The sequence below is a fragment of the Hamadaea flava genome, from assembly GCF_024172085.1.
GTDB lineage: Bacteria > Actinomycetota > Actinomycetes > Mycobacteriales > Micromonosporaceae > Hamadaea > Hamadaea flava.
On record NZ_JAMZDZ010000001.1, the window covers coordinates 8,338,224 to 8,799,596 of the forward strand.

397 protein-coding genes and 5 pseudogenes (2 of these 402 running past the window's edge) are annotated in these 461,373 nt (G+C 69.1%); 231 read left to right on the top strand and 171 right to left on the bottom strand.

What is annotated here, in order from left to right; genetic code table 11:
- The 12 genes from HDA40_RS38895 to HDA40_RS38950 form a co-directional block, all read left to right on the top strand.
- Positions 1–417, top strand: partial view of a DUF305 domain-containing protein gene (locus tag HDA40_RS38895; RefSeq protein ID WP_253763081.1) — the 3' portion only. Its footprint begins 108 nt before the window's first position; the window shows 417 of its 525 coding nt (coding positions 109–525); the start codon falls outside the window, past its left edge; it ends in the stop codon at positions 415–417.
- A gap of 50 nt (positions 418–467) precedes the next feature.
- Positions 468–1,442 (top strand): C40 family peptidase, encoded by a 975-nt coding sequence (locus HDA40_RS38900; RefSeq protein WP_253763082.1) that lies wholly within the window; start codon positions 468–470, stop codon positions 1,440–1,442.
- 52 nt (positions 1,443–1,494) lie between these two features.
- Positions 1,495–2,283, top strand: coding sequence for a YndJ family transporter (locus HDA40_RS38905; protein WP_253763083.1), 789 nt, complete (start codon positions 1,495–1,497; stop codon positions 2,281–2,283).
- A complete protein-coding gene (locus HDA40_RS38910) occupies positions 2,280–2,765 on the top strand; it encodes a DUF1990 domain-containing protein (protein WP_253763084.1) in 486 nt (161 codons plus the stop codon). Before HDA40_RS38905 ends, HDA40_RS38910 begins: the two co-directional genes overlap by 4 nt.
- Positions 2,766–2,843: 78 nt before the next feature.
- Positions 2,844–3,110, top strand: a complete 267-nt coding sequence (locus HDA40_RS38915) for a hypothetical protein (protein ID WP_253763085.1) — start codon at positions 2,844–2,846, stop codon at positions 3,108–3,110.
- Positions 3,107–3,601 carry a hypothetical protein gene (locus HDA40_RS38920; protein WP_253763086.1) on the top strand — a complete coding sequence of 165 codons (495 nt, stop codon included), beginning with the start codon at positions 3,107–3,109 and terminating at the stop codon, positions 3,599–3,601. The genes HDA40_RS38915 and HDA40_RS38920 overlap by 4 nt, the downstream gene beginning before the upstream one ends.
- Positions 3,601–4,104, top strand: coding sequence for a DUF3558 family protein (locus HDA40_RS38925; protein WP_253763087.1), 504 nt, complete (start codon positions 3,601–3,603; stop codon positions 4,102–4,104). The genes HDA40_RS38920 and HDA40_RS38925 overlap by 1 nt, the downstream gene beginning before the upstream one ends.
- Position 4,105: 1 nt before the next feature.
- Positions 4,106–5,527, top strand: a complete 1,422-nt coding sequence (locus tag HDA40_RS38930; RefSeq protein ID WP_253763088.1) for a hypothetical protein — start codon at positions 4,106–4,108, stop codon at positions 5,525–5,527.
- 30 nt (positions 5,528–5,557) lie between these two features.
- Positions 5,558–8,254: a helix-turn-helix transcriptional regulator gene (locus tag HDA40_RS38935; RefSeq protein ID WP_253763089.1), complete on the top strand. Its 2,697-nt coding sequence runs from the start codon at positions 5,558–5,560 to the stop codon at positions 8,252–8,254.
- A 56-nt stretch (positions 8,255–8,310) separates the two neighbouring features.
- Positions 8,311–8,676: an ArsR/SmtB family transcription factor gene (locus HDA40_RS38940; protein WP_253763090.1), complete on the top strand. Its 366-nt coding sequence runs from the start codon at positions 8,311–8,313 to the stop codon at positions 8,674–8,676.
- Positions 8,673–9,176 carry an SRPBCC domain-containing protein gene (locus tag HDA40_RS38945; protein ID WP_253763091.1) on the top strand — a complete coding sequence of 168 codons (504 nt, stop codon included), beginning with the start codon at positions 8,673–8,675 and terminating at the stop codon, positions 9,174–9,176. Before HDA40_RS38940 ends, HDA40_RS38945 begins: the two co-directional genes overlap by 4 nt.
- Before the next feature lies 1 nt (position 9,177).
- Positions 9,178–9,756, top strand: a complete 579-nt coding sequence (locus tag HDA40_RS38950; RefSeq protein WP_253763092.1) for a dihydrofolate reductase family protein — start codon at positions 9,178–9,180, stop codon at positions 9,754–9,756.
- Positions 9,757–9,920: 164 nt separating this feature from the next.
- Here HDA40_RS38950 and HDA40_RS38955 read toward each other — a convergent pair whose 3' ends face one another.
- The 3 genes from HDA40_RS38955 to yczE are packed head-to-tail and all read right to left on the bottom strand — an operon-like array spanning position 9,921 to position 11,508.
- Positions 9,921–10,337, bottom strand: a complete 417-nt coding sequence (locus HDA40_RS38955; protein WP_253763093.1) for a VOC family protein — start codon at positions 10,335–10,337, stop codon at positions 9,921–9,923.
- Positions 10,338–10,361: 24 nt separating this feature from the next.
- Positions 10,362–10,925: an NADPH-dependent FMN reductase gene (locus HDA40_RS38960; RefSeq protein WP_253763094.1), complete on the bottom strand. Its 564-nt coding sequence runs from the start codon at positions 10,923–10,925 to the stop codon at positions 10,362–10,364.
- Positions 10,837–11,508, bottom strand: a complete 672-nt coding sequence (gene yczE / locus HDA40_RS38965; protein ID WP_253763095.1) for a membrane protein YczE — start codon at positions 11,506–11,508, stop codon at positions 10,837–10,839. The genes HDA40_RS38960 and yczE overlap by 89 nt, the downstream gene beginning before the upstream one ends.
- 56 nt (positions 11,509–11,564) lie before the next feature.
- On the opposite strand from yczE, the gene HDA40_RS38970 reads away from it, so the two are divergent.
- Positions 11,565–12,035, top strand: coding sequence for a MarR family winged helix-turn-helix transcriptional regulator (locus HDA40_RS38970; RefSeq protein WP_253763096.1), 471 nt, complete (start codon positions 11,565–11,567; stop codon positions 12,033–12,035).
- A 104-nt stretch (positions 12,036–12,139) separates the two neighbouring features.
- On the opposite strand, the gene HDA40_RS38975 is transcribed toward HDA40_RS38970, so the two are convergent.
- Entirely contained in the window at positions 12,140–12,736 is a 597-nt protein-coding gene (locus HDA40_RS38975; protein WP_253763097.1) for a DoxX family membrane protein, read from the bottom strand.
- 239 nt (positions 12,737–12,975) lie between these two features.
- Here HDA40_RS38975 and HDA40_RS38980 point away from each other — a divergent pair, with 239 nt between their 5' ends.
- A complete protein-coding gene (locus HDA40_RS38980; protein WP_253763098.1) occupies positions 12,976–14,064 on the top strand; it encodes an ABC transporter substrate-binding protein in 1,089 nt (362 codons plus the stop codon).
- A 248-nt stretch (positions 14,065–14,312) separates the two neighbouring features.
- A complete protein-coding gene (gene abc-f / locus HDA40_RS38985) occupies positions 14,313–15,935 on the top strand; it encodes a ribosomal protection-like ABC-F family protein (RefSeq protein ID WP_253763949.1) in 1,623 nt (540 codons plus the stop codon).
- Between the two features lie 112 nt (positions 15,936–16,047).
- Here abc-f and HDA40_RS38990 read toward each other — a convergent pair whose 3' ends face one another.
- From HDA40_RS38990 to HDA40_RS39005, 4 genes are all read right to left on the bottom strand, one after another.
- Positions 16,048–17,052: a sugar kinase gene (locus tag HDA40_RS38990; protein WP_253763099.1), complete on the bottom strand. Its 1,005-nt coding sequence runs from the start codon at positions 17,050–17,052 to the stop codon at positions 16,048–16,050.
- Positions 17,049–17,756: an SDR family NAD(P)-dependent oxidoreductase gene (locus HDA40_RS38995; RefSeq protein ID WP_253763100.1), complete on the bottom strand. Its 708-nt coding sequence runs from the start codon at positions 17,754–17,756 to the stop codon at positions 17,049–17,051. Before HDA40_RS38995 ends, HDA40_RS38990 begins: the two co-directional genes overlap by 4 nt.
- Before the next feature lie 70 nt (positions 17,757–17,826).
- Positions 17,827–18,726 (bottom strand): dihydrodipicolinate synthase family protein, encoded by a 900-nt coding sequence (locus tag HDA40_RS39000; RefSeq protein WP_253763101.1) that lies wholly within the window; start codon positions 18,724–18,726, stop codon positions 17,827–17,829.
- Complete coding sequence (locus HDA40_RS39005; RefSeq protein ID WP_253763102.1) at positions 18,723–19,871, bottom strand: mandelate racemase/muconate lactonizing enzyme family protein; 1,149 nt, start codon at positions 19,869–19,871, stop codon at positions 18,723–18,725. Before HDA40_RS39005 ends, HDA40_RS39000 begins: the two co-directional genes overlap by 4 nt.
- An 89-nt stretch (positions 19,872–19,960) precedes the next feature.
- Here HDA40_RS39005 and HDA40_RS39010 point away from each other — a divergent pair, with 89 nt between their 5' ends.
- From HDA40_RS39010 to HDA40_RS39055, 10 genes are all read left to right on the top strand, one after another.
- On the top strand, positions 19,961–20,764 hold the full coding sequence (locus tag HDA40_RS39010) for an IclR family transcriptional regulator (RefSeq protein ID WP_253763103.1): 804 nt from the start codon (positions 19,961–19,963) through the stop codon (positions 20,762–20,764).
- Entirely contained in the window at positions 20,761–21,693 is a 933-nt protein-coding gene (locus tag HDA40_RS39015) for a carbohydrate ABC transporter permease (RefSeq protein ID WP_253763104.1), read from the top strand. Before HDA40_RS39010 ends, HDA40_RS39015 begins: the two co-directional genes overlap by 4 nt.
- The gene (locus HDA40_RS39020; RefSeq protein ID WP_253763105.1) at positions 21,690–22,547 is read left to right on the top strand and encodes a carbohydrate ABC transporter permease; all 858 of its coding nucleotides are present in this window, start codon (positions 21,690–21,692) and stop codon (positions 22,545–22,547) included. Before HDA40_RS39015 ends, HDA40_RS39020 begins: the two co-directional genes overlap by 4 nt.
- Positions 22,548–22,573: 26 nt before the next feature.
- Complete coding sequence (locus HDA40_RS39025; RefSeq protein ID WP_253763106.1) at positions 22,574–23,869, top strand: sugar ABC transporter substrate-binding protein; 1,296 nt, start codon at positions 22,574–22,576, stop codon at positions 23,867–23,869.
- Positions 23,870–23,892: 23 nt separating this feature from the next.
- Complete coding sequence (locus tag HDA40_RS39030) at positions 23,893–24,489, top strand: bifunctional 4-hydroxy-2-oxoglutarate aldolase/2-dehydro-3-deoxy-phosphogluconate aldolase (RefSeq protein WP_253763107.1); 597 nt, start codon at positions 23,893–23,895, stop codon at positions 24,487–24,489.
- Between the two features lie 123 nt (positions 24,490–24,612).
- Positions 24,613–25,446, top strand: a complete 834-nt coding sequence (locus HDA40_RS39035) for a fumarylacetoacetate hydrolase family protein (RefSeq protein ID WP_275979870.1) — start codon at positions 24,613–24,615, stop codon at positions 25,444–25,446.
- A 27-nt stretch (positions 25,447–25,473) separates the two neighbouring features.
- Positions 25,474–25,614, top strand: coding sequence for a hypothetical protein (locus HDA40_RS39040; RefSeq protein WP_253763109.1), 141 nt, complete (start codon positions 25,474–25,476; stop codon positions 25,612–25,614).
- On the top strand, positions 25,614–26,780 hold the full coding sequence (locus HDA40_RS39045; protein ID WP_253763110.1) for a glycoside hydrolase family 16 protein: 1,167 nt from the start codon (positions 25,614–25,616) through the stop codon (positions 26,778–26,780). Before HDA40_RS39040 ends, HDA40_RS39045 begins: the two co-directional genes overlap by 1 nt.
- A 1-nt stretch (position 26,781) precedes the next feature.
- Positions 26,782–27,651: a lactonase family protein gene (locus HDA40_RS39050; RefSeq protein WP_253763111.1), complete on the top strand. Its 870-nt coding sequence runs from the start codon at positions 26,782–26,784 to the stop codon at positions 27,649–27,651.
- Positions 27,652–27,838: 187 nt separating this feature from the next.
- Positions 27,839–28,078, top strand: a complete 240-nt coding sequence (locus HDA40_RS39055; RefSeq protein WP_253763950.1) for a class I SAM-dependent methyltransferase — start codon at positions 27,839–27,841, stop codon at positions 28,076–28,078.
- Between the two features lies 1 nt (position 28,079).
- Here the strand turns inward: HDA40_RS39055 and HDA40_RS39060 are convergent, their stop codons facing one another.
- The 4 genes and pseudogenes from HDA40_RS39060 to HDA40_RS39070 form a co-directional block, all read right to left on the bottom strand.
- Positions 28,080–28,490, bottom strand: coding sequence for a VOC family protein (locus HDA40_RS39060; RefSeq protein WP_253763112.1), 411 nt, complete (start codon positions 28,488–28,490; stop codon positions 28,080–28,082).
- A gap of 18 nt (positions 28,491–28,508) precedes the next feature.
- Positions 28,509–28,907, bottom strand: a pseudogene (locus HDA40_RS39065) (transposase); the annotation flags it as partial.
- Between the two features lie 198 nt (positions 28,908–29,105).
- Positions 29,106–29,225 (bottom strand): annotated as a pseudogene (locus HDA40_RS42670) (helix-turn-helix domain-containing protein); the annotation flags it as partial.
- A 12-nt stretch (positions 29,226–29,237) separates the two neighbouring features.
- Positions 29,238–30,476, bottom strand: coding sequence for an ROK family transcriptional regulator (locus tag HDA40_RS39070; RefSeq protein ID WP_253763113.1), 1,239 nt, complete (start codon positions 30,474–30,476; stop codon positions 29,238–29,240).
- A 358-nt stretch (positions 30,477–30,834) separates the two neighbouring features.
- Between HDA40_RS39070 and HDA40_RS39075 the strand changes: the two genes are divergently transcribed.
- The 6 genes from HDA40_RS39075 to HDA40_RS39100 are packed head-to-tail and all read left to right on the top strand — an operon-like array spanning position 30,835 to position 40,403.
- Positions 30,835–32,070, top strand: a complete 1,236-nt coding sequence (locus tag HDA40_RS39075; RefSeq protein ID WP_253763114.1) for an extracellular solute-binding protein — start codon at positions 30,835–30,837, stop codon at positions 32,068–32,070.
- Positions 32,071–32,129: 59 nt separating this feature from the next.
- A complete protein-coding gene (locus HDA40_RS39080) occupies positions 32,130–33,017 on the top strand; it encodes a carbohydrate ABC transporter permease (RefSeq protein ID WP_253763115.1) in 888 nt (295 codons plus the stop codon).
- Complete coding sequence (locus HDA40_RS39085) at positions 33,004–33,828, top strand: carbohydrate ABC transporter permease (protein WP_253763116.1); 825 nt, start codon at positions 33,004–33,006, stop codon at positions 33,826–33,828. Before HDA40_RS39080 ends, HDA40_RS39085 begins: the two co-directional genes overlap by 14 nt.
- 32 nt (positions 33,829–33,860) lie before the next feature.
- Complete coding sequence (locus tag HDA40_RS39090) at positions 33,861–35,405, top strand: cellulase family glycosylhydrolase (protein ID WP_253763117.1); 1,545 nt, start codon at positions 33,861–33,863, stop codon at positions 35,403–35,405.
- Entirely contained in the window at positions 35,402–37,366 is a 1,965-nt protein-coding gene (locus tag HDA40_RS39095) for a DUF2264 domain-containing protein (RefSeq protein WP_253763118.1), read from the top strand. The genes HDA40_RS39090 and HDA40_RS39095 overlap by 4 nt, the downstream gene beginning before the upstream one ends.
- Positions 37,367–37,418: 52 nt before the next feature.
- Positions 37,419–40,403, top strand: a complete 2,985-nt coding sequence (locus HDA40_RS39100) for a hypothetical protein (RefSeq protein WP_253763119.1) — start codon at positions 37,419–37,421, stop codon at positions 40,401–40,403.
- 67 nt (positions 40,404–40,470) lie between these two features.
- On the opposite strand, the gene HDA40_RS39105 is transcribed toward HDA40_RS39100, so the two are convergent.
- The 3 genes from HDA40_RS39105 to HDA40_RS39115 all read right to left on the bottom strand — a co-directional run bounded on the left by HDA40_RS39105 (position 40,471) and on the right by HDA40_RS39115 (position 43,254).
- Positions 40,471–41,352: an aminoglycoside phosphotransferase family protein gene (locus HDA40_RS39105; protein ID WP_253763120.1), complete on the bottom strand. Its 882-nt coding sequence runs from the start codon at positions 41,350–41,352 to the stop codon at positions 40,471–40,473.
- 70 nt (positions 41,353–41,422) lie between these two features.
- Complete coding sequence (locus HDA40_RS39110) at positions 41,423–42,058, bottom strand: response regulator (protein ID WP_253763121.1); 636 nt, start codon at positions 42,056–42,058, stop codon at positions 41,423–41,425.
- Positions 42,055–43,254 (bottom strand): sensor histidine kinase, encoded by a 1,200-nt coding sequence (locus tag HDA40_RS39115; RefSeq protein WP_253763122.1) that lies wholly within the window; start codon positions 43,252–43,254, stop codon positions 42,055–42,057. The genes HDA40_RS39110 and HDA40_RS39115 overlap by 4 nt, the downstream gene beginning before the upstream one ends.
- A 175-nt stretch (positions 43,255–43,429) precedes the next feature.
- On the opposite strand from HDA40_RS39115, the gene HDA40_RS39120 reads away from it, so the two are divergent.
- Entirely contained in the window at positions 43,430–44,512 is a 1,083-nt protein-coding gene (locus HDA40_RS39120) for an ABC transporter permease (RefSeq protein ID WP_253763123.1), read from the top strand.
- The gene (locus HDA40_RS39125; RefSeq protein WP_253763124.1) at positions 44,509–45,192 is read left to right on the top strand and encodes an ABC transporter ATP-binding protein; all 684 of its coding nucleotides are present in this window, start codon (positions 44,509–44,511) and stop codon (positions 45,190–45,192) included. Before HDA40_RS39120 ends, HDA40_RS39125 begins: the two co-directional genes overlap by 4 nt.
- A gap of 65 nt (positions 45,193–45,257) precedes the next feature.
- Here the strand turns inward: HDA40_RS39125 and HDA40_RS39130 are convergent, their stop codons facing one another.
- The 7 genes from HDA40_RS39130 to nikB are packed head-to-tail and all read right to left on the bottom strand — an operon-like array spanning position 45,258 to position 52,126.
- Positions 45,258–46,772, bottom strand: a complete 1,515-nt coding sequence (locus HDA40_RS39130) for an ABC transporter substrate-binding protein (protein WP_253763125.1) — start codon at positions 46,770–46,772, stop codon at positions 45,258–45,260.
- Positions 46,773–46,831: 59 nt separating this feature from the next.
- Complete coding sequence (locus HDA40_RS39135) at positions 46,832–47,626, bottom strand: endonuclease/exonuclease/phosphatase family protein (protein ID WP_253763126.1); 795 nt, start codon at positions 47,624–47,626, stop codon at positions 46,832–46,834.
- 38 nt (positions 47,627–47,664) lie between these two features.
- Positions 47,665–48,294, bottom strand: coding sequence for a histidine phosphatase family protein (locus HDA40_RS39140; RefSeq protein ID WP_253763127.1), 630 nt, complete (start codon positions 48,292–48,294; stop codon positions 47,665–47,667).
- Complete coding sequence (locus HDA40_RS39145; RefSeq protein ID WP_253763951.1) at positions 48,291–49,298, bottom strand: ABC transporter ATP-binding protein; 1,008 nt, start codon at positions 49,296–49,298, stop codon at positions 48,291–48,293. Before HDA40_RS39145 ends, HDA40_RS39140 begins: the two co-directional genes overlap by 4 nt.
- Positions 49,270–50,283, bottom strand: a complete 1,014-nt coding sequence (locus tag HDA40_RS39150; protein WP_253763128.1) for an ABC transporter ATP-binding protein — start codon at positions 50,281–50,283, stop codon at positions 49,270–49,272. Before HDA40_RS39150 ends, HDA40_RS39145 begins: the two co-directional genes overlap by 29 nt.
- The gene (locus tag HDA40_RS39155; protein ID WP_253763129.1) at positions 50,283–51,200 is read right to left on the bottom strand and encodes an ABC transporter permease; all 918 of its coding nucleotides are present in this window, start codon (positions 51,198–51,200) and stop codon (positions 50,283–50,285) included. The genes HDA40_RS39150 and HDA40_RS39155 overlap by 1 nt, the downstream gene beginning before the upstream one ends.
- A 2-nt stretch (positions 51,201–51,202) precedes the next feature.
- Positions 51,203–52,126 (bottom strand): nickel ABC transporter permease, encoded by a 924-nt coding sequence (gene nikB, locus HDA40_RS39160; RefSeq protein ID WP_253763130.1) that lies wholly within the window; start codon positions 52,124–52,126, stop codon positions 51,203–51,205.
- Between the two features lie 330 nt (positions 52,127–52,456).
- Here nikB and HDA40_RS39165 point away from each other — a divergent pair, with 330 nt between their 5' ends.
- Genes HDA40_RS39165 through HDA40_RS39175 form a run of 3 tightly spaced genes read left to right on the top strand, consistent with a single transcriptional unit; the run spans position 52,457 to position 54,870 of the window.
- Positions 52,457–53,419: a DUF6772 family protein gene (locus tag HDA40_RS39165; protein WP_253763131.1), complete on the top strand. Its 963-nt coding sequence runs from the start codon at positions 52,457–52,459 to the stop codon at positions 53,417–53,419.
- 4 nt (positions 53,420–53,423) lie between these two features.
- On the top strand, positions 53,424–53,756 hold the full coding sequence (locus tag HDA40_RS39170) for a hypothetical protein (protein ID WP_253763132.1): 333 nt from the start codon (positions 53,424–53,426) through the stop codon (positions 53,754–53,756).
- Between the two features lie 40 nt (positions 53,757–53,796).
- Positions 53,797–54,870, top strand: a complete 1,074-nt coding sequence (locus tag HDA40_RS39175; protein WP_253763133.1) for a LacI family DNA-binding transcriptional regulator — start codon at positions 53,797–53,799, stop codon at positions 54,868–54,870.
- A gap of 57 nt (positions 54,871–54,927) precedes the next feature.
- Here the strand turns inward: HDA40_RS39175 and HDA40_RS39180 are convergent, their stop codons facing one another.
- Positions 54,928–55,920 carry a hypothetical protein gene (locus HDA40_RS39180; protein ID WP_253763134.1) on the bottom strand — a complete coding sequence of 331 codons (993 nt, stop codon included), beginning with the start codon at positions 55,918–55,920 and terminating at the stop codon, positions 54,928–54,930.
- 66 nt (positions 55,921–55,986) lie between these two features.
- On the bottom strand, positions 55,987–56,532 hold the full coding sequence (locus HDA40_RS39185) for a phosphoribosyltransferase (RefSeq protein ID WP_253763135.1): 546 nt from the start codon (positions 56,530–56,532) through the stop codon (positions 55,987–55,989).
- A gap of 141 nt (positions 56,533–56,673) precedes the next feature.
- Between HDA40_RS39185 and HDA40_RS39190 the strand changes: the two genes are divergently transcribed.
- From HDA40_RS39190 to infA, 4 genes are all read left to right on the top strand, one after another.
- Positions 56,674–57,183, top strand: a complete 510-nt coding sequence (locus HDA40_RS39190; RefSeq protein WP_253763136.1) for a DUF2231 domain-containing protein — start codon at positions 56,674–56,676, stop codon at positions 57,181–57,183.
- 30 nt (positions 57,184–57,213) lie between these two features.
- On the top strand, positions 57,214–57,552 hold the full coding sequence (locus HDA40_RS39195) for a TfoX/Sxy family protein (protein ID WP_253763137.1): 339 nt from the start codon (positions 57,214–57,216) through the stop codon (positions 57,550–57,552).
- Between the two features lie 193 nt (positions 57,553–57,745).
- A complete protein-coding gene (locus HDA40_RS39200; RefSeq protein WP_253763138.1) occupies positions 57,746–58,528 on the top strand; it encodes a GNAT family N-acetyltransferase in 783 nt (260 codons plus the stop codon).
- Positions 58,529–58,588: 60 nt separating this feature from the next.
- On the top strand, positions 58,589–58,813 hold the full coding sequence (gene infA / locus HDA40_RS39205) for a translation initiation factor IF-1 (RefSeq protein ID WP_253763139.1): 225 nt from the start codon (positions 58,589–58,591) through the stop codon (positions 58,811–58,813).
- On the opposite strand, the gene HDA40_RS39210 is transcribed toward infA, so the two are convergent.
- Positions 58,810–59,607, bottom strand: coding sequence for a hypothetical protein (locus tag HDA40_RS39210; protein WP_253763140.1), 798 nt, complete (start codon positions 59,605–59,607; stop codon positions 58,810–58,812). The two genes, infA and HDA40_RS39210, sit on opposite strands and share 4 nt — an antisense overlap.
- 89 nt (positions 59,608–59,696) lie before the next feature.
- Positions 59,697–60,065, bottom strand: a complete 369-nt coding sequence (locus HDA40_RS39215) for a helix-turn-helix domain-containing protein (RefSeq protein WP_253763141.1) — start codon at positions 60,063–60,065, stop codon at positions 59,697–59,699.
- Positions 60,066–60,218: 153 nt separating this feature from the next.
- On the opposite strand from HDA40_RS39215, the gene HDA40_RS39220 reads away from it, so the two are divergent.
- Together HDA40_RS39220 and HDA40_RS39225 are read left to right on the top strand one after the other, a co-directional pair.
- A complete protein-coding gene (locus HDA40_RS39220; RefSeq protein WP_253763142.1) occupies positions 60,219–60,851 on the top strand; it encodes a ClpP family protease in 633 nt (210 codons plus the stop codon).
- Complete coding sequence (locus tag HDA40_RS39225) at positions 60,848–61,453, top strand: ClpP family protease (RefSeq protein WP_253763143.1); 606 nt, start codon at positions 60,848–60,850, stop codon at positions 61,451–61,453. Before HDA40_RS39220 ends, HDA40_RS39225 begins: the two co-directional genes overlap by 4 nt.
- A gap of 50 nt (positions 61,454–61,503) precedes the next feature.
- On the opposite strand, the gene HDA40_RS39230 is transcribed toward HDA40_RS39225, so the two are convergent.
- From HDA40_RS39230 to HDA40_RS39240, 3 genes are all read right to left on the bottom strand, one after another.
- Positions 61,504–62,046: a hypothetical protein gene (locus HDA40_RS39230; RefSeq protein ID WP_253763144.1), complete on the bottom strand. Its 543-nt coding sequence runs from the start codon at positions 62,044–62,046 to the stop codon at positions 61,504–61,506.
- A gap of 149 nt (positions 62,047–62,195) precedes the next feature.
- Positions 62,196–63,260, bottom strand: a complete 1,065-nt coding sequence (locus HDA40_RS39235) for a dipeptidase (RefSeq protein WP_253763145.1) — start codon at positions 63,258–63,260, stop codon at positions 62,196–62,198.
- Positions 63,257–64,555 carry an amidohydrolase family protein gene (locus HDA40_RS39240; RefSeq protein ID WP_253763146.1) on the bottom strand — a complete coding sequence of 433 codons (1,299 nt, stop codon included), beginning with the start codon at positions 64,553–64,555 and terminating at the stop codon, positions 63,257–63,259. The genes HDA40_RS39235 and HDA40_RS39240 overlap by 4 nt, the downstream gene beginning before the upstream one ends.
- A gap of 94 nt (positions 64,556–64,649) precedes the next feature.
- Between HDA40_RS39240 and HDA40_RS39245 the strand changes: the two genes are divergently transcribed.
- Positions 64,650–65,393, top strand: coding sequence for an IclR family transcriptional regulator (locus HDA40_RS39245; protein ID WP_253763147.1), 744 nt, complete (start codon positions 64,650–64,652; stop codon positions 65,391–65,393).
- A complete protein-coding gene (locus HDA40_RS39250; RefSeq protein ID WP_253763148.1) occupies positions 65,390–66,292 on the top strand; it encodes an ornithine cyclodeaminase family protein in 903 nt (300 codons plus the stop codon). The genes HDA40_RS39245 and HDA40_RS39250 overlap by 4 nt, the downstream gene beginning before the upstream one ends.
- A 25-nt stretch (positions 66,293–66,317) precedes the next feature.
- Here HDA40_RS39250 and HDA40_RS39255 read toward each other — a convergent pair whose 3' ends face one another.
- Together HDA40_RS39255 and HDA40_RS39260 are read right to left on the bottom strand one after the other, a co-directional pair.
- Positions 66,318–66,773 (bottom strand): ester cyclase, encoded by a 456-nt coding sequence (locus HDA40_RS39255; protein WP_253763149.1) that lies wholly within the window; start codon positions 66,771–66,773, stop codon positions 66,318–66,320.
- Positions 66,774–66,933: 160 nt separating this feature from the next.
- A complete protein-coding gene (locus tag HDA40_RS39260) occupies positions 66,934–67,404 on the bottom strand; it encodes an Rv0361 family membrane protein (RefSeq protein WP_253763150.1) in 471 nt (156 codons plus the stop codon).
- A 327-nt stretch (positions 67,405–67,731) separates the two neighbouring features.
- On the opposite strand from HDA40_RS39260, the gene HDA40_RS39265 reads away from it, so the two are divergent.
- Positions 67,732–68,493: a hypothetical protein gene (locus HDA40_RS39265; protein ID WP_253763151.1), complete on the top strand. Its 762-nt coding sequence runs from the start codon at positions 67,732–67,734 to the stop codon at positions 68,491–68,493.
- An 82-nt stretch (positions 68,494–68,575) separates the two neighbouring features.
- On the opposite strand, the gene HDA40_RS39270 is transcribed toward HDA40_RS39265, so the two are convergent.
- The 3 genes from HDA40_RS39270 to HDA40_RS39280 are packed head-to-tail and all read right to left on the bottom strand — an operon-like array spanning position 68,576 to position 70,418.
- Positions 68,576–69,325 (bottom strand): hypothetical protein, encoded by a 750-nt coding sequence (locus HDA40_RS39270; RefSeq protein ID WP_253763152.1) that lies wholly within the window; start codon positions 69,323–69,325, stop codon positions 68,576–68,578.
- Positions 69,322–70,212: an ABC transporter ATP-binding protein gene (locus HDA40_RS39275; RefSeq protein ID WP_253763153.1), complete on the bottom strand. Its 891-nt coding sequence runs from the start codon at positions 70,210–70,212 to the stop codon at positions 69,322–69,324. Before HDA40_RS39275 ends, HDA40_RS39270 begins: the two co-directional genes overlap by 4 nt.
- On the bottom strand, positions 70,209–70,418 hold the full coding sequence (locus tag HDA40_RS39280; RefSeq protein WP_253763154.1) for a PLDc N-terminal domain-containing protein: 210 nt from the start codon (positions 70,416–70,418) through the stop codon (positions 70,209–70,211). The genes HDA40_RS39275 and HDA40_RS39280 overlap by 4 nt, the downstream gene beginning before the upstream one ends.
- A gap of 274 nt (positions 70,419–70,692) precedes the next feature.
- On the opposite strand from HDA40_RS39280, the gene HDA40_RS39285 reads away from it, so the two are divergent.
- The gene (locus HDA40_RS39285; RefSeq protein WP_253763155.1) at positions 70,693–71,166 is read left to right on the top strand and encodes a cupin domain-containing protein; all 474 of its coding nucleotides are present in this window, start codon (positions 70,693–70,695) and stop codon (positions 71,164–71,166) included.
- 67 nt (positions 71,167–71,233) lie between these two features.
- Here HDA40_RS39285 and HDA40_RS39290 read toward each other — a convergent pair whose 3' ends face one another.
- Both HDA40_RS39290 and HDA40_RS39295 read right to left on the bottom strand, forming a co-directional pair.
- A complete protein-coding gene (locus tag HDA40_RS39290; protein ID WP_253763156.1) occupies positions 71,234–71,887 on the bottom strand; it encodes a response regulator in 654 nt (217 codons plus the stop codon).
- 2 nt (positions 71,888–71,889) lie between these two features.
- Positions 71,890–73,161: a sensor histidine kinase gene (locus tag HDA40_RS39295; RefSeq protein WP_253763157.1), complete on the bottom strand. Its 1,272-nt coding sequence runs from the start codon at positions 73,159–73,161 to the stop codon at positions 71,890–71,892.
- 146 nt (positions 73,162–73,307) lie between these two features.
- Between HDA40_RS39295 and HDA40_RS39300 the strand changes: the two genes are divergently transcribed.
- Entirely contained in the window at positions 73,308–74,861 is a 1,554-nt protein-coding gene (locus tag HDA40_RS39300; RefSeq protein WP_253763158.1) for an alpha/beta fold hydrolase, read from the top strand.
- A gap of 32 nt (positions 74,862–74,893) precedes the next feature.
- Here HDA40_RS39300 and HDA40_RS39305 read toward each other — a convergent pair.
- The 4 genes and pseudogenes from HDA40_RS39305 to HDA40_RS39320 all read right to left on the bottom strand — a co-directional run.
- Positions 74,894–76,165: pseudogene (locus HDA40_RS39305) on the bottom strand (MFS transporter); the annotation flags it as partial.
- A 48-nt stretch (positions 76,166–76,213) separates the two neighbouring features.
- Positions 76,214–77,089, bottom strand: a complete 876-nt coding sequence (locus HDA40_RS39310) for a sulfite exporter TauE/SafE family protein (protein ID WP_253763159.1) — start codon at positions 77,087–77,089, stop codon at positions 76,214–76,216.
- Complete coding sequence (locus HDA40_RS39315; RefSeq protein ID WP_253763160.1) at positions 77,086–77,673, bottom strand: rhodanese-like domain-containing protein; 588 nt, start codon at positions 77,671–77,673, stop codon at positions 77,086–77,088. The genes HDA40_RS39310 and HDA40_RS39315 overlap by 4 nt, the downstream gene beginning before the upstream one ends.
- Positions 77,674–77,725: 52 nt before the next feature.
- On the bottom strand, positions 77,726–79,108 hold the full coding sequence (locus HDA40_RS39320) for an MBL fold metallo-hydrolase (RefSeq protein ID WP_372503113.1): 1,383 nt from the start codon (positions 79,106–79,108) through the stop codon (positions 77,726–77,728).
- Positions 79,109–79,307: 199 nt separating this feature from the next.
- Between HDA40_RS39320 and HDA40_RS39325 the strand changes: the two genes are divergently transcribed.
- Positions 79,308–79,577, top strand: coding sequence for a metal-sensitive transcriptional regulator (locus HDA40_RS39325; protein ID WP_253763162.1), 270 nt, complete (start codon positions 79,308–79,310; stop codon positions 79,575–79,577).
- A 3-nt stretch (positions 79,578–79,580) separates the two neighbouring features.
- Here HDA40_RS39325 and HDA40_RS42395 read toward each other — a convergent pair whose 3' ends face one another.
- The 6 genes from HDA40_RS42395 to HDA40_RS39355 all read right to left on the bottom strand — a co-directional run bounded on the left by HDA40_RS42395 (position 79,581) and on the right by HDA40_RS39355 (position 84,938).
- Positions 79,581–80,687: a winged helix-turn-helix domain-containing protein gene (locus tag HDA40_RS42395; protein WP_253763163.1), complete on the bottom strand. Its 1,107-nt coding sequence runs from the start codon at positions 80,685–80,687 to the stop codon at positions 79,581–79,583.
- 109 nt (positions 80,688–80,796) lie between these two features.
- Positions 80,797–81,195, bottom strand: a complete 399-nt coding sequence (locus tag HDA40_RS39335; RefSeq protein WP_253763164.1) for a cupin domain-containing protein — start codon at positions 81,193–81,195, stop codon at positions 80,797–80,799.
- 187 nt (positions 81,196–81,382) lie between these two features.
- Positions 81,383–81,667 (bottom strand): hypothetical protein, encoded by a 285-nt coding sequence (locus HDA40_RS39340; RefSeq protein ID WP_253763165.1) that lies wholly within the window; start codon positions 81,665–81,667, stop codon positions 81,383–81,385.
- A 49-nt stretch (positions 81,668–81,716) separates the two neighbouring features.
- Positions 81,717–82,634, bottom strand: a complete 918-nt coding sequence (locus HDA40_RS39345; RefSeq protein ID WP_253763166.1) for an RNA polymerase sigma-70 factor — start codon at positions 82,632–82,634, stop codon at positions 81,717–81,719.
- Positions 82,635–82,639: 5 nt separating this feature from the next.
- Positions 82,640–83,584 (bottom strand): NAD-dependent epimerase/dehydratase family protein, encoded by a 945-nt coding sequence (locus tag HDA40_RS39350; RefSeq protein ID WP_253763167.1) that lies wholly within the window; start codon positions 83,582–83,584, stop codon positions 82,640–82,642.
- Positions 83,585–83,633: 49 nt separating this feature from the next.
- Positions 83,634–84,938, bottom strand: coding sequence for a wax ester/triacylglycerol synthase domain-containing protein (locus HDA40_RS39355; RefSeq protein WP_253763168.1), 1,305 nt, complete (start codon positions 84,936–84,938; stop codon positions 83,634–83,636).
- A gap of 277 nt (positions 84,939–85,215) precedes the next feature.
- Between HDA40_RS39355 and HDA40_RS39360 the strand changes: the two genes are divergently transcribed.
- Positions 85,216–85,647 (top strand): CBS domain-containing protein, encoded by a 432-nt coding sequence (locus HDA40_RS39360; protein ID WP_253763169.1) that lies wholly within the window; start codon positions 85,216–85,218, stop codon positions 85,645–85,647.
- Positions 85,648–85,710: 63 nt separating this feature from the next.
- Here the strand turns inward: HDA40_RS39360 and HDA40_RS39365 are convergent, their stop codons facing one another.
- Positions 85,711–86,301: a TetR/AcrR family transcriptional regulator gene (locus HDA40_RS39365; RefSeq protein ID WP_253763170.1), complete on the bottom strand. Its 591-nt coding sequence runs from the start codon at positions 86,299–86,301 to the stop codon at positions 85,711–85,713.
- A 111-nt stretch (positions 86,302–86,412) separates the two neighbouring features.
- Here HDA40_RS39365 and HDA40_RS39370 point away from each other — a divergent pair, with 111 nt between their 5' ends.
- Entirely contained in the window at positions 86,413–87,339 is a 927-nt protein-coding gene (locus HDA40_RS39370; RefSeq protein WP_253763171.1) for an aldo/keto reductase, read from the top strand.
- Positions 87,340–87,425: 86 nt separating this feature from the next.
- On the opposite strand, the gene HDA40_RS39375 is transcribed toward HDA40_RS39370, so the two are convergent.
- Positions 87,426–88,076, bottom strand: coding sequence for a hypothetical protein (locus HDA40_RS39375; protein WP_253763172.1), 651 nt, complete (start codon positions 88,074–88,076; stop codon positions 87,426–87,428).
- 377 nt (positions 88,077–88,453) lie between these two features.
- Between HDA40_RS39375 and HDA40_RS39380 the strand changes: the two genes are divergently transcribed.
- Positions 88,454–89,311, top strand: a complete 858-nt coding sequence (locus HDA40_RS39380) for a nitroreductase family protein (RefSeq protein WP_253763173.1) — start codon at positions 88,454–88,456, stop codon at positions 89,309–89,311.
- A 14-nt stretch (positions 89,312–89,325) separates the two neighbouring features.
- On the opposite strand, the gene HDA40_RS39385 is transcribed toward HDA40_RS39380, so the two are convergent.
- Entirely contained in the window at positions 89,326–90,903 is a 1,578-nt protein-coding gene (locus tag HDA40_RS39385) for a GAF domain-containing sensor histidine kinase (protein WP_253763952.1), read from the bottom strand.
- Between the two features lie 451 nt (positions 90,904–91,354).
- Between HDA40_RS39385 and HDA40_RS39390 the strand changes: the two genes are divergently transcribed.
- From HDA40_RS39390 to mgtA, 3 genes are read left to right on the top strand one after another with little or no spacing between them, the layout of a single operon-like run.
- The gene (locus tag HDA40_RS39390; RefSeq protein WP_253763174.1) at positions 91,355–91,579 is read left to right on the top strand and encodes a hypothetical protein; all 225 of its coding nucleotides are present in this window, start codon (positions 91,355–91,357) and stop codon (positions 91,577–91,579) included.
- Entirely contained in the window at positions 91,576–94,074 is a 2,499-nt protein-coding gene (locus HDA40_RS39395) for a cation-translocating P-type ATPase (RefSeq protein ID WP_253763175.1), read from the top strand. Before HDA40_RS39390 ends, HDA40_RS39395 begins: the two co-directional genes overlap by 4 nt.
- Positions 94,075–94,105: 31 nt before the next feature.
- Positions 94,106–96,739: a magnesium-translocating P-type ATPase gene (gene mgtA / locus HDA40_RS39400; RefSeq protein WP_253763176.1), complete on the top strand. Its 2,634-nt coding sequence runs from the start codon at positions 94,106–94,108 to the stop codon at positions 96,737–96,739.
- 22 nt (positions 96,740–96,761) lie between these two features.
- On the opposite strand, the gene HDA40_RS39405 is transcribed toward mgtA, so the two are convergent.
- The 3 genes from HDA40_RS39405 to HDA40_RS39415 are packed head-to-tail and all read right to left on the bottom strand — an operon-like array spanning position 96,762 to position 99,181.
- The gene (locus tag HDA40_RS39405; RefSeq protein WP_253763177.1) at positions 96,762–97,256 is read right to left on the bottom strand and encodes a cyclic nucleotide-binding domain-containing protein; all 495 of its coding nucleotides are present in this window, start codon (positions 97,254–97,256) and stop codon (positions 96,762–96,764) included.
- Between the two features lie 27 nt (positions 97,257–97,283).
- Positions 97,284–98,180, bottom strand: coding sequence for a universal stress protein (locus HDA40_RS39410; RefSeq protein WP_253763178.1), 897 nt, complete (start codon positions 98,178–98,180; stop codon positions 97,284–97,286).
- Positions 98,181–98,191: 11 nt separating this feature from the next.
- Entirely contained in the window at positions 98,192–99,181 is a 990-nt protein-coding gene (locus HDA40_RS39415; RefSeq protein WP_253763179.1) for an Acg family FMN-binding oxidoreductase, read from the bottom strand.
- Positions 99,182–99,314: 133 nt separating this feature from the next.
- On the opposite strand from HDA40_RS39415, the gene HDA40_RS39420 reads away from it, so the two are divergent.
- Positions 99,315–99,953 carry a response regulator gene (locus HDA40_RS39420; RefSeq protein WP_253763180.1) on the top strand — a complete coding sequence of 213 codons (639 nt, stop codon included), beginning with the start codon at positions 99,315–99,317 and terminating at the stop codon, positions 99,951–99,953.
- A 7-nt stretch (positions 99,954–99,960) separates the two neighbouring features.
- Here HDA40_RS39420 and HDA40_RS39425 read toward each other — a convergent pair whose 3' ends face one another.
- Both HDA40_RS39425 and HDA40_RS39430 read right to left on the bottom strand, forming a co-directional pair.
- Positions 99,961–102,630 (bottom strand): bifunctional acetate--CoA ligase family protein/GNAT family N-acetyltransferase, encoded by a 2,670-nt coding sequence (locus HDA40_RS39425; RefSeq protein WP_253763181.1) that lies wholly within the window; start codon positions 102,628–102,630, stop codon positions 99,961–99,963.
- 123 nt (positions 102,631–102,753) lie between these two features.
- Positions 102,754–104,286 carry an MFS transporter gene (locus HDA40_RS39430; RefSeq protein WP_253763182.1) on the bottom strand — a complete coding sequence of 511 codons (1,533 nt, stop codon included), beginning with the start codon at positions 104,284–104,286 and terminating at the stop codon, positions 102,754–102,756.
- A gap of 106 nt (positions 104,287–104,392) precedes the next feature.
- On the opposite strand from HDA40_RS39430, the gene HDA40_RS39435 reads away from it, so the two are divergent.
- Positions 104,393–105,154, top strand: a complete 762-nt coding sequence (locus HDA40_RS39435) for a TetR/AcrR family transcriptional regulator (RefSeq protein ID WP_253763183.1) — start codon at positions 104,393–104,395, stop codon at positions 105,152–105,154.
- 110 nt (positions 105,155–105,264) lie between these two features.
- The gene (locus tag HDA40_RS39440; RefSeq protein ID WP_253763184.1) at positions 105,265–105,900 is read left to right on the top strand and encodes a DUF899 domain-containing protein; all 636 of its coding nucleotides are present in this window, start codon (positions 105,265–105,267) and stop codon (positions 105,898–105,900) included.
- Positions 105,901–105,918: 18 nt separating this feature from the next.
- Here the strand turns inward: HDA40_RS39440 and HDA40_RS39445 are convergent, their stop codons facing one another.
- Complete coding sequence (locus HDA40_RS39445; protein WP_253763185.1) at positions 105,919–106,314, bottom strand: hypothetical protein; 396 nt, start codon at positions 106,312–106,314, stop codon at positions 105,919–105,921.
- 50 nt (positions 106,315–106,364) lie between these two features.
- Positions 106,365–106,871: an NUDIX domain-containing protein gene (locus HDA40_RS39450; RefSeq protein WP_253763186.1), complete on the bottom strand. Its 507-nt coding sequence runs from the start codon at positions 106,869–106,871 to the stop codon at positions 106,365–106,367.
- A 135-nt stretch (positions 106,872–107,006) separates the two neighbouring features.
- On the opposite strand from HDA40_RS39450, the gene HDA40_RS39455 reads away from it, so the two are divergent.
- Entirely contained in the window at positions 107,007–107,333 is a 327-nt protein-coding gene (locus HDA40_RS39455; protein ID WP_253763187.1) for an ArsR/SmtB family transcription factor, read from the top strand.
- Complete coding sequence (locus HDA40_RS39460; RefSeq protein ID WP_253763188.1) at positions 107,330–107,884, top strand: SRPBCC domain-containing protein; 555 nt, start codon at positions 107,330–107,332, stop codon at positions 107,882–107,884. The genes HDA40_RS39455 and HDA40_RS39460 overlap by 4 nt, the downstream gene beginning before the upstream one ends.
- A gap of 95 nt (positions 107,885–107,979) precedes the next feature.
- Here the strand turns inward: HDA40_RS39460 and HDA40_RS39465 are convergent, their stop codons facing one another.
- Genes HDA40_RS39465 through HDA40_RS39475 form a run of 3 tightly spaced genes read right to left on the bottom strand, consistent with a single transcriptional unit; the run spans position 107,980 to position 110,671 of the window.
- The gene (locus tag HDA40_RS39465) at positions 107,980–109,011 is read right to left on the bottom strand and encodes an ABC transporter substrate-binding protein (RefSeq protein ID WP_253763189.1); all 1,032 of its coding nucleotides are present in this window, start codon (positions 109,009–109,011) and stop codon (positions 107,980–107,982) included.
- 27 nt (positions 109,012–109,038) lie between these two features.
- Positions 109,039–109,869, bottom strand: a complete 831-nt coding sequence (locus tag HDA40_RS39470; protein WP_253763190.1) for an ABC transporter permease — start codon at positions 109,867–109,869, stop codon at positions 109,039–109,041.
- Entirely contained in the window at positions 109,862–110,671 is an 810-nt protein-coding gene (locus tag HDA40_RS39475) for an ABC transporter ATP-binding protein (protein ID WP_253763191.1), read from the bottom strand. The genes HDA40_RS39470 and HDA40_RS39475 overlap by 8 nt, the downstream gene beginning before the upstream one ends.
- A gap of 121 nt (positions 110,672–110,792) precedes the next feature.
- Here HDA40_RS39475 and HDA40_RS39480 point away from each other — a divergent pair, with 121 nt between their 5' ends.
- Both HDA40_RS39480 and HDA40_RS39485 read left to right on the top strand, forming a co-directional pair.
- On the top strand, positions 110,793–112,379 hold the full coding sequence (locus HDA40_RS39480) for a sensor histidine kinase (RefSeq protein ID WP_253763192.1): 1,587 nt from the start codon (positions 110,793–110,795) through the stop codon (positions 112,377–112,379).
- Complete coding sequence (locus tag HDA40_RS39485) at positions 112,376–113,050, top strand: response regulator (RefSeq protein WP_253763193.1); 675 nt, start codon at positions 112,376–112,378, stop codon at positions 113,048–113,050. Before HDA40_RS39480 ends, HDA40_RS39485 begins: the two co-directional genes overlap by 4 nt.
- A 9-nt stretch (positions 113,051–113,059) precedes the next feature.
- On the opposite strand, the gene HDA40_RS39490 is transcribed toward HDA40_RS39485, so the two are convergent.
- Positions 113,060–113,431, bottom strand: coding sequence for a hypothetical protein (locus HDA40_RS39490; RefSeq protein WP_253763194.1), 372 nt, complete (start codon positions 113,429–113,431; stop codon positions 113,060–113,062).
- Between the two features lie 110 nt (positions 113,432–113,541).
- Between HDA40_RS39490 and HDA40_RS39495 the strand changes: the two genes are divergently transcribed.
- From HDA40_RS39495 to HDA40_RS39515, 5 genes are all read left to right on the top strand, one after another.
- Positions 113,542–114,702 (top strand): sensor histidine kinase, encoded by a 1,161-nt coding sequence (locus tag HDA40_RS39495; protein WP_253763195.1) that lies wholly within the window; start codon positions 113,542–113,544, stop codon positions 114,700–114,702.
- Positions 114,699–115,325: a response regulator gene (locus tag HDA40_RS39500; RefSeq protein WP_253763953.1), complete on the top strand. Its 627-nt coding sequence runs from the start codon at positions 114,699–114,701 to the stop codon at positions 115,323–115,325. The genes HDA40_RS39495 and HDA40_RS39500 overlap by 4 nt, the downstream gene beginning before the upstream one ends.
- A gap of 76 nt (positions 115,326–115,401) precedes the next feature.
- Positions 115,402–115,725 carry a WXG100 family type VII secretion target gene (locus HDA40_RS39505; RefSeq protein ID WP_253763196.1) on the top strand — a complete coding sequence of 108 codons (324 nt, stop codon included), beginning with the start codon at positions 115,402–115,404 and terminating at the stop codon, positions 115,723–115,725.
- Positions 115,722–117,281 (top strand): alpha/beta hydrolase, encoded by a 1,560-nt coding sequence (locus tag HDA40_RS39510; protein WP_253763197.1) that lies wholly within the window; start codon positions 115,722–115,724, stop codon positions 117,279–117,281. The genes HDA40_RS39505 and HDA40_RS39510 overlap by 4 nt, the downstream gene beginning before the upstream one ends.
- Positions 117,278–117,784, top strand: coding sequence for a hypothetical protein (locus HDA40_RS39515; protein ID WP_253763198.1), 507 nt, complete (start codon positions 117,278–117,280; stop codon positions 117,782–117,784). Before HDA40_RS39510 ends, HDA40_RS39515 begins: the two co-directional genes overlap by 4 nt.
- Before the next feature lie 15 nt (positions 117,785–117,799).
- Here the strand turns inward: HDA40_RS39515 and HDA40_RS39520 are convergent, their stop codons facing one another.
- A complete protein-coding gene (locus tag HDA40_RS39520; protein WP_253763199.1) occupies positions 117,800–118,864 on the bottom strand; it encodes an endonuclease/exonuclease/phosphatase family protein in 1,065 nt (354 codons plus the stop codon).
- 138 nt (positions 118,865–119,002) lie between these two features.
- Entirely contained in the window at positions 119,003–119,206 is a 204-nt protein-coding gene (locus HDA40_RS39525) for a cold-shock protein (protein WP_253763200.1), read from the bottom strand.
- Between the two features lie 116 nt (positions 119,207–119,322).
- Between HDA40_RS39525 and HDA40_RS39530 the strand changes: the two genes are divergently transcribed.
- Complete coding sequence (locus HDA40_RS39530) at positions 119,323–120,048, top strand: class I SAM-dependent methyltransferase (RefSeq protein WP_253763201.1); 726 nt, start codon at positions 119,323–119,325, stop codon at positions 120,046–120,048.
- 256 nt (positions 120,049–120,304) lie between these two features.
- Here HDA40_RS39530 and HDA40_RS42400 read toward each other — a convergent pair whose 3' ends face one another.
- From HDA40_RS42400 to HDA40_RS39555, 5 genes are all read right to left on the bottom strand, one after another.
- Entirely contained in the window at positions 120,305–121,147 is an 843-nt protein-coding gene (locus tag HDA40_RS42400) for a transposase family protein (protein ID WP_253755868.1), read from the bottom strand.
- Between the two features lie 241 nt (positions 121,148–121,388).
- Positions 121,389–122,405 (bottom strand): hypothetical protein, encoded by a 1,017-nt coding sequence (locus tag HDA40_RS39540; protein WP_253763202.1) that lies wholly within the window; start codon positions 122,403–122,405, stop codon positions 121,389–121,391.
- 75 nt (positions 122,406–122,480) lie between these two features.
- The gene (locus HDA40_RS39545) at positions 122,481–123,140 is read right to left on the bottom strand and encodes a response regulator (protein ID WP_253763203.1); all 660 of its coding nucleotides are present in this window, start codon (positions 123,138–123,140) and stop codon (positions 122,481–122,483) included.
- On the bottom strand, positions 123,107–124,237 hold the full coding sequence (locus tag HDA40_RS39550; protein WP_253763204.1) for a sensor histidine kinase: 1,131 nt from the start codon (positions 124,235–124,237) through the stop codon (positions 123,107–123,109). The genes HDA40_RS39545 and HDA40_RS39550 overlap by 34 nt, the downstream gene beginning before the upstream one ends.
- Before the next feature lie 9 nt (positions 124,238–124,246).
- Entirely contained in the window at positions 124,247–124,834 is a 588-nt protein-coding gene (locus HDA40_RS39555) for a hypothetical protein (protein WP_253763205.1), read from the bottom strand.
- Positions 124,835–125,203: 369 nt separating this feature from the next.
- On the opposite strand from HDA40_RS39555, the gene HDA40_RS39560 reads away from it, so the two are divergent.
- Positions 125,204–127,756, top strand: a complete 2,553-nt coding sequence (locus HDA40_RS39560; protein WP_253763954.1) for a tetratricopeptide repeat protein — start codon at positions 125,204–125,206, stop codon at positions 127,754–127,756.
- Positions 127,757–127,955: 199 nt separating this feature from the next.
- Positions 127,956–130,649: an NB-ARC domain-containing protein gene (locus HDA40_RS39565; protein WP_253763206.1), complete on the top strand. Its 2,694-nt coding sequence runs from the start codon at positions 127,956–127,958 to the stop codon at positions 130,647–130,649.
- A gap of 3 nt (positions 130,650–130,652) precedes the next feature.
- Here the strand turns inward: HDA40_RS39565 and HDA40_RS39570 are convergent, their stop codons facing one another.
- A complete protein-coding gene (locus tag HDA40_RS39570) occupies positions 130,653–132,173 on the bottom strand; it encodes an ATP-dependent nuclease (protein ID WP_253763207.1) in 1,521 nt (506 codons plus the stop codon).
- Positions 132,174–132,420: 247 nt separating this feature from the next.
- On the opposite strand from HDA40_RS39570, the gene HDA40_RS39575 reads away from it, so the two are divergent.
- Positions 132,421–132,891, top strand: coding sequence for an ASCH domain-containing protein (locus tag HDA40_RS39575; RefSeq protein ID WP_253763208.1), 471 nt, complete (start codon positions 132,421–132,423; stop codon positions 132,889–132,891).
- Between the two features lie 194 nt (positions 132,892–133,085).
- Here HDA40_RS39575 and HDA40_RS39580 read toward each other — a convergent pair whose 3' ends face one another.
- On the bottom strand, positions 133,086–133,607 hold the full coding sequence (locus tag HDA40_RS39580) for a transposase (protein WP_253763209.1): 522 nt from the start codon (positions 133,605–133,607) through the stop codon (positions 133,086–133,088).
- 214 nt (positions 133,608–133,821) lie between these two features.
- Here HDA40_RS39580 and HDA40_RS39585 point away from each other — a divergent pair, with 214 nt between their 5' ends.
- Positions 133,822–134,169 (top strand): hypothetical protein, encoded by a 348-nt coding sequence (locus tag HDA40_RS39585; protein WP_253763210.1) that lies wholly within the window; start codon positions 133,822–133,824, stop codon positions 134,167–134,169.
- Between the two features lie 221 nt (positions 134,170–134,390).
- Here HDA40_RS39585 and HDA40_RS39590 read toward each other — a convergent pair whose 3' ends face one another.
- Entirely contained in the window at positions 134,391–135,707 is a 1,317-nt protein-coding gene (locus HDA40_RS39590) for an alpha/beta hydrolase (protein ID WP_253763211.1), read from the bottom strand.
- 529 nt (positions 135,708–136,236) lie between these two features.
- Between HDA40_RS39590 and HDA40_RS39595 the strand changes: the two genes are divergently transcribed.
- The 4 genes and pseudogenes from HDA40_RS39595 (at position 136,237) to HDA40_RS39610 (ending at position 143,330) form a co-directional block, all read left to right on the top strand.
- The gene (locus tag HDA40_RS39595) at positions 136,237–136,425 is read left to right on the top strand and encodes a hypothetical protein (protein ID WP_253763212.1); all 189 of its coding nucleotides are present in this window, start codon (positions 136,237–136,239) and stop codon (positions 136,423–136,425) included.
- A gap of 182 nt (positions 136,426–136,607) precedes the next feature.
- Positions 136,608–139,679, top strand: a complete 3,072-nt coding sequence (locus HDA40_RS39600; protein ID WP_253763213.1) for a hypothetical protein — start codon at positions 136,608–136,610, stop codon at positions 139,677–139,679.
- On the top strand, positions 139,669–142,062 hold the full coding sequence (locus HDA40_RS39605) for a hypothetical protein (protein WP_253763214.1): 2,394 nt from the start codon (positions 139,669–139,671) through the stop codon (positions 142,060–142,062). Before HDA40_RS39600 ends, HDA40_RS39605 begins: the two co-directional genes overlap by 11 nt.
- A 269-nt stretch (positions 142,063–142,331) precedes the next feature.
- Positions 142,332–143,330 (top strand): annotated as a pseudogene (locus tag HDA40_RS39610) (DDE-type integrase/transposase/recombinase).
- Positions 143,331–143,986: 656 nt separating this feature from the next.
- Here the strand turns inward: HDA40_RS39610 and HDA40_RS39615 are convergent.
- From HDA40_RS39615 to HDA40_RS39635, 5 genes are all read right to left on the bottom strand, one after another.
- Complete coding sequence (locus HDA40_RS39615; RefSeq protein WP_253763215.1) at positions 143,987–144,820, bottom strand: phosphatase PAP2 family protein; 834 nt, start codon at positions 144,818–144,820, stop codon at positions 143,987–143,989.
- 985 nt (positions 144,821–145,805) lie between these two features.
- On the bottom strand, positions 145,806–146,333 hold the full coding sequence (locus HDA40_RS39620; RefSeq protein WP_253763216.1) for a hypothetical protein: 528 nt from the start codon (positions 146,331–146,333) through the stop codon (positions 145,806–145,808).
- Between the two features lie 44 nt (positions 146,334–146,377).
- Positions 146,378–146,965: a thioredoxin-like domain-containing protein gene (locus tag HDA40_RS39625; protein ID WP_253763217.1), complete on the bottom strand. Its 588-nt coding sequence runs from the start codon at positions 146,963–146,965 to the stop codon at positions 146,378–146,380.
- A complete protein-coding gene (locus HDA40_RS39630; protein WP_253763218.1) occupies positions 146,962–148,173 on the bottom strand; it encodes a hypothetical protein in 1,212 nt (403 codons plus the stop codon). The genes HDA40_RS39625 and HDA40_RS39630 overlap by 4 nt, the downstream gene beginning before the upstream one ends.
- A complete protein-coding gene (locus HDA40_RS39635) occupies positions 148,170–149,273 on the bottom strand; it encodes a HesA/MoeB/ThiF family protein (RefSeq protein ID WP_253763219.1) in 1,104 nt (367 codons plus the stop codon). Before HDA40_RS39635 ends, HDA40_RS39630 begins: the two co-directional genes overlap by 4 nt.
- A gap of 805 nt (positions 149,274–150,078) precedes the next feature.
- Here HDA40_RS39635 and HDA40_RS39640 point away from each other — a divergent pair.
- Positions 150,079–150,927, top strand: coding sequence for a S1 family peptidase (locus HDA40_RS39640; protein WP_253763220.1), 849 nt, complete (start codon positions 150,079–150,081; stop codon positions 150,925–150,927).
- 621 nt (positions 150,928–151,548) lie between these two features.
- On the opposite strand, the gene HDA40_RS39645 is transcribed toward HDA40_RS39640, so the two are convergent.
- A complete protein-coding gene (locus HDA40_RS39645) occupies positions 151,549–152,133 on the bottom strand; it encodes an NIPSNAP family protein (protein ID WP_253763221.1) in 585 nt (194 codons plus the stop codon).
- Entirely contained in the window at positions 152,130–152,555 is a 426-nt protein-coding gene (locus HDA40_RS39650) for an Rrf2 family transcriptional regulator (RefSeq protein ID WP_253763222.1), read from the bottom strand. The genes HDA40_RS39645 and HDA40_RS39650 overlap by 4 nt, the downstream gene beginning before the upstream one ends.
- 186 nt (positions 152,556–152,741) lie before the next feature.
- Between HDA40_RS39650 and HDA40_RS39655 the strand changes: the two genes are divergently transcribed.
- From HDA40_RS39655 to HDA40_RS39665, 3 genes are all read left to right on the top strand, one after another.
- Entirely contained in the window at positions 152,742–153,311 is a 570-nt protein-coding gene (locus tag HDA40_RS39655) for a dihydrofolate reductase family protein (protein WP_253763223.1), read from the top strand.
- 102 nt (positions 153,312–153,413) lie between these two features.
- On the top strand, positions 153,414–155,825 hold the full coding sequence (locus HDA40_RS39660) for a carbohydrate binding domain-containing protein (protein WP_253763224.1): 2,412 nt from the start codon (positions 153,414–153,416) through the stop codon (positions 155,823–155,825).
- 270 nt (positions 155,826–156,095) lie between these two features.
- Entirely contained in the window at positions 156,096–159,074 is a 2,979-nt protein-coding gene (locus HDA40_RS39665) for an AfsR/SARP family transcriptional regulator (protein WP_253763225.1), read from the top strand.
- A 73-nt stretch (positions 159,075–159,147) separates the two neighbouring features.
- Here HDA40_RS39665 and HDA40_RS39670 read toward each other — a convergent pair whose 3' ends face one another.
- From HDA40_RS39670 to HDA40_RS39690, 5 genes are all read right to left on the bottom strand, one after another.
- Positions 159,148–161,457: a sialidase family protein gene (locus HDA40_RS39670; protein ID WP_253763226.1), complete on the bottom strand. Its 2,310-nt coding sequence runs from the start codon at positions 161,455–161,457 to the stop codon at positions 159,148–159,150.
- A gap of 117 nt (positions 161,458–161,574) precedes the next feature.
- Positions 161,575–161,763 (bottom strand): type 2 periplasmic-binding domain-containing protein, encoded by a 189-nt coding sequence (locus tag HDA40_RS39675; protein WP_253763227.1) that lies wholly within the window; start codon positions 161,761–161,763, stop codon positions 161,575–161,577.
- 39 nt (positions 161,764–161,802) lie between these two features.
- Positions 161,803–162,405, bottom strand: coding sequence for a hypothetical protein (locus HDA40_RS39680; RefSeq protein ID WP_253763228.1), 603 nt, complete (start codon positions 162,403–162,405; stop codon positions 161,803–161,805).
- Positions 162,406–162,884: 479 nt separating this feature from the next.
- The gene (locus HDA40_RS42405) at positions 162,885–163,922 is read right to left on the bottom strand and encodes a LacI family DNA-binding transcriptional regulator (protein WP_253763229.1); all 1,038 of its coding nucleotides are present in this window, start codon (positions 163,920–163,922) and stop codon (positions 162,885–162,887) included.
- Positions 163,919–165,529, bottom strand: a complete 1,611-nt coding sequence (locus HDA40_RS39690) for an FAD-dependent oxidoreductase (protein WP_253763230.1) — start codon at positions 165,527–165,529, stop codon at positions 163,919–163,921. The genes HDA40_RS42405 and HDA40_RS39690 overlap by 4 nt, the downstream gene beginning before the upstream one ends.
- A gap of 207 nt (positions 165,530–165,736) precedes the next feature.
- Here HDA40_RS39690 and HDA40_RS39695 point away from each other — a divergent pair, with 207 nt between their 5' ends.
- The 7 genes from HDA40_RS39695 (at position 165,737) to HDA40_RS39725 (ending at position 178,020) form a co-directional block, all read left to right on the top strand.
- Complete coding sequence (locus HDA40_RS39695; protein ID WP_253763231.1) at positions 165,737–167,413, top strand: FAD-dependent oxidoreductase; 1,677 nt, start codon at positions 165,737–165,739, stop codon at positions 167,411–167,413.
- Positions 167,410–168,912: an FAD-dependent oxidoreductase gene (locus HDA40_RS39700; protein ID WP_253763232.1), complete on the top strand. Its 1,503-nt coding sequence runs from the start codon at positions 167,410–167,412 to the stop codon at positions 168,910–168,912. Before HDA40_RS39695 ends, HDA40_RS39700 begins: the two co-directional genes overlap by 4 nt.
- 2 nt (positions 168,913–168,914) lie before the next feature.
- Positions 168,915–172,310, top strand: a complete 3,396-nt coding sequence (locus HDA40_RS39705) for a glycoside hydrolase family 38 N-terminal domain-containing protein (protein ID WP_253763233.1) — start codon at positions 168,915–168,917, stop codon at positions 172,308–172,310.
- A 2-nt stretch (positions 172,311–172,312) separates the two neighbouring features.
- Entirely contained in the window at positions 172,313–173,923 is a 1,611-nt protein-coding gene (locus HDA40_RS39710) for an extracellular solute-binding protein (RefSeq protein ID WP_253763234.1), read from the top strand.
- Positions 173,924–173,931: 8 nt separating this feature from the next.
- The gene (locus HDA40_RS39715; RefSeq protein ID WP_253763235.1) at positions 173,932–174,849 is read left to right on the top strand and encodes an ABC transporter permease; all 918 of its coding nucleotides are present in this window, start codon (positions 173,932–173,934) and stop codon (positions 174,847–174,849) included.
- The gene (locus HDA40_RS39720) at positions 174,843–175,772 is read left to right on the top strand and encodes a carbohydrate ABC transporter permease (RefSeq protein WP_253763236.1); all 930 of its coding nucleotides are present in this window, start codon (positions 174,843–174,845) and stop codon (positions 175,770–175,772) included. The genes HDA40_RS39715 and HDA40_RS39720 overlap by 7 nt, the downstream gene beginning before the upstream one ends.
- Before the next feature lie 85 nt (positions 175,773–175,857).
- Positions 175,858–178,020, top strand: coding sequence for a putative phage tail protein (locus HDA40_RS39725; RefSeq protein WP_253763237.1), 2,163 nt, complete (start codon positions 175,858–175,860; stop codon positions 178,018–178,020).
- Between the two features lie 876 nt (positions 178,021–178,896).
- On the opposite strand, the gene HDA40_RS41905 is transcribed toward HDA40_RS39725, so the two are convergent.
- Entirely contained in the window at positions 178,897–179,025 is a 129-nt protein-coding gene (locus HDA40_RS41905) for a hypothetical protein (RefSeq protein WP_275978406.1), read from the bottom strand.
- 588 nt (positions 179,026–179,613) lie between these two features.
- Between HDA40_RS41905 and HDA40_RS39730 the strand changes: the two genes are divergently transcribed.
- The 4 genes from HDA40_RS39730 to HDA40_RS39745 all read left to right on the top strand — a co-directional run bounded on the left by HDA40_RS39730 (position 179,614) and on the right by HDA40_RS39745 (position 190,227).
- The gene (locus tag HDA40_RS39730) at positions 179,614–183,009 is read left to right on the top strand and encodes a LamG domain-containing protein (RefSeq protein ID WP_253763238.1); all 3,396 of its coding nucleotides are present in this window, start codon (positions 179,614–179,616) and stop codon (positions 183,007–183,009) included.
- A 120-nt stretch (positions 183,010–183,129) separates the two neighbouring features.
- Complete coding sequence (locus HDA40_RS42410; protein ID WP_253763239.1) at positions 183,130–189,624, top strand: RHS repeat domain-containing protein; 6,495 nt, start codon at positions 183,130–183,132, stop codon at positions 189,622–189,624.
- A complete protein-coding gene (locus tag HDA40_RS39740) occupies positions 189,605–189,916 on the top strand; it encodes a hypothetical protein (RefSeq protein WP_253763240.1) in 312 nt (103 codons plus the stop codon). Before HDA40_RS42410 ends, HDA40_RS39740 begins: the two co-directional genes overlap by 20 nt.
- Positions 189,913–190,227, top strand: coding sequence for a hypothetical protein (locus HDA40_RS39745; protein WP_253763241.1), 315 nt, complete (start codon positions 189,913–189,915; stop codon positions 190,225–190,227). The genes HDA40_RS39740 and HDA40_RS39745 overlap by 4 nt, the downstream gene beginning before the upstream one ends.
- Before the next feature lie 121 nt (positions 190,228–190,348).
- Here the strand turns inward: HDA40_RS39745 and HDA40_RS39750 are convergent, their stop codons facing one another.
- The 3 genes from HDA40_RS39750 to HDA40_RS39760 all read right to left on the bottom strand — a co-directional run bounded on the left by HDA40_RS39750 (position 190,349) and on the right by HDA40_RS39760 (position 192,634).
- Complete coding sequence (locus tag HDA40_RS39750; RefSeq protein WP_253754123.1) at positions 190,349–190,768, bottom strand: HflX-like GTP-binding protein; 420 nt, start codon at positions 190,766–190,768, stop codon at positions 190,349–190,351.
- A gap of 82 nt (positions 190,769–190,850) precedes the next feature.
- Positions 190,851–191,714 (bottom strand): IS5 family transposase, encoded by an 864-nt coding sequence (locus HDA40_RS39755; protein ID WP_372503116.1) that lies wholly within the window; start codon positions 191,712–191,714, stop codon positions 190,851–190,853.
- An 83-nt stretch (positions 191,715–191,797) separates the two neighbouring features.
- Positions 191,798–192,634: an IS5 family transposase gene (locus tag HDA40_RS39760; RefSeq protein WP_253763243.1), complete on the bottom strand. Its 837-nt coding sequence runs from the start codon at positions 192,632–192,634 to the stop codon at positions 191,798–191,800.
- 517 nt (positions 192,635–193,151) lie between these two features.
- On the opposite strand from HDA40_RS39760, the gene HDA40_RS39765 reads away from it, so the two are divergent.
- Positions 193,152–194,069, top strand: a complete 918-nt coding sequence (locus tag HDA40_RS39765) for a hypothetical protein (RefSeq protein ID WP_253763244.1) — start codon at positions 193,152–193,154, stop codon at positions 194,067–194,069.
- Between the two features lie 529 nt (positions 194,070–194,598).
- Here HDA40_RS39765 and HDA40_RS39770 read toward each other — a convergent pair.
- Positions 194,599–195,048, bottom strand: a complete 450-nt coding sequence (locus HDA40_RS39770) for a nitroreductase family deazaflavin-dependent oxidoreductase (protein WP_253763245.1) — start codon at positions 195,046–195,048, stop codon at positions 194,599–194,601.
- Positions 195,049–195,342: 294 nt separating this feature from the next.
- On the bottom strand, positions 195,343–195,597 hold the full coding sequence (locus HDA40_RS39775) for a DUF1990 family protein (protein ID WP_253763955.1): 255 nt from the start codon (positions 195,595–195,597) through the stop codon (positions 195,343–195,345).
- Here HDA40_RS39775 and HDA40_RS39780 point away from each other — a divergent pair.
- Positions 195,527–195,691, top strand: coding sequence for an aromatic-ring hydroxylase C-terminal domain-containing protein (locus HDA40_RS39780; RefSeq protein ID WP_253763978.1), 165 nt, complete (start codon positions 195,527–195,529; stop codon positions 195,689–195,691). The genes HDA40_RS39775 and HDA40_RS39780 overlap by 71 nt on opposite strands.
- Positions 195,692–195,900: 209 nt before the next feature.
- Positions 195,901–197,454, top strand: a complete 1,554-nt coding sequence (locus tag HDA40_RS39785) for a hypothetical protein (RefSeq protein WP_253763246.1) — start codon at positions 195,901–195,903, stop codon at positions 197,452–197,454.
- Positions 197,455–197,506: 52 nt separating this feature from the next.
- Here the strand turns inward: HDA40_RS39785 and HDA40_RS39790 are convergent, their stop codons facing one another.
- On the bottom strand, positions 197,507–198,328 hold the full coding sequence (locus HDA40_RS39790; protein WP_253763247.1) for a carbohydrate ABC transporter permease: 822 nt from the start codon (positions 198,326–198,328) through the stop codon (positions 197,507–197,509).
- Positions 198,325–199,218 (bottom strand): carbohydrate ABC transporter permease, encoded by an 894-nt coding sequence (locus tag HDA40_RS39795; RefSeq protein WP_253763248.1) that lies wholly within the window; start codon positions 199,216–199,218, stop codon positions 198,325–198,327. Before HDA40_RS39795 ends, HDA40_RS39790 begins: the two co-directional genes overlap by 4 nt.
- Before the next feature lie 210 nt (positions 199,219–199,428).
- On the opposite strand from HDA40_RS39795, the gene HDA40_RS39800 reads away from it, so the two are divergent.
- From HDA40_RS39800 to HDA40_RS39825, 6 genes are read left to right on the top strand one after another with little or no spacing between them, the layout of a single operon-like run.
- Positions 199,429–200,742 carry an ABC transporter substrate-binding protein gene (locus HDA40_RS39800; protein WP_253763249.1) on the top strand — a complete coding sequence of 438 codons (1,314 nt, stop codon included), beginning with the start codon at positions 199,429–199,431 and terminating at the stop codon, positions 200,740–200,742.
- A gap of 13 nt (positions 200,743–200,755) precedes the next feature.
- The gene (locus HDA40_RS39805) at positions 200,756–201,790 is read left to right on the top strand and encodes a Gfo/Idh/MocA family protein (protein ID WP_253763250.1); all 1,035 of its coding nucleotides are present in this window, start codon (positions 200,756–200,758) and stop codon (positions 201,788–201,790) included.
- Positions 201,787–203,661, top strand: coding sequence for a heparinase II/III family protein (locus HDA40_RS39810; protein WP_253763251.1), 1,875 nt, complete (start codon positions 201,787–201,789; stop codon positions 203,659–203,661). Before HDA40_RS39805 ends, HDA40_RS39810 begins: the two co-directional genes overlap by 4 nt.
- Positions 203,652–204,407: an amidohydrolase family protein gene (locus HDA40_RS39815; protein ID WP_253763252.1), complete on the top strand. Its 756-nt coding sequence runs from the start codon at positions 203,652–203,654 to the stop codon at positions 204,405–204,407. The genes HDA40_RS39810 and HDA40_RS39815 overlap by 10 nt, the downstream gene beginning before the upstream one ends.
- On the top strand, positions 204,395–205,222 hold the full coding sequence (locus HDA40_RS39820; protein WP_253763253.1) for an amidohydrolase family protein: 828 nt from the start codon (positions 204,395–204,397) through the stop codon (positions 205,220–205,222). Before HDA40_RS39815 ends, HDA40_RS39820 begins: the two co-directional genes overlap by 13 nt.
- Positions 205,223–205,253: 31 nt before the next feature.
- Positions 205,254–206,597, top strand: a complete 1,344-nt coding sequence (locus tag HDA40_RS39825; RefSeq protein WP_253763254.1) for a helix-turn-helix domain-containing protein — start codon at positions 205,254–205,256, stop codon at positions 206,595–206,597.
- Positions 206,598–206,640: 43 nt separating this feature from the next.
- On the opposite strand, the gene HDA40_RS39830 is transcribed toward HDA40_RS39825, so the two are convergent.
- The 4 genes from HDA40_RS39830 to HDA40_RS39845 all read right to left on the bottom strand — a co-directional run bounded on the left by HDA40_RS39830 (position 206,641) and on the right by HDA40_RS39845 (position 211,145).
- Positions 206,641–207,711 carry an enolase C-terminal domain-like protein gene (locus HDA40_RS39830; RefSeq protein ID WP_253763255.1) on the bottom strand — a complete coding sequence of 357 codons (1,071 nt, stop codon included), beginning with the start codon at positions 207,709–207,711 and terminating at the stop codon, positions 206,641–206,643.
- Positions 207,698–209,107: a hypothetical protein gene (locus HDA40_RS39835; RefSeq protein WP_253763256.1), complete on the bottom strand. Its 1,410-nt coding sequence runs from the start codon at positions 209,105–209,107 to the stop codon at positions 207,698–207,700. Before HDA40_RS39835 ends, HDA40_RS39830 begins: the two co-directional genes overlap by 14 nt.
- Positions 209,108–209,139: 32 nt before the next feature.
- Positions 209,140–210,219 carry a helix-turn-helix transcriptional regulator gene (locus HDA40_RS39840; protein WP_253763257.1) on the bottom strand — a complete coding sequence of 360 codons (1,080 nt, stop codon included), beginning with the start codon at positions 210,217–210,219 and terminating at the stop codon, positions 209,140–209,142.
- Between the two features lie 65 nt (positions 210,220–210,284).
- Positions 210,285–211,145 (bottom strand): fumarylacetoacetate hydrolase family protein, encoded by an 861-nt coding sequence (locus tag HDA40_RS39845; protein WP_253763258.1) that lies wholly within the window; start codon positions 211,143–211,145, stop codon positions 210,285–210,287.
- A 117-nt stretch (positions 211,146–211,262) separates the two neighbouring features.
- Here HDA40_RS39845 and HDA40_RS39850 point away from each other — a divergent pair, with 117 nt between their 5' ends.
- Positions 211,263–212,573 (top strand): aspartate aminotransferase family protein, encoded by a 1,311-nt coding sequence (locus HDA40_RS39850; protein WP_253763259.1) that lies wholly within the window; start codon positions 211,263–211,265, stop codon positions 212,571–212,573.
- Positions 212,567–213,421, top strand: a complete 855-nt coding sequence (locus HDA40_RS39855; protein WP_253763260.1) for a Gfo/Idh/MocA family protein — start codon at positions 212,567–212,569, stop codon at positions 213,419–213,421. The genes HDA40_RS39850 and HDA40_RS39855 overlap by 7 nt, the downstream gene beginning before the upstream one ends.
- A gap of 88 nt (positions 213,422–213,509) precedes the next feature.
- Here HDA40_RS39855 and HDA40_RS39860 read toward each other — a convergent pair whose 3' ends face one another.
- Positions 213,510–214,691, bottom strand: a complete 1,182-nt coding sequence (locus HDA40_RS39860) for a DegT/DnrJ/EryC1/StrS family aminotransferase (protein WP_253763261.1) — start codon at positions 214,689–214,691, stop codon at positions 213,510–213,512.
- A gap of 614 nt (positions 214,692–215,305) precedes the next feature.
- On the opposite strand from HDA40_RS39860, the gene HDA40_RS39865 reads away from it, so the two are divergent.
- Together HDA40_RS39865 and HDA40_RS39870 are read left to right on the top strand one after the other, a co-directional pair.
- Positions 215,306–216,103 carry an ABC transporter ATP-binding protein gene (locus tag HDA40_RS39865; protein WP_253763262.1) on the top strand — a complete coding sequence of 266 codons (798 nt, stop codon included), beginning with the start codon at positions 215,306–215,308 and terminating at the stop codon, positions 216,101–216,103.
- Positions 216,088–218,001 carry a hypothetical protein gene (locus HDA40_RS39870; RefSeq protein WP_253763263.1) on the top strand — a complete coding sequence of 638 codons (1,914 nt, stop codon included), beginning with the start codon at positions 216,088–216,090 and terminating at the stop codon, positions 217,999–218,001. Before HDA40_RS39865 ends, HDA40_RS39870 begins: the two co-directional genes overlap by 16 nt.
- Before the next feature lie 82 nt (positions 218,002–218,083).
- Here HDA40_RS39870 and HDA40_RS39875 read toward each other — a convergent pair whose 3' ends face one another.
- Complete coding sequence (locus HDA40_RS39875) at positions 218,084–218,896, bottom strand: aldo/keto reductase (protein ID WP_253763264.1); 813 nt, start codon at positions 218,894–218,896, stop codon at positions 218,084–218,086.
- Between the two features lie 66 nt (positions 218,897–218,962).
- Between HDA40_RS39875 and HDA40_RS39880 the strand changes: the two genes are divergently transcribed.
- Complete coding sequence (locus tag HDA40_RS39880) at positions 218,963–219,733, top strand: helix-turn-helix transcriptional regulator (protein WP_253763265.1); 771 nt, start codon at positions 218,963–218,965, stop codon at positions 219,731–219,733.
- 421 nt (positions 219,734–220,154) lie between these two features.
- Positions 220,155–222,095 carry a hypothetical protein gene (locus HDA40_RS39885; RefSeq protein WP_253763266.1) on the top strand — a complete coding sequence of 647 codons (1,941 nt, stop codon included), beginning with the start codon at positions 220,155–220,157 and terminating at the stop codon, positions 222,093–222,095.
- 455 nt (positions 222,096–222,550) lie between these two features.
- On the opposite strand, the gene HDA40_RS39890 is transcribed toward HDA40_RS39885, so the two are convergent.
- Together HDA40_RS39890 and HDA40_RS39895 are read right to left on the bottom strand one after the other, a co-directional pair.
- A complete protein-coding gene (locus HDA40_RS39890) occupies positions 222,551–223,468 on the bottom strand; it encodes a hypothetical protein (RefSeq protein ID WP_253763267.1) in 918 nt (305 codons plus the stop codon).
- A 70-nt stretch (positions 223,469–223,538) separates the two neighbouring features.
- Positions 223,539–224,504 carry a helix-turn-helix transcriptional regulator gene (locus tag HDA40_RS39895; RefSeq protein ID WP_253763268.1) on the bottom strand — a complete coding sequence of 322 codons (966 nt, stop codon included), beginning with the start codon at positions 224,502–224,504 and terminating at the stop codon, positions 223,539–223,541.
- Between the two features lie 91 nt (positions 224,505–224,595).
- On the opposite strand from HDA40_RS39895, the gene HDA40_RS39900 reads away from it, so the two are divergent.
- On the top strand, positions 224,596–224,964 hold the full coding sequence (locus HDA40_RS39900; protein ID WP_253763269.1) for a VOC family protein: 369 nt from the start codon (positions 224,596–224,598) through the stop codon (positions 224,962–224,964).
- A 371-nt stretch (positions 224,965–225,335) separates the two neighbouring features.
- Here HDA40_RS39900 and HDA40_RS39905 read toward each other — a convergent pair whose 3' ends face one another.
- The gene (locus HDA40_RS39905) at positions 225,336–225,932 is read right to left on the bottom strand and encodes a hypothetical protein (protein WP_253763270.1); all 597 of its coding nucleotides are present in this window, start codon (positions 225,930–225,932) and stop codon (positions 225,336–225,338) included.
- Between the two features lie 468 nt (positions 225,933–226,400).
- On the opposite strand from HDA40_RS39905, the gene HDA40_RS39910 reads away from it, so the two are divergent.
- Positions 226,401–227,216, top strand: coding sequence for a hypothetical protein (locus HDA40_RS39910; protein ID WP_253763271.1), 816 nt, complete (start codon positions 226,401–226,403; stop codon positions 227,214–227,216).
- 3 nt (positions 227,217–227,219) lie between these two features.
- Here HDA40_RS39910 and HDA40_RS39915 read toward each other — a convergent pair.
- Positions 227,220–227,372, bottom strand: a pseudogene (locus HDA40_RS39915) (transposase); the annotation flags it as partial.
- Between the two features lie 132 nt (positions 227,373–227,504).
- On the opposite strand from HDA40_RS39915, the gene HDA40_RS39920 reads away from it, so the two are divergent.
- The 3 genes from HDA40_RS39920 (at position 227,505) to HDA40_RS39930 (ending at position 230,680) form a co-directional block, all read left to right on the top strand.
- On the top strand, positions 227,505–228,224 hold the full coding sequence (locus HDA40_RS39920) for a GNAT family N-acetyltransferase (RefSeq protein ID WP_253763272.1): 720 nt from the start codon (positions 227,505–227,507) through the stop codon (positions 228,222–228,224).
- A 6-nt stretch (positions 228,225–228,230) separates the two neighbouring features.
- The gene (locus HDA40_RS39925; protein WP_253763273.1) at positions 228,231–229,280 is read left to right on the top strand and encodes a DUF4236 domain-containing protein; all 1,050 of its coding nucleotides are present in this window, start codon (positions 228,231–228,233) and stop codon (positions 229,278–229,280) included.
- Positions 229,281–229,417: 137 nt separating this feature from the next.
- Entirely contained in the window at positions 229,418–230,680 is a 1,263-nt protein-coding gene (locus HDA40_RS39930) for an RNA-guided endonuclease TnpB family protein (RefSeq protein WP_253763274.1), read from the top strand.
- A gap of 186 nt (positions 230,681–230,866) precedes the next feature.
- On the opposite strand, the gene HDA40_RS39935 is transcribed toward HDA40_RS39930, so the two are convergent.
- Positions 230,867–231,691 carry a class II glutamine amidotransferase gene (locus HDA40_RS39935; RefSeq protein ID WP_253763275.1) on the bottom strand — a complete coding sequence of 275 codons (825 nt, stop codon included), beginning with the start codon at positions 231,689–231,691 and terminating at the stop codon, positions 230,867–230,869.
- 62 nt (positions 231,692–231,753) lie between these two features.
- Entirely contained in the window at positions 231,754–232,566 is an 813-nt protein-coding gene (locus HDA40_RS39940; protein WP_253763276.1) for a phosphotransferase family protein, read from the bottom strand.
- Between the two features lie 160 nt (positions 232,567–232,726).
- On the opposite strand from HDA40_RS39940, the gene HDA40_RS39945 reads away from it, so the two are divergent.
- The 17 genes from HDA40_RS39945 to arfA all read left to right on the top strand — a co-directional run bounded on the left by HDA40_RS39945 (position 232,727) and on the right by arfA (position 256,548).
- Positions 232,727–234,139, top strand: coding sequence for a phosphatidylinositol-specific phospholipase C domain-containing protein (locus HDA40_RS39945; RefSeq protein ID WP_253763277.1), 1,413 nt, complete (start codon positions 232,727–232,729; stop codon positions 234,137–234,139).
- A gap of 136 nt (positions 234,140–234,275) precedes the next feature.
- The gene (locus tag HDA40_RS39950; protein ID WP_253763278.1) at positions 234,276–235,556 is read left to right on the top strand and encodes a Gfo/Idh/MocA family protein; all 1,281 of its coding nucleotides are present in this window, start codon (positions 234,276–234,278) and stop codon (positions 235,554–235,556) included.
- Entirely contained in the window at positions 235,549–236,592 is a 1,044-nt protein-coding gene (locus HDA40_RS39955; protein WP_253763279.1) for a Gfo/Idh/MocA family protein, read from the top strand. Before HDA40_RS39950 ends, HDA40_RS39955 begins: the two co-directional genes overlap by 8 nt.
- Before the next feature lie 45 nt (positions 236,593–236,637).
- Positions 236,638–240,879, top strand: a complete 4,242-nt coding sequence (locus HDA40_RS39960; protein ID WP_253763280.1) for a glycoside hydrolase family 38 N-terminal domain-containing protein — start codon at positions 236,638–236,640, stop codon at positions 240,877–240,879.
- Positions 240,880–240,929: 50 nt separating this feature from the next.
- Complete coding sequence (locus HDA40_RS39965; RefSeq protein WP_253763281.1) at positions 240,930–242,684, top strand: hypothetical protein; 1,755 nt, start codon at positions 240,930–240,932, stop codon at positions 242,682–242,684.
- 164 nt (positions 242,685–242,848) lie between these two features.
- Entirely contained in the window at positions 242,849–244,147 is a 1,299-nt protein-coding gene (locus HDA40_RS39970) for an ABC transporter substrate-binding protein (protein ID WP_253763282.1), read from the top strand.
- Positions 244,148–244,218: 71 nt separating this feature from the next.
- Entirely contained in the window at positions 244,219–245,175 is a 957-nt protein-coding gene (locus HDA40_RS39975; RefSeq protein WP_253763283.1) for a carbohydrate ABC transporter permease, read from the top strand.
- Positions 245,175–246,026, top strand: coding sequence for a carbohydrate ABC transporter permease (locus tag HDA40_RS39980; RefSeq protein WP_253763284.1), 852 nt, complete (start codon positions 245,175–245,177; stop codon positions 246,024–246,026). Before HDA40_RS39975 ends, HDA40_RS39980 begins: the two co-directional genes overlap by 1 nt.
- A 155-nt stretch (positions 246,027–246,181) precedes the next feature.
- A complete protein-coding gene (locus HDA40_RS39985; protein ID WP_253763285.1) occupies positions 246,182–247,180 on the top strand; it encodes a Gfo/Idh/MocA family protein in 999 nt (332 codons plus the stop codon).
- Positions 247,180–248,052 carry a sugar phosphate isomerase/epimerase family protein gene (locus HDA40_RS39990; RefSeq protein WP_253763286.1) on the top strand — a complete coding sequence of 291 codons (873 nt, stop codon included), beginning with the start codon at positions 247,180–247,182 and terminating at the stop codon, positions 248,050–248,052. The genes HDA40_RS39985 and HDA40_RS39990 overlap by 1 nt, the downstream gene beginning before the upstream one ends.
- Positions 248,052–249,047 (top strand): 5-dehydro-2-deoxygluconokinase, encoded by a 996-nt coding sequence (gene iolC, locus HDA40_RS39995; protein WP_253763287.1) that lies wholly within the window; start codon positions 248,052–248,054, stop codon positions 249,045–249,047. Before HDA40_RS39990 ends, iolC begins: the two co-directional genes overlap by 1 nt.
- Positions 249,040–249,912, top strand: coding sequence for a Cgl0159 family (beta/alpha)8-fold protein (locus HDA40_RS40000; protein WP_253763288.1), 873 nt, complete (start codon positions 249,040–249,042; stop codon positions 249,910–249,912). Before iolC ends, HDA40_RS40000 begins: the two co-directional genes overlap by 8 nt.
- A gap of 10 nt (positions 249,913–249,922) precedes the next feature.
- Complete coding sequence (iolB, locus tag HDA40_RS40005) at positions 249,923–250,789, top strand: 5-deoxy-glucuronate isomerase (protein ID WP_253763289.1); 867 nt, start codon at positions 249,923–249,925, stop codon at positions 250,787–250,789.
- Complete coding sequence (gene iolD / locus HDA40_RS40010; RefSeq protein ID WP_253763290.1) at positions 250,786–252,675, top strand: 3D-(3,5/4)-trihydroxycyclohexane-1,2-dione acylhydrolase (decyclizing); 1,890 nt, start codon at positions 250,786–250,788, stop codon at positions 252,673–252,675. The genes iolB and iolD overlap by 4 nt, the downstream gene beginning before the upstream one ends.
- An 8-nt stretch (positions 252,676–252,683) precedes the next feature.
- A complete protein-coding gene (locus tag HDA40_RS40015; RefSeq protein ID WP_253763291.1) occupies positions 252,684–254,180 on the top strand; it encodes a CoA-acylating methylmalonate-semialdehyde dehydrogenase in 1,497 nt (498 codons plus the stop codon).
- Positions 254,181–254,216: 36 nt separating this feature from the next.
- Positions 254,217–255,005 carry a GntR family transcriptional regulator gene (locus HDA40_RS40020; protein ID WP_308197810.1) on the top strand — a complete coding sequence of 263 codons (789 nt, stop codon included), beginning with the start codon at positions 254,217–254,219 and terminating at the stop codon, positions 255,003–255,005.
- Positions 255,006–255,024: 19 nt separating this feature from the next.
- The gene (gene arfA / locus HDA40_RS40025) at positions 255,025–256,548 is read left to right on the top strand and encodes an arabinosylfuranosidase ArfA (protein WP_253763292.1); all 1,524 of its coding nucleotides are present in this window, start codon (positions 255,025–255,027) and stop codon (positions 256,546–256,548) included.
- A gap of 21 nt (positions 256,549–256,569) precedes the next feature.
- On the opposite strand, the gene HDA40_RS40030 is transcribed toward arfA, so the two are convergent.
- On the bottom strand, positions 256,570–257,607 hold the full coding sequence (locus HDA40_RS40030) for a LacI family DNA-binding transcriptional regulator (protein WP_253763293.1): 1,038 nt from the start codon (positions 257,605–257,607) through the stop codon (positions 256,570–256,572).
- Between the two features lie 333 nt (positions 257,608–257,940).
- Between HDA40_RS40030 and HDA40_RS40035 the strand changes: the two genes are divergently transcribed.
- From HDA40_RS40035 to HDA40_RS40095, 13 genes are all read left to right on the top strand, one after another.
- Positions 257,941–258,270 carry an L-rhamnose mutarotase gene (locus HDA40_RS40035; RefSeq protein ID WP_253763294.1) on the top strand — a complete coding sequence of 110 codons (330 nt, stop codon included), beginning with the start codon at positions 257,941–257,943 and terminating at the stop codon, positions 258,268–258,270.
- Positions 258,270–259,445: an L-rhamnose isomerase gene (gene rhaI / locus HDA40_RS40040; protein ID WP_253763295.1), complete on the top strand. Its 1,176-nt coding sequence runs from the start codon at positions 258,270–258,272 to the stop codon at positions 259,443–259,445. Before HDA40_RS40035 ends, rhaI begins: the two co-directional genes overlap by 1 nt.
- Complete coding sequence (locus HDA40_RS40045; RefSeq protein WP_253763296.1) at positions 259,445–261,466, top strand: bifunctional aldolase/short-chain dehydrogenase; 2,022 nt, start codon at positions 259,445–259,447, stop codon at positions 261,464–261,466. Before rhaI ends, HDA40_RS40045 begins: the two co-directional genes overlap by 1 nt.
- On the top strand, positions 261,463–262,908 hold the full coding sequence (locus HDA40_RS40050) for a rhamnulokinase (protein ID WP_253763297.1): 1,446 nt from the start codon (positions 261,463–261,465) through the stop codon (positions 262,906–262,908). The genes HDA40_RS40045 and HDA40_RS40050 overlap by 4 nt, the downstream gene beginning before the upstream one ends.
- A gap of 23 nt (positions 262,909–262,931) precedes the next feature.
- A complete protein-coding gene (locus tag HDA40_RS40055) occupies positions 262,932–263,561 on the top strand; it encodes a DUF1961 family protein (RefSeq protein WP_253763298.1) in 630 nt (209 codons plus the stop codon).
- A gap of 103 nt (positions 263,562–263,664) precedes the next feature.
- Complete coding sequence (locus HDA40_RS40060) at positions 263,665–264,363, top strand: glycoside hydrolase family 12 protein (RefSeq protein ID WP_253763299.1); 699 nt, start codon at positions 263,665–263,667, stop codon at positions 264,361–264,363.
- A gap of 244 nt (positions 264,364–264,607) precedes the next feature.
- Positions 264,608–265,234, top strand: coding sequence for a YesL family protein (locus HDA40_RS40065; protein WP_253763300.1), 627 nt, complete (start codon positions 264,608–264,610; stop codon positions 265,232–265,234).
- On the top strand, positions 265,231–266,769 hold the full coding sequence (locus HDA40_RS40070; protein WP_253763301.1) for an extracellular solute-binding protein: 1,539 nt from the start codon (positions 265,231–265,233) through the stop codon (positions 266,767–266,769). Before HDA40_RS40065 ends, HDA40_RS40070 begins: the two co-directional genes overlap by 4 nt.
- Positions 266,770–266,830: 61 nt before the next feature.
- Positions 266,831–267,823, top strand: coding sequence for an ABC transporter permease (locus tag HDA40_RS40075; RefSeq protein ID WP_253763302.1), 993 nt, complete (start codon positions 266,831–266,833; stop codon positions 267,821–267,823).
- Positions 267,824–267,836: 13 nt separating this feature from the next.
- On the top strand, positions 267,837–268,760 hold the full coding sequence (locus HDA40_RS40080; protein WP_253763303.1) for a carbohydrate ABC transporter permease: 924 nt from the start codon (positions 267,837–267,839) through the stop codon (positions 268,758–268,760).
- The gene (locus HDA40_RS40085; protein WP_253763304.1) at positions 268,757–271,366 is read left to right on the top strand and encodes an exo-rhamnogalacturonan lyase family protein; all 2,610 of its coding nucleotides are present in this window, start codon (positions 268,757–268,759) and stop codon (positions 271,364–271,366) included. The genes HDA40_RS40080 and HDA40_RS40085 overlap by 4 nt, the downstream gene beginning before the upstream one ends.
- On the top strand, positions 271,336–274,053 hold the full coding sequence (locus HDA40_RS40090) for an exo-rhamnogalacturonan lyase family protein (protein ID WP_253763305.1): 2,718 nt from the start codon (positions 271,336–271,338) through the stop codon (positions 274,051–274,053). Before HDA40_RS40085 ends, HDA40_RS40090 begins: the two co-directional genes overlap by 31 nt.
- A gap of 352 nt (positions 274,054–274,405) precedes the next feature.
- Positions 274,406–277,195, top strand: coding sequence for an AfsR/SARP family transcriptional regulator (locus HDA40_RS40095; protein WP_253763306.1), 2,790 nt, complete (start codon positions 274,406–274,408; stop codon positions 277,193–277,195).
- 18 nt (positions 277,196–277,213) lie between these two features.
- Here the strand turns inward: HDA40_RS40095 and HDA40_RS40100 are convergent, their stop codons facing one another.
- The 6 genes from HDA40_RS40100 to HDA40_RS40125 form a co-directional block, all read right to left on the bottom strand.
- Positions 277,214–278,002 (bottom strand): SDR family NAD(P)-dependent oxidoreductase, encoded by a 789-nt coding sequence (locus tag HDA40_RS40100; RefSeq protein WP_253763307.1) that lies wholly within the window; start codon positions 278,000–278,002, stop codon positions 277,214–277,216.
- Between the two features lie 99 nt (positions 278,003–278,101).
- Positions 278,102–279,118: an alpha/beta fold hydrolase gene (locus HDA40_RS40105; protein WP_253763308.1), complete on the bottom strand. Its 1,017-nt coding sequence runs from the start codon at positions 279,116–279,118 to the stop codon at positions 278,102–278,104.
- Positions 279,119–279,144: 26 nt separating this feature from the next.
- On the bottom strand, positions 279,145–279,942 hold the full coding sequence (locus HDA40_RS40110; RefSeq protein ID WP_253763309.1) for an alpha/beta hydrolase: 798 nt from the start codon (positions 279,940–279,942) through the stop codon (positions 279,145–279,147).
- A 147-nt stretch (positions 279,943–280,089) separates the two neighbouring features.
- Positions 280,090–280,935, bottom strand: coding sequence for an alpha/beta fold hydrolase (locus tag HDA40_RS40115; protein ID WP_253763310.1), 846 nt, complete (start codon positions 280,933–280,935; stop codon positions 280,090–280,092).
- A gap of 14 nt (positions 280,936–280,949) precedes the next feature.
- Positions 280,950–281,729, bottom strand: coding sequence for an alpha/beta fold hydrolase (locus HDA40_RS40120; protein WP_253763311.1), 780 nt, complete (start codon positions 281,727–281,729; stop codon positions 280,950–280,952).
- 277 nt (positions 281,730–282,006) lie between these two features.
- A complete protein-coding gene (locus HDA40_RS40125; RefSeq protein WP_253763312.1) occupies positions 282,007–283,044 on the bottom strand; it encodes a saccharopine dehydrogenase family protein in 1,038 nt (345 codons plus the stop codon).
- 111 nt (positions 283,045–283,155) lie between these two features.
- Between HDA40_RS40125 and HDA40_RS40130 the strand changes: the two genes are divergently transcribed.
- Positions 283,156–284,094 carry a helix-turn-helix domain-containing protein gene (locus tag HDA40_RS40130; protein WP_253763313.1) on the top strand — a complete coding sequence of 313 codons (939 nt, stop codon included), beginning with the start codon at positions 283,156–283,158 and terminating at the stop codon, positions 284,092–284,094.
- 81 nt (positions 284,095–284,175) lie between these two features.
- Positions 284,176–284,547: a hypothetical protein gene (locus HDA40_RS40135; protein WP_253763314.1), complete on the top strand. Its 372-nt coding sequence runs from the start codon at positions 284,176–284,178 to the stop codon at positions 284,545–284,547.
- A gap of 87 nt (positions 284,548–284,634) precedes the next feature.
- Here HDA40_RS40135 and HDA40_RS40140 read toward each other — a convergent pair whose 3' ends face one another.
- Both HDA40_RS40140 and HDA40_RS40145 read right to left on the bottom strand, forming a co-directional pair.
- Positions 284,635–285,366 carry a DUF899 family protein gene (locus tag HDA40_RS40140; protein WP_253763315.1) on the bottom strand — a complete coding sequence of 244 codons (732 nt, stop codon included), beginning with the start codon at positions 285,364–285,366 and terminating at the stop codon, positions 284,635–284,637.
- Between the two features lie 53 nt (positions 285,367–285,419).
- On the bottom strand, positions 285,420–286,430 hold the full coding sequence (locus HDA40_RS40145; RefSeq protein WP_253763316.1) for an ArsR/SmtB family transcription factor: 1,011 nt from the start codon (positions 286,428–286,430) through the stop codon (positions 285,420–285,422).
- Positions 286,431–286,632: 202 nt separating this feature from the next.
- Between HDA40_RS40145 and HDA40_RS40150 the strand changes: the two genes are divergently transcribed.
- The 7 genes from HDA40_RS40150 (at position 286,633) to HDA40_RS40180 (ending at position 293,137) form a co-directional block, all read left to right on the top strand.
- Positions 286,633–287,025, top strand: a complete 393-nt coding sequence (locus tag HDA40_RS40150) for a hypothetical protein (protein WP_253763317.1) — start codon at positions 286,633–286,635, stop codon at positions 287,023–287,025.
- Between the two features lie 338 nt (positions 287,026–287,363).
- Positions 287,364–287,861 (top strand): tetratricopeptide repeat protein, encoded by a 498-nt coding sequence (locus tag HDA40_RS40155; protein ID WP_253763318.1) that lies wholly within the window; start codon positions 287,364–287,366, stop codon positions 287,859–287,861.
- A gap of 106 nt (positions 287,862–287,967) precedes the next feature.
- Positions 287,968–288,891, top strand: a complete 924-nt coding sequence (locus HDA40_RS40160; protein ID WP_253763319.1) for an STM4015 family protein — start codon at positions 287,968–287,970, stop codon at positions 288,889–288,891.
- Position 288,892: 1 nt separating this feature from the next.
- Positions 288,893–290,089, top strand: a complete 1,197-nt coding sequence (locus HDA40_RS40165; RefSeq protein ID WP_253763320.1) for an STM4014 family protein — start codon at positions 288,893–288,895, stop codon at positions 290,087–290,089.
- The gene (locus HDA40_RS40170; protein ID WP_253763321.1) at positions 290,086–290,904 is read left to right on the top strand and encodes an STM4013/SEN3800 family hydrolase; all 819 of its coding nucleotides are present in this window, start codon (positions 290,086–290,088) and stop codon (positions 290,902–290,904) included. The genes HDA40_RS40165 and HDA40_RS40170 overlap by 4 nt, the downstream gene beginning before the upstream one ends.
- 2 nt (positions 290,905–290,906) lie before the next feature.
- Positions 290,907–292,226, top strand: a complete 1,320-nt coding sequence (locus tag HDA40_RS40175) for an STM4012 family radical SAM protein (RefSeq protein ID WP_253763322.1) — start codon at positions 290,907–290,909, stop codon at positions 292,224–292,226.
- Positions 292,223–293,137, top strand: a complete 915-nt coding sequence (locus HDA40_RS40180; RefSeq protein ID WP_253763323.1) for an STM4011 family radical SAM protein — start codon at positions 292,223–292,225, stop codon at positions 293,135–293,137. Before HDA40_RS40175 ends, HDA40_RS40180 begins: the two co-directional genes overlap by 4 nt.
- On the opposite strand, the gene HDA40_RS40185 is transcribed toward HDA40_RS40180, so the two are convergent.
- The 3 genes from HDA40_RS40185 to HDA40_RS40195 are packed head-to-tail and all read right to left on the bottom strand — an operon-like array spanning position 293,100 to position 295,399.
- Positions 293,100–294,194, bottom strand: coding sequence for a DUF6745 domain-containing protein (locus HDA40_RS40185; RefSeq protein WP_253763324.1), 1,095 nt, complete (start codon positions 294,192–294,194; stop codon positions 293,100–293,102). The two genes, HDA40_RS40180 and HDA40_RS40185, sit on opposite strands and share 38 nt — an antisense overlap.
- A gap of 32 nt (positions 294,195–294,226) precedes the next feature.
- Entirely contained in the window at positions 294,227–294,547 is a 321-nt protein-coding gene (locus tag HDA40_RS40190) for a DUF8820 family protein (RefSeq protein ID WP_253763325.1), read from the bottom strand.
- 36 nt (positions 294,548–294,583) lie between these two features.
- Complete coding sequence (locus HDA40_RS40195) at positions 294,584–295,399, bottom strand: HAD family hydrolase (RefSeq protein ID WP_253763326.1); 816 nt, start codon at positions 295,397–295,399, stop codon at positions 294,584–294,586.
- 125 nt (positions 295,400–295,524) lie between these two features.
- Between HDA40_RS40195 and HDA40_RS40200 the strand changes: the two genes are divergently transcribed.
- Entirely contained in the window at positions 295,525–296,634 is a 1,110-nt protein-coding gene (locus HDA40_RS40200; RefSeq protein ID WP_253763327.1) for a hypothetical protein, read from the top strand.
- Positions 296,635–296,650: 16 nt separating this feature from the next.
- On the opposite strand, the gene HDA40_RS40205 is transcribed toward HDA40_RS40200, so the two are convergent.
- Positions 296,651–297,040, bottom strand: a complete 390-nt coding sequence (locus tag HDA40_RS40205) for a MerR family transcriptional regulator (RefSeq protein ID WP_253763328.1) — start codon at positions 297,038–297,040, stop codon at positions 296,651–296,653.
- Positions 297,041–297,130: 90 nt separating this feature from the next.
- Here HDA40_RS40205 and HDA40_RS40210 point away from each other — a divergent pair, with 90 nt between their 5' ends.
- Positions 297,131–297,778: an SDR family NAD(P)-dependent oxidoreductase gene (locus HDA40_RS40210; RefSeq protein WP_308197811.1), complete on the top strand. Its 648-nt coding sequence runs from the start codon at positions 297,131–297,133 to the stop codon at positions 297,776–297,778.
- Between the two features lie 86 nt (positions 297,779–297,864).
- Here HDA40_RS40210 and HDA40_RS40215 read toward each other — a convergent pair whose 3' ends face one another.
- The gene (locus HDA40_RS40215) at positions 297,865–298,905 is read right to left on the bottom strand and encodes a hypothetical protein (RefSeq protein ID WP_253763330.1); all 1,041 of its coding nucleotides are present in this window, start codon (positions 298,903–298,905) and stop codon (positions 297,865–297,867) included.
- 72 nt (positions 298,906–298,977) lie between these two features.
- The gene (locus HDA40_RS40220; protein WP_253763331.1) at positions 298,978–299,130 is read right to left on the bottom strand and encodes a hypothetical protein; all 153 of its coding nucleotides are present in this window, start codon (positions 299,128–299,130) and stop codon (positions 298,978–298,980) included.
- 85 nt (positions 299,131–299,215) lie between these two features.
- Here HDA40_RS40220 and HDA40_RS40225 point away from each other — a divergent pair, with 85 nt between their 5' ends.
- Entirely contained in the window at positions 299,216–299,755 is a 540-nt protein-coding gene (locus HDA40_RS40225) for a hypothetical protein (protein WP_253763332.1), read from the top strand.
- Between the two features lie 192 nt (positions 299,756–299,947).
- Here the strand turns inward: HDA40_RS40225 and HDA40_RS40230 are convergent, their stop codons facing one another.
- On the bottom strand, positions 299,948–301,003 hold the full coding sequence (locus tag HDA40_RS40230; protein WP_253763333.1) for a DUF2330 domain-containing protein: 1,056 nt from the start codon (positions 301,001–301,003) through the stop codon (positions 299,948–299,950).
- A gap of 336 nt (positions 301,004–301,339) precedes the next feature.
- Here HDA40_RS40230 and HDA40_RS40235 point away from each other — a divergent pair, with 336 nt between their 5' ends.
- From HDA40_RS40235 to HDA40_RS40275, 9 genes are all read left to right on the top strand, one after another.
- The gene (locus HDA40_RS40235; protein ID WP_253763334.1) at positions 301,340–311,974 is read left to right on the top strand and encodes a LamG-like jellyroll fold domain-containing protein; all 10,635 of its coding nucleotides are present in this window, start codon (positions 301,340–301,342) and stop codon (positions 311,972–311,974) included.
- A gap of 9 nt (positions 311,975–311,983) precedes the next feature.
- On the top strand, positions 311,984–312,511 hold the full coding sequence (locus tag HDA40_RS40240) for a hypothetical protein (RefSeq protein ID WP_253763335.1): 528 nt from the start codon (positions 311,984–311,986) through the stop codon (positions 312,509–312,511).
- Between the two features lie 88 nt (positions 312,512–312,599).
- Complete coding sequence (locus HDA40_RS40245; protein WP_253763336.1) at positions 312,600–313,151, top strand: RNA polymerase sigma factor; 552 nt, start codon at positions 312,600–312,602, stop codon at positions 313,149–313,151.
- Positions 313,151–313,858, top strand: a complete 708-nt coding sequence (locus HDA40_RS40250) for a hypothetical protein (RefSeq protein ID WP_253763337.1) — start codon at positions 313,151–313,153, stop codon at positions 313,856–313,858. Before HDA40_RS40245 ends, HDA40_RS40250 begins: the two co-directional genes overlap by 1 nt.
- Positions 313,855–314,601, top strand: coding sequence for an ABC transporter ATP-binding protein (locus HDA40_RS40255; RefSeq protein ID WP_253763338.1), 747 nt, complete (start codon positions 313,855–313,857; stop codon positions 314,599–314,601). The genes HDA40_RS40250 and HDA40_RS40255 overlap by 4 nt, the downstream gene beginning before the upstream one ends.
- Complete coding sequence (locus HDA40_RS40260) at positions 314,598–316,034, top strand: hypothetical protein (protein WP_253763339.1); 1,437 nt, start codon at positions 314,598–314,600, stop codon at positions 316,032–316,034. The genes HDA40_RS40255 and HDA40_RS40260 overlap by 4 nt, the downstream gene beginning before the upstream one ends.
- Positions 316,031–316,678 carry a hypothetical protein gene (locus tag HDA40_RS40265; protein ID WP_253763340.1) on the top strand — a complete coding sequence of 216 codons (648 nt, stop codon included), beginning with the start codon at positions 316,031–316,033 and terminating at the stop codon, positions 316,676–316,678. The genes HDA40_RS40260 and HDA40_RS40265 overlap by 4 nt, the downstream gene beginning before the upstream one ends.
- A gap of 49 nt (positions 316,679–316,727) precedes the next feature.
- Positions 316,728–317,879: an amidohydrolase gene (locus HDA40_RS40270; protein WP_253763341.1), complete on the top strand. Its 1,152-nt coding sequence runs from the start codon at positions 316,728–316,730 to the stop codon at positions 317,877–317,879.
- Positions 317,876–318,604 (top strand): PIG-L deacetylase family protein, encoded by a 729-nt coding sequence (locus tag HDA40_RS40275; protein WP_253763342.1) that lies wholly within the window; start codon positions 317,876–317,878, stop codon positions 318,602–318,604. The genes HDA40_RS40270 and HDA40_RS40275 overlap by 4 nt, the downstream gene beginning before the upstream one ends.
- A gap of 8 nt (positions 318,605–318,612) precedes the next feature.
- Here HDA40_RS40275 and HDA40_RS40280 read toward each other — a convergent pair whose 3' ends face one another.
- Both HDA40_RS40280 and HDA40_RS40285 read right to left on the bottom strand, forming a co-directional pair.
- Positions 318,613–319,377, bottom strand: coding sequence for a glucose 1-dehydrogenase (locus HDA40_RS40280; RefSeq protein WP_253763343.1), 765 nt, complete (start codon positions 319,375–319,377; stop codon positions 318,613–318,615).
- A 135-nt stretch (positions 319,378–319,512) separates the two neighbouring features.
- Complete coding sequence (locus tag HDA40_RS40285) at positions 319,513–320,784, bottom strand: amidohydrolase (protein ID WP_253763344.1); 1,272 nt, start codon at positions 320,782–320,784, stop codon at positions 319,513–319,515.
- Between the two features lie 148 nt (positions 320,785–320,932).
- Between HDA40_RS40285 and HDA40_RS40290 the strand changes: the two genes are divergently transcribed.
- The 14 genes from HDA40_RS40290 (at position 320,933) to HDA40_RS40355 (ending at position 338,968) form a co-directional block, all read left to right on the top strand.
- Positions 320,933–321,127 (top strand): thiazolylpeptide-type bacteriocin, encoded by a 195-nt coding sequence (locus HDA40_RS40290; RefSeq protein WP_253763345.1) that lies wholly within the window; start codon positions 320,933–320,935, stop codon positions 321,125–321,127.
- A 34-nt stretch (positions 321,128–321,161) separates the two neighbouring features.
- A complete protein-coding gene (locus tag HDA40_RS40295; protein WP_253763346.1) occupies positions 321,162–321,356 on the top strand; it encodes a thiazolylpeptide-type bacteriocin in 195 nt (64 codons plus the stop codon).
- 538 nt (positions 321,357–321,894) lie between these two features.
- Entirely contained in the window at positions 321,895–323,646 is a 1,752-nt protein-coding gene (locus tag HDA40_RS40300; protein WP_253763347.1) for an AfsR/SARP family transcriptional regulator, read from the top strand.
- Positions 323,630–325,702 carry a TOMM precursor leader peptide-binding protein gene (locus HDA40_RS40305; RefSeq protein ID WP_253763348.1) on the top strand — a complete coding sequence of 691 codons (2,073 nt, stop codon included), beginning with the start codon at positions 323,630–323,632 and terminating at the stop codon, positions 325,700–325,702. Before HDA40_RS40300 ends, HDA40_RS40305 begins: the two co-directional genes overlap by 17 nt.
- Positions 325,699–327,537, top strand: coding sequence for a TOMM precursor leader peptide-binding protein (locus tag HDA40_RS40310; protein ID WP_253763349.1), 1,839 nt, complete (start codon positions 325,699–325,701; stop codon positions 327,535–327,537). Before HDA40_RS40305 ends, HDA40_RS40310 begins: the two co-directional genes overlap by 4 nt.
- Before the next feature lie 9 nt (positions 327,538–327,546).
- Positions 327,547–329,142, top strand: a complete 1,596-nt coding sequence (locus tag HDA40_RS40315) for a nitroreductase family protein (protein WP_253763350.1) — start codon at positions 327,547–327,549, stop codon at positions 329,140–329,142.
- A gap of 7 nt (positions 329,143–329,149) precedes the next feature.
- Positions 329,150–331,864: a lantibiotic dehydratase gene (locus tag HDA40_RS40320; protein ID WP_253763351.1), complete on the top strand. Its 2,715-nt coding sequence runs from the start codon at positions 329,150–329,152 to the stop codon at positions 331,862–331,864.
- Positions 331,857–332,900 (top strand): lantibiotic dehydratase C-terminal domain-containing protein, encoded by a 1,044-nt coding sequence (locus tag HDA40_RS40325; protein WP_253763352.1) that lies wholly within the window; start codon positions 331,857–331,859, stop codon positions 332,898–332,900. Before HDA40_RS40320 ends, HDA40_RS40325 begins: the two co-directional genes overlap by 8 nt.
- Entirely contained in the window at positions 332,897–334,051 is a 1,155-nt protein-coding gene (locus HDA40_RS40330) for a metalloprotease (RefSeq protein WP_253763353.1), read from the top strand. The genes HDA40_RS40325 and HDA40_RS40330 overlap by 4 nt, the downstream gene beginning before the upstream one ends.
- Positions 334,048–334,971, top strand: coding sequence for an ABC transporter ATP-binding protein (locus HDA40_RS40335; RefSeq protein ID WP_253763354.1), 924 nt, complete (start codon positions 334,048–334,050; stop codon positions 334,969–334,971). The genes HDA40_RS40330 and HDA40_RS40335 overlap by 4 nt, the downstream gene beginning before the upstream one ends.
- Positions 334,968–335,723 carry an ABC transporter permease gene (locus tag HDA40_RS40340; RefSeq protein WP_253763355.1) on the top strand — a complete coding sequence of 252 codons (756 nt, stop codon included), beginning with the start codon at positions 334,968–334,970 and terminating at the stop codon, positions 335,721–335,723. Before HDA40_RS40335 ends, HDA40_RS40340 begins: the two co-directional genes overlap by 4 nt.
- Positions 335,720–337,636 carry a TOMM precursor leader peptide-binding protein gene (locus HDA40_RS40345; RefSeq protein ID WP_275979915.1) on the top strand — a complete coding sequence of 639 codons (1,917 nt, stop codon included), beginning with the start codon at positions 335,720–335,722 and terminating at the stop codon, positions 337,634–337,636. Before HDA40_RS40340 ends, HDA40_RS40345 begins: the two co-directional genes overlap by 4 nt.
- Before the next feature lie 23 nt (positions 337,637–337,659).
- Positions 337,660–338,193, top strand: coding sequence for a hypothetical protein (locus HDA40_RS40350; RefSeq protein WP_253763357.1), 534 nt, complete (start codon positions 337,660–337,662; stop codon positions 338,191–338,193).
- Positions 338,194–338,287: 94 nt separating this feature from the next.
- Positions 338,288–338,968: a 2-phosphosulfolactate phosphatase gene (locus HDA40_RS40355; RefSeq protein WP_253763358.1), complete on the top strand. Its 681-nt coding sequence runs from the start codon at positions 338,288–338,290 to the stop codon at positions 338,966–338,968.
- A gap of 103 nt (positions 338,969–339,071) precedes the next feature.
- Here the strand turns inward: HDA40_RS40355 and HDA40_RS40360 are convergent, their stop codons facing one another.
- Together HDA40_RS40360 and HDA40_RS40365 are read right to left on the bottom strand one after the other, a co-directional pair.
- The gene (locus HDA40_RS40360; RefSeq protein WP_253763359.1) at positions 339,072–339,272 is read right to left on the bottom strand and encodes a hypothetical protein; all 201 of its coding nucleotides are present in this window, start codon (positions 339,270–339,272) and stop codon (positions 339,072–339,074) included.
- A gap of 162 nt (positions 339,273–339,434) precedes the next feature.
- Positions 339,435–340,343, bottom strand: coding sequence for a DMT family transporter (locus HDA40_RS40365; RefSeq protein ID WP_253763360.1), 909 nt, complete (start codon positions 340,341–340,343; stop codon positions 339,435–339,437).
- Positions 340,344–340,410: 67 nt separating this feature from the next.
- On the opposite strand from HDA40_RS40365, the gene pdxR reads away from it, so the two are divergent.
- Positions 340,411–341,778, top strand: coding sequence for a MocR-like pyridoxine biosynthesis transcription factor PdxR (pdxR, locus tag HDA40_RS40370; protein ID WP_253763361.1), 1,368 nt, complete (start codon positions 340,411–340,413; stop codon positions 341,776–341,778).
- A gap of 7 nt (positions 341,779–341,785) precedes the next feature.
- On the opposite strand, the gene HDA40_RS40375 is transcribed toward pdxR, so the two are convergent.
- A complete protein-coding gene (locus HDA40_RS40375) occupies positions 341,786–342,298 on the bottom strand; it encodes an NUDIX hydrolase (protein ID WP_253763362.1) in 513 nt (170 codons plus the stop codon).
- Between the two features lie 210 nt (positions 342,299–342,508).
- Between HDA40_RS40375 and HDA40_RS40380 the strand changes: the two genes are divergently transcribed.
- Together HDA40_RS40380 and HDA40_RS40385 are read left to right on the top strand one after the other, a co-directional pair.
- Entirely contained in the window at positions 342,509–343,465 is a 957-nt protein-coding gene (locus tag HDA40_RS40380) for a ParB/RepB/Spo0J family partition protein (protein WP_253763363.1), read from the top strand.
- A 47-nt stretch (positions 343,466–343,512) separates the two neighbouring features.
- Entirely contained in the window at positions 343,513–345,117 is a 1,605-nt protein-coding gene (locus HDA40_RS40385) for a glycoside hydrolase family 13 protein (protein WP_253763364.1), read from the top strand.
- A 50-nt stretch (positions 345,118–345,167) separates the two neighbouring features.
- On the opposite strand, the gene HDA40_RS40390 is transcribed toward HDA40_RS40385, so the two are convergent.
- From HDA40_RS40390 to HDA40_RS40415, 6 genes are all read right to left on the bottom strand, one after another.
- Positions 345,168–346,148, bottom strand: coding sequence for a Gfo/Idh/MocA family protein (locus HDA40_RS40390; RefSeq protein WP_253763365.1), 981 nt, complete (start codon positions 346,146–346,148; stop codon positions 345,168–345,170).
- Positions 346,148–347,509: an NDP-hexose 2,3-dehydratase family protein gene (locus HDA40_RS40395; protein ID WP_253763366.1), complete on the bottom strand. Its 1,362-nt coding sequence runs from the start codon at positions 347,507–347,509 to the stop codon at positions 346,148–346,150. Before HDA40_RS40395 ends, HDA40_RS40390 begins: the two co-directional genes overlap by 1 nt.
- Positions 347,506–349,011, bottom strand: coding sequence for an amino acid adenylation domain-containing protein (locus tag HDA40_RS40400; RefSeq protein WP_253763367.1), 1,506 nt, complete (start codon positions 349,009–349,011; stop codon positions 347,506–347,508). Before HDA40_RS40400 ends, HDA40_RS40395 begins: the two co-directional genes overlap by 4 nt.
- A complete protein-coding gene (locus tag HDA40_RS40405) occupies positions 349,008–349,271 on the bottom strand; it encodes an acyl carrier protein (protein ID WP_253763368.1) in 264 nt (87 codons plus the stop codon). Before HDA40_RS40405 ends, HDA40_RS40400 begins: the two co-directional genes overlap by 4 nt.
- 77 nt (positions 349,272–349,348) lie before the next feature.
- On the bottom strand, positions 349,349–350,515 hold the full coding sequence (locus HDA40_RS40410; protein ID WP_253763369.1) for a cytochrome P450: 1,167 nt from the start codon (positions 350,513–350,515) through the stop codon (positions 349,349–349,351).
- Positions 350,516–350,531: 16 nt separating this feature from the next.
- A complete protein-coding gene (locus HDA40_RS40415; RefSeq protein WP_253763370.1) occupies positions 350,532–351,908 on the bottom strand; it encodes a condensation domain-containing protein in 1,377 nt (458 codons plus the stop codon).
- A 197-nt stretch (positions 351,909–352,105) separates the two neighbouring features.
- On the opposite strand from HDA40_RS40415, the gene HDA40_RS40420 reads away from it, so the two are divergent.
- Together HDA40_RS40420 and HDA40_RS40425 are read left to right on the top strand one after the other, a co-directional pair.
- On the top strand, positions 352,106–353,413 hold the full coding sequence (locus tag HDA40_RS40420) for a glycosyltransferase family protein (RefSeq protein ID WP_253763371.1): 1,308 nt from the start codon (positions 352,106–352,108) through the stop codon (positions 353,411–353,413).
- Between the two features lie 57 nt (positions 353,414–353,470).
- A complete protein-coding gene (locus tag HDA40_RS40425; protein WP_308197844.1) occupies positions 353,471–354,181 on the top strand; it encodes an NAD-dependent epimerase/dehydratase family protein in 711 nt (236 codons plus the stop codon).
- Between the two features lie 11 nt (positions 354,182–354,192).
- Here HDA40_RS40425 and HDA40_RS40430 read toward each other — a convergent pair whose 3' ends face one another.
- The 6 genes from HDA40_RS40430 to ccmA all read right to left on the bottom strand — a co-directional run bounded on the left by HDA40_RS40430 (position 354,193) and on the right by ccmA (position 360,174).
- The gene (locus tag HDA40_RS40430) at positions 354,193–354,981 is read right to left on the bottom strand and encodes an ABC transporter permease (protein ID WP_253763373.1); all 789 of its coding nucleotides are present in this window, start codon (positions 354,979–354,981) and stop codon (positions 354,193–354,195) included.
- 12 nt (positions 354,982–354,993) lie between these two features.
- The gene (locus HDA40_RS40435; RefSeq protein ID WP_253763374.1) at positions 354,994–355,782 is read right to left on the bottom strand and encodes an ABC transporter permease; all 789 of its coding nucleotides are present in this window, start codon (positions 355,780–355,782) and stop codon (positions 354,994–354,996) included.
- A 1-nt stretch (position 355,783) separates the two neighbouring features.
- Positions 355,784–356,707, bottom strand: coding sequence for an ABC transporter ATP-binding protein (locus tag HDA40_RS40440; protein WP_253763957.1), 924 nt, complete (start codon positions 356,705–356,707; stop codon positions 355,784–355,786).
- Positions 356,708–356,836: 129 nt separating this feature from the next.
- A complete protein-coding gene (locus HDA40_RS40445) occupies positions 356,837–357,916 on the bottom strand; it encodes a nucleotidyltransferase family protein (RefSeq protein WP_253763375.1) in 1,080 nt (359 codons plus the stop codon).
- Between the two features lie 174 nt (positions 357,917–358,090).
- Entirely contained in the window at positions 358,091–359,551 is a 1,461-nt protein-coding gene (locus HDA40_RS40450) for a DUF6297 family protein (RefSeq protein ID WP_253763376.1), read from the bottom strand.
- On the bottom strand, positions 359,548–360,174 hold the full coding sequence (gene ccmA / locus HDA40_RS40455) for a heme ABC exporter ATP-binding protein CcmA (RefSeq protein ID WP_253763377.1): 627 nt from the start codon (positions 360,172–360,174) through the stop codon (positions 359,548–359,550). Before ccmA ends, HDA40_RS40450 begins: the two co-directional genes overlap by 4 nt.
- Before the next feature lie 138 nt (positions 360,175–360,312).
- On the opposite strand from ccmA, the gene HDA40_RS40460 reads away from it, so the two are divergent.
- The 4 genes from HDA40_RS40460 (at position 360,313) to HDA40_RS40475 (ending at position 363,148) form a co-directional block, all read left to right on the top strand.
- On the top strand, positions 360,313–360,750 hold the full coding sequence (locus HDA40_RS40460; protein ID WP_253763378.1) for a DoxX family protein: 438 nt from the start codon (positions 360,313–360,315) through the stop codon (positions 360,748–360,750).
- Between the two features lie 155 nt (positions 360,751–360,905).
- Entirely contained in the window at positions 360,906–361,631 is a 726-nt protein-coding gene (locus HDA40_RS40465; RefSeq protein ID WP_253763379.1) for a hypothetical protein, read from the top strand.
- Position 361,632: 1 nt separating this feature from the next.
- Entirely contained in the window at positions 361,633–362,514 is an 882-nt protein-coding gene (locus HDA40_RS40470; protein ID WP_253763380.1) for a hypothetical protein, read from the top strand.
- Between the two features lie 76 nt (positions 362,515–362,590).
- Positions 362,591–363,148, top strand: a complete 558-nt coding sequence (locus HDA40_RS40475) for a hypothetical protein (protein WP_253763381.1) — start codon at positions 362,591–362,593, stop codon at positions 363,146–363,148.
- Here HDA40_RS40475 and HDA40_RS40480 read toward each other — a convergent pair.
- Positions 363,084–365,852 (bottom strand): AfsR/SARP family transcriptional regulator, encoded by a 2,769-nt coding sequence (locus HDA40_RS40480; RefSeq protein WP_253763382.1) that lies wholly within the window; start codon positions 365,850–365,852, stop codon positions 363,084–363,086. The genes HDA40_RS40475 and HDA40_RS40480 overlap by 65 nt on opposite strands.
- 212 nt (positions 365,853–366,064) lie before the next feature.
- Between HDA40_RS40480 and HDA40_RS40485 the strand changes: the two genes are divergently transcribed.
- Positions 366,065–366,769: a hypothetical protein gene (locus HDA40_RS40485; protein WP_253763383.1), complete on the top strand. Its 705-nt coding sequence runs from the start codon at positions 366,065–366,067 to the stop codon at positions 366,767–366,769.
- 83 nt (positions 366,770–366,852) lie between these two features.
- Here the strand turns inward: HDA40_RS40485 and HDA40_RS40490 are convergent, their stop codons facing one another.
- Positions 366,853–367,251 carry a nuclear transport factor 2 family protein gene (locus tag HDA40_RS40490; protein ID WP_253763384.1) on the bottom strand — a complete coding sequence of 133 codons (399 nt, stop codon included), beginning with the start codon at positions 367,249–367,251 and terminating at the stop codon, positions 366,853–366,855.
- A 90-nt stretch (positions 367,252–367,341) separates the two neighbouring features.
- Between HDA40_RS40490 and HDA40_RS40495 the strand changes: the two genes are divergently transcribed.
- Complete coding sequence (locus tag HDA40_RS40495) at positions 367,342–367,923, top strand: TetR/AcrR family transcriptional regulator (protein WP_253763385.1); 582 nt, start codon at positions 367,342–367,344, stop codon at positions 367,921–367,923.
- 115 nt (positions 367,924–368,038) lie between these two features.
- Here the strand turns inward: HDA40_RS40495 and HDA40_RS40500 are convergent, their stop codons facing one another.
- From HDA40_RS40500 to HDA40_RS40520, 5 genes are all read right to left on the bottom strand, one after another.
- Entirely contained in the window at positions 368,039–368,566 is a 528-nt protein-coding gene (locus tag HDA40_RS40500) for a hypothetical protein (RefSeq protein WP_253763386.1), read from the bottom strand.
- 95 nt (positions 368,567–368,661) lie between these two features.
- A complete protein-coding gene (locus HDA40_RS40505) occupies positions 368,662–369,627 on the bottom strand; it encodes a GlxA family transcriptional regulator (RefSeq protein ID WP_253763387.1) in 966 nt (321 codons plus the stop codon).
- Positions 369,628–369,675: 48 nt separating this feature from the next.
- Positions 369,676–370,329 carry a response regulator gene (locus HDA40_RS40510; protein ID WP_253763388.1) on the bottom strand — a complete coding sequence of 218 codons (654 nt, stop codon included), beginning with the start codon at positions 370,327–370,329 and terminating at the stop codon, positions 369,676–369,678.
- A complete protein-coding gene (locus tag HDA40_RS40515; protein WP_253763389.1) occupies positions 370,326–371,426 on the bottom strand; it encodes a sensor histidine kinase in 1,101 nt (366 codons plus the stop codon). The genes HDA40_RS40510 and HDA40_RS40515 overlap by 4 nt, the downstream gene beginning before the upstream one ends.
- A gap of 132 nt (positions 371,427–371,558) precedes the next feature.
- Positions 371,559–371,939: a hypothetical protein gene (locus HDA40_RS40520; protein WP_253763390.1), complete on the bottom strand. Its 381-nt coding sequence runs from the start codon at positions 371,937–371,939 to the stop codon at positions 371,559–371,561.
- A 663-nt stretch (positions 371,940–372,602) separates the two neighbouring features.
- Here HDA40_RS40520 and HDA40_RS40525 point away from each other — a divergent pair.
- Together HDA40_RS40525 and HDA40_RS40530 are read left to right on the top strand one after the other, a co-directional pair.
- Positions 372,603–374,234 (top strand): putative bifunctional diguanylate cyclase/phosphodiesterase, encoded by a 1,632-nt coding sequence (locus tag HDA40_RS40525; protein ID WP_253763391.1) that lies wholly within the window; start codon positions 372,603–372,605, stop codon positions 374,232–374,234.
- 71 nt (positions 374,235–374,305) lie between these two features.
- Positions 374,306–375,724, top strand: a complete 1,419-nt coding sequence (locus HDA40_RS40530) for a S41 family peptidase (protein ID WP_253763392.1) — start codon at positions 374,306–374,308, stop codon at positions 375,722–375,724.
- Between the two features lie 211 nt (positions 375,725–375,935).
- Here HDA40_RS40530 and HDA40_RS40535 read toward each other — a convergent pair whose 3' ends face one another.
- The 4 genes from HDA40_RS40535 to HDA40_RS40550 form a co-directional block, all read right to left on the bottom strand.
- Positions 375,936–376,658, bottom strand: a complete 723-nt coding sequence (locus HDA40_RS40535) for an MgtC/SapB family protein (protein WP_253763393.1) — start codon at positions 376,656–376,658, stop codon at positions 375,936–375,938.
- A 76-nt stretch (positions 376,659–376,734) separates the two neighbouring features.
- Positions 376,735–377,109 (bottom strand): NAD(P)-dependent oxidoreductase, encoded by a 375-nt coding sequence (locus HDA40_RS40540; RefSeq protein WP_253763394.1) that lies wholly within the window; start codon positions 377,107–377,109, stop codon positions 376,735–376,737.
- 64 nt (positions 377,110–377,173) lie between these two features.
- Positions 377,174–377,956, bottom strand: a complete 783-nt coding sequence (locus HDA40_RS40545; protein ID WP_253763395.1) for a DeoR/GlpR family DNA-binding transcription regulator — start codon at positions 377,954–377,956, stop codon at positions 377,174–377,176.
- Between the two features lie 139 nt (positions 377,957–378,095).
- Positions 378,096–379,595, bottom strand: coding sequence for an FGGY-family carbohydrate kinase (locus HDA40_RS40550; RefSeq protein WP_253763396.1), 1,500 nt, complete (start codon positions 379,593–379,595; stop codon positions 378,096–378,098).
- A 201-nt stretch (positions 379,596–379,796) separates the two neighbouring features.
- Between HDA40_RS40550 and HDA40_RS40555 the strand changes: the two genes are divergently transcribed.
- The 11 genes from HDA40_RS40555 to HDA40_RS40605 all read left to right on the top strand — a co-directional run bounded on the left by HDA40_RS40555 (position 379,797) and on the right by HDA40_RS40605 (position 391,561).
- Positions 379,797–380,801, top strand: a complete 1,005-nt coding sequence (locus tag HDA40_RS40555) for an inorganic phosphate transporter (protein ID WP_253763397.1) — start codon at positions 379,797–379,799, stop codon at positions 380,799–380,801.
- Between the two features lie 170 nt (positions 380,802–380,971).
- Complete coding sequence (locus HDA40_RS40560) at positions 380,972–381,403, top strand: hypothetical protein (RefSeq protein WP_253763398.1); 432 nt, start codon at positions 380,972–380,974, stop codon at positions 381,401–381,403.
- Between the two features lie 241 nt (positions 381,404–381,644).
- Positions 381,645–382,985: an ABC transporter substrate-binding protein gene (locus HDA40_RS40565; RefSeq protein ID WP_253763399.1), complete on the top strand. Its 1,341-nt coding sequence runs from the start codon at positions 381,645–381,647 to the stop codon at positions 382,983–382,985.
- 14 nt (positions 382,986–382,999) lie between these two features.
- On the top strand, positions 383,000–383,689 hold the full coding sequence (locus tag HDA40_RS40570; RefSeq protein ID WP_253763400.1) for a glycerophosphodiester phosphodiesterase: 690 nt from the start codon (positions 383,000–383,002) through the stop codon (positions 383,687–383,689).
- Complete coding sequence (locus HDA40_RS40575) at positions 383,686–384,501, top strand: inositol monophosphatase family protein (protein ID WP_253763401.1); 816 nt, start codon at positions 383,686–383,688, stop codon at positions 384,499–384,501. Before HDA40_RS40570 ends, HDA40_RS40575 begins: the two co-directional genes overlap by 4 nt.
- Positions 384,498–385,445 (top strand): carbohydrate ABC transporter permease, encoded by a 948-nt coding sequence (locus HDA40_RS40580; RefSeq protein WP_253763402.1) that lies wholly within the window; start codon positions 384,498–384,500, stop codon positions 385,443–385,445. The genes HDA40_RS40575 and HDA40_RS40580 overlap by 4 nt, the downstream gene beginning before the upstream one ends.
- Positions 385,442–386,257, top strand: a complete 816-nt coding sequence (locus HDA40_RS40585) for a carbohydrate ABC transporter permease (RefSeq protein WP_253763403.1) — start codon at positions 385,442–385,444, stop codon at positions 386,255–386,257. Before HDA40_RS40580 ends, HDA40_RS40585 begins: the two co-directional genes overlap by 4 nt.
- The gene (locus HDA40_RS40590) at positions 386,254–387,795 is read left to right on the top strand and encodes a metallophosphoesterase family protein (RefSeq protein ID WP_253763404.1); all 1,542 of its coding nucleotides are present in this window, start codon (positions 386,254–386,256) and stop codon (positions 387,793–387,795) included. The genes HDA40_RS40585 and HDA40_RS40590 overlap by 4 nt, the downstream gene beginning before the upstream one ends.
- Before the next feature lie 27 nt (positions 387,796–387,822).
- Complete coding sequence (locus tag HDA40_RS40595) at positions 387,823–390,462, top strand: phospholipase D-like domain-containing protein (protein ID WP_253763405.1); 2,640 nt, start codon at positions 387,823–387,825, stop codon at positions 390,460–390,462.
- Positions 390,463–390,471: 9 nt separating this feature from the next.
- Positions 390,472–390,612, top strand: a complete 141-nt coding sequence (locus tag HDA40_RS40600) for a hypothetical protein (protein WP_253763406.1) — start codon at positions 390,472–390,474, stop codon at positions 390,610–390,612.
- A gap of 25 nt (positions 390,613–390,637) precedes the next feature.
- A complete protein-coding gene (locus HDA40_RS40605; RefSeq protein WP_253763407.1) occupies positions 390,638–391,561 on the top strand; it encodes a hypothetical protein in 924 nt (307 codons plus the stop codon).
- 31 nt (positions 391,562–391,592) lie between these two features.
- Here the strand turns inward: HDA40_RS40605 and HDA40_RS40610 are convergent, their stop codons facing one another.
- From HDA40_RS40610 to HDA40_RS40630, 5 genes are read right to left on the bottom strand one after another with little or no spacing between them, the layout of a single operon-like run.
- On the bottom strand, positions 391,593–392,309 hold the full coding sequence (locus HDA40_RS40610; RefSeq protein WP_253763408.1) for a BPL-N domain-containing protein: 717 nt from the start codon (positions 392,307–392,309) through the stop codon (positions 391,593–391,595).
- Between the two features lie 59 nt (positions 392,310–392,368).
- Complete coding sequence (locus HDA40_RS40615) at positions 392,369–393,721, bottom strand: heparan-alpha-glucosaminide N-acetyltransferase domain-containing protein (RefSeq protein ID WP_253763409.1); 1,353 nt, start codon at positions 393,719–393,721, stop codon at positions 392,369–392,371.
- The gene (locus HDA40_RS40620; protein WP_253763410.1) at positions 393,718–394,422 is read right to left on the bottom strand and encodes a BPL-N domain-containing protein; all 705 of its coding nucleotides are present in this window, start codon (positions 394,420–394,422) and stop codon (positions 393,718–393,720) included. Before HDA40_RS40620 ends, HDA40_RS40615 begins: the two co-directional genes overlap by 4 nt.
- Positions 394,423–394,430: 8 nt before the next feature.
- A complete protein-coding gene (locus HDA40_RS40625; RefSeq protein ID WP_253763411.1) occupies positions 394,431–395,240 on the bottom strand; it encodes a dimethylarginine dimethylaminohydrolase family protein in 810 nt (269 codons plus the stop codon).
- 47 nt (positions 395,241–395,287) lie between these two features.
- Positions 395,288–399,352 (bottom strand): Pls/PosA family non-ribosomal peptide synthetase, encoded by a 4,065-nt coding sequence (locus tag HDA40_RS40630; RefSeq protein WP_253763412.1) that lies wholly within the window; start codon positions 399,350–399,352, stop codon positions 395,288–395,290.
- Between the two features lie 764 nt (positions 399,353–400,116).
- Here HDA40_RS40630 and HDA40_RS40635 point away from each other — a divergent pair.
- A complete protein-coding gene (locus HDA40_RS40635; RefSeq protein ID WP_253763413.1) occupies positions 400,117–400,416 on the top strand; it encodes a 4a-hydroxytetrahydrobiopterin dehydratase in 300 nt (99 codons plus the stop codon).
- Positions 400,417–400,451: 35 nt separating this feature from the next.
- Here the strand turns inward: HDA40_RS40635 and HDA40_RS40640 are convergent, their stop codons facing one another.
- The 4 genes from HDA40_RS40640 to HDA40_RS40655 all read right to left on the bottom strand — a co-directional run bounded on the left by HDA40_RS40640 (position 400,452) and on the right by HDA40_RS40655 (position 405,770).
- On the bottom strand, positions 400,452–401,843 hold the full coding sequence (locus tag HDA40_RS40640) for a serine/threonine-protein kinase (protein ID WP_253763414.1): 1,392 nt from the start codon (positions 401,841–401,843) through the stop codon (positions 400,452–400,454).
- A gap of 267 nt (positions 401,844–402,110) precedes the next feature.
- On the bottom strand, positions 402,111–403,508 hold the full coding sequence (locus HDA40_RS40645; RefSeq protein WP_253763415.1) for a hypothetical protein: 1,398 nt from the start codon (positions 403,506–403,508) through the stop codon (positions 402,111–402,113).
- Positions 403,498–404,679 carry a TerB family tellurite resistance protein gene (locus tag HDA40_RS40650; protein WP_253763416.1) on the bottom strand — a complete coding sequence of 394 codons (1,182 nt, stop codon included), beginning with the start codon at positions 404,677–404,679 and terminating at the stop codon, positions 403,498–403,500. The genes HDA40_RS40645 and HDA40_RS40650 overlap by 11 nt, the downstream gene beginning before the upstream one ends.
- Positions 404,680–404,816: 137 nt before the next feature.
- Positions 404,817–405,770: a hypothetical protein gene (locus tag HDA40_RS40655; RefSeq protein WP_253763417.1), complete on the bottom strand. Its 954-nt coding sequence runs from the start codon at positions 405,768–405,770 to the stop codon at positions 404,817–404,819.
- Positions 405,771–405,925: 155 nt separating this feature from the next.
- Here HDA40_RS40655 and HDA40_RS40660 point away from each other — a divergent pair, with 155 nt between their 5' ends.
- The 3 genes from HDA40_RS40660 to HDA40_RS40670 all read left to right on the top strand — a co-directional run bounded on the left by HDA40_RS40660 (position 405,926) and on the right by HDA40_RS40670 (position 410,997).
- Positions 405,926–409,159: a GH92 family glycosyl hydrolase gene (locus HDA40_RS40660; protein ID WP_253763418.1), complete on the top strand. Its 3,234-nt coding sequence runs from the start codon at positions 405,926–405,928 to the stop codon at positions 409,157–409,159.
- A gap of 87 nt (positions 409,160–409,246) precedes the next feature.
- A complete protein-coding gene (locus HDA40_RS40665; RefSeq protein ID WP_253763419.1) occupies positions 409,247–410,455 on the top strand; it encodes a helix-turn-helix domain-containing protein in 1,209 nt (402 codons plus the stop codon).
- Positions 410,452–410,997: a GNAT family N-acetyltransferase gene (locus tag HDA40_RS40670; protein ID WP_253763420.1), complete on the top strand. Its 546-nt coding sequence runs from the start codon at positions 410,452–410,454 to the stop codon at positions 410,995–410,997. Before HDA40_RS40665 ends, HDA40_RS40670 begins: the two co-directional genes overlap by 4 nt.
- Before the next feature lie 56 nt (positions 410,998–411,053).
- On the opposite strand, the gene HDA40_RS40675 is transcribed toward HDA40_RS40670, so the two are convergent.
- Together HDA40_RS40675 and HDA40_RS40680 are read right to left on the bottom strand one after the other, a co-directional pair.
- Positions 411,054–412,241 carry a S8 family peptidase gene (locus HDA40_RS40675; RefSeq protein WP_372503128.1) on the bottom strand — a complete coding sequence of 396 codons (1,188 nt, stop codon included), beginning with the start codon at positions 412,239–412,241 and terminating at the stop codon, positions 411,054–411,056.
- A gap of 56 nt (positions 412,242–412,297) precedes the next feature.
- Entirely contained in the window at positions 412,298–413,806 is a 1,509-nt protein-coding gene (locus HDA40_RS40680) for a M4 family metallopeptidase (RefSeq protein ID WP_253763421.1), read from the bottom strand.
- Between the two features lie 524 nt (positions 413,807–414,330).
- Between HDA40_RS40680 and HDA40_RS40685 the strand changes: the two genes are divergently transcribed.
- The 6 genes from HDA40_RS40685 (at position 414,331) to HDA40_RS40710 (ending at position 421,166) form a co-directional block, all read left to right on the top strand.
- The gene (locus HDA40_RS40685; RefSeq protein ID WP_253763422.1) at positions 414,331–416,211 is read left to right on the top strand and encodes a S8 family peptidase; all 1,881 of its coding nucleotides are present in this window, start codon (positions 414,331–414,333) and stop codon (positions 416,209–416,211) included.
- Positions 416,212–416,313: 102 nt separating this feature from the next.
- A complete protein-coding gene (locus tag HDA40_RS40690) occupies positions 416,314–417,624 on the top strand; it encodes a M14 family metallopeptidase (RefSeq protein ID WP_372503131.1) in 1,311 nt (436 codons plus the stop codon).
- Positions 417,625–417,761: 137 nt separating this feature from the next.
- Positions 417,762–419,354, top strand: coding sequence for a peptide-N4-asparagine amidase (locus HDA40_RS40695; RefSeq protein WP_253763423.1), 1,593 nt, complete (start codon positions 417,762–417,764; stop codon positions 419,352–419,354).
- A 266-nt stretch (positions 419,355–419,620) separates the two neighbouring features.
- A complete protein-coding gene (locus HDA40_RS40700) occupies positions 419,621–419,902 on the top strand; it encodes a hypothetical protein (RefSeq protein WP_253763424.1) in 282 nt (93 codons plus the stop codon).
- 42 nt (positions 419,903–419,944) lie between these two features.
- On the top strand, positions 419,945–420,724 hold the full coding sequence (locus HDA40_RS40705) for a hypothetical protein (protein WP_253763425.1): 780 nt from the start codon (positions 419,945–419,947) through the stop codon (positions 420,722–420,724).
- A gap of 118 nt (positions 420,725–420,842) precedes the next feature.
- The gene (locus HDA40_RS40710; protein ID WP_253763426.1) at positions 420,843–421,166 is read left to right on the top strand and encodes a hypothetical protein; all 324 of its coding nucleotides are present in this window, start codon (positions 420,843–420,845) and stop codon (positions 421,164–421,166) included.
- A 326-nt stretch (positions 421,167–421,492) separates the two neighbouring features.
- On the opposite strand, the gene HDA40_RS40715 is transcribed toward HDA40_RS40710, so the two are convergent.
- The 5 genes from HDA40_RS40715 to HDA40_RS40735 form a co-directional block, all read right to left on the bottom strand.
- Positions 421,493–422,632: a hypothetical protein gene (locus HDA40_RS40715; RefSeq protein ID WP_253763427.1), complete on the bottom strand. Its 1,140-nt coding sequence runs from the start codon at positions 422,630–422,632 to the stop codon at positions 421,493–421,495.
- A 127-nt stretch (positions 422,633–422,759) separates the two neighbouring features.
- Complete coding sequence (locus HDA40_RS40720; RefSeq protein ID WP_253763428.1) at positions 422,760–424,466, bottom strand: hypothetical protein; 1,707 nt, start codon at positions 424,464–424,466, stop codon at positions 422,760–422,762.
- Between the two features lie 427 nt (positions 424,467–424,893).
- Positions 424,894–425,946 (bottom strand): Gfo/Idh/MocA family protein, encoded by a 1,053-nt coding sequence (locus tag HDA40_RS40725; protein ID WP_253763429.1) that lies wholly within the window; start codon positions 425,944–425,946, stop codon positions 424,894–424,896.
- A complete protein-coding gene (locus tag HDA40_RS40730) occupies positions 425,943–426,665 on the bottom strand; it encodes a sugar phosphate isomerase/epimerase family protein (protein ID WP_253763430.1) in 723 nt (240 codons plus the stop codon). The genes HDA40_RS40725 and HDA40_RS40730 overlap by 4 nt, the downstream gene beginning before the upstream one ends.
- Positions 426,666–426,673: 8 nt before the next feature.
- Positions 426,674–427,783, bottom strand: a complete 1,110-nt coding sequence (locus HDA40_RS40735) for a LacI family DNA-binding transcriptional regulator (protein ID WP_253763431.1) — start codon at positions 427,781–427,783, stop codon at positions 426,674–426,676.
- A 157-nt stretch (positions 427,784–427,940) separates the two neighbouring features.
- Here HDA40_RS40735 and HDA40_RS40740 point away from each other — a divergent pair, with 157 nt between their 5' ends.
- From HDA40_RS40740 to HDA40_RS40770, 7 genes are all read left to right on the top strand, one after another.
- Entirely contained in the window at positions 427,941–429,533 is a 1,593-nt protein-coding gene (locus HDA40_RS40740) for an FAD-dependent oxidoreductase (RefSeq protein WP_253763432.1), read from the top strand.
- A gap of 83 nt (positions 429,534–429,616) precedes the next feature.
- Positions 429,617–431,164, top strand: a complete 1,548-nt coding sequence (locus tag HDA40_RS40745; protein WP_253763433.1) for a right-handed parallel beta-helix repeat-containing protein — start codon at positions 429,617–429,619, stop codon at positions 431,162–431,164.
- Between the two features lie 32 nt (positions 431,165–431,196).
- A complete protein-coding gene (ngcE, locus tag HDA40_RS40750) occupies positions 431,197–432,621 on the top strand; it encodes an N-acetylglucosamine/diacetylchitobiose ABC transporter substrate-binding protein (protein ID WP_253763434.1) in 1,425 nt (474 codons plus the stop codon).
- Between the two features lie 2 nt (positions 432,622–432,623).
- Entirely contained in the window at positions 432,624–433,541 is a 918-nt protein-coding gene (locus HDA40_RS40755) for a carbohydrate ABC transporter permease (RefSeq protein ID WP_253763435.1), read from the top strand.
- Between the two features lie 8 nt (positions 433,542–433,549).
- Positions 433,550–434,488, top strand: coding sequence for a carbohydrate ABC transporter permease (locus HDA40_RS40760; RefSeq protein ID WP_253763436.1), 939 nt, complete (start codon positions 433,550–433,552; stop codon positions 434,486–434,488).
- Positions 434,489–434,550: 62 nt separating this feature from the next.
- Complete coding sequence (locus HDA40_RS40765) at positions 434,551–434,709, top strand: hypothetical protein (protein WP_253763437.1); 159 nt, start codon at positions 434,551–434,553, stop codon at positions 434,707–434,709.
- The gene (locus tag HDA40_RS40770) at positions 434,702–436,675 is read left to right on the top strand and encodes an alpha/beta hydrolase family protein (protein WP_253763979.1); all 1,974 of its coding nucleotides are present in this window, start codon (positions 434,702–434,704) and stop codon (positions 436,673–436,675) included. Before HDA40_RS40765 ends, HDA40_RS40770 begins: the two co-directional genes overlap by 8 nt.
- Positions 436,676–436,866: 191 nt before the next feature.
- Here the strand turns inward: HDA40_RS40770 and HDA40_RS40775 are convergent, their stop codons facing one another.
- Both HDA40_RS40775 and HDA40_RS40780 read right to left on the bottom strand, forming a co-directional pair.
- Positions 436,867–437,178, bottom strand: coding sequence for a hypothetical protein (locus tag HDA40_RS40775; RefSeq protein ID WP_253763438.1), 312 nt, complete (start codon positions 437,176–437,178; stop codon positions 436,867–436,869).
- A 181-nt stretch (positions 437,179–437,359) separates the two neighbouring features.
- Positions 437,360–437,869 (bottom strand): GNAT family N-acetyltransferase, encoded by a 510-nt coding sequence (locus HDA40_RS40780; protein WP_253763439.1) that lies wholly within the window; start codon positions 437,867–437,869, stop codon positions 437,360–437,362.
- Positions 437,870–438,100: 231 nt separating this feature from the next.
- Between HDA40_RS40780 and HDA40_RS40785 the strand changes: the two genes are divergently transcribed.
- From HDA40_RS40785 to HDA40_RS40795, 3 genes are all read left to right on the top strand, one after another.
- Positions 438,101–438,637: a DUF402 domain-containing protein gene (locus HDA40_RS40785; protein WP_253763440.1), complete on the top strand. Its 537-nt coding sequence runs from the start codon at positions 438,101–438,103 to the stop codon at positions 438,635–438,637.
- A 119-nt stretch (positions 438,638–438,756) separates the two neighbouring features.
- Positions 438,757–439,599 (top strand): methyltransferase domain-containing protein, encoded by an 843-nt coding sequence (locus HDA40_RS40790; RefSeq protein WP_253763441.1) that lies wholly within the window; start codon positions 438,757–438,759, stop codon positions 439,597–439,599.
- Positions 439,600–439,818: 219 nt separating this feature from the next.
- A complete protein-coding gene (locus tag HDA40_RS40795; RefSeq protein WP_253763442.1) occupies positions 439,819–440,703 on the top strand; it encodes a hypothetical protein in 885 nt (294 codons plus the stop codon).
- A 165-nt stretch (positions 440,704–440,868) separates the two neighbouring features.
- Here HDA40_RS40795 and HDA40_RS40800 read toward each other — a convergent pair whose 3' ends face one another.
- On the bottom strand, positions 440,869–442,485 hold the full coding sequence (locus HDA40_RS40800) for an ADP-ribosyltransferase domain-containing protein (protein ID WP_253763443.1): 1,617 nt from the start codon (positions 442,483–442,485) through the stop codon (positions 440,869–440,871).
- Between the two features lie 266 nt (positions 442,486–442,751).
- On the opposite strand from HDA40_RS40800, the gene HDA40_RS40805 reads away from it, so the two are divergent.
- Positions 442,752–443,417, top strand: coding sequence for a macro domain-containing protein (locus HDA40_RS40805; protein WP_253763444.1), 666 nt, complete (start codon positions 442,752–442,754; stop codon positions 443,415–443,417).
- Between the two features lie 57 nt (positions 443,418–443,474).
- Here the strand turns inward: HDA40_RS40805 and HDA40_RS40810 are convergent, their stop codons facing one another.
- The 3 genes from HDA40_RS40810 to HDA40_RS40820 all read right to left on the bottom strand — a co-directional run bounded on the left by HDA40_RS40810 (position 443,475) and on the right by HDA40_RS40820 (position 445,924).
- Positions 443,475–444,041 carry a hypothetical protein gene (locus HDA40_RS40810; protein WP_253763445.1) on the bottom strand — a complete coding sequence of 189 codons (567 nt, stop codon included), beginning with the start codon at positions 444,039–444,041 and terminating at the stop codon, positions 443,475–443,477.
- A gap of 1 nt (position 444,042) precedes the next feature.
- Complete coding sequence (locus HDA40_RS40815; RefSeq protein WP_253763446.1) at positions 444,043–444,687, bottom strand: Fic family protein; 645 nt, start codon at positions 444,685–444,687, stop codon at positions 444,043–444,045.
- A gap of 73 nt (positions 444,688–444,760) precedes the next feature.
- Positions 444,761–445,924: a hypothetical protein gene (locus HDA40_RS40820; RefSeq protein ID WP_253763447.1), complete on the bottom strand. Its 1,164-nt coding sequence runs from the start codon at positions 445,922–445,924 to the stop codon at positions 444,761–444,763.
- A 151-nt stretch (positions 445,925–446,075) separates the two neighbouring features.
- On the opposite strand from HDA40_RS40820, the gene HDA40_RS40825 reads away from it, so the two are divergent.
- Both HDA40_RS40825 and HDA40_RS40830 read left to right on the top strand, forming a co-directional pair.
- On the top strand, positions 446,076–447,101 hold the full coding sequence (locus tag HDA40_RS40825) for an ATP-binding cassette domain-containing protein (RefSeq protein ID WP_253763448.1): 1,026 nt from the start codon (positions 446,076–446,078) through the stop codon (positions 447,099–447,101).
- Positions 447,098–447,913 carry an ABC transporter permease gene (locus HDA40_RS40830; protein ID WP_253763449.1) on the top strand — a complete coding sequence of 272 codons (816 nt, stop codon included), beginning with the start codon at positions 447,098–447,100 and terminating at the stop codon, positions 447,911–447,913. The genes HDA40_RS40825 and HDA40_RS40830 overlap by 4 nt, the downstream gene beginning before the upstream one ends.
- On the opposite strand, the gene HDA40_RS40835 is transcribed toward HDA40_RS40830, so the two are convergent.
- Positions 447,892–450,798, bottom strand: a complete 2,907-nt coding sequence (locus HDA40_RS40835) for an ATP-binding protein (protein ID WP_253763450.1) — start codon at positions 450,796–450,798, stop codon at positions 447,892–447,894. The two genes, HDA40_RS40830 and HDA40_RS40835, sit on opposite strands and share 22 nt — an antisense overlap.
- A 155-nt stretch (positions 450,799–450,953) precedes the next feature.
- On the opposite strand from HDA40_RS40835, the gene HDA40_RS40840 reads away from it, so the two are divergent.
- From HDA40_RS40840 to HDA40_RS40875, 8 genes are all read left to right on the top strand, one after another.
- A complete protein-coding gene (locus HDA40_RS40840) occupies positions 450,954–452,039 on the top strand; it encodes a CdaR family protein (protein WP_253763451.1) in 1,086 nt (361 codons plus the stop codon).
- A 138-nt stretch (positions 452,040–452,177) separates the two neighbouring features.
- The gene (locus HDA40_RS40845) at positions 452,178–453,173 is read left to right on the top strand and encodes a sugar ABC transporter substrate-binding protein (protein ID WP_253763452.1); all 996 of its coding nucleotides are present in this window, start codon (positions 452,178–452,180) and stop codon (positions 453,171–453,173) included.
- Entirely contained in the window at positions 453,170–453,955 is a 786-nt protein-coding gene (locus tag HDA40_RS40850) for an ATP-binding cassette domain-containing protein (protein ID WP_253763453.1), read from the top strand. The genes HDA40_RS40845 and HDA40_RS40850 overlap by 4 nt, the downstream gene beginning before the upstream one ends.
- Positions 453,952–454,974: an ABC transporter permease gene (locus tag HDA40_RS40855; RefSeq protein WP_253763454.1), complete on the top strand. Its 1,023-nt coding sequence runs from the start codon at positions 453,952–453,954 to the stop codon at positions 454,972–454,974. Before HDA40_RS40850 ends, HDA40_RS40855 begins: the two co-directional genes overlap by 4 nt.
- Before the next feature lie 4 nt (positions 454,975–454,978).
- A complete protein-coding gene (locus HDA40_RS40860; protein ID WP_253763455.1) occupies positions 454,979–455,938 on the top strand; it encodes an alpha/beta hydrolase in 960 nt (319 codons plus the stop codon).
- 32 nt (positions 455,939–455,970) lie between these two features.
- Entirely contained in the window at positions 455,971–456,942 is a 972-nt protein-coding gene (locus HDA40_RS40865) for an alpha/beta hydrolase (RefSeq protein WP_253763456.1), read from the top strand.
- 55 nt (positions 456,943–456,997) lie between these two features.
- Positions 456,998–458,467 (top strand): mannitol dehydrogenase family protein, encoded by a 1,470-nt coding sequence (locus HDA40_RS40870; RefSeq protein WP_253763457.1) that lies wholly within the window; start codon positions 456,998–457,000, stop codon positions 458,465–458,467.
- Complete coding sequence (locus tag HDA40_RS40875; protein WP_253763458.1) at positions 458,464–459,372, top strand: carbohydrate kinase family protein; 909 nt, start codon at positions 458,464–458,466, stop codon at positions 459,370–459,372. Before HDA40_RS40870 ends, HDA40_RS40875 begins: the two co-directional genes overlap by 4 nt.
- A 92-nt stretch (positions 459,373–459,464) precedes the next feature.
- Here HDA40_RS40875 and HDA40_RS40880 read toward each other — a convergent pair whose 3' ends face one another.
- Complete coding sequence (locus HDA40_RS40880) at positions 459,465–459,938, bottom strand: redoxin domain-containing protein (protein WP_253763459.1); 474 nt, start codon at positions 459,936–459,938, stop codon at positions 459,465–459,467.
- A 119-nt stretch (positions 459,939–460,057) separates the two neighbouring features.
- On the opposite strand from HDA40_RS40880, the gene HDA40_RS40885 reads away from it, so the two are divergent.
- Positions 460,058–461,098, top strand: coding sequence for a LysR family transcriptional regulator (locus HDA40_RS40885; RefSeq protein WP_253763460.1), 1,041 nt, complete (start codon positions 460,058–460,060; stop codon positions 461,096–461,098).
- Here HDA40_RS40885 and HDA40_RS40890 read toward each other — a convergent pair.
- A protein-coding gene (locus HDA40_RS40890; RefSeq protein WP_253763461.1) for a hypothetical protein crosses the window boundary here: on the bottom strand, positions 460,993–461,373 show its end. Its footprint extends 759 nt past the window's final position; only the last 381 of its 1,140 coding nucleotides appear in the window; its start codon lies off the right edge, out of view; its stop codon occupies positions 460,993–460,995. The genes HDA40_RS40885 and HDA40_RS40890 overlap by 106 nt on opposite strands.

Below are 461,373 nucleotides of genomic sequence, written 5' to 3' on the forward strand. Positions count from 1 at the left end.
GCCGATGCCGCTTTCGTCCGGGCCATGGTCGCGTACCACGACCACAACCTGGCCGTCCTGGCCCTGGCCGACGCCCGGGTGTCTGATGTCGAGGTCAAGACGATCGCGGCGCAGACCGCCGATCTGCAACGCCTGCAACGGACGACGATGGTGACGCTGCTGGCCGGGTGGGCGCAGCCCACCGAGGTCCCCGCCACCGCCGACAGCCATCCGGCCGAACTCGCCGATCTGCGGGCGGCCGCGTTCGACCGTGCGCTGGTCGCCGCTCTCGTCACTCACAACGACACCGCCGTCCGGTACGCCCGCAGTGCGCTGGCGCAGGACTTGTCGGACAAGATCCGCGGCGTCGCCGTCTCGGTCGACCGTGGGCTGTCGGCCGAGAACGCTGCGCTGCGCGCGCTCCTGACCCGCCTCTGACCTCTGCTCGATCGGACCCAGTGTCCTCGCGTAAGGAGACCACCCTCGAAATGCACCGCTTTCTGCGTACCCTTGCCGCCTTCGTGGCTGTCGTCGGGCTGAGCGTCGGCGTGTCCGGGACGGCCGTCGCCGCACCGAGCGTCGCCGAGCTCGAACGGCAGATCGACGCCGCCTGGAACAAGCTCGAGCCGATCATCGAGCAGTACAACATGGTTCACGGCCAGCTGGCCGTGAACAAAACCAAGGTCGCCGCGCTGAACAAGCGCCTGGGGCCGCTGGAATTGCAGATCCGGTTGTCGAGCGCGCAACTGAACGACGCCGCGGCCGCGATGTACATGGGCGGTCAGGTGTCCCGCCTCAACGCGTTGCTGTCGGCGCCGACGCCCGTCGACTTCGCCGACAAGATGACCATGCTGGAGTTCCTCGCCAAGACCGAGCAGGAGCAGATCGCCGGGGTGGTCGTGCTGCGCGACAAGTACGCCGCCGACAAGGCGAAGCTGGACGCGCTCGTCACCGAACTGGCCAGTCAGGACGCGGCGTTGTCGGCGCAGAAGAAGTCCATCGAGAAGCAGATCACCGCGTTGCAGAAGCTGCGCCAGCAGGCGTACGGATCGTCGGGGGCGAGCGGCAAACTGAAGCCGGTGGCGTGCCCGGTCGACTACCTCGGCGGGCCGGGCGGCACCGCGGCGAAGAAGGCGTGCAGCCTCATCGGCAAGCCCTACATCTGGGGCGCGGCCGGGCCGAGCGGTTATGACTGCTCCGGCCTGACGCTGACTGCCTGGAAGGCGGCCGGTGTCACGCTGCGCCACTACACGAAGTGGCAGTGGGAGGACAACAAGCCCGTCTCGCGGGCCGACCTACGCCCCGGCGATCTGGTGTTCTTCTTCTCCGACCTGCACCACATGGGCATCTACGTCGGCGGCGGCTGGATGGTGCACGCGCCCACGACCGGTGACTTCGTGCGCATGGCCAAGATCGACAGCGCGTACCTGCCGATCGCGGGCTACCGCCGCGTCCCCACGTGATCCGCGTCAAGCTGACTTGAACGTGTTCAACTCTGCGTTCTAGTCTCGGTCCATGACCGTTCTGGTGAACGTCGTCGTGGCTCTCGGCGTACTCGCTGTGTTGCCTTTGGGCTTTGGGCTGATCGAGGCGCCGGGTCTGGCTGTCGTACGCCGCTTCTGGGCGGTGGGTGCGGTGCCGGGCGTCGTGGCGGTCTGGCTGCCGAGGGGCGGCATCGCCGTATGCCTGGCCGTGGCCTACCTCGCGATGACCAGCGTGCTCGCGCTGACTGCGGGACGTCGCCTCGCTCGCGATCGGCGGCTCGCTCCGTTGGACGTCGCCGCGCTGACCGCGCTCGTGACGCCCTTCGCCGGAGCGGTGGCGCTGGTCGCCGAGCGGGGTGGCGTCGAGCTGTTCGGTTTCAGCCTGGCCATACTCGCGCTCACCGTGCCGCACCTGCACTTCGCCGGGTTCGCCGCGGCTCTGGTCGCCGGGTTGACCAGTCGCGCCGCCGGTGTGACGTGGCTGTCGACGACAGCGGCGCTGGCGGTCCCGGTCGGCACGCTGCTCGTCTTGGCCGGGTATTTCGTCGGCGACGCCGCCGAGTTGGTCGGCGCTCTCGTGCTCACCGTCGGCCTGTGGGCCACCGGCTGGTTGCTGTGGCGAACCGGGGTTGCCCGGATCGCGGCCGTCACCCTGGCGGCGACCATGCTGCTCGCGCTCGATTGGGCGGCAGGTGAGGCCGCCGATCTGCCTCACCTGCCGATCCAGTGGATGGCCGCGACGCACGGGCTGGCCAACAGCATCGGGTTCGCGCTCTGCGCGGTGCTCGCCTACCGGCTGCGAAAGGTGCGTCCACTGTGAAGCTCACCTACCCGGAGGTGGGCGGATCGCTCCACCGCGACCTGCCCGCCGGCTATCACCATCTTCGCGTCCGCGTGCCGGTCGGCCCGCCGCAGGCGTTCACCGCAGCGGTGGAGGCGGTGCTGACCTGGCGGATGCATCGCCGGGCCGGGTTGTACGTGGATGCCGGACCAGCCCGGCCCGGACTGCGGATCACCGGCCGGTTGGGACATCCGCGATTCGGGATGCCGGTGGTCTGCGAGGTCGTCGCGGTCGTCGACGAGCCCGAGCGCGCCGGATTCGCGTACGGGACGGTGACCGGGCATCCCGAACGCGGCGAGGAGGCGTTCCTCGTGGTCGTCGAGGACGGGCGGACGTGGCTGGAAGTCACGGCGTTCAGCCGTCCGGCCGCCTGGTACGCCCGCGCCGTCACCGCGATCGTGCCGCTGATCCAGCGGGCGTACGCCCGCCGTCTGGGCCGGATGCTGCGCCGCCTGGTGTGAGCGACGACAGGGGTCTTCGCTATACAGCGTAGGGAAAGCCCCGATTCCTTGGTGCGTCCCGAAACCTAGCGTCGAAGCGTGACCCGCCTTCTGTTCGCGCTCGAACGCTACGACACGTCCAGCGGCCTGGCTTCGCCGGTGCTGACGGATCTGCCGGTCGGCGTGGACGTCCGGCTGGTCGCGGCGGTTCACCTGCCGGCTGACGATGTGCTGCTCGCCCTGGTGGAGGGGCCGGACGCGGACACCGTCGCCGGGGTGGCCGCCGCGGCCGGGTGGCGGGTGGATCGGTTCTGCCCAGCCGTCTGGGCGAAGGCCCCGACGCTCCCGGAAGGTTCAGACGAATGAGGATCGGACGTGTCCTGACACCCGTGCTGCTGGCGGCTTTGCTCGCGTTGTCGGCCTGTGGCGGCGGGTCGAGCGGCGGTGTCGATGACGGCACCGAGCTGAGTGACCTGAGCAAGGCCAATACGACGACGCCGAGTTGCCCGTTCACCGCCCAGCAGGTCAGTGACATCATCGGTCAGCCGATGACGGACGAGGGCACCTGCCTGTTCGGCGACGGCAAGGGCGTCGCCAGCCTGACCGTCACCACCGCTTCGGAGCTTGCGGGCGGTGCGACGTTCGACTACCAGAAGGAGCAGGCGGGCAAGACCTACGCCAAGGTCGTCGACCTCGACCAGGGCGACCGAGGGTATCTGGCGGTCAAGGACATCCAGGCCGAGGCGGTGGTGGTCAGCTCGAAGGGGAGCTACACGCTCATCATGAGCAGCTTCTCCTTCGACGAGGCGAAGTACGACAGCGTGCTGCGCAAGCTGCTCGGCGTGGTGTTCGGCTGATGCGACGGCTGCTGTTCGTGCCGCTGCTGCTGGGCTTGGCCCTCGCGGGATGCGGCGGTGAGGATCCCGCCGAGCCGGGGCCGAGCGTGGCGGCGGCCAGTTCCGCGGTCAGCCCGTCGGCCGGCCCGGTGGTCGGTCCCGCGGCGGATCCGTGCAAGCTGTTGCCGAAGGCCGACGCGGAGAAGCTGGCGCGTACGCCGTTGGACGAGCCCGTGGCCAGCGAGGGTTCGTGCACGTACACGGGGCCGGTCACCGGTCCCACCGCCCAGGTCGAGGTCTACGTCGGCGACGGGGCCAAGAAGATGCTCGACATCGACCGGGATCTGCAGCACTCGTTCACCCCGGTGACCGGGGCCGGGGACGAGGGGTTCCTGGAGGACGGGGCGGTGTTCTTCCGCAAGGGCGAGACCTGGGTCGCGATCCGGCTGGTGCTGCTCAACGATCCGGCGGCCAATCGCGTACCGCTGGAGACGGCTGCCCGAGCCGCGGCCGGGCGGCTGTGAGATGCGCCGGGCCTTGGCCGCGTGGACGGCGGTCGTCGCACTCGCGACCGGCGCCTGCGGATCCACATCAGACGAAGATGCGCCCGGCGACGCGCGGCTGAGGTTCGGGCAGGCGGTCGCCGAGCAGCCGGCGGTGCGACTGCAGCCGGACGTCGTGGTCGTCGGCGGGGGAGGCGACGCGATCCGGTCGGTGACTGCCGACGGGCTGACCTGGCGGATCGACGGCCGCGCCCGGCATGCGCATGATCTCGCGCCGGGTAAGGTCATGTTCGTCACCGACCGGGCCGTCGGCCGGGTGCTCGACCTCGTCGAGGAGGGGGCCGACCTGCTCGTCACGGTCGGCCCGGTCGACCTCACGGAGGTCGTCCGGGACGGCACGTTCGACAAGGCGGGCATCACCCTCGGCGATCCGCTGATCTACCTGGCCGGGCAGCCGTTGTGGGCCCAGGAGACCGGTACGCCACCCGGCGGCGCGGGCAAGAGTGTGCGACTGCGTCGCCAGGACGACCGTCCGGCCCAACCCGCACCCGTACGCGGTGGCGCGGCGACGACGAAGGCACTCGGGTACACGGTGTACACCAGTTGCTGCACCGACGGCGTCGGAGCGCATTTCACCTACGACGACGGCGGCGTACGCCTGGCCGGAACCGTGACGCTCACCTTCCGCAAACCGGACGCGAGCTTCCAGCTGGCCATCGGCGCGGGCAAGGTGACCCGGGCGGAACTCGCGGTCAGCGGCGGCTTCGGGATCAAGGTGGACTTCGAGGGCGGCATCCGGGACGGCCGCAACCATCGCAAGCAGTTCCCGATCGACGCCGACCTGTCCTTTCCGATCGGGCAGATCGCCGGGATCCCGCTGTCGTTCACGGTCAGCCAGACGCTGACCGTCGAGACCGCGTTCGGCGCGAAAGCGGGCACGATCAAGGGTTCGGGCGAGTTCGGCCTCGCCGGTTCGATCGGGTTCGGCTATCGCGACGGCTCGTTCGGGCCGCGGGTCACCGACCAGTTCCAGCGCAAGTCCAGCCTGCTCAACTCGCTCACCGGCATCCCGGTCGGCGTCATGGGACTGGTGATCCGGCACGGCGTACGGTTCACCGTCGGCATCAGCGCCCTGGTGTTCAAAGCCGGCGTCTACGCCGAACTGACCACGTCCTACGGCACCACCTTGGGATCGGCGCTCGGTGCGGCGTTCGCACAATGCCGTGGGGTGGCGATCGGCGTGCAGGCGGTGTTCGGCATCGGTTATTCGATCCTGGAACCCGTCGTGAAGGTGATCAACAAGTTCCTGAGCCTGCTGACCCCGATCACCGGGAAACCGATACCGCCGATCCCGTCGGGCAGCGGACTGCGCTGGCCGCACACGGTGTACCAGAAGGAGGAGGTCATCCCGGACGCCGAGGTCTGCGGCCGCCCGCCCCGGTGACGGTGGCGCCGTCGTGCCATGATCCAGCGCATGGAACCGGTCGTCGGGCGCGACAGCGTGCTGGCTCAGGCCTGGGACGTCCTGTCCGGGGGCGGCGTCGTGCAGATGCAGGGACCGGCCGGGATCGGCAAGACGGCGGTGTGGCGGGCGCTCGTCGAGCGCGCCCGCGAGGAGAACTGGCTCGTCCTGGCGTGCGCGCCGACCGAGAACGAGGCGGGTCTGCCGTTCGCCGCGCTCGCCGATCTGCTCGCGCCGTTGGCTGAGCACGTCGCCGCTTTGCCGCCGCCGCAACGGATCGCGGCCCAGGCGGTGCTGCTGTCGGCGACGCCGGACGAACCGGTGGACGAACGCGCGATCGGTGCGGCCACCCGTGCGCTGATCGCCGCGGCCGACGGGCCGGTCCTGCTCGCGATCGACGACGCGCCGTGGCTCGACCCGCCCAGCGAGCGGGCCGTGCGCTACGCGGTGCGCCGCCTGGCCCCGGGGCCCAGCACGCTGATCAGCGTCCGCAGTTCCGGGGTCGCGGAAACGCCGCTCGGGCTCGATGAGCTGCCGTCGCCGGTCACGCGGATCGGGCTGGATCCGCTCGGTGTCGGCCCCTTGCATCACATCTTGTACGCACACCTCGGGCGATCGCTCAGCCGCCCGTTGCTGGCCCGCATCGCCCGGGACGCCGCCGGGAATCCGCTGCTGGCGATCGAACTTGCCCGCGCGGTGCTCCGGTTGCCGCAGTTGCCCCGGCCTGGTGACGATCTGCCGGTCGCCGCGTCGATGCACGATCTCGTCGCGGCGACCCTGCGGGATCTGCCTGCCGAGACCCGGGAAGCGGTACGCCTGGCGGCGCTGCTCGCCGCGCCGAACCTGCGCGACCTGGCGGCGGCGGGCGTACCGGCGACGGCGCTCGACGCCGCCGAGGAGGTCGGTCTGCTCACTGTGGACACCCGTGGCGTCCACTTCGCCCATCCCGTCTACGCGTCCGCCGTGCGGGCCGCCACGCCGGACGGCGTACGACTGCGAACTCATGCTCTGCTCGCCGCGACCGTCGCCGATCCGGACGAGCGCGCCCGTCAGCTGGCTCGCTCGGTGGTGGAGCCGGACGCGCAGGTCGCCGCAGATCTGGAGCAGGCGGCTACCCGGCAGCGTGCGCGCGGCGCCCCGGCGACCGCGGCGGACCTGTATGACCGCTCCGCGGATCTGACACCGGCGGCGCACGCCGACGATCGGGGACGGCGCGTCCTGGCCGCGATCCGATGCCGGTTCGACAGCGGTGATTACGCCGCGGCAGCGACCGCCGCGGACGGCGCGATCGCGCAGCTGGCAGGGGATCAGCTGGCCGAGGCGCGGCTGTTGCGCGCGACGGTGGCCTGGGCCGCTGACGACCTGGCCACCGCGGTGGCCTCCGGCGAACAGGCGTTGGCCGCCGCGTCGTCCGGCAGCCGGCTCGCGGGGCGGATTCATGCGCACATCTGCTTGTTCCAGGACTCGCCCACGCCCGCCCGTGACCACGCGGAGGCGGCGCTCGCCCTGCTGGACGGCAGTGTGGAGGATCGCGCGCTGCTCGCCGGGACGCTGCTGAACCTGTTCTTCCACGAGGTACGCGCGGGGCTGCCCGCACGTGACGAGCTGGTGGATCGGGCGCTGGACCTCGAATCGGGCCGGCCGACGTGGCTCGGCGGCACCGTGCCGGCGATCTGGTGGAAGGGGGTCGACGACCACGAGCGCGCGCGGACACGGTTGCACAGCATGCTGCGGTACGCCACGACCGGCGGCGACGACGCCTGGCAGCACGAGATCCTGACTCACCTGGGCGAGACGGAGCTGCTCGCCGGTCGCTTCGCCGACGCGGAGCAGAGCATCACCGCCGCCCTGGACCTGGGCCGCCAGCTCGGCACCGGGTTGATCGGCGAGACGTGGCTGGCGGCCACGCTCGACGCGTACCGGGGACGGCTGGAGCAGGCGGGCGCGGTCGCCGAGGCCGGGCTGCGGCACGACGACGCCTGGGCACGCCGCATCCATCTGCAGCTCGCGGGGTTCGTCGCGCTGTCCGCCGGGCGGATGCGGGCGGCGGCCGACGCGTACGCGGAACTGGCGGACATCCTCGACGCGTCCGGTGTGGTCGAGCCGATCGCGTTGCGCTTCGAACCCGACTGGATCGAGGCATGCATCGGCGCGGGCGACCTCGACGCCGCGCGTGCGGTCCTGGAGCGCCTGCGGCAACGGCATACGCGGCTGGCCCGCCCGTGGACGACGCTGGGCCTGGCCCGCAGCGACGTCCTGCTGGCCAGCGCCACCGGCGAGGCGACCGACGCCCCGTTGGCCCACCTGATCGCCATACGCGACGCGACGCCGCCCGACGTGGTTCCGCTCGACCGCACGCGGTGTCTGCTGGTGGCGGGCATCGTGCATCGGCGCGCCCGGCGCAAACGCGAGTCCCGGGCCGCGCTGAGCACGGCGGTCGCCGAGTTCACCGCGCTCGGCGCAGCCGCGTTCGCCGCCAAAGCCGAGGCCGACCTTTCGCGTACGGGTGGCCGGGTCGAGGCTGCGGACGAGTTGACCCCCACCGAACTGCGCGTGGCCCGCTTGGCATCGCAGGGGCGGACGAATCAGCAGATCGCCGACGAGCTGTTCATCAGCCCGAAGACGGTCGAGGCGAACCTCGCGCGGGCGTACCGGAAGCTGGGCATCGGCCGCCGGGCCGAACTGGCCAGGGTGATCCCGGCGGACTGAACAATACTGAAGCATCCACTTGACTATTGGCACGGACCGCGCGAATACTTAAGCGCATGCTTGACTATGCGCCGGACCTGGACCGGGTGTTCCAGGCGCTGGCCGACCCCGGCCGGCGCGCCATGGTCGAACGGCTCAGCCGCGGCCCGGCCTCGGTGAGCGAACTCGGCAAGCCGATGGAGATGTCGCTGGCCGCCGTCCTGCAACACGTCCGGGTGCTGGAAGCGTGCGGCCTGGTCCACTCCAGCAAGGTCGGCCGTACGCGCACCTGCAGCATCAACTCGGCGGCCCTGCGTTCCGCGGAGGACTGGCTCGCCGACCGGCGCGCCATGGTCGAGCGGAACCTCGATCGGCTCGGCGTGTTCCTGGCGGCCACCGCCGATGATCCTGACCCGGCGAGCGACGCACAGGAGCGGCGATGAACGACCGATCCGTCATCCACGACACGTTCACTCTCGAACGGATCTACCCGGCGGCCCGCGCGCGGGTGTTCGCCGCGTTCGCCTCGGTGGAGTCCAAAGAGGCCTGGGGTGCGACCAGCGAGGTCGAGCCGGGGGAGCGCGCCACGAGCATCGACGAGTTCGACTTCCGGATCGGCGGCCGGGAGCGGTTCACCGTCCGGCGGCGCGGCACGAGCTACCGCAACGACGCGCTGTACTACGACATCGTGCCCGACCGGCGAATCGTCTACAGCTACGAGATCTACGCCGACGGCACCCGGATCTCGGTGTCCGTCGCCACCATCGAGTTCACCGACAGCCGAGCCGGCACGACCGTGACCTGGACCGAGCAGGGCGTCTACCTGGACGGCATCGACGGCGCGCAAGCGCCCGTCCTGCGGGTGGGCGGCACCACCGAGCTGCTCGACAGCCTGACCCGGCACCTGCGGGATTCCCCACGACACGACACCATGGAGGTCTGACATGCGTACGACGAAAGCGCTGGTGTTCAACTACTCGCTCAACGGACTGCTCGCCGACCCCGACACCGACTTCTGGGACTTCGTCTTCGGCCAGCTCGACGAGGCCGGCGGCCCGGATCACGACGACGAGACCCTGGCCCTGCTCCGCAACGCGTCCGCGCACGTCATGGGCCGGTCGGCGTACGAGGGCATGGCCCAGAACCTGCCCACGAACACCGAGCACCCGTGGTCGGCCATCATGAACGCCGGCAACAAGGTGGTCTTCTCCCGGACGATGACGACGGCCGCCTGGGAGAACACCACGATCGTCTCGGGTGACACGGCAGAGGAGATGGACCGGCTGCGCCAGGGCGACGGCCACATCCTGCTCTGGGGCGGCGTGAGCCTGTGGCGCTCGCTCATGCAGCTCGACCTGATCGACGAGTTCTACGTGAGCCTGTACCCGTACCTCACTGGTCAGGGCACGCTGATGTTCGACGACATCCCGAAGGGCTACCGGCTCGACCTGATCTCCAGCCTGGCCAAGAGCAACGGAGTCCTCGAACTGCACTACGGGCGGCACCGTCCACTCCATCGCTGATCGGATCGCCTGGCCGCCACCCATCACGACTCCCCGGGCGTGAAGGTCGGCCTCGGGCACACCGAAAGCGAGCCTGAGCTTCCTGCCACGCGGAGGCGTACCCGATCCCCGATCACCACCGTCGCGTTGGGAGTCCCCTGGACCGCGCGGAGCCTGTCGGCCCCTTACGTCGCCGGGTCCGGCTCGGCGGTGTAGTCGCCATGGGTGATCCGCAGATAGTAGCCGTCGGGGTCGGTGAGCCGGAAGTCGGCCAGACCCCACGGCCGTTGCCGCAGCGGCTCGGTGATCGTCCACCGGTCACGACAGCGGTGGTAGAACTCGGTGAGCTGATCGGTGTCATCGAGCTCGAGGACGATCTCCACGCCGCCGCCCTTGCCCGCCGCGAGCCGGGTCTGCGTCAAGCCCTCGCCGGGGCCGCCAGCGGGCGGGCCGCCGACGAGTCCGAGGCCGAGGATCACCGTGCCGTTGCGGAGACTCGCGTAGCCGCCTTCGCGCCGCATCATGCGGAACCCGAGGATGTGCGTGTAGAAGGCGATGCTGGCGTCGAGATCATCGACGAACAATTCCATGCGTAGTCGCATGCGCGTCTCCTCACAGGCTCGATCTCAAGATCGCAGTGTGGCCAGTGCCGGGGTGATCCGCAGGAGTTCGTCGAGGGTGTTCTTGGCTGCGTTCTGCATGGATTGGCTGGGTGCCAGCCGGCCGTCGGCGTCGAGCGCCTGGCGAAGATGAATGGTCACCGTTTCCGCCACCGGCACCATCTTCAGAGCCGACACGACCGGTTTGAGCATGTGCGCGGCGCGCAGCCCGCCCGACGACATGCCATAGGTGACGAACGCGACTGGCTTGTCGTTCCACTCGTAGTACAGGTAGTCCAGGGCGTTCTTCAGCGCTGCCGGGTAACCCTGGTTGTATTCGGGTGTGACGATCGTGTACGCGTCGGCAGCGGCACTGATCGCGCTCCAGCGGCGGGTGTGTTCGTGGCGGTAGGGCTTGCCGTCGATGGCAGCGTCGGGTTCGTCGAGGAATGGCAGGGCGAGGTCGGCGAGATCGATCAGGTGGGCGTCGAATCCGCCGTGTTCAGTCGCGGCCCGCATGAACCAGTGCGCGACGGAGCCGCCCGCTCGGTTGGGTCGCGTGCTGGCGAGGATGACGTTGAGGCGAGGCATGGTCGTTTCCTTTGCTGAGGGTGAACAGAGGGATCAGTCGATGGACGAGTGGTCCAATGGTCAGGGCGTAGAGCAGGGTGCCGAGGCCCACCGTGCCGCCCAGGAGCCACCCGGCGGTCAGCACGGTCAGCTCGATCAGCGTGCGGACGCGGCGGATCGAGTAGCCGCGAGCGGCCAGTCCGGTCATCAAGCCGTCGCGGGGACCCGGCCCGAGCCCGGCTCCGATGTAGAGGCCGGTGGCGACGGCGTTGACGGCGATGGCGGTAGCCAGCGCACCCCAGCGCGTCGGTAGCAGGTCCAGCTGGGGGATCACCTTCAGCGCGCCTTCGGCTGCGATACCCACGAGGGCGACGTTGGCGATGGTTCCGTAGCCGGGCCGCTGACGCAGGACGACCCAGGCCAGCAGCACGAGGACGCCCACCCCGTTGATCACCCAACCCAGCGGCAACCCGGTGTGCCGAGCCAGTCCCTGGTGTAGCACGTCCCAGGAGTCCATGCCGAGGTTCGCGCGAACCATCAGGGCGATACTCACGCCGTACAGAGCGAGGCCGGCATGGAGCTGGGCCAGACTTCTTAGTGACATGTCACCAATCTAGAGACGTCCTTGGTGACATGTCAACTAGATGATAGGGTCGGCGTATGCCCGAACCGCGATGGCTCGATCAGGAGGAGATGCGCGCCTGGATGGGCTATCGGCGCATGCGTCTACTCCTTGACTTACAGGTCAACCGTGAGCTGATGGCCCAGCATGGACTGTCCGAACCCGACTACGACGTGCTGTCCAACCTGTCGGAAGCCGGCGACGACGGCATGCGTCTGAGTGAGCTCGCGGCGTACATGCGCTGGTCGAAGAGCCGTCTGTCACACCACATCACGCGGATGCAGGAGCGTGGCCTGGTGGAACGCCGCGAATGCGCCGATGACGGCCGTGGTTCGCTGCTCCATCTCACCACCCACGGCGCCAAGATGATCCGCAACGCCGCGCCGGACCACGTCGACTCGGTCCGCCGGCATTTCATCGACCTACTGACACGAGAGGATATCGAGGTCTTCGGCAAGATTAGCCGCCGAGTCCTCGACCACCTCCGTGAGATCGAGCTGAATCACTGATCTGGTCGCCGCACCAGGCGCGTTGCCCGATGCTGGTCATGCATCCTCGGTAGAACGGGAGAGCGGGGCTCGCCCTGGGCGAGCCCCGCGCGGTTGTGGATCCGCTAGATGAGCCAGCGGTGGCGCTGCACGAACGGCAGCCGGGCCCACCAGCGCCCCAGGCCCCAGGTCTGGCCCGCGTAGGTCAGCGCCAGCACGACGGTCGTGATGCCGTAGATGACGTGATAGTCGGTGATCGGGTTGGTCGAACCGCTGGGCGTGCCGTCGGCGGCGGTGCGGTCGAGCGGGAACTCGGCCAGCCACATCATCGACATCATCGCCACGGCCGCGCCGGCGGCGATGCGCATGCCGATGCCGAGGATAAGGGCGGTGCCGATGCCGGCCAGGCCGGCCATGAACAGCGAGTCCGCCCACCAGGCGCCGGCGATGTTGTGGAAGAACGTCTGCAGGAAGGACGGCCCAAGGTCGACGTTCGCCAGGAAGCCCTTGGTCGGCGATCCGCCGTTGATCCAGGCCCGAGTATCCGGGGTGGCGTAGCCGAGGCCGAAGGCTTTGTCCAGGAACGCCCACAGGAAGACGGCGCCGGTAGCGATCCGCAGCACGGCCAGCGCCCGCGCGGCGGTGTGAGTGAGCATCGATCCGGGCGCTTCCGCGCGTTCGCGATGAGCCAGGACCGGAGCCTTGTGCGGTGTTGCGGTCATGACGTCTCTCCTGTCAGGCTTGCCCCTTCGCTGTCAAGTTCACTCTCCCGCGTTCCCGCGTGGGGCACCTGAGGCGAATCGCCTGACCACCACGGGACCAAGGACTCCTGAATACCGGACTCTCGCCGGTCGACGGCCGCATACTGGCAAGTGGCGTACCCGCCTCGGCGGCTAATCCCAGCGCGACCGCTCGCGGCAGTCGCGTACGGGGTGCCGGGCTGGACGCGATACCGTTTCGCATGATCACCCAGGGACAATCCGCCGTCCACCTCGGAGCCCTCCTCCCAGTGAGCCGGCCCGGCTGGGTCGAAGCCGGCCAGCACCTGCTCGCCGGGATGGAGCTGGCCGTCCAGGAAGTCAACGACGCCGGCGGGATCGCCGGCAGCCCGCTGGAACTGGTGGTACGCGACACCGCAGCCGATCCGCAGCGAGCCGTGGCAGCGGTCGACGAGCTGGCCGCGCTCGGCGTCGCAGCCGTGGTGGGGGAGTATCACAGCGTCGTGGCCCGCGCGGCCGCCACTCGCGCCGACGCTGTCGGCCTGCCGTTCCTGTGCACGTCGGCGGTGCTCGACGGGCTCACCGAACAGCCGACGGAGTGGGTGGCACGGCTCGCCCCTGCGCAGTCGCGCGGCTGGCAGCTGTACGCCGGTTTCCTGCTCGACGCGGGTCACCGCCGTATCGCAGTCGCCGCCCAGGCGAGCGTCTACTGGGCGGCCGGTATTCGCATCCTGCGGGAGTATCTCGCTCCCCGGGGCGGCACGGTCATCGACCTCGACGCCACGACGCTCGACCCGGCCGCGTTGTGCGACGAACTGGTGAGCAGTAGCGCGACCGCCTTGCTGCTGCTGGTCGGCCAGCCGGAACCCGCGGTGCCGATCGTCCAGGCGGTACGCCGCGACGAGCGCCTCGCCGGGGTCATGATCGGGGCTCCGGCGGGGCAGCCGGAGTTCGCCGAATGGGCGGAGCTGCTCGGTGACGACGGCGTGGCCGTCCCGTTCCTGCGTTACCTGCCGGAACACTTCACTCCGCTCGGCGTACGCGTCGAGAAAGCATTGCGGGAGTCGCTCGGTGCAGCGCCCTCGTTCGTCGCCTTCGAGGGTTACGACGGGATCGCCGTGCTCGCCGAAGTCCTGCGGACGCAGGGCGCCGACCGGGCGCGGATCGCCGAAGGCTGGGCGTCCGTGGCCGTCGAGGGCACCCGGGGCCGCATCCAGTTCAGCCGCGTACCCGGGATCACGGTGTGGCAGTGGGCGTGGCCGCCGATCCAGATCGCCGACCGGGACCCGGGCTGGCCTGGCCTGTTCCGCGTCCGTGATAGCGCCCGGTGACGGCCGCAGACGGAAACAAGGTGGCTGCCGCGATCATCACCGGCTAAAGTGGCGGCGTGGCATACCAGTTCTACCTGTGAGATTCCCCAGGCCGACGGTGTTGAGCGCGTGGTGAGCGCGGCTCCGCCCCGGCCTAGCTGACGTCTTCTTTTCTCGTCATCGGCTGCGACGGCCATCACATCCGCGCGGCGGCTGCCTGCCGCCCGCCGGGCGTACGCCGGGGCGCGCCGGGAATCCTCGAGGTGAACATGCTTACCGCCCTAGATCATCAATTGTCCCTGCATTCCGTCACCGTCCGGTTCGGCGAGCACGTCGTGCTCGGCGACGTCACCCTGGCCGTGCGGCCGGGTGAGTCCGTGGGCGTCATCGGCGACAACGGCAGTGGGAAGTCCACATTGCTGCGACTGATGGCCGGTGTCCTCCAGCCCGACGACGGTCGCGTCATCGTGGCCGCCCCGGGTGGCCTCGGCTACCTGACGCAGACACTCGGCCTGCCCGGCAGCGCCACCGTCGCCGACGCGATCGAGCACGGACTCCGCGATCTCCGCGACCTCGAACGCCGAATGCGTTTCCTGGAACGGAATTGGGACGCCGACGGAGCGGCCGAGGAGTACGCCGAGCTGACCGAGCTGTTCGAGATCCGGGGCGGCTACGACGCCGAGGCCCGGGTGGAGATCGCCCTGCACGGTCTCGGCCGGCCTGGGCTGGACCGTGCTCGGCGGCTGGACACATTGCCCGGTGGCGACGTGGCCCGGCTCGGTCTCGCCGCCGTGCTGGCGAGCCGGCCGCAACTGCTGCTACTCGACGAGCCGACGAACGACCTTGACGACGAGGCGCTCGGCTGGCTGGAGGAGCATCTGCGGGCGTACCGGGGGACGCTGGTCGCGGTCACCCATGACCGGGTGTTCCTCGAACAGCTCACCAGCACCGTGCTGGAAGTGGACGGTGACGCGAAGGCGGTACGCCGGCACGGCAACGGCTACGACGGCTACCTCGCGGCCAAGGCCGCCGAGCGGGCGAACCAGATCCAGCGCTACGAGCAGTGGAAGGCCGAGTACGCCCGGCAGGCGGCGCTGCTGTCGTCGCAGGCCGAACGGCTGTCCGCCATTCCCCGCAAGATGGACAAGGCAGGATTCGGCGGCGGCCCGTTCCGGGCGCGATCGCGTACGCACGGCGCGATGGGCCGCATCCGCAACGCGAAGGAGGAACTGCGCCGGCTGACCGCCGATCCGGTGCCGCCGCCGCCGGAGCCGCTGCGGCTCATGGCTCGCTTCGACGGCGAGTCCGGCGGCGATCCCGTCGTGCGCTGCGTGGACGTGGTCGTCCGCGGCCGGCTGCACCTGCCGGAACTCAGCCTCGATCCCGGCGACCGGCTGCTGGTCACCGGACCGAACGGTGCGGGCAAGAGCACGCTGCTCAAGGTGGTCGCGGGCGAACTCGCGCCGGACAGTGGGACGGCGTGGAGTTCCGACCGCCTCGGCTACCTGCGACAGCACGACACCGTCGCCGACGGCACCGTGCTCAGCGCGTTCGCCGACGGGCTACCCGGTACGCCGGACGAGCACGCCGATCTGCTGCTCAGCCTCGGGCTGTTCCGGCCCGAAGACCTGCGCCGGTCTACGCGTACGCTGTCGATCGGCCAGCGTCGCCGCATCGAGCTAGCCCGATTGATGCGGCATCCGTCCGAGGTGATCCTGCTCGACGAGCCCACCAATCATCTGGCTCCTGACCTGGTGGAGCAGCTGGAATCCGCGCTCGCCGAGTATGCCGGTGCGGTCATCATGGTGACGCACGATCGCCGCATCCGCCGTACCTTCACCGGTCGCCGGCTCCACCTCGACCGAGGTGATGTCGTCGCGGCCAACGGATGAATGCGGCAAATCACGGAGTTGATCAGGGACTCAAGGGGTTGATCAGGCCGCTCCGGACACGACACCACCGCCCACCCACCCACACGATTTCAGCTTGATCATGACCGAAGGTTCATGATCGACCGGAAGGGGCGGTGGGGGGAGCGGATGGCGAGGTGGCGGTGAAGGCGGTAGCCAGGAGGGATGCGGCGGCGGTGGGGGTGGGGAGGCCGTCGGTGTCGCCGGGGGTAGCGACGATCGCCGCCGCGAATTGGCCGGCGAGCCAGGCCGCGCCCGCCGGTGTCGTGCCGCGTGCTCGGCCGGCCAGGTAGGCGCCCGCGAAAGCGTCTCCCGCGCCGACCGGGTCCACCACGGTGGTCGCGGCGCTGGGCAGGTGGGCTGCCGTGTCGCCGTCGGCGTACCAGCAGCCGTCGGGTCCGGCTTTGAGGACGGTTTCGGCCACGCCCGCCGCCCGCGCCGCGCGGAACACGGCGTGCGGCTCGGTGGTGCCGAACAGTGGCTCGGCCTCGTCGGTGCCGATCAGCAGCACGGACACGTGCGGGAGTAGGCTGCGCGCTTCGGCGATCTGCGCGGCCAGGCCGCCCAGCGCCGGGCGGAAGTTCGGATCATAAGCGACTCGTACGCCGAAAGCACTGGCCTGCGTCAGCAGGGTGCGTACGGCATCCCGGGCGGTCTCGCTCAACGCGGAGGTGATGCCCGAGACGGCCACCAGGCGCGGCCGGCTCGCCAGCGTCCGGTGAGCGTCCTGATCGGACAGAGCGGAGGCGGCCGAACCGCGCCGGTAGTAGTGCACGCGGCGTACGCCGTCGGGGCGGACGTCCTTGAGGAACAGCCCGGTCGGGCGCCTGTCGTCGACGGTCACCAGGTCGGTGGCGATCCCGAAGGAGGCCGCGTGGTCGCGGATACGTTCGCCGAGCGGGTCGGCCCCGACCCGGCTGCAGTACGCCGTCCGCAGCCCGGCTCGGGCGGCGGCAGCGCACAGGTTGAGTTCGGCCCCGGCGACGTGGACGGAGGTGTGCTCGGCCGTACGCAGGGCGCCCTCCGGCTGGAAGAGCACCATGGCCTCGCCGAAGCCGATCAGGTCGTAGCCGGGTCCGGCCGGGTCGAGGTCGTTCACAGCCACCGTGCCTTGAGGTCGTCGCGCAGGAACGCCGCCGGTGACGCGATCGACAGCCCGCCGTCGACCGGCAGCACTGCTCCGGTGACGAAACCGGCAGCGGCCAGGAAGTGTACGGCGTCGGCGACTTCAGCCGGTCGTCCGGTCCGGCCGAGCGGATAGCCCGCGGCCTTCGCCGGGTCGCCGCCGTCGTCGATCAGCCCCGGCGCGACCGCGTTCACGCGTACGCCGCGCGGGCCGAAGTCGAGGGCGAGCTGCCGGACCAGTCCTTCGAGGCCCGCCTTCGCCGCCGCGTACGCCGGAAGCCCCGGCGCGGCGAGAGTGGCGTTGACCGAGCTGACCGCGACGACGGCCCCGCCAGGGGACAGGATCGGCAACGCCGCTCGGCATACGGCGAACGCGGTGCCGAGGATGGCGTCGAAGGCGGCCTGCCATTGGGCGTCGGTGGTGGCGGTGATCGGCGCGACCGGCATGACCGCGGCGGCCAGCACGACGACGTCGAGCGAGCCCGCCCGGTCGGCGACGGCCTGGACCGCCGTCGCGGCGCCGGACGCGGTCGAGCAGTCCAGCACGAGGTCGGCGGGTTCGGTGAGCGCGACGCCGACGACGGTGTCTTCGTGGAACCGGGCCTGGATCGCCTGCCCGATCGGGGAACTGGACCCCACCACGAGCACGCCCCGCCCCTGACCCTCGTGCCCGGTCATGCGATCACCGACCTGCGGCCGGCGCTCGCACGACTGAGTCTGTGCCGGCCGATGACCGACCTGCGGCCGGTCATCGCAGCAGGCCCAGGTCGCGGAGGATGTCGTCGAGCCACGCCAGAGTCGCGGCGTCGGCGTCGACGGCCGGTGGACGGACTGCCGACGACGTGATCAGCTCTCGGCGTACCAGCACATGCTTGTGGATGGACCAGGCGATGCCCGGCTGCAGCCCGAAGCGGATGAGCGGCAGGAGCCGGGCGAAGGACCCGCGAGCCGCCGCCGTCTCGCCGGCCTGCCACTGGCGCAGCACCGGCGCGAGCAGGTCGGGGAACTCGCAGGCGGGCATGGTGCCCTCGGCCCCGCGGGCGTATTCCTCCAGCACGAACAGGGCGTTCTGCCCGCCGAGCACGACGAAGTCGGGGGCGGTCGCCGCGCGGATCGCGCCCACCTTCGGCGTGGTCGGCTGCGGCTCGATCTTGACCGAGTCGACACCGTCGAGCTTGGACAGTTCGGTGATCAGCGGCACGGGCATGGTGACACCGGTGGAGCCGGGGGCGTCCTGGATCATGACGGGCAGACCGCCTTCGGCGGCTACCCGGCCGTAGAAGTCGACGAGCTGCGCCGGGCTGGGCTTGACCATGAACGGCGGCACGACCATCACCACGCTGGCGCCGTGTTCGGCAGCCGCCCGGACCTGGTCGATCGCGTCCTGGGTGCCGGTGGCGGCGACCCCGGCGACGATCGGCAGCGACGGTCCGGCGGCAGCGGTGACGGTACGCAGGATCTCCTTGCGGTCGGCGGCGGTGAGCGAGAATCCCTCGCTGGCGAAGCCGAACACGGCGACCCCGTCCACGCCGGCGGTGATCTGGAACTCGACCAGCCGGTTCAGCGACGCGGCGTCGAGGTCGCCGGTGGCGGTGAACGGCGTGGCCAGCACCGGGATCAAGCCGCGGACGTCGGACGAGCGGGTCATTCTTCCTCCTGAAGGGTGGCGGGGTCGACCTCGACGCCGAGGCCGGGGCTCTGGGGCAGGGCGAAGCCGACCGGTCCGCCGATCAGCGGGCTGGTCAGGACGCGGTTGGCGACGGTCATGGTGGTGGGCTGGAACTCGAACGCCGGCATCGCCTCGATCGCGGCGCTGACGTGCAGACCGGCCGCGACGGCGACACCGAGGCCGACGGAGTGGTGCGGGGCGACGGGAATGTGGTGCGCGGCGGACAGTTCGGCGATCGCCATCGCCTCGGTGATCCCGGTACGCCCGACGTCGGGCTGGCACAGGTCGACCGCGCGGGCTTCGAGCCAGGCGCGGAACTCGAACCGGTGCCGCAGCGCCTCGCCGATCGCGACCGGGGTACGCAGTGCGGCCGCGAGTTCCCGGTGCGCCACGATGTCCTCCGGGACCAGGGGCGCTTCGAGGAACCACGCGCCCCGATCATCCAGACCGTGACCGAGCCGCAGCGCGTCGGACAGGTCGTACGCCCAGTGCGCGTCGACGGCCACCCTCACGTCGGGATGCGCCGCCCGCACGGCGTCGAAGGTCGCGAGATCCGTGTCGACCCCGTGGCCGAGGTGCAGTTTGATCGCGCGTACGCCCTTCGACACCCACTCGCGGGCCAGCTCGGCCCGTTCGCCGTCGGTCGGCCGGGGCAGCCCGGAGACGTAGGTGGGGATCTCGTCGCGGTACGCCCCGCCGAGCAGCGCGTGCACCGGTACGCCGTACGCCTTGCCCGCGAGGTCCCAGAGCGCGATGTCGACGGCGGCCAGGGCGTCGGCCTGGTGCCCGCCGAGGTGGCCGCGTTCCCGCATCAGCCCCGTGAGGGTGCCCCACAGTGGGCGTACGCGTCGCGGGTCGCGTCCGATCAGGACGGGTGCGACGAGCCGGTCGACGACCGCCTGGGCGATCTCCGGCGCCACCGGGGCCAGCGCCTCGCCCCAGCCGATGGTGCCGTCGTCGCAGGTCACCCGCACGATCAGGGTCTCGAAGCGGTCGGCGTAGAGGCTGCGCCACGGCGGCCGGACGTAGTACTCGTCTGCTTTCGCCGACGTGGGCCGGGCACCGAGATACGCCTCCGGCGGGCGGAGCTTGACGACATAGGACTCTATGGCCACTACTTTCACAAGCTTCTCCCGTTCACTGGTTGACCGCTTGCAACATGCGGGATATCTTGCCGTATCACGCAAGCGAAATCCAGAGAGGGTGGAACCCGATGGCTTCGGAAACCGGCACCCAGAGCGTCGAACGAGCGCTCGGCGTGCTGCGCGTCTTCACCGCCGGCCGGCCGGAGCTGCGGGTCTCCGACGTCGCCAGCGCGGTGGGGCTGTCGCTGTCGACCGCGAGCCGACAGCTGCAGACCCTGGAGGCGGCCGGCTTCGTCGACCGCGACCCGGTCAGCGGCCTCTACCGGCTCGGGCTGGACATGGTGTCGTTCGGCGGCGCGGTCCTCAACAGCCACCCCGTGCACCGGGAAGCCCGGCAGGTCGCCCAGAACCTCGCCGCCGAGCTGGGCCTGGGCGCCAACGTCGCGGTACGCCGCGGCGACGAGCTGTTCTACCTGCTCAACTTCGAGGGGCGGCTCGCACCGCGCCCGTTCGTGCTGGCCGGGCAGCGTAATCCGTTGCACGCCACCGGCTTGGGCAAGGCGCTGCTGTCCGGGCTCAGCTCGACCGAACGGCGCGTGCTGCTGGAGGACCTTCCGGCGTACACGCCCCGGACGATCGTCACCCACGACAACCTCGACCAGGCCATCAGCACCACCTCGGCGCGCGGGTACGCCACCGAGGTCGAGGAACTCGCGCTCGGCCGGGCCTGCGTCGCCGCGCCGATCCGCGACGGCTCCGGCGCGGTGGTCGCGGGACTGTCCGTCTCCGGCCCCCTGTCGGCGATCGACCTGCCCAACCGGGAAGCCGGCCTCGCCAGCGCCGTCATCGAGGCGGCCGACTCGATCAGCATCGGGCTCGGCTATCACGGGCCGGCCCGCGTACCGCTGCAATCGGTGGTGGTGGAGTCGTGACGCTCATTTCGTCGCCGCCGGAAGTCCGCGACGTCGCGAAGTCCCCGCGTCAGGGGCGGCACCTGTCGGACAAGACCTTCGGGTTCCTGCTGACGCTGCCCGCGGTGGTGCTCTTCAGCGCGATCGTGCTCTACCCGCTGATCGGATCGCTGACCACGAGCCTGTTCCAGCAGAGCCTGGTCATCCCCGGGCGCAGCTTCGTCGGCCTGGACAACTTCCGGCAGGTGCTCGACGACCAGTTCTGGCCGGTGCTGCGCAACACGCTGGTCTTCACCGTCTTCAGCACGGCCTGCCCGTTCATCCTCGGCTTCGCCCTGGCGCTGGCGTTGAACACGCGGCTGCCCGGCCGCGCTGTACTGCGGGGCGTGTTCCTGTTCCCGTGGGTGATCCCGGGCGTCGTCGTCTCGTTCGCCTGGCTCTGGATCTTCAACGCGAACTACGGGCTGCTCAACGGCGTACTGGTGCAGCTGGGGCTGATCGACGCGCCGGTCAGCTGGCTCGGCGACCCGACCACCGCGATGGCCGCGATCATCGTCGCCAAGACCTGGGCCAGCTTTCCCTGGATCATGGTGATGCTGCTGGCCGGGCTGCAGACCGTCCCGGCCACGCTGCACGAGGCCGCCGCGATGGACGGCGCGGGCACGCTGCGCCGCTTCTGGCACATCACCCTGCCGCACCTGCGCGGCATCATCGGCATCGTCGTGCTGCTCGAAGTCATCTGGAACTTCCAGCACTTCGACATGATCTACGTGCTCACCGGCGGCGGTCCCGCCGGCGCCACCACCACGTTCGCCGTGGCCGTCTATGAGACCGCGTTCAAGGGCTTCGACCTCGGCCGGGCCGGCGCGCTCGGCGCGTTGTGGCTGCTGCTGTTGCTCGTGCTGGTCGTCGGCTACGTACGCCTCGCCGAGCGGGAGGAGAAGCGATGACGACGCTCACGGTGGCAGCGCCCCGGAAACGACGCAAACCTCGGCCGTGGCTGGCGATGGCGGCTGTCCTCGTCATCGGCGTGTTCGCGTTCGGGCCGGTCTACTGGCTGATCGTCACCGCGTTGACGCCCAGCGGCGACGCCTTCCGATTCCCGCCCCGGCTGTGGCCGCGTACGGTCACGCTGGAACACTTCGCCAACCTGGCCGACAACCCGGTCCTCGGCCGGTACCTGGTCAACTCCCTGATCGTGTCGTCGCTGACCGCCGTGCTGACGGTGCTCGTCTCGGCGTACACCGCCTACTCGTTCAGCAAGTTCCGTTATCGAGGCCGCCGATCATTGATGTCACTGATCCTGGCCTCGCAGATGTTCCCGCAAGCGCTCCTGCTCATCACGCTCTACCTGCTGTTCAGCGCCTTCGGACTGCTCAACTCCTACCTGGCGCTGGTGCTGTCGTTCACCACGTTCACCCTGCCGCTGTGCGTCTGGATGCTCAAGGGGTTCTTCGACACGATCCCCGACGAGCTGCTGGAGGCGGCCAAGGTCGACGGGGCGGGCCAGGGCAGCGTCATCCACCGCATCCTGTTGCCGGTCAGCCTGCCCGGCCTCGTCGCCACCGGCCTGTTCGCCTTCATCCGAGGCTGGAACGACTTCATCTTCGCCCTCACCCTCGCCGGCCCGGACAAGCAGACCCTGCCGCCTGGCCTGGTCAACACCTATCTCGGGGAGTTCCAGGCCGCCTGGCCCGACCTGATGGCCGCCTCGCTGGTGGTCTCACTCCCGGTCGTCGGCGGATTCGTCATCCTGCAGCGCTACCTCGTCGCCGGGCTCGTCAGCGGCGCGGTCAAGGGCTGAACCCTCCACACCCTCAGGAGTACGCGATGTCCCACACGTATTCTCGCCGCAGCGTCGGCAAACTGTTCGGCCTGGCCGCCGGAGCCGCCGTCCTCAGCGCGTGCGCCCCCGGCACCAGCGGCCCGTCCACCTCGTCCGGTGATCCGTTCGCCGACAACGGCGTCAAGGACTTCAGCTTCACCGCCTGGTCGCTGAACGAGGCGTCCACCAAGGACGTCCTGACGACCATGGTCAACGCGTACGCCGGCAGCGCCGGCGCAAAGGTGACCACCGCGTCGTATCCGTACAACGACTACCTCAACCAGCTGCTGCTCCAGGTACGCGGCGGCACGCTCACCGGCGTGATCCAGACCGATGTCGCCTGGCTGGCCACCCTCGCCGCCACCGGCAAGCTCGTCGACCTGGGGCCGATCGCGGCCAAGGGCGGCTACACCGACGCCGCGCTCGGTATCGCCAAGGCCAACGGCAAGCAGTACGGCCTGCCGTGGACCACCGCGGGCATCGGTCTGATCGGCAACAAGGAGCTGCTGGACCGGGCCGGGATCACCCAGGCGCCCACGACGATCGCCGACTTCGAGAACGCCCTGCGTGCCCTCAAGGGGCTGGGCGGCGGAGTCGTACCGTGGGCCGCGATGACCAAGGTGGACCAGCTCAAGGACTTCATCCCGTGGATGTGGGTCTTCGGCTCCCCGGTCGTGGACAACGGCAAGATCGCCGTCGGCGACGACGCCAGTGTCGAGGCGCTGACCTGGTACAAGAAGCTGTACGACGAGAAGCTCATCGCGCCGGACGTCAACCGGTTCGACGCGCGGGCGCTGTTCGCCCAGGGCAAGGTCGGCTTCTACGAGGACGCCATCGGCGGGCGCGGCGCGGTCACCAAGGCGTCGACCGACAAGACGCTCGGCGACAAGCTGCTGCCGATCTCCTGCCCGGTCAAGGCCTCCGGCGATCAGTCGCGCCACCTCGCCTGGGGACACGCGCTGGCGGTCCTGCAGGGCGACGGCTCCGCGGCAGCGGCTAAGTTCGTCACCGCGATGACCAGCGACCCGACCTACACGAACCAGTGGTACAAGGGCGCCGGACTGCCGCCGACCACGACCGCCGGGCTGGCCAGCGCCGACGTCAAGGCCGACGCGTTCGTCTCGGCGTTCACCAGCGCCATCGGCGCGCACTCCACCCCGGATCCGTTCTGGATCTACCCCAAGTTCGCGCAGATCGAGACCGCGCTGGCCAACGCGGTCCAGTCCGCGCTCATCGGCAAGGCCAGCCCGAAGGACGCGCTGGCCACCGCGAAATCCCAAATGGAGGCACTCACCTCATGACGGCAAATGGCGGCTTGGGCCGTGTGATCGCCATTATCCGGCTCCCGTCCGCCGAGGGTGCGGTCCGGGTCGGCGAAATCCTGGCCGGCGCGGGCCTGTCCGCCGTCGAGATCACGCTCACCACACCCGGCGCGCTGTCCGCGATCAGCGAATTGCGCGCCGCGGTGGCGGGCTCGTGTCTCGTCGGAGCAGGAAGCGTACGCACACCGGAGCAGGCGATGTCGGCTCGTGAGGCCGGGGCGGAGTTCCTCGTCACGCCCACGGTCCGGCCCGCCGTCCTGGCAGCGACCGAGCTGCCGGTGGTGTGCGGAGCACTGACTCCGACCGAGATCGAGACGGCCGCCGATTGCGGGGCGGCGCTGGTGAAGGTCTTCCCGGCCAGCGCCTTCGGGCCAGGCTACCTGCGCGAGCTGTTGGCTCCGATGCCGGAGCTGCGCCTCGCGCCGACCGGTGGAGTGACGCCGGAATCGGTCGCCGAGTATGCGGCAGCCGGGGCGGTGGCGGTCGGGGTCGGCAGTGCGCTCGTCGACGCCCGCCTCGTCGCCGCCGGGGCGTGGGACGTCCTCCGCGATCGCGCCGCCCGCTTCATGTCCGCCGCCGCCTCCGCCTGGCCCACGTAACCCCCCTTCCCGTTGATCATGAACTTAACTGCCTGGTCGACGGCGTGTCGCACCCCCTAACTCCATGATCAACGCGGCCCCTTGTGCGGTCTGGACCACCTTTGTGAGGAATCTGTGCGACTGATGCGCGTTGGGCCGCCGGGTCGGGAACGTCCCGCCGTCGCCGATGCCGACGGCGTGGTCTACGACCTGTCGTCATTGACGGCCGACATCGACGGGAGCTTCCTCGGCGGCGGCGGTGTGGCGACGGTCGCGCAGGCGCTCGCCGACGGGACGCTGCCGCGCTGGGACGTCACCGGGATGCGCATCGGTGCGCCGGTCGCCCAGCCGGGCAAGGTGATCTGCGTCGGCCCGAACTATCGCAAGCCGCCACCATTCGAGCCGCCGGCCGAACCGGCGCTGTTCCTGAAGGCCCCGGACACCGTCGTCGGCGCGTACGACCAGGTCCTCATTCCTCGGGGCGGCACCGCCGTGGACTGGGAGATCGAGCTGGCCGTGGTCATCGGCGCGACCGCCCGCTATCTGGACTCGCCCGCGGACGCCCAGGCCGCGATCGCCGGGTACGCGATCTCCCATGACGTGTCCGAACGCGTCTTCCAGCACGACCGCGGCGGCACCCTCGACAAGGGCAAGTGCTGCGAGACCTTCAACCCGCTCGGCCCCTGGCTCGTCCCGCCGGTCGACCTCGGCGACCCGTCGGATCTGCGGCTGCGGCTGTGGGTCGACGGCGAGACGCGCCAGGACGCGTCCACTCGCGACATGATCTTCGATCCCGCGCACCTGGTCTGGTACGCCAGCCAGTTCATGGTCCTGCGCCCCGGCGACATCCTCAACACGGGCACCCCGCCCGGCTGCGCGATCGGCCGGCCCGGCCGTCCCTACCTCCGGGCGGGCCAGATCGTGGAGCTGGAGGTCGCCGGACTGGGCCGTCAGCGCCAGGTCATCGGCACGGCATAGCACTCCTTCCATCCACAAAGGAGAGACATGCGCAGATCCCTCGACCACGCCGGGAACTGGACCCGCCTGCCCGCGCTCAACGGCACCACGCAGCCCGAATTCACCGACGACATCGGCCACCACCAGCCCTCGATGGCGAACCTGCGGCTCTATTACGGGAGGAACTGATGCGTGCTCATCGTGCTCTCTGGCTGGCGATCCCGGCGGTGCTGCTGGGGGCGTCCCTGTCCGCCGGTCCGGCGCACGCCGACCCGATCGGCGGCACCGGCTGGACCCTCGCCTTCAGCGACGAGTTCTCCGGCACAGCGGTCGACACCGCGAAATGGAACTACCGCACGGATGTGAAGGCGTACAGCGCCCAGCGGCCCGAGAACGTGTCGGTGGCGGACGGCCTGCTGAACATCAACCTCAAGCAGGAGACGTACGCCGGGAAGAGCTTCACCGGCGGCGGCCTGGTCAGCAAGCAGTCGCTGCGGTACGGCTACTACGAGACCCGGGCGAAGATCAACGACGGGGTCGGCTGGCACAGCGCCTTCTGGCTGATGTCCGGCGACGGCAGCACGACGTTGTCGCCGACCGCGCGTACCGAGATCGACGGGTTCGAGATCGACTCGACGTCGTCCCCGGCCGCCCTGGCCACCAACCACTCCGGCGTGCACACCTGGAAGGGCAACGGGTCGGCCGCGTCCTACAACCCCGGGTCGACCTACAACACCGGCCTCGACCTGCGTCAGTGGCACGTCTACGGCATCGACTGGGCGGAGACCTCGGTCAAGTTCTACGTGGACGGCGTGCTCAAGTACACCGCGCCCTACACACCGAGCCAGTGGACCCACGACTACCTCAACATCTGGCTGACCACCATCGGCTACGGCACCTCGCCGAACCCGGCCTTCCTGCCCTCGGCGGTGCAGTTCGACTACATCCGCTACTGGCAGAAGGACTACTACGTCGACAACGACGGGCCCGCCGCGTACGGCTACAGCGAGACGGGCACGTGGTACGACTCCACGCTGACCGGCTGGACCTACGCCTCGCCCACCCGCTACGCGGCCTGCGGCTCGGCAGGCAACACCGCCACGTGGCGGCCGAACCTGCGCTCCGCCGGGACCTACCAGGTCTACGTCTACACCCTCGTGTACGCCAACAGCGACGCCAACGCCCGGTACGACATCGCGGGCAGCACCACATACGTCAACGGCACGACCGGCAGTTCGGGCTGGGTGTCACTGGGCAGCTTCACCCTGCCGGCCGGCACCTCGACCGCCGTGAAGCTCACCTCCAGCGGCACGGGCTGCGCCCGGGCCGACGCGGTGAAGTTCGTCCAGGTCTGACGTGCTGCTGGCCGGGTGCTACACACCGCCCCGAGGGGAGGGCGCGGGCGTCGTCCGCGTCCTCCCCGACCGTCGCGTACGCCTGCTCGCCGGGGTGCCGTCGCCGTCGTTCCTGGCGCAGCATCCGGCGCTGCCGATCGTGTACGCGACCGACCCCGACTCGTGCCACCTGGCCGTCGTCGGCGGCCACCTGATCACCGCGCAGTACGCCGCCGGAACGGTCCGGGTGCATCCGCTGCACGCCGACGGCACGGCCGGGCCGCCGTCGCAGGTGCTCGACGGGTTCGTCCACCCGCACATGATCTCCGCGTACGCGGGGGAGGTGCTGATCAGCGACCTCGGCGGCGACGTCGTCCGGCGTACGCGGCTGGACGGCGGCCGGCTGACGCCGGTGGGGGAGCACGCCGTCCCCGGCGGTCCCCGCCACTTCGTCCGCCTAGGCGACCACTGGACGGTCACCTGCGAACGCGACGGCGCGGTGGCCACCTTCGACCCGGACTGGCGGCCGATCGCCCGGTACGCCGGCCTTACGCAACCGTCCGAACTGGCCGGCCACCGCAACCGCTTCGTCTACGTGGCCGACCGAGGTCCCGACGTCGTCGCCGTCCTCACCCCAGGGGACCTGCGACTGGTGGCGGAGTTCCCCAGCGGCGGCATGTGGCCCCGGCACCTTGCCGTCGACGGATCCCTGCTGCACGTGGCCCATCAGCGCTCCGGCGACGTCACGACGTTTCGGCTCGACCCGCAGACCGGGCTGCCCCGGCGACTCCGGGCGGCCTCGGTGCCCGCCGCCTCCTGCGTTCTGCCGCTCGTGGGCGTACGCCGAGCGACTCAGCTCCGGATCATCACCCCCGACACGACGGGAGTCTGACAGCCTGTTATACAGGCTCATCCCAATCGAGGGTGTAGGTGGGGTCTGAAGCCGCCGGTCTCGAGCACGTCGTCGTAGGCCGCGCGCCAGCCCCGCAGCCGGGCCGCCGGCACCCCCGGGGGGAGGCTGAGCAGCTGGTGGTGGATCCGACGTACGTCGGCCGCGATCCGCTCGATCGGAGGGCCGGCTGGTCACCCCACCCTTCGCGGCCCTCGCGGCGAGTCGCCTCCGTCCGGGGGGCGAGTGGCGGCTGGCCACCGACTGGGCCGACTACGCCGAGCAGATGGTGCGGGTGCTCGATGCCGAGCCGGGCCTTCGAGGGTGGCGTGGTCGATCGCTGGGCCGAGCGGCCGGTGACGAGGTTCGAGCGCAAGGGGACTGCCGCCGGCCGCGGCATCGCCGACCGGGCGCAGCGCGGATCGGGTAGGTCAGCCGCCCGCGGCGATGTTGACCAGCCACGAGGTCCCGAACCGGTCGACGCACATCCCGAACTCGTCGCCCCACGGCTGGGTGGCCAGCTCGACCGTCACGGTCCCTCCGTCCGACAGCGCCTGCCAGTAGCCGCGCAGTTCCTCGGTGTCGTCCCCGCCGAGGCTGACCGCGAGGTTGTTCCCGGGCCGCAACGTCTCGCCCGGCAGCATGTCGGCGGCCATCAGCGTGAGGCCAGACGCTGTTTCCAGCTGGCCGTGCATGACCTGGTCGCCCATGCCGTGGTCGTCGGTGCCGAAGTCGCCGAAGTGGTTGATCGTGAGATCGCCGCCGAACACGTCCTGGTAGAACGCCAGGGCGGCCGAGGCATCACCCGCGAAGCTGAGGTAGGGGTTCAGTCGAGTGGTCATGGACCGACGATAGAGGGCTCATCCCACTCGAGGGTGTAGTTGCGGCCTGAACCCGCCGGACTCGAGGAGTGATCTGGCGATGTAGTTCGTCAGGTTGCGGAACCCGAGGGCGGAGCCGCGGAGGTGCTCGAGCCGGCCGTTGATCGCCTCGGTCGGGCCGTTGGAGGTGCCGGGCCGGTCGAAGTAGGCCAGTACGTCGGCTCCTCGCTTCTTCAATGTGCGGCCCAGGGTGATGATCTCGGTGAGGGCCTTCGGCACGCCAGCGCTGACAGACCCGATGAGCTTGACCATCAACTCTCGTCCCTTCGCCCGGTCGGGCTCGCGGTAGGCGGCGATCATCCGCTGATAGATGCCCCAGGTGGCTTCGACCTCGACATGGTGGTCGTCGGCGAACAGCGCGGAGAGGCGGTCCTTCTCGAACACCTGCTGACTCACCTCGGACCGCCAGCGCAAACCCGTACTCTGCAGCGTGGCCTGTCCGGCCGAGTCCACCGCCCACACCCGGCCCGCCGCCGCCGACCGCTTCCACCCATTGAAGCTGTTGATCAGATCAAACGCAGTCCACGGCACCCGCACCGAACCATCCGCGGTCTTGGCCTTGGTATCGAGGGCGTCTTTCACCATCGCCAGACACTGGTTGAACGCAAACCGCGCCGCACCCGCATGCCGCCCCAACACCACCATCTGCCCCGCCCGGGCATCGACAGTGAACCGGAACGCCGTGAACCTACTCACCGGACCAGTCTCTCAACCACCTACGACAACAACCTCAACGCGAGTCTGAGCCGCGGCCCCACCGGTCCGCAGGAACTCCGCGATCGGCAGCGCCGCCGCCCCGACGATCGCGGCGTCGACGCCGAGCTTGGCCAGGTGAATGGTCGCGTCGTTGAAGGGCACCCGCAACGCGTTCTCCCGCGTGATCTCGCGGACGGCGGGCAGGATCCGATCTCCGAGCAGCAGACCCGCCCAGCCACCGATGATGATCCGCTCGGGGTTGATGAGATTGATCAGGTTGGCCACGCCGGTGCCGAGGTAGAGGGCCGTCTCGTCGATGACCCGCTGCGCATCCGGGTCGTCCGGCGCGGCGGCGACGATGTCGGCCAGGACGGCCTGGTCGTCGGCGTACGGGTCGGTCCGGCGGCCGGTCAGTTGCCGGTAGCGGTCGATGATCGCCTCCGCGCCGATGTACGCCTCCAGGCAGCCCCGGGCACCGCAGCCGCATCGCCGGCCGCCGACCTCGACGGTCATGTGCCCCCATTCGCCGGCGCTGCTGCTGGCGCCCTGGTAGACGCTGCCGTGCGTGACGATCGCCGCGCCGACGCCCGAGCTGAGCAGGGCGATGACCGCTTCTTGCGCGCCGCGTCCGGCGCCGAACCACAGCTCGGCCTGCCCCATGTTCTTCGCGCCGTTGTCGACGAACAGGGGAATTCCACGTCCGTGCTGCAGCAGCCGGGCCAGCGGCACCGCGTTCCAGCCCATCGTCTCGGCACTGACGAGAATCTCGTCACCGTGCTCCACCACCCCGGATACGCCGACGCCGAGGCCGAGGACCTGCGCCCGGTCGACCCCGGCGGTCCGGATCACCTCGTCGGTCACGGCTTCGATCCGGCGAGCCGCCTGCTCGGGATCGCGCGCCTCGGGCGGCAGCGGCTGGTCGATTCGGCTGAGTTCGGTCATGGCCAGGTCGAACACGCCCGCCTGGATGTGCCGGGGGCCGATGCTGACGCCGATGGCGTACCCCCGGGTGGGATTGACCCGCAGCAGGATGCGCGGGCGTCCGCCGCTGGAGTCCAGCGCTCCGGCCTCGACGACCGCGCCGGCCTCGATCAGATCGTTGATCACGTTGCTGACCGTGCCGGCGCTGAGCCCGGTGGCGGCGCTCAGCTCGGGCCGGGTCAGCGGGCCGTCGACGTAGAGCGCGGACAACAGCTCAGCGCGATGGTTGCGCCGCAGGTCGTGGACCGTCGTGAACCTGCGGGTCGGCATGGAGCCCTCCTGGATGATCTTTGTTAACGCCTTGAAGTAAATGCGACTATACGACACCTCTCCGTCGCGTGTCGCCCGGGCGTCGACGATTCCTCCGCCGGGCGGCCGCCGGTCGCCGGCGAGTCGGGGGCTCCGGCGGTTCACCGACTGACGAGGGTGGTTCATCACGAGATGGCAGGGCGAATCCGCAGGTCGCCGTCCTGGGCGCACGCCTGCTCCGCAGCCGCAGAGCTTGCGGGGTCTGGGACGGGCCGTGGCACGCTCCTCGTTCCCGCTCTATAAAGAGAATCTTGACAGGCCGATGCCGTCCGAGTTAAATCACGGCGTAAATTAAACGACGGCGAAGGGTGCGATCCAGGTGAGGAGACGTTCCATAGCAGTTCTGGCCGGGTTGGCCGTCGCTGCGAGCGCGCTGGCCGGGTGCGGCGGCGGTGACGGGGGCGCGGGCGACGCGCAGTCCATCGAGATCTGGACGATGGGCGACAAGGCCAAGCAGATGACCGAGATCGCGGCGGCGTTCACCGCCGACACCAAGATAGAGATCAAGGTTCAGTCCATTCCGTGGAAGAACGCGCGCGACAAGATGTCCGCCGCGATCGCCTCCGGCAACGGTCCGGACATCGTGCAGGTCGGCCACTCGTTCCTGGCCGAGTTCGCCGACGCGGGCGCCCTGCTCGACCTGTCGGGCAAGCTGTCGGCCTACCCCGAGCTGGACGGCGCGAAATTCTTCCCGGCCTCGGCCGAGACGATGAAGGTCGGCGGCGCCACGGTGAGCGTTCCCTGGATCGCCGATACGCGGGTGCTGTTCTACCGCACCGACGTGCTGCAGCAGGCGGGCGTCAGCAAGGCCCCGGCCACCTGGGACGAGCTGACCGCCGCGGCGACGACGCTGGCCGCCCGCGGCGGCGGCAACTTCGGCATCGGGCTCAACACCGACGACCAGTTCCTCCCGCTCATCCTGACGTGGAGTGCAGGTGGCGACGTCGTCAACGGCGACCAGGTCTCCTTCGACACCGAGCAGTTCAAAAGCGCCGTCGCGTACGAGCAGAGCTTCTTCTCCGCCGGGCTGACCCCGAAGAAGGCGCAGCCCGACGCGGACATGGTGCAGGGCTTCAAGACGGGCAAGATCCCGATGTTCGTCAGCGGCCCGTACATGGCGACGTTGCTGAACAACCAGGCCCCGGAGCTGGCCGGCAAGTGGGCCGTCGCGGCGATCCCGGCGAAGTCGTCGGCGACGTCGGTGATGGCCGGATCCAATCTCGCGATCTTCAGCAAGTCGAAGAAGGTCGACCAGTCGCTGAAGTTCATGTCCTACCTGGCTCAGAAGCAGACCCAGGAGAGCTGGTTCAAGGCGACCAACGATCTGCCCGCCCGGCAGGACGCCCTGCAGGGGCTGGTCGCCGGTGGGGACGCGAACCTGGCCGTCTATTACGAGCAGATGCGCAACGCCAAGATCGTTCCCCAGCTGAAGGCGTGGGGCGCCATCGCGCCGGAGATGGTGCGGGCGCTGCAAAAGGTCTGCGTCAGCGGCGCGAGCGTCGACACGACGGTGCCCGCGTTCGCAGCCAAGGCGCGCGAGCTTTCCGCCAAGTAGTGGCCGTCGCCCCGCCGGCCCTCGTGGAGGGCGGGGCGTGGCCGTTCTCAGGGAGAACCATGCGCAAGCTGTCCCGGCACCGCGGTGCCCTCATCTTCGTCGGCCCGTCCGTGCTCCTGCTGTTGGTGTTCATGGTCGTGCCGATCCTGGTCGCGGCCGGCGCCAGCCTCACCGACCTGGATCTGCGCGGGCTGGCCGATCCGTCGTCCGTCGAGTTCATCGGGCTGGAGAACTACCGCAGGTTGCTCTCGGACGAGCTGTTCGGCAAGGCCGCAGTGAACACGCTGTTGTATGTGGTGATCGGCGTACCGCTGATCGTGGTGTGCTCGCTCGCGGTCGCGCTGCTGCTCAACATGGGCAGCAGCCGGTTGTTCCGGGGGCTGCGGGCGTTCTACTTCCTGCCCGCGATCACCAACATCGTCGCGGTCGCGGTCATCTGGGGCTACCTCTACAACACCGACAGCGGGCTGCTCAACTACCTGCTCTCGCTCGGCGGCGTGGAGCCGGTGCCGTGGCTGGACCAGCCGTTCGTCGCCAAGCTCAGCCTGATCCTGGTCGGGGTCTGGAAAGGCGCCGGCTTCAACATGATCATCTTCTTGGCGGCGCTCCAGGGCATTCCCCGCGAGTACTACGAAGCGGCCGCCATCGACGGCGTCACGCCCTGGCAACGGCTGACCCGCATCACGATCCCGTTGCTGCGGTACGCCACCTTCTTCGTCACCGTGACCACCACGATCGCGTGGATCCAGTTCTTCGAGGAGCCCTTCGTCATGACCGACGGCGGCCCGCTGGACGGCACCATGTCGGTGGCGCTGTTCATCTACCAGAACGGCTTCAACCTGTCCGACTTCGGGTACGCCTCGGCCGCGTCGGTGCTGCTGTTCCTGGCCATCATGATCGTCACGGCGGTCCAGTTCCGGCTGCGGAGAAGCGATGTCGAGTACTAGATCCCGCTGGCTGCGCGCCGCGGTCGCGGCGCTGCTCATGGTCGGCGCGGTGGTCGTGTCGATTCCGTTCCTGTGGATGCTGTCCGGCTCGGTGAAGCCGGAGAGCGAGGTGCTCGACATCCCGCCGACGCTGTGGCCGCAGGAGTTCACCTGGTCGAACTACACGGAGCTGTTCACCAGCCTCGACTTCGGCGTCTACCTGAAGAACACCCTCATCGTGGTGGTGTTGTCGTTCATCGGGCTGTTGCTGCGCGCCATGGCCGGCTACGGCTTCGCGAAGTTCGACTTCCCGGGCAAGAACGCAGTCTACGTCATCGTGCTGGCCACCATGATGATCCCGGACCAGGTCACCATGATCCCCACCTACCTGATCCTCAACGCCATGGGCCTGACCAACACCCTCACCGGCGTGGTGCTGCCGGGACTCGTCTCGGCCTTCAACATCTTCCTGTTCCGCCAGTTCTTCACCACCATCCCCAACGAGCTGCTGGAGGCCGCACGGCTGGACGGCGCCGGCGAGATCCGCACGTTCGTGCGGGTCGTGCTGCCGGTGTCCGGGCCGATCCTGGCCATCCAGGCGATCCTGACCTTCATCGCCTCCTGGAACAGCTTCCTCTGGCCGCTGATCGTCGCCACCGATCAGGAGAAGTACACCCTGTCGGTCGGCCTCGCCCTCCTGGAAGGCCAGTACTCCAGCAACTACGGGGTGCTGATGGCCGGCGCGGCCGTGATGGTGCTCCCAGTGCTGGTGGTCTTCGTCTTCTGCCAGCGGTACATCGTCCGCGGCTTCATGATGTCCGGGCTCAAATGACCGGCCCTCGATTGCTGAAGGAGCAAGACACGATGAGCGGCTTCCTGCGCCGTCACCACCGGCAAGTCCTCGACCCGGCGGGCGAACCGATCCTGCTGCGCGGGGTGGGACTGGGCAACTGGTGGCTGCCCGAGGGCTACATGTGGCGCTTCGGCGACGCCGCGGCCAGTCCGCGGGCCATCGAGAAGGTGATCGCCGATCTCATCGGCGAGCCGGACGCGCAAATCTTCTGGCGCCGATACCGCGACGAGTACATCGGCGAGGCTGATGTCGCCCGGATGGCCGAGGAGGGCTGGAACTCCGTTCGGCTGCCGCTCAACGCGCGGTACCTCATGGACGACGACGGCGTCTTCGACGAGGACGCGTTCCAGCTGATCGATCGGTTCCTCGACTGGTGCCGTCGCTACGGCGTCTACGTCGTCATCGACCTGCACGGCGCCCCAGGCGGGCAGACCGGCACCAACATCGACGACTCCCCGAACAACTACCCGGAGCTGTTCACGACGCCGCGCTACCAGGACGACACGGTCCGGCTGTGGCGGGAGATCGCCCGCCGGTACCGCCACGACCCCATCGTCGCCGGCTACGACCTGCTCAACGAGCCGTTGCCGCGCGAGTTCCAGTACAAGTACCCCCAGGAACTGATCGCCCTCTACAAGCGGCTGATCGCCGAGATCCGCGAGGTCGACCCGGATCACATGATGATCCTCGAAGGCAGCAACTGGGCACGGAACTGGAGCATCTTCGACGAGCTGTGGGACGACAACACGCTGCTCCAATTCCACAAGTACTGGAACTCGCCCGACCGCGATCAGATCACCGAGTACCTCGACAAACGCGAGGAACTCGACGTGCCGATCTACATGGGTGAGGGCGGCGAGAACAACAACGGCTGGTACCAGGCGTCGTTCCAGCTCTACGAGGACTACGACATCGGCTGGAACTTCTGGACCTGGAAGAAGATCTCCAAACTGAACTCGCCGGCCACCATCCGGCAGCCCGACGGCTGGCAGGCCATCGTGGACTACGTCTACGGCGGCGCCAAGCCGGACGCCGAGTCGGCCCGGCGTACGCTGTTCGAGCTGCTCGACAACCTTGCGCTGGAACGATGCGACTACCGCTACGACGTCGTCGACGCAGTCATGCGCCGTGCGCCGCTGCGCTTGCAGGCGGAGTACTTCGGCCATCTCGGCGAGGGCGTCTCCTACCACTCGAACGGGCCGAAGACGCCGCTGCCCGGGTTCCGCCAGTCGGACAACGTCACCGTCGCGTACCGGGCGTCGCCGGACGGCGCGCAGCCGCCCGCCGAACCCAACTTCCGGCATAACCTCGGCGTCGAACGCGCCGACGACGAGGTCATGGTCGTCCACCTCGACGCGGGGGAGTGGCTGGCGTACGAGGTCAACACGGTGCGCGAGGGCGTGCTGACCGTGACACCCAGTGTCACCGGCGAGCTGGAGTTCACCGTCGACGGCCTGCCCATCGGCACCCGGATTCCGGTCGGCAAGCACGTGCTGACGGTGCGGGCGCTCGGCCCGGCCGTCCTGGACCACCTCGACGTGACGGTGGCCTCGTGAGCGCGCTGCCTGATGCCGACCGTCGGCTCTCCCCGCACACCGGCTACACCCGAGCGCATTGGGAGGCCGTCGCCGACCGCATGCTGCTGGCGGTACGCGACCACGCCGCGCCCGGGCACAGCCTGATCGATCTGCCCGGACCGGCCTCGAACTCGGGCCGCTGGAGCGACGGACTGGAGGGGTTCGCCCGCACCTTCCTGCTGGCCGCGATGCGTGTACGCGGTGCGGACGGGCAGGATCCGCACGGCCTGCTCGACTGGTACGCGTCCGGAGTGGCCGCCGGATCGGATCCCCGTGGCCGCCATCGGTGGCCGACCCTCGGCGAGCGGCGGCAGGCCCGGGTGGAGGCGGCGTCGCTGGCGATCGCGTTGCACGAGACCCGGCCGTGGCTGTGGGACCGGCTCGGCGACGACGTGAAGGCCAACGTCGTCGACTGGTTCACCCCGATCGTGGGCACGAGCGATTACGACAACAACTGGATCTGGTTCCAGAACATCGTCGAGGCGTTCCTGCGCAGTGTGGACGGACCGTGGTCGAAGGAGGACCTCGAGCGGAACCTCGCGACCCACGAGAGCTGGTACGTCGGCGGCGGCTGGTACTCCGACGGCGGTTCGGGCGACGACCGCCGCCAGAACTTCGACTACTACAGCGGCTGGGCGATGCACTTCTACCCGCTGTGGTTCAGCCGGATCACCGGTGAGGAACCGAGCCCGCAGTACCGGTCCCGTCTCTCGGAGTTCTTGGCCGACGTGCAGTACCTCGTGAGCCCGGACGGTCGGCCTCTGTTCCAGGGGCGGTCGCTGACCTATCGGTTCGCGATGCTGGCCCCATTCTGGATGGGCGCCCTGTTCGACGCCACTCCGCTGGAACCCGGCGTCACGCGGGGACTGGCCTCCTCCGTTCTCCAGCATTTCCTGGAAGCGGGTTCGGTGGACGCCGACGGGCTGCTGCCGATCGGCTGGCACGGGCCGTTCCCCCGGATCCGCCAGCAGTACACGGGACCGGGTTCGCCCTACTGGGCGAGCAAGGGGTTCGCCGGGCTGCTGTTGCCCCCGGACCATCCGGTGTGGACCGCGCCGGAGGTGGAGACACCGGTCGCCGCCGCGGACAAGGTCTTCGTGATACCTCAGGCCGGCTGGGTGGTCTCGGCGACCGCGGCCGACGGTGTGGTCCGGGTGGCCAACCACGGCAGCGATCATCTCGCCGATCGGCGCGCGGCCCTCGACGACCCGTTCTACCTCCGCCACGCGTACGCCACGCACGCCGCCCCGGATCTCAGTGCCGAAGCGATCCGTGGCCCGCTCGACTCCCACGTCGCTCTGCTGGACGATGCCGGGGAACCGTCGCATCGCGGCCGCATCGAACGCATCGGCCAGGGAGATCGATGGGCGGCGTCACACAGCCGGGCCATGTGGCTCGATCTGAGTCCCGCCGGCGGTCTCGCGGCCGGCTGGCATGCCGTCCGCACCGGACCGTGGCTGGCCACCGCGTCCGTGCTCCACGGCCCCACCGAAGTCCGGCTGGTACGCGTCGGCGACGGCACCGTCCAGCTGGCCGCCGGCGGGGAGGATCCCGAGGCGTACTGGCCGGTCGATCCCGGTCCGTGGCGGTTGCACCTGGGCGGCTGGGCGCTGGCCGGGGACTCGCTGGAGCATCGCCACGACGGCGGACAAGCCACGGTGACCAGGCCGGACGGATTCGTCAGCGAGGTTCGGGCCCTGCACGGATTCGACGAGGCCGGAATCACGTGCCGGCACGACGCCAACCCCTTCGGACCAGAGTCGGCGGTGCCCTGGCTACGTACGACCATCCCGGCGGAACCCGGCGCCCTGTACGCCGCGGCGGTGATCCTGCGTGGGCCGGGCACCACCCCGGCGCTGCCCACGATCGTGGCGACGCCGACCACCGCGGTCGAGGTCCGGTGGCCGGACGGCTCCGTCGACCTGGTGGAACTGACCTGAGTGTGCCGAAAGGAAAGCAATCCGCATCGCCTGACCGTCCGGGAGGACCGACGTGACGTCCCAGCGCAGAAGAATCCTGGCAAGTCTGACGGCGATGGTGTGTGTGGCCGCCTGGCAGCTCGTGCTGCCGTCCCCGGCGGCCGCGGACACCGTCACCGTCTCGGTGAACGGCTCCACCCTCGGGCGTACCTTCGAAGGAGTCGGAGCCGTGTTCAGCAACGGCATGACCCGGCTTCTGCAGGACTATCCCGCAGCCCAGCGTGACGACATCCTCGACTACCTGTTCAAGCCGGGCTTCGGCGCGGCACTGCAACACGTCAAGATCGAGATCGGTTCCGACGTCAACAGCTCGGCCGGAACCGAGCCCAGCCACACCCGGTCGTCGACCGACCTCGACGTCACCCGCGGCGCGGGACTCTGGCTCGCCCAGCAGGCCAAGCTGCGTAATCCCGCGATCACCCTCGACGCGCTGCGCTGGGGGACCCCGGCGTACGTCGACACCGACGCCGAGCGGTACCAGTACTACAAGTCCTTCCTCGACGGCGCGCAGAGCCAGTACGGCCTGACGTTCGACTACCTCGGGCCCGAGCGCAACGAGAACACCGTGACGGCCGACTGGGCGAGCACTGGCGCGGCCCGCAACTTCGTGGTCAACACGCTCCGACCCGGGCTGAACGCCGACGGCTACTCGAACGTCAAACTGACCGCCGCCGACAGCAACGTGAGCTGGTTCATCGCCGATCGAGTGGCTGCCGACCCGAGCCTGAAGGCGGCGTTGTACTCCCTCAACGCGCATTACAAACAGGACAGCACGACCACCGCGACCGGGCTCGGCATGCCGCTGTGGGACGGCGAGGATCTCGCCCCGTTCCGCGGCGACTGGGTGACCGGGCCGTTGGACACCGCGCAGCGCATCATCAAGTCGTACGCGGTGGGCCGGATGACCAAGTATGAGATGCACCCGGCCGTCGAGGCCGGCTATCCGAACACTCCGTTCAACTTCAAGAGCATCCTGGTCGCGCAGCATCCCTGGACCGGCCACTACGACGTGACGAGCGGGCTATGGGCGACCGCGCACTTCACCCAGTTCGCCAAGCCCGGCTGGCGCTACGTCGACAGCGCGACGACCTCCGACGACCGCGGCGGAGTCATGACGGTCAAGGACCCCGGCAGCAGCGACTGGAGCATCGTCCTGCTCAACACCAGCGCGGTCGCGCGTACCTACCAGGTGGCGCTCAGCGGCGGCATCACCGCGAGCACGCTGCACCATTGGCGCAGCACGGAGACCGCCAGCTTCGTGCAGCAGAGCAACGTGACGGTGTCTAGCGGCAGCTTCACCGTCACCGTTCCGCCGCACGCGATCTCGTCGTTGACGACCACGACGGGACAGCAGAAGGGCGTAGCCGCCGCGAGCAACCCGGTCGCCACGGACATGACGCTGCCGTACACCGATGACTTCGCGGCGTACAGCACCGGCAAGACGCCGAAGTACACGTCCGACCAGGGCGGCGCCTTCGAGATCGCGTCCGACGGCACCAACAAGGTGCTGAAGCAGGTCATCACGACGGCGACCAAACCGGTGGACTGGAAGTACCGCGCGACTCCGGAGCCGTTCACCCTGCTGGGCAGCCTCGACCTGCGCAACTACGAGGTCGAGGTCGACGGCAAACTCACCGGGACCAGCGGATACCTCCTCCTCGGCGGCCGGGTCAACCACACCGCCAAGAGCGCCGAACCGGCCGACGGCTACGACCTCAAGGTCAACGCCGACGGCAGCTGGGCGTTGCGCGTCGGCAGCGTCGGCAACACCATCACCAGCGGCACGATCGCCGGGTTCACCCCGACCGCCTGGCACACCCTGAAGCTTCGCTTCAACGGCACCAACATCAAGGCGTACGCGGACGGGGTGCTGCTGGCCGACGTCACCCACACCTCCTTCGCCAGCGGCCAGGTCGAACTGGGCAGCGGCTACCACGAGGCGATGTTCGACAACCTGGCGATCCGGTCCATCAGCGGGTCGCCGACGTCGGTCACCCGGTATTCGGACAACGACGCCCGCCTGCGCTACACCGGCACGTGGCTGGACGAGGACGGCAACTACGACACGTTCGAGCGCAGCACGACGGCGTCCCGGCATACCGACGACGAACTCACCTTCTCCTTCAACGGATCGACCGCCTCCTTGATCGGCACCCGGGACGCCGACGGCGGCCAGGCGGACGTCTACGTCGACGGCGTCCTGTCAGGAACCTTCGACACCTACGCCGCCACGCGGCAATACCGGCGGGCGATCTATCAGATCCCGGCCCTCACTGCCGGAGATCACACCGTCCGGCTCGTGGTGAAGGGAACGAAGCAGGCCGCGTCGATCGACACCCTGGTACGCGTGGACGCCGTCGAGACGACCGGTGGAACCGGCCTGAAGACGCCGACCGGGACGGCTCCAACCCGAACCGTCGTCCACGACACCTTCGACGCGTACCCGGACGGGACGGTGGGCCAGGGATTCCGGGTGCCGCCCGACATCCAGAAGCTGGACTGGGCGGAGGGATCACCATGCTCGGTGACGCCGACGCCGTCGGCCACGGACAAGAGCTTCACGTGCGTCGACACCAGCACGACCACGTCCGTCGAGACCTCGCGTGACCTGCCGCGTACCGCGTCGGGCACGGTGACGCTCAACTTCCGGTTCCAGCAGAACAACGCGGGATCGTGGACGCGCATGTTCGTGGGCTCCGGTGCGGACGACGCCATCGAGCTGTACGAAACCGGTGGTACGCAAGGGCTGGCCTTCCTGGACAGCGCCGGCGTCTACCACTCGCTCGGAGTGATCGCCGCGAACACGTGGTACGACGTCAAACTCGTGGTCGACGTGACGGCGAAGACGTTCGACGCGTACCTGAACAGCGCGCTGGTGCTCGACAACGCGGGGTACACCGACCCCGCGGTGGCGGACCTGTCGGTCGTCCGGTTCCGGACGGGCGCCTCCACCACGACGACGCTGGACCTCGACTACCTCAGCGCCGAGATCGGCTGAGCTCTGTGCCGAAACGCTGGGTCAGGTTTCTCCCTAACCTGACCCAGCGTCCAGGCCGACGGGTGGCTCAGCCTTCGGCGATGATCTCGGCGATGGCACGCTGACCCAGCGACGACATCGTCGGGTTGGACTCGCGGTAGTAGGCGACGCCGCCGACCCATGTCATCGCCCAGCCACGAGCCCGCGCCCAGGCGGCGTCGTCCAGGCCGGCCGCGTCCCGGAACCGTCGTCGTGAACGGGTGGGCAGACTGTTCCAGGCGACCGTGAGGTCATAGCTCGGGTCGCCGGCACCAGCGGCGCCGAAGTCGATCACGGCGGCGAGCCGCCCGTCGCGGATCAGCAGGTTGCCCGGCAGCAGATCGCTGTGCGCCCAAACCGGATCGCCCTGCCAGGCGGGCACGGCCAGCGCCTCGTCCCAGATCCGCAGAACTGCCGTCGCGTCGACCAGGCCGTCGGACTTGCCCGCCCATTCGCGTACGTAGTCGTCGCGGTCGGCCAGCGGACCGGTGCGGTAGCCACCCCGTGCTCCGGTGGGGTCGACCCCGCGCAGGGTGACCACGAAGGCCGCCAGGTCCTCGGCGAGCGCGTCTCCGTCGGCGTCGTCGACGCTCGGGTGATCACCGTCGACGTACCGGTAGACGGCCCACTGGTACGGATACCCGTCGTCGGGTTGTCCCAGCGCCAACTGCTCCGGTACGCGTACCGGCAGGTGTTGTGCCAGACGAGGCAGCCAGTCGCGCTCGAAGTACAGCTGCTCGATCGCGTTGTCCCGGCGTGGCAGCCGGACGAGCAGGTCGTCGCCGAGCCGGAAGAGCTGGTTCATCGTGCCGCTCAGCCCGATCCGGGTCACCGGCAGCTCGGCCCATTGCGGCAGTTGCGCCGTCAGCAGGCTGCGTACCAGTGCGGCATCGGCGAGGAACTCGTCGTCGTGCAGTCGTAACGAGGTCATCCCTCGGCCTTCCCCTTGTTCTGCTGCGGTGGTGTGTCACCGCCGTCGCGGTGGAGCCTACCGTCCATGATCACCGGCGGATGATGCCCTGGTCGGCGGCGGTCGCGACGGCCGCCGTACGCGAGTCGACGCCGAGCTTGGCGTACACACGGGCGAGATGGGATTTGACCGTGCCCTCGGTGAGGTGCAGCCGCCCGGCGATGGCCTGATTGGACAGACCGTCCGCGACGAGGGTGAGGACTTCGATCTCGCGCCGGGTCAGTGCCATGGCGGGGGAGCGCAGTCGGTGCAGCAGCCGATCGGCCACCGCCGGGGCCAACGTCGTACGCCCGGCCGCCGCGGTGCGGACAGCGGCGGCGAGGTCTTCGGGCGCGGCGTCCTTGAGCAGGTAGCCGCTCGCGCCCGCTTCGATCGCGGGTAGCGTGTCTGCGTCGGTGTCGTATGTGGTGACGATGACGACGCGAGGCCCGCCGGGTTGGGCGGTGATGGCGGCGGTCGCCTCCGCGCCGGTCATGCCCCGGCCGAACTGGAGGTCCATCAGGACCACGTCGACATCGCCTTCGCTGGCGCGGGCGACGGCGGCTTCCGCGGTCGCGGCCTCGGCCACGATCACCAGGTCCGGTTCGGTTTCCAGGACGGCGCGCAGGCCCGCCCGGACGACCGGATGATCGTCGGCCAGCAGCAGCCGGATGCTCTGGCCGGTCACGGCCGCTCACCGGGTCGCTGGGAGTCGGCCGGAGCGAGCGGCAGGTCGACGGCCAAGGCGGTGCCGCGTCCCGGCGTGGAGGTGATGGTGAACGTGCCGCCGAGGGCGTCGACCCGGGAGCGCATCGAGGTCAGCCCGAATCCGCCGGTGACCAGGCTGGGATCGAAGCCACGGCCGTTGTCGGTGATGTTCAGGGCGACATGGTGGCCGTCCTGGCGCAGGGCGACGTCGACGGCCGTGGCGTCGGCGTGCCGGACGGTGTTGGCCACCGCGGACTGCGCGATCCGCAGCAGGGCGACCTCATGGGCGGTCGGCAGCGCCACCGGAGCACCATCGAGGTGGAATCGGGCGGTGATCTTGTGCTGGCTGCCGGCCGTGGCACACAGTCGTTCCAGCGCAGCGGCGAGGGTCGCGTCGTCCAACGCGGGTGGGGCCAGCGCACGGACGAATCGGCGAGCCTCGCCGACGTTGTCGGCGGCGGCCTGGCGGGCCTGACCCAGATAGCGGGCCGCGTTGTCGGGCGCGTCGGGCAACGCCCGTTCGGCGGCGCGCAGCAGCAACTGGATGCTCGACAACCCTTGGGCCAGGGTGTCGTGGATCTCCCGGGCGAGCCGCTCGCGTTCGGCCAGCACTCCCGCGGTGTGCTCGGCGGCGGCCAGGTCGGCGCGGGTGGCCGTCAGCTCCTCGATCAGGCGGCGGCGCTGTTCGCTCTCGCGGTAGAGGGCTTGGTAGCCCCAGGCCACCGCGACCGCCACGGCCGCCCCGAGCACCGGCCCGATCACCATCGCCACGCTGAAGGAGCCCTGGTGGACGGCGTACCCGGTGACGGCCACGGCGGCGGTGACGGCGACGGCGATCAGACCAGCCCGACGGGGCAGCAGATGCAGTTGGAGGAAGTACAGCGGGAACGCCAGCCACACCGCGTCTTCGGTCAACACCAGCAGCAGCAGGCACAGGACGCCGAACCCGGCGAGCCAGCCGACGGCGGCCCGCCGCGATCGGCGAGTTCGCAGCAACAAGGGGCCGGCGGCGTACCCGGCGGCACAGGCGACGGCGACCGCGACGGTGGCTGCGGCGTGCGTACCGTCGGCGACAGCCCGGCCGGCCGCCACCACGAGCAGGCCGAAGACCAGCAGGTGCAGGCACCACGCCAAGATCCCCTTGGTGGGCGTCAGCGGGCGGGTTTCGGCGTTCATGGTGCTACCAGCGTAGACAGCGCAGCGGAGGGGCGGCTGTATCGAAAGTTAGAACCGGCCTGCCGTCTTTCGGCTCGCCGATTGCGGTCCTCCGCCAGACGCGGAGGCGTACGCCCGAAGAGCACCGTGGAGATCGATCGCATCGGCAGACGGAGAGGGCGGTTACCACGTGTTTGTGGCCTGGAGAGACCTGAGGTTCGCCAAGGGGCGTTTCGTCCTGATCGGCCTGGTCATCGTGTTGATCACCCTGTTGGTGGAGCTGCTGTCCGGGCTGACCGCCGGGCTGGGCCGGCAGAACGTCTCCGCGATCACCGGACTGCCTGCCGACAAGATCGTCTTCAATGCTCCGGCAGCCGGTCAGAGCGTGTCTTACACCGATTCCACCGTCACCGAGTCCCAGTGGCAGAAGTGGGCCGACGCGCCGGGCGTACGCAGTGCGCAGCCGCTGGGCATCACGACCACGAAGGCGGAGGCGGGTGACCACAGCGTGGGAGTGTCGGTGTTCGGGGTCGCACCCGGCTCGTCGCTCGCGCCGGATGGCGACAAGATCAGCGACCGCACGGCGGTGCTGTCGGTCCCGGCTGCCGCCGATCTCGGTGTCGCGGCCGGCGACACGTTCATGCTCGCCGGGCAGACCGTCACGGTCGCGGCCGTCAGTGGCGACGCCTCGTTCAGCCACACCCCGGTGGTGTGGGTCAGCCTGACCCGGTGGCAGCAGACCGCGCCGCCGTCCGAATCCCCCGGTACGCCGACTGCGACGGTCATCGCGGTGACCGCCGACGGCGATGCCGACCTCGCGGCGATCGACAAGGCGGCCGGCACCGCGACCGTTACGAAGGACGACTCGTTGTCCGCCATCGGCTCCTACACCTCCGAGAACGGATCGCTGCAACTCATGCGTGGCTTCCTGTTCGTCATCTCCGCCCTGGTCATCGGCGCGTTCTTCACCGTGTGGACCATCCAGCGCAGCGGCGACGTCGCGATCCTCAAGGCGTTGGGCGCCCCGACGCGACGACTACTGGGTGACGCGCTCGGCCAAGCCGTCGTGTTGCTCGGCCTCGGGACGCTGCTCGGCACCGGCCTCGCGGCGGGGTTCGGCGCGCTGATCGCCGGGACGGCGATTCCCTTCCAGCTCAGCGCCGGGACGGTCCTGTTCCCAGCCGCCGTCATGATCGCGCTCGGCGCGGTCGGCGCGGCGCTGCCCCTGCGCCGCATCGCCACCGTCGACCCACTGATCGCCCTGGGGAGTGCCCGATGAGCCTGAGCCTGACCGACATCACACTGACCTACCCGGACGGCGACGGCCGGTTGACCGCGCTCGACACGGTGAGCCTCCACGTGCCCAAGGGCACGCTCACCGCCGTCGTCGGCCCCTCCGGCTCCGGCAAGTCCAGCCTGCTCGCGGTGGCCGCCACCCTGATCACCCCGGACGCGGGCACGGTCGTCATCGACGGCGCCACCACAACCGGGCTGTCCCGGGTTCAGCTGACCGACCTGCGCCGCCGTCAGATCGGCATCGTGTTCCAGCAGCCCAATCTGCTGCCGTCGCTGACCGCCGCCGAGCAGCTGCAGGTGATGGCGACGATCGACGGCCGGTCGCCGGGTTCGGCCCGTCGCCGGGCGGCCGAACTGCTGGACGCGGTCGGCCTGACCGCCGAAGCCGGGCGGCGTCCGCATCAGCTGTCCGGCGGGCAACGTCAGCGGGTCAACATCGCCCGGGCGCTCATGAACGACCCGACGGTGCTGCTGGTCGACGAGCCCACCAGCGCCTTGGATCACGATCGGGGCGCGGCCGTCATCGACCTGATCGTCCGCTTGACCCGGCAACGGGCCACCGCGACGGTCCTGGTGACGCACGACGCCGCGCATCTGTCCACTGCCGACCAGGTGGCCGAGGTACGCGACGGGCGGCTCACCCTTCCCTCGATCGCGAGATAGCAGAACGGCGGCCAGCCCATGGGGTCCCGACGCCGTGGCGACACCATGGGCTAGCCGCCGGCCGGTCAGCCGATGGACACCGTCGAGAAGTCCGGCCGGCCGTTGACGGGCATCTCGAAGCCCTTCACGGCGGAGCGGACCACGTAGTTGTTCTTCAGGTCGACCGGGAAGATCCCGACCGCGTCGTCCCACAGGATCTTGTCGGCCTGTGCGTACAGGGTCTTGCGTTCGTTCTGGTCCAACGACGCCCGCGCCTGGGCCAGGATCGCGTCCAGATCCTTGTTGCAGTAACCCATCCGCTTGGCGGTGCAGGTGTACAGCCGGTTGAGGGTGAAGTCGGCGTCACCCGTGCCGGTCGTGTTGGTCTGCAGGTTCAGGTCCCACTTCAGCGCGCCGAAGTCCTTGAGCCAGGTGGCGCGCTCCTTCTCCAGCGGCTCCACCTTGATCCCGGCCTTGGCCCACTGGGAGATGAACGCCTGGGCCATCGCCCGGATGTTGGGCCCGCCTTCGAGCGGCCACTGCATCGACACGCTGATGCCGCCGGGGTAGCCGGCCTCGGCGAGCAGTTGCTTGGCCTTGTCCGGGTCGTACGCGTACGGGGTGAGCTGGGTCGAGCCGAACACAGATTGGGTCACCGGCGACTGCGCCACCGTGCCGAGGTCTCCGAACAGGCCCGCGACGACGCTCTTGATGTCGAGAGAGTGGAGCAGCGCCTGGCGTACCTTCAGGTTGTCGAAGGGCTTGTTGTTCTGGTTGAACCAGATGAAGTAGTAGTTGAAGCTGGGACCGGTGCCGTAGCTGGCGCCGTCCGTGCCCTGGACCTCCGAGACCTGGTCCGGCGGGATGGCCGTGAGGACGTCGACCTCGTTGTTGTCGAGCGCGGTGATGCGCGCGGCGATCTCGGGCATGTCCAAGATCTCCAGCCGGGCGACCTTGGCCTTGTCACCCCAGTAGCCGTCGTTGCGCGACAGGACCACCTTCTCGTCGGGGTTGAACGAGTCGACCTTGAACGGCCCGGTGCCGACCGGCTTCTGCCAGTACGCGTCCGTGCCGACCTTGTCCCCCTGGCCGATGAAGACCAGTGACAGGGTGCTGGGCAGGGTGCCCAGCGGGGCCGAGGTGTGGAAGGTGACGGTGTGGTCGTCCGTCGCGTCGACGGCGGTGATGGACGCGAGCAGCGGGTTGAGCGAGCCTTTGAGACCGATGAGGCGTTGGACGGACAGCTTGACGTCCTTGGCGGTGAACGGCGTGCCGTCGCTGAACGTGACCCCTTCGCGCAGGTGGAAGACCCACGTGCCGGTGTCCGGCGTCTCCCACTTGGTGGCCAGCTTGGGCGCGGGCTGGCCGTCCTTCATCACGGTGAGGGTCTCCAGCGCCTGCTGGACGGTGGTCTGCACGGCCTCCTCGGCCGGGTACTGCTGGACGTCCAGCGACACCGGGAACAGCTGCGGGGCGAATCGCAGCACCTGGTTGTCGCCGCCGGTGTCGTCGGCGGAGCTGCAGGCCGCGAGGGCTACCACGAGCGCGGCGGCGGCGAGGCAGCTGACGGCTCTGGCCCGGGCTTTGGCTCTGGCGAGCATGGGCGTGTCCTCTCTAGGGGTGGGTCACGAGAAGCTCTTGGGGTGGGTCGCGGGACGGTCTAGGGCTGGGTCGCGGGGAGGGTGAAGGTCGCGACGACGGGCTTGTGGTCCGACGGGGCGTTGCCGCCGGAGAAGAACTCGACGACTTCGCTCGTACGCGTGGCGAGCGGTCCCCGCGCGAAGATCCAGTCGATCGCCTTGGCCGGCGACCCGAGCGGCGACAGCCGGGTGCCTCTGGTCGTCGTGAAAGGCATGGGCTCGACGGGATGGGTGACGGGGGAGGTGCGGCCGAGGGCGGTGAACGAGTCGAGGAAACCCGCGTTGCCCAGCGCCCACAGCGGTGCGCCGATGTCGTTGATGTCGACGGTGAACAGGCAGGGACCGTCCCCGGCCAGTTCGCCGAGGGCGTCGGCGACCCGCTCGGCCTGCGGGGCGCGCCGGTTGACGCCGTCAGCTTGTTCGTCCGCGTGCCCTGGCCAGGTCAGGTGCGCGGTGGAGAAGAGGAGCGGTGGCGCGCCGTCGGCCGCGGGCTGGAGGCGTACCCAGAACAGGCGGGCGTCGGGGGACAGGATGCCCACGTCCTGGGTGCCGTGATCGAGCAGGCTGAACAGGTCGCGGCGCCACCAGAGGTTGCTCTGCGTCCCCCAGCCGGGGAAGTCGTCGTGCACTCGGTCGTGGCCGGGCATCGCCGCGTCGAGCAGGTCCCGCGACCGGGGCTGCAACTCCTGGGTGGCGAGCAGATCCGGTGGGCGGGTGGTGAACAGGTCGGTCAGGGCCGGTTCCCGTTCGGTGAGGTGATGGGCGCCCCACAGGTTGTAGGTCATGGTCACGAAGGTGAAGGACCCGGTGAGCATGCTCGTCCTCTCTGCGTTGGGTCTGGTGCCGTGCTGCTTCAGTCGGCCCGGGTGCTGCGGGCCTCACGGGCGGTCGGCGAGTTGTACTCGGCCAACCGGCTCCGCCCGGCGGCGTAAGCGATCACCGTCAGCGAGGTGTTCACCGGCGGCGCCAGGTCGTGGTGGCCGGGAACGGGCAGGCTCAGGGCCGCCGCGGCGGCGACCCGGATCGCACCGCCGTGGGTGAACAGGACGACCGTCGCGCCGTCGCCCGCGCGGTCCGCGGCCTCGGTCAGCGCCGCCCACACCCGCTCGCGTACCTCGGCGAACGTCTCGCCGCCGCCACGGCGTACGTCGACGCCTTCGGCGGCCGTCGCGACATCCGCCGGATGGTCGGCTGCGACGTCGGTGAAGGTCCGGCCGGTCCAGCTGCCGACGTCCACCTCGCGCAGCCGGGGGTCCACGAGCACATTCCGCGTGTACGCGTACGCGGTGTCCCGGGCTCGGGGCAGGTCGCTGGTGACCACCAGGTCGGCCTCGCCGAACCGGCGGCGCAGCTCGATCGCGGCGACCGCGGCCTGCTCGATCCCGGCCGGGGTGAGGCCGGAGTCGGCCTGGCCCTGATAACGCTCCTCGACGTTCCAGTGCGACTCGCCGTGCCGGACGAGGACGAGGCGTACGCCGCTCATGCGATCACCTCCTGGGTAGCCGGGGCGGGTTCGGGGAAGTGGCAGGCGGCCGGGTGTTCGCCGATGCGTTCGATCAGCGCCGGTTCCTCGGTGGCGCAGAGTTCCTGCGCCTTCCAGCAGCGGGTGCGGAACCGGCAGCCGGACGGCGGGTCGACCGGGGACGGGATGTCGCCGGTGAGCAGGATCTGCTCCGGCCGGGTCGCGGCCCAGGGCCGGGCGACCGGGACGGCCGACAACAACGCCTGCGTATACGGGTGCACGGGGGCGGCGAAGATCTGGTCGGCCGCCCCGATCTCGACGACTTTGCCGAGGTACATCACCGCCACCTGGTCGCTGATGTGGCGTACCACCGACAGGTCGTGGGCGATGAACAGGTAGCTCAGGCCGAGGTCGGTCTGCAGGTCCACGAGCAGGTTCAGCACCTGCGCCTGCACCGATACATCCAATGCGGACACTGCTTCGTCGCAGACCACCAGGCGCGGTCGCAACGCCAATGCGCGGGCGATGCCGACGCGCTGGCGCTGGCCGCCGGAGAACTGGTGCGGATACCGATCGGCGTGATCGGGGTTCAACCCGACTCGTTCCAGCAGATCGCGTACCTCGGTGCGCCAGCGGTCGCGGGGGACGACGCCGGGGTTGATGCGCCACGCCTCGCTGATGATCTCCTCGACCGTCAGGCGTGGGTTCAGCGACGCGTACGGGTCCTGGAAGATCATCTGGATCTGGCGGCGGATCTCGCGCAGTTCGCCGGCGGGCAGGGTGACCAGGTCGCGCCCGTCGAACCGGACTTCGCCGGACGCCGGTCGTTCCAGACCGATGACGGTCCGGGCGAGCGTCGTCTTGCCGGAGCCGGACTCGCCGACCAGGCCGAGGGTCTGCCCGGCGGGCAGCTCGAACGAGACTCCGGAGACGGCTTGGACGCTGCCCACGCGGCGGCGCAGCAGGGCTGAGCGGATCGGGAAGCTTGTGTGCAGGTCATGCACCGCCAGCAGCGGGGACGCCATCACCGATCACCTCCTTCGCGTGGTGGCAGGCGGACAGATGGGTGTCTTCGGGTGTGGTGGCGGTGGCCAGCTCGGGCCGGTCGGTGCTGCAGACGTCGGTCGCGTACGCACACCGCGGGTGGAAGGCGCAGCCGGTAGGCAGCCGGGTCAGATCCGGTGGGGCGCCGGGGATGGGCACCAGCCGTTGCCGGGGGCCGTCGAGTTCGGGGATCGACGCCATCAGACCCCGGGTGTAGGGGTGCGCCACGGTTTCGTAGACCTGGCGCAGCTTCCCGGTCTCCACGACCCGGCCGGCGTACATCAGCATGACCCGGTCGGCGACCCCGGCGACGACGCCGAGATCGTGGCTGATGAGGATCATCGCCATCCGCTGCTCGGCCTTCAGCTCGGCCAGCAACGCCATGATCTGCGCCTGCACGGTGACGTCCAGGGCGGTGGTGGGCTCGTCGGCGATGAGGATGCGGGGCCGCAACGCCAGCGCCATGGCGATCATGACTCGTTGACGCATGCCACCGGAGAACTGATGCGGGTAGTCGTCGACCCGCCCGGCCGCGCCCGGGATGCCGACGCGGTCCATCAGCTCGATGGCCTTGCGCCGGGCGTCGGCCCGCGACGCGCCCTCGCGGCGGCGGAACAGCTCACCGATCTGGGCGCCGACGCGGAACACCGGGTTCAGCGAGCTGAGCGGGTCTTGGAAGACCATCGCCAGCTCGGTCCCGTTGAGCCGGCGGTTCTCCTTCGGCGTACGCGTCAGCAGATCGGCGCCGTCGTAGCGGATGCTGCCGCCGGTGATCCGGCCGGCGGGGCGGGGCACGAGCCCCATCAGCGCCTGCGCGGTGACGCTCTTGCCGCTGCCGGTCTCGCCGAGCACGGCCAGCGTCTCGCCCTCGGCGAGGTCGAAGCCGACGCTGTCCACGGCGGTGATGACACCGGCGCGCGTACGGAATTGGACGGTCAGGTCCCGCACCTGTAGCAGCGACTCCATCACAGGCTCCTCAGGCGGGGGTCGAAGCGGTCGCGCAGCGCGTCGCCGAGGACGCCGAAGCTGATGACGAGCAGGGCCAGGCCGATGCCCGGGATGGTGGAGATCCACCAGGCGTTGGACAGGTAGTCGCGGCCGTGCGCGATGGTCACGCCCCAGCTCGGGGTGCTGGCCGGGCTGCCGAGCCCGAGGAACGACAGCGACGCCTCGGCGAGGATGACGTGTCCCAGTTCGACGGTGGCGACGACGAGGATGGGCGCCGCCGCCGACGGCAGGATGCTGCGGGTGATCAGATGCCAGGTACGCGCGCCCAGCGTCCGGGTGGCGTCGACGAAGTCGCGGCGCTGGATGGCCAGCACCTGGCTCCGGGTGACCCGGGCGAAGGTGACCCAGTTGGAGATCGCCAGCACGATGACGACGTTGACCACGCTCGGGCCGAGTATCGCCGCGATGAACACCGCGAGCAGCAGGGACGGGAAGGTGAGCTGCACGTCGGCCAGTCGCATCAGGACGGCGTCGAGCCAGCCGCCGAAGTATCCGGCCACGACCCCGGCGGCGATGCCGATGAGTCCGGCCAGTACCAGCGTCGCCAGGCCGACCGTGATGGACACCCGGGCGCCCTGGAGCATCTGGGCGAAGATGTCCTGGCCGACCTGATCGGTGCCGAAGATCGCCACGCTGCCATCGGGCAGCCGGGTGCCGGGCGGCTTCAGGCGTACGCCGAGGTCGGTGGCGACCGGGTCGTAGTGCAGCAGGATCGGGCCGACGACGGCGGCGATCACGTAGAGGGCGATGACGGTCAGGGCGCCGATGATGCGGGGCCGGCCGAGTTTCGTCCGGGCCTTGGGCGCTGCGGCCGGCTCCGGGGGCTTGGATCCCGGCTGCCGCGGCAGCGAGGCGCGGTCCGTGGTGGTTTCCATGGTCACCGTCCCAGTCGGATGCGCGGGTCGAGGTAGCCGTACAGCACGTCGACGATCAGGTTGATGAGGACGAAGCCGCCGGCGATCAGCAGGATCGCGGCCTGCACGACGTTGTAGTCACGGGCGGAGATCGAGTCGATCAGCAGCCGTCCCACGCCGGGCCACGCGAAGACGGTCTCGACGATCACCGCGCCGCCCAGCAGCTTGCCGAACTCCAGACCGGCGACGGTCACGATGGGGATCAGCGCGTTGCGGATGGCGTGCGGGAAGATGACGACCCGTTCGGACAGGCCCTTGGCCCGTGCGGTCTGGATGTAGTTCTCGTGGACCACGTCGAGCAGGCCGCTGCGAGTCAGCCGGATGAGGATCGCCACGAACGGCAGGGCGAGCGTGATGCCGGGCAGGATCATCCGGTCGAGCCCGCCCTGGCCGCCGCTGGCCAGCCAGTGCAGCTGCCGGGCGAAGACGAGGATGAACACGATGCCGATCCAGAACGACGGCATCGACTGCGATAGCAGCGCGAACACCGACACCACCCGGTCGGCGAACCGGTTGACCCGCAGGGCGGCCACCACGCCGAGGGAGATGCCGAGCACCAGCCCGATGACCATCGCGACGGCGGCCAGCTGCAGGGTGGCCGGGAACCGGTCCAGCACCAGGCCCATCGCGTCGCGGTGATAGCGGTAGGAGTCGCCGAAGTCCAAGGTGGCCACGTCGGCGAGGTACTTGCCGTACTGCACGACGAGCGGGCGGTCGAGGCCCATCTGCTCGCGGAGCTGCGCCAGTTCGTCCTGGGTGGCGTCGGAGCCCAGGATCAGCTGGGCCGGATCGCCGGGGACCAGGCGCAGCACCAGGAAGACGACGGTGACCGCGCCCCAGAGGACGAAGACGGCGAACAGCAGGCGGCGCACCAGGTACGCCGTCATGAGGGGACCGATCGGGATCGGCCGGGGGGTGTCGACATCGCAGGCACTCCAGCTGGGGCCACGCCGGGGGTGCGTGGCATCGAGGGATTCCGGGAGTCGGGAGGGGAGCGGGGGCTCCAGGCAGTGGTACGCCGGCCGTCGGGCCGACCGAATCCGCGGCACGCGCACGGCGTCTCAGTGGCGTTACATTAACGTTAATGTGACTGCCGCCCGATGCTAGGCGGCGCAACATCAGTCGTCAAGAGCATGTTTCGGTGCCTTGACACTCGGCGAACATTAACGTTAACGTTCCGGCCACGACGCCGCCCAACCCCTTTTCAGGAGCGTGGCATGACCACATCGGAGCGGCCGGACACGGCCGCCGCCCTTCGCGACGCGATCGTCTCGGCCGACCCCCGGCTGTCGAAGTTCTCCCCACTTCGCCGGATCCTCGTCCACGACGACTTCAACACCGGTACGCACGGCTGGACCGAGCTGATCGGCAACTACAACGGAGTCGGTGACCTGTCCACAGTCGACGACCACATGCGAGACTTCCGTCCGCCGCAGCTGTCGAACTGCACGTTCTTCGACACCGGCACACACGGCGCCATGAGCGGTTCGTACGCGCTCAAGCTGGCGACCCGCCCGTACACCGGGCACACCGCGACCGCCATCCGGCGGCTGACCATGAGCGGCCGTGGCCTGCTGCAGATCGAGGCGTACCTGACGTTCAAGTCGGAGGCGACCCTCGGCGGCGAGGGCCAGGACCAGTTCGGCGACGTGACCTGGGACGGCAACCTGCATCCGTCGGAGGCCCAGTTCGGCTGCTTCACCGTGGCGACCGACCTCTGTGGCGACGGCGGCCTGCGCTACCACACCGTGGCCCGCTACCTGAACACCACATTGGACAACAACCTCGCCCGGCAATGGGTGTACCCGACCGTTCCCGAGCCCACCCCGCGCGAACATCTCGAAGGCAAGATCAAACTCGCGTACGCCGCGGACTTCACCGCACCGAACCCGGAGGACTGGAAGCCGTTCGGCGAGCCGCAGGAGCTCTGCTACAACGAGGTGCCGACCAAGGTCAACTGGCACTACCTGCGCTGGGTGATCGACACCTCCGCGCGGCGCAACGTCGAACTGCAGTTCAACGACCGGATCTACGACATGTCCGCGCTGCCGGTTCCGCCCTACGAGGAGCGCTACGACTCCTTGGAGAACCTGCTGAACTTCTACTTCTCGGTGCGGACCCACTCCGGCGTCCGCAACTTCCTCTTCCTGGATTCCGTACTCATCTCCACGGAGTGGTGACGCCATGCGGCAGGCATTGACAGCGGTCCTGGAACGGGACACCACGTTCACCGGCGACTTCGCCACCGAGCCCTACGAGGCCGCCTGGGCGGGTGAGGCGCGCTGGTTCGTCAACGCGCTCGGCGTGTCGTCGGGCGCCGTCGTCCGGATGGTCACCCAGATCTCACCCGACGGTCTGACCTGGTGTGACCTGGACGGAGCGGAGCACGAGATCGCCGGTCCCGGTCTGGTAGCCTGGCCGGTCAGCCATTTCGGTCAATGGCTGCGGATGCGGGGGACCGTGACGGGCGACGATCCGTCCGCGACCTTGCGCATCTATCTCACGGCGAAGAGCTGAGCGACCGGCACCGGCGTACGAGCAAGAGAAAGGCACGCGGATGGCAGAGCCCCGCCGGCACACGCTGCGGGACATCGCCGCGACGTTGAACCTCTCGGTCAACACCGTCTCGCGCGCCCTTTCCGGCAAGGACGGCATCAGCGACAGCACCAGGGCGTTGGTCCAGGCCGAGGCCGAACGGGTCGGCTACGTCCCCAACGCCCTGGCGCGGTCCCTCGTCCTGGGCTCGGCCACCACCATCGGGCTGGTCATCACCAACCCGTCCAACCCGTTCTACGCCCAGCTGATCTCCACTGTCGAGGTACGCGCCCGCCGGCACGACTATTCGCTGCTGCTCGTCGTGACCGACGAGTCGGCCGACAACGAGATGCGGGCCGCCGAGTCGCTGCTGCGGTCCTCGGTCAGCGGCGCGATCGTCGTCCCGGTCCAGGTCAGCGCCGATCCCTGGCGACGGCTCGGCGCGGCGGGCGTACCCACCGTCCTGCTCAACCGGGATCTGCCGGAACTCGGCTTCCGCTTCGTCGGGACCGACAACGAGCTGGGCGGCTATCGGGCCACCGCGCACGCGGTCCTGCGTGGTGCGCGGTCGATCGTCGTGCTCGAGGAAGACCTGCCGATCACGACGATCGCGCACCGCATCGCCGGGTTCCGCCGGGCGATGACCGAAGCCGGACTGCCGATGCCGCGCGGCAGCGTCATCTCCGTCCCCACCCCCCGCTACGACCAGGCCGCTCTGCCGTGGCAGGCCGAACAGGCGTACCAGGTGGCTCGCAAGCTGCTGCGGCGCGCCAAACTGCCGGACGCCGTCATCGTCGGCAACGACTACTTCGCGCTCGGCCTCTACCGCGCGCTCGAGGAGCACGGGCTCACCGTCCCGGACGACATGATGGTGATCGGCTTCGGCGACTACCCGTTCGCCGGGTTCCTGTCACCCGCGCTGACCACCGTCCGGCTGCCCGCCGAGCAGGTCGGCACCATCGCCGTCGACCTGCTCGTCGAGGAGATCACCGGCGCGCACAGCGGACGCCCGCTCAAGCAGCTCATCGCGCCGGAGCTGGTCGAGCGGGCGTCCACCGCCCGTGCGGTCCGCGGCCTCGCGGCACTCAGCAGATGAAGGCGCTCAGCAGATGAAGGCGCTCAGCAGATGAAGGCGCTCAGCAGGTGAAGGCGCTCAGTAGGTGATGAAGCCGTAGAGCGCCTTGTGGTTGGACTTGGTCGAGGTCACGGTGTGCCCGACCGGCGACGACTGCACCGTACCCCGGACGAACAGGTAGTCGATCTTGCTCGATCCGTTGGTCGCGCCGGTGCCGTACCCGGTCATCCCGTAGCCGCTCATGGTGCTCGCCGGAATCCCGGTGCGGTTCGCGTCGATGCCGACGATCCGGATCGTCGAGGCGTGCAGCAGCGTGATCGCGTCCGCCCCGAGGTGAATGCCCGTGCCGCCGAGGCCCGTGTCGCCGTCGCCCGCGCAGGCGTTCTGCCGGTTCTCCTGCGGCAGGTGCATCGTGGCCACGAAAACGCTGGTTCCCGTGTCCTTCAGGGTGAATCGCGCGGCGATCGCACTCGTGCGCTTCCACTTGTACGCGTAGGTGCTGCCGTCGTCGGCGTTCGGCGGCTTGTAGAGCGTGCACCCGGCCCCACCGGCGTACGCCGTGCCGGGCTTCAGCCAGCCGGCGCTCCAGTACTTGGACACATCCGTCAGCGTGAGCCGCGCCGAGTTGTAGACGATGGCGTTGGTCTGCTTCTTCTTCAGATCGCCCAGCGACTGGTCGCTGCAGTTGTGCGTGGAACCCCACGGCTCCGGGTCGTCCCAGACCACGATCGCCTTGAACGTGCCCGCCGCGAGCCCGAACTTGGCCGACAGCTGATCGGCGTACGCGCTGGCCTGGCCGGTGCCGCGCACCTGCTGAACGATCAGGACGTCGGGAGCCTTCACCCCGCTGGTGCCGGTCTGCCCGGCGTCGTCGACGAGCATCGAGGTGAGCTGGTCGGGGCCGGAGATCCGGGTGCACGACCCGTCCGCGTTGTTGACCACCAGGTTCTCGATGTTGTTGTTGTAGACCCGTAGGACGCGGTCGGCCGCGTGCGCCGGGACCGGGTACGCGAACGTGACGGCCAGCGCGGCGGCCGCGACCGCGAGCCGGACCGGAGCAGAAGCGGACATGCGGCCATCGTGCTCCCAGTGTCTACAACGGAGCTACAGCCCGGCCACACTCCGGCACGCACACCATCACTGCGTCAGCGGCAGTTCCGCGGCCTGGACCAATGCGGACACCGGCGGCAGCAGCTGTCGGGTGGCGTCGGACAGCTGATCCACCATCAGCGAAAGGCCGACGAGGTTCGCGCCCAGCGCTCGGGCGAGGTCACGCACCGCGAGGGCCTGGCTGCCGGTTTCGGCCCAGTCGTCGACGAGGACAGCGATGTCGTCCGGGCCGAGGCTGTCGCGCCGCAGAAGCAGCTCGTGACGATTGCCGCGGTAGTCAGGCCCGGTGGCGGCGGTCAGCTTCGGACCGGGGAACAACGCCCCGGGCTTGCGTACGGCGACAAACCCGGCGCCCAACTCGACGGCGACGGCCGCTCCCAGAAGGAAGCCGCGCGACTCGACCCCGAGCACCGCGGTCACACCGCGGTCGCGGAAGGGCGCCGCCAGTCCGCCTACCACGGCTGCCAGAGCTGCCGGGTCGCGAAACACCCGCCACATGTCGGCGTGCCCGTCCTGCCATCGGAAGTGCTCCAGCAACGCTCGGCGCGCCGCCGCCACCGCAGACCCGTCCACGACCAGATCATGACTGCCTGCCGGAGACTTCGTCCACCGGATTCTGAGCCCATGTGTCCAGCGCTCCATGGGGTGTAGAGGGGGCCGGGCGGGGTAGTTTTGGCTGGTCGGACACGTCACACCGGTTCGGAGGTGGGTTCGATGCAAAGCCGCGCCAAGATCATGGGACACGCGGTTCATCCGCTTCTCATCGTGTTCCCGCTCGGACTGCTGAGCACGGCTGTCATTTTCGACATCATCTATCTGTTCAGTGATCGACCCAGCTTCGCGCTCGCCGCGGCGTACGCGATGGCCGGAGGCATCGTCGGCGGACTGATCGCGGCGGTGTTCGGGCTGATCGACTGGACCGGCATCGAGTCCGGCACCCGGGCGAAGCGGATCGGGGCGGTCCACGGGCTCGGCAACGTTCTGGTGGTCGCCTTGTTCGCGGTGAGCTGGCTGCTGCGTACCGGTGGCGACCAGTGGCAGCCGGGTGTATTGGCAATGGTGTTCAGCTTCGCCGGACTCGCCTTGGCCGGATTCACCGGCTGGCTCGGCGGGGAGCTGGTCGAGCGGCTCGGCGTCGGGGTCGACGAGGGCGCGAACGCCGACTCGCCGAGCTCCCTCTCACACATGCCGGCTGGGCACACGCCCGCCCACGTACGCCACTGATCTGTCGGTGGCCGCTGCGATGATGGGCTCATGGCGTACGACAAGGATCTGGCCGAACGCGTCCGCGAATTCGCGCAGAGTGAGCCGGGCTGGTCGGAGAAACGGATGTTCGGCGGCCTGGCCACGCTCGTGGACGGCAAGCTGGCGCTGGCCGTGAGTACGCACGGCGGCCTGCTCGTCAACGTGGCCGGTGACCAGGCCGAGGCGGCGCTCGCCGAGCCCGGGACTGAGGTCGCCGTGATGGGCGGGCGGGAGATGCGCGGCTGGGTTCGGGTGGACTCCTCAGTCTGCGCGGACGACGCCGCCCTCGAACGATGGGTGCGTCGCGGACTCGTCGCCGCGCGCGCCCGGAAGGCGTCGCGGCGATAGGGCGCCGGACACAGTCGCTTGGCGGTGGGACGGCCGGATCTGGTAGCGTGCACCAGGCCGTGAGTCAACTAAGGAGGTGAGCCCCCATGAACACTGCATCCATGCGGGTGCTCCCCCAACCGTCACGGTCGGGCGACTGACATAGGTGTCGCCGGGAGCGCTTGCGATCAGGCGTCTCCGAAAGGACGAACCTATGTACCCAACGCATTTCGCCCGCAATGCCGGCGAACCCACAGCGCAGATCATGCGGATCTCCGACCGGCACTGGCATGCCTTGGCGGACGACGAGGTCGTGGGCCGGGGCGAAGCCTCGCCGAGACCCGACGGGCGGCTCTTCCTCAGCATCGACGCGTGGCACGACGCGGTCTTCGATCAGCTCGCCCAGGCGATGCTCGCCGGCCTGCCGAAGCCGCTCTTCACGATCGTCGACGAGACCGACCACGCTCTGAGAGCCCAGTGGGACCGGGCCGGCTTTTCGACCGGCCGTCGCGAATGGGAACTTCTGCTGCCCAGTGGGCCGCATCACGCCACGCCGCCGCCGGAGGTGAAGATCATCGGCGTCGGGCGGGCGGAGCGGGACCCGCTGCGCGAGCTGGACCGGGCGATCCGAGCCGAGGTGGAAGCGAGTGCCGGCTGGCACACGATGCCGGCCGAGGTCCTGGTCCGGCTGGACGATGCGACGGTCGTGGACCCGGCGAAGTACGCGGTGGCCGCGCAGGCCGATCGGTACGTCGGACTGATCCGACTGGCGCAGATTCCCCGGCAGCCGCGGATCGGCCTGATCGCCGTACGCGCCGACCAGCAACGGCGGGGCATCGCCCGGGCGCTGCTGGCCCACGTGCTGGATTCGCTGCACCGCGTCGGCATCCATTCCGCAAGTGCCGAGGTCGATGACCGCAATCTCGCCGCGATGACGTTGTTCGAGAGCCTCGGGGCCACTCGGGTCGGCCGCAACCTCGAGCTGGTGTGCCGCTGACGACGACAGCTCCACCGCCCTGCACATGCCCCTGCACCACTACCGACAGGAGAGTCGATCATGCCTAGAGTAGCCAAAGGCATCGAAATGGAAGGCGTAGTCCTCGAGTGTCTGCGCAACGCGAACTTCACCGTGGAACTGAGCAACGGGCACAAGGTCCTGGCGCACATCAGCGGGAAGATCCGCAAGAACTACATCAAGATCCTGCCGTTCGACCGGGTGCTCGTCGAGCTGAGCCCGTATGACCTCAGCCGAGGCCGGATCCTGTTCCGCTACCGCAACTAGTAGCGGGCCCGATAACGGTCGTACTCGTCGTCGTCCTCCTCGTCTTCGTCGTCGTTGCGACGGCGAAGAACCAGCCAGAGGAGTAGACCACCGACGACGACCAACGCCCCGGCGCCGCCGAAGATGAGGACGGGCAGCGAGTCCGAGTCCTCGTTTTCGGCGACCGCCGCCGCGTCGACGGTGGTCGTGGTCTGGCCATCGGCCACCGCCCCGACCGCCTCCGTCGGCAGCACGCCGTCTTCCGTAGGAGCCGCGCTCGGCGTACCGCTGCGCTTCGAGGACTTCGGCGTGGCCTTTGCCGAAGCCGTCGCCGACCGTGCCGCCGACGGCGAGCTCGATCCGGACGCTGTCACTCTCAGCGTTATGGGGGCGGTGTTGTTGTTGTGGTTCGGCTCCGTGTAACCGGCCGCCATGATCGTCAGCTTGCTGCTGCCGGTCGAGGTCGGGGTGGCCAGCATGACGACCTGGAACGTCAGTTCGTGGCGGCCCTGCGTCACGGAGTCCAGTTGGCAGCGCGCTTTGAACGTGCCCCAGTATTTGCACGGTGACGGGTAGACCTTGATCGGCACGCCCGCCGGGAACGCGACATCCAGTTGCACCACCGGCGGCGTTCCCGAGATGGGTGCGGACGCCTCGAAGGCGATGGTCACCGTGACATCCCCGCCGGACTTTCCGGAGGCGGTCGCCGGGATCGCCTTCAGATCGACGTCATCGGCGTACGCCGGCGCGGCACCGATTCCGGCACCGAGCAGGGCACCTGCTGCCACCACCGTGATGGCCTGGCGAACATTCATCTGCGCCTCTCCGCTCCAGCGACGACGGAGGCTAGCACGTTCGCGACTCGGCCATAGGGGTCCGGTTGAGGGCGGAGCGTTTGCTCAGCTCAGGCGGCGAGCGCGTACGCCGTGCGGCAGGTGGGTCCGGCGGGAAGGCTGCTCCGCAGGTTCTCCGCGATGGCGGACGCCACGTCCACGAGGGTCGAGTCCAGTGCTCCGGCGACGGCGGCGATCATCTCGCTGGACGGTTCCTTGATGCCACGTTCCATCTCGGAGAGGTACTGGGGCGACACCCCCGCCCGTCCGGCTGTCTCGGCCAGAGTCTCCCCACGTTCTTGCCGAAGAGAACGGAGATGGTCGCCGAGTACGTGGCGCCACAAGGGCTCGCGGTCACGCCGTCCGGCCTGGCGCGGTCGAGTAGACGGCTCCCGCGCACCGTCGGGGGAGGGGTCGTACGTCAGGGATGTCTGAGCCACGTCTCATGGTAAGGCGACCAGGCCGCCGACAACGGGCTTCTCCGCTCACAGCAGACAGCCGCCGTGCCGGGTCGCCGTTTTCGCTGCTGTGAGTGGATCTGCCGACGGCAGATAGTGCGGTACGCGGCCGCCGCCCGCAGGCAGGGTGGGTGCATGAGCGATGAACAGAAGCCTCCGCAGATGACCGAACGCGTGCGGCGTGAACTCTACGAACACCGCGTCCTCGTGCTCGACGGATCACTGGACGACGACAATGGCACGTTGCTGACGACGCAGTTGATCACCTTGGCGATGGCGGATCCGACCACCGACATCGCGCTGTGGATCCACTCGCCCGGCGGATCGGTGCCGTCGATGCTCGCGATCCGGGACGTCATGCGGCTCGTTCCGTGCGACGTGTCCACGCTGGCGCTGGGCATCGCCTACAGCGCCGGCCAATTCCTGCTCTCGGCCGGGACTCGCGGCAAGCGGCGGGCGATGCCGCACGCCCGGGTGCTCATGCATCAGGGCTCGGCGGGCATCGCAGGGTCGGCGGTCGACGTCGAGTTGCAGGCCAACGATCTCCGGCATACGCGCGACACCGTGCTCGGGTTGATCTCCGAAGACACCGGCCAACCCGTCGAGCGGGTTTTCGAAGACTCGCTGCACGATCGCTGGTACACCGCCCAGGAGGCGTTGGAGTACGGATTCATCGACGCGATCGTGGAGACGTTCGACCAGGTCGCACCGCAGGGGCGCCGCCGCTACGTGGGCCTGGGCGCGTTCGAGGAAGGTGCCTCCCGATGAGCAGCTACATGATCCCCAACGTCATCGCCCAGCACCCGCGGGGCGAACGCATCATGGACGTCTACTCGCATCTGCTGACCGAGCGAATCGTCTATCTCGGCACGGCGATCGACGCGGGCGTCGCGAACGCCCTGGTGGCACAACTGCTGCACCTGGAGGCGGACAATCCTGAGCGCGAGATCCAGCTCTACATCAACTGCGAGGGCGGCGACCCCAGCGCGATGCTCGCCGTGTACGACACGATCCGCTACATCCGACCTCGGGTAGCGACGATCTGTATCGGGCAGGCCATCGCCGTCGGGGCGGTGCTGCTCGCGGCCGGCGCGCCGGGCAAACGCGCCGCGCTGCCGCATGCCCGCATCGTGCTTCACCAACCCGCGGCGCAGGGGCGTGGCGCCATCCCGGACCTGATCCTGCAGGCGGACGAAGTGGTCCGCGTCCGGGCCGACATCGAGGATATCCTCTCCCGGCACACCGGGCAGAGCCCCGCGACGCTGCGCGCCGACACCGACCACGACCGCGTGTTCACGGCCGCCGGTGCACAGCAGTACGGTCTCATCGACGTGGTGATCGAGGAACGGCAACTGGCCGTAGCCGCCTGAGGCGGGGCGGCCGGGAGGTGCGATCCTCCCGGCCGCCCCGACCGCGTGGTTCAGCGCGTGCCACCCCAGGTGGAGGTGTTGCCCGCGCCGGAGGACACGAGGTCGGCGAACGTGCCGGTGCTGCTGGTGCTCGACGTCCAGTCGCTGGACGACGACGCTGTCTCGTCCGGGTCCTGCTTGCCCCGCCAGCGCGAACCGCTGAACACGGCCATCAGCAGGACGCCGCCGAGCACCGCGATGACGCCCGAGGTCAAGGGGCCCAGCAGGGACACGTCGTAGCCGAACAAGCCGTTGCGGACGCGGTCGAACGCGTCGAGGCCAGTCTTCGGGGCGAACACCAGCAACGCGGTGCTGCCCAGGTAGAACAGCGCGACGACGAGCGGCCCCACCGGCGAGATCCGCAGGCAGGCGATCAGGCCGACGACGACCCCGACGCCCACGAACGCGGTGCCGGCAAGCGCCAGCGTGCTCGTGTGACCCGCCAGCGAGCCGCCGGCGGTTAGGTCTTTCATGACTGCCTGGCCGTACGCCACGGCCGCCCAGCCGAGCGGGGCGATCACCACCCCGGCGAGCAGACTCCACAGATGGCGCATGCGAGATACCTCCAACGCAGCCGTGTGATCTTCCGGCGTCATCCTGCCGGAGGCCGCAATTCGCGTCAACACGACAATTGCCGACGTTTACGTGTCACGCCCGTGACATCCAGCGGCTGACGGGCCCGGTCGGGTGACGCTTTCGTGGCTCAAGCGGTCCAGACGCGGTCGGCGTACGCGAGGAAGTTGCGACCCATGATCTTGTCGATCCGTTCGTCGGAGAAACCGCGCTGGGCCAGCAGTTCGATGAGCCGGCGGAACTGGCCGACGCCGCGCAGGTCGACGACGAACGGGTAGGTGTCGGCCCGTTCCCCGGCCGCGCCGACCCCGGCCGCTTTCCGTTGCGCGACATGCTCGGCCAGCCGCGACTGGTACGCGTCGAGGTCGTCGATCGACGTGACGGAGCCGTCGGTGCCGATGCCGACGTGCTCTTCTCCGCACACGTTCACGGCGTGCACGATGTGCTCGACGACGTCCGCGGCGCGGGCATGGCCGGTCGGGTGGACGAACGGCATGAAGTAGATCCCGACGAACCCGCCGGACTCGGCGACCAGCCGCAGTTCCTCGTCCGTCTTGTTGCGGGGCAGGTCGACCAGCGCCCGGCAGCCGGTGTGGTTGATCGACACCGGCAGCTTCGCGAGCCGGATCGCGTCCAGGCAGGTGTTCTCGCCGCTGTGCGACAGGTCGACCATGATGCGGCTGTCGCACAGGGCTTCGACGGCTTCCCGCCCGAACGGGGTGAGCCCGCGGTTGTCCGGGGCCATCGCACCGTCGCCGAGTTCGTTGGCCTGGTTGTAGGTCAGCTGGATGACGCGTACGCCGAGATCGCGGAACTGGTGGACGCGGCTGAGGTCGTAGTCGAGGGCGACCGCGTTCTGGAAGCCGTAGACGACGCCGATCCGTCCGTCTCGGTGGGCCGCGCGGATGTCGTCCGGGGTCAGCACCTTGACGAGGTCGTCCGAGTGCTCGGCGATGATCCGGTCCCAGACCTCGATCTCGCGCAGCGTGTGCGCGTACGGCTCGGCGTCGCCGATCGTGTAGCCGAGTGTGATGGTGACGGCGGTCAGGCCGGAGTCGTGCGCGTCGGCGATCGTCCGCTCGTCGACCGTCAGGTCTTCGCTGTCCTGCACCAGCTTGTGCGCGGCGGCCAGCGAATGCGGCGCGTTCGGGTTGTCGAGGATGCCGAGCGCGTTGATGATCATGCCCGTGGTCATGCGGGAGCCCCCTCGTACTCGGCGCGGTCGAAGCGGCGGCCCCGCTTGACCGTGCAGACGACGCGACCGAGGTTGTCGATGTCGGCGATCGGGTCGGCGGCGAGGACGACGAAGTCGGCGAGCTTGCCCGCCTCGACGGTGCCCATGACGTCGGCCGCGCCGAGGCTCGCCGCGCCGATCGCGGTGGCGCTGCGGATCACGTCGGCCGCCGGGATCCCGCACCGCTTCACCAGGTACGCCAATTCGCTGTGCAGGGCCGGAAGGGGCTGCGACGGTTCGGTCTCGTAGTCCGTTCCGGTGCTGATCGGCACCCCGGCCCGGAAGGCGTCGCCGGTCAGCTTGGCGGACAGCCGGTCGTTGGCCAGCGCCCGCTCCTTGCCTTCGGTGTCCTCGGCCTGATCGGCCAGCCACAGCCACATCCCGGCGGTCGCGTCGAGGATCGTGCCGTGTTCGCGCATCGTCGCGTACAGGGCGTCGAGGCGCGGGTCGCCGTCGCGGGCCAGCCGGTCGAGGTCGAGCACCGGCTTGGTCTTGTAGGACGACAGCGGCTCGTCGGCGGTCTGCTGCGCCAGCAGCGTCACATGGGAGACGGCGTCGACGCCGGCCGCCACGACCTCGGCCGGGCTCGCCGGGAAGACCGCGGCGTGTGCCCACACCATGATCCCCTGGCGGCGCGCCTCGGCGACGATGGCCGCCACGGTGTGACCCGGCAGGTCCGCGTACACCTTGATGGCGGTGGCGTGCGTGCCGCGCGCCATCGCGACGGCGAGCGGGAGGTCGGTGCTTTCGTCGATCGCCTGCATCCACGGGACTTGGCCGGGGGTCTCGCCCTGGGAGACCTGCCAGGTCCGCGGGTCGTCGAAGAAGCCGGGACCGGCCATGAGCGCCGCGTAGTGGATGTCCGGCCCGGCGATCTCGCCGACGCGGGTCGCGCGGGCCAAGTCGCCGACCTGGCGCAGGTCGTCGGCCATGTCCCGGATCGCGGTGATGCCGCTGTAGAGCTGGCGGCGCAGGGCCGCCTCGGCGACCGGCCGGTTGGGCGGGGTCGCGAGGTGCTGATGCGAGTCGATGAGGCCGGGCACCACGAACCGGCCCGCCAGGTCGACGACCTGCGCGCCCTCCGGCGTCTCGACCTGCTCGTCCGGGCCGACCCGCGTGATCGTCTCGCCGTCGACGACCACGGTGGTACGCGGGCGCGGCGCGTTCTCGGTGCCGTCGATCAGAGTGGCGCCGCGATAGACGGTCACCGAACCGGTGGCCGGTGGGGCGTACGGGGTCGGCGCTGGCTCGTCCATCGACTGACTCCTTGATGCGGCAGCCATGTTACAACAGACGTAACATGTGTATCGTTTAACGCAACATCGTGCACTGTACCGCAGGAGGCCGCCCGTGCCGAGATCCGCCAGCTCCGCGGTCGACAAGGCGCTGGACCTCGTCGAGGCGGTCGCGCGCGCCGACCGGCCGCAACGGCTGGCCGACCTGGCCCAGGCCGCCGGACTGCATCGAGCGACCGCCTATCGCGTCCTGCTCGACCTGGTCCGCCGGGGCTGGGTCATGCGCGTCGGCGAGCACTACCTGCCCGGTCCGTCCGCGATCGGCCTGTCCGCTGCCGCGGCCGATCACTCGCTGACCGCCTTGTGCCGGCCCGTCCTGGCCGACCTCGCGACGCGTACCGAGATGATGGTCAACCTGCAAGTCCTGGCGGCCGACCGATCCCGGGTGATCGACGTCGTGCGGCCCACCCGGCTCGACATGATCAGCGACCTGCTCGGCGAGCACCTGCCGGTGCACCGGTTCGCCGGCCCGCTCGCCCTCGTCGCCGCGCTCGACGGCCCGGCCCGCGATCCATACCTGGCCGTCGCCCAGGAACAAGGCCATGACCGGGCCGACTTGATCGCCGACCTGGAGCGCGTACGCGCCGACGGGTTCGCCGTGGAACGCGGGCGCAACGACAAGCTGATCGCGTCGATCAGCCGAGCCGTCGTCGCCGCCAACGGGCGGCCCCTCTGCGCGGTGACCGTCGTCGGCCCGGACGCCGAATTCACCCCGTCCCGGCTGCGGCAGCTGCGGCTGGACCTCACTGCGGCGACCGCCCGGGTCTCCGAGGTCTTCGGAGAGGTGGCGGACCGATGAGCGACCTGGTGGTCCTCGACAAGGCGCAGACCCGAGCCGCGCTCGACCTGCCCCGGGTGCTCGACGCCGTCGCCGTCGCGCTGATCGCCCTCAGTCGCGGCGGCGTGTCCGCCCCTCCTCGGATCGCCGCCCTGGCCCCGGCCGGCCTGCTCGGCGCGATGCCCGCGTACGTGCCCGGACTCGGGCTCGCCGCCAAACTCGTCTCGGTCTTCGGCGACCCCGAGCACCCCGGCCGCAGCCGGCATCTGGGTCTCGTGGCGCTGTTCGACGAGCACGACGGACAGCCGCTGGCGGTGCTCGACGCCGAACCCTTGACCGCCGTACGCACGGCCGCGTCGGCGACGCTCAGCCTGCGCGTACGCGCCCGCCCGCCGGGTCGCATAGCGATCGTCGGCACCGGCGTACAGGCGAGCGCTCAGCTCGCCATGCTGGCCGCCGTCGAACCACACATCCCGGTCGTCGTGGCCGGACGCGACGCCGCTCGCGCCCGCGACCTGGCCCACCGGCACCCCGATGCCACGGCGGCATCCATCGAGGACGCCGTACGCACCGCCGACGCCGTGTTCTGCTGCACCGGCGCCCGGGAACCCGTACTGCGCCGGTCGTGGCTGGCGCCGGGCGCCCATGTCAGCTCGGTGGGCGGCTCCCACGGGCACGAGTTGGACGCCGACACCGTCCGCGACGGCCGGCTGTACGCCGAATGGGCGGGTGCCGCCACCTCGGCCCCGCCCGCCGGCGCGTACGAGCTGCAGGGCGTAGACCCGGATCGGGTGGTCCTGCTCGGCTCCGTGCTCGCCGGTGATCACCCGCCGGTCGACGACGAACTCACGGTGTTCAAGTCGACCGGGCACGGAGCGCTCGACGTGGCCGCCGCCGTCGTCGCGTACGCGGGTGGCTGACGGCCTCACCATCCAGGGTGGCCGCTCACATCGCCAGGCCGGACTCGTGCCGGCTGCCGGACTTCGCCACCTCTTCCATCGACGGGATCACGCCGAGCTGCGTCAGCGCGCCCAGCAGGTCGTAGTTGACCCACTCCTCGACGATCCGGTCGCCTTCCCACTTGTCCATGATCAGACCGGTCATCACGTAGCTCTTGCCGGTCGGCGGGATGCCCCGGAACTCGTTGCGGGCGGTGCCGCCGCACGTCCAGCGGGCGCAGGTCAGGTCGCCGTCCATCAGCACTTCCTGGACGTCCATGTGCAGATCCGGCTGTGCCGTGCGCAACTCGGCGACCTGTTGCTTCATGCCGGCGATGCCGTCGATCGGGAAGCTCGGGTCGTGGAACGAACAGTTGCTCGTGTACACGTCGTCGCAGATCTCCAGGTTGCCCTTGTTCCAGAGTTCGTCGGTCAGGTTCCGGACGATGTCCTTGTGATCCATCGCGTGCCCCCTCACGCTCTGCCGGCGTCCGCGTTGAGGACGCCATACCTCCAGCTCAGCCCGGTTGCGGCGGCCCGTCAAGGGACCTTTGGCAGGTCCTTGAGCCGGCCCGGGACGGCGCCCGCCGGCAACCGGGATGACCGGCGCGGCGGGGCGCAAATCAGAACGGGTTGCTGCACACCTTCCAGGTGCCCGCTTCCTTGGCCATCACGATCACGGTCTGCCGGGTGCCGCCGCCCGCCTCGGTCAGGGTCGCGGTCACGGTCCCCGTGGACACGCCGTTGACCGTGCTCACGGAAACGCCGGTGATCTTGTGATCCTTGGTCCGCCCGCGTTGTTCCACGCCCGCGGTGAACTGGCTCTGGGTGGCCGTCGCCTGCATGTCCTCGCAGAACATGGCGTACGCCCCGGCGTCGTCGCCGTCTTCCACCTCGTCGAGGAACGCGACGGCGGCGTCCCGGGCGGGGGCGAGGGCGTCCTTGACCGTGTCGAACAGCTTGTAGCCGCCGAAGGCGAGACCGCCGCAGCAGAGCGCCAGGACCAGGCCGACGCCGATCAAGACGCGCGGCAGGGTGAAGAGGCCCTTCTTAGCCGGTGGCGGAGGGGTGTAGGGCGCCTGCGGAATCGTCATGATCACACCATAGGAGGCGCGAGCCACCCGTCCTGGGCTACCCGGGACGGGAACAGTCTACTGTGGATGTTAGAGGGGTCACCGTGCTCCCGGCCACATCGCGCAGGTGATCAAGGCTGTCTGGATTACGAGGTGTCGGCCCGGCTGTCCACCGGATTACTGCCCACTTGAGGACATCTGGGGCCGTTCAGAGGTTCACGGGGTGCCTGCCCGTTTTGGGGCCGACTGCCATGCCGTTCCATCGATACCGAACTCGGACTGCGCCACAGTGACCCGCGCCATTACTGGTCGGTAGCAACCGCCGGGAGGGCTTCCTACGGTGGGTGCATGCGCTACGACAACGACGTCAACGCCAAGCGCCGCGCGATTCGTGGCCAGGTAGTCAACTTCGTCCGTGCCCACCTCCTCACCCCGCGTCGCGCCGCGACGTACGGCCTGGTCGCGGCCGTCGGGACCGGCGCTCTCCTCCTTGCCGCGGGCCACGACAACGGCGCCGCCGCCACCCCGACCGGCGCCGCAGCGGCCGCGGTCACCCAGGCTTTGACCCACCGGACCGACAACCTCACCGCCGACCGTGCCGCAGCGGCGTCCACCACGACGGCGAAGTCCGCCAAGGCGAAGACCGAAGCCATCCTCAACACCGAACCGGTCGCCGGCCTGGACAAGACCCAGATGAAGAACGCCGCCCTGATCGTCAAGGCGGGCCAGGACCTCGGCATCTCCGAGCGGGGTCAGATCGTGGCGGTCTCCACCGCGATGCAGGAGTCCAACTTGTACAACCGGGCCAGCTACGTCGTGCCCGAGTCCCTCAAGTACACCCACCAGGGCACCGGCTCCGACTACGATTCGGTCGGCCTGTTCCAGCAGCGCTACACGACCGGCTGGGGCACCGTGAAGTCCATCATGAACCCGTCGGAGTCGGCCAAGAGTTTCTATCGGGCCCTCCAGCACGTCGACGGCTGGCAGCAGATGCCGATCACCGTCGCCGCCCAGACCGTGCAGGGCTCCGCGTTCCCCGACGCCTACGCCAAGCACCAGGGCAACGCCACCGCAGTGGTCAAGACTGTGAACGCGACCGCCAAGCACTGACCCACCCCGCGAATCGCCGAGGGCCGCACCGACCGGTGCGGCCCTCGATTCGTGGGCCGGCCGGGCCGACCTCGGGGGCCTTCTAGACCTCGCGCCGGTCACCCAGCAGGACCGCGCCGCCCAACGCCGCCGCTGTGAGCACCACCGTAATCACCAGGCCGGGCAGGAAGTCGGTCGCGGGCCGCCCGGCGGTCAGGTCCGCCAACGCGGTCAGCAGGCCGGTCGGCAGCCACCGGCTGATTCCGGCCAGACCGCCGGCGACGCCGGTGAGCAACAACAGCACCAGCGCCACCCCGGCCGTGGGGAGGACTCCGCGGACGAGCGCGGCGACGAGCGCCACCAGTGCCACCGCGAAAGCCAGGAAGACCGAGCCGTACGCGACTCCGATGAGCATCGATCCGGCCGGCGGGGCGCCGATCAGGACCGCCGTCTCGTACCAGGCGCAGGCCGTCCCGAGGGCGAACCCGCCGACGGCGGCCGCCGCGTTCACCGCGTACGCCGTGAGCACGACCGGCCGCACGCTCGTCAAGCGCGTCCGCAGGAAGACCGACATCTCGCGGCGGGCGTCGAACGCCAGCGCGGAGGCCGCCACCATGGTGACGACGAGCAGGCCGATCTGCGACGCGTTGCCGACGAACTGGGCGATGCCGTCGGCCGGAGTCGGCTCGGGGAAGGTGACCTGGACGCCTTCGGTGCCGACCGCCCGCAGGATCTCGCCGACGTATCGGGCGGTCAGCGGACCGGTCAAGCCGAAGAACGCGTACACCGCGAGAATCGTGAGCAGACGCCGAGTCCGCGCCAGCCGTAGCCACTCCAACCGCCACAAGGTCACGACATCAACTCCAGGAACACGTCTTCCAGATCGGCTTCGCGGGGTCCGAGGCTGATCACTTGAGCTCCGGCGGCGGCGAGCACTCCGGCCAGGTGGGTCTCGGCGTCCGTCACGGTGCGTACGCCGACGAGCAGGCCACCGGCCTCCGGACGGACGTCTGTCACCCAGGGCTGGTCGCGTAGCCGTGCCTCGACCTCCGGCACGCCGCCGCGCAGCCGGACGCGGTACGCCGGAGTGGCCCGGCCGACGAGCAGATCTTCGACGGTGCCCTGGAATAGCAGACGCCCCTCGCGCATGATCCCGATGCGATCGCAGACCTCCTGGACGTCGGCCAGGATGTGGCTGGAGAACACGACGGTCGCCCGGCCGCGCAGCCGGGCGATCAGGTCGAGCACCTCGCGCCGTCCGATCGGATCGAGCGCCGAAGCCGGTTCGTCGAGCAGCAACAGTTCGGGGTCGCCGACGACGGTGGCCGCGAAGCCCAGCCGTTGCAGCATCCCCCGGGAGTAACCGCCGACCCGGCGATCGGCGGCGTCGGCGAGGCCGCTGTCGGCCAGGACGGCGTCGGCGCGTTCGGCGGTGACCGGCCGGCCATCGGGCCCGGCGGCCAGATGCGCGGCGAGCAGGACCACTTCGCGACCGGTCAGCCATGGGTCGAACTGCGGAGTGTCGGGCAGCATGGCGACCCGGCTGCGGGCGGCGGACACGCCGATCTCGCCGCTGGTCGGCCGGCGCAGACCGGCCAAGATGCCCAGGAGCGTCGTCTTGCCCGCGCCGTTCGGGCCGACGAGCCCGTACACCGATCCGGCCGGCACGCTCAGGTCGACCCCGTCCAGCGCGGCATGCGTACCGTAGCGCTTGGTCAGGCCCGCGGTGTGGACGATCATCGCGGGTTCCGGCCGACGAGCAGGTAGACGATGCCGCCCACGGGGATCGAGATCACGCAGATGACAGCCCAGGCCCATTTGGGCAGGTAACGCACGTCTGTCCGGGACAAGTCGTACAGGCAGTAAGCCACGAACGCCAGGCCGAGCAGGATCAGCGGGGCGAGGGCGGCGACGGGAAAGCCGCTGTCGGCGGTCGGCAGGCTCATGGCTGCCATCATCGCGCCACTTGCGGGAGATCCTTCCTCCGGCCCGCCCGCCACGCCCAGGTGTTCCCCGCGGCCCGAGCTGGCCGGCTCTCCTGTTCGGGCCGGTCATGGCGGGGAGGATCAGGTCGAAAGTCCCGTCCGGATAGGCCGAAACACCGTCCGTGCGGGGCGGTCGGCGGCGCATCCTGATCGTAGGCATCGGTCACGAAAGCGGAGCAAAGCCGCACCGTCGGAGGTGACGGGACGGGCCGTGACATTCGGAGGGAGGGTCGCGATGACGATCATGTCGCCTGCAGCGCCGATGGAAAGCCTCGTCGGGTTGCGTCCGGAACAGATCGACGCGCAGCCGTGGCGGCCGGTGGCCGGCTGCGGCGGAGTGCGCGTGAAGGAACTCGGCCGCCACGGCGACCTGGTCTACGAACTCCTCCGGTACGACGACGGCGCGATGACGCCAGGCGACCCGCACCTCGCCGCCGACCAGCACATCTGGGTGCTGGCGGGGGAGGCCGAGGTCGCCGGGCACAGCCTGCCGTCGGGTTCGTACGCGTACGTGCCCGCAGGCGCACCGCACCCGATCCGTGCGGTCGCGGGGACGGGGTGCGTGCTGCAGCAGACTCACGTGCCAGTCGCGTCGCGGGTAGCGGAGGAGCCGGTCATCCATCCCGGGCGGCTGAGCGAATCGACCATTCAGCAGTACGCCCAGCAGGTCGCGGCCATGGTGCACGCGGTCGACCGACGTCACCGGTAGGACGGCCGGTCTGCGACGGCTACCTACCCCGGCAGATCCGACCCACGGAGCCGCCGGGGTAAATGCATCAGGTCGCAGGGCGGATCACGCCTCGCTCGTACGCGTATACCACCGCGTGGACGCGGTCCCGCAGCTCCAGTTTGGACAGTATGCGGCTGACGTGCGTCTTGACGGTCCCCTCGGTGAGGAAGAGCGCCGCGGCGATCTCGAGGTTGGACATGCCCTTGGCGACCAGGCCCAGCACCTCGCGCTCCCGTTCGGTGAGACGGCCCAGATCGGCCGGGGGCGGTGGTTCGTCGCCGACCCCGACGTAGCGCTCCAGCAGCCGGCGGGTGGCCGACGGAGCGACAACCGCCTCGCCGCGGGCGACGACGCGGACGGCGGACAGGAGGTCGTCGGCGAGGGTGTCCTTGAGGAGGAATGCGCTCGCCCCGGCCCGCAGCGCGGCGTACACGTATTCATCGAGGTCGAACGTCGTGAGGACCAGGACGTGGATGTGCGGGACCTGCGCCCGCAATTGGCGGGTCGCGGCCACGCCATCCATGTCCGGCATGCGTACGTCCATGAGGACCACGTCCGGGTTCAGGTGCAGGGCCAGGTCGACGGCCTCGCCGCCGTCGCCCGCCTCACCGACGACCGACATGTCGCCGGCGTTCTCCAGGATCATCTTCAGCCCGGTACGCACGAGCGCCTGGTCGTCCGCGATCAGGACCCGGATCATCGTCACTCTCCCCGCGCCGTGCGCTGCCGTGGCAGCCATGCCGTGACCCGGAAACCGGTCTCGGCGTGGCCTGCCGTGAAACGGCCGCCGAGCAATTCGGCGCGTTCGCGCATGCCCCGCAGGCCCGCGCCGCCGGTTATCAGCTTGCTCGACGAGCCGTCGTCGGCGCAGACGACCGTCACGCCGGTGGGTTGATAGATCACCTCGACGCGGGCGGTGGCGCCTTGGCCGGCGTGCTTGACCGTGTTGGTCAGAGCTTCCTGCACGATGCGGTAGACAGCCAGGCCCACGGCCGCCGGCACGGCGCCGCGCTCACCGCTTTCCGAGAAGTCCACCGCCACACCCGCCGCGCCGAGTTGGGCCACCAGCTTCGGCAGCGCCGCCAGGCCCGGTGCCGGGTGCCAGCCGGAGTCCGGGCTGACCGCCCCGAGGACCCTGCGCATGTCGGCCAGCGACTCCCGGCCGGTCTCCACGATTGCCGCCAGCGCCGCCCGGGTGTCCCCCGGTCGATGGTCCAGCGCCGCCACGCCGCCTTGGGCCTGAACCACCATCACCGACAATCCGTGCGCCACCACGTCGTGCAGCTCACGGCTGATGCGGTCCCGTTCCGCCGCGACCGCTAGCGCGGCCTGCTGGTGCTGCGATCGCTCGAGGTCGTCGGCCCTTGCGCGCAAGGCTTCCAGGTACGCGCGGCGGTTGCGTGAAGCCGCTCCGGTGGCCCAGGCGGCCAGGAGCAGCGACCCCAGCAGCGACAAGAGGCCGGCCTGATCCATCATGAAGATCTTGGGGGTGATGACGAGGACGGGCTTGTCCGGCTGCGGTTCCTTGATGGAGGTGTAGGTGACTTCGGACGCCCGGGCGTTCTTAGCGTCCTGTTCCACGCTGAACTTCCACAGCATGAAGGTGCCGACTGCCACCAGGGCCACGATGCCCAGGGCGGCGAGCGAAAGTCCTCGGGGCCGTAGATCGGCGACCGTGTAAAGCACTGCCGCCGCGGTCAGGTCTACCACCATGATCGGTGCCCCGAGCAGGAGGTGCACGACGGCAGTCGCGATGCTGAGGCAGAGCATCGACAGTGGGGCGATACGCCGTAACGCGAGGGCGACAGCGGCGGCCAGGGTCGCCAGCCACCAGATCCACAGTGGCTGGTTCCATTTCTCATTCGTCAGGCCGTTGAGCATTCCCAAGGGGGAGTTCACCACCGTGGAGACGGCGAGGAGGATCACGGCAAGTCCTACATCCGTCCACACCCGACGATGCTCCGATGTGTTCATGGTCATCGCAGCATACGTCGGCAATGCCTCATCTGAATCTGTCGCAGGATGGATGTATGCCACGGTCCGCGTACATCCATCGGCGGAGGGAGTGGACGACGGCGGAGCGATGCGAGTTGATGCGAGCGTGGCCGAGGCTGATGTCTATGAATCTCACACGAACCTTGGCCCTGGCGGGCCTCGCGAGCCTGGCGGGCGCGATCGTGGTGGCCGCACCGGCGGCCGCGGAGCCCCCGGCCATCGTCTGGGCCGCCTGTCCGGATGCGGTGACGAACACGGACCGCGTGCCGCCGGAAGACGTCGACCAGTACCGCGCGCTCGTGTCCACGCTTCAGTGCGGCACCCTGCGAGTGCCGTTGGACTACCGCCGCCCGAACGGAAGATCGATCACGATCGGCTTCACCCGGCTGCCCGCCGCCGATCACGCGCACCGGCAGGGCGCGCTCGCGGTCAACCCGGGCGGACCGGGTGGCTCCGGCTACCTCATGCCGCTCGAGCTGGCCATGTCTCCGACGACCGCAGGTCTGCACGACACCTACGACATGATCGGCCTGGATCCGCGCGGCGTCGGCTACAGCACCCGCGCGACCTGTGAGGAGCCCCAGAGCCTGGCCGCGGCGAACAGGCCGGACGCGCCGACCCGCGACGAGGCGCTGGAGATGTACAACGCCATGGTGGCCGGGAACCGGGAGTGCCTTGCCCATCAGGGCGAGTTCCTCCGCCAGGTCACCACCGAGAACATCTCCCGCGATCTCGACGCAGTACGCGCGGGCCTGGGCGAGCGACGGATCAGCTTCCTCGGCGTCTCGTGGGGAACGTGGTTCGGAGCCGTCTATCGAAGCTTGTTCCCGGCCCGTGTCGATCGTATGTGGATCGACAGCACCGCACCGCCCCGGTTCTACGGCGACCAGTTCATCACCGCCCGGTCAACCGCGACCGAAGCCGGCGCCGATCGCATGACCGCCTGGCTCGCCGAGCACGATGACGTCTACCGTTTCGGCACCACAGCGGCTGCCGTCAAGGCGGCGTTACTCGCCCTCGAACAGTCGCTGACCGACCACCCCCGCGTCTTCACCGACCTGCCGAAGCCGGTGGACGCCATGGTGGTCGCGCTGTCCACCGCGCAGCCGTCGCCGGTGTGGCCGCTGGCCGCCCTGGTCATGACCGAGCTACGGGACTCCCACGACGGTACGCCGGCACCGCTGCACGTGAAGGCGGTCCTCGGCGGCGATGACCGCGGTGACGACACGCCGCCACCGGCCGACGCGCCGCAGGACTTCAACGACGTGATGAACCACGCCGCGATCTGCAACGAGGACTTCGGCCGGCGCGACTTCGACACGGCGTGGGACACGTACCAGCAGCTCCGTGAACTCCCGCTGACCGGAATGCTGGCTCGCTTCGGAGCCGACTGCGCCGGCTGGGACCCCGTACGACCGGTGAACCTCCGGTACAGCCCCGGCTCCCTGGTCCTGTCCGGTCACCGCGACGAGTCCGTGTCGGTCTACCCCTGGACGATCGAGATGCAGCACGCCATCGGCGGCACCGTCCTCACCGTCAACGACGACGTACACGGGTCGGTGCCCCGGACGCAGGACTGTTCCAACCTGCTCGTGGGGTACTTCCGCACCGGAGTCCTCTCCGCGCGGCACTGCGAGGGGGAGGGGGAGAACCCCGACCCCTCGGAGGTCAGGGACTGAGTCGTTCCCCCGGGATCGCCCCGTCCTCGACGGACGGGGCGATCGCGTCGGTGGGTTTCGTACATGCGGGTGGCGACGACGATCCCGGACGCCGCAGTGATCACAGCGACGACCCAGATCGCGGGTCGCAGGCCGAACATATCGGCGGTGATGCCGGCGACGAGCGCCCCGACTGCGTAGCCGAGATCGCGCCACAGTCGGTACACGCCGACGGCGCGGGCGCGCCAGGCAGGTCGCGCGACGTCGCCGATGACGGCGAGCAGCGTCGGATAGACCAGTGCCGTGCCTGCGCCCATGAGGACGGCGGCGATCGCCCACATGCTGAAGGTGTCCGCTGCGGCGACCAGTCCGATGCCGACGGACTGCAGCAGCATCCCGGCGGTGATGAGCCACTTGCGGCCCCAGTGGTCGGACAGCCACCCGGTGACTGTCTGGCCGACGCCCCAGACGGCGGGGTAGAGGGCGACGAGTACGCCGATGTGCGGGATGTCCAAGCCGCTGGTGGCGAACAGGAGGGGATACAGGCCCCAGGCGAGCCCGTCGTTGAGGTTGTTCACCAGCCCCGCCTGGCTCGCAGCGGACAGGGCCTTCTCCCGGATCGAGGTGTGGAGGAAGATCTGCCGCCCGCTGATCGGTTCGCCGCGGTCGTCACGGGTAGGCGCACCGACGGCGCTCTCGAGGTCGGCGTGGTGGCGGGTCTCCCGCACGAGCGTGGCGGACAGGCCGAGGCCGACGGCGGCGAAGGCCAGGCCGAGCCAGAACGGTGCCGGGCGCAGCCCGTGCTCGGCGGCCAGCCATCCGGTGACCAGCGCGGTCGTGGCGAGCGCGCCGTATCCGGCCGCCTCGTTGAGCCCCATCGCCAGCCCTCGGCGCTGCGGGCCGACCAGGTCGATCTTCATGACGACAGTGGTCGACCAGGTCAGTCCCTGGTTCACGCCGAGCAGGACGTTGGCGGCCACCACCCAGCCCCAGGCGGGCGCCCACATGAGCAGCAGGGGAATGGGCAATCCGATGAGCCAGCCCGCGATCAGGACGGGTTTGCGCCCGTAGCGGTCGGACAGATTTCCGGCAACGAGGTTCGCGAGTGCCTTCGTGATGCCGAACGCGCCGATGAACGTCAGCGAGGCGGTGAACGCGCCGACGGCGAACACCTGGTCGGCGAGCAGCGGCAGGACGGTGCGTTCCTGCCCGATCATGCCGCCGACGGCCGCGTTGACGGCGACCAGGACGGCGAACTGGGCGAGGTTCTCCCGAAGGCCGAGCCGAACGGCGGCCGGTCGGCGGGCTTCCGTGGCGACGGTCATGCGTATTCCTTCAAACGGGGCGTCCGTTTCGCGACGAGTTCGGCGGCGTCAGCGCGGACGGGGCGTGCTGGCGCGGCAGATACGCACGTGTCGAGCCGCGGCGACGGCGAGCGCGGCGCAACCGGCGACGAGGGCGATCCGGCCGCCGGAGGTGCCGGCCAACGCATGGCGCGCTGCGGCCGGGGCCTGCGCCAGCAGAACCGTTCCGGCCATGGCGACGAGGAACCAGCCGAAGCTGGTACGCAGCAGCTGGGCGGGAATGTGAGCGGACAGCCGGGCGCCGGCCAGGCTGCCGACGATGGCCAGGGCCGTGACGGCGAGCGTGATGGGCCAGTCGATGACGGCGTGCTCTAGATGCCCGGCCAGGCCGGCGGCGGCCTGGAGGGTGATGACCAGCAACGACGTGCCCACGGCGGACGCCATGGGCAGTCCCGCCAGCAGGACCAGGACGGGGACGATGACGAAGCCGCCGCCGGCCCCGACGAGGCCGGTGACGAGCGCGACGGTGACGCCCAGCCCGATCAGGATCGGCAGCCGCCCCGCATGTGGCGCGGGACGGACCGGCCGCCGGCAGGAGCGGATCATGACTGTCGCGGCGGCCGCCATGAGCAGGCCGAATCCCACCAGCAGCACGGTTGCCGGAAGGTGCGCGGCCAGCCGGCCGCCGGCGTACGCCCCGGCCAGTCCGGCGACGCCGAAGACCAGCCCGACGCGCCATTTCACCCGGCCGGCGCGGGCGTGCGGAATGAGCGCGACCGCGCTGGTGACCGCCACGACGAACAACGACGCCGGGATGGCCGCCTCGGGTGCCTGGCCGGCGAGGTAGATCAGCACGGGCACGGTGAGGATGGACCCGCCGCCGCCGAGCAGGCCGAGCAGCAGCCCGATCCCGACGGCGGCGGCGAGCGTGACGGCCAAGGTCACGGTGTGGCCCCGGTACGCAGCTGAGCGACCACGCTGTCGAGGTTGCAGGACGCCCCGCGGTTGTAGGGCAGCTTGGCCAGCAGCATGCCCATGGCGCAGGTGTTGGTGAGCGCTGCGATCGCCAACCCGGCGCCGATCGCGGCCGCCGCGTACTGCAGGCCGGGAATGACCAGCCCGCCGAGGACGAACAGGACGACCAGGCTGCCCGCGACCAGGCGGACCTGACGTTCGATGTCCCAGCGGGCGCGTCCGGCCTTGATCGGGGCGGCCTGCTGCTGCCAGGCGAGGATGCCGCCGTCGAGCACATGCACGTTGGCCAGGCCGGTGGCGGCCAGCTGCCGCTCGGCCTGGGCGGCGCGCTGGCCGGAGCGGCAGACGAGCACGACGTCCTGATCGAGGTGCCCGGCGATCTCACCGGTGTGCTCCTGCAGCAGATGCAGCGGAACGTTGTAGGAGCCGGGAATGTGCGCGGTCTCGAACTCGGCCGGCGTACGCACGTCGATGACACGTGGTGCGTCGGGCTCGGAAAGCCAGCTCCGCAAGGTCGTGGCGTCGAGGCGAGGCGGTCGGGTCTGTGCGGTCATGGGGTGATGTGCTGCTTTCTCTCGTGGTTTCGGTGGGGCGCAGGTGGTGTCGCTAGTGGACGGTGTCGGGCCCGGCGTTGGCGAAGTCGTCGTCGATGTGCACGACCTGGCGGCCGGCCGCGGCTAGCAACGAGGCCGCGATGGACGCGCGATAGCCGGCGGCGCAGTGAACCCACACCTCGCCGTCCGGGACCTCCGCGAGACGGCTGGGCAGCTCGTGCAGGGGGATGTGCGTCGCGTCCGGAAGGTGCGCCGACTTCCACTCGAGTGACCGCCGCACGTCGAGCACTACGACTGGCCGGTGGTGGTGTACCTGCCGCAGCTCGGCGAACGTGGCGCGAGGGTGGCTCGCCAGGGGCTGCTCGCCGGCCCAGTCGGCCGGGCTGCCGGTGGCCTGGGCCGCGGGCCGGTCGATGCCGATCCGGACTAGTTCTCGTTGCGCCTGCGCCACCTGCTCGGGCGTCTCGCCGAGCAGGGTTACCGGTGTGCCCCATGGGATGAGCCAGCCCAGGTAGGTGGCGAAGCTGCCGTCGAGGCCGAAGTTGAGCGTGCCGGCGACGTGCCCGGCGGCGAACGCGACCCGGTTGCGCAGGTCCACGACCCACTCGCCGTCGGCGATGCGTCGCCGGAGCTGCGTGGCGTCGGCCTCCTCGGGTTCCGAAAGATCCGGCGCGGCCGGACCTTCGCTGTTGGCGGTGGCCATGTGGGCGTAGTACGCGGGCCAGGCGTCCAGCCCGGCCAGGATGTCGTCGACGAACTCCTGCTCGGCTTGGATCAGCGCCGGGTTGGTCGCCTTCTCGGTGGCCAGCGTGGCTGCGGTCGCGCCGGACTGGGTGGCCGAGCAGAAGCTGCCGAACCCGTGCGTCGGGTAGACCCCGGCGGTCTCGGGAAGGTCGTCGGCCAGGCGGTGAGCCGACGCGTACTGAAGGCGTACCAGCTCGTGGGTGTGATCCGGGCCGAGCAGGTCGGGCCGGCCCACGGACCCGTAGAGCAGCGAGCCTCCGGTGAAGACGGCGATCTCGCGGTCATCGGCGGACAAGGCGTAGGACAGGTGCGTGAAGGTGTGACCGGGCGTCGCCAGGACGGTGACCCGCATGCGGTCGCCGATGGCGATCACGTCGCCGTCCGACACCGGCACCCGCGCGAAGGTCACCAGGTCGGCGGCGTTGACGTGGTACGCCGCGCCGGTCGCCTCGGCGAGGGCGAACCCGCCGGTGATGTAGTCGTTGTGGAGGTGGGTCTCGAAGACGTGGGTGATCCGCACGCCCGCGTCCGCGGCGAGGGCGAGCACGCGGTCGATGTCGCGCTGCGGGTCGACGACGAAGGCTTCCTGCCCGTCATGGACGAGGTAGCTGCGGTCGCCCAAGGTCGGGGTGTCGATCGGGACGATGTGCACCACGGTGTTCCTTTCAAACGCGCCAGACGGCCGGCCCATTGATACCCTAGGGGGTATCTCGACCTTATGTTTCAATACCCTGGGGGGTATGGAATGCAGCCACCATAGCCGCTCGGACCTGGGCGTCGTCAAGGCGTACGCGCTCCGGCACGCCGTCGGATGGGTCACACGGCCCAGCGGGAATCGATACCCCCGGGCGTATGTTGCACTGGGCGTTCGTGACCGGAAGGAGTCCGCCATGCAGATCGAAGCCGACGCCGTCGGCGACGTCGTACGCCGCCTGCGCCGTGCCGAGGGTCAGATTCGCGGCGTGATCGCGATGCTCGAGGACGGCCGCGACTGCGCCGACGTCGTGACCCAGCTCGCTGCGGTCTCCCGGGCGCTCGACCGGGCCGGATTCAAGATCGTCGCCAGCGGGCTGCAGCAGTGCATGGAGGCCAAGAACTCGGGCGAGGACCAGACGGTCAACCTGGAGCGGATGGAGAAGCTGTTCCTGTCGCTGGCCTAGCGGTCAGTCGCCGACGGGTGGGGTCAGGCGTACGCCCAGCCCCGGCACGGTGTGCAGGTAGGGGAGGGCTGATCCCTCATCGCCCAGTTTCTCGCGCAACGAGCGGATGCCGTCGTCCACGACTCCGCTGGCGGCGTCGTCCGGCAACCGCCAGACGTCGGTCAGCAGCTGCCGCTTGGTGACGATCTGACCGGCCCGGCGCATGAGGTAGTCCAGCAGCTCGAACTCATGCGAACTCAATTGGATCGCCCGGCTGTCCAGCGACACCAGCCGGGTGGCCGGATCGAGGACCATGTCTCCGACGGCGACCGCGTGGCCGGACGGCCGGCTCGGCGCCGACGGCTGCCCTTCGAGGCGTGACTTGGCCGATGCGGTGTCATGGATGCGGACCGTCGCCCAGACGACCTTGCCGTCGTCGACCTTCCTGACTCCCCAGGCGGTGGCGTACGCGTCGACGCGCTGCAGCCCGCTCGTGCTGTCCTGCCAGTCGCCCCACGGCGAGGCTGGTACGCGCAACGACGGCAGGTGCTCGCTGTGGTCGTGGACGCGAATCCGAAGCAGCTCTCGTTGCAGCGAGACGGTCAGCTCGGCGACGCCGCCGCCGTGGCGTATCGCATTGTCCACCAGTTCGGAGGCGATGAGGCGGGCTGCGCCCTGCAACCACGGCACACCCCAGTCGAGACAGGCGGCGCCGGCTTGATTCCGGGCGTAGGCGACCGACTGCGGCTGCGATTCCAGGGTCAGGTGCAGCCATCGGCGGGGAACGAGGTGGACCGCCAGGAATCGGGCAGCCTCGACGGTGGGGAAGACGGCAAGGTGCCGGCCCATGATCGTGGCCTTCAGCTCCTCGGCGATCTGCGCCCGCAGGACGAACGCGAGCGCGATGCCCTGATTGGCCGCGCGGCGCTGCTCGGTGGCCAGCGCAGTGGCGAGCACCCCGCCGTCCGACGTCACATCGACCAAGTCGACCACAATGGCCGCAGGGTCGTCTGCGAGGCACTTTCGGATGATCCGCCGGAGGTCGACATGCCCGGTGTCCGTGAAGTCGCCGGTCAACTTCGCGAGCCATACTCCGTCGAGCCAATCGTGCTCGACCAATGATGTGAGCACGATTCGTACAGTACGCCGCAGGCCCCGACCTGGTCGAGTGCCGAGCGGGATTCGCAACGCACGGCGAGCACGGCATTCGGCGTGATCACTGGAAAGCGTGGAACGTGTGCTATTGCTGGCAGCTCGTCGAAACGATTTCGGTGAGCGAGTCCGCCGGAAGCGGGATCTGCGACTGCAAGAGCACGCATCCCCATGATCCGATCGCATGGATGGGGTGAGCGGTACCCGGGGGCACGACGGTGTATCCGCCGACGGACAGCCGGTGCAAACCGATGGAGGCCTCACCCTCCAGCACCCAGATGTGCTGCTCGATCCGCTGATGCGGGCGGCCGGGCGTACTCGCCCCGGGTTCGATGCGCAGGAGCACGTCAGCCAGCTCCCCGCGCCGCGACAGCTCCTTGATGAAAACGCCCGGGCATCCGGCGACGGGCATCCAGGGCTGCCTTCTGATCTGTTCCGCGCCCGTCGCGGCCACCCCGTTCGTGTCCGTCCAGACCGGCACCGTCATCGCTGCCTCCTCGGTGTCGTGCGCCGGCCGCGGGCCGGCGACCTAGACCTCACCTGGGAAAGCGTCGTCCGGCACCGCGCGGCCGGCCAGAGAGGTAGTCCCTGCTCTGGTGGGACTTTGGTCCTGCCGGCCCGCCGGGCGCCCAGCTCGGGAGCGATCCCATCGAGCGCGTCGAGCGGTCGAGCGGTCAGAGCCGGTCTAGTCCGCCCGGCAGCCAGAGCAGGTCACGCGCGGCGGCCCGGGCCATCCGCCAGAGGGAGATGTCCTCCCGGGCACCGCGGAGAGCCAGCAACGACGTCGTCGCCAGCAGCAGGCCGTAGAGGATCTGCGCGAAGCCCAGGAAGACGAGGGCGACGGCGGGCAGATGGTGGCGCAGTTCGCCGAGGACGGCGGCCGCACCACAGGTCAGGATGCCGGCTACGGTCAGCCGCAGCCCGGCCAGATGCAGTCGGTAGTGTCTGGTGCGTCTCACCTGAGCGACCATGCCGCCACAGTAGGCCAAGGCTCCGACATCCGCGCTGTCAGTCCCGATGCCGAAAGCTGGACCTCGGCTGGAGTCCCAGCTCGCTGGTCGCCCCGAGGTGCTGAAGCTTGTCCGGGTTGACGACGGAGTGGATGGTCTGGATGCGCCCGTCCACGATGCCGACGCCGAGAACGCCGACGATGCGGCCCTCGGCGTCCGAGGCGACCACCCCGGACTGGCCGTTGACCGTGGTCACCTCGACGCGTACGCCGAGTTGTGCCAGGCGGGGCAGCCAGCGCGCGAGGATCTGGGCGACCTGACGCCGGCCGGTGACCGGGCGGCCGAGCGCGGGGACCTTGCCGCCGCCGTCGCCGTGGAACGCCACGTCGTCGGCCAGCAGCCGCTCCAGTTCGGACAGGTCGCCCCGTTCGGCGGCGGCGAAGAAGCGCCTGGTCAGCTCGTCGCGCTGCTGCGGCGAGGCGTGATAGCGCGGGCGGCGCTGACGCACATGATCGCGGGCGCGGGCGACGAGATGCCGGGCGGTGTCCACATCGGTGCCGATGATCTCGGCGACCTCGGCGTACGGGTAGTCGAACACCTCCCGGAGCAGGAAGGCCGCTCGCTGCGCCGGGGTGAGGTTCTCCAGCAGCACCAGGAACGCCAGCGACAGCGAATCCGCCGTCTCGGCCTGCTCCGCCGGAGACGGATCGGTGACCAGCGGCTCGGGCAGCCACTCGCCGACATAGCGCTCCCGGCGTACGCGGGCCGACCGCAGCTGGTCGATGGCCTGCCGGGTGACCAGCGTCGCCAGGTACGCCCGGGGTGAGGCGATCGGCTCACCCCGGCGCATCGTCTGGTGCATCCGCAGGAAGGCCTCCTGCACCACGTCCTCGGCGTCGCTGACGCTGCCGAGCATCCGGTACGCGATCGCGAAGGCTTTCGGTCGCAGCTCGCTGAACAGATCCGTCTCCGGCACGGCGGTCAGTCCATCCCGTCGCGGAAGCCGGCACGCCAGCTCGGGAAGCGCAGCGTCCAGCCCAGCTCCCGCTTGGCCTTGTCGCTGGTGACGCCGCGCGCCTGGGTCATCAAGCTCACCACGCCCTTCCCGGCGACGAGGCGTACGAGCCAGGCCGGCACGCGCCGCGGCGGCGGAGCGCCCAGGATCCGGGCCAGTTCGGGCAGCCAGACGGCGATGGCGGCCGGGTCGTCGTCGGCGACGTGGTAGACGCCGGTCGTGCCACGTTCGACCGCTGCGACGGTCGCCGACGCTGCGTCGGCGATGTGCACCATCGACCACACTCCGGTGCCGCCGCCGATGATCGGGAACTTGCGCTGCCGGATCTGCTCGGTCATGACCGCGTCCGGTGCGGCGCTGAGACTGGTGCCGGGGCCATAGAAGCCACCGTAACGAAGCGCGATGCCGTCGGCCCAGCTGATCGAGGTGACCGCCGCCTCCAGATGCCGCAACGCGGCCACCGACGTACGCAGGTCGGCGGGCGGATCCGGTTCGACCTGCTCGGTCTCGTCGGCGAGCCGCATGCTGGTGCGCTGCATCCACAGCGCGTTGCTCTGCGCCACGATCTTGCGTACGCCGGCCGCGCGAGCTGCTGCCAGCAGGTGATCGGTGCCCTCCGTGCGCAGCCGGTCGGTCGCGGCCGCCATCTGCTTGGCGTGCCGGAAGTCGAGCGGCCCGCTCAAGGCCGTCAGCTGGTGCACGACGACCTCCGGTTCGGCTCGGGCGACCGCTTCCGCCACGGATTCGGGATCGAGCGCGTCGACGACGACCGCTTCGGCCCCCAGCGCCCGCAACGCGGCCAGTTTGGCCGGCGTACGCGTAGTTCCGACGACCTCGTGGCCGCGCGCGACGAGCTGGCTGACGAGTTGGGTGCCGATCGCGCCGGATGCGCCGGCAAGAAAGATCTTCATGCACCTAAGACGAGACGGTCCGGCCCGCTATGAACGGCGGTAACCCAGGTCACACGGCGGACCTGCCGTGCCGCACCTGATCGGCGTGAATCGCCAGCTGGTCGGCCTCGCGGCGCATCGCGGCCAGCAGCACCGGCAGATCGGGATGACGGTCGGCATCGGCCTGGACGGCGACGACAAGTCTCCCCGCGTACGACACCGCGAGGAAGCCGATGGTCATGTTGCCCACGACGGTCCCGATCGGGACGACCTCGAGAACGGTCGCTTCGAGCAGCCGCACCGGCGACGCCGGACCGGTCACGTCGCTCTCCATGAAGTTGATCATTCGCTGGCGGCGACTGAACCAGCGCAGCACGCCCAGTCGGGACAGCCCGATCAGCAGTGCGTTTCCCGCCGTCGGCGCTTGCCCGCCCTTCGCTTCGGCGGTTTCGCGTGCGATCGCTTCCAGACGCCGGTGCACATCGGCGGTCAACGGCACGCGTATCGCGAGGCCGCCCGTGCGGTTGCCGCCGTCGGAGGCGCCCGCCTCGCGTACCGACACCGCCACCGTGGCGTGCAACTCGACGCCGTCCGTCGGTTCGGACCGAGATCGCAGCAGCGCACGGAGCCCGCCGGCCGCCAGCGTCAACACGACGTCGTTCACCTTGGCACCGTGGCGATGCGCGGTTTCCTTGGCCCGATCGAGATCCAGCGTGACGGCGTCGAGCCGCCGGTGCGCACCGACCGGCCCGTTCAGCGACGTGCGGGGCGCGTTGCGCAGACCGGCCATCTGCCGGAAGGTCGTGGCGCTGGGCCGCCGCAGCGTACGCAGGCCGGCCAACCGTCGCGCGACGTTGTCGCGAACCAGGTCCACCCACGTGGGCCGAGGCAGCGTACGGCCCGCTGGGACGGCCGGAGCGTCATCGGCGAGCGCAGCGAACATGCGAATCGTGGTCAGCCCATCGGCCACCACGTGATGCATTGCGAATACCAGGGCGGCGCTTCCGTCGGGCAGGCCGGTGACGAGCCAGATCCGCCACGGCGGAAGATCGCGGGCGAAGGGCCGGTTGGCCAGGCGTACCGCGAAGTCGGTCAGCCGCACACCGGCGGGCAGGACGGCCGACCTGACGTGACGACCGACGTCGAACTTCGGCGAGTCGACCCAGATCGGCCGTCCGCCGAGCCATCCCGGCCGGTAGACGACCTGCCGCAGCCGGGGTGCGCCAGCCACTCGGTCGGCGATGCGCCTGCGCAACATCCCTAGCTCGACCGGACGGTCCAGCAGAGCGAGCGCGCCCACCCGGGCGGGCGACGACGGCGACTCGACATACAGGTTGATGAGATCGGTGGGGGTCAGCCGCTCGATCCTCCTCATGCCTCCAGCGTTCCCGGGACCGTTGGCGTCGCCCAGGGCCGTTCGCCCTGAGCTGGGCCGCCATGGGACCTTCGGCCCGACGGGCGGGACCGGTGCCTCTGAGCAGCGGCGTGGGGCGCCCCTAGCGTCAAAGTGGGGAGACGGGGCGACAGGAATCCGCCGAGACCCGGCGGCGCCGCGGGCACCCGCGCAAGGAGGTCGACATGAACTTCCGCATCGTCGGCGGCGAGCTGAGTCCGGCCGCCCGAGCCGCGTCCCAGGCCGGGGAGGCGACGTCATGACCCCCACGGCGACGCGGCGTACCCGGCTCACCGACCAGCGGGTCGCCTCGATCATGTCGCGACCGGCGATCGCCGTCCGCGAGTACGCGACGCTGTCCGACGCGCTGACCGCGTTCGCCGCGTCCGGCCTGCGCCACCTCGTCGTGGTCGACCCGGCCGGGCACTGCCTGGGGATGCTCAGCGATCGGCTGGTCGCCGGCGCCTGGGCGGCGAACCCGGCGTGTTTCGACGACGTACACGTCACCGCGCTGCTGGAACCGGACCAGCCGATGGTCGCGTCGACGGCGACGATCGGGCAGGCCGCGCGGGTGATGCATCGGCTGGGCACGGACGCGGTGGTGCTGGTCGACGCCGTCGCCGAGCCGGTCGGCGTGCTCACCGCGTCCGACCTGATCGGGCTGCTGGCCAAGCCGTCGCGCGACGGATGACGCTCAGGGCCTGAAACAGGCAAGCCCGGAGGCGACGGAAGTCCGGCCGCAGATCGCGGCAGATTACGGTCTGCGGGACGGGAACAGCAGTTGCACGGCGGCGACGATGGCCGCCCGGCGGTCCGCGAGGAAGGCGTCGCGGTCCTCGTCGGGGACGGTGACCAGGGCGGGATTGCCCGCCCAGGACATCGCGAGCTGGTTGACGAACATCAGGACGTCCATCGGGTCCCAGCCGTCGTCGAGCTGACCGGCCTCTTGCGCCTGGCGCAGCTGTTCGACCTTGTGGTGGACCGACTCGCGGAGCGGGTCGTCGGACGTCTGCCCGTCCAGCGACAGCTCCATCTGGCCCCAGGTCATCAGGCGCCGGCGAGCCGGATGCTGGAGGAAGTAGTCGTGCACCCGCCCGGCGTAGCCCGGAAGGTCGGCGGGGTCCAGCCGGGTGGCTTCGGCCACCGCTGCCAGTTCCCGGGTCGCGACGAACCGGTAGAGCGCCTCCTTGCTCTGGAAGTACGCGTAGACGCGTTCCTTGCTCGTCTTGGCCGCCTTGGCGATCCGCTCGACCCGGGCGCCGGCGATGCCGTGCTCGGAGAACTCCGCCGTGGCCGCGGCGACGATGCGGTCGCTCGTCGAATCGGTGCTGATCGGGGCCGCCATGCTCTGAGCGTACTCAACCGAACCGTTCGGTTTGGCGGAGTGGGATCCGCGCGGGTACGTTCAAACCGAACCGTTCGGTTTGACTTTGGCTGGGTTTGAGGAGCGACACCCATGAAGAACAGGACATTGGGCCGGGAAGGTCTCATCGTCTCCGAGATCGGCTACGGCGCGATGGGCACGGCGATCGGCTACGGGCCGTCGGACGACACCGAGTCCATCGCCGCGATCCGCCAGGCTCACGACCTCGGCGTGACGCACTTCGACACGGCCGAGCTGTACGGCTGGGGAGTCGGGGAGCGGCTGCTCGGCAACGCGCTCGCGCCGATCCGCGACCAGGTGACCATCGCCACCAAATTCGGGTTCACCCCGACACTTGGCCGCGATTCCCGGCCGGAGCACATCCGCGAGGTCGTCGACAACAGCCTGCGCAACCTCGGCGTCGACACGATCGACCTGCTCTACCAGCACATTCCGGACCCGAACGTGCCCATTGAGGACGTCGTCGGCGTCATGCGGGAATACGTCCAGGCCGGCAAGGTGAAGTACCTCGGACTGTCCAATGCCGACGCCGACACGATTCGGCGGGCACATGCGGTGCACCCGATCTCGGCGCTGCAGAACGAGTACTCGATCTTCGCCCGCGGGGTCGAATCGCTGCTGCCGGTGCTCGACGAACTCGGCATCGGCTTGGTGGCGTACTCGCCGATCGCCCGGGGCTTCCTCAGCGGCGCGGTCCAGCACCGGGACAGCTTGGCCGCCGACGACTGGCGTCAGCGCGTCGCCTGGTGGAACCCGGAGAACTTCGACGCCAACGTGGCGATCGTCGGCGAGCTGGCCAAGCTCGCCGAGAGCAAGGGCGCGACCGTGGCGCAACTGGCGCTGGCCTGGGTGCTCGCGCAGCAGACCGACATCGTGCCCATCCCGGGCTCGCGCAGCTCCGCCCGGGTCGCCGAGAACATCGCGGCCGCCGACCTGGTGCTCACGGCCGAGGACCTCGCCCGCATCGCCGAGATCGCTCCGGACGGCGGCATCGCCTGAAGAGCGGCTTGACGGGCTGGACAGCCGGACGGCCCGGCGACGCGGGGAGCGTCACCGGGCCGGACCCGGGGGAGATCACTTCACGATCACTTGGCCGTGGCCTTGGCCTGTTCGGTTTCGACGAGGGCGAAGCCGGTCGATTTCGGGGTGGTGAAGGCGTGGGCGAGTCCGGCCAGCGCCAGCAGGAGCATCAGGGCGGCGGCGCCGTAGGCGACGAGTGCGGCCTGACCGGCCTTGGTGCCGAATTCGCTGAAGCCGTAGCTGGTCAGCAGCAGGCCGCGCAGGGTTTCGCCTTTGAAGACGGTCTCCCGTTGAGCGGTGACGTCGGCCAGTTGCTTGGTCAGGTCGTCGACCTTGGCCTGGTCGACCGGGGTGGCCTTCTGTGCCTCGGTCAGCTGGTTCTTCAGCTGCGTCTGGGGGGTGCCGAGGTCGGCGTAGGTCTGGCCGCCGGCGATCGACTTCAGGTGCAGTCCGATGAATTCGTTGGCGTAGCACTCGGCTTGCTTGCCGGTGGTCATCGGCTGGCCGGCGTACTCGACGAGGCAGGCGGCCTTCTTCTCTTCGTCGGTGAGGGTGTCGGCGGTCTTGAAGGTGATGTGCTGCGCGGCCAGCTGGTCGTGCACGTAGGTGTTGGCGAAGCTGGCGTTGGCGCCCAGCACGATGCCGGCGACCAGCAGGAGCGCGGCGAGGGCGAGCCCGCCGATGCTGAACAGGAGGTCGAGGGTCCGGCGTTTCATGGTGTGCTCCTTCAGGAGGGGGTGAGAAACACTTCGTTGCCCTCAGAGCATCGGTTCTGGACGGTCGTGGCAGCAGAGACACAGTTCCCGGATCGGGTGGGACCAAAGACTCCGATCGGAGGGACTGTCAGCCCGGCGTCTGGTGTGGATAAGACAAGGGCGGTGCGGACCGTCGAAGGTCCACACCGCCGTGTCCGGCCCACCGGCTCGCCCGCGTTCCCAAGTGGACGTCCGCTCAGGCCCTCCTCGCGGGCTGGCAAGGCGCCGGGCCGCTCCAGCTCAGCTCACCGGTCCCGGTCACAGACAGAGGACAAAGTCCCGACCGGCTGCGCCACAAGGCCCTACGCCACATCGTCGATGCGGCGCACCGTGTGCCGATGAGACACGCCATCCTCGCCGAGTGCCTCGAGGCCGCGATCGCCGCGCCGTCCATTCACAACACTCAGCCGTGGCGGTTCCTGCCGCGCGAGCATTGCGTCGACGTGTACGCCGACCGCAGCCGGCGGCCGGCGGCGAGCGACCCGAACGGGCGCGAGCTGGCCATCTCGGTCGGTGCGGCGGTGCTGAATCTGCGGGTCGCGCTGCTGGCCCGCGGATACCGGCCGTCGTACGCGCTGCTGCCGGAGCGGTCGCAGGCGGATCTGCTGGCCCGGGTCACCTTCGGCGGGCGCGTTCAGCCGACCTATCGCGCGCGCCGGTTGGCCGGTGCGATTCCCCGCCGACGGTCCAACCGCGGCCCGTTCCGTTCGGCCGAGCTGCCGGAGCCGGTGCTGACGGAACTGGTCCAGGCCGCTGCCGCCGAGGGGGCGTACCTGATGATCGCCGACCCGCCGTTGCGGGATGCGGTCCTCGGCGTGGTACGCCGGGCGGAGACCTCGCTCCGGGCCGATCCCGCGTACTCCGCCGACTTCGCCTGGCCCGGGGTGGTCGAGGACGATCCGACGCTCGCGATCCTCTACGGTTCCGGCGACTCCCGGTACGCCTGGCTGCGGGCCGGGCAGGCGCTGGAACGCGTCCTGCTGACGGCCACGGCCAACGGCGTGCAGAGCACCCTGATGACGCGGCCCCTGGCGTACGCCGACCTGCGGGCACTGTTCGACGACAGCGGGCTGGGCCGACGAGCTCAGGCGATCATCCGGCTCGGCTACGGCGACGAGCCGCCAGCGTCGCCTCGGCGGGCGCTGGCCGACGTCATCATGGCGGTCCCGGATGAACCGGTCGGTACTGCAGACTGATCACCGCCGTCCCGTCAGGCCAGCGGTACCGACCAGACCACGCGAGTGCCCTCGTCCGGTGGCGAGGTCAGGTCCAGGTCGCCGCCGTGCTGCCGGGCGCGTTCGCGGGCGTTGGCCAGCCCGCTGGACTCCTTGGCGCCGCCCCGGCCGTTGTCGTAGACGGTGACCGTCAGCCGTCCCGATTGCACCGCGACAGCCATCTCCAGCTCAGTCGCCTGCGCATGGCGTATCACATTGGACAGGGCCTCGTTGACCACGGCCAGGATGTCGCCGTGCAGCTCGACCGGCACGGCCGAGTCGACCGGCCCGTCGAGCCGCAGCGCCGGGCGGAACCCGAGCCCGGCGGACGCGCGCTCGGCCAGTCCGCGGATCTCGGCCCGGAGCGAGGTGGCGGTCGGGGCGCGCAGTTCGAAGATCGCGCCGCGGATGTCGCGGATGGTGGCGTCGAGGTCGTCGACGGACTGGTGGATGCGATTCGCCACCTCGGGCTTCGTCGCGAGCGCCGCCACGGTCTGCAATTGCAGACCGGTGGCGAACAGCCGCTGGATGACGACGTCGTGCAGGTCGCGCGCGATGCGCTCGCGGTCGGACAGCAGCAGCAACTGCTCGCGATCGAGGTGCGCCTGGGCGCGGTCGAGGGCGAGCGCGGCCTGGCTGGCGAACAGCCCCACGAGGCGCAGTTCCTCGGTCTCACGGGGCTCGCCGGCGTAGGCGACGATGAGGGCGCCGCGCGAGTGGCCGAAGGGCGAGATCGACGCGCGTAGCTCCGGCACGGTGACCGGCCAGGTGGCGGCCTTGCCGACGTGCTCGACCTCCAACTGCTCGCCGCGGGTGATCGCGGCCTCGATCGCCGAGCCCTCCAGCGGAATCGTCTCGCCGACCAGGCCGTCCAAGGGTTCGATGGAGTCGCAGGCCGCGACGGTCAGGCCGTCGCCGTCGTCGTCGAGCAGGACGACGGTCGTGAAGACCGCGTCAGCCGCCTCGCGGGCCTTGCGGACCACGATCGCCAGCGGATCCTGCGCGTCGTGCACGTCGGCGATGGTGGCCGCCACCTCGGCCGTGGCCTGCAGCCAGCGTTGGCGGCGCCCGGCCAGCGCATAGAGGCGGGCGTTCTCGATCGCGGCCCCGGCGGCGGCCGCGAGCGCGACCATGATCTCCTCGTCGTCGTCGGAGAACTCGGGCGCACCCTGCTTCTCCGACAGGTAAAGGTTGCCGAAGATGTGATCGCGGACGCGGATGGGCACGCCGAGGAAGCTGTGCATCGGCGGGTGGCCTGGCGGGAACCCGGCCGACTGCGGATGCCGGGTGATGTCGGGCAGGCGTACCGGGCGCGGGTCGCCGATGAGCAGGCCGAGCACGCCCTTGCCGGTCGGTGGATTGCCGATGGCCTTGTGGGTCTTCGGGTCCATGCCGTGCGTGATGAACTCGATCAGCTGCCGGTCGCCGCCGATCACGCCGAGCGCGCCGTACTTCGCGTCCGCGAGGTGACAGGCCGACACGACGATCCGTTCGAGGGTCGCATGCAGATCGAGGTCGGTGCCCATGCCCACGACCGCGTCGAGCAGGCTGCGCAGCCGCTCACGGCTGTTCATCACGTCGCCCACGCGGTCCAGCAGCTCCTGGAGAAGCTCATCCAGGCGTACGCGCGACAGCGGCGACAGACCGAGCGAAGTCCACTGCTGTTCCACGAGACAAATGGTACGGCCGGGCGGCGCGGTCGTGGGCGGGCCACCACCCGGGTGACGCACTCGTCACGTCACCCGAGATTCCCCGCAACTCCGGCGACCCCCGGGACTTTGGTCCCCTGATCAGAAACCGGGGCACCCTGCCGCCGACGGCTTCGCCGGGCTGCTGCTCGGCTCAGTCAGCCGGGCGCTCGTGCATCACGCCCACCACGCGGTCGCCGTGATACACCCGTCCGAAGACTGACCCGCTGGTCGTGAACCACCCGCGACCCGGGCTGAAGTCCCGGCGGGCCTAAAGTCCCGGCTCGCGGGACCCGCGGCACTGGGCCGGGCGACGCGCCGGTCGCACGCTGAAGGCATGGCCACGGAAGAAGCCGTCCCGAAGGAAACCGCCGCGGAGGAAGCCGGCCCGAAGAAGGCCACGCGGGGTCTGCTCCGGAAGTCTCAGGATCACCGCCTGGGGTACCTGCTCGGTGTGGTCTATCACGACGAAGAGGTCCGCGAGAACTCGCCACCTGACGATCAAACGGTCCGCGACCGCGAAGGCCCGCGGAGCACCCGGCTGGCGGGGCGGGAGGAGTGACCGTCACCGCGCCGCAGATCATCGGGCTGACCAGCGCCGAAGCGGCGGCCCGGCGAGACCGCGACGGGCCGAACGAGGTCGCCCGGCCCCGGCCACGCCACCTGGTCGCCCGGATCCTCGACCAGCTGCGCGATCCGCTCGTGCTGTTGCTGCTGGCTGCGGTGGTCGTCACGATCGCCCTGGGCGACCTGCCCGACACCGCGATCATCGCCCTGGTCGTCGTGCTCAACACGACCATCGGCGTGGTCCAGCAGGTCCGCGCGGACCACGCGATCGCGGCCCTGGACACCTTGTCCGCGCCGACCGCGCGGGTGGTCCGCGACGGTCACGACGTGGTCGTTCCCGCTGCCCAACTCGTACGCGAGGACTGGGTGCGGCTGGAGGCAGGCGATATCGTCCCGGCGGACCTGGTCGTCGCGTACGCGCATCGCTGCCAAGTCGACGAGGCGGTGCTGACCGGCGAGTCGATGCCGGTCGTCCGGGAGCCCGGCGACGAGCTGCTGTCCGGCACCGTCCTGGTCACCGGCCGGGCCGAGGGACCGGTACGGCGTACCGGGGCGGACAGTGCGCTGGGCCGGATCGCGTCGCTGGCTCGTGGGGCCAAGGCGGGCCCGACGCCGTTGCAGCGGCGGCTGGCTGGACTCGGGCGGCTGCTGGGTGCGGCGATCGTGGCGGTGAGCGTGATGGTGGCCGTCCTCGGTGTGCTCGCCGGCCGGCCCGTCGTCACGATGGCGCTCGTCGCGGTGAGCCTGGTCGTGGCGGCCGTGCCGGAGTCGCTGCCCGCCGTGGTGACCCTCGCGCTCGCGCTCGGCGCCCGGCGCATCGCCCGGCATCAGGCCATTCCGCGGAATCTGCATGCGGTGGAGACCTTGGGTTCGGTGACCGTGTTGGCCTCCGACAAGACCGGCACCGTCACCGAAGGCCGGATGGCGGTCCGGCGGGCCATCGCCGAAGACATCGCGTACGAGGTGCACGGCGCGGGCTATGAGCCGATCGGCGTGGTGGTGCCCGACCCCGGGCCGCCGCTGCGGGAGCTGGCACGCGCCGGGCTCCTGTGCTCGGATGCGGCACTGCTGCCGCCGGACGACGACCATCCACAGTGGTACGCGGTGGGCGATCCGGTGGAGGCGGCGCTCGTCGCGTTCGCGGCCCGCTGTGGTCTGGATCCGCACCAGCAGCGGGCGGCGTACCCACGGGTGGCGGAGCGCCCGTTCGACCAGGCCGCCCGGCGGATGACGACCGTGCACAAGCGCGGCGACAGTTACTACACCGTCTGCAAGGGCGCGCCGGAGACGGTGCTGACGGCGCCCGTGGTCACCGGAGACGTCGAGCGTCTCCGGCGGGCCGCCGCCGACTTGGCCGCACAGGGACTGCGGGTGGTCGCCGTCGCGGCCGGGCAATCCGAGGACCGCATCGACGCTGCCGATCCGCGTGGGCTGTGGCCGCTGGGCGTCATCGGCATCGGCGACCCGTTGCGGGCCGGGGCGAGCCACACCGCCGGCACGTTCGGCCAAGCCGGCGTACGCATGATGCTGATCACCGGCGATCATCCGAACACCGCCGCCGCCATCGCGCAGCAGCTGGGCCTGTGGCACGAAGGCGACGGCGTCGGCACCGGCGACCATCCCGAGCAGGCGAACGAGGTGCAGGTCTTCGCGCGTACGCGGCCGGAGCAGAAGATCGACATCATCACCGCGTTGCAGAGCCACGGCGAGGTCGTCGCGATGACCGGCGACGGGGTGAACGACGCGCCCGCGTTGCGCCGCGCGGACATCGGCGTGGCGATGGGCGGCGGGACCGAGGTCGCCCGGCAGGCGGCGGACCTCGTCCTGGTCGACGACAACCTGGACACGGTGACGGCCGCGATCGGCGAGGGCCGGCGCGTGTACGACAACATCCGCCGGTTCCTGCGCTACGGCCTGGCCGGGGGAGTGGCCGAGCTGCTCGTCATGCTCGCCGGGCCGTTCCTGGGACTGGCCGTGCCGCTGCTGCCCGGCCAGATCCTGTGGATCAACCTGCTCACCCATGGGCTGCCCGGCGTCGCGCTCGGGGCGGAACCGGCCGAGCCGGACGTGCTGACCCGGCCGCCGCGGCCGCCGGGCGAGCAGGTTCTCGGTGAGGGCCTGGGCCGGACGATCTTGGCCGTCGGCACGCTCTTGGCGGTCGTGTCGGCCGGGCTCGCGGTGTTCGCCGCCAACGCCGGGCTGCCCTGGCAGAGCATGCTGTTCGTGACCCTGGGGCTGGCGCAGCTCGGGGTCGCCCTCGCGGTCCGGGCCCGGCGCGACCGTGCTCACCGGTGGGCCAACCCGGGGCTGCTGCTGGCCGTCGGGATCTCCGCGCTCGCCCAGATCGGCGGGGTGCTGGCCGAGCCGCTGCGGGTGCTGCTGCGCACGGAACCGCTCACGGGTACGCAACTGCTGCTGTGCGCGGCCGTGGCAGCGCTGCCAGGGCTGCTGTTGTGGGCGGTGAACCGCCGACGAGGTCGCCGGGCCTGAGGGCGAGCCGGTGACAGCAGGAGGCGATGGCGTGATCGCGACCGACTCGGACACGGCTTCGGGTGGGCGACCGCAGCCGTGGTCATTGGACGTTCAGCGTTCGGCCGCGATGTCGGCTGCGGACGTGCTGAGCGTGCTCGACAGCGGACGGGACGGGATCGGCGACGCCGAAGCCGACCGGCGGCGGGCGATCGTCGGGCCGAACGCGGTGCGTACGCACCGGGTGTCGGGCTGGGCCGTGCTGGTCCGGCAACTGCGCTCCGCCCTGCTGGCGCTGCTGCTGGTCGCGGCCACGGTGTCGTTCCTCGTGGGCCAGCGGACCGACGCCGTGGTGATCGGCGTCATCATGGCGATCAGCGTCGGACTCGGCTTCCTCAACGAGTATCGAGCCGAACGGGCCGGCGCTGCCTTGCACGATCGCATCCGGCATCGCGCCGTCGTCGTCCGGTCCGGACAGGCGCGGGAGGCCGACGTGACCGAGCTGGTTCCCGGCGACGTCGTACGCCTGGAGCTGGGCCAGATCGTCCCCGCCGACCTGCGGCTGCTGGAAACCACCGGCCTCACGTGCGACGAAGCGATGTTGACCGGCGAATCCGTGCCCGTCCACAAGAGCGCCGACGTCCCGGCGGCCGAGTCCGGGCTCGGCGAACTGTCGTCGTGCGTGCTGATGGGCACTGTCGTGCGGGCCGGGTCGGCGACCGGGGTCGTGGTGGCGACCGGACCCCGGACCGCGTTCGGGCGGATCGCGGTGGGACTCGGCCGACGGCATCCGCCCACCGAGTTCCAAGTCGGTCTGGCCCGATTCTCGACGCTGCTCGCCCGGGTCGCCGCAGTGCTCACGACGATGATCTTCGTCATCAACCTGACGCTCCACCGGCCGATTCTCGACGCGATCTTGTTCAGCCTCGCCATCGCGGTCGGCATCACGCCGCAGCTGTTGCCGGCGATCGTCACGACCAGCCTGGCGACCGGGACCCGGCGACTGGCCCGGCGGCGGGTGCTGGTCAAGTGCCTGGTCTGTGTGGAGGACCTCGGCAACATCGAGGTCTTGTTCACCGACAAGACCGGCACATTGACCGCCGGCGCCCTCGCCCTGGAGGAGAGCCTGGCCGTGGACGGCCGCCCGGCACAGCTGCCGCTGCTGTACGGGCTGCTGGCGAACGAGGCGACGGTGTCGCCGGGTGCGCTGGCCGGGGGTAACGCGCTCGACCAGGCGCTGTGGCGGTCGCCGGACGCCGCGGCCCAGCCGGTCGCCGACTATCAGCGCTGGGATTCGGTGCCGTTCGATCACGAGCGTCGCCGGACCAGCGTCCTCGTGGACGGGCCGGACGGCCGGACGCTCATCGTCAAGGGCGCGCCGGAGGAGATCCTGGCCCGCTGCCAGGGCGAGCTGGACCCGGCCCGGAAGGTGCTCGATCAGAAGCTGACCGCCGGTGGGCGGGTGATCGCGGTCGCGGCGCGGCCCGCCCCCGGGGCGTCGACGATCGGTCCGGACGACGAGCACGACCTCACTCTCGTGGGCGTACTCGTGCTGTCAGACCCGCCCAAATCGGAGGCGGCCGAGGCTCTGGCCCGGCTCGCTCAGCTCGGCGTCGCGGTCAAGGTCGTCACCGGCGATCATCCGGCCGTCGCCGGCCACGTCTGCCGCCAGGTCGGCCTGCCGGTCGCCGGAGTGGTCGCCGGCAGGCAGCTCGCCGGGATCGACGACGACGCGCTGCCCGCGCTCATCGCGGCCACCACCGTCTTCGCGCGGGTCAGCCCCGAGGACAAGGCCCGGCTGGTACGCGTACAGCGGCTGGCGGGTCGCGACGTCGCGTTCCTGGGTGACGGGGTCAACGACGCGCTCGCTTTGCACAGTGCGGACGTCGGGGTCTCCGTCGACAGTGGAGCGGACGTGGCCCGCGACGCCGCGGATGTTCTGTTGCTGGACAAGGATCTCGGCGTCCTGGCCGACGGGGTGACCGAAGGCCGGCGCATCTTCGCCAACACGGTCAAGTATGTGCTGATGGGGACGTCGTCGAACTTCGGCAACATGTTCTCCGCCGCCGGGGCATCGGCCTTTCTGCCGTTCCTGCCGATGTTGCCGGGCCAGATTCTGCTCAACAATCTGCTCTACGACGTCTCGCAGATCGCCATCCCGACCGACCGAGTCGATCCCGAGCAGCTGGCCCGCCCGGCGCACTGGGATCTGCGGGAGATCCGCCGGTTCATGCTGACCTTCGGGCCGCTGTCGTCGATCTTCGACTTCTTGACGTTCGCGATCCTGCTCAGCGTCCTGCACGCCGGGGCGACCGAGTTCCGCACCGGCTGGTTCGTCGAATCGGTCGCCACGCAGACGCTGATCGTCTTCGTCATCCGTACCCACGCCAGCCCGTTCTGGCGCAGCCGGCCCAGCCTCGCGCTCGTGCTGTCGGCGGCAGCGGCGGTCACGGTCGCGTGGTCGATCCCGTATTCGCCGCTCGCCGGGGCGCTCGGCTTCACCGCGCTGCCCCCGGTGTTCCTCGGCGTGGTCGTCGTCCTCGTCGCCGTCTACCTGGCTCTCGTCGAGACGACCAAACGGAGCCTGTTCGCGGCGAGCGATCTACGCAGCACGACGGCGCAGCGCGTACGCCCATCGCACGAACGACGGCAGCACCGCCGCGCCGCCCGGTTCACCACACGGTGAGCGGGCGGCACGGTCGGGTGTGTTACGAGGCAGGCTCGGGCTCGATCGCAGCCGGCTCTCCAGCGGGTTCGACGGCCAGCAGCCGGGCCCGGGTGTGGCTGAGCCGTTCGGCGATGACGCCGGTGAACCGCCGCATCAGCTCATAGCCGAGCGCGGGGTCGGCCGCGCACAGTTCGCGTACGCCCGGCCCGTCCAGCGCCACCGCGTGCACCACGTCTTCGGCGGTGCCGGTGAACTGCCACCGGTATGGCGGAAACAGCCAGGACCAGCCGATGACCGAGCCAGGGCCGAGGGTCTCCACGACGACCTCGCCGCGACCAGGGACGTTGGTGCTCAGCCGGACGTGACCGTCGTCGACGAGCCAGAACCGGTCGGCGCGCCCGCCCTCGGCGAACAGGCGGCTGTCCCGGTGGAACATGGTGGTGTAGCCCCACATCGACAGCCGGTCGAGTTGCCGGTCCGACAGACCGGTCAGGAACGGGTGGGACCGCAGCGTGAGATACGTCGTCTCGATCATCGGAAAACACCTCCTGCTATCGGGCTGCTATCGGGCTGGGTGGATGACGGCGACCGGTCCGTGCGCGTGGTGCACGAGGGCCCGGCTGACCGAGCCGAGCAGCAGCCCGGTGAACCCGCCGCCGCCCCGGCCGCCGACGACGGTCAACCCGGCTCCGATCGTCTGGTCGATCATCGCCTTCTCGACGTGCTGCGCGGCCACGGTACGCGTCTCGATGGTCACGCCGGGCTGGTGCAGCCACGGGCTGACCGCGTCGAACAGGATCTGCTCGGCGACCGCCTCGTCCTGCCGCACCTCGAAGTAGGGTTCGTCGCGGCCGATGGGGAAGGCGTACACGGCGATGATCGAGGTGTTCCGTCGGCGGGCCTCGTCGACGGCCCACTTCAGGGCGATCTGCGCACCCGGGGAACTGTCCACACCGACCACGATCGGGCCGTCCACCGGTTCGGCCGGGGTCTCGCCGTCGGTGACCGGTGGGCGTACGACGACGACCGGACCGTGGGCGTGCGCGGAGACCTGTGCGGACACCGAGCCGAGCAGGAGTTCGGTGAACCCGCCCAGTCCGCGGCAGCCGACCACGGTCAGCTGGGCGTGGCGGGACTCTTCGAGCAGCACTGCCGCGCCGCCGCCGGTGACGGCGCGGGCGCTGATGTCGGCCAGCCCCGGATGATCGTCCGTCAGCTGCTTGACCACTGCGGCCAGCATCGTCTCGGCGTCAGCACGCATCGCCTGGTCGTCGAGGTAGTACCGATCGGCGACCGCGACGGGGAGGTATCCGTAGACCGGGATCTCGAACCCGTAGACCAGCGACAGCGGCGCGTCGCGCAGTTCGGCCAGGTGGGCGGCGTACCGGGCGGCGGCCAGGCTGGACGGTGAGCCGTCGACACCGGCGACGACCGGGGGAACGGGGGTGGTGCTGGACATCAGAGCCTCCTTCAGCTCGACAGGTTGACGACCTCACCCAGCCGGCGGCGTGGGCTGGCCGGTGGTGTTCCGTCGGGCGCGTAGCCGACGCGTAGCGCCAGCTGGGGCGCGCCGATCCCGGCCAGCACGTGCCGCAGCCGTTCGCGGGTCAGGGTGTGCTCGGTGACGTCGCTGATCGGGGAAGCGGCGAGACCGGCCGCGGTGGCGCCGAGCAGCAGCGCCGAGAGCGCCTGACCGGCGTGCAGCCAGGCCGGCGGGGTGTCCTCGTCGGTGAACAGCACCGTGTACAGGGTTCCGGCGTCGCCCTCGTCGCCGGGGTCGAGCGTGCCGACGCCGGATGGGGCGAATTCGCGTACCGGGACCCGGCGGGGCGACGGCGACACGGCCGTCTCCGACGGCACACCGGATCCGTTGGCCGGAGCCTTCGGCGCGTCGGCGGTCCAGGCCGCCAGCTCGTGCCGGTACGCCGGATCGGCGAACTGCAGTTCCGCCGCGCGGGCCGTGAGGATGGCCAGATCGTCGATCTCGCCGCCGCGGAGCACCGCCAGATGGGCGCCTTGGCGTTCGGCCAGGGCGATCAGCCGCTGGATGACCTCCACGGGCACCGGCTGGCCGGTAAACGCCCGCCGATCCGTGCGCCGCTGCGAGATGGCGGCGTACGCGGCCCGGTCCTCGGTGGCCGGATCGGCGGCGTCGCCGAGGCGCACCTCGGCCAGCAGATCGGGCTCGGCGGGATCAGGCAGCGTACGCACGTCGGCGGCGTGACCGGCGACGGCCAGCGCGACTCTCGCGTGGTGCAGGGCGGCGCCGCAGCTGACGGTCAGCAGCCGGCCGTCGGGATCGGCGACGAGCAGCTGCCGGGCGCGGTCCGCCCACAGCTGCATCGAGTGCTCCTGGACGACCCATCGCCACGGCTGCGTGTTGAAGATGGACGGGGCGTTGAGGGCGACCTGTGCCGCCACCCGCAGGGTGCGGCCGTCCGCCGGTCCGATGGTCCTCATGGTTCTGACGATCCACCCACGCGGGCCACGAGGTCAGGGCCGCCGGGCGCAACCCCTCAGGCCCGATGGCCCATGCCCGGGTGGGACTAAAGTCCCTGTGCGCCGGGTCCGGAACGCTGGCACACTGAGGAGCATGATCCGGGTGTTCCTCCTCGACGACCACGAGGTCGTCCGGCGCGGCCTGCGCGAACTGTTGGAGGCGCAGGGCGACATCGAGGTGATCGGCGAGGCCGGTTTGGCGACCGAGGCCGCACACCGGGCCCCCGCGCTGCGTCCGGACGTGGCGATCCTGGACGCGCGGCTGCCTGACGGCAGCGGCATCGACGCGGCTCGTGAGATCCGTTCGGTCGACCCGAGCATCCAGGTGCTCATCCTCACCTCCTACGAGGACGACGAGGCGCTGTTCGCGGCGATCATGGCCGGAGCCGCCGGATACGTGCTCAAGCAGATCAAGGGCACCGACCTGGTCGACGCCGTCCGGCGGGTCGCCGATGGACAGTCGCTGCTGGACCCGGCGGTCACCGCGCGCGTCCTGGAGCGCATCCGCAACCCGCAACGGGAGCCGGCCCAGCTGCGCGGGCTCACCGAGCAGGAGCGCAAGATCCTCGACTTCATCGCCGACGGGCTGACCAACCGCCAGATCGCGGCGCAGATGTTCCTGGCGGAGAAGACGGTCAAGAACTACGTCTCGAGCCTGCTCGCCAAGCTGGGCCTGGAGCGGCGGACCCAGGCGGCGGTGCTGGCCACCAAGCTGCGCGAAGGCGGCCACTGACGCGCGGTCAGCGCAGCCGGAACACATAAGGATCCGGTTCGTCGCCCACCGCCGCCAGGCGCAGTTTCGCGTCGACCACCACGAGCCCGTCCGGTCCGGCGATGACCGGATTCAGGTCCAGTTCCGCGATCTGCGGCAGGTCTTGGGCGATTCGGCCCAGCCGGTGGACCAGCTCCTCGACCGCCGCGGTGTCCACGCCGGGGGCGCCGCGATAACCGGTGAGCAGCCGCGCGCCGCGCAACGACCGCCACATCCGTGCTCCGTCCCGGTCCGACAGCGGCGTCAGCCGGTAGACCCGGTCGCCCAGGAGGTCGGTGAGCACGCCGCCCAGGCCGAGCATCACCAGCGAGCCGAACAGCGGGTCGTGCACGACGCCCGCCGCCAGCTCCACCGGTCCGCGGGCCATCGGCTGCACGAGCACCTGCGGTCGCGCGACGTCCAGCGCCGTGCCGATCATGTGGTACGCCTGACGCACTGCCTCGGCGTCGGTCAGGTCGAGGCGCACCGCCCCGACGTCGGTCTTGTGCACCAGTTCGGGGACCGCTGATTTCACCGCGACCGGGTAGCCCAACCGGTTCGCCGCCGCCACGGCCTCATCCGCCGTCACCGCGACCGCGTGATCGATCTGCGTGATGCCGTAGCAGCGCAGCAGTTCGGCGGTCACGTCGGCCGGCTGCCAGCCGTCGGCGGCCGTCGCCACGACGGCTTGGGCGGTCACCGGGTCGATCCGGTCCAGAATGGGCGGCCCGCCGAGCGGCTCCCGGCGCCAGGCGGCGTACCGGGCGGCGTGCCCGAGGGCGCGGATGGCGCGCTCCGGCAGGTCGTACGCCGGCCGCTCGGGGCAGGCGCCCACGTGGGAGACGTCCCACCGGCCGATGACGACTCCGGCGGCGGGCAGGTCCGGATGCGTGTCGAAGACCTCGCCGGCGGCGGCCAGCATCCCGGGCACGTCGTTGGCGCGGGTCGCGGCGACCACGACGACGATGGCGTCGACCTCACCGGATTCGGCGAACGCGGTCAGCGCCGCTTGCAGCGTCTGCGGCGTCGCCTCCGCGCCCAGATCGAGCGGATTCTGCGCCGAACCGCCCAGCCGGGCCGCCAACCGCGGGCTCACGGCCGGGACGTCTAGACCGGCGGCGTCGGCCGCGTCCACGGCCAGGACGTTGACCCCGCCGGCGTTGCCGACCACCGCGATCCGGTTGCCGGCCGGTAGCGGCTGGTCGACCAGCATCCGCGCGGCGTCGATGAGCTCGCCGAGGTCGTCGCACCGGACCACCCCGGCCTGGGCGAACAAGCTGTCCACCGCCACCTCCGGAGCGGCCGCCGCCGCGGTGTGCGAAGCGCCGGCGCGTTGCCCGGCCGCCGACCGGCCGCTCTTGACCGCCAGCACCGGCTTGCGCCGGCCCAGGTCGCGGACGAGACGGGCGAACCGGCGCGGGTTGCCGAACGACTCCAGATACAGCGCGACCGCCTTCGTCGCCGGATCGTCATGCCAGTACGCCAGCAAGTCGTTGCCGCTGATGTCGGCCTTGTTCCCCAGGGAGACGAACGACGACACCCCGCATCCGCAGCGGGCCAGATGGTCGAGCAGGCTGATGCCGACCGCCCCGGACTGCGACGCGACACCGAGCGCGCCCGGCACCGGCGGCGCGCCCGCGAACGTCGCGTTCAGGCGTACGGCGCGATCGGTGTTGAGCAGGCCGACGCAGTTCGGACCGAGCAGCCGCATGCTGTGTTCGCGCGCGATGCGTACCGCTTCGTCCTGCAGTGCCTGCCCGGCCGGTCCGGCCTCGCCGAAGCCGGCGCTCAGCACGATCGCCGCGCGTACGCCTGACTCGCCGGCCTCCCGCAGTGCCGCCGGCACCGCAGCGGCCGGTACCGCGATGATCGCGAGATCGACCAGGTCGGGAAGTCTGCGCAGCGAGGGGACGGACGGGATCCCGGCGACGCTGTCCGCGTGCGGGTTCACCGCGAACAGGATGCCGTTGAAGCCGTACTCGGCCAGCGCCCGGAGGGTTTCGTGGCCGACGCCGCCCGGAGTGCGGCTCGCGCCGACGACCGCGACCGAGCGTGGGGTGAGCAGCGGGCGCAGCGACAGCCGTTCGGCGGTGCGATTACGCAGATCGGCCGCGCTGACCGCGGCGGCCTGTGCCCTGGCGGGCAGCCCGACGTCCACGACCTCGGCCAGCGCGTCGGTGCGCGCGTGCGCGGCCATGTCGCGGGCGACGCGCAGCATCGAGAAGTTCGCGGGCATCACCTCGCCGGACAACTCGGTGACGCCGTTGGCCTCGGCCTGGGCGGCGAGGTGCTCGAGGAGGACGGTGCCGATCCCGCGGCCGCGCTCGTCCTCGGCGACGAAGACGGCGAACTCGGCCGCCGCCGCGGTGGGGCCACGCTCGTACGACGCGACGCCGACGACACGACCGGCTTCCGCCGCGACGAGCACCCCGTGTTCGGCCGAGGCGGGGCGGGTGAGCCGCGCGACCTCGGCCGTGATGACCGCCGGACCCGGGACCGCGAAGAACCGCAACCGCAGCGCGTCGACCGAACTCGCCCCGAACATCGTCGCCAAGGCGGTGGCGTCAGCTTCGTCCGCCGGGCGAATCCGCACGATCCGCCCGTCGGCCAGCAGCGCGTCGACCCCGGCCAGCGTGGGGCGGTCGGCGTAAATCGTCATGATCCCAGCTTCGGCAGCCGCGCGTACCGCAGGAAGTGCCGCTCAGCACCCCCGGCTGGGACCTTCGTCCCACGGGACGAGCGCGGTGCCGTGCTCCCGGAGCCGGAGCACGGCACCGGAACATCAGACCTTGGCGAGTTCGCGTTCCGCCGACGGCTGGGCGATCGCCGTCTGACGCAGGCAGACGAGCGCCGCGACGGCGGCCACCAGCATGATCGCCGCGCTCGTCCACACCGCGGTGTGCATGCTGGCGACGAACGCCGCACGCGCGGATCGCAGCAGGTCCGACGCCTCGGCCGAGGGCAAGCCAGCAGCGGTGGCGACGGCGCCGCCCATGGTTTCCCGCGCGGCGGCCGGGACGTCGTCGCTGAGCTGGGCGCGATAGACCGCGGTCGCGACGCTGCCGAGGATCGCGATGCCCAACGCGCCGCCGAACTCGGTCGCGGTCTCCATCAGGGCCGACGACGCTCCGGCCCGCTCGGCGGGGACGGCACCGACCGCGAGTTCCGTGGCGGTGGACAGCACCACGACGACGCCGGCCACGTAGAGCGTGGACCCGACCAGCCAAAGCCACAGGCCGGACTCGACCGGGACCGCGCTGAGCACAGCGAACCCGCCGGCGGCGACCAGGAAACCCGCAGCGATGATCTTGGCTCGGTCCACTCCGCGCCGGGCCAGCGTGGCAGCGATCGGGGCAGCCGCGCCGACCCCGGCGGACGGCACGAGGCTCCACAGCGCACCCTCGAGCGGACTCATTCCGAGCACCAACTGCAGGTACTGAGTGGACAGGACCGCGAAACCGATCATCGCGACCGCCGCGAGCAGGCTGACCAGCACCGACCCGGCGAACGCCCGGCGGCGCAGGATGGCCAGGTCCAGCATCGGATCCGGGCGGCGTCGCTGACGCCGGAGGAACACCACCGCGATCGCCAGACCCGCGACGATGGCGGCGGCCCTGGTCATGTCGACACCGTGCGCGGCGATCTCCTTGACGCCCCAGATGACCGGCAGGACGGCCGCGATCGAGAGCAGGGCGCTGGCGAGGTCGAACCGGCCGGGGAAGGCGGCCCGATACTCGGGCAGCAGGATCGGCGCGAGCAAGAGCAGCAGGACCATCGCGGGCACGTTGATGAGGAAGACCGAGCCCCACCAGAAGTGTTCGAGCAGCAGGCCGCTGACGATCGGACCGAGGGCGATGCCGCTGGTCATCACTCCGGTCCAGACGGCGATCGCGGTGGAGCGCTGCTTCTCGTCGTGGAACATGTTGCGGATCAGGGCGAGAGTGGAGGGCATCAGGGTCGCCCCGGCGATGCCGAGGATCGCCCGCGCGCCGATCAGCATCGAAGCGCTGCTGGAGTACGCGGCCAGCGCGGACGCGGCGCTGAACCCGAGCGCTCCGATCAGCAGCAGGCGTCGGCGGCCCATCCGGTCGCCGAGCGCCCCCATGGTGATCAGGAGCGCGGCGAGCACGAACCCGTAGATGTCGAAGATCCAGAGCTGTTCGGTGCTGCTCGGCGCGAGATCGCGGCTGATGAACGGCACGGTGAAGTACAGGACCGAGACGTCCATCGAGACCAGCAGCAGCGGCAGGATCAGCACGGCGAGCCCGATCCACTCCCGCCGGCCCGCTCGGGGCGGCGCCATGGTGTCTTGCACGGTTTCCTCCAGATACGACGAGTACTGCGTAAGGCTTACGCGTTACTGTTTAAGTCTTACGCAGTACTAGGATGAGCGTCAAGCCCCAAAGAAGAAGGCAGCGTCGATGACCGAGATCAGCAGCCCGGTGCCCAGCGCCTTACAGGCAGCCTGGGGCCTCCGGGAACGGCCCACCAAAGGCCCGAAACCGACCCTGACCGCCGACCGCATCGTCACGGTGGCCATCGACATCGCCCGCGCCGAGGGTTATCCCGCGGTCTCCATGCCTCGGATCGCCAACGAACTGTCGTCCTCCGCGATGGCGCTCTACCGCTACGTCGCCAACAAGGACGAACTCGTCCTGCTGATGATGGAGGCGGCCGTCGGCGAGCCGCCGGAGCCGAAAGCGCCGGGCGAGACGTGGCGAGCCGCGATCGAGCGATGGGCGTACGCGACGGCCGCGATGTTCCGCGAGCACCCGTGGTTCATGCAGGTCCCGGTCGCCGCTCCGCCTGCCACACCACGGCAGCTCGCCTGGATGGAGACTGGCCTCAGCGCCCTGACCGACACCGGTCTGGCGGAGACGGAGAAACTGTCGCTGCTCATGCTGATCAACGGCTACATCCGCTACGACGCCCTGATCCGCGGGCAGATGATCGAAGCGGCGCGGGCCAGCGGGCAGAGCTTCGAAACGGTGATCGCCGACTTCAGCGCCGTGCTGCGGCACCTGGTGCAGGCCGACCGATTCCCGTTGCTGCGGCAGGCGATCGACGCCGGCGCGATGGATCAGCCCGACGACCCGAACGCCGACTTCGCCTTCGGGCTCGCCCGAATCCTGGACGGCATCGCCGTCTTCATCGAGACCCGCGGCCACGCCGCGACGCCATAGTCAGACGCTTCAACGCAGGTTCTTCTCCGCCGGCTGTCGAATTCCGCTTCCCCGTTCGACATGTAGACGAGTACGCCGGATGGCGGCGTACCGGGCGAAGGGAAGCGCACATGAGCCAGGCTTGGCCGGCGAAGCCGGCGATCGTCACCGCCGACGAGTGGCAGAAACTGCGGTCGGAACTGCTCGCCGCGGAGAAGCAGGCGACCCGCGAACTGGACGCCCTCGCCGCCCGGCGACGCCGGCTGCCGATGGCCGAGTTCGACACCGGATACACCTTCGCCACCCCGGACGGCCCGCGTACGCTGCTGGACCTGTTCGACGGCCGGTCACAGCTCGCGTTGTACCAGTTCATGGACCGGGGGCCGGACGAGTTCTGCCAGGGCTGCACCGCCTTCGCGGCCAACATTCCGGAGGCGGGGCCGGAGCGACTGGCCGCCCGCGACGTCACCTGGGTCATGGCGTCGGACATGCCGTTGCCCCAGATCCAGGCGTACCGGGAGCGGATGGGCTGGACCATGCCGTTCGTGTCCTCGCACGGCACGACGTTCACCCGCGACTGCGGAGTGGGCGGAGGTTTCCTGCTGAGTGTCTTCCTTCGTGACGGCGACCAGGTCTACCGCACCTACACCACGACCTCGCGCGGGGTCGACCGGCTCCTGTGGGTGCACAGCATCCTCGACCTGACCCCGTACGGGCGGCAGCAAGCCTGGGAGGACTCGCCCGAAGGCTGGCCGCAGACCTACTGACGGCTGAGCTGCCGGTCGCTAGGAAACAAGCGCCTGCGCTGTGGCTCGGTCGATGGCGACAGATGTCTCGCTGGTCGCGCAGTTGACCAGGATTCCGTCGCCATCGGCGCTGCCTGCTGCCATCTGGAGCAGGACTTCACCGGACAGCCCGGCGTTGAATTGCGGCCCATAGGTACGCAGGAAGATCTCGGGGTCGGCGTAGGCCAGGATTCGCGTCCGGCCGCCGTGCTGGGTGGACCCGACGGTCATATCTCCTCCGGCGACGAAGCCGCCTCGCCCGTCCGGGACGGGGGTGCCGTTCATCATCACACCGACCGTCGAGACGCGAAACACCGCCAGAAATCGGTCGTACGCGTCCGGGACCGACCCGGCGACGAGGTCACTGATGGCGTCGGAAAGCGGCGTCTGGCTCATGCGCCGGAACGATAGCGGGTCCTCACGGGTGTGTGCGCACTCGGAATCTGCTAGAGGCCGAGGTGGACCGGCTGGTCCGGTGCCCCCGCGGTGAGCAGCGCCGTCAAGGGTGTCGTGAGGTCGCGGGGCGAGAACAGCTCAGCTCCCGTATGACCGGCGATCTCCGAGAGCCGCCACCACCGGAACGCGCCCAGGTTCTCCTCTGCTGCGAGGTGGTCGTCGGTCAGCTCGCCGCGGGGCTGGAAGTGGTTCGTGCGGATGAGGAAGTAGTCGTTGACGAGGCCGTCGAAGCCCGGTGCCTGGTCGACGGCAACGATTTCCTGGTGCCAAACGTGCGGCGGGTCGGCGGTGATCACCAGCCCGGTCTCTTCCCGCAGTTCACGGCGCAACGCCGTCAGCCGGTCCTCACCGGGTTCGATGCCGCCGCCGGGGGCCGCCCAGACGGCCTTGGCCTGCGCCGGCACCGCCGGGTGTGGAAAGTCGAATCGGCAAAGCAGGACGCGGTCGTCCTCGTCCAGGATGATCGCGCGGACGGCGCGCCGCAGCTTCAGTGTCATGGCAGGTCAAACCCGGTGGCGAGGCGGACGATGATCGGCATCGACGCAGACTATCAGCCGCCGAAGGGACCCTTTCCATCCGCCTAGCTGTATGTACCTTGACGGTTACGTAACCAAGTTGGTACGTTCACATACATGGAAGCAGCATTGCGGGCACTGGCCGATCCGAGCCGGCGGGCGATGGTCGAGCGGATGGCTCGCGGTCCGGTCACGGTCGGAGAACTGGACGCGATGCTGGCGATCGCGCGGCCGGGAGTGTCCCGGCATCTGCGAGTGCTGCGGGAGGCGGGACTCGTCGACGTACGCCAGGACGCGCAACGCCGGGTCTACAGCCTCCGGCCCCAGCCGCTCGCCGAGATCGACGAATGGCTCGCCTCCTATCGGTCGCTGTGGGAGCAGCGGCTGGACGCCCTGCATAGCGAGATCGCCCGAGGGAAACGTCAGCGAAGGAGCGCTTCATGACCGACAACACGCGCACAGACGTCCGCGTACTGGGCAGCCTCCGGTCGTCGGCTGGCCGGGGTGTCGTCCGCATCGAGGACCGCTACGACACCGACATCGACGACCTCTGGTCGGCGGTCACCCAACCCGAGCGGCTGGCCCGCTGGTGGGGACGTGTGGAAGGCGATCTCCGTCCAGGTGGGGAGATCCGGCTGTTCGTCACCTCCGCCGGACTGGAGTCGGTGGGTCGCGTGGAGATTTGCGAACCGCCACAGCGACTCCGGGTGATCAGCCGGGAGACCGAGGAGAGCCGGGCTGCCGGCGGCCCGGACGCGCCGCCGGCCTTCGACTCCGTCACAGAGGTGGCACTGACCGCGGACGGCGACCACACCATCCTGGTCATCGAAGTCTCGGGGCTGCCGTTGGACAAGGTCGCCTTCTACGGGGCGGGATGGCAGATCCACGCCGAGAACCTGGCCGCGTACGTGACCGGGCGCGAGCGTGGCGACGAACAAGCACGGTGGGGCGAACTCGTCCCTTCCTATCAGGACCTCGCGGCTCATCTGGCGTGACACCCGCGATCGGCGAAGTAGTGGCTGGACGTCTGGGTGCACGGTGAACGCGCGCGGGGAGGACGCCGTCCTCCCCGCGCGCGTTGTGGATCGGATCAGCCGGCGGCCTTGACGAAGTCCGTGGTGAAGGTCTTGCTCAGGTCGATCGATCCGGCCTTCTGCACGTCGGGGTTGGACTCCTTGAGCACGTCGAGCACGGTCTGCGGACCGTCGGCCGGCATGACGCCGTCGGCGGTGAACATGCCCTTGGAGTCGTTGATCGACTGCTCGTAGAGCTTCACGTCGCTACCGGCGTAGTCGGCGGGCATCTTCGCGGCGATCTCGGCGGCGGTGTGGGTGTTGATGAACGCCAGCGTCTTGACGAACGCGGTGGCCAGCTTCTGGATCGCTTCCTTGTGGGCGGCCACGTAGTCACACGGCATGTAGAGCGACGCGCCCGGGTAGAGCCCGCCGAGGGCGGCCTTGGTGCCCTCCTCGGTACGCAGGTCGATGATGACCTTGCCCTTGCCGGTGCTGACCAGCTTGGCGATCGTCGGGTCGGTGGTCATCCCGGCGTCGATGCCGCCGTTGTCGATGGCGGCGATGAAGGTGGCGCCCGCGCCCGCCTTGACCGTGGTGTACTGCGACTTCTGGACGCCGTTGCGGACGGCCAGCGCTTGGGTGAGCATGTCGGTCGAGGAGCCGGGGCTGGTCACGCCGAGCTTCTTGCCCGCGAAGTCCTTGGCTGAGGACAGCGTCGCGGCTTTGCTCGTCGCGACGACCTCCGCCTCGCCGGGCACGTCGGCGAACTGCACGACGCTCTCGACGCACTTGCCCTTGGCCTGCAGGTGGACGGTGTGGTCGTAGAAGCCGACGACGCCGTCCACCTGACCGGCCAGCATCATCGTCTCGGCGTCCGCGCCGGACGGTTCGCTCTTGAGGTCGACGGTGATGCCGGCGTCCTTGAAATAGCCGAGCTGCTCGGTCAGCTTGGCCGGCAGGTAGATCACCTTGTCCAGACCGCCGACCATGATCGTGATCTTGTCGGTGGAGCCGCTGCCCGACTGAGCCGCCGGCGACTGGCCCCGGCAGGCCGACAGTCCCAGGACCAGCGCCGGGAGGGCCAGCAGTGCGATTGATTTACGCATGGCGAATCCTTTGTGAGAGAGGGGGGATCAGCGAGGTTGCCAGCGGGTGAGCCGGCGCTCGACGAGGGTGAGGACCGCCTCGGCCAGCAGCGCCAGCGCGGTCATGATGATCATGGCGGCGTAGATGCCGGCCGAGTCGAAGGTGCCCTGCGAGTGGGCGATGAGCATGCCGAGGCCCTTGTCGGCCCCGGTGTACTCGCCGACGATCGCGCCGATCAACGCGAACCCGAACGCGGTGTGCAGGCTGGCGAGGATCCAGGAGGTTGCGCTGGGCAGCACGACGGTACGCATCATCTGCAGCCGGGACGCGCCGAGGATGCGGCTGTTGTCGTCGATGACCTTCGGTACTTCCCGGGCGCCCTGGAAGGCGTTGAAGAAGACGCCGAAGAAGACCAGCACGAACGCGGTCGCCACCTTCGAACTCATGCCGAAGCCGAACCAGATGACGAACAGCGAGGCCAGCACGATCCGGGGGATGGCGTTGGCGGCCTTGATGAACGGCGCGAGCACGTCGGACAGGAACCGGGACCGCCCCAGGACGACGCCGAGGAGCACGCCGACGATCGCGCCGAGGGCGAACCCGTACACCGCCTCCTGGAGGGTGTAGCTGATCTGGAGCCAGATGCTGCCGTAGGAGGTGCCCTCGGTGAACCAGTCGACCAGCTTCTGCCCGATCAGACTCGGCTTGGAGTAGAAGAACGGGTCGATCCAGTAGGTCCCGGCGATCTCCCACGACCCGAGCCACAACGCGACCAGGAGTACGCGGCCGGCGTACACGGTCCAGCGGCGGTCCTTCGGGGTTCGGATGGTGATCTCGGCGGCGCGGCTGTCCGCCAGTGCGATGCCGATGTCAGCCACGGCGGGCACCCCTTTCGCGGGCGATCTCGACTTCTTCGCGCAACGAGTTCCAGACCTCGCGGTAGAGGTCGAGGAACGCCGGGTCGAGCCGGATGGCCTCGACGTCGCGCGGGCGGGGCAGCGTCACCGGGACGATCGACTTCACGGTGGCGGGGGCGGCGGTCATCACCACGACCCGGTCGGCCAGCGCGATCGCCTCGGTCAGGTCGTGGGTGACGAAGACGACCGCGGCGCCGGTCCCGGCCCACAGCCGCAGCAGTTCGGCCTGCATCAGCTCCCGGGTCTGCACGTCGAGCGCGCCGAACGGCTCGTCCATGAGCAGGATCTCCGGCTCGGTGATCAACGTCTGGGCCATCGCGACCCGTTTGCGCATGCCGCCGGACAACTGATGCGGGTAGTACTTCTCGAAGCCGCCCAGGCCGACCCGATCGATCCACTCCCGGGCCCGCTCGCGCGCCTGTGCCTTGGGCACCCCGCGATACCGCAGGCCGAGGGCCACGTTGTCGACGACCGTCCGCCACGGCAGCGTCGCGTCCTGCTGGAACATGTAGCCGACCTTGCCGGGGAGGCCGGTGACCGGCGTACCGGCGACGGCGACCTCGCCCGCGCTGGCCGGTTCCAGCCCGGAGATCAGCGCCAGCGTGGTGGACTTGCCGCAGCCGGTCGGGCCGACCACGGTGACGAACTCGCCCGGCGCGACGTCGAGGGTGACCTCGCGCATGGCGGTGAAGGTGCCGCCCCCGGCCGCGGGGAACACCTTGGTCGCCCGTTGCAGCCGGATGGCGGATGTGGTCTGGGTCATAGCGGCAGACCGTAGAGGTGACCGAAAGGTTTCCGCGCGGTTTCGTCCATTGCGCGGCCAAGTTACGTAGATGGCGTTCTGCGCATTCTGCTCACCGCGTTTTCCCAGGTAGTTTGACGGCATGAGCCGCCGCCCCCTCCGCCTGGCCACGCAGACGATGCTGCTGCAGGTGGTCGTGGTCGCCATCGTGGCGGCGGCCGGCTTCGCCCTCGCCGTGCTGCTGCTGCGGTATGAGATCGAGGAGCAGTACAAGGAGCGGGTGCTCGCGATCGCGCGGTCGGTCGCGCAGGAACCCGGGCTCGGCGATCAGGTCCGCACCGGCCGGCCCGACGTCGACGGGCCGGTCCAGGCCTACGCCGAGCGGGTCCGGGAGGCGACCGAGGCCTTGTTCGTCGTGATCACCGACGCCGACGGCATCCGCTTCTCGCACAAGGAACCGGACCGCATCGGCCAGCGGGTCAGCACCGATCCGACCGGTCCGCTCCAGGGCAGCGAGCAAGCCAATATCGAGCGCGGCACGCTCGGCCTGTCCGCGCGCGGCAAGGTGCCGCTGCGTGACTCGACCGGCGCCATCGTGGGCGAGGTCAGCGTCGGCATCCACGCCGATCAAATCGGCGACCGCCTCGACCAGATCCTCCCTGGGGCCATCGGCTTCACCGTCCTCTCGCTCGCCGTCGGGGTCGGCGGAGCAGCCCTGCTCGCGGTCCGGCTCAAGCGGCGCACCCTCGGCCTCGAGCCTGCCGATCTGGCTGATCTGGTACGCGAACAGGTCGCCGTCCTCGAAGGCGTACGCGACGGGGTGCTGGCCGTCGACGTCGCCGGCCGGGTAGGGGTGTGCACCGAACAGGCCGCCAAGCTGCTGACTCAGCCGGTCACCCCGGGATCACCGGCCACCGACGAGATCCGTGCCCTCCTCGAGGACCGGTCGTCGCTGACCAGCGGGCTGCGGATGCTCGGCGAACGGGTGGTGGTGGTGACCCGGCGGCCGGTGCAGCGCGGCGGCCAGGATCTCGGCACCGTGCTGACGCTGCGCGACCACACCAACCTCGACGACATGGCCCGCGAGCTGGAGGCGACCCGTGCGTTGACGGATGCGCTGCGGGCGCAGGCGCACGAGCACACCAACCGGCTGCACACCCTCGACGGGTTGCTGCAACTGGGCGAGGTCGACCGGGCGCGGGCGTACATGCGGGAGCTGTCGGCGACCGAGGCGGCCGGGGCGCCGCCGGGCGAGGTCGGCGACCCGTACCTGGACGGGCTGCTCGCGGCGAAGAGCGCCGTCGCCTCCGAAGCCGGGGTGAGCCTTCGGCTGGGGGAGGACACCTGGGTTCCCGGTCGGCTGACCTCGCCGCTGGACGTCGTCACCGTGTTGGGCAACCTGGTGGACAACGCGATCCGGGCGGCGGCGATGGGCGTACGCCAGCCGGGGTGGGTCGAGGTCAGCCTGCTCGCCCACGACGGCGACCTGCACGTCTACGTCGCCGACAGCGGGGACGGGGTGACGCTGCCGGATCCGTTCGCGCCGGGAGTGTCCACGAAGGACTCACCGGGCAGCGGGCTGGGACTGGCCCTGGCTCGCCGCACCGCTCGTCACCACGGCGGCGACGTACGCCTGGGCCCGCCCGGCGAGGAAGGTGGCGCGGTCTTCGTCGCCGAGCTGCCCGGCGTGCTCAGCCCGGCCGCCGCGCTGGCCTGGGAGGCGTCGTGATCGGCGTACTCGTCGTCGACGACGACTTCCGGGTGGCGGCGCTGCATTCGTCCTTCGTGGACAAGGTGCCGGGATTCGGCTCGGTGGGCGTCGCCCACACGGCCGCCGCCGCGGTCGCCGATTGTGAGCGGCTGCGCCCCGAGCTGGTGCTGCTCGACCAGTATCTGCCCGACGGTCTGGGCACCGGGATCGTCCGGCGGCTCGACGCCGACGTCATCATGCTCACCGCCGCCGGCGACGCCGGCTCCGTTCGCTCCGCGTTGTCGACCGGGGCGCTCAACTATCTGGTGAAGCCGTTCACCGCCGCCCAGCTCTGGGAACGGCTCTTGGCGTACGCCCGATTCCGCGGCCATCTGGCCGGGGACCGCGACCTGGACCAGGCCGAGATCGACCGGGCGGTGGCCATGCTGCACGACGCGGACGCGCCCACGGGCGCGCTGCCGAAGGGCCGGTCGGCGGTGACCGCGCAGCGCATCCTCGAGGCGCTGCGCGCCGCGCCGGGACCGGTCACGGCGATCGACGTGGCCGACGTGACCGGTGTCTCCCGGGCGACCGCGCAGCGGTATCTCGCGGATCTCGCGCACAGCGGGCGGATCGAGCTGAATCTGCGGTACGGATCGACCGGCCGTCCGGAGCATCTCTACCGCTGGCGTGGTGGCCGAACCGCCTGACGCGGCGGATCAGGCTTCCTGCGGTTCGAGTTCGGCGAAGGCGCGCGGGCTGCGCAGGAACACCGTCAGCAGCAGTACGCCGCAGACGGCCTGCTCGATGCGAAGCCAGCCGGGGAACAGTCCCGGCAGGGCCACGATGACGACGATGGCCACCGTCATGACGCCGGACAGGATGCGCAGCCGCTTCAGCGCCGGTCGTGACCCTCTCGCGGCGCGGGCCGCGAAGTAGGTGATGGCCAGGGCGCTGAGGACGACGAGGAAGGTACGCACCCAGACGGCGTCGGTGACGATGTCGGTGTGGCCGCGCAGTGCGATGACCGCGGCGAAGGTGAGGATGCTGAGGCCGAGGTAGCCGGCCGCGAGGAGTCTGACGGTACGCATGCCGAAAAGGCTCCCGGTTTCGGCCGTCGTGGTCTTCGGCGTGGGAGTGGAGCTTGTTCTCCACCCCCGGTTGGAGGCGGCCTCCCCGGTGATCGTCGTAAGGTCGATCCGTGTCCACGCCAGCCGCCTTCGACGGCTCCCAGCTCCAACGGGAGCCGGTGATGCGCTGGCTGCGGCTGCTGGTGCCGGTGGTGCTGCTCGTCGTGATCTGGAGCGTCGCCACCTCCACTCCCACCCCGGGCCTGGACGTGGTGGGCCTGGCGTTCGCCCTGTTCGTCGTCGCCAGTGCCGGCGTCGTGGCGACCCTCTGGCGGGCGAGGCCGGTTCCGCTGGTGTTCGCGGTGGGACTGCTGGCCGCGTCGGGCGCCTTGACGTGGCTGCAATCAGGCGCCGCGATCGCCGGGATCTTCGTCGGGGTCTCGATGCTGGCGCCGCGCCTGCGCGGCCGGGCCTCGGTTCTCCTGGCGGTGCTGGCCCTGGTCTCGCTCGGGTTGCTCGCGACGACCCTGCTGCACCGGTCGGTCGCCGAGAGCCTGCTGAACGCGGTGATGATCGGCGCCTTCTACGGCATGTTCTTCCTCGCGCTGCGGCTGCGGGAGGCCCATCGTCGTACGCAGCAGTTGCTCGCCGAGCTGGAGGAGAGCCGGGCGGCGGAGGCACGCGCCGCCGGGCTGGCCGAGCGGGAGCGGCTGGCCCGCGAGATGCACGACGTCCTCGCGCATTCACTGTCCGGTCTCATCCTCCAGTTGGAAGGCGCGCGGATGCTGGCCGCCGAGGACGCCGCCGATCCACGGCTGCCGCACGCCGTCGAACGTGCGCATCACCTGGCGAAATCGGGGCTGGACGAGGCACGCCGGGCGATCGGGATGCTGCGCGGCGACGAACTGCCCGGCCCCGAAGGGCTCGGCGGGCTGGCCGCCGGTTTCACCGAAGCGCATGGGATCACCTGCCGATACACGGTCTCCGGTGCGGCGTACGCGCTCGGCGCGGAAGCGCGGGTCGCCGTCTTCCGGGTGGCCCAGGAATCGCTGACCAACGTCACGCGCCACGCCCAGCCGGAACGGGTCGAGATGACGCTGGCGTACGAGGAGCGGCTGACCCGTCTCGTGGTCGAGGACTTCGGCGTTCCACCGCCGGCCGACGCGACGCCCAAACCCGGCGAGGGCTACGGGCTGACCGGGATGCGGGAACGCGCCGAGCTGCTCGGCGGCTCGCTGATCACCGGCCCGACGGCGACCGGATTCCGGGTCGAGTTGGGGGTGCCGGCCTGATGCGCGTCCTGATCGCCGACGATCAACGGGTGGTCCGCGAGGGCCTGGCCCTGGTGCTCGGGCTGCTGCCCGACGTCGAGGTCGTCGGATCGGCGGCCGACGGGGACGAGGCGGTGGCGCTGGTCGCCGAGCTGCGTCCGGACATCGTGCTGATGGATCTGCGCATGCCGCGCTGCGACGGCGTCGAGGCCACCCGGCGGCTGCGGGCGGCGTACCCGGAGGTCAAGGTCGTGGTGCTCACGACCTATTCCGACGACCGTTCGGTGCTGGAGGCGTTGCGTGCCGGAGCGCGCGGCTATCTCACGAAGGACGCCGGCGGGCAGGAGATCCACGAGGCGCTGCGGCGCGTCCACGACAATCAGGCGGTCCTGGATCCGGCCGTCCAGCACCACCTGGTGTCGGCGGTGTCCGCGCCGTCGCCGGGTTCGCTGACGCCCCGGGAGACCGAAGTCCTCACGCTCATCGCCGAAGGGCTGTCCAACACCGAGATCGCCACGCGGCTGTTCGTCACCGAGGCGACGGTGAAGACCCACATCAACCACCTGCTCGCCAAGATCGGCGTACGCGATCGGGCCCAGGCGGTCGGGTACGCGTACCAGCAGGGGCTGATCTCCGCGCCCTGACCGGTATGGCGACTAGGTCTCTCGGGTTATCCACAGGGGATGGTGATCTTCGATGTGACCGCCTACGGTCTGGCTCATGATCGTGAACGGAGATCGGTCCGCCGCCGAGGTCCGGGTCTCCCCGGAGGTGCTGCGATCGGCGGCCGCCAGCACGACCGAGCTGGCCGGGCAGGCGAAGAGCGCGCTGCGCGACGTGTCCGACGACATGGCGTACGCCGCCGGCGCGTTGCGGGACTGGTCGACCGGCCGGGCGCTGACCGAGCTGATGGACCTCTGGGATCGTGAGGAGACGGCGTTCGGCGGGCAGCTGACCGGCTTGGCCGACGGGCTGCAGAAGTCGGCGGACAACTACGCGCACGCCGACGCCGCGAGCGCGGCGGACTTCGGGACGCTGCGATGACCGGCGGCTTCGTCGAGCTGCGCGACACCCGGTTCGTCGCGCTCGGTCAGGCCGCCGACGCGTGGCAGGCGTACGGGCGGCAGGCGGCCGCGCTGGAGGACCGGTCGGTGCAGACCCTCATCGGGCCGCTGCGCCGCTCGGGCTGGGCCGGCCCGGCCGCCTCGGCCGCCCTTCCGCAGGCGGACACCGTCGACGACCAGTTCGAGATCCGAGCCCGGACCGCGCGGCTGATCGACGTCGTCCTGGACGAGGCGTCGTCGCGCTTCGCCCAGCTTCAGTCGGCGCTGCACGACGAGGTCGAAGCGGCCCGGACCGCGGGGTTCCGCGTCGGCGAGGACGGCGTCGCCCGGCCCGCCCATGACGAGGACGGCTCGGCCGCCGACGCGTGGACCGACCGGATCGCGGCGGTCGTGAAACGGGCGGGACAGCTCGACGACCAGGTGGCCGGCGTACTGGCCGGGTTGCGCCCCGACGGGCAGGGCAAGACCGGTGCCGACGACTGGAACCGGATGTCCGACGCGGCCGAAGACGTCGCCGTCTGGCTCGGCGTCGACCCCAAACGCGTGCCCCCGCCCGGTAGCAGCCCGCAGCGGGTCGCCGACTGGTGGAAGGGCCTGAGCGACCAGCAGCGGCAGCTCTACCTCGACGCGTACCCGCAGGTGGTCGGCAACCTCGACGGGCTGCCCGCCACCGACCGCGACACCGCCAACCGGCTGGCTCTGCGCTCGCACCTGGCCGAGCTGACCACGGGTGACGGCGACGAGCGCGACCTCGAACGCAGCCGGCGGCTGCTCGACCGGCTCGAACGCAACGAATACGGCGACCCGAACGAGCAGCTGTTCCTGCTCGGCATCGACAACTCCGGGGACGGCCGGGCGATCGTGGCCGTCGGCAATCCCGACGACGCGGCCAACACCTGCGTGCTCGTGCCCGGCGTGGGGACGACACTGGACGGCATGACCGGCGAGATCGACCGCGCCACCACCATGCAGCGAGGCGCGTACGCGCAAGCCGTCGGCACCGGCGAAAGCGTCAGCGTCATCGCCTGGCTCGGCTACGACGCCCCGGAAGCCGACTGGTCGGCGATCAGCCACAAGCGTGCCGAGGCCGGCGCCCCGCTGCTCGACGGATTCGTCGACGGCCTGCACGTCACACACGGCAACGGCTCGGCCCACACCAGCGTGCTCGGCCACAGCTACGGCAGCACCGTCGTCGGCAACGCCGCGCACGACGGCAACGGCCTGGCCGCCGACGACATCATCACCGCCGGCAGCCCCGGCATGGACGTCAACACCGTGGCCGACCTGCAGATCGACCCGCAGCACGTGTGGGCCGGCGCGGCCGAGAACGACCCGATCGCCGGCCCGCTGGGCAGCATCTGGGGCATCCACGACAACGAGCCGACCGACCCCAGCTTCGGGGCCAACCGATTCCACGTCGACACCTCCGGCCACAGCGGCTACTGGGCCGCCGACAGCCAGAGCCTGGCCAACATCAGCCGGGTCGTCATCGGCGACTACGACCATGTCACCCTCGACCACGGTCACGCGCCGTGACCGCCCTCGTGGGCCGAACCCTCACCGCCCTGACCGTCATGATCACTCTGGCCGCCTGCACCACGAAGGACGACACGATGCCCACCGTGCCCACCGCCACCCTCGCCGACACGCAGGCCCAGGTGCAGAGCCGGCTGACCACGATCGTCGCCGCGCTCGCCGTGGCGGCCCCGGCGGCCGGTCACGACCCCACCCAGGCCAAGATCGGACCCGCGCCGTGCGGCGGCAGCGGGCCCGAATACCAGGTCACCGCCACCGACAGCGTCCTGCTCGACGGGGCACAGCACCGCGTCGCGCTCGCGGCTCTGCGCGACCAGCTCACCAGCCACGGGTACGCCGTCAGCAGCAGCCATGATTTCGGCGACGGCGTCGGCGGTGAACTCAACCTGCGCGACGAGGCCGGATACACCGCCACCGTCAGCAGCGGCAAAGGCAACCACGGGCTCGCCGTCATCGTGGTCTCCCCGTGCTACCGGACACCCGACGGCGACTATCCCGGTTGAGCGATCCCACGGGGTTCACCAGCTGATCCCGGCCGCCACCGGAAGATGATCGCTGCTGGTGGCCGGCAGAACCCAGGAGGCCGTCGGCTTCAAGCCTCTGACCAGGATCTGATCGATCCGCACCACCGGGAACGCCGCCGGCCAGCTGAAGCCGAAGCCGTCGCCGGCGCTGGTCTGGGCCGAGGTCATCTGCGCGGTGACTCCGGCGAAGGCACGGTCGTCCACGGTGCCGTTCATGTCTGCGAGCAACATCACCCGCGGGTTCTGCTCGGCAGCGAGGGCCGCACCGAGCGCCTGCGCGTTCCTGTCCCGCGAGTCCGTCGAGAAACCCACCTCGGGTGTCACCCGCGCGGATCCCAGGTGAGCCACATACACCGCCAGCGGACCATGGTCGGTGACGACCGTGGCACGGAGCGCCCGCAGGTAGGTCAGCGTGACCTCGGCCGGCTTCGTGCTCGCCAGCGGCCCGGCATCCTGCTGGGTGTCGACCGGCTGCACGTCCGACAGCGGCAGCTTGCTCCACAGCCCGACGGTCCCCAGCACCTCATGATGCGGGTACGCCTCCGCCAGCCCCCGCTCGTACGTGCCCAGGTCCTGCTCGGTCAGCTCGACCAGGGCCAGCACGTCCACCCCGGTGGCGGCCAGCTCGCGGGCGGTGCCGGCCGGGTCGGGATTCTCCGCGCCGACGTTGTGCTCGGCCACCGTGAGGTCGCTGCCGGGGTGGGATTTGTCGCCGAGCAGTGGGCCGAAGAGGCTCAGCCACACCACGACGGGCAGCAGCAACGCGGCCAGGGCGGAGGCGGATCGGCGCCACAACGCCCCGGCCAGCAGCACCGGAACGAACGCGCCCAGCCAGGGCAGGAAGGTCTCCACCAGGCTGCCGATGTTCCCGACCCGATTGGGGACTTGCCCGTGCAGCAGCAGGAGCAGGCCCAGCAACAGGGCCAGGGCGGCGAGCACCAGGCCGCGCTTCCACGGTCCCGGCCGGAGGACGGCGCGGATGCGCGTTTGCCAGGTCACCGAGCCGGCCTCGCGGCGGCCGATGTCCTGCCTGGTCTGTGCCGTGTCCACCTGCGTCATGGGGACCACTTCAGCAGCCGGCGTGTTACCAGGGTGTGAGCGATCACCGTGACCGGACGCGGGCTTGACCTGCCCTCATGACGCGCCGTGAGGCAAAAGTCGCGGGGCCGGCCTCGGCCGGCCCCGCGACGATCTATGCTAAATGGCGGTGACGTTGTCCGCCTGCGGGCCCTTCTGTCCTTGCTTGACCTCGAACTGGACCTTCTGGCCCTCGTCGAGCTGCCGGTAGCCACTGCTGGCAATGGCTGAGTAGTGCACGAAAACGTCAGGGCCGCCGTCGTCCTGCTGGATGAAGCCGAACCCCTTGTCGGCGTTGAACCACTTCACGGTTCCCGTTGCCATGTGCCGTCTCCCATTCGGGTGCGGAATTTAGACCTGCGAAAGAGAACGAAGGCCGTATCACTTTGACCAGTCCGCACCCGTCCACCGTAGCCCCACATCGAGTCGAAGGGGGCATCGTGTCCGACATAATCATCCCAGTTGAGATCCAGAGCCCGGCCACCGCACGGCAATTCCTCAGCGGAATGTTCGCCGACGCCTCGGCCGAGGACCCCACCGGAGACCAGCTCGTCTTCACCCCAGTGGCGCTGGTCCCGGAGATCAGCCTCTACCTGGCCGTCGACGCCATCCTGTTCTGGGCGCGGCTGGAGGCGGCGGCGAAGATGCCGCTGCCCGCACCGTTCTGGGCGTCCGCCTGGGCAGGTGGGCAGGCCGTCGCCCGCTACCTCCTCGACAACCCCGAGGCGGTCCGCGGCCAGTCGGTACTGGACATCGGCTCCGGCTCCGGGCTGGCCGCCATCGCCGCCGCCCGCGCCGGCGCCCACGTCGTGGCCAACGACATCGATCCGCTCGCCGTGGCGTCGATCAGCGTCAACGCCGAGGCCAACGCCACCGAGGTGACGCCGCACCTGGGCGACATGCTGGGTGGGACCGGCTACGAGGCCGACGTCGTCCTGGTCGGCGACGCGTTCTACAACGAGGAGATCGCCGCGGTCCTCCTGCCGTACCTGCGGCGGGTGCTGGCCGCCGGCGGGCGGGTCCTCATCGGCGACCCCGGCCGCGGCTACCGGCCCGAGCAGGGCATGGACCTGCTGGCGACCTATCGCCACCCGGACATCGGCACCTTCGGCGACTCCAATCTCGACGAGGTCCAGGTCTTCGAACTCCGCCCCGACCTGGCCTAGACCGCTACGCCGCCGGACCCGGCAGCCCAAGCCTGCTCTGCCGGCTACGCGGGCTCTGGCGGCCACGCGGGCTCTGCTGGCTACGCGGGCGGATCAGGGATCTGGGTCGAATCACGGTCCAAGATTCGACCCAGATCCCTGATCTCGTTTCATCCTGAACGCTGCAGGTGGTTGTGTGTTGCGTGATTCGGGTGGTGGGCTGTGGGGGCAGCTCACCACCCGATGATCTTTGTGGAGATCTTTTGCCCGGGTGGGTTCATCGTGGGTTTTCGATCTGGGTGAGGATCATCAGGGCTCGCAGGAGTCTGGTGGCGTTGCGGTGGCGCATGCGCAGGCAGGTCAGGATGCGCCAGTTTTTCAGGTAGCCGAAGGGGTGCTCGTTGGCGGCGCGTTCGGCGTTGATGACCTGGTTGGTGAAGGTTTCGGTGGCGGTCAGCGGCCGGTTGGGGTGGGGCCGGCGGCCGGTGATGATGATCGGCTGGTCGGGGTCGTGGTTGGCGTCTTTGGCCAGGCCGCTGTAGGCGAGGTCGGCGATGGCGGCCAGGCCGGAGCGCTGGAGCTGGGCGGGTAGCCGGTCGGCGCGGGCGGCGGTGGCGTCGTGGGTGCGTCCAGGTCGGGCTTTGGACAGCCATAGCAGGTGTCCGGCGGGGCTGACCAGGGCCGTGAATTGCAGTCCGTGGGCGTGGTGTTTGCCGCTGTAGGTGTTGCGTCCGGCCGGGCCGTGTCGGCGGGTGGACCGGATGAGGGTGGCGTCGAGCAGTACATATTCGACGCCGGTGCGTGCGGCGCGGTGCAAGACCCGGTCCAGGCGGGGTGCTCGGGCGGCCAGGATCGTGATGACCTGCTGGACCCAGCGACGCACGGTCGACGCTGACACGTCGTTGCCACCGCCCAGGTCGGCCAGGCGTTGGTCGTGGCGCAGGTGCCCGAGCACGATCAGCGCCGCCTGATAGTCGGTCTTCTTACGCCACCGGGATCCGACCGTGGTGCGGTAGAGGGTGATCGCCCGGACGACGGCGGTGACGGTGGCGCTCGACAGGTTCAGCTTGACCTGGTAGACAGCAGGCGAGCCCTCGGCGCGGATTGGTGTTGTCTTCACAAACCACAGCAATCTGCCGAGGGCTCGCCTTATGTGGTGACGCCACGCCGCATGTGCCGCTAACGAATCGGCGACTAAAGATCATCACGAAGATCCACAGCCGGTGAGCTGGCTGAGCACCCACCCGCACCATCACGCAACACGGTTCCACCTGCGGCAATCAGGATGGAACGAGATCCCTGATCCGGCGCCCAAAGCCGAAGGGGGAGGGCGGGCAGAAGGGGGTCCGGACAGGCGGGTGTCAGTCGCGGGCGCAGGTGGGGCATTGGCCGCGCCGGCGCAGGTGGTAGCCGACGGCGGCGAGCACCAGCGCGACGCCCCACGGCGGCCAGAACAAGACGGGGGAGACCTCGCGCACGGCGTCCGCGCCCTGGAAGACGAACACGCCGGGGGTCGCCACGAACGCCATGATGCCGACGGCGGCGGCCGGGATGGTGGCCAGCTTGATCGGTACGCGCTTGCCGGCCAACCCGATCATCCAGCGCGGGAAGCGTTCGCCCCAGGGCCGGATCAGTCCTACGGTGAGGATCGCGCCGATGGTGGCCGCCGCGCCCAGGCCCAACCCGACCCAGTACGCCCCGTTGCTCTTCAACTCCGGGATGTCGGACGAGTGGACCCCGCCCAGTCCGACGTTGAAGATCCAGGCGAAGCGGAACAGGGCGTACACCATGGGGGTGGCGGCGGCGACGTAGACGACCCAGCGGCCCCACCGTGTGGCGGTGGCTCGGCTGGTGAAGCTCCCGGCTCCGCCGCACTCCACGCAGGCGTTCCGGGTGAGCCGCTGCCAGCGCAGCAGCGTACGCGCCAACAGCAGGCCGGCGACCACGCAGAGCACCTCGTTGAGCAGCGCCCAATTGAACACATCGGATGGATCGAACTTGCTCCACACGCCGAACGGCGTACCGATGATCAGAATCGGGGCGTATCCGGCGACCATGAGCAGCCGGGCGTCGGTCATCACGACGATGAGCCCGGCGACCGCCGTCCAGCCGCCGGCGAGGACCGCCGTGCGGGCCACCCCCGTCAGGCGTACCACTGGCTGTGCGTCGAGGGCGAAGGCGGTGACCGCCACGCCGAGCAGGGCCACTGCGAAGATCGGCGCGGCGATCCGCGGGTCGGCGGCCCGCAGCAGATGGGTGGCGTTGTGACCGTCGCCGGCGCCGAACGGGAAGCCGGCGCCGGTGACCGCCCAGCCCAGGGCGAGCAGCGCGTAGAGCGAGAGGTAGATGGTGGCCAGGCGGTCTTTGAAGATCGTCATGCGTCCACAGTCGTCGAACGCCGGGGCCAGGGGTTCCCTCGCGCGAGGGAGCTTGACCGGCCCGGCTGGGGGAGATCAGCCGCCGGGCGTGACGAACCCCGACTCGTACGCGGCGATCACCGCCTGGGTGCGGTCGCGCGCACCGAGCTTGGCCAGCAGATTCGCCACATGGGTCTTGACCGTCTCCACGCTGACCACCAGCCGTGCCGCGATCTCCGCATTGGACAGTCCACTGGCGATCAGCCGCAGGATCTCCGCCTCGCGCTCGGTGAGCTGGGCGGGCAGCGGCTTCGGCCGGGCGTGACCGGCGATCATCGCGCGCAGGGCCGCCGGGAACACCAGCGATTCGCCCGCCGCCGCGACCCGGATCGCCTCCAGCACCTCGGCTGGACGGGACCGTTTGAGCAGGAAGCCGCTCGCCCCGGCGCGCAGCGCGGCATAGACGTAGTCGTCGTTCTCGAAGGTGGTGATGACGATGATCTTCGGCGGTCGAGCCGACACCGCGAGCAGCCGCTCGGTCGCCGAGATCCCGTCGACCAACGGCATCCGCACGTCGATGAGCAGCACGTCCGGCCGGTGCCGGGCGACGAGGTCCGGCACGTCGGCGCCGTCCGCGCCCGTCCCGACCACGGTCATGTCCGGCGCGGCGCCGATGATGGCCGCCAGCCCCACCCGGATCAGCTCGTCGTCGTCCACCAGTGCTACGCGTACGGCAGCCACGCCGTCACCCGCCATCTCGCCCCCTCGATCGGTCCCGCCTCGATCCGCCCGCCCAGCAACGCGACCCGCTCGCGCAGGCCGGACAGGCCGCGGCCGCCGCCGGAGCGCGGGATCCGCGGGCCGCCGCCGAGCGCGTTGGTGATCTCGACAGTCACGGTCCGATCGCCCACTACCACGATCACCTGCGGGTACGCGTCGTCCGCGTGCCGGGCGGCGTTCGTGAGTCCCTCCTGGACGATCCGGTACGCCTCCCGGCGTACGACGCCAGGCAGCCGCCCGAGATCTCCGGTGATCTTCGCATGGGCGGCGAGGCCGGCGATGTCGCCGCTCGGGGCGTCCTCGCGCAGGCGGTCGCGACGCAGCAGGCCGAGCACGTGATCCAGATCGGCGGCGGCCTCCCGGCTGCGTTCCTCGATGGCGGCCAGCGCCCGCTCGGCGAACTCCGGATCGGTACGCAGCAGTTCCCGGGCCGCCCCGGCCTGCACGACCGCGACCGTCAGCGCGTGCCCCACCGAGTCATGCAGCTCCCGGGCCAGGCGGTTGTGTTCGAGCAGGAGTTCCTGCCGCTCCTCCAGCGCCCGGATCCGTTCGACGGCGGACGGGCCGAGCAGCACCGGCGCCATCAACCTTGCCAGCGCGCCCAGCCCGGCGACCGCGTACGCCGCGACGGTGACCTCGGCGGCGGTGATCGCCAAGCCGACCGCGGCGTTGTAGGACACCGCCAGCACCGGTCCGGCCGGCAGCACGATGACGAGCCCGGCGCCGAGCACCGCACCGCCGCCGACGTGCAGGAAGTACCACAACGCCGCCCGCAGCCGCGTCTGCTGATCCAGCCGGGCGTCCGGCAGCGGATCGGGCAGGTCGACGTCGAGCAGCGTACGCGCGGCAGCGATCTGCAACCCGCGAGTCGCCGGGAGCAGCGCCGGGGTTAGCCCGATCGCTGCCCCGACGACGATGAGCGACAGCGCGACCGCCGCCCCGTTGGTGCGCCACACTTGGGCTAGCGCCCAGCCGAGCACGGCGTACGGGGTCGCGATGACGCTGCCGAGCAGCAGGTAGACGCCGCGACGACCCACCGTGCGCAACGGGTCGAGCAGGCGGCGCCAGGACATCGAACCAGCCTATCCGGCAGCCGATGCGGCCCGGCGTCGCCGCCAGTACGCCACCGTCAGCGCGCCGAGCAGCGGACCCCACAACACCAGCGGCAGGTACATGGCGATGGCGAGAATGCCTTTCCAGTGATGCATGGTCAACGGGTCGGGGGCGGTCATCGGCTGGCCGGTGATGGTTCGCGAGAACGGCACCGTCACGATCGCCGCCGTCCAGATGGCGGTGAGCAAGGCGGCCCCGGCGGCGGCCGGAACGACCGCGGCGAGCGGCGGCACGCGGCGACCCCGCAGGCCGGGAAGCCACCGTGGAAACACCTCGCCCCACCGCGCGACGAGCCCGACCGCGGCGAACGCGACCGCCTCGGAGAAGATCGACAGCAGCACGACGTAGACGCTGGTCGGCATGCCGAGCGTACGGTCGTCGCCGGCGAGGACGGCCGGACCGCCGTAGACGATCGGCAGCTGCAGCGTCCAGCCGGAGATGCGCCACAGACTCGACGGGACGACGGTCAACGGGACGATCACGGCGGCGATCCGGGCCCATCGAGGCACTCCGGCGACCGGCGTATGGGCAGCGGCCCACGCGGTGCGAATGGTCATACAGCCAGCCAAGCGGCGCAGCGCGGAAGTTGGATCCCTCGCGAGAGGGAAGATCGCTCACCGCTTCGAGGGATGCCTGCCCGGCTGCGTTGGCCGGGCGGCGGCCCTGACCACGGTCATGATCGACATCCTGGCCAGGTGGCCCGAATCCGGACTACAAGACGAATTCCGAATACCGGAACCGTCCAACAAGGACGATAGTCTCGTTCATGTTCGCTCCGGCGAACGGGGAAGTTCATTCAGACATGGATGGGTTGAACGTTCGGCTAGTCAGCGTCGGCATGTGGACAGTTGATCTGCAAAGCTGCAGGCCGGAAGCGAATCGCCGCATTCCGTTCCGACAACGCCGTGGATGTGGTCTTGGCGCCGGTGTGGGATCGTGAGCGTACTCAAGCGATAGGGGGTCGTCGCATGCGACGCCGACTCATGATCCTCGCGGCACCGCTCCCGCTCTTCGCGGTATCGTACATGGCCTTTGCGCAGACCCCCAACGACGGCAATTCGCATCCCGCGCTGCGTCTCTTCACGATATTGGGGCCGCTCGTCCTGCTGATGATCTTCGCTGCGTGGTCGGTCTTGTCGGAGTGGCGTTCCAGCGAAGTGATCGTCCCCTCCATGCTGCCACCGGCGCCGCCCACGGTCGGGCGGAGCATTCAGCTGTCGAAGCTCAGGGAGTACCTGGTTTCGCTCCGTCGAGACTCGCGACCGCGACTTGTTCAGATCGTCGGCGAGCCCGGTCTCGGCAAGACCACCTTGGCAGTCGACGCGGCTCGCAGCGTCACCAGTCATTACGCCGGCGGCGTGCTGTTCGCCACCGTCGGCGCCGCCCATCTGCGGGACAGTTCGCGCGACGCCGTCACCAAGGCGATCCTCAAGGACTTCATCCAGGCGCTCCAGCGCGGCGGAACGGCAGTGCCGAACACCCTCGAGGGCTGCATCGAACGCTTCCGGGCGCTGACCTCCAAGTCGCGTCGTGGCGTACTCGTGTTGCTGGACAACGTGCCGAACGCGGCGGCCGTGAAGAACCTGCTGCCCAGCGGTCCGGCGTCCGGCGTGATCGTCACCTCTCGCAAGGCGGTTTCCCTCCCCGACTGGCACGTGATCCCGGTAGCGGCCTTGTCCCCCGAGGATTCGCTCACACTGCTTGTCAGCATCATCGGCGAGCAGCGCCTCCAGCCGACCTCCGGAGCGGACCCGAACGCGGATGCGGACGCCGCGAGGGAGATCGTCAAGCGGTGCGGTGGATCACCGTTGGCGATCCGGCTTGCCGGCGCGGCACTTGTGGCACGGCCGCATTGGAGCTTGGCGCGAGCCGCGGAAGGGATGGAGACCGTCCGGATGAAGCCGCGGAACAAGGCTTCGGGCGTCTTCGACTTCAGCTTCGCGTTGCTGACTGAGCAGGAGCAGAACGCCCTCGTCGCACTCGGGCTGCTGGAGGAACGGGTCTTCGAACCGTGGATGCTCGCCACGTTGCTGGGCCTTCCCAACGACGAGGAGGCGGTCGCCTGGCGGTTGTCGGACCGGCTCGCCACCGTGGGCCTGCTCGAAACGATCATGAACGATGCCACCGGGGCAACCGAATACAGAATCCTGGAACAGGTTCACGAGTATGCCCGTCTTCGCGCACGAGACCCGTCGTCGCCATTCGCCACGCGCGCGGATGTGGCGAAGGAGCGGCTGAAGCAGGCGCGGCGCGCACGAGGCACACGAGACCTGCGCGAGATCCGGGAGATCCTTACCGGGCAGGTCTACCCGGCACTGGAGAAGGGATATCTCACTCGATCCCAGAACTACGCGCTGGATGCCCTGACCCTGGCGAGGGAGACCATCGCGCGCGCGGAAGCCGAGGTCGACCGCACTGCGGGGGGCGCCGGATCGACGAGTGCCCGCAATCGGCTGGAAGCGGCGCAGAAGGGCGAACGGCTGGCCCTCGCCGCGCTGGCTGAGGTACGCACTGAACTCGGCGGTGTCGATGACGCGCTGGCCCTGTGCAAGCAGGCACGTGGCGCCGCGTTTCCGGAGGCCGACGTACGCGCCTTGCGCTGCATGGGCAAGCTCTACCGGCGCAAGCACCAGTTCGCCGACGCGCAGAAGGTCTTGGCCGAGGCCGCCGAGGTCGCAGACTCCATCGACGAGCGATCCGAGTTGGCTCGCGTGTACCGCGAGACCGCCATCATGCTCGGAAAGATGGGTCACACCGCGGAGGCGCTCAAGATCGTCGACGAAGGATTGTCGCTCGATCTGCCGGCCGAGGTCGCCAGACGATTGCGCCCGAGTTTGCTGTGGGCCAAGGCGCTCGTCATCGCCGACGGCTCGCCTTCGCGACATGAGGACGCCGATGCGGAGCAGATCCTGGCCGAAGCCCTCGAGATCGCCCGCGAACTCGGCCAACGGCTCTGGGCGGCGTGGATCGAGTTGCTGCTGGCGCGGGTGCTCCGCCAAGCCGACCGTCTCGAGCAGAGCAGAATGACCGCCGATCGAGCGATGGAGCTGTTCGGGCAGATGCGGCATCGGTACGGCGTCGCCTGGTGCCGTCTGGAAGCGGGACGCTCCTATCGGACCGCTGACCGCCTCAGCGATGCGATCCTGCGGCTCGAGGAGGCTCGGCAGAGCTTGTCGACCTGCGACGACCGATGGATGGAGGCTTGTGCCGCCTTCGAACTCGGTGAGGTCCTCATCCGATCCGGTCAGGAGAGCGACAACGACGCCTCGCGGCTTTCGGCCGCCGTACGCGAGCTGAGACTCGCGGACGCGCTGTTCGAACAACTTGGCGACTCGGCGAGCCGGGAGCGCGTGACGCAGGCGCTCAAGCAGGCGAATCGCGCGTTAGCCGATCGACGAACGCAGACCTCCACGGCCGGATCCCCGCCCATCGTCGACGCTGCGGGATTTTGGCACAGCAACCTAGCCGGAACTCATTGAACGCAAGGTCACCGGGATGCCCTCGACTCCTCACCCCAGATCCGGCAACGCAGCTTCCACAACTTCGGTCCGCAGCCGGCTGCGGCGCTGGACCAGAGCGCGGCGGCGGTCAGCGGCGCAATTTCGAATCCTCGTCGGAGCCGGCCTCACCGGTGTCGGCGGGTTTGCGGCGGCCGCCGCCGGAGGCGCGAATTTCTGGTTGAGCCTTTTCATCGGAGCTGTCACCGCGGCACCGGTACCGCTCATCGACGGCATTGTGCGCGATCAGCTGCGCCGGCACCGAGACTTCGAACCCCGCCGGCCGGGCGGCGGTCGGCGACGGTCGCCTGCGACGTCGGCTCAGGAGGCCAACAGTGCTCCGCTGAGCACCTTCCGCGGGCGTTCACGCGAAATCGCGCAGCTGTTGCAGCTGCACCGGAGTGAGCGAGAGGCTCGGCGCCGCCCCTCCACTGATTCGCAGGCCAGGACCGGCCCGGTCGTCATCACGATCCACGGCAAGCCAGGCGTCGGCAAGAGCGATCTTGCGCGCGAACTCGCGGCTCATCTGGCGAAGGAGTACAAAGCCGGCCTGATCTACGAGAACTTCGGCTTCGGCGGTCCGCGGCCCGCAGCAGAGATCGTGCACAGCATTCTGCTGGCCATGGGCTTCCCCGACAAAGCCATCCCCACGGACGCCATCGGCGCCGCCCACATGCTGCGGTCGGTCACCGCCGGCAAGCCGTGGCTGTTCGTCTTCGATGCGGCCCGCCACCATGACCAGGTGCTTCAGGTGATGCCGACGAACATCCGATGCACCGTGATCGTCACCAGCCGGCGTGACATGTCGGCCGCGCTGAACGCGGCCTCGTCCGCGATGTGGCTCGACGTGCCCTCGGTCGAGGAATCACTGGACATCCTGTCGGCCGTCGCCGCAGTGGACTGGCGTACCGACGCCGAGGCTGCACTCGAGGTAGTCGAGTTGTGCGGGATGTTGCCGCTGGCGATCAAGTCGGCGGCTGAGCGAGTGGCGATCGACGGCACGAACCTCCGCCACGTCGCTGATCTGCTCCGCCGTCGAGAGACGCGCCTGACGTGGCTTGAACACGGCGGGCGCGGGGTCGAAGAACGCTATCGGTCGGAATACGCCCGGCTGGTCGGGCACCTGCCGAAGGCGTTCTGTGTACTCACCCTGCTCAAATCGCCGACGTTCGTGCCGTGGGTGCTCAGTCCGCTGCTGGACGTCGGTAATCATGAGGCCGAGAACATCATGGCCAGTCTTGGTGCGGCGCAGCTACTCGATGAGGCCGGTCAGGACCCGGCTTCCGGCGTCGCCCGCTACCGCTTCAACCCACTGGTCCATTTGTACGCGCAGGCCGAGCTGCGCAAGCATGACGAGTCGGCACCCGACGCGGAGTGGGAGGCCCCGGCCCGACAGCGGCTCAACGACGCATATCTGGCCCTGACGGGTGCCGTGCTGCATGAGATCGACGCCAGTCATCCGCGCCCGCCTTCTCCGTGGCTGTCCGGCGACGACCGCGCGATTGCGGCCGTCGCCGCGCGCCCTGAGGAAACGGTGCGCGCCGAATACGACAACCTCATCGGGGTCATCAACAACGCGCCCACTGACCTGGCGTTAGCCGGGTTGAGGTGGCGCGTCGCCGCCCGGCTGCGCGGATGCGTCTCCGTCACCTCGACCCAGAAGGAGATCATCGATGCGTTTGAACTGGGCGCCTCGGCAGCCGACCTGACGCAGAACCCGCTGGGCCGGATCGAGGTGCTCCTGGCGAACGCGAGCTATCTGGTCGCCGTGGAGCGGTACCAAGATGCGTTCGATGCACTCGAACAGGCCGACAAGCTGACGGATCAAGCGGCCGCTGCGGGTAGTGACAACCTGAGCACCATTGCGACTTTCCGCGCCCGTGCCGCCCGCAAGCGCGCGGAGGCCTATGCGCAGATGGGAGCGTACGGACTGGCCGACGTGTTCATCGACAAGGCGGTGCCACTGGCCGACGCGGCGGGCGGAGATCTCGAACGCCGCCTGCTCATGGTGATGCGAGCGGACCTGCATCAGGTCTCGAGTCTCGACGCCACCGTCAGCGCCGACCCGGGCAGCGACCTGCACGACCCCATCCGCTTTCGGAGTCATCTCAACCGATCTGAGGCCGCTCGCCGCAAGCGCATCTGGCGGAGCGCCGAGGCAGAGCTGCTGTCGGCCGAGCGGGCAAGCCTCGGCGATGCCCGCCGGCTCGCCAACGTCCACTATCGGCTGTCGCGTCTCTACCTGGCACGGTGGTGTCAGAGCATGCCGAACCTCGGGATCACCGATGACGAGGCGTCGGCTGGGGACTCGGTGCCCATCCCCGGCAGTGATCGCTCCGGGGAGCTACGCCCCCTGCTCACCAAAGCGATTCTGCGATCGGCCGAGGCGGCACTGGCGTTCCACCGGATGGGTAACCTGGTCGGGGCGGTGCGCGCACAATGTCTGCACGTCAGAGCGCTGGCCGCCGCGAATCTCTTGCTGGCCGCCGAGCGGACGGTCCGCGATGTGACCGCCCAACTCGGCCGTCCGGAGGTGCGTTGGGCGCCGGTGTACCCGTCGGTTCGCGCCCGGTATACCCGCGCATACGGGGAGATGATGCTGCATCGCGGCGATCTCGGGGCGGCCTGGGAGCTATTGGTCCGCGCATCAGAGCTTTTCGCCCAGAACAAGGACTGGTCGAGCCAGGCCGAGTGCCTGGCTTTGATGGATGCCGCGCAGCGGGTGCATCCCTACCCGCAGCGCTACGGCTTGGCGGCGATCAACCAGGCTCTCGACGGCGCGTTCGAGACTCTCAATGGCAAGGACTCCGGTGACGCGGCGCATTGGCAGCCCATTTCGCAGCGTCGATCGCCGGCCGAAGCGCACACCGCGTAGGGTTCAGGAGAACAGCCTGGCGTCGATTTCGCGAAGCACGTCGACGACTTCTTTGGCCGATACCTCGAACTCCTGACGTGCCTGCGTGGGCTCTTGTTCGCACCAGTCGAGGACCTTGAGCAGTAACGCCTTCTTCGCGGATCGACGAGCATCCCCCGAGAGCGCCAGCGCGGCGTCGGTCTCGCCGCCGAATCGGGCCGGGTAGTACCGCTCGAACTCCGGCTGGGACCACACTCGGAAGTGCTCGGTCGGCCAGTCTGAATAGGTCGCCTGCAACTGGCGGATCGCGTTCTGCCCGGAGGGCTCCCCGTCGGCGATGACCCAGGCCCGACCGCGATAGACCTGATTCAGGTGGACATAGAGGAAGAGCCTCCGGCAGTCCTCGAACAGGGCCTTGACCTTGCTGGTGCCGCCGGCCGAAACGGTCCGGACGCGGGTCAGCCGGGGGACGAACCAGGGCACCAGATAGCTGCGGATGATGGACTCCGCGGACGACTCTTCCAAGATCAGCCAGCCGTCGTAAAGATCGAAGTCGATCAGCTCGTAACCGAGGTCCCGCAAGATCTCGATGCGCGCCTGCGGAGTGCTCTCCAGCGGACGGACCGCCGACACCGGTACGCCTTCCGCGGGTTCATCGGCCTCGACGGCGAAGATCTTGGTGTCGGGCGCTGCGCCGAGGTGGCGCAGAACGATGTTCGAGTGTGTCGTGATGAAGAACTGATTCCCCGAGGACCGCTGAACGATGACCTCCAGCAGCGCCTTGAGCGCCTGTGGATGGACGTCGTTCTCGGGCTCCTCGATCAGGTAGACGTTGCCGTCCTCCATGCACAAGTCGGCGATGAGACCGAGCAGGCTGGATACGCCGTCACCCATCGACTCGATCGAAATGGTGTCGAACCGGCCGACCGAGATTCCCGCCTGGTGACCACCGGCGGCGGGAAAGGCGCTCACCCGAAAACCGAGCAGGCGAGCGCAGAGATCGGCATATTCGGCCGAACGCGCGTAGTCGACGTTCGCCAGGCGGTTGACCTTCGCCACGAGGTGTTTGAGGCTCGTGGCGACGGCGCGGGTCCGCTCGATGTCGACGACGCGATCGAATTCCACGACCTTGCGTTTGGCCAGATACGTGTACATCAGATTGTCGGGCTCTCGCGCGGGCGCGCGAGAGACCTCAGTCTCGGTTCGACTGGAGAGCACGGCGAGCGCGCAGTCGCATCCTGATTCGTTCTTGCTCATCCGAAGGCGGAGCGCCATCGGATCATCCACCTGACGTCCGAATCGGCGCTGCACCGCCCGCGTGAGGTCCTCGCCGCCGATCGACAAGTTGATCTCAGCCTCGTCCGCGCCGATCCGAACGTCTTGCGGACCGTACTCGGCCCCCTCCTGCAGGCAGTGCAGGGCCTTCAAGACGGCGGACTTTCCCGCGTTGTTTCTACCGACGAAGACGTTGATGTCTCCCAAGTCCAACGTGCCGGTGTCCTTGAAGCACTTCCAATTCCTGACGCGCAGCGAAGTAATCTTCAAGGTGGCGCCTCCCGTGATGCGAAAACTCAGTTGTTCACGCGAACGCTACGCCAATGTCGGTACCGGGAAATACCTCGATCGTGTCGCTGGTCAAAGCCCGGTTGTCCAAAAAGTCCTACCCATTGATACTGCGATCATCATCGATTAATCGCGCAGGGTGGCCCGCCCGGACCATACCGACGTCCGCACCCAGGCTTGAGCCCCGTCGAATCATGCCGCGTAAGCTCACGCACGACTGGAGGTGCCGGTGAGGCAGTTGAGCGAGGTCCAATCGTCATTCTGGCAGGCTTATCTCGAGACTCTCTCGCCGGAGAGCCGACCGGCCGATCCCTTCGTCGAAGCGGCCTTCGCCGGACCCAGGGAGTCGACTGACGAGCTGCTCGACTTGTACCTGAGGGGGCGGAAGACCGCCGGTAGCAGCATCAAGGAGGACTTCGTCACTGCGGGCGATCCATTGCCAAGGGTCGGCAATTTCTGGATCCTGCTGAACAGCCGAGACGAGCCGGGCTGCCTCCTGCGGACCGAGAAGATCGCGGTGCACAAGTTCTATGACGTTCCGCCCGAGGTCGCCGTGGCCGAGGGTGAAGGGGATCTGTCGCTGGATTATTGGCGACGAGTGCATCAAGCGATATATGAGCCGCACCTCGCGGAGTGGGGGCTGGCATCGATCGCGGATGCGACCGTCGTCACGGAGTACTACACCTTGGTGTTCACATAGCCCGGTGTCTCCGCTCCCGGCCGCAGCGAGGTGGCAGTCGCCGGAAGCTGCCCTAAACCTTCACGGTGGGCTGCCACGCCCGCACCTGCCCCACCTCTGTGGCGCTGGCGATCTTGTGGACCACCTTCACTACGACGAGGTCGTTGCTGAACGCGAGCATGCGATGGGGACTCGGCGGCCACTACGCATAGCGGCTATGCGAGGTGCTGGGAGGCTGTGTGCCGGGGCCGATCGACAGCAAGAGGGGCTGGCCGGCGGTGATGAACCTGCCTCGTGGGAACGCCATCACGACTGCCAGCGACATGAATTCCTGAAGTCGAGGTCGTCGCCGGTCGTCCACCGGCTGACCCGGAAATAGTCCTGCTGGACGCAGACGACGCGAAGGCCAACGGTTTCTCCCAGCCCTCCACGAGGCGATCCACCATCAAAGCCAGCAGGCGATCGGCCCGGTCATCCTCTGCGAGCCGGTCGCGAAACTCGCTGAGCACCGAGAAGTCGGGTCCCGGCTCGTCGAGTTCCATGCCCAGGCAGTACTTCCAGTCGATCCGGCAGGCCACCGCCGGGGCCGCCTGCCGGTCGGTCAGGTTCTCCGCATACTGCAACACCGACGCCAACGCCAGCCGGGCCGGTGACACCCCACGCCGCCCGTCGACGGGGAACCAGCCGGCGAAGTCATCGTCGGTGAACAACTCCTGCAACCGGTCATGTATCCACATCGCAGGAGTGCCGCGTGGGGCTGCATGCCCAGGCCGCCCGTATGGTCCGGGCCGGGATCGCCCTGCCACCGCCATAGCCCATCGACATCGCAGCGCTGGCTTCTCTTTCAGAACGCGACACCGTCCCCTGCACGTAGAAAAGCACCACGGCACGTGACTTGTCGACTGAGTGAACTAAATTCCCACCAATGAGATCACCAGGAGCATCATAAATGTGGGCCAGATCCAATATTCGGCCGTCGTGGACAGCCTCAACGTCCGCTGGGCACGAGCCGAGCGGGCCTGGCTCGCCTGCGCACATTCACACACGCGATCCTCGCCGCGCTACTGGTCGGCACGACCATCGTCTCGCCCCCACCGGTGTCTGCGGCCGGAACACGGCCGCTGTTCCAGCTGCCGTTCCCGTGACATTCCGGACCTGGGCAACTTCGACTTCGGGCATGCCGGCCCGAATCTGCCGATGCCGGTCGGCATCCGCGTCGGCCTCGATGCGCAGCAGCGGACGTTGTCGCTGCTCGAACCGGCGGTAGGGCCGCACGCGACGGCGGGACCGGTCAGCTGAGCACTGCGGATCAGTGAGACGACGGCCCCCGGGCAGCACCCACCGGGGGCCGACCCTCGTTTTGGTGACCCGCCGCCCTGAGTCGCTTGTGCGGCCTGCGGGAGGGGACATGATCACCTGGTGGCTCGTGTTGATCTAGAGGCTTGGGCCCCGACGTCAGCGATCACCAACCCGGTGAACGTATACGGTCACCGGGTTGGCCAGTGGATTCCGCTCGTGCGTCAGGGGATGAAGGTGATGTCGGGAAGGCGCGGGGACGGCCCGTCCAGTACGCTGCCGTCCCGGCCCCGCAGCCACCGGTCGAAGAACGCGGCGATAAGGGTTTCCTCGGTGGTGACGGCTCGGGTTTGATCGATGTTTCCGATGATGCGAGTGACGAAGCTGTCGGGAAGTCCAAGCTGCCGGGCGATCTGCGGGATCAGCGACACCGTGTCCTTGTAGGAGTCCTCGCCTTTCGCCCCGTTCACATTCACGTCGACATGCCAGCCGCTGCTGTTGTCCCACAACATCTTCCAAGACGGTGTCTGGTTGTGGTCGGTGCTCGGGTCTCCCATGAACATGAACGGCTGGTCCAGGCCGTGCTGTGCCACCGGCCACAGCTGATTGGGGTCCGGGATCAGCGGCGACTCGATGTTGCCGCCGAGGTCGACGGCGGCCTTGATGCGTCGGTCCTCGTCCATGGCCTGCAAAGCGACCAGCCCGCCCGCCGACACGCCGAACATGCCAATGCGGTGCAGGTCCATCGCACCGGCCAACCCGGCGGGAAGCCGCCGACCTTCCGCGTCCGGGTTCGTGCCGCAGGCCAGAGCCGTGAGCTGGTCAAGCACGAAGCGGATGTCTGCGATTCGCACGTCGAAGACCTTGGTCGCCAGCGTCAGGAAGTCGTTGCTTTGCTGAACTTCGTGGAACCACTGCTCCCATAGGCTGCCGACCACGCGGCCATGCGGGAACTCCACCTCGGATGAGTCGTAGGTGTGGTCGATTGTCACCACCACGTACCCGCGGCTGGCCAGATCCTGCACGATCGTGGTTTCCCAGGTCCGCGGGTCGCCGGCACCGGGCGAGTACAACACCACCGGCAACGGCCGGGCGTGCAGCGCCACCGGTGCGCCCTCGTGACCGCTGGTCCGTGTCGCGGCAAAATCCACCGAGTCTGGCGGTATGCCGTACAGGCTGGAACCGAACAGCCCGTTGCCGGCGGCACTGCCGAAATGAGCCGCGGCGCCGGATAGCATGTGGGGCGCCAGCGGGAAACGGCCCGCATCTCTAGCCGGGTACCAGACGCTGACCATCAGCTCGCGGTATGACGGCGTGGCCGTCCATGGATTGGCGCGGGAACGGTCGATCAGGTGCATGTCCACCGTACCGACCGGGTACGGACCGGTCGCTGCCGGCAGCGTCAGCCTGGCCAGCTCGCCAGTTCCCGGCTGGGCCTGCGGCGCGCCATTCCGCGAGGCGGACGACGGCGTCGCAAACGCGATCATGACACTGCAGACAAGCAGCGAAGCGAACGCCGCTGCGCGTGCGTTCCGTACCATGCATAACTCCTAGGGAAACCAGGGCCCCGCCAGCCGTTGCCCTCATCGACCTAACGCTATGAGCGCCGCGTGGTGCGGTAGAAGGGGGTTACCACCCGTCTTCGCGCCGGGGGATAGCCCCCTATCCACAGGGGACACACAGCCGCAGTCTCCGGCGAGGTTGAGCGTCTGCGCGCATGACCAACCCGGCCGGGGGACTCCCGCCACCCAGATCGAATATGTCAATACCTACGGAGGCGGCGCCGTGGATGTGGACATCTCGAAGCGAGATGACGCCCGCCACTCGTGCGCCCCGACGCGATGCCTGTCAGGCCGAAGCGGGCCGGTCACCCGTGCAGCCAGGCCACACCTCCGTGCCGTGCTTCTCCCTGGGCAGCGACCCACTCCTGCGGCTGGCCGAACTGCGGCGATAAGAGCCGACCGTCGCCGTAGTCGTTTCGCATGATCGTCAGACCTGCACTCCAGACCGAGATGATGACCAGCGCGGCGCTGACCGTCCAGATCAGGTGAGGGCAGCCTTTGACGAAATGTGGTCGGGCGGCGCCGGAGGCCCGCGCGCGTACCGGGGCTGGGACTGGCGAAGATCGCCAAATCGGTCGGCCTGCGCAAGGCGGCCGAGCTTGGCATCGCGGACGCGTACACGACCAACGACGAGGTCAACGAGCCGATGCTGGTGTTCAACGTGTGGCTCGGCTACAAGCCGTGCGCCCAACAGTAGTCATACATGAAGACGATCTGACGCGGACCGCCCCGGGTAAGGACCGGGGCGGCCGACGATGACCGTCCGATTTAGGCCGTCGGCTACCTAACACACCGATTCCGCATCGACACGCGGCATGGTCGAATCTGCTCACGAAAAGGCGCATCCGGTTCGATTTTTACCACACGGGTGGAGATGCGATGGAGTCTCTTTTCAAATTCGCTCAGGCGCGCCCCGCGTACCGCAGCGACCCCGATCCGATCCCGCTCGCGGCGCCGACCGAACTCCAGGCGCTGCTCGAAGCGGCGGCGGCGCTGCCCGACGGCACCGCCGAGATGAAGCGCCACGCCGAGGCGTTCACACACACCGAGCATTACGTCACGGGTGAGCAACCCGATCAAGTCCTCGACCAGCTCAACGCGGTCGCGCAGGCCCTGCGCGAGGAGCCGACCGGCGATCTGACCGCCGTCATCACCGAGGCCCTGGGTGGTCCCGTCGCGAGTTTCCTCGACAGCGCACAGGTCACCGATCGGCTGCGTGACCTCAAGGACAGCATCCTCGTCATCAAGCTGCTCCCAACCGAGCACGGCAAGCCTATTGACAGTCTCGTCCAGGCTCTGCGCGCCTACAATTTCCTGGTCCGGTTCGGTTCAGACCAGCAGCAAACGTCGCCGTCAGCGGCCATGCGCCGCGGCGTTGTCGTGCCCGACTGGTTCGTTCGTCCACGCGCGACAAGGCAGCCGCTGCCGACCGGCGGCTCGATCCGCGATCGCCTCAGAGGCCTGGCGGACCGGTACGACGGCCTCGACGTCGCGATCGCCGACCTGCTGACGGTGCCGTCGACCGGGTTCCAGGCGAGCCCGCAGGTGGCGTTGCCGGAGCGGCTGCCACCCGTCGGACTGAGGCCGGCGGCCCTGTTCCAGGCCGAGGTGAGCATCCGGCAGAAGGTGCTGGAGACCACGGTCTTCTCCGCCGGCACGACCGTGTCGCGTACCGGGACACCCAGCGCCGGGACGGTGGCGTACGCGGCGGACAGTCTCTCGATCGAGACGCTCGGTGCGAAGCTGCCCGGGTTCCGCGCCGGGCGTGGTGCGTTCGTCGCACTCAGCGGCCGCCCGGCCTTCGAGCCCGCGATGGGGCTGTTCGGTATGCGCTTGCAAGGTACGGCCATCGAGCGGCTGCGCGAATCGACCCGAGCGACCCTGACCGGTCACGGGCTCGACCTGCAGGCACCATTGCCCGAGAGTGTGTCGGCACTCCTGCAAGCGCGTAAAGCGGTGCACGACGAGGCCCAAGCGCTGGTGCGGCCGCTGCTGGAGCGGGTGTCCTTCCGGCGCCGCGGCTCCACATTGATCACCCGATCGGACGCGCTGCTCGCGCAGGCGGTCGCCGCGCCGCCGCGGGGCCTGATCGACGTGTTCGACCAGCTCAGCCCGGCCGAAGTCGGGCAGCCGGCCGTGCCGATGACCCACGCCGACATCACTCCGGTCGGCATCATGGATCTCTTGATCGTCCGGCAGGCCCTCAAGGGCTATGAGCTCGGCGAGATCGCCCACGTCGAGAACGTGCTCCAGGGCGAGCTTCGTGACCGCGTCGTGCGTACGCGGACCGAGACCGAAGCCACCTTCTTCGAGGAGCGGGAGCAGGAGACGGAGCGCACCTCGTCTCTGGAGACGGCTGACCGGTTCGAGATCCGTCGTGAGGCCCAGTCCCTTCTGAGCGAACGCGCGGACGTGCGTGGGTCGATGTCGGTGTCCGGCAGCTACGGGCCGACCGTGGACTTCCAAGCCACCGCCGACGGTGGCTGGTCCCGCGATTCGCAGGAGAGCGAGACCTCAGCGAACACGATGGCCCGGGACGTGACGCAGACGGCCACCGAACGCGTCGCCGAGCGGATCCTCACTCGGCAGACGCGGCGAACCACGATTGAGGTGGAGGACACCGACCGGCACACCTTCGACAACAAGGACGGCACCGATCACATCGTCGGCGTGTACCAGTGGCTGACGAAGGTCTATGAGGCGCAGGTCTACAACTACGGGCAGCGAACGCTTTACGAGCTGATGGTGCCCGAACCCGGTGCCGCCCTGCTGGAGGCGTTTCGCCGCACCCGGGCCGAGGCCGTCGAGATCGCCGAGCCACCCCGGTTCACCCTGCGGCCGCGGGACCTGCATCCGGACACCTATCAGCAATTCGTCGCACTCTATGGAGCTACCGGCGTCAAGCCGCCGCCCCAGCCGTATGTCACGCAGGGATACGACTTCAGCACGGGCGGCGAGTCGGAGGACCAGGAGTTCACCGACTCCACCCAGATCAAGGTGCCGGACGGCTACCGCGCCGTGCAGGCAACGGTCGCCGTCGCCGTCACCGTCTGGGATGACTGGGCGGTCGACGTCGTCGTCGGGCGCCACGCCAACCGGTTCCAGGGCATCAGCAAGGTATGGACCACACCGCTCGACGACGAGACGGAGTCGGTACCGTTCGGCATCGTCACCGACAAAGTCGGCGACATCGCCGTCGCGGTAGAGGTGCACTGCACCTCTACGGACCGGGCCATCGGCCTCTGGCAGAGCGAGGCGCATGGCCAGATCCTCGACGCTTACCGCGCCCGCCAGTCGGAGTACGAGGCGAAGCTCTCCACGCTGGAAGCCGACGCGCCGCCGGACATCCGCAGCCGCTCGGCGTACCGTAACCGCGAACTCATGGTCGACGAACTCAAGCGGGCCTGCGTGAGCGTGCTGACCGAGCAGCACTACGAACTCTTCGACGCGATCGACACAGGGCCCGACGGCCTGCCCCAGATCCGTTTCGCCGAGGCCAGGGCGGAAGGCGCATACGTCCGCTTCTTCGAGCACGCCTTCGAATGGGAGAACATGTCGTGGATCTGCTACCCCTATTTCTGGGGACGGCGATCGACGTGGTTCGAGCGTCTGGAGATCCAGGACGGCGACATCGAGTTCGAGGACTTCCTCAAGGCGGGCTACGCCCGGGTCGTCGTGCCCGTACGGCCGGGGTTCGCGGCGGCGGTCGACCACTTCCGGCTCCGCGGGGAGCCGTGGGGCGGCGGTCCCCTCCCGACGATCAGCGACAAGACCTATCTGCCGATCGCGCAGGAGATCGCCGAACGCCTCGACCGGCCGGGCCAGGAGATCCCTGTCGGCGAGCCGTGGGACGTGCGCGTACCGACCACGCTGGTCCACCTGCGGCAAACCAGCGGCCTGCCAGGCTGGGTCAAGCAGCCCGACGGCGGGTGGCTCCCCGATGACCGGTGATCTCCTGGAGATGGTGGCGCGTCCCAAGGACGGCGCCATCTACGACGCGATGCCCGACCTCGACGGCGTCCTTTCCTGTGCCGGCCAACTCTTGCCGGACGAGGGCACGGCGACGCTGCAGGTGACCGACCATGTGCTCGACGTGTCCTGGAACTGGACGTTCCGCGCGGGCCAGGCGAGCGCGCAGCGGTGGCGGGAGCTGGGTATCTCGCCGGTGGTGTGGCACTTTTCGCCACCGGCGACCCCCCAGGAGCCCGGCACGCGCGGACGCACCTACCGGGCTCCGGCGCTCGTTCTGGCGGTCGACCGCGACGTGACCATCGAGTTCCAACCGGAACGCAAGAACCTGACCGCCTTCTCGGTGAAGAGGCCCGAGTACGTCTCCGGGCCCCTGTCGCTCCATTCCGACCCGACACCATGCCAATGCCACCCGTCGCACCACCAGCGCGCCTTGACGACGCCGCAAAGGGGCGTACTAAAAGAAGGCTATCAATGGGTCTCGCTAAGTCCGCACGTGGAGATCATCCGCGTCCAGAACCCCGCGCTCATGCCGAGCTTCGACCGGCCCGAGTCGATATTCGCCTCCTACGACGGGCCATACCTGATCAAAGCCTTACAGAGCGATCCCACGGCGGTCGATACCACTGACTTCAGCCCGACCGGCGAGTTGACCGAAGCCGCGGTCGCTCGGCTCGATCTGAGGTTCCGCGGGAAGATGCGGCCCGGGATGCTCGTGGCGGCTCGCGGTGACGGGCTCGTGATCCAGTCGCTGGAGAACAACTTCTTCGTCGAGGTCAAGGTGAAGGACCCGATGAAGCCCGCGGCTTTCGCCCACACCGAGATCCAGCAAATCGCGAACTTCATCATGATCAAGCGAGACAAGAACATCGATATCAAAGTGACCGTGGACCCTGGAATCTGGCGCCCCGATTTGCATGTCATGGTCTATGCCAAAACCGTCGCTCACGATGAGGTGCCGATCCAAGGAGCACTTCCCTACGAGATGACGGGATACGAGGAAATCGAGGACGAGTCCGGCCGCGGCGGCTCCCCCCTCACGATGTTCATCGACATGGCGATCTCCGCGATTCCCGTGGTCGGCATCATTTACGACCTCGGGCAGCTCAGTTACATGATCGCGACGGGAAAGAACTTCTGGGGCGCCAAGGTCTCGTCCGTGGACATCGTGTTGAGCGGCGTCTTCGCGGTCGGCGCTCTCGGCCTGAGCGTCGGTTCCCTTGTGAAGTCGATCCGTGCGCGCGCTGTGGCGGCCGTCGCCGCCCGGCTGGACAACCTCGCGGACCAACTGCCGGAAGCGGTGCTCAACGGACCGCTCTTCGACGTGATGCGCCAGATGCCGAAGGGCGACCAGGAGGCCCTGGCGAAGGCGCTGGGCAAGGCTCTTGAGGCCGGCGACGCCGTCGCCGGGGTGAAAGCAGTACAGCAAGCCGTGGCCCAGACGCTCAAGCGCGCCGACGCGACCGTCAAGCAGGCCATCGTCGACGGCATGGTCAGAGACCTTTTCACCGAGGACCTCAGCTCGTTCCGCAACACCTTTCTGCGCGTGTCGTTCGACACCTACAAGATCAAGAACCCGACCGGGATTCTCACGCCCGTTGCCTGGCTGCGATCGACCAAGGGCATGTGGGTGAACGGTTACATGAGGCAGATGCTGGGGTCCAACTGGAAGATCGTCCTCGCCGAGAGCCTCGGTCTGGCCGGGAGCCGCGTCAAGAAGTTTGATCAAGCGATGCTCAAGCAGTACGACTTGATCGTCAGCAAGGGCCTCATCGAATACGCCGAAGCGAAGAAACTCGTCGCAATGGTCCCCGGGCTTGGCCGGCACGTCGAGCTGGATCACCTCGTCGAACAGCGGTTCATTCGGCAAAGCATCGAATGGGTGGACGCCCTCCCAGAGGATGCCGCCCTGATGGTCTTCCCCGTTCCGAAGAACGCAGCTGCCGCAGCCGAGATCCTCAGGATCGACCCGAGTTCCAAGATCATCGAATATGTCCACACGGCGAAGACCGATGTCATGCGACAGCTGATCCCGCACGGTGCCGAGCACCTGTTCACCGTCCAGCAGATCGCCGACGCGACCCTCTACACGCTCAAGTCGCTCGGCGCCCACAAGTATCTGCCAGTCACCGCTCTGCGGGGCGACTTCGCGATGCTCGCGTTGGCCCGAGCAACGAACATCGACGCCCATGCACTGGCCGCCCGCAAGGGCTTCTTTCAGGCGGCGAACGAGGTCGGCATGCCCAAGATCCGCAAATGGTCCCAGGTCACGGCAGAGCTCGTCTCGCCGGCCAACGGGTTCCCCAGGGTCGCGCGCGTCAACGGCGTGTGGCGAGTCGTCAGTTCGACCGCGCCGAAGCCATGACACGGCCTCGTTGGGTGCGAAAAGGCGGTCATGCTCGCCTGGGGCCGAGCATGACCGCCGTTTACTTGCCGCAGGCAGACGCCTTGATGGGTTAGACGCCGAAGTACAGCTGGAACTCGTGGGGCCGGATGCAGGCAGACGTGCAGGGGCTCAAACCCCGATACCAATAAGGACCCGGTGCTGCTTGATCGGGACTGCCCCGGCTTTGCTTGACTCCTGACCTGCGAGGATAGGTTCTTCGCTGGAAGGAAGTCGATCGTGCCGAAGGCATCCCCGAGGAGTTCCGTCGTGATGTGGTCGCGGTCGCCCGTAAGGGCCAGGCCCCGGCGGCACAGATCGCCAAGGATTTCGGAATTTTCGAGTCTCGTCCGCACCGCTGGCTGAAACTGGCCGACATCGAGGACGGAGTTCGGCCCGGCGTCACCGCCGACGAGTCAGCTGAGCTTCGTGAGCTGCGCAAACGTAACCGGCTCCTGGAGCCGGAGAACAAGATCCTGCGCCGTGCCGCGGCCTACTTCGCCTCCCGCGAGCACAACCCAAAATGACCTACCCGCTGGTTGAGGACCTGGCCGCCGACGACATCCCCGTCGCGGTCGCCTGCCGGGTACTGGGGTTCTCCAAACAGGCGTTCTGCCAGTGGAAGGCCGATCCAGTCTCGCAGCGCGACTGGGACGACGCCCACCTGATCAACGCCGCCCTCGACATCCACCACGACGATCCAGCCTTCGGTTACCGGTTCATCGCCGACGAGCTGAACGCCCAGGGCATCGCGGCAGACAGCAACCGGGTCGCGAGGTTGCGCTCGATGCAGCGCATTGGTCGGTGTTCGCCAAGAAACGCGGCCCGCATCGCCGTTCGGGGCGGATCGTCGGCTACCCCATCGACGCCCGGATGAAGGCCGGCCTCGCCGTCGCGGCGCTGCGCAACGCGATCGCGTTGCGCGATCCGGCTGGCACCGTGGTCCACTCCGACCGCGGCAGCCAATTCCGGTCACACAAGTTCGTCAAAGCGTTGCGCCGCAGCGGACTTCGCGGATCGATGGGCCGTGTCGGCGCGTGTGGTGACCAACGCCGCGATGGAGTCGTTCTTCGCCCTGCTGCAGAAGAACGTTCTCGATCGCCAGTGCTGGGCGACTCGCCAGGAACTGCGCCTGGCGAGTCGTGACCTGGATCGAACGCACTTACCACCGTCGCAGGCGCCAGACCCGCCTCGGCCGACTCACCCCGATCGAGTTTGAGACACTTCACAAGACCGCAAACGCGGTCTGACCAGCCCAACCCCGAGAGTCAACCAAACTCGGGGCAGTCCCTGTCGCCGCTGATCCAACGCACACGAATACCTGGTTCCTCGGGCGACATACCGCTCGGCATCGCGACAGCATTTAGCTCACGGCAGATGACGTGACGCGTCGCGGTCAGTACAGCGGCCACAGTGTTGCGGCGCCGCGCCCACTCGTCAACTCCTGTCGGTAATGCGGCACTGAGGAAGAGGCCCGATCCCGTTCCTCGCGAGCCGAGCAGCGTGGTTCCGACGCCCGAAGCGAGCAGGGTTCAATGACATAGCGGGCTCTTGATGATCGCAGCGGCGTAGACAACCACTGCCTATCAAGAGCCCGCTTTCAATTCCCTAGCGACATTGCCGCGAGTGCCGCCGCCGGTTTAGTAGCAGGCTCTATGCAACGGGATCGAGGCCGACAGAACCGGCCCCCGGTGGTTGAGTATTGGTTTGTGTCGATCCGGAGACAAGTCATTACCCAACACCGAGGTCGCGGCCTCGCATGGCGGATGTGTCGGTGGGCGACTCGAACCCCCACGCCCTTGCCGTAGTCAGGTCGCAGTACGCCGTCGTGTATCCGAGCCTTGAACCAGAACGCCACCGGGGTCAGGGCTGTGCGTGCGCGCACGGGCGCGGGCTGGCAGGACTGTCAAACGATCGTTGACGGTGTTTCCGGCGGATCTTCAGTAGGTCGCGGCGGCCGGGAACCGGTCGGGGAAGGTGATGGCGAAGGCGTTTTGCGTCCTGGCGACCCGCCTCGTCGTCCACCTCGTTTGGTTGCGATCCAGGCGGCAACGACGACTAACCAGCCGGCGAGCACGTCGAGCACCCAGTGGTTGGCCGTGCCGACGACGACGAACGCGCTCAGTCCGGCGTACGTCCAGCCCGCGATGCGCAGCGACCACCGTCGCGCCCCGCGATGCAGTGCCAGCGCCACCCACAGGGACCAGCCCGCGTGGAGCGACGGGAACGCGGCCAGCTCGTTGGTCAGACTCCCGGTGCCGCGCGGCGCGGAAGCGTCAGCGCCCCACCAGCCGGCGTCGGAGTGGATGGACAAAATGTCCGGGTAGCCGGCCATCATCCGCGGCGGCGCCGTCGGCAACAGCAGGTACATCACCAGTCCGAGCGCCGTGGCGACCAGCAGCGCGCGTCTGGCTGGCAGGTAGACGCGGCGCCCCCGACGGTAGAGCCAGATCAGCACGAGGGGCGTGCCGACATAGTGAGCGGTGCTGTACCAGAAGCACGAGAGCAGTCCGACGAGTGGATGGGCGGCCACGTAGCGAACGATTCCGTGCTCCCAGTCCAGATCGAAGACAGCCTCGAAGTCGAGGAGTCGGTGCGCCCGCACCAGTGCGGGAGCCCGGTCGTCGGCAGCCAGCAACCGCGCGGCCGTGTAAGCCACGTAGAAGACGGAGGCCAAGAGCAACTCCCGCACCGCGCCGGCGCCCTCACTCCCATCGAGCTCGCGGTCGGGCGTGCCCACCCTGTTTCTGCTTCCCCGTGACACCGGCTCTATACCCCGCGCCCTGAAAAATCGTCCTGGGACCGCCAGACGTACGTGATATTTACCCCACACCGCTACGAACGGGATAACGGATGCGACCGTCGTCGTGGACTCGGGCCACCCTGCACGCGTCATCCGTTACTTCGAGCGGCGCCGCATCGGGGTCAAGTCGTCACAAGAGATCTTGAGAATCGTCCAAGGGAGCGTCGGATGACTGCAGCGCGACACATAGTTGCGGACGCGGCGGCGGTGCGCGAGATCTATCGACGCTGGCGTCTGACATCAACCTTAAAGCTGAGGACTCGGTAGAGGAGGAGTGGCGCGGTCGGCAATGTGGCGCATGTCGCTTCTGGATTCCATTGGCTGGACGGGTGGGATACGACTAGGTAGCTTGCTCGAACGTGCGATCCGAATTCGATGGTCGCCTTCGCTTCGAGCATGATGGCTGTCAAGCGCATGAGGACGCAGTGGTTGACACCCGAGGACTTCTCGTGGGGGGTCGCGGGAACGCTCGTGGGGCGCAGCAAGGATGCGCGAGACCGCCGTCAATGTCGCTAACAGCTCCGATAGCTGATGGCAGAGGACCCTCCCGGTGGGAGCCAATGAATACCACGCCTTCCACCAGCCACCGTCCGGGCATCGAAGACAGGAAGTCCGGCCCGCGATGCGGACCGGGCCTGACCTTCTCCAATTCCTGACACCAAGGCGCCGCGAATGTCTCTCGGCTAGGTCCGCATGATGCTCGTCGACAGCGTCGGACCCAGTTGGGCATTGGTCGGCGCCGATCATCGGACGCGTTATAGCTCCACGGCTTCGATCGGCGTAATCCGATTGAGGGCTGGTGTCTTTGATGCTGATCGAGGCGGGCGCTGCTTCGGGATCGGTCTCATTCGCAGGGGGACCTGTTGGAAGCTGGTCTCGCCGTCGATTTCGAGCCGCCATTCGGTCTGATCGCACCAAATGATCAACTTATGGCTCTCCAGTGTCGCGGGCTGCTCCGCAGTGCTGATGTCGGCGTCGGCGAGGAAGTCGATCGCCTGGTCCTCGCGGGCGTAAATCGGGCCGGGCCCCTGGGGCCGGTGGTCTCCGGGCCGTCGACCCACGCCGTGAACGTCCCGGCCGGTACGCGCGTCCGCAAAGGAATCGGCCAGCTGCCGTCGATCGTGGCGTCGCAGTCGGTGACCTGGTAGGTCAGCGTGATCCAGGCCCACTTGCGCGCCTCGATGTGCGGGTGGTCGACCGTGGTGCCGGTCAGGGCCACCCCGTCTCCGCCGCGGCCCGCGCCGGCGAAGTCGACCGCGTACCGCCCGGAGTTGCAGGCGCCGACCAGGGCCGTGAACGTGCGATCGGCCCAGCTGACCTGGGACACGCTGGTGCGCACGATGTGCGGCCAGAGCAGGTCCGCCCGCCAGCCGGCGACGGCGCCGCCCGCGAGCACGCACAACACCAGGCCGACGACCAGAAAGTGCCTCCACGGTACGCGTACCGACACGCCCCGCTTCCTAAGCCGGAACCCTTAGACCATGGGTGCCGGAATCAGTCGCTGTAGGACGGTGCGACCACGCAGTCCGTCGCGCCGTTCTGCCAGGCGTGGTTGTAGCGTCCGGCGAGCTTGGTGATGAACGTGACGATCGCCTTCTCGTCCAGCGGGTCCAGCCGTTGCAGCCGCTGCCAGGCGCTGAGCGCGATGCCGTGGCCGAGGTCCGGGTAGGGGGCGACGACGACGTCCCGCGGATGCTTACGCCCGATGCGTTCGAGCTTCTCGATGTCCACGTCCGGCACGTCCGGCGCGTATTGGAGCATGATGTGGCCGTGTTCGAGCACGTGGACCTGAAGCTCGGGCAGGATCGGCTCGCGGTAGACGCCCGGGGTGACCACCCGCGGCGAGTGCGGTCCGGAGGTGGGCGGCATGGTGCGGTAGGGGTCGTGCCCGGCGCCCTCGTAGGGGATGTGGTTGTTGCCCTCGAACTGTTCCGGCGTGCCGGGCAGCTGGTCGCATGGCCGCGCCGCGGTCTGGGTGGCCGCCCCGGCGAGGACACCGACGCCGAGGCTGGACATGGTGATGATGCTCAGCGTGGTGACGGCGATGCTGACCACCGTCCCCAGCCAGCCCTGGCGGGTCATGACGCCGCTCCGGCGGCGGCCCGCCGACCGCGCAGCCAGTTGCGGACGGTCACGCCGAGCGGAAGCGTCACGTTCAGCAGGGCGAAGATCAGCAAACCGATCCCCTCCCACCAGTACGCGCTGCCGGGCGGGGCGCCGAGCAGCACACCGGCCGCCCAGCCGAACACGACCTTGGCGCTGGGCAGGAAGAAGTGTAGGAAGAACCAGGCCATCCAGACGAGCCCGCTGAGATAGAGCAGCCGGTACCAGCGGGCGACCCGCAGATCTCGGGCGTGCGCGTCGCGCAGGATGGCGGCCTCGGCCGGGCTGAGCATGCGGACGAGGCGTTTGACCGACAGCCGGGTGATCTGGTGCAGGTTGCGGCATCCGGTCGCGGTCGCCATCACCAGATACATGTCCGTACGCAGATACGCCAGCGTCTGGAACGCCAGCTTGGCGACCTGGCTGAACACCACCATAGCGAGCAGCCGGGCGAAGCTGGGGGAGATGTCGAGCCAGCCGCGCGACCAGGCGAACCGGGGAGCTACGGCACCGAACAGCATGACGCAGTCGATGGCCATCCCGGCCAGAAAGGGACTGTAGCGGCGTTCCGGCGGCAGCGCCCACAGCCCGGACAGGTCGGTCTCCAGCACCGGGAAGATGCCCCGCCGTTCGAGCCGCAGCTGGGACGGTACGCCGACCGCCGCCCCGGCCAGCGCGTGCCAGATCTCGTGGACCACGGTCAGCGCGATGACGACGATGTTGGTGACGATGAGGCTCAGCACGACGTCGGGGAAGAGAAAGGTGTCCTCATAGGTCGGCAGCAGGGACGGTTCGGTCAGGAACATCACGCCTGTGGCGACGAGGCAGCCGGCGTAGAGCGTCCAGGCGACCCGGCCGAACAGCGGGCGTACGAGGCGGGCGGGCAGGCGCGACACCGACCAGCTGCGGCCGCCGCCTGGTGGCCGGTCGGCGATGATGCCGGAGTCGACGAGCACCTCGGCGAAGTCGAGCGCGTCGATCGGCTCGCCGGTCTCCCGTTCGACCTCGTCGGCGGCCTCGGCGACGGTGTGCCCGGCGGCGAACAGCTCGACCAGCCGCGCGCCCACCTCGGGCACGACGACGAAGGTGCCGGTGGCCGGGTCGCCGACGACGAACTCGTCCTCGTCCTCCCGGCGTACGACGAGGTGGGCGACGTCCAGGCGGCTGCCGGGGCCGAGGGCGATCATCGGGGCGCCCCGACCCAGCCGCACCTGCCGCAGGTCCGCCCGGGCTCGGGGCGTACCGCGTAGTGGTAGGTCAGATCGGTAAGGCTCAGGTGGAACATCAGCCCGCGGGTCGTGGTCGGGATGCCGGTCAGGTGGTAGACGGCGTCCAGCGCGGCGAGGTGGCCGGTCAGGTTGGCCGACGGGGCGATCACCGCGTGCCCGTCGAAGGCGAAGAGGTCCTCGGGCCGCGCGCCGTGCTCGTCGGCGAGCCGGTCGGCCACGCTCGGCAGGCAGTCGGGGCAGCAGGTCTGGCCGGGGACGAAGAGGCCGACGACCGCCATGGGGCCGGCGTACTGGGCCAGCATCCAGGGCGTGCCGGTACGCAGCGCCGCCTTGTTCGTCCACTCGCGGATGAGGTGGCGGGGCTGGTCGGCGCACAGCACGAGCAGATCCTGGTCGCGCATCAGGGTCGCGGCGGTGTCGGCGGAGTCGATCCGGACCTCCTCGCCGGTGACCTTGGTCGAGGAGTTGAGCCGCCGCAGGCGTTCGACCGCCACGGAGACCTTGGGGAAGCCGATGTCGTCCTCGGTGTACAGCAGCTGCCGCGTGAGGTTGCCCTCCTCGACGACGTCGAAATCGACGCAGTGCACGGCACCGACCCCGGCGGCGACGAGCGAGGCGGCGACGGACGATCCGGTGCCGCCGAGTCCGGCGATCACGACCCGGCTGGCCTTGAGCGTCGCCTGCACGTCATACGGCGACGTACGCGGAGTCAGGTCGACCCAGGCGTAGTACGTCATCGCCCGGTCGTATCGGTCGACCTCGGCTGGGCTCAGTTCGGGCGGGACCGGTGCGGCGGCGTCCTCCACGTAACCGGCGTCGATGATCGTCTGGATCGTCTCGGCGGTGTCGTCCGGGTCGGTGCCGGGGTGCGTCCCGGCGAGCGCGGCGACGATCTCGTCGCGCGTACGCGTGCCGTCCATGAGGCCGAGCAGCGCCCACAGCGAGCCGTCCTCGTCGTCCATCTCGGCGCCGATGCCCAGCTGCCGGCCACCGATGCTGATCAAGGTCGGGGTGAGCCGCATGGGCTTGTGGATGCGTTTGATCCGTGGTCGCAACACCGTCGTCGAACCTCCGTCGAGCACTCCGCGGGAAGCAGGGCAGGGCCGGGGCCACGGCGTACCGCGGCCCCGGCGGCGGCTGCTAGCCGCAGACCTCGTTCCGGCAGCCCGGGTCGACGACGATGACGGCCGTGGTCTCCAGCCGCTCAAGCTTGCGGACGACGACCTTGGCCGGCTTGCGGGTCTCGACGGTCTTCTCCATGGTTTCCTCCTATGGATGGGGAGAAACGGGGTCCGAGGGGTGCACCACTCGCTTGCGAACCATGGAAACAGAGGCGGTGATCATTGCCAATATAAGAATCAATCAATCAAGTTGTTCTGTCACCTAGCTGACGGATGAATACCGCCACCCCGGGCAGAACGGGCTCAGCCGATCGTGGCGTGCCGGGCCAAGGCGGGGAAGACCTGCTCCACGAGCATGATCAACGTAGTGGCGGGCACCTGGTGCACCCGCTCGCGGTCGGGGGTGTCGCGTTGCAGTGTCGTCCGACGGGGCGGGCACGGCGCTGCCGGTTCGAGCCGGGTCCGGCGGCGTACGCCCAGATGCCGCCTGCAGGCTCGCGCCGAGGACGCCGATCTGATCAGGCTGGGACCTGAGCGTGGATTCGACCATCACTAGGCGCACCAGCACACAGCCGGCGCACGCCGCGAGGTTGACCTGCATAGAGGGTCAGACGTGGGTCCACATGTCAAGCCGGGCTCGCGTCCGCTTGTTAGAGAGCTGTGAGCGCCACCCGTCATCATCGCGGGCATGAGGACAAAGAGGATTCTCCTAGCCCTATCTCTAGGAGTACTTGGCTCCGTCATGATTGCGACCGGCGCGGTCGCGATCGAGCCCAGCTACGACGTCGCAGCCCTGCAGCGCGTCAAGGCGACGCTGGACGCCGACGGCGCAGCGAGAATTCCCGGCACGAGCTGGATCGTGGACGCAAGCTCCCAGCGGGTCGTGGTGTCTTATGACGACACCGTCACCGATGGCAAGCTGACTGCTTTGAAGGCGGCGACCCGGCGATTCGGCAGCTCGGTCCGGCTGGAGCACATGCCCGGCGTGCTGGAGCGGGCCGATTCCCGGACGGTCGGCGGCAATGCGATCTTCGGCGGATCGATTCGATGTTCCCTTGGTTTCAACGGCATCAGCGCCAGCGGAACCTACTATTTCATCACCGCGGGCCACTGCACGAACGAGGCAGTCGACTGGTACGACAACGACCACACCACGTACCTGGGGTACCGGGCAGCGTCCTACTACGGTGGCTCGGACTACGGGATCGTGCGTTACACGAACGCGACGATCGCCAAGTACGGCACGGTCGAGAGCAACTATGACGGCACCTATCAGGACATCACGGGCTCGCGGCGGGCGCAGCTCGACGAGTTCATCTGCCGCAGCGGGAGCACCACCGGGCGCAGATGTGGCTATGTCCGTGATCTTTGTGCCACCGTCACCTACACCGACGGCGTGACGCTGTATTGCATGATCAAAACCACGGCGTGCATGGACCACGGCGACAGCGGTGGACCCCTATGGTCAGGCTCGTCGGCGCTCGGGGTGCTCTCTGGCGGCATGACGGGCTGTTCCGCGCACCCGAGCGGTCCCAGCTACTTCATGCCGGTGCAACAGATCGTCGACACCTACGGCATCCGGCTCTATTGACCGGACTCATGGGTGGCGTGCGGCCGGGGCGCCCGCCCGGCCGCACGTGCGCACGATTGCTCCACCCGCTACCGTGAGGTTCATTCGCTTCGGAGTGCTGGTCCCGTCCAGGTGTAGACCGGGGACGAAGACCTCGGAGCAGGCAGCAACAGGGAACGCTAGATCCTGGCCTCCTGCTGTTTAATGCAGACCGAATGCCTGCGCTCGGGCCTGGTGACGCCCACCTCATGGCGGTGTTCAAGTAGGAGGCGAACCGCCGCCCATAGACGCCATATGTCTGCTATGGACAGTGACTTGACGACTTCCTGGCCCAGCGCATCCTCACCGAGCCGCCGCCGCTCCAACTGGGCGTCGCCAACGTGGGCATCTCCGGCAACGAGCTGCTCAGAGACGGCAAGGGGGCTAGCGCGCTCGCCCGCTTCGACCGCGACGTCCTCGACCAGCCTGGCGTACGGACCGTCATCCTGATGGAAGGCGGCGAGCCCAGCCCGAACCGTTGCGGCGCCGCAGTTTCCAACCGCGCCTCTCGAGCGTGCGCAGGCAGCCGTGACGGGTCAGGCCGCTACCGTGGCCCGCCGCGCCCGCGGCTTCGGAATATCAGGAGTCCCGTCCTGATATTCCTCAATGAAGTGTAGAGCGGCGGGTGGGGCGGAGTCGCAGGTTTTCGGTCTTCACCACCTCTGCGGGTACGTCTGCCTGCAGGGGTGACCGGGTGAGCCAGACCAGCGCGTGTTCCCCCTCCCGGACCGGTAGCCGGGGGAAGTCGTTCGCTGCGTACTCGGTCCGAAGTACGGCCAGTGTGTCTTTCGGGATCTCAGCGGGGTCAGGGAAAGGACCGGCCCAGTACCAGACTGTCGCGTGCAGAACCGATTCGGGGCTGGCGGCGCCGCGGTCGAATACCGGCACCGCGAGGATCTCTCGGAGCAGCAGTACGTCGTCCGAGTCGAGCATCGTCGCGTTCGCGGCCGGGCCGTGCTTCGCCCACACCGGGCCGGAGTAGAAGGCCGCAAGGCCGGTGCGGCGCGAGTACATGTCGGTGAATCCGCGCAGCCAAACGAAGTGGTCGGGCCGGTCGAGGTCGCGGAACTGGCCCAGCACGGCCATCCCCAGTTCCTCCTGGGTCTCGACGAACTCGCGGTCGAACAGGTCGATCAGTTCGTCGCGGCGTCCCTCGCGCAGGGTGTAACGGCGCAATTCGACGATCATGCCAGGATCCTTTCCAAGACGTCGGTGACGGTCCAGCGGGCCAGCGACGCCTGGAATGTGTCGGTCGCCTCGTCGTACAGGTCGGTGAGCACCGGACGGATTCCGCGTCCGACCGGGCAATCCAGGTTCGGCTCCGAGTGGTGCAGGGCTAGTAACGGCTCCGGCGAGACGGCGAGCCAGACGTCCAGCAGTGTGATCTCTGTTGCCGGCCGTCCGAGGGAGAAGCCGGCGCCGTTGCCGCGGCGGGCCCTCACCAGGCCGGCCCGCTGCAGGTCGCCGAGGCTGCGCCGGACGATGACCGCGTTCGTGTTGACGCTGGCCGCCACTTCTTCGGAGGTGAGCACCTCACGACCGCGCCGCCTTGCCAGTTCCAGCCACGCCAAGGCGTGGGCCGCGATGGTCACCCTGCTGTTAGCCGCCACCGCGACAGTCTCGCCGACAGGCGCAGCAAAAGCAACAACATCTGTTACGTTCGGGAACCTCCAAATCTGGTTCGCACCACGACGGTGTCGATGAGGTGGGATCGTGCGTGGATGTGAAATGGTGCCGACAGCAGTCTGAAAACGGTCCGGTGAAACGCGATGCGTGCGTCAAGGGGGAGCAACGGGATGAGACCGCTTCGATACTCGATCAACGTCACACTCGACGGCTGCTGCCATCACGAGGCAGGGCTCGCTCCAGACGACGAGTCGATGAGCTACTGGACCGCGGAGATAGAACGCGCCGATGCTCTGCTATACGGCCGGGTGACCTACGAGATGATGGAGTCGGCGTGGCGGCGGCCGGCCACGGGCGCGTGGCCTGACTGGATGGGTGAGCGGGACGTCCCGTTCGCCGAGGCCATCGACCGGGCGAAGAAGTACGTCGTGTCGAGCACGCTGGGCGGCGTCGATTGGAATGCCGAGCTGGTGCGAGGCGACCTGGGGCAAGCGGTTCAGCGGCTCAAGCAGGAGCCAGGCGCGGGCTTGTCCGTGGGTGGCGTGACGCTGCCTCTGGCGCTGGCAGATCTGGGACTGATCGACGAGTACCTGTTCCTTGTGCAGCCGGTCCTTGCCGGACACGGGCCGACGTTGCTCGCCGGTCTGCGTGAGCGCGTCCAGCTTGAGCTCGTGGATCGCCATGAGTTCCGGTCAGGGGTGGTCGCCTTGCGATTCCGGCCCACGCAGGTAACGGCTTGACGTGCTGTCGCTCCTCAGCAGGGACAGCGACAATCTATACAGACGACCTAACCGGTTTCCTGTACGTGGACGCAGGTGGTTGTCGCCCTCACAATTGCTCCCGTGACTCTGACGGGGAAGACATCACGCCTCATCGTCGCGCTCGGGCTGCTCGCGGGTGGCCTGACTGTCATCTCGGCCCCTGCGGCCGTCGCAGCCACCGCCGTGGCTCGGCTGCTGCCCAACGCGGACTTCGAATCCAGCGCTACAACGCCGGCCGGCTGGGCGGTGACCGGGTCAGCGGTGGCCACGGTGGCCTCGCCCACGCATAGTGGCGTGGTGGCCGCGAGGGTCACCGACACGTCGAGCAGCACCGGGGTCAGCCTGCGCAGCACCCGCATCACCACGCTGCCTGGGGAGAGCCTGACCGCCTCCATCTGGGCCAACCGCACCTCCGGCAGTGGCGGCGTGCTCTACCTCGAGTTCTGGCGAGCCGACGGGGGGCGTGCCCTGGCGGTGTCCACGCCGCTCACGGCGGCATCCGGGTGGCAGCGGGTCACCGCGATCGGCATTGCTCCCGACGACGCGGTCACAGCGACCATGCTCGCCTACAGCTCGCTGACCGATGTGAGTTCTATCGTGTGGGACGACGCTACGGTCGCCAGCGTGATGCCGTCGCTACGGAAGGTGCCTGACGCTGGATTCGAGGAGCCGCGCGGTGGCGGTTCACCTACCGAGTGGGCGGTCTATGCCCCCGGTGGCAGCGCCACCGTCGTCGACACGCCGGTCCATAGTGGACGGGCAGCACTGCGGACGGTCGACACCTCGACGAGCGATGAGGTGTCGGTGCTGAGCCGGCAGATCCCGGCCGCGGGCGGTGAGACGTTCACCGCATCGGTATGGGCCAACCGGATCAGCGGCGCGTCCGGCGTGCTCTACCTGGAGTACTACGGCTCCAGCGATACCCGGTTGACCGCCGTCACGGCGACGGTACCGGCGGGCGGGTGGCGCCAGGTGTCGGCCACCGCGTCCGCGCCGAGCGGGACCGTCGGGCTGCGCGTACGGCTGTACAGCCTGCAGAGCACGACCGGCACAACGGTATGGGACGACGTCACCCTGAAGTCCACCTCGGAACCGTCCTACGTCTCGGCGCTCGCCGCTGATGCCACCGTGCTGTTCGTCGGCGACCAACGCGTCGACTACTACACCGGGGTGACCCGGCAGATGAATCCCGGAACGAAGACCGGCCCCGTGCTGTCCGGCGTCGACACGTGGGATGCAAATCCTCGCCTCTCCGGCACGGTGCTCCCAGGTGGACCCGGATACCAGATGTGGTACGCGACTTCCACCGGCACCGGCTTCGCCGAGAGCGTCGACGGGATCACCTGGAGCCGGAACGGCCGCACCGCCGCCATATATCCACAAGCGATGCATGGTGTCGTGCAGAACCGCGACTGGACACCGGAGAGCGGCGGCCCGAAGTTCTTCATGCTGCGGCCCGCGGCCACCGGTGACCCGAAGCCGCGCCACTACTACCCGATGCAGTCCGCCGACGGGATCATCTGGACCGCTGTGCCCGGGTCGAGCCCCATCCCCGGCTGGGATGTCGCCAACGTGACCTACGACCCCGTGACCGGCCGGTACATCGCGATGACCAAGCAATACCCGACCGACTACGCCCCGCCGGCGGTGCCGCCCGGCCCTCGCACCGTGTGGGTCGCTACGAGCACTGACTTCGCGGTGTGGACCGCGCCCCGGCCGTCCTTCGCCGCCGATGTGGCCGACAGCGGGCTCATCCCGATTGGCACGGGCAAGCACGGCACGACGGCGTGGAGCGAGATCTACGGTATGCCCGCTATTCGTTACGGCGATCAGTATCTGGGCACGCCCTGGGTATTTGACATCGCCTATAGCCCCAACCGTGACAACGGCGATCCCGGCCCCGACACCGGACGCAGCCACATCGGGCTCGCGGCGTCGAGCGACCTGGTCAATTGGAGCCGTCCCAACCGGACGGACCTCATCCTCCCCGGCCCGGTCATGTCGTGGGACTGGGGGTTCGCCCTCACCGGCACCACCCTGTTGAATGTGCTGGTCGACGGTGAGTGGCAGACCCGGCTCTACTACGGCGCGTTCGCGGGTGAACACAGCTGCACGGCCGCCGCCGTAAGCGCCGGTGACTGCACAGTCGTGCAGGGCAACTCCAAGATCGGGCTGATCTCGTGGCCGCAGGACAGATTCGAATCGTTCCACGGCGCGGGCACAGTGGTCACCCGGCCACTGTCGCCGGCCGGGGCGACACTGCGGGTCAACTATGACCCCGGTCCCAGCGGGACGCTCATTGTGTCCGTTGTGGATGACCAAGGCGAACCGATCAGGGACTACGCGGCCACCGACGCCGTGGCCGTCACCGCCAACGCGCTCGCCCCTGGTGTCGCGGTGAGCTGGTCAGGAAGAACGACCCTGCCGGCTGGCCCGATCCGCCTCAGGTTCGACCTGACCGGAGGCGACCTCTACTCCTTCACGATCAGCTGATACGCCGTAGGGCCGCCATCGACGAGCAACTTCGTCGGTGGCCGCCATATGTCGTCACGCTCTGATTAGCTCGGCTGATCTACCGCGCCGATGGCGGACGTCAGGACCGTGCGCCGAGTATCAAGTGCTCGGCCACGAGGAGAGCAATGATCGGCAGAGTCGCCTCCGTCTTGTGGTGTCCGCACGGTCGCACGCGTTGCTTTCCCGAGGACGGAATAACAGACGCCCGCACGGCCGTGGCGCTGCTTCGGTGGTGGTTGGATGATTCACATGGATTTCTTGGTCCTGGGGCCGGTCGAAGTGCGGGCTGACGGGCGTTCCATAGAGGTGGGTAGCGGGCGGGAGCGCCTGGTGTTGGCGCAGTTGCTGCTGAACGCCGACCGGCTGACCGCCGCCGACCGGCTGGTCGAGACAGTGTGGACAGCGCCACCGCGGACGGCCAAGGGTCAGCTGCACAACATGATCAGCAACCTGCGCCGACGGTTGGGCGGGGTCATCTTCACTCGACCTCTCGGCTATCAGGTGACATTGGACGGACATCGGCTGGACCTGGCCGAGTTTCGCTCCCTCGTCTCGCGGGCGGGCGCGGCTGTCGAGCATGCCGAATCGCTTGAGCTGCTGGCGGCCGCCGAGGCGCTGTGGAACGGGCCTGCCCTGGCGAACATCGCCGGTGACTGGGCCGAATCGGTCCGCGCGAGCCTGCACGCCGAGCGGCTCGCCGCCGCCGTCGCCTGGCTTGAGGCGGCGCTGTCCCTCGGCAGGCACGAAGACGTGCTGCGCGCCCTGCCCGGCCTGATCGGCGAACACCCCTATCACGAGCGGTTGCGTGAGCTGCACATGCTGGCCCTCGTCGGGGTCGGCCGCCGAGCCGACGCGCTCACGGAGTACCGGGGAACCTATCGGCTGTTCGCCGAGGAGTTGGGCATCGAGCCGGGTGTCGGCCTGCGGGCGATTGAGCGCGAGATCCTGCAGGACGCCCCGCCGGCCGGCTGGGTCTACCCGCGACAGCTACCGCCCGTGCCGACCATTCTCGGCGGCCGGGACGACCTGATCGCCGCAGTCGAGAACGATCTGTGCCGAGCGGGCCCGGCCGCGCCGCCCATGGTGGTCCTCGTGGGGCCGGGCGGGGTCGGGAAGACGACGGTGGCCGTCGCCGCCGGGCACGGGCTGCTCGGGAGGTTCCCCGATGGTCATCTGTTCGCCGACTTGCGGGGCATGCACGCCGATCCCATAGCGCCGCACACGGTGCTCGGCCGGTTTCTGCGCGCGCTCGGCGTCGCACCGGCCGAGGTTCCCGACGATCCGCAGGAGCGGCTGGCCGCCTACCGCAGTCGGCTGGCCGGTCGGCGGGTCCTGGTGCTGCTGGATGACGTGGCGAGCGAGGAACAGGTCCGGGCGTTGCTGCCCACGTTCGCGGGCTGCGCGACGGTGATCACCTCTCGGCAGCGGCTGACGGCGCTGGTGGGCGCCACCCGGTGGACCGTTCCCGTGCTGGTCGACCGGGACGCGGTGGAGCTGTTGGCCCGGATCGCCGGCCCCGAGCGGATCGCTGCGGAACCCGCGTCGGCGCAGGCGGTCGTCGAGGCGTGCGGGCGGTTCCCGCTGGCGATCTGCATCGCGGCCGCCCGGTTGGCTGCCCATCCCGGCTGGACGCTCGCCGACCTGCATCGCCGGCTCGCCGCCGAGCACGGCCGGCTTGACGAGCTGCGGGTCGGGGACCTCGACGTGCGCTCCAGCATCGGCTTGAGCTACCGGCTGCTCGACCTGCCGCAACAGGCTCTGCTGCGCCGGCTGGCCATCCTCGACGCACCCGACTGGCCGGCGTGGGTTTGCGACGAGCTGATCGGCCGGGCCGCGGACGGGTTGCTGGATGATCTGGTCGGCGTGCACCTCGTCGATCCGCGCAGCGTCGACGCGGCCGGTCAACTCCGATACCGGCTGCACGACCTGGTGACGGAGTTCGCCGCCGAGCGGGCGCGAGCGGAGGACGCGGAAAGCGAGCGAGACGAGGCCGTCATCCGGGTACTGCGGACCTGGCTGGCTCTGGCGAGCGCGGCTGACGCACGGCGCGGCTACGGCCTCGGGCACGCGCGGGGCGTTCCGGCGCCGCAGGTGCCGGCCTCGGCGGCGGCGGCGGTCGCGTGTGATGCGACCGACTGGTTCGAGGCCGAGCGAGTAAGCCTGGTCAGAGCAGTGACGCGGGCCCGTCGGCTGGGCCGGGGCGACCTGGCCGCACAACTTGCGCTGTGGATCTCCGGATTCCTCAAGTCCCGCAACTACTACGACGACCATGAGCGCACGCTGCGCGACGCGTGGGCAATGGTGCAGAACGACCGGCTCCGGCTCGGGCTCGCCCACGCACTGTTCTCGGCGTTCATGACGACCGACCGCGACGACGAGATGCCGGTGCTGCTCAGCGAGGCGCGCATGCTGGCACAACGGCTCGGCGAACGCGACCAGGAGGTGCGAACGTTCCTCCAGAGTGGCCTGTACGCCAAGCGCCGGGGTCGGCTGGAGGAGGCGATCGGCTGGTCCGAGCGGGCGCTGGCGTCGTGTCGGGAAGACGCGCCGATCCTGCTTGTCACCACCTCGCTGCATGGTGTCGCCACTGCCCACGCCGAGGCCGGACGGCCGCAGATGGGCATTGCGTTGTCCGAGCGGGCGGTGGCGATCCAGCGGACCGGCGACGCCCCCGCCATGACAGCCATGCGGCTGCTCGGCCACGGTGAGGTGCTGATGGACGCCGGATGGCACGACGAGGCGGAGCGGGTGCTGACGGAGAGCCTGGAGACCTTGGAGAGCGTCGGCAACGATGCGGCGGCCGCCGTCGGGTTGCTCAGGCTCGGGGAACTGGCTCTTCGACGAGAGCTGTGGACGGAGGCCGAGGCGCTGCTACGGCGTGCCCTGGCGGTCTTCGAACGGATCCGCGACCACAGCAGCACCGCCATGACCCTCCGTTCCCTCGGCGACCTGGCCCTGGCGCGGGAACGCTCCGTCGATGCGGTCGAGCCGTTGCGCCGAGCCCTGGCCATCTGGCAGCGCCTTGGGTTTCCGCTGGAGTCGGCCCGCACACACCACCGGCTCGGCCTGGCGCTGAGTGCGCTCGGCGATGAGGTCGCCGGGCACCACAGCGCAGAATGCCGGCGCATCCTTCTCGAGCTCGGTCTGGAGCCCGCGTGCCTTCGGCTTCCCCCGTTGCCGGCCTTCGCGGAGGTGACCGGACCCCCTGACCACGGAACTCGCGACTGAATCGCGCACTGGTGGATCGGAGGGTGACGGCCGTGGGACCACTCGGCCCGAGTGATCCCACGGCCACATATGTTCAGGAGGTCAGCACGTCGTCGATCAGGAACTGATCACCGGTGTCCGCAGTCGAACTCGACGAGAATTGTGGCCCGTAAAGGGCGCCGGCGGCACCGTCGGTGCGCGGCAGGGTCCCGATGGGAATGCCGTTGATCAGCACAGTGGCGCTGGTCGGGCTCGTCGCCTGGATGGCGATCTTGTTCCAGGCGGCCATGTCGAACGTCTTGGCGACCGGGAGGGCATTCCAGGTGCCGCCCTTGTAGTAGGAGATCGCGCCGGACTTGGACACCATGAGGTGGAACGCCATGTCGTCCGAATCGAAGGTCGTCGTGTTGGTGTTGCGGATGCCGAACAGCATCGGGCCGTCGCCCACGAGGAACTTGGTCCGGAACTCGACGGTCCGGCTGGCGGCGGCGTTCGCCTTCTGGAAGGCGGTCGGGAGGTGGTCGGTGTAGGCGTCGTTGATCAGCAGGGCTCGGCTGCTGCCGCTGCCGGACGTGTTCTGGGTGGCCCAACAGCCGATGCGACCCGCACCGTTGACTATCGTCTCCTTCACCACCCAGCCGCGGGGCGTCGCTCCGGACAGCGGGTCGTTCTCGAACGAGTCCACCGTGGAGTACAGCTCGAGTTCGTTGAGCACGCTGCAGTCGGGGCCGGCGCCGGGCAGGCATCCATCGGAGGCGCCGGTCACGATCCGGACGTATCGGGCCTGGCGCGCGCCGGGTTCGTAGTAGGTCATCGCGAGTCTGCTGTTCGGCCCGGCGGTGAACCAGTCGGTCCACGGGTCGGCGGCGTTGAGCTTGGTCTGCACCACGGACGACTGGGTGTGGCCAACGGATTGACTGATACCGATCCGATTCAGGGTGTACGCCCCGTCCAGGGTGATGTCGAAGGTGCCCTGGGACGCCCCGGCGGCGATCGCGCTGGACCACTGCTCGTTGCTGCCGTCGAAGGCCGCCGCGACACCAGTACGCGGGTGGGCGGCGAACGTCGAGTCCAGCGAGCTGCTCACCTGGATCGCACCGGCACGATACTTCGACCCCAGATCGATCTTGCCCACGTTGCGCCGCAGCAGGTCGGCGAGGACCCGTTGTACGCCAGCCGTGGTGTTCGGGCTGTTCAGGCCGCCGCGGGTGCAGTTGTTGGTGACCTGGCCGGTGTCCTGGTTACGCAGAAGGTGGCAGGTGTCGGCGGTCAGCAGCACCCGGTTCGGCTCGGTCCACGCCAGGCTCGCGTTGCCGCTGGAGCCGTAGTTGAAGGTGTTGCCGCCGGTGACGCCGGACGGGTAGTTACGGTAGAACGTCCCGATGTAGTCCCAGGTACGACCGTCGCCGGCGTAGGACACCGCCAGCCAATTGTGATTGCGTCCGCCGACCAGTGCGAGCATGCCGTTCGGCAACAAGCTGAGCCGGGGCATGATCGTGGCGTCGAGCGCCGCAGGTAGAGCGATCGGCGTCGACGTCTCCCACGTCACGGTTCGGTCGGCCGGGGCACCGGCGACTGCGGTGAGCTGGGCTCGGCGGATCCTCAAGGTGTAGTAGCTGGCGTCTCCGCTAGCTGTCGGGTTCTGGGTGCGTACGACGGAGACCAGTTCGCCGACGGCGTTCTGGGCGAGACCCACTTCGGTGTACGCGTGGGTGGGGTCGGCCGCGCCTACGACGCTGACCAGGGTCCAGTGCGCGCCCGCATCCAGGCTCTTGAGGAGGAAGCCGGTCATTCCGCCGCTGGTGCCGCCGTATCCGCCCATCAGCAGCGGGCCGCCGGGCACCTGGATCACGCTGGTCGGGTAGAAATTGGCGGTGGTGACGAAACTGAGCGGGCTGATGTCCACCTGCGCCTGAGAAGCCGTGCTCCACGTCGTACCGGAGTCGGCCGAGTACTGCACGTTTACCTTGCGGATCGGCCCGGCGACCGCCTGCCCCCAGTCCGAATCCCACGCGAGCAACCGTCCGTCGTCCAGCGCGAGGGCGATGCCGTGATACGTGCCGGTCTGGAAGGTGCTCCCACCGTCGGTGGTGACCTTATACCCGTAGGTCCACGGATGATCGAAATCGTAGTTGGTCGCGTACGGCACCGACACTGCCCGGCTCGGCTCGGCAGCGGTCCCGGTATCGACGCCGTAGGTGGACGACGGTGCCTGGATCGGAACGGTCGCCGATTCCACCATGCTGGTCGCAGCACTGAGGCTGACCATCTGGGCGTCCGGCGAGCCGCCCTCCAGCGGCACCACTGAGGACGACACGTCGGCGTCGGCCGGGACCGTGCCGGCCAGGGCGAGCGCTACGGTCGCGATGGCCGCCACCGCAAGCACCCGTCGCCCTCTGAGCATGTGTCTATCGCGCATGTGAACAGATCACCTTCATGAGGCCGTCAGAGACGCAGGCGAGTCTTCGCGACGGCTCTCACAAGACACTCACAACCCCGCCGCTGACAGTTTTCGGGCGGGTCACCCCGCTGCGGCGGCGATCGTCAGGAGTTCGGCGGCCAGCGGGGTCGGCCTACGCCCGAGCCAGAGGGCGTTCAGCGGACGGACGAGGGGCATGGCCTCGACCGTCAGCTCGACGAGTTCGCCGGAGGCGACAGTGGCTGCGGCTGCCCGGGAGCTGATCACGCCGACGCCGCCGCCCGCGCGCACGGTGGCAAGCAGTTCACAAGTTCCACCGCTGCCTGAGCCCTACTGCCACTGCTCGTCCTCACGGCCCAGGTCGGGGATCGGCCCAAGGAGCATCCACCCCGGCTTCAGTGCCCGGCTGCTGCGGAACCCGCGGTCCTCCGCGTACGCCTCCGCGTCCGTGCCGTCGGGTGCGTGCATGATCGTGTAGACCGGCGGGTCCTCATGGTAGAAGCGGAAGAAGGTGCGCCCGGGGTCTTTCGCCTGATGGATGATCAGGTAGGCGTACGGCGGCAGAGCCGCGAACGTCGCCTGATCGTCCGGGTTCGTCGGCTTACAGTCGTGAGCCCAATCGGTGTTAGCCTGTCCGGCGTCGCGCACGCAGATATCCATCATGGTCCAGCCGATCCGTTCGGCGTGCGGGTGGGCGGCCACCAGTTCCCGCATCCGGGCGTCGGCTTTGGTGAAGGCCGCCTGCCTGCGATTGAACTCCGTCTCCAGCTTGTCGAACCGTCGGGCGTCGAACCCGCTGCCGAAATGCGCGTCCAGTGATAGGAAGACGGCGACCCCGCAGGCCAGGAAGAGTATCGCCGCGACGAGCAGCGTGACGAGCAGGACCCGGCCCGGCGAGCGCCACCATCCGCGCCGCTGTCGGTTGGCGTCCATGGCTTGTCTCCGTTTCACGATGTCATAGCAATGTCTATCGGGTGAAAATGCGTTGGTACGTACGCGAACCAGGAGTACGTCCGAAGGATAGCGGTGCTCGTAGCAATGGAGATTCCCTTCCCCTTAATTAGTTCCACATTGCCGTGCTGCTTAGGCAAGCAACTCCAGCGCCGTCGAGCCAGTGACTGAGGAACCTCAGCATCAACCCCAGGGCAGTCCTCTGCCGCTCCCGCGGCGGTTCAGCCTGTCCTTCCCACTCATCGCCGAGGTAGCCGGTGGCGGATTTGAGGAGGACGGGAAGGTCTGCAGAAATGGCGCGTGGCAGCATGTTGACGCCCACGAACGCCTCGGCCAGCACTTGCGTGACCTCAGAATTCAGGTCGCTCTCCGCTCTGGTTCGGCTGAGCCAGCGCCTACGGTCGACTCCCACAGCGTTGGCGCTGAGCGATCGCGGCACCGGGCGATCAGCGGGCACTGGGCTACCGAGGTGGGGCGACGGAGGGTTCGAGTGTGTGCGTGCAGGGCAGCAGGATCTGTCGCTCGTAATCCCCGATCGGGTCGGTGACCAGCGCGGTCAGCAGGCGAACCGCGCGCCGTCCCATGGCGTTGCGCGGCACCTGCATGCTGGCCCAGGCGCCGGGGCTCGCGGTGTCGTCGACCAGCAGCATGATCGAGACGTCGCCGGGGACGCTGAGGCCTCGCAGTCCGATGATCGCGTGCAGTACCCGCAGGAGGCTGACCGACTCCACGAGGATCACCGTGGTGCCGGCGGCCAACGCGGTGTCGAGCCACTGGGCGGCCAGTTCTTCCGGCTGCGTGTACGCGGGGACGGGCACGGTCAGCCCGAATCGGTCCAGTGCGGTGGAGAAGCCTTCCCAGCGGTCGGCCTGCGGTTCGTAGCGGACGGCTTCACCGAGGTAGGCGAAGGTCCGGTGGCCGAGGGCGACCAGGTCGTCGACGATGCGGCCGGTGGCTGTCCGGTAGTCGCCGCCGACGTAGCTGATCTGGAATCCGGGTACTTCACGATGGCCGATGTAGACGAATGGATGCGCGTCGGCGGCCAGCCGGGCCAGATCGTCCTGGTGCGCCCGATGGCCGAGGATCACGCTGCCGGCTGCCTGGCCCAGGGCGTTGACGTCGCCGCGGTAGATCCGGCGTACGCCGCCCTCGTCGCGCGCGGCGGTGAACAGCACCAGGTTGCAGCCCTCGACGCCGGCCTGCTCCTCGATGCCTTGCAGGAACTCGAAGTAGTAGTCCCCGGCGCTGGTCGGGAAGATCGGCTCGAAGGTGTGCACGCCCAGCAGCGGCGGTGCGTGGCGCTTCTCGACCGCAGTACGCTGTTGCGGGCTGGTGGTGTAGCGCAGCCGTTTGGCGGCCGTCAGCACCCGGCGCTGCGTTTCGAGGGAGATCCGGCTCAGATCACCGGCACCGCGCAGGACCTGGGACACCGTGGACTGCGAGACGCCGGCCTCGCGGGCGATGTCGGCCTGCCGGATGATTCCGCGTTCTCCGTTCACCGGGCTCCTCCCGACAGGACCGCTCCGTTGGCGCGCAACTTCTCGCGCAGCGTCTCATAGTCGACGTCGCGCACGCCCGAGCCGGTGGCGGCGGCCAGTCCGGCGGCGCAGCCGGCTGCATCGCCGAGCATCATGAACACCGGTTCCATGCGTACCGAGGCGAAGGCCACATGGGACGCCGAGATGGCCGACGCGACGAGCAGGTTCGCACATTCACCGGTACGCGGCACGAGCGCCCGGTACGGGATGCCCATCGGCGCGGCGAGGGGATGCTGCACGTTGCCCTCGTTGACCGTCCGGCCGTCGACGACGACACGTTTGGCGTTGTGGGAGTCCATGACGTAGGAGGCGAGCGCGACCGGATCGTCGACCGGAGTCGTCCCGGTCGCGTCATGCTGTGTGATCACATAGTTGGAGACCATCCGGCGCGCCTCTCGGATGTAGAGCTGGTGCGGCCAGTGGGCGGTGCCGGTGAACTCGCCGGGAGCCAGCCCGTATGCCTGGGCGGCCGTGCGGACCGGGGTCGGCACCGACCGGTCGAAGCAGAGGTAGTGCAACAGTCCGGCCTGGTAGCGGACGTGGTCGGCGTAGATCTCCTCGCGGCGGGCGTACCCGGCCGCGGCGGCCGCAGCCTGCCGATCGAGCGCCGGGCGGTCGTCGGGCCCCGATGCCGGGGTCAGCGAGACCGCCGACGGCCACTCGTAGTTTGCTCCGATGTGGTCAGACGACACGGCTCCGTGGTTGTTCATGTCGTAGACGTCGCCACGGATCCGGGTCGTGCGTCCGTACAGCTCGAAGACCCCCGCGTCGAGGTGGCGCCGGAGCAGTTCGTAGCGGTCCCGGTCGTAGCCGTCCGGCTCGGGATAGGGCACTCGATCGGCCGCGTCGGTCACGTGCAGCCGGAAGTTGTACGCCTGCAGCCGCTGGTCTCCGTCGCCGACGGTGCCGAACGCGTCGGCGCAGATTCCGCTGAGCAACCCCGACGCCGGCTGACCGGGCACGATGTACGGGTCGACCGGGACCGTGAACTGGTGGCTGGAGCTGGGCTGCACGCCTGCCAGCGGCTCCCGGTAGACCGCCGACGCCTCCCGACCGATGGTGTGCGACACGCCGGCTGCCGCCATCAGGTCGCCCTCGTAGGAGGCGTCGACGAAAACCTTGGCGCGGTGACGCCCGCCGTCGTCGGTGCGGAGTTCGGCGAGCCGATCGCCCGACATCGTGACGCCGCACAGGTGCTGCCGGTGCAGCACGGTGACTCCGGCGGTGGCCAGCCACTGCCGGAAGAGGGCCTCCGCGACGTGCGACTCCACCCGCCAGTGCACGTCCGGCCGGCCGTAGGCGCTGCCGACGGCGCGGTAGAACGCCAGCGCGAGTCCACCCACAGTGGATGCCCGGCCGACGTCGGTCTCCCCGAGTCCACCGCTGCTCAGGCCGCCCACGTGATCGTCGAAGGCGAGCAGGGTCACGGAGTGGCCGTCGCGGGCCGCCCGCACGGCCGCGGTCACGCCGCCCGAGGTCGCGCCGTAGACCACCACGTCCGAGTCCGTCTCGCGGGACGAGCTCTCGGGCGGGAGGTGATAGCGCAGTCCGGGTAGCGGCGAAGTCATGCCCGGATTTCTAGCACCCCGATTGGAACGCTGTACATAGCTAATATTTGCTAATCCCGCGAAACCGAATCGTGCCCGAAGTTGCTGCGTACCAACGTCTTGACATCGCCACGACGAGGCGATGTAACGTAGCCGCAATCTTGGGGCAGCGCGATGGCTGCCAATTTATTAGCAAATCTGAGCACGCAACCGTGAGGGGAAACGGGCATGAGCATGGCGACCGAGCTGGAGACCGACCTCCTGGTGGTCGGCGGAGGCTTGGGCGGCGTCGCCGCGGCGCTGACCGCCGCGCGGCTGGGCCGCCGCGTCGTCCTGACCGAGGAAACCGACTGGCTCGGCGGCCAGCTCACCGCGCAGGCGGTGCCGTCCGACGAACACCCCTGGATCGAGACCGACTACATCTCACCCGGGTACCGCGAGCTGCGTGGACGGGTCCGCGACTACTATCGGCGCAACTACCCGCTGCTGCCGGAGGCGGCCGCGGACCCGACGCTGAACCCCGGCCTGGGCAACGTCAGCCGGCTCTGTCACGAACCGCGCGTCGGGGTGGCCGTCCTGGACGAGATGCTGGCCGGGTACGTGTCGGCCGGCCGGATCACGATCCTCTACCACCACGTCCCCGTCAGCGCCGACACCGACGGCGATCACCTCCGCGCGGTCACCCTGCGAAACACGCGAACCGGCGACACCGTCGTCGTCTCCGCCAAGCTCGTCGCGGACGCGACCGAACTCGGCGATCTGCTGGAGCTGGCAGGAGTCGAGCACGTCATCGGAGCCGAGTCGCAGGACCAGACCGGCGAGCCGTTCGCGGCGCCCGAGCCTGACTGGACCGATCAGCAGTCCATCACGTGGTGCTTCCCGCTGGAGTATCGGCCGGGTGAGGACCACGTCATCGACAAGCCCGCCTCGTACGATCATTGGAAGACGCACGTCGACCCGTTCTGGCCGGGGCCGCAGCTGTCCTGGTTCAAGATCGACATTCATACCAACGCCGGCAAGGAGAATCGGATCTTCGAGGGCGACCTCGACGGCGTACGCCTGCCGGACCTCTGGCACTTCCGACGCATCCGGGCGCGCAGCCAGTTCCGCCGTGACCTGGTCGACACCGACATCACCCTGGTCAACTGGCCTAACATCGACTACTGGGAAGCGCCGCTGATCGGACCCGGCATCGACGACGCCGCCCGGACCAGGGCACTCCAGCGCTGCAAGGAGCTGTCGCTGTCCTATCTGCACTGGATGCAGACCGAGGCCCCCCGGCACGACGGCGGAACCGGCTATCCCGGGCTCAAGCTGCGCCCCGACCTGACCGGCACCGACGACGGCCTGGCCAAGTACGCCTACATCCGCGAATCACGCCGGATCAAAGCCCGGTTCACCGTGCTGGAGCAGCATGTCGCCGTGGTCGACCGGCCGGAAGACGGCGGTTCGGAGCCGTTCGCCGACGCGGTCGGCGTCGGGCACTACAACATCGACCTGCACCCGAGCACGGCCGGCGTGAACTACGTGAACCTGGAGTGCTACCCGTTCCAGATCCCGCTCGGCGCGCTGATCCCCGTGCGGCTGCGCAACCTCCTGCCCGCCTGCAAGAACATCGGGACCACGCACATCACCAACGGCTGCTACCGCCTGCACCCGGTGGAATGGAGCATCGGGGAGGCCGTCGGCGCGCTGGCGGCGTACTGCCTGCGGCAGGGCACCGAACCGCACGCGGTCGCCGACTCGCCCCGGCTCACCGAGGACTACCAAAGCCTGCTCACCCAGACCCTCGGCATCCCGATCGCCTGGCCCGACGAGGTACGCCGCACCCGCCCGTCGCAGGCCTCGAAGAACTCCACACCGGTCCTCGCCATGCCCGAGCGCCGGGTGAAGGCGGCCCGATGAACACCGCCGAGAATCCGGACGTCGTCATCTACGGCGCGACGCTCGCCGGGATCATGTCCGCGCTGCGGCTGCGCATGCGCGGGTACCGCAGCCTCATCCTGGAGCCGACCGGGCACGTGGGCGGCATCGTCGCCGGCGGCCTGGTCAAGTCCGACTGCCCGAACGTCGTCGAGGCGCTGGCCGGGCTCACCCTGACCAGGTTCTTCGAAGGCATCGGGCGCGAGTACGGCCAGGACGGGCCGGCGTACCGGTTCGAGCCCAAGGTCGCCGAGAAGGTCGCCCGCGCACTGGTCACGGAGGCAGGGGCGACCGTCCGGCTCAACGAACGCATCCACGGCCCCTCCGATGTGGAGGTCGTCGCCGACAAGATCGTCGCGGTGAAGGGCATCCCGGCCCGGTTCGTGATCGACGCGTCCTACGAAGGCGACCTGATGGCGGCCGCGGGTGTGCCGTACAGCTACGGCCGGGAGGGGCGCGACGCGTACGGCGAACCCCTCGCGGGCTTCCAGCCGGAGATCGCGTACCGCCGGCGAAGCTTCCGGCCCAACGATCTGTACCCGGTCAAGCCTCGGCCGCGGCAGAAGCTGGGGGAAGCAGACGACAAGACTCAGGCCTACAACTTCCGCGGCGTGCTGTCGACCAACCCCGACCGTCTGCCGTTCCCGAAGCCCGACGGCTACGACCCGAAGCTGTTCGCGTACCTCGGTCAGCTGCTGGCCCATCGCGGCGTCAAGGGACTGTCCGACATCGTGACGCACACCGCGCTGCTGCCGAACCGGAAGTATCAAACCAACCAGGCGCTGTTCTTCGGGTTCGACCTGCCCGGCGCGTCGTGGAACTATCCGGACGGCTCCTGGTCCCGCCGCGACGACGTGATCGCCGAGCAGGTCCGCTGGCATCAGGGGATGCTCTACTGGCTGGCCAACGATCCGTCGCTGCCGGAGAGCTTCCGAGCCGACACGCGTACCTTCGGACTGCCGCCGGACGAGTTCGTCGACAGTCCCCATGGAACGGGGTTCCCGCACGCGCTCTACATCCGCGAAGCCCGCCGGATGGTCGGCGCCCATGTGCTGACCCAGCACGACCTGCTGAAGCCGACCAACACCAAGACCACCCCGGTCTGCTGCTGGAAATACGGCATGGACAGCCACATCGTCCAGTACTACGCCGAAGGCGACGACACGATCGTGGGCGAGGGCACCCTGTCCGGCACCGAGCACAACCCGCCCGTCGACCTCTATCAGGTCCCGGCCGAGGTGCTGTTCCCGGCACGGGGCGGCGTCGCCAACATCGCCGTTCCGCTCTGTTTCTCGGCCAGCCACGTCGGCTACAGCTCGCCGCGCATGGAGCCCAACTACGGCATGCTCGGCGAGGCCGCCGGCGAGCTGGCCGCCCAGTCGCTGGGTACCGGGCGGGCCGTGCAGGACTATGACTACCCCCAGCTGGCGGCGGCGTTGCGGGAACACGGCAGCGTCCTGACCTTGCCTGGGCTGGAGTAGCCGTGCTGCCCGTCCTGCTCGCCCTGCCGGAGCCGGCCTTCCAGCCGGGACCGCTCGACGCCTCGTCCGGCTGGCGGTCGCACACCATCGCGATCGGATTCCAGCTGGCCGAGCCGGTCCCGGCCGACGGATGCCTGCTGCGCCTGGAGTTCGCGGCCGGCCACGGCCCCTGCCCCGACCTGTCCGTGGTGCTCGACGACGCGCATCGCGGGTTCTTCCACCCCCGGGTGCGCCGGGAGGACCGTTCGGAGACCTACCGGCACGGCCCGATCGCGGGCGACGTCACCCTCGACGTCTGGTTGCCCGCCGCCTGGCTCGGCGCCGGCGAGCACCGGCTCACCATCACGACGAGCCTCGACGAGGCCGCCGCCACCGGTCCGGTCCCGGCCGAGTCCGGCCCGCACCCGCGCCACCGCGAGCAGTTCGGCCACCACTTCGGCAGCGGGATCACCTGGCACGCGATCAGCCTGCGGCCCGCGGAACGTCCCGCCCGGACCGGCGTCACGCTCGCCGCGACCCCGCTGTATCTCCACGACGGCACCGCGCTGGTCGAACTCACCGTGTCGGTTCCGGCTCAGTCCACTGCCGCCCAAGCAGTGGTACGCCTGAAGCAGCGCGCGTACCCGGTGGATCTGCGCCGGGGCGACCGCGATTTCGGCGACGTCCGCGTCCGGTTCCCCGTGCCGGAGTTCACCGACACGGTCCGAGTCACGGTCGGTGTTGACGGTGGCAGCGAGCACGACTTCGAGCTGCATCCGGCTCGCAAGTGGACGCTGCACCTGATCCCGCACGTGCACCTGGACGTCGGCTATACCGACGTTCAGGGAAAGGTCCTGGAGTTGCACAGCCGCAACCTCGACCGGGCGCTCGACGCGCTCGCCGCCGACCCGGGGTTCGCCTTCTCCGTCGACGGATCGCTGATCGTGGGGGAGTACCTCGCGACGCGGTCGGCGCAGCGGTCGGCGCAGGTGCTCGCGGCGCTGCGGTCCGGCCGGCTGTCCGTCAACGCCTTCCACAGTCTGTTCCTGTCCGGGATCGCCAGCCTGGAAGAGGTCTACCGGGCGGCGTACGCGGCGGCGAGGTTGCGGGCCGAGCACGGAGTCCCGATCGACTACGCCAACCTCACCGACGTCCCGTCGTACTCGGCGGCGGTGCCGTCGATGCTGAGGGCGCTGGGCATCGACGCGTTCGTCGGGATCGAGAACCACCACCGGGGCGGCAACGCCGACAGCGACGCCCAGCACCTGGCCAGCCCCGTCCTGTGGCAGGGCGTCGACGGCTCCCGGGTGCTGACCCATTTCTCCGACACGTATTCGCAGCTGAGGTTCATGGTAGGCGACCCGCAGACCGTCGCCGGAGCAGCGCACGCCTTCTCCCGCCTGCTCGCCCGCTACGACCGGCCGGACTACCTGCCGAGTGACCTGGCCGTGATCGGCACCCACGCCGACAACGAGGACCTCGGCGACGGCGACGCCGGGTTCGCTGCCCGCTGGAACGAGCGGTACGCGTACCCGCGGCTGGTCGTGTCGACCATGGCCGGATACCTCGACGCGGTACGCCCGCTCGCCGACCGGCTGCCCGTCTGGACCGGCGACGGCGGCTCCTATTGGGAGGACGGCGTGGGCACCGGCGCCACCGTCGCGGCCGAGCATCGGCGTACGCAGACCGCCCTGCCCGCCGCCGAAGGGCTGGCCGCTCTGGTCGGCCTGGCCGAACCCGGCTACCGGCCGCATCGCCGCGCCCTGGACGCCGCCTGGGAAGGTGCGCTCTACGGCTGCGAACACACCTGGACGTGGGCCCACGGCAACGCGCATCCCCACGGCCACCAGGTCGGCGACCAACTGGACTGGAAGCGGCATCAGGTGCACAGCGCGTACCGGGTGGCGACCGACGAGACCCGGCGGGCGCTCAGCCAGCTGGGGGAGTTGGTCGGCACGGCCGGCCCGACGCTGCTGGTGCACAATCCGCTCGGCTGGACCCGGGACGTCGACGTCGAGGTCGAGACCCTGCACGGCAGTCCCGACGGGCGGCCCGGCGAGGTGATGGCCGACTGTGACGGGCTCAAACGCGTGCGCGTCACCGTCCCCGGGGTGCCGGCCTTCGGCTATCGGGCGCTGGTGCTCGGCGCTGGGCGTACCCTCGCGCCTGGAGAGGAAGAGGGGTCCACCGGGCAGACGGCCGCGGACCGGGACGAGTGGCGGGCCGTGCCCGCGACCCTGACCACCGCGCGCTGGGACGTGACCTTGGACCCGGCGACCGGAGCGATCCGCGGCTTGCGCCATCGTGCGAGCGGCCGGGAGCTGCTCGACAGCGGCCCGTGGACGCTCGGGCAGGTGCTGTACGCGCTGAACGGCCCGGTGTCGCTCACTCGCGGCGAGCATCCCGCGCACTCCGGCGAGCCACACCGGCACGAGCGGGCACCGCGAAGCACGCTGTTCGGGCGGCGGCCGAAGGCCGACCCGCCGGAGCTGACGGTGACGCCCGCGGAGCTGCGCCCGATCGGACTGCGCCGCACCTATGACGGCTGGCGGCTGCGCACGGTCGGATCGGGACCGAGCCTGCCCCGGATCGAGGTCGACGTGCTGCTGCGCGACGACTCCGACCGGATCGACGTGACCGTCGAACTGGACAAGGAACGGGTGCTGGCCAAGGAATCGGTGTATGTGGCGTTCCCGTTCGCCGGGGCCGAGCCGGTGCTGCGCTACGACCGGCAGCAGGGCTGGATCGATCCGGCCATCGACACCGCACCCGGCGCCTGTCACGACTGGTTCACCACGCAGTACGCCGTCGTCGTGTCCGATGGCGACGGTCCGGCGGTCGCCTGGAGTTCGGCGGACGCGCCCTTGTTCACCGTGGGCGACATCGTCCGGGGGGAGTGGCGTGAGCAGTTCCGTCCGGCGGCGGGCCTGTTCTCCTGGGTCCTGAACAACTACTGGCCGACGAACACCCCGCCGGAGCAGGACGGAACCCTCACCCTCCGGTACGCCTTCACGCCGCTGCCGGCGTTCGACCCGGTGGCGGCCGGGCGCTTCGGCCGGGAGGTACGCGCGGCCGCCACCGCCACCGAGATCACCTGGTTGGACAAGTTCGACATCGACCCCCGGCCACTGCCGGCCACCGGGTCGTTGCTTGACCTGGACCTGCCGGAGACGGTGCACGCCACCGTCGCGCAACCGCGCACCGGCGACGGACTGCTGTTGCGCCTGCAAGACCTCTCCGGCCGGGCGGCTCGCATCCCGCTGCCCGTGACCGGAGACGCCACCTTGTGCACCGCCGACGAACGCGAGATCGGCCCGCTGCCCACCGACGACGACGGCCGTCTGACCGTCGAGATCGGACCATGGCAGGTCGTCTCACTGATCCTGCGCACCTTCCCGACGGACCTCCCGAAGGACTGATGATGGCCAATCAATCGCTCAGCCGACGCCGCTTCCTGGCACTGACCGGTGGCGCAGCCGCCGCGGTAGCCGGATCCGGTCTGCTCGCAGCCTGCGGCAGCTCGTCCACCCCCACAACCGGCGGCGCGGGCAGTGTCACCTTCCCCGAGTACGCCCCGGCGACGCTGGTGAAACCGGACCTGCCGGCGACCGCCGACGGCGTGATGGCCGGGTTCTACGACTATCCGGCGAACCTGGCGACCGCGTTCACCAGCAAGCCAGGCGAGGGCCTGGGGAACGTGACCGTCCTGACCAACATGTTCAACCCGGTGCCGCCAGGCGCGGGCTCGAACGCGTACTGGCAGGAGGTGAACACCCAGCTCGGGGCGACGCTGGACATCACGATGACGCCGTCCGCCGACTATCTCAGCAAGCTGTCGACCGTGATCGCCGGCGGCCAGCTACCCGACATGACGCTGATCTCGTCCAAGCTCGCCCACCGGGCGGACGTGCTGACCCGGTTGTGTGCCGACCTCAGCGAGTTCGTCTCGGGCTCGGCGATCACGGAGTACCCGTTCCTGGCCAACATTCCCAAAGACGCCTGGCTGTCCACGGCGTACGGCGGGGGCATCTTCGCGGTGCCGATCCCGCGCGGCATCGCCGGGACGATCTTCTTCGCCCGGGACGACCTCATCCGTGCCAAGGGCTTGAACACCGCCCCGGCCAGTTACGCCGAGTTCGTCAGGCTGGCCGAGGGGCTCACCGACGCGAAGGCGAACAAGTGGGCCTTCGGCGGTATCAAGCGGGTCATCGTCTTCGCCGGCACCATGCTGGGCGTGCCGAACACCTGGCGGGCCGACAACGGGAAGTTCGTCTCCGAGTTCGAGACCGAGCAGCGCAAGGAGGCGGTCGCCCGGACCGCGGAGCTGTACAAGAAGGGGCTGTTCCACCCGGACAGCCTCGGCGGCAAACTCCAGGTACGCGACCTGTTCGGCAACGGGACGATCGCGTTGCACGGCGACGGGTACGCCGCCTGGGACACCATGGCCGCCGCCTACAAGGTGGAGATCGGCGCGATGCCGGCCCCGAAGGCCGACGGAGGCGGCATCGCCCAGCATCCGGCGGGAGCCGCATCGTTCGCGATCACCGCGTTCAAGAAGGGCGACAAGGCTCGGATCAAGCAGTTGCTGAAGATCTGCGACTGGCTGGCCGCGCCACTCGGAACGAAGGAATACATGTTCCGCAAGTTCGGTGTCGAAGGCACGCATTACACGATGCAGGACGGCAAGCCGGTGCTCACCGACAAAGGCAAGGTCGAGGTCAAGCTTCCCCTCGAATACATCATCGACGCCCCGCCCATCCTCGGTCCCGGCGACCGGGCGCGGGTGGACGCCCAGCGGGCGTACCAGGAGAAGATCGTGCCGACCATCCTGCGCAACCCCGCTGAAGGGCTCTACTCGGCCACCGCGGTCGACAAGGCCGGCGAGATGAGCAAGATCATCGACGCTGCCGAGCTGGACATCGTCTCCGGCCGCAAGCCCATCGCGTACTGGGACGAGGCGGTCACCGCGTGGAAGAAGGCCGGCGGCGACGCCGCACGCGCCGAGTACGAAAAAGCCCAGTCCACCAAGTAGAGCGACAGGTGAGGACGACGATGATGCGACGGCTGCGGCGGGACTGGTTCCTGCTGATGCTCGGTCTGCCCGGCCTGCTGCTGGTGGTGTTGTTCCATTACGTGCCGCTGGCCGGCAACGTCATCGCGTTCAAGGACTACCGGCCCTACCTGACGATCTGGGAGGCGCCCTGGGTCGGCTTCGACAACTTCCGTGTGATCTACGACGGTGATCCGGCGTTCCTCAACGCGCTCACCAACACGCTGATCATCTCGCTCATTCAGATCGTGGTGGTCTTCCCGATCCCGATCGCCCTGGCCGTGCTGCTCAACAGCCTGCTCTCGGAGAAGATCAAGCGAGTCGTGCAGTCGGTGCTCTACCTGCCGCACTTCATGTCCTGGGTGATCGTGGTCGCGCTGTTCCAGCAGATGCTCGGCAACGCGGGCCTCTACAACACCTGGGCCCGCGCCCACGAGTTCCCGATCCTGCACCTGATCGGCAACGCCGACTTGTTCCTGCCACTGATCACCAGCCAGGCGATCTGGAAGGACGTCGGCTGGGGCACGATCATCTTCCTCGCCGCGATCTCCCGCGTCGACACCGAACTGTTCGAGGCGGTCGCCGTCGACGGCGGCGGCCGTCTGCGGCAGCTGTGGCACGTGACCCTGCCGGCCATCCGGTCGGTCGTGGTGCTACTGCTCATCCTGCGCCTCGGCGACGTCCTCACGGTCGGCTTCGAGCAGATCATCCTGCAACAGGCGGCGGTGGGCCAGGACGCCTCCGAAGTGCTGGACACCTACGTCTACAACCGCGGCATCATCGACGGCAACTTCGGGCTGGCCGCCGCGGTCGGCCTGGTCAAGGGTGCGATCGGACTCGCCCTCGTGCTCATCGCGAACAAGATCGCGCATCTGTTCGGGGAGAGAGGAATCTACTCGCGATGGTGACGCTGGCTTCCCGATCACGGACGCCGCAGGGCTCGGCGCGCAAGCCGAAACTGATCAACGGCGCGCCCGCGCCCAACCCGGCCGTCCGGGTGCTGAAGGGGATCGTGCTGCTGATCTGCTGCGCGGCGGTGGCGATCCCGTTCGTCGGGGTCATCTCGACGTCGCTGGCCGACCAGGAGCAGATCACTCAAGCGGGCGGCTACGTGCTGTGGCCGGAACGCCCGTCGCTCGACGCGTACGAGGCGATCTTCCGCGGCGGTGTCGTCACCCGGGCCACCCTCGTGTCCATCGGTGTGACCCTGGTGGGCTCGCTGCTGTCCATGGCGGTCGTCGCGCTGCTGGCGTACTCGCTGTCGCGGCCGGGCAGCTTCGCCCACCGGCCGCTGCTCATGCTGGTGCTGGTCACGATGCTGTTCAACGCCGGGATGATCCCGAACTACCTGCTCATCAAACAGCTCGGCCTCATCGACTCCTGGTGGGCGCTGATCCTGCCGCCCGCGGTGTCCGCGTTCCAAGTGATCATCGTGCGCGCCTTCTTCATGGAGGTGCCGCGCGAGATCGTCGACGCCGCCCGCATCGACGGCGCCGGGGAGCTGCAGATCCTCACGCGGATCATGCTGCCGCTGTCCAAGGCCGTATTGGCGGTCGTCGGCCTGTTCCAGGCGGTGGCGTACTGGAGCGCCTTCTTCAACGCGCTGCTCTACATCAACTCCACCGACAAATGGCCACTGCAGCTGGTGCTGCGCTCGTACGTGGTCGACAACACGGCCATCGGCACCGACCTGCCGGGGGAGATCGTACCGCCACAGCAGTCCCTGCAGATGGCGATCCTGGTCGTCTCGCTCGTCCCGATCTGCCTGCTCTACCCGTTCCTGCAGAAGCACTTCGCCAAGGGCGTGGTCGTCGGAGCCGTCAAAGGCTGACCCGCTCAACCCATCCATCGCAGCCGCACCGGCCGGGACCTGCGTTCCGCCGCGCTGCCGCCTGCGTACTCGAGGAGGCACGAAGATGCACGACACCTCTCCAGGCATCCCCTCACCCGCCGCCGACACGTTCGCCGCCGCCGAGGCAGCCGCCGGCCGCCGCACCGGCCGGCGCCAAGCACTGGCCGCGTTCGGCCTGGCCGGCGCGGCTCTGGCCGGCAGCCAGACGATCCCCGGCCTCGCCCAGGCCGCCGGCCCCGGCCCGGCGCTGGCGGCCCCCAAGAAGCGGCTGGAAGCAGGAGCCGGCTACACCAGCGTCGACGATCTGCGCGCCAGCGCCGGGGCCGCCGACGGTGAGCAGGTCCACGTCGTCGGCTATCACGCCGACCGGCCCGGCGTCGGCGGCGGCGTCTTCTACTGGGACGCCGACGCGACCGAGACTGACGACGGCGGTACGGTCATCGCGGCCACCGGCGTCGCCACCGGACGCTGGAAGCGACCCGTCGAGGCCCGGGTCGACCTGGCCTGGTTCGGCTGGACCGGGGTCGGCGACGTCGACGACGCGCCGAAGGTACGCGCGGCCGTGGCCGCCCTGCCCACCGGCGGCATCGTCGAGACCGGGCCCGGCAAGGTACGCCTGGAATCCACCGTCGAGATCACCTCGATCCCGATCCTGTTCCAAGGCGCCGGGGCGACCGACGTCGACGACTACTCGACGCAGTACATCGTGGCGACCGGCGCCGCCGACGGCTTCCGGCTCAAGAACGTCCACGGCGGCGGCATGCGGGACCTCGTGGTCCGCGGCTCGGGTCTGACCGGCGGCAGCCTGGTGGCGACCGAGGCGGCGGGAACCGACCGCAACTACATGGTGTCGTTCATCAACGTCCGGTTCAAGGACGGCTACAACGGCATGACCCTGCGTTCCTGCAACACGATCCGGTTCCGCAACTGCGTATGGAACGGCTTCAACGGGCAGTACGTCATCCTGCTCAACGGGGTCGGCGACGGCTCCCGGGCCGACCCGGTCGAGTTCGTCCAGTGCGGCATCGCGGCCGGACCGGCCAACACCGGCGTGGACAACCTCGTCATCGACGGGCTCGGCGGGTCGATCAAGTTCTTCGCCACCGCGGTGCTGTTCGGGCGGCACGGCATCTGGCTCAAGAACACCACCGGCGGCTCCTACCCGAAGTTCCTCTACTTCGAAGGAGGCGGCTTCGAGAACGGGCACGGCTACCCGGTGCTGCTCGAGGCAGGCGCGCAGGCCCAGTTCGCCAACGTCTACGTCTCGGCCGACAACGAGCTGAGCAACGTCCGGATCACCGAAGGCTTCACCGGCACCGCCACCTTCACCGGCTGCATCATCCGCGGCTGCGGGCACAACGGCTTGGACGTCGCGTCCACCCGCGTCACCGTCACCGGCTGTGTCATCGGCAACAACGGGCGTACGGCGCATCCGGCGTTCGCCCGGACGATCACGGGAACCTCGTCGGGCGGCGGCGGCAAGGTCCGGATCACCACCAGCACCGAGCATGGCTGGGAGACCGGCGACCGGGTCAGCGTCCTGGACGTCACCGGCACCACCGAGGCCAACGGCAAGTGGACCATCAACGTGGTCAGCCCGACCGCCTTCGAGATCCCAGTCCAGTTCGCGCACGCGTACGCCGGCGGCGGCAGCGCCTACCGGCACGGCACCGGGATCAACATCCGGTCGGCGGCGACCCGCGTCGTGGTGGTCGGCAACGCGATCGGCGGCCTGGCCGACGGGATCAACCGGCAGGACTACGGGATCGTCTGCGCTTCGCCCGACGTGCTGGTGGCCGACAACGACCTCAACGGCAACCTGGTCGCGCCCTACACGATCACCGGATCGGTCGACGGACAGACCCGCTTCGCCGGCAACAAGGGCGTCGAGCAGATCGACGGCCGCCTCGTAGCCCGGGTCACCGGCGCGGTGCCCGATGGACTCTACGACTTCGGCAACCTGCTCTACCTGGACGGCCAGCGGATCCGGGTGACGAAGGTGACCCGGAAGCTGGGCGGCGGAGCGTGCGACGTACGCCTGGACGCCGCCGCCGCGAGCGCGGGCGGGAACGCGATCGGGGTCACGACGACGTCGCAGACCACGGCGCTGACCTCACCGTTCACCGTGGACGGCACCGGCACGTCATTGCGGCTGCAGGCACGGGTGCTCAACGCAGCCTCGGCGAGTGACCTCGAAGTCCAGTTCGCCTACCAGATCCTCGGCTGACCCCGCCCGGCCGGGCCGGCGCACAATCTGGTGCCGGCCCGGCCGGGCCCAGTGCACCAGCAGCCGTGCCGCCACCTACAACCTGGCCGGACGCATCGCCGCGGTCAGCGGGATGGCGGCACCGACACCATCATCTACGACGACCGTGGCCTGCCGCTGTCGATCACCGGGCCACCAGGCAACTCGTCGTTGCCTACAACGGCGACGCCCAGACGACCACCCGGACCGACGCCGCCGGAACCACCACCTACCGATGCCGCACGACCGGCACCGACAAAGGCATCCTCGACAAGATCGCCAACACCGGCACCGACCTCGACGTGCGATTCAGCTTCAACGCGATGGCCGCCGTCAAACCTCATCTCCCACTACGGCGCAGGCGTCGAAGCCAGCAAACGAACCAGCACCTACGACGACCAGCCCGGCCGCCGCCTGCCGGCTGGCCGGCGTCAACCGCCGGATCCACGGTGGTGCTGTTCGCGTTCACGACCCGGCAGGTGGTCGTCGTGCATACGGCCGCAGACGTAATCCGCCTCATGCACGGCACCCACACACAGATCCTCGGCAGGCAGGCATGACGACCGACCCGGACCGGCTCGAGACGGCGTGGCGGCTGCTCGCCGACTCGGCGTCAGCGTCGCCGATCTGCGCGACGACCTCCGCGCCTGTCCGCCGATGCCGACAGTGGAGGAGTACCCGCCCCGCGTCGCCGCCGCAGCAGGACCCCGGCGCGCGACACACCTACGGCATGCCTGCCCGAGCCGGTCCGCTACATCGCCTTGTATGAACCCGTTGCCCGCATCGGTGCCGGGCTGCTCGGCGTGGCCGTCGCGCTCAGGCTCCTCCGCAGCGGCCCCGCCCGGCTGATCCTCGCCATCATCCCTCGGAGCAGGATTCGCCATCGTTTACGGCTTCCAGTCGGTCGGCCCAATGACCGTAATCTATCTGATTGCCGTCAGCCTGTGGTGGATCCGACAAACCGTCCAGATCATCGTCGATGGTCATCCATCGAGCCTCTGGGTGAAGATCCGTGCCGCCCTCACGCAAAGCGTGACCTCACCCGATTCTTAAGAGCAATGAAGCTGGGCTGTAACGAAGTCTTGTGTATGAACTAGAAACTCCTCGCCACCGGCTGCCACGCCCCGGCGGCAGGTTTCTCAACGTCGATGGCCCCGACCTTGAGGCCGCGCGTGGTCGATTGCACGCAATGCATCCGGTCAGCCATGCGCACGCCCTAGAGACGCGAACGGGGAAGGGTCTGTGCGAAGGGGCTGTTCTGCTCCGACCGTTCGTTGGCAAGATAAACATCACGGTTTGGCAACAACGAACTGTCGAACTCCTGGGATTCTGGCGGTCAAAGCTTCAGCGCGTCCTTGTTACCCACTGTGATCTTGGCACTTCGAGAAGACACGCTCGAACGGTAGGCATCGATGTGATCCTTCGGCGATTCGGGCGAATCGGTGCGAACCGGTGCCCCCCGGAAGGTCAGCTGTAGCCCATACGCTTCGCACCTGTTTCCAGTGTGGAGGAGTGATCATGGGGGAGCGAGGAGGCGGCGGTCGCGCGCCGTGGAGACGGTGGGTAGCGGGGCTGATGTCCGCTCTGGCGGGCGTGGGAATGGTACCGGTTGTCACGCCGCCAGCGTTTTCTGAAGCGCCGGCCTGCGCGGACGTGGCGACGGACGCGGCCAATGCCCGGAAGCTGGCAGCGGACTGTAATCGGCGTGTCGAGGATTTGTCTCAACGGTCGGAGCACACACAGGTTCTGGCTAATCCGGACGGCACGTGGACGGCCACGGAGAGCATGCGCCCGCGCTTCGCGCGTATGTCTGACGGTTCGTGGACCACGCCGGACGCCACGCTTGTGGCTAATCCGGACGGTTCGTTCTCGCCACGGGCGTCGGTGTTCCCGATCAAGATCTCTGGGGGCGGCACCGGTGCGCTGGCTTGGCTATCGAAGACCGAGGGTGCGGTGTCGCTCAGTTGGCCGGCAGCGATGCCGACACCCACGATTTCGGGTGCGACCGCAACCTACGAGGAGATTGTTCCCGGCGTGGATCTGCGGTTGATCGCCGACGTCGACGGAGTGTCGGAGCAATTGGTTGTCAAGACGCATGCCGCTGCGGCGAATCCGCTGGTCCGCAATCCGAAGTTCGGGGTGCAGGTCAGTGGCGGGTTGACCGCCGCCACGCATGCCGATGGCGTATCAGAGATCAAGGACTCGGGCGGCAAGGTCGTGTTCTCCTCTGGCGCTGCGCGTATGTGGGATTCCTCCGCGAACCCTGTGGCCAGCAGGTTCACTGATGGCAGCGATTCGGCGCCGGAGCCCGAGCCGAAGTCCGCCGATGTCGCGGTGGCGGTGGCGGCGGGCACCTGGACGCTGACACCATCGGCCGAGATGCTGGATGATCCGGCGACCGTGTTCCCGGTTGTCATCGACCCGGATATCAAGGGCACCAAGAACCACTGGTCGTTGCTGCGGGAAAGCAGCCCGGACACCGAGTACTACGACATTACCGACGCGAACATCAGCGACACGACCGACAATCAGCAGCACGGTTTGGCGCGTGTCGGCTACTCCGACTGGCAGTCACCGACCTATACCGACCGTTCGGTGTTCGAGTTCAACACGACGGCCGTGAATGGCAAGCACGTGCTCGGGGCGAAGCTGAATATGTACCAGCGCTGGTCCGGATCGGGCTGCGGTGGCACAGGCGGCGCCGTTGGCGTGTACTGGACCTCGGCCATCAGTTCGGCGACGAACTGGACGAACTTTTCCGGCTCCGCCCGGTGGGGGTCGACCTATCGCCTAGGCACTAACAGCGAGATACGCCGTTACGGCGGCACCGGGTCGTGTGCGCCGGGCTACATCCAGCTCGACTTCAGTTCCAAGATCGCGACCGTGGGTCTGGGGACGGCCAACACCCTGACCCTGGGCATCAAGGGGGAGAACGAGTCGAGTAACACGACATGGAAGCGCTACGCCAACGACACAACCGAGAGCCCGTTCTTGGAGCTGACCTACAACACCTACCCAGGAACTCCGGCCGACGCGAAAGTCGACAACAAGGCCTGCGGAACGGGGGCTAACGCCGCGTACGTATCTACGATCGGCGGCCACGCTCCGCAGTTGTCGGCCAAGCTGACCGACAGTGATCAGGACGCGTCCCTGCGGGGTGACTTCGCATGGACTGCGGCGTCCGGCGCCACGTCAGGCTCCCAGGGCAGCATTCCCAACAATGGCTATGCGTCGGTCAGCACTGCTGGCGCAACGTTTACGCCGGGAGCGACCTACTCGTTCACCGTTAAGACGTGGGACGGCACGGACTTCTCGAAGGCGTCTGCGGGTCCGTGTGAGTTCGTGGTGGACAACACGAAGCCGTCGGCCAAACCTACCGCGATCTCCGCGGACGGCAGATATCCGATGGATGATGGCACCGGTGGCTGGCACGACGGTGTCGGCAAAGCTGGCAGCTTCACCCTGCAACCCAACGGCGTTACCGACACCGTTGGCTACTACTACGGTTTGACTGACCCGCCCAACACCTATGTCGCGGCCGCCGCCGTTGGCGGCAACGCCACCGCCACCCTCACCCCGCTCAACGTCGGACTGAACACGCTGTACGTGCGCAGTGTCGATCGCGCAGGTAACCAGAGCGACATCAGCAGCAGCTACCGCTTCTGGGTCGGCTCGGGGGTGGGGCCGGTGGGTGCCTGGAAGTTCTCCGAAGGCACGGGCGCCGTCGCGCAAGACACCGGGGCGGGCGCGCACAACATCACCCTTAGTAACACGACATGGTCAACTGGACGCATGGCCACTACCAAGGCAGGAGCGTTCAACGCAACCTCCTCCTACGGCTCCACCGGGACCGCTCCGGTCCTCAACACCAGCCAGAGTTTCACGCTATCCGCGTGGGTGAAGCTCACCGACACCACGTCAAGTCGGTTCGCCGTGTCCACCCAGGGTGTGCACTGCAGCAGCTTCTTCCTCTACTACGACAAGCCCGCCAACAAATGGGCCTTCCAGCAGCGGACTGCGGACACGACGACAGCGCAGGGCGCTTATGCGCTTTCGACGACCGTGCCGAAGCTGAACGTGTGGACCCACTTGGCCGGAGTCTACGACGCGCCGAGCGCGCAGATGCGGCTGTACATCAACGGCGTGCTCGAGAAGACCGTTGCGGTGAGCAGCGTCTTCAACGCGTCGGGTCCACTCGTGGTCGGGCGGTTCCGCCAGGCTGACGTCGACAGCGGCTACTGGGCTGGCGGTGTGAGCGAGGTCCGGGCATGGGACCGCATCGTCACCGACGCTGAGATCGCAGAACAATCGGCACCGGTTTTGGTGGCCCAGTGGGATCTTGACGATGGTGCCGGCAGCACCGCCTTTGACAGCTCGGTGTTCTCCCACCCGGCGACCCTCAGCGGAGCGGGGGCCACCTGGAGCACGACCGGTCACAACTTCGACGACCTGGGTTCAGTTACGTTCAACGGCTCCACCGGATATGCGAGCACGAATGGTGCGGTACTGAACACCGACCAGTCGTTCACTGTTACGGCCTGGGTCAACCCCACTTCGCTCCCGGCCTACATCACGATCCTGTCCCAGAAGGGCACGACCAACTCGGGTGCCATCCTTCAATACGAGGCCGGCTCTGGCTGGTGCCTGACCGCCCAGGTGAACGACTCGCTGAACCCGCCTGGCGCGACACGGGCCAAGTCCGGAACCGCGGTCGTTCAGGCTGGAGCCTGGCAGCACGTTGCGGGCGTCTACGACGCCCAAAAGGGTGAGATGCGCATCTACGTCAACGGTGTACTCAAAGGCTCCGCAGCCGTGACCATCGGTTGGAACGCCAGCGGGCAGATGCAACTCGGCAGGGAGCTGTTCAGCGGCAACGAGAACACCTCCCCGTTCCCCGGCAGCATCGACGCAGTCCGCGTCTACCAGGGCGTCCTACCGGACTCGCAGATCACCGCCCAAGCGGCGAGCTGACCTCTTGGCTGGGAGGCCGCACCATAGCGGCCTCCCAGCGCACGATGCCGACGCGGTTACGCAGCGTCGTTCCTTTGGCTGAACGCCCTATGCCCCTGTTCCTGGTTTCTGGAGGTATGCGTGACGACCGCTCGCAGCGCGGGCTTGGCAACATCTGCATCCCGAGCCCGTACCAGCAGCTACTCCCACGCCAGTCGAATCCTTTCGGCTGTTGTAACAGTGTTCCTTGCCATCCAACTCGGCGGCCAGGCCGCAGCTATTGCCGCGGCTAGCCCCTACACGCCGCTGCAGCCGCAGAGCGAACCCAGTGTCGGTGGTCAAGACTGGAGCCCACCGAAGGCAGTGCTTGAGGCTGATCCTGCTGCAGACAAGGCGATGCGGTCAGCGAAACCCGTCACCTGGCCGAGCGCAGGTCGTGCAACCGTGGACCTCCGAGCTGCGAAGGCTGCAGACACGTCCGGAGTCCATCCAGTCAGTGCGGGTGACCTGCCGATCATCCTGGACAGAGGCTCCTCTCGAACGGGAAAGGGTGCCACGCCAGCAGGTGTTACGGTCGAAATTCTCGACCACACGATGACAGCTGGTCATGGTTTCCCCGTTGTCCTGCGGCTAGCGCAGACCGAAGCAAGTACAGCAGCTGGCACAGTTAACGTGACTGTCGACTACGCCAAGTTTAAAGACGCGTACGGAGCTGACTGGTCCTCGCGTCTGCGTTTTTCCGCTGTGACGGACTGCGCGTTGACCGTCAGGACAGCTGTAAGCTGCAATGCAAGGCCGATCGCGTCTCACAACGACCCCCAGGCCCATACCCTGTCCGCCGACGTCGAGTTGCCAGCTGCAACAGCTGCTTCAAAGCGCAGCGCAGGCGAAACGTCGGATGGAGGCCTCCTCACGCTGGCCGTGACATCTGACACCTCCAGTAACGCTGGCGACTTCTCGGCCTCAGCGCCCACGCCGTCCTCTACATGGTCCGCAGGCAAGTCCTCCGGCGACTTCGCCTGGGAGTATCCACTTCGCATGCCGCCGTCGCTAGGAGGGCCGACCCCTGCTGTTGGACTTTCATATTCGTCGCAGTCCGTTGACGGCCGTACGGCGGCATCCAATAACCAGCCGACATGGATTGGTGAAGGCTTCAGTTTCTGGCCGGGTTCCATCTCCCGTGGATACAAGGCATGCTCGGATGACCTTGGAGGCAATGCCACCAACACCACCAAAACTGGCGATATGTGCTGGGGCACCTACAACGCCAGCCTGTCGATGGCTGGACACAGCGGAGAGTTGATCCGTGACGACAGCACCGGCAAATATCGCATGAAGAACGACGACGGGACCCGCGTCGAACTTCTGACCGGTGCTTCAAATGGCGACAACAACGGGGAATATTGGAGAGTTACTACTCCCGACGGCACACAGTACTTCTTCGGGCTTAATCACCTGCCCGGCTGGACGGCTGGAAAAGCCGAGACTGCATCCACCTGGACCGTGCCCGTCTTCGGCAACAATCCAGGAGTCAACGGCCAGCCCGACGAGCCCTGTTACAGCTCAACCTTCGCGAACGCGTACTGCGACCAAGCTTGGCAGTGGAACATCGACTACGTCCTAGATGTGCACGGCAACAGCATGTCGTTCTGGTACGGCAAGGAGTCCAATAACTACGCGCGTAACAACACCGATAGTAAAGTCTCACAGTACGTCCGTGGCGGATTCCTCGACCGAATCGATTACGGCACCGACAACCGCACAACGGTAAACAGCGTAGCCACCGACACCGTCTACACCAGCACGAAGCCGCCGATGAGTGTCGACTTCACCCAGGACAATCGCTGCATTCCCGGATCTACGTGCGACAGTGCACATCCCGCGAGTTGGCCCGATGTGCCATGGGATCTTAAATGCACCTCGACCACCTCTTGTCCAGGCCTCTACGCCGCCTCATTCTGGACCCAATATCGCCTTGCGAGTGTCAAAACTCAGGTCTGGGGTGGATCCGCTTACCGCGACGTAGAAATGTGGACGCTCACCCACAGTTTCCCGGACCCGGGTGACGGCACCCGCCCAGGCCTCTGGCTCGAAAAAATTGGTCACGTCGGGCTTGTGCCAAGCTCCACCAGCGTCGAAGGCTCAGCGGTCACCCTTCCCGATGTCACCTTCGCCGGCACGCAGAAGCAGAACCGCGTCGACGCTGACCACGACGGCCTGCTCAAGATGAACTGGTGGCGCGTCGCCTACATCTACACCGAGACAGGTGCAAAGATCGGCGTTCAGTACAGCGCGCCCGAATGTGTGGCGGGCAGCAGCATGCCCACGAGCCCGGACAACAACTACAAGAAGTGCTTCCCGGTGTACTGGACTCGCCCGGGCTACACCAGCCCGACAATCGATTGGTTCCACAAGTACGTCGTCACAGCAGTCACTGAATCGGACATGACGAGCGGCGCCCAGCGCACCATAACGGGTTTCGCATATAGCAATAGCACAACCGTGCCGCTATGGCATTACGACGCCGACGACGGCCTGGTTCCCGCTTCACGCAAGACCTGGGGTCAGTGGCGCGGATACGACCAAGTCGACACGACAAAGGGCGACTCGGGCGAACAGACGTTCACGAGAACCCGGTACTTCCGAGGCATGAACGGCGATAAGACGCCGAGTGGCGGTCGCACCGTAACCGTCGATGGCATCTCCGACGATGATGCCTTCGCGGGTATGCCGCGCGAAAGCATCACCTATAACGGTCCGAACGGTGCCGAGGTCTCTGGATCGCTGACAACACCATGGAAGTCGGCTAGCGCCACGGCAACCCGCACCATTAACGGTGTCAAGGTCGAGGCGCACTACACCGGCACCGCCTCGGTAGTCAGCCGCCGCACCCGGGATGGCGGCAGAGACCCGATTACCACGACGACTACCAACACCTACGACGAAACCTACGGCTACATCACATCGGTCAATGACTCTGGCGACGACTCCGTCACAGGCGATGAAACTTGCAGCATCACGAGTCGCGTCACGAACTCGACTGCTTGGATCATCGGACTGCCCTCGATGACTGAGCAGTACGCCCTCCCCTGCGGAACCTCGCCCACGCGCGAGGACGACGTGATTTCGATCGAGCGAACTTCCTACGACGGCCTCGCATCCGGTGCCGTCCCCACCAAAGGTGACTTGACCCAGCAAGAAAAGGCCAAGAAGTGGACCGATGCCACCCACATTTCTTGGGTGGTCACCTCAAAGGCATCGTTCGACCCGGTGACGGGCCGCCTTAGCGACAACTGGGACGTGCGCGGGAACCGAACCACAACAACGTACACGCCAGCAGCGGGTGGACCCATCACCAAGATCGTCACCACCGGTCCCCTCGGGTCGACGGAAACGAACTACGAACCTGCCTGGAGCCTTTCTACAAGCGTCATCGACGTCAACGGCAGGCGAACCGAAGTCACATACGACGCCCTGGGAAGACTCAAACGCGTCTGGTATCCGATCCGTTCCAGGTCAGCGGGCGCCAGCGCCAGCGTGGTCTACTCCTACAATCTGAACAAGACGCTTCCGTCGGTCCTGACGACTCAGAAACTCAACTCGGCAGGCAATTATGTCACCAAGTACGAGATATTCGACTCCCTGCTGCGGCCCCGCCAAGAGCAGGCTCCTGCGTCGAACGGATCTGGCCGGATCCTGTCAGACACGTATTACGACACCGCCGGACGAGTTGCTATCACGAACGCAACCTATTTCAACGCCGCTGCACCATCTGGCACCATCTACAGTCCAACCTTTAACGAGATCCCAGCACAGAACGTAAGTGTCTACGACGGTGCTGGACGCACCATCAAGTTGACACTATTCTCCAAGGGCCTCGAGCAGTGGCATACGACCACCTCGTACGGTGGGGACCGCATCGACATCACCCCGCCGGAAGGCGGAACGGCGACCTCGACTTACTCGAACGGGCGCGATGAGCGAGTCAAACTCATCCAGTACCAGAACGGAACCCCCTCAGGGCCCGGCGACACCACCCTCTACGCCTATGACAGGCGAGGCAACCTACGTGAGGTAACCGACGCACGGGGCAACAAGTGGACCTATACCTACGATCTGCTCGGCCGGACAACCCGAGCGACGGATCCTGACAAAGGCATTGTTACCAGCGACTATAACGACGCCGGCGACCTGTTGACATCGACGGATGCTCGACCGCAATCGCTTGCCTTCTCATACGATGGCGTCGGTCGAAAAACGGGCGTCTTCGACACGAGCCTGCAAGGGACGCAGCTCGCGAAGTGGACCTATGATACCGCGGTGTTCGCCTCGGACGGCGTTACCAAGGTGAAGGGTTACCTGGCCAGCTCCACGCGTTATGTAGGCGGAAACGCGTACACGTTCACCGCTCGCGGTTACTCCGATGATTACCAGTCGACTGGAACAACCATCGCGATTCCATCCGTCCCGGGCGAGGAGAAGATTGCTGGCAGCTACGTCTACACTCAAAGCTTCAACGTCGACGGCAGCCCCAACTCAACACGTTTCCCTGGCGCGGGTGGCCTGACCGCCGAGCTAGTCACGTATGGCTATGACACTGCAACGGGACTCCCAAAGACGCTAACGACGAACTATGCCGACGCCACCAACTACGTGACCAATACGCAGTACACCGCGTTCGGCGAGCCATCCGTCGTCACCTTAGCTACGGCAATCTCCGGCGCGAAAGTGGCTCAGATTGGCCTTTACTACGATGAGGCACGCCGGCTACCAGTCGAAATCGTCACCGCACGGGAAACCGGTCCTTCGACGGTCAGCGACTCCCATTATTCGTACGACCCGGCCGGGAACGTCACGAAGATCGAAGAAACCGCCGCCGCATCCGCTGAAACTCAATGTTTCGAGAGCGACTATCTGCAGCGTCTCACACATGCGTGGACCCCATCGAACGGAGACTGCGAGGCTGAACGATCCGCGTCCACACTCGGCGGACCGTCAAAATACTGGCTCTCGTGGACCTACGACAACATCGGAAACCGGCGCTCGGAGACGAACCACACCGATACCGGCGATCAGACCAGCACCTACGCCTACCCCAATGCCGGGCAAGCGCAACCGCATGGCGTGACTGGAATCAGCGGCGCAGCCGCCGGCACGTACGACTACGACGCCGTCGGCAACACTCGACACAGGCCTGGTCCCGCAGGCACTCAGACACTCTCCTGGGATCCCGAGGGACATCTCGCCTCTCTCCAAGACACCTTTAAGTCGACATTCATCTATGACGCCGATGGTGGGCGCCTCGTCTCACATGACGCAGCCGGTGTAACGCTCTACCTGCCCGGCATGGAGGTGCGGGCGACCACGTCAACCGGTGCTGTCTCCGCGGTCCGCTACTACACCCATACCGGGCGAGCAGTAGCAATGCGCACACCATCCGGTGTGACATGGCTGTCAGCCGACCTCCATGGGACGGCCGGCATCGCGGTAGACGCAACCACGCAATCAATGACACAGCGCCGGTTCACGCCGTTCGGTGGCATCCGATCCGGCCCCTCGGCCTGGATCAATCCCCACGGCTTCGTCAACGGGACGGACGACCCCTCTGGTCTGGTCCACCTCGGCGCCCGAGAGTACGACAAGCAACTCGGTCGCTTCATATCAGTAGACCCGGTGCTCGAGATCGAAAACCCTCAGCAGGTCAACGGATACGCCTACGCCAACAACAGCCCCTACACCTTCACTGATCCTGGCGGAACTGACTTCTGGGGCTGGGTCAGTGAAAAGGCGCAAAGTGTCAACGACTTCATGGATCGCAACGTGGAGCAGATCACGCAGCTCGGCGAGGCGCTTCTCATGATCGAAGCAGGCATCGTCCTGATCACGATCGGCGTGGGCGGCGACGCTGTTGGACTGGCTGTAACTTGCACGGGAGCGGGCGCAATCGTGGGCGTGCCGGCTATGGCGATCAGCACAACCGCTGTCGTAGCTGGATCGGCACTAGTGCTGGGTGGTGCCGCTGTCGCTGGAAACGCTGTCAGCAAGATGGATTTCGAGGGCGGAGGCGGCGGGCCATCTGAGTCGAGCGGGCCAAAGTTTGGTGACTCGGAAGCCGAGAAGGCGGCCAACGCCGGCAAGCTTCGAGACGAACACAACAGCGGCATCAAGAGCGACAACCCCAAGGACCTTCTGTCCGACGTGAACGCCCGGGCTGCGGTGGAACCGCCAGCAGGAACAAAAGCGATCGTCGACGGTTCTGGAGGAGTCAACGCTGACGTCAAATTCGCCGACAGTACGGGTAACGAGATTCCGTTCAGACGAGAGGTCAAGGTCACCAACGGCAACTTCCGATCATTTGAGTCGCAGCTTTCCAAAGGACTGGACCAGGTCGGAGCCGAAGGGGAGATTTGGATCCAAACCGAGCACGACATCAGCACAATGCGAAGCTATTTGCAGAAATACATGGAAAAGAGAATCGGCAAGCGTAGCTTCAGTCCGCACGTGACGATTCGTGTCTACAACCATGCGGGACAGAGCAAAGGAAGCTACAATCTGGCGACAGGGGCGGGCTTGGCCGCTGCTGCTGCGGGAGGGTGCCAGGCGATGTGGGGATGTCATGATGAATGGCTATGGTGAGTCGGCCTTCGTCTGCGATGGCTGTCAGGTTGGGGTGTTGCTCGGTGTCTACACTGAGCCGCACAACGCCAAGCCAGGATTCTTTCAGTTGGCCGATGCGGTGAAGCGGAACTGGGCAAACCAGCCGTTATCAAAGTCGATATGGAAGTTCTTGGCCCATCACACCGGGCATCCTGTTGGGATTAGGGATGCCGGCGGCCTGCGCGACTACCTGCTGGTTGGTCGCGATGACACCATCGAGTCGTACATCAATGGATGGCCGTCCGGTGCGGAAGAGGGATCCCCTCGATGACCGTTGCGGGCGATCTTGTTTGTGTGACATGCGATCACTGGTTCGATCTAGGAAGAGCGGTAGGGCCGAGCGGGTTACCCTACGTCGAGCGCTACGTCTTCGCTCGAGGGAAAGCGCTGGACAATTGGACGAGCGAGGAGGTCAATACTTCCCTATGGAAGTTTGTTGCCGAGCACCGCGACCATGATCTCGAAATCGTCCTGGACAGCAGCGAACGCCATGCGGAGCTGATGAGCCGCGACGGGGAATACCTCTATGTTGGCGACGTTCCATCCTTCTCCGAATACCTAGAAGGATGGACCGGCCGTTAGTTATTGCCTCTGTGGGTCCAGCCCGTGTGCTGGACCCACAGAGCGCCTCTGCTCACAACGATTAGTCTTAGCGAGTGTTTGAGAAGTCGTGAGATGTACCGCGGCTCGTCAGGTGATGCGGTTACGCGTGGCGGCGGTTGGGCTTGTGGCCGTGGCCGGCGCGATGTTGTGACTGGGTTGGGCTGGTCAGGCCGTGTATGAGGTCGGCCTGGGTGAGCACGGGGCACCCGAGGCGGGTTGACAGCCACCGGCGCTGATAGCTGGTCAGGTCGTTGATGAAGACGACGGCGTCGGCGTTCCTACTCGTACGGGTCGTGACGATCTCGTCGAGCTTTCCTGGGCCGATGAGGAAGCGGCGCGATAGCGGCGCGGACATCAGTCGTACGCCGCCATCGGAGACGCCCCGGCGCTGGACAAACCGGTCCAGTACCTGGCCTCCTAGTGCCGTGACCTGTGCTTGCAGCGCGTCGAGACGGTCCTGGTAGTCGCGGTCTTTCGCCGAGAACAGGCCCACGAGGATCACGGAGTGGATGCCGGTCACCGGGACAGCATCGCAGGTCAGCGCCCACACGCCACCTGATATTCAGGCCTCGACGGTCAGCGCGTGAGCCACGAGGCAGTGATCAATCGAAGTTCCATGCCTGCGGGCGAGTGGCCGGACCGCCCCGAGTCAACCGGCGGACCATGCCGCTGATCGCGGCCCAGCGGATCATCGCTTCCGAGGTACGCGGGTCGCGTTCGTAGTCGCGGGCAAGCCTGCGGTGGGAGGTCAGCCACGCCAGAGACCTCTCGACAACCCAGCGGCGGGCGATCACCGCGAACCCCTTCTGGCCAGGGGCCTTGCGCACGATGTGCAGGGTGGTGCGCAGGATGCGCTGGCACCACTCGACCAGCAGCCCGGCGAATCCGGCGTCGGCGTAGACGAACCGAACCGGGGTGAACAGGTACACGCTGAGCAGGGTGGTCTTCGCGCCGTCGCGGTCTTGGACCGAGGCGGCCATCACGCACACGACCAGGAGCAGGCCGAGGGTGTCGGTGACGATGAACCGCTTACGGCCGTTGATCTTCTTGTTCGCGTCGTAGCCCCTGGTCCGACGCGGTACGGTGTCGGCGCCCTTGACACTCTGGGAGTCGATGACTCCGGCGGAGGGCTCCTCCCGGCGCCCCTGTGCAACGCGGACACGCCGGCGCAGCGCAACCATGATCTGCTCGGTGACCTTGGCTTCTTCCCAGCGCACGAAGTACCAGTAGACGGTTTGCCAGGGTGGGAAGTCGAACGGCAACTGCCGCCATGAGCACCCTGCCCGGACCACGTACAAGATCGCGTCCACGATGTCGCGGCGTAAGTGCTTCTCCGGCCGTCCACCGGTCTTCACCTGCGGCAGCAGCGGCTCGATCACCGCCCACTGGGCATCGGTCAGGTCCGAAGGGTAGCGGCGGGAGCGCGGCACCCGACCACTATGGACGAGTCGACAGGCATCGAACAACCGGCATACGGACGATCAAGAACGACTTCTCAAACACTCACTTAGGGGGCGTCTGATTCACGAATTTTGTGAGTGATGCCGTTTTAGGTGTCTCGCCAGGTCGGGGTGCTCTCGTTGGTGACCCGTTTGGCGAGGTTGTCGATCATTGCGATGCGGATCATGCTGGCGGAGTGGTCTGGTCGGGCTTCGTAGTCGCGGGCCAGCCGCCGGTGTTGCATGATCCAGCCGATCGTTCGCTCGACGACCCACCGTCTTTTGACGACGGAGAATCCTTTGACCTGTGGGTCTTTGGTGACGACTTCGACGTCGATTCCCAGCCTTGCGCCGTGTTCGATGACCTGGTTCTTGAAGCCGGCGTCGGTCCAGGTCTTGGCCAGGGCGGGATGGGCGCTCTTGGCGTGGTTGAGCAGGTCGATGCCGATGGTGTTGTCGCTGACGCCAGCTGCGGTGACGATGACCGCTAGAAGCAGGCCGAGCGTATCGGTGACGATGCGTCGTTTGCGTCCGACGATCTTCTTACCGGCATCGACGCCCTGCGTCGTGAGTGGAACGTTGGAGGAGGTCTTCACGCTCTGGGTGTCGATCACGCCGGCGGTGGGCTGAGCCTGACGCCCTGCTTGGGTCCTGGCCAGGCCGGTGAGGTCGTAGTTGAGCTGAGCGAAGACGCCGTCAGTGGTCCAGAGTGTGAAGTAGTGATAGACGGTCGCCCAGGGTGGCAAGTCGTGGGGCAGGTAGCGCCACGGGATGCCGGTGCGGTTGGCATAGAAGATGGCGTTGAAGATCTCCCGCAGGTCATGGCTTGCCGGGCGTCCGCCGACGCCTGCCTCGGTGCGTGCCTTTCGCCATGCGGTCAGTTGCGAGGCGATCAGCGCCCATCGGGCGTCGGACAGATCGGAGGGGTACGCGGGGCGTTGGGGCATGCGATCGTTCTACTATCGACAGCGGCTGGGTCGCACCCGATGTCCAGCAAATGAGCGTGTTTGTGAATCAGACACGATCCGTGGGAGAAAACCGGCACCCGAATCTAAGCAAGTTGGTCTCCAAGCCGCAATTTGGCTCGCGCTCATGGGCGGCAGCGCGCCGGATTAACCTAGCGAACCGGGACATAGATAATTCAAACGCCCAGTTAGATCGGGGCCGCCGAATGTGTCGGTCAGGATCGGGGTGAGGCGGCCCGTGCCGATCGAGCATCCATTACAGTCAATGGCTCGTGCGTCTCCGTAGCCCATCGCGCGAAGACGTCACTCCGGAGCTGAGCCGACTACTCGGCCGATAGTGCCTGATCCGGCCGAGTGGACGGCGTGTTGCCGCAGGCTGCAGTCGATTCACTTCAGCATCGCGACTGTCCGCGAGAAGTCGAGGTAGGGATAGCCATAGTACGCATTTCACGAGGCTGCCATGTTCTGGTGTACGCGCCTGGCGGCGAAGCTTACGATCATGGAAAACACCTTCACCACCCGGCGCTGGCACCGTCCGCTGCTGATCGTCGCGTTTCTGATGGCCGGGCTGAGCCTGGTCGCGGCGGCGGGGCTCGTGCTGGACGATCGGGTCCTGGTCGGCGCCCCGATCTGGCTCAAGCCGTTGAAGTTCACGATCTCGTTCGCCATCTACGCCGGCACTCTGTCCTGGTTGCTCTCGGTGACCCGGCGCGCACCGCGTACGACCTGGGCGATGGGGACGATTGTGGCCGCCGGTCTGGTGACCGAGATGGCCCTGATCTTCGTCCAGATCGGTTACCGCGGCCGGATGCTCCACTTCAACCAGTCGACGCCGCTGGACACCGACTTCACCATCGTGATGGCCTTCACCATCTATGCCCTGTGGGGCGCCACGCTGGCCATCGCGATTCTGGCGATGACGCAGAAGCTGGGCGGCCGGGCTGTGACGCTGGCGCTGCGGCTCGGACTGGTGATCACGCTGATCGGGCTGGCCCTGGGCATGCTGATGGTGAAGCCGACCGCCGAGCAGCAGAGCGCGATCGACGCCGGTCAGCACCTGGCGATCGTCGGCGGTCACAGTGTCGGCGTCCCGGACGGGGGACCGGGGCTGCCGTTTCTGACCTGGAGCACGACCGGAGGCGATCTGCGCATCCCGCACTTCATCGGCATCCACGCGCTGCAGCTGCTGCCGCTGCTGTCGATCTTGTTCGTGCTTCGGTTCGGCGAGCGGGTCGCGAGCCGTCTGGTCTGGGTCGCGGCGAGTGGCTATGCCGGCATGCTGGCGCTGCTGACGTGGCAGGCGCTGCGGGCGCAGCCCCTGTTGCGGCCGGACGCGGAGACGCTCACGGCGTTGGGATTCCTGCTGCTGGCGACGTTCGGGTCCGGCTACGCGGTGACCCGTCGCGCGAAAGCATGATCGTGGGCTTGGGCCGGAGGAAATGTGGATTGCGCTACAGAGGTGGGGAGTGACGTCGACGCCGTCGAAGAGAGCGTCTTCGGCGGCGTCGACCGTGGCGGTTCGACCCAGCGCACCTACCAGTTCAAGCGCGAGGTCATAGAGTTCCGCCGGACTGTAGTGCCGCTCCAGCGCTCGGTCGAGTCGATCGTGAGCGGCCGCGTGCCGATGGTGCCGCCGGATCGGGGCTCGGCGTTCTCATCGCTGAACTCGGTTATGGGAAGCGCCTTGTCCACCCGAGCGGCGGCCAGGTCGTCGTGGCAGAGCACAAACTCACGGAGTAGAACGCGCCCGCCCAGTCCACGGAAAAGCGGGCGAGCGACATCCACTCGCTCGTCAGCCGGTGCTTTTCCTCTCCACACGCCGAGCCGATTCATCGCCGTGTGCAGCAGCATATGCAATGCCGCGAACGCCAGTTCGGCCTCGGTCTCAACCCCGCTCCACGCAGCACGGTCACAACAGCACTGCAAGGCGTCGTCCGCGTCAGCTCCTACCGGGCCGCCGAGTCGACCGGCTCCAGTACGAAGACCGGGATCTGACGTTCGGTCTTCAGCTGGTAGTCGGCATACGGCGGGTACGCCTCGACCGCGCGTTTCCACCAGAGCGCCTTCTCGTCCCCGAACACCTCGCGTGCTCGGTATGCCTGGCTGACCTTGCCGTCTTGCAGTTCGATGGCCGGTTCGGCGACGAGGCTGGCGTACCACTGGGGATTGGCCGGCGCGCCGCCTTGCGAGGCGACGGCGGCATAGCGCCCGTCGTGCTCGACCCGCATGACAGGTGTCTTGCGAATCTTGCCGGTCTTGGCGCCGCGGTAGGTCATCAGCACGGTCGGCAACCCGCGGATCGTCACACCGTCGGTCGTGCCGGCCCGCATGATCTGCTCGACCTGTTCGCGGACCCAGCCGGTAGCGCTCGGCTCGTATTCCCCAGTCAACGTCACGCCAAGCGTCAACGGCCTGACCTCCTACGATATTCCCAACAAGGCGATGACCTGGCGCCCGCTCGACGGTCTCCGTACTGCCGACGGCCTCAGGATCAGTGGCGCCCCGACCCCGGGCCTCGCCGAGTTCGACGGCGTCCGGTGGCGGCGGGCCGGCCGGTTCTGGTTCGGGTTGTCGGCTCCGGCAAATGCCGTCTCGTCGAACGTCGTAGACGGCTGGCTCGTGCGCGCTGCGCAGATACGACCGCGCCTGTGCGAGGTCTGGGCCGGACGCTCGCGCGACTTCCGCAGCAGTCACCGTATAGCGGCCACATAACGATGTGTGATCCAGGACTGCGTGGCGCGTGTGATGGCTCCGCCGAACCGCGCTAGCCGGGTGGCCGGCCGCGAGAACGCGACGATTTCCAGCTCGACCAGGTTGTCGGCGTTCCTCTGAACGACGAAGGCTTCCTCCCCCGATTCGGGATGCCCGAGAACAGTGCCGTATGGCGTCCGCTCCCTCGGGCATCCGGAGCGGGGAGCCGTCCTCCTACGGCCCGACGGGGTCATCGCCTGGGCCGCCGCGCACGGCGAGCCCGGCGACGCCACCGCCCTGCACCGCGCGATGGACACCTGGTTCCGGCAGACCGTCTCCGCGCGATGACCGGACCTCCGGCGCCGACCCGGTGGCAGGTGGGATCGGCTCCGGATCCGCTCCTGCCTCGGCGTCGATACCAGGTCCGAAGCGGCCGGCTCGGCGGTCATCCACATCGGAAGTCGGCGCTGACTCTTGCACGCCACCGCCGTTGCAGATTATGGTCAATATTTATTGGCATTTCTGCCGTCCTAATCCTCCTGGAGGTCTCTGGCGTGATGAATCGCAGACAACTCGGGAAAAACGTGGCCGGGCTGGCGCTCGGCCTGGGCGTGGGCGCAGCCGGCGTCGGCCGGGCAGCGGCGAACTCCACGGGCTACGACTACACCGCCCGGGAGACCTTCGATCTGTTCGACACCACCTTTCACAGCAGCGGCGCGGTCGGGCAGCCGACCGACACCAACGAACACGGCGGTCTGGCGTGGGGACAGTCCTACGTGCTCGCGGGCTTCCTGCGCATGTACCAGGCCTACCGTGACCCCCACTACCTGGACAGGTTCATCGCCAACGCCGATCTGGTACTGGGCAATCGCGACTCGGAACGGGGCGTCGCCGACTACCGCGGACTGTCGCTGCCCGCCTGGCGAGCCACTCATCCGTACACCGTGGGCGCGGTGTCCTTGCGGGACAGCCAGGGCACCCCGCTGCTCGAGGTGCGCAGCGCCTTGTCCTACGCCGACGACGCAGTCGCCGTCGTCCGGGCCGGGAGCCTGGCCGACCGTTTCGCTCTGGAGGTACGCAACAACCGCACGGCCCGGACGGCGGTGTTCACCGACCTGTCCACCGATCCGGCGTCGCCCGACTACGCCGTGACGCGCATCCACGCGGCCTATCCGACGCCGACGATGGTGACCGCGGCCGCGCTCGGCGGCGCGGCCGGGGCGGTGCCGGCGTACGGGACCTTCGCGCTGGTGTCGCAGCCGGTGGTGTTCACCGTCCACACCGGAATGATCACCTATCCGATGGCGACATTCGCCCGGATCGTCGAGCAGTCTCCGACCCTGCGATCGGATCCTCGCTACCGAAGCAAGGCCGCCGAGTACCTCCAGGCGGCCATCGCCGCCGCACACGTGCACGACGGCGAGTGGCGCGAAGACGAGACCGGACGCGGATACTTCGTCTGGCCCAAGGGAATGCCCCTGGCCTACGACGGCACCGAGCAGCCCACCAACCAGAGCCTCGCCCTGGGGCAGACCTATGTCGAACTCGCCGCCGCCACCGGAGACCCGCACTGGGCGAAGCGTGCCCGCCGTCTGGCCGCGATGTTCGCCGCCGAGGTGCGGCTGCTGCCCAACGACAGTTACTCCTGGCCGTACTGGCCGACGTTCAGCAAGGTGTACAACGGCTTCACCAAGGAGGAGGCGCTGTCGGAGTACACCCCGTCCTATGGCACGCCGGGCAGCGGGGCCGCCCAGGTCGAGGACTTGAGTCACGGGGCGATCGATGTGGAGTTCGCGGTGGCCGCCTTCCGCGGGCGGCTCGCTTTCCACGGCGACGACATGGTGCGTTTCGCCCGCTCGTACAGCCGCAACATGGCGACCGCCACGGCTGCGGGGGCGGCGACCACCTTCCTGCGCGTGGACGGCACCGGTGGCCTGGCCACCTCGGGGCAGTTCCTCCAGGCGCCTCGCTGGATGCCGGCGGCCGCCTGGGATCGCGCCGTCTTCGACCACTCCCGCGCCGTGTACGACGTCAACGCCGTGCAGCCGGCGTCCGGGTCGCTGCTGCTGTGCGTGGCCTACCTGAACTGGTTCGCCGCTCGCGGCGAGTGACCGCGGTCCGGCCGGCTCGGGGTGGTCCCGGAGCCGGCCGGACCGGCCGGCGCTATCCCTTCACCGCGCCCTTCATCCCGTCCAGGATGTGGCGCTGCATGAACATGAAGAACACGACGACGGGAATCACCGACAGCAGCGTGCCCGCCGCCATGCTGCGCACGTCCGAGCCGGTGATGCCGGCCAGATACGCCACGCCCAGCGAGATCGGATACTTCGCCGAGTCCTTGAGCACCACGAGCGGCCAGATGAAGCTGTTCCACGTCGAGATGAAGCCGAAGATGGCCAGCACCGCCAGCGTCGGGCGTACCGACGGCAGCATGATGCGCCAGAAGATGCGCGCCTCCCCGCAGCCGTCGACCCGGGCGGCGTCGACGATCTCCCGGGGAACCCCGGCGAACGCCTGGCGCAGCAGGAAGATGCCGAACGCGCTGAGCACGCCGGGCAGGATGACTCCGGCGTAGCTGTCGGCCAGGCCGAGTTCGGAGACGACCAGGAAGCGGGGGATGAGCATCAGTTCGCCGGGCAGGAACATCGTCGACAGCAGCAGGAAGAACACCAGCGTCCGGCCCCGGAAGGTCATCACGGCCAGCGGGTACGCGGTCAGCGCGGAGACGAGCAGATACACGGGAATGCCTACCCCGCAATAGAGGACCGAGTTCAGCATGAACCGCGGGTACGGCACAGCCGTCCACGCCTCCTTGACCCAGTCGAGCACCGGCGGGCGCGGGATGAGGTCGGGCGGGAACGAGAAGACCGGCTGCGAGGCGGGCTTGAGCGCCATCGACGCCATGATGAGGAACGGCCCGATGAACACGACCGAGATCGCGGTCAGCAACACATACATCGAAACCTTGCGGGTCAGTTTCCTCACACGGTTCTCCCCTTGGTGAGCCGGTAGTTGAGCAAGGCGAAGAAGATCAGCATCGCCCAGAGCACGAGCCCCATGGCGCTGGCGTATCCCATGTCGTATTGCTCGAACGCCGCGGACCAGATGTAGTAGCCGAGGGTCAGCGTGTGGTCCTGGGGACCACCCTTGGTCATGACGTACACCGAGGTGAACACCTGCATCGCGTCCATCACCTCGATCGTCAGCGCCACCGCGAAATAGGGGACGATCAGCGGGATGGTCACCGACCGCAGGCGCTGCCAGGCGTTGGCGCCGTCCATCCGGGCCGCTTCGTAGAGGTCGCCCGGGATGGCCTGCAAACCGGCGAGGTAGATCATCATGTAGGTGCCCATGCCCTTCCAACCCTCCACGATGGTCAGCGCGAACAGCGCCCAGCCGGGATCGAGGAGATATTGGATCGGCTCGTCGAGGAGGCCGAAGCCGGTCAGCGCCCAGTTGACGACGCCCTGCTGGTGGAAGACGTAGTTCCACGCGACCGCGACCGCGACCATCGAGGTCACCACGGGCAGGTAGTAGACCAGCCGGTAGATCTGGATGAAGCGCAGCTTCTGGTTGACCAGCACCGCGAGCAGCAACGGGATCACCACGCTCATCGGCAGCAGGCCGACGAGCAGGATGAGCGAGTTCTTCAGCGCGGTCCAGAATCGCTGGTCCTCCAGCAGATGGGCGAAGTTGCGCCCGCCGACGAACTGCGGTGGCGAGACGACGTTGTAGCGGTAGAACGCCAGGCGGATCGCGGTGGCGGCCGGCCACACGAAGAAGATCGCGAACAGTCCGAGACCCGGCACCAGGAAGACCCAGGGGGTGTACCAGCGTCCGCCGACCGCGCCGGTGCTGGAGTTTCTTCGTCTCATCGACTCTCCCCGCTCGTTCGCGATGGCCGTAAAAGCATTCCGTGACGACCGTAAAAAGCTGAGACGACGGTAGAGATCACCGCGACGACCTGTCAATAGGTTCAAATGGATCTTCATGCGGTCTTGACAAAACTGATTCGGCGGTCCGTAATGATCTATCTGGTGCAACCAAAACCTCCCTTCGGGCACAGTCAGATGCAAGGAGGCATCGTGAGATCCCTGCTGCACAGGGCACGTCGCACCACCCGGGCCGTCGTCGCGGCGGCGCTCGGGCTCACCCTCGCACTGTCGGCCAGCGGATGCCTCGGGTCGTCGTCGGACGACACCGGCGCCGCCGACCCGCAGTTCGAGGGCACTGTGGAGTTCTGGACGATCAACCTCAAGAAGAACTACAACGACTACGTCACCGGCCTGATCAACTCCTACCAGAAGCAGCACCCCAGGGTCACCATCAACTGGGTGGACGTGCCCGGCGCCGAGATCTCCACCAAGCTGCTGGCCGCCATCGCCAGCGGCAGCGTCCCGGACGCGGTGAACCTCGACTCCGGAAACCTGGGCAAGTTCATCCCGTCACTGGCTTCTGTGGACGAACTGCTCGCGCAAGACGCGCTCGCCGACTACCAGCCGAACCTGCTCACCTCGCTGCGCCGCGACGGCAAGCTCTACGCGCTGCCCTGGTACAACGGCGGCGCACCGGTCGGGATCTACCGCACCTCCGTCGTGGGCAAGGCCGGCTTCGACGCCGCCAATCCGCCGAAGACCTATGAGGAGGCGCTCGACCTGGCCCAGAAGGTCTACGACACCGCCAAGGTCAACGGCATGAACGAACTGCCGGGCTACCAGCAGCTGGCGACGATGGGCGTACAGATGATCTCGGCGGACAAGAAGAAGGCGACCTTCAACACCCCGGCGGCCGCCGCGATCCTCGAGGCGTTCAAGAAGGTGTACGACGGCAAGGGCATCGCACCCGGAGCGGTCACCAAGGACACCCGCAACTATCCGCAGAACCTCGACAACTCACAGTTGGCGTTCATGCCGAACGCTCTTCCGTTCGCCCTGCTCAACACGAAGAAGAACGCGCCGAACGTCTACAGCGACCTCACGATCACGAAGGCTCTGAAGAACACCGACGGCAAGTACCTGCTGTTGGCCCAGCAGACCTTCGTCGTCCCGAAGGCGTCCAAGCACAAGCGGGCGGCGGCCGAGTTCCTCAAGTTCGTCACCAGCAGCGAGAACCAACTCGCCTTCTGCAAGCTCGTGACGATCTACCCCTCGACGATCGCCGCGGCCAACGACACCTTCTTCACTCAGGCCACCGGCGAAGAGCCGATCGACAAGGCACGGCAGGTGATCGTCTCGGAGATGCCCGACCTGATCGACGGGTCACTGGGCACCAGCCGGGACTCCGAACTCGTGGAGTTGTTCGCCGAACAGATCCGCGGCTTCATGCAGGGCCAGCAGAGCGCCACGCAGGCGCTGACCGCTGCCGAACAGGCCTGGAACACCAAGCTGGCCGAGAACTAGGGAGAACCACGCAATGCTCAGGGTCGGGATCATCGGAGCCGGCATCATGGCCGCCGGACACGCCGAAGTGCTCGCCGCTCATCCAGACGCCGTGGTCACCGCGGTCGCCAGCCGTACCCGGCACTCCGCCGAGCGGCTGGCCGCGTCGACGTCGGCGAACCCCGCCGTCTTCGACGACGCAGACGCGCTCATCGCCTCCGGTCAGGTGGACGCGGTGAGCATCACGACTCCCGACCCTCTGCACGCCGAGATGATGGTGGCGGCGGCGAAGGCGGGCCTGCACATCCTGGTGGAGAAACCGTTCACCACCGACGTGCCAGGCGCCGACGCCGCCGCCGCCGCGATCAAGGACAACGACGTCCGCGCCATGTGCCTGTTCAACCATCGTTGGGTTCCGGCATACGCGCAGGCCAAGCAGCGTATGGCTGAGATCGGCCAGCCGGTGGTGGGCTACGCCCGCAAGGACGACACGATCTTCGTCCCCACCGAGATGATCTCCTGGGCCCAGAGCACCACCTGCGCGTGGTTCCTGTCCAGTCACGACATCGACTTGATGACCTGGCTGATGGACGACCAGATCACCCGGGTCTACGCGACCGCACGGTACGGGCGGCTGCGGCGTTCCGGGATCGACACCCCGGACGCCATTCAGATCCAGGCGCAATTCTCCCGAGGGGCGATCGCCACGTTCGAATCCGCGTGGATCTACCCCAACACGTTCCCGACGGTCGTCGACAGCTACGTCACCGTCGCGGGGGAGCAGGGCGTGATCCAGCTCGACCGGCAGAAGGAAGGCATCACCATCGCCACCGAGCAGGCGTACGCCTATCCGCGCAACATGCTCCAGCGGGTGGTGCACGGCCAGCCCGCGGGCGCGTACCGCGACGCCATCCACCACTTCGTGGATTGCGCCCGCTCCGGAGCGCAGCCGCTGGTCAGCGTAGCGAGTTCCCGCCACGTGACCGCAGTGCTCGCTGCGGCGCACGAGTCGATCGCCTGCGCAGCGCCCGTCGACGTCGCCCCGGACCCCTTGGAGGCACTGCGATGACCCCCACCAGCGTGGAGAAGCCGCACCACGTCGACGACGCGCGCATGCGGCACATCAGCGACGCCGACCTGGCCGAAGCGTTCGGCGTCGCGACCCTCGCCGACCTGCGCGCCCAGCTGTCGCTGCCCGGACGTCCGCGGCCGGTCTGGGATCCGGCCCGGTGGGCCGCGGCGAATCCGGCGAGCGGGCCGGCGGTGGTGGCCGAGGCCGACGCGCTGCTCGATCGGCAGGTCGACTTCCTCGACCGGGGCATGGGGCGCTCACGGCTCTACGGCTTCCACTACCTGGGCTGGCTCAACCCGCTGATCCAGGCGGACGCCCTGACCGGGGATCCGCGGTACGCCGAATGCTTCGAGCGTTTCTTCGGCCAGTGGTACGACAGTCGCGACGACGTCGTCGGGGACTGGCCCGGCCTCGACGTCATCTGGTACTCGCTCGGGGTGGCCAGCCGAGGCGCCGTCTTCGCCAAAGCGCTCGCCGTCTTCGGCGACCGGTTGAGCCAGACGCGCTGGGCGCAGCTGGTCAAGGCGATCGTCGGCGGCGCGCGCTGGGCGTACGAGGAGCACGACAGCTTCCGGCACGGCAACTGGCAACTGTTCAGCGTCGCCGAACTCTTGCACGTCGCCTCGGTCTTCCCCGAGGCGGTGGAGGCGCCGGCCTGGTCGGCACGGGCCCGGCAGCGTCTGCTCGACCACCTGGACCGCGACTTCTACGCCGACGGCGGCCATCATGAGCGTTCACCGGGCTATCACACGATGTGCCTGGAGGCGCTGCACCGTGCCGCCGTCATCGGCGAGCAGCACCTGGGCTGGGATCTGGCCGCCGACGAGCGATTCCGGGCCACCCACGACTGGCTCGCCAAGCTCGCCGACGACGTTGGGTGGATCCCACATCTGCAAGACAGCGGCGTGGTGTGGCCGGCGAAGCTGCTGTTGCGGGGAGACTACTTCCATCCCGGGCTCGGCTACGGCGACCTCGCCGCCGGCTGGCTCACCCCGGCCGAGATCGCCGAAGAGCTGTCCTGGCTGCCGCCGGCGCCGCCGCGCGCACCGGCGGCCCACGCCGTGGTCCGCGGGTCGGAGCTGCTGGCGACCAGCCGGTACGCGATCCTCCGCGGCGCGGGCACGCAAACGGTCGTGAACTTCGGCCCGCACGTCGGCCACGAGCTGGAGTCGCACAGTCACCACGCCGCCCTCGACTTCGTCATCGCCGCCGACGGCGTGCCGCTGGCCTGGGAGGCGGGCTGCCCGCCGTCCTACGACGACCCCGGCTACTACGACTGGTACCAGGCCACTCGCGGCCACAACACGGTGCAGCCGCACAACGCGCAGCTGTCGACCGAACGCGCGGTCGTCGTCGACACGTTCGCGACCCTGCCGCAGCTCGACGTGTTCGCCGCCCATCACGACGGATATCCGGTACGCCACGACCGGCGGATCGTCTTCGTCCGGGCCGAGCCGCACTATTGGCTGGTCACCGACGTCCTCGGCCAGAACGGGTTCGTCTGGCGGATCCACGGTCTGGCCCCCTGGACCGATCACGGGCCGGGCTATCGCACGGCCGGACTCCTGGTCGTCCCCGCCGATCCCGCCGGCGTCGAACGCTCCGACGGTCCGGCTCGCATCCCCGACGCGGCGACGCGGCAGGCCGACTACGGCACCATCCACGGGCTGCACCTGACCTTCGACGGCGACCGCAGCGACGTGCTTCTGACGCCCGCTGCCGGGCAGCAGGCGCCGCCGACCCTCAGCCGCCGGGGACGAACACTCGTCGTGCGGGTGGGCGACTACGAGGACCACGTGACGGCGACCCACTGGAAACGGTTCGACGCCCACACCGGCACACTGATCGAGGACGCCGCATGGAGCTGATCGACGCGGACGCGCTGCTGGGTCGCCACCCACGCGCCGACGTCGGGCTGGGCACGGTCGCACAGCTACTGTCGCGAATGGACACCGTCGGCATCGACTCGGCCGTGGTCGGGCACACGCTGTCGTGGCTTCACGATCCCGCGGCGGGCAACCAGCGCGTTTTAGAACTCGTGGCCGACCAGCCGCGGCTCAGCCCCGCCTGGGTCATGTTGCCGGCGCACAGCGGCGAAACCGGACCGGTGGACCGCTTCGCGGCCGCCGCCCTCGACAGCGGAGTCGCGGCGGTCCGGCTCTACCCGGCCGATCACGGCTTCGACCTGACCAGCGGCGACTGCGCCCCGATGCTGGCCGCCCTCGCCGAGGCCGGCCTGCCGGTGCTGCTCGACGCCGGGCAGGCCGGTTGGCCGGCGATCGAGGCCGTCGCGGCGGCCCATCCGGACCTGCCGATCGTCGTCGGCCAGGTGGGCTACCGCTCACTGCGGGCGGTCGCCGGCGTGCTGTCGCGTACCCGCAACGTCCATATCGGACTGGCGAACATGTCCTCACACTGCGGGCTCGAATGGCTGGTCGACCAGTTCGGCGCTGAGCGCTTGATATTCGGCACCGGCGCGCTGGAGCGGGACCCGGCCGAGGCCGTCACCCGGCTGTTGTGGTCCGAGCTGACCGACGAGCAGGTCGCGGCGATCGGCGCCACGAACCTGCGCGACCTCACCGCAGGAAGGTGTACGCCGGCATGTCCTCGCTGACCGGGGCGGTATTCGCCCGCCAAGCCCAGCGGCAGTTCGCCATCGTCGACGCGCACGCGCACGCCGGGCCCTACAGTCTGTTCTTCATCCCCGACAACGGACCCGACGCGATGGTGCGGGTGATGGACCGCTGCGGCGTCAGCCGTACCGTGTTCTCCAGCCACCTGGCGATCCAGCTCGACGCGTCGGCCGGCAACGACGCCACGGCCGCCGCGGTCAGCGCGCACCCCGGGCGACTGTCGGGGTATCTGGTGGTCAACCCATGGCAGGACCCGCACGCCGAGGTGGAGCGTTACGCCGGCGACCCACGCTTCAGCGGCATCAAACTGCACCCGAGCCTGCACCATTACGCGCTCACCGGTCCGCGCTACGCGGCTGCCTTCGAGTACGCGGCGCACACCGGCTGCCCCGTGCTGACCCACACCTACGCCGGCTCCGAATGGGACGACCTGTCGGTGGTCGCCGCGGTCGCCGAGCGCTACCCGAACGTGACGATCCTGGCCGGCCACAGCGGAATCACCCCGACCGGGTTCGACGCTGCGATCGCCGTGGCGCGGCGGATGCCCAACGTTGTGCTGGAGGTGTGCGGCTCGTTCATCCGCGGCGACGACATCACCCGGATGGTGGCCGAACTCGGCCCCGATCGGGTCGTGTTCGGCAGCGACTTTCCTTTCATCGACCTGCGCATGTCTCTCGGCCGGGTGATCTTCGCGCAGCTCAACGATGACGAGCGGGCGGCCGTGCTCGGTGGAACCATGCTCTCCCTCCTCGGCCGACAGCGGTCCGCGCACGATACGCTACGAGGGGTAGCGTGAGATGCGACGCAGTGGCCGGAGGTCGTCACAAGTGGCACGGCTAGGTTTGGGCACCGGATCCGAGATCGTCATCGGCGTCGTCGGTCCGCTCGATCTCGTCGAGCGGATCATGTTCATGGGACGCGAGCCCGGCACCCGGGACTGGCGGCTGGTCGGCTCGGCGCACAACGCGGAGCAGGAGACCCGCGAGCGGCTCATGAAGATCGTCGACGGCATCGACGTGGCTTTGTTCACTGGTCCACTCCAGTACGACCTGGCCCGCGCCGAGGGCGAGCTGCCCGTCCCCGCCACGTACGTGCCGGTCTCCGGTGCGTCGATGTACTCGGCACTATTGGGCGGGACCGTCGCCGGCACCTGTGATCCCGCCCGGGTGAGCGTCGACTCGATCGCCGAGGCCGACGTCAAAGAGTCCTACGACGAGATGAACGTGAGCACCGCCGGCGTCCACGTGCTCGAATACCAGGGACCGACCTCGGTGAAGGAGTTCCTGGCGTTTCACGAGCGCCTCTATCGCTCCGGCAAGACGTCCGCCGCGTTGACGACCGTGCGTACCGTCGCGCAGGGGCTGCAGGCCGCCGGTGTGCCGGCGCTGCGGATGCTGCCGACCGCCCGGACCCTGCGTACGGCCCTGAACACCGCAGCCCTGCTGGGAACCGGCAGCAAGCTGGAGGAGTCGCAGATCGCCATCGCGATCGTCCAACTGCCGCAGGCGTACCGGCAGGGGCACATCGGGCCCAGCAACTACTGGCAGCAGGAGCTGCGGCTATCACTGCACCGCACGCTGCTGATCGAGGCGCAGCGGATGGGCGCCACCGTCATGCCGTGGGCCGAGCACAGCTATCTGATCGTCGCGACGGTGGGCTCGCTGGCCCAAGCGACCGACGGGCTGCGCGCGGCGCCGTTCCTGGACAGCATCCGCGAGGAACTCGGCGCGACCGTCGAGATCGGTATCGGCTTGGGCCGCAGCGCCCGCGACGCCGAGGTCAACGCAGCCACCGCGGTGGGGCAGGCTTCGGCAACCGAGGCGGTCCTGATCGACGCCAACGGTGACGTGATGTCCCTGCCCGCCCGGCCGCACCAACGCCAGGCCGATCCCGCTGCGGCGACGGTGACAGCCTCATCGGCCCGGTCCAAGGGCGTACAAGTGCTCGGCAAGCTCATCGACCGGCTGGGCGTCGACGGCGGATCCGGCCCTGAGGTGGTGGACGCTGAGGCGGTCTCGGAGCTGCTGGGGATCAGTGCGCGAAGCGCCCGGCGTACCCTCAACGAACTGGTCGAACAAGGTCTGGCCTGGCCGGTGCCGGTTGCTCGGTCGGCCCAGGTCGGCCGGCCACGCCAACAGTATCGGCTGGTCGCCGAGAAGCTGGGGCGTTAGCCGCCGGCGCGAGCGTGGCGCACCCGAACCGGCGGCCGAACGCTCAGCCCACCTCAATATGACCGTCACGGACGCCGACCAGGGCAGGCTTGGCGCGCTTGAGGTCGTCGTTGGCGGCCGGGCAGTACTGGCGACTGTTGTACTCGAACGCCGGTGACGACCACGGCAGCGCGGCCGCCAGCCGAGCCGAGTGTTCGAGTGCCAGATCGACGGCGGTCAGGTCCTGAATGGTGACGAACATCCGGTGCCGCTGGGCGAACGCGTGCGCGCGCAACGCCAGGCTGGTGCCCTTGCTCGCTTTGACCACCAGGCCGCTCCAGCCCTGATCGCGCAACCCGCCGAGCTGCTCGGCGGTGGCCAGTCCTTCGTCGACGAGCACCGGTTTGAGTCGCCCGACCGCGCGCAGACCGCTCGGGTCGTCACCGGCGTCCCTCGGTATCGGCTGCTCGAGATAGCCGATCGCGGCGTACGCGTCCGGGTCGTCGGCACGCACCCGTTCGAGCAGCTCGACTACGCCGGCGGCTTCGGCGTACCCCTCGTTGGGATCCAAGGACAGCCGCGGCCGGCCGGCGTGGCGGAAGACCTCACCGACCCTGGCCGCGTCGGCCGCGGGGCTGCGACCGGACAGCTTGATCTTGACGTGCCCGATGCCGTCCGGCGGCGGCGCAGCGGGATCGTCGACGCCGACGACGTGCTGCACCGGCAGACGGCGCCGCAGCGGCGGCGGCAGTGCCGACAACGCGGCGTGCACCGCGTTGTCGACGGCCGCCAGCGCCAGCGTGGTGGCCAAGGCCGGCATGGCGCCACCGATCGTGGCCTGCGCGACGGTGTCGTGGACCTCGATCGGGTCGGCCGTGCGAATGCCGTCGGCCGCCTCGGCCAACGTCACCGCCGCCGCACGCATCAGCTGGTCCTTGCTCGCCCAGGACAGCTGCGGATCCCCGGGCCAGGCCCACGGCACCGAGAGCATGCTCGCCCCGGCGCCGTGGCGCTGACCCGATCGGACCCGCACGACCGCCATCGTGACCCGGTCGATGCTCGCCCCGGACAGATGCAGCGGCCGAGCGAACAACACGTCCCGGAACTCGATCCCCGTGACGCTAAGCGGCGCCATAGATGCTTGCCACCGTGTTGTAGGTCGCTGCGTAGCTGGTCCGCACGCCGGTCGTGTCGTAGGTGTCGGCGCCGGTCTTGTTCAGGCAGTAGATCAGTGAGCCGTCGGTGATGCCGAGCGCGGCCAGGTCGAGTGCCGTGTCGACGACGGCGCCGACGTACGCCGGTGTGGGCGCGTCCGGCTCGCGGGCGAGCTTGGACGCGTAGGTCATCAAGGTCGGCTTCATGTTCGGCACGAAGCCGTAAAGGTAGGCGGTGGAGCTGCGGGCCGCCGTCCAGCCGGTGCCGGAGTCGAAGTCGCCGCTAGTCACGGTGAACCCCGTTCCGGCGATGCTGTCGAAGGTCATCGCGGTGTGGAAGTTCGCGACCGCCTTGGCGTCGTACATCTCGATCCGCAAGGTGGCCGAGGACTTTCCGGCCAGCAGCGGGCGCAGTACCGAGTCGCTGATCGTCACCGCGGTGCTGGCCGGCGTACCGGCGATGTCGCGGGAGAAGACCACGGTGTTGTCGATGGCGACCCGGGCGTAGCGGTATCCGGCGGTGGCCCCGGTGAAGTCGTCCCAGACGTCGAAGGTCAAGCCGTAGGAGGCGGCTGTCGGGTTGACGCTGACGGTCGTGGAGTACGACGTCTTCCAGCCCGCGGTGGAGGCGGTGTTGGGCGGGAAGTAGAACTGTGCGCACCGGGCGCTGCCGGCGCAGCTGATCGCGTCGTACACGGCGCGGGTCTCCGGATCGGCGTTGGCCGAGTTGGTCATGTCGATGCCGTTCGACTCATTGCGATAGGGGAATATGACGCCGTCGATGTAGTAGCGGTACGCGCCGAGCATGTTGCTGTAGCCGACGAGATTCGGGTAGTACAGCACCGGCCGGAACTTGACGGCCGGGTTGACCGCCCGCGCCGCTGTCACCATGCTCTCGGTGTACGCCCTGGTGTAGGTCGCGGCGTTGCCGGCGAAGTCGTCGATCGCCCACCCGGTCAGGTTCGGGTAGGTCACCGACAGTTCGGCGATCTTCGTCGCCCACTGGACGTAGTCCAGGTAGTACGGCGGCATCTCGTTGCCGGCCGTGTCCTTGGACTCCGACGGCGGGCAGAGGTACACCCAGACGTCGATACCGGCCGCGGACGCGGCGGTCAGAAACGCGGGCAGGGTGTTCCAGTCGCGCCCACCGCGCAGGCCGTAACAGATGAGGTACGCGTACGTGTTGACGTGGGCGCCGCTCAGTTTGGCGATGGTCGCGGCGACGTCAATGTCCTTGTTGGCGTCGGTGTACCGGATCGGGGTGGCGTAGTCGCCCTTGACCGGCGACTGCGCCGCCGTGGCGACCGACGGGACACCCAGGACCATGGCGCCCAACGCCATGACCACGGTGATCGCGTGAATGAACAGTTTGCGCACGTGGAACCCTCCCTAGCGAATGAGAAGCGGGTTTAGTGCAGACGCTGCCGCCGGTAGTGGGCCGGCGGGCAGCCGAGGTGTCGCTTGAAGACGATGCGGAAGCGTTTGGCGCTGGTATAACCACTGCGTGCGGCGATCTGCTCGATCGGCAGTCCGGTGCCGGTCAACAACGCCCGCGCGTACGCGAGCCGGCACCCGGTGAGGTAGTGCCGGAAGGTCTCCCCCCGGCGGCGGCGGAACAGGTGCGAGATGTAGAACGGGCTGACCGCCACGGCTCCCGCCACCGAGTCCAGGCTCAGCGCCGGGTCGCCGAAATGCTGTTGGATGTGGGTGATCGCGAGTTCCAGGGGGTCGCCGGGCCCGGCGTGGTCGCCGATGAGGCGGGCGATGAGATTGTCCAGCCACAGCCGCAGGTAGGACCGTTCGTGGATGTCGGCGAGTTCGAACAACTCGGTCAGCGGGACCGACGACCAGTCCACCGATCCGTCGGCCAGGCGTTGGGCTCCGGTGGCCTCGGCTGCGCTGAGCAACGCGGCGATCAGCCCGTGGCGCAGCGACTGCGGGGTGGCGCCCGGCTGAGCGGCGGCGCGCCCGACCCAGTGAATCAGAACCTCGACCGCTGCCCGCCGGTCGCCCCGGCGCAGACAGGCCGACAAGGTCGTCTCCACTCTCGCCGGAGGCCGGTCAGGTTTCGCCGGAGGCCGGGCGGATGGGACGCCGCCCGGCCGGGCGTCATCGGACGGCAGGATGACCCGGTCGCCACCGTCGGCCAGCAACTTGCGGTCGGCGGTCCGCGTGGCGGCCCGTCGTGCCTGGTGCACCGGGGCGGGCCGGCCGATCACCACGGTCGCCGTCAGCTCGGTGCCGCGGCGGATCCGGTCGCGTATCTCGTGGGCCAGGTCGGCCGCCTGCCGAGCCAATGTGTGGCGGTCCTCGCCGGCGAGCGTGACGATCCAGCTGTCGGGTGGCTCATGGGACACCTCGACCCGCTCCAGCGACTCCATCTCCGACCGGCATCGGGCGAGCTGGTCGGCCGCCCAGCGGTCGCCCCGGCTGCGCGCCCCGAGGACGAAGTCGTCCGCGTCGACGACCATGGCAACGGCGTACCGCATGGACAGACGGTACCGAGACGTGGGCAAGTTACGCTAGTCCCAAATTCGTTTAACGGCCGACCGAATCATCGCGGCGTGAAACGTACGGGGTTGATCAGCGTGCCCAAGCCGGAGACCGAAGCGTGCATGACGTCGCCGTCGGACAACGGCGCCAGGCCCGCCACCGTCCCCGTGGCGATCACGTCCCCGGGCGACAACGTCATCCCGTCGGACAGATCCTCGATCAGCCGCGGGATGCCGAACACCATGTCGGCGGTGTTGGCCTGCTGGCGCAGCCGGCCGCCGACTTCCAGGCGCAGCTCCAATGCCTGCGGATCGGGCACCTCGTCGGCAGTCACCAGGTAAGGGCCCAGGGGCGCGAACGTGTCGAACCCCTTGGCCTGGTCCCAGGGCACGTTGCGCTCCATGTTGGCCAGTTGCAGGTCCCGGGCCGTGACATCGTTGATCACCGAGTAGCCGGCGACCGCCTCCCGCCATCGTTCGGCCGGCAGGTCCCGAGTCTCGGCGCCGATGACGATCGCCAGCTCCACCTCATGCTCGAGGTGGCGCGTCCGGGCCGGTGCCACGACCGTCCGCCGATGGCCGATCAACGCCGACGGAGGCTTGAAGAACAGCACTGGCTCCGGCGGCACCTCCAGCCGGCTCTCCGCCGCGTGAGCGGCGTAGTTCAACGCCAGGCAGCAGATCTTCGTGCAGGTGGCCACCGGCGGCTCGAACAGCACCGCCCGCGGGTCCAGCGGCGCCGCGCCGGTGCGCCGCATCCGGTCCACCGCCTCAGTCAGCTCGGCGACGCCGTAGTCGCGCAGCAGCGCGACGGGATCGCCGGACATGCCCGACGGCAGAGTCAGCAGCGCGCCCGTCTCCCGGTCGAGAGCGGCCACCTCGACGGGTGCGCCTTCGGCGCGCCTGATCCGTGCAAGAAACATGCGGCCCAGCCTCGCGGGCATCCAAGGCCCCGGACAAGGCCACCCAGTTGCGCTACCTACCCGTTTCTTGTCCTGTTCCTTGACCGGCACCACGCCCGGGTTCGTAGCGTCACAGCCGTGACCGCCGACGAACGCCCCCAGACCATCGCCACCCAGATGCACGCCGCCGCCCGTCAGGTCCTCGCCGGCGGGGTGTCCAGCGACGCCCGCCGCCTGCCCGGCACACCGCTGTACGTCGACCGGGCCGCCGGATCGCGGCTGTGGGACGTCGACGGCAATTCCTACCTCGACTACGTGCTCGGGCAGGGCCCGGCGATTCTCGGGCACTGCCCGCCGGAGGTCGTCGACGCGATCCGTACGCAGGCCGGGCGAGGGATCGTCTACTCCGCCCAGCACGAGGCGGAAGTGACCGTGGCACAACGGCTGTGCGCCATGGTCCCCGTCGCGCAGCGCGTGCGGTTCAACACGGTGGGCTCCGAGGCCGTCCACGCGGCGCTGCGCCTGGCTCGCGGCTACACCGGACGCCCGAAGGTCCTCAAGTTCGAAGGCCACTACCACGGCTGGTTCGATCCGGTGCTCTACAGCGTGCACCCCGCCGTGGACGCCGCCGGGCCGGCCGAACGCCCACAGCCCGTCCCCGGCACCGGGGGACAGCAGCTGAGCAGCGCGGCCGACCTGGTCCTCGCGCCCTGGAACGATCTCGACGCCCTGCGTACCCTGCTGGAGCTGCACGGCGAGCAGATCGCCGCGGTCGTCATGGAGCCGATTCTGTGCAACACCGGCGCGATCGTCCCCGACCCCGGCTATCTCGCCGGCGTACGCGAGTTGTGCGACCGGCACGGCTGCCTGCTCATCTTCGACGAGGTGATCACCGGGTTCCGGGTCGCGCCCGGCGGCGCGCAGGAACTGCTCGACGTCACACCGGACCTGGCCGTCTTCGGCAAGGCGATGGCCGGCGGCATGCCCGTCTCGGCCCTAACCGGACGGGCCGAGGTCATGGACTTCATCACCGACGGCACCGTCGCGCACGCCGGAACGTTCAACTCGCACCCGGTGGCGATGGCGGCCGCCGCGGCCACGCTGCGGATCCTCGACGAACAGCGCGACGAGATCTATCCCCGGCTACACCGGCTCGGCGCGGCCCTCATGGACGGCATCCGCGCAGCGGCGGCCAAGGCGGGCGTCCCGATGCTCGTCGACGGGCCGGGCCCGATGTTCCAGACCTATCTCACCACCAACGACCGGGTACGCGACTACCGCGGTTTCGCCGCCACCGACCGCGCCGGGATGGCCCGCCTGCACGGGCTGCTGCTGAACCAAGGCGTGAACATGGTTCCGCGGGGGCTGTGGTTCCTATCGGCCGCGCATACCGACGACGACGTCCAGCGCACCGTCGACGCGGTCGCACGTGCCCTGGAGCAGTGGTGATCCGGGTCGGCATGGTGGGGGTCAACACCTCCCACGCGACGGCGTTCGCCACGGCGATCGGCACCCTGCCAGATGCCACGCTGACCTGGGTGTGGGGTGGCGAGCTGCGGCCGGGCCAACCCGACGCCGCGGCCCTCGCCCGCACCCACGCCATCGCCGACGTGGTACGCGCACCCACCGACCTGCTGGCCGAGACCGACCTCGTCCTGATCATCGACGACACCGGCGGCGGTCGCAGCCACGCGGCGCTTGCCCGCCCGTTCCTGCGGGCTGGGGTGGCGACCTTCGTCAACAAGCCGATGGCGCTCGACCTGGCGGAAGCGGTGGAGTTGTTCGGCTACACAACCGCGGTCACCAGCTCGTCGGCGCTGCGGTTCAGCCGGGAGATCGCCGCCGCCCGCGAGGAAATCACCGCTCTGGGCACCCTGTCGAGTGGGATCAGCACCGGGCCCGGCGAGTGGTTCTACTACGGCGTACACGCCGTCGAGCAGCTGTTCGCCGCCACCGGCGGCGGCGTCGCATGGGTGCAGCGGCTGACGTGGCCGCAGCGGGACGTGGCGATCCTGGGCTACCACGACGGGCACACCGCCGTCGTGCAAACCCTGCGCGACGCGAAGAACTCGTTCGTGCTGAGCCTGCACGGCGAGCACGGTTGGCTGACCGTCGAGACCCTCGACGCCACCGCGTTCTACCGCGGGCAGATGGCCGCGACGGTGCACATGGCGCGTACGGGGGTTCCACCGGTAACGGCGGCCGAGACGTTGGAGGTGCTCGCCGTGCTGCGCGCCGGGGAGGTCTCGGCCGAACGCGGCGGGTCCCGCGTCGCGCTTGCCGAGGTTATGCCCTGACAGGTGTTCCGCGGCGACGTGGGACGAACACGCGGGGTCGAGGGACGGCGGGTGGTGTCGTGCGTCCTTCGGCCCCGTCATCGCAAGCTCAGCCGCCGAGCACCTTGCCGACGGCGACCGCGATGTCCGCGGTGTCCTCCACCGAGCCGAGCAACGTGTGATGGGGCAGCCAGATCGTCGCTGCCGCCACGCGATCGGTCACCGGGCAGTCCCACTGCGCCAGCGGCATACCGGTGAGCCCGGCCAGCTGTTCTGCCTTGTGGCGCAGCGCCTTGTTACGGTGCAGGCCCGCATAGCCGGCCAGGCACGGGATGCCCTCCGCGGTCAGGGCTCGGACGACCGCGTCCCGATCCCGGTCCGGCACCTGGAATACGAAAAGGTGCAGCCCGTGCTCGGTGACTCGCGGATCTTCGGCGGGCAGCACCACCTCGGCGTCGCTCAACAATGACGTCAGGACGGCGGCGTTGGCCGACCGGGTCGCCTGCTGCTGTGGGTGCCGGCCCAGCTGCGCCGTCAGGACCGCGGCCTGGAATTCCGTCAGACGCAGGTTGTACCCGACGCGATCGTGCTGATACCAGCCGCCGCCGCGGACCCGGCCGAGGTTCACCATGGAGTACACCTCGTCGGCGAGCGCCTCGTCGTCGGTCACGACCACGCCGCCTTCCCCGGCGCTGATGTTCTTGCTCGTCTGGAAGCTGAAGGTGCCGCACGCGCCGATGGCACCGACTCGCCGGCCGCGCCAGGACGCGCCATGTGCCTGCGCCGCGTCCTCGATGACCGGGATTCCGTGGCGGGCACCGAGGTCCATCAGCGCGTCCAGATCACACGGCCGGCCCGCGATGTGCACGGCCATGATCGCCCGCGTACGCGGGGTGATGAGGGCTTCGACCTGGTCGGCTTCGATCAGGTGGGTGTCGGCGCGAATGTCGGCGAAGACCGGTACGGCGTTGGCGAACAACACCGCGCTGGCACTGGCCACGAACGTGTACGCCGGAACGATCACCTCGTCGCCCGGCCCGACCCCCATGGCGGTCAACGCGGCCACTAGTGCCATGGTGCCGTTGGCGAGACAGATCCCGTACGCGGCCTGCTGGTAGCGCGCGAACGCGTCCTCGAAGCCGGCGACGCGATCGCCGTGCGTGCTGCCCCACCGGCCGGAGGCGAGCACCTCGGCGATCGCCGTGCCCTCCTCGTCCCCGGCCATCGGCCACTGTGGAAACGGTGCCGAGCGGACCGGCGTCCCGCCGTCGATTGCGAGCGTCGATGACATATCCAACCTCATTTCCGGATGGCAAATAATCTGATTTAGGCTAGCCATAAATGATGCCGTGGGGAAGATCGAATCGAGGCGACCGAGGATTGTGGGCCGGGTGCGGCAGGTGTGCAATGCCCACAGCAGTGCGCGGGCGGCGTCGCGATCCCGCACAGCGCCGGTGGTGACCATGCTGATCAGCAGCAGGCCGGTGGTGTCGACGACGATGTGGCGCTACGGCCGTTGACCCGCTTGCCGGCGTCCTAGCCGCGGCTGGATTTGGCGACGGTCTCGGCCGCACTCACCCACTGCGAGTCCACGATCGCCGCCGACGGGGTCGCCTTGCGGCAGTCGGCCACGCGGACCTGTTCGCGCAGCCCATCATGCAGGCGGGTTTGGGTGCCGTCGCGAGTCCAGGTGCGGAAGTAGTGGTAGACGATTGGCCAGGGCAGGAAGTCGATCGGCAGTCAGCGCCGCGAGCGTCCTGTCCACACTCGGCTGGGCTGCGGGCGACCTGATCGCCGTCACCGTCCGTCACGGAGCGACCCTGTGCATTCGCGCGCGTCCATGGCGCGGCGGTATCTCGGGCATACTGGTGCGGCCGTATCGGATCGACGTATCTCGGGGGTTCCATGGAGACAGACGCTGTAGCGCAACGGTCTGAAGCGGCCGGCCAGGTGCCGGCGCTGCGGCTGACCGGCCTGCACAAGGCGTTCGGCGCGACCGTCGCGGTCAGCCACGTCGACCTGACCGTGCCGGGGGGATCGTTCTTCGGCCTGGTCGGCCCGAACGGCGCCGGCAAGACCACCGCCTTGTCCATGGCGGTCGGCCTGCTTCGCCCCGACGAGGGCGGTTCCGAGGTGTTCGGCGTGGACGTCTGGGGCGACCCGGTCCAGGCGCGCGCGCTGATGGGCGTCCTGCCGGACGGGCTGGCGATGCCTGAGCGCCTCACCGGCCGGGAGCTTCTGACGTTCCTCGGGCAGCTGCGCGGGATCGAGCCCGCCGTGCTCGCCGAGCGTACCCAGGAGCTGCTCGACGTGATGGAGCTGAACGACGCCGAGACCACCCTCGTGGTGGACTACTCGACCGGCATGCGCAAGAAAATCGGCCTGGCCACCGCGTTGCTGCACGGGCCGCGACTGCTGGTGCTGGACGAGCCCTTCGAGGCGGTCGACCCGGTGTCTGCGGCCGCACTGAAGACGATCCTCATCCGGTTCGTCGAGTCGGGCGGATCGGTGGTGCTGTCCAGTCATGTCATGGCGCTGGTCGAGCAGTTGTGCGACACGGTCGCCATCATGGCCAAGGGCCGGGTCGTCGCGGCCGGGCCGCTGGCCGAGGTCCGCGGCGAGCGGACGCTGGAGCAGACGTTCGTCCGGCTGGTCGGCAGTGACGAGCACGCCGGCAGGGGGCTGTCGTGGTTGGCGTCCTGATCCGGATGAAGCTGGCGATCATCCGGCACTCCATGACCGGCGGCAAGGCCGCCTGGATGGTCACCGGCGGCGCCTTCGGGCTGCTTTTCGCCGCCGCCACGATCTGGTTGACGTTCGTCGACATCGCCGAGCCGGGCGTGCTGGGCGATCTGCTTGCCTGCGTCTGGGCGATGTGGATGCTGGGCTGGGTGGTCGGCCCGCTGTGGGGAGGTTCGGCCGTCCTGCGCGCGGACCACTTCGCGCTGCTCCCGGTGCCGCGCCGCAAACTCGCGCTCGGGCTGCTCGGCGCCGCCTTCGTCGGCGTCACCACGGCGGTCACGGCGCTGGCATTCCTCAGCCTGATCACGTACGCGGCACACCTGGGTGCGCTGCCGGCCTTGATCGCGGTACCGGCCGCCGCCGGAGAACTAGTGTTCGTGGTGCTGCTGTCGCGGGTCGCGTACGCCCTCGTCGGTTTTGTCGCCACGTCCCGGATCGGTGCGGCCGTCACGGGTGTGCTGTTCGCCGCCATGATCGTCCTGTCCCAGTCCGGCTGGATGATCATCGTGGCGATCATGTACTCGGACGTGCTCACTACCGGCTTCTCGGCCACGTTCTCGACCACACTGCGCTGGATCCCGTCGAGCTGGGGGGTGGTCGCTGTCGACGCCGCCGCCCGCGGCGACTGGCTGCTGGTTCTCGGCGCGCTCGCCAGCCTGGCCGTCGTCATCGGCCTGCTCCTGCTGATCTGGGCGGCCACTCTCGGCACGCCACGCCGCTCCCGGGTCACCATCCGCGGCACCAGCCACGCACCCGTGCCGACCGGTGGCCTGTTCGCCGGCCCGACCGGCACGGTCTTCCGCAAGGAGCTGCGCACCTGGTGGCGCGACCCGCTGCGGACCACCACGGCGACCGTGCCGATCGCCTGGGCGCTGCTCACCACTTTGCTGCCACTCACCTTCGACGCCAAGGCGCTGCTGCCGTGGGCCGGCCCGGCGGTCGCCCTGTTCGCCATCACCTCGGCCTGCAACCTGTACAGCCAGGACGGCACCGCGCTCTGGCAGACCATCACGACCGGCGCCCAACACGCGGACGTACGCGGCCGGCAGTTGGCCTACCTGACGGTGTTCGGCCCGATCTCGATCGCTCTCAGCATCGGCTTCACCATCTGGAGCGGCTACGCCTGGGCCTGGCCGTGGGTCGCGGCGACCGTGCCGGCTCTGCTCGGCGGTGGCGCCGGCCTGATCATCTACGCCTCGGTGGTTGCGATGGTCCCCGGTCCCGACGCGCACAAGCGCCCGGACAACCCGCTCGAGCGCGCCGACACCACCGGACAGTCCAATGTGCTGTTCTGGATCGGTCTGCTCCCGGCCGCCCCGGCGCTCACCGCCGTGATCCTCGGCGACCGGCTCGACCTACCCGTGCTGCTGTGGGCAGGCGGACCGATCAGCCTGGCGACCGGCATCGCGCTTGCCTGGTGGCTGGGCGCGGCGGCGGGTAAGAAGCTCACCGCCACGGGCGCGGACATGCTTCACATCATGCGTACCGGTCGGAACACGGCGACGGGCCGAGCGGCGACGGGCGGTGTCAAGCTCGAGGTGTCCAAGCGGGACGCGACGATCGGCATCCTCTACTGGATCGGCGGCCCGATCCTGTTGTTCCCGCAGGGCATCGTGCCGTTCGTGTTCATCCTCGTCGGCGTCGACGTGAAGTCCTGGTTCCTGGCGATGTACGTGCCGCACGCGTGGGGGCTGGCGGTCGCTGGCGCCGGCATCCTGATCGGCATCTTCCTGTGCGCCCAGGCCGTCCGGATCACCTTCCGCAACAAGGCCATCCGGGCCCAGCGCGAGGCCGCTGCGGCCCGTGAGCGCGCCGAGGCCGGAGGCGGCGACCTGGACCACGAACTCGAACCCGTGTGACGGGCAAACCCTGCAGGACTTGCCCGTCCATCTGCCGTTCCGCCTGGCCGAGGCGCACGTGGTGGCTCGGCGGCGTAGCGTGTCAGTCGACGCGCCGTCCGCCGAGCCACTTGACCATCTCCGGGTCGCGGTGATCGAAGAACATGCTCTTGCCGGTGTCCAGTGCGGCGATACCGGCCATCTCGTCGTCGGACAGGTCGAAGTCGAAGATGGCAAGGTTCTGGGACATGCGGTCCGGGCGTACCGACTTCGGGATCACCACGACATCGCGCTGGGTCAGCCAGCGCAGCACCACCTGAGCGACCGACTTGCCGTGTGCGTCGCCGATCTCGGTCAGGGTCGGGTTGGTGAACAGGTCGTTCTTGCCCCCGGCGAACGGGCCCCACGACTCGATCTGCACGCCGTACCCGCGCATGATCTCCTGGTCGGCGTGGCGCTGGAAGAACGGGTGCGTCTCGATCTGGTTGACCGCCGGGACGATGTCGTTGTGTGTGATCAGGTCGACCAGCCGGTCGGGGTAGAAGTTCGACACGCCGATCGCTTTGGCCAGGCCCTCGCCGGTCAGCTTCTGCATCGCGTGCCAGGAGCTGTAGTAATCACCCATCGGCTGGTGGATCAGATACAGGTCTAGGTAGTCCAGGCCCAGCTTCTTCAGCGACTTGTCGAATTCCCGCCGGGCGGTGTCCTCGCCGGTGTGCTGGATCCACATCTTCGTGGTGATGAACAGCTCCTGCCGCGGGATGCCACTGGCGGCGATCGCCCGGCCGACGGCCTCCTCGTTGCCGTAGGAGGCCGCAGTGTCGATGGCCCGGTAGCCGGCTGCCAGAGCATCGGTGACGACCTGCTCGGTCTGCTCATCTGCGACCTGGAAGACACCGAAGCCCAGGGTCGGCATCTGGACGCCGTTGTTAAGCGTGATCGATCGGTTCTGCGCCGCGAAGAGGTCGCCATGCTCGCCGGGATGAGCACCGACTACTACACCCGGCTGGAACGCGGCAACCTCGCCGGCGTTTCCCACTCGGTACTCGAAGCCCTCGCCCGCGCCCTGCACCTCGACGAAGCCGAGCGCCTGCATCTACTGGACCTGGCCGAAACCGCCAACGCCCCCACAGCAGGACTTGCCACCCGCAATGCACAGAACCGGACATCAGTGCGTCAGGGCGTGGAACGCATCCTCGACACCATCCAGGCACCTGCATACGTTCGCAACGGGCGTATGGACATCCTTGCCACCAACCGGCTCGGCCGAGCCTTGTTCGCCGACGCCTTCGGCACCGGCACCGGCACCGGCTTCAACCTCGCCCGCTACCTCTTCCTCGACCGCCGCGCCCAAGACTTCTACCCGCAATGGCCGACCGTCGCCGCCGACTGCGCCGCCGCCCTACGCACCTACGCCGGACGCAACCCTTACGACCGCAACCTCACCGACCTCGTCGGCGAGCTGTCCACCCGCAGCGAGCCATTCCGCACCTGGTGGGCCACCCACAACGTGAAACTGCACTACACCGCCACCAAGACCATGCACCACCCGATCGCAGGCGACCTCGAACTCACCGGAGAAGCACTCCAACTCCCCGGCGACCCCGATCTGACGATCATCACCTACACCTACGAACCCGCCAGCCCGACCGCACAAGCACTCCTATTCCTCGCCAGCTGGAGCGACGCACAGACCGCCGTTGGTGACCAAGGCCGACCAGATCACGCGAGTCACGGCAAGACACCCAGCTGACGGTGCGCATCAGACAGCGACTACACCTAGTTCACGGTGCGGTTGACCTACCTGATGGGCCGGTCGATTGCTAGCGCCAGGCGGCCCGATGGGGAGCAGCTTAAGGATGTATCCCGCCCTAGAGATCAACCTGCGCCTCGAGCAAGTTCGAGCAGCTCAGCAGATGTGAGATCGTGCGTTTGGGTTCGCGTTTCGGCCATCGAGGACGGCTTGAACGAAGGCACCAACCTGCGCCCGTCGCCTTGGTTGACCAAGCGAGCGCCGCCAACGGCCAAGTCGGCTCCAACGAGGGCACTGGGGGCCACGGCACCTCAGCCTGAACGACGCGCGAAGGGCGGCTAACAGCAGGCGACGATCGTTCAGCAAGCCCGGCAGGGGCGGGTGGCTTTCGTGTTGATCGTCTGGCGTGCCAGGATGCGGCGTGCGCGAGCTGCTGGACGGTGTGTCGGACGTCGATTGGGCGTCGCTGGGCCATGCGTATGGATCGGCGGAGCAGGTGCCGGTGTGGCTTGCCGGTCTGCTGGATCCGATGACCAGTGCGAAGGCGCTCGACGACCTGGACACGTCGATCTACCACCAGGGCGGTGGGGCGTATACCGCGGCTGCGGCAGCCTTGCCGTTCCTGATTCGCCTGCCCGCCCATCCCGGGGTTCCCGGCCGGGCCGACATTCTGGATCTGCTGGGCCAGTTCGCTCGCCTGCAGAACACGATGGTCGAACCGTGGAAGTCAAAACCCGAAGCGCTGGCATGCCGAGCCGTCCTTTACGGCGCATTCGACGTCTTCCGCGGCCTGCTCGACGACGACGATCCGGCGATCCAGGCTAGGGCTGCTGAGCTTCTCGTCGAGTTTGTCGATCGGGCCGACGAGGTCGTCGACGAGTTCCGGCTCCGCTACCCGGCTGCGGCAAACGAGGCGCTGCGGGTGGAGGTCGTGTGGGCCGTGGGCCGGTTGAGTTCGGCGCTGTCGGCGGCGCATCGGCCGACTGTGCGGGCTTGGCTGCAAGCGTTGACACCTCCGCTCGGGGATCCGGTACGGCTGGCTTTCCTCGTAGCCCGGCGGCGGATCGACCCGACGGCCGTGCCCTATCAGGACCTACTCGCAGCGGTAGAGGGAGCGTTGTATCCGGCCCAAGAGTCCAACGCCATCACGTGGATGGAGAAGGAACTGGCTGAAGAACGCCCCGCGCGGCTGATCCTTGCTCGCCGGGCGATCGACGACGCCATGCGTACGGGACGCTCACGCGGCATGGCATCGGCGGGCGCGGTCATGATCAAGTGGCGTTCTGCCTCCGCCGACATGATCCCTATCATCGCCGCGACGTTGCACGACCTGCCCGACATCGCGGAGTCTGCGCTGCATCTGCTGGCGGCGGCCGGGGAAGTTTCGCGGCCCTACCTCGAGGACATCGCGGCAAAGGTCGGCGAACCAGGTCGCACAGGTGCGTTGGCGGCATGGGCGCTCGCCCGCCTCGGCGACGAGCGGGCGCTACCGATGGCCGTGCGGTCGCTTCGCGGCCAACCGGACATCTATCCCATCGGCGGCTCGCAGTACACCGACCGCTTCTATTGGCTAACGCAGGACCCCGGGATCGCCGAAGTCCTGACACCGCTGACCGCGTTCGCCGATCGAATTGTGCCCGCCCTGCGGCAGCGGCTGCAGCGAGACGACAAGCCACCCGTTGCCCATCAGTTCGGCGACGTGGTGATCGCCTACGGTGCGGCGGCCGCTGGCGCGGTGCCGGAGTTCACGGCGATGCTGGGCACCGACCGGCACCGCACCGCCTGCCGGGTCCTCGCCGCGTTAGGCCCAGCCGCTACCGCGGCACGCGACAGACTCGTGCAGTGCGCGGCCGGCGAAGGGTTCGACGCCAGCCAGGCAGCATGGGCGCTGTTTCGCGTGACCGGGGATCCGCAGCCATTCCTGGACACGACAGACGTCTGGGGTGGACGGTTCGACATCATGACCGCCGCCCGTAGCCTCGCGGACTTCGGTCCCCTCGCGATCCGCTTCCGCGACCGCATCGAGCTTCTGCTCCACGAGCGGCAAAGCGGGCGAGCGGACTGGACAACCGTGGAGCTGGCGCACGCCCACTTCCGGATCACCGGCGAACCTGTCTTGTGCACCGACGCCTTCGACAAGGCCCTGGACCTGCTGCGCCGTAAGCAACAGCCACCAGTGACTCGACAGGTCCTGCGCTACCTGCCCGAACTCGGGCCGGCCACAGTTCGCTTCGAGCCCCTGCTCCGGCAGGTGATCGAGCAAGACGAAAGACTGATCTACAGCGGAGGGTGGCGCGCCATCGCCGAAGACGACGAAGCACGCGCGCTAGCAGCCGCCGCACTTTCCGCCATGGCGCACTAGCGCCCAGCCATCCACCAAAGCCCATCACGCCGCCATACACCGTCCACTTGGTCGAGGCCAACGAGCAGCCGCTAGATCAACTGGATCGACGCCGACAGGGTCGGACCTGGTTGAGTTTTGGTTCGTGTTGCCCCACCGAGTTGAACTCCCACGTCGCACATTCGCAGACCGGATTTGCATGTCCGACTCAGGGCCGCCCGTCGCCGATCGGCAGGTCAGCGGCTATGGCCAGACGGCCGGACGGGGCGCAGTTTTGGGGTGTATCCCGCCATAGAGATCAACCTGCACCTCGACCGTGTTTAAGCAGCTCAGCAGATGCAGATTCGTGCGTTTGCGTTCACGTTTCGACCGTCACGGACGGCTCGATCGAGGGCACCAACCTGCGCCCCTTGCTCTAGTCGACGAAGAAGGGCGTGGACAGACGCTGCGGGGCGTGTCGGCCGTTACCGCCCGCGTCAGTCGGCCGCCGGAGGGTTCTCGGCGGCGTCGGGCGTGTAGCCGCAGACTTCTGGGCCGCATTTGGTCTTGTGATCGCGACCCCAAAGGTAGGTGTCTCGTTCGGTGGCGCGGGCGAGGCGGACGAGTCGCCTCTGTTCCCTCGATGGCAGGCTCGATGGCAACGCGGTGAAGGTCTCGGGTAGCACAGCGATCATGCTGCTGACTTGTTCGCCGTCATACATTCGAAGCAGTGCAGTGCACTGCCACCAGCGGATCTCGCCGCCTCGACCGTTCGGGCGTCCGGGCCAGTAGTAGCTTGCAGGATCTGGCACGAGGTAGTGGATGCCGTCAGGGTCGAGGTGAGCCTTGAGCCAAGGTCCGCCTTTACCAAGCCCGAGTCGCAGCCGCTCGGCCTCCTCGTGGAGAGCGCATATCGAGATGGAGTCGAGGGCCTTGAGGACGTTCGCCTCCGGCGGCAGAGGCTGCACGCCGGCCGGGGCCTTTACAGGCCAACCGCCAAGGAGTGCTCCCGTTTCCTGGCGCAGCGTCAGAGAGGGCGATCTCCTGTGGTAAACCGGCAGCGGTGGTGGCGGCCTCCATCGCAGCCCGTCCTGTTCGATGTGCCGCAGCATCCACGCCTGCCCTTCTGGGCTGGCGGTGTTCCAGGTCCAGCTCATCGGCCGGTCGTTCATAGCTTGCTCACGCCTGCTGAGGGGAGCGCCCCTCCGGGACAGCCACCACCGCCGTGGCCGGGTTATCCCGGGCAAGTTGTGGCAGAGGTCCGCCAGAAACCGTATGCGCTCCAGAACATCGTCGGTCGGCTGGTCCTCGTGGGCCTGCCGGGCGCTGAACGCCAGGTAGCGGATCTCGGTGAAGGCCCTGGCCGCGAGTAGCGCGGCGACATGGCGATCGCGTTCGACGTCGCGACGTCTCATAACGGCTCCTCCCAGTGCTTTAGATCTCGATGTCAGGATGTGCGTCCTCGCGGGCAACAGGTGTTGCTGGTCAGGGCGTTGGTGATGGCGCGTAGTGGTGGGCAAGGTCGGTGGCGAGGGCGCGGAGGTGAGCCCTGGCTTCGGTAGGGCCGTGCACCGCGACGGCGCTCCCGAACGGCAGCAATGCTCGCAGGTCCTCCAGATGTGCGAAGCGAATTGTCACCTTGCGGCCGGTGATGGACTCGTCATGGTTGTCCAGGACGAGTCGTGGGCCGAAAATCCGATGTGCTCGCTCGATCTGGGTAGGGTCGATGGTGGCGCTGACCTCTATCACGTGGTTGTGTGCCCACTGATCAATGAGCGCTGCTGCGACGGCGGCCAGGGTCTGGTCCGGGCGGATCTGTCGTGGCTGGTCGAGTTCTTTCCACGTCGTGATCCGTTCGAGTCGGTACATCCGTGGCACTCGGGCGCAGTCGGCGACGAGATACCAGACGCCGGCCTTGGCGAGCAGCCCGTAGGGATCCAGGACCACGTCACGTGGGCCTGACGCGCGTGGGCTGTCGTACACGATCCGTAGCCGGCGACCTCGCCGCACTGAGCCGATCAGCAAAGCCGGAGTCGTGCCGGAAGCGCGTGTCTGGAGCCAAGGACGGCTGTCCACGTGCACGACATCGGTGAGCGGCAGGAGCTCATCCACTCGACGTGACCGTGTAGCGGCGAGCTTGGCGAGCGCGCGCCGGCTTTCGACCGACGCGTCTAGCTCCGCGCGCTGCTTCTCATCCAGCCCGATGAGCGAGAGATGATCGCGCTCGCCAGGCGTGAGTCGCATGAGGTCGGGCCCGGCCCCGGGCAGCATGGTCACACCGCCGAGTCGGCCCCGGTGTGCGGTCACCGGCAGACCGGCGTCACGGAGCCAGTTCAGATCCCGGGTGATGGTTCGAAGGGAAACCCCGAGCGCCGAGGCAAGTTCCTGGGTGGTCGCGCCATCCCTGGATTCGAGCAGCAGCATCAGTGCGAAGAAACGGTCCGGGGTCACCCACCAAGTCTCTCAAGAAATTGCGACAAGATACGGCGCATATTCCGGCCATGGTGGATGCATACCTAACCACCTGCGAGAAGGAACAACCATGACCACATCCGTCGTGTCCATCGTCTATGTGAACGATGCTCCCGCCGCAGCTCGTTTTTACGGCGACCTCCTCGGCATGAGCCCTTCGTTCGAGACTCCGGGATACATCACCTTCGACCTCGGGCCAGGCGCTGACCTCGCTCTGTGGTCCGGCCAGTTCGAGGACTTGTCGCCCGACGTACCCCGTACCAGTGAGGTCTGCCTGGCCATCGGCGGTGGAAGACCCGACGACATCAACGCGATCTTCAAGGAGTGGCAGTCCAAGGGCGTCACGATCCTGCACGAGCCGCACGATGCGGGGTTCGGCCTGACCTTCCTCGTGGCCGACCCTGACGGGAACCGCATCCGGGTCGCACCGAAAGACTGAAGGTGCACAATGCGGCAGGCGCGCACGCCAGGTGTCGCGCCTGCCGTTGTCTGCGTTCGAGAGGACGACGAGCGCCCCCTCGGACACCAACCAAATCCCAACGATGGCCGGCGACATCCGGCGGTTGAATCAGCGCTGTCGATTGTCGCGCGGACGAGGAGAGAGTCGTGACCGTCGTCCCCAACACCTCGACGTAGTCGGGATATGCCCGCATGCCGGCATACTCGCCGGCGCCCCTCACTCCGACCACGGAGCTTCCTGCGTTTTGTGGCTCCGGCCCACAGCAACGAGACCGTCAGCGGGGCGATGGCGAACGCGACGGTCATCAGCCGTCCGCTGCGCTGTCTCGGTCGCGGGTGAGCAGGTCGGCTTCACGGCCGGGTCAGCGAATCTTCGATCTGGGCCAGTGCCTTCGTGAGAGTCGCATAGCCGGCGGCGGAAAGCTCTCCGTCGGAGCGGAGCCGTCCGACGGTCTCGCCGATAACTCGCAGCCGGTCCCGCCCCGGCTCGAGATCGCCGCCGGAAAGGGCGCGCCTGGCATCGCGGACGAGCCGGTCGAGCGACCTCGCCGCGTCCGAGTCGAGCTGACCGGCGTGGTCGAGCTGCCTGATGGTGGTACGCAGTGCGCTGGTGAGCTGCACGGCTCGGCTGGTGGCGACCCGCGTTGACGACGACTTGGCTGGGGTCGGGGAGGGTGCCGGGGCCGAGGTCTCGGGCGAGGCGGTGGCAGGCGGGTCGGCCACGGCGGAGGTCGATGCGATGGGGGTGAACCCCTCGGGGCGATGTTGCGGCGTACCTGCGGACAGCTGGAGACCCAGAACGACGCCGAGCACGACGATGACTGTCCCCGCTGCCAGCAGTGGCAGCAACCGGCGGATGGCAGGGGGATCCACGGCATGTCGGCCGCGTCCGGATCGAGCCGTGTCGACCAGCGTGGGATGGTCGTCGTGCGGCGGATCGGCGAACACGCTCGATATGGTGGCAGAGCTACGTGTGGTCCGCTGTCGGAATATGTCAGGGCGGGCACTCGGTAGGGTCGGGTATCCCGGACCGGTCCGCCTGCGAACGCGTACTGCCCGTCAACGGCTGATTCGGCGTGCTGAATCCGCAATGTCGGACTCAGCACCTCCGGGCCTTACCGAGCGGAAACGGGCCTCCTCGAATGTGACGACGCTCACGATCATGGTGGAACACTTGGCTGTCGGATAGGCCCCGAGCAGGGTCGACGGATCCGCGTGCCGTCCCCTCGGGCCCGGAGTGTTCGACGAACGGAGCCCCCCGCCGTGACCCGACCTTGGCACGACTCGCCTGACGAACCTGAGACCAGCTACTTCGGCGAAGATTCAGATCGACTCGACGAAGATCGCTTCTTTGCCGATCGACCGCGGGAGATCGCCTCGCATCGCCGTTCGACCGGCGGCTCGAAGCGTCGGCGCGTGCTCATCGCTTTGCTCGGCGTCGCACTGGTCACCGCAACGGGCGTGGTGATCGCCGCTCGGCAGTCGCACTCCGAACCGACCGCCGACCTGAGCCGGGAGTTCGACCCCGCCTCGCGCAGCGGCTCCCGGATCGACGGCCTGCCGACGCCGTCGAGCAGCACCGACATGAGCCTGGCGCCGTCGCCCACGCAGAGTCCGTCGGCCCGTCTGTCGCCGACGTCTTCGCCGAGCCCGACGGGGGCTGGATCGAGCCCGACGCGGTCGACGTCCCCGACCCGTACGACGGCGCCGGCCACGGCGACGACCGGCTCGCCCAGCAGCCAGCCGAGCATCAACGCGTACATCACCGGCTATTCGTACTTCGACGACACGCCGCCGGGTTCGGCCGATCTCGCCAACCCCGTCCTGCACGACCAGGCGGGCGGCACAGGCACGTACGCGGACCCGATCACGGTCGCCGTCGGGCATTCCGTCACCGGCAGCGAGGATGTTCTCGACTGGCCCGCGGGCACGAGGTTCTACATCCCGAACCTGCGGCGGTACTTCATCGTCGAGGACACCTGCGGTGACGGCTCGACCCCGCAGGACGGCCCCTGCCACACCGGCTACCCCTCGTCCGCCACGACCTGGCTCGACATCTGGATCGGCGGCCAGGACGGGTCGGAAAGCGGCGCGGCGCAATGCATGGACGCCATCACCGGCACCTGGGCCGTGCTGGTGAACCCGGCGTCGACCTACGCCACGACCGCCGGCGACGTCTACGGCTCTGCGGGGTGCGCCACCCAGTACGGCAACGTCGCGATCATTGGATAGCCACCCGGTACGCACCACGTACAAGATCGCGTTCACGGTGTCGCGGCGTGGATGCTTCTCGTGCCGTGCGCCCAGGTTCGGCGGGGGCAGCAGAGGTTCGATGATCGCCCACTGGGGGTCGGTCAGGTCGGACGGGCACCGGCGCTCACGCGGCATCCGACCGCAATGGACGATCAACCAACAGCGCACCAAACCTTCCATCGTGAGCCGCTGGTTGATCTCCGCGAGCTGTCGTGTCGGCGACCGATCGGCGGTCCCGTCCGGGCAGCGAGTTACGGTCGATTCCTCATGGTCCATCCGCTCGACGATCCCGTACGCTCCGCGCTGACCGGCCCGCACGCCCACCTGGCGCAGCGGTGCGGTCGCATCCTGCGGTATCCGCCCGATGTCCTGCGGTTCATCGCGATCCCCGATCCGCCGACGGCGGTGGACTGGGCTGATGTCGCCACGCTTGTCGGACCAGAACAGGCTCCGGTCGCGGGTGTCGTCGTGCTGCCGCCTGCGGGCTGGAAGGTGACCGGCGTAGGGCCTGGGCTGCAACTCGTTACCGACCGCGATCAGCCGCGTAGGCCGCGAACTCCGCCCGGGACCGGTCCGGGCGACGACGTGCTGACCCTCGGCCCGGCCGATCTGCCGGAGATCGTGGAGTTCGTCGCGCGTCATCGCAATGGCCGCGTGTTCCTGCCCCGGACCTTGGAACTGGGTGTCTACCTCGGCATCCGCCGGGCGGGAGTACTGGTGGCGATGGCGGGTGAACGGCTGCGTCCGGTGGGCTGGACCGAGGTCAGCGCGGTCTGCACCGATCCGGCCCACCGCCGGCAGGGCTTGGCCGCTCGGCTGCTCGACGTTCTGGTGTCCGGCATTCACCGACGCGGCGAGAACGCCTTCCTGCACGTCGCGGAGGACAACGCCGCCGCGCTCGGCCTTTATGAGCAGTTCGGCTTCCGGCTGCGGCGGCCGATCACGATGGCGGCCGTACACATCCCTGGTGACCGTGATCTAGGCTGACGGGCCGTGGGCTTTCGGATACGCAAGACCTTCCAGGTTCTGCCGGGCGTACGGCTGACGGTGTCCAAGAGCGGCATCGGCTACTCGGTCGGCGTACGCGGGGCGCGGTTGACCAGGACGGCCCGGGGCCAGGTCATCGGCACCATCGGGATTCCCGGCACCGGGATGTCGTACGTCAAGACGCTGCGCGGATCCTCGAAGTCCCGCAAGAACGCCGCCCCGACTCAGCGCTCCGCTCCGGCCCAGCGCACTGCCCCGGCCGAAGTCGAAGCGCCCGAGGTGGACGGCGTACCCGCGCCGCCGGAGCCCGCGCTGTTCGCGCCCCGGGCGGAGAAGAAGCTGTATCGGGCGCTGATCAGCGATCCGAATCCGGCCGAGATTCCGCGCATCGGTGCGGCGTACCCGGAGTGGGCGCCGCTGTGCGACACCCTCGACGGGCTGCTCGCGTACCGGGACGAGGACTTCGAGCGGGCCGAGGATGCGCTGGCGGCGGCGTTCGACTCCGGGCGGGACGCGGCCCGGCATCCGTTCATCCGCCGGTACGCGCCGTACGCGAGCGTGGAACTCGAACTCGCGCCCGGCGTCGAGGTGATGCTGCCGATCAGCCGGGAGGCGGTCGGGCTGACCTTGGCCGAGCTGTACCAGTACAGCGACCGGCTGGGGCTGGCGATCGAGACAGTCGAGCAGTTGGAGCCGACGTTCTCGGCGGCGGTGTCGCTGGCCGAGTTGTACAGCGAGGCGGGCCATCACGACGAGGTCGTCGACATGACGAACGGGCTGGCGGCCGAAAGCGACGCACACGCGCTGCTGTTGGTGCTGCGTGGCAGGGCCTTGCGGGAGCTGGACTACCTCGAGGCCGCGCGGGAGGCGCTCAAGCAGGTCGTGAACAAGCGCACGATCGACGTCGAGATCCGGCTGCGGGCGTTGCTGGAACGCGCCAACACCTATCTCGCCGAGAACAAGCCGGGGTACGCGCGCAAGGACCTCGAACGCATCCTGGCCGAGGACGCCGGCTATCCCGGTCTGGCGGAAGCGCTGAAGGAGCTGAACGCCTGAAGTCGTTCAAGCACGGGGATCTGGCACGCGGCTCAGAGCCCGTTGAAGAACGGGTTGTTGTCGTAGGTGGCTGGAAGACTAACCCGGTGAGTAGGTTCACGGCGTTCCGGTTCACTGTCGATGCCCGGGCGGGGCGGATGGTGGTGTTGGGGCGGCATGCGGGTGCGGCGCGGTTTGCGTTCAACCAGTGTCTGGCGATGGTGAAAGACGCCCTCGATGCGAAGGCGGAGACCGCGGATGGTTCGGTGCGGGTGCCGTGGACTGCGTTTGATCTGATCAACAGCTTCAATGGGTGGAAGCGGTCGGCGGCGGCGGGGCGGGTGTGGGCGGTGGACTCGGCCGGACGGGCCACGCTGCAGAGTGCGGGTTTGCGCTGGCGGTCCGAGGTGAGTCAGCAGGTGTTCGAGGAGGCCGCGGTCGATTGTGGCCGGGCGTTGGCGGCGTACGCCGACTCACGAAAAGGCAAGCGGCGCGGTCGCCGGGTGGGGTTTCCGCGATTCAAGCGCAAGTCGGCCACGGTGGTGTCGTTCCGGATCCGCAACAAGACCACCGCCGGCAAGGCCACGATCCGGGTAGGTGACGTCGATGCCGGTCCGCGGACGATCAGCTTGCCCAAGATCGGGATTGTGCGGGTGCGGGAGGACACCCGCCGCCTGCGGCGCATGCTGCGCAACGGTCGGGCCACCATCCGCTACGTGACGGTGTCGCATCGTGCGGGGCGGTGGACGATCAGTGTCACCGTGCAGGCCGCCGATCTGCATCCGGCCCGCCGCCACCCGGCACCTGCCGCAGGCGACCAGCAGGGCTGGGTGGGTGTGGATCGGGGGTTGACCGCGCTCGTGGTGGCCGCCGACCGCACCGGTCGAGAAGTGGTGCGGGTCGACCCGCCCCGGCCGTTGCGCACGAGTTTGCCGAGGCTGCGGCGTCTGTCGCGGAGGGTGTCGCGGGCGCGGCGCGGGTCGATCAACCGGGGCAAGGCGGTGGCGCGGTTGGCTCGCTGTCACCGGCGGATCAAAGACGTTCGCGCACACGCGTTGCATGAGGTCGCCAACCATCTGGTCAATACCCACGATCGGCTGGTGTTGGAGGACCTGAACACGGCGGGCATGGTGAGAAACCGGTGGCTGGCCCGGTCGATCAGCGACGCGGGCTGGGCGGAGTTGGCGCGGATGGTCGGCTACAAGCAGCAGTGGGCGGGTGGGCAGGTGATGATCGCGGATCGGTGGTTCGCCTCGAGCAAGACCTGTTCGGTGTGTGGTGCTGTTGCTGCCAGCCTGCTGTTGTCGCAGCGGGCGTTCGTCTGTGCCGTGTGTGGCTTTGAGGCGGATCGGGATCTGAATGCCGCCGCGAATCTCGCTGTCTGGGGCGAGCAGCATGATGCCCAGATCCGGGACCCCTAAGTGCGAGGCCCGGTTATCAATGCCTTGCCGAGGGACGGCTCTGACCGGCGGGCATCAGCCCACCGGTGAAACCCGTCCCGTTGACGCAGGAACCCCAACGCCGACCAGCCCAGCACAGGCTGGTCGGCGGCAAGGACGCCCGAGAAGGGCGCTGTTGTATCAACCAACCGGTTATTCAACAGGCTGTCAGGTGCGCGGCCGGAAGACGCCCATCCGGTCGACGCCTTCCTGGATGACGCCGTAGGAGTTCTCCGGCACCGTGTTCCATGCCCCGGCGAGGGTGCCGAAGGGTTCGGAGACGACCAGCCGCGACTCGTCGGAGGCGTGCTGAAGCCATGGGTAGTCGGGATACAGGTCGCGCAGCGCGCGTACGTCGGTGCTGAAGAACAGCGACCGCGAGTGCCGCGCCGTCGAGTACCGGAACGCCCACATGCGTTCGCCGTCTGACGTGGCGACGGTCATCTGCAGCGCATCCGGTACGCCGTGCGCCGCGGCGATGTCCTCGACGAACCCGGCCATCCGGGCGACCGCGCCGGGCGGGTCGTCGCCGAGCCCGAACGTCAGCGCCAGATAGAACATCAGCTCCGAGTCGGTCGAGCCCTCGATGAACGGATACAGCTCGGGATCGACGGCCAGGACGAGATCCCGTTTCAGCGTGGCGAACTGAGCGATCGACCCGTTGTGCATCCACATCCACCGGCCGTATCGGAACGGATGGCAGTTGCTCTCCTGCACCGGCGTGCCGGTGGAGGCGCGGATGTGCGCGAGGAAGATCTGCGACTCGATGTGGGTGGCGAGATTGCGCAGGTTCCGGTTGTTCCAGGCCGGGTCGACACTGTGGAACACGGTCGGCTCCCCACCCACGTACCAGCCCACGCCGAACCCGTCCCCGTTGGTCGTCTCGACTCCCAGCTTCGAGCGCAGACTCTGGTCGATCAGCGAATGGGAGGGCTTGTAGATCAGCTCCTCCAGCCGGATCGGCGAGCCGTAGTAGGCGAGCCAGCGACACATGCCACCACGATGATCGGTGCCTCTTGGCGACGGCTTCACCCGACCCGGGTGATCCGGCCTCGTCAGGGGTGGCTGAACAGTTCGTCGACCGCGCGCCGGGCGTTGCGGAGATAGTCGTCGCGACCGGATTCCAGACCGTACGCGAGATCCTCCAAGGCGGTGCACCGTGCGTAGAACACGGCCCGTTCGCGGGTCTGCTCATCCAGACCCGGGCGCAGCGCGTCGAGCGTATGCACGCCGAGGTCGCGGGCCAGCCGGCCCAGATCGGTGGCGGGATCGGCGACGGCGCAGTCGGACCAGTCGATGATCCCGGTGATCGTCGCCCCCTCCACGAGGACGTGCTCGACTCCCAGGTCGTTGTGGGTGAAGACCAGCAGTTCGGCGGGCTCCGGCGGGTCGTCGGCGAGGAAGCCCGCGATCCGGCGGCGTACGCCGTCGGGTAGGTGCTCGGCCAGATCCCGGGTCTCGGCGAGCCAGGCGGCCGGGGGCGTGTCGTCCACCCCGGCCAGGTCGCCCAGGCGCTCGGTGGGCGCGGTCTGCAACTGGGCGAGGAAGGCGCCGAGCACCGCGGCATATCCGTCGCGGCCGGTATGCGTCAGCAGTGGGTGGCCAGGGATCCGGCGGTACACGAGCAACCCGTGTTCGGGCCGGATCAGCACCGGCTCGGGGACGGGCAGCTGGGCGTACTCGGGCACGACGGCGAGGATGGCCGCCTCCCGGCGCACGTCGTCGGCGGCGTCCGGGCCGGCGGCCACCCGGGCCACCAGGTCGTCGTTCACGGCGTACGCGTGATGGTCGAGCCCGCTGCCCAGCGGCGTGACGGATCGGACCGAAAGCTCGGTGGGCAGCAGAGCGCGCACGTCGTCCGGGTTCACGGTCCTGAGGGTAACGACGTCCGCCATGTCTGATCATCAAGACCACCAAAACGGGCATAGCGCACTATATGGTCGTTTCCTGGCGAGTCGGCTCCGGAGCCACTGTCCTCGCCACCGATGACCAGGAGGTCTTGTGCGTCACCCGATCCGATTTCTTGCCGTGGCCTTGCTGGCTGCAGTGGCCTGTCCTGCTCTCGCGATACCTGGCGCGGCCGCGCCCCGTGTGAAGAACCTGCCGTACCGGGATGCCGTCTTCGCCGCCACCCACAACAGTTACTCCGGCGGCATCGGCGGCGACCGGGGCGACCTGGCGACTCAGCTGGACAACGGGGTTCGTCAGCTCGAACTCGATCTGCACCTGGTCAACGGCCGGTTCGAGGTCGGGGACGACGGGCCGGGTGACGCGGTCTACCACGGCGGCGCCAACCCGAAGACCAACGCGCTGCCCGACTGGCTGCTCACCATCAAGAAGTGGTCGGCGAAGCACCCCGAGGCCGCGCCCATCACCCTCGTCCTGGCCGTGCACAGCAACCTGAACTCCGACCGAGGTGTCGCCAGCGTTCTCGTCGACGACCTGACGGAGAACATCGGCGACGACCGCCTCGCGGTGCTCACCCCGAACGCCACCGTCGACGGCCTCAGCGGCAAGATCATTCCGGTGTTGTCCGGTCGCCAGGACTCACGGCTGGCGTACCTGCGCGATCAAGGAACTGTGCCCGCGGTGGCGGTGAACTCCCACGGCCAGGTCGTCGAGGTGCACGACTCGGGCCACGGCACGTTGTGGTACTGGATCGGGCAATGGCAGGCCGACGACACCGTGCGGTGGCTCTCGCATGGCCGCTACGACACCGGCACCAATCCGGCCGTGGCGCTCACCGACGACGGCATGCTCGTCGAAGTGCATCAATCAGAACACGCCAAGCAGCTCTTCTACCGGCTGGGACAGATCGACAGCACAGGCGGTCTGCGCTGGCGGGTGCCGTCGACCTCCTATGGCGACGGTGAACGACCGTCGCTGCTGCTGACCGGCCCGAACACCGTCAACGAGATCCATCGGGCCGACACACGCGCGGTGGAGTACCTCACCCGGACCGGCCAGATCGGCCAGAAGGAGATCAGGTGGTCGGGCCTGACCCTCACCCATGACGACGGGCATCCCACCGACTGGGGATGCACGTCCGCGTCGCGGTGCATCGAGGTTCGGTCGGCCACCTTCACCTTCATGATGGAGAAGACCCTGCAGTACCGGACGAACGTGTTCGACTCCTCGGCCTGGCAGCGCGTGATCTACCCGCAGGTCATGGCGACCGAGGTGCAGTACGAGGACAGCAAGGATCGCGCGGCGTACCTGGTGCTCCTGTTGAACAGCACATTCGCCGCAGCGCCGGCGGATCGTGGGGTGGCACAGACCACCTGGATGAACGACGCCCGCGACTGGGGACGTCCGCTGCGCGAGTGGGGATTCGCCCAGGACAGCCAAGGTCTGCCAGTCCCGAACTTCCCGTCGACCGACTACCCGTACGCCGGCTGGTACAAGCGCTACCTGGAGCGGCGCCCGCACTACGTCTCCTGACGCTGCGACCGCCCCGCCCGCCCCGGAAGGTGCGGGCGGGGTCGGCAGGCGGCGGGCGGTTCCGATCCACAGAAAGCCCCGCTAAGATCCGCTGAAAGCGCTTTCCAAGCCGAGGCGCTGCCGAGACTCTTCAGGAGTGACATTGGGTCGCGACCGCACCCCGCCGTCCGTGGTACTCGTGGGTGCGCACGGGCACGGCCGGGGCCACCTCGAACATCTCGCCGCGCGTACGGCGGCCGGCCGGGTCCGGCTCGCGGGCGTGGCCGACGTACGCCCGCTCGACGAGCAGCAGCAGGCTCTCGCGGGCGACAGCCTCTTCGATACCGACGCCGCCCGGGTGATCGCCGAGGTGCGCCCGGCGATCGTGGTGATCTCGACGCCGATGCACACGCACTCCAACCTGGCCCGGTTGGCCTTCGAGGCCGGGGCGCACGTGTTGCTGGAGAAGCCGCCGACGCCGACGATGGCCGAGTTCGACGCCCTGCTCGCCGCGCAGCAGGCCGCCGGGGTGGCCTGTCAGATCGGCTTCCAGGCGTTCGGCTCCCGGGCGTACGCCGAACTGGCGAACCTGGTTGCGACAGGAGCGCTCGGCGAGATACGCCGGATCGGGCTCACCGGCGCGTGGACACGGGCCGCGTCCTACTACGCCCGAGCCGCCTGGGCCGGACGCCGGTCGCTGGACGGCGTACCGGTGATGGACGGCGCGCTGACCAATCCGTTCGCCCACGGGGTGGCGATGGCCGTGCGCCTCGACGGCTCAGGTGGGGCGGAGCCGGTCAGCCAGGTCGAGGTCGACACGTATCGGGCGTACCCCATCGAAGCCGATGACACGGCCAGTGTGCGGATCACGACCGCGCGCGGCACGACGGTCACCGCCGCGGTCACGCTGTGCGCCGAGACGGCCCGCGAGCCGATCGTCGAGGTCGTCGGCAGCGCCGGCAAAGCCGAGCTGTGGTACACCGAGGACCGGCTGCGGACGGCCGACGGCGAGTGCCGGTTCGACCGGGTGGACCTGCTGGACAACCTGCTCGACCATCTCGCCGACGGCGTGCCGCTGGTCGCGCCGCTGGCTGAGACGAGGTCGTTCATGCAGGTCGTCGAGGCGATCCGGGTCGGCCCGGCGGCCACCGAGATCGAGGCGCGGTTCCAGCGGCAAGACGGCGACCGGCGCATCGTGCCAGGGGTCGACGACGTGGTACGCCAAGCGGTCGCCGCCGGAGCGCTCTTCAGCGAGCTGCCGGTCGCCTGGGCCACCGGCAAACCGTTCCGCTGGACCGAAAGCGACCGTGAACGCTCGGCTGAAAGCGTCCGTGAACGCTCGACCGAAAACGACCGTGAACGCTCGACTGACAGCAACCACGTAAGCCAGGCCGGAGGCCGGATCGAAGGCCAGAGCGGGGTGAACGCCGATGAGTGAGCCGGTGCGGTTCGCGGTGATCGGGGTCGAGCACGGTCACGCCCTCGGCTTGACGTCCGGCCTGCTCGCGGCGGGCGCGCAGTGTGTCGGCTTCCACCATCGGCCGGACGAAAGCGACGGCGCGGTCGCCCGCAATTTCGCCGCGACGTTTCCGGATGTCCCCGCGGTCGACGACGCGCGGCGGCTGCTCGACGATCCCTCGATCGCCCTGATCGTGACCGCCGACGTGCCCGACCGGCGGGCCGCCGTCGCGGTCGCGGCGATGCACTCCGGCAAGGACGTGCTCGCGGCGAAGCCGGGCTGCGTGAGTTTGGCGGAGCTGGCCGCGATCCGGCAGGCGGTCGCCGACACCGGCCGGTTCTGGTCGGTCAGCTTCTCCGAACGCTTCCATGTCAAAGCCGTGGTACGCGCGTCGCAACTGGTCGCCGAGGGCCGGATCGGGCAGGTCGTGCAGACCGTCGGCCTGGGCCCGCACCGGCTGGACGCGCACACCCGGCCGGGCTGGTTCTTCGACCCGCGCCGGGGCGGTGGCATCCTGACCGACATCGCCGCCCACCAGGTCGACCAGTTCCTGCACTTCACCGGTTCGACGCAGGTCGAGATCGGGGCGAGCACGGTCGCCAACCACGCCAACCCGGACCGGCCGCGCTTCGCCGACTTCGGCGAGCTGCTGCTGCGTGGCGACCGTGGGCACGGGTACGCCCGCGTCGACTGGTACACCCCGGGCGGGCTGCCGGTGTGGGGCGACGGCCGGCTGACCGTCCTGGGCACCGGCGGCTATCTGGAGATCCGCAAGAACCTCGACCTCGGGGGTGCCCCTGGTGGCGACCACCTGTTCGCCGTAGACGGCGATCGCGTCGAGCGGATCGACTGCTCCGACGTCGACCTGCCGTTCTATCCCGACCTGCTACGGGATGTCGCCGAACGGACCGAGCGGGCGATGCCCCAGGCCCACGCCTTCCTCGCGACCGAGCTGGCGATCCAGGCCGACCTGCGGGCGACCCACGCCGGCACGCTGACCGGCTACCTCGCCTGACCTGACCACCTGAGCACCACAGCACCACAGCAAAATGGAGTGAAGATGCGCATCGAGTCGGTCCACAGCACCGAGTTGTTCGCCGGACCGGCGTCGGCGCCCCGGCAGATCGTCCGGGTCGCCCTGAGCGGCCTGACCCGCCCGGTACGCCTGGAGGTGCACGGCCCCACCATCACCACCCCCGAACCGGTGCCGATCACCGACACGGGAGAGACGACGGCCGAGGTGGGCGTACACGTGGCGGCGCCGGCGACCCCGGGTTCGGTGCACCAGGTGACGGTGAGCGCCGACGACGGCGAGCAGCGCCTGACCTTCGACGGGCAGGTCGTCGCGGCCGAGACCGGCTGGACGATGTGGATGGTGTCGCACTTCCATTACGACCCCGTGTGGTGGAACACCCAGGCCGGCTTCACCGAGGTCTGGCACAAGCTGCCCGACCTGCCGTGGGTGCCCAAGCTGCGCCCGCCGTTCGTGCGTACGGCGTTCGACCTGGTGCGTGCGCACGTCGACGCGGCACGGCACGATCCCGACTACAAGTTCGTGCTCGCCGAGGTCGACTACCTCAAGCCGTACTGGGACGTGTTCCCGGGCGAACGCGAGCAGCTGCGGCAGTTCCTGCGCGACGAACGCGTGGAACTCGTCGGCGGCACCTACAACGAGCCCAACACCAACCTGACCCATCCCGAGTCGACCATCCGCAACGCGGTCTACGGCATCGGCTACCAGAGTGACGTGCTCGGCGGCGAACCGCGTACCGCCTGGATGCTCGATGTCTTCGGGCACGACCCGGCGTTCCCCGGCCTGATGGCCGACGCGGGTCTGGACTCCAGCTCGTGGGCGCGCGGCCCGTTCCACATGGTCGGCGCGAAGCGGCACACCGGCGACATCACCCGCATGCAGTTCCCCAGCGAGTTCGAGTGGGTGTCGCCGGACGGGCGTGGGCTGCTGACGAGCTACATGGCCAACCACTATGTCGCCGGCTGGGACGTGGAGCGCAAGGAGACCCTCGAAGAGGCGATGGCCGAAGCCTACGCCCAGTTCAGCGAGCTGAAGGAGGTCGCGGCCACGCCCAACGTGATGCTGCCGGTCGGGCACGACCACAACGTCCCGTCGCGCTGGTGCACCGAGGTGCACCGGGAATGGGCGGCCCGCTACGTCTGGCCGCGCTTCCGCGTCGGCCTGCCCCGCGAGTTCTTCGGGGCGGTCCGGGCCGCCCTGTCCGGTGGCGACCCGAGCCTCGCACCGATGCCGCCGACGACCCCACAGCGGCTGCTGAGCCCGCAGACCCGGGACATGAACCCGGTCTACACCGGCAAGGACGTGTCCTACATCGACACCAAGCAGGCGCAACGGGCCGCCGAGATCGCGGTGCTCGACGCGGAGCGGCTCGCCACGCTGGGCTCGCTGCTCGGCGAGGCGTACCCGAGTGAGGCGCTGGACAAGGCTTGGCGGCTGCTCATGTACGGCGCCCACCACGACGCCGTCACCGGCACCGAGTCCGACCAGGTCTACCTCGACCTGCTCGCGGGCTGGCGAGAGGCGTACGAGCTCGGTGCGGGGGCGCGCGACGCGGCGATCCTCGGGCTCGCGGGCCACGCCGACACCACCGGCCCAGGTCGGCCGATCCTCGCGGTCAACTCGCTCTCGTGGGCTCGCGATGGCATCACGACGGTACGCGTGAAGCAGACCGAGCCGGGGCCGGCCGGTGTCGAGCTGCGCGACGACACGGGAGCGGTGGTGCCGGCGCTGGCTGAGGGAGTGCTGCGGCACCCCGACGGCAGCCTGGCCGAGCTGACCCTCACCTTCCTGGCCACCGGGGTGCCGTCACTCGGGTTCCGGGTCTACCACCTGGTCCCGGCCGACGCGCTGCCCGGCGGCTGGACGGAGCGGCCGGCAGAGACCGCAGCGGAGAACGAGGCGTTCCGGATCGAAGCCGACCCTGCCCGGGGCGGTGCGCTGCGCCGGATCGTCGATCGGCGTACCGGGCGGGACCTGATTCGCCCGGACGGCCTCGGCGGCGAGCTGTATCTACAAGAGGAATACGACAAGCACCCGGTGTGGGGCGAAGGCCCCTGGCACCTGCTGCCGAAGGGCCCCGGTATCGGCGCGGGCACTCGACCGGCGACCGTGTCGGTGCAGCAGTCGCCGATCGGGCAGCGGATCGTGGCCACGTTCGACCTGGCCGGGCTGCGGATCACCCAGGAGGCGACGGTGTGGACCGGTGTCGACCGGGTCGACTTCCGTACGCACGCCGACGGCTCGATCGGCTCCGATCACCTGCTGCGTGCCCGTTTCGAGCTGGACGTTCCGGGTGCGCTGCCGGTGAGCGAGGTCGGCTTCGCCGCGATCGGGCGCTCGTTCGGCTTCCCGAACTCCGACGCGGCCGAGCATCTCTACACACTGGACAATCCCGCCCACACCTGGGCCGGACTGTCGGCGACTGCCCGGATCGCCCTGCGGCACGAGGACGGAAGCGTTGCCGCGCACGCGATCGGCGTCGCCGAGGTGATCGCCGATCCGGGTCAGGACGGGGTACGCGCGCTGCTGGATCGGCTCGTCGCATGCGGGGTGACCGCCACGCTGACGCCGCCTGGCGGGCCCCGTTATGGTGCGCTCGACGGCGACTCGAACCTGCCCGACATCCGCATCGTGCTCAGCGCCGAGTACGCCGCCCGGGTGCTGGAACCGGCGTACCGGGCGGCGCTGGACCGGACGGGCCGCGTGTTCGTGCCCGCCTTGCGCAGTCGCCGGGACACCTGGGTGCCCGGCGCCGACCTGCGGGGCGTACGCGATCTGCCCCTGCTGGTGCTCGGCGGCGTCGACTCGGTGACCGCCGACCTCGACGACGCGACCGTCGAGGTGACCGTCCCGGCCGGGCTGCCCAGCACGGGCGAACCCGTCGACGACTACTCGGTGGCCGTCGTCAACCGGGGCACACCCGGCTTCGTGGCGGAGAGCGACGGCTCGTTCTACCTGTCGCTGATGCGCTCGTGCAGTTCGTGGCCCAGCGGCGTGTGGATCGACGGGCCGGCCCGGCACACCCCGGACGGCTCGGGTTTCCAGCTCCAGCACTGGACGCACACCTTCGAATACAGCCTGGTGGCCGGGGCAGGGGACTGGCGGCAGGCCGGCTTCGTCGCCGCCGGGCAGGAGGTCAACCATCGGGTGGTCGCCCGGGACGTCCCGGCCGGACCGGGCCCGCTGCCGACGACGGCCAGCCTCGGCTCGGTCGAGCCGCCGCAGGTCGTGCTCACCGCGCTCAAGCCGGCGGGCAACCCGATGGCGGCCGGCCGATCCGGCGACCTCGACCCGGCGGCCGGGGTCACCGTGCGGCTCTACGAATCGACCGGCCGGCCCGCGACCGCGCGCGTACGCCTGCATGGCGGGCTGCGCGACGCCACGGTCGCCACGGTGCTCGAAGACACCGGCCACAGTGGCTCGACAGTGGAATCCGATGGCGACGGTGTGACCCTCCCGATCGGACCGGCGCAGATCGTCACCCTTGGCCTGCAAGCGAATCCCCGTACGTCGGCGTCGACTCGGCAGGCCGAGCCAGCGCAGCCGGTGTTCACTCGATACTGGCTGCACAACAAGGGACCGGCTCCCGCCGGGTATCTGCCGGTTGCAGTGCATGTGCATCCGTCGGTGCTGACCCTGGCCGGGCCGGACACCGAGGACGTCGTCCGGGTCACCGTGGCGACGACGGCGAGCCCGGCCTCCGGTCTGGTGGAACTGGCGGTGCCGGACGGGGTGACGGCGACCCCGGCCGGGCCGCTGAAATACGACCTGGCTCCGGGCGAGCACGCCGAGTTCGAGATCCGGCTGCGGGCGTACGCCGACGGCACCCGGTTCGTCGCCGCCCGCCTCCGGGACGACCTCGGCCAGCTCCTCGAAGACGTCGTCGCGGTCACCGTCGGAGCCCCGCCGATCGACGACCCGCTTCAGGTGGAGGTGACCTCCGGCGCGTTGGAGCTGGCACCCGGCGGCGAAGGCCGACTGACCGTCCGGCTCGCCAACTCCGCAGCGAGCGAGATCCGTGGCGAGGCGCTGCTGCTCAGCCCGTTCGGGACGTGGGACGCGCTGCCGGGCGATCTCGCGGCCGGGCCGTGGGCACAGGGCTTCGCCGTTCCGGCCGGGGCGACCGAGGAGTTGGCGTACGCCGTCCGCGCGCCCGGCGACGCCCGGCCCGGTGCGCAGTGGTGGGCGGCGGTCAAGGTGGGCGCGTTCGGCCGGGTCTTCTACACCGCGACGGTCCCCGTCACCGTGGTCGATCCGGGGCGGGCGTGAGCCCCAGCGTCCCGCGTTCTCCGGAATAACACGAGGTAGGGTGGCCCCCCATGATCGACACCCCGTTTGTCACCCAGGTACACGCCGGCCTGATCGAGCAGGTCCGGTCGATCGCAGCGGAGGCCCGCGCCGGCGGCTGGACTGGGCTGCAGCACCGTCGGCTCGCCGAGCGGCTCAAGGTGCTGGTCGCGGCCTGGCGGCTCGGTCTGGACACCGGGCTGACGGCCGAGCAGCTGTTCGGGCACGCCGTCACGCTGACGGCTGCCCTGCGCCGGCTCCAAGGGCCGAGTGGGCTGTTCACCGGCGGTGACAATGTGGACTCGCCACCCGACTCGGCGTTCAGCGTCAACGACCTGGCCGACATCGCGTTGATGCTGCGGCTGGACGGCACTCCGCTCGCTGCGGCGGCCCCCGAGGCGGAGCGCGAGGTGGCGGGCGAGCTGGAGGCGATGCTGACCGTGATCACCCCGGCGCTGCTCACCGGGGGCGTGCACACGCCGAACCATCGCTGGGAGTTGTCGGCGGCCCTGGCCCGGCTGCACCGGCTGTGGCCGCTGACCGCCCTCGCCGCCCGGGTGGAACAGTGGCTGGCCGAAGGCGTCGACCTCGACGACTCCGGTCTGTACAGCGAGCGCAGCGCCAACTACGCCGCCCACGTGTCGAATCCGTCGCTGCTGGTCATCGGCGAAGTGTTCGGCCGTACCGAGCTTCTCGACGCAGTCGAGCGCAACCTCGACGCGACCCTGGACCTCCTGCTGCCGGACGGTTCGGTCGAGACGATCCTGTCGCGGCGGCAGGACCAACGCTTCCCGATGCGGCTTTCGGCGTACCTGTTGCCGTTGCGCGAGATCGCGCGGATCCGCAAGCGGCCCGATCTGGCGTGGGCCGCGCAGCTGGCCCTGACCCAGGGCCTGCCGTCGCCCGGTGACGCGGCGACCCTGCTGGTGCTGAACCCCGACATCGCGCTGGAGCTGCCGCCGGCCGAAGCGCCGGCTCGGCGACGCCGGGGAGTGTTCCCGGCGGCCGGGCTGGTCGTCGACCACCGCCCGGCGGTCACGAGCGTGGTCTTCGGCGGCTCGGACCACCCGAGGCAACAGCGGATCCGATCCGGGCTGGCCAACTCGCCGACCTTCCTGCGCCTGTACGCCGGAGCCGCCGTGCTGGACAGCGTGCGGCTGTCGCGGACGTTCTTCGGCCTCGGGCCGTTCCGTGCCGACGGCCTGACGCTCGACGGCGACACGGTGACGCTGGCGGAGACGGTGAGCGCGGCCTACTACCAGCCGCTGGATCCGGCCGACCGCGACCCGCGCGGCGAGTACGCGCTGGTGGACGACGGGCGGTTCAGCGCGGCCATGGACTTCGGCCGCCGAGTACGCGACGAAGTGGGCCTGGACAGCGTCGTGAAAATCGAGCTGGCCGAGGACGGCGTAGAGCTGACGCTCGATCTGTCCGGCGCGGTCGTGGACTGGGCGCTGGAGTTCGCGTTCCGGCCCGGCGGATCGATGACCGGCGTGCGGGCGCTGCGCGAGAACGTGTGGCAGCTCGATGCCTCGGCCGGTACGCGGGCCGAATACCGGGTCGGCGACGATGTGATATCAATCGATTTGAGCGAGGCGTCGGACGGCGCCGGGGAGGTCGTGGCGGCGGCTCACGCGGCTCCGTCCTACGAGCCCGGCGAAGAGTATCGATTCCTGGGCGGAACGGACGCGGCGGCGGGGGAGCTGCTCTACGTTTCCGGCCGGGTTCCGGCGTGTGTCCGGCTGAAAATCTGCGTCGCTAACAGGTCACAGTTGCCGCAGATTTAGCTCGGAGCTATCTCAAAATTCCCAGGTCAGGCGCGCTCTTAGCACGGGCTGGTGCGCTCATATGTCAGGAGAAAGTAAAGAGAGTATGTCCTGACTATTGACCTGGAAAGCGCTTGCCGATTAGCGTCCCTCGCCATCAAGGCGATTACTTTCGAGGAGACCGCATGACGACTTCCCAGGCTGCCCCGAGCCGGCTTACCCGCCGGGGCTTTCTCTCGGTGGGTGCCGCGGCAGCCCTGAGCCTGACGGCGCTCAGCGCCTGTAGCTCCGACGACGGCGACGGTTCGGGCGCCAAGAAGATCACCTTCTGGCTGTCCACCTCGGCGCAGCTCGACGGCTACACCAACCTGGCCAAGGAGTTCGAGGCCAAGGAGGGCGTCACGGTCGAGATCGTGAACGTCCCCTACGACGGCTACCAGGACAAGCTGCGGCAGTCCGCGCAGGCCAACTCCCTGCCGGACGTCGCCAGCGTCCCGTCGCTGGACCCGATCTGGATCAACCAGCTCCAGGACCTGAGCGCGACGGCGAACAACGAGGCGAACAAGATCCGCAAGGACATCCTCACGGTGCAGGACGGCAAGACCCTCTGCATCCCGTCGGACATCACCGCGGCCGGTCTGTTCATCAACAAGACCCTGTTCGCCAAGGCCGGGGTCGAGTTCCCCACCGACCCGAACAAGACCTGGACCTGGGACGAGTTCCTCGCCGCGACGGCGAAGGTCCGTGACGCGGCGAAGGCCAAGTACTCCCTGGTCTACGACAACTCGCCGGCCCGCATCCGGGCGTTCATCTACAACAACGGCGGCAAGGGTTTCCAGCTCGGCTCCGACGGCAAGTACGCCACCCCGGACGACGCCACCATCCAGGCGCTGACCAAGTTCGCCGCGCTCAACGACGACAAGGTCATGCCGAAGTCGGTGTGGACCTCCGGCGCCGACCCGAACGCGCTGTTCAAGAGCGGCCAGGTCGTCGCGTACTTCTCCGGGGTCTGGCAGGTCGCCGACTTCGCCGAGGGCATCACCAACTTCGAGTGGGCCAGCGCCCCGACGCCGGGCCCGGTGCACGCCACCGACATCAACCTCGGCGGCAAGGTCGTCGCGTTCACCAACGGCGACCGGGCTTCGGCGGCCAAGAAGTGGGTCGACTTCATGTTCCAGCGGGACAACTACGCCAAGCTGGCGCAGTCCAACGGCTACCTGTCCGTCGAGGCCGGCCTGGACCTGAAGTACCCGTTCACCAAGCAGTCGGCCCTCGACGCGTTCGCGCTCTACAACAAGGAGATCGAACTGGCCGACCCGATCTCGTCCTCGGGCCAGGCGGCCGGCACGACGCTCGTCCTGAAGGGCAAGGCGATCCAGACCGATCCCACCAAGACGGAGATGGCCAAGTTCATCAACGGCCAGCAGGACGTCCAGAAGACCGTCACGAACATCGTGAACGGGCTCAACGAGCAGGTCGGCTGACGCCACACCGCGACGCCCGCCGGCATCGGCCGATGCCGGCGGGCCCCGCCCGTCGGAAAGGGACAGGATTCATGGTGGACAGCATTCGCCCGACGGCGTCGGAGCCGAGTCCCGAGGTGCGCCGGGGGCCGGAGCCGGTGCGGCCCCGGCAGCGGAACGGGCGCCGCAAGCGGTACACCGGAGCGCCGCTGGTGCTCATCTCGATCAACCTGCTCCTGTTCGTCACGTTCTTCGTCTGGCCCGCGATCACCGGCCTGATGTACTCGTTCACCAGCTACACCGGCGTCGGCCCGGCTCCCTGGGTGGGGCTGGACAACTACCAGCGGCTGCTGCAGGACGACGCCTTCTACGCCGCGCTGATTCGCACCCTCGTCTACACCGCCGGCGTCGTGCCGCTGACGATCGTGCTGTCGCTGGGCACCGCGGTGCTGCTCACCAGCCCGTACGCCAAAGGTAAGACGATCGCCCGGATCGTGTTCTTCCTGCCCTGGCTCATCTCGCCGATCATCGCGGGCGTCATCTGGCGCTGGCTGTTCGGCGAGAACTTCGGCCTGGTGAACTACCTGATCACCTCGCTGGGCGGCAAAGAGGTGGCCTGGCAGTCCAACGGGAATCTGTCGCTGATCGTCGTCATCATCGCCGCGGCGTGGGGCGGCACCGCGTTCAACATGCTGCTGTTCGTGGCGGCGCTGAAGAACGTGCCGACGGCGTACTACGAGGCGGCGTCGCTCGACGGAGCCGGCTCGTGGGCGAAGTTCCGCCGGATCACGTTGCCCGCCATCGCGCCGACGACGTTCATCGTGGTGCTGCTGAGCATCCTGCACTCCATGAAGGAGTACGCGCTGATCAAGGCGATCAACGACGGCGGGCCGGGCAGCACCAACAACCTGCTCGTCCAGTACATCTACACGAAGGGCTTCGAGCGCGCCCAGATCGGCTACGCCAGCGCCGCCTCCTTCGTCCTGATGCTGATCCTCATGATCGTCGCGATCATCCAGCTGGTGATGAACCGCCGGAAGGAGTCCTGATGGCTGCGCGAGCCAAGCGTCCGGCCGCGCCGGGCGAACTGACCAAGAAGTTCTGGGCGACCGCCGTCATGTGGCTGCTGGTCGCCGTGTACGGCGTACCGGTGTTGTGGTTCCTGCTCAGCTCGTTCAAGCCGGCGGGGGAGCTGTTCTCGTATCCGCTGACGCTGTTCTCCAAGCACCCGACGATCAAGGGCTACACCCAGGCCTGGACCAGCTTCGACTTCGCCCAGTACTTCCTCAACACGCTGATCGTGGCGGTCGCGGCCACCGCCCTGACCATCGTGGCCAGTGCGATGTGCGGCTACGCGCTGGCCAAGTACAACAACTGGTGGATCAGAGCCTTCACGGTCTGCATCCTGGCCACCACCATGCTGCCCGGCGAGGTCATCCTGTCACCGCTGTTCCTCGTCGTCCGCGACCTGGGCATGTACAACAGCATCGCGGCGGTCGTGGTGCCGTCGGTCATCACGGCGACCGGCACGTTCATGTTCCGGCAGTTCTTCCTCAGCGTCCCCAACGACCTGCTGGAGGCGGCCCGCATCGACGGCTCGGGCGAACTGTCGACGTTCCTGCGGATCATGCTGCCGCTGTCCCGGCCGATCATCATGACCCTGGCGGTGTTCTCGTTCCAGTGGCGGTGGAACGACTACATCTGGCCACTCATCGTGCTCAACGACCCGAACAAGTTCACCCTCCAGATCGGAGTGGCGAGCATCGTCGGCGCGGAGAACGTCAACTGGTCGGTCCTACTGGGAGCGTCCGTGCTCTCGATGGTCCCGCTCGTGGTGATCTACCTGGTGTTCCAGAAGTACGTCATGAACGCCGACATCAACGCAGGTCTCAAGGACTGATTCCGCGCTGGGCGTCGCCCGGGCCGCGCGGGGCTTTGTTCGGACAAAGTTATTGTGAGAATGTCAGGACAAATCTTGACGGCAGGGTCGGCCCGCCGGAAAGATGTTGTTCGGAACCGAGGTCCGCTGGGCGTCGGCCGGGAAGGGAAATGCGCATGCGTATCGGGGTAGCCGGGGTCGGGCGGATCGGCGCTTTCCACGCCGAGACCCTGCGGAATCTGGCCGGCGTCGACGAACTGGTGCTGGCCGACGCGTACTCCGGCCGGGCCAAGGAAGTGGCCACATCGCTCGGCGCCGACTGGACCGAGACCGTCGACGAACTGCTCGCCGCCAACCTGGACGGTCTGGTCGTCGCGGTGGCCACCGACGCACACGCCGACCTGATCCTGCGCGGCGTCGACCGCGACATCCCGGTGTTCTGCGAGAAGCCGGTCGCCCCCGACGCCACAGGCACGCTGGCCGTCGTCGACCGGGTGGCCCGCTCGTCGGTGCCGGTGCAGATCGGCTTCCAGCGCCGCTTCGACGCCGGCTACACCGCCGCTCGGGAGGCAGTCGCCGCCGGCCGGCTCGGCTGGGTGCACACACTGCGCGGCGGCACACTGGACGCCGCTCCGCCGCCGGCCGCGTACATCCCGGTGTCCGGTGGCATCTTCCGCGATTGCAGCGTCCACGACTTCGACATCGTCCGGTGGGTCACCGGGCGCGAGGTGGTCGAGGTGTACGCCGCCGGCGCGAACCGGGGCGAGGACTTCTTCCGCGAGGCCGACGACGTCGACACCGCCGTAGCCGTCCTGACCTTCGACGACGGCGCCTTCGCCACCATCTCGGCCACCCGCTACAACGCCGCCGGTTACGACGTACGCCTCGACGTGCTCGGCTCGCAGGACAGCATCAGCGTCGGGCTCGACGACCGGCTGCCGCTGCGCTCGGCCGAACCAGGTGTCGGCTTCCCAACCGGTACGCCGTATCCGGGGTTCATGGAGCGGTTCGAGGCGGCGTACCGGCGGGAGCTGAGCGCGTTCGCCGACATCGTCGCGGGCCGCGCGGAGGTCACCTGCTCCGTGCACGACGCCCTGGCGGCGTTCCGCATCGCCGAAGCGTGTGACCGGTCCCGCCGTGAGCACCGTCCAGTTCGGATCGAGGGAGGCAACTGATGACCATCGCGGACCGGATCGCCGGTGCGCCCATCTCCTGGGGCGTGTGCGAGGTGCCCGGCTGGGGCCACCAGATGGCACCCGACCGGGTGCTCACCGAGATGCGCGACGTGGGACTCGCGGCGACCGAGTTCGGGCCGGAGGGATTCCTCCCTGACGCGCCCGCCGACAAGGCCGACCTGCTGCGGCAATACGGACTGCGGGCAGTCGGCGGATTCGTGCCGGTCGTGCTGCACGACCCGGCGGTGGACGTGCTCGCCACGGTCGCCCCGGCGCTGACCGCCTTCACCGCTGCCGCCGCGTCCACTCTCGTGCTCGCGGCCGACTCCGGCGCCACCGGCTACGACGAGCGGGTGGAGCTGGACGAGGACGCCTGGCGGACGCTGCTGGACAACCTGGACCGCATCGCCGAGGCCGCGGCCGACCGAGGCATCACCGCGACGCTGCACCCGCACGTGGGCACGATCGTCGAACGCCGGGCCGACGTCGACCGGGTCCTCGACGGCAGCCGCATTCCCCTCTGCCTCGACACCGGCCACCTGCTCATCGGCGGGACCGATCCGGTCGCCCTCGCCGCCGCCGCACCGGAACGGATCGCCCACACCCATCTCAAGGACGTCGACGACGCCCTGGCCGCCCGCGTACGCGCGGGCGAGCTGACCTACACCGACGCCGTCCGGGCCGGAATGTACCGGCCGCTGGGCCAGGGCGACATCGACATCGCCGCGATCGTGCGCGGACTGGAGTCCGCCGGATACACCGGCTGGTACGTCATGGAGCAGGACGCGATCCTGACCGCCGAGCCGCCGGCCGACGGCGGTCCGGTCGCCGACGTCCGGGCCAGCCTGGCCTTCCTCGGCGGAGCGGCCTGATGAGCCCACCGGCCGCGACGCCGCCCGAGGTGCGCGGACCGACCGAGCGGCCGTTCGAGGTCGTGACGATGGGCCGCATCGGGGTGGATGTCTATCCACTCCAGATCGGCGTGTCCTTGCGAAAGGTGACCAGCTTCGGCAAGTACCTCGGCGGCAGTTCCACCAACGTCGCGGTCGCGGCGGCCCGCCACGGACGGCGTACCGCGGTGATCACCCGGACCGGCGCCGACCCGTTCGGCGAGTTCCTGCACGACGCGCTGGCCGGTTTCGGGGTGGACGATCGGTACGTGACTGCGGTTCCCGGTCTGCCGACGCCGGTCACGTTCTGCGAGATCTTCCCGCCCGACGACTTCCCGCTGTACTTCTACCGGGAGCCGAAGGCGCCCGACCTGGAGATCGACGAGGACGAACTCGACCTCGACGCGATCCGGGCGGCCGACCTGTTCTGGGTCACCACCACCGGGCTCAGCCAGGAGCCGAGCCGCTCGGCCACGCTCGCCGCGCTGAGGGCCCGGGGCAAGTCCGGGCTGACCGTGCTCGACCTGGACTACCGGCCGATGTTCTGGTCCTCCCCGGACGAGGCCCGGCACTGGATTCAGCAAGCCCTGCCACACGTGACGGTCGCGGTCGGCAACCTCGAGGAGTGCGAGGTCGCGACCGGCGTACGCGATCCGAAAGCGGCGGCGCGGGCCTTGCACGGCTTCGGCGTCGACCTCGCCGTCGTCAAGCAGGGGCCGGCCGGCGTACTGGGGTCCGACGGGAAGACCGAGGTGTCGGTGCCGCCGGTGCCGATCGAGGTCGTCAACGGGCTCGGTGCGGGCGACGGCTTCGGCGGCGCGCTGTGCCACGGACTGCTCGCCGGCTGGCCGCTGGAGCGGGTCCTGCGATTCGCCAACGCGGCCGGCGCCATCGTCGCCTCCCGTCTGGCCTGTTCCGACGCCATGCCCACGACCGACGAGGTCGAAGCCCTGCTGGGAGAGGCCACCGATGCTTGACGAGCAGTTCCGGGCCATCGTGGACGCCCGAATGCGGCAGCCCGGGGCCGTCGCCGAGCGCGCCGCGGCCCGGGTCCGCCCGGCGTCGATGTTCAACGAGCGCGGACGGCTCATGATCATCGCGGCCGATCATCCCGCCCGGGGCGCGCTGCGCGCCGGCGACCGCCCGACCGCCATGGGCAACCGGGTCGACCTGCTGGACCGCATCGCGCTCGCGCTGTCGCGTCCCGGCGTCAACGGCGTCCTCGGCACCGCCGACATCATCGAGGATCTGCTGCTGATGGGTGCGCTGGACGGCAAGGTCGTGATCGGTTCGATGAACCGGGGCGGGCTGGCCGGCACGGTCTTCGAGATCGACGACCGGTTCACCGGCTACACCGCCGAGGTCATCGCCGCCATGGGGTACGAGGGCGGCAAGATGCTGATGCGCATCGATCCCGGCGATCCGGGCACGGTGGCCACGATGCAGGCGTGCTCGCAGGCCGTCACCGGGCTGGCCGAGCAGCGGCTGATGGCCATGATCGAGCCGTTCATCTCGCATCGGGTCGACGGCCGCGTCCGCAACGAGCTGACCGCCGACGCGATGGTGCGTGCGGTCAGCGTCGCGGCCGGCATCGGCGCGACTTCGGCGTACTCGTGGCTGAAGATCCCGGTGGTCGACGAGATGGAGCGCGTCGTGGCGGCCAGCACGCTGCCCGCGTTGATCCTCGGCGGCGAGGTGTCGGCCGACCAGGACGCCACCTTCGACAGCTGGCGCAAGGCGCTGGCCCTGCCGACCGTCTGCGGTCTGGTCGTGGGCCGGGCGTTGCTCTACCCGCCGGACGACGACGTCGCGGCGGCCGTCGACACCGCCGTGAGCCTGTGAGGGAGGCGAGATGAACGATCAGTACATCCCCGACGGGACCGGGGCCGAAGAGCCGTACCGGCTCGTGATCACGCCGGAACGGGCCGGGTGGGCGTACAGCGGACTGCGGGTGCTCGACCTCGCGCCGCGGCAGACCCACCAGTTCGCGACCGGTGATGAGGAGATGCTGGTCCTGCCCCTGTCGGGCGGCTGCGTCGTGCGGGCCGACGGCCAGGAGTATTCGGTCGACGGGCGGGCGAGCGTGTTCTCCCGCGTGACCGACTTCGTCTACCTCCCGTGCCGGACGGTCGCCGAGGTGACCTCGCTCGACGGCGGCCGGTACGCCCTGCCCAGCGCGCGGACCACCCGGCGGCTCGAGGTGCGCTACGGCGCGGCCGAGGACGTGCCGGTGGAACTGCGCGGCGCGGGCTCGGCCAGCCGTCAGGTGAACAACTTCTGCACTCCGGGGAGCTTCCCGACCGACAAGCTGATCGCGGTCGAGGTGCTCACGCCGGGCGGCAACTGGTCGTCGTATCCGCCGCACAAGCACGACGAGCACGGCGACGACGAACGGGAGCTGGAAGAGATCTACTACTTCGAAGTGGACCGGGAAGGACCCGGCTACCAGCGGGTCTACTCGTCCGGGCCGGACAAGCAGATCGATGTGCTGGCTGAGGTGCACAGCGGCGACGCGGTGGTGATCCCGTTCGGCTACCACGGGCCGTCGATGGCGGCCCCCGGCTACGACCTGTACTACCTCAACGTGATGGCCGGCCCGGCCGCCGACCGCGAGTGGCTGTTCCGGGACGATCCCGAGCACGCCTGGATCCGAGACACCTGGGCGGCCGAGCCGGTCGACCCGCGACTGCCGCTGACCGGCGCAGGGAGGAAGCAATGAGTGCGGCGAGCGAGGCGAGCACGGCGACCCGGCGGCTCACCGTCGCCCAGGCGCTGGTGCGGTTCCTGGCCAACCAGTACACCGAACGTGACGGGCGGCGGCAGCGGCTGATCGCGGGCTGCTTCGGCATCTTCGGCCACGGCAACGTCGCCGGCGTCGGCCAGGCGCTGCTGGAGGCCGGCGACGACCTGCGGTACTACCAGGCCCGCAACGAGCAGGCGATGGTGCACACCGCGGTCGGGTACGCCCGGATGACCAACCGGCTGTCGACGTTCGCCTGCACCACCTCGATCGGCCCTGGCGCGACCAACATGGTCACCGGGGCGGCGCTGGCCACCATCAACCGGATTCCAGTGCTGCTGCTGCCCGGCGACATCTTCGCCACGCGGGCGGCCAACCCGCTGCTGCAGGAGCTGGAGGACGGACGCAGCTTCGACGTGTCGGTCAACGACTGCTTCAAGCCGGTGTCGGCGTACTGGGATCGGATCAACCGGCCCGAGCAGCTGATCTCCTCGGCGCTGGCGGCGATGCGGGTGCTGACCGATCCGGCGCAGACCGGTGCGGTGACGCTGGCCCTGCCGCAGGACGTGCAGGCCGAGGCGTACGACTTCCCCGAGGACTTCTTCGCCGAACGGGTGTGGCGGGTACGCCGCCCGGCGCCGGACGCCGAAACCCTCGCCGAAGCAGTCGAGTTGCTGCGTACGGCGAGCCGGCCGCTCATCGTCGCCGGAGGCGGCGTGATCTACTCCGAAGCCACCGAGGCGCTGCGGGAACTGGCCGAGGCGACCGGGATTCCGGTGGCCGAGACGCAGGCAGGCAAGGGTTCGCTGGCCTACGACCACCTCGCCGCGCTGGGCGCGGTCGGCGCGACCGGCACCCACGCCGCGAACGAGATCGCCCGCGACGCCGACGTGGTGCTCGGCGTCGGCACCCGGTGGAGCGACTTCACCACCGCTTCGCGCAGCCTGTTCGCGAACCCCGGAGTGCGGTTCGTCAACCTCAACGTGGCCGGGCTCGACGCGTACAAGCACGCCGGGCTGGCGCTGGTCGGCGACGCCCGGGAAGGGCTGACCGCGCTGCGGGGACAGCTCGAAGGCTGGTCGGTCGCGCCGGCGTACCGGGACGAGGTGCGCTCGCTGGCCGCCGCGTGGGACGACACGGTCAGCGCGGCGTATGCGGCGAACCACGCCCCGCTGCCCGCGCAGTCGGAGATCCTCGGCGTGGTGAACGAGGTCAGCGGCCCCCGCGACGTAGTCGTCTGCGCCGCCGGGAGCATGCCCGGCGACCTGCACAAACTGTGGCGTACGCGGGATCCCAAGGGGTACCACGTCGAGTACGGCTACTCGTGCATGGGCTATGAGATCGCCGGCGGCATCGGCGTCAAGATGGCCGACCCGAGCCGCGAGGTCTTCGTCATGGTCGGCGACGGCTCCTATCTCATGATGGCGCAGGAACTGGTCACCGCCGTCGCCGAGGGCGTGAAGCTCGTCGTCGTCCTCGTCCAGAACCACGGCTTCGCCTCGATCGGCGCGCTGTCGGAATCCCTTGGCTCGCAACGCTTCGGCACCCGCTACCGCTACCGCGACGGGCGTACCGGTCAGCTGGACGGCGACGTCCTGCCGGTCGACCTGGCGGCGAATGCGGCCAGCCTGGGCGCCGACGTGCTGCGCGCCTCCGGGACGGCGGAGTTCCGGCGGTGCCTCCAGCAGGCGATCGCCTCTCTGCGTACCACCGTGGTCCACGTGGAGACCGACCCGCTGGCGCCCGCACCCGACTCGCGGGCCTGGTGGGACGTGCCGGTGGCGCAGGTCGCCGAGCTGGAGTCGACCCGTGCGGCCCGCGCCGATTACGAGACCCACAAGCGCGATCAGCGCACGTACCTGTGAGGACAGTCATGCGAACCATCGAGCACTGGATCAACGGCGCGGAGACCGCCGGAACCTCGACGCGCACCGCGCCGGTGTGGAACCCGGCGACCGGCCGGCAGCAGGCAGAGGTCCGACTCGCCGAGAAGGCCGACGTGGACGCCGCCGTCCAGGCGGCTGCCGCGGCCTTCGAGACCTGGCAGGACGTCTCGGTGGTACGCCGGGCGCGGGTGATGTTCGCGTTCCGTGAGCTGGTCAGCCGGCACGCCGACGAGCTGGCCCGGCTGGTCGCCGACGAGCACGGCAAGGTCGTCTCCGACGCGATGGGCGAGGTGATCCGGGGCCTGGAGGTCGTCGAGTACGCCTGCGGCATCCCGCAGCTGAGCAAGGGCGAATACTCCGACCAGGTGTCCGGGGGAGTGGACTCCTACTCGTTTCGGCAGCCGCTGGGCGTCGTCGCGGGCATCACGCCGTTCAACTTCCCGGTGATGGTTCCGATGTGGATGCATCCGATCGCGATCGCCACCGGCAACACGTTCGTGCTCAAGCCGAGCGAGCGCGACCCGTCGGCGGCCAACCTCATCGCCCGCCTGTACGCCGAGGCGGGGCTGCCCGACGGCGTCTTCAACGTCGTGCACGGCGACAAGACGGCCGTCGACGCGCTGCTCGACCATCCGCAGGTGGCCGCGGTCTCGTTCGTCGGGTCGACGCCGATCGCGCGGCAGGTCCACGAACGGGCGAGCCTGTCCGGCAAGCGCGTACAGGCGCTGGGCGGGGCCAAGAACCACGCGGTCGTGCTGCCGGACGCCGACCTCGACTTCGCCGCCGACCAGCTGATCGCGGCGGGCTTCGGCTCGGCCGGGCAGCGCTGCATGGCGATCTCCGCCGTCGTGGCGGTCGGCGCGGCCGGCGACCCGCTGGTGTCGAAGCTGCGCGAGCGGGCCGCCCGCATCGTCGTCGGACCGGGGCGCGACGAGACCTCCGAGATGGGCCCGGTCGTCACGGCCGAGGCGCGGCAGCGCATCCTGCGCGCGGTCGAGTCCGGTGTGGACGCCGGGGCGACGCTCGTGGCCGACGGCCGGGGCGTACGCGTCGAGGGGCACGATGACGGCTTCTTCGTCGGCCCGTGCCTGTTCGACGACGTGGACGTCGAGATGGACGTCTACCGGGACGAGATCTTCGGGCCGGTGCTCGTCGTGCTGCGTGTGGACAGCCTCGACGCGGCGATCGAGCTGATCAACGCCAACGCGTACGGCAACGGGACCGCGGTGTTCACCGGCAGCGGCGAAGCCGCCCGGACCTTCCAGCGGCGCGTACGCGTCGGGATGATCGGGGTCAACGTGCCGATCCCCGTGCCGATGGCGTTCCACTCGTTCGGCGGGTGGAAGGATTCGCTGTTCGGCGACCGGCACATCCACGGACCGGAGGGGGTCGGCTTCTACACCCGGGCGAAGGTGGTCACCAGCCGGTGGCCGCACGTGGCCGAGGCGTCCAACGCCCACCTCAACTTCCCGACTGCCCAATGAAACCCATTTGTCATGTTGTCCGGCCATACTAATGATGTGAGTACTGTGACCACCATTGCCACCGCGCACGGCCCTGCCGCGACCGACTCGCTGGCCGACCTCGTCGTCCTCGACAAGGCCAGCCCGGTGCCGCTCTACTTCCAGGTGGCACAGCAGCTGGAGGCGGCCGTCGAAGGCGGCAAGCTGCCGCCGGGCACCCGGCTGGACAACGAGATCGAGCTGGCCGACCAGCTCGGCGTCTCCCGGCCGACGATGCGCCGGGCGATGGAGTTCCTCGTCGACAAGGGCCTGATCGTGCGCCGCCGCGGAGTGGGCACCCGGGTGGTCCAGTCCCGCGTACGCCGTCCGCTGGAACTCACCAGCCTCTACGACGACCTGAAGAACGCCGGCCAGGAACCGACCACCACCGTGCTGTCCAACACGATCGAGCCCGCCACCGCCGCCGTCGCCGAGGCGCTCGGCCTGGCCGAAGGCACCCCCGTCGCGGTGGTCGTGCGGCTGCGCTCGGCGCGCAACCAGCCGCTGGCCCGCATGTGCAACTACCTGCCCGCCGCACTGCTGGAGATCAGCACCGAGGCGCTCGAATCGCAGGGGCTCTACCAGCTGATCCGGGCGGCCGGCGTACGCCTGCACGCGGCCACCCAGGTGATCGGCGCCCGCAACGCCACCGCCGCCGAGGCGCGTCTGCTGGAGGAGAGCCGCGGCGCGGCGGTGCTCACCATGGAACGCGTCGCCTACGACGACCACGGCACCCCGGTCGAGTACGGCACCCACATCTACGCCGCCACCCGATACAGCTTCCAGCTGAGCCTGCTCACGGGCTGACACCACATTTGGGAAGACGATGACTCACGCCACCCCGCGTACCGCCCGATTCACCCTCGATCCCGCCTTCCGTGTCGCGCCGGTGTCCCGGCGTACCTTCGGCTCCTTCGTGGAGCACCTCGGCCGCTGTGTCTACACCGGAATCTTCGAGCCCGGGCATCCAGCCGCCGACGCCGACGGCCTGCGTACCGACGTGCTGGAACTGATCCGCGAACTCGGCGTCAGCACGGTGCGCTACCCCGGCGGCAACTTCGTCTCCGGCTACCGGTGGGAAGACGGCATCGGCCCGGTGCAGGACCGCCCGAGCCGCCTCGACCTCGCCTGGCACAGCACCGAACCCAACACGTTCGGGCTCGACGAGTTCATCCGCTGGACGGGCAAGGCCGGGCTGGAGCCGATGATGGCGGTCAACCTCGGCACCCGCGGCGTCCAGGAGGCACTCGACCTGCTCGAATACTGCAACATCCCGGGCGGCACGCGGCTGTCGGACCAGCGCGTGGCCAACGGCGCGAAGCAGCCCCACGGCGTACGCATGTGGTGCCTGGGCAACGAGATGGACGGCCAGTGGCAGATCGGCCACAAGAACGCCGACGAGTACGGCCGGCTCGCCGCCGAGACCGGCCGGGCGATGCGGATGATCGACGCGAACCTGGAACTGGTCGCCTGCGGCAGCAGCGGATCGAGCATGCCGACGTTCGGGCAGTGGGAGGCGACCGTCCTCGACCACGCCTACGACGTCGTGGACTACGTGTCGTGCCACGCGTACTACGAGGAGAAGGACGGCGACCTCGGCGGCTTCCTGGCCAGCGCGGTCAACATGGAGAACTTCATCGCCGACGTCGTGTCGACCGCCGACCACGTACGCGCGAAGAAGCGCGCCAAGAAGCACATCAACATCTCGTTCGACGAGTGGAACGTCTGGTACATGAGCCGGCTGCAAGGCGAGCTCCCCAAGGACGAGTGGCCGGTGGCCCCCCGCCTGTTGGAGGACCACTACCACCTCGCCGACGCCGTGGTGGTGGGCAGCCTGCTGATCACGTTGCTGCGCAACAGCGACCGGGTCACCTCGGCCAGCCTGGCGCAGCTGGTCAACGTCATCGCCCCGATCATGACCGAGCCCGGCGGGCGGGCTTGGCGGCAGACCACGTTCCACCCGTTCGCCCAGACCTCCCAGTACGCCGTCGGCGACGTGCTGCGGGTCGAGCCGGTTTCGCCGACCTACCAGACCGCCGAGTACGGCGACGTCGACCTGCTGCAGGCGGTCGCCACCCACGACGAGCAGACCGGGGCCACGACGGTGTTCGCCGTCAACCGCTCGCAGGACGCGCCGCTGGCGCTGGAGGTCGACACGCGGGCGTTCGGGCCGGTGCGGCTGGCCGAGGCCACCACGCTCGCCGGCGACGACGCGTACGCCCGCAACACCGCCGACGACCCGGACCGGGTGACTCCGCAGCCGAACACGTCGGCAGCGGTCGACGGTGGGACGCTGCGGGTGTCGCTGCCGCCGGTGTCGTGGAACGTCATCCGGCTGGTCCGGGCCTAGAAACTTGGCGCGAGGAGTTCGCTAGGACTTGGCGCGGCGAGCCCGGGTGCCGCTCACAGTGGACTGGCGGACGACGAGCTGCGGCTGGAACACTACGTGCCGGTGGCCGTGGCGCTCGGGGTCTTCGGCCTCCTCCAGCAGCAGTTCGGCGGCGGTTCGGCCGAGCTGCTCGCGGGGTTGCCGGACCGAGGTGAGCGGTACGGCGGCCGCGGCGGCGAAGTCGATGTCGTCGTAGCCGACCAGCGCCATGTCCTCCGGTACGCGCAACCCGCCGGCGGTCAGGCCCTGCAAGGCCCCGAGGGCGAGCAGATCGTTCGCGCAGAAGATGGCGGTGGGCCGGGAATCGGCCGGCTGGGCGCAGATGCGCTCGGCGGCGTCCCGGCCCGCGGTCACCGACAGCGACCGCGTCTCGACGACCTGCAGCTCGGTGTCCGGGTATTCCTCGAGGGCGGCGGCCGCTCCGGCGTGCCGGTCCTCGACCTGCCGGATGGACGCGGGACCGCCGACGAAGGCGATGCGGCGGTGGCCCTGGTCGGCGAGGTGCTGTGCGGCCAGCCGGCCGCCGAGCAGGTCGTCGACGGCCACCGAGCAGCGGTTGGGCTGCCCCGTGCCGCGGTCGACGAGGACCACCGGGATGCCCCGGTCGATCAGCCGCTCCAGGCGTTCGTGGCGGCCGTCGTCCACCGGGGTGATGAGCAGTCCGCGTACGCGTTGCTCCTCCAGCATCTCCAGGTGCCGTTCTTCCCGGGACCGGTCCTCGCCGCTGTTGCAGACGATGAGCATGCCGTCGGCGTCCTCGACCGCGCCCTCCGCGCCCCGGACGACGTCGGTGAAGAACGGGTTGGACACGTCGAGGACGACGATCGCGACGGTCCGGCTCTGCCCGGCGCGCAGATGGCGGGCGGAGTCGTTGCGGACGTAGCCGAGTTGGCTGATCGCGTCGAGGACGCGCTTGCGAGTCTGCGGAGCCACCGCCTCCGGCCGGTTCAGCACGTTGCTGACCGTGCCCAGCGATACGCCCGCCAGCCGGGCGACCTCCTTGATGCTCGCAGCAGCCATGATCCCTCGCCTGATTCGTCGTCGCTGATGTTGAAACGTCTCACCCTTGCGGTCGGCGCGTCAACCAGCCGTTCAGCGGCAACCGATGCCCGATCCTCGTTGATCATGGAGTTTCCAGTCGTGCCACACCGTCGAGACCACAGTTAACTCCATGATCAACGGGGAGGGTCGGCGGGGGCGACCGGCGCAATGGATCGGCCCGAACCTCTTGACGCGTCGGTGATCCGTCTCTACCGTTTCTGTCAGCCGATGGTGAAACGTTTCACGCGTTGGCCCGGCGCGGCGTGCCCATCGGATCACCCCCTGGCCCAACCGACCCTTGGGAGGCCCCGCGTGCGCCGGATCTGTTTCACCCTTCAAGTCAGACCCGAGCGGCTGGAGGAGTACCGGCAGCGGCACGCCCACGTCTGGCCGGACATGCTGGCCGCGTTGCGCGACACCGGCTGGCACGACTACAGCCTGTTCCTGCGGGAAGACGGCCTGCTGGTGGGATACCTGCTCACCGACGACTTCGACGCCGCGCTCGCGGCGATGGACGCCACCGACGTCAACGCCCGCTGGCAAGCGCAGATGGCCGAGTTCTTCGACTCCGGCCGGCCCGACCAGCACATGCGGGTGCTCACCGAGGTGTTCAATCTTGCCGATCAGCTGGGAGATGTGTGATGTCGGATCTCGCGCCGGAGACGGCGACCCGGGTGTCGGTGGCGTTGCGAGCGCAGCGGATCGAGACCGCTTCGTGGGCGTACGCGAATTCGGGGACGCGGTTCAAGGTGTTCGCACAGGAGGGCGTGCCGCGCGATCCGTACGAGAAGATCGCCGACGCCGCCGTGGTGCACCGGTTCACCGGGGTGGCCCCGTCGGTGGCGTTGCACATCCCGTGGGACAAGGTCGACGACTACGCCGACCTCGCCCGGCATGCCCGGGAGCTGGGTGTGGTGCTGGGGACGATCAACGCCAACGTGTTCCAGGACGACGACTACAAGCTGGGCTCCGTCACCAATCCCGACCCGGCGGTACGCCGTAAGGCGATCGCGCATCTGATCGAGTGCGTGGACATCATGGACGCCACCGGGTCGCGTGATCTGAAACTGTGGTTCTCCGACGGGACCAACTATCCCGGCCAGGACGATGTGCGTACACGTCAGGGAAGACTGGCCGACGCGCTGGCCGAAACCTATGCGCGGCTGGGCGACCAGCAGCGGATGTTGCTGGAGTACAAGCTGTTCGAGCCCGCGTTCTACCTGACCGACGTGCCGGACTGGGGGACCGCCTACCTGCACTGTGTCGCGCTGGGTGACCGGGCGCAGGTGGTGATCGACACCGGGCATCACGCCCCGGGCACCAACATCGAGTTCATCGTGGCGATGCTGGTGCGCGCGGGCAAGCTGGGCGGGTTCGACTTCAACTCGCGGTTCTACGCGGACGACGATCTGATGGTCGGGTCGGCCGATCCGTTCCAGCTGTTCCGGATCATGCACGAGATCGTGCTCGCGGACGAGCTGGACAAGGGGATCGCGTTCATGCTGGACCAGTGCCACAACCTGGAACCGAAGATCCAGGCGGTGATCCGGTCGGTCCTCAACGTGCAGGAAGCCACCGCGAAAGCGCTGCTGGTCGACCATGCGGCGTTGAAAGCCGCGCAGGACGCGGGCGACGTGCTGGAGGCCAACGCGGTGCTGATGGACGCCTACAACACCGACGTCCGGCCGCTGCTGCGTGACCTGCGTGCGGACCTGGGCCTGGACCCGGACCCGATCGCGGCCTACAAACGCTCCGGGTACCTGGAGAAGGTCAAGGCCGAACGCGTCGGCGGCACGCAAGCCGGGTGGGGCGCCTGATGGCGGCGAAAGACGAGCTGACCGCCCGATCGCGTCGGCTGGGCGCTGATCCGCGCAACACCAACTATGCCGGCGGCAACACCTCGGCAAAGGACGCCGCCGAAGACCCAGTGACCGGCGAGCCGGTGGAACTGTTGTGGGTCAAGGGTTCCGGCGGCGACCTCGGTACGCTGACCGAAGGCGGGCTGGCCGTGCTGCGGCTGGACCGGCTGCGTGCGCTCACCTGCGTCTACCCGGGAGTCGAGCGCGAGGACGAGATGGTGGCGCTGTTCGACTACTGCCTGCACGGGCGGGGTGGCGCGGCGCCGAGCATCGACACCGCGATGCACGGCCTGGTCGACGCCGAGCACGTCGACCACCTGCACCCCGACGCCGGGATCGCCTTCGCGGCGGCGGCCGACGGCGAGGCGCTGACCAAGGAGTGCTTCGGCGACCGTGTCGTGTGGGTGCCCTGGCGACGGCCCGGGTTCCAACTCGGTCTCGACATCGCCGCGATCAAGGCGGCGCACCCGCAGGCCATCGGCTGCGTCCTGGGCGGTCACGGCATCACCGCCTGGGGATCCACCAGCGAGGAGTGCGAGCAACGGTCGCTGGAGATCATCGCCACGGCCCAGGCGTACATCGACGAACGCGGCCGGGCCGAGCCGTTCGGCCAGGTCGACCACGATCCGCTGCCCGAGGCCGGACGTCGGGACCGGGCCGCCGCGCTCGCCCCGCTGATCCGCGGCCTGGCCTCGACGGACCGGCCGCAGGTCGGCCACTTCACCGACGACCCGGTCGTGCTGGACTTCCTCAGCCGCGCCCGGCATCCGGCGCTGGCCGCGCTGGGTACCTCCTGCCCGGACCACTTCCTGCGGACCAAGGTCCGGCCGCTGGTCCTGGACCTGCCGCCGACCGCGCCGTTCGACGAGGTCGTGACCCGGCTGCGCGAGCTGCACGCCGAGTACCGCGCCGAGTACGCGAGCTACTACGACCGGCACGCCGAACCCGACTCACCGCCGATGCGCGGCGCGGACCCGGCGATCGTGCTCGTCCCGGGCGTCGGCATGTTCAGCTTCGGCCGCGACAAACAGACCGCACGGGTCGCGAGCGAGTTCTACGTCAACGCCATCAACGTCATGCGCGGCGCGGAGGCCATCTCCCGCTACCAGCCGATCAGCGAATCGGAGAAGTTCCGCATCGAATACTGGGCGCTCGAAGAGGCCAAACTCGCTCGCATGCCCAAGCCGAAACCCCTGGCCACCCGGGTCGCGTTCGTCACCGGCGGCGGGTCGGGCATCGGCAAGGCCGTCGCGCTGCGGCTCGCGGCCGAAGGCGCGTGCGTGGTGGTCGCCGACCGCGACGGCGAAGCCGCCGCACAGGTCGCGGCTTCGCTGGGCCCAGACCTGGCGCTCGCGGTCACTGTCGACGTCACGGACGAGCAACTGGTACGCACAGCGCTGCGCCAGGCGTCCCTCGCCTTCGGCGGGGTGGACCTGATCGTCAACAACGCCGGCCTGTCGATCAGCAGGTCGTTGCTGGACACCACGCTGGCCGACTGGGACGTGCAGCACGACGTCATGGCCCGAGGGTCCTTCCTGGTCGCCCGGGAGGCCGCCCGGATCATGATCGACCAGGGCATGGGTGGCGACATCGTCTACATCGCCAGCAAGAACTCCGTGTTCGCCGGGCCGAACAACGTCGCGTACGGGGCGGCCAAGGCGGACCAGGCGCATCAGGTGCGGTTGCTCGCCGCTGAACTCGGGGCGTTCGGCATCCGGGTCAACGGCGTCAACCCGGACGGCGTCGTACGCGGCTCGGGGATCTTCGCCTCCGGCTGGGGAGCCCAGCGTGCGGCGGTGTATGGCGTACCGGAGGAGCAGCTGGGGGAGTTCTACGCCCAGCGCACCCTGCTCAAACGAGAGGTGTTGCCGGAGCACGTGGCCAACGCCGTGTTCGTGCTCGCCTCCGCCGAGCTGTCGCACACCACCGGTCTGCACGTGCCCGTCGACGCCGGGGTCGCCGCGGCCTTCCTGCGATGAGCGGCCCCTTCGGCAGTCCCGTCACGGTGGCGGCGGTCGACCTCGGCGCGGCCAGCGGCCGCGTGATGACCGGCGTGGCCGGCGACGGCGTACTGGGGCTGTCCGAGGCAGCCCGCTTCGCGAACCTGCCGGTCCGGGCGGGCGGCACGCTGCACTGGGACATCCTGCGGCTCTATCGGGGAGTCCTCGACGGCCTGCGGGCCGCCGGGCCGGTGGAGTCCATCGGCGTGGACTCGTGGGCCGTCGACTACGGGCTGCTCGACGCCGACGGCCGGCTGCTGGGCAACCCGGTGCACTACCGCGACGCCCGGACCGACGGAGTCCCCGACCAGGTGCTGGGTCAGATTCCCGCCGAGCGCCTGTACGCGACCACCGGGCTGCAGCTTCAGCCGTTCAACACGATCTTCCAGCTCGCCGCCGCGCGGGACAGCGCCCAGCTGGCGGCGGCCAAGACGCTGCTGCTGATCCCCGATCTACTCGGGTATTGGCTGACCGGCGAGATCGGGGCGGAGCGAACCAACGCGTCCACGACGCAGCTCCTCGACGTCCAATCAGGACAGTGGTCGGCCGAGCTGGCCACCGCGCTCGGTCTTCCCGCAGGACTCCTGCCGCCCATACGGGATCCCGGCGGTTTGATCGGGCCCGTGCGGCCCGAAGCGGCGCGCGACATCGGCTACACCGCGCCGGTGACGGCGGTCGGATCGCACGACACGGCGTCGGCGGTGGTGGGCGTACCGGCCGAGGGGGAGAACTTCGCCTACATCTCCTGCGGCACCTGGTCACTGGTCGGCGTCGAGCTGCCCGCGCCCGTGTTGACCGCCGACAGCCGCAGGGCCAACTTCACCAACGAGGCCGGGGTGGACGGCACCGTCCGCTATCTGCGCAACGTCATGGGGTTGTGGCTGCTGCAGGAGTCGCTGCGTGCCTGGGGCGATCCCGACCTCGGCGACCTGTTACGGCAGGCAGCGGGCGTACCCGGGTTGCGGGCGGTGGTCGACGCAGAGGACGCCGTCTTCCTGCCGCCCGGGGACATGCCCAGCCGGATCGCCGAGCAGTGCGTACGCCTCGGCCAGCGTCCGCCGGAGAGCCCGGCCGAAACCGTCCGGTGCATCCTGGACAGCCTCGCGCTCGCCCATCGGGCGGCGGTGCTGGACGCCCAGCGGCTGTCCGGCCGGGCGGTCGACGTCGTGCACGTCGTCGGCGGTGGCGCCCGCAACGAACTGCTCTGCCAGCTCACCGCCGACGCCTGCGACCTGCCGGTACTGGCCGGTCCGGTGGAGGCGACCGCGTTGGGCAACGTGCTGGTGCAGGCCCGAGCCGTCGGCGGCGGCAGCGCCGGGCTGGCCGACCTGCGCCACCTGATCCGCACGACCCACACCGTGCGGCGTTACGAGCCGCAGGGCGACGCCGACCGCTGGCGGGCGGCAGCCGGGCGCCTCTGAAATGTTTCACGTCTGGAGTGTCGATGGTCTACCACAACGCGTTGAGTTCGCCGGCCGACCTCGACGGCTTCCGGCTCGAAGGCGACGGGGCGCTGTCGTTCCCGAGGGGACGGCTGCGGCTGGAGAGCCTGCGTCCGCCCGACGACGGCCAGGACGCCAACATCGTGCTGTGGTGCCCGGCCGACTTCGGGCCGGACATCCAGGTGGAGTGGGACTTCTGGCCGATCGGCGAGCCCGGGCTGTGCATCATGTTCTTCCACGCCCGCGGCCGGCGCGGTGAGGATCTGTTCGACCTCGCGCCCCGGACCGGCCCGTACCAGCAGTACCACCACGGCGACCTGGACGCGTACCACGTCTCCTATTTCCGCCGGATGTGGCCGTCGGAGCGGCGGCTGCACACCTGCAACCTGCGCAAGAGCTACGGATTCCACCTGGTGGCGCAGGGACCCGACCCGTTGCCGGCGGCGCTGGACGCCCAAGGCCCGTACCCGATCCGGCTGACCGTACGCGGCGGCGAGATCGTCTTCGAGGTCGCCGACCTGGTCTCCTTCCGGTGGCGCGACACCGATCCGCTGCCCGGCGGGAAGATCGGCTTCCGGCAGATGGCCCCGATGATCGGCGAGTACGCCAACCTCCGCGTCACCTCTCTCTGATCCCGCGCATCCGTGACCGGGCTTGACTTAGTTTGGTGTCACAACTAACGTGGCGGGCACCGCGCGGTGACATATTCCGATGTGTCATCAAGGAGGTTCCGTCATGCTTCGTTCCGCGCGCCTGAGCCTGGGCGCGGCGTTGCTCGCGATCGTGCTGGTCGGCCTGGTGTCGACCCCGGCGCAGGCAGCCGTGTGGTACTCGACCGATCGCTGGGGCACCTGGTCCAGCGGCGGCTACACGCTCTACAACAATGTCTGGGGCAGCGGCTACGGCCCGCAGACGATCTGGGCCAACTCCGCCACCAACTGGGGAGTCTGGGCCAACCACCCGAACACCGGCGGGATCAAGGCGTACCCGAACTCGACCAAGTGGTCGGGCAAGAAGGTCAGCGCGCTGGGCACGCTCAGCAGCTCCTTCAACCTCACCGTGCCGACCAGCGGCGTCGCCTTCACCAGCGCGTATGACGTGTGGTCGAGCGACAACGCGCACGAGATCATGCTGTGGATGAACAAGTACGGCGCGGTCGGCCCGCTCGGCACCTTGCAGACGTCGGTCAGCGTCGGCGGCCACTCGTGGAACGTCTACCGCGGTTCCAACGGCTCCAACCAGGTGTACTCCTTCGTGCGTACGAGCAACACGTCGTCGGGGACGGTGGACATCAAGGCGATCTGCACTTGGATCAAGAACCGGGGTTGGTTCGGCGATGTCACGATCGGCAACGTCCAGTTCGGCTACGAGATCACCTCGTCGTCGGGCGGCAAGGACTTCGTGACGAACAACCTCACCATCACCGCCACGTAGACCAGTAGGCACCTGCCTGTGCGAGGCTCTCGCGTTCGGTCGTCGGTCCGGTGCGGGGGCCTCGCTGTGCATTTCCGCCCGATTTTGAGCATCCAATATGGACGTTGACATTGAGACGATTCAAAGCTAACGTCACGCTACCTTTTCCCCAGTAGTTCCCCCGTAACCTCCTCGTAGCAAGGCAGGCGCCGGTGCAGCGACGAGTTCTTCCCCGTGGTCTCGCCCCATCCGATCGGTGGTCGCGATGACCTCGCCTGCCTGGTCGGTCAGGCTCTACGAGGCTGCCGACGAAGTGTTCTGGGCCTTCCAGCTCGGCCTGTGCTGGCTGGTGTTCACAATGATCGGTGGCGTGGTGCTCGGGGCCGGACCGGCGACGCTCGCCGCGTACGCGGTGGCTCGTCGGCACGCTCGCAATGAATCGTTTCAGATCTGGCCGGCGTTCGCGGCGCAGTTCCGCCGGGAGTTCGGCCGGGGATCCCTCGTGGTTCTCCCGCTGGCCGGAGCCGTGTTGTTGCTCCTCACCAACTACTTCTACTTCGCGACCATGGGCCCGGCGGGAGCCACCGCCCGGGCGATCACCGGCGTAGCCCTGGTGGCGCTGCTGGTGGTGACGGCGTACCTGCTGCCCATGGCCGCTCACTACGACCTGCGCACCTTCGCCTATCTGCCCAAGGCGTCGCTGTTCGCCCTCACCCGTCCGGCCGCGTCGGCGTTGCTGCTGCTGCTCCTCGCGGCATTCGTCTACGCGGTCCAGGCCTACCCCTTCCTGGCGGTCGTGGCGATCGGCGGCTGGATCCAGCTCGACACCTGGCTCTGCCTCCGCTTCTTCGCGGAGAACGAGGCGCGTCTTCAATCGAAAGGACTCTCATGACGACACCGACCCTGCGTCGCCGGCTGCTGGCGGCCGGGCTCGCACTCGCCGGCGTCCTCGGCGTCGCCGCGTGCGGCGACGAACCGGAGCAGACATCGCTCGACACGATCAGCATGATGACCCGCCTGTTCGGCACCGCGCCGGCCGCCGACGGGGAACTGCAGAAGGCCGTCGAGAAGCTGATCGGCAAGAAGCTCGACATCAGCTGGGTGCCCAACGCGGACTACAACGACAAGACCAACGTCGTGCTGGCGTCCAACAAGATCCCCGACGTGATGGTGGTCGACGAGAAGGCCCCGACGTTCGTCAAGGCCGCCGAGGCCGGCGCGTTCTGGGACCTGACCGGCAAGCTCGACAAGTACCCGAACCTCAAGGCCGCCGACGCGCAGACCGAGCGCAACTCCTCGGTCAACGGCAAGGTCTACGGCGTCTACCGGATCCGGCCGCTGCTGCGCTCGGCCGTGGTCATCCGCAAGGACTGGCTGGCCAAGGTCGGCCTGACCGAGCCGCAGTCGGTCGACGACCTGTACAAGATCGCCAAGGCGTTCACCGAGCAGGACCCCGACGGCAACGGCAAGAAGGACACCTACGGTCTGATCATTCCGAAGTGGCCCGGCGGCTACGCCAGCTCCAGCCCGTACGACGTGATGGAGACCTGGTTCGGGGCGCCCAACGGCTGGGGCGAGCGTAACGGCAAGCTCGTGCCCGGCTTCGACACCGACGAGTTCCTCCAGGCCAACCGTGAGCTGAAGAAGTGGATCGACGAGGGCCTGGTCAACAAGGACTTCGCCACCCTGGACAGCGCCAACTGGAACGACCCGTTCGTCCAGGGCAAGGGCGGCATCATCATCGACGTCAACGTCCGGGCGAACCAGCTGATCGACCTGTTCAAGCAGAAGACCCCCAACGACATCGACAAGGTCGTCATGGTGGGCAACCTGAAGCGGTCGGACGGCCAGAAGTTCTCCGCCCCGTTCACCGGCTACAACAACGTGCTGGCCATCTCCAAGCAGCGCGTACGCACCGACAAGCAACTCGACGAGCTGCTGACGGTGCTGGACAAGCTGGAGTCCAAGGAGGGCTCGGCGCTGCTCAGCAACGGCATCGAGGGCCGCAACTACAAGGTCGACAACGGCAAGGCGGTCCCGATCAATCAGGACGACCCGGCCGTCAAGATCATCCAGAACGATGTGGACAAGGCGTTCATCCAGCTCGGCACCCGGGCCAGCGTCGGTGTCGGCCAGTTCGCGCCGGCGTACGGGGACCAGGTGTCGCAGAAGCTCTACGACCTGCGCGCCACGCTGATGACCGAGGACCTCAAGACGGCGGTGCACAACCCGGCACTGGCGGTCATCTCGCCGACCCTGGTGCAGAAGGGCGCGACGCTCAACCTGATCATCCCGGACGCCCGGATCAAGTACCTGTCCGGCGCGATCACCGAGGACCAGCTCAAGGCCGAGATCAAGCGCTGGTACGACAGCGGTGGCACCCAGGTGGCCCAGGAGACCAACGACCTGGTGGCAAAGCTCAAGTGACCGTCACGGAGGGTCCGGCCGACCTGGCCGGGCCCTCCCGACCCCTCGATGGGAGGCGGCGTTGGCCACCGACCTCGTCCCCGGTGTGACACCGGAGACTCCGAAGACCAGCCGGCCGCCGTCCGGCCGCGCCGCTCGCCGGGCGCCCGGCCGCGTACTCGCGTCGGCGCTGCGGCATCGCTGGCTGTACGTCATGCTGCTGCCCGGCGTGGTGTACTTCCTGGTCTTCAAGTACTGGCCGATGTACGGCCTGCACATCGCGTTCAAGGAATACCTGCCGTTCCTGGGCTACTCGGGCAGCCCATGGGTGGGGTTCAAGCAGTTCCAGACGCTGTTCGCCGGTCCCGACTTCGGCCGGCTGATGCTCAACACCCTGATCCTGGCGCTGCTGACGATCGTGTTCGTCTTCCCGGCGCCCATCGTGGTCGCGCTGATGCTCAACGAGCTGCGTACGGTGCTGGTCAAGCGATCGATCCAGTCGCTGATCTACATCCCGCACTTCCTGTCGTGGACGATCGTGGCATCGCTGACCTACCTGCTGTTCTCCGTCGACTTCGGAGTCCTCGCCAATTTCATCCACACCCTCGTGGGCGGCGAACAGGTCGACTACGTGGCGCAGGAGACCTGGTTCCGGCCGATCATCGTGCTGCAACTGCTGTGGAAGCAGACCGGCTGGGGCACGATCATCTACCTGGCCGCGCTCGCGGGCGTCGACACCCAGCTCTACGAGGCGGCCCGGGTCGACGGCGCCGGGCGCTGGCGGCAGCTGTGGCACATCACGCTGCCGGCGATCCGGCCCGCGATCGTCGTGATGGCCATCCTGACCTCCGGCCACCTGCTGGACTCCGGGTTCGAGCAGATCTGGCTCATGACCACCTCGCTGAACCGGTCGGTGTCCGACGTGTTCGACACGTACGTCTACTACATCGGCATCACGCAGGGCGCGTACAGCTATTCCACGGCCGTCGGCCTGTTCAAAGGCGCCACCGGCGTACTGCTGATCGCCGGCTCGAACTGGCTGGCCAAACGTCTCGGCCAGCGCGGCCTGTACTGAGGGGACGCCGATCATGGCAATCGACAACGTCGCCGGGCCGGCGGCCCAGCGTCGCCGCGGGGTCCGGCACCACGAATCGGCCGGCAGCCGGGTCTTCGACGTCCTCAACGTCGTCGTCCTCCTCGCGCTGGCGGCCATCACCGTGCTGCCGCTGCTCTACGTGGTAGCCGGGTCGTTCGCCACCGAGGCGGAGATCGACTCCCGGCCGTTCTTCCTCTGGCCGCAGAAGTTCGTCACCGACGGCTACGACTACATCTTCGCCAGCGGAACGTTCCTGCGCGCCCTGCTCACGACGATCTGCGTCACGGCGGTCGGCACCGTCGTCCAGGTCGGGCTCACGCTGACGATGGCGTACCCGCTGTCGAAGCGCGCGCTGCCGGGCCGGACCATGGCCATCAACCTGGTCGTGTTCACCCTCGTGTTCAGCGGCGGCATGATCCCCACCTACCTCGTCGTCCGCGACCTGGGCCTGCTCGACAGCTACTGGGCGCTGATCCTGCCGCTGGCGATCAACCCGTTCTACCTGCTCATCGTCAAGAGCTTCTTCCAGGAGCTGCCGGAGGCGCTGGAAGAGGCCGCGCGCATCGACGGCTGCAACGAACTCGGGGTGTTCTGGCGGATCGTCCTGCCGCTGTCCAAACCCGTGATCGCGACGTTCTCGCTGTTCTACGCGGTCGGCATCTGGAACGACTACATGTCGCCACTGCTCTACATCGACGACGAGCGCAAATGGACGCTCCAGGTGCTGGTCCGGCAGCTCACCGCGGCGAACGCGGACTCCGAGAACGCCCTCAACGCCCTGGAGGGTGCGTTCTTCCCGCAGCAGGGTGTCAAGTTCGCCATCATCGTGCTGGCGACGCTGCCCATCCTGCTGGTGTATCCGTTCCTGCAGAAGCACTTCGCCAAGGGCGTCCTGATCGGGTCGGTCAAGGAATGACGGCCGCCACGACAGTGCGCTGGCTCGACGGGCCGACCGGTAACGGGACCACATGGGGCGTGCCCTGGCCGCGGGGCACAGTTGCTGCCGGAACCCCGTTCGCGCTGGCGGACGGCACCCCGCTGCAGAGCTGGACCACCGCCACCTGGCCGGACGGCTCGATCAAGTGGACTGCCCACGCGATCTCCCCGGCCGGTCCGCCCCTTTCGGCGTACGAGTTGATGCCCGGGGTGGAGCCGAGCGTGCCCGCGGAGCCGGTGACCGTGACGCGGACCGGCGACGAGGTGCGGGTCCGCACCGGCGCGGTGACCTGGACCCTGCGTGCGCCTGCGGTGATCGCGTCGATCGAGCACGACGGCCGCGGGGTCGTGCGCGACGTCCGGATGGTGAGCCTGCGGCAGGACGGCCCGGACGACGACGGCGGCCGCCGTCGGACCCGGACCACCGGCACGGTCGAGCGGATCACGGTCGAGCAGGACGGTCCGGTACGCGCGGTCGTGCGCCTGGATGGGCGGCACGGCGACTGGCTGCCGTTCCACCTCCGGCTCTACTTCTACGCAGGTCAGAGCGACGTACGCGTGATGCACACGTTCGTCTGGGACGGCGACCCCGAGCGCGACTTCCTGGCCGGGCTCGGGTTGACCGCCGACGTCGTGATGCGGGACCCGCTGCACGATCGGCACGTCCGCATCGCTGGAGCCGAAGGGTTCCTCACCGAGGCGGTCCGCGGCCTGACCGGGTTGCGCCGTGACCCGGGCGCAGCGGCGCGGCAGGCGCAGATCGCCGGACGTCAGGTGACCGGCATCGAGCCCGGTGTCGCCGAGCTGCTGGACTTCGTGCCCGCGTGGAACGACCACACCCTCGATCAGTCCAGTGCGGACGGATTCGTGCTGCGCAAGCGGACCCGACCCGGCCATGCCTGGATCACCGTCCCGTCCGGCACTCGATCCGGCGGGTACGCCTACGTCGGCGGCGCGACCGGCGGCGGGCTCGGCTTCGGCCTTCGCGACTTCTGGAAGCTGCACCCGACCCGGCTGGACGTCCGCGACGCGGCGGCCGACGTCGCGACCGCGACGGTGTGGCTGTGGTCGCCGAGCGCGCCCGCGATGGACCTGCGGTACTGGCACGACGGACTCGGCCAGGACACCTACGCCGACCAGCTGCAAGGGCTGGAGATCACCTACGAGGACTACGAGCCCGGCTTCGGCACGCCCTACGGCGTGGCCCGTACGCACGAGCTGAGCCTGCGGGTGCACGGCGCCACCCCGTCGCACGACGACCTCGCCGCCGACCAGGCCGCCATGAACGCGCCGGGACTGCTGACCGCCGCACCGGACCGGCTGCTCGCGGCGAAGGTGTTCGGCAGCTGGGCACTGCCCGACAAGCGCCACTCGGACATCGAACAGCGCCTGGACTTCCTGTTCGACTTCTACGTGGGCCAGCGCGAACAGCGCCGCTGGTACGGGTTCTGGGACTACGGCGACGTCATGCACGCCTACGACCCCGACCGGCACACCTGGCGCTACGACATCGGCGGGTACGCCTGGGACAACTCGGAGCTGTCACCCGACCTGTGGCTGTGGTACCAGTTCCTGCGCACCGGGCGGGCCGACGTCTTCCGGTTCGCCGAGGCGATGACCCGCCACACCGGCGAGGTCGACGTCTATCACCTCGGGCAATGGCAGGGCCTGGGCTCCCGGCACAACGTGCAGCACTGGGGATGCAGCTGCAAGCAGCTGCGCATCTCCAACGCCGCCTACCGCCGCTTCTACTACTACCTGACCGCCGACGAGCGTACGGGCGACCTGCTCGACGAGCTGACCACGCCGGAGACGACGTTCCTCGCGATCGACCCGATCCGCAAGATCCGCACCGACGACTACACGCCCGACCCGGCGGCGCTCTCGATCGGGCTGGGCACCGACTGGGGATCGCTGGCCGCCGCCTGGCTGACCCGTTGGGAACGCCACGGCGACACCGAGGCCCGCGACCGGTTGCTCGGCACGATGGCCGACATCGGCGCACTGCCGCATGGTTTCTTCACCGGCAACGCCCGATTCGACCTGCGTACCGGGCGGATCGACCCGGCGGCCGGCGAGTTCGGCGTCTCGCACCTGTCGGCCATGTTCGGGCTGCCCGAGATCGTCGCCGAACTGCTCGGCCTCGACCTCGACCAACCCGGCTTCGACCGGGCCTGGCTGGACTACTGCCGGCTCTACCTGGCCACGCCCGAGCAGCAGACCGCCGAACTCGGGGCGCCGCTGGTGGGCGTCTCACTCGTCCAGGCTCACAGCCGCCTGGCCGCGTACGCCGCCGCCCGGACGGGGGACCCAGACCTGGCCGCCCTCGCCTGGCGCACGTTCACCCTCGACGAAGGAGATCAGCTCAACACCAACCCGCTGCAACGCCAACCGCAATGGAAGACCACCCGGATCACCGGCACAACCGTGCTCATGCCCGTCGACGAAGCGGCCTTCGTGAGCACCAACGACGCCGCTCAATACGGGCTAGCCGCAATCCAGTTGCTCGCGCTCGCCGCAGCCCAACGCCCAACTGAATTCGGAGGTCACCACCCATGGAGCCGATCAGACGACGCACCGTCCTAGCCGGCCTGGCCGGCGTACCGCTGACCACCTTCCTGCCCGACCTCGGGCCGCTCGGCGTCTCCACCGCCGCATACGCCGCTGCCGCCGTCCCCGACGTCCACCTGACCTGGCTCGAAGGCGCGCCGGGCACTCCCGCGACCACCACCTGGGGTACGCCGTGGCCGCAAGGCGCGGTCCCCGGCGACCAGACGTTCCAGCTGTCCACTGCGGACGGTGGGGCCGTGCCGATGCAGAGCTGGCCGCTGGCGTACTGGCCCGACGGGACGCTCAAATGGAGCGCCCACGCCACCGCCGTATCGGCCCCCGCCGACTCGTACACCTTGGCCGCCGGAACTCCGGCCCTTCCCGAGACCGCTGTCACCGTCACCGACCAGCACAGCTACCTCGACGTCGACACCGGCGTCATCCGCGCCCGGATCCGCAAGAACGGGCGGGAGCTGATCAGCCAGATCTGGCGCGGCGACGTCGAGATCGCGCGCAAGGGCGTACTCGTCAACCTGCGCCAGGACCACATCGAGGAGGACGAGGAGAAGGCCGCCCCGCGCGACCGCTTCGACAGCGACATCACCTCCGTCACTGTCGAACAGTCCGGGCCGGTCCGCGCGGTCGTGCGGATCGAGGGAACGCACACCAACGAACGCGGCAAGTCCTGGCTGCCGTTCACCGTCCGGCTGTACTTCTACGCGGGCGCGGAGAACATCCGCATGATGCACACGTTCGTCTACGACCGCGACGGCACCCGCGACTACATCGCCGGCTTGGGCGTACGCTTCCGGGTCCCGATGCGCGACGCCGCGTACGACCGGCATGTGCGCTTCGTCGGCGACGGGCACGGCATGCTCACCGAGGCCGTCAAAGGCATCACCGGCCTGCGCCGCGACCCGGCCGCGAGCGTACGCGCCGCGCAGGTCGCCGGGGCCAAGCTGGCCGATCCGTCCACCTGGGACCAACGGGTCACCACCCGGTTGCAGTACATCCCCGAATGGGGCGACTACACCCTGAGCCAACTGTCGGCCGACGGGTTCACGGTGAAGAAGCGCACGAAGAAGGGCTACGGCTGGATCGGCGTCGACCAGGGCCGCCGGGCCTCGGGCGTCGGCTACGTCGGCGGGGTGAGCGGCGGATTCGCGTTCGGTCTGCGCGACTTCTGGCAGCGGCACCCCACCCAGCTCGACATCCGCCAGGCACACACCGAGGAGGCCGAGGTCACCGTCTGGCTGTGGTCGCCGCAGGCCGAGCCGATGGACATGCGGTTCTACCACGACGGGATGGGGCAGGACACCTATCCCGAGCAGCTTCAAGGCCTGGAGATCACCTACGAGGACTACGAGCCCGCGTTCGGCACGCCCTACGGCATCGCCCGCACCAGCGAGCTGACCTTCTGGGCGCTGGCCGCGACCCCGTCGGCGGACCGGCTCGCCGACATCGCCGACCAGGTGCGTACGCCGCCGCAGCTGATCAACCCGGTCGGGCATCTGGTGACCAGCAAGGTCTTCGGCGGCCTGTTCGCGCCGGTCGACCGGTCGAACCCGGTGAAGGCCGTCATCGAGGACCACCTGGACTTCCTGTTCGGCTTCTACCAGCGGCAGGTGGATCAGCGACACTGGTACGGCTTCTGGGACTACGGCGACATCATGCACACCTTCGACGAAGACCGCCTCGTCTGGCGCTACGACATCGGCGGCTACGCGTGGGACAACTCCGAACTGTCGCCCGACCTCTGGCTCTGGTACGCCTTCCTGCGCTCCGGCCGGGCCGACATCTTCCGGTTCGCCGAGGCGATGACCCGGCACACCGGTGAGGTCGACGTCTACCACCTCGGCAAATGGGCCGGGCTCGGCACCCGGCACGGGGTGCAGCACTGGGCCGACAGCGCCAAACAACAACGCATCAGCACCGCGGTCTACCGTCGCGTCTACTACTACCTGACCGCCGACGAGCGTACGGGCGACCTGCTGTCGCAGCTCGTCGACTCCGATCGCACGTTCCTGGTCCTCGACCCGCTCCGCAAGATCCGCACCGAGCCGTACACACCGGACCCGCACGCGCTGTCCATCGGGCTCGGCACCGACTGGAGCGGCCTGGCCGCCGCCTGGCTGACCGAATGGGAACGCCACGGCCCCAAGGCCGACCTGGCGAAGGCGAAGCTGCTCGGCACGATGGAGACGATCGCCGCGATGCCGAACGGGTTCGTCACCGGCAGCGGGCTCTACGACCTCGACACCGGCCGGTTCGCGCCGGTCGCCGCCAAGACCGTCAGCGTCTCGCACCTGAGTGCCATGTTCGGCCAGGTCGAGATCTGCGCCGAGGTCATCGGCCTGGTCGAGGTGCCCGGCTTCGAGAACGCCTGGCTCCAGTACTGCCGATTGTTCAACGCTTCCAAGACCGAGCAGGCCGCCGAGTGCGGGGCGAACTTCGGCAACCTCATCCTCAAGCAGGGGCATGCGCGGCTCACCGCGTACGCGGCCGTCCGGTTGAACCGTGACGACCTGGCCACCCGAGCCTGGAAGGAGTTCTACACCGGCGACGGCTACGGGCCCGCGCTGCCGTGGACCAGCAAGGAGGTCACCTCGACGCTCAACCCGACCGAGGCCGCGACCTGGGTGTCCACCAACACGACCGCGCTCTACGGACTGGCCGCGATCCAGAACCTTGCCCTCATCGGCGACAAGATCATCGCGCCGTAGCTCGGCTGCTCCTGGGCCCGGGGCGTACCCCGGGCTCAGGAGCGATGCCAGGTAGGCGCCGGCGCGCCGCCCTCGGGAGAGCTCGCTCGGTCGTCCGGCTGGAGGTGGGACGCCGAGCACCTGATAGACATCGGGTGGTAGTGGCTGGATGCTCGACGTGTGATCATGATCGTTTCCCGGTTTCGGGACCCCAGAGGTCGCCGGACCCGCTCGGCCAAGGGCGTTGGAGGCCGCGCCGCCCTGGTGCCCGATGTGGCGGTGCTGCCGGCGTTCGCCGTCACCGGCGCGGTAAGGCTGCCGGGCGGTGAATCTGTTGTCGGGCGTTGACGTGCGGTTCACGGTTTTGGGCCCGGTGCGTGCGTGGCGTGGCGTCGAGGAGGTCGATCTGGGTGGACCGCAGCAGCGGGCGCTGATGGCGCTGCTGCTGGTGCGGGCTGGAGAGCCGGTCAGCCTGAGTGAGGTCGTGGATGTGTTGTGGGGTGCGGACCCGCCGGATACCGCGGTGAACGTGGTGCACCGCCACATCGGGGTGCTACGGCGGTTGCTGGAGCCGGAGCTGCCGGTGCGATCGACAGGCCGGTGGCTAGTGCGTTGGGCGGGTGGGTACCGGCTGGACGTCGGCATCGATGATGTTGACTTGCTGCGGTTTCGGGCGGTGCGCCGGCAGGCCAGCCAGGCGGCCGACGTCGGGCAGGCTGCGGTGTTGTACGCCGATGCGCTGGAGCTGTGGCATGGCGCGTGCGCGGCCGGGATCGATGCCGACGCCCGTGCGCATCCAGTCTTCGCGGCGGTGGAGCGTGAGTTCCTGACAACGGCACGCGACGCTGCCGAGGCCGGGGTTCGTGCCGGCCAGGTGCATCGGCTGCTACCGATGCTGCGAGACGCGGCGGTGCGTGCCCCGCTCGACGAGCCGTTGCAGGCCGGGCTGGTGCTTGCCTTGGCCGCGGCCGGCCAGCAGGCCGAAGCTCTCGTCGTGTATCAGCGGGTCCGCGAGCAGCTCGCGGATGAGCTGGGCATCGATCCAGGCACCGAGTTGGCGGCGGCGCACGCAGCGGTACTGCGTGGCGACACAGCACCGGCCGGCGCCCCAGTCGGCCCGTCAGAGCCGGCGCACCGGCCTCGTCCGGCGCAGCTGCCGGCGGCCCCGGCCACGTTCGTCGGCCGGCGGACCGAACTAGCTCGCGGGTTGGGTATGCATCCGGGCGCGGAGACGTCGACGACGGTGGTGATCAGCGCGATCGGCGGCATGGCGGGGGTCGGCAAGACCACCCTCGCTGTGCACTGGGCGCATCAGGTCGCCGACCAGTTCAGCGATGGACAGCTATACGTGAACCTGCGCGGCTTCTCGGCGGAAGCGGACGTGATGCGCCCCGAGCAGGCGCTGCGTGGTTTCCTGGATGCGCTGGGTGTCGCGCCGCAGAGTGTCCCGACCGACGTGGATGCCCAGGCGGCGCTGTACCGTAGCCTGCTGACCGGACGCCGGATGCTGGTCCTGCTGGACAACGCTCGCGACGTCGAGCAGGTGCGGCCGCTGCTGCCAGGTGCCGGCGGCTGCCTGGCGATCATCACCAGCCGCAACACCATGGCCGGTCTGGTCGCCGTCGAAGGCGCTCAGTCGGTGACGCTGGACGTGTTGCCCGCCGAACAGGCTCGCGATTTCCTCGGCCGCAGGGTCGGCGCTGAGCGGGTCGCGGCGGAGCCGGCGGCGGTCGAGCAGATCATCAGCTTGTGCGCCGGGCTGCCGTTGGCGTTGGCCATCGTGGCGGCCCGAGCCGTTACGAACCCGGCGTTTCCGCTCGCCGCGACCGCGAACGAGTTGCGGGAGGCACATGGCAGTCTCGAAGCCTTGAGCGGTGCCGACGCGAGTATCAGCGTGCGGGCGACGTTCTCGTGGTCGTACCGCACGCTCAGTCCTGCCGCCGCCAGGTTGTTCCGGCTGCTGGGTGGACACCCGGGCCCGGATGTCGGGATTCCTGCGGCTGCGAGTCTGCTCGGCGTGCCGATCCGTCAGGTGCGGCCGCTGTTGGCCGAACTGACCGCGGCCCACGTGCTCATGCAGCCTTCGCCTGGCCGGTACGGGTTCCATGAACTGCTGGGGGCGTACGCCGCGGAGTTGGCCGAGGCGGTGGACACGGCGGGCGAGCTGGATCTCGCGAAACGCCGCGTCGTCGAGTATTACCTCCGTGCTGCATTCAGTGCGGATCGCCTGCTCCGGCCGCAGCGGGTGGTTCCGCATTTCGTTCCTCGGCCGGCCGTCGACGACGTCGTCGACGAACTCTTCGAGGATCACCGCGCGGCCCTCACCTGGTTGACCACCGAACGGGCGGTGCTGACCGCGCTGATCGAGCGGACCGCGCGGGACGGATGGGACGCCGAGACCCAATACCTCGCCTGGAGTCTCGACACTTTCCTGCATCGCCAGGGCCATTGGCACGACTGGGTCGCCGCCCGCCGCCATGCCCTGACCGCGACCGAAGGCGGCGCGGTTCCGGCCGCAAGAGCCCGCGCCCACCGGGAGCTAGGTCACGCGCTGTCGCAGGTGCGACGTCTTGACGAGGCTCGGGCACAGTTCACGCTCGCCCTCGCCGGCTTCGAGGGTGCGGACAACCGCACCGAGCAGGGACACGTGCAGCGTGGCATCGGACGCACCTACCACTGGGAGGGCCGATATGCGGAGATGGTGCGCCATTGCGAACTTGCCGGTGATCTCTACCAGGCCGATGGCAACGACATCGGACATGCGAAGGCGCTCAACGAGGCCGGGGTCGGGTACGCGTTGCTCGGCGACCATGTCACCTCACTCGAGAACTGCCGGACGGCGCTGGTCATCTTCGAACGGCTGGGCGACCGGCACGGTCAAGCCGCGACATTGGACAGCATCGGCTCCGCTCACTCCGGCCTCGACGATCACGACATCGCCATCGGCTTCTTCACACGGGCGTTGCAGCTGTGCCGGGAGGTCGGCGACCGGCTCGGCGAGGCGGTGACGCTGACCCACCTCGGCGATGCCTGGCAGGCCAAGGCCGAACGCCCCGCCGCCCGGGACCATTGGCTGGCCGCGGAGGCGATCCTCGTCGACGTCGGACATCCCGACGTCGACGGCGTCCGAGCCAAACTCGCCGCGACCGAGTCACCGTCGTGACGGGCGACGGTGGTGGGATCACAGGCTGGTGATCAGGCCGCCGTCGATGATGACGTCAGCGCCGGTCATGTTCCCGGCTCGGTCGCTCGCCAGCAGCACCACCAGGTCGGCGACCTCGTCGGGCCGAGTGAACCGGCCGGTCACCGAATCGTTGGCGGCCTGTTGCGCCACCGCGTCCGGTTCACGGCCGGTGGCGCGGGCCACCGTTGCCGCCACGCCACCGTCGCCGAGCCACAGCGGTGTGCTGACCGGGCCTGGGCTGACGGTGTTGACCCGGATGCCGTGCGGGCCGACCTCCTTGGACAGAGCCTTGGAGAAACTCAGGAGGGCTGCCTTGGCGGCGCTGTAGTCGATGACCAGTGGATCGGGCAGCCACGAGTTCACTGAGGCGACGGTCACGATCGTGCCGGCGCCTCGGTCGAGCAGGAGCGGAAGTGCCGCGCGGGTGGTGCGGACCGCGGCGAGGAAGTTGATCGTCAAGGCGGAGATCCAGTCGTCGTCGGTGACGGACAGGAACCCGCCGGTGCGCGGGCGGACAGCGCCGACGTTGTTGATCAAGATGTCCAGGCCGCCGAAGGCGGATCCCGCCGCCTCGATCAGCTCGGCCGGGCCGTCCGGCGTGGCCAGGTCAACCTCCACCGGATGCACCCGGCCGTCCGTGGCGAGTTGCGTCAGTTCGGCGGTGATGTGCCGGGCGCCCGCTGCGACCTGAGCGCCTTCGTCGGCCAGGGCCCGAGTGATCGCCAGCCCGATGCCTTTGCTAGCGCCGGTGACGACCGCGGCCTTGCCGGTCAGGTGAAGTTCCATGACGAAATCCTCTCGTGGGCCGGCCGACCCCGGTGTCGGTATCGACATACGCCGCGGTCGGCCGGTAGTGCTCAAGTGCTGGAGCGGGCGTCGGTGGACTCAGCCCAGAAAGGTGAGCAGACGTTGGGTGAGTTCGGCGGGGTGCTCTTCGTAGATCCAGTGGCCGGAACTCGCGATGACGGCGCCGGTGACGTTGTTCGCGTAGTTGCTGACCTGGGTCTCCACAGATCCTCGGAGGCTGTTGCTGGCGCCGAGTGCCAGGACCGGCATGGTGAGCTTGGTCTTGGCGTAGCGGGCGTTGTCGGTGATGTCGGTGGGGAAGGCCCGGAACCATTCGAAGCTGGCCCGCAGGTGGGCGGCGTCGCGCAGGTACCCCGCGAACTCGCGGATGTCCTCCGGCCCGATCGCGTCCTTCTGCACCTGGAGAGAGTCGATGAACAGGTCCACCCACAGCTCCTCTCGGCCGTTGACGAGCTTCTCGGGCAGGCCGTTGCGCAGGCTGAAGAAGCCGAAGTTCCAGGCTGCGGGGCCGTCGACGGTCAGGGAGGGGAACTGGTAGATGCTCTCGTCGGGGATGGGCGCCTCGCTGAGGACGAGCTTGGCGACCTCGGTCGGGTGGGCCGCGGCGTAGGCGTAGGCGACCATGGTGCCGATGTCGTGGCCGACCAGGCGGATGTCGCGGGTGAGGCCGAGCTTCGTGAGCAGGCCGTGGATGTCGGCGGCCATCGTCTTCTTGTCGTATCCGCCGGCCGGGGCGTCGCTGCGGCCCGCGCCGCGCAGGTCGGGTGCGATGACGGTGTAGTGCCTGGCGAGCTCCGGCAGGATGCCCCGCCACTCGTACCAGGTCTGCGGGAAACCGTGGACCAGCACCAGGGTTGGGCCGTGCCCGCCCCGGACGTAGTTGATCGAGATGTCGCCGACCCTGGTGCGCTGCTCGGTGAAGCCGTCCGGGACGCGGTGCTGCGATTCACCGTGCCGGTCTGCGCCGGCGCTCTGTCCTTCCGCGGAGGTCGGTGCGGTGACCAGCGCGGCGGCGGCCGCCACGCTCAGCAGGGTGATCAGGACACGCCGTGCCGCCTTGCGCCGGGCGGAATGGGGAGAAGGGTAGATGATCATCGTGTTGCCTCCGCGATGTTCGGTTGTCATAGCGACTGGGCGCGCAGCCAGGCCAGGCAGCCTTCGGCCACCGTGCGCCAGCCGCTGTCGATGGTCAGCGAGTGAGCTCGGTCGGCGAACTCCCTGATCTCGGTGACCGCGTGCGAGTGCCGGTACTGCTTGAGGGTGGCCAGGGTGACGGCCTCCGGCACGGTGTTGTCCTTGCCGCCCATGACCAGCAGCAGCGGCCCGCGCGACTCGTTGCCGGTGTCCACCTTGGCCGGCGAGTGCGGGTCGAAGGTGGCCAGGGCCGCCTCGAACAGTGGCTTGCCCGGTGCCGGGATCGTCCACCGCTCGTATAGCTCCTGCGACTCCGCCTCGGAGACGGCGTTGCCGAACGCGAACCGGAACTGCTCGGCGGTCAGCGAGACAGCCCGGTGCCGGTTGCCGGGGTTCTTGAACACCGGCAACGTGGCGCGCAACGCTGACAGCGGCACCGGCAGCACACCCTTGATCTGGGCGGCGTCGATCGCGATCGCGGCGGCCGCTCGGTCAAGGCCGAGCAGCTTCTGGGCGATCATCCCGCCGAAGGAGTGCCCGATCAGGATCGGCTTGGTGTCGAGCCGGTCGATGATGTTCGTGTAGTGCTCGACGACGTCGTCGATGCCGTGGTCGGCGAGGCGATCCGGGTTGGCGCGGGTCTCCTCGACCGTGTCCGCGTCGCCGGGCCAGCCCGGCGCGGTCGGTTCGTAGCCCGCTTCGCGGAACAGGTCGATCCACGGCGTCCAAGACGTGGCGTGCAGCCACAGTCCGTGGATGAAGACGACCGGTGTCGGTGTACTCATGATGGCTCCTCAGATCTGTTGGGGTGGCGGGCCGACGACCCGCAGGTTGAACGCTTCGGCGGACGCGATGATCGCGCCGACGTCGAACGACGGCGGCGCGTCGTCCACGTGCGCGACAGGCGCACCGATGGAACCGAACCACTCCTGTCAGGCGGCCGTCGCGTGGGCGGCCGCACGGACGAGACCGACGACGAGGTTCGGGTGCGTGACGAAGTAGGCGTGTGAGGCGCCCGCGACCTCGACGGTGCGCGAACCGGCCCGCTTGGCCATCGCCCGCTGCGAGGCAGGCGGGATCGCCTGGTCCGCACCGGACACCGCATACCACGACGGGATGCTCCGCCACGCGGGGGTGCCGGACGGGGAGGCCAGCGCGGTCAGCGTGATCGGGCGCTGCGTCGCCGCCATCGCCAGCGCCGTTGCTGGGCCGACCTCGCTGATGAACGCCTTGCGGAACTCCTGCGGCCGGATCGAAAGTTCCACGTCGGTACCGCCACCCGCGATCGGGATCTGAACGCTGGTCACGACGTCCTGCAGAGTGCCCCCGGCACTGAGCGCGAAAGCGGACTCGCCCTCGTCAGGAGCGAACGCCGCGATGTACACCAGCGCCTTGACGTTCAGGTTCCCGGTCGCGGCATTGGTGATCACCGCACCGCCGTACGAGTGTCCGACCAGGATGATCGGACCGGTGATCGAGGCGAGCACGGCCGCGAGGTATTCGGCGTCGCCGGCCAATGCGCGCAACGGATTGGCCACTGCGACAACCGGGAAGCCGTCGTCCTGCATTCGCTGGACCACACCGGTCCAGCCGGATGCGTCGGCGAACGCGCCGTGGACCAAGACGACGGTCGGCCGGTTGACGCCGGCGGGCCAGGTGGAGGTACTGGATGCGGCCTGCGCGGCCGCCGCCGGCGTGACGATGCCGAGGCCGGCGGCGGCCGACACGGTGGCCAGGCCCGTCAGGACGGTGCGACGGGAGGTGCGGTGGATGTTCATGAGCGGAACTCCTTTCAACGGAGGGTGCGCGCGGCCGTGAGGATCACGTCGGCAACTGCGGTGGGCTGGGAGACCATGACGGCGTGAGAACCAGCCGTCTCGGCGATGTGCGATCCGGCGCGTTGCGCCATGGAACGCTGCGCATCCACGTGGATGGCCTGATCGTCGGCAGCCACGAGGTACCAGGACGGCAGCACCCGCCACGCCGGCTCGGCGGACGCCTCAGTGAAACCGGCCAACGCGATCGGCCGCTGGCTGGCCGCCATGATCGCGGCGTCGGCCGCAGGCACGTCGGCGGCGAAGACCGCCGGGAACTGGGACCGGTCGATGCTCAACTCGGCCGCCTTGTCGCCGTGCTCGGTTCGAACAGCGGTCTGGCGCAGCGCCGACCCCATGAGCGTGGCCGGAAACTGCTCCACGATCGCCGTCAGGCTCTCGCCCTCCTTCGGGGCGAACGCGGTGATGAACACCAGCCCGACCGCATTGGCGAGTTCACCGGCGGCGTTGGTGATCACCGCGCCGCCATAGCTGTGCCCGACCAGCAGCACCCGGCCCTCAATCTCGGAAGCCACGTCCGCCACATAGCGCGCGTCCGTGGCCAGCCCTCGCAGCGGGTTCGCCACCGCCCGCACGTCCAGGCCCGCCGCTAGCAACTGCCCGAGGACGGCCGACCAACTTGACGCATCCGCGAACGCGCCGTGTACGAGAAGAACCGTCAGGTCGTTTTCGGCACTCTCAAACTCTGTCATCACTTCCTGCCTCCGTATCGATGTCGGCTGACCGTAATCCGGCACCGATGCAAGATCAGTGATAAAAGAGTGACGACGCAGTGAGCAGCACCGGAGGGCCGATCACAGCGATCACCGCTGGTTAGGCCTGGCGGGCGGCAAAGGGCCGCCACCCGGGGTCGAGCTCCCAGGCCCTCATCTCGCTCGGCAGGAGCCGAGGCAGCCGGGCAGCGTACCGAAGCGCAACCGTGCCGACCCTTCGTCGCATGAGACTCGTGGCGGCGCGCTGGCGATGATCGGCTCGCTCAACCGTCACATGTGGACGCAGACTGAGGAAACGGGGTCAGGGGAGGACCTCGACGGTCAGGTAGGGAGACATGGCGTCCAGGAAGTCGGCGGCGTCGAAGATCTCGCCGGCCGACGCGACACCGGTCGTGCGGATCCGGCCGGTCAGAATCCGTTCGATCGCCTCGACGGCCAGCGGGGCGCTCACGGCGTAGATGTCCTGGCCGCTGGCCACGACACGGCGTCGCTCGTCGCCGGAACGCACCACGACGTCGACGGTGAACGTCTGGTCCGACCGGCCGGAGTCGTCGACCGCGGTGGGTGCCTGCGCGTCCGGTGCGGCCAGATCCTGGGCCGCCTCCGTCGTCATGTAGGTGCGTACCTCGGGGATGGCCAGGTGGCTTGGGATGGTGACGACGTCGGCCATGGTGAACTCGCTGAACACGCTGCGTCGGCCCAGGGGAGCGGGGAAGTCCCAGTCCACCGTCGGCAGGTCGCCGTCGGCGGCGTAGTAGTCGAGGCGGCCGCCGGTGAACCGGACGCGCCGGCCGTCGCGCCGGTCGTGGGACACGACGCCGGAGGCGATGGTGCCGCCGGTGGGGTGCCAGCTGCTCAGCCCGTACGCGATCTGGGCTTCGTCGGCGGTCGTCCAGTCGCGCATCGCCAGGGTGACGAGCAGGTCGCCGAGGCCGCCGTAGAACGCCATCGCTGGGACCACGGCGACGTCCGCTTCGCGAGCCCGGTCGGCGAGGTTCGCGAACGTGTCGGCGTTGGCCTCGATCTCGGCTGCGACGTCCACGTACGGCAGGCCGGCTCGCAGGGCTGCCTCGATCACGGCCGTCGCCGTCGAGGCGAAGGGACCGGCGGTGTTGATCACCGCGGCGGCGTCGGTCAGTGCCTTGTCCAGCGCCGCCGGGCCGTCGGCGGAGGCGACTCGGTACGCCAGCCCCGGATGCGCGTACGCCATCGCCTGAAGCTTGTCGGCGTCGCGGCCGACGAGCAGTGGGACGAATCCGCGACCCAGCAACTCCGCCACCACGAACCGCCCGGTGTGCCCGTACGCACCGAACACCGCCACGGTCTGACCTGCACTCATGGGAACTCCTCAGGCTTGACAACGTCTCGAAAAGATCGACTGAGGAGATCCTGTCAACGGCGGGCCGACCCGACGAGTGTCTGGAACGACAACCCCCGTACAGTTTCGGACATGAGCACGATCGCCCTCGCCGCCACCGACGGGATGCTGCACTTCGAGCTGGCCATGGCCTGCGAGGTGTTCGTCCGTGACCCATCCGGCCTGGCCGACCCGTGGTACGAGCTGGTGATCTGCGGCAGCGGCCCGGTCCGGGCCGGCAAGTTCCGGGTGGACCCCGAGGACGGCTGGGACCGGCTCGCCCGCGCGGACACCGTGATCGTCCCTTCGGTGGAGGACATCGACGCGGAACTGCCGGTCGACCTGCTCGACGCCGTACGCACCGCGCACCAAGCCGGCGCTCGGATGGTCTCGCTGTGCACCGGCGCGTTCGTGCTGGCCGCCGCCGGGGTGCTGGACGGCCTGACCGCCACGACGCACTGGGCGCACACCGAGGCGTTGGCCGCGCGCTATCCGCAGGTGACGGTCGACCCCGATGTGCTCTACGTCGACAACGGGACCGTGCTCGCCTCGGCCGGCAAGGCCGCCGCGATCGACCTGTGCCTGCACCTGATCCGCCGCGACCACGGCTCGACGGTCGCCAACGCGGTCGCCCGGCGACTGGTCGTGCCGCCGCACCGAGCCGGCGGGCAAGCCCAGTTCGTCGCCACCCCGGTCCCCGCCCGCGAGGACCACCCCCTCGCCGCCTTGTTCCCCTGGGCGATGGCCCGCCTGGACCGGCCGCTCACCGTGGAAGACCTGGCCCGCCAGGCCAACATGAGTTCCCGCAACCTCGCCCGCCAGTTCAAGTCGGTGACCGGCACGACGCCGCTGATCTGGCTGTCGAACCAGCGGATCCGCCGGGCCCAGGAGTTGCTGGAGAACACCGACCGTAGCATCGACGCCATCGCGGAGGCGGCGGGTCTGGGTACCGCCACGACGCTGCGGCGGCACTTCCATCGTGCGGTCGGGGTGCCGCCGGACGCCTACCGGCGGACGTTCCGCGGGGTCTGAGCGGGGTCGCCCGCCGATCGTTGGTCGCACCGGTTTCGACGCAGGTCGCCGGGTCTTGCGGGCATCTGCACAATGGTCGCCATGATGGTCACGCGACGCGCCGGCTCGGGCGACTGGGAAACCTGGCGCGTCGGCCGTCGGCGGCTGGCGTTCCGTCCCTATATCACCGGTTTCGCCGACGCCCCCGACTCCTCGGAACTGAGTCTGATCATCGTCCTGCTGCAGGTCGTCCCGTTCGCGGTGGTGTGGTTGGCGGCGCTGGCCGCGACGATGGCGGTCTGGCCGTGGCGGGCACTGACCGGCCGCTGGCTCGTCGTGGCCTATCCGACGGCATCCCCGGGCAAGGCCCACCGCCGACGGGTGGATTCGGCCGCCGAGGCGAAGCAACTCGTCGCGCAATGGTCGGAGGCGATCACGTCGGGGCAGCTGGAGCCGCGGGTGGCCGCCTCCTGAAACCGATCGGGAGCCCGACGCGGCCGACGCGCCGTCGACGCATGGCCGAACTGTAGGGGTTCCGGTGCCGGTCGCCGATCGGCGCGCCTACGCGGCGGGCTCGTCGGTGACGCCCCACTGCGCCAGCGGGCGGCCGTCGGTACGCCACTGGTGCTGACCGGCCGGGATCTTCGGCCAGCCGGCGGGGGAGTCCTCCCACGCCTCCTGACGTCCGAACACGGTCCGGTCCAGCAGACTGTAGGACCAGAAGCCCGCTTCGTTGCCGCGATCGGTCGTCCAGTAGGTCTCGTAAACGCGGCCATGATCGTCGCGTACGTAGCAGCCGAGCCAGCCGAAGTCCCGGTCGGCCAGCAGTCCGTGGCCCGCGTCGCGCGCCGAGTACCAAGGTGCCGCATAGCCCATGAAGTCCGCGTACGGCCGGCTCTCCTCGTACGTGCCCGCACAGAAGTAGGCCAGTGTCACGTCGCGCGCGTGCAGGTGCGCCAGCGGGCCCTGGACCTGGGACGCGAAGTAGGTGCAGCCGATGCACTGCCGCTCGGCCGGCTGGCCGTCGTGCCACATGTGGAAGTAACCGACGAGCATCCGCCGCCCCTCGAAGGCGTCCAGAAACGGAACCTCGCCCTTCGCGCCGACCACGGTGACGGACCCGGGGATCTCGATCATCGGCAGCCGCCGGCGCTCCGCGGCGATCACGTCGCCCGCGCGGCTGTGCGCCTTCTCCCTGACCAGCAGACTGGCTCGGGCGGCCTCGTACTCGTCGCGGCTGGTGACGGTCGGCAGGGCGGAGACCGCCAGCGGCTCGGTGGGCAGGTGGCGCATAGTCGCTCCTTCTTTTCGAATGGTGCGCTGAGTTCGAAGTGTCGATTGGACGGCTACTCCCTGCGTGATCCCGCGGCCGACGGCTCTCGCGAGTCACCGCCGATGTAGGGCTCGAGCAGCGCCCTGCCCAGATCAGTGCGACTGTGGACGACCATGCCACCGTCCCGCACGCTGTCGATCAACCTCGTGTTGCGCAACGTCGCCAGGTGTTTGCTCGCCGCCGCTACCGAGATGCGAGTAAGGCGGGCGATGTCAGAGGTGTTGCGCCCTTCGGCACAGGCCAGGACCTCGGCACGGGTCCGGCCGATCAGATCGGCGAGCGGCGTGTGCGCCGCGTCGGAGGCGAGCCGCGTGCCGGTGTCGATCGGATAGACGAGAACCGGCGGCATGTCGTTGTCGGCCAGCACCATCAGCTGGCGGGTCTCCTTGAAATACGAGGGCACCAGCACCAGACCACGACCGCCCAGGTGTAAGTCGCGGTTGCCGGTTCCGCCCCAGACCCTGATGCTCAGGACGCCGTCGTGATAGGACGCACAGGGGTGCAGCCGGTTCAGGACGGCACCGATCCCGCCGGCGCCCATCTGACGCAGCCGGTCGGCCCGGTCCGCGGCGACCGCGCCGGTCACCCGCGTCCAGATGGGAGTGAGCGCGGCCTCGCGATAGGCGCGCATCGCGGAGCCGAGGTCCACCATCGTGGACAGCCGGATGTGCCCCGCCGTGATCGGCTTGTCCATCAAGCCGATCTCCCGGAGAACGCGGCGGCTGGGGGTGGTCAGGACGCGTTCCAAAGATTCGTCGAAGCCAGCGTCGCCTCGCGTCGGCGTGAGGAAATCCGGAAAATATCCGCGTGGCGGATTCACGGCGAGGGCTAGATCGATCGATCGGCGCAGCGAGCCACCGGGATGCAGGCGGTCCAGGAGTCCGGCCCGCCATCCGCCGATGTGCGTCGGCACCTCTCGTAGCCGAAGCTGATGGATGCTCAACGACAACTCCCAGAGCCAGTCCGGCCCCGCGGCGATCCGGGGGTTGGCGAGATCAGAGAGACTGAAGTGGATGCGGAGCATGGCGTCGATTATTACCGCGCTCCGGCAGGTTTTCCGTACGGGTTAAAGCCTTGCGGCTCGCGTTCGGGGTACTCAAAGCCTCTGGCCGCGACGGGGTTTTCCGCTCAGGGAAAAGACTGTGAGGTTCATCGGTCCGAAAGAGAGCATGACAGCCGCTGAACAAGCGACCGCAAAGTGCGCTCATCCACGCTAGGAGGATCCGATGAAGCAGACAATGATGTCCATGGCAAGGGCTGCGCTGGTCGTCGCCACCGCTGTCGCCATGTTTACCGTCTCCCCTGTGCCTGCGGCTCAGGCGGCAGACAACTGTTCCGGATACACCCAGTTCCCGAACGGCGAGGGCGCGGGCACCATGGAGGTCACGGCGAATCTCAAGGTCGGTCCATACGCCTCCTGCGGCAACGTCCGATCCGTGGCCGCCGGCACCAGGCTCTACTTCTATTGCGAGGTGATGAACTCGTACGGGAACATCTGGGACTACGTTCGTGTCGCGGGCACCTCCACTTATGGGTGGATGTCCCGGCAGAACATGACCAACATTACTGCCTCGGATGACAACGGCAACGGGGTCATCGACACGTACGCCTGCCTGTAAAGGCTTGTCTCCACCTCGTTCCCGCACGAGGTTGCCTCGACGGCGAGAGGTCTGCGGTGGGCGGCCGCATAACGGGGGCGACCACCGCAGACTTCTGTGCCGGTCAGTTTCGGTATCGGCCGAGTGCTTCGACGAACTGGCGTTTTGAAGCCGTTCGTGAAGGCGTACCCGATCGCCGCGACCGCTCCGCCGCTCCATGATGAGCCGGTCACTGGGAGTGGACCAGGTGAGCACTACGACGGCTGTGACGAGCAGATTGATCCGCAGGCCGGGCACGAGCCCGGCCCCGGCCACCTGGTGATGTTCCGCCCTGGGCGGCCAGCCCGTACGATCCGGTGATGTCGCAAGATCGAGACCGCCTGCTGGCCGAGGCCGTCGGCCTGCGGGAGAGCGACCGGACCGAGGAGGCGCGGGAGCTTCTCCTGACGCTGTCGGACCGGTACCCGCAGGATGCCGAGGTGGCGTACCAGGCCGCCTGGGCGCATGACAAGCTGGGCCTGGAAGCCGAGGCGGTCCCGTTCTACGAGCGCTCGCTGGCGACTGCCGGGCTTTCGCCCGAGGATCGGGCCGGCGCGTTCCTCGGACTGGGCAGCACACTGCGCGCCCTGGGCCGCTACGAGGACGCGGTGACGACCCTGCGGCGGGGGCTGGCCGAATTCCCGGACGACGCGGCGTTGCAGACCTTCCTCGCCATGGCCATGTACAACGTCGGCCAAGCCCGCGAGTCGGTGTCGCTGCTACTGAAGCTCCTGGCCGAGACGAGCGGCGACGAGCGAGTGCGGCGATATCGTCGGGCGATCGAGTTCTACGCCCAGGACCTCGACGCGATCGGCTAGATGCCGCGACGGCGTTTCCGGGATCGGTCCCGCGCGGTCGGGGAGTGTCGGCGTCCACTGTTATGGTCCGTGCACTTGCGGGACGACCGACAGCCTGGAGGCAGCCGTGGCAATCTCCGATCACATCACGACGTACGCCGGCCTGCCGATCGTCGAGTATCCCGAGGGAAGCCCGGTCGCTGATCCCGCTCTGGTCGCCTGGCGCGTCGACGACCCGGAGTACGAGGGCGGCGAGATCTTCGAGGAGCGCCTGTCGGGCCTGCTCGCCGAACCGTGGGCCGGGCAGGTCACCACCTTGGTCATCGGCAACTGGGGCAGCGCGTACGACACGGCGGCTCCGGTCGAGCGGATCGCTGAGGCGGCGACGAGTCTGCCGTCGTTGCGGGCGCTGTTCCTCGGCGAGCTGACGTTCGAGGAGTGCGAGATCTCCTGGATCCGGCACACCGACATCACGCCGTTGTTCGAGGCGTACCCGGAGCTGACGACGCTCACGGTGCGCGGTGCGGAAGGCTTGTCGTTCAAACCGTTGCGGCACACGGCATTGCGGAGCCTGACCTTCCAGTCGGGCGGGCTGGACGCCGGAATCGTGCGCGCGGTGGCGGACAGCGACTTCCCTCAGCTCAACCATTTGGAGCTGTGGCTGGGCGTCGAGAACTACGGCGGTGACGCCACAGTGGATGATCTGAGCCAGATCCTCGCGGGCGGCCGCCTGCCCCGGCTCACGTCGCTCGGGTTGAAGGATGCGGATATCGCCGACGAGGTGGCGGCCGCTGTCGCGGCCGCGCCGATCGTGGCGCGGCTGGAGGAACTGGACCTGTCGATGGGCGTACTCACCGACGTCGGGGCAGCCGCGTTGCTGGCCGGGCAGCCGTTGACCCACCTGCGACGGCTGGATCTGCATCACCACTACCTCACCGAACCCCTGGTTGCTCGGATCACCGCCGAACTGGGCGAGGCCGGTGTCGACGTGGATCTGTCCGAACCGGAGGAGCCGGACGGCACCTGGCGCTACGTCTCGGTCGCCGAGTGAGATGCGGCTGACGGTCGTAGCCAATCCCGGCAGCCGCCGGTTGGCGCTGTTCTCGGCGGCGATTCAGCGCGCCGGGCTGGCCACTCCGGAGGTCGTCGCCTGGCGCGACGTGGCGGCGGGCGCACCGCTCCGGCTGACGCCCGGTTCGTTGGTACGCCTGGAGTCTCCCGGCGAGGACACCGAGGTGGATCGCCTGCTGCGCGGGGCCGACTCCGAACTCGATCACGGTGAGCTCGCCGGTGGCCGGGCGTGGTACGACGGGTTCTGCCGGGCGGTGCGCCGGATCGCCGACGCCGCGGCCGACCAGCGAGCGCGGCTGCTGGCCGATCCGGACGAGGTCGCGACGATGTTCGACAAGGCGGCCTGCCACGCTCGGCTTTCCGCTGCGGGCGTGCCGGTTCCGGCGGCGTTGCCGGGATCCCCGGCGAACTGGGCGGATCTTCGTGAACGCCTCGCCGGGGTGGGCTGGCGGCGGGTCTTCGTCAAGCCTCGGCACGGGTCATCGGCCTCAGGGGTACTCGCGGTGGAATTCGGGCGTGCGGGGCGGTTGGCCGCTACGACCTCGGTGGAGTGGAGCGGCGGCCGGATGTACAACTCGCTTCGGGTACGCCGATATCAGGACGAGCCGACGATCGCCGCGACGGTCGATCGGCTGGCGCCCGACGGGCTGCACGTCGAACGATGGTTCCCCAAGGCGGGCCTGGCCGGGCGCGTACTCGATCTGCGGGTGGTCGTGATCGCGGGGGAGCCGACCCACGTCGTGGTTCGCAGCAGCAAGTCACCGATGACCAACCTGCACCTCGGCGGCGTACGCGGTGACCTCGCGGCGGTCCGAGCCGCCGCGGGCGACGAATACGACGCCGCCATGCAGACGTGCCGGCGGGTGGCCGCGGCGTTTCCCAGGAGCCCGCATGTCGGCGTGGACCTGATGATCGGCTCCGGCTGGCGGTCGCACGCGGTGGCCGAGGTGAACGCGTTCGGTGATCTGCTGCCCGGCCTGCTGGCCGACGGCCGGGACACCTACGACGCACAGCTTTCGGCGTTGCAAGCCGCGCCCGCAGCCTCACCTTCCGCGTCCTCGAACGGGCGATCAGCGCCTTCGGGCGGGCGGCACCCGGGCGTGCCGGATGACTCGGGCGTGCGGGACAGCTCCGGCGTGGCGGCCGGGCACGGACCCGGGTCCAGGGTGGCGGCGTGAATCCGGTCGACATGACGGCAGTGGTCGGCTCGCACGACATCGCGCTGATCACGCTGGACACCCTGCGGTACGACGTGGCCGCGAACGAGGCCGCGGCAGGCCGGACGCCGCATCTCGCGGGCGTCCTGCCCGGCGGCGCGTGGGAGCGACGGCATTCGCCGGCCAGCTTCACCTACGCGGCGCATCACGCGTTCTTCGCCGGGTTCCTGCCCACACCGACCGGGGCCGGGCCGCACCCGCGGCTGTTCGCGGCACGGTTCCCCGGCAGCGAGACCACCGCCGACGGCACCTGGGTGTTCGATACCCCGGATGTCGTCGGCGGATTGGCCGCCGCCGGTTATCACACGGTGTGCCTGGGCGGCGTCGGCTTCTTCAACCGGCGGTCCGCGCTGGGCAGTGTGCTGCCGGGGTTGTTCGCCGAGGACCATTGGCGTCCGGAGTTCGGCGTCACCGAGCCTGATTCGCTGCGGCACCAGCTCGACCAGCTCCAGGACAGCTTGACCGGGATGACGCCGGATCGGCCGTTGTTCACCTTCCTCAACGTGTCGGCCCTGCACCAACCGAACCGGCACTACCTGGACGGCTGCGCCGAGGACGGCCTCGACAGCCATGCCGCCGCACTGCGCTATGTGGACGGCCACCTGCCGCGGTTGTTCGAGTTGCTGACGTCGCGGGGACGGCCGTGCTTCGTCATCATGTGCGCCGACCATGGGACGGCGTACGGGGAGGACGGTCACCACGGCCATCGGATCGGTCACGACGTCGTCTGGACCGTGCCGTACGCCCATTTCACGTTGCGTCCCGGAGAGTGGTGACGGTGCTCGACGGCTCGCCGTACCAGGGATACCTTTACGCGTACCCGCATAAGACGGCCTATCGGAGACTTGAACCGCGACCGCCGCTGCGGGAGGTGTGGCAGGCCGAGCCGCGCGACAGGCTCTTCCTGTATGTGCACGTGCCGTTCTGTGAGATGCGCTGTGGGTTCTGCAACCTGTTCACCCGGGCGAGGCCGCCGGCCGAGCAGGTCTCGGACTACTTGCGTCAGCTGCGGGTCCAAGCCGAGCAGGTCGCCGCGGCGATCGGACCGGCCCGGTACGCCCGCGCCGCCTTCGGCGGCGGAACGCCCACCTATCTGACCGCAGCCGAACTGGACGAGCTGTACGCCGTGACGCGTGACGTGATGGGGCTGCGTCCCGGTGAGGCGGGCCTGTCGGTGGAGACCTCGCCTGCGACGGCGACCGACGATCGGCTGGCCGTGCTCGCCGCGCACGGCACCCATCGGGTGAGCATGGGGGTGCAGAGTTTCCTCGACGCCGAGGCACACGCCGCGGGACGCCCGCAGAATCGGGTCGAGGTCGACCGGGCGCTCGACGCATTGCGGGCGGCTCGATTCCCGGTGCTCAATCTCGATCTCATCTACGGGATCCCCGGGCAGACGTCGCGGACGTGGGAATACTCCCTGGAGACCGCATTGCAGTGGCGACCGGAGGAGATCTTCCTCTATCCGCTCTACGTACGCCCGCTGACCGGGCTGGGCCGTCGCGGCGATCCGGACGCGCCGGACGACGACTGGGATCGTCAGCGGCTCGAGCTGTACCGGCAGGGCCGGGACCGGCTCCTCGCGGCGGGCTATCGGCAACTGTCCATGCGGCAGTTCCGCCGCCGGGAGCTGCCTGATCCGGACGGGCCGGACTACAGCTGTCAGGACGACGGCATGGTCGGGCTCGGCTGCGGCGCACGCTCGTACACCCGGCAGTTGCACTATTCCTTCGACTACGCAGTCAGCGTCCGGGAAGTCCGTGGCATCATCGACGACTACGTTCGCCGGCCCGCTGGGGATTTCGCGTACGCCGAGGTGGGGTTCGCCCTCGACGGTGCCGAGCAGCGCCTGCGCTGGCTGGTGAAGTCGCTGTTGCGTGCCGACGGCGCCGACGCGGACGCCTACCAGGCGCAGTTCGGCACCGAGCTGGCCACGGATCATCCGCATCTGACCGCGATCGAGGCACGCGGATGGGTCGGTTGGGACGGACCCATCCTCAAACTCACGCCGGAAGGGCTCGGCCGCAGCGACCTGATCGGCCCGTGGCTGATCTCCGACACCGTCCGAGCCGCGATGGCGCAGGCGGTGCTGCGATGAACCTGCTGATGCTCTACCGGGGGCCGCTGGCCAGCTGCAATTACGACTGCCCTTACTGTCCCTTCGCCAAACGACGCGACACCCCGGCCCAGCTACGCGAGGATCGGGCGGCGCTCTCCCGATTCGTCGAATGGGTCGTCGCGAACCCGCACGGCGACACGCTGTCGGTGCTGTTCACGCCCTGGGGCGAGGGACTGACCCGATCCTGGTACCGGCAAGCCCTCGTCCGGTTGTCGCACCTGCCGCACGTCGAACGGGTCGCCATCCAGACGAACCTGGCAGGCCGACTGGCGTGGACGGCTGACGCCGACCCGGAACGGCTCGCGCTGTGGGCCACCTACCATCCCGGGCAGACGAGCCGGGACCGGTTCCTCACCGCGTGCGCGACCCTGCGACGGCACGGCATCCGGCACTCGGTGGGCATGGTCGGGCTGCCCGAGCACCACGCCGAGGCGGTGACCATGCGAGACGCGCTCCCGGCCCAGACCTACCTCTGGATCAACGCCGCCGACGGGCATGTCTACTCCGCCGACGAAGAGGCCCGGTGGACGGCGGTCGACCCGCTGTTCGGCTACAGCGTCCGTCCGCACGCGTCGGCCGGGCACGAATGCTGGGCCGGTGAGACCGCGATCTCGGTCAACGGCGACGGGCTCGTCCGGCGCTGTCACTTCCTGCCCGAAGCCATCGGCAACCTGTACGACGACACCTTCCGTACGGCGCTGACCGCCCGCGCATGCCCGGCAGCCAGCTGCGACTGCCACATCGGCTACGTCCATCTGAAACGGCTCGGCCTGCACCAGGTCTTCGCCGGGGGGATCGCCGAACGCATCCCGGCCGGTCCGCCGCCGGCCTGGGGTGCGCCCGGTCCGCACGTCAGGTCTGCTGCTGCGGCGCGTACTGCTCCTCGGTGAGGTCGAACGTCCACGCCACCCCGGCGCGGGCGGTCCGCACGGTCGGCGGCACCCGCAGGAAATAGGTGCGGCGGGTGCCGTCCGGCTCCGGCGTGGCGTTGACGACCTCGACCATCACGAGCGGCTCGTCGCCGGGCAGGTCCAGCCGCCACAGCACGCCGAAGTCGTCGGACTGGACCCGAGTGGCCTCGGACTCGCTCAGGTAGCGGTCGAACCCGAAGTATTCGAGCATCACCCGGCGTACCTCGGCGTTGCTCTCGGACCGGATGCGGTCGGCCGTCAGCTCGGGCAGCTGGGCGGCCACGTCGTCCGGGACCGGCATGCCGCGCCACGCGTACATGCCGAAGCCGTCCGGGTAGGACAACGCCGGACCGCCCGCATGGTGCAGCCGGCCCAGATTGTCGCGGTGCACCTGGTCGGGGCGCTCGGTCAGCACGGCGATCCGCTCGAACGCCCACCACCAGCCCGCCGACCGGGCGACCCGGGCCAACCCGGCCAGCTCGGGAGAGTCGTCGCCGTACGCAGCCAGCCAAGCCGCGTCGTGCTGGCCGAGGATCGCGTCGAGCAGAGCGCCTTGCGCCGCTGCGCCGACCTCGTCGGCGTCGGCCGCGAACTGCTCGGTCAGTCGCGTCCGCAGGGGTGTGACGATCCGGTCGGCGAGCTGCTGCCAGCAACGACGCGTCGTCGCTACGCTGTGCCGCGCGTAGCCGACCGGACCGAGTTCGGCGACCAGCGCCGACCGCGCCCGAGCCCACGGGCCCGTCCGCACCTTCGACCGGACGCTCGCGCCGAGTTCCGCCCGGCCCGGCACACAGTCCTGCTCGGCCAGCCACTCCCAGACGTAGGGATCGCCGTCGGTTCCCGTCGACAGCATCGCGACCGCCGCCGCGCCGGCCGCCGGCGAACCGAGCCAAATGATCCGGTCAGGCGCGGCCAGCCCGGCGACCGCGTACGCCGCGCGCACGCCGGCCTCGGCGGCGGCCCGATCGGCCGGCTCCGCGCACAGACCGGCGGCGAGCCAGCTCTCCGCCCGCTCGGCCAAACCGATGTCGTCCATAGTGGAGAATGCGTCAGGGGTGAAGACGTCCATCAGTCGGCCACGAACCGGATCGCGCCGGGGAAGTACTCCCGCTGCCGCACCACGCGGTAGGCGCCCGGCGTCAGCGAGATCGGGCCGTGCTCCTCGTGCACGAGCCGCCCGTAGCCCTCGACCAGCAGGTAGAGCCGGTCGGGCTCCTCCGGCGGGCTCAGCAACGCCACTCGCTCGCCGGTCAGGACGTGCGCGTGCCCGGTCGCCTCGCCGAGCGCGAGCACCATCCGATGACGACGGTCGCGGGGCGCGTCGATCAGGCCGGGCGGCAGGTCCGCCGGGGCGATGGGGACTACCAGGACGTCGCCTTGCCGATGCATGAAGCGCTCCTTCGCCGAATCGCTGACGCGTGCAGGCTACGCGGACGGTACGACATCCGGCTCAGCCGCGAACATCTCCTCCAGGACGATCGCCACGCCGTCGTCGTCGTTGCTCGCGGTGACCCGGCCGGCCCGCTCCAGGACGAGCGGATGCGCGTTCGCCACCGCCACCGAGGTGCCTGCCCACTCCAGCACCGGCAGGTCGTTGGGCATGTCGCCGAAGGCCACCACGTCGGCCGGGACGGCGCCCCATCGCTCGCACAACCGGGCCACCGCCGCCGCCTTCGACACACCCGCCGCCGCGATCTCCACCATCCCCGCTGCGCCTGAGTAGGTGACCGACAGCTCGGGAAGCCTGCGCCGCAAGCGATCCAGCACCGCGTCGGTCACTGCGGCCGGTGTCCACGCGAGCAGCTTCACGCAGCTGCCGTCGCGCGCCCAGAGATCGTCGAGGCTCCTCGCCTCCTGCCGAGCCGTCTCGCGGCTGGCCCGGCGCAGCCACCCCGGTCCGGTCACCGCCCACTCACCGGTCTCCACCGCGAACGCGACGCCCGGCATCGTCTCCGCCACGACCTTGGCCGCCGCGGCGGCCAAGGGCATCGTCAGCGCGGCCAGGACTTCGACGTCGCCGGTGCCCAGGTCGAGCACGACCGCCCCGTTTGCACACACCGCCACGCCGGTCAGTCCCGCCTCCGCCGCCAGCACGCGGGTGAAACGAGGCGGGCGTCCGGTCGCGATCACGACCCGGGCACCTTGCGCGCGGGTCATCGCCAAGGCTGCTTTGGTACGCGTAGAGATGGTCGCATCGGTGCGTAGCAGGGTTCCGTCGAGATCCACGACGACGACGATCATGTCCGAGCCTAACCTGTTCCGGTTGCCGTCCGATCAGCTGTCGGGCCTGGTCGGTGGATTCGCGGTGGACGACGCCCGTAAGGTTTGGGCGCGAATTCTCGTGAAGTGCGATGGAGAGTATTCCGATGGATCTGACCACGGCCTACACCGATGCCTGGCACCGGCAGCCCGATCCGGTGGAGCGGGCGGGCGACCGCCGGCCGACGAACGAGCAGTGGGTGCTGGTGGCGGCGGTGTGGCTGCTGGCGATGTGGTCGCCGGACCAGGTCCCCGGCTGGGCGTCCACTCTGGTGCCCGGGAGGACCAAGGCGCGCCAGGATCAACAGTGGCTGGAGCCGCCGCCGCTGTCGGAGATCGCGGACGTCGGCGACCTGGCGGAGGTCACTGATGCGGCAGTGCTGACCAGCCGGGTGTCCATCGGCCCGGGGCGGCCGTACGAGCCGGCCCGCGCCGACGAGGAGGTGGCAGCCGAACTCGTGGCGTTGATCTCGGACGTGGTCGCGGCGCGCGACCAGCGCGGGCAGGCGCTCGTGCAGTTCCTCGCCGACAAGGTCGCCGGCCCATACTCCGACGTACTCCGCCTGACGGGTGCCGAAGCGGCGCCGGGAGTGCCGGAGGCGCTGCACCTGCTGCACCGCGATACCTGGGGCAGCACGCTGCGGGCCTCGCTGACTCCGGCCGCAGAGGTCCAGCCGCCACCCGTCATCGCCGCCGACGGCACCGACGCGGGTCTGGGTACCCGGATCGCCTGCAGCATGACGTTGCTGAGCGACCTGCTCTGGGTGAACAACAACACCCCGGTCACTTTCAGGTTCCGGATCGGTCGGCTTGATCAAGGCGCCGGCGACTGGATGACCACGGCGGCCCGATGGTGGGCCGAGAACCGCGAAGACGCGGACGAATACGACCTGGAAGAGTTTCGTGCCGTCTCAGCCACCGATCTTCGGACCGGCCTGCGCAACGAGGTGCGGCTGCATCTGATCGAGCTGCTCGACGACGAGTCCGGCGGCCTCGACGAGATCCCCGAAGTGCCGGCCGACCACCTCGCGAGGTTCCTCCTCGACGACCTGCTAGACGTCATCCTGACGCGCATGGGGGACGACGTACGCATCGCCTGTGCGGGCCTCCTGCCGGTGACGTGGCCCCCGAGCGAGGAAGACGACTCCATGGCGACCACCGTCCTGCTGGTCACCGCGGACGAGGTCGCGGTTCTCGAGGTCGACCTGTCCGACTGAGGCCGGATCCGGTGAGTCAGTCCCGGCCGGTCTCCTTGGTTTCGCCCGGCCGGCTGGGGATGGCGGCGAGCAAGCCGTCGAGCACCCGTTGCTCCGCTGTCATGTGCGCGATCGCGTCGGCGATGCGGGCGCGTTGCCGTTCGAGGTGCTGGACCATGCCTGGGCACGCCGACGGGGTCAGGCGTCCGCCGTCGTCGTGTACGCAGTGCAGCACCTGCGCGATGACGGTCGTGGGAAGTCCGGCGGCGAGCAGGGACCGGATGTGGGACACCGCCGTGACATCCGATCGGGCGTATTCGCGGTAGCCGTTGGCGAGCCGCGTCGGCTGAAGAAGCCCCTGCTCCTCGTAGTAGCGCAAGAGTCGCTCGCTGACCCCCGTCTCGCGGGCCAAGGCGCCGATCCGCATGCGAGCCTCCTCACGTCCGGTTGACCTTCACACTGATGTGAAAGCCTAGCTTTGCCTTCGTCAGTGGCGCTGTGGACGAGGGAGCAGAACGTGTCAGGCGCGGTCATCATCGGGGCAGGACCGGGGATCGGTCGATCGGTTGCCATGCGGTTCGCCCGGGAGGGCATGCCGGTTGCCGTCGTCGCGCGTACCGGTGCGGCGGTAGCGGAGATTGCTGATGCCGTGGGCGAGGTGGGCGTACAAGTCGTTGCCTTGACCGCCGACAGCACGGACGAGACAGGGCTGTGGGCCGCACTGGACGCGGCTGCCGACGAGCTGGGCCCGCCGGAGGTCGTGGTGTACAACGCCGCCGTCATCCAGGCGGACGCGCTCGGCGAGCTGTCCGTACGCGCCCAGCAGGACGCCTGGGCGGTCAACGTGGTCGGCGCGCTGAGCACCGCCGCGCACGTCCTGCCCGGCATGGCCCGGCGCGGTCACGGTTCGTTCATCGTCACCGGAGGAATGCCGGAGCCCAAGCCCCAGTACATGTCCCTCTCGCTGGGCAAGGCCGGGGTGCGGACGCTGGTGGCCCTGCTCGATCAGCAGTACGGGCCGTCCGGCGTCCACGTGGCCACGGTCACCGTGGCCGGCGCGGTCGCCCCAGGCACCGCCTTCGACCCGGACGACATCGCCGAACACTACTGGCGGTTGCACACCCAGCCACGACAGCGATGGGAACGGGAAGTCGTCCACGGTTAGCCGGCCTCGCCGTCGGCGACTGCGGTTCGCTCGACGCCGCCGGCGGCATGGTCGACGAGGCAGTCGTACGCGCAGCCCGCCGTCTTCTACGCGCCGCCGATGTCCGCTCGGGGTGAGCCTTCGGCAGGGTTGGCCGCCGCGAGCTGTGCGGCGTTGACGATCGACAGCAGCAGTAGATCGACCGCGAGTGCCGGAACGGCCGCGAACTGGTTCAGGGTGAACTTGAAGACCTGGCCGACCATCAGGTCGATGCTCAGGGCCAAACCGAACCATCGCATAGCGGCGGCCCGATCACGACGCAGCCGGTACGCGCCCGCGATTCCCAACGCGGTCATCACGAGCGTCACCAGAACCGCCACCACTGTCGGGCCGGTTTCGAGGCGTCCGGCGTCGATGGCGACACCGATCACCGGGAACAGCACCGGCTGAGCGATGATCCAGCCCGCCGCGACGTTGATGGCCCACTGCCGTTGGGCGAGCCGGTCGCGCGTCGCGCCGGCCCAGTCGGCCGGGCGGCGCCACCACGGCCGGCCGGCGGTCTCGTCGCGTGCGGGCAACGCTTCGAGCAGGTGCAGCACCGCGCGGTCCAGCTCATCATCCGGTACGCCGACCGACCGAATCGCGTCCGCCCGCTGGCGTTCGGTCACCCCGACGACGATCCCGCCGAGGGCCAGGTCCACCGCGTCCGCCCGGCGTTGGTCGCGAGTCGGCACGGCCCGGTTCCGCCACCGGCGGTCGAGCAGGAGCAGAATAGCGAAAACCAGGTAGATGATGCTCGCCGCCGGGCGGTAGAAGTAGTCGTTGTCCTGGGTGATGAACTTGCCGACCTCGTCGACGAACAGCCCGAAGCCCACACCGCCCACCACCGCTGCGGCGAACCGGGCGCTTCGCCCGTAGAGAATCGTGGCCGCACCGATGGCCACGACCATCAGCAGACCGCCCCACAACATGTGCGCGATGTGCAGGTTGCCGCCGCCCAGCTTCGGGTAACCGGTCATGCCCAGGTAGACGCGGATCAGCAGGACGGTCCCGATGCCGGCGAAGACGAAAGCGCGCAGGTATCGCGCTGCGTTGCCGGCGCGTACGGCTCGCCAGGGGGCTGCTGCTTGACCAAGATCCAATGCCACCTTTCCAGCATTGTCCGGCTCGGCGTCGCGTACATCGGGAAGTTACCCTGATCACGCCACCAGGGCTTTCCCCTAATCCCCGTCGCGGAGCGAGCGCTGCAAGGAGCGGAACTTCCGGGCGGCTTCCGGCAGGTTCGGCACGTAGACGTCGACCAGCGCGAGGACCCCGACGAGGGCGCTGATATCCGGGTGGCCAGGGCGAGCATCGCCCAGCGTGACAACCATCTCGAACCCCCCAAGCGTGTGTACACCATGGACAGAGCGGCCGATCGCCGACTCGCCATCCGTCGCAGCGCATTGGAGAGCAGACATGCACGCAGCACGACGAACTCTCGTCGGAGCCGTCCTCACCGTCCTGGCCGTCCTCGGGTCACTCCTGGTGGTTCCGTCACCGGCTCAGGCGTACGGCACTCTCACGGTGAAGTTCGCCGTCGTCGACACCGGCAACTGCGCTCGTGTGCGCGGCAACCTGCCGGTCACCAAGGTCACCGGGGGCTGCATGCTCTACGACAGCTTCGACGACACCTACTTCAAGACCGACCCGGGCGGCGTGGCCGTCAAGATCGAGATGTACGACAGCTCCGGCATGGTCGCGAAGGTGGAGTTCCACCCGGACGACGAGCTGCTCTGGATCTACGACACCCGTAACGACGGCGACACCGTCTACGTCTATGTCGACTCCTATTGGAACAACTGGATCTACGGACCGTTCCACGCCGAAGGCACGGACAACGTGCTGGACTACGAGGTGGTCGACCTCAGCTTCGACGAAGGGACCTCGCTCGGCATCGGGGTGAAGGACAGCGAGAACATCTACGACCCGATCTTCAGCGAAAGCGCCGTCGCGTAATACCTGCCGCCATCCGCACATGCGGCTCGCACTCGGGCGTGGCACCCCCCGCTGCGCCCGTCGCGTCCGCCGCCTTTGGGCGCTGGATCAGGATTCCGTGTCGAATCTTGGAGCATGATTCGACCGAGATCCGTGATCCAGCGCCCCAAACGGGGCGCGCAAGAGTGGCGGTGCAGGCGTTGACGACCTGAGTCAGACCCGCGCCTTGAGGCGGCGTACGAGCATCGTGACCGCGACGGCCACCGCCGCCAGGACGATCAATGCCAGCAAAAGCAGCGGCACCCCCGGCATCGGCCACGGCGACTGGACGTACTTCGTGACAGTCACGACCGCCCGATAGTGCTCATCGGACGCCGACTGCGTCAGCCGGATGTCCTCGGTGATCTGCTTCGGATTGAACACCGCGTCGTAGCGCGTCAGAAAGCGCGGGCCGGTCAACAACGCGGACACCGTCGGATGCTGCGGGTCCGCCGTCACCTCGTCGGCGTACGTGAGATCCGGTGCGCTGCCCTTCGGGGCCGGATTGCTCATGTCCATCCGGTGATCCGCCAGCACATACAGGCGCAGCGGTTGCCTGAACTCCGCCGTCGCCGACAGCCGCATCGGGTAGACCGGCGACTCCGTCTCGAACGCCACGCGCATCGGCGGCAGCCCGTCGGAAAGGCTGCCGGAGGTCGGCGCCAGGCGTACCGCGACGACGAGCCAACCCTCGGCGAGGTAAGGCCGCAGCGCCCCGCCGAGCGCCTCAGGCAAGGTGAAGCCGTTGTCGGTCAGCCATCGCGACACCGCGCTTGCGTCCGTGCCGCTGAGCTGAGCGACCTCGTACGGGCCGACCTCGACGTGGTCGACGACGGTCACATCATCGGCAGACTGCCCTGGAGGCGCGCCCGCGCCGTCCCCGCTGACGACCACGCGCCGCACCTTCACCTCGGGACGGCTGATCTCATCCAGCTCGGCGAACACCTTCGCATCAGCGATCTCGAACCGGGCACGCGCCGGAACCGGCATCAGAAACGCCGCCTGATTCGCTTGCGAACTGGTCTGCACAGACAACGTGATCGACTCGGAACGGCCCGACAACTCCACCAACGCGGTCTCCCGCTGCGGATACAGCTTGTCGTTGGCCACAAACGCCCCGCAGGCGCACGCGCCGGAAGTCGCGGGATCGGCCGCCAGCATCGTCACGCCCAGCGCGAGCACCACAGCGAAACGGGTCACGAACCGGCGGGCTGTCGCGGTCACAGTCACGGCCTACTCCTGTCACGTCGAAGCCATTAGTGTGCCGCAACCCGCGCGCCCTTCGGGAAGCAGATCACGGTTATGTATGCCTCCCGCGGCGTCGGAAGCATGCATAACCGTGATCTGCAGCCACGGCGGACCGAGCGCGAGCGCGGAGGGCCGACCAGTCCGGCGGCGGGTGTCTGTCCCTGAGAAGAGTGATCGCCGTCGGCCGATCGCCGGCCATCCTCGGTATCTACAAGCGGCGATGCCTTTCCGGTACATACAGGTATTGCTAAATGGAAACCTTCGCAGGAGACTCTCAGTCAGCTCCGACCCGGAGTGCGCGCTCGAGAGGAGTCCAGCATGGACGGCCGTCGCCCTCGAATCCTCATCGGATTCGCCATGACGCTGGTGATGTTGCTGGTCACAGCCACTCCGCAGCCGGTGACGGTCTTCGGTCCGGTGGACCTGAAGGTGAGTTGGTTGTGGTCGTGGTTGGGGGCGCCGTCGGCGTTCGCGGGTGGGCGGCCGATCGGTCCGGTGCAGGAGTCTGGTTCTGCGGCGGGCCGGGGTCATTACGTCGGGTATGCGGAGACGAAGGCGGCTGGTGGGGCGGGCCGGGCTCCGGACAAGACGGTGGCGGAGCGGCTGGATGGTAAGACGCAGCGGTTGACGACGCCGGGGGTTCAGGGGTTCGCGCCGGGTAAGAGCACGCGTAAGGCGGATGGGTCGACGGCGGGTTCGGATCTGTTCGCGAATCCGGATGGCAGTTATACGCGTGAGGTGTCGCAGGGCACGGTCAACTTTCAGGATGGCAAGGGTGCCTGGCAGAAGATCGATGCGCAGGTGACGCCGGCGGGGGATCGGCTGGCGCAGCGGGCGAATCGGTTGGGGTTGCAGTTCGCGAACCGGGCTGATGATCGCAATCTGGTGTCGGCGTCGTTCGACGGTTTGGGGTTCGGTTACTCGTTGCAGGGTGCGGCTGGGGTTGCGGCGCGGTCGGGGGCGTACGCGGTGACGTATCCGGGGGTGTTGCCGGGTACGGATCTGGTTTTGGAGTCGCGGGAGAGTGGGGTCAAGGAGTCGATCGTTCTGCGGGAGCGGGGTACGCGGACGGAGTGGGTGTTTCCGCTCCGGCTCAATGGTTTGACGCCGGTGGTGGACGCCGGTGGTGGTGTGGTGCTGGCGGATGCGAAGGGGGTGGTGAAGGGCCGGATTCCGCCGGGGTTGATGCACGACTCGAGGTTCGACGGGTCGACCGGTGAGTTCACGACGTCCACTGCGGTCGCGTATTCGCTGGTCGAGGCCGATGGCGGGATCGGGTTGAAGGTCAGCGTCGACGAGCGGTGGCTGAATGCGCCCGAGCGGGTCTACCCGGTCACGATCGACCCGACGACCGAGCTGACCTCGGACGGCGACACGTATGTGTACTACGGGAACGACATCGACCACTCCGCTGAAGACGACTTCGCCATCGGCACCTGGGATGCGGGCGTACATCGTGGCAAGGGTCTGCTGACGTTCACCAACTATTCCAGCGCCTTCGCCGGGCTGCGGATCACCTCGGCCAGCGTCAAGCTGTTCCTCACCTGGCAGGGCAACTGTTCCGCCCGGCCGTTCACCGTGCACCCGATCACCCAGTCGTGGGACTTCAGCACGGTCCGCTACGGCGGCGTCAACTACACGGGACCGGCATTCGGCTCGCAGATCGGGACGCTGAGCCCGACGAACTACGCCGAAGCCTGCGCCAACACGGGCAGCGACCGGACGATCGGCTCCTGGGTCACGGTGCCCTTGGACAAGGCGACCCTCGACGGCTGGCTCAACGGCACGGTCTCGAACTATGGCCTCGGCCTGAACGCCTCGCAGACGGCGACGACTGATTTCAAGCGGTTCACGTCGCGCAATGGTCCGGCGGGGGCGGTGTGTGATGGTCACACGTGTGCGCCGTATCTGTCGGTGACGTATACGCCGAATGTGGCGCCGCAGATCGATTCGCAGTATCCGCCGCGGGATTATCAGGCGACGTCGTTGACGCCGGAGTTGCTGGCCAAGGGTCATGATCCGGATGTGTGGCCGAAGCCTGCGGTGCAGTACAACTACAAGGTCAACGACTCGACCGGTGCGCTGGTGGCCACCTCGGGGTGGACGTCGTCGTCGAGCTGGACGGTTCCGGACGGCAAGTTGCAGTGGTCGAAGACCTACTACTGGTGGGTCGTGTCGTATGACGGGTGGGCGACCAGTCCGGACCCGTTGAACGTGGCGTACTACTACCCGTTGTCGACTCCGCCGCCGCAGCCGTTGGTGACTTCGGGCTTGTCGCAGGACGGTGGTGGGCGTGGGTTCGAACCGGCTGCGGGCAATTACACGACTGAGGCGATGGACGCCCAGGTCGCCACGGTCGGTCCGGCGTTGGCGATCCAGCGGTCGTACAACAGCCGGGATCCGCGTACGGGGTTGGCGTTCGGGGCGGGCTGGTCGACGATGGTCGACGCGAACGTCACCGAGCGGATGGCCAGCAGCAGCGGTAAGACGGCGGTGATCACGTATCCGACCGGTACGGAGGTGGCGTTCGGCCGTAACGCGGACGGTAGTTTCAACCCGCCGCCGGGCCGCTATTCGGTGTTCACCACGGTCACCGGCGGCTACTCCCTGGTGGATAAGGACGGCACGACGTATCTGTTCACTCGGCAGGTCGCGGGCACGGTGGGCACGGATGCGGTGTATGCGATCACGTCGATCAGGGACGCGGCCGGGCGTACGTTGACGTTCGCCTATAACGCGTCGGGTCTGGTGGAGACGATCACGTCGGCGTCCGGTCGGGCGTTGCACTTGACGTGGTCCACGCCTGCGGGTGCGAGCAAGGCGCATGTGGCGACGGTGTACACCGACCCGGCCACCGCCGGGGATGCGAGCACGGTGGCGACGTGGGTGTACGCGTACAGCGGTGACCAGCTGACCAAGGTGTGTCCGCCGACCGATGCCACCCACTGCACCGTCTACGAATACGGCACCGGATCGCAGTACCCGACGGCGTTGCTGGATGCGGGTCCGCACTCGTATTGGCGGTTGGCGGAACCGGCCGGCACCGTGAAGGCCAACAGCGATGTGCTCGACAACGGTGGCACCGATGCCGCCACGTACAGCAACGTGCAGCTCGGTCAACCGGGTCCGCTGCCGGGGTCGGCGGCCACCGCCGCGAGCTTCAACGGGACGTCGTCGTATGTGGAGGTGCCGGGCAAGCTGGTCAGTGCGGCCAGCTACCAGTCGGTGAGCATGTGGTTCAAGACGACCACCCCTGACTCGGTGCTGTTCAGCTATCAGAAGGATCCGATCACCGGCGGGACGACGGCCGGGAACTACACGCCGGGGATCTACATCGGCAGCAGCGGCAAACTGCGCGCCGCGTTCTGGACGAACAACGTCAACGCGGGGATCGTGTCGGCGAACCCGGTGACCGACGGCGCCTGGCACCACCTCGTCCTCGCAGCGGCAGGCAACACGCAGACGCTCTATCTGGATGGGCAAGTCGTCGGGACCCGTACCGGGCTGATCACCCTGGTGGACGCGTACAGCACCACGCATGAATATGTGGGAGCGGGCTTCCTGGGTGGGGCCTGGCCGGACCAGTCGCACTTCTCCGCGACCGACAACACCGGCTACGCCGACTACTTCACCGGTTCGATCTCGGACGTGGCGTTGTTCGACCGGACGCTGACGGCGGCGGATGTGGCGAGCCTGCGTGGTGCGTCTGCTGCGGCGGCGCATCCGTTGACGAAGATCGTGCGCCCGTCGGGGGCGACGGCGGCGCAGATCACCTATGACCCGGTCAGCGGGATCGTGACGCAGGTGATCGATGAGCACAACGGGACGTGGAAGATCAGCCCGTCGGCGGTCGCCGGTTCGTCGCAGGTGTACGCCGCGTCCGTGCTCTCGGGTGGTCCGGCAGACTATCTGCGGATGAACGAATCCGGGGTGACCGAGGCGGTCAACGAGGTCAACGGCGGGATCGGCACCTACAACACGGTGACCCTCGGCTCGCCCGGCCCGTTCACCGACGCCACCGCTGCGGCGTTCGACGGAACGACGTCCTACCTGAGTCTCCCGACCGCCGACATCCCGACCACTGGGCCGAACTCCGTCTCGATGTGGTTCAAGATGCCGTCGGGGTCCACTGCGGGCGGCGTGCTGTACGCGTACCAAGGCATGCCTTTGAATGATCTGACGGGGAGCTGGTGGACCCCGGCGCTGTATGTGGGCACGGACGGCAAGCTACGCGGCGGCCTGTGGACCGGGGCCGCCACGACCCGGATCACCACCGCGACGTCGGTGGCCGACGGCAAGTGGCACCACGTGGCTCTCGCCGCGGGTGTCAATACGCAGACGATGTATCTGGACGGCGTGGCGGTCGGGACGCTGAACACCACGATCGTGACCACCGGTGCGGCCTACGCCTATGTCGGTGCGGGCCGGTGGGAAGGGAACTGGCCGGCGCACAGCGCTGCGAGCGTCGGGTATTTCCCGGGTTCGATCGGGGAGTTCGCGTTCTACAAGTCGCAGCTGACAGCGGCGCAGGTCGCCGATCAGGTGGCGGCGAGCAAGAACGCGTCGGCGGACGCGGTGGGTGCGGCGTTGGCGAAGAAGATCGTGGTGACCGATCCGGCGAACGCCACCACGACCTACCTGTACGACGTGAACAACGGCAACCGGCAGGTCGCCGAGATCTGGACCGACGGTACGCAGCAGCGGCAGACGGCCTACGGGTACAAGGACGGCTATCTGCGTACGGTGACCGACCCGAACGGCAACGTGACCACGAGCGAGTACGACGCGCGGGGCAACACGATCTCGGAGCAGACCTGCCAGGACCGGTCTGCGGGCAAGTGCTCGACGGTCTACTACACGTACTACCTGAACGCGACGTCGCCGGGTGACCTGCGCAATGATCAGATCACCGAGATCCGTGACGGCCGGTCGGCCAGCGCGACGGACAACACGTATTTGACGAAGTTCGAGTACGACGCGCTGGGCAACAAGATCAAGACCACCGACGCGCTGGGCCGGGTGGCGTCCACGCAGTACACCGACGGTACGACGGTCGCGGCGGCGAACGGCGGGTTCGCCCCAGCCGGGCTGCCGTGGCGGGTCACCTCACCGGGCGGCCAAATCCAGACCACGACGTACTTCGGCAACGGCGACGTGGCACAGGTGACCGACCCGGCCGGGTTGATCACGAAGCTGGGATATGACGGGTTGGGCCGGGTCGTCACCAAGACCGAGGTGTCGGACGGCTATCCGGCCGGACTCGTGACGAAGGTCGTGTACGACAAGTTGGGCCGGATCGCTCAGCAGACCGATCCGGCGACGACGAACCGGGTGACCGGCGCGGTGCATACGCCGGTGACGACGACGGTCTACAACTTCGATGGGCAGATCACGCAGCAGACGGTCAGCGACGCGACCGGTGGAGATGCGGCGCGGACCCTGAAGAACACCTATGACTCCCTCGGGCACGTCGCGACGGCGACCGACTCCGACGGCGACCTCACCTCGTTCGGCTATGACCAGTACGGGAATCTGACCAGGGAGGTCGACGAGACCGGATCGGAGACCCGGTATGCGTACGACGCGAACGGGCATCTGCTGACCACCACGTTGATCGGCTATACGGGTGATCCGAACAATCCGATCACCGCGCGGGATCTGGTGACCGAGTCGCGGGCGTACGACCCGGCGGGCCGGCTGGCCTCGATCACCGACGCGATGGGGTTCGTGACGGCGTTCACCTACACCGACAACAATCTCGAAGTCGCGGTGATCAAGAAGAACGCCGACGGCAGCCAGACCTATGTGGCCGAGCAGAACGAGTACGACGCGGCCGGCAACGTGATCCGGGAGTTGAGCAACAACAACGTCACCGACACCCGGTACACGGTGGACGCGGTCGGCCGGGTGACCGGCGAGACCCTCGATCCGAACGGTGTGGCGCGTAAGACCAGCTACACCTACAACAACGATGATCTGGTCACGGCGAAGTACTTCTCCGACAACTCCGGCTACGCCTCGGCGGTGGGCAGCACCTACGACTCCGCCGGACGGGTGACGTCGGACTGGGCGCGTACGCTCGGCGCCGGTAAGCCGGATGGTTGGTGGCGGTTGAACCCGGCTAGCGGCACCGAGGTCGTCGACAACTCCGGCGGCGACAACACCGCCACCGCCACGAGCGGCGTGACCTGGTCCGGCGGCGCGGGCGTCTTCAACGGAACGACCGGCTGGGTGACCGCTGCGAAGCCGGCGCTCGACACGACGAAGAGCTTCAGCGTCTCCGCCTGGGTCAAACTGGCCGGCAACACGATCGGGCAGACGGCGGTGTCCCAGGACGCGTCGGTGAACTCCGGCTTCAACTTGATGTACATGAGGGGCTCGAACCGCTGGTCGTTCACGAGGAACCTGACTGACACGACGAACTCGGGTTCGGCGACCGCACTGTCCACTGCCGCGCCCACGCTGAACACGTGGACGCATCTCGTCGGCGTCTACAACGCCGCGAACGGCCAGATGACGTTGTACGCCAACGGAACCGCGCAAGGAACCGCGACCGACACCACGCCGATCGCCGCGAACGGACCGCTGGTCATCGGCCGGGAGCGCTACAACGGTGCGAACGACCTGCCGTTCAACGGCTCGATCGGCAACGTGCAGACCTACCAGCGAGCGCTGAGCGCTGCCGATGTGTCCAGCCTCTACGGCAACGGCCAGGCCGGTCGGCCGCTCGGCGACGTGAACAACACGACGACGTACACCTACGACCAGCGTGGCCTGAAACTGTCCGAGACCGATCCGCTGGGCAACACCGAGTACTACGAGTACGACGAGTCCGACAACCTCGTCGTCACCACCAGCGCCCCGGTCAACGCCGAGTCCAACGGCGGCACCCCCGTCTCCTCCCGACCGGTCACCACCACCGGCTTCGACACCTTCGGCGACGAGGTCGAACTCCACGACCCCGACGGCAACACCACCGTCATCACCCGCGACGCCTCCGGCCGACCGGTCACCACCCGCCTCCCGGACTACACCCCACCCGGCGGCACAAAGATCACCGCCACCGTGTCCAAGACCTACAACGGCTCGGGCAACATCGCCTCCACCACCGACCCGCTCGGCAAGGTCACGACCTACCTGTACGACCAGCAAGGCCGCCTGTCCAAGGCCACCGAGGCCAACGGGGCGGTCACGACCTACGCGTACGACCTCAACGACGACCTGCTGCGCACGGTCAATCCGCTCGGCGCAGCCACCGAAGCCACCTACGACTATCTGGGGCGCAAGGTCACCGGGTCGGTCTTCGAACGTGCGACCTCCAGCACGATGACCACCTTGTACGCGTACAGCAGTGCCGGGTTCCTGCAGAAGGTGACGCAGCCGTCCGGGTCGTACAACACCTACACGACGAACTCGGCGGGTGACACGACGGCGGCGACCGACGCGGCCGGTAACGCCACCCAGTACCGGTATGACTATCTGGGGCGCCCGGTGGCGGTGATCGCACCGGACGGGTCGCGGCGTACCACGGTGTATGACGAGCCGGGCAACAACATCACCGCCAAGGCGTACGACTCGACGGGTGCGTTGATCTCGAAGATCTCCGCGGCATACGACGGCAACGGCAACCAGGTGTCCACCACGGACGCGTTGGGGCACACGACATCGTTCACCTATGACGCGACGGGGATGGTGACCGGGGAGACTCAGCCGATCTCGGCGACGGCGTCGATCACCACCTCGTTCGGCTACGACCTGCAAGGGCATCGGACCCGGTACACCGACGGGCGCGGCAACAAGCACCTGTCGACCTACAACGCGTGGGGTTTGCCGGAGTCGCAGATCGAACCGGCGACCACCGCCAACCCCGACGACCGCACCTGGACGATCTCCTACGACGCGGCCGGGCGGGCGGTCAAACAGACCCAGCCCGGTGGGGTGGTCGTGGTCAACGGCTACGACACGGTCGGCAACCTCACCTCGCAGACCGGTTCCGGTGCGGAGGCGGTCACCGCGGACCGGGCGTTCGGCTACGACCTGGCCGGCCAGCTGACCTCGATGAAGGCCGGCACCGGCACGGACACGTTCGCCTACAACGACCGTGGGCTGCTGACGACCGCTGCGGGTCCGTCGGGTGGGTCGTCGTTCGGCTACACCCCCGACGGCCTGGTCGCCTCGCGTACGGATGCGGGCGGGACGAGCACGTATTCCTATGACACGGTGGATCGGCTGTCCGGGGTGACGGATGCGTCGACGGGGCAGACGGTCGCGTACACGTATGACGGGTTGTCGCGGGTCACGAAGGCGACCTACGCCACCGGCGACACTCGCAATTTCGGCTATGACAATGCCAGCCGGTTGACGTCGGACACGCTGAAGACCTCGGCGGGCACGGTGGTGGCGTCGATCGGCTACGGCTACGACCTGGACGGCCGGGAGACGTCGAAGACCACGACCGGGTTCGCCGGGTCGGCGGCGCACACCTACGGCTATGACTGGGCCGGCCGGTTGACCTCGTGGAACAACGGCACCACCACGACCCCGTACGCCTACGACAACGCCGGCAACCGTACCCAGCTGGGTGCCAAGGCGATGGTGTACGACGAACGCGATCAGCTGGTCGGGGACGGGTCGACCACCTACACCTACACGGCGCGGGGAACCCTGAAGTCCACCGTCGCCGGGTCCACGACGCAGAACCTGACCAGCGACGCGTACGGGCAGCAGGTCGCGATCGGCGGTGAGGCGTACACCTACGACAGCCTCGGCCGTGTCCTGACCGCGGGGCCGACGACGCTGACCTATTCGGGTCTGGCCAACGATGTGGCCGGTGACGGGACGGCGACCTACAGCCGGGACGCCGATGGCGACGTCATGGGGGTCAAGCCGGGCAGCGGGACGGGGGTGTTCGCCTGGACCGATCAGCACACTGACTTGGTCGGGCAGTTCACCTCGACCGGCAGCACGTTGTCGGGGTCGGTGACCTACGACCCGTTCGGCAACGTCACCGCCAACGTCGGCAAGGTCGGCAACCTGGGTTACCAGTCGGAGTGGACCGACAACGTCGCCAACCGGGTCAACATGCACGCCCGCTGGTACAACCCGGCGACCGGGCAGTTCGACAACCGCGACACCGCCGACAACGACCCGGTCCCGGACTCGATCGACGCCAACCACTACCAGTACGGCGACGGCAACCCGCTCCAGACCACCGACTCCACCGGCCACTGGGGCTGGAACCCGTTCAAAGCCGCGAAGAAGGCCGTATCGAGCGTCGTCCACACGGTGACCAGCTACGCCTCGTCGGCCTTCAGCTACGCCTACTCCTACGCCTCGTCCTACGCCTCCTCGTACTGGCACGCCGCGACCAGCGTCGCCAAGAAGGTCGTCCACACCGTCAAGAAGGCGGCGCACACCGTCCGCAAGGCGGTCCACAAGGCGAAACGTGCGATCAAACACACGGTTCACCGCGCGGTCCACTACGTCAAGAAGACCTACAAGAAGGCCGTCAACCGGGTCAAGAAGACCTATCACCGGGTGAAGCACTCGGTGGCCAAGACGATCAACCACGTCAAACACAAGGTGAAGAACACCTACCACCGGATCAAGCAGGCCGGTTCCCGGGTCGTCCACAAGGTCACCAAGACCGTCAAAGCCACCGTCAACAAGGTCAAGGACGCCTATCACGCAACCGCGAAATGGGTGAAGGAGCACAAGGACACCCTGATCCAGATCGGCGCGATCGTCGCCGGCGTGGCCGCCGGGCTGGCCTGCACGGCCGTGACCGCCGGAGTCGGTGCGGCTGCCTGTGCCATCGGCGCGGCCGCGCTGATCAACCTCGGCAAGGACGCCGCGCAAGGCAATGTCCACGGCTTCAAGGACGCCCTCGGCTCCTTGGGACAGGGCGCCCTCCAAGGCGGCATCGGCGTCGTCACGGGCGGTGTCGGCGGGATCGTCGCCGGCAAGGCCGCGGCCGCGATGGGCGGCTTCGCGACCAAGGTCGGCGGCCGGATGGTCAGCGAGTTCGCGGTCGGGGCGGTCAGCGACACCGCCTCCCAGGTGGTCACGACCGGGCGGGTGAACTGGTCCGGCGTCGCGATCTCCGGCGGCATCGGAGCGGTCACCGGCACGGTCGGTGGCCGGGGCGGCAAGAGCTGTCACAGCTTCCAGCCGAATACGCGGGTCGTGATGGCGGACGGGTCGACCCGGGAGATCAAGGACGTCAAGGTCGGCGACACGGTGCTCGCCACCGATCCCGCCACCGGTCAGACCAGTGCTAAGCCGGTCACGACACTGCACAAGAACACCGACAGCGATCTGGCCGACGTGACCGTACGCGACACGAAGACCGGCAAAACGTCGACGGTGCACACGACACAGCACCACCCGTTCTGGAGCGTGACCGCGAAGGACTGGGTCGACGCGTCGGCCCTGAAGCCGCAAGACCGCCTACGGGACGTCGCCGGGCGTACCACTCAGATCGTCGTGGCGGTCAAGACCTGGACCGGCTTGGCGGACATGCGCGACCTCACGGTCGCCGACGTCCACACCTACTACGTCCTCGCCGGGGCCACGCCGGTCCTGGTCCACAACTGCAACGGTCCCGCGAACCCCGCGCCCGAGGCGCCGTCGATCTCGGCCGACAACCACCGCGGTCGTTACAATGCGAACCAGGCGCGCAACGGACTGGCGCGGTTGCCCAAGGACTGGGACGCCCACCACGCCGTTCCGCAGTACTACCGAGACCACCCCGAGTTCGAGGATTTCGACTTCGACGCGCCGAGCAACATCCGCGGCGTGCAGGGGTCCCGGGCCGGGCCCGGCAACAACGTTCATCAGCAGATCACGAACATGTGGGCGGACTTCCAACGAGCGGCGCCGAATGCCTCACGGTCGTCGATCGAGATGTACGCCGGACACATCGACAACCTATTCGGACAGCATTACTGGTAGGGGGACCAGGTGACCGGTGTGGCCGACTGGAAGGCTGCCCTCAGAACTCACCTCGATCAGCTGGCGGTGGTGTTCGAACAGCGCTTCGGCTACCCGTTCGACGAGGAGTCCAACTTCGTCAGTGACGCCGATCAGGAATTGCCGACCGGCGGGGACGCGACCGCGTTCCCGCCGGCTCTGGCCGACTTCTACGCGGAGGTCGGCGAGGTGTCGCTGCCGGACGTCAACAACGGCTACTTCATCCATCCGGCGGACCGGCTTCCAGTCGCTGCCGACTGGGGCCTTCCCACTCGGGTCGATGTCGGGTCGATCGGCGAGGTCGCGACGTTCGGATCGGACGGCGGGGGCGGGTTCTTCTGTCTGGCCCGGCACCGTGGCGTGATCTTCCACCTGCCGCCGGGCCGGGTGGATGACGGTGTCTACACCGGCGGGCTGGGCGACCCGCGGTTGATCGCCGACGACTTCGAAGGCTTCCTTGCGCGGATTCTGGTCGTCATCGGAGAGTTCGTCGCGTCCGGGGCCACGGTCGAGCTGTAGACCCCGCCGTGCCCGCTGAGTCGACGGGCGGGGAGAAAGTCGGCCGGAGACTGAACCGGAGGACGCCGCCGGCGCAACAGAGAAAGTGATGGACGACGACGAGCTGATCACAGCGATGGCGCGCGGCGACGATGTGGCGCTGCGGCAGTTGTTCGCGCGGCACGCGCCGTGGCTGGCCGCCCGGCTGCGTGCCGTGCTGCCGGCCGCCGACGTCGAGGACGTCCTCCAGGAGACGTTCCTGGCGGTGTGGCGTGGCGCCGGTGCCTATCGGGGCGACGGTGTCGGCGGCTGGATCTGGGGGATCGGCCGCCGCCAGGCCGCATTGTGGCTTCGGAGGCGGGGCCGAGCCGACACGCTGCCGATCGATGCGCTGCCCGATGACGTCGCACCTGCCGACGATCCGGCGGAGTCGGCGGTGACCAAGGCACAGCTGATCGACGTCCTGGACGCCCTCGGCCCAGCCGGGAGCCCGCACCGTGAGACGTGGCGGCTGATGTATGTCGAGGACCGCAGCGTGGCCGAGGTCGCCGAGCTCACCGGCGTGCCGGCCGGCACGGTGAAAAGCCGTGCGCATCAAGCCCGGCGGATGATCCGGGCCGCGATGCGGCGCGAAGGACCGTTGCCCGAGGGAGGGCTGTGATGAACACACCGAACCCGCCTGGCCGGGTGGACGACGTCGATCTCGATCGGGTCTGGATCTCGGTCGCCGGGGAGGTCTGGCGTCGCCGCCGTGGACGTGCCGAACTCGGGCTGGCGAAACTGCTGCGCTCGCCGGGTCTGGCTCGGGCGCTGCTGGCCACGCCGTCGCTGCTGCCCGGGTGGCTCATCGCCACGGCGATCGTGCTGGCCGTCGGGGCGTTCGCCGCCCGCGAGACCGGTACGCCGTACGTGGCGTTGTGCGCGCCCGCTGTCGCGGCTGCCGGGATCGCGTACACATATGGTCCGGGAGCCGATCCCGCGTGGGAGCTGATCCGGACCGTGGCCGTCAGCGACCGGATGATCCTGCTGGCGCGGGCGTCGGCGGTGTTCGGTGTCAACGCGGTCCTGGGGCTGGCGGCTTCGGTCGCTTCCGGCGCGGCCGCCGTGGTGACCTTCGGCTGGCTGTTGCCGATGACGGCGGTGTGCGCCGTGGCTCTGGCCACGGCGACGCTGGCCCGCTCGGCCGCCGTGGGGCTGGCGGCCGGGATGACCGGATGGTTCGTCACCGTCGCGGCACAGCGGATGAGCAGCGGCCGGATCGCGGCGGCGGTCACCGAGTCCGCGCTGACTGTTCCCTATCTGATCGTGGTGGTCGGCTGCGTCGCGGCGATCGGCTACGCGACCCGTGCACAGGGGAGAGTGGGATGAACGTCGAAGCGACCGAGCTGACGCGGCGGCTGGGCCGCACGCAAGCCGTCAGCGGCGTCACCTTGTCGGTCGGCCCAGGGGTGTACGGGCTGCTCGGCCCGAACGGCGCGGGCAAGACCTCGCTGCTGCGGATGCTGGCCACCGCATTGCCGCCGTCCTCCGGTGTTTTGCGCCTGCTCGACAGCGATCCGGCCGACCACCGCCAACGCCGCTACATCCGTCAGCGGCTGGGGTATCTGCCGCAGCACCTCGGCTATTACCCGCGGTTCACCGTCGCCGACTTCGTCGAGTACTTCGCGCTGCTCAAGGAGATACCTCCCACGAGGGTGCCGCGTGCCGTGGCCGCCGCCGTCGAGCGGGTCGGCCTGGGGGATCGGGCTAAAGCGCGACTGCGAACGTTGTCCGGCGGGATGCTGCGCCGTGTCGGTGTCGCGCAAGCCATCGTCAACGATCCGCAGCTGCTGCTGCTCGACGAGCCCACCGCAGGTCTTGATCCCGAGCAGCGGGTGGCGTTCCGGGCGCTCCTGCGGGACCTGGGCCAGACCGCGACCGTGGTCGTCAGCACCCATCTGGTCGAAGACGTCGGCGCAGCGTGTTCGCAGGTCGGGCTCATGGATCAGGGGAAGATCGTCTTCTCGGGGACGCCGGAGGAGCTGATCCGCCGGGGCGATGGTGACGGCGCCGTCGGTGACGCCCCGCTGGAGCGTGGATACACCACCGTTCTGTCGCAGGCCCGGTCATGACCGCCGACGCCCGCACCCGACCCACGACGTTCAGCGGTGGCCGGCTGGTACGACTGGAACTGCGCCGGAACGCGATGCTGTGGATGTCGCCCGCCATGGCGGTGCTGTTCTTTCTCGTCGTCTATCGCCGGAGCCAGGCGCTGCCACCACTGTGGAGTCTGCGGGCGATGGACATGCAGACCGCCATCGTCTCGATCTTCGTGCCGGTCGTGGTCGGCGTGGCCGCGTGGGTCGGTGGCCGCGAGGCCCGGCACGGCTTGACCGATCTGCTGTCGACCACGGCCCGGTCCCGCTGGGCACGCCAATGCGTGGCATGGGCGGCCACCACCGGCTGGGCCGTCGCGGCGTACGCGGCATGCGTGACGATCTTGTATGTCGACATCGGACGCCACACCACCTGGGGCGGGCCGCTGTGGTGGCCCGCCGCCGTGGGAGCGGCATCGCTGCCGGCGTTCACCGCAATCGGCTTCGTCGCCGGGGCCCTGGTGCCCGGCCGGTTCACCGCGCCGCTCGCGGCCGTCGCAGCCTTCCTGGCGCTGGAGATCAGCGCCAACTTCATCCACGGCGACCATTCGCCGTGGCAGATCTCCCCGCTGGTCCCCGGATTGTGGAACATGGGCCCGAACCCGGACCTGGCCACGTTCTATCCGTACCTGCCCGACCTGGCGCGGGTGCAACTGGTGTTCCTCGTGGGCGTAGCCGTGATGCTGCTGGGCACGCTCGGGGTGACCGGATCGGGCAGCCACCGGCAACGCCGGGTCGCCGCCGTGCTCACCGCAGGCGGGCTGCTGGCCGGCACGGTCGCCGTCGCCCTGGCGGGCACGGCCCGGCTCGACGCCCACGGCATGATCGCCATCGCCGCCGTGCACGACAGCTCCGATGACCGGCCCGTGGCGTACACGCCGGTGTGCAGCGCATCGGAGATCCCGGTCTGCCTTCACCCGGCGTTCGCCGCCGACCTGCGCACTGTGACCGCCGCGCTGGGACCCGTGCTTCGGGACCTGGCCGGCGTGCCGGGCGCGCCGTCGCGCATCGGGCAGGCGACCGTGGTCTACCGCCAGGGGATCGGCAACGGGTTCACCGTACGCGCGGCGGATCCGCAGGTGAGCGGCGACCCGACGGTGCTGTGGCTGCTCCTGCGGAACCAGGTCCCCGGTCCGTCGATGACGAACGACGAACTGCTTGCCGAGCTGCGTACGCAGACCGTGCGCGCCATCGTGTCCCGCGTCGTCACCGACGGCGAGGTGTCCACCCGGGCTCAGCAGGCTGTCATCGACGCGTACGCCGGGACGGCCGATGCGGAGCCGGGCAGTCCGGCGGCGCAGGCGGCCCAGCGGTTCGCCGCCCTGACCCCGGACACCCGGCACGCATGGCTGGTCGCGAACGTCGCGGCGTTGCGAGCCGGATCGCTCGACCTGGATCAGCTGCCATGACCGTCCACACCCGAACCGCACAGCCGGTGACAGTGCGCCCGAATGCGTGGGTGAGGCTGGCTCGGCTGCACGCCGCCAGCCGTCGCGTACCTGTGGCACTCGCGGCGCTGGCCGCCTGCGCGATCGGACTGCGGGTGGCCCTGTACGCGAGCTGGAACACCTACGGCGCGTTGCAGATGCCGCTCATGGTCGAAGCCGGCTGCGCCGCCGCGGTGGTGGTGACCCTGGCCGGCCCGTTCGGCGAGCCCGAACGAGTCACCGGCCGGGCGTTGGCCTGGCTGCGGCTGGGCACCGTCGGCCTGCTGACCGTGGCCGCAGTCGTGGCGTTGGCCGTCGCCGCGACCGGGATGGAGCTGGCCGGTGGGTTCCCGGCGATGGTGCGTAACGTCGTCGGGCTGATCGGCATCGGCTTGCTGTGCGGCGTCGTCCTCGGCGGAGCGCTCGCGTGGACCGGGCCCGTCGTCTACCTGATCGTCGGCGTCTATGGGCTCTACACCCAGTGGCATGACCCGGCGGTGACCACGCCGTGGCTCTGGCCCAGCCGGCCGAGCCATGATCTTGGCGGTGCCTTGTGCGCCGGTCTGGTGTTCCTCGTCGGGCTGGTGCTGTTCGTCCGCCGCGGAGCACGCGACCCGATCGACTGACCCGCGCACGTAAACGCGCCGGGCTCGGCGCACGCCTTATGATCTTGGTATGACGTCGCTCAGGATCACCGATGTCCGACCGTGGGGCGGACCGGCCACCGACCTTCATGTCGTCGACGGCGTGTTCGTGGCGACCGCGTCGAGCCCGGACGCCGAGGTGGTGCCCGGCGGCGGCCGGATCGCACTGCCGGGTCTGGTCGACGCGCACGCGCACCTGGACAAGACCTCATGGGGTACGCCGTATCGCCCGCACTCGGCCGGACCCAGCCTCGCCTCCCTGATCGACAACGAGCGCGCCCACCGGGGTGACCTCGGCCCGGTCCGCGAACGGGTCGGCGCATTGCTCGACCGGCACATCGACCGGGGCGTCCTGCACGTGCGCAGCCACGTCGACGTCGACCCGCAGATCGGCCTGGATTCGGTGACCGGCGTACTGGCGGCGGCGGCCGAGCGGGCCGGACGCGTCACGGTCGAGGTCGTCGCGTTCCCGCAGAGCGGATTGCTGACCCGTGCCGGGACCGCGGAACTCATGGCTGACGCGATCGACGCGGGCGCGCAGCTGATCGGCGGCCTCGACCCGGCCGGGTTCGACGGCGACCCGATCCGCCACCTGGACACCATCTTCGGCATCGCGGCGGACAAGCACGTGGGACTCGACATCCATCTGCACGACCGGGGGACGCTCGGGGCGTGGCAGATCGAGCGGATCGCCGAGCGTACCGAGGCGCTCGGAGTGCGGGGCAAGGTCACCATCGCCCACTGCTACGCGTTGAGCACCGTCGACGACGTACGCCAGGGCGCCCTGATCGAGCTGTTGGCGGCGGCCGACATCGCGCTCACCACAACGGTGCCGGGCACGACGCCGCAGCTGCCGTTGGCCCGGCTGGCCGCGGCGGGCGTACGCGTCGGGCTCGGCCATGACGGCGTACGCGATCTGTGGAGCCCCTACGGCACCGGCGATCTGCTCGACAAGGCGCTCGCGCTCGCCGTCGCCTCCGGCTACCGGCAGGACGACGACATCGAGCGTACGGCGCGCATCGCGACCGAAGGCGGAGCCCGCGTCCTCGGCCTGCCCGACTACGGCCTGGAGCCGGGATGCCGGGCGAACCTGCTGCTCATCCCGGCCGAGAGCCTCGTCGAAGCGGTGACGCAGCGTCCCGTCGACCGGACCGTCATCGCCGGTGGAACGGTCGTGCGATGAGCACGCCGTCGGCCATCCTCGTCTCGCCGCATCTCGACGACGCGGCGTTCTCCGCGGCGTCGCGGGCGATGACACCGGGAACGCAGGTGGTCACCGTCTACGCCGGTGACCCGCCGCCGCACATCGGGCTCACCGACTACGACCGGTTCACTCGCGCGGAATCGTCCACAGCGCGGCACGCCGAGCGGCTCGCGGAGGACGAGGCGGGCATGGCACTGCTGGGCTGCGACGTGGTGCGCCTGGACGAACTGGACCAGCAGTACCGCGGCGGGCCACCCGACCATGATCGTCTGGTGGAGCGGCTGCGCGGATACTGCGACGGAGTGGGGGAGATCTGGGCGCCGGCCGCGCTGGGCTCGGCCGTCGACCATGCCTCGGTCCGGGACGCGGCGATCGTGGCGGCCACGCAGGACGCCGACGTCTACTTGTACGCAGACATCCCGCGTGCGGTGACCTTCGGCTGGCCGACCTGGGTGACCGGGCGACCGGAGCCGCAGTACGTGGACGTCGAATGGTGGCTGGAACGCGAGCTGGAAGCCTGTGGTCTGGACCCGTCGCGACTGACGCGGCACGCCGTCGCGCTGACCGACGCCCAGCGCGACCGCAAGCAGCGCGCGGTGGCCTGCTATCGGACCCAGCTTCCGGCGCTGTGCCTGAGCACCGACGGCCCGAACCGGTGGGACGCTTTCCTGGACTTCGAGGTCGCCTGGCGCTACCGGCGGTGAGCTGAGAGCTACTGGCCCATCACGTACTTGATGGTCGGCCCGGCCGTCCAGCCGCCGTCGACGGCCAGCTCGGCGCCGGTGATGTACGCGGCGTCGTCGGACAGCAGGAACACCACGGCGGCGGCGATCTCCGGCGGTTCGCCGACGCGGCCCATCGGCGTGTTCGGGTAATTGCCCTCGCCTTGCTTGATCCCCGTCTCGGAGGTCATCGGGGTGTAGGTCATGCCCGGGTGCACGGTGTTGCAGCGGATGTGGGCGGTGCCCAGTTCGACCGCGGCGACCTTCGTCATGCCGCGTACCGCCCACTTCGACGCGCCATAGCTGCCGGTGAACGCCAGGCCCATGAGCCCGGCGGCGGAGGAGATGTTGACGATCGACCCGCCACCGCCGGCTTTGAGTTCGGGGATGACCGCCTGCATGCCCAGCCAGGTGCCGACGAGGTTGATGTCGATGACCTTGCGGAAGTGGTCGGCGGGCTCGGTGTCGAACGGCATCCCGGTCGACACCCCAGCGTTGTTCACCAGGCCGTGCACGCCCCCGTACGCCTGCTTCGCGGCGGCGACGACCGTCGGCCAGGCGGCCTCGTCCGTGACGTCCAGCCGCAGGTAGCGTGCCTGCGGTCCCAGCTGCTCCGCGGTCTTCTCGCCGTCGTCGTCGAGGACGTCGGTGATCACCACGTTCGCACCCGCGGCCACCGCCTGACGGGCCGCCTCGGCGCCCAGCCCACGTGCCGCACCGGTGATGATCACGGTCTTGCCGCTGAGAACGGCCATGGTGAACCCTCCCGTCGATCCCCTCGTCTGGAGATTACGAGACATGGCCGTGCTGACCGGCGGAAACGGGGAAATCGACGGTCGGACCCGACGGGCGCATCGCGTGGCGTACCGGTAGGCACACAATCGCCGCGTTCAGCGGGTCGCGTCGGAGCGTCGTAGCCAGGCGTGTGTCGCCGCGGTCAGGGCTTGGATCCCGGTGGGCAGGGCGAGCGCGGCGTAGGGCGCGAACTGCGGCGAGTGGTTGCCGGGTAGACGGGCGATTCGGGTGGCGGGGTCCCCGGAGACGGAACGCCATTGGGCTGGCCCGATCACGCCGAGCATCCAATACCCCGTCGGGACTCCGTCCGTGGTGTAGTGCGGGAAGTCTTCGGTGGCCAGTGACGGCGGCCAGTCGGCTACGCGTGCGTTGCCGAACGCCTGCCGGTGCGCGTCGCGTAGGCGGGCGGTGACCGCGGGGTCGGGCGTGTTGGACGGGGACTGCGCGACGACGCGTATGCGGGGTTCGCCGGGGGACTCGGCGGCCGCGCAGGCGGCGCGGGTGATCCGCTCGACCGCTTCGCGCATGCGGGTCAGGGCCGCGGGCGAATAGGCCCGCATGGTGACTCCGAGGGTGGCGCTGTCGGCGACGACGTTGGGGCTGGTGCCGGCCGTCAGCTGTCCGACGGTGAGCCCGGCGGGCTCGGTCGGGTCGGTGTGCTGTGCGCGGACGGTCTGTAGCTGCATGACGATCAGCGCGGCGGTGACGACTGGGTCGTCGCAATGGCGCGGGGTGGCGATGTGACCACCTCGGCCGGAGATGGTGATCTCCAGGGTGATGGAACTCGCCGTCATCAATGGGCCGTGGGCCACCATGCCGGCCGGCAGCGGCGCGCAGTGCTGGGCGAGGGCGACGTCGGGGCGGCCCCACCGGGTGTACAGCCCGTCGTCGAGCATGGCGGTCGCCCCGTGCAGCGTCTCCTCGGCCGGCTGGCCGACCGCCAGCACCGTGCCGCGCCACCCGTCCCGGTCCTCGGACAGTACGCGGGCGGCTCCTGCCAGGGACGCCAGGTGCAGGTCGTGGCCGCACGCGTGCATGACCGGGACCGCGTCGCCCCGAGGGCCGGGGGCGACGGCAGTGCTGGCATAGGGCAGCCCAGTCTGCTCGGCTACGGCAAGCGCGTCGAGTTCGGCGCGGAGCAACACCGTCGGGCCATCGCCGTTGGTGAGCCGGCCGACGACGCCATGCCCGCCGACGCCGGTGGTCACGGTGAAGCCCGCATGCCGCAGTCCGTCGGCGAAGGCTGCGGCGGTGCGCTCCTCCGCGCCCGACAGTTCGGGGTTGGCGTGCAACTGCCGGTACAGCTCGAGTGCCTCGCGCAGCGTATCGGCGGGCACGGCCGGCGCGGACTGCACGACATCCTGCATGGGCGCAGTCTGGCAGGCCGCGCTCACAGATCGCTGACATCGGGTGTCGCCGCAGTGAGGCCGGTTCGTGACGGCCTGACGGTGAACTGAGGACGCCTGGAAATCCTGGGCTCCCCCCGATAAGGCGGAACGACACAAGGAGTACGCCATGAACGGTCAGACGGACCTCGACGCCATCGCGCAGGAGATTCTGGCGCTGGAGTCGGAGACGTTCGCGATCTCGGACTACACCGATGTCACGGAGGCGGTGCTCGCCTCGACGTCGTGTTCGGCGACCACCTCGTGCTGCAGCAGCACCACCTCGAGCACCAGCTCGGCCTCGTCCACCTCCTGCTGCGGCTGACCTCAGCTCGCACAGCCACCCCAAGGAGTACGCCATGAACGGTCAGACGGACCTCGACGCCATCGCGCAGGAGATTCTGGCGCTGGAGTCGGAGACGTTCGCGATCTCGGACTACACCGATGTCACGGAGGCGGTGCTCGCCTCGACGTCGTGTTCGGCGACCACCTCGTGCTGCAGCAGCACCACGTCGAGCACGAGCAGCCAGTCCTCGACGTCGTGCTGCGGCTGATTCAGCACGATACGCGGTGGCCCCGCCGGTGACTCCGGTGGCGGCCACCGCTCTCCGAACCGGCCGAGCGGACGCGGTCAGCGGGTAGACGGTTCTGCGTACTTGACCGTTGATCACGTTGTTAAGAGTATGAAAAACATGAATAGCTCGATCACTGTGCGTGAGGCGGCCCGCAACAGCGACGCCTTTTTCGTGCGGCTGTGGAAGCTACCCGGAAACGGCGTCGCGAGTGTGGACAAGACCTGTTCGCCTCCTGTCAAGCGCTGTGGCAAGACGATGTCGACGGGTATCTGCGTCCGTTGCTGTGCTGCTTCTGGCCTGGTCCGAAGCGCCCTGAATGCGGCGTCGCGGCACGACCGAAGAGCGCGGTGGTGACAGTGACCGCATGGTTGTGCCAGCGCGGTGCACTGTCCAGTCAGCGGACCGTGGAAAGACGATTAGCGGTGATCTCCAACGCCTATTCGGGGCGCTGGAGGAATCCAATTTCGGCGAATTGCCGAGGCTTCGGCCCGCGCGGCGGCCATCGATGATCTTCCGGGTGCTGGGCCCGCTGGCGCTTGCCCATGGACCGGACTCGGTGGTGTTGCCGCCCTCTCGAGTCGCCAGCATGCTCGCGGCCCTGCTGCTGCGGCCCAACGAGATCGTCCCGGTGCCCTCCCTTCAGGAGGCGATCTGGGGAGACGACCAGCCGGCTGCCGCCAAGTCCGCACTGCAGACCTGCGCGATGCGGCTGCGCCAACTGTTCGTCCGGCACGCGATCATCGCCTCGGCCATCGAGACCGTGCCCGGTGGCTACCGGTTCTCCGCGACCGAGGAAACACTCGACCTGGTCCGCTTCCGGGAGATGGCGTCGGCCGCGCAGGCCGAGCCGCAGTCCGACCGGCAGCTGGTGCTGTTGGAGGGAGCCCTGGCCCTCTGGCGTGGCCCGTTGCTGGCCAACGTGCCGTCAGTGAGCCTGCATCGCGACGCGGTGCCCCGGCTCAACGAGGAGCGGCTGCGGGTTCTCGAACGGCTTTGCGAGCTGAAGATCCAGCTCGGCCTGGCACCTTCGGCGCTGGTGCAGCTGTGGGAGGAGACCCGAGCCTATCCGGGTAACGAACGGCTGGCCGAGCTGCTCATCGAGGCGCTCTACCGGACCGGTCGCCAGCCCGAGGCGCTGGCCGAGCACCGGCGAGTGAAGCGGTTCCTCGCCGAGGAACTAGGCGTGGACTTGGGGCCGCGGTTACGCCGGCTGGAACTCAGCATCCTCAACGGTGAGGAACGTGGTGACCTGGACAAGTCCGCAGGCGCCGACGCGGCACCGGCCGATCGAGGCCCACGGGTCGACTCGCCACAGGGTTTCGTCGGTCGCGCGGGCATCGTCGACAGCGTCAGCGCGTACCTGCGCGACGGTGCCGGCGTGGTGGTGCTGACCGGGCTGCCCGGGGTCGGCAAGACCGCATTGGCCCGGCGGGTCGCCGGCGGGATGGACGACGTGTTCCCGGCGGGGCAGCTGCTGGTGTCCATGCGCGGCGCCGACGCGACGCCGTTGGACGCCGCCAGACTGGCCGACCGGCTCGCGCGCTGGCCACGCGGCGCCACGACCCAGCGCGGCCTGTTGATCCTCGACGACGTGGACGACGTGCCGCAGGTCCTGGCCGGTGCGCACCTCTGGGCACCCGGTGACGCCGTCCTGCTCACCAGCCAGTTCAGCCTGGCCGGGGTGGTCGCCCGATTCGGCGGGCGGATCGAACGCGTCGGCGGTCTCAGCCCCGCCGAATCGGTGGCGTTGCTGGCCGCGCTCATCGGAGGAGAACGCGCCGATGCCGAGCCAGCCGCGGTCGCGGCGCTGGCCGAGCTGTGCGGCCATCTACCGCTGGCGTTGCGTGTCGCCGCCGCGCGGCTGATGACCAGGGCGACCGGCGTCGCCGAGTTCGTCGCCTGGGTACGCGAGAACCCGATCAGCCGGCTGACCCTGCCGGGCGACCCTGACATGGCGCTGCACGGCCGCCTGGAAACCGCGGTGAACCGGCTGCCACCACCGTTGGCCGACGCCGTGCTGCGGCTGCACGAGCTGGACCGGCTCGACCCGCGCACGGTGGCCGAGCGGCTGGCGATCACCCCTGACGCCGCCGAGGCGATCCTCGACCAGCTCGCCGACGCAAGCCTGCTCGACGCGTACGCCGGTCAATACCGGATGCGTGATCTGTTGCGCCTCTACTCGCGTGGCGCGCTGGACGGAAGGCGGCCGACCGGCGTCACGACCACCCTTCGGCCGCCGGAACGGAGCTCTGATGAGGAACGTGTTTGAGTCGGTCGCCGCCACCCGGCCACGGATCCGCCGGGACGTGCTGTTCACCGCCGCCTACGACGGCGTGCTGTTCCACAACTCATCGGGCGGCTTCAAAATCAGCGCTGCCAGTGGATACCGACTCGCCACGCTGATCGTGCCGCTGCTCGACGGGCGTCGAACCGTCGCGGAGATCTGCGCGAAGCTGCCGGACCCGCAACGTGCCATGGTCGGCGAGCTGGTCGGCGCGCTGCTGCAGCGCGACTTCGCGCGCGACGTCCCAGCCGATGAGGTGGACCCCGCCGAGCTGCTCGGCGCCGCGGTGGCCAAACAGTTCGCCAGCCAGCTCGGCTACCTCGACCACTATGCCAGCGGTGCGCCGCAGCGCTTCGCCGCCTTCCGCGACAGCACGGCAGCGGTCATCGGCAGCGGCCCGGTCGCGAGCACCTGCGCGCTGAGCCTGATCCGCAACGGCATGGCTCAGGTCGCCCTCGTCGGCGACAGCGACGGCGCAGCCGAGGCCGAGGCCGCCGAGCTGTCCGCGGGCGGCGTACCGGCAGCCGTGGTCGGCATCGACCCCGCAGACGGTGAGCCCACCTGGACCGACCTCAAGGGCGTCGACGTCGTCCTGCTCGCCGACGAGGGCGCCGCGCGCCGCGCACACGCCCTGTTGGCGACCGGGATCCCAGCGGGCCGCACGGTCGTGCCCATGTGGATGTTCGGTTCGCGGGCGATCATCGGCCCGGCATGCGGTGCGGGCCGTACCGGGTGCTGGTACTGCGCGATGCTCCGGTTGACGAGCAACGACTCCGGCACGGCGGCGGCCGAGATCTGGCGTGGCATCGCCGTGCCTGCGACGTCGCCGACCATTACGGGCCCGCAGGGCCCGCCGGCGGCGATGATCGGCAACCTGCTGGCGTTCGAGGCGTTCCGGCTGCTCACCGGCGCGTTGCCCGCCGAGACCGACGGCAAGGTGATCATCCAGGAACTGGAGTCCCTCGACGTGGTCAGCGAACGACTGCTGCCGCATCCCGCGTGCGTGTACTGCGTCCAGGAACCGCCGCAGCTCACGCCCGTGCCCCTCGACGTGGCCCCGGCGGATCAGGACGTCGATGCGCAGGCCGCCGAGCTGTCGGCCCGCGACGGGCTCCTGCAACCCTCGGCTGGGGTGTTCCAGCGTTATCAGGACGAGGAGTGGGAGCAGACACCGGTCAAGATCGGCACAGTCCGGTTCACCGACCCGGCCGGTACGCCGCGGATGGTCAGCGCATTCGACGTTCATCACCTCGTCGGCGCGCGGACTCGGGCGCTGGCCGCGGCTGCGGTCGCGTACGCCGATCGGTTGACCACGCGATCTGACGCGGCCCCCGTCATCGGACGTTCGCTGGTGGACGGAACCGCCGTCGAGGTGCCGCGCGCGCTCGTGGAGCCGTTCGGCCCGGCCAACGCCGATCGTCAGGTCGAACCCAGCCGAGCCGGAGCTGGAGCCGGGTTCACCGCCGCCGCCGCGATCCGGGACGCGCTCGCCTCGGCGCTCGCGTTCACCGCGCTGCAGAACGCCATCGCCGGCACGGCACCGCTGCTCGTGCCGCTGGACACCCTCGGCGACGATGCTGAGCTGCGCTTCCTGGTGAGGTCCGCGGCCAACCTGGACGTCGCGGTGCAGCTGCTCGACCTTGGCTCGGCGACGCCCGGCGGTGCGTACACGTTGCTTGCCCGCTGCACGCAGGCGCACAACGACGGGAGACTGTGGACACTCGCGGCCGCGCCGTCCTGGCGAGACGCGGCCGTCCGTGCCTTGTGCGACCTGGTCGGGCAGGTGCAGCTGCGACAGCAGGCCGAGGCGGCGTCGATGACCGGCGACGACCCGATCCTCACCGACTTCGACGCCGACACCCTCGTCGTCGACGGCGAGGTGCCGGCGCGGCTCGACGCCCACGGCACCTGGCAGGCCGTCCTGGACCGGCTGGCGCAGACCGGCGCCGCCGCGGTGGCCGTGCCGCTCGGCGGTGCGGATCTGCCGACCGGCGGCCTGGTCGTGACCCGGGTGGCGCTGCTGGACAGAGCCCGCGGATGAGTTCGCCCGTTCTGGACCACGGCCGCCGGATCATCGCGGCGATGAGCGACCTGCTGCCCGCCGAGGACGCGGATTGCGCAGTGCACCCACTGGGCCTGCGTGACGAGCGGGCCGACGGGGCGGTGCCGCCGGCCGCGTGGGTGCTGCTCTACGGCAGGCATGCCCTGCTCGCGGGGCGCACCGGCTGCACCGGCTGCCTGGCCCGCCGATGGCAGGCGGTACGCCCGCCAGAGCTGCGCGAGGCGCTGGAGTCCGGCGGCCAGACGTCGGCCGCCGGCGACTGGCCGTATGCCACGCCGTTCGTCACCGACGCACTGCGGGCGCTCCGGGCTGCCACGGCCACCACGACCGCCGTCTACGACCTGGACGTCGAGACATTGCGAGTCGTCAGCGTGCCGTTGATTCCCGACGCGGACTGCCCGACCTGCGGCGGGGCGCCGCCGGACGCGCCCATCCCGCCTGAGCTGGGATCGATACCCAAAAGCGCGCCGGACTCCTTTCGCAGCCGCGAGGTGGCGAGCTATCCGCTGGACCCGGCGGCTCTGGTCAACCCGGTCTGCGGACCGCTCGGCGCGGCGCTGTGGCCCGACCTGGCCTCGACCACGACCGCCCCGGTCCACGGGATGTTCCACCCCCGCGCGGCCGACCATCTCCGCGAGATGCTGTTCGGCGGACACGCCGACGGGTACGCCCGCAGCACTCGCCTGGGCCTGCTGGAGGGCTTGGAACGGCACGCCGGCCTGCGGCCCCGGGCACGGCGTACCACCGTCGTGGCGGCCCTGGACGAACTCGGCGCGGATGCGCTCGACCCACGGGCATGCGGAACCTATGACGACCGGTTCTACGAGCTCAACCCCCACATCAGACGGTTCACCGCCGACCGGCCGATCCCGTGGGTGTGGGGATGGTCGCTGCGTGACACGCGGCCGGTCCTGGTCCCCGAAGTCGTCGCCTACTACCACTGCGCGCCGCTGGCCGAGCGATTCGTGCAGGAGAACTCCAGCGGCTGTGCGTCCGGCGGCAGCCTGGTCGAAGCCGTCTACCACGGGCTGATGGAGGCCGTCGAACGCGACGCGTTCGTGCTGGCCTGGTACACCGCACGCGGCCTGCCCGAGATAGACCCCGCCACCAGCACCCGCGCCCGGACCAGGATCATGGTCGACCGCCTGGCGATGTACGGCTACCGGGCCCGGTTCTTCGACGCCCGGTGCACCTTCGACATCCCGGTCGTCACCGCGGTCGCCGAACGCGTGGACGGCGGCTTCGGCGCACTGGCCTTCGGCGGCGGCGCGAGCCTGGATCCGGAGACCGCGATGGCCGCCGCCCTGTGCGAGATCGCGTCGGACGCACCCCTGGCCGGTGCCCGCGCCATCACCGACGAGCCCCGGCTGCGGGAGATGGTCGACGACTACGACAAAGTGTGGCGGTTGCACGACCACCCGCTCCTGTACGCGCTGCCGCAGATGCGCCGGCACGCCGCGTTCCTGCTCGACGGCGGCGACCCGCCGCGGCCGATGCGCGAGATCTACGCCGATCCGAGGCCGGCCCCGCCGCTGGCCGATGACCTGCACGAGGACCTCGAGCGGTGTGTGCGGGCCGTCACCGGCCACGGCTTCGACGTGATCGTCGTCGACCAGACCACGCCCGAGCAGCGCCCTCTCGGCCTGCACACCGCCTGCGTGCTGGTGCCCGGACTGCTGCCGATCGACTTCGGCTGGAGCCGCCAGCGCGCCCTGACCATGCCCCGCCTGCGCACCGCCCATCGGCTCGCCGGGCTGACCGAGCACGACCTCAGCGACGACGACATCCACCCCGTCCCGCACCCCTACCCGTGAGGTGAGGCGATGACCACCAGCCACGACGGTTACGCATACCAGTACGCGACCATGGTCCTGCAACGAAACCGCGTACCCATGGAGCCGGTCGGGTTCGAGCCGAACTGGCCCGACAAGCCGAGGCCGACCAAGCACTACCCGGGCGCCCTGGCCATTCCGCTACCCGATGCGCCTCCGCCCGCCTCCGCCACCGTCGACGCCGGCCTCGATCCGGATCCGGCGGACGGCCGGTTCACCCTGCCGGTGCTGGGCGCGATGTTGCGCGACTCGTACGGTCTGCTCGGTCGCCGCCTGGCGATCCAGGCCAACACCGACGTGCACGGCTACCCGTGGTACGCACGCGCCAACTGGCACCGGGGCACCGCGTCCGGCGGCGGGCTCTACCCGTGCAGCATCTATTGGGTCGCCGGTCCGGGCGCCGGCCCCTGTCCCGGCATCTACCACTATGGCTGCCGGCCGCACGCCATGCAGCGGCTGCTCGCCGGCGACGTCACCCCGGCGGTGCGGGCAGCCCTGGGCGACTCGACCGACGCCACCCAGTTCCTCGTCGTGGGGGTCAAGTACTGGGCGAACGCGTTCAAATACAACAGCTTCGCGTACCACGCGGTGTCGATGGACGTCGGGACGCTACTGCAGACCTGGCGGATGTGGGCCGCCAGCGACGGCCGGCGCATCGAACCACGGTTCTGGTTCGACCAGGCCGCCCTCGGCCGCCTGCTCGGCCTGCCGGCCGACGAGGAAGGACTGTTCGCCGTGGTGCCGCTGACCTGGGCGCCCACCCGTGGCGGCACGATCCGGCCTGCTGCGGCGGTGCCCGGCACGGTCGCGGTGCACCGGCGTGACCAGGAGAAATCTCGGGTGGTGCACAGCTTCGAGGCGACCGAGCGTCTGCACCGCGAGACCGCGCTGGCCGCTCCGGACCGGCCCGTTGCAGGGGCGCTGGCCGCCGCGGCGGCCAGCGCAGCACCCGATGGCGACCGCGTTCCGCTGCCTCCGCCGAGCCCGCTGAACACCCCGATCCGTGCCGCGCTACGTCGGCGCCGCAGCAGCTTCGGCCGGTTCGACGCCACCGTGCCGATGACGCAAGCGGATCTCGCCGCCCTGCTCACCGCCGCGTCGGCCGGGCAGCCGCCGACCGAGTCGGCGGCCAAGGGTGACGGGCGGCTCGCCAAGTTCTACCTGTTCGCCAACCACGTGCAGGGCCTGCCGGCGGGCAGCTACGAGTACGACCCGGCGGGCCACGGGCTGCGGCCGGTGCAACTGGGGCCGCAAGGCGCGTTCCTGCAGCGCAACTACTTCCTGCCGAACTACAACCTGGAGCAGGCGGCGGTCGTGCTGGTGCCCACGATCCGCGCCGGCGCGGTCCTCGACGAGGTCGGCGCACGGGGCTACAACGTCGTCAACGCCACGATCGGCGCGATCGCGCAGACCTGCTACACCGCAGCGGCGTCGCTGAATCTCGGCTGCGGCGTCGCGCTCGGCTTCGACGGCGTGTCCTACCTGGAGCAACTCGGCTTGACCGGCACGGACGAGATGCCCCTGCTCATCATGCTCGCCGGGCACGAGCGGGCGCAGGGCAGCGACTACCGGTACGAGCTGCGGTGAGGCGGCGATGACGATCCTGCACGACACCACCGCGCTGGCCGTGCCGCCGGCCCGCCAGCTCGGCCGGTATTTCGCGGTCCGCGTCGGCGGCCTGCCCTACGGCACCGTGTCGGTCCTGGCCTGCCCGCGTGCGGCTGGGCACGCGCAGGCACTGCTCGATCTGGAGGCCGAGCTGTCCGACCTGGCCGGGCCGCTCGGGGACCTGTTGCACCAGATCATCGGCGCTGACGACGACAACCTGTCCCGGCGGCGGCTACTGGCACTGCGCCGGCAGGTGTTCCACGGGACCATGCCCACGGACCCGCAGGCCGCGTTGGCCGCTGTCGCCGCCCATCCCGACGCGATCGGCCCCGTGCGTGAGTGGCTGGCCCGGCGCGAGCAAGCCGACGTCCAACTGCGTGAGCTGGACACCGTGCTGGCGGACGAGGTGGCTGCCGCGCGCGACGGACTGTGGCGGCTGTCCGGCGACCCGCGGTTACGGGCGGGCATCCAGATCGCCTCGCCCGCGCTGGACGAGCAGTTGGTGGCGTTGGCCGGCCGCGACGGTGCGCCGCCGCCGGCCAAGAAGCTGCGCCGGGTCGAACGCTCGATCGTGTCCTACCTCTACCGGGCCGCCTGCAAGACCAGCCCGTTCAGCTCGTTCACCGCGGTCGGGGCGGGCGTCTTCGACGACACGGCGACTGGGCCTGAGCCTTCGATCGCGACGTCGCCGCGGTCGTACGCCCGGCTCAACGTCGTGGCGCTGGCCAGGATCGTGGACGCGGTCTGCGCCGATCCGGGCCGCCGGGGCGACTTGCCGGTGGTGCTGAGCCCCGGCCTCCGGCAGGATCCCGGCCGCGTGCGCTACGTCCGGCATTGGGTCACCACCGGCGACGACAGCGCCGCGGTCAGCTTCGACTCCATTCAGGACGGCCTGTTCTACCTCCGCCGGAGCGGCCTGCTCGACGCGCTGACCGCGTTGTTGACCGACGGCCGCGCGGTGCGCTGCGCCGAACTGTCCGCCTGGCTGCAGGAACGGACCGCGGCCGGGCCGCAGCGCTGCGAGGAATACCTCTCGATCCTGTTGCGCCTGGGCATTCTGCAGCTCGCCGGGCTCACCATCGACGTGCACGCGCCAGACCCGCTCACCCAGCTCCGCGACTTCCTCGCCGAGCTCCGCGAACCGTGGGCCGTCGACCTGGCCCATCGGCTCGCCGAGCCGATCGCGTTGCTGACCGCGTTCCGAGACGAGGATCTGGCCGGGCGTCGCCTGACCCTGCGCCGCCTGCGGGAGGCACTGCGCGAAGTCCAGGCCGAGCTGGGTACGCAGGACGCGTCGTTGCCGCAGTCCCTCGTCTACGAGGACTGCCGGGTTCCCGGCGAGGCGGCGATGCCGGCCGGCTCCTGGCAGCGGCTGGCCGCGACGGACCTCGCCGCCGTCGAGGCCGTGCTGCCCACGTTCGACCTGACGCTGCCGCACCGGATCACCTTCCACGGGTTCTTCCTGGCCCGCTACGGCGCCGGTGGCCGCTGCGACGATCTGCTGCGGCTGGTCGAGGACTTCCACGAGGACTTGTACGACCAGTACGTGTCGAGCACCGCGGAGCTGCGGCCGTTCACCGAGGACGGGACGTACCGGCCGGAGGAGAACTGGCTCGGCCGGCCGGAGCTGGACCGGCTGGACCAGGCCCGGAAGGACCTGGTGGCGTACGTGCGGGGGGCTGTGCAGGCCGACGCCGGGGCGGCGGAGATCCGGCTGGACCCGGCCCGGCTGCACACGATCGGCGGCGGCCTGCGGGACCTGTTCGGCGGATTCCGGCCGCAGTCCCATCTCGTCCAGCCGGCTCAGGGCCCCGCCGGCCCGCTGGTGGTGCTGAACCAGTCGCTGGGCGGGCTGTCGTTCCCGTTCAGCCGGTTCACCCACTGCTTCGACGACGCCACACCGCCGCTGTCGCCGCGCCTGCGTACGGCCGCCACGGAAGCGGCCCCGCCCGGCGCGGTGTTCGCCGAGGTGACCGGTGGCCCGGCGACCACCAACCTGAACCTGCACGCGCAGTTGACCGACTACGTCGTCGTCTGTCCGGGAGACAGCAGCGTCGTCCCGCCGGCGGCCCGCCTGCCCCTCGACGACCTCTACCTGTGCCACGACATCGGCGCCGACCGGGTCGTGCTGCGCTCGCGTCGGCTCGACCGGGAGGTGATCCCGGTGTACCTGGGCTATCTCGTCCCGATGGCGTTGCCGCAGCTGCACCGCACACTTCTGCTGCTGTCGCCGACGTCGCTGGCCCCGCTGGACATCTGGCGCGGGGTGCCCGCGACCCCGGATGCCGACGGCGTCACCCGGCGTCCGCGAGTCCGCGCCGGACAGGTGGTGCTCAGCCGCCGCAGCTGGTCGGTGGACGCGTCCGCACTGCCGGTACGCCGTGACGGCGACACCGACGCCGACTGGTTCCTGGGCTGGCAGCGGTGGCGGCGCGCACACGGCCTGCCGGCCGAGTTGTTCGCGACCGTCCATCCGGCCGGGGGCCGAGCCGGGCAGCGCCCCAAGCCGCAGTACGTCGACTGCTCGGCCTATCTGTCGCTGGTCGCCCTGGAAGCGCTGATCGCCGGCGGTGCCGGCCGTGTCGTGTTCCGCGAGATGCTGCCGGGCCGCGACGACCTCCACGGCATCGGCGGGCACGTCACCGAGTACGTCATCGAGACCTTCCCCATCGCCCCCACCTCCGGAGCCGACCGTGACTGAACAACCCTCCGCCGATGCCGGGTCGTGGCTCGGCATCCACATCTTCTACGGCGCCAACGCCCGCCCCATGGTGGTCGACTGCATCCGGCCGCTGGTCGACGAGCTGACGGCGCAGGGCCTGCTGGATCGCTACTTCTTTCTGAACTACTGGATGGAGGGGCCGCATGTGCGCTTGCGGCTCAAACCCAGCTCAGCCGCGGCCGAGCCCGCAGTACGCGCTGCCGCCGACGCGGCCGTGCAGCGATTCCTGACCGCCCGGCCGGCCTTGTACGAAATGGACGGTGGCTTCCGCGGGGAGCTGCACGACATGCTCTTCAAGCTGGAGTATCCGCAGGGCGGGCCGGAGACGCTGCTGGGCGCGGACGGGCGGCCCGCCATGCAGCCCAACAACTCGTTCGCCTACCGCCCCTATGAGCCCGAGTACGGCAAGTACGGCGGCGCGAGCGGTGTGGAGCTGGCCGAGTGGCACTTCCAGTACTCCAGCGACGTGGTCATCGACATGGTCGCCACGATGAACCTGCATCTGCGGCCGGTGACGCTGGGCTCCGCGGCCCAGCTGATGGTCGTCACCGCGGCCACGTTCCTGCCTGGCCGGGAAGACCTGGTCGCGTTCTTCGACTCCTACCACGACTTCTGGCATCAGGCGTTCGGCGGCACCGGTTTCGTCGACGACATCGACTACGAGCGCATGTACGACCGGATGTCCGCCGAGTTGGGGCGTCGCTTCGAACCCACCCTTGCCGCATTGGAATGTGGTCAGCTGCACCGCCTGCCGGAGTTCCTGCGCGGCTGGGCGGTGCATGTCGCTCAGCTGCGCGACCGGGTGGCGGAGCTGGCGGTGGCAGGCGAGCTGACGTTCGCCTTCCCCGAGGGCGCGGCACCGGTCACCGTCACCGACCCGCACGCGGCGAAGGTCCGGCTGTTGTCGCCGTACGTGCACATGACCAACAACCGGCTGTACGTGACGCTGCGCGATGAGGCGTACCTGGCGTACCTGGTCGGCAGGTCGCTGCGGGAGACGGCGGCGGCACGGTGACCGCGACGGAGCTGCCCAAGACCCAGCAGCCGCGCGTACGACCGGACTTGCTGATCTCGCGGGAGCTGGGCCGCGGACCGGACCGGATCCACCTGCTGAAGGCGCCCGGCGGCGCGACGTTCGAGGTGTCGCCCAAGGAGCGGTTCGTGATCAGCCGGCTGAACGGGCTGCTGAGCATGGCGGAGATCGGCGACCAGTACGCGGCGCGGTTCGCCCGGCGGCTCGGCCCGGCCCAATGGTCGCAGCTGTTGTGGGCGCTGGGCCAGCGAGAGCTGCTGGACACCGGCGGCCCACCAGTGGCGCCGATCAGGCAGCGGCCCGCCCTGCGGCGGCTGGCCGAGGTGAGCAGGTGGATCTTCACCGGTCCAACCGGCGTGGTCCTGGCCGCCGGGCTGCTGGCGATGTACGCCTGCCTGGCACCCGCGGTCCCGCGACTGTGGCGCGATGCGACCGGAGCGTTCGGCGACTGGCGGTCGATGCTGATGATGGGCGCGTTGACCTACCTCAGCGCGATGCTGCACGAGTTGGCGCATGCCGTCGCGGCAACCCGGTTCGGCTGCGCCGCGGTGCGGATCAACCTGGTGGCGTTGAGCTGCAAGGTCGAGGACTATCCGTTCCTGCCTTCGCGCGTACAGCAGGTCGTCGTGGCTGCGGCCGGGGGTGTGCTCAACAGCGTTCTGGTGGTGCCGTTCGCAGTGGCGTGGCCGCTGCTGCCGCCGGGTTCGGCCGGACGCTCTTTCGCTGCCGCGGCGGTGCTCTGCGGCGCGGTGCAAAGCCTGGTCAACTTCGTGCCGGTGGCTCCGCTGGACGGCTACAAGATGCTCAGCCACCTGCTCGGCCTGGTGTCGCTCGGCCCGGAGAGCCGCCGCTACCTGTGGTCGCGTCCGCGTAAGTGGCTTACCGGGCGGGGCCTGCCCTACCCCCGATCCGCCCGGATCGCGCTCGGGCTGTACGGCCTGGCCTGGCATACGGCGACGGCAGCAGCCGCCACCCTCGTCGTGTACGCCGCCGGGAGCCTGCTGGCGCCGTTCCTCGGCCCGGCCGGGTACGCCGGGTCGGCGGCGGTCGTCGTGCTCACGCTCACCCTGTGGCTCACCGCCCGGCCGCCGCGCCCGGTGCGAGCCGGATCGACCCAACAACCAGTTATGTGAGAGGCGAGGAGATGCCAGCAACCGCAGAACCAGCGATCGAGGTCGTCGGGCTCGGCAAGGCGTACGGGAAGGTGCGTGCCGTCGACGACGTGTCGCTCACCGTCCCACGCGGGGAGTTCATCGGCCTGCTCGGGCCCAACGGCGCGGGAAAGACCACCCTCATCGAGATCGTCGAAGGGCTTCGGGTGCCGGATACCGGCACCGTGACCGTACTGGGTCACCGCCCACACCCGCGCAACCTGGCGCTGCTGCCGCTCATCGGCGTGCAGACGCAGCAGTCGGCGTTCTTTCCGCATCTGACCGCCCGCGAACATGTCGAGACGGTCGCCGCGTTCTACGGCCGCGGCCGCGCCGACGCCGAGCGGGCGTTGGCACAGGTGGGCCTGACGGATTCGGCCGACGCACGGGTGGCCAGGGTGTCCGGTGGCCAACGCCAGCGGCTGGCCGTCGCCTCGGCGCTGGTGCACCAGCCTGAAGTGATCTTCCTGGACGAGCCGACCGGCGCGCTGGATCCGCAGGCGCGCCGCGACCTGTGGTCGATGCTGCGCGAGCTGAAGGGCGAGGGCAAGACCATCGTCTACACGACCCACCATCTGGAGGAGGCCGAGGCGCTGTGCGACCGGGTGGCCATCCTGCACCAGGGGAGGGTCGTGGCGCTGGACTCGCCGCGTGACCTGATCAATCGGGCCGAGCTGGGCAGCCAGGTACTGGTGCCGGCTGGGCGGATCGCACCGGAGCTGGCCGGTCGGCTCGACGGGGTGGACGCGGTCACCGTCGCCGACGGCACCGTGACCCTGCACACCCAGCAGCTGACCCGGGTGCTGGCGGCGCTGGGCGCCAGCACCGAACTGGACGGTGTGCAGACCCGGGCGGCCACGCTCGAGGACGTCTACCTGGACCTGATCGGAGCGCAATCATGACCGTCTTCGCCGCCCTGACCCGGGCCTCGATCAAGGCGAACACCCGCGACGCGGTGACGATCTTCTTCACCTTCGCGTTCCCCCTGGTGTTCCTCGTCATCTTCGGCCTCATCTTCCGTGGCCAGAAGGTCGTGGAGACCGGCAACGGTTATATCGACTTCATCGCCCCCGGTCTGCTGTCGTGGGGCCTGGCCAACGCGGCGTCGTTCGGGGTCTCGTTCACGTTGATGCAGTGGCGCCGCGACGACCTGCTGCGCCTGATCCGGCTCACCCCGGCCCGGCTGTCCGAGGTGGTGCTGTCGCGACTGGTCATCGCCGCCATCATCGGCCTGGCTCAGTGTCTGCTGTTCATCGGTGTGGCGACCATCCCGCTGTTCGGCATGCACGTCTCGGGTCGCTGGCCGCTCGCGTTGCCGATGATGCTGCTGGGGGTCACCACCTTCCTGGGGCTCGGCCTGATCATCGGGGCGGTCTCGAACACCCCGGAGGCGGTCAGCGCCATCGGCAACTGCGTCGTCATCCCCATGGCGTTCCTGTCCGGCTCGTTCATCCCCGTCGAGCTGATGCCCGAATGGCTGCGCACCGTGTCGAACGCGATGCCCATGCGCCATCTGCTCGACGGCCTGGTCTACGCGCTGGCCGGGGCCGGCGAGGCGCGGGACTACGGCATCGCCTGCCTGGTCCTGGCCGGGTTCACGATCGTGTTCACCGGCATCGGACTGCGGATGTTCCGGTGGAGCAACAACGTATGAGCGGCGCGAAGGCGACCGTGGCCGGGCCCGGCGCACCCCTGGGTGCGGCCGTGGCCCGGCTCCAGCTCGCACTCGACGAGCGCTGGTCGGCCCGCCCGCCGACGGACATGGCCGCCCCGGCGGTGGTGGCGCTGGGAGCCGGCGACCTCAGACACGGAGCCGACCCGGCCCGCCGCCACGCCAACGTGCATCTGTCCGCCGGCGCGGTGTACCTCGGGCCGTGGGGCGACGGCGGCCAGACTCCGGCGTGCGGGCATTGCTTCGGCATCCGCTGGCAGCGGCTGCGCGGACGGACCGAACGCGATGCGCTGGAGATCGGCACCGGCGGAACATCGGTCGGCGACTGGCCTGACCTGATGCCGTACCACGTGGATTCGGTGTGGCAGCTGTTCACCATGCTCGCTGGGGGAGCGCCGACCGTCGGCGCGTACCTCGATCCTGACAGCGACGGGCTGAGCCGGGTGACCGCGCTGGATTTGGACAGCCTGCGCACTGTCACCGCGCCGCTGCTGGCCGAGCCCCTGTGCCCCGGCTGCGGGACCGCGCCGGCCGACGGCCCGCCCGCGTTCGAACCGGTGCGGCCTCGCCCCAAGCCGGACCCCACCCGCTACCGGTTGCACGAGGTACGCGACTACCGCCTGCCCACCGGTGCGCTGGTCAACCCGGTGTGCGGGGCCATCGGAGCCGGGGCCTTGATGGACCCGACCATGCCGACCACCGCCGCGGTGACCGGTGGTGTCTTCGTCCGCGGCTACGCCGGGTTGCTCGACGTCGCCTGGAGCGGGCACGCCAACTCCTACGCGGACAGCCTGCGCCTGGCGTACCTGGAAGGGCTGGAGCGCTACGCCGGGACACACCGGCGACGCTTCGGCCCGCCGCTGGTCGCAGCGTACGCCGACGTCGTCGACCAGGCACTGGATCCGGTCTCCTGCGGGGTCTACACCGCACAGACCTACGACACCGATCCGCTCGTGCAGCGCTTCGATCCGAGCCGGCCGATTCCGTGGGTCTGGGGCCACGTCGTGCGTACCGGCGCGCCGATCCTGGTGCCCCGGCGGTTCTGCTACTACAGCTCCGGCGCGCCCGGGGACAACTTCGTGCTGTCGTCCTCCAGCGGCTGCGCCACCGGCGGCTGTCTGGAGGAGGCCGTCCTCTACGGGCTGCTGGAGCTCATCGAACGGGACGCGTTCGTGCTCGGCTGGTACGCCGGGAGCCGCCCGCCGCGTATCGATCTCGACTCGTGCGCCAGCACGCCGATCCGCACCATGGTCGACCGTGGCAGGCTGTCCGGCTACGACGTGTTGGCCTTCGACAGCCGGACGGACCTCACCGTGCCGGTGGTGACGACGCTGGCGGTACGCCGCGACGGCGGCCCCGGTCTGCTGGCGTTCGCGGCAGGGGCGCACCTTTCCCCGGAACGGGCGGTCGCCGCTGCCCTGTGCGAAACGCTGACCTACATTCCGGTGAAGGCGGTCACCACCCGGCGCAGGCGCGCCGAACTGGAAGCCATGGCCGAGGACTATTCGCTGGTCCAGACCGTGCACGACCACGCCGACCTGTTCGGGTTGCCGCGTATGCGCGAGCACGCCGAGGACTATGTGGCCGAACGCCCGGCGCTGCCGATGGCCGAGTGCTACGGACCGCCCGCGGCGGCCGCCCCCGATCTGAGCCAGGACCTGCAGCGCGTGCTCGACGAGCTGTTCGCCCGAGGACTCGAGGTGATCGTCGTCGACCAGACCACCCCCGAGCAACTGGCCATGGGCCTGCGCACGGTGTGCACCATCGTGCCGGGCCTGCTGCCGATCGACTTCGGCTGGCGACGCCAGCGCGCCCTCACCATGCCCCGGCTGGGCGCGTACATCGAGGCTTTGGGCGGGACCGGACCCCGGCTGGTGCCCCATCCGTTTCCATAGACAGATGCCGGTATGCTGCTGCGGTGACCGCAGACCACCTTCGTGACGTCGTCATGACCGGGGCGATCTTCGCATTAGCGACCGCGGTCTGGTTCGGCTGGGCCTTGGAGCACCCGCCGCGATCCTGGCGACCGTGGCTCTTCGCCGGGGTGGGCCTCGGCTACGCGTTGCTTGCCGTCGGCATCGTCCTGGCCGTGCGGCACTGGCACGACGGCACGGTCTTCGACGCAGCCACGGGCAAGCGGACCGGCGTCGTCGTCGGTGTCGAGTTCGCGGCCTGCGGCATAGGCGCGGCAGTGCTCGCCATCCGGCGTCGCCGTGAACTGATCCCCGTCTGGATCGCCTTCGTGGTCGGCGTGCACTTCTTCCCGCTCGCCGCGATCATCGGTTATCCCCTGATCTACGCCGTCGGCGCGGCGACCACCGCCGTGGCGCTGGCCGCGGTCCCGGTGGCCCGTCGGCGTACGCTGCCGGTCAGCGCCCTCAACGGTGCGGGCATGGGATTGGCGCTGCTACTCGGGTCCACGGTGGCGCTGACCACCGCACTGCTCTGGTGACCCGTCGACCTGCCGCGCGGTAGGTAGGGCGCTCTTGCGCCGGGCACGGGAATCGCCTTGCTCGTCGGAGTTCCGCGGTGAAGACTCGTCCCTCATGGTGATCATGGGCATGGACGCCGAGATGCCAGTTGGCGGGGTCGTCATCGTCATCGATGTCATTCGCGCCTTCACGACGGCCGCGGTCGCCTTTGAACGAGGCGTCACTGAGATCGCCTGTGCCCGGTCTGTCGAGGTCGGCCGGACTCTGTGCCAGCGGTACCCGGATCGGCTGCTGGTCGGCGAGGCCAACGGGATCAAACCCCCGGACTTCGACCTCGGGAACTCTCCGATGGAGTTGGCGACGGCACAGCTGGACGGTCGCGCGCTGATCCAGGCGACTTCGAACGGCACGCTGGGGCTTGCCCGGTGCCCGGATCCGGTGGCGTTGCTCGCGGTGTCGGCGCGCAACGTCGGCGCCGCAGCTCGATGGATCGCGAGCAATCACGCGGATGCGCCACGGGTCATCCTCTGCACGGGGAGGACTGCCGAGGACTGGGCCTGTGCGCGGTACCTGGCCGGGCTCCTGGACGGGGCGGAGCCGGACCGGGCCGATTTGGTCGCGGGCATCCTGGACGGTGCCGCCGAGCACGCCCGCTCGTACGCCAGACGCCCCGTGGCCGAGCGGGTTGATCTATCCGAGGACCTCCGCTACTGCTGCGATGTCGACCGGTCCGCATTCGCCATGGTCGGCGACGTCCGCGAAGACCACGTCGTGCTCACGCCCGTGCCCTGCTGAACAGGAGTGCCTGCCGGGGCGGCGTCAGCCGGGTGGGTCCGGTCCGGCTGGCCGGGTCGGCGATCGGCCCGGCCGAGCAGCAGCGCCCGGCCGGGCCGGACCGTCAGTCGACCACCGTCGCGCTGAATCGGGACTCGGCTGCGTCGAACTCGATCACGCGTACGCGCAACGTCGCGCCGACCACGGCTCGACCGCCGCGGACGAGCCCGCGCAGGCCGGAAGCGGTTTCGACGAGTAGCCCAAAGGGCTTGCAGGACAAGACGACGACAGCCGTCTCGTCGCCATGACTCAGGAGGGTTTCCATGCGGCTCACCCCCTCTCAGGACCTCAGGGTGAGTCGGACAGCGGGCGTTCGCCGCCCCTGTCTCTTCCTGTCGCGGGTGGCGTTCGCGCCGGGCTCTGCCCGGACGTCACAAGGCGTGATGGTACCAATCCCCAGCGCTGACCGGCAGGGCCGGCGCAGCCGTCAAACCGATGCGACGGCGCGCGGTCGGCGTCGCACGGCCTTCGGCGGGCTGAGGTGCGGCAGCGCCAGCCCGGCCATCACGACCAAAACTCCGATCGTCGCTGCCGACCCGGGCAGTCGGCCGTCCATGACGGCGGAGACCGCGAGGGTGGCGAGCGGCAGCACGCCGACGAGGACGCCCGCGCGCTCGACGCCCAGCTGCTGGATGCCCAGGAACCAGGCGATGAAGGCGACCACCGTCACCACGACGGCCAGGTACGCCAATCCGGCGGCTTCGGCGACGGTGGGCAGCCGCACGGCGGCGGCTTCGCCGGTGACGATCGCACCGACGGCGAGCAGCGGGACGGCGAGCAGGCAAGCGTACGCGGAGACGCGTACCGCGCCGAGTCCTGGCAGCAGGGGAGCGGCGAGCACGGAGAACCCCGCCTCGCAGGCGAGCGCCCCCAGTGCGGCCGCCAAGCCGATGGCGTCGGTCTGGCCGAACCCTTCGACCAGGGCGGTCCCGGCGACCACCACAGTGGACGCGATGACCAGCCGGGCCGCCGGTCGCCGTCGGGCCATCAGCGGTCCGAGCAACGCCAGGATCAGCGGGGCTGCCCCGATCGCGGTGCCGATGACGGCTGGTTCGGCGTGCCGCAGCCCGATGAGCACGCACGCGTTGAACGCGGCCAGCCCGACCGCGCCGAGCGCAATCAGCAGGATCAGGTCGCGCCGGGTGGGCCGCGTACGCACGGGTGCGGGGAAGAAGCGGGCGACGCCGAACAGGAGGACGGCGGCGACGGCGTACCGCAGTGCCTGTCCGGTCAGCATCGGGTAGGCGGTGATCAGCCGGCTCACCGCCACCGAGCTGCCGACGATGATCATGCCGAGGATGCACAACGCGTACGCCGCGCGGCTGGAAATGTTCATGATCTCGACCGTAGAGTGCAAGTGGTACTGGAATCAGGTCCAATCGAGCGGCAAATAGGAGGACCACTTGGGGGCGCTGCTGCCGTTCGACCGGACCGGGCGCGGCGTCGCGGGCCGGCTGACCGAGGCGCTGCGTACGGCCATTGAGCAGGAACGGCTCGCACCGGGCACCCGGCTGCCGTCCAGCCGAGAGCTGGCTGCCGAACTCGGTCTGTCCCGGGGCGTCGTCGTGGAGGCGTACGAGCAGCTGATCGCGGAGGGCTGGCTGACCGGGCGGCGCGGGTCGGGCACGACCGTCGCGACCGCGGCCCACCCGCACGGTGCCACCACGCGGGATCCGTTCGCGCCGCTGGGACTGCGACCGCTGCGGCCCGGTGTTCCCGACCTCGGGCTGTTCCCCCGAAGCACCTGGCGGCGTGCGTACGAGCAGGTGATCACGAACATGCCCGACGCGGATCTGGACTATGGCGATCCGGCCGGACCGGCGTCCGTGCGCGAGCAGCTCGCGGCCTATCTGCGCCGGGTGCGCGCGGCCCGCCTGCCCGCGACGGACCTGATGCTGACGGCGGGCGCGGCGCAAGCGTTCTCGCTGCTCGTCCGCGCGTTGCGCGGCGCGGGCCACCGGGTGGTGGCGCTGGAGGATCCGGGCAGCAAGGGCGTTCGCGAGCAGCTGGAGTATTCGCTGACCGTGCTGCCGGTGCGGGTCGACGAGGAGGGCCTCGACGTCGACGCCCTCGCCCGCACCACCGCGCGCGCCGTCGTGGTCACTCCCGCGCACCAGTTCCCGACCGGCGTCGTCCTGTCACCAGCGCGCCGCGCGGCGCTGATCGCCTGGGCGCGCCGGTGCGGCGGCGTCATCGTCGAGGACGACTACGACGCCGAGTTCCGCTACGACCGCGACCCCGTCGGCTGTCTCCAGGGCGTCGCGCCTGACGTCACCATCTACATCGGATCGGCCAGCAAGGCGCTGGCTCCGGCGCTGCGTCTCGGCTGGCTGTCCGCGCCGCCCACGCATCTAGCAGCGGTACGCACCCAGCGGCAGGCGGTCGACCTCGGTGGTCCGGCGCTGGAACAGCACGCGTTCGCCACCCTGTTGGGCAGTGGCGGTTACGACCGCCACCTGCGCCGAGCCCGCCGCGCCTACCGTACGCGCCGCGACGCTGTGATGGCGGCACTGGCCGCGCACCTGCCCGGCCTGCGGGTCCACGGCGTGGCCGCCGGCCTGCACCTGGTCCTCGAACTGCCCGCCGGAACTGACGACGTAGCCGTCGCCGCCGCCGCGAACCGAGCCGGGCTGGGTCCGGTCGCGCTGTCGGCGTGCCGGCTCGACGACGGCCCGCCCGGCCTCGTCCTCGGATACGCCGCCCACACGCCCGACGAGCTGACCGCGGCCATCGCCACCCTGGCGACCATCATCGCGGAGGCTCGCGCTTAGCGGTTCCTCAGGCGTCGGAGTGGGTGAAGCCCAGTTCGGTGTCGTGCGAGCCGTCTTGGGCGTACCAGGCCATCGGCTCGTCCTTGAGCGCTGTCTCGACGCGCAGGCGTTCCCACGCCGGCATGTCGGGCAGGGCGTGCGGCGGGAACCAGCCGACTTCCAGGGATTCGTCGTCGTTCACCCGGGCCTCGCCACTGACGGCCAGGCACCGGAACCAGATGTTGAGGTACTGGCATCGGTCGCCGTTCGGGTACGTGACCGGGTGCATTGCGGCGCCCACGAGGCGCTCGACGACGACATGGACGCCCGTCTCCTCCTCGATCTCGCGGACGATGGCGTCGGCCGGCTGCTCGCCGGGGTCGATGGCGCCGGCGATCAGCGACCACTGGCCGGTGTCGCTGCGCCGGCCGAGCAGGATGTGCCCGGCGTCGTTGACGACGACGGCGCTGACCCCCGGCAGCATGAGCAGCTCAGGGCCGACGAGACGGCGCAGTCCGGCGACGTAGGGAGACATCGGCATCGCGGCAGTCTAACGGCGATCGGCGGGGAACGGGAGGGGCGGATCAGCACGGACCGCAACGGTCCTGCACGGCAGAATACGGTTATTGCAAGATGTGGCATAGATCTTGCATCTGATTGACCGCCGCTGTAGTTTCCCAGTCATCGATACAACGGGGCCCGATCGATGCCCCATGGCACGCGCGTCACCACGGCTTACGGGGAGAGCAGCATGGGGTTGGATCCTGAGCCGGCGGCCGCCACGCGACCCACGGGTGCGGCAATCCCGCGGCCCGTCGTCTACTTGCCGCTCGACGCGCTGGCCGGTCCGGTCTGCCCCCGATTCGGCGGCGTCGACGAATCCCACGCCCGCCTGCTCGCCGAATCCATCGATGCGCTGCCGCCGATCGTCGTGCAGGCGCGTACCTATCGGATCATCGACGGCATGCATCGGCTGCGGGCCGTCGTCCTCGCCGGACAGTTCGAGATCGCCGCGGTGCTCTCCGATGAGGACGACGATCAGGCGTACCTGAGCGCCGTCGCCGCCAACATCTCGCACGGGCTGCCGTTGAGCCTGGCCGACCGGCGAGCGGCGGCCGCCCGGGTCGTGGCCAGGTACCCCGAATGGTCTGATCGCCGCGTCGCCAAAGCAGTCGGGTTGTCCGGCAAGACCGTCGGGGCGCTGCGGCGTACCGCCGCGGGGACGGAAGCCGCGGTCCGGATCGGCAGCGACGGGCGCGTACGCCCGATCGACTCGGCCCGTGGCCGTGAGGTTGCCCGGGAACTCCTCAGCCGCCGCCCCGAGGCGTCGCTGCGCGAGGTCGCCAGTGCGGCCGGCATCTCACCGGCGACCGTCCGCGACGTCCGCGATCGCATGAACCGTGGCGACCTCGCCGACGACGTCCGGCCGGTGCCCGACAACGTACGCGCGATCAAACCGCGTACGCCTGACGAGGTCGACTGCGGTCGGCTGCTGCGGAACCTGTCCCACGATCCGTCGCTGCGCTACACCGAAGTCGGGCGTACGCTGCTGCGCCGGCTGCTCAACCAGCCCGCGACCGTGACCGTGGTCGAGGAGCTGCCGCCGCACTGCCTGCCGATCGTCGCCCGGCTGACCCGCGAGTACGCCTCCCGCTGGGCCGACTTCGCCGAGCAGGCCGAACGCCGGGCCCGGGTCGAGGCGGCCTGACGCCTGCCGAACCGACCGAAGCCGTCCCTCATCGCCGGAGGAAGTCCGTGTCCGACAACGCATCCGACTGGTGGCGCAATGCTGTCATCTACCAGGTGTACCCGCGCAGCTTCGCCGACGCCGACGGCGACGGGGTCGGCGATCTGAACGGCTTCCGGTCGCGGCTGCCGTACCTGCGCGATCTCGGGGTCGACGCCGTCTGGTTCAGCCCGTGGTACCGGTCGCCGATGGCCGACGGCGGCTACGACGTGGCCGACCACTGCGACATCGACCCCACCCTGGGTACGCTCGCCGACGCCGAGGCGCTGATCCAGGAGGCGCATGCGGTCGGCATCAAGGTGATCATCGACGTCGTGCCCAACCACGCGTCGACCGACCATCCGTGGTTCCGGACGGCGCTCGCGGCCGGGCCGGGCGCGCCGGAGCGGGACCTGTTCTACTTCCGCCCAGGACTGGGCGAGCACGGCGAGATCGCCCCGAACACGTGGGTGTCGCCGTTCGCCGGCACGACCTGGACCCGGGTGCCGGACGGCGAGTGGTACCTGCACCTGTTCGACGCTTCACAGCCGGACTACAACTGGCGCCATCCGCAGGTGATCGAGTACTTCGACGACGTTCTCCGGTTCTGGTTCGACCGTGGGGTCGACGGCATCCGCATCGACTCGGCGCCGCTGGTCGACAAGGATCCGAACCTTCCCGAGGTGGCGGCTGTCGAGGAGCACCCGTACTCCGATCGCGACGACGCGCACATCGTGTACCGCCGGTGGCGGCGGGTCGCGGAGGAGTACGGCGGCGACCGGGCGCTCATCGGCGAGGTGTGGCTCTACGACCCGGTGCGTTTCGCCAATTACCTGCGCCCTGACGAGATGCACGGTGCGTTCAACTTCGAGTTCCTGTGCAGCGAGTGGGGTGCTGCACGGCTGCGTAAGGTGATCGACGAGACGCTGGCCGCCCATGCGGAGGTCGGCGCGGCGGCGAGCTGGGTGCTCAACAATCACGACGTGACCCGCGTGGTCAGCCGGTTCGGCCGGGCGGACACCGCGTTCAGCGTCGCCACCCGCCGTCATGACACTCCGGTCGACGTCGAGCTCGGCGCTCGCCGCGCGCGGGCGGCCATCATGCTCGCCTTGGCGCTGCCCGGGTCGGTCTACCTGTACCAGGGCGAGGAACTGGGCCTCACCGAGGTCGAGGACATCCCCTTCGAGCTGCGTACGGACCCGATGTTCCACCGGTCCAACCAGGTCGACCCCGGCCGGGACGGCTGCCGCGTACCGCTGCCGTGGTCGGGCGACGCGCCGCCGTTCGGCTTCAGCGCCGCCGACGCGGCCCCGCCGTGGCTGCCGCAGCCGGCCGCGTGGAAGGCGTACTCGGTGCAGGCGCAGACCGGGGACCCGGAGTCGATGCTGGAGTTCTACCGGCGCATGCTCCGGCTGCGCTCAGCCTCGCCGAGCCTCGGCGACGGGCGGATGAGCTGGCTGCCGGCTGCGCCCGAGGTCCTGGCCTTCGCCCGTGGCGACGATGACTTCGCCTGTGTCGTCAACCTGGGCGGCGAGCCGGTGGAACTGCCGCCGCACCGCGAGGTGATCCTGGCCAGCGCGCCGCCGGCGGGTGGGCGGTTGCCGGTCGACACCACCGTCTGGCTCCGAACCTGACCGTGCCCGTCCGGCAGCGGAGGGTGCGGTGACGCGCGGTGCCGGACGGGTCAGATGGGCACGACGGTCGCGATCCGGGCGACCTGATCGATCAGCGTGGCCTGCTGGATGCTGCCGTCACGCCAGGGCGGCGGCGTCGAGCCTGCGGTGACGGCGGCGGCGAAGGCGGCCAGGACATTGGCGAACTGGTCGTCCGGAGGCAGCGTGACGGTTCGCGTGCCGTCGGCGGTTTCCAGGTGGACGACAGGAGCCAGGTCGGGCGGTGGCGTGAACGCCCGGTCGAGCCACAACCGGCCGGTGCTGCCCCGGAACTCGTAGCGGGACACGTAGGAGTGCTCCATGCCGAAGGTCAGCTGCGCGGCCATGCCGAGGTCGTTGCCGAGCAGGATCGAGCCACCGGTCACCACGGTCGTCTGCGTGCTCGTGCGCATGACGGCACCCCGGACGGCGAGCGGTCCGGGCAGGAAGTGGGCCGCGGCGCGGATCGGGTAGCCGCCGATGTCCAGCAGCGCTCCGTCGCCGGTACGTGGATCGTTGCGGATGTCGCCGGCCGGCCTCGGTGGGATCGTGAAAGCGCCGCAGAACTCGCGCACGGCACCGATCGCGCCCTGGGCCAGCAGGTCGCGTACGTGTGTATGCTGGGAGTGATGGAGGAACATGTAGTTCTCCAGCAGCACCAGGCGCTGTTCCTCGGCCAGTGCGAACAGCGCTGCGGCGTCCACGCGCGACGTGGTGAGCGGCTTCTCCGCGAGCACGTGCTTTCCCGCCCGCAGCGCCTTGTCCACCCAGTCCCGATGCAGCAAGGGTGGCAGTGGAATGTAGACGGCGTCGACGTCGTTCCGGGCGAGCAGCGCGTCATAGCCTGCCACCGGTCGGCCGCCGAACAGGGTGCAGAGCCGCTGGGCCTTGGCCGCGTCGCGGCTTGCGATCGCGGCGATCTCGATACCGGGGACGGTCGCGGCGGCGGGCAGCGTACGCCGTTCGGCGATGTCGGCGCAGCCGAGCACCCCGAGGCGGAGCGCGTGTCCCATCAGCGGGCCCCGAAGGACTTCGAGCGGTCGCGGGGAGCGGGTTCGGACAGTCCGACCATGCAGCTGATCAGGCACCGGGCGTAGACGTTGACGAGGTTGCCGAAGCGGACGAACCGGCTCAGCTGCTCGATCGTCAGCCAGCAGTAGTCGTCGGGCACGTCGAGGTCGAAGTCCTCGCCGACGTCGACCACCAGGTAGCGGTTCTCGGCGTGGTAGAACCGGCCGCCTTCCTCGGAATGCACGACGTCGACCAGGACATCGCCGTCGCCGAGCAGCACGTCGAGGAACACCGGCCGGCGAGAGTGGGACCCTCGGGCGTAGTTGGCCGGATTGCACGCCACCGACGGTCCGATCTCGACGATGTCGCGGGTTCCCGCCTCGGTACGCGCGTGGGCCAGCACGTGGAACACGCCGTCGATGCTGCGCCCGAGGAAGCCGACCAGTCCCCGGTCGATGGGCGCCAGCATCGGCTGCGACCAGGCCGTCACCTCACGGCTGGCGGCCGTGACGTCGACCGCCATCACCGAGAAGAAGCGGCCCTCGCCGTGGACCAGCCGGCCGTCGGACCAGTGCCAGTGCGGGACCTCGGCGAGCGGGATCAGCTCCTGATACAGCCGGTAGCGGGTCTTGGCCTCGCACAGCCAGCTGAGGATGTGCTGGAAGCGGTGCACCGCCGGACCGGCGAAGCGGCTGCGCAACGAGATCGGGCCGGGCAGGGCGTAGGGGAGCCCGGACAGCACCGTACGCGAGTCCATGTTCACCAGGTTGGGCACCTTCAGCAGCTCGATCACGAGGTCGACGCTGAGCCAGCAGAAGCTGTCGCGGAGCGGGACCTCGCCGTCGATCTCGATGATGATGTTGCGGTTGCGCTTCTGGTAGAACCACGATCCCTGTTCGGACTGCAAGGCGTCGAAGACGGTACGCCCCGAGCGCGGCGCGACGAAGTGGTCCAGATACGGCACGGTGGCACCGCCGTGGACTCGGGTGTAGTTGCTCCGCGTCGCCTGCACGGTGGGGGAGAGCTGGACGACGTTGATGTTCCCCGGCTCCATCTTGGCCTGCATGAGGCAGTAGACGGTCCGGTCGACGACCTTGACCAGCAGGCCGAGGATGCCGATCTCGTCCTGCACGATGATCGGCTGCCGCCAGGCCGGCGTGTCCCGGTGATCGGTCTCGACGTGCAGGCCCTGGATCGAGAAGAACTTGCCGCTGTCGTGAACGATGTTGCCCGTGCCGGTCTCGGCCCGCCAGGCCGCCGCGTCCTCGACCGGGATCTGCTCGGTCCGGTAGGCCTCGCGGTCGTGTTGTTCGGCGAACCAGGCGTAGAACTCGGCGAGGTCGTCGAACATGGCCCGGGTCACGGTTCCGGGCTCAGCAGCGCTCGAATCCGGCCTCGGTCCGGTTTGCCGCTGGGCAGCTTCGGCAGCGTCTCGAGCACGTGATAGCTGCGCGGAGCCATGTACCGGGGCAACACCTGGGCGCAGTGCGCTTCGAGACGGCGTACGAGGTCCGCGCCGAGGCCGTCCAGAACCGTGACGGCACAGGCCAGCTGGAGCCCGCCGACTCCGTCCGGCACGGCCTCCACGAACGCCTGCCCCACGCCGGGATGGCTCTCCAAACCCCGCTTGACCTCGTTGAGGTTGATCCGGTTGCCGCGGATCTTCACCTCGTCGTCGCGCCGACCGTCGTAGTGGATCGCGCCGTCCGCGCTCCGGCTGCCGATGTCGCCGCTGCGATAGTGCAGCTCGCCGTGCGCCTCGACGAACGCCCGCCGCTCCTCGTCGGGCCGCTCGTGATAGCCGGCCATCAGCTGGTCGCCCGCGATGATCAGCTCGCCCGGCCCGTCCGGCGTGCTGACGCCGTCGGCGTCCAGGAAGCAGATGTGGCAACCGGGCAGTTCGGGCCCGATGGCGTACGCCCGCGTCCGGCCCGGCTCGCGGTCGGTGATCCGCTGCGCGGTGACGATGACGGTGGTCTCGGTCGGGCCGTAGCCGTTGAACACGGTCAGGTTCGGGGCCGCCGCCAGCCACGTCTGCACCGAGCCGGGGTGGACGATCTCGGCGCCGGTGAGCACCATCCGCAGCGCGCTCAGGTCTCGGGCGGCCAGCTCGCCTCGCTGGGCGAGCAGCGTCAGCGTCGACCCGATCGCGGTCAAGTGCGTGATTTCTTGGCTCTCGATGATGTCCACGACCAGCGACGGGACCATCACCGCAGGACCGAGGGTCAACCGTGCCCCCACCGCCAGCGGCACGATCAGGTCCACGATGGAGCCGTCGAAATGCAGCGGCAGCGTGTTGAGACAGCGCGAATCCGCGGTGAAGCCGAGCGACGGCACGACCCCGGCGACGAACGCGTCCAGCGCGCGATGCGGGATGCGTACGCCCTTCGGCCGCCCGGTGCTGCCCGAGGTGTAGATCATGTACGCGATGCACTCGGGATCGTCCGGCATCTCCGGGGCGGTCTCGCCGCGTCCCCGGGCGACGAGATCCTCGACCGCCAGCACGGACACCGGTACGCCCGCCCTTAGTGCGTCGGCGCGGGCGGCGGTGCACAGGATCGCCGGGGCCGCGCAGTCGTCAAGCAGTCCGACGCGGTGAGCCGGCGGCGCGGTCGGATCCAACGGCACATAGGCGGCGCCGGCGCGCATGACCCCGATCAGCCCGACGATGGAGGCGGCCGTCTTCTCCGCGTGCAGGGCCACGAAGTCGCCGGGGCGTACGCCCGCCGCCACCAAGCCAGCCGCCGCAGCCGTGCTGTCACGATGAAGCTCGGCGTAGGTCAGGGTGGCATCGGGTCCGATCAGCGCGACCTGGTCCGGCCGATGGTCGGCGGACGCGGCCAGGGAACGCAGGAACGCACTCATGCGGGCATCCGGCCCCGGACGAGTCCCGCCAGGCCGGGCAGGCTCTCCAGCGCCGCCAGGTCGGCCGGGTCCTTGCCGAACTCGACGCCGAAGTCCTTCTCCAGGCGTACCGAGAGCTCGACCGTGTCCAGCGAGTCGAGGTTGAGCGCCCGCAACGCGTTGTCGTCGTCGGCCAGGTCGGGTGCGACGTCGCGGCCCTTGATGTCGCAGAGGATCCGGATCAGCGTGCTGGTGATCTGGTCGGTGGTCGGTGTGGCCATGCCGGCGGCTCCTGGTCGCAGTGGGAATCGGGTCGCGGTGGGGAACGGGTCGCGGTGGGGGAACGGAATGGCAGGGGTCAACGCGTCGAGAAGGCGATCCGGAGGCCGGGCACGAGCCGGAACGTGCGGCCCTGGGGCACGGGCCGATCGGGTGCGGTGACGGTGAGGTCGCTCAACCGCCGGCCGAGCGAGGTCAGCATGGTCTCCAGTTCGGCCTGAGCGAGCCCGCTGCCGAGGCAGTGATGGCGGCTGTAGCCGAAGGTGAGCGGCAGCGGTCCGGCACGGCCCGGCTGCCACCGGTCCGGGTCGGCGTACGCGTCTGGGTCCCGGTTGGCGCTGGCGATGCAGGCCTGCACCGGCGCACCGCGGGGGATCGTGGTTCCGGCGATGGTGACGTCGTCGGTGGCGTACCGCAGGGTCACATGTAGGGGTGGCTCGTGCCGCAACGTCTCGACGACGGTGGCGGTGACCTGTGCGGGGGTGTCGTGCGGGCCGGGCAGGGTGCCGGGTGTCGTGCCGACCCGGGCCAGGAGGTTGACGATCGACGCGCCGGTGGTCTTCGTGGCCGCCGCCATCAGCAGCATCGAGTTGCTGATGATCTCGGCGGGGCCGAGGTCGGTCTCCTCGCGCAGCAGGGCGAGCAGGCCGCTCCCGGCACCAGCCGCCGCGATGCGCCGTTCCAGGTACGCCCGCAGCTCGTCACGGTGCGACATGACGTGCGACAGCGAGACCGGTGCGTGGTCCACGTAGTCGATCAGCGGATCCATGAGTCGATGGAGCAAGCCGGTGTCGGCCGCCGGGAGCCCGAGGACCCCGCAGATGACCCGCATCGGCAGTTCGCGGGCGAGCGTGGCCGGGATCAGCTCGGGGTCGTCCGCGAACACCTCGTCGAGCAGCTGCTCCACGATCGGGGTGACCATCTGTTCCACGTGGGCCCGGATCGCCGGTGGCCGGAACGAGCCGGCCAGCGCGGACCGCAGCCGGTCGTGCTCGGCGCCCTCAGTGTCGAGAAGCGACACTCCGAAGGTCGGCCGGCTGCGCCGGAACGGGTGGTAGGTGCTGAACCCGGGCGACCCCAGCACGGTCCGCACGTTGGCGTAGCCGAACACGAAGTAGACGCTCAGCTGGGGCGACCAGTGCACCGGCGAGTTACGGCGGTACCAGTCATACACCGGCCACGGTTCGGTCTGGAACGTGTGGTCGTCGAAGTCCAGCGGTGGCGACCCGTCCCCCATGGTGGTCATCGATGCTCCGTCCGGCTCAGCGGGCCCGGCCGAACGCCGGCGGCTCGCCGCCGAAGCCGTCGGCTGCCCAGCGAACGATGTCGTGCACGTGCCACAGCATCGCCTCGGCGAAGCCGTTCCAGCCGGTGTGCTCGTTCCAGCGCAGCATCAGCAGCGCCGAGCCGCCCGTCCGCTGGACCGACAGCATGTGCCGGGGGCCGCGCAGCCGGGGCTCGGCGAACGTCACCACGCCCTGCTGCTCCGGTTCCTGGTACGCCAGGCGTTCCCGGCTGAACGACCGCTGGTTGGCTGTCGTGCCCAGGACCGGATCGGTGACGTAGCTGAACATCGGGAACGCGGCGGCCGTGCCGTAGCGGTCGCCGAGGATCTCCTCGACGTCGCGCGCGGCGACGGCGGAGTCCACGTTGGCCGCCCGGTGGTTGTGGAAGATCTGCGTCGCGACGTCGTGCACGTCGGCCTCGGTCGGGCCGGCTGCGCGTACCGGCACGACGACCGGCGCGGGCATGGCCGAGAAGCGAACGGACGACTTCACGGGCAGCGACAGCCGGTTGGCGCTCACCGCGTAGACGCCGACCGCCGGCAGGTTCTCCACCGCCGCGATCGCATAGGCGTACGCCGTCAGCAGGATGGCCGGCGGCCCGATCCGGTGCCGCTCGGTCAACGCCGTCAGCGCCGGTGCGAGGTCGTCGGTGGCGAGGAAACCGATGTGGTGCTTGGCTCCGGACTCGTCGCGCCGACCGAAGCGGGCCGCGGCGCCGTCGTCCCAGGTCCAGTCGCCCAGCGCCGCTCGAAGCCGACGCGCCTGCTGCCGCCAGATCTCCAGGCCCCGGCGGTTGTCCGCCACGCCGTCCGCCGTGTCCTGGGCCGCGGCGGTGTCGATCGGCTGCGCCGCCGCCGGTTCGCCGGCGAACGGATCCTCGAGTCCGTCGGCACGCCCGGCCACCGCCAGCGTGACGTCGTGCTGCAGGACCTGAAATCCCCACGCGTCGGTCGCCGAGTGGTCGACGACCAGGCCGATCTCGGAAACCGTTCCACCCCGGCGGAACAACACGAACCGAGCCGGAAAGTCCTCACCGATGACGAAGCTCAGGTTGGCCGCGGTCGAGTAGACACTGCCCTCGGGGTCCTCGTCGGTTGCGACGACGACGTCCGTCAGACCGTCCACCGCGAAAGCCCGCTGGACGTGGGCGTACGGCGTGGGGGCGCGGTCGATGAGCGTACGCAGGCCCTCGTGGCGGTGGAGCACGTCGCGTACGGCGGCCTCGGCGACGGCGACCGGCACGGGGCGTACGGGCAGCACGACGGTCAAGTTGTCCTCAAAGGACGCTGTCTCGTCGACCGGCACCCAACGGGTCCACAGCTGCTGCGCCCACGTGAGGCCGCCGCGGCGCACTTCCTTCGCCGAGCCTGATCCCGCCAACAGTGAGCCTCCCCTCAGGACCGCATGCGCCGGAACGCTAACCAGCCGGTCCGGGTGTGCGCAATCGTCGAAACCCTTGCTGCTGACCGTTCACGTGCTGGTATTGACGGTCCGCGACGCGGTCGGCAGGCTGCGATCTGGCCGGTGCGTCCCACCACGGAGGTTGTTGCATGGGCGACCATCGTCTAGCTGTGCTCATCTTCACCAACGAAGGCTTCCGCCAGGTCGACGGCGGGGTCGCCCGCGTCGTACACGACGTGCTCGACCTGCGTTCCGAGGCGGTGCAGATCGCGCAGGCGCGGGGTGCGACGGTGCGCTGGCACATCGCCGAGCGAGCCTCGAACTCCGGCTACGACCCCGTCCGATGGGCGTACGCCGAGCAGCGGTGGCTCCGCGACGGCGACGTCCGCTACCACCGGATGGCCGACCCCCGGGCGCACCCGTGGGAGATGGACCACTTCGAGCATTGCGTCGCCATGGGCGCGGCCGGCGGCCAGGTCATGCTGTCGGTCGCCGAGGACGCCGACTCGGTCCTGGTGATCTCCGGGATGAGCATGTTCGCCATGGCGGCCCGGTTCGTCATCCGGGCGGCCGACCAGTTCCAGATCCCGGCCACCTACGTCCACCTGACCCACAATCCGGTGCTGAACGCGGGCGGCGACGCCGAACTGCCCGAGACCTACGCCGACTCGGTCATGGGACACCTGGCCCGGCACGACGAACGCGTGACGATCGGCTGGGAGTCGGAGTGGATGCGGGACCAGTACCAGCAGGTCTACGGCATCCCGGACGGCAAGACGCTGTTCGCGTACAACGGGATCCGGCAGGACTCGCCGAAGTTCGACCGCATCCCGCCGGACGAGGTCGAGGCGATCCTGCGATCGCTGGGCGTACCGCTGGATCGCGACCTCATGATCAGCTGGGGCCGGGGCGTCCGGGAGAAAGGCTTCGAGCTGTTCCTCGACGCGGCGGCTCAGGAAAAAGGCGTGCTCCCGGTCGTGCTCAACCCTCGCCCTAACCCGGCCTTGGAGGAGTACAACCGGTCGCTGGGCTCGCCCGGGCTGCTGCTGTCCGGCCAGGACGATCGTGTGCTGGCGGCGTTCTGCCAATGGCCGCGTACCTTGGCCGCGGTCTTCCTGTCCGAACGCGAATCGGCGTCCATCACCGGCAACGAGGCGACGCTCATGAACGGCGGCACCGGGCTCGTCGTGGTCGGCGTACCGGCCGGGGTCTATCCGGAGTTGATCGACGACGGCGTGGACGGGGTGATGGCCAAGGAGCGCACCGTCGCCGGGGTCGCCGAGGCGCTGCGCTCGGTGGTCGAGATGCCACCGGCGGAGCGGGCCGCGATGAGCGTGGCCGCGTTGGAACGGACCCGCCGCACCCGCGACTACCGGACCAACTGGCTGCGTTCGTTCACCGAGATGGTCGACCGCCACTTCACGGTGATCGGCCGGTCCGCCGAGCCGCGAGCGTAGGGGAGCGGCGCCATCGAGATCATCGGCCACGGATTCCTCGCCCACAGCCTCCAGCCGATCGCGGACCGCCACCCCGACGCCGTGGTCTTCGCGGCGGGCGTGTCGAGTGTCAGCGCGGTCGGCGAAGGCGAATTCGCCCGCGAGGCGGAGCTGCTCTACTCGGTCCTGCGCAGCTGCGTCGCCCACGGCCGCCGAATCGTCTACTTCTCCACGTCGTCGTCGAGCATGTACGGCGGGCAGGGCAGCACCGGCCGCGAGCGCGACCCGGTCTACCCCACCAACCCGTACGGCCGGCACAAGCTCGCGCTGGAGGGCGTCGTCACCGCCAGCGGCGCGGACCACCTGCTGCTGCGCCTGTCCCACACGATCGGCGTCGGCCAGCCGCCGCACCAGCTTCTGCCCGCATTGGTACGCCAGATCGCAGCGGGCCACATCCAGGTCTTTCGTGGGGCGCACCGGGATCTCATCGACGTCGCCGACGTGGTGACGATCGTGGACAGCCTGCTGAAGTCGTGTGTGGTCAACGAGGTGGTGAACGTCGCCACCGGCGTCGGCGTACCCGTGGAGGAGGTGCTGGACCACGTGGAGAGCCGGCTGCGGCCCGACCGGCCGGTGGTCCGCGAATATGTGGACCGCCCGAACCGGCATGAGGTGTCGATCGAGAAGCTGCGGCGGCTGGTGCCGGCCGTGGACGGCATGCGGTTCGGGCCGGACTACTTCCGGCCGGTCATCGATCGCTACCTGGAGTCGACGGTCGTGCAGTCGTAGGTGCCGCGTGCCTACGGGCGCAGCTGGCCGCGCAGGCGGCCGACCGCCAGGGAGAGGGCGACCACGCCGAGCCCGCCGAGGTACGCGACGGCGACGAGCAGGCCCGGGCTGAAGCTGCCGAGCGCCACCCCACGGACCAGCTCGATGGCCTGGTAGAGCGGCAGCACCGCGATGACCGGCCGCAGTCCGGCGGGGTAGACCGACAGCGGGTAGAACGTGGTGGCGAACATGAACATCGGCAGCATGACGAGCTGGATGTACTGGAAGTCCTGCCAATTGCGAAGGTAGGTCGTCGCGTAGAGGCCGGCGCTGCCGAACGCGAAGCCGATCAGCGCCGCGGCCGGTACGGCGAGCACCGCCCACGGCGAACGCAGCAGGCCGAGAACGGCGCTGGCGGCCAGGAACCCGGTGGCGGCGACGACGGCACGCAGCATCGCCCAGACGACCTCCCCGATCGCCACGTCGGCGACGCTCAGCGGGGTGACCAGGATCGAGTCGTAGAACCGTTCGTGGCGGATGCGAAGGAACACCCGGAACGTGGTCTCGCCGAACGCGCCGTTCATCGCGGCCGCGGCGAGCAGCCCGGGTGCCACGTACGCCGCGTAGGGCACCCCGGAACCGGCCACGGAGCCGATGACGGTGCCCAGCCCGAAGCCGATCGCGAGCAGGTAGAGCAGCGGCTCGAACAGCTCGAACGCGAGGTTCACCCAGGTCCGGGTGTTCACCAGGAGGTGGCGTTCGAGCAGCAGCGGTGCGCGGGCGCCGGGCCGGCGCCGTCCTGGGATCGCTGTCGTCGTCACGGCTCAGTCCTCCTATGGGTGCAGGACCCGGCGGTAGGCGATCCGGCCGCCGATCAGTCCGGCCGCGGCCATCACCACCAGGTACGCCACATGGCCGGCCGAGCCGAGCAGGGTGGCGGTGCCCTCGTTCAGGGCCCGGCACAAGGTGACGGCGTGCCACAGCGGCAGGAGCTGGGCGAGCGGGCGGACCGCCGCGGGCAGCGTCTCGACCGGGAAGAAGGTGCCCGAGAACAGGTAGAGCGGCAGCATCACGAACCGGTAGATCTGCGAGATGTTCTCCGGATTCGGCACGATGATCGAGAACGCCGCCATCGGGGCCGCGAACGCCACCCCGGTGAGTACGCCCACCGGCACCATCGCCAGCGCCCATGGGGAACCGGTGATCTCCAGCACGGCCATCACGGCGACGAAGAACGAGGCGTTGAGCGCGCTCAGTACGCCGACGTACAGCAGGTGGCCGACGAAGATCTCAGCCGGCCGCAGCGGGCTGTTCATGGCGGCCTTGTACGCGCCGCCGGTCATCGCGGCGAGGCGCACGACGCCGCCGGAGTCGATGAGCGCCGTCTGCATCGCCGAGGCGGCCAGCAGTCCGGGGGCGAAGAAGTCCAGATATGGCTGCCCGCTGGGCAGTCCGCCGGTGGTGTCGACGATGTGCCCGAGACCCACACCGATGGCGAGCAGGAAGATCAGCGGGTTGAACACCGCCATGACCAGCGCACCCCGCCAGGTCCGCCGGTAGCGGTACAGCCAGTACCCCAGCCCGCGCAGCGTACGCGCGGCCGCGGTGGTCGTCGCAGTCATGTCAGTCGACCAGGGTGCGGCCGGTCAGGGTGAGGAAGACGTCCTCCAGTGTGGACCGGCGGACGAGCGCAGACGTCGGTTCCAGTCCCTGGGCGTGCACGTCACGCAAGGCGGCCTCGCCGTCGGCGGCGTAGACGAGCAACCGGTCGGGCAGCTTCTCCAGGCGGTCCGCCCGAAGCTTCTCGGCTGCGGCCGACAGCTCCGACCGGGGGAATCGCAGCTCCACCACCTCCCGGGTGACGTGTGCCTCGATCAGTTCCCGGGGCGATCCGGCGGCGACGATCCGACCGGCGTCCATCACGACCAGCCGGTCGCACAACTGCTCGGCCTCGTCCATGTAGTGCGTCGTCAGCAGCAGCGTGACACCGCGCTCCTTGAGCAGGAAGACGCGGTCCCACAACAGATGCCGGGCCTGCGGGTCGAGGCCGGTCGTCGGCTCGTCGAGCATCACCAGATCGGGCTCGTTGACCAGCGCCCGGGCGATGGTCAGCCGGCGGCGCATCCCGCCGGACAGCTCACCGACCTTGGCGTCGGCCTTCTCGGTCAGCTGCACGAAGGCCAGCAGTTCGGCGGCCCGCTCGCCGAGGACCGTCTTGGGGATGCCGAAGTAGCGGCCGAACACGACGATGTTCTCGCGGACACTGAGTTCCTGATCCAGACAGTCGTCCTGCGGCACGACACCCAGCCGTGAGCGGATCCAGGCGTCGTCCACGGCCGGATCGGCGCCGAGGACGCGCAGCAGGCCCGAGCTGACCGGCGAGGTGCAGCCGATCATCCGCATGGTGCTGGACTTGCCGGCGCCGTTCGGCCCGAGGATGCCGAACACTTCGCCGCGGCGCACTTCCAGATCGATGCCGTCGACCGCGGGCACCGCCGCCGTGCCCTTGCTCTGATGGGTCTTGCGCAGGCCGCGCGCCAACACCATGGGCTCGCCGTGGGCGACCGTGTTCACTGCCACTCCGTGGTGCTCCTCGGCCGGGCTGCGCTGGACCGTCACGGGCCTGCTTGCCGCACAGTGCTCCGCGCAGCGCGACACTATCGAGACCGAAGGCGTTCAGTCGAGGCGTTCGGCGAACCTGACCGCACCGTCGGCGAGCACCGCGTCCTGCCAGACCCGCAGGCCCTGTCGCAGTTCGTTGCCGGCTCCGACGCTGGCGTTGTCGCCGACCACGACACCGTCGAGGACACAGTTCGCGCCGATGCTCGCCCCGACGCCGACGATGCTGTCGCGGATCTGCGTACCCGAACCGACGTGCGCACCGGCGCGGACGATGCTCGCCTCGACGGAGGCCCCCGGTTCGACCCGGGCGTCCTCGCCGATGACGGTGCCACCGGACAGCCGTACGCCGGCCGCGACTGCGCCGGGCATCAGCCGGAACTGTCCGGCTACGCCACTGACCGGTGATCGCATCACCCCGAGGACGGTGTCGGCCGACGCGCGTACCAGCGACTCCGGGCGACCGAGATCCGACCAGTACTCGGTGCAGACATGCCCGCGGAGATGCGCGCCCCTGGCCAGCAACCGCGGAAAGACCTCGCGCTCCGTCGACACCGGACGGTCGCCGGGGATCGCCGCGACTAGGTCGCGCCGGAAGGCGTACATGGCGCCGTTGACGTATTTGCCGCCGTAATCCTCGTCGGCGGGCTTCTCGACGAACGCCTGCACACGTCCGGTGTCGTCGACCGACACACAGCCGAACTGCTTGGGATCGGGCACCTCGATCAGCTGCAGCGACACGTCCGCCCCGGCGGCGCTGTGCGCGTCCGCGAAGCCGCGCAGATCGAGGGCGGTCAGGATGTCGCCGTTGACGACCAGGAGCGACTCGCCGTCACCAGGCAGGGCCGCGGCCGCGTGCCGTACCGCGCCGGCCGTGCCGAGCGGCTCCGGCTCGAACCGGTGATCCACCCGCATGCCGTCCCAGTCGCCCAGATAGGCCCCGAAGACCTCGGCCCGGTACGCCGTGGCCAGCACGACGTGCTCGATCCCGGCGGCCCGCGCCTGCGCGAGCTGATGGGCCAGGATCGGCACCCCGCCGACCGGCAGCAGCGGCTTGGGAGTGCTCAACGTCAACGGCCGCAGCCGCGTGCCCGCCCCGCCGACCAGGATGACCGCCTCGGTGACGCGGTCTGCCATGCCTGCCTCCCCGATGTGTGCGTGTCATCGTCGAAAGGTCCGCACGCACCGTAGAGCAGCCGTGGCCAACTGAGGATGTTCCGCAGTTGCGCGGCGACGCCTTGCCGATACCGGTCTTGTCCGGGAGAGTACGGCTGGGTCCTTATGACCGTTGCGACTCGCCGCGCCCACTCTTCAGCGAGAGCGGATCGCCACGGCGAGCACCAGGGCGCTTGCGACCAGCTGCGCGCCGACCCACGGCACGGTCAGCTGCCCGGTCGCGAGCGCCAGGAGCACCGGGAGGGTGCCGCCCACTGCGACGTCGAGGCCCTTGACCGTCCACAGGAGCCATCCGGTGGGCAGCTGTGATCCCGTCATCGGCATGACGACCAGCGTCGAGGTGTGATCGATCGGGCCTCGCCGGGCCAGTCGCCGGGCGGCGACCGCGACGGCCGGAGCCGCCAGCGGCCCGAAGACCCACCACGGCCCGGGCGGAAGGACTCCCAATACGCTGCCGCAGATCAGGGCGGCGGTCAGCCATCCACCGCCGAGCAGTCCCGGAAGAACGAGCCGGGCGGCGTCCACCGCCGTGGGATCGATGCCGAGCATCTGGCGCAGCGCGGGATCGGCGATGTCGCGCCGCAGCGCGGCCAAACCTGCCGCGGCGGCCGTCAGCGTGCCCGCGCCGAGGAGCAGGATCACCGCGATATGCCGGCCGGAGATCATGACCGCCAGCAGGGCGGGCCACGCGACGGCCGCGGCGAGGACGGCCAGCCTTCCCGGTCGCCGGGCCAGCAACCGGGCATCGGCGAGCGCCACCGCCCACGGCGGGCGCAGCCGGGGCCAGCCCCGTGAACGCAGCCTCCGGGCGACCCAGTATCGATCCTCGGCGACCAGTGAGAGGTGGAACGGCTCGAGGCCGATCGTCGCGTCGGCTGCGGACCCGAGACGCTGCGACGCGTCCACCACCGCGGCGGCGGGGAATCCGCGCAGACGGCGCCAGGCGTACCAGCTGAGACTTGTGGCCAGGCTGAGCAGCACGAGGGTGGCGAGGACGACGATGCCCGTGCTGGGCGAAGGTGGACTTGTGCGCAGGCCGAGCGCCCACGCGATGGCGGACCCCTCGCCTACGGCGAAGGCCGCGCCGAGCGCGATGCGCGGCCACGCGGCACGGGTGGCCTGCCAGGAGACGGTGGCGACGGCGAGGATGAGGACCGTCGAGGCTCCGGTGACTGCGGCGGCCCCGGTGGTCAGCGTGTTCGGCGTGCCGACCACGGCGAGGGCCGTCAGCCCGACGGCGCTGCCTACCACCGTGGCGCTCGCCGCCAGCGACACCGCGATTCGCGTGAGAACCGCGCGGCGTGGCAGCGGGCTCAGCAGGAGCCAATGCGCATCGGACGGCGGCAGGACGAGCGGTCCGACGACGCGAGCGAGCTGCGTCAGGCCGGTGACGGCGAGCAGCACCACCGAGGCGGCCAGGACCGTCCGCTCGGGATGAGCCTGACCGGAACTCAGCCCCCGGACGACCGCCAGCAACGGGGCGGCGATCAGTCCGAACGCGACCGTGACGCCGAACAGGATCGTGTAGCGGTCGACAAGGGTGCCGGCCGAACGGTGCGCGCGGGTCAGCCGCCGCGCCTGGGTGAAGGCCGTCATTCCGCGGTGAGGGCGTGATCGGCGATGGTCAGGCGTCGCGCACCACAAGCCGCGACGAACTCCAGGTCGTGGGCGGCCATCAGCACGGTGCCTCCGCCTTGGGTGTACGCGCGGAGCCGGCGTGCCAGCACTGCCCGGAATCCACTGTCGAGCGCCTGTTCGGGTTCGTCGAGCAGAAGCAGACGGCTGGGGCGCAGCAGTGCGGCAGCGAGCATGACCCGCCGCCGTTGTCCGGACGAGAGAGACAACGGCGTTGCGTCGGCCCGGTCGGCGAGCCCGAAGGCTACGACGGTGGCGTCGAGATCGGCAGCCGAGGCATGCGTGATCCGCACGAGGTCGAGGTGTTCGCGGACGGTCAGACCCGGATACCAGGACGGCTCGTCCGCGACGTAGGCGACGTCTCGCCAGTATTCGGGGTCGGCCGCGGGCGGCTTGCCGAGGACTTCGATCTCGCCTGCGGTGGGGGACAGCAGGCCGGTGAGGCAGCGCAAGATCGTCGACTTGCCCGCGCCGTTCACGCCCAGCAGTGCGACGACTTCGCCGGGCGCGACGCCGAAGCTGACGTCCTTCACGACGAGATTGCCGCCGCGCTCGACGTCGAGTCCCCGTACCGCAACGATCACAGCTGAAGAATACCGGCGACCACATCCGCAGGTCGTCACGTAAGTCGGTTACTTCCAAGTATGTCAATATGACGATGCTCACGGAATTAGCTGCTTTCGGGCGGAACCCGCGGCGGGGCCGGACTGCTCCAATCGGTCATGAACTCATGGCAATCGATGGAACGGGTCCGGCCCTACGGCATCGGCCTGTTCCGCGTCGTGGTCAGCCTGCTGTTCGCGATGCACGGCGCGGCGTCCTTGTTCGGCGTCCTGGGTGGGGCACGTGGCAACGCCGCCACGATCCCGTTCGCGCAGTGGCCCGGGTGGTGGGCGGCAGCGATCCAGCTGGCCGGCGGAGTGCTCGTGCTCCTCGGGCTCGGTACGCGATGGGCCGCCCTGCTCTGCTCCGGCTCGATGGCGTACGCGTACTTCGTCGTGCATCAGCCGGCCGCGCTCGTGCCGCTCAAGAACGGCGGGGAACTCGCGGCGATGTTCTGCTGGTCGTTCTTCCTCGTGGCCATCGTCGGCCCCGGCGCGTTCGCCCTCGACACGCTCCTCCCGGCCGCCCGTCGCGAGAGCCGGCCGCTGAAGGCGTAACCGGGAATCTCCAGCCGGCTGGGTGCGGTGGCAACGATGCCGCCGCGCCCAGCCGGGCCGCAATAAATGCTTTCAGCGCCGATTCAGGCCCGCGCCATCGCCTTCCCGCACGCTTCCGGCGTCAACCAGGAAGCCCGCAAGGGAGGGAGCACCGGATGAGACCTTTGGCGTACCGCTTGGCGGTACTTGGGGCGATCGGCGGGATGGCGCTGGCTACCACGGCCGCAGCCACACCCGCAATGGCCGGGGACGCTACGCCGATCAAGGGCGAGTGCGTGATCGAGCACGTGGACGAGCGAGGTCAGGTCATCGACACCGCGAGCGCGCGGGAAGGAGACGAGTACGGCCCGTTCCGTTGCGCTGACGCGCAATGGAAGCTGGTCCGGAATCCGTTCGACCGGGATGACGCCGTCACGAGTCTGGAGATCCAGATCGATCCCGCCGGCAAGGTTTTCCCGGGTCGGCTGGTGGGTTCGGCTCTCGGCGCAGGCATGACGCTGCGCGACCTGGCGCGCCTCGTTCAGGCTCTCACCGGCGAGGAGGTGGTCGTCGATCGCGCGATCGTGGCGGTAGACGACGGCAAGCAGCGGACACCCGAACAGGTGCGGGCCCTCCTGGCGGGCAAGGACACCACCGGCGTCCGGGTGCTGGGCGAGTTCGACCGGCTCGACCAGACGATGACCGTCAAGGACGTCGTCGACGGCGCCGAGGGCGCGGATCCGGAGACGACCGTCGTCTATTTCAGCATCTGGGGGGCGATTAAGGACGCGTTCAACTGGGTGGTGAAGAAGCTTCGCGCCGTCGGCGACTGGCTCGACGAGCACTGCCATCTGGAACCGTCCGCGACCGGTGACGGCGCCGACCTGGTCTGCGAGTTCTGACATGAACCAATTCGCTAAGCGCGTCGCAGTCGTCGTCGCCCTGACAGTTGCCAGTCTCACGGTCGCGGCCGTCCCCTCGAGCGCCGTCGGGGATGGCACGAGGCTGACGATCGAGGATCGGCCCGGTGCCCCCGGGCAGGTGCTGCGGGAGATCGAGCGGTTGGCCGGGCAGCCACTGGGCGACCTGGACCAGGTCATCGCGGTGGACACCGGTGGCCGGCTGCTCACCGTCGACCAGCTGGAGGCGGTCGTCGCGGGGAAGGAGGTCGAGGGCGTACAGGTGCGGGGCACCATGCCCGGCCGCCCGGAGATGCTCGACACCACGCTGGCCGACCTCGCCGACGGCGAGTTCGACGGCCGCGAGAGTGGCGACGGTGCATCCACCGTGCTGTTCGCGACCTCCGTCCCGGAGGGCCGCGACTGGTGCCTGACCATGTGCATCGCCAGGGGCCATTCCGTGCGCGAGTGCATGCTGGCTCGGTTGGGCGGTGACGGCTGGCTGACCCTGACGATGGCCGGCACCACCACGTTGGGGGGCGTGAAGGCGGGCCTCGAGAAGGCGGGCCAGATGTCCTCGCTCACCTTGGCGCGAGTGGACACCTATGTCGGCGACGAGGAGCCATCGGAGCAGGACCTCCAGGACCTCGCGGCGGGGCGGGATGTCGGCTCGCTGCGCCGGGCCGCCACCGTCGAAGCACCCAGCCCTGACTGGGCGCTCGACGAAGTGGCCGGGAAATCCGGCGTCGCGTACGCGAAGACGACGGTGATCGTGATCGAGTCCGACTGGCCCTTGCTCGGCCACATCCTGATCGCCTGTCACTCCACGGACGGCGGGAAGCACTACCGGTGCCTCGTGCGGGCGTTCGGCGGGAACCAGGGCTAGCCGTCCAGGTGGAGGGCTCTCCAGTCGGGGAGCCCTCCAGCGGTTTCAGCGCCGATTCAGCGCGGGGTGCCAAGGTGTGCCCGACGAACCGGACCTGATGAAGGAGGAGTCCACGGTGAAACTGACCAGGGTGCTGGCCGTGCTGGCGATGGTGTTCGCCGGGCTGGCGGGCCCCGCGACGGCGCAGGCGACCGAACCTGCGCCCGGCGGGACACCGGACCCCGCGACCTTGAGGTACATCTGCGCCTTGTTCGCGGGCGAGTATCACGAGACAGATCCGCTCACGTATGCCTGCCAGATCGGCGACGAGGAGATCCTCTGCGCGGTGGCACGCGAGGAAGCGGGCAAGGACCCGGGCGGTAGGGACGCCGAGGAACCGCCGGCGGTGCGCTGCGGGTACGAGGTGAGCGCGCGCATGTGGCCGTCGCCGCTGAGAGACCGCTGCGACATGGCGGGCGGCACGTGGAACCAGGACCCCAGGGCCATCGTCGGTGCCTGCGAGTTCAAGGACATCCGAGTTTTCGTGCTATGCCCGGACGAACCGTGGCCCTCGGATTCGACCGTCTGCTCTATCGGCTCCGATCAGCCGATGTCCGTAGTCGAGCCCGAACCTTCGCGGAGTCCGGATGTCTGAGTAGTTCGAGGATCTCCAAAGCCTGTTTCCAGGCCACCTGGGCGGCGCCGTCATCGCCAGTGGCGTGATAGGTGTCGCCCAGGTGCTTGAGCGTGTCGGCTTCGTAGTACCGGTCGTCCAGCTCGCGGAACAGCTCCAGCGCCCGCTGGAAGTGCTCGATGGCAAGATCGTGATCGCCGAGGTGGTGGTAGATGTAGCCGAGGCTGTCCGACGTCCCGGCTTGAAACGTGAGGTCGCCCAGTTCGCGCATGCGGGTCAAGGCCAGCTCGCACCTGGGGCGGGCGCGGGCGAAGTCGCCTCCCAATGCGTACGCCCAGCCTAGGGAATTGAGCGCCCGCGCGGCCATCATCGATTGCCCGGCGAGGCGATACAGCCGCAGCGCCTGCCGCGCGTGGCCGACCGCCTGCTGGTGCTCGCCCTGGCGGTTGGACAGCCACCCCATCTGGTACTGGACCTTCGCCTGGTCGCCGAGGTCGCCGAGGGACGCGTACAGGTCGAACGCCTGCGCCAGTTGGGTTTGGGCCGCGTCATAGCGCGCCATCCGGGCGTACGCGGTCGCCAGGTAGAAGTGGGCGTTGGCCTGTGCGGCCCGCGCTCCGAGGCACTTCGCGCTCTCGATCGCCGCCTGCTGATTGGCCACCTGGTCGCCCCAGTGACCGCCGCGGTCGAGGTGGTCCAGGGTCGCCCAGGCAAGCCGCCACACGTACTCGTGGTATTCGAGCGCGGCGGCGCGTTTGATCAGGCCCAATAGGACGGCGCGTTCGGCGGTGAGCCACGAAGCGGCCTCTTCCCGGCTGCTCAAGCGTTCCGGCGTCGCATCCGGGCCCGGCGGCGGCACGACCGGCGGTTCACGCTGCGGGTTGAGCAGCAGAGCGGCCGACATCGCGGTGTGCAGGTAGTGATCGAGCAGGCGAGGGAAGCCGTCCTCGTCGCGCCCGAGATCGGCGGCGTAGGTCCACAGCAGATCGTGCAGTCCATAGCGCTCGGGGCTGGATTCGGTCAGCAGATTCGCCCGGACCAGCTCGGCCAGCTTCTGCTGGACGTCGGCCGCCGGCAGGGCGGTCAGGCTGGCGGCGGCCGCTACGGTGAAGTCGGGGCCGGGATGCTGCCCCAAGAGGCGGAAAACCCTTGCGGCAGCAGGGCTCAGCGCATGATAGGACCACGAGAAGATGGACCGGATGTCGGTGCCGGAGTCCAGGTTCCGCAGCGCGTCGAGGGTGCCGAACGACTTCCGCAGCTCCGCTGCGACGCCGCGTACCGGCAGGTGTGGCCGGGTGACACAGCTCGCGGCGGCCAGCGCCAGAGCCAGCGGCAGCCGGGCGCAACACGTGATGATCTCCTGGATCGCCGCCTCCTCCGCGGCCACGCGATCCTTGCCGATCCGGCGCGTCAACAAGTCACGTGCCTCGTCGTCGGTGAGGGGCTCCAGGATGACCGGCTGCGCGCCCTCCACCGTGACGAGGGCGGTGAGCTGGTAGCGGCTGGTCACCGCGACCGCGCAGCCGGGCGTTCCCGGCAGCAGCGGCCGCACCTGTTCGGCGTCGCGCGCGTTGTCGAGAACCACCAGAATCCGTTTGTCGGCAAGGACGCTGCGATAGAGGGCGGCCAGCGCATCGATCTCCGCCGGGATCTTCTCCAGCGGTACGCCGAAAGCGTCCAGGAACGCCCGAAGAACCGTCGCGGGCTCGGTGACCGAACCGCTCCGGTCGAAGCCGCGCAGATCCGCGTACAGCTGGCCGTCCGGGAATCCGTGGCGCGCGGAGTGCGCCCAGTGCACCGCGAGGGTCGTCTTGCCGACGCCCGCCGTGCCCGAGACGATCGCGATGCACACGTTCTCCGTACGCCGTGCCATCACCTCGTCGAGCCGTTTCAGCTCGTCGCGCCGAGCCGCGAAGGCCGCGGTCGCCAACGGCAACTGCGCCGGTACGCGAACCGTGGGCGCGACGATCAACGGCTGGCTCGGCGCGTCCAGCGCGCTGTCCTGACGCAGGATCGAGGCTTCCAGGTCGCGCAGGCCCTGCCCCGGATCGATGCCCAGCTCGTCGGCGAGGGTCCGCTTCAACCGCTGGTATCGCGCGAGCGACTCGGCCTGTCGGCCGGCGCGGTAGAGCGCGAGCATCAGCTGCCGATGCAGGTCTTCGTCGAACGGGCGCGCGGCCACCAACTGCTCCAGCTCCGGGACGAGCTGGGCGTGCTCGCCCAGGGCAAGCCGAGCGTCGACGAGTGTGCGGATCGCCTCGAACTGGGTCTGGCCCAGCCGCTGGGCCTGCTCGCCCAGCCACCGCAGCTCGGCTACGTCGGCCAACGCCGGCCCCCGCCACAGTGCGAGCGCGGCGTCCAGATGGGTGACCGCCTCCTGCGGACTGGCTGCCTGCCGGCCTTGGCAGATCAGCCTTTCCGCCTCCTCGACGTCGGTGGACAGGTCCGCGGTACGCAGGAGATAGCCGGGCGGCTTGGCGACGATGGCGTTTTTGGAGCCGAGCAGGTCTCGCAGGTAGGAGATGTTGCGCTGCAACGTGTTCGTCGCCGTGGCCGGCGGTTCGGCGTCCCAGACGACGTCGATGAGCTGGTCGATGCTGACGGTCCGGCCGGGGTTGAGGCCGAGGACGGCGAGCACGGCGCGGCGGCGCAGCCCGGGCACCGCCGTGACCGTGCCGTCGGCGGAAGCAACCTCGATCGGGCCGAGAAGCCTCACCTGCGTCATGGTCACAGTCTGCCCATCTCCACCACGCGTCACCTCATGCGTGGTCGAAATCGGACAGTTCGGTTTTTGAGCAAGCATGTTGTGACGCACGGTGAACGGCGGCCTGGAGGAGGCGGTTTCAGCGCCGCTTCAGCCCAGCGCCAACCTCGGCTGCCACAGTCCTCAGCGCCAACGCATTGGACATCTCCATGGGAGGAAGCATGGCGCAACGGATGCTCAGCAGGGCCCTGGCCGTGGGCGTGATCGCGAGCGCGATCCTGTCGGCCGCCGGTTCGGCGTACGCACAGGACGACAAGCCGTCCGACCCGAAGAAGGGCTGCGTGATCGAGTACGTCGACGACAACGGCAAGACGATCGGCAAGAAGACCGTGCCGCACGGCACCAAGCTCGGCGGCGGAGTGTTCACCTGCAACAACGGGGAGTGGGAATTCTTCTGGATCCCCTTCGAGACGGTGGTCTCCGGGACCGCCGACACCGTCGTCGTCGACGTGAAGGAGCAGGTCAAGGACGTCCTGGGGGTCCAGGTGGACACCCGCGAGGGCCAGCTCCAGGTGCGGGAGATGCTCAGCGCCGTCGAATACCTGTACGGGGAGCGGGCCGACGAGCCTGGCGGTGCGCTCGTGCTGGACACCGCCGGTCGCGAGGACGACCTCACCGCCGACGACCTCACGGCGCTGTTCGACGGCGGTGAGGTGACCGGAGTCCGTGTCCTCGCCGCCGCGAAGCCCGGCCTCGAGACCACGCTCGGTGAGCTGGGTGAGCTCGGTGGTGGCGACGACGGCACCGGCGTGATGGCGCGCAAGGTCGCCATCCAGCTCTATGGCTCCAGGTACTGGTTCGTCGGCACCATCAACTGCAAGAAGCTGCCCAACGGCAATCAGAGCTGCGTGATCGACGGCAGTATCGTCAAGCGCTGACGCGGATGCGGCTGTTCGCGGTGACACTCGCCCGTGTCACCGCGAGCAGCGGCCTCAGGCGGCCGCCGACGTCTGGTGAGGCGTCACGAGCCGTCGAGGGCGCGGGTCAGTTGGCGAGACCGGGTCATCCGGCCGTCGGGCGTGAAGCTGGCGAACATGAACACCTCGGTGTCGATACGCCGGCCTTTGCCGCTGACGACGCGCAGGGTGAAGCGGGTGGCGACGGTGTCACCAGATGCGACCGCCTCGTGGACCTCGACGCTGAACCGGCCCCCGGTCAGCGTCTTGCGCGCTGGTCTCATGTGGGCCAGCAGCTTGTCCCAGTCGAGGTGGATGCCGTCGCTGATCTGGACGATGTCGGGGGCGAAGAACCGGGCCATCGCCTCGGCCGTGTCGGTGTCCGCTAGAACGACCTGCTCGGTGAGGCCGGTGAAGAAGTCGGCGACGAACCGTTCCGGGCTGTCGGTGACATGTGCAGTCATGGCGTGCTCCTCACATTCGGCCATTTCCTTGACATGGTTGTAAGATATGTGAGGAGGATAGATCTGACAACCGTGTAAAGGATGTGGCTGATGTCTCCGGCTCCTGCTGGCGGGCGACGTCGCGCTGACGCTGAACGCAGTCGCACCGCGATCCTCGACGCGGCCATCCACCTGCTCGCCCGCCAGCCCGACGCCGGCATGGCCGCGATCGCCACGGCCGCCGGCGTGACCCGGCAGACCGTCTACGCGCACTTCGCGTCGCGGGACCTGCTGCTCATCGCCGTCGTCGACCGGATCAGCGAACAGGCCACCGTCGCGATGGACGCCGCCGATCTCGATCACGGCCCGGCGATCGCCGCGCTGCTGCGGCTCCAGGACATCTCCTGGCAGCTGTACCGGGCACACCCCGTGCTGGCCGACGCCGCCCGGCCGGCCGTGTCGGGCGAACACGACCGACGGCGTCACCACGACGTCCAGCACCGGTTGACCCAGCTCATCCAGCGCGGACAGGCGTCCGGCGAAATCGACCCGAATCAGCCCGCCGAGTGGCTGGTGAACGCCCTCATCGCACTCGGTCACGCCGCCGGTGACCAGGTGGCAGTCGAACACATGAGCATCCGCCAGGCTGCCCAGCTGCTGCGAACGGCGACCCTGCGGCTGCTCGCCCCGTAAGAGGCCCCGCAAACCGGGTTCAAGCTGAGAACGAGTCGGTATGATGCCAGGTTCCAGCTACCGTCGGAATCACGCACGACCGTTTGTCCGATGGGGAGCCGAGCCGGCTCGGCCGTCAGGCGACGAGCGCGACCACGATCGCTCCCACGCCCAGCGGCACGTCGAGCAGCACGCAGAACTCGGCCAATGACCGCGGCACGACCTGGTTGCGCCGATAGTGGACGACATCCCAGGCGGCGTGAGCGGCCAGGGCGATGCCGCCGAGCATCAGGCCGAGGCGAGGCGCCAGCAGCAGCGCGGTCACCGCGACACCGCCGTAGCCGACCAGGGCGACGGCCTGCCAGGTCAGCGCCGGTCGCGGAACACCCGCGACCAAGCCCACCCCCACCAGCACGAGCGCCACGGCGCCGACACCGGCCCACCAGGGGAATCCGGCCGCTTCGGTCACGACGACCACCGCGCTGCCGCCCGCGATCCCGGCCCAGGCCACCCACGGCCGTGCCAAGGCCGCCGCGCCCAGATAGCAGAGCGCCGCGACAGTCAGGGTGATCGCGACGGTCTCCGGCTGCACGCCCGTCGCGAGCTGAAACCCCGCGGCGGCCAGGCCGGCCACGCTCGGCCAGCGATGTCCGATGATCTTCATGGCCGCCACGGTGGCACCGGTCCGTGGGGCACGTCGAGCCGCGCGCCACGAGATGTCCGGAATATTGGTACGCGTGGCGGCGTACCCGTCGTCGGTCAGCCAGTGGTGGTCTGCGTCGCCCGGAACGCCGCCGGGGTGGTGCCGTAGCGCTGGGCGAACGCCAGCCGCAGCGTTTCGGCCGACCCGAAGCCACATCGGCGGGCGACGGCGGCCAACGGCAACTCGGTCGACGTGAGCAGGTTGGCGGCTGCCTCGATGCGGACCTGTCGCACATAACGGCCGGGGGTCTGTCCAAGGTGCTCGACGAACAGGCGCGCCAGATGACGTTCGCTGACGCCCGCGTACGCCGCCAGCGTGGCGCTGGACAGGTCGCCGTCCAGGCCGCTCGCCACATGATCGGCCAACCGGCGTACCACATCGTGACCGGGCGGCGGCGCGGCGGTGAAGATGCTCATCTGGGCCTGATTGCCCGGACGCTGCAAGTACGTGACCAGATGGCGCGACACGGTCCGCGCCACGTCGGGGCCGTGGTCCTCCTCGATGAACGCCAGCGTCAGGTCGAGCGCGCTGGTCACTCCGGCGGCGGTGCACACGTCCCCGTCGCGGATGTAGATCGGATCAGGGTCGACCGTGACCGTCGGAAAGCGTGCGGCGAGCTGTGCGGCGAAACCCCAATGGGTCGTGGCTTTCCGCCCGTCGAGCAGCCCGGCGGCGGCCAGCACGTGAGCGCCGGTGCACACCGACGCCACCCGCTTGCTCAGCTTGGCCAGTCGGCGTACATGCCCGACCAGCCGAGTGTCGGCGGCCGCGCGCTCATGCCCGAGGCCACCGCTGACGATCAGCGTGTGCACCGGCCCGACCAGCCGCTCCAGCGGTTGCTGCCCGGTCAGGGCGAGGCCCGAGTGCAACTCGATGGGCCGCCCGGCCGGCGTGGCGATCAGCTGCCGATACGGGATGCGAGCGCCCAGCTGGTTGGCCATGCCGAGGGTGGTGGTCACACACGCGATGTCGAGCAGTTCCGCGTGGTCGTACGCGACCGTGACGACGACGCGTTCCTTCACGAGCCCGATGGTACGCAGCGCGCACCTCAGCACCCGATGGCACGGGCGCTACTTGGCCAACCCCGACTGGTACGCGAAGACGACGAGTTGTGCCCGGTCGCGGGCGCCGAGCTTGACCATCGCCCGGCTGACGTGGGTGCGTGCGGTCGCGGGGCTGATCACGAGCCGTTCGGCGATCTCGTCGTTGCTCAGACCTTCGGCCACCAGACTGACCGTCTCGCGTTCCCGGTTGGTGAGGTTGTCCAGAGCCGGATGCGGGATGCCGGTACGGGGCACGGCGGTCACGAACTCGCGTACGAGTCTGCGGGTGACGGAGGGCGACAGGAGAGCGTCACCCTGGGCGACAGATCGGATGGCGTTGAGCAGGTCGGCGGGTTTCGTGTCCTTGAGGAGAAAGCCGCTGGCCCCGTGGCGCAGGGCGTCGAAGATGTACTGGTCGTGTTCGAACGTCGTGAGGACGATGACTTTGGTGGCCGCCAGCGCCGGATCCGAGGTGATCCGCTGGGTCGCGACGAGTCCGTCGACGCCGGGCATGCGGATGTCCATCAGGATGACGTCGGGCCGTTCCCGGCGAGCGGCGGCGACGGCGGCCAGACCGTCCACGGCCTCACCGGCGCACACCATGCCGTCCTCGCTGTCGATCAGCGTACGCAAGCCGAGGCGGACGAGATCCTGATCGTCGGCGAGGAGAATCCTGATCAAGTTCGGTCTCCGGTGGGAAGGTGGGCCCGGACCTCGAAGCAGCCGTGCGGTTGATGCCCCGCGGTGAATTGTCCGCCCAGCGCCTGGACGCGGGCGCGCATGCCCGCCGTGCCGAGCCCGCCTTGGGTCGGAGCGGTTTCGGTGACCGGGTTGGCGATGGTGATGAGCACCCCGTCGGTCTCGTGTCGAATGTCGACGCTGGCATGCCGGGCTCCGCTGTGGCGCAGCACGTTGGTCAACGACTCCTGCACGATTCGGTAGCCTGCCAGGTCGACGTCGATGGGCAGCGCGGCCGGTGCTTGCCCGACGATCCGCAGGCGTACGTGCACGCCGGCGTCGGCCATGCGCTTGAGCAGGTCGTCAAGACGGGCGAGGCTGGCCACCGGTGTGCGTGGCGCGTCAGCGCCGGTCAGGCGGACCGGCGCCAGCGTCGCCCGTAGCTCATCCAGGGCCTCGCCGCTGGTGCGGCTGATGGCAAGCAGGGCCGGCTCCGCCTGTCCTGGCTGTTTGGCGAGTACATGCAGGGCGATGTCGGCCTGCATCTTGATCGCGGCGAGCCCATGGCCCACGATGTCGTGGACCTCCTGGGCGACCCGCAGGCGCTCGTCGTCGACGCTCTGGCGGATCGCCTCCGTTCTGGCCCGGAGCGCCGCCTCGTGCCGCAGCCGGAGGGTGAAACCCAGCGCGAAGGGTACGACGACCCACGTGGACACAGGGATGAGTCCGAGCATGCCGAGCGCGGTGTCGCGGATGAACAAGTGGACGAGCAGGAGCAGCAGTGCGGCCAGACAGACCGGCGCCGACCGGACCGGGGGAGCGTGGCGTGCCGCGGTGTACGCGGCGATCATGAAGGTGATCAATATCGGCCCGTAGGCATAGCCGATGATCAGATAGGCGCACGTGCAGATCGACACGGCAGCGAGCACCTGCAGCGGCCATCGGCGACGCAGGGCGAGCATTGCGGCAGCCGTCGCCACGAGCGCGTAGGCCCGCCCGTCGGTGGTCTCGCCTTCGGCGTACGCCGTGCCGAAGAGCCCGAAGACGACGAGCACGGCAGCCAGGACGCCGTCCCCCAGCTGGGAATTGGTGATCTTCATGGATGTCGGGCCTCCCACCGTGCTCATACTCGCACGCTCGCCGGCCTTCGCCGACGCCGTCTGGCGGGCCTTGATCCTCCGTGGTCGGCGGCGCGGGTGCCTGCCTGCCACCAGGTGCCGGTCGTACGCCGCTCAGCGGATCCCGGCGTGCTCTCGGTACGCGGCTGCGGTCGCGGCCACCCCGGCGAGGAAGGCGGTGATCACGCCGACCAGCTGGACGGCCTGGCCGACGGCGATGGGCACCCCGGCGTCACCGGACAGGTTGCTGAGCCCGCTGGGGCTGATCAAGAAACCGACCGTGACGAACAGCCCCAGCCCGGCGCCCAGGCCCGGAGCCCAGCGCCACCGGGCCAGTGACACGAATATGGCACCCGCCAACAGGATGATCATTCCCGGTGGGACGGCGAACGGGAACGTGACCCCCGCTGCCCAGAGAGTCGCGATCCCGGCGGCGCCGACGACCAGACCGCCGACCGTCGCCACCCGGGTAGGCGTCCACGCTGCTGTGCTCATTCGTCGCATGCCGCCAGAATCGCCGAGAACGGCCGTATCGACATCCTGCGAGCAGCGGCCGCAGAACTACGTAATCGGTCGTATCAGACTGGGCGCACTACGCTCCGCGGCGTACTCGGATGCTGGCTCGAAGGCGGGGGAGCGGGATTACAATTGAGTAACTAAGGCCAATATGTCTGATTATGCTGTTTGGGCAATGGTGTCCGAGTTCCGTGACGTTCGGCGACATCGATGGTCTGGATTTCCAAGACGCTTGGGGTACGAAGGTCGTCCGGTGCGCCCGGTGATCAGCGCCAGCGTGGGCGAGTGCAGCAGATTGGGCCGACCGTATTCATGCTGCTGTTGGCGGGGTCGGCTGGGCTGCTCATGGCGTGGGCGGTCCCTGCGACGCTAAGGCTGCTGCCGGACGCTCCCGCCGGCTTCTGGTCGCTGAGCCTGCTGGCCGTCCTGGTCGACGTTCCGGTGGGTGCGCTGGCTCGACGGGCTCGCGTCGCTCCGCACGCGACTCTGTCCGCCTGCTTCACACTCGTGATCTTCGTGCTGTGGGGCGCCGCGCCGGCCATCGTCGTCCAAGCGGTCGCCGGCACCGTGTCGGCGCTGAGCCGACGGCTGCCGCTCGGTCGCGCGGTCTTCCTGACAGCCCGGCTCGTCGTCGCGCTCGCGGTGGCGGAACTGGCGATCGCCTTGCTGGGCGGTCGGCCGATATCGCATCCGGGCGTCGACGTGACCGGGCGCGACGTGCTGGGCCTGGTGCCGGCGATAGCGGTATGGGCGACGATCACGTTGGGGCTCATATTGGTGGGTCGGCGGATATCCACCATCGATGTATCCCGTTTCACGCCGTCGAGTCTGCGCGGTGATCTGCTGGGGGCCGTCGCCGCGATGGTGCTCGTCTCGCCGTTACTGACCGTCGTGCCGGGATGGTGGAGCCTCGCGGTGGCGCTGCCGTTGCTCGCCCTCAATCAGATCTGGCGTGATCAAGCCCGATCGAGGCAACGGTTTCAGCGAGAGCCGGTCACTGGTCTGCTCGACCGGAGTGGCCTCCAGGTCGGCTTGGCGTCACTGACCGAGAGTGACGTGATCAGGGCGCACCCACGACCTTTGGCGATCGTGTTCATCAATATCGAGGCCGTCCTGGAGGTGAGCCGCAGTCTCGGCCGCAGCATGTACGAGCAGGTCGTCGCGGTGGCCGCGCGGCGCCTGCGGCACGTCTTCGGCGATGACCGGGTCGGCCGGCTCGCGGGTGAAGGGTTCGTCATCCTCCTGCCCGACGCGTCCAGGCAGCGAGCGCGGGAGATCGCCGCGAATGCGGTGCGGCTCCTCGACGACCCCGTCGAACTCGACGGCATACCGTTCGACCTCCACCCGGTCGCAGGCATCGCCATGTCCCCCGAGCACGGTCGCGATCTGGCGACTCTGGTGGAGAACGCCGAGCTGGCAATGGTCGATGCGCGTAACACCGGCAGACCCACGGAGATGTATCGGGCCACGGCGTCCGACGTCACCCAGCACCGGCTGGACATCTTGACCGCCATGGGTGACGCGCTTCGCCGGCCGGCGGGGCACAGCGAGGTCGTCATGGTGTACCAGCCTCAGGTGGACCTCGCCACGCGACGGCCTGTGGGGGTCGAGGCGCTGGTCCGGTGGACCCACCCCGAATGGGGACCCGTACCCGCCGACGAACTCATCGCCGCTATCGAGTCCAGCCACATCATGCACATGCTGACCAGCCACGTCGTGCACCACGTGGCCGGTCAGCTCGCGGCATGGAACGACATCGGCGTCGTGACCCGCGCGTCGGTCAACGTCAGTGTCAACGACCTGCGCGATGACGGCCTACTGCGCGCGCTCCAAACGGCAGTGGCCGCCACCGGCATCCATCCGCGCCAGTTGATGGTGGAGATCACCGAAGGCGCTCTGGCAACGGACCTGTCGAGGATCACCCAAGCCGCTCGCGCCATCACGGACGCGGGATTCGCCCTGTCGCTCGACGATTTCGGCACCGGCTACGCATCGGTCCAGCAACTACGCCGTCTTCCCCTCAGCGAGATCAAGATCGATCGGTCCTTCGTCAGTGATTTCCTGTCCAATCGCGCCAGTCAGGCGATCGTCCACAGCGTTCACGGGATCGGTCGGACGATGGGGATCGTCGTCGTGGCTGAAGGCATCGAGGACGACGCGACCACGCAGGCTTTGTCACAGCTGCCGGGCATCATCGGGCAAGGCTGGTACTTGGGCGAGCCGATGCTCCCGGCGGACTTCGTTGAATGGTGGCGCAAGCATGTCCGCGATTAACGCCTAGGCAACACCGGACTCGATCTACTTCGGACGTACGCCGGTCGGCGTGCCGGACCGAAGGAGAACGGATGAAGGTCAGGTTCTCGGCGCTCGCCGCCGGGTTGGTCGTCGCACTCGGATACAGCCTGCTCGGCGGAAGCGGACCGCTTGGAGCGACGGCGGCGAGCGCAGGCTCTCCGGCACCATGCGGGCCCGCCTCCGACGGACCGGCCCCGCCGGCCACGGCCACCACGCTCACGACGCTGCGGCAGGCATACGAGTGCATCTTCGCCCGGTACTACGCCGGTTCGATCTTGGACGATCGCACGCTGCTGACCGCCGCGTTCGCGGCGTTCACCCAGGAGTTGCAGAGCCGAGGTCTCGACCGGGCGGCGGCCACTCTGCCCCGGCTGAGCGGACATCGTGACCGGGATTGGAACGCCTTCGCCACGGTGTACGCGAGGGTGCTGGCGACGTTGCCCGACGATGCCGGCCTGCGACAGGCCCTCGCGGCCGCCACGATGCAGGGCATGATCACCGCCCTGAACGACAACCACAACGCGTGGATCGTCCAGCAGACGCCGCCGAGCGTACGCCTGGGTCTGGGGATCGCCGTCACCACCGAAGGCCGGGCGACGCCCAACATCCGCGACGCGAGCGGCCCCATCTACCTGCGGGCCGTCCAGCCCGGATCGGCCGCCGACAAGGCCGGACTGCGACCCGGTGACATCATCGAGGCCGTCAACGGCGTGCCCCTGTTCGTCGCCGGCATGCTTTCCCCGGGCGTCCTTGGCCTGCTCCAGCCGCAGTCCGCGGACGAGACGATCCGGATCACGATCCGCCGGCCGGCCACGGACACCACCATGACGGTCGCCCTCCACGAAGAAGTTCTGCCGATCGCGCAACCGCCGGCGGTGTCGGCCCGGGTCCTGCCCGGCGGGATCGTGTACGCCGTCCTGCCGACGTTCAGCCCAGGCGTGGCAGCCAAGGTGCTCGGCAAGATCGCCGAGCTGCGGCAGGACGATCGGATCCGCGGGGTCGTCCTCGATCTGCGTGGCAACGGCGGTGGACGCGACGAGGAGGTCGCCAAGCTGCTCAGCGCGCTCGTGCACGGCAAGATCTACAGCTGGGACTGCGACGTCCGCGACCACTGCACACCGCACCGCACCGACGACTCGACGCCCCTGCTGAAGATGCCGGTGACGCTGCTCACCGACGGATGGTGCGCATCGGCGTGCGACGCCTTCAGCGGCGCCGTTCGGGATCTCCAGCTCGGCAAGCTGGTGGGCGCCCGCACCGCCGGCATGGTCTCGGGCATGCCGAGCGCGTACGCCTTGGACGACAACAGCGTGCTGCTCCTGACGCCACTGCACCACCGGTCGGCCAACGGCGAGATCATCAACGGCATCGGCGTGGCGGTCGACTACCCGGCCCCGATGACGGCAGCCGACCTGTCGGCCGGCCGCGATCCCGCACTGGACAAGGCTTTGGCCTTGATGACGATCTGATCGAGGCATTCGGCACTCAGAAGCCGCCGCCGCGCGCGGCCACGGCACGGTCACGACGACGCTGACCGTGCTGTGACCGTTCCTCCCGTAGAACAGACCCGGCGTCCGCGAGTGGTTGATGGGAGGGGTGCCGAACCCGCGTGCGGTGCTGCCATCGCAGCCCGGTCGCCCGGGCGTACGCATCATGAGCGACGGCGTTCCGGCGCAGACGTTACGTCGGGACTTCGTCGGACGCGTCGTTCCTGAGCGAAATGAGCCCGTCGAGACCGGCGAGCGTGGTGGTCAGGTCATCGATGGAGCGGCTTCCCGCGAGGGACATCGACACGGATACGGTGTCATCGGCTTCGCCTGCCCGGCCGTGTTGTTCGATCGTCATTTCGTGCACGGAGAAGCCACGTGCCGTGCAGGCGGCCAGAGCGTTGCGGAGGACGCCGTGACCATCGTGATAGGACAGGCTGAGCCGGATGGGGGCGTATTTCGATCGGGGGAGCCGGGCAGCCAGCGGTGTGTAGGCGATCGTCACCAGAAAGTGGCCGGCGGTCACGAGGACCGCGATGGGCCACAACCCCGCTCCGGCCGCCATCCCGATCGCGGCGGTGAGCCAGATCGTCGCCGCAGTGGTCAGGCCGCGTACTGCGTCACCGCGGATGAAGATCAGGCCGCCGCCGATGAAACCGATGCCGGAGACGATCTGGGCCGCGATCCGGGAAGGGTCGAGAGCGACATGATCGCCGAAGACGTCCCCGAAGCCGAATTTGGACACCAGCATGATGAGCGCCGAGGCGATTCCGACGAGGGTGTGGGTTCGCAGCCCCGCGCTTTTCTGACGGATCTCGCGTTCGAGCCCGATGGCGGTCGACAGGACCAGCGCAACGGCCAGGTCTGCGGTCTGCGTCCAGCTGTGGCCGCCCAGGGCGGCGATCGTCTGCGTCATCGCAGCCCACGGATGGTGTCGGCGGTCGGTCGTCGGGTGGTGCCGACGCGGTGCGAGGGGCGGGGGTGGTCAGCGTTCACGGGCGCGACGCCAGCCACGTGACGAAGGCGTCTGCTGCCAGCCCGGCCGCTCGTTCGGCGGTCTGGACGGTCGCGCCGGCCAGATGCGGCGTGACAACGATGTTGGGTGCCGCGCGCAGTGGCGAGTAGGCCGGCAGCGGCTCGGTGTCGAAGACGTCGAAGGCGGCAGCACGCAGGTGCCCGGCGGTGAGCTCGTCCTCGATGTCGGAGGCTTCGTCGACTTCGGCCACGGGACCGAACGGCGTGTGCGGCCAGGGTCCGGTGTGGGTGCGCACGTCGAGTTCGCCGAGCCGGTCGCGGCGGGCGTCGAGGGCGGCGGTGACGAGGTCGGGGGTGACGAAATGATCGCCGGCGACGAGTACGCGGGTCATGCGGAGCTCCTGCAGGTGGTGCGAGCGTGGTCGAGGGTGGCCGACCACGTGGGGGATCGGTGGGCTAGGCGATCTCATATCGCACGCCGTTCTCCCGCATCTCCACGAGGGATTCGGGGGAGGCCTGGGTGTCGGTGATGATCAGATCGATGTCGGACAGGGGAGCGAGACGGTGCAGGGCGACGCGGCCCATCTTGGTGTGATCGGCCATCAGCACGGTGCGCTGTGCCGCACGGATCATCGCTCGTTTGACCAGGACGATCTCCTGCTCCTGGTGATACGTGTAGCTGCCGGAGATCGCCGAGGTGGAGGCGAACAGCATGTCGACGCGCAGCGCTTCGATGGCGTCGACGCACGGTACGCCGAGGAACGAGTCGTGGGTCGGGAAGTAGTCGCCGCCGAGCGCGAGCAGCCGGATGCCGCGGATCGTGCTGAGCAGCTTGATGGTCTCCAGGAAGTTGGTCATCACGGTGAGGGGGGCCGCGTCCTCCAGCAGCCGGGCCAGCTCCAGCGTCGTGGTGGAGTCGTCGAGCATGATCGCCATGCCGGGCTCGATCAGCTGGCGGGCCTTGTGCGCGATGGCGATCTTCTCGGCCCGGGCCGCACGTAGCCGATAGGAGACGTTGCTTTCGAAGACGCTGGACGGCTGCGCGCTGACGCCGCCGCGGTGTTTTCTGACCACGCCCTGCCGTTCCAGCTCGTCCAGGTCACGGTGGATGGTCATCAGGCTGACGTGGAACAGGTCGGCCAGATCGGTGGCGGAGACGGAGCCGTGCTGCATCACATGTTCGAAGATCTCCGCCTGACGCTGGGCTGGGCGGCTGCGGTCGGTCGGTTCGCTCGTCATGACTGCCATCTTCCTATTCGTACCCTTCATGACCAGCCGTTGCAGGCCGGCAGACAGGACGGCGTGCCGTCGTCGGCCAGACCCAGGACGACCGTGCCGGTGGGGGCCAACGTGCAGTGCCGGGCGAGGACGACAGTCTTCACGCGCTCTCCAGCGCGTGCCGGGCCAGATCTTCGTCGATCCAGCCCCGGGCGGTCAGCGCGTCGACGAATGCCGCGTACGCGGAGAGGAACCGATCGCCGGCGGTCGGGCGAGGCGGTATCGGGGTGCCCCGCCGGATCATGCGGTGGGCGGTGTCGCTGAGCAGTCCGTCGCCGGCGGCGGCGAGCACGGCCATGCCGAAGGCCGGTTCGGTGGTGGCGGGCAGTTCGAGGGTGACGCCGAGGATGTCGGCGCGGAGCTGATTCCAGTAGCGGCTACGGGTCGCTCCGCCGGTGATGTAGTGCCGCCCGCCCACGGTCGCCCCGAGCCTGCTCAGGTGGGCATAGATCAGCTTCTCGACGTAGGCGACGGCCTGCAGGGTGGCGGCGTACCGATCGTCGTCGTCGGTGAAGCGTCCAGACTCGAAGGCCGTCGCGTCGGGGCGCAGGAACGGGAACCGTTCGCCGTGTCCTGCCAGGGGATACAGGACACCGCCGGCGGGCTCGAATCGGGCTGCTGCGGCATCGCGTACGTCGTGGTCGGCACCGGGGAACCAGCGTTCGAGCACGCCCGCGCCGACGCTGGAGGCGCCGCCCGGCAGCCAGCCGTGGTCGGGATGGCGATGGTTGTACACGACCCCCGCCGGGTCGTCGACCGGCTGGTCGGTGACGCCCTTGACGACCAGCGTCGTGCCGAGGACCGAGTTCCACGAGCCGGACGCGAGGGCGCCTGCGGCGATCTGGGCCGCGCAGCCGTCGGTCATCCCGGCGCGGATCGGGGTTCCGGCGGCGAATCCGGTGTGCTCGGCGCCGTACGCGCTGACCCGGGCGATGGTGCTGCCGGGCCGCACGACCTCGGGCAGCGCCCGGTCGGGCAGGCCGAGGTATTCCATCGGCGCGACCAGCCAGGCTTGCTTGCCCGCGTCGTAGCCGGTCTTCAGAGCGTGGCTCCAGTCGGTGTCGACCCGGTGTCCGGCCAGACGTTCGGCGAGGTGATCGCCGCAGTGCCGGAGCCCCAGCCGCCCGCTGGCCAGTCCCTGACGCAGTTCTGGCGGCCCGTGCTGGATCAGCCAGGCGAGGCGGGGGAGCGGCCAGGTCGGCTGGGCCGGATGGTCCAGGGCGCGCCAGCGGTCGGCGTCGAAGCCGGCAGCGGCTCGTGCGTCGTCATACATCAGCCCCGGCGTCTGTGCGTGTCCGGTGTCGTCGGCGAGCAGGAAGGTGCCGGAGGTGGCGCAGATGGCGATGGCACGCACCCGCCGGTCCGGCTGCGTTCCAGTCGATTCCGCGTCGCGCAGCGCTTGGCGGCTTGCCACACCTAGCACCCGCCACCACTGCTCGGGGTCTTGTTCATGCCGGTCGCCGACTCGGACGCTGCTCAGCGGTCCTGCTCCTCGACCGACGACGGTGCCGTGCTCGTCGGACAGCACGACGCGAAGGCTCTGTGTCCCGACGTCGACGCCGGCCCAGAGATCGGTGCCGGTCGGATGCTCTGTTCCCATGCGCGCCGCAGCTTCCCGTTCCTGTGAAGTGAACACTTGCGGGCGTTATGATAACATCGACTTAACGTTCGTGCTAGCCGAGCGGTTCTCGATTCCCCTCTCTTACTGGGGTTATGTGGCCGCTCGGCGGTCGGCTGCCAGTGCACGACATTCCCTCGAATGCCACATATGTCGATGAAATCTTCACATCTCGGAGGTCTCGTGTCGCTTGCTTCCGCGGCCGTCCTTGGCATCGCCGCGCTGTTCGCGACCTTCACCGGCTTCAACGACGCGGGTGTCGTGGTAGGCGTCGGTGTCGGTATCCGAGGACTGCGTCCCTCGGCCGCGTTGATGCTGCTCACCGTGGCCGTGATCGCGACACCGGTCCTCGTCGGAACGGCGGTCGCCAGCACACTGGACAGCCGGCTCGTCCCGTCCGGCGCCGCCGGCGGTTCAGCCCGTGCCCAGGTCCTGTGCGGCATCGTCGCGGCGGTCGCCGTGACGGTGTCGCTCGCGGCCCGCCGCCTGCCCACCAGCCTGACGCTCGCGCTCATCGGCGGTATCACCGGAGCCGGCCTGGGCGGGCGGCTGATGGGAAGCGCGGCGGCCGCCGTCGACTGGGCCGTGGTGGCCCGGGTGCTCGGCGCAGCGGCAGTGGCGCCGCTGGTAGGGGCAGCCGTAGCGCTGATCGCCGGACGTCTGCTGGCGGCCCTGCCGCCGACCGCGCGCGACCGAGGCGGTGCCGGGCGCCGCCTGCGATGGCTGCACCTGGGCGGATTCGGGGCGATCTGCCTGGCATACGGCGCGAACGACGGGCAGAAGATGATCGCGGTGTTCGCGGTGCTGCTCGGTGGCGGACCGGACCGGTACGCGCGTTCGCCACTGGTCGCGGCCGTGATCGCAGCGTGCTTCCTGATCGGTGGCGCGCTTGGCCTCCGTCGATTGGGGCCGCTGGGTGGCGGGCTGGCGGTGGCCCGTCAGGACGGTGTCGTGCTGACCGAATTGTCCAGCGCCAGCGTCGTTCTGGGCACCGCGGCCGTCGGCGCTCCGGTGAGCATGACGCAGTCGATGTCCGGCGCCCTGGTGGGAGCCGGGCTCTCCCGAGGTGCGAGGAGAGTTCGATGGTTGAAGGTCCTGGGTCTGGGCCGGGCGTGGATGCTGACGCTGCCCGTGGCCTTCCTGGCCGGTGGTGTGGGCGCGGCGCTCGTGGCGTCGGCGGTGTCCTGAGCCGGGTGCCGGGGCTGGTCAGGGAACTGTCCTCAGGCAACGACCGGTCGTTGTCGACCACGTGAGTGCGCAGATCAGCTGTGCCGCCCGTGGGGTCGTGCTGGCCCGCCGGCTCGTCGACGGCCAGCTGCCGCCGGCCGTGGCCCGGCAGCTCGTCGCAGAGATCGAGCATGAGGGCGACGGCCCGCCGTGGGGACCTGATCGGACGGCTGCGCCGCAGCGCGACCTCGCCAGTGGACCGTGAGGATCTGTTCCGGCTTTCCCGCAGCGTCGACGACGTGCTCGACGCGGTACGCGACTTCGTGCGCGAGTTCGACCTGTTCGGCGAACTGCCACAGCCCGTGTACGGGCCGGTGCTAGATCGGCTCGCCGACGCGCTGAGCCGGCTGGACGTGGCGGTGGGACTGTTGGCGACCGGGCCGCGGGACGCGGCGCTCGCGGCGGTGGCCGCCAAGAAGCCGGGCGTGCGGGCGGCCTACCAGCTGGCTGTCTCGGACTTGCCGGCCGAGCCTGTCCCAGGGCGCGACCTCGTGACGATCCTGCTGTTGGGCCGCCTCGACCTGGCCGGCCGGCGTCTGGCGACGCATTGGCCGATGGCGTGATGAAGCGCTTCCAGTGATGTGAAATTCGCGCAATCTATGTGCACTCTTCGCTGTCGAAGAGTGATCTTGCCTAGCGTGAAACGGCCCGATAACGTCGCTTCACCTCGGCTTTCTGTTTCGACCATGGTCCGCGATGATGAAACTCTTGTGAAAACAACGTCCTGGATGTTAAATCTCACATGTGCCGCTCATGTCGGCCGCAACCCCTCACCGCGGCCCAGTGGCTTATCTGGAGGAATCAATGTTGAGTAGACGCCACCTCGCCGCAGCACTGGCCGCGGTGACCGTGTTCGGCCTGAGCGCGTGCGGCGACGGCGACGGCGCCGCCGCCGACGGGCAGCAGACCGTGACCTTCTGGCACTCCATGGCCGGCGCCAACGGCGAGGCCGTCGCCTACCTGGTCGACCAGTTCAACCAGCAGCACACCGGCAAGATCAAGGTCGAGGCGACGTATCAGGGCAAGTACAACGACTCACTCACCAAGCTCAAGGCGTCGGTGCAGTCGCGGCAGACGCCGAACCTGGTGCAGGTCTTCGAGATCGGCACTCAGCTCATGGTGGACACCAAGGCCACCGTGCCGTTCGCCGAGATGGCTTCCCAGGCCGGCATCGCCACCGACACGATCGAGCCGGGCATCGCCAAGTACTACACGATCGGCGGCAAGCTGCAGTCGCTGCCGTTCAACGCCTCGGCACCCATGCTGTTCTACAACAAGACCGCGTTCAAGAACGCCGGCCTGGACCCCGCCAAGCCGCCGACCACCATGAGCGAGCTGGCCGAGGCGGCCAAGAAGCTGACCGTGAGCTCCGGTGGCAAGGTCACGCAGTACGGCGTGGTGGCCTCCATCGACGGCTGGCTGGTGGAGCAGATGCTCGCCGCCGGCGGCGTGCAGTACTGCGACCAGGACAACGGCCGGTCCGGCCGGTCGACCTCGGTGAGCTGGAACAACGATCAGCTCCGCAGCGTGGTCACCACTTGGGCGGGGCTGGTCAAGGACAGCAACCTGCTCAACGTCGGGCGTAACAACACCGACGCGTCGGCGGCGTTCCAGGCCGGCCGCGCCGCGATGCTGCCGTTCACCTCCGCCAACCTGCGCGACATCATCAAGGGCGCCAAGTTCGAGGTCGGTGTCGCCAACTACATCCGGCCCGACGGCACCCAGCCCAGCGGCGTGTTCAACGGCGGCGCGTCGATCTGGACGATGGCCGGGCACCCGAAGGCGCAGCAGTCCGCAGCCGGCGAGTTCCTCAAGTACCTCGCCTCGCCCGAAGCGCAGGGCTACTGGGCCGCGCACACCGGATACATCCCGGTGGTGACGACGGCCGCGCAGACCAAGGAATTCACCGACGTCCTGGCCACCTATCCGGACTTCGCCAAGCCCGGAGCCGAACTGCGTGACGCCGCCGCCACCCCGCCCAGCAGCGGCTGCCTCATGGGCGTCATGCCGCAGGCGCGGGACAAGATGAACGACGTCATCGAGTCCGTGATTCTCGGCAAGTCCACCGCCGACAAGGCGATCACCGACGCCCAGAGCTCCATGTCCGATGTGATCGCGGCGTACAACAAGTCCGTCGGCAGCTGAAGGAGCACCTCACCGTGACGACACTCGTCGGACACCGGGGCGCTCCCACGCTCCGGACGGAAAACACCCTCCCCTCCCTGCGGCTGGCGAGCGATCTCGGCGCCGACGCCGTGGAGTTCGACGTCCGCTCCAGCAGCGACGGCACGCCGATCCTGCTGCACGACCGGACCCTCGAACGCTTCTGGGGCGTGCCCCGTACGCCCGGCGAGCTGACCCTCGACGAGCTGCAGCGCCTGCGTACCGGTGATCCCGACGAGCGCATCCCCACGCTCGCCGAGGTCGCCGAGACCGTGCCGATCCGGCTGGTCGTCGACAACAAGGAGCCGGCGCTGGTACCTGCCGTCGCCGCCACGCTGTGGGCGGTGGGCGCACTGGACAGGTCGGTCTTCATCGGCGAATGGCAGGTGCTCACGGTTGTCCGCGAGCGCCTGCCCGAGGCGGAGATCGTGCTGTCCTGGGTCGGCCCGGACCTGCCGCCCGACGATCTGTTGCAGTCGGTTAGGCCGCAGGCGCTCAACCTGCGTTTCGACAGCCTCACCGAACAGTCCGTCCACCACGCCGCCGACCTCGGGTATCGCATGTGGACCTATTGCGTGGACGACCCGGCCGCCACCAAGCGGGCGCTGGCCTGGGACGTCGAAGGTCTCATCAGCAATGACCTGGCCGCGGTGCGGCCGACCCTGACGAATGCGAACCGATCATGAGCAATCTCCAGGAACTGCACGACTTCGCCGTGGACCTGGCCCGAACGGCGATGGCGACGATGGCCGCCAGCAAGCCGCAGCCGGACGACGCCGCGACCAAGAAGGACCCCGCGGACTGGGTGACACCCTTCGACCAGGCGATCGAGCGCCACACCCGGAGTGAGATCGCCCGCCGCTACCCGCAGCATCGCGTGATCGGCGAGGAGTACGGCGCCGCCGACAGCCCTTCGACGGGAACCTTCACGTGGTACGTCGACCCGATCGACGGCACCACCAACTTCGTCCACGGCCTGCCATGGGCATCGTTCAGCCTGGCCGGCTACGACGAGCACGGCGTAGCCGTCGGCGTCGTCGCGGACGCCGCCCGCGCCGAGGTTCTCAGCGCCGTGCGAGGCGGCGGCGCGTGGATCAACGGCGAGCCGGCCCGATGCGGATCAGCCACCGGCCTGGCGGGCGGCATCCTGCTCACCGAGTGGTCGGGCAATCAGCCGTGGCCGGGCATGTTCGACGTGCTGACACAGGTCGCGGCCCGCTTCGGGGCGACCCGCATCATGGGCTCCTGCGCCCTGGCCCTGGCCAGCGTCGGCGTCGGCCGGGCGGCCGGGGCGCTGCTGCCGGGCCGGTACAACTTGTGGGACGTCGCTGCCGGAGCGCTGATCGCCCGCGAAGGCGGAGCCCACGTCTCCGCCAAGGACGGCGTGGACGAAGGCGTACCGGCCGACGGCGTACTGGCCGCTGTTCCCGGTGCCGCTGACGAGATCCTCGGGCTGTGGCGCGCCGCAGCCCCAGCGGCGGCAGTCGGTGCGTCATGACCACGGTGGTGGAAAGAACGGCACCGGCGATCGCCGGAGCGCTGCCCGGACGGCGGCGACCGCGGTACCGGCCGGCTGAGATCGCGATCGCCGCGGCGTTCCTCGTGCCGTCCACGATCGTCTTCGCGTTGTTCGTCTTCTACCCGCTGGGTCGCACGATCTGGCTGAGCGTGCACGGCAGCGACATCTTCGGCAACGCCACGAACTTCGTCGGCTTCGAGCGGTACGCCGATTTCCTGAGCGATCCGAAGCTGCGCGGCGTGCTGCCGGTCACGGTGCTGTTCGCGGTCTGCACGGTGGTGCCGACCGTGGTCATCGGGCTCGCGCTGGCGGTGGCGTTGCAGGCCAAGGTCAAAGGGGTCGGCTTCTTCCGCACTCTGATGGCCACGCCGTTCGCGTTCTCGGCGGCGTCGGCCGCCGTGGTCTTCGACGCCTTCTACAGCCCGAGCCTGGGCGTGTTCAACGGCATCCTCAGCCATCTCGGCCTGTCCGGAGTGGACTGGCTGACCAACCCCGCGACCGCCCTGCCGAGCGTCGCCGCGGTGTCGGTGTGGCGGGACCTCGGCTACGCCGTGCTGGTGTTCTCCGCCGGACTTCAGGCCATCCCGGAGGAGTTGCTGGAGGCCGCCCGGCTGGACGGCGCCGGCCGATGGCGCATCCTGCGCGGCATCATCCTGCCGCTGCTCACGCCGACCATCTTCTTCATGCTCGTCGTCTCGACGATCGGCTCACTGCAGACCTTCGGCGAGATCAACATCATGACGGGCGGTGGACCCGACGGTGCGACCACCACGCTGGTCTACGGCCTGTACAAGTCGGCCTTCGCCTTCGGCGCCTCCGACTTCGGCCTGGCCTCCGTGCAAGGCGTCGTGCTCCTGCTCCTGGTCATGTCCATCACCGCCATCCAGTTCCGCGTGCTGCAACGGAAGGTGTTCTACTCGTGATCCGGCTGCGCCGCGCCGGTACCGTCGCCGGCCTCGTCGTCCTCGTCGCCATGGTGGTCTTCCCGCTGTACTACGCGGTGGCCGGCTCGGTGATGAGCCGCGACGACCTCACACGGTTCCCGCCCGCTCTGTTCCCGACCAGCCTGCACGCGAGCAGCTTCGCCGACGTGCTGCACGCGATCCCGCTGGGACGCCAGTACGCCAACAGCATCCTGGTGTCGCTGGCGATCGTGGCCGGCGTACTGGTCACCTCGGTGCTGTCGGGCTATGTCTTCGCCTTCCTGAACTTCCCGCTCAAGAAGCTCGCGTTCGGCATGTTCCTGGCGACCATGGCGGTACCCGCCGAGTCCATGATCATTCCGAACTATCTGACGATGGCCGACTGGGGCCTGATGAACACCTTCCCGGCGCTGTTCCTGCCCTTCCTCGCGGCCGGCTTCGGCACCTTCCTCATGCGACAGTTCTTCCTGAGCTTCCCCCGCGAGGTGTGGGAGGCGGCCAAAGTCGAAGGCTGCGGGCACCTGCGGTTCCTGTGGAAGATCCTCGTGCCGTTGTCCCGTCCGGCCCTGGGCACGCTGGCGATCCACGCGTTCATCAGCAGCTACAACCACTACTTCTGGCCGCTGCTGGTGACCAGCACCCCGAAGATGCAGACCCTGCAGATCGGCCTGGCGCAGCTCAACTCCGTGGAGGAGCGGGCACCCGATGTCATCTTCGCGGGCGTCGTGCTCGCCATCATCCCGATGCTGATCATGATCTATCTGTTCCAGCGCCATATCGTGCGCGGGCTGACCGCAGGAGCGGTGCGATGACCGTCGAACGTACACTGGCCGTCGGCGACGTCGCCGGCAACGGCACGGCCGCGCCCTACCATCGGCTGCGATCCGCCCCCGGTGAGGTCCACTCCACGCGGACCGACTTCGTGCCCGGACCGGCGCCGAGCGGCGGCAGTACCGTCATCGCCACTCTCGGCCACTTGACCGACCTGCACATCGTCGACCCAGGCACGCCCGCGCGGCTGGACTTCGCGATGCGTACGGGTGCCGGCGCGGACGGCTGGGGCGGCCTGGTGGACTGGGTGTTCCGGCCTCACGAGGCGCTTGCCCCGCACGCGGCCGCGGCGATGATCCAGACGCTGGCCGGCCTCGACCTCGACGTCTGCGTCGTCACCGGCGACAACATCGACAACGCCCAGACCAACGAACTGTCGGCGTATCTCGCGCTGCTCGACGGCGGCCGGGTCGAGCTGAGCCCGCACGGCTACCACGGGCCGCAACGCCTGGACTGGGCCGACCCCTGGTATTGGCAGCCAGACCCCGGCGACGACCGGTACAAGCAGTTGTGGGGCTATCCCACCCATCCGGGTCTGCTGGAGGCTGCCACCACCGCGTTCACCGTACCGGGTCTGGGCCATCCGTGGCTGGCCTGCCTGGGCAACCACGATCTGCTCGTCGGCGGCTCCGCCGCGACCGGACCAGGGCGAGCCACGCTCGCCGCACTGGCGACCGGCGACGGCAAACCGATCGCGTTGCCCGATCCCGAGACACGGCAGGCCCTGCAACAGTTCCTCGCCGATCCGATGACGCTGCTGTCCGGTCCCACCCGGACGGTGCCGGCCGTGCCCGGCCGCGCGTTCGCCTCGGCGGCCGATTTCGTGCTCGCTCACCGGCATCCCGACGCAAGGCCGACCGGGCACGGCTTCACCGCCGCCAACGAACGCGACGGCACCGCCTACTACAGCTACGACCCCGTGCCGGGGCTGCGGATCGTCGTGCTCAACACCGACAATCCGCACGGGCACTGGGACGGCAGCATCGACAAGCCGCAACTGGACTGGCTCGCCGACCAGCTCCGAGCCCAAGGCCCGGACGATCCGCTGATCGTGCTCGCCTCGCATCACGCCACCAGCTCGCTGCGCAACGGCTACGGGGTCTGCCCGGACCATCCCGGCGAGCGCGCGTACGCCGATGAGCTGCTGCGGCTGGCGGTGGGCTGCCGCAACGTGATCCTGTGGCTCAACGGCCACCACCACGCCAACCGGATCGTCGCCCACCATCGCGGCGACGGCGGCGGCTTCTACGAGGTGACGACCGCGGCGATCGCCGACTGGCCGGTGCAGGCCCGGACCCTGCAGATCGCCCGGGAACGCGACGGCGGCGTCTGCATCACCAGCACCCTGATCGACCACGTGGCGCCCGCCGTCCCCGGCGCGGACCGCTACACGTCGAATTGGCTGGCCTCGCTGCACCGCGAGCTGGCCTACAACGACGCCGTCCGCGCCGGGCGTACCGGTGCGGTCGGTGGCGCCCTGGACCGCAACGTCCGGCTGCGCCTTCCCGCACGTTCCTGAGGCACGTCACCCACCGAAGGGAGCACAATGCGCCGCCCCCTCCTGGCACTGGCTCTGGTGGTCCTGACCGCGACCGGTTCCGGGGTACTGACCCCGGGCCTCGCCGCGGCCAGCACCGTCACCGTCACCAGCGGTTCCACCAAAGTCCTGTTCCTGCGGCCCAACCTCGACCCGGTGCCCGACTCGGCGTACGCCACGCCCGACCCCTACAAGACCGGGTCGCAGTTCACCCCGTACCAGACGACCGGGCTGCGCGACGAGATCGACTCGCTCGTCCAGGCGTCGTCCGCCGGCTCCACCCTGTACGCCTCCCTGTACACGTTCACCGACCAGGCGATCACCGACCATCTCCTGGCCGCGCACGGTCGTGGCGTCAAGGTCCGGCTGCTCATCGAGGCGTGCACCGACGGCGACCCGGCGGTCTGCGACCAGTCGGTGCAGGTCGACTCGCTCGTCGCTGGACTGCCCGCGTATTCCACGAGCGCGACCGGGTCCTGGGTGAAGCAGTGCTACGCCTCTTGCGCCGGCGGCGGCGTCGGGATCGACCACAACAAGTTCTGGGTGTTCAGCGCGTTGTCGGACGGACGCACCGACGTGACCGTGGTCGCCTCGAACAACCCGACCAACCCGCAGCAGCAGATGTTCCAGAACATGGTGGAGGTCTCCGGCAACGCCGCGCTGGCCACCGCGTACCGCGACTATGCCGCCCGGAAGGTGGCCGTCACCGGCACCACCAAGGTGTACGAGACCGGGCATGTGGATGCCGGAGCGTTCCGGATCTGGTTCTCCCCACGCAACTCTCCGAGCACCGCCGAGGACACCGAGATCACCTCGTCCTTCAACCCCGGGAGCACCCGCCACGACGTGTTCGCCGCAGCCATCGACGACGTGCAATGCTCGACGACCGCCACCGACGACATCATCAGGATGGTCATGTGGAGCTTCCGGGCCGCCCGACCGGAGGTCATCGACGCCCTGGGCGACAAGGCCGACGCCGGCTGCACGGTCGAGGTGGCCACCGGCGAGCATCAGGACGCGATCGCCGGCCTGGCCGCGCGGGGCATCCGGGTGTACTCGATGGACCCCGGCGGCTGCCGGCAGTCGTTCTTCGCGGTGGGCTCCGGCGTCAACAGCGAGTGCTCCGACGGCAGCGCGCACTCGAAGTACCTGCTCACCCAAGGCGTATCCCGCAAAGACGGCTCGACCCACGCCTACGTTTACACCGGTTCGCACAACCTGACCAACGGCGCACTGAAGAAGAACGACGAAACCCTGATCCGGGTGGACGACGCCATCGTCTACAACGGATTCGTCGCCGACTACGACGCGATCAAGACCGCCGTCATCGACATCGCCCCGTCTCGCTACCCCAACGCCGTCTTCTCGACGGCCAACGCCAGCGCGACCGGCGACCAGTTCGAACCCGCCGTGGCCTCCTATCGCGGCACCGACGGGCACACCACGAGCGTGGTCGCCTTCAGCTCCGGTCTGCTCACCGGCACCGGCAACGAGATCCGGCTGGGCCGGTTCGTCGACGGCGTACGCCAGTCCGAGGTCGTGGTCCGCACCGGCGGCAGCACCGGCTGGAACTACAAGACGCCCGACGTCGGACTGGCGTCCAACGGCGACGCCGTCGTGGTGTGGGCCGACGACAGCAACGGCAACGGCGGATACGAGATCCGATCCCGCCGGGTACACCCCGACGGCACCATGACCTCGATCGTCAACGTCAACAGCCAGGCTGACGGGGACCAGAGCCAGCCGTCGGTCGCGGTGGTGCCGGACGGCCGGTTCGCGGTCGCCTGGGAAGACCTGTCCACCGCGGGCGCAAGCTCGATCCGCTACGCCTCCTTCTCGGCCGCCGACGCCCGGCTCTCCACAGTGTCCAGTGGCTATGACGTGCCGGTCCAAGCGGTCGCCGGCGGCACGTATCACAAGCCGGACGTCGCGGTGAACTCGTCCGGTACCACCGTGCTGGCCTGGGAGGACGACGAGGACGGCAACGGCGGCTACAGCATCCGCGGCATCACCGGCACCCTCGCCGGCGTCTTCGGCTCCATCGTCGCCGTGCACACCGGCGACCTGTCCGACGGCCAGCAATGGGAACCCGCCGTGGCGATCGGATCCGGCGGGACCTGGTACACCACGTGGACCGACGACTACACCGGCCGAACCGGCTCCGACGGCAACCCGCAACAACAGATCTACGTGCGCGGGTTCACCGGCACGACGGCCGCCTTCGCGGCGCGTACCGTCAGCGGCCCCATCTACACCTGGTCGGTGGACACCACCGGCGCGTACGCGGTGACGACGCAGACGGCGTACCAGTCAGATCGGGTGGGACGTCAGGCCCACTCGGACGTCGCGGTCGACGGGGCCGGCAACGCCGTGGTGACCTGGCACGAGACGGGACAGGCCACCGGGCTCACCAGCGCGAGCAGCGGGTCGGAGGTCTGGGCCCGCGGCGTCGGGCCGACCGGAGCGACGACGAACCTGTTCCCCGAGAGCCGGCTGAGCGTCTTCACCGCCAACCGGCAGGACGACCCCGCCATCGGCGTCGACCAGAACGGCACCCTGACGGTCGTCTACGTCGACGACTGGGACGGCAACGGCGGCACCCAGCTCTACCTCCGCTACGGCCTGCGCAACTGCGCACAGACCTGCTGACCGCAACGAATGAAGCCACGAGCCGGGCGGTTCCTGCCGACCGCCCGGCTCAACGGCGAGATAACCTTCGCCGGTGTCCAGCCCGCCTTCCCCGGCTCCAACGGCTTCGACGGCTCCGCCGCCGATCGGCAGCGTCGCTTGGGATCATGAGCTTGTCGCGCTAGGGATCGACCGGGTGACCGTGGACCGAGAGCTCGATGAGGCGCTCACAGACGCCAGGGAGAGCGGATCGGCCGAACCCGACGGGCACGACGTCTACCTCAACGACGCGTCGCCGGAGACCGCAGCTGTCCTGGTTCTGTTCCATCAGACCAATCCCTCGTATTCCGCGCTGATGTACCTGCGTTTCGTCTGGAACGGCGCCGGCCAGATCCTGCGGGACTGGATAGTGCGCCAGTTCGCCACGATGCTCGTCCACGGTCCGGAACCGGTCGCGGAGTCGGCCCGGCTCGCCCTCAACGTCGACTATTTCGAGGATCACCGCATCGTCGACGAGGTGTTCGACCGGCTACTGGCGCAGGTGCCCTTGGTGCAGTCACAGTGGCTGCTGCGCGCGGGAGGCCCGGTGCCGTGGCCGCGCAAACGTTCGCTCTTCCTCGCGGCGGCAGAGGTTCCCGGGTTGCACGCATCGCTGGCGGAAGGGATCGCCGCATCTTTCTACCGCGTGTACGGCGACGTCGACGCGCCGGAGGCGGCAGAGCTGGTCCAGCGCATCGACATCGCAGACGACGAGATCAGATCAGCGCTGATCGAAGCCACGACCGGGCCGATGCTGATGCGGACCGGGTCGGCGATCGTGGTGACTGACGCGCGGTGGGCGTACCCGGACTCCTTCCTGCTGGAGATGGCCGTCGCTGGAAGCAGGACGCGCTGGTCGGCGCGACCCGAACTGGTCGTCGACGGGCAGTTGCGCGGTCGGCTGATGCATTGGTCGTATCCGTTTCAGCGCGAACTCGAACACGACGTGCTACGCGGCCCCGCCATGGAGAAGGCCGGCTGGAACCGGATTGAGGCGCATCCGGCCGACGCCGCGGACTGGATCGACCGGGAGGTCGAAGTGTGGCCCCGGAAGCTGCGGGAGTACCTGTCCCGGAGATGATCCGTCGGATGCGTCGCGGGGCATCGGTCAGTCATTTGGTAGGCAGCTGCCCGTACACGGCGGTCTCGACGAAGTCATAACCGAGGTCGAAGCGGATGCCGTCCGGGTTGGTCAGGCGTGCATCGCGATACCAGCCCTGGTCGGCTTCCGGGTGTGGCCCGACGACGCCGACGCGCCCGGAGCCGTAGCCGGCGACGACGGCGGCCGGAGCGCCCGTGTTATAGGTGGCGAGCACGGTCGCCGGGGCGCCGTCGTTGAGCCGGAACAGTGGTCCGTCCTGAAAGTACATGTGGCGTTGCTGGCCGCGCCAGGTGATCGGGACGACGGTGTCGTCGTCGCTGTCGGTGCTGGCGCCGGGAGTGTCGATGTATTGGCCGACGTCTCCCGGCAGCAGCCCGAATCCGGGATTGCCGGCGGCGAGGTAGGCGCCGAGGCAGAACCCGAGATACGTGCCGCCGTTGTTCACGAAGTCGCGGACGTAGGAGCTGTAGTCACGCAGCTGACGCCAGGTACGGCTGACCTGGCCTCCGCCGGGCTGGACGTAGACGGTGGCTTCGGCCAGTTCGTCCGGTGAGATCTGGCGATCCTCGTCGGGGCCGCAGTACGCGGTGCGGAACTTCGTGGGGCCGGAGCGCAGGAGCGCGGCCACGGATTCCGAGCATCCGGAGCAGGACGCGCCGCCGCGATAGATCAGGGCCAGTGGATTCGACTCCGCCGGAGGTCGGTTGGCCTCTCTGAACCATGCCATGCCCGACGCCGCGGCCACGACGCCGACGGCGGTCCCGCCAAGGAGTAGTTGTCGCCGATTCACCGTGATGCCTCCGAGCTGACGGGGATCGTGGCGGGTTCGCCACCTGGTTGGCCGGCGACGGGCGCGTTCGCCGAGGTTCTGTGGGGTTGGGCTCGTGGTGGGCGGCGCGAGGGCGGTGTCGCCCAGCGGCGGCCTGCTCGGGTCAACGCGGTGACGAGGGCTTCGAGCGGACCCTTGCCGATCGTCGCGCGTACGCAGAGCCCGAGGAACAGCACCCCGCCAAGCTGCACGAGGAACCCGGTGGTCGGCGTGTAGGTGTCGTAGCTCGAACTCATGAACACCGTGTGCAGGGTGTACAGGGTAAGCGTGATGCTGCCCGCCGCGCCCAGCGGCGTCTGCACGGCGGCCACCAGCCAGCGCAGCGCGGTGGGACGGGCGATCCGGGCGACGAGCAGCATGATCCCGAGGAGGGCGACCGCGGTGCCGGTGGTGCCGAGCAGGTCGAGCGGGGTGCCCGTGTGCGGGGAGTCGATCGCGAGCCACCACCACGTGGAGGTGGGCGCGGTGCCGTCGCCGCCGAGGTTGAGCATGTCGAGCGTCTCGTACTCGTCCAGCGTGCTGGCGTACTGGGCCGGCCAGATGTGTTCCAGCGCGAGCTGCGACAGTCGCGACGCGGTCACCGCGGCCGCCACGGCGAACACCGTCCCGGTGGCGAGCAGGGCGATGGCCGTACGCAGCCTGGCCAGGTTCAGCCGGCCGATGACGATGCCCGCGCACAGGTACGCCATCCAGGTCAGCGCCGGGTACATGCCGGTGATCGACAGTTGGGTGAGCGACTCGAGTGGATGCGTGAACAACCACCCGAACGTGAGGTTCGGCTGGGTCGGCCCCGTCAGGCGGGGGAGCCAGAGGTGGGTCAGCACCGGCATCCCGCCGGTCACCGCGATCCCGGTGAACGCGACCAGCCAGGTCGGCAGGAAGACCAGCGGGATCGTGAGCAGGAGCATGACCGCGTAGTAGGGCAGGATCACAGTGGCGGTCGCGGCGTTCGTGTAGCCCAGGGCGAACCCGATCGCTGCGATTGCCAGCGCCCGGATGAGCAGCGCGGTCATCGTGGGCAGCGCGGCCGATGCGCGTACGCGTCGGCGGCCGGTCAGAAACGCGATGGTGACGCCGGTGAGGACCGCGAACGCCGCCGCGGCCCGTCCGGAGAAGATCGTCGTCGACCAGGTCGGCTGGCCGAGCGCGTCGGTGTCGTTGAGCGAGTGGACGGCGATCATGCCGAGGAGGGCCGCGCCCCGGGTGGCGTCGACCGCGAGAATCCGTCGCCGGTCGCCGGTCGTTATGGGTGCGGTCGGTGGTGGTGCGGCCGCCTCGCCGGCACGCGGTTTCAGGGCTTGATCGGTCATGGCGTCAGAACCTCGTCCACCAGGTCGAGCCCGAGGTCGGTGCCGAGGACGCCGCCGGAGTCCAGCTTCGCGTCGGCGTACCAGCCTTCGTCGGCCTCGGGATGCGGACCGACCACGGCGACCCGGCCCGCGCCGAACCCGGCCACCATGGCTGCGATGGCGCCGTTGGGATAGGTGGCGATGACTGTCACGTCCGCGTCGCGGCGGGTCCGGAAGTACGGTCCGTCCTGGAAGAACAGCGTCCGTTCCCGGCCCCGCCACGAGACGCGGACGAGGGTGTCGTCCTCGGAGTCGACGGTGGCTCCGCGAGAGGCGATGTACTGGTCGGTGTCGCCGGGCAGCAGGGAGAACCCCGGCGTCGCGCCGGCGAGGTAGCCGCCGAGGCAGATTCCCAGGTACCGGCCACCGCCGCGGACGAATCTGCGGATGTCCTTGCGGTGGCGGCGCATGTGCCGGTACGCATCGGCGAGCGTGTCCCCGCCGGGTTGCACGTAGAGCGACGCCCCGGCCAGTGTCTTCGCGGACAGCGGGAAGTCCTCGTAGGGGCCGGCGTAGCGTACGTCGAAACCCCGTGGGCTGGTCTTCAGCAGTCGCGCCGCCGCCTCAGGGCAGCCGGGCAGGGACGCGGGCCCCCGGTAGACCAGTGCGATCGGCGCGTCCCGGAGCGACGCCTGCCCGGATAGCCGCCGGGTGTCGGGCATCGCCGGCTTCATGACGGTTCTCGCGGGGACGGGTTGTCCAGGGTCAACGCGGTGCAGCGGACGCCGCCGCCGCCCTTGGCCAGCTCGGTGGTGTCGAGTTCGAGCACGCGCAGGCCGCGTCCCCGCAGCACGGCGGCGAGCCGGGGTGCGTGGCGGGTCATCGTCACGGTGGTGCCGTCGCTGATCAGGTTGAGCGCGAACTGTGCCGCTTCGTCGAGGCCGACTTCGATCAGGTCCAGGCCGAGCCGTTGCAGACGCCCGCAGCTCGGCAGGTCGAGGGCCTGCGGGCAGTACGCGAGCGTCCCCGTGTCGATGACCGCGACGGCCAGATCGAGGTCGTACCAGCGCGGGCTGACCGTACGCAGCGGCACGACCTCGTAGCGCAGTTCCTTGGCCAGTACGGCGTGCATGCCGCGATCGGTACGCTGCCCGTACCCCGCGAGCAGCAGGTCGCCACAGGCCAGCGCGTCGCCCTGACCGCTGAACGGGAAAGGCGCGTCGAGGACGTCGAACCCCCGCCGGGTCAGCCACTCGTGGAAGTACGGGATCTCCGCCTTGCGTTCGGGCGGCGGGTAACCCAGGACCGCCCGGTTGCCGCGGACGACGGCGGCATTGGCGGTGAACACCATGTCGGGGCACTGCGGCGCGGAGGGCACGTACTCGACCCGGCGGCCTGACAGGCGGTGCGCGGCGACGATCTCATCGAGCTCGGCGGCGGCGGCGGCCGGGTCGGGTTGGACCTCGGTGTGCATGTACGGATTGATCTCGTAATCGATGCGGAAGTGGGCGGCGTCGGATACCAGCAGTTCGGTGTTCATAGGTCTCTCCAGTGATGTCGGTTTCGGTTGTGGAGCGTGGAAGTCTCCTAGGGCACGCCCTCGGCGGGGATGCCTCGCCATCGCGTACCGGGGGTGAGGTGCTCGCCCTTCATCAGCAGGGAGAGCGGGCCCAGGCTGACGTCGTCGCCGACGACCGTGTCGTAGAGCACGATCGATCGCGTGCCGATGCTGGCGCCGGGGCTGATCGTGACGAACGACATCTTCATCACCCGGTCCTCGAACAGATGCGTCTGCAGCGACACCTCGATGCCGACCGTGGCGTCGTCGCCGATCTCGACCAGGTCGTGCTCGGTGAGATAAGTGGTGCCGATCCACGTACGCCGTCCGATGCGGGCCCCGAACCAGCGCAGCACGGGCGGCAGGAACGGCGTACCGACGAGCAGCCCGACACCGGCGGGCACCGCGGCCGCCTCGTAGAGCCCGGTGACGAATTCCGAGCGCCGCACGAACGGACTCCACAGCGGTTCCACTCGCGGACGGTAGGTGCCGATGATGTTGCGCTTGGTCGCCGCGCAGAACGCGATCACGGCGACACTGGTGGCGATGGCGACCAGCGGGGACACCAGTGCGGGCACAAGCAGATCACGGCCGTTGGCGAGCCACGACAGCACGAACAGGTAGAGGTAGATACCCGCACCCAGCATCGACGCGGGCAGCGTCGCCCGGAAGAACTCGATCGCCAGCCGCTGGGCCAGCACCCGGCGCGACGGGCGGTAGGTCTGCGCCTCCGAGAAGGAGCCGCTGTCCTGGCGCACCGGCAGGTACATCGCGGGCGAACCGAGCCAGGACGTGCCCGCCGGGACGCCCGCCGGCGGTGGCAGCGTGCCGACGCCGATCAGCGAGCCGTCGCCGAGTCTGGTGCCGGACGGCACGAACGCCGCGTTGCCGACGAACGCCCGGCTGCCCACGGCGGTCGGCAGGAACGCCAGGCGGCCGTTGGCGAACGTGGCCGCCCCCACGCTGGCCATGTCGGCGACGAAGCTCTCCGGTCCCAGCGTGAGCAGGTCCGGGTCCAGATGTGCGGCGGTGGAGACCTCGGACCACGCCCCGACCCGCGCGCCGAGCATCCGCAGCCACGGCACGGTGTAGAGGGTTGCGTACAGGGAGTTGGTGAACATGAGGCTGAACTCGAGCAGCTTGTCGGCCACCCATTTGCGTACGCCGAGCCACGACCGCGCGGGGTGCATGCCGATCCGTGCCCGGGGCAGCACCAGCCGTTTGCCGATGGCGACCACCGCGCAGACGGTGAGGACGTAGACCGGTCCGGCGGGCACCGTGGCCAGCAGCCCGGCCAGGGTGCCCCAGTTCAGCAGCGCCCACCAGACCATGCCGACACTCGGCAGGATCATGACGATCGCACCGACCTCCAGCCCGATGAGGCCCAGCACGGCGGCGAGGATGTGGTGCGGCCACCAGCCACGGCGCGGGGCTTCCATGGCGAGCATGGCCTCCACGACACGGTTGATCTCCTGCACCGGCGTTGCCGGGGACCCCGACCAGCGGGCCCCCTCGGGGACGGATTCGCCGCGGCTGAGCACCGACTGCTCGCCGAGACCCGCGTTCGCGCCCACGGCGGTGCCCGGCTCCAGAACCGTGTTGGCTCCGACGAACGCCTGCCGGTCCACGGTGATCGGGGCGACGATCAGCCACCCGTCCTCGACATGCCACGGGCGCAGCGCGACGCCGTATCCGATGGAAGCGTCGGCCCGGATGTCGATCAAGGTGGGCAGGCTGATCGCGCTGGTCGCGATGGTGGTCCGCGGGCCGATCCGGGCCCCGAGCAGTCGCAGGTAAACACCCATCAGCGGGGAGCCGCTCAGCACCGGCAGCGGCCCGATCGCGAGGAGCATGTTCAGCGCCCAGAGCCGGACGTAGGTCGGTCCCCACAGCGGATACCGTCCCGGCCGGATACCAGCGGCCAGCGGCCTCGCGAGCAGCGCTGGGACGAGCCAGCGTACGCCGAGGTAGCTGACGAGGGTCGCGGTCATCAGCTGGATGAGCACGCCCACCGACACCTCGCCGTTGTTGCGGGTGTAGACGAAGGAGACCGGCAGCGTGATGAGCAGCGACAGCAGGTAGATCGCGGTCGCCTGGCCGGCGCCCGCGCCCGCGATCCGGCTGCTGCGGTGCCGCAACGGTGCGGTGCGGGGCAGCGCGGTCGCGGCGGCGGGCCGCGCGGTGGCGCCGAGGTGCGTGGCCAGGCCGCTGATGGTCGGGTGGTCGTAGAGGTCACGCACCGCCGGGCTGGCGCCGACCTTGCGCGTACGCAGCAGCGACACCACCCGCGCCGCCAGCAGCGAATGCCCGCCCAGGTCGGTGAAGAAGTCGGCGGTCACCGACAGCGCTTGCGGTTCGACGCCGAACGCCTCGGCCCACACGGCGCGTACGTGTAGCTCGAGATCGTTCTGGGCGGCCACGACGGGACCGTCGGTGCTCATGAGCCGTCGGCCGATCGGGGCGGGCAGCTTGGAGCGGTCCACCTTGCCGCTCGGCATGGTCGGCAGGGTGGCGGTGATGTCGATGTAGGCGGGCACCATGTAGCCGGGCAGCCGCTCCTGCAGCGTGCGGTGCAGGCGCTGGACCATCGCCTCGTCGCCCTCGCTGGGCTCATCGGGCGAGGCGAGGACGATGTAGCCGGAAAGCTCTCGCGGCGCGTCCGGGTCGTCGCCGAGGGCCATGAGCGCCACCACCGCCTCCGACACGCCCGCGTCCTCCATGAGCACGCTCTCGATTTCGCCGAGATCGACACGGTGGCCGCGGATCTTGACCTCCGCGTCGGCCCGTCCCAGGTACTCGATCTCGCCGTCGGCGGTGAGCCGGCCCAGGTCGCCGGTGCGGTACAGCCTGCTGCCGGGCGGCGCCGACGGGTGCTCGATGAACCGATCCGCGGTCAAGTCGGGGCGGCCGACGTAGCCTCGGGCCACTCCCGGCCCGCCGATGCAGATCTCGCCGACCTCGCCGTCGGCGACCGGGCGGCGCTCCTCGTCGAGCAGGACGGCTGAGTAGGTGGGCAGTGGTATTCCGATCGTCACCGTCCGTCCCGGGCGCAGCTCGCTCCAGATGGCCGTCACCGTCGTCTCGGTCGGGCCGTACGTGTTGAGGATCCGCCGATCGGGACGGCCCCACCGCTCGACCAACTGCCCAGGACACGCCTCTCCGCCCACCATCAGGTTGCGGATGCGGGGCAGGTCTCGCGGAATGGTCGCCAGCAGCGTCGGTACGCAGTAGAGCACGGTGATGGCGGCGTCATCGAGGAAGTCGGCCAGCTCCGCACCCAGCCGGCGGGAGTCCGTCGGGCCGGCCACCAGCGTCGCCCCCACCGACCAGGTCGGCCAGATCTCCTCGATGGAGAAATCGAAGGCGATTGTCATCCCTTGATAGACCCGATCGCTGGGCCGCACGTCGTACACGCCGGGCACCACGTCGAGGAAGTTGCAGATGCTCGACTGCGCCACCGCGACGCCCTTGGGCCGGCCACTGGAGCCGGAGGTGTAGATGATGTAGGCGAGCGGGTCCTCGTCGTCCTCGCCGAGCTTCGGCCGCCCGGCGGGCGCCTGTCGCAGCTCGGCCTCGCACCGGTCGAGCGCCAGGACGGGCCGATCCAGGCCGGTCGTACGCTCCAGCAGGTCCGAGGCGGTCAGCAGAAGATCCACGTCAGAGTCGTTCGCGATGTAGGCGACCCGGTCGGCTGGTGAATCCGGGTCGATCGGCACGAACGCCCCGCCTGCCTTGCCCACCGCCAGCAATGCGACGTAAGTGGCCACTGAGCGGTTGAGCAGGATCGCAACCCGGGCGCCGTCGCCCACCTGGAGGCTGCGGAGATGGTGCGCCAGGCGATTCGCGCGCTCGTCAAGTTCCCGGTAGGTCAGCCGCTCGCCGTCGCATTCCAGCGCGACTGCGGTGGGGCAGGCGTCGCATGCGACGTCGAACACGTGATGCAGACGCCGCACGTCTGGCGTCGCGTCGCCGGGGTCTTCGATCTCCACGGCCGGCGGAGCGGCTGAGCGCAGGACGATCGTGCGACCGCCGATCCGGACACTGTGGACGCCACGAACCGGCGGCGTCGTCGCGCCGGTTGTCGGCTGGCTCACGGATAATGTCATTGCTCCCCACCATGCGTGTCGTCAGCGAATCGCTCCTGGTGCAGTCCTTGTGCCACAGGCGTCCGAGGGTGCAGGCCGCCAAGGGCAGTCATGGCCGGAGCATGCTGCTGATGGTTTGTCGCGTGATCGCCGTCGAGCAGTCCGCGACGGACATCCTCAGGCGGAGACTCTGAAGATCGTCACGGGGCAGATGTCACACAGCGGCGTCAAAGGCTGATGGTGGCGCAGCGTCACCTCAGGGTGGCGGCGCTACGAGCAGCGCCATCAGCATCTTGCCTATGTGGACGACGGCGGATTGGCATCCCGGCGCGCCACCGAGGTGGCAGCGGCGCGACTCAGGGCGTCGCAGGCTCCTGCCTGCTGATTATGCCGATTAGGCCGATTATGTCGATTGTGGAGCGGTACTGGGGCGGATCATTCATGTGGCGCGGGGCTTCCCCACATTTGCGCTTAGACCACATGAAATAGGACATCACGGGGGGAACGCTAGCACAGCTGACCAGCCGCGGAGCCAATGTTCAGAAGGTCGCGAAAATACCTGTACAGACCATTGTGGATCGCCGGCATCACCGCTTGGAATGCCGGAGTCGCGCGATCGGAAGGGGACGCTGGTTCCGTTGCGTCCCTTGCATTCCATGCTTCAGCAGTAGCTCGTTTCACCGCCGTCCCCGCGCCTCGGCCAGTAGCCGCAGTGGCTGACGAGGCGGCCAAACGGCCATCCTGCCGGTGGGGGCGGTCGTAGAGTCGTGGTCATGGCCCACAACCGCACGCCGCTCGACGATGCCATGATCCAGACCGGTTTGGGTGACCTGCCGAATTGGCAGGGCGACCGGTCAGGCATCACGCGCACCGTCGAACTGCCGTCGTTCCCGGCCGCGATCGCGGTCGTCGACGCGGTGGCCCAGGTGGCCGAAGAGATGGATCACCATCCGGATATCGACATCCGATGGCGCACCCTCACGTTCCACAACGTCACGTATTCCGAGAACGCTGTGACCGCGCTGGATTTCCAACTGGCCCACCGGATCGACGACGTGGTCGCCCGCTACTGATCCACCCAGCGCCCCGCGCCGGCGTCAGCAGTCGATCAGGGCGCAGGCATGCTGGAGATCGTGACCGCGAGCTGATCCAGTCTGCCTTCGATCGCAGCATGCCCCGTGGGCGAGATCTTGCCGCCGGCCAGCAGGTCGTCGTTCTTCTTCCGGATCGCGGCCAGTTTGTCCTGAGCTTCCGCCCGTTTGCCCTCGGCGACGAGGCGGCTGAGATCGTCGAGCAGGTGGTCCAGCGCGTCGCCGTTCTTGGGCTGCAACAGCCAGGTCGGATCCGGTTGGCTTATCAGCGTCCTGAGGTCCAAGATCTGGTCCGAAGCTGCCTTCGGCGACGGCGAGGGCGACGGTTTCGGCGATGATTGCTGAGAAGGCGTGGTCGTCGCCGACTGCCACGCGATCTGAGTAGGACCCACGCTCGGTGTCGGCGAAGCCGACTCCGGGGCCGTCGTGCTGGGGGAGGGCGAGACGGCGGCGGCCGGCGGCTGGACGAGCTCTTGATCCGGCCAGGCAAGCACGAGCGCGGCCGGAACGACGATCGCTGCCATCGTGGCGACTCCGAGCCGGACCAGAGGCCGGCGGCGCCGCGGTGGTTCCACTGGGTCGGCGGCCGTCGCGGGGTCGGACCACGGGATGAGTTCGGCCTGCACTTCCGCGGCGGACGCCGGGCGTAGCGCGGGATCCTTGGCCAGCAGCCGATCGACCAGGCGGTCCAGATCTCTCGGAAGGTCCGGTCGTCGCGCCCGAATCGTCGGCGGCTCGTCGCAGAGCTGTTCGCAGGCGATGTCGAAGGCGTCTTCACCGGCGAACGGCGTGGTCCCGGTGAGCATCCTGAACAGCACACAGCCAACGGAGTAGAGGTCCGCCCGCCCGTCGAGCGGCAGCCCGGCGACCTGCTCCGGCGACATGTAGCTGATCGTGCCCGGCGCGACGTAGTAGGCGGTGAGCGCAGCGGTGTCCAGGAGCCGGCTGATGCCGAAGTCGGTCAACTTCACCGTCTGGTCACCCGTGAGCAGGATGTTGCCCGGCTTGATGCCGCCATGCACGACGCCTGCCGCGTGCGCCGCTGCGAGCGCATCGCATACCTGGCCCATCACGGCGGCCGCTTCGGCGACGGACATCGCACCGTCGGCCAGCCGCCCCACGACGCTGGGGCCGTCGACCAGCTCCATGACGACGTATGCGACGCCGTTCTCGGAGCCGCTGTCCCAAAGGCCGACGATGTTCGGATGCGACAGACCAGCCAAGGTACGCGCCTCGTCATGGAACCGCGCCCGCTGCTCGGCATCGCGGCCCAGCTCTGAGCCGTCCAGTATCTTCACCGCGACAGCCCGGTCATACCGGCGATCCCAGGCACGCCAGACCGTGGCGGTGGTGCCGCTGCCGACCGTCTCATCCAGCCGGTAGCGTCCATTCAGTACCCGCGACGACACGAGCTATCCCCGCTCAGGCATGAGCCGGGCGCGGTGAACCGCGACGATGGAAACCACGTCAGCCACCCTCCATCGGCATCCATGCGGCCGTTGCGTCCACTCCCCTGGAAGCCGTCGATATGCCAAACGTATGGGCGCGTGACTCGGTGGCGATGATCAGCCAAGTGAGAACGATCGAGCTCGCAGTCCCGGCGGTGGCCACGCGAAGCGGCGACTGACTTCTGGGAGTGCGACGGCGTGCCCCCACCGGACACCTGCATATCGGGACTAACCGCCGGATTCGGCGAGGAGCAACTCCCATTCCCTGGCCAGGGCTCGATCGATGCGATGGTCGCGTGCGATGGCTTCCTTGAACCAGGCGATGGTGGCGGGTGCCAAGGCGAGGATCTGGTTGTAGTTGAGGGCGGCCGGGTTCATGCCGAACAGCAGTCCGGTCTTTAGCAGCGTTCCTGAGGTCGCAATGGCATGGCCGAGGAGCAGCATCGAGGTCAGCTTGGCGTGCTCCAGCCGCCGCTGCGCTGCGGTCCCACCGGTGGCGTAGCTGTTGAGCAGCCAGTACCCGCGGATGACCGCGGACACGACACCTGGCGTGATGCCCATCGTGAAGAAATGGCGAAGGTCGTATCCCTGCGTGTACATGTAGCGGGCTACGTCGGTCCAGGGCACCTTGCCGCCGGAGGGGCTCAGCGCGAACGGGGAATCGAGGTTACCCAGCTGCAGCAGGCTGAAGAACGGGGGCGGCAGGCCGGCCGGTGTGTAGACGTCCGAGAGTAGATGGCGCACCTGAGTCAGCAGCGCGCTGATCAGATCGAGCGGAACGGCGTCGGTTGTGACCTGGATGAGTTGCCCTGCTTTGTCAATGTAGGTGCCGGTGGCGTGCATGAGGTCCGCCAAGCCGACAAAGAAACCCAAGACCGGATCGTGGCCCAGGCTCTGCAGCCGATGAGTGGCCGGCCGCATGCCGCTGACCAGACCCCCGGTGGCCTTCGTGGTGGGGGCGTCGAAGGGTACTTTCGCCAGCTTCTCGAGCCGTTTGAAGAAGCGGTCATGGATGCCTTTCGCGCGATCGCCGTCCTGGAGCCATTTGGTCAGGGGCGATCCGGTGTACTTCGCACCCAGGAAGGTCGCGTCCCGGGGGATGCGAACAAGGACGACGTCAAGGAGGGTCGCCAGTGCACCGGCCACTAGGACGACCGCCCAGTCGGTTTTATCCCAGCTGATGTCGCCGTGTTCCTCGGTATAGGCGGTCAGGCTGCGCGTGATCACGCCGGAAGGCAGAACCTGCTGGAGCGGATCACGGGTCAGATCAATTCCCCATCGATCCAACCTGGCTTCGGCAAGCCTGTGGAGCTGGTTGAAGTCGCCGCCGGGAATCACGTCGGGTACGGCGTACCGGGGGCCCTCCGGTGGCTCGGCGCGCACCGGAGAGGCTGTGCTCGACGCTGCTTCAAGGGCCGGCACAGCGATGCCCAGCGCCTGCAGGCTAACGCGCACCGCGTCGAACTCGGACTCGACCGAGTCCAGCGTGTCGCTGATGTGATGTTCGCGTTCGAGGACGTCCTTGAGGTCGAATTCCACCTGGTCGAAAAGGCCCCGCAATTCGGTCAGAGTGATGGCCTGGTTGGCGACGACGGCGGAAGCCGCCGACAGCTTGTCACCCGACACGGAGCGGCTCCCGCCGTTCGAAAGCCTCCTGACTGGTCTGCAGGTTCACCAGCGCCGTCTGGAACGCGGCCAACTCAGCCCTGAGCGTCGCGAGTCGTCGCTCGTTGCTCGCGGTCTGGGTGAGGTACGCCTCCATCCTGTGCCCGAGCCCTGCGATGTCGTCGGCGAGTTCGGCCATGGCCTGCTGATGATGGCGGATGACTTGCTGGATGAGGTGCTCGCGTCGCTTCTCCCGTTCACGCTCGTTGACGGCCAGAACGTAGCGGGTGCCCTGATGAACGGCGACACCGAGGATCACCACGGTGCCGATCCCGGTGGCCATCGCGCTCAGGCCCAGCAGCCCGCCGAATCCAAGGGCCGCAAGGCCTGAGGTGATCCCCGCTCCGCTGAGACCGGCGACGCTTCCGGCTAGGCTGACCGCGGTGATCGGAACGCCGATCGCAGCCGCCTTGGCGGCGATGTCCTTGGTGGTGGTCTCCAGCTGACTGGTCGTGATCTTGCCCGAAGCGAACTCTTCTTCGGTCGTCACCAGCCGTTCGGTTTCCTGTACGACCTTTTCAGCCGTCTCGGCGAACACGAGCTCCGCGACGAGCATGATTCGCTCACGCTCGACGTCGGCGGCGTGCCTGTCGGCACGAGAGATTCTCACCAGATCGCGCACCAGCACCGCGAACACAGGCTCGCGCTGATCCTCGTCAAGGAGGTTGCGCAATTGGCCAGCCAGTTCGACGATGGCGCCGCGGACCTCTGCCGTGTTCTCCGCATCGCGCTGTCCTCTGGTGATTTCGCCGCGCAACTCCGACCGCGTTTCGTCATCGAGCCCAATCGTCGATGCGAACAGGTAGAGATTCGCGATCTCACGAGGATCGAGAAGAGCGTCGACCAGCGCCAGGCTCACCAATATTCGGCAATAGAGCAGCTTCGCGTCGACACTGAGCGCGGACAAGTCAGCGGAAGCACCGCGATCGCGGGACGAGCGCACCGCAAGGCTGTCCTTGACGTCTGCGACCTTCGCTTTCACCTGCTCAGCCGACTGCTTCGCCATTTCTTGGGTGTCGCCGGCGACCTCAGTGAGACGCTGCCTCGCGGCACTCGTGCTGTCGGCGAGCATCCGCGCCGCGTTCCCCGCGACGTCCTTCAGCCGACCAAGCCCGATCTGACCGGATTCCATCGCCATCCCCCTCGCGCCGGCCCTCCGCCGTGGGACAACGATACGAAGAATCGAGGCTCCGATGTGGCCGCCGGGGATCCATAAGTCGCCAGCCGAATGGGCCGGCGGCACACGACGATTCGATGGCTGAGTGGGAGCTATGACCGTTCGCGGTCAGCGGAAAGGTCCGGCCATCCGCCGGTTCCGACGAACGGCTCGGGCGGCGACCAGGCCGGGCCGCGTCGAAGCTCCGCGATCGTCGATTCGATGCGGTCGGCGGACACCTCGATCGGTGGTGCCGATGGATCGAGTGGGCTCTCCTTCGCCGAAATGATCGACAGAGCTCTCGACACCAGGTCGTCGAGGTCGCAATCGTCGGCGTACGCCGCGGCGAAGACCTCCTCGTCGAGGACGATGGCGGCCTGTTCCCAGGGCTGCTCGGGCCCTGTCAGGTCGGTGCGGCCGTCCTCGCGAAGGGTTGCGTTGAGGCGGGCGGTGTGGGCCAGTCCGATCGCGGTGATCGCACAGAACGGTCTGGCGTACGGATCGAATGTCTTCGGCACCGCGGGCGGTATGTCGGTGAAGCCGAGGGCACGGATCAGTTCGAAGATCTGGTCGCCGGCGAACATATGTGTCACCTCATCGCCCTCATCCGCCGCGACATCGTCCCTATACGCCACGACGGCGTCCAGCCGTGGACGCGCGACCGTCAGACCTGCGGCGTACGCCCAACCGGCGATGTCGTCGGCCACTTCGGCCGGAGCGCGGGAGGCTGTGAAATCCGGACGGTGCAGGAAGCCGCAGTCGGGCAGCTGCTGAGGTCGAGGCAGGTGCACCGAGCTGACGGGCCGGGTTGGCGTCGCCCAATGCGCCTGGGCGCACCAGTCGTCACTGACATACGCGGCAAGGACAGGTTCGTTCCACAGCTGGGAAAGGTGGGCCACCGCGTCCTCTAGCTCCGGTGGATCGTCGACGCCCTGCGTCTCGAGAACCTGCCAGCCTCCACCTAGTTCGCGTAGCCGCACATGCCGATAGCCGATGCGCTCGATCGACGGCAGAGCGGTCAGGCGTGTCGACGATCGCGTCAGCACGATGGAGACGAAGTAGCCCACCGGCGAAGGATAAGGCGTCCGCCGATGAGCATCCGGCTGTCCGCGCGGGAACCGCAGTCGTCTTGACAGGTACATCGAGCATGGTCGAAACTCCTAGCGACGATGACAACGTTGTCTCGCGCGCGGCAGAGCGCTGTCGCCAGAGGGGATCAGCCATGGGCCGGCGGAAACTCATGTTCGCACCGCTCCTCCTGTCCCTCATCGCGTTCGGGCTGACAGTCATGCCCGCGTCGCGCGTGCTGGCGGCGGTTCCCGCCGACCTGACGACGCTGGTCAATCCCCTGATCGGTACGCAGAAGGAGGGCAACACCTTCCCGGGTGCAGCCCTTCCGTTCGGCATGGTCCAGGTCAGCCCGGACACGGGCTGGGGGACCGGCTACAACTACGACAACACGAAGATCTGGGGCTTCTCGCAGACGCACCTGTCCGGTGTGGGCTGCGGCGCGGCGGGCGAGTTCCCGCTCATGCCCACCATCGGCGCGGTCAGCTCCAACTCGCCCAGCGTCTACGGGCAGCCTCTCGACCACTCGCAGGAGCAGGCTTCGCCCGGGTACTACCGCGTGGTCACGCCCAACGGGGTGACCAGCGAGTTGACCGCGACTTTGCGTACCGGGTGGCAACGGCACACCTTCCCGGCCAGCACACAGGCCAACGTCTTGTTCAACACGGCCAAGATCAAGGGCGGGACGACCAGCGGCAGCAACTCTTCGGTGTCTATTGTGGGTAGTGACACCGTCGAGGGGTCGGTCACCGCCGGCGGCTTCTGCGGCTCCGCGCCGACGCACACGGTGTACTTCTCGGCGAAGTTCAGCCGGGCCTTCGCGTCCTTCGGGACCTGGTCCGGATCCACCTTCACGACCGGGAGCCGCAGCTCCAGTGGTTCGAGTGCGACCGGTGGCTGGGTGCGGTTCGACACCACCACCGATCGGGTCGTCACCGTCAAACTCGGCCTGTCCTACACGGGCATCGCCGGCGCCCGAGCCAATCTGTCGGCTGAGACCGACGCGGCCGGATTCGGTTTCGACACCATCCGGCAGGCCGCCCACGACACCTGGAACGCGAAGCTGCACAAGATCGAGGTGGACGGCGGCGCCACCGATCGGCAGGTGGCCTTCTACACGTCGCTGTACCACGCGCTGCTGCACCCGAATCTGTCCGGTGACGTCGACGGCTCCTACCGGGGCTTCGACAACGTGGTCCGGGTGGCGTCGGGATACACGCCGTATCAGACGTTCTCCCTATGGGACACCTATCGGGCGCAGAACCAGCTGGTCGCGTTGCTGGAGCCGCAGGTCGCCCGGGACTACGCCCTGTCGCTGCTGGCCGTGGACCGGGAACTGGGCTGGCTGCCACGCTGGTCGCTCGACAACACCGAGACCAACACCATGACCGGTGATCCGGTCACGCCGTTCCTGGTCGACGTGTGGGCCAGAGGTTTGCTCGGCGGGTATGAAGCGCAGTTCTACGCCGCGCTCAAGAAGAACGCGACCGGTACGCCGCCGACGAGCATCGGTCTCAACGGCCGCAACGGAAACCCGTATTACACGTCGATCGGCTACGTGCCCACGGGAGTCTCGTGCAGCCCGACTCACTCCTTCGACAACGACTGCCAGTATCCGGCTTCGTCGACGCTGGAATACGCGGTGGCCGACTCGGCGCTGGCCATCATGGCCCGCTCGCTGGGTAACACCGCTGACGCCGATCTGCTGAACGCACGTGGACAGAACTACCGCAATCTGTTCGACCCCTCGATCGGCTTCTTCCGCCCCCGCAACGCGAGCGGCGCATGGCAGTCCCCGTACTCGCCGACCGATGGCGCCCACAAGTTCCACGAGGCTGGGGCGTATCAGTATCAATGGCTGGTTCCGCAGGATCCGGACGGGCTGATCGAGCTGCTGGGCGGCAAGACGGCGGCCAACTCGCGCCTGGACAGCTTCTTCGCGTACGCGGATCTGCTCACCGACCCGTCAGGGGCCGCCCGCACGAAGTGGGTCAACGGTGCCTACGACTACTACAGCTTCACCACGTACAACCCGAACAACGAGCCCGATCTGCTCGCACCGTACACATATCTGTGGACCGGGCAGCCGTACAAGACGTCGACCGTGGTGCGTGCGGCGTACACGCTGTTCACCAACGGGCCGAACGGAGTGACCGGCAACGACGACCTCGGCACCATGTCCGCGTGGTACGTCTTCTCCTCGCTGGGCCTCTATCCGCTGATGAACGGCGCGAACTTCTACGGCGTCACCACACCGCAGTTCCCGTACGCCAAGGTGACCGTGGGCGGCTACGGCACGCAGCAGGGCGGGATCATCACCGTCAACGCCCCCGGTGTCACCGACGCCAATCGCTACATCTCCACCGCCACCCTCAACGGCACCGGCTTCACGAAGACCTGGGTGTCCCAGTCGGACATCGCCAAGGGCGCGACGATCGACTACACGCTGGCCGTCAGTCCTTCTTCCTGGGGCACGGGCGCGGCCGACGCTCCGCCGTCGGTCAACCACACCACCCTGCCGCCCAAACCGGTGAACCTCGCGCTAGGCAAGCCGGCTACCGGCTCCGCACCGTGTGCGAGCACCGAGTCCCCGGACAAGGCGGTCAACGGCAGTACGGGTGGCGGCAACAGCGACAAGTTCTGTTCGCTGACGGCACCGAGCTTCCTGCAGGTTGATCTAGGTTCGGTCCAACAGCTCAGCAGCTTCGTGGTCAAGCACGCGGCCGCGGGCGGGGAGCCGGCGAGCCTCAACACCAAGGCGTTCACCATTCAAACCTCGACGGACGGTTCGACATGGGCCACCCCGGTGACGGTGACGTCCAACGTGGATGGCACCACGACCCATCCGATCGCGGCCACCTCAGCCCGCTACGTCAAGCTCAGCGTGACCACTCCGACGCAGACCGCGGACACCGCGACGCGAATCTATGAGCTTGAGGTCTACGGCGGCGACAGCACGCCCGCTCCCGTCAATGTGGCCCTCAACCGTCCGGCGACCGGCAGCACCGCGTGCGCGAGCGCCGAAGGTCCCGAGAAGGCGGTCAACGGCAGCGTCTCCGGCGGCAACAGCGACAAGTTCTGCTCCGGCGTCGCCAACGCGTGGCTGCAGGTCGACCTCGGATCGGCGACGAGCATCTCCCGGTTCGAGGTGGCACATGCCGCCGCGGGCGGGGAGTCGGCCACCTTCAACACGAAGAACTTCACCATCCAGGTCTCCGTCGACGGGACCACGTGGACCACACCCGTCACCGTCACCAACAACACCGCGGGCCTGACCACCCATCCGGTCAGCGGGGTCAGCGGTCGCTACGTGCGGCTGAACATCCAGACCCCGACCCAGACCACCGACGGGGCGACCCGCGTCTACGAGCTGCGGGTCTTCGGATAGCCGCCGTGCGCCGATGGACCCGGCGCGGGCTGCGGCGAGGAATATTCAGCCGTATTCAAAGCGGGGCCTGGAGGTAGGTGAGCTGGCATGCTGATCGATGGACGGATCCTGCGAGCCGCACGGGTGCAAGCGGGGATCTCGATGCGGGGCATGTCGCGCCGCACCGGGATCTCCTACAGTCATCTATCGAATGTGGAGCGTGGCGATCGGACGGCCACCCCGGCTGTGATTGCGGCATATCGGCGTGCGCTGGCCGACAAGGGCCACACCTTGAAGACGGAAGGTGAGGATGTGCAACGCCGCGAAGTGTTGGAGCTGCTGCGGGATGTCGGCGCCGGCCTGCTCGCCGCTGTCCCCGTCTTGGCCGCCGCCGAGACGGTGCGGATCGGCCTGCACGGCGTGATCAGCCGTCGCGCGCGGGCCGATTGGTGGCAGCAGGCGATCGCCGACCACGCGGCGACCCACTACTCGACCCCGCCCGCCGAGCTACTGCGTGATCTGCTCGCCGACGCCGCCGTGCTCGAGAGGCACATCGCCGACGGCGTAGACGCCGACCGAGGCGGCCTGCTGCGCGCGGCCGGCTATCTGGCCGGAGTCACCGCGCTGGCCTGGTCGAATCTGGGCGAGCGCCGCCAGGCCCACCGCTGGTGGCAGACCGCCCTCGACGCGGCCGACCAATCGGGGGATCGGGCTGCGCAGGTGTGGGTACGCGCGTGGGCAGTGACCAACGGCCCGAACATCGGCCGTCAGCCGAAGGAGAGCCTGGCGCTGGCCCGGCAACGCCTCGACGAGCGACCAGCCCCGGACAGTGCGTCGTGCGTACTCCTGGGTGGACTGGCTCAGACCCAGGCGGACCTGGGCGATCCCGCAGCCGTGACCACGTTGCGGCAGTTGGCCGAGCTGACGGAGCGTGTCCCGCCGGAGGTCGCCGCGGACCGCGTGTCGTTGTTCGGCTGGCCTGAGGTGCGGCTGCGGTACGCCCAGTCGTATGTGCACACCGTGCGGCGCGACACCGCCGCGGCCTACGCCGCGCAGGACCGGGCGCTGGAACTCTATGGCCCTGACCTGCCCCGGGACCGGGCCAAGGTCTTGCTGCACCGGTCTCGGTGCCTGGTCATCGAGGGTGACATCACCGGCGGTACGGTCAGCGCCGTCGAGGTGCTCGACGACCTCGACCCCACCGTGCGCCTGGAAAGCGTCAAGGTGTCGGCGACCGCGGTGCTTGCCGCTGTTCCGTTCGACGCCCGAAAGCTGCCGGCGGTCACCGCACTTGGCGAACGCCTGGCGGCCAGGTGACCGACTTGCGCGTCGTCCGGGGCGGGCGGGTCTGCCTCGGCCGAGGACGCGAGCGCCTACTGGGCGTCTATCGCGAGGTCTACGCGGACGTTCTGCGGGAGCCGTTCTTCAGCGAATCCCGCTACTGGCAGCGTCTGGAAGGGTACGCCGAGCGGAACGGCTTCGCGCTGGTCGTGGGGGACGTCGACGGTGAGCTGGTGGGGTACGCGCTCGGCTGCACCCTCCCGGCGCAGGCGCGCTGGTGGAACGGCTTGGTCGATCCCGTCGACGCCGGGCTGCTCGCCGAGGACGGTCGGCGCACGTTCGCCCTCAACGAGATCATGGTCCGGGCGGCTTGGCGACGTCGTGGCTTCGCCCGTGCGCTGCACGACGCCTTGCTGGCCGGGCGGCCGGAGCAGCGGGCGACGCTTCTGGTGGACCCGGCGAACGGGCCGGCTCGGGCGGCTTACCTCTCGTGGGGCTGGTACGCCTTCGGCCGGGTCAAGCCGTTCCCGGACAGCGCGACCTTCGAGGCGCTCATGCTCGACCTCACCCGCGGTTAGCCCTGGGGAGCCGCTCGTGGCAGCTCCCCAGGGCGTTTTCGAGAGGGGATTGAGGTCTAGCCGATGAACAGCAGCCGGTTCGGCGAACCGGTTCCGGCGTTGCTCACGACGTTCTGAGTGGCGCTGTCGACGAGGTAATCGCCTACCTGCTGGGGGGTGAAGCCGGGATGGGCGGCCAGGACCAGCGCGGCGGCGCCGGCGACGTGCGGGCTCGCCATGGAGGTGCCGCTCTTGACGCTGCTCGCGGTGTCCGACGTGATTCCCGCTGAGGTGATGTCAGTGCCGGGCGCGAAGATGTCCAGGCACTTGCCGATGTTCGAGGAGGCCGCCCGCGCGTCAGTAGGAGTGGTGTTGCCGACGGTGATCGCGTTCGGTACGCGGGCCGGCGAGTAACCGCAGGCGTTGGAGCCGAACAGGTTGCCCGCGGCGACCGCGTAGGTGACGCCGTCGGCGATAGAGTTGGTGATCGCCGCGTCCATCGGCTTGCTGGTCGAGCCGCTGATCGAGATGTTCGCGACAGCCGGTCCGGTGGTGTGGTCGGCGGTCACCCAGTCGATCCCGGCGATGATGCCGGCGGTCGTGCCGCCGCCGGTGCAGCTCATCACCCGGACCGCCACCAGGGTGACACCTTTGCCGACGCCGTAGGACGAACCGCCGACGGTGCCGGCGACGTGGGTGCCGTGGCCGTGGCAGTCGGTGGCGTCGTTGTCGTTGTCGACGGTGTCGATGCCGGAGATCGCGCGACCGCCGAAGTCGGCGTGGGTCAGCCTGATGCCGGTGTCGATGATGTACGCCTTCACGCCCGCGCCGGTGTTCGCGTAGGTGTAGGCGTTGTCGAGGGGGAGTGCTCGCTGGTCGATCCGGTCGAGTCCCCACGAGGGGACCGGCGTCTGAGTTTCCGCGAGGGACACCGTTTCGTTCTGCTGCACGTAGTCGACGGCCGGGTCGGCGGCGAGCCGGCGGGCCGCTCGTTCGGTCAGGTTCACCTCGAAGCCATGCAAGGCCGCGGTGTAGACGCGGCCGGTTGTTCCGCCGTATCGGCCGACGAGCCCTTTGGCTTTCGTGGGGACGGCGCTCGCGGTGGCCGCCGAGTCGCGAAGCACGACGATGTAGGAGCCGCTGATGGCGGTGGACGGGTCGGCGTAAAGGACGGTTCCCTCAGCCGGTGCCGCTTGGGCCGGCGTGCTGAAGGCGACTGCGGCCGCCACTGCGAAGGCGGCGGCGAGGACGCGATGGGGTTTCATGTGCTCACTCCTTGCGGGGCGGGGCGGTCCCGTTTCCGGGACCGCCCGCTCGGTGATCAGCAGCTGGGTTCGCTCTTCTGCACCGGAACCGTGACCGCGTTCCAGGCCGCCTTCGTGGCGTTGTACAGCGCGCAGGTCGGGTCAAGAGCCTTGGCGGCCTTGAGGGTCCCGGCGCGATACGTCAGGTACGAACTCTTGGAGTTCTTCAGCAGCATCGCGGTGTAGAGGATCTTGATCGCGTTCTGGATTCCGACTCCGGTGGGGACGGTGCTGCCGTCGCAGGTGGGGCTGACCGGCTGGCCGTTGGTCGGGTTCGAGCCTTCGGCCAGCAGGTAGAACCAGTGGTTGCCGACGCCGGCCCACTTGTGTTCCTCGTAGAGCTTGCCCGTGTAGCAGTTGGGGTCGTTGTTGACCAGCGACGGGTTGTACATGTTGCGGATCGGCAAGCCTGTTCCCTTGAGGTTGACGGCCCCGCCCACGAGGTAGTCGGTGCGGCCGAGCACGAACGCCTCCGTCGCGGCGCCGAAGGCGTCCGCCACGAATTCCGAGGTGCCGATCGTGGACCCGGCGCTGCCGGTGTGGTAATCGACGCCATGACCCAGCTCGTGCGCGACGACGTCGATGTCGCCGATCCACTGACCCGCGGTGTTGTGTCCGATCTGAATTTGGATCCCATCCTGGTAGAAGGCATTGATCGCCTGGTAGCCCACGCGAACCGGAACCGCACCGCCACTGCCGTCCATTCCGGAGCGGCCGAGCCATTGCGACAGCATCCGCATCTCGCCCTCGGCGCCGTAGAGCGCGTCCACGCAGCCGGTCTCGCGATCGGTGGGGTCTCCATTGCCGAACAGGTCGTCGGGTCCGGAGAAGGTGATGTTGGTGGCGGAGTCCTGGCACGACAAGTTGGCGGTTCCCGGCGCGGCCATGCTGTAGGTGCTGCCGGAGTGCGTCGTGTCGAGGGGGACGGTGCCGTTCCATGCCGAAGTGCCGGTTCCGTAGTGGACGTGCTCCTGACGGTCGAGAACCGCACCGGTCAGCGCGTCCACCTGGACGGTGAGGCTGCTGAAGCCTTCGGCGCCGATCCCGGTGACAGTGGTCTCCCAGGCCAGCCGGGCCTGGTCGCCGAGGGCGTCGACGACCAGCTGCGTTCCCTCGGTGCTGTTCACCGACGTCAGCTGCGCCTTGGCGATCGCCTCCGCGCGCTCCTTGCCGAGTTGCGGCGTCGTCGACAGCTCACCGATGCCTGCCCGCTGCGCGACGGAGTCGATGACCACCCGATCGTTGCGGTCAGTGGCGAGGACGAAGTCGCCGCCGACGACCTTGAGGCCCTTGTAAGTCCGGTCGTAGGCGCGGAACGTCAGGCCGCCGGAGGTGGTGGCCGAACGCTGCGTGAACCGGTCGTGCGCGCTCGCGTGCAGGAAGGCCGCCTTGTTCGCGAGCAACGCCGCCGGAGTGTTCGACCGGTCGAGACTCGCGTCGGCCGGAACGGTGAACGCGGTGAGTACGCCGCAGACGGTGAGTATGGCGCTGGCAGCCAGCGCACTTCTGCGTATGCGTGATGTCACGGTGATCCTTTCCCGTGCGGGGGGTGAGGGGCGTGGCGGGCGAAACCACGACGATCGATGGGAAAGGAGGCTATCGACTGCCCCGGATTTTTGGCCGTTTTGCGGCCGCCAGTGGTATTCAGCCGTATTCACGTGGCGAATTCGGGCCGCCCGAGCCGGACTCGACGTGCCGGGCGACGACTCCGGTCGGGCCGGATGGGGCGTATTCACCGTATTCATGGGGCTGACCAGTACGAACGTTCTCCACGTGCCGCGCGTTGTGGCATCGAGACCCTTGACCGCGTGAATGGGCTGTCCGAGTCTTCGTGCACCGGACGACGTCCTTCATGCACCAGGCGACGTCCGCCCGACAACCGGCCGCCGGACCCGCTGTTCTGCCTCGACGGAGCCCATCCCTCCCCATCGGCTCGATCGCGACAACGGCGGGCCGGATCGGCCGGTCAGCCACTTTGCCGTGCCGCACCGCTCTCGTCTCCGCTCTCAGCGACGTACAGCGGTGCGGCACGCCCACCCGAGGAGTGACGATGACGTTCACGCGTCTGCTACCCAGATTGGCGGTCACCGCGGCTTTCGCCTTGGTGGCCGCGATGACCGCCACCGGTCAACCCGCCCAGGCCGGGCCGGTCGGCCAGATCCTGTACGCCGGTGATTCCACGGCGATCCCCGGTTCCTACATCGTGGTCCTGAAGGACGACGTCAGCACGAGTTCGCTCACCGCCACCGCGAGCGGCCTTGCGAACCGATACGGCGGGTCGATCAACCGCACGTACAAGCACGCGGTGCACGGATTCTCCGCGAAGATGTCCGCGACCGCTGCCGCCCAGCTCGCCGCGAACCCGGACGTGGCGTATGTGGAGCAGGATCGCACCATTTCCCTGGCGGGCACGCAGGCTCCTACGCCGTCGTGGGGGCTTGACCGCATCGATCAGCGGGCGCTGCCCCTGGACAACTCCTACACCTATGCGAACAACGGCGCTGGGGTGAAGGCGTACATCATCGACACCGGCATCAACTTCACGCACAGCGACTTCGGTGGCCGGGCGATCTCCGGTGCCGACACCGTCGACAACGACAACGACGCCAGCGACTGCCACGGGCACGGCAGCCACGTCGCCGGCACCGTCGGCGGCACCTCCTACGGCGTCGCGAAAGGCGTCACGCTGGTCGGCGTACGCGTCATCGGCTGCACCGGGTCGGGCACCTACTCCGGCGTCATCGCCGGGGTCGACTGGGTCGCCGCCGACCACGCGGCCGGTGCGCGAGCTGTGGCCAACATGAGCCTCGCCGGACCCTACGATGCGGGCCTGAACACCGCAGTCGCCCGCGCGATCAGCGACGGTGTGGTCTTCGCCGTCGCCGCTGCGAACAGCAACGCCGACGCCTGCTCGTTCACCCCGGCCATGGTTCCCGAGGCGATCACGGTCGGCGCGACAACCGACACGGACACCCGGGCGTCCTACTCCGACTACGGCTATTGCGTGGACATCTTCGCGCCCGGCAGCGGCATCACCTCGGCATGGATCGGCTCGGACACCGCGACCAAGACCGCCAACGGCACGTCGATGGCGACCCCGCACGTGACCGGCGCGGCCGCGCTGGTCCTCGCCGCGAACCCCGGCTTCACTCCGCAGCAGGTACGCGACAAGCTGGTCGTCAACACCGCCACCTACGGTGTCGTCACCGATCCGGGCCCCGGGTCGCCGAACCGGCTGCTCAACGTCAGCAACGTCGCACCGCCGTCGCAGGACTTCGCCATGGCCGTGACGCCCGGGTCCGGCAACACCGGCATCGGCGGCTCGCTCACGGCGACCGTCAGCACCACCACCACGGTGGGCAGCGCCGAACCCGTGACCTTCGCGGTCGCCGGCGGCCTTCCTGCCGGAGCCACCGCCACCTTCAGCCCGGCGACGGTCACCTCCGGCGGCAGCTCGACGATGACCATCACGACCTCGGCGTCGACGGCGCCGGGCACCTATCCGGTCACCCTCAAGGGCGCCGGCACCTATCACGCCCAGAACGCGACGTTCACGCTGACCGTGAACGCGGCCCCCGGCTGCTCGCAGACCAACGGGACCGACGTGCCGATCCTCGAGGGCACCAAACAGCCCCAGGAGAGCCCGATCACGATCTCCGGCTGCGCCGGATCCGTGGGGATGAGCACGGTCGAGGTGCACATCAAGCACACCTACATCAGCGACCTGATCGTCACCCTGGTCTCGCCGAACAAGACCTCCTACATCCTGCACAACCGGGCAGGCGTATCCGCGGTCAACATCGACAAGGTCTACACCCTCAACCTTTCCGGCCAGACCGCGAACGGCACCTGGAAGCTGACCGCACGCGACGCAGCGAAAACGGGTGACGCCGGCTACATCGACAGCTGGACGCTCAACCTCGGCACCTGACGCGGACCAGAGGTGCTGGTGGACGCACCCGCCAGCACCTCTCCCGCCATCTTTCACCCCTCCTGTCATCGGCCTGCCAACCATCTTCCTGGGGAGGCTCCCATGCGACGAAAGGTCGCAGCGTTCGTCATCGTCCTCGCGGTCGGAGCGGCCGCCTTCCAACCCGGTCCGGCGTTGAGCGCGCCGCTGGACTCGCCCGGCTCCAGCCCGGCGCAGTACGTCGTCGACGGTCCGCAGACCTTCACCGAGGCCGACGCGGTCGCCCGGACCGGGGCCGCGATCGACTCGATCGAGCACGGCAAGCTCTACATCACCGCGACGACCGAAGAGGTCAACCAGATCACCAAGCTCGGTTTCCACGCGACACGGCTAGGCGCACCCGCGCCGGTCGCACCGCCGGGAGTCGGCGCGTTCGACTTCCCCTCGGCCGACTCTGGTTACCACAACTACGCCGAGACGAACGCTGAGCTAGACAAGATCGTGGCGGACCACCCGGCGATCGCGCAGAAGTTCAGCATCGGCACCTCGTACGAGGGCCGGGCGATCTACGGCGTGAAGATCTCCGACAACGTCGGGATCGATGAGAACGAACCGGAGGTGCTGTACAACGCGAACCAGCACGCCCGTGAGCACATCACCGTCGAGCAGGCGCTCTACCTGGCGAACCTGTTCACGGATTCCTACGGCACGGACGCGCGCATCACGAACCTGGTGAACAGTCGCGAGTTCTGGATCATCCCGATGATCAATCCGGACGGTGCCGAGTACGACGTGGCGTCCGGGACGTACCAGATGTGGCGTAAGAATCGGCAGCCCAACGGTTCGAACCGGAAGAACGTCGGCACCGACCTCAACCGCAACTGGTCCTACAAGTGGGGATGCTGCAACGGATCCAGCAGCACTGCGTCGGCTGAGGACTATCGGGGGCCGTTCGCGTTCTCGGCTCCGGAGGCACAGCGTTTGCGGGACTTCGTTCTCAGCCGACGGGTCGGCGGCGTACAGCAGATCAAGGTCAACATCGACTTCCACTCGTACTCGGAGTTGATCCTGTGGCCGTACGGCTACACGCGTGCGGACACCGGGCCGGACATGTCGGTGGACCAGCAAGCCACGTTCGTGGCGATCGGCAATCAGATGGCCGTGACCAACGGCTACACGGCGAAGCAGGCGAGTTCGCTGTACGTCGCGGACGGCACCCTCAACGACTGGATGTTCCACGACCAGGGCATCTTCTCGTATACGTTCGAGATGTACCCGATCTGGTGCTGCACCGGTGGCGACTTCTACCCGCCCGACGAGCAGATCGTTCCGCAGACGACGCGCAACAAGGAAGCCGTCCTGATCCTCTCCGAGTACGCGGACTGCGTGTACCGCGCCATCGGAAAGGAGACGCAGTACTGCACCGCTGCGTAGCCCGAACACGATCGTGCGGTTCCTGGTGGCTGGAGCTACCGGGAACCGCACGTTATTCGTCGCGCCGAGCACTGTGAATACAGTTCGGTTCCGATCGCAGGCTGGTTTGCGGGCCGGCGAACCTACACTCCCAGATCATGAGACGCTATGCGACCGCTGTCGCGGCAGCGATGGTCCTGCTCTTGGGGGCCGGATCAACCGCACACGCCGCCACCCCGCCGCCCTCAGAGTTCGGCAACGACTGGGACGACCCACGCACGGCCACCCCGCCGATCGCCAGGCCCGATGGACCGTCATGCACGATCCGAATCGTCAACCATCAGTTCGTTAACTTCGATCCCTTCGTCGGCGCGTACGCCCCACCGGCCGAGTGCGCCGGTCCATGGCAGACGGTCGTGCTGACGGTGCACGGAGCCGTTCGAGGCCGTCAGTTCGACCGGCTGGGCCGCTTGGCGATCGGGGGCGCCACCATCTTCAAGACGTCGACCCCGGAGCCGTCGGTCGACGGGATCGCGTGGACGGTCGAGAAGGACGTGACCGCGTACTCCGCGTTGCTGTCGAGACCTCAGCAGGTGACGATGTGGCTCGGCAATGTCGTCGACGACACCTACACCGGCGTTCTGGACATCCAGGCAGATCTGACGTTCTACCCTGGCGGCAGGCCCACGGGAACCCCCGACGACGTACTGCCGCTCGCCGACACCGCCAGCGACGGCCCAGACACGACGGGCAGCCTGACGGTCGCCCGTAACACCGAGCGTCTGGTCGCCGAGGTCTACGCGACCGGCTCCGGCGGTGGCTGCGAGGAGTTCTGGTACATCACCGCTCCCTCCGCCAGCGGCTACTCCTGCCCGGCCGACAACGGTCCCTACCGTGAGGTGCAGGTGCTCGTCGACGGCGAGATCGCAGGCATCGCCATGCCCTATCCGCACATCTACACCGGAGGCTGGTCCAACCCCTTCCTCTGGTACGCCATACCTGCGCCACGCGCCTTCAACGTCGCGCCGGTCACGTATGACCTGAGTCCGTTCGTCGGCCGGTTGACGGACGGCAAACGCCATCAGGTGCGCGTACACGTGCTCGGGGTACCGGCCGGGCAGGGCGGCTGGGAGGCGCCGACGAACTTCTTCGCCTGGCGCGACGCCGGTTCCGCGGTGGTGGCCGGTGCCTTGCTCGCCTCTCATGTCTCCGAACTGGACAATGCCGTGACCGTGGGTTCGAGTGACGTCACCGTGGCGGCAGCGCACAAGTTCACCGCCGTAGGCTATGTGCAGACCTCGCACGGCCGGGTGACGTACAACGTGCAGCGCACCGTCGGAAACACCTCACACCACGTCTGGGGTGAGCAGGAAAACCCCGATGCGCTCAAAGCCGAATGGACCGACAACTCCACGGTGGTCGTCGCTGGCCGGCAACCCTCGATAACCGTCCATAATGCGCGCTATCTCCTCGACGGCTCGGTCATCATCTCCGCCGAGAACCGCCTCACCACCACGTTCACGGTGACCGACGCTGCGACCCACTCGACCGTCGGCCCGAAGTCGTCCACCAGGTGGACGCAGGACGACACCTTCACGGGCACGGCGAGCTGGACACTTGGGGTTCCGCGCCCGGACCGGCACGCGACCGGCACCTCGCGCCAGCGTTACCAGCTCCACGGAGACACCTGTTACGACCACACGATCGCCACCGTGAACGGCTACTTCACCGAGGACAGCTCGGGCTGCTGACCATGCGGTGATCAACACCCGGAGCGTCCATACACACCTGTCGACACGGGACGGGATTGTATGGACGCCCCTATTCACCCCGGTGCCGATCGGCGTGGCCGACAGCCCTCAATAGCTTGTAGCGCGCAGCCCGCGATGGCGGTCTAGGATCGCGTGGCGAGATGATCATAGGGGGGCGCTGACGACGGGGGGATCGCGGCCAGAGCGCGACGAGACGGGGCGGAAGAATCCGACGCCGATCTGTTCTCTGGCTGACAGCGTTGCTGATGCTCGCTGCGGGCTGCGCCACCGGCGGCACCCCGGCCGGGCTCGCGGACAGCCCATCCGCACCTCCCGAGCAGCCGAAGGTCGGTGACTGCCGGGTCGCACTCGGCACCTACCAGATGAAGGTCGACTGTCTGCAGCCGCACAGTGGGGAGACGGTCTTCGTCGCGTCCCTCGCCGGGGCGTTCTCGTCGGCTTCGGAGCCGCCCAAGGCGACCGACGAAAGCCAAAGGCAAGGGCACCAAGGTTCCGCACTACACCTGAGAAGCACGGACCGGTCATGACTCAGCCGCGAAGTCTTCGCGTCGTCTGGCACGATGGCTCGAATGGTGACCAGCGTGCCGATGTTCTGGGTTGGCGGCACACCCGGTTCCGGCAAGTCGACGATAGTCCGCCGGCTCGCCCGCGAGCTCGACCTCGCATTGCACCCGGTGGACGCGTACACCTATGACCACCTGGAGCGCCTCGGCGCTCTCGGGCCCCCGCTCGATGAGGTGCTCGCGTTCGGCCCGGTGGCCGCGGCCGATGACTTCGAGCGTACGTCCGCACTCCGGCTGCCGACCGTGATGGACGACGTCCGAGCTGCTCGAGTCGCTGGGGTGCCGACGCTCGTGGAAGGGCCGCAACTGCATCCAGGAGCGGCGGCGACGTGGTCACCTATCGGCGCGATCTGGCTTGTCACCACCGCCGAGCGTACGCGGGCGGCCCGACGGCAACGGCTCGTGGAAGGAGACCACGCGGCCCGCTTCCGGGTGGAAGCGCTGGTCGAACGGGACCAGTTGATCAGCGCGCGTCTTCGAGCAGCGGCTTCGGCGGCGGGACGCGCCGTCGTGGAAGTCCCGACCGACGTCGAGTGGGACGAGGTGGTGGCATCGGTGCGTACGGCCGTCAACACCGCCACGGCGCCCTTCGCGCGGTTGCGACCCGGGCGGGAACTGGCGTCGCGACGACGTGCTGAGAACGACGTCGTCCATCGGCAGATCGTGGCGCATGAGCGGCACATCGAGGCGACCCTCCCGGCCTTTCCGTACGCATGCGTGTGCGGCCAGAGCGGCTGCACTGACACGACCCCGGCCACGTCGGCCGAGTACCGCGGGCGCGGCTAGACCTCAAGCGTTCACCGCCGGGCTGCACCCGGAGCACCACGAGGTTCGGTCCTGTCGACACGGCGATCGCGCCGACCGGCTGCCGCTCCGCCGGGGAGCCGTCGAGGCGTTCACCGGCATGGTCGCCGAGGCGCATGTGCCCGGCACCGATTTCGGCGAGCTGCAGAGCCTCAACAGAGCGATGCGCCGGCGGCTCCGGCGTACCACTGAGGCATCTCCAAGGGACCATTGTGAAGTCGTCGCGGCTGAGCCGGTAGACACGATGATCGGAGCAGGCGACCACGCTGTAGCTCGTGTCGGTGACGCCGACGAGCGGCATCGGCACGCTGCGCTGTCCGTCGACGACCATCCGCCCGACCTGAAACGCCGCGGCGTTGACGGTGTACGCGAGACCGCCGAACAGCACCACTGCCGCGAGTACGCCCGCCGTCTCCCGGTGTAGATAGGGTCGAGTCCATGCGCCGAGTACGACGAAGGCGGCGACGCAAGAGAGCAGCATCACGAGCATGGCCTGCCACCAAAGGCCGCCGTCAATCAGCCCATGTGCGCACTGAAGGCCAACGCGTACGCCACGGCCACGACATAGTGCCGCCGATGAGCTCGGCGAGAAGCCCGATCTTGGCCGGCGGCGGATCCGTCACAGTCACGGGCGTCAGCCAAGTTCATTGCACATTCTGCCGCAACCGACTGCGCTGACAAATCTCGACGAGGGCGATGCCATTGCGGCGGGTCCGTAGCCCACTGACGGGCGTGGGTTGCTGTGTCGGGCTACGAGTGTTTGAGAGTTCGACTCCGTCGCTGTTTCGCGAAGCGGCGGCCCTGTCGTTCGATGCTCGCTCTTCCCTGATCGTGGATCAACGCCAGGTAGAAGGCAACCCCCGCGATCGGAGTCCAGTTGCGTGGCGTGCCGTTCGGACTGGACGACAACGCGGACAGGACTGCGTCCACCCGGAACGGAACGAACTCGTAGGCGTTGATCTCGCTGTGATCCTTGGCCCCTCGATCCAGTCGTTCGGCCAGATCATGGGAGTCGAGTTCGTGGAGGTAGGCGATAAAGACCGAATCCCACTGGTGTTGAAGTGTATCGATGGTAAAGGCGAGAAGTGTCAGGCGGTATTCGTGATCCTCGACGGAGAGTTCTTCGATCATGCCGCGGCGGGCGACGTTGTAGAGGCGCGGTGCGTGCTGGCCGGCGCCGTCGAGCGACACCGAGAGGCCCTCATCCGCGGATACGCCCCAGAATAGGGGTCGAGAGCCTGCGCTCTCGCCTCGTTGGCACATCAGGATCCGGTCATCCTTGGTGACGACCACGACGCTGGTCCCGAGACTCAGCGACATGAAGACGGGGGCAGCGCGAGGGCCGACCGGGTCTATATAGCGGGACCGCAGCGTGGATCCGTCGGGGAATCTTCGATCGAGATCTTGTGTCGCCAGAAAACTGTAGTAATCGGACACGCGGAGCCGGAGGTGGACTTCGGGCTCCTCCGTGCCGGGAATGCGGGAGGAGGTGAGCGACTCCACGGCGTATACCTGGCCGTTGAAGTGATGTGGTAATCCTGCTTGTCGTTTGATCTCCTGCTCGGCTGCGATCTCAGGAATCCATTTCCTGATCTCGGGTGGCAGGCTTACTGGTTCCTGGCACACAAGGATGTACACGGCTTCATCGGCTATCGCGAACGTGCCATCGCCTTCGACTATAAGGCAGCTGCTGGAGAGGCCGCCGAATGAGAAGTCGGACCTGCCGGTGCGCTGGCCGCGTCGGATCGCGTGCAGACGTCGGCGTGTTCGCGCGAGAGATCGCTTCAGCCGGTCCTCAAAAATCACGCTCAGGGTGAGTCCGAGCACCGACCCGATCAGCAAGCCCGTGACGCCAGAACTGGCCCAAGTGGTCAGCTGCCCAAGTGACATCGCGAACCTCCAGATCTATGACTGACTATATCCAGCGATGGCTAGAAGTCGCTGGGCATCGAAGGAGCGTCCTCGCCTGCGGGCAGGAATCGGCGACCCGCCTCGGTCAAGAACTGGACGCCGGCCTTCAGTCGCAGGGTTCGAACATGTTCGAGATGTAGCTGATCTTCCCGCTCCCGTCGGCCCGATCGCCCGCCCAGGTCATCGACGACGTGCGAGGCGTAGTCACGAGGTACATCTCGAAGGTGTCGAGCCATTCGCCGCTCGCGTCCGGGATCGCCTTCATCGCCGCCTTCACCGTCATCGAGGTCGTGACGTTGTACGGCAGGCGTACGGCGTCGGGGAGCTTTCCCGGGCGGACGGTCCAGCCGACCAGCTGGGCGTTGGACCGGCCCGGTCGGCGGATCGTGACCTCCAGCGCGCCCCATTCGAGGCTGCGCCGGGCCTCCGGGTTTCCGCCCAAGGAGCAGGAGGACCAATCAGAGGTCTTGGTCGGAGCGCCGAACAGATCCTTCAGGCGCTTCTCGATGTCGGCCGCGGTGGAGTCGACACGGATCTTGCCGACGGTCGTGCCAGTCAGCAGGATTCTCGGCGGGCTGTCGAGGGTGGCCGAGACGTCGGCGCCTTCGCGGACGTCCTTGCTCCAGGTGTCGATGGCGAGGTCGGCGAGTTGAGCGGCGGCCTTCGCGAGTTCGTAGTACTTGACCGCGTCGAGCGCTTTGGAGAGCCGGAGGTACTGCGCCTTCTTGTCGGCCATGACCCGGACGACGCCCGTGTCTGGGTTCTTGAACGCCAGCGCCGCACGTTCGGTCTTGAAGACCTCCTCGAAGCAGCCCGCCAGGTTGGCGATCGCCGTGATCATCAGTCCGCGGTTCGTTGTGCGTACGCCGTCGGCCAGGCCTTTGGTCGACGACAGGAGGCTGCCGAAGCAGTTCAGGACGGCCACGCCGAGCTTCTTGCCGCCCGGCATCACCAGGTCGAAGTCGCTGATGTCCAGAGCTGCGTTGAGCAGCACGGTCAGCAGCGCCACGGCGATGTCGGTACGCACGTATCCGGTCACGTGGACCGGGTCGGTCGGTTGGCGATAGGTGAGGTCGACTTCGCCGAAGGGCGGCAGTGCGATCGTCCGGTCGGACTTGAGGGTCCGGGTCAGCGCCGAGTTCAGGAGTTCGACCAGGGTGGTCGGCCACATGGGACTGGTGATGCTGGACGGTTTGGCGGACAGCTCCAGCCCGACCGGGAACGCCCGGTTGTTGACCACCTTCAGCCGGACGTCCGAGCCGGCTGACTCGGCGCAGGCGAAGATTTGGGCGTCCGCGCTCGGCACGATGACCAGATCCTTGAACCAGGCCGGTCGACCGCCACACGTTGGCGCTGCGGCCCGGGTGCCGAGCATCTGCCCGAGCCCGAGGCGTAGATCGTCGAACCAGCCGAAGTCCGTCAAGTGACTGGATTCGGCGGTAAGCGTGGTGCCCGACCGCTGCGACGGAACCGGAATCCATTGCTGCGTCGTGGATTCGAGGTACGCGACAGTGGCCGTGTCCGGTGCGGTCGCGGGGACGGTGAAGGTCAACGTCACAGCACCGGCAACAGGTTCACCGCTGTCCGTCGTGATCGACACCGCGTCGCGTACGACTGCTTTGTCCTTGGCTGGCGCGGCGCCTGCGATGACGAGGTCGCCCGGAGGCAGTGCGTCGGCGGCGGCCTCGACGACCAGGTGGTGAGTTTCGTCGGCGAGTTTGACCGGCTGCCCAGCCTGGACGCTGGCGCGGACCGTCGGCGGTTTCTCCGCGACCTTGTCGTCGCTGCACCCGGCCGCCAGGACCAGGCTCATGCCCAGCACACCTACCATCGCCAACTGTCGCATGGGGCCCCACCTGCCCTTTCGTCGCTCCCAGGCCCCACACCCTGTCGGCGGCCTCCCCGTCCCGCAAGGCCGTCGCGGATCCGCGGTACGCCGACCACGTGGCCTGGTCGTCGATCCGACACCCGCCACCCTGGCCGGGGTACGCCGATCAGGCCGCCCGCGCGCGCCGACCGTCCGCACGGTTAGCCGGAACACCGGTGTACGCCTACTGTCACGAGTGGCGGAGCGCCATATCGGACAGCGATACAGACCAACCAGCCCGCACCTCACAAGGCGCGGGCCGATTCATTCGGCCCAGGTCAGCTGCGGCAGCACCGCGCGTTCGCACAGCCACGTAGCGGCTGCGATCCCCGATGCGGCCGCGCCTCGCGTCGAGGCGCGACCTAGGTACGCCTCACGGCCTCCAGGGACTCGACAACTCGATGATCGCACTCCGTTCGGCCGACTCCTGTATCGCCGCCATGACGTCCACGACGTGGGCCGCGAGCTCGCCGCTGGCCCGGTGTCGTTCGCCGGTGCGGATCGCGCGGGCAAGATCGCAGACGCCGATGCCGCGCCCGTCGTCGGCCTCCGGCACGGGGATGTCCGTCCACTCCGAGTCCCCGGCGCGGCGGATCTGGACCGGCCCGGTGAACTTGTTGGGGTTGGGCGCGGCAAGGGTCGCCGTCGTGCCGGTGATCTCGAAGAAGCCCTGTCGCGATAGGGGCGAGTCGAAGCTGAACACGACAGTGGCGACTTGGCCGCCGGCGTACTCGAGCAGCGCCGTGACGTGTGTGGCCACCTCGACGGGAAAGGTCTGCCCGGCGCGCGGTCCCTGCCCGATGACCCGCTCGGTGAATCCTTTGCGAGCCGTGGCGTTGACCCGCGTGACTGGTCCGAACAGGACGGCTAGAGCGGTCAGATAATAGGGTCCCATGTCGAACAGCGGGCCGCCGCCCGGTCCGAACAGGAACTCCGGATCAGGATGCCAGCGGTGGGGACCCGGCCCCTGCATCAACACGATCGCTGACAGCGGGTCCCCGATCACACTGTCGCTCACGACCCGCGCCGCTGTTCGCAGACCGGCGCCGAGGAACGTGTCTGGTGCGCCGCCCGTGAGCACCCCGGCGGCCGATGCCCGCGCCAGCACCTCGGCGGCCTCGGCAGGCGTCGCGGCGAACGGCTTCTCGGTGTAGACGTGTTTGCCGGCCTGGATGGCCGCCAGCGCGACCGGCGCGTGGGCGGCGGGGATCGTGAGGTTGACCACGAGCTCCACCTCGGGATGGGCCAGCACCGTTGCCAGGTCGCCATGCACCGGCACGGCATGGTCGAGCGCGACCTTCGCGGCACGATCGAGGTCGAGGTCGGCGCAGGCGATGATCCGGACTTCCGGCCGCGCGGCCAGGGTGGTGAAGTATTGGTGGCTGATCGTGCCGCAGCCCACGACGGCGACGCCGACCGGCTTCACGGCAGCTCCTTGAGGTAGGCGACGGATGCGGCGAGCGCCTCGAACACGTCGCCGTCGCAGCGATCCAGCTCCACGATGCGAAGCGCCTCCGGGCTGGCGGCCAGGATCTCCCGGATCGGCAGGGTGCCCGACCCGACGGCGGTCATGGCGTCGTCGACCGTGGCGGGTCCGTCCTTCACGTGCAGCAGCCGCACCCGGTCACCCAGGTCGCGCAGGAGCGCGGGCACGTCGGCGCCGCCGACGGCCGCCCAGTAGACGTCGACCTCCAGTCCCACCTCGGGTGGCAGCAACGCGGCGAGCAACTCCAGACCGGCTTGGCCTCCCGGGCGGTTGGCCAGCTCCCAGTGATGGTTGTGGTACGCGAGCCGGAGTCCCAGGGCGGTCAGCGAATCCGCCGCCTCTGCCAGCCGCTCCGCCGAGCGGGCGACGCCGGCCGCGGTGGCGAAGTCGGCGTCGGGAATGGCCGGCACCACCACGGTGTCGGCGCCGACCGCGTGGGCCGCCTCGGCCACTTGGGGGCGCAGCGGGCCCAATGCCGGGCCGTGCAGGGAGCTGGCGGTCAGGCCGAGGTCGTCGAGCACGCGGCGAAAGCCCAGCGCGTCTCCGTTCACCAGCCCGAAGGTTGGCTCTACCAAGCCGTATCCCATCGCTGCCAGGCGGCCCAGCACGTCACCCGGAGTGCCTGCCTGCAGGTCGGCGCGGACGGAATAGAGTTGCACTCCGATGTTCACTGGCTGGCCTTTCTGCGCGGCGGCGCCGCGACGGTCGTCCCTTCGGACAGCTCGCATGGGATTCGAATCTGGTCGGGCTTGGATTCCGGCGCGTCGAGCCGACGCAGCAGGGTGCGTACGGCGGTCGCGCCGATGAGCCGGCTCGGCGTGTGCACCAGCGTCAGGGCTGGGTCGGGGGAGAGCACGTTCTGCCGGTCGCCGTGGTCGCCTAGACCGACCAGGCTCAGATCCTGCGGGATGCGCAGGCCCTCGGCGAGCGCCGCCTGGTAGATGCGGTGAATGACATAGGACGATTCGGCGATGACCGCCGTCGCCCCCGCCGCGCGGGCGAACCGTAGTACCTCGGCCTCGTCGGCGACGCACGTGGCTTCGGGCAGGTCGGGGTTCGGCTCGCCGAAGACCACCAGCTGTGCTCGGTCGCCCAGCCGGTGCCGCCGTCGGGCCGCCTCGAATCCGGCACGCCGCTCCAACACCGTCTCGTGCGTGCGGCTTCCGACCACCAACAGCATGGTGCGGTGCCCCAAGGCATGCAACCGGTCGACGACCATCTGCGTGGCGGCGGTGTAGTCGGCGGCGATCCAGGAGACTTTCGGCCCGGCGGCGTCGCGTCGTCCGATCATCACGAAGGGATACTTCTCCTCGGCCAGCCGCTGGATCTCGTCGCCGTCGATGCGTCCGCCGACGAGGATCGCTCCGTCAGCCAGCTCGAGCAGGTTGGTGTTGTGGTTGAAGATCGACCGCTCGCCGGCGTCGTTGCGCGCGCCGGTGAACAGCAGCAGGTTGTGCCCCGTCTGCTCCGCCTCCTCCTCTATACCGAGCAGGAACTCGTAGTAGAAGTCCCGGCTCTCCCAGGGGAAGAGGCGTTGATACGTGAACGCGCCGATGAGCCGGTTACGCCCCCCGGCCAGGCTTTGGGCCGCCGCGTTGGGCACGTATCGCAGATCCTGTATGGCCTGCCAGACCCGGGCGCGGGTCTGCTCGCTGACTCGCAGCGTGTCGGCCTTGTTGTTCACGACGGTCGAGACGATGGCGGTGGAGACGTTGGCCGCGCGGGCCACGTCCTGCTGGGTCACCCGCCGCCGCCCGATCCTTTGGCGCTCACTCATGCATGCCTGCCTGCCCTTGGCGGTCGCCGTGTCCATTCCGGAGACCCGCGCGCATTGACAACGTCATACGGTGAGCCTAGCATCCGCTAAAGCGCTTTAGCCAAAGCTGGAAGCGCTTTAGCACCCGGAGCAGTTCCTGGAGTCGGGAGGCCGACAGATGCAGACCGAAACGCCGATCCTGGTGGTGGGCGGCGGCACCGGAGGAGTCGCCGCTGCTCTCGCCGCGCTCCGCCTCGGGCAGCGGGTGGTGCTGACCGAGGAGTCACCGTGGCTTGGTGGCCAGCTCACGTCCCAGGCGGTGCCGCCGGACGAGAACCAGTGGATCGAGACGTTTGGCGGCACCAGCAGCTACCGCACGTTGCGCAGAGAGATCCGAGATTATTACCGGCGCTTCTATCCGCTGAGCCAGTCAGCTCGGGCGGAGGACGCCCTCAGCCCTGGTGGTGGCCGGGTCAGCCCGCTGTGCTTCGAGCCCAAGGCGGCGCTCGCCGCGATCGACGGCATGCTCGCGCCATACGTGGCCTGCGGCCGGCTGACGATCCTGACCCGGACGCAGCCACAACACGTCACGACCGACGGTGATCGGATCACATCAGTCACCTTCGTAACGGAGGACCTGGGCACGGTCACGGTCGTCGCCGATTACGTCCTTGACGCAACGGAGCTAGGCGACTTACTGGAGCTGTCGGGGACCGAGTGGGTCACCGGGGCCGAGAGTCAGGCCACCACCGGCGAGATGCACGCCCTCAACGGCCCGGCGCAGCCTCTTGACCAGCAGGCCATCACGTGGTGTTTCGCCATGGACTACCGCGATGGCGAGAACTGGACGATCGACCGCCCGGAGGACTACGACTTCTGGCGGAGCTACACGCCCGAATTCTGGCCGGGACCGCTGCTGTCGTGGACCGATGTCGTTCCCATCACCCTCGAAGCCAGGACACAGCCGCTCGTCGCCGAATCGGCCTCCCTCACCGGCGGTCACGCGATCGACCGCTGGACCTACCGGCGGATCCTGTCGGCCCGCAACCTGGAGCCGGGCTTCCTGGCGAGCGATGTCACTCTCGTCAACTGGCCGCAGAACGACTACTTCCTCCGCCCGTTGATCGGTGTCGACGCTGATGAGAAGCAGCAAAACATCGACGCCGCCAAGGAACTGAGCCTGTCGCTGCTCTACTGGATGCAGACCGAGGCGCCGCGGCACGACGGCGGCGCGGGCTACCCGGAGCTTCGGCTTCAGTGGCTCGCCGAGCGTCCTTACATCCGGGAGGCCCGCCGCATCGTCGCCGACCTCACCGTCGTCGAGGAACATCTCGGTGTCGAAGCCCGCGAGGCTTCGGGCCGGCCGACCGGTTCGGAGATATTCGAGGACTCCGTCGGCATCGGCTGCTACCGCATCGACCTGCATCCCAGCACCGGCTCGGGCACACCACGCACCTATGTGGACATCGCGGTTCATCCTTTCCAGATTCCCCTGGGCGCGCTACTTCCGGTGCGGATGGAAAACCTCCTGCCGGCCGCGAAGAACATCGGCACCACCCACATCACCAACGGCTGCTACCGCACGCACCCGGTGGAATGGAACATCGGGGAGGCCGCCGGAGCCCTGGCCGCGTATTGCCTGGCCACCGGGCAGCCACCGCGCGCGGTTCGCGGCAAACCGGATCACCTCGCCGAATACCAGCGGGTCCTGGCCGGACGCCTCGGCGTCGAGCTTGCCTGGCCGGACCGGGTTCGAAAGAAGATCGTCTAACGCTACCGCTCCCTGAACCTCGACGTTTCTGGAGTACCTCCATGCCGAATAACCCCACCGTTTCCCGCCGGATGATGCTACGGATGGCCGCGGTCCTGCCCGCGCTCTACGGCGCCACCCGGGCAAGTGCCGCCGCCGCCACGCCGAGCCAGGACGCCACGGTCGTCCGCGCCTCGCAGTTCGGCTTCGACCCGGTCGACGCCACCGGCGCCTTGACCGCCGCGCTGAACAGCGGTGCCGATGTCGTCATCATCGACAACGTCGGGCAGGACTGGATCACCCGACCGCTGTGGATTCAGCGCGACAGCCTCACCGTCATCCTCGAGGACGGCGTGGTGCTGCGTGGTCTGCCAGGCGGCTTCCCCGACACCCGCGACGGCATCTGGCGTATCCACGAGCGCCATGACATCAAGCTTGTCGGCTACGGCGCGACCTGCGTAATGAACAAGCCCGAGTACACCGGCGAGTGGCGATCGATCGTCCGCATGGGCACCAGCGAGTCCGTCACCATCGAGGGGATGACGCTGCGCGGGGCGCCCGGCGACGGCATCATCCTCGGCGCAGGGTCGAAGAACGTCACGATCCGCAATGTCGTCTGCGACGACAACAAGCGCAACGCGATCAGCGTCATCGCCGCCGATGGGCTGCTCATCGAGGGCTGCGCGCTGATCAACACCCAGGGCACAGCGCCGGAGGCGGGCATCGACTTCGAACCCGACACGCTGTCTCAGCCGATCCGGGACGTCGTCATCCGCGACACGGTGTTCGCGGGCAACAAGAAGTACAGCTTCGAAATCAACTTGATGCGCTATCGGCCCGAGAGCACCCCCGCTTCCGTACTGGTCGAGCGCTGCTACATGGGCCCCACCGGCGACGCGGTCGTGCACGTCCAGCCCGGCGCTCGCGGCCCCGCCGAGCAGGGCACGGTCGTCTTCCGCGACTGTGTCTTCGACGCCGGCGACTCGCCTGGCACCGTCAACGTCTACGGACAGCGCGGCTACGACGGACTGCGTACCACTTTCGAGCGGGTCGCCTTCACCGCGCTGCGCGACACGCCCCGCACGGAACCGTTCGTCAAGATCTGGTCCGGGCTGGTCACCGTCCTGCCCGAATACGGAAACGTCCAGTTCGACGACGCCATGCTGCAGGGCAACCTCGCCGGGCCGTTCCTCGCGGGCGTCGAGGGAGCCGGCGACCCGACGCTGTGCAACGTCCAAGGCGACCTCTGGGCGGTCAGCCCGCAGGACCCGATCATCGACACCGCCGGCGCCACGAAGGACGTCGCGCTCGACATCCGGCCGCACGCCGGCGCGGCCAAGGTCGTGCTCTATGCCGATCGCCGGATGGTACGCCCCGGTGAGACCGCGACCGTGACGATCCGGCGGCTCGGCGACGATCTCGCAGCACCGCTGGTCGTGCGCTACGACCTCGACGGCTCCGCCCGACACCGGGTCGACTACGACGGCCTCAGCGGTGTCGCCGTGATCGGCCCCGGCCACCGCGAGGTGACCGTCCCCGTGCAGTTCCGGCCCACCGCGGCGACACCGGCTGACCTGAACCTCATCCTGCGTCCGCTGCCGGGCACCACCGTGTCCGGCCGCGATGGCGTGACCGTCACCCTCACCGCATGACCGCCCCGCATGAGACGAAAGGCAGCAGACAGATGAACGACGACGCTCACAGACTGAACCGCCGATCCGTGCTGACGCTGGGCGCCGCCCTCGGCGCAGCCCTCACCACGAACGCCCTCGCCGGCTGCGCCACCTCCTCCGGCGGCGGAACCGGCACCAACGCGGCCGGCAAGCAGGCCGCCGTGACCGCGGAGAACCCGCTGGGCGTACCCGCCGACAAACCAGTGGAGACCGTGATCTTCAAGGGCGGCTACGGCGACCAGTACGTGCTCGACGCCCACGCGATCTACAAGCAGCGCTTCCCCAAGGCGGAGATCAAGCACACCGGTGGCCAGGACCTCGGCAAACAATTGCAGCCGCGGTTCGTCTCCGGCGACGTGCCCGATCTGATCGACAACTCCGGCTCCGGCTCCCTCGCCTTCACGCCGCTCGTGGACAACGGCCAGCTGATGGATCTCACAGCGCTCCTGGACGCCCCGGCGATCGACGGCGGCGGCAAGACAGTACGCGACACGCTGCTGCCCGGGCTCATCGAGCAGGGCTCCTTCAAAGGCAAGCCGCACGTCCTCTATTACACCTACACGGTGCACGGCCTGTACTACAGCAAGTCGTTGTTCGCCGCCAAAGGCTGGACCTATCCGACGACCTGGGCCGAGATGCTCGATCTCTGTGCGGAGATCAAGGCGACCGGCATGTCGCCCTGGACCTACCAGGGCAAGACTCCCAGCTACATCCTCACCCCGCTGATCATGATGGCGATCAAGGCTGGCGGATCGGCTGTCCGCAAGTCGTTGGACAGCCTCGCACCGGACAGCTGGAAGCAGCCCGCGGTCCTGGCAGCCGCGAACGCCATGTATCAGCTGGCTGAAAAGGGCTACGTCATGCCCGGCACGTCCGGCCTGACGCACGTTCAGGCGCAGACCTACTGGGCGAAGGGCCGGGCCGCGTTCATCCCCTGCGGCTCGTGGCTGGAAAGCGAGCTGGGCACGGTCACCCCGAAGGGCTTCGACATGGTCATCGCGTCCCCGCCGTCGCTGGACAAGAGCGACGCCATGCCGCAGGCGGCCATCCGCGGCATGGGCAGCGAAGGGTACATCGTGCCGTCGGCGGCGAAGAATCCGTACGGCGGGTTGGAGCTGCTGCGCATCCTGCTCTCGCCCACCGCCTCGAAGAGCTTCACCAAGCAGACGCAAACCCTGACCAGCCTCGCCGGGTACACCCCGGAGCAGGCCGGTAGCGGGTTGCAGTCGATCCGCGACGCGCTCGCGGCGTCGGGCACCAACACCTTCTACTGGCGTTACGGCACCTGGTACTCCAAGCTCCAGCAGGAGGCGTCCGCGGCGACCAGCGCGCTGATGACCAAGGAGATCAACCCGGACCAGTGGGCCCAGCGCTGCCAGAAGATGGCCGACACGCTGCGCAACGACCCGTCCGTGCCGAAGTACGAGGACGCCTGATCATGCGTGCGGGAAGTCGCGGCTTCATCGTCTCCGCCCTCGCGGTGCCGGTGATCCTCTATTGCGTGCTGGTGGTCTCGCCGTACGCCCAGTCGTTCTACATCTCGCTGACGGACTGGAACGGCTTGTCACCGCAGCGGAACTTCGTCGGCCTCGCCAACTACACGCGGCTGGTGCATGACGACGTCTTCTGGATCTCGTTGTGGCATAACGTGATCGCCGTCGTGGCGATCCCGGTCGTCACGCTGGCGCTGGGACTGTTCTTCGCCACGATGATCCGGGTCGGCCGCTACCGCGCCCGCGGTGGCACGCTGAACGTCCGCGGCGGCGCGTTCTACCGAGTGGCCTACTTCTTCCCGCACGTGCTGTCGATCGCCGTCGTCGGCGTGCTGTTCGCCAACGTCTACGACCCCACGCCGAGCGGGCTGCTCAACGGCCTGCTCGGCGTGGCCGAAATCGACGCGGTGAACTGGCTCGGCGACAAATCGACGGCGTACGCCGCCATCCTCGCTGTCATCGTGTGGCTGTCGGTCGGCTTCTACGTCGTCCTGTTCACCAGCTCGATGAGCGTGATCCCGGTGGAGTTGTTCGAGGCGGCCCGCCTCGACGGCGCCACCCGCTGGCAGACGTTCTGGCGGCTGACGTTGCCGCTGATCTGGGACACCGTGCAGGTCGCAGGCGTCTACCTCGGCATCCACGCCCTGGACATGTTCGCCATCGTCAACGTCATGTCGGCGGCCGGCGGCTCGGGTGGCCCGGACAACGCCACCCAGGTTCTCGGCAACTACCTCTACCTCACCGCCTTCTCCGACAGCGAGTTCGGCTACGCCACCGCCATCGGCGTCGCGTTGTTGCTGCTGACCCTGCTGTTCGCCTGGGTGTCGCTGCGGCTCACCCGGCGTGAACGCATCGAGTATTAGGGACCGCCATGAGCCTGAACGCACCATCGGCGCCCGCCGTCGACGAGCAGAACCCCGCGCCACGGGCCACTCCTGCCGGTACGCGGCGCGCCGCCTCGGGCACCGCGACCGATCGGACCCTACGCGGCACGGCTCTGAACGTCTTCACCCACGGGATCCTGCTGACCTGGGCCGCGATGGTCGTGCTGCCGCTGGCGTGGGCGGTGCTGTCCTCGTTCAAGACCAGCGACGAGGTGCTCGCGAGCCCGTGGAGTCTGCCCGCCACACCACGGTGGGAGAACTTCGTGGAGGCGTGGACCACGGCCGAAATCGGCCGCTACTTCTTCAACACGGCCGTCGTGGTGACTCTCGGCTCGGCCCTGACGCTGAGCATGGGAGCCCTCGTCGCCTACGTCGTCGCCCGCTACTCGTTCCGCGGCAACCGCGCCGTCTACTACCTGTTCGTCGCGGGCATGACGTTTCCGACGTTCCTGGCGATCGTCCCGCTCTTCTTCATCGCCCGCGGCCTGGGCCTGGCCGACTCGCTGATCGGGCTCGCGATCATCTACTCCGTCTACAGCCTGCCGTTCGCGGTGTTCTTCCTGACCGCGTACTTCCGCACCCTCCCCGCGGCACTGGCTGAAGCCGCCTTCATCGACGGCTGCGGCCACTGGGGAACATTCCTGCGGATCATGCTCCCCGTCGCCCGGCCCGGGTTGGTCAGCGTAGGCATCTTCGTCGTCCTCGGCCAATGGAACCAGTACCTGCTGCCGCTGATCCTGCAGTCCAGCCCGGACAAGTACGTGCTCACGCAAGGACTGGCGAACCTGGCGGTCAGCCAGGGTTACGCCGGGAACTGGAGCGCGCTGTTCGCCGGGCTGACCATCTCGATCCTGCCCGTCCTCGTCGTCTACCTGAGCTTCCAACGCCAGATCCAGGCCGGCATGGTCGCCGGCGCCATCAAGTGATCCCGCCTCGTCCGTGAATTGTGCCCCCACACACTCGGCCGAGTCGTGAAGGAGGAACCTCCGTGTCCACCAGACCTGTCGCCCGGCGTTCCGTGCTGATCGGCGCCGTCGCGCTGGCCCCCGCGACCTACCTGCCCAGAGCAGTCACCGGGCCCGCCGTCCGCTGGGGCAATCCCGTCACCGGCCTGACGGGCACCATTCCGGTAGGCACCTATGGCTGACGCCGAAACGGCGCCAGGGTTCAGCGCGTTCCTCGACGGGATGTGGGATCCGTCGCTCCAGGTTCAGCACAACGTCTATCGCCGGACCAGACAACTGCTCGCGGCCGGACGCGCGGCCAACGACCAGCTGCTCACCCCGGACGACGTACGGCGGCGGCAGTGGGAGCTGCGCCGACTGGCCCTGGACGCGCTGGGAGGGGACCTGCCGGGCGACCGGCGGGTCCCCACCGCCCAACCCGCGGGCTCGGTGCGCGGGGACGGATACCGCGTGGACAAGCTGCTTGTCGACGTCGGCTCCGGAGTCCTCATCCCCGCCAACCTCTACCTGCCGGAGCCGCTCATCGCGCCGGCAGGGGCCGTGCTGTTCCTCTGCGGGCACGCCGACACCGGCAAGGCGGCATCGCGTTACCAGGCGATGTGCGCTCGGCTCGCCCGCGCGGGCCTGGTCACGCTGACGTTCGACACCATCGGGCAGGGCGAGCGCAAGAGCTATCTCGACTCCGACGGCCGCGAGATCATCCCGGCCAACGTGTTCGAGCATTCGCACGCGGGGGTGCAATGCTGGTGGGCCGGCGACTCCATCGCCCGCTATTTCGTCTCCGACGCCCGGCGCATGCTCGACTACCTCGCCGCGCGCCCAGAGGTCGCCCCCGACCGCATCGGCGTCGCCGGCAACAGCGGCGGCGGCACGCTCACCACCTGGCTCATGCTGACCGAACCGCGGCTGGCGGCCGCGGCCCCCAGTTGCTTCGTCAGCTCACGCGAGCATTACCAGCGGTCCGGACAAGCACAGGATCCCGAGCAGATCATCCCCGCCGGCGTCCTCCACGGCCTCGACCACGAGGACTTCCTGATCGCGATGGCACCGAAGCCGACGCTGGTGATGTCGGCGAACTACGACTTCTTCCCGGTCGAAGGAGCAGTACGGACGGTGGCACGCACCCAGCGGATCTTCGACCTGCTCGGCGCGCCGCCGGACACGCTTCAGCACGTGCGCGGCGACCACGACCACGGCCTGCATCCCCACCTGGCCACCGCGGCGGTCCGCTTCTTCGCACGTCACCTCGGCGGGCGGGCGGAGTTCCCCGAGAACGAGCCGTCGCTGCTCAGCACCGCAGATCTACGGTGCACGCGTACCGGACAGATCGTCTGGGACGCCCCCGAGAGCCCCCAGGTCTTCGACCTCAACCGCGAACGGCTGGCCCAGGCCGACCCCGGCGAAGGACTGTCCTGGCTGCGGGAACGCCAGCGATTCGGCCGCGAACCCGGTCCGGAGTTCTACCCGCGCTGGTGGCCGGACCGCAAGCCGGGCGTCCGCAAGGCGTTCTGGTGGCCGGAGCACGACATCATCAACGCCGCCGTGGTCTTCGACCCACCCGGCCCGGCCGACGGCATCGACATCCTCGTGCTCGATCGCGGCACCGACGACCTCCCCGCGTACCAAGCCGCCTGCGAACGGGCGGCCGCCGCCGGCCGGCACGTCGTCGTCCTGGACGTGCGGGCGACCGGTTCGTTGCGAGCGCACCAGATCAACGAATTCGGCTTCGAGGCCACCTACGGCACGACGTTCAAGCTGGTATGCGACCTGATAGGCCTCGGCGACAGCCTCGGCGCCGCCCGCGTCCACGACGTGCTGCGGGCGGTGGAGTTCGTGCGCTCCGAGCCGAGCCTGGGCAGGCCAGGCATGCCCGTCCGGCTCGTCGGCACCGGGCACGGCGCCTATCTGTGTCAGCTCGCGGCAGCGCTCGAACCCCGAATCGAGCAACTGATCTGCCTCACGCCGCCACTCGATCCCGTTGAGGTCGTCAACACCCGCTTCTACGGCCCGGAACGCGATCACCAATGCCTGATTCCGGGCCTGGCCAAGCACTGCTCACAGCAGGATCTCGACAAGGCGCTCGGCGACCGCCGCTCAACCGCCGACAGCTGGTTCACCACCGTGGCACCCCCAGGCGCGCAGCCATAGTGCCGGAAGGGCGCGGATCACGAATCGATCGTTGGGGGAGGGAGGCATCAGCGCTTACCTCGACGTCGGTACAGTCCGACGCTGCGGTGCTGATCTTGATGCGGGCGCCGCGGCGTCATGGGCGGCGCTTCTTGACCGTCTGGGCGGGACTGCTCCCACGAGCCGCACAGCTGCTAACGGGCCCGGGCTGGTCACGGGCGGGAAGTGCCGTGCCGCGGGCGCTGCTGGAGGTTGGGCATGGCGTCGGTGGGTTCGGTCAAGGTAGTGATGGCGCTACTTGCCGCCAACTCCAGCCGTCGGCCGCCGGCCGCACTGGACATCGCGGTGCGGGCCAGTGAAGTCAGCCGGTACGCCTGCCGTAGTTGCTGGGCGGACTCACGGCGGGCATGCCGCACATCGGCGTGCAAGACGTGAATCACGGTTGCTGTCAGCGCCGAGAAGAGGACCGCAGTGACCGCGCAGGCCAGTAGCAGTTGGGTGTAACTGAACGCGGCAGCCGACATCAACGTGCCCCCTCCGGGTCTGATCCGATGTTCCGAAGGTGGTTCCCCGGACGCTGGAGGCCCAAACAGGATGATCACCAGTGAGCTTGCAGCCATGAACGCGGACGGCCCGCACCCGACCAACCTCCGGTACGCGTGGCCGCTCAGGCGGCATTGGGATGGGCGTCGCCCAGGCGATCCGCTACAGGTCCAGCAAGTAGAGGCTGAACGTCGTCGGCGTTCCATCCGGTTGAGTGTCTCGATTGGACGGAAAATCCCTGAGGTAGCTGAACCCGGCCTTCTGTGCCACACGAACCGATGCCGAGTTCTCTGGCTCAACCCGGATAGCGGCTCGCGTCCCGAGTTCCTCGGCTCGAAGGACGTCGCAGACGAGCTGGACTGCCTCGACCGCGACGCCGTGGCCGCGTGCCCACGGGTGGACCGCGTAGGCCAAGGCTACGTCGTCAGGGTCGAGCCCGTCATCGAGGTCAGGGTTGTAGTCGATGTATCCGCAGAGCCGCCCGGACTTCCAGATCCCGAACCCGCGCTTGCCTACTCGCGCGTCGGCATTCCCCGCGAGCCACTCGAAGAATTCGATGGTCCCTTCGACAGTGCCGTAGCCCCCCGTCAGCCAGCGAACGGTCAGCTCGTCTTCCCCAGCACAATGCGCCTGTGCGTCCGCTGCCGTGAGAGGCCTGAGTTCGATCGTCACCCGGCAGACCGTATGTCGCGCAAATCAGCACGTCCAACGCCTTTCGGCGCCGGCCTCGTCAGCCATAGCCGCCTGGTGGTGGGCGGGCGGCGAAATGGCGAGCCGTCCAAGTGAGCCGCCGAAGCGGCATCGGTTCCGCTGCGCTCGGCTGATCTCCCGGGTCGACCCGCGCACCTGCTCAGGACGCAAATTGCAATGCGATCACGTCGGGCCGGTGGCACGCTGTCCGGCGTGACTGGCAGCCCGGACAATGAGCTGATACCCGTTACCGTGATCCGCGACCACCGGATTCGCGCGGCCGGACGCCGACACGATGACGTGATCGTCTACGACTGGGGCTTCGACCTGCACGGGGTCCACTACGAGCAACGCAGCTACATCCTGCTCGACGACGGAATTCAGATCAACCAGCCGGTGATCTTCCCACCCGAGCAACAAGGCTGGTGGTACTGCGACCTCGTCAAGGTGACCGAGACGCGAGATCAAGTGGCCGTCGAGGATCTGTGGATCGACGTCATCGTCGGACCACCCGACCACCCCTACCGAGTTCTCGACCTCGACGAGTACGCAGCCGCCGTCGAACGCGGCGAGCTCACACCCGCCGAAGCCGCCGACGGGCTCATCCGCACACAGCGCTTCCTCGACCGCAGGCTCAACCGGCGCGACGAAGTACTGCGTACCTGGCCCGACTTTCCGCCGCAAGCCGTCACGTCGCTCGCCGACGCCAGCTTCCACCGAGACTGGTCCCTGATCAAGGCGGGTTCCTGAACCCGCGTACCGGGCTTGGCTCGTATCGACGTCGCCCGGCTGCCTTGCCTGTCGTAAATCGCGCGTAATCATCCTGTGTCGCGCGGACACGACAGGTGGTTGGCAGTGAGGATGTGGGCATGAGTTCACCGCAGCCGGATCCCGGCCTTGAGCCGGACGCCCCCGGGTCTTCCCCCGATCACCGCTACCTGCTCGACAACACCCGGGTGGAGGCGGGCGAGCGGTTCATTTGGCTGGCCGAGTTGTTCGACGGAGTCACGCGTGGGCATTTCGACCGGCTCGGGCTGAGGGACGGCTGGCGCTGCTGGGAAGTCGGCGCAGGGGGTCCCAGTGTTCCCGAGGCGCTCGCCGCCGCCGTCGGGCCATCCGGTTACGTGCTGGCCACCGACATCAACCCGGCCTGGTTGGACCCGCACGGCGAGTACGAGGTGCGCCGCCACGACATCGTTGCCGACCCGACGCCGCAGCCGGGCACGTTCGACGTTGTGCACGCGCGGCTCGTGCTCGTCCACGTGCCTGACCGGGCCCGGGCGCTGGCGTCGATGGTGGCGGCGCTGCGGCCTGGCGGTTGGCTGCTGATCGAGGACGCCGACACCGAGCTGCAGCCGCTGGCCTGCCTCGACGAGGTCGGCCCGGCACAGCAGCGCGCCAACCGGCTGCGGCGTGCCTTCCGGGCGTTGATGACCCGCCGGGGCGCCGACATGCGCTTCGGCCGTACATTGCCGCAGGCGTTGCGGTCGGCGGGCCTCGTCGATGTCGCAGCAGCGGGCTGCTTCCCGGTCGGCGGCACTGCTTGCGGCCGGCTGGAGGCCGCGACGGTCCGTATGGTCCGGGCGGAGCTGCTTGCCGCCGGGCTGGCCGACGACGCCGAGATCGACGCGCACCTCGCCGCCGTCGATGCCGGCGACCTCGACCTCACGCTCGCGCCGCTGATCTCAGCCTGGGGACGCCGCCCGGACTGAGTGGCCTGCCCTGAGCGTCGCATGCGGATGGAGGGCGGCGGAAGCGAGGCGGACCCCGGCTCACCGGCCAGTCCGATGGCTCGGTATCGGCCGGGGCTGCGCTGAGATCGGCGAGTGGGAAAGCACCACAGCGTCGGACTGACGACGGCCATGTGGATGAGTTCGGTGCTCGATATATCGATTACTGTGGTTGATTCACCGACTACGAGGGAGCCCTCCATGCGGGGATATCGACACTGGTCCGCCGCCGCGATGGCAGTCGTCCTGCTGCTCGTGTCGCCGGCGCCGACAGCGAGCGCCGCCGGTCCAGAACCGGGCGGTCGCATCCTCTATCTTCAGTTCGACGGCTCGACGGGTGTCTACGGGGCACTCAAGAGCGTTCGCCCGAACGGCCTCGACGGCCAGGACTTCGCCATGCAGTTGGGATTCGGCGCCTCGCCGGATTACTCGCCCGACGGCAACAGGATCGCGTACATCCAGGGTTACAGCCTACGGACCATGGCTTCCGACGGCACTGACGATCGATGGCTGGTGGACGCGCCGTACGGGCCTGCGTATCCGCGCTGGTCACCGGACGGGCAATGGGTCGTCGCCGAGTCCGGTGGCGACATCGTGGCGGTGCACCGGGAGGGTTATCCGTCTGGGTGGGTGAACCTGACGGAAACTCACGGCAACAACGACCTCATCGCCGCGTGGGCGCCTGACGGCCGTCACTTCGCCACGGCGGTCTACCCCGGCATCCGCGTCTACAGCGCCGACGGTGTCGACATGCGTAGCCTCAACGAGATGCCGGGGGCGTACCGCCTGGACTGGAGCCCGAACGGCAGAGTGATCGCCATCGAGGCGCTCGGCGATCTGTGGCTGGTGAACGCCGTGTCCGGCACGGTACGCAGGCTTACCAACACCCCCGACGTGCAGGAGATCAGCCCGGTGTGGTCGCCCGACGGGCGGTGGCTGGCGTACGGACAAGGCCCCGGCGTCCACGATCCGGAACTCCCGGGCCTCACCACCGACCCGATGATCTGGCTGATGGACGCGAACGGCCACAACCGCCATTCCACCGGCGTACACGGCCTCCCGAGCAGCTGGCGTGCGGCGGCCTGACGAGGTACTGGTCCAGCTGATAGCTGACTGGCGGCGGCACGCGCGCCTGCTGAAGCGCGATGACGCCGACATCACCGCGGACGACGTCGGCGTCGACGTCGTCCGCGTGCCCCTCGCAAAGGTCGCCCCGGTTAGCTGCGCTCGCCGGGGCGCTGTCATTTCGGATTAGGCCACGAGCGGCTCTTCGGTCAGCTCGGTCAGCTGGACCGTGCACAGGCCGCCACGCTCGGCCCTCACGTCGGTGACCTCGAGCTGAGTACCAGGAGCGAGGATGAACTCCTCCTCGCCGGAAAACGCCGAGAAGCTGCGGATGCCAACCGCCCGGACGGGACGTACCTCGAAGAGGGTGCGCTTGCCGCGAGGTCCGAGAAACGCTTTCGCCACACCAAGTTTGGAGGTGCACGAGGACACGCCCCACCAGGTGACCGTCTGGCCGAGCGGGTATTGCGCGCGCAGGTCCAGCGATACGCCGCGCCACAACGGCTCGGTGCGGGCGGGCAGCCGGGACACCGCGGAGAACAGCAGCCGGAGGTAGGCCAGGTAGGGGGTGATGCGGCTGCGGTCGGGGTGGCGCAGGGTGGCGTTGATCTCCCGGTAGAACGCCGACTCGCAGGTGTAGAGATAGAGCGCGGCCACCTCGTCGGCGGACAGCCCGACGGTGTCCTTCTCCGCCCGCGACTGGCCGAACTCGTGTGCCTGGCTCACGTACCAGTCGAGACCGGACAGCACCTTGGTCACCGGGCCGATCGCCTCCTGGATGTCCATCAGCGGCGTGTCGAACACGCCAGTGATCGCCGGAAGTACCAGACCCTCGTCCTTGACGCTGGCGAGCCGCTCCAGGTAGAGCTTGTGCAACTCCATCGTCGAGGTGATGAAGGCGCCCATCCGGCTGGCGGTGTCGGGGTCGGTGCCCTTGCCGGCCGTCGAGGTCTGGTCCCAATCCTTGCTGGGCAACCAGTCGATCTGCTCGGCTCCGACCTCTCCCAACGCCGCGTTGATCTGCGTGAAGTGGTCACCATCGCAGAACAGTTCGCCCCGCGCCGCCGGGTTGGCGTGGTCGATGTGCCGCACCTGCACATCCGGGTAGCGCTTTTGGAGCTGGAGCACAACGGTTTTGAGGCTACGGGCGTGGGTGCCCCACCACGCGAAGACCACACCCCGGTCGGACTCGTCGGCGTGCTGCTTCGCCTTGAAGATCTCCTCGATCACGCGCTCGACCGCGGGCCGCCAGAACGCGGTGTGCTGCTCGGTGCTCATCGCCCCGTCGAGGCTCGTGGTGAGGGCAGCGTGGAACAGCAGCACCCCCTGGGTGAGCATCGCCTGGAACCACTCCGGCGGCTGCACGATGTCCTGCTTCTTCAGCAGGGCCCGCAGATCGCCGATCGAGGTCGTCTTGGGAATGCCGTACTTGCCCATGGCCGCCGCCTTGATGATGCAGCGGATCGAGACCGTCCGGCCGAACAGGCTGTCGGCCCAGTTGTGGAAGGCGTTGTCGAACATGGCGATGCCGGTGGCGCTCTCCTGCCGTGGATAGGGCTCCTGGCCGAAGACCACGACCTTCCACTTGTGTGCCGGGTGCGGCTTGAGGGCTTGGAAGGTCAGTTCCCGGACCGGGCCGACGTGCGGTCCGCGACCCGGGCCGATGAACGCGGGCGCGGCCGGATTCGCCTCGATGACCGGCTTCAGCAGCGGCAGCCAGGGCTCGCCGCCACCAGCGAAGAGCTCGGTCAGGCCGAGCGGATCGATGGGGTCGGGCGTCGTCGAGGGTCCACTGTCGCTCATCGTGCGTTCCCCGATCTGTCGTCGTGCCGCAAGGGCACGGAGAGAATAGGCGGACGAGGCCGAGGAAACGTCATCAGTCTCCCGAGCACTCACCACTGTGGGCATTCCGGCGCGGCGAAGCCTACGGCGATCAACCGACAAGAAGACGGCCTTCGATCAAGATGAAGTCGATTTCCATGGTCGAGGTACGTCTGCCGAAAGCTGTCGGTGCCCGGTGCTACTTTCTGGCCCGCCGGAGCACAGTCCCTCTACATCGGAGTCGAGCCATGACCAATGAGCAAGATAAGCCGCAGGTGCGAGTGGTCCTCACCGACATCAACGCCAAAGTCGTGCAGGCATGGCGCTCGGCGTTCGCCGACAACCCGGAAGTCGAGATCGTCTCCGGATCGATCATGAATCAGGCCGTCGACGCCTGGGTCAGCCCCACCAACTCGCACGGGCGGATGGACGGCGGTGTTGACGCGGTCATCAAGCAGCACCTCGGCGCCGGGATCCAATTGCGGGTGCAGCGGGCGATCCGGGCACAGTTCGGCACCTCGATGCCGGTGGGAAGCGCAGTGTGCGTCCGGTCCGGTGCAGCCGAACCCCAGTTCCTGATCTCGACGCCAACCATGGTGCGCTCCGCTGAGGACGTCAGCGCGAAGTTGAACGTAGCGTTCGCCTGCGCCGCCGCGTTCCAGGCGATCCACATGCAAAACGCGGCGGAGCCGGGGAGCATCGGCTCAGTGGCACTGGTCGGCCTGGGCGCGGCGACCGGCCGGGTCCCGGCCCAGGTCTGCGCCAACCTGATGTGGACCGGCTACACGCTCTTCAACGATTTCCGCTTCCCGACCTACGACGACCTCCGGACGACGATCAAGGCCCAGCTCGGCGACATCGACCGCCGCCCCGAGACCGAGCGCGCCCGCATCCAACCCCCGGCCCGCCGCTGAGCTCACGGCGGATGCACTGGCGGCGTCCAGGCCGTGACAAGCTTGGCCGGGCAGGGGTCACCACTCGAAGGTCGTCCACTCCCGCATCGGGAGGAGACCTTCGGTGGTGTCCCCACAGCGATCAGCCCATGCCTCCGCCACCATCACCGGGCGGCTCAGCACGATATCGCCGGCTCGCTGAATTCGCAGTACCAACCCGAGCTGCGGTGACCACGGATCAGCCTGCTGCGAGTACCACAGCTCGTGGCCGCAAGTCTTGAGGTAGTCGGCGATCTCCCTCTCCATGCGCGAGGGTGTCTGCGCGACCAAACGCATACCGTCCAGGGTCACCTGCGGACCACGTAGGGCATTAATGACGATGCCTGCCAGGCCGATGGACTCGTCGTAGTACGTGGTCACCGCTAGCCGGCCGGGCATCTCAGTTCGCCGCTCCAGCCAGAACTCGGCCCATCCATCCCCGTCCGAGGCGCCCAACGAGGCCGCGACGCTGAGGGAGCCGCGTACTGCGGCTCGCGCCTGGTCGTGCGTCATGCCGAACCGCAACGGGCCGACGTGCTCGAAAGGCGTGAACGACCACGCGAGCCTCTCCGCCTCGGCCAGGACGGCCCAGATGCCGGTCGCCATGTCACACCTCCCTGGTGGTGCCGCGCCCGGAACACCGGGGCGAAAATGGTTGTCGCGAAGACGGCTGGAATCCGCCCGCATCCTCGATTGCCGCGTGCCTGTTCGCTCGCACCCAGCGGCGATGGGTGGCCGTGGCGATGCCGTGAACGAGCCGGGCGAGGTCCGCTGCTCCGTCAGCGTCGTCGGCGCGCCGCGGCGTCGTGAGGATCGGCGTGAGGTCGTCGAGTTCGACGCTCTCACGCAGTAACACGAACTGGAGCACCAGTCCGGCCAGACGAGCATTGCCGTCGTCGTAGGGGTGGAAGAAGGCGACATCGAGGTAGGCGCGAGCCGCGCGGGCCGTCACCGGTGCTTCGCGATCGGTGGTCTCCACCAGACATGCGGCGAACCGCAGCTCAGTGTCGGCGTGCAGCCCGTACCGTTCCCGGCCGTTCTTCGCATACGCCGGCGACTGGCGGAACTGGGCGACCGCGACGCCACGGATGACCCGGTTCCAGCGAGCCAGGAGACTCACGGTGAGGTCGGCGTCGGAGGCGGCTTCACGTCGCACGTCGTCGTACGCGGCCAGCAACCGGCACAGCCGTCGCGGGCTGTGCCTGGACGACCCGCGGGCGAAATCGACGAAGCCGTCACGGATCGCGGGCACCGGCATCGTCGGATGTGGAACGAGATTCCGCCACCCGACGGTTTTGCGCAACCGTTGCCAAACCGCCAGGTGGTCAGGCGCGGTCAACAGTCACCTGCCGCGCCAGGTCCTCAGCTACCGACGTCACAACCGCTCGCGGCGGCTCCACCCAACTGTTGAAGCGGCCGGCGACGGCGTGCTCGAGCAGCTCCGCCCGGCGGGTGGACTCGATCCCGGCCGCATCGAGAAACCAGCCCAGCACGGTCACACAGCAGCGGTACCAACCGGATTCGTAGTGAGTGCTGTCACCGACCGCGGTCACCAGGTGCGCGACCGCGCGCTCCCATCCGTCCAGGTCGTCGGCGGGAAGAGGCAGGAACCGGTTGAACCGTTCCGCCACGTCGTCGAGCCAGCCGCGCCACTCCACCAGGGCGGCAGAGATCGCGGTCGCGGTCGCTTCCGGCGTAGTGACGGAATGCCTGAAGCAGCACCACGAGCCTACCGGTCCACCATCGAGGTCGCCTTCGCCGAGTGACCAGCGCCAACCCACCGCCCACCGCCCGTACCGCTCGATAAGCCCGGCGGACACGTTCTCCAGCCACAGATCTCGGAGACGCCAGTCGGCCCGAGGCGACGGGAGTTCGGCCGCAGCGATCAGATCACTCACCACAGCCAGAACCATGTTCGGATCGAGGGCCCGATCCCGGAGGTCGGTGTCCGCCCAGCTCAGCTGACTGGGATGCGGTAGACGGAGGTCCCGGGGCAGAGTGTAGAGGGTGACCTGGCCGGCGCCCCGGACAACCCGCCAGGCCGGTGGCTCGCCCGTGCCGTCCGCTGCCGGCGGGCCCGCCGCCGTGAAGCGGCCTTCGTCATCGGTGGCGAACTCGACCAGCAGGTCATGCCAGGCCACCACAGCGTCAGCGATGCAGGTCAGCGTCTCCTGCGGGGTCGTCACCGCAGGACGTCGCGCCCGCCAAACTGGAACGACGCCGCGATCCTGGTAGTCCTCCATCGCGAAGGTGAACGACCAGCCCACCACCCAGTCGCCCAAGTGCTCGACCAGCGCCTCCGTCATCCGGTCGTACCAGAACCCGACGAGCCGCCAGTCGGTGCCAGGCGGCGGGACGTCGGCCGCCGGTGGCAGCATCCGCACCAACTCCGCGACGCCGGCCGGGTTGAACGTGGGCCGCGCGGCGGGATCCACGGCGCTCCAGGTGAGTCTCGAGAACTCGGGGAGATGGACCCGGTCAGTCGTCACGCTCGGCCCTTTCCTACGGCAGCCGACCAGCTTAGTCGGTCCGCCGTCCCGGCGTTGGCGGTCGCGGTCGCGATCTGGGGCGATAGCACGTGGACCAGCCGTGAAGGCGGCGTGTAACCACGCTGCAAGTCGTATCAGTCAGAGTGGTCGCATGAACCTGACTGACACCACGATCCGCCAGGGCGCCACGACCGGCGTCCAACGGCAGCAGGGCGACCTGGCCGTCGAGGCGACGGGGCTGGTGAAGCGCTTCGGCGACGTCGTCGCCGTCGACGGGATCGACCTGCGGGTGAACATGGGCGAGGTCTTCGGCGTGCTCGGCCCGAACGGCGCCGGCAAGACGACGATGCTGAGGATGTTGGCGACGCTGCTGACGATCGACGGCGGCAAGGCCACCATCTTCGGTGTCGACGTCGCGGACCGGCCCCACCAGATCCGGCAGCTCGTCGGCGTGACCGGCCAGTACGCCTCCGTCGACGAGAACCTCACCGCCGCGGAGAACCTCTGGCTCTTCGGCCGGCTGGTCGGCCTGAAATCGAAGCCGGCGAAGAGCCGGGCCAGCGAACTGTTGGACAAGTTCGGCCTGGCAGATGCCGCGCACCGCCAGATCAAGACCTTCTCCGGCGGTATGCGGCGGCGGCTCGACCTGGCCGCGTCGCTGATCTCCCGGCCGCCGTTGATCTTCCTGGACGAGCCGACGACCGGTCTCGATCCGCGTACCAGGGGCCAGATGTGGGACACGATCCGCGAGCTGATCCGCGACGGCGCGACGGTGCTGCTCACCACCCAGTATCTGGATGAGGCCGATCAGCTCGCCGACCGGATCGCAGTGGTCGACCGTGGCCGCAAGGTGGCCGAGGGTACGCCGAACGAGCTGAAGGCGGCCGTCGGCAATTCCACGCTCTACGTGCAGCTGACGGACGTGAGCCGGACCGGTGAGGCGGCCGGGCTGGCGGCCCGGATCCTGGGGGAGGCGCCCGCGCTCACCCCGGAGGCGGGCGGCATGTCCATCGCGCTACCGGACCCGAACCGGGCCGCGGACGTGCTCATCGCGTTGCGTACGGCCGAGATCGGCATCGCGACGGCGTCGGTCCGCCAGCCGACGCTCGACGAGGTCTTCCTCGCCATCACCGGCCACTACACCGATGCCGCGTCCGATTCCGAGGAGTCCCGATGACGACGATGATCATTCCAGCGTCTGAGCGCCAGTTGAGCAGTCACACGTCGCTGACCGACACGGTCACGCATACGGCGGCGATGGCGTGGCGTGCGTTGAAGAAGATGCAACGCAACCCGGAGCAGTTCTTCGACGTCATCGTCCAGCCGCTGTTGTTCACGGCGATGTTCACCTACATCTTCGGCGGCGCGATCGCCGGCGACGTCAAGAGCTACCTGCCGACGATCATCACCGGCATCCTCGCCCAGACGTCGCTGACCGCGTGCATGGCCACCGGCACCCAGATGCGAGAGGACATGGACAAAGGCGTCTTCGACCGGTTCCGCTCGCTGCCGATGTCCCGCATCGCGCCGCTGGCCGGGCCGATGGCCGCCGACATGCTGCGCTACGGGATCGCGGCCACGCTGACCATCTTCACCGGGCTGCTCATGGGCTACCGGCCGGGCGGGGGAGTGCTGGGCGTCGCCGCGGGCTGGGTCTTGGTCGTCTTCGCCGGGTGGTCGCTGTCTTGGATCTTCGCGTGGCTCGGCACGTTGCTGCGTACGGCTCAGGCCGTCCAGGGCGTCGGAATGATGATCATGTTTCCGCTGACATTCCTGTCGAACGCCTTCGTCCCCACCCAGACGCTGCCCGGATGGCTTCAGGCCTTCGTCAAGGTCAATCCGGTCACGCTCGTCATCAACGCCACGCGGGACCTCATGAACGCCGGCTCGGTCACGTCCAACGTCGGCTGGGCGGTCCTGGGCTGCGCCGTGGTCGTGGCGATCTTCGCGCCGCTCGCGGTCGTCTCCTACAACCGCAAGATCGGCTGACTCACGCCGGCCAGCACGGCACGCAACGGCTCGCGCAGCTGCGCCGGGTCCCCAGGCGGGATCTCGGCCGGCTGCGCGAGCGACGTCGCCCAGCGCCAGTCGAAACTCGGGAGCATGCGGTTGTACGCGAACCGCTGCGCGTACGCCAGCAGCGTGGCGCCGGTCGCCCGATCCCCGAACGTCAGCTCCCAGACTCCCAGCGCGAACAGCGCGCAGCCGAGGACCGGCACGTCGACGAAACCGTCGTGGGCCAGGGACGCCCGCGCGGTGTGCAACAGCTCATCGCGTCCGTCGCGGAACGGGCGGCCGTGCCGCACGTGCGCCGCGACCACCGCCGCGTGGGCGAACACGTGCCACGGCGCGAAGGCCGCCCGCGCCTGCCCCAGCCCGTGCGCCCGGATCGCGGTGAGCGCGTGCGTGTAGGCGGTGAGGCCGGCGTCGATGTCACCGCGGGCGAGCAGCAACTCGGCCCGACCCCACATCAGTTCCAGCGGGCTGGGCAGGGCGTTGGCGGAGTCCTCGCCGGCGACTTCGTCGAAGATCTGCTCGGCGTCGTCGAAGCGGCCCTCGTGGATCGCGAGCATCGCCAGCAGAGCCAGGGTCTGCGCATGATCCTCGTGCGCGCCGAGTGCTCGCAGCACCGGCAGCGCCGCTTCGGCGTACCGGGCCGCTGTCGGCAGATCGCCGCACTGGAACGCCAGACCGCTGATCGTGGCCGAGAGGAGCCCGCGCATCCACGGCCCCTGTTCGTCGTCGCACAGCTCCAGCGCGCGGTGGGCAGCGGCCTGGGAAGCGACCAGATCCCCGAGATTCTCGTACGCGTGCGAGGCCCACATCAGCGCCAGCCGGGCGACGGCCGGATCCGGGTCCTCCGAAATCTGCTGGAGTCGTTCGACCTGCCGGTCCGGTTCGGCGCACCAGGCGAGGAGCACCGTGACCATCGACGCCGTGAGCGGATCGGTTCCGGGGCCGAGCTGCCGCAGGCGGTCCAGGAGTTGCTCTTCGACCTTCCCCTGGAAGATCATCTGGTTGGTTCCGGCGATACCGAGGCTGATCCGGGTGGCGTCGGCGAGCTGCGGCGGGGTCGGCTCCGACAGAGTCAGCGCGACGGCCTCGGCCGCGGTGCCGACGACCTTGTCGTGGGAGCCCTCGATCAGCCAGAACCCGACCAGCAGGGCGTACAGGGTCGTCACGGTGCTCACGTCGCCGGCGGCCAGCCCGGATCGCAGGACGTCGACGAGGTTGCCTTCCTCCTGCCGCACCCGCGTCATCGTCGCGACCTGATCCGGTGTGCAAAGGCGCCGCATGGCCTGCTGCGCCATGTCGACCGCCCAGGCCCGCAAAGCCTGCCCGGCCGCCTCGTCGTCCCCGGCGTCGACCAGCCGCATCCGGCTGAATTCGCGTACCGTTTCCAGCAGCCTGAAGCGTATCCGTCCCTGTTCCCGGACCGCGACGAGTGAGTGATCGACCAGCTCGGCGACGACCTCGCGGGCGTCGTGGCCGAGCACGGCGGTGGCTCCGTCGAGGCTGAAGCCGTCACGGAAGACCGCCAGGCGGCGCAGCGCGAACCGCTGGTCCTCGGTCAGCAGGTTCCACGACCAGTCGATGACCGCGTGCAGGGTCTGGTGGCGTTCGGGGACCGCGCGGCTGCCGCCGCGCAGCAGGGCGAACCGGTCGTCGAGCCCTCGGGCGATCTCGGGGACCGTCATCGAGCGGACCTTCGCCGCCGCGAGCTCCAGGGCCAGCGGCAGGCCGTCCAGCCGGTCGACGACCGCACTCACCTCGGCCGGATCCAGCGTGACGTCAGGCCGGGCGGCGGTCGCCCGCTCGCGGAACAACGTCGCCGCCTCGGCGGGCGGGAGCACCGGCAGCGGGTAGGTCCGCTCCGCGGGTAGGCCGAGGGGGACCCGGCTGGTGGTGAGCACCGTCAGATTGGGAGTGCGGCTCACCAGCGTGGCGACGAGGTCGGCCGCCGCTTCGACGAGGTGCTCGCAGTTGTCCAGGACGAGCAGCGTCGGAATCGTGCCGACCGCGTCGACCAGCCGGGCGAGCAGGTCGGTCGGCCGCGCCGGACCGGTACGCCCAGCCGCCGCGTCACGAATTCCCAGCACGTCGCCGACCTCGACGGCCACCCCAGCGGGGGAGGTGAGGCCCGCGAGCTCCACGACGTGGACCACTGGCTGTTCGGCCGAGCGGGCGACCAGCTGTGCCAGCCGGGTCTTGCCGAGCCCGCCGGGGCCGACGATCGAGACGACCCGGTGGCCGCGTACGAGGGTACGCAGCGCGGCGATGTCGGCCTCGCGCCCGATCAAGCGGTCCACGTCGTACCGGATCCCGCTGCGGATCGGACGGTCCGCGGCGAGCAGCTCCAGATGCAGCGCGCGCAGTTGGGGCGGCGGGTCGACGCCGAACGCGTCGGCCAGCCGGGCCCGATACTGCTCGAAGCGGGCCAGCGCCGACGGCACGCCCTGGGTGCCGGCGAGGGCACGCAACAGTGCGGTCATGACCTCCACGTCGTCGTCGGGCGCCGCCCGTTCCAGCAGCGGCACGGCGTCGGCGTACTTGCCATCGGCGGCCAGGCGCAGTCCTTCCGGGCGCAACGCCCAGGCGTCCACGTCGGCCGGGGCGAGATTGAGCCGGTAGCCCTGCCGGGTGCGTTCGATCACCTCGGCGGCCGTCGCGGTCCGCGCCCGGGAGACCACGACCTGCAAAGCCTTACGAGGGTTCGCCGGCAAGCCGTCGGCCCACACCTCGTCGGCCAGCTCGTCCGCGCTGAGCCCGGCCGGTCCGGCGTCGGCGAGTGCCCGCAGCAGCGTCGCCGTACGGTCGCCGGCGATCTCGCGGCCGTCCCAGGCGACCTCGTCGAGCACGGTCAGCCTGCTCATCGCGTACACCTCCTCTGCTGGCCTGTCCCAATGTAGGTCGTGCCTGCCTGCGTACCACCGGCACGTCCGGCGTCAAAACGGGCAGAAGGGGAGGTGTTCCGCCATCCGGCGGTCTGGCGTACCCGTCTTGCCGATCATGGGGCTAGAGTTCCCGCATGCAAGGGCTGCTGCGCTGGATCTCGACGATCGACTCCGCAGCCGAACGCGCCCTGCGCATCATCGAGTTCTACGACCAGCTCACCCGGCACGACGCCGACATCGAGGCGGTGACCCGCGCGACCGCCGTGATGGCCGAGGCCACCGCCGGTGCGGAAGACGACCTCCACGACGTCGTGTGCGCCATGACCCCGGCTGGTCGGCCGGCGCAGGAGATCGGCGCTCGGACGATCTCGCGGCCGGTCGTGCACGGCAACACCGAGATCGGGCGGGTCTGGCTCGCCCGCCCCGAGGGCGACACCGAGCGGGACTGGGACGACCTCATCATGGAGCGGATGGCGCTGGCCGTCGCCGCCGCTCACGCTCGGCGGCGGCACCCGGAACGCAGCCCGGTGTCCGGCCCGGCCGATCCGGCGATCGTGCAGTACCTGCTCGGCGGCGGCATCTCCGAGCCCGACGCCAGCCGATCGGCCCGCCTGCTCGGGTTTCGCCCCGGTCAGCAGGTCAAAGTCGTCGTCGTGGCCGGTGCCGACCTGTCGGACCGGATGTCGGAGCTGCGGGCGGCCTTCGGCGGCTTCGTGGTGCTCGCCGCGCTCAGCGGGAGCACCGCCGCGGTCATCGGGTCGTCGCTGCCGGCGTCGGCTGCCCTCCCTGATGGCGTCACCGGCTGCATCGGTCCCGTCGTGCCGGTGGAGCGCGCCGATGCCTCCTGGCGCGCCGCGCACCGGGGTCTGCGCTTCGCCGCCATGTCCCCGACGTGGCCGGCGTTGATCGACACCGCCGACCTGGGCTGCCTGCTGGCGTTGGACGGCCTGGACCGGGACGGCATCCCCGGCCTCGCCGACGTGCGGGCGGTCGCGTCGATCGCGGCCGGTCGTCGCGGCTTGGAAGACCTCGATCTGCTCGACGTCATCTGCGCGTCCACCTCGCTGCGGGAGGCGGCCACCGCGGCGCACATGCACCACAGCAGCATCAACTACCGGGCGAACGCGCTCGGCGAGAAACTCGGCATCCAGCTCGGCACGGCGGTCGGGCGGTACCGGGCCCGGACGGCCCTGATCTTCTGGCGCCTGCACTGCCGTTGAGCCGATTCCGCCATCTGGCGGACGGGAGACCTGCGATTTCAGCCAGGTTCCGATGTTGTCACGGGCTGATCATGGCGAGACTCAGATCATCTTCTCCACACACACCCGAGCCGTTCACGCGGCTGAGAGGACTTTCCCATGTCTCGACGAAGCCGGCACCTCGCGCACCGGTTACCTCTCGTCATCACCGCCACGCTGGCCGTAGCGGCCCTGGCGGCGTGTTCCGCCAACCCGAATGAGGGCAGCGGATCGCCGACGACTTCGACCAACGCCTCGGTGGCGAGCGGTCCCCTGAAGTCAGCGGTGTTCGTCAACCCGTTGCCGCAGTATCCGGCCTGGCGCACCATCGGCGACTGCATCGCGAGCGAGGCCAAGGCCCGCGGGATCGACTTCACCGAGACCGGCCCGACCGGGGGAACCCTCGACGCCACGAAGATGATCCAGCAGATCCAGCAGGCGACCGCGAACAAGAAGGGCGCCATCATCACGTTCCCGGCCAGCGATGCCTTCACCCCGGTGCTGCAGCAGGCACAGAAGGCGGGAATCGTCACGGGCACCCTCTACGGCGATGGCGGTGACGTCGTCGTCGGGCCCAACTACACCGAGCTCGGCAAGATGTTCGTCGACGCGATCGCCAAGCGGCCCGGGCAGCAGAATCTCGGCCTGCTCGCGCAGAGCGACACCGGCCAGGCCAAGCAGTGGGCCGACGGCGTCATGACGGCGGCCAAAGCCACCTCGAACGTCAAGGTCGTCGGGACCGTCTACACCAACGACGACGCGGCCAAGGCGCTGGACCAGGCCAACGCCCTGTTGACCGCCCACCCCGAGATCAACGTCATGGCCAGCCACATGGGTTCGGTGACCCCCGGCGTCGTAGCCGCGATCAAGGCCCGCAAACTCGTCGGCAAGGTCGTGTTCGTCGCGTCCGGCGCCGACAACGGCGGCAAGGAGGCGGTCGCGGACGGCATCGCGTACGGGGCTTGGCTGCAGGGGCTGTGCGACGAAGGCAAGACCATCCTCAACGCCGTCGCGGACAAGGCCGAGGGCAAGACGGTCGCCTCGCACATCGACGCCAAGGAGACCATCGGCACCAAGGACGACCTCACCACGCTGCTCGGGCAGGGCTGGGGATGATCGATCCGACCAGCCCGGCTCTGCACCTGCGCGGGATCTCCAAGAGCTTCGGCTCGGTCCAGGCTTTGGAACACGTGGACTTCTCGGCCTGGCCCGGTGAGATCCACGCGATCGTCGGAGACAACGGCGCCGGCAAATCCACCATGCTCAAGATCGTCACCGGTATCCACCAGGCCGACGGCGGCGAGATCGCCGTCAACGGCAAGCCGGTCGACCTGCGGCACACCGCCACGACGGCACAAGACCTCGGCGTGGCGGTCGTCTACCAGGACCTCGCGCTCGTCGAATGCCTGGACATCGCGCAGAACCTGTCGCTCGGCAGCCTGCCGCGCCGGTGGGGCATCGTGCTGGACCGCCGGCGGATGGCCCGCGATGCGGCGAAGGTGCTCAGCGACCTGAAAGTCCGCGTCGGCGACGTCCACACCCCGGTAGGTCTGCTCTCCGGCGGGCAACGGCAGATCATCGCCATCGCCCGGGCCGTCCGGATGGACAAGCCGCTCATCCTGCTCGACGAGCCGACCGCGGCCCTCGGCGTACAGGAGTCGGCGCGGGTCGGAACGATCATGGGGGAGCTGCGCACCGCCGGCAAGGCGGTGGTCTGCATCAGCCACGACCTCGAATTCGTCTTCACCCACGCCGACCGCATCACCGTGCTGCGGCTCGGCGTGAGTGTCGGCACCCGCAAGACGTCGAAGACGACCCGCGACGAAATCGTAGGGCTCATCACCGGGGCGTTTCCCGGCGATCCGCGGCCCACCGGAGCCCAGAAGGATGCGGCATGACCGTCACCCAGCAACCCTCGGTCGCCAACCGTGAACCGGGTGCCGCCGCCGGCCCAGCTCACCGTGGCCTGTGGTCCCGGGCGCTCCTCCGGCAGGAGTTCACGCTCGCCCTGGTCATCGTGGTCATCAGCGTCGCCGCCTTCACCCGCAACCACGCGTTCCTCAGCAGCGACAACGTGCTCGAACTGCTGCGCAGTTCGGTCATCTACTTCGTCATGGCGTGCGGCGCGGCCCTGCTCACCATCGGCGGCGGACTGGACTTCTCCGTCGGCGGCGTCTTCACCCTGGGTGCGCTGAGCACCACTCTGCTCCTCGTCCGCGACGTTCCATGGCCGTTGGCGGTGGTGTTCGGCATCGTGATCGGCGCCCTGGTCGGGGCGATCAATCACCTCGTCATCACCTATCTGCACGTCCCGCCGATCATCGCGACGCTCGGCACGTTCTTCATCTTACTGGGACTGGACACCCAGGTCTCGCAGGGCGACGACGTGTTGCCGCTGCCGGAGGCGTTCACGACGTTGGGACAAGGAAGCGTTCTGGGCATTCCGAACGTCATCCTCTACGCGATCGCCGTCGGGGTCGTGTGCTGGTTCCTGCTGGAACGCACCCGGTTCGGGGTGAACGTGCGCGCGCTCGGCGGTAACCGGCAGGCCGCGGTCCAGAACGGACTGCGGGTCGCCCGGCTCGACCTCGCCCTGTACGCGATCGCCGGAGCGACCGGCGCACTGGCCGGGATCATCTACGCCGCCCGCGTCGGGGCCGGTCAGGTGCAGGCCGGTGGCGCGACGACGACCCTCAACGTCGTCACCGCGGTCCTCATCGGCGGCGTGAGCCTGTTCGGCGGCCTCGGCAGCATCACGGGGGTGGCGTTCGGTGCGCTCCTGCTGTCGACAGTGGACAACGCGTTGATCGTCGCCCAGGTGCCGCCCGACTACAACAACATCATCGTCGGAGCGATCCTCATCGGCGCCGTCGCGGTCGATCATCTGCGCCGCAAGCGTCTGTACCGGCGAGGATGACGCGATGACGACCAACTGGACGGTCCAGGCCCGCTACGTGGATCCCGAACTCGCGGCGATGCAGGTCCTGTCGCCTCGGATCACGTTGAACGACCTCGCAGCCGCCCGCGAACTGGAACAGCTCCTCGCGACGCAGGCCACTCGCAGTGCCGACGACGTGGACATCCAGGAACTGTCCGGCGTACGCCGCGACGGCACCACGCTGCGGATGCGACTGTATCGGCCGGCGCGGTGGCACCGCTCGACGCTGCCGGTGCTGTTGTTCGTCCACGGAGGCAGCTTCGTCACCGGGGGGCTGCACAGCGAGGACAACCGCTGCATCCACTACGCGCGGGAGGCCCAGGTCGCCGTCATCGCCGTCGACTACCGGCTCGCCCCGGAACATCCGTTCCCCGCAGCCGTCGAGGACTGCCAGGACGCGCTCGACTGGGTCGTCGCCCATGCCGCGACGCTGGGCTGCGACCCGTCGAGGATCGCCCTCGGCGGGCTGAGCGCCGGAGGGTGCCTCGCCGCCGCCACAGCGTTGTGGACGGCGGAGCACCGAAGCATCTCCCCAGCCCTGCTGATGCTGCTGTTCCCGGTGCTCGACGCCAGGGTCGCCACCGGGTCGGTCAACGAGTTCACCGACACGCCGGTCCTCATCTCCGACACCGTCCACCGGCTATGGCGGCTCTATCTCGGCGAGCCCGGTCACCGCGCGGAGCCGGTGTCGCCGCTGGCATCTCCGGCCGCGGCCACGGACCTCAGTGGACTCCCGCCGACGCTGATGATCACCGCCCAGTTCGACCCGCTGCGCGACGAGGGCCTGGCGTTCGGCGCCCGGCTGGCCGAGGCCGGCGTACCCGTCGACCTCCACCATTTCGGTCGCGGATTCCATTCCTTCGATTCCTTCGACGCCACCCGACTGGGGCTGGAATGCCTGGACATCCAGGTACGCGCCCTGCAGCGAGCCCTCGCCCCGTGACCGTGCCTGGAGCCAGCCCCATGGATGCACCCGTGCGTCAACCAGTCCTCGACCCCGTCGCCGCACAGGTCGTCGAGTACCTGACGCAGACCATGAACGTCACCTCCGACTCCGAACCCGAAAAGCTCCGTGAGGCGTTCGCCGCGACGACCGCCTGGCTGCGCGAACCGGCCGCACCGCCGACCGGCGTACGCGCCGAAGACCGCACGATCGGCGAGCCCGGGAACCCGGTGCCGGTGCGGCTCTACACGCCGGCCGGAGCGGAGCCGCAGGACGTCGTCGTCTACCTGCACGGCGGCGGCTGGGTCGTCGGCGGGCTCGACACCGCCGACGCGACCGCCCGCGCCATCTGTGCCATCGTTGACGCGATGGTGGTTTCCGTCGATTACCGGCTCGCCCCGGAGCACCCGTTCCCGGCGGCTGTGGCCGACTGCGCCACGGCCGTCCGCTGGGCGGCCGATCGTCGTCCCCGGTGGCTGGGCGTCGCCGGGGACAGCGCGGGAGGAAACCTCGCCGCCGCCATGGCCAACCGGTTCCCGGACCTCCTCGACGGCCAGCTGCTGCTCTACCCGGCCCTCGATCCGGGCCAGGACACGGCGTCCTACCGCCTGTTCGCCGAAGGCTATCCGCTGACCAGCGCCGCCATGAGCTACTACTGGCGCTCGTATGCGACACCGGACCACTATCGCGACGCGTCCGTGGCACCGATCCTTCACGAGGAGCTGTCCGCCCTACCGGCAGCGGTCGTCGCGACGGCCCACTTCGACCCGTTGCGGGACGAAGGCCAGACCTACGCCGCCCGCCTCGTCGAAGCCGGCGTGCCGACGGTGTACCTGCCGTTCACGACGTTGCCCCACGGCTGGGCGGACATGACCGACCGCGTACCGGCCGCGGCCAGCGCCCTGATTCAATCAGCCTCGGCCTTCGCGGACTTACGGGACCGGGCGGTCGGCGAACCAGAACACGGACGGCGTACGCGAGACGTCCCGGCACAACGCGCATGACAGTTGCCCAGAATCCGTCCGCGCCGCGGGCGATACGCGAAAGGTGCGTCCGACCGTGACCGAGCTGACGGCTGCCACCCTCCACCGACTCGACCCGCGCGTGGCGACCCCGGCCTACGACCGCTCGGCGCTGCAGGTCGGCATCGTCCACTTCGGCGTCGGCGGGTTCCACCGCGCCCATCAGGAGGTCTACCTCGACGCGATCGCCGCCACGGGCGAGACCAGCTGGGGCGTCTGCGGCGTCGGCCTGCTGCCGCAAGACGCCGCTGCCCGCGATGCGGCCAACGCCCAGGACGGTCTCTACACGCTGACGACCAACGCACCCGACGGGACGCAGCAATCCCGCGTGATCGGCACCCTGATCCGCTACCTGTACGCCCCCGACGATCCGGCCGCCGTTCTGGCGGTCCTCACCGCGGCGTCGACCCGGATCGTCACGCTGACCATCACCGAAGGCGGCTACGGCGTCGACGACGCGACCGGCGAGTTCGATCCGCACGACGAACTCACCCTCCGCGACCTGGCCGGAGCCACCCAACCGCACAGTGCTTTCGGCTACCTCACCGAGGCGTTGCGACTCCGCCGAGACCAGGGCATCCCGCCCTTCACAGTGGTGACCTGCGACAACATTCAAGGCAACGGGCATGTCGCGAAGAAGGCGGTCGTCGCGTTCGCCCGGGCGCGAGACCCACAGCTCGCCGAGTGGATCGATGCCACGGTGAGCTTCCCGTGCTCCATGGTCGATCGGATCACCCCGGCTCCGACGGCACAGACGAGCCAGGCGTTGCGGGACGCGTACGCCGTCGAAGACCGCTGGGCCCTGCAATCCGAGAGCTTCATCCAATGGGTCGTCGAAGACGACTTCCCGACGGGCCGCCCGGACCTGGCCTCGGCAGGTGTCCAGGTCGTTCCGGACGTCGAGCCCTACGAGCTGATGAAGCTGCGGCTGCTCAACGCTTCGCATCAGGCGATGTGCTACCTCGGTCTGCTCGACGGGCAGACCTGGGTCCACGACGTGTGCCAGGACCCGCTCTACGTCGCCTTCCTGCGCCGCTACATGGCGACCGAGGGAATGCCGACGCTGCTCCCGGTGCCCGGCGTCGACCTGCCCGCGTACTGCGACCAGCTGATCGAACGGTTCGCCAGTGAGGCGGTCCGAGACACGCTCGCACGCCTGGCCGTCGACGGATCCGATCGGCTGCCCAAGTTCTTGATTCCCGTGCTGCGCCATCAGCTCGCCGTCGGCGGACCCATCGACTGCGGCGTCCTCGTGCTCGCCGCATGGAGCCGATACCTCGAAGGCGCCCTTTTGGAGAACGCGTACGCGATCAACGACCGGCGGGCCGAGGAACTGCGCCCCTTCGTCGCCCGGGAACGCACCCAACCCGGCGCGTTGCTGGAGTTCACCCCGGTCTTCGGCGATCTGAGCAGCGACCCCCGGCTGGTCGCCAGGTACCTCCAGTTCCGCGAAGACCTCGTGAACCACGGTGCACGCGCCGTGATACAGACCCTCCCCGCCGCATGAGCGTCCTGGTCGTCGGCGAGGCACTGCTCGACATCGTCAACGGACAACGCCGCCCAGGTGGCAGCCCCATGAACGTCGCCGTCGGACTGGCCCGGCTCGGTGTGACCACCGTCCTGCACACCTCTCTCGGAACCGACGACGCCGGACGACTCGTCGAACGACACCTCCGCGCAAGCGGCGTACACATCACGCCCGAGTCCTGGGCGTCCCGGCCGACCTCCATCGCCGAGGTCCAGCTCGACAGCCTCGGCAACGCCACCTACCGCTTCGACATCACCTGGGATCCGGCCCCCATCACCGCGGCACCGGAGGGCGTCCAGGCCATCCACATCGGCTCCATCGGCGCCGTGATGCCGCCGGGCGCATCAGCTGTCGACGCGATCCTCGACACCGGTCCCGCCTTGGCCATCCGCAGCTACGACCTGAACATCCGGCCGGGCATCATGCCCAGCCAGGAAGCGGTACGCCAGCGTGCCGAGAACCTCATCGCGCGTACCGGCCTCGTCAAGGCCAGCGAGGAGGACGTCGCCTGGCTCTATCCCGCACATGCACCTGAGCAGGTGCTCGAACACTGGCTGGGCATCGGCGCGCGACTGGCCGTCCTCACCCGTGGCGGGCAAGGCGCGCGAGCGATCAATGCCAAGACGACGGTCGACGTCGCAGCACCCCCCACCAACGTTCGCGACACGATCGGCGCGGGCGACTCCTTCATGGCCGGACTCCTCGCCGCCCTCGACGATGGGGGAGCGCTGGACCGCGGGCAACTGTCCACGCTCGGCGACGAGCAGGTGCGCGGAGTCATGGAGTTCGCCGTCCGGTGCGCCAGCGTGACGGTCACTCGCGAGGGCGCGGACCCGCCAGTGCGGGCGGACGTCTGCCTACCAGTCGGCACTGCAGACGCCTGACTGCGCGGCACGTGATCGTCGGGCGGGGCGTTCCGCTGCACCACCCAACCCCTGTGGCGCGAATGGCGCCGCGCTGGACGGGTCCGTCTGGGTCAGCCCAGTGCGCCGAGATTCTGCGGCAACTGTGAAACGGCTGCGACGAGTTCACCCCGGTGGAAGCTCGCCGTCGGCAGCGCGCCGCTTCGTGCGTACCGCAAGATGCCCTCGGAATCGATCAGGAACGTGCCGCTGTGCTGCATCAGCAGATGCTTCTCGAGATCGACGGCACGATGGGCGGCGTCGCCGCCCGAGGAGACCACCCGCAGGCCGCCGGCGCGCCGGTGAACCCGCGTCGCGTCCGCGGTCGTGCCCGGCACGACGATGACCGGGACCACGCCGCGGTCGCCGAGCATGCCGCTCAGCTCGGCCAAGGCGCGGACATGGTGCAGGCAGACCAGGCAGTTGTGGGCGCGCATGAAGAACAGGACGGCCGACCGGCCGCCGCGGACCTGCTCGAGGTCGGTCCGTCCGCCGTCGAGTTCGAGCAACGACAGGGCGGGGATGGGCTGGCCGAGAGCGAGCGGCATGGTGGAGCCTCCGAAAGCGGTGACGGGTGGTGCGACCAGATCAGTCCACCCGCCGCGGGCCGCCCATGTCCAAGACCGCTTCGGTCCGACCCGATACCGTGCCGGTATCGTTGCTGCGTATGGACCTGCGTAGCCTGCGTTACTTCGTCGCGGTCGCCGAAGAACTGCACTTCGGCCGGGCGGCACGACGGTTGCACATGGCGCAGCCGCCGCTCAGCCGATCGGTCAAGCAGCTGGAAACACAGCTCGGGCAACTACTGCTGCATCGATCGCCGACCGGCGTCAGCCTGACCCCAGCCGGCGAGGCGCTGTACGCGGAGGCCCGCGCCCTGCTCGCCCACGCCGACCGGATCCCGGAGCGCGTGACGGCCGCTGCCGGCAGCCCGACGCTCCGCATCGGCGTACTCGCCGACAGCGCCGAGCAGGTCGGTCCCCGGCTGGTCACGGCTTTCCGGCAGGCGCATCCAGACGTACGCATCCAGATGCGCGAAGCAGACCTCGCCGACCCCTCCTGCGGGCTGAAGACGGCACAGGTGGACGTGGCGCTGACCCGTACGCCGTTCGACCGCACCGGCATCGCCACCCGCGCACTGCGTACCGATCCCGTCGGAGTCGTCATGCGCGGTGACGACCCGCTGGCACACCGGGACTCCGTACGCCTCGACGACCTCGCGGCACGCCGCCGGTTCCGGCTGCCGGAGGAAACCGACGCCGTCTGGCGGGACTACTGGGGCACCGGCGCGGACAGCACTCAAGCCGGATCGGATCCGATCATTCGCACGTTGCGGGAATGCCTGCAATCCGTCCTGTGGAATGGTGCGATCGGGTTGATGCCACTGGCCGACGCGCTACCCGACGGCCTGGTGTGCGTACCGCTGGCGGGCATGCCGCCCAGTGACCTGGTGGTCGCGTGGAAGCGGAGCAGTGTGAATCCGTTGGTGCGATCGTTCATCCGCATCACCGTGGGGTTGCATGGTTCGTCCGCGCTCCGTGGTTCGTCGGCGCCGCATGGTTCCATCGCGGACGGGACGATGGAGCCGGGCGAACGGCACGCTCAAGCGGCCGTGCGCAGGTCAGTCAGCGCTGGGCGGTCGAGTCCACGCGGTAGGACGGTGCCGGGCGGCAGCCACTCGGAGTCCAGCTCCAGCACGGCTCGGTAGCCCGTGCCATCCGCCGGTCCGGTCGACTGGACGGGTCCGATGGGCGCCATGTCGGCGAAGTCCTGCGCGTAGCCGTACCCGTCGTACCAGCACTGGGCGGAGACTGTGCCGCAGAAGGCTGCCAGCCAGCTGAGATGCTTCTTCGCGTTGGTCCGGCAGTGGCCGGTCCCGGTGAACAGCTGGGTGAGCTCAGACGCAGAGCCGCCCTGTCCCGTTTCGGCCAACAGTTGCGCGCCCTCGACCGTGAACGCAACCCGGGTGTCCGACTCGACGGT

Bases quoted from the DNA above. Each gene is read 5' to 3' on its own strand.
- HDA40_RS38900 (WP_253763082.1), top strand. From the start codon at position 468: ATGCACCGCTTTCTGCGTACCCTTGCCGCCTTCGTGGCTGTCGTCGGG.
- HDA40_RS38905 (WP_253763083.1), top strand. From the start codon at position 1,495: ATGACCGTTCTGGTGAACGTCGTCGTGGCTCTCGGCGTACTCGCTGTG.
- HDA40_RS38920 (WP_253763086.1), top strand. From the start codon at position 3,107: ATGAGGATCGGACGTGTCCTGACACCCGTGCTGCTGGCGGCTTTGCTC.
- HDA40_RS38925 (WP_253763087.1), top strand. From the start codon at position 3,601: ATGCGACGGCTGCTGTTCGTGCCGCTGCTGCTGGGCTTGGCCCTCGCG.
- HDA40_RS38930 (WP_253763088.1), top strand. From the start codon at position 4,106: ATGCGCCGGGCCTTGGCCGCGTGGACGGCGGTCGTCGCACTCGCGACC.
- HDA40_RS38935 (WP_253763089.1), top strand. From the start codon at position 5,558: ATGGAACCGGTCGTCGGGCGCGACAGCGTGCTGGCTCAGGCCTGGGAC.
- HDA40_RS38940 (WP_253763090.1), top strand. From the start codon at position 8,311: ATGCTTGACTATGCGCCGGACCTGGACCGGGTGTTCCAGGCGCTGGCC.
- HDA40_RS38945 (WP_253763091.1), top strand. From the start codon at position 8,673: ATGAACGACCGATCCGTCATCCACGACACGTTCACTCTCGAACGGATC.
- HDA40_RS38950 (WP_253763092.1), top strand. From the start codon at position 9,178: ATGCGTACGACGAAAGCGCTGGTGTTCAACTACTCGCTCAACGGACTG.
- HDA40_RS38955 (WP_253763093.1), bottom strand. From the start codon at position 10,337: ATGCGACTACGCATGGAATTGTTCGTCGATGATCTCGACGCCAGCATC.
- HDA40_RS38960 (WP_253763094.1), bottom strand. From the start codon at position 10,925: ATGCCTCGCCTCAACGTCATCCTCGCCAGCACGCGACCCAACCGAGCG.
- yczE (WP_253763095.1), bottom strand. From the start codon at position 11,508: ATGTCACTAAGAAGTCTGGCCCAGCTCCATGCCGGCCTCGCTCTGTAC.
- HDA40_RS38970 (WP_253763096.1), top strand. From the start codon at position 11,565: ATGCCCGAACCGCGATGGCTCGATCAGGAGGAGATGCGCGCCTGGATG.
- HDA40_RS38975 (WP_253763097.1), bottom strand. From the start codon at position 12,736: ATGACCGCAACACCGCACAAGGCTCCGGTCCTGGCTCATCGCGAACGC.
- HDA40_RS38980 (WP_253763098.1), top strand. From the start codon at position 12,976: ATGATCACCCAGGGACAATCCGCCGTCCACCTCGGAGCCCTCCTCCCA.
- abc-f (WP_253763949.1), top strand. From the start codon at position 14,313: ATGCTTACCGCCCTAGATCATCAATTGTCCCTGCATTCCGTCACCGTC.
- HDA40_RS38995 (WP_253763100.1), bottom strand. From the start codon at position 17,756: ATGACCGGGCACGAGGGTCAGGGGCGGGGCGTGCTCGTGGTGGGGTCC.
- HDA40_RS39000 (WP_253763101.1), bottom strand. From the start codon at position 18,726: ATGACCCGCTCGTCCGACGTCCGCGGCTTGATCCCGGTGCTGGCCACG.
- HDA40_RS39010 (WP_253763103.1), top strand. From the start codon at position 19,961: ATGGCTTCGGAAACCGGCACCCAGAGCGTCGAACGAGCGCTCGGCGTG.
- HDA40_RS39020 (WP_253763105.1), top strand. From the start codon at position 21,690: ATGACGACGCTCACGGTGGCAGCGCCCCGGAAACGACGCAAACCTCGG.
- HDA40_RS39025 (WP_253763106.1), top strand. From the start codon at position 22,574: ATGTCCCACACGTATTCTCGCCGCAGCGTCGGCAAACTGTTCGGCCTG.
- HDA40_RS39035 (WP_275979870.1), top strand. From the start codon at position 24,613: ATGCGCGTTGGGCCGCCGGGTCGGGAACGTCCCGCCGTCGCCGATGCC.
- HDA40_RS39040 (WP_253763109.1), top strand. From the start codon at position 25,474: ATGCGCAGATCCCTCGACCACGCCGGGAACTGGACCCGCCTGCCCGCG.
- HDA40_RS39045 (WP_253763110.1), top strand. From the start codon at position 25,614: ATGCGTGCTCATCGTGCTCTCTGGCTGGCGATCCCGGCGGTGCTGCTG.
- HDA40_RS39060 (WP_253763112.1), bottom strand. From the start codon at position 28,490: ATGACCACTCGACTGAACCCCTACCTCAGCTTCGCGGGTGATGCCTCG.
- HDA40_RS39070 (WP_253763113.1), bottom strand. From the start codon at position 30,476: ATGCCGACCCGCAGGTTCACGACGGTCCACGACCTGCGGCGCAACCAT.
- HDA40_RS39080 (WP_253763115.1), top strand. From the start codon at position 32,130: ATGCGCAAGCTGTCCCGGCACCGCGGTGCCCTCATCTTCGTCGGCCCG.
- HDA40_RS39085 (WP_253763116.1), top strand. From the start codon at position 33,004: ATGTCGAGTACTAGATCCCGCTGGCTGCGCGCCGCGGTCGCGGCGCTG.
- HDA40_RS39090 (WP_253763117.1), top strand. From the start codon at position 33,861: ATGAGCGGCTTCCTGCGCCGTCACCACCGGCAAGTCCTCGACCCGGCG.
- HDA40_RS39105 (WP_253763120.1), bottom strand. From the start codon at position 41,352: ATGACCTCGTTACGACTGCACGACGACGAGTTCCTCGCCGATGCCGCA.
- HDA40_RS39115 (WP_253763122.1), bottom strand. From the start codon at position 43,254: ATGAACGCCGAAACCCGCCCGCTGACGCCCACCAAGGGGATCTTGGCG.
- HDA40_RS39125 (WP_253763124.1), top strand. From the start codon at position 44,509: ATGAGCCTGAGCCTGACCGACATCACACTGACCTACCCGGACGGCGAC.
- HDA40_RS39130 (WP_253763125.1), bottom strand. From the start codon at position 46,772: ATGCTCGCCAGAGCCAAAGCCCGGGCCAGAGCCGTCAGCTGCCTCGCC.
- HDA40_RS39135 (WP_253763126.1), bottom strand. From the start codon at position 47,626: ATGCTCACCGGGTCCTTCACCTTCGTGACCATGACCTACAACCTGTGG.
- HDA40_RS39140 (WP_253763127.1), bottom strand. From the start codon at position 48,294: ATGAGCGGCGTACGCCTCGTCCTCGTCCGGCACGGCGAGTCGCACTGG.
- HDA40_RS39145 (WP_253763951.1), bottom strand. From the start codon at position 49,298: ATGGCGTCCCCGCTGCTGGCGGTGCATGACCTGCACACAAGCTTCCCG.
- HDA40_RS39150 (WP_253763128.1), bottom strand. From the start codon at position 50,283: ATGGAGTCGCTGCTACAGGTGCGGGACCTGACCGTCCAATTCCGTACG.
- HDA40_RS39155 (WP_253763129.1), bottom strand. From the start codon at position 51,200: ATGGAAACCACCACGGACCGCGCCTCGCTGCCGCGGCAGCCGGGATCC.
- nikB (WP_253763130.1), bottom strand. From the start codon at position 52,126: ATGACGGCGTACCTGGTGCGCCGCCTGCTGTTCGCCGTCTTCGTCCTC.
- HDA40_RS39165 (WP_253763131.1), top strand. From the start codon at position 52,457: ATGACCACATCGGAGCGGCCGGACACGGCCGCCGCCCTTCGCGACGCG.
- HDA40_RS39170 (WP_253763132.1), top strand. From the start codon at position 53,424: ATGCGGCAGGCATTGACAGCGGTCCTGGAACGGGACACCACGTTCACC.
- HDA40_RS39175 (WP_253763133.1), top strand. From the start codon at position 53,797: ATGGCAGAGCCCCGCCGGCACACGCTGCGGGACATCGCCGCGACGTTG.
- HDA40_RS39180 (WP_253763134.1), bottom strand. From the start codon at position 55,920: ATGTCCGCTTCTGCTCCGGTCCGGCTCGCGGTCGCGGCCGCCGCGCTG.
- HDA40_RS39190 (WP_253763136.1), top strand. From the start codon at position 56,674: ATGCAAAGCCGCGCCAAGATCATGGGACACGCGGTTCATCCGCTTCTC.
- HDA40_RS39195 (WP_253763137.1), top strand. From the start codon at position 57,214: ATGGCGTACGACAAGGATCTGGCCGAACGCGTCCGCGAATTCGCGCAG.
- HDA40_RS39200 (WP_253763138.1), top strand. From the start codon at position 57,746: ATGTACCCAACGCATTTCGCCCGCAATGCCGGCGAACCCACAGCGCAG.
- infA (WP_253763139.1), top strand. From the start codon at position 58,589: ATGCCTAGAGTAGCCAAAGGCATCGAAATGGAAGGCGTAGTCCTCGAG.
- HDA40_RS39210 (WP_253763140.1), bottom strand. From the start codon at position 59,607: ATGAATGTTCGCCAGGCCATCACGGTGGTGGCAGCAGGTGCCCTGCTC.
- HDA40_RS39220 (WP_253763142.1), top strand. From the start codon at position 60,219: ATGAGCGATGAACAGAAGCCTCCGCAGATGACCGAACGCGTGCGGCGT.
- HDA40_RS39225 (WP_253763143.1), top strand. From the start codon at position 60,848: ATGAGCAGCTACATGATCCCCAACGTCATCGCCCAGCACCCGCGGGGC.
- HDA40_RS39230 (WP_253763144.1), bottom strand. From the start codon at position 62,046: ATGCGCCATCTGTGGAGTCTGCTCGCCGGGGTGGTGATCGCCCCGCTC.
- HDA40_RS39235 (WP_253763145.1), bottom strand. From the start codon at position 63,260: ATGACCACGGGCATGATCATCAACGCGCTCGGCATCCTCGACAACCCG.
- HDA40_RS39240 (WP_253763146.1), bottom strand. From the start codon at position 64,555: ATGGACGAGCCAGCGCCGACCCCGTACGCCCCACCGGCCACCGGTTCG.
- HDA40_RS39250 (WP_253763148.1), top strand. From the start codon at position 65,390: ATGAGCGACCTGGTGGTCCTCGACAAGGCGCAGACCCGAGCCGCGCTC.
- HDA40_RS39255 (WP_253763149.1), bottom strand. From the start codon at position 66,773: ATGGATCACAAGGACATCGTCCGGAACCTGACCGACGAACTCTGGAAC.
- HDA40_RS39260 (WP_253763150.1), bottom strand. From the start codon at position 67,404: ATGACGATTCCGCAGGCGCCCTACACCCCTCCGCCACCGGCTAAGAAG.
- HDA40_RS39265 (WP_253763151.1), top strand. From the start codon at position 67,732: ATGCGCTACGACAACGACGTCAACGCCAAGCGCCGCGCGATTCGTGGC.
- HDA40_RS39275 (WP_253763153.1), bottom strand. From the start codon at position 70,212: ATGATCGTCCACACCGCGGGCCTGACCAAGCGCTACGGTACGCATGCC.
- HDA40_RS39280 (WP_253763154.1), bottom strand. From the start codon at position 70,418: ATGAGCCTGCCGACCGCCGACAGCGGCTTTCCCGTCGCCGCCCTCGCC.
- HDA40_RS39285 (WP_253763155.1), top strand. From the start codon at position 70,693: ATGACGATCATGTCGCCTGCAGCGCCGATGGAAAGCCTCGTCGGGTTG.
- HDA40_RS39290 (WP_253763156.1), bottom strand. From the start codon at position 71,887: ATGATCCGGGTCCTGATCGCGGACGACCAGGCGCTCGTGCGTACCGGG.
- HDA40_RS39295 (WP_253763157.1), bottom strand. From the start codon at position 73,161: ATGAACACATCGGAGCATCGTCGGGTGTGGACGGATGTAGGACTTGCC.
- HDA40_RS39300 (WP_253763158.1), top strand. From the start codon at position 73,308: ATGAATCTCACACGAACCTTGGCCCTGGCGGGCCTCGCGAGCCTGGCG.
- HDA40_RS39315 (WP_253763160.1), bottom strand. From the start codon at position 77,673: ATGACCGCACAGACCCGACCGCCTCGCCTCGACGCCACGACCTTGCGG.
- HDA40_RS39320 (WP_372503113.1), bottom strand. From the start codon at position 79,108: ATGGGCCGGCCGTCTGGCGCGTTTGAAAGGAACACCGTGGTGCACATC.
- HDA40_RS39325 (WP_253763162.1), top strand. From the start codon at position 79,308: ATGCAGATCGAAGCCGACGCCGTCGGCGACGTCGTACGCCGCCTGCGC.
- HDA40_RS39335 (WP_253763164.1), bottom strand. From the start codon at position 81,195: ATGACGGTGCCGGTCTGGACGGACACGAACGGGGTGGCCGCGACGGGC.
- HDA40_RS39350 (WP_253763167.1), bottom strand. From the start codon at position 83,584: ATGAAGATCTTTCTTGCCGGCGCATCCGGCGCGATCGGCACCCAACTC.
- HDA40_RS39355 (WP_253763168.1), bottom strand. From the start codon at position 84,938: ATGAGGAGGATCGAGCGGCTGACCCCCACCGATCTCATCAACCTGTAT.
- HDA40_RS39360 (WP_253763169.1), top strand. From the start codon at position 85,216: ATGACCCCCACGGCGACGCGGCGTACCCGGCTCACCGACCAGCGGGTC.
- HDA40_RS39365 (WP_253763170.1), bottom strand. From the start codon at position 86,301: ATGGCGGCCCCGATCAGCACCGATTCGACGAGCGACCGCATCGTCGCC.
- HDA40_RS39370 (WP_253763171.1), top strand. From the start codon at position 86,413: ATGAAGAACAGGACATTGGGCCGGGAAGGTCTCATCGTCTCCGAGATC.
- HDA40_RS39375 (WP_253763172.1), bottom strand. From the start codon at position 88,076: ATGAAACGCCGGACCCTCGACCTCCTGTTCAGCATCGGCGGGCTCGCC.
- HDA40_RS39380 (WP_253763173.1), top strand. From the start codon at position 88,454: ATGAGACACGCCATCCTCGCCGAGTGCCTCGAGGCCGCGATCGCCGCG.
- HDA40_RS39385 (WP_253763952.1), bottom strand. From the start codon at position 90,903: ATGAACAGCCGTGAGCGGCTGCGCAGCCTGCTCGACGCGGTCGTGGGC.
- HDA40_RS39390 (WP_253763174.1), top strand. From the start codon at position 91,355: ATGGCCACGGAAGAAGCCGTCCCGAAGGAAACCGCCGCGGAGGAAGCC.
- HDA40_RS39405 (WP_253763177.1), bottom strand. From the start codon at position 97,256: ATGATCGAGACGACGTATCTCACGCTGCGGTCCCACCCGTTCCTGACC.
- HDA40_RS39410 (WP_253763178.1), bottom strand. From the start codon at position 98,180: ATGTCCAGCACCACCCCCGTTCCCCCGGTCGTCGCCGGTGTCGACGGC.
- HDA40_RS39415 (WP_253763179.1), bottom strand. From the start codon at position 99,181: ATGAGGACCATCGGACCGGCGGACGGCCGCACCCTGCGGGTGGCGGCA.
- HDA40_RS39420 (WP_253763180.1), top strand. From the start codon at position 99,315: ATGATCCGGGTGTTCCTCCTCGACGACCACGAGGTCGTCCGGCGCGGC.
- HDA40_RS39425 (WP_253763181.1), bottom strand. From the start codon at position 102,630: ATGACGATTTACGCCGACCGCCCCACGCTGGCCGGGGTCGACGCGCTG.
- HDA40_RS39435 (WP_253763183.1), top strand. From the start codon at position 104,393: ATGACCGAGATCAGCAGCCCGGTGCCCAGCGCCTTACAGGCAGCCTGG.
- HDA40_RS39440 (WP_253763184.1), top strand. From the start codon at position 105,265: ATGAGCCAGGCTTGGCCGGCGAAGCCGGCGATCGTCACCGCCGACGAG.
- HDA40_RS39445 (WP_253763185.1), bottom strand. From the start codon at position 106,314: ATGAGCCAGACGCCGCTTTCCGACGCCATCAGTGACCTCGTCGCCGGG.
- HDA40_RS39450 (WP_253763186.1), bottom strand. From the start codon at position 106,871: ATGACACTGAAGCTGCGGCGCGCCGTCCGCGCGATCATCCTGGACGAG.
- HDA40_RS39455 (WP_253763187.1), top strand. From the start codon at position 107,007: ATGGAAGCAGCATTGCGGGCACTGGCCGATCCGAGCCGGCGGGCGATG.
- HDA40_RS39460 (WP_253763188.1), top strand. From the start codon at position 107,330: ATGACCGACAACACGCGCACAGACGTCCGCGTACTGGGCAGCCTCCGG.
- HDA40_RS39465 (WP_253763189.1), bottom strand. From the start codon at position 109,011: ATGCGTAAATCAATCGCACTGCTGGCCCTCCCGGCGCTGGTCCTGGGA.
- HDA40_RS39475 (WP_253763191.1), bottom strand. From the start codon at position 110,671: ATGACCCAGACCACATCCGCCATCCGGCTGCAACGGGCGACCAAGGTG.
- HDA40_RS39480 (WP_253763192.1), top strand. From the start codon at position 110,793: ATGAGCCGCCGCCCCCTCCGCCTGGCCACGCAGACGATGCTGCTGCAG.
- HDA40_RS39490 (WP_253763194.1), bottom strand. From the start codon at position 113,431: ATGCGTACCGTCAGACTCCTCGCGGCCGGCTACCTCGGCCTCAGCATC.
- HDA40_RS39505 (WP_253763196.1), top strand. From the start codon at position 115,402: ATGATCGTGAACGGAGATCGGTCCGCCGCCGAGGTCCGGGTCTCCCCG.
- HDA40_RS39510 (WP_253763197.1), top strand. From the start codon at position 115,722: ATGACCGGCGGCTTCGTCGAGCTGCGCGACACCCGGTTCGTCGCGCTC.
- HDA40_RS39520 (WP_253763199.1), bottom strand. From the start codon at position 118,864: ATGACGCAGGTGGACACGGCACAGACCAGGCAGGACATCGGCCGCCGC.
- HDA40_RS39525 (WP_253763200.1), bottom strand. From the start codon at position 119,206: ATGGCAACGGGAACCGTGAAGTGGTTCAACGCCGACAAGGGGTTCGGC.
- HDA40_RS39540 (WP_253763202.1), bottom strand. From the start codon at position 122,405: ATGACGATCTTCAAAGACCGCCTGGCCACCATCTACCTCTCGCTCTAC.
- HDA40_RS39545 (WP_253763203.1), bottom strand. From the start codon at position 123,140: ATGGCGGGTGACGGCGTGGCTGCCGTACGCGTAGCACTGGTGGACGAC.
- HDA40_RS39550 (WP_253763204.1), bottom strand. From the start codon at position 124,237: ATGTCCTGGCGCCGCCTGCTCGACCCGTTGCGCACGGTGGGTCGTCGC.
- HDA40_RS39555 (WP_253763205.1), bottom strand. From the start codon at position 124,834: ATGACCATTCGCACCGCGTGGGCCGCTGCCCATACGCCGGTCGCCGGA.
- HDA40_RS39580 (WP_253763209.1), bottom strand. From the start codon at position 133,607: ATGTGGATACATGACCGGTTGCAGGAGTTGTTCACCGACGATGACTTC.
- HDA40_RS39590 (WP_253763211.1), bottom strand. From the start codon at position 135,707: ATGGTACGGAACGCACGCGCAGCGGCGTTCGCTTCGCTGCTTGTCTGC.
- HDA40_RS39600 (WP_253763213.1), top strand. From the start codon at position 136,608: ATGGAGTCTCTTTTCAAATTCGCTCAGGCGCGCCCCGCGTACCGCAGC.
- HDA40_RS39605 (WP_253763214.1), top strand. From the start codon at position 139,669: ATGACCGGTGATCTCCTGGAGATGGTGGCGCGTCCCAAGGACGGCGCC.
- HDA40_RS39625 (WP_253763217.1), bottom strand. From the start codon at position 146,965: ATGACCCGCCAGGGCTGGCTGGGGACGGTGGTCAGCATCGCCGTCACC.
- HDA40_RS39630 (WP_253763218.1), bottom strand. From the start codon at position 148,173: ATGATCGCCCTCGGCCCCGGCAGCCGCCTGGACGTCGCCCACCTCGTC.
- HDA40_RS39640 (WP_253763220.1), top strand. From the start codon at position 150,079: ATGATTGCGACCGGCGCGGTCGCGATCGAGCCCAGCTACGACGTCGCA.
- HDA40_RS39645 (WP_253763221.1), bottom strand. From the start codon at position 152,133: ATGATCGTCGAATTGCGCCGTTACACCCTGCGCGAGGGACGCCGCGAC.
- HDA40_RS39655 (WP_253763223.1), top strand. From the start codon at position 152,742: ATGAGACCGCTTCGATACTCGATCAACGTCACACTCGACGGCTGCTGC.
- HDA40_RS39665 (WP_253763225.1), top strand. From the start codon at position 156,096: ATGGATTTCTTGGTCCTGGGGCCGGTCGAAGTGCGGGCTGACGGGCGT.
- HDA40_RS39670 (WP_253763226.1), bottom strand. From the start codon at position 161,457: ATGCTCAGAGGGCGACGGGTGCTTGCGGTGGCGGCCATCGCGACCGTA.
- HDA40_RS39680 (WP_253763228.1), bottom strand. From the start codon at position 162,405: ATGGACGCCAACCGACAGCGGCGCGGATGGTGGCGCTCGCCGGGCCGG.
- HDA40_RS39690 (WP_253763230.1), bottom strand. From the start codon at position 165,529: ATGACTTCGCCGCTACCCGGACTGCGCTATCACCTCCCGCCCGAGAGC.
- HDA40_RS39695 (WP_253763231.1), top strand. From the start codon at position 165,737: ATGAGCATGGCGACCGAGCTGGAGACCGACCTCCTGGTGGTCGGCGGA.
- HDA40_RS39700 (WP_253763232.1), top strand. From the start codon at position 167,410: ATGAACACCGCCGAGAATCCGGACGTCGTCATCTACGGCGCGACGCTC.
- HDA40_RS39710 (WP_253763234.1), top strand. From the start codon at position 172,313: ATGGCCAATCAATCGCTCAGCCGACGCCGCTTCCTGGCACTGACCGGT.
- HDA40_RS39720 (WP_253763236.1), top strand. From the start codon at position 174,843: ATGGTGACGCTGGCTTCCCGATCACGGACGCCGCAGGGCTCGGCGCGC.
- HDA40_RS39725 (WP_253763237.1), top strand. From the start codon at position 175,858: ATGCACGACACCTCTCCAGGCATCCCCTCACCCGCCGCCGACACGTTC.
- HDA40_RS41905 (WP_275978406.1), bottom strand. From the start codon at position 179,025: ATGACCATCGACGATGATCTGGACGGTTTGTCGGATCCACCACAGGCT.
- HDA40_RS39730 (WP_253763238.1), top strand. From the start codon at position 179,614: ATGTCCGCTCTGGCGGGCGTGGGAATGGTACCGGTTGTCACGCCGCCA.
- HDA40_RS39740 (WP_253763240.1), top strand. From the start codon at position 189,605: ATGATGAATGGCTATGGTGAGTCGGCCTTCGTCTGCGATGGCTGTCAG.
- HDA40_RS39745 (WP_253763241.1), top strand. From the start codon at position 189,913: ATGACCGTTGCGGGCGATCTTGTTTGTGTGACATGCGATCACTGGTTC.
- HDA40_RS39760 (WP_253763243.1), bottom strand. From the start codon at position 192,634: ATGCCCCAACGCCCCGCGTACCCCTCCGATCTGTCCGACGCCCGATGG.
- HDA40_RS39765 (WP_253763244.1), top strand. From the start codon at position 193,152: ATGGAAAACACCTTCACCACCCGGCGCTGGCACCGTCCGCTGCTGATC.
- HDA40_RS39775 (WP_253763955.1), bottom strand. From the start codon at position 195,597: ATGACCCCGTCGGGCCGTAGGAGGACGGCTCCCCGCTCCGGATGCCCG.
- HDA40_RS39785 (WP_253763246.1), top strand. From the start codon at position 195,901: ATGAATCGCAGACAACTCGGGAAAAACGTGGCCGGGCTGGCGCTCGGC.
- HDA40_RS39795 (WP_253763248.1), bottom strand. From the start codon at position 199,218: ATGAGACGAAGAAACTCCAGCACCGGCGCGGTCGGCGGACGCTGGTAC.
- HDA40_RS39805 (WP_253763250.1), top strand. From the start codon at position 200,756: ATGCTCAGGGTCGGGATCATCGGAGCCGGCATCATGGCCGCCGGACAC.
- HDA40_RS39810 (WP_253763251.1), top strand. From the start codon at position 201,787: ATGACCCCCACCAGCGTGGAGAAGCCGCACCACGTCGACGACGCGCGC.
- HDA40_RS39815 (WP_253763252.1), top strand. From the start codon at position 203,652: ATGGAGCTGATCGACGCGGACGCGCTGCTGGGTCGCCACCCACGCGCC.
- HDA40_RS39820 (WP_253763253.1), top strand. From the start codon at position 204,395: ATGTCCTCGCTGACCGGGGCGGTATTCGCCCGCCAAGCCCAGCGGCAG.
- HDA40_RS39830 (WP_253763255.1), bottom strand. From the start codon at position 207,711: ATGGCGCCGCTTAGCGTCACGGGGATCGAGTTCCGGGACGTGTTGTTC.
- HDA40_RS39840 (WP_253763257.1), bottom strand. From the start codon at position 210,219: ATGCGGTACGCCGTTGCCATGGTCGTCGACGCGGACGACTTCGTCCTC.
- HDA40_RS39845 (WP_253763258.1), bottom strand. From the start codon at position 211,145: ATGTTTCTTGCACGGATCAGGCGCGCCGAAGGCGCACCCGTCGAGGTG.
- HDA40_RS39860 (WP_253763261.1), bottom strand. From the start codon at position 214,691: ATGTCATCGACGCTCGCAATCGACGGCGGGACGCCGGTCCGCTCGGCA.
- HDA40_RS39865 (WP_253763262.1), top strand. From the start codon at position 215,306: ATGGAGACAGACGCTGTAGCGCAACGGTCTGAAGCGGCCGGCCAGGTG.
- HDA40_RS39875 (WP_253763264.1), bottom strand. From the start codon at position 218,896: ATGCCGACCCTGGGCTTCGGTGTCTTCCAGGTCGCAGATGAGCAGACC.
- HDA40_RS39880 (WP_253763265.1), top strand. From the start codon at position 218,963: ATGAGCACCGACTACTACACCCGGCTGGAACGCGGCAACCTCGCCGGC.
- HDA40_RS39890 (WP_253763267.1), bottom strand. From the start codon at position 223,468: ATGAGACGTCGCGACGTCGAACGCGATCGCCATGTCGCCGCGCTACTC.
- HDA40_RS39900 (WP_253763269.1), top strand. From the start codon at position 224,596: ATGACCACATCCGTCGTGTCCATCGTCTATGTGAACGATGCTCCCGCC.
- HDA40_RS39920 (WP_253763272.1), top strand. From the start codon at position 227,505: ATGGTCCATCCGCTCGACGATCCCGTACGCTCCGCGCTGACCGGCCCG.
- HDA40_RS39930 (WP_253763274.1), top strand. From the start codon at position 229,418: ATGGTGGTGTTGGGGCGGCATGCGGGTGCGGCGCGGTTTGCGTTCAAC.
- HDA40_RS39935 (WP_253763275.1), bottom strand. From the start codon at position 231,691: ATGTGTCGCTGGCTCGCCTACTACGGCTCGCCGATCCGGCTGGAGGAG.
- HDA40_RS39955 (WP_253763279.1), top strand. From the start codon at position 235,549: ATGAGTGAGCCGGTGCGGTTCGCGGTGATCGGGGTCGAGCACGGTCAC.
- HDA40_RS39960 (WP_253763280.1), top strand. From the start codon at position 236,638: ATGCGCATCGAGTCGGTCCACAGCACCGAGTTGTTCGCCGGACCGGCG.
- HDA40_RS39965 (WP_253763281.1), top strand. From the start codon at position 240,930: ATGATCGACACCCCGTTTGTCACCCAGGTACACGCCGGCCTGATCGAG.
- HDA40_RS39970 (WP_253763282.1), top strand. From the start codon at position 242,849: ATGACGACTTCCCAGGCTGCCCCGAGCCGGCTTACCCGCCGGGGCTTT.
- HDA40_RS39975 (WP_253763283.1), top strand. From the start codon at position 244,219: ATGGTGGACAGCATTCGCCCGACGGCGTCGGAGCCGAGTCCCGAGGTG.
- HDA40_RS39980 (WP_253763284.1), top strand. From the start codon at position 245,175: ATGGCTGCGCGAGCCAAGCGTCCGGCCGCGCCGGGCGAACTGACCAAG.
- HDA40_RS39985 (WP_253763285.1), top strand. From the start codon at position 246,182: ATGCGTATCGGGGTAGCCGGGGTCGGGCGGATCGGCGCTTTCCACGCC.
- HDA40_RS39990 (WP_253763286.1), top strand. From the start codon at position 247,180: ATGACCATCGCGGACCGGATCGCCGGTGCGCCCATCTCCTGGGGCGTG.
- iolC (WP_253763287.1), top strand. From the start codon at position 248,052: ATGAGCCCACCGGCCGCGACGCCGCCCGAGGTGCGCGGACCGACCGAG.
- HDA40_RS40000 (WP_253763288.1), top strand. From the start codon at position 249,040: ATGCTTGACGAGCAGTTCCGGGCCATCGTGGACGCCCGAATGCGGCAG.
- iolB (WP_253763289.1), top strand. From the start codon at position 249,923: ATGAACGATCAGTACATCCCCGACGGGACCGGGGCCGAAGAGCCGTAC.
- iolD (WP_253763290.1), top strand. From the start codon at position 250,786: ATGAGTGCGGCGAGCGAGGCGAGCACGGCGACCCGGCGGCTCACCGTC.
- HDA40_RS40015 (WP_253763291.1), top strand. From the start codon at position 252,684: ATGCGAACCATCGAGCACTGGATCAACGGCGCGGAGACCGCCGGAACC.
- arfA (WP_253763292.1), top strand. From the start codon at position 255,025: ATGACTCACGCCACCCCGCGTACCGCCCGATTCACCCTCGATCCCGCC.
- HDA40_RS40030 (WP_253763293.1), bottom strand. From the start codon at position 257,607: ATGGCTGCTGCGAGCATCAAGGAGGTCGCCCGGCTGGCGGGCGTATCG.
- rhaI (WP_253763295.1), top strand. From the start codon at position 258,270: ATGTCGGATCTCGCGCCGGAGACGGCGACCCGGGTGTCGGTGGCGTTG.
- HDA40_RS40045 (WP_253763296.1), top strand. From the start codon at position 259,445: ATGGCGGCGAAAGACGAGCTGACCGCCCGATCGCGTCGGCTGGGCGCT.
- HDA40_RS40050 (WP_253763297.1), top strand. From the start codon at position 261,463: ATGAGCGGCCCCTTCGGCAGTCCCGTCACGGTGGCGGCGGTCGACCTC.
- HDA40_RS40055 (WP_253763298.1), top strand. From the start codon at position 262,932: ATGGTCTACCACAACGCGTTGAGTTCGCCGGCCGACCTCGACGGCTTC.
- HDA40_RS40060 (WP_253763299.1), top strand. From the start codon at position 263,665: ATGCTTCGTTCCGCGCGCCTGAGCCTGGGCGCGGCGTTGCTCGCGATC.
- HDA40_RS40065 (WP_253763300.1), top strand. From the start codon at position 264,608: ATGACCTCGCCTGCCTGGTCGGTCAGGCTCTACGAGGCTGCCGACGAA.
- HDA40_RS40070 (WP_253763301.1), top strand. From the start codon at position 265,231: ATGACGACACCGACCCTGCGTCGCCGGCTGCTGGCGGCCGGGCTCGCA.
- HDA40_RS40080 (WP_253763303.1), top strand. From the start codon at position 267,837: ATGGCAATCGACAACGTCGCCGGGCCGGCGGCCCAGCGTCGCCGCGGG.
- HDA40_RS40085 (WP_253763304.1), top strand. From the start codon at position 268,757: ATGACGGCCGCCACGACAGTGCGCTGGCTCGACGGGCCGACCGGTAAC.
- HDA40_RS40090 (WP_253763305.1), top strand. From the start codon at position 271,336: ATGGAGCCGATCAGACGACGCACCGTCCTAGCCGGCCTGGCCGGCGTA.
- HDA40_RS40100 (WP_253763307.1), bottom strand. From the start codon at position 278,002: ATGGAACTTCACCTGACCGGCAAGGCCGCGGTCGTCACCGGCGCTAGC.
- HDA40_RS40105 (WP_253763308.1), bottom strand. From the start codon at position 279,118: ATGATCATCTACCCTTCTCCCCATTCCGCCCGGCGCAAGGCGGCACGG.
- HDA40_RS40110 (WP_253763309.1), bottom strand. From the start codon at position 279,942: ATGAGTACACCGACACCGGTCGTCTTCATCCACGGACTGTGGCTGCAC.
- HDA40_RS40115 (WP_253763310.1), bottom strand. From the start codon at position 280,935: ATGAACATCCACCGCACCTCCCGTCGCACCGTCCTGACGGGCCTGGCC.
- HDA40_RS40125 (WP_253763312.1), bottom strand. From the start codon at position 283,044: ATGAGTGCAGGTCAGACCGTGGCGGTGTTCGGTGCGTACGGGCACACC.
- HDA40_RS40130 (WP_253763313.1), top strand. From the start codon at position 283,156: ATGAGCACGATCGCCCTCGCCGCCACCGACGGGATGCTGCACTTCGAG.
- HDA40_RS40135 (WP_253763314.1), top strand. From the start codon at position 284,176: ATGATGGTCACGCGACGCGCCGGCTCGGGCGACTGGGAAACCTGGCGC.
- HDA40_RS40140 (WP_253763315.1), bottom strand. From the start codon at position 285,366: ATGCGCCACCTGCCCACCGAGCCGCTGGCGGTCTCCGCCCTGCCGACC.
- HDA40_RS40145 (WP_253763316.1), bottom strand. From the start codon at position 286,430: ATGCTCCGCATCCACTTCAGTCTCTCTGATCTCGCCAACCCCCGGATC.
- HDA40_RS40150 (WP_253763317.1), top strand. From the start codon at position 286,633: ATGAAGCAGACAATGATGTCCATGGCAAGGGCTGCGCTGGTCGTCGCC.
- HDA40_RS40155 (WP_253763318.1), top strand. From the start codon at position 287,364: ATGTCGCAAGATCGAGACCGCCTGCTGGCCGAGGCCGTCGGCCTGCGG.
- HDA40_RS40165 (WP_253763320.1), top strand. From the start codon at position 288,893: ATGCGGCTGACGGTCGTAGCCAATCCCGGCAGCCGCCGGTTGGCGCTG.
- HDA40_RS40180 (WP_253763323.1), top strand. From the start codon at position 292,223: ATGAACCTGCTGATGCTCTACCGGGGGCCGCTGGCCAGCTGCAATTAC.
- HDA40_RS40185 (WP_253763324.1), bottom strand. From the start codon at position 294,194: ATGGACGACATCGGTTTGGCCGAGCGGGCGGAGAGCTGGCTCGCCGCC.
- HDA40_RS40190 (WP_253763325.1), bottom strand. From the start codon at position 294,547: ATGCATCGGCAAGGCGACGTCCTGGTAGTCCCCATCGCCCCGGCGGAC.
- HDA40_RS40195 (WP_253763326.1), bottom strand. From the start codon at position 295,399: ATGATCGTCGTCGTCGTGGATCTCGACGGAACCCTGCTACGCACCGAT.
- HDA40_RS40200 (WP_253763327.1), top strand. From the start codon at position 295,525: ATGGATCTGACCACGGCCTACACCGATGCCTGGCACCGGCAGCCCGAT.
- HDA40_RS40205 (WP_253763328.1), bottom strand. From the start codon at position 297,040: ATGCGGATCGGCGCCTTGGCCCGCGAGACGGGGGTCAGCGAGCGACTC.
- HDA40_RS40220 (WP_253763331.1), bottom strand. From the start codon at position 299,130: ATGGTTGTCACGCTGGGCGATGCTCGCCCTGGCCACCCGGATATCAGC.
- HDA40_RS40225 (WP_253763332.1), top strand. From the start codon at position 299,216: ATGCACGCAGCACGACGAACTCTCGTCGGAGCCGTCCTCACCGTCCTG.
- HDA40_RS40235 (WP_253763334.1), top strand. From the start codon at position 301,340: ATGGACGGCCGTCGCCCTCGAATCCTCATCGGATTCGCCATGACGCTG.
- HDA40_RS40245 (WP_253763336.1), top strand. From the start codon at position 312,600: ATGGACGACGACGAGCTGATCACAGCGATGGCGCGCGGCGACGATGTG.
- HDA40_RS40250 (WP_253763337.1), top strand. From the start codon at position 313,151: ATGAACACACCGAACCCGCCTGGCCGGGTGGACGACGTCGATCTCGAT.
- HDA40_RS40255 (WP_253763338.1), top strand. From the start codon at position 313,855: ATGAACGTCGAAGCGACCGAGCTGACGCGGCGGCTGGGCCGCACGCAA.
- HDA40_RS40260 (WP_253763339.1), top strand. From the start codon at position 314,598: ATGACCGCCGACGCCCGCACCCGACCCACGACGTTCAGCGGTGGCCGG.
- HDA40_RS40265 (WP_253763340.1), top strand. From the start codon at position 316,031: ATGACCGTCCACACCCGAACCGCACAGCCGGTGACAGTGCGCCCGAAT.
- HDA40_RS40270 (WP_253763341.1), top strand. From the start codon at position 316,728: ATGACGTCGCTCAGGATCACCGATGTCCGACCGTGGGGCGGACCGGCC.
- HDA40_RS40275 (WP_253763342.1), top strand. From the start codon at position 317,876: ATGAGCACGCCGTCGGCCATCCTCGTCTCGCCGCATCTCGACGACGCG.
- HDA40_RS40280 (WP_253763343.1), bottom strand. From the start codon at position 319,377: ATGGCCGTTCTCAGCGGCAAGACCGTGATCATCACCGGTGCGGCACGT.
- HDA40_RS40285 (WP_253763344.1), bottom strand. From the start codon at position 320,784: ATGCAGGATGTCGTGCAGTCCGCGCCGGCCGTGCCCGCCGATACGCTG.
- HDA40_RS40290 (WP_253763345.1), top strand. From the start codon at position 320,933: ATGAACGGTCAGACGGACCTCGACGCCATCGCGCAGGAGATTCTGGCG.
- HDA40_RS40295 (WP_253763346.1), top strand. From the start codon at position 321,162: ATGAACGGTCAGACGGACCTCGACGCCATCGCGCAGGAGATTCTGGCG.
- HDA40_RS40305 (WP_253763348.1), top strand. From the start codon at position 323,630: ATGAGGAACGTGTTTGAGTCGGTCGCCGCCACCCGGCCACGGATCCGC.
- HDA40_RS40310 (WP_253763349.1), top strand. From the start codon at position 325,699: ATGAGTTCGCCCGTTCTGGACCACGGCCGCCGGATCATCGCGGCGATG.
- HDA40_RS40315 (WP_253763350.1), top strand. From the start codon at position 327,547: ATGACCACCAGCCACGACGGTTACGCATACCAGTACGCGACCATGGTC.
- HDA40_RS40320 (WP_253763351.1), top strand. From the start codon at position 329,150: ATGACGATCCTGCACGACACCACCGCGCTGGCCGTGCCGCCGGCCCGC.
- HDA40_RS40340 (WP_253763355.1), top strand. From the start codon at position 334,968: ATGACCGTCTTCGCCGCCCTGACCCGGGCCTCGATCAAGGCGAACACC.
- HDA40_RS40345 (WP_275979915.1), top strand. From the start codon at position 335,720: ATGAGCGGCGCGAAGGCGACCGTGGCCGGGCCCGGCGCACCCCTGGGT.
- HDA40_RS40355 (WP_253763358.1), top strand. From the start codon at position 338,288: ATGGTGATCATGGGCATGGACGCCGAGATGCCAGTTGGCGGGGTCGTC.
- HDA40_RS40360 (WP_253763359.1), bottom strand. From the start codon at position 339,272: ATGGAAACCCTCCTGAGTCATGGCGACGAGACGGCTGTCGTCGTCTTG.
- HDA40_RS40365 (WP_253763360.1), bottom strand. From the start codon at position 340,343: ATGAACATTTCCAGCCGCGCGGCGTACGCGTTGTGCATCCTCGGCATG.
- HDA40_RS40375 (WP_253763362.1), bottom strand. From the start codon at position 342,298: ATGCCGATGTCTCCCTACGTCGCCGGACTGCGCCGTCTCGTCGGCCCT.
- HDA40_RS40380 (WP_253763363.1), top strand. From the start codon at position 342,509: ATGGGGTTGGATCCTGAGCCGGCGGCCGCCACGCGACCCACGGGTGCG.
- HDA40_RS40390 (WP_253763365.1), bottom strand. From the start codon at position 346,148: ATGGGACACGCGCTCCGCCTCGGGGTGCTCGGCTGCGCCGACATCGCC.
- HDA40_RS40400 (WP_253763367.1), bottom strand. From the start codon at position 349,011: ATGAGTGCGTTCCTGCGTTCCCTGGCCGCGTCCGCCGACCATCGGCCG.
- HDA40_RS40405 (WP_253763368.1), bottom strand. From the start codon at position 349,271: ATGGCCACACCGACCACCGACCAGATCACCAGCACGCTGATCCGGATC.
- HDA40_RS40410 (WP_253763369.1), bottom strand. From the start codon at position 350,515: ATGACCACCATGGGGGACGGGTCGCCACCGCTGGACTTCGACGACCAC.
- HDA40_RS40420 (WP_253763371.1), top strand. From the start codon at position 352,106: ATGGGCGACCATCGTCTAGCTGTGCTCATCTTCACCAACGAAGGCTTC.
- HDA40_RS40435 (WP_253763374.1), bottom strand. From the start codon at position 355,782: ATGACTGCGACGACCACCGCGGCCGCGCGTACGCTGCGCGGGCTGGGG.
- HDA40_RS40440 (WP_253763957.1), bottom strand. From the start codon at position 356,707: ATGGTGTTGGCGCGCGGCCTGCGCAAGACCCATCAGAGCAAGGGCACG.
- HDA40_RS40445 (WP_253763375.1), bottom strand. From the start codon at position 357,916: ATGGCAGACCGCGTCACCGAGGCGGTCATCCTGGTCGGCGGGGCGGGC.
- HDA40_RS40450 (WP_253763376.1), bottom strand. From the start codon at position 359,551: ATGACGGCCTTCACCCAGGCGCGGCGGCTGACCCGCGCGCACCGTTCG.
- HDA40_RS40460 (WP_253763378.1), top strand. From the start codon at position 360,313: ATGAACTCATGGCAATCGATGGAACGGGTCCGGCCCTACGGCATCGGC.
- HDA40_RS40465 (WP_253763379.1), top strand. From the start codon at position 360,906: ATGAGACCTTTGGCGTACCGCTTGGCGGTACTTGGGGCGATCGGCGGG.
- HDA40_RS40470 (WP_253763380.1), top strand. From the start codon at position 361,633: ATGAACCAATTCGCTAAGCGCGTCGCAGTCGTCGTCGCCCTGACAGTT.
- HDA40_RS40480 (WP_253763382.1), bottom strand. From the start codon at position 365,852: ATGACGCAGGTGAGGCTTCTCGGCCCGATCGAGGTTGCTTCCGCCGAC.
- HDA40_RS40485 (WP_253763383.1), top strand. From the start codon at position 366,065: ATGCTCAGCAGGGCCCTGGCCGTGGGCGTGATCGCGAGCGCGATCCTG.
- HDA40_RS40490 (WP_253763384.1), bottom strand. From the start codon at position 367,251: ATGACTGCACATGTCACCGACAGCCCGGAACGGTTCGTCGCCGACTTC.
- HDA40_RS40495 (WP_253763385.1), top strand. From the start codon at position 367,342: ATGTCTCCGGCTCCTGCTGGCGGGCGACGTCGCGCTGACGCTGAACGC.
- HDA40_RS40500 (WP_253763386.1), bottom strand. From the start codon at position 368,566: ATGAAGATCATCGGACATCGCTGGCCGAGCGTGGCCGGCCTGGCCGCC.
- HDA40_RS40515 (WP_253763389.1), bottom strand. From the start codon at position 371,426: ATGAAGATCACCAATTCCCAGCTGGGGGACGGCGTCCTGGCTGCCGTG.
- HDA40_RS40520 (WP_253763390.1), bottom strand. From the start codon at position 371,939: ATGAGCACAGCAGCGTGGACGCCTACCCGGGTGGCGACGGTCGGCGGT.
- HDA40_RS40530 (WP_253763392.1), top strand. From the start codon at position 374,306: ATGAAGGTCAGGTTCTCGGCGCTCGCCGCCGGGTTGGTCGTCGCACTC.
- HDA40_RS40535 (WP_253763393.1), bottom strand. From the start codon at position 376,658: ATGACGCAGACGATCGCCGCCCTGGGCGGCCACAGCTGGACGCAGACC.
- HDA40_RS40540 (WP_253763394.1), bottom strand. From the start codon at position 377,109: ATGACCCGCGTACTCGTCGCCGGCGATCATTTCGTCACCCCCGACCTC.
- HDA40_RS40545 (WP_253763395.1), bottom strand. From the start codon at position 377,956: ATGACGAGCGAACCGACCGACCGCAGCCGCCCAGCCCAGCGTCAGGCG.
- HDA40_RS40550 (WP_253763396.1), bottom strand. From the start codon at position 379,595: ATGGGAACAGAGCATCCGACCGGCACCGATCTCTGGGCCGGCGTCGAC.
- HDA40_RS40560 (WP_253763398.1), top strand. From the start codon at position 380,972: ATGAGGGCGACGGCCCGCCGTGGGGACCTGATCGGACGGCTGCGCCGC.
- HDA40_RS40565 (WP_253763399.1), top strand. From the start codon at position 381,645: ATGTTGAGTAGACGCCACCTCGCCGCAGCACTGGCCGCGGTGACCGTG.
- HDA40_RS40575 (WP_253763401.1), top strand. From the start codon at position 383,686: ATGAGCAATCTCCAGGAACTGCACGACTTCGCCGTGGACCTGGCCCGA.
- HDA40_RS40580 (WP_253763402.1), top strand. From the start codon at position 384,498: ATGACCACGGTGGTGGAAAGAACGGCACCGGCGATCGCCGGAGCGCTG.
- HDA40_RS40590 (WP_253763404.1), top strand. From the start codon at position 386,254: ATGACCGTCGAACGTACACTGGCCGTCGGCGACGTCGCCGGCAACGGC.
- HDA40_RS40595 (WP_253763405.1), top strand. From the start codon at position 387,823: ATGCGCCGCCCCCTCCTGGCACTGGCTCTGGTGGTCCTGACCGCGACC.
- HDA40_RS40600 (WP_253763406.1), top strand. From the start codon at position 390,472: ATGAAGCCACGAGCCGGGCGGTTCCTGCCGACCGCCCGGCTCAACGGC.
- HDA40_RS40610 (WP_253763408.1), bottom strand. From the start codon at position 392,309: ATGGCATGGTTCAGAGAGGCCAACCGACCTCCGGCGGAGTCGAATCCA.
- HDA40_RS40615 (WP_253763409.1), bottom strand. From the start codon at position 393,721: ATGACCGATCAAGCCCTGAAACCGCGTGCCGGCGAGGCGGCCGCACCA.
- HDA40_RS40620 (WP_253763410.1), bottom strand. From the start codon at position 394,422: ATGCCCGACACCCGGCGGCTATCCGGGCAGGCGTCGCTCCGGGACGCG.
- HDA40_RS40625 (WP_253763411.1), bottom strand. From the start codon at position 395,240: ATGAACACCGAACTGCTGGTATCCGACGCCGCCCACTTCCGCATCGAT.
- HDA40_RS40635 (WP_253763413.1), top strand. From the start codon at position 400,117: ATGGCCCACAACCGCACGCCGCTCGACGATGCCATGATCCAGACCGGT.
- HDA40_RS40650 (WP_253763416.1), bottom strand. From the start codon at position 404,679: ATGGAATCCGGTCAGATCGGGCTTGGTCGGCTGAAGGACGTCGCGGGG.
- HDA40_RS40660 (WP_253763418.1), top strand. From the start codon at position 405,926: ATGGGCCGGCGGAAACTCATGTTCGCACCGCTCCTCCTGTCCCTCATC.
- HDA40_RS40665 (WP_253763419.1), top strand. From the start codon at position 409,247: ATGCTGATCGATGGACGGATCCTGCGAGCCGCACGGGTGCAAGCGGGG.
- HDA40_RS40675 (WP_372503128.1), bottom strand. From the start codon at position 412,241: ATGAAACCCCATCGCGTCCTCGCCGCCGCCTTCGCAGTGGCGGCCGCA.
- HDA40_RS40685 (WP_253763422.1), top strand. From the start codon at position 414,331: ATGACGTTCACGCGTCTGCTACCCAGATTGGCGGTCACCGCGGCTTTC.
- HDA40_RS40690 (WP_372503131.1), top strand. From the start codon at position 416,314: ATGCGACGAAAGGTCGCAGCGTTCGTCATCGTCCTCGCGGTCGGAGCG.
- HDA40_RS40695 (WP_253763423.1), top strand. From the start codon at position 417,762: ATGAGACGCTATGCGACCGCTGTCGCGGCAGCGATGGTCCTGCTCTTG.
- HDA40_RS40700 (WP_253763424.1), top strand. From the start codon at position 419,621: ATGCTCGCTGCGGGCTGCGCCACCGGCGGCACCCCGGCCGGGCTCGCG.
- HDA40_RS40705 (WP_253763425.1), top strand. From the start codon at position 419,945: ATGGTGACCAGCGTGCCGATGTTCTGGGTTGGCGGCACACCCGGTTCC.
- HDA40_RS40710 (WP_253763426.1), top strand. From the start codon at position 420,843: ATGGTCGCCGAGGCGCATGTGCCCGGCACCGATTTCGGCGAGCTGCAG.
- HDA40_RS40715 (WP_253763427.1), bottom strand. From the start codon at position 422,632: ATGTCACTTGGGCAGCTGACCACTTGGGCCAGTTCTGGCGTCACGGGC.
- HDA40_RS40720 (WP_253763428.1), bottom strand. From the start codon at position 424,466: ATGAGCCTGGTCCTGGCGGCCGGGTGCAGCGACGACAAGGTCGCGGAG.
- HDA40_RS40735 (WP_253763431.1), bottom strand. From the start codon at position 427,783: ATGAGTGAGCGCCAAAGGATCGGGCGGCGGCGGGTGACCCAGCAGGAC.
- HDA40_RS40740 (WP_253763432.1), top strand. From the start codon at position 427,941: ATGCAGACCGAAACGCCGATCCTGGTGGTGGGCGGCGGCACCGGAGGA.
- HDA40_RS40745 (WP_253763433.1), top strand. From the start codon at position 429,617: ATGGCCGCGGTCCTGCCCGCGCTCTACGGCGCCACCCGGGCAAGTGCC.
- ngcE (WP_253763434.1), top strand. From the start codon at position 431,197: ATGAACGACGACGCTCACAGACTGAACCGCCGATCCGTGCTGACGCTG.
- HDA40_RS40755 (WP_253763435.1), top strand. From the start codon at position 432,624: ATGCGTGCGGGAAGTCGCGGCTTCATCGTCTCCGCCCTCGCGGTGCCG.
- HDA40_RS40760 (WP_253763436.1), top strand. From the start codon at position 433,550: ATGAGCCTGAACGCACCATCGGCGCCCGCCGTCGACGAGCAGAACCCC.
- HDA40_RS40770 (WP_253763979.1), top strand. From the start codon at position 434,702: ATGGCTGACGCCGAAACGGCGCCAGGGTTCAGCGCGTTCCTCGACGGG.
- HDA40_RS40775 (WP_253763438.1), bottom strand. From the start codon at position 437,178: ATGTCGGCTGCCGCGTTCAGTTACACCCAACTGCTACTGGCCTGCGCG.
- HDA40_RS40790 (WP_253763441.1), top strand. From the start codon at position 438,757: ATGAGTTCACCGCAGCCGGATCCCGGCCTTGAGCCGGACGCCCCCGGG.
- HDA40_RS40795 (WP_253763442.1), top strand. From the start codon at position 439,819: ATGCGGGGATATCGACACTGGTCCGCCGCCGCGATGGCAGTCGTCCTG.
- HDA40_RS40800 (WP_253763443.1), bottom strand. From the start codon at position 442,485: ATGAGCGACAGTGGACCCTCGACGACGCCCGACCCCATCGATCCGCTC.
- HDA40_RS40805 (WP_253763444.1), top strand. From the start codon at position 442,752: ATGACCAATGAGCAAGATAAGCCGCAGGTGCGAGTGGTCCTCACCGAC.
- HDA40_RS40810 (WP_253763445.1), bottom strand. From the start codon at position 444,041: ATGGCGACCGGCATCTGGGCCGTCCTGGCCGAGGCGGAGAGGCTCGCG.
- HDA40_RS40825 (WP_253763448.1), top strand. From the start codon at position 446,076: ATGAACCTGACTGACACCACGATCCGCCAGGGCGCCACGACCGGCGTC.
- HDA40_RS40830 (WP_253763449.1), top strand. From the start codon at position 447,098: ATGACGACGATGATCATTCCAGCGTCTGAGCGCCAGTTGAGCAGTCAC.
- HDA40_RS40835 (WP_253763450.1), bottom strand. From the start codon at position 450,798: ATGAGCAGGCTGACCGTGCTCGACGAGGTCGCCTGGGACGGCCGCGAG.
- HDA40_RS40840 (WP_253763451.1), top strand. From the start codon at position 450,954: ATGCAAGGGCTGCTGCGCTGGATCTCGACGATCGACTCCGCAGCCGAA.
- HDA40_RS40845 (WP_253763452.1), top strand. From the start codon at position 452,178: ATGTCTCGACGAAGCCGGCACCTCGCGCACCGGTTACCTCTCGTCATC.
- HDA40_RS40850 (WP_253763453.1), top strand. From the start codon at position 453,170: ATGATCGATCCGACCAGCCCGGCTCTGCACCTGCGCGGGATCTCCAAG.
- HDA40_RS40855 (WP_253763454.1), top strand. From the start codon at position 453,952: ATGACCGTCACCCAGCAACCCTCGGTCGCCAACCGTGAACCGGGTGCC.
- HDA40_RS40860 (WP_253763455.1), top strand. From the start codon at position 454,979: ATGACGACCAACTGGACGGTCCAGGCCCGCTACGTGGATCCCGAACTC.
- HDA40_RS40875 (WP_253763458.1), top strand. From the start codon at position 458,464: ATGAGCGTCCTGGTCGTCGGCGAGGCACTGCTCGACATCGTCAACGGA.
- HDA40_RS40880 (WP_253763459.1), bottom strand. From the start codon at position 459,938: ATGCCGCTCGCTCTCGGCCAGCCCATCCCCGCCCTGTCGTTGCTCGAA.
- HDA40_RS40885 (WP_253763460.1), top strand. From the start codon at position 460,058: ATGGACCTGCGTAGCCTGCGTTACTTCGTCGCGGTCGCCGAAGAACTG.